Genomic DNA, 457671 nt, shown 5'->3' with positions numbered 1-457671 from the left:
GCCTCGGCGACGCCGGTGATCCCGTCGTCGGTGTGTACCCGCACCAGCACGTGCTCGGCCACGTGCACCTCGCCGGAGGCGAACTTGAGCGGCTTGCGGTACGGGATGGCGAACGGGATCGCCTCCACCCGCGTGATCTTCATCGGCTGACCTCGTGTCGTTGGGGGGCGAGAGCGGCCTCGAGCACCTCGAGGACCGACCGGACGAGCGGGGAGTCGTTGTCGCGGCGCCAGGCGAGGGCGAGCTCGACGGTGCCGGCGTCGGCGAGGTCGCGGAACACGACCCCGGCCAGCGGCAGCGCGCGGGCCGACGCGGGCAGCACCGCGATGCCGAGCCCGCCGGCGACCAGTGCCAGCAGCACCGCCGTGCCGGCCGCCTCGTGCTCGCGGCGCGGGCTGAACCCGGCGGCCTGGCAGCTGCGCATGACGGCGTCGTTGACCACGGAGTCCTTGCTGGCGTAGCTGATGAAGCTCTCGGTGCGCAGGTCGGCCACGGACACCACGGGCTCGACCGCGAGCCGGTGGTCGGCCGGCACGGCGAGGATCAGCGGCTCGACCTCCAGGGTGTGCAGATCGATGTCCTCGCCCTGGGCGGGCGGGCGGAGCACGGCCAAGTCCAGGTCCCCGTTGCGGAGCCCGTCGCACTGGGCCGGGGTGAGCAGGTCGGCGTGCACCTCGACGGCGACCCCGGGCAGGTCCCGCTTGACCGCGCGGGCGATGCGCGGCAGGTGCGAGAACGCCGAGGTGCCGGTGAACCCGACCCGGACCAGGCCCAGGCGGCCGTCGGCGATGCGGCGCACCCCGCGCACGCTGTCCTCGACCGTGTCCAGCACCCGCCGCGCCTCGGCCAGCAGAAACTCACCCGCCGGGGTGAGCCGGACCTGCCGGGTGGTGCGGGTGAACAGGGGCGCGCCCAGCTCGGCCTCCAGCTGCCGGATCGCGTGTGACAGGGCCGGCTGCGCCATGTGCAGGCGCTCGGCGGCCTTCCCGAAGTGGCAGGTGTCGGCCACGGCGGTGAAGTACCGCAGGTGACGCAGCTCCATCGCCGGCCTCCTTCCCGCTCCTCGTCGTGGATTCATTCACCGTAGGTACGGATATTGAGTCAAGACAAGGAGCGATTCAGTCTGGATTGATCGATGCCATCGATTAATAGCACCCTGGGTCAGGACTAGGTAATCGCCCGGTGTGACTGGGGCCACCGGTTGTCAAGGTCAGGGGAACACGCAGAGCCGAGCAGTGCCGCTGAGGCCGTTGGAGGTTTCCATGACCGAGACCGTGGACCACGTGTCGGCCGTCCTCGCCGACGCCGTCGTGGAGGACCGCGAGGCCGGGATCTACCGGGCGAACCGCCGGATCTTCACCGACGAGGAGATCTTCGAACTCGAGATGAAGCACATCTTCGAGGGCAACTGGATCTACCTCGCCCACGAGAGCCAGATCGCGAACCCGGGCGACTACTTCACCACCTACATCGGACGGCAGCCGGTGGTGATCACCCGGGATTCCGGCGGTGAGCTGCACTGCCTGATCAACGCCTGCGCGCACCGGGGCGCGATGGTCTGCCGCCGCAAGACCGACAACCGGATGACCCTGACCTGCCCGTTCCACGGCTGGACCTTCCGCAACGACGGCAAGCTGCTCAAGGTCAAGGACCCCGACGGCGCCGGCTACCCGCCCTCGTTCAACACCGGCGGCTCGCACGACATGACCCGCGTGGCCCGCTTCGACAGCTACCGCGGGTTCCTGTTCGGCAGCCTCAATGCCGACGTGCTGCCGCTGGAGGAGCACCTCGGCGACACCACGAAGATCATCGACATGCTGGTGGACCAGTCCCCGGAGGGGCTGGAGGTGCTGCGCGGCTCGTCCACCTACACCTACGACGGCAACTGGAAGGTGCAGGCCGAAAACGGCGCGGACGGCTACCACGTCACCGCGACGCACTGGAACTACGCGGCCACCACCGCGCGCCGCAACACCGGTGAGTCCAAGAACGACACCAAGACCCTCGACGCCGGCAGCTGGGGCAAGTCCGGCGGCGGTTACTGGTCCTTCCCGCACGGGCACCTGTGCCTGTGGACGTGGGCGGGCAACCCGCAGGACCGTCCACTGTGGAACCGGATGGACGAGCTGAAGCAGAAGTTCGGCGACGCCAAGGGCGAGTTCATGGTCAAGGGCTCCCGCAACCTGTGCCTGTACCCCAACGTCTACCTGATGGACCAGTTCTCCACGCAGATCCGGCACTTCCGGCCGATCGCGCCGGACAAGACCGAGGTGACGATCTACTGCATCGCGCCGAAGGGGGAGAGCGCCGAGGCCCGCGCCTGGCGGATCCGGCAGTACGAGGACTTCTTCAACGCCTCCGGCATGGCCACCCCGGACGACCTGGAGGAGTTCCGCTCCTGCCAGCTCACCTTCCGCGCCACCGCCGCGCCGTGGAACGACATGAGCCGCGGCGCCGAGCACTGGCTGACCGGCCCGGACGAGGTCGCGCTGGCGCTGGACATGAAGGGCGTCATCTCGGCGGGGCAGAAGAACGAGGACGAGGGGCTGTACCCGGTCCAGCACGGCTACTGGCGGGACACCCTGCGCAAGGCGATCGGAGCGGCGGAATGACCACCGGGACCAAGACCATCACCCAGACCGACATCGAGCAGTTCCTCTACCGCGAGGCGCGCTACCTCGACGACCGCGAGTTCGAGAAGTGGCTCGAGTGCTACGCCGACGACGTGGTGTTCTGGATGCCCTCCTGGGGCGACGACGACCTGCTGACCGAGGACCCGCACAGCCAGATCTCGCTCATCTACTACCCGAACAAGGGCGGGCTGGAGGACCGGGTGTTCCGGATCCGCACCGAGCGGTCCAGCGCCACGTCGATCCCGGAGCCGCGCACCAGCCACAACATCACCAACGCCGAACTGATCGAGCGCCGCGGCGACATCGTGGACGTGCGGTTCAACTGGCACACCATGTACTTCCGCTACAAGACGGTCGACCCGTACTACGGCACGTCGTTCTACACGATCGACTTCTCCGGGGAGTCACCGCTGATCCGCCGCAAGACGGTCATCCTGAAGAACGACTACATCCACCACGTCGTCGACGTCTACCACATCTAGAACCTGTCACGGGCTGGTTTGCGTGGCGGTGCGGGTGGCGGAACCTCAGACGCCCCCTCGCTGTGGGATCGCCTCCTCATGAATTCCCACCCGCCAGCCCGACCACCACCCCTGGTGGACGCGCTCCGCGCGGCGGTGTCACCCACCACGTCGGCGCTGTCCTCGCGAGGGGACACCCGCCCGTCGCCCACCACCGCCCTCAACCGACGCGCTCCGCGCGGCTGAGCCGACTCAGAACCCGCGGCGGTGCCGGTTGACGGCCCGTCACAAGCGGCTTCGCCGCTCCACCACCTTCGCCTGAGCACCAGGAGTCACCATGGCTTTCCAGGTCGCACTGTCCTTCGAGGACGGTGTCACCCGCTTCATCAAGTGCGAGCCGGACCAGACGGTGGCCGACGCGTCCTACCGGCAGCGCATCAACATCCCGCTGGACTGCCGCGACGGGGCGTGCGGGACGTGCAAGGCGTTCTGCGAGTCCGGCGACTACGACGGCGGCACCTACATCGACGACGCGTTGTCCGCCGACGAAGCATCGCGGGGTTATGTGCTGCCGTGCAGCATGAAGCCGAAGTCGGACCTGGTGCTGCAGATCGCCAGCACCTCGGCGGTGGCGAAGACCCAGGCCGCGACCTACACCGCGACGCTCACGGGGCTGGAGCGGTTGTCGCCGACGACGTTCGCCCTCACGCTGGAGACGCCGGACCGCGACAAGCTGGCGTTCCTGCCCGGGCAGTACGTCAACATCGAGGTCCCCGGCACCGGCCAGACCCGGTCGTACTCGTTCAGCAACGCCCCCGAAGACAAGCAGCTGACGTTCCTGGTGAAGCTCACGCCGGGCGGGGTCATGTCGGACTACCTGACCGAGCGGGCCGCGCCCGGCGACGAGCTGCGCTTCACCGGCCCGAACGGCAGTTTCTTCCTGCGCGAGACGCAGCGTCCGGTGCTGCTGCTGGCCGGCGGCACCGGGCTGGCGCCGATCCTGTCGATCGTGCGGGCGATGCGGGCCTGCGGGTCGGGACGCCCGGCGCACCTGATCTACGGCGTGAGCACCGACGACGACCTGGTCGAGATGGACACGCTCGCTTCGCTGGCCGCCGAGGTCGAGGGGCTCACGTGGGACTACTGCGTCGCCGACCCGGATTCGAGCGCGCCGAACAAGGGCTACGTGACCAGCCTGATCCGCGAGGAGCACCTGCACGGCGGCGACGTGGCGGTGTACCTGTGCGGCCCGCCCCCGATGGTCGAGGCGGTGCGCAAGCACTTCGCCGAGGCGGGCGTGGAGCCGACGGGCTTCTACTACGAGAAGTTCGCGCTCTCCGCCGCCGCGGCGGAGACGAAGGCTGAACCCGCTCCCGTGACCGCACCGGCCACGCAGGCTCCGGCGCCGACGGCGCCGGTGGTCCCCGCCGCTCCGGCCGCCGCGTCCCCTTCGCCGGAGCGCGCGGGGGCGAGCCGGACCGTGGCCGGGCAGGCGATCTTCCCGCCCGCCGAGCTCGCGCCGCTCCGCGGCGGCGCGAGCCCCGACGAAGGCCAGGCCCGGCGGGCCATCGCCGGGCAGGTCATCTGGCCCGGCGGCACCGGCGGCACGCTCGACCCCGGTGAGCCGCTGCGGCCCACGGCCTCCCGCACCATCGCGGGACAGGAGATGCTGCCGCGGACCGAAACCGCTCCGCTCACCGAACCCGGGCGCTACGAGATCGGCGAGGAGCACCCCTCGGTGCACGAGTCGGATGCCGTGTTCGAGGCGCGGCAGGCCCTGGAGCTGGGCGCGGTCGAGATCACCATCGGCCGCCTGTCCTCCCAGCAGCTCGCCGGGTACCGCCTGCTCGCCGAGGCCACCGTGCCCTATGTGGACGGTGACCGGTTCCTCGACGCCGCCGCCTACACCGAGACCAACGCGGCCTTCCACGACTACCTGTTCACCCTGACCGGCAACGAGCACCTCCTGCAGGCCTACCAAGCGCTCGGCGTGAAGGGCCACATGACGGAGACCCTGCGCGACGCCACCTGGTGCCACCCGCGCTGCACGCAGGACCACCTGGACATCGTCGCCGCGTTCGAGGCCGGTGACCGGCAGGCCGCGCGCCGTCTGGTGGCCGAGCACGCCGAGCGCTCGAAGATCACCATGCGCCGCGCGATGGACGACGCGAAAGCCGCGCGGCGGCCGAAGTTCCTCAGCCCCGGCCGCTTCGACGGCAAGGTCGTCGTGGTCACCGGCGCCGCGCAGGGCATCGGCGAGCGCGTCGCGCGGCGGATCAGCGCCGAGGGCGGCACGGTCGTCCTCGCCGACCGGTCCGACCTGGTCACCGGCGTGGCCGACGAGCTCACCGGCGAGGCCCTGCCGGTGCTGGCCGACCTGGAGACGTGGCAGGGCGCGCAGGCGGTGGCCGAGGCGGCGATCGCCCGGTACGGCCGGATCGACGTGCTGGTCAACAACGTCGGCGGCGCGATCTGGTTCAAGCCGTTCACCGAGTTCACCCCCGACCAGATCGACGCCGAGATCCGCCGGTCGCTGATGACGACGCTGTACTCGTGCCGCGCCGCGCTGCCGTCGATGGCCGCGCAGGGGCACGGCGTGATCGTCAACGTCTCCTCCGCCGCCACCCGCGGCATCCACCGCATCCCGTACTCGGCGGCCAAGGGTGGCATCAACGCCATCACGGCCTCCCTGGCGCTGGAGTACGCCGACGCGGGCATCCGGGTGGTCGCGACCGCGCCCGGCGGCACCGAGGCCCCGCCGCGCCGCATCAGCCGCGGCGGGTCGGCGCTGGAGACCGAGCAGGAGCGGGCCTGGTTCCAGGCGCACATCGACCAGACCGTGAACTCGTCGCTGATGAAGCGGTACGGCACGCTCGACGAGCAGGCCGCCGCGATCACGTTCCTGGCCTCCGACGAGGCCTCCTACATCACCGGCACCGTCCTGCCGGTGGCCGGGGGCGACCTCGGCTGAAAACCCGGCGGCCCCACCCCGGGGCCACCGTCGCCCACCCCACACCGGGAGCCAACATGTCCGACACCGACGCAACGAGGCGCCGGCGCACCGTGTCCTGGGTGGTCGCCTTGTCGACGATCGCCCTCGTCTTCGACGGGTACGACCTGGTCGTCTACGGCACCGTCCTGCCCACCCTGCTCGCCGACCCGGCCCAGCTCGGCCACATCAGCCCCGGCCAGGCCGGGGCGCTGGGCAGCTACGCCCTGGTCGGCGTGCTCGTCGGGGCGCTGGCCGCGGGCGGCCTCGGCGACTGGATCGGCCGCCGCAAGATCATGCTGCTCAACCTGGCCTGGTTCTCGATCGGGATGGGGCTGACCGCCCTCACCCAGAACGTCACCGCGTTCGGCTTCGGCCGGTTCGTCACCGGCATCGGCGTCGGCGCGCTGGTGGCGACCGTCGGCGCCCTGGTGGCCGAGTTCGCGCCGGCCGGACGCCGCAACCGGCTCAACGCGATCGTCTACAGCGGAGTCCCCGCCGGTGGTGTGCTCGCGTCGCTGCTGGCGCTCGTGCTGGCCGACGCCGTCGGGTGGCGCGGGCTGTTCTGGGTCGGCGCGCTGCCGATCGTGCTGGTCCTGCCGCTGGCGATCGTCAAACTGCCGGAGTCGGCGAAGTGGCTGGCCGCCCGCGGCCGGGACGCCGAAGCCCGGGCGGTGTCGGAGCGGACCGGTGTCCCGCTGGTCGCCGAGCCGCCGGTGACCGACCGCGTGGGCTTCCCGGCGCTGGCGACTCGCGCCCTGGCCTGGCCGACCGCGCTGCTCGGGCTGATGAGCTTCGCCGGGCTGCTGCTGACCTACGGCCTGAACACGTGGCTGCCGAAGATCATGTCCGACAACGGGTACGGCAAGAGCTACTCGCTGACCTTCCTGCTGGTGCTCAACCTCGGCGCAATCGTCGGCGGCCTGCTGGCCTCGCTGTGGGCGGACCGGGCCGGGGCGAAACGGGTCGTGGTCACCACGTTCGTGCTCGCCGCGCTCACGCTCGCGCTGCTGCCACTGGACCTGCCGCTGGTCGCGCTGCTGCTCGCGGTCGCCGTGGCCGGGGTCGGCACGATCGGCACCCAGGTGCTGATCTACGGGCTGGTGTCCAACTACTACCCGACCCGCGCGCGGGCCGCGGGCGTGGCGTGGTGCGCGGGCTTCGGCCGGCTCGGCGGGATCGTCGGGCCGGTGATCGGCGGCCTGCTGGTCGGCGCCGGGCTCGGCGGGACCACGGCGTTCTACATCTTCGCCGGGGTGGCGCTCGCCGCGGCGCTGGTCACCGCACTGGTGCCGCGGGCGCAGCACGCCGACGTTCCGCTGCCCGCCGTCGCGCCGGAGCCAGCCTAGAGTGACCGTGTGGTCCACCGTCGCCCGCAGCTGATCGCCCGCGCCGCCGCGCTCGCCGCACTGGAGAGCGTGGCGGCGCCGGCGTTCGTGCTGGTCACCGGCCCGGCCGGGGTGGGACGGACCGCGCTGGCCGACGAGTTCGCCGACCGCCACGACGGGCGGGTGCGGCGCGCGGCCGGGGCGCCGTGGGAGTCCGGCCGCGCCGGGGGAGTGCTCGCCCAGCTCGGCGGCGCCGACGGGGTGGCCATTGTGGACGATGCACAGTGGGCGGACCTGGAATCGTTGCGCACGCTGGTCTCCGCCGTCCGGCACGACCACGACGCCCGGCCGCTCGTCGTCGCCACGTGCGTGAGCGGTGACCACCACGTGCCCGCGGCGGCGCTGGAACTGCTGCACCGCGCCGCGACCACGACCGTGCGGCTGGAACCGCTCACCGCGTCCGAGGTCGGTGAGCTGGCCGCCGCGCACGGTGTGCTGCTGCACCCGTCGATGGCCGAGCGGCTCTGGCGGCACACCGGCGGCATCCCACGCCACGTCGTGCACCTGCTCGGCGAGGTGCCGGCCGCGACGTGGGCGCGGTTCGACCCGGACCTGCCCGCGCCGGCCGCCGTCGCCGCGCGGGTGTGCGAGGCGCTGGAGTCCTGCTCGCCCGCGGCGCGGCGGCTGGTCGAGGCCATCGCGGTGCTCGGGCCCGGCACCGCCGTGCGGGACGCCGCGTCGCTGGCCGCGGTCGACGGTGACGTGCTGCCCCTGCTCGACGAGGCGTGCGCCGCGGGGCTGGCCCGGTTCGCCCCGCACGGTCTCACCGAAGCCGGCCCGCCGGACCCGATGGTGCGGGCCGCCGTGCTCGCCGCGATGGGCCCGGCCGCCGCCGCGGACGCGCACCGCCGGGCCGCCGACCTCATCGAGGACCCGGTCCGCCGCATGCACCTGCTGGTCGCGGCGTCCCCGGTGCCGGACGCGGCGGTCGCCGACCGGCTCGACGAGCTGGCTGCCGAACGCGCCGCCGAGGGTGCGTGGGGCGTGGCGGCGTCGCTGCTGTCGAGCGCCAGCCGCCTCACCGACGACCGGCTGAAACGGGAAAGCCGCCTCACCCGCGCCGTGGATGCGTTGATCGGCGCTGGGGACGCGTTCGCCGCCGCCGCGCTGACCCCGGAGGTGGAGAGCCTGCGGGAGACACCGCTGCGCAACGCTGTCCTGGGGTATCTGGCGATCGTGCGTGGCCGCGCAGCCGAGGCGGAAACCCGGCTCGGCCGCGCCTGGGACCTGGTCAACGCCGGACGCGAGCCGGACGTCGCGGCCCTGATCTGCCAGCGGTACGTGCTGCACTCGCTGTCGCGGTGCCGCGCCGAGGACCTGGTGCGGTGGGCGGACCGGGCGATCTCGCTGGTGCCCGCCGACGCCCCGGCGGCGGTGGAAGCGGCGGCGATCCGCGGGCTGGGCCTGGCCGGCAGCGGCCGCGCGGACGAGGCGCTGGCCGGGTACGCCGAGCTGGCCGAACGGGTGCAGCACGGTGCGCAGGCGCAACGCATCCAGATGGGCCGCGGCTGGCTGAACCTGATGGTCGACGCGATCGACGAGGCGCGGGTGGACCTGGAGATCGCGGTGCCCACGACGTTCCTCGGCGGCTCGACCCGGATCTCGCTGTGGGCGCGCGGGTGGCTGGCGCGGGCGCAGTTCCTGGCGGGGGAGTGGGACGAGGCGCTGCGCACCGTCGCGGAGGCGGAGCCGCTGCTGGACCGGTCCGGGATCGTGCTGGCCGGGCCGTTGCTGGCGTGGACCGCGGTGGCGGTGCACGCGCTGCGCGGCGACTGGGAGCGGGCCGAGGAGGCGTTGCGCCGGGCCGACGCCGGGCCGCAGGACTACGAGATCATGCGGGTGCCGTCGTGCCTGGCGCGGGCGCACGTCGCGGAGGCGCGGGCGGACTCGGCCGGGGTGCTGCGGGCGTTGCGGCCGCTGACGATGCCGTGGGCGGGCGGCAGCATCGACGAGCCGGGGTTGTGGCCGTGGGCGGACATGTACGCGCACGCGCTGGTGCTGGAGGGCAAGACCGCGGAGGCCGGCGCGTTCCTCGAGCCGCACGAACGCCTCGCCGCCGACCGCGGGCGGGTCTCGGCCCGGGCCCGCCTCGCCGCGGCGCGCGGACGGCTGCTCGGCACGCAGGGTGATGTGGCGGGGGCACGGGCGGCGTTCGAGGAGGCGCTGTCGTTGCTGGAGGACCTGCCGCTGCGCTACGACCTGGCACGGGTGAACTTCGCCTACGGGCAGATCCTGCGGCGGGCCGGCAAGCGCCGCGAAGCCGACACGGTGATCAGCACCGCGCGGGAGTCGTTCGCCGCCCTGGGAGCCGCGACGTACGTGGCGCGCTGCGACCGCGAGCTGAAGGCCGGCGGGGTGCACGTCCCGCGTGGCCGCGGGTTCGACGAGCTGACCCCGCAGGAGGAGGCGGTGTCGCAACTGGTCGCGAGTGGACTGTCCAACCGGGAGGTGGCGGCGGAGCTGTTCCTGTCCACGAAGACGGTGCAGTACCACCTGACCCGGATCTACGCCAAGCTGGGCATCCGGTCGCGAGCGGAGCTGGCCGCCCGGCGCCGGTCATGACCGGACGTCGGCGGGTCCTGCCCGGCCTGCTCCAGCGCCGCCGGCCAGGGGAACCGGGGCGCCTGCGGCACCGGCTCGGCCAGCGGGCCGGAACCGGCCGGACACGGCCGCCGCACCCGCCGCGGCCCGGCGACCGGTTTCGGCCGCCGTTCGAGCCGCGGCGTGCGGATCTCCTCATCGAGGTCGTGTACGCATGCTGAACTCACGGCCCACAGTGCGTACACCAGAGTGGCTGACGGTCAGCGGTCGAACACGTCCTTCGCCGCGTCCTTGACCTTCTCGCCCGCCTGCTTGATGTCGGCCTTGCCCTGGTCGCCCTTGCCTTCGGCCTCCCACTGCTCGTTGCCGGTGGCCTTGCCGAGACCTTCCTTCGCCTTGCCCTTGAGCTCTTCCGCCTTGTTCTGGGTCTTGTCTTCGCCGCTCATCTCCGGTCCTTCCGGTCGGTGTGCGGTCGGAATACCCCCGCGGACGATCCTTATCCCCGGAAAGGCGTTGACAGCCGATCTGACTGTAACTAACTTCGTTACAGTCAAGATCGAAGGGACGACGGTGGGTCTCAGCAGCAGGAGCGCGGTGGCGATCCACGCGCTCACCATGTTGGCGCGCTGGAGCGACCGCTCGCTGACCTCGGCGGAGATCGCGGAGAGCCTGGCGAGCAATCCGGTTCTCGTGCGGCGCATCCTGGGCAGCCTGCGCAACGCCGGCCTGGTGTTCTCCACGGAGGGCCGTGGCGGTGGCTGGTCCCTCGCCCGCGCCCCGCGGGAGATCACCCTCCACGCCGCCTACGCCGCCGTCGAGGAGGGCCGGATCCTGTCGCGGCACGCCCATCCGCCCAGCGAGGCGTGCGAGGTCGGCCGCAACATCTGCGCCCTGCTCGAGACGGAGTTCCGCGAGGCGGAGCAGGCCATGGAAGAACGGCTCGGCCGGACGACGATCGCGGACCTGCTGCGGCAGATACTGACCATCGAGCGCGAGTACGCGCCGGCGAATCGCTGACCCCGGCAATGGCGGAGGCACGTCCTCCGCCTTTTTCTCACCCTAACTGTAACCACAACAGTGGCAGTTGATGCCGCGAAAGGACGCCCGCATGACGCGCACACCGGCCCCCGCCGAACGAGCCGGCTCGACGACGGCCCTGCTGGCCGTACTCCTGCCGGCCGTGCTCGTCACGGTCGTCGCCAGCGACATGGTCAACCTCATGCTCCCGTCGATCGGCGAGCAGTTCGGGGCTACCGAGGCCGAGCTGGCGTGGGTCGTCACCGGCTTCCTGCTGGTGTTCTCGGTCGGCATCCCCTTCTACGGCCGCGTCTCCGACCGCGTGAGCCTGCGGCGTCTGTTCGGGTTCGCCCTGGTGGCCTACGCCCTCGGGAGCCTGATCTGCGCGCTGGCCCCGGAGTTGCTGGTGCTGGTGCTCGGGCGGGTCGTGATGGGGGTGGGCGCGGCCGCGCTGCCGGTGCTCTCGATCATCGCCGTCACCAGGTTGATGCCGGCGGACAAGCGCGGGATGGGGATCGGCGTGGTCTCCTCGGCGGCGGGCATCGGCACCGCCGCCGGGCCGGCCATCGGCGGGGGGATCGGCCAGTTCCTCGGCTGGCCCGCGCTGTTCTGGCTCATGTTCGTGGTCGCGCTGGTACTGCTGCCCGCGGCGTGGCGCGTGCTCCCCGGCGAGTCCCCGGTGGGCGTGGCCCGGTTCGACCTGCCCGGCGGCGTCCTCCTGGGCCTCGGCGCCGGGCTGATGCTGTTCGGCATGACCCAGGCGCAGGTCGCCGGCTTCACCCAGCCGTCGTCCTGGGGCAGCCTGGTCGTCGCGGTCGTGGCGCTCGCGCTCTTCGGGTGGCGCACCGTCCGCGCCGCGCAGCCGTTTGTCCCGCCCGAGTTGTTCGCCAACCGGGTCTACCGGGTCGCGGTCGCCGCCCTGTTCCTGGCGATGCTCGTCAACCTCGGCGCCCTGGTGTTCGTCTCGCAGCTGGTCGTGGACGTCAACGGGCTCACCCCGGGCGCGGGCGCCCTGGTGATGATCCCCGCCGGGGCCGCCGTCGCCGTCCTCTCGCCGGTGATCGGCCGCCTCGCCGACCGCGTCGGCACCCGGCCGCTGGTGCTCGCCGGGCTCACGGCCATGGCCCTGTTCGCCCTGTTCCTGTCGACCTTCGCGACTCGCACCTCGGTGATCCCCGCGGGCATCGGCATCCTCGGGTTCAGCGTCGGGTTCATCTCCGTCGCCACCCCGATCATCAGCGCCGCGGCGGGCGCGCTGCCTGCCGAGCAGGTCGGTGTCGGGCTCGGGATCCTGCAGGGAGCGCAGTTCCTCGGCGCCGGCACCGGCCCGGCCCTGTTCGGCGTGCTGGTGACCGCGCGGCAGCACAACGGCAGCGGCGCCGTGAACCCCCTGCACGCCGGTTCCGAGGGCGCCGCCTACTCCGACGCGTTCCTGGTCATGGCCGTGGTCGCCGTCCTCGCGTTGATCGTCGCGTTCCGGATGCGCCCCGCCCGCACGGTCTGAGGGGTCAGTCCAGGCCGTCGCGATCGGCCCACTCCAGCAGCGTCTCCAGGGAGTAGGTGGTGTCGTCGATGCCGGCGTGCAGGTCGCCGAGCTTCGCGAACCTCGCGGGGACCGTCGCGATCGTGCAGTCGCCCGGTTCGACGTCGTCCACCTCGTCCCACGCGATCGGCGTCGACACCGTCGCCTCGGGCACGCCGCGCACCGAGTAGGCGCTGGCGATCGTGTGGTCGCGCGCGTTCTGGTTGTAGTCCACGAACACCAGCGCCGGGTCGCGATCCTTGCGCCACCACGTCGTGGTCACGTCGTCCGGGGCGCGGCGTTCCACCTCGCGAGCGAACGCCAGCGCCGCCCGGCGCACCTCGCTGAACCCCCACCGCGGCTCGATCCGCACGTAGATGTGCAGACCGCTGCCACCGGAGGTCTTGGGCCAGCCCACCGCGCCCAGCTCGTCGAGCACCTCGTGCGCGACGTGGGCCACCCGACGCACCCGCGCGAAGTCGGCCTCCGGGCCGGGGTCGAGGTCGATGCGCCACTCGTCGGGCTTCTCGGTGTCCGCGCGCCGCGAGTTCCACGGGTGGAACTCGACAGTGCTCATCTGCACCGCCCAGATCACGTGCGCCAGCTCGGTGACGCACAGCTCGTCGGCGTGCCGGTCGTAGCGCGGGAAGTGCACGCGCACCGTCTCCAGCCACGGCGGCGCCCCGGCCGGTACGCGCTTCTGGTGCACCTTGTCGCCGCTCACCCCGGACGGGAACCGGTGCAGCATGCACGGCCGCTCCCGCAGCGCGCGCACGATCCCCTCGCCCACGGACAGGTAGTACCGCGCCAGGTCGAGCTTCGTCTCGCCCCGCGCCGGGAAGTAGACCCGCTGCGGGTTCGAGATCCGCACCGTGTGGTTCCCGACCTCCAGCTCCACCGCCGAGTCCTTGGCCATGCAGCCGAACCTAGCGTGAAAACGCCGTCGCGGCGGGGTGCCGGGCGAACCCGGCACCCCATCGGCGTCAGGGCGCGATCTCCTCCAGGGTGCGCCCGCGGGTCTCCTCGGCGAACACCGCGGCCACGATCGCCCCGACCAGCGTGATGCCGCTGATCAGCAGGAACACCGAGCCCAGCGCGGTGCCGCCGGCGTAGACCGCGCCGACCAGGATCGGCCCGAGGATCAGGCCCAGCCGGTTCATCACCCCGCCCAGGCTGCAGCCCAGCGCGCGGCTGCGTGTCGGGTACAGCTCGGGCGTGTACAGGTACAGGCTGATGTTCACGGCGAAGTTGAACACCGCCGCCAGCGACGACCACACCAGCAGCTGCACCGGCGACCCGGCGCCGAGCGCGCCCAGCACCACCAGCATCGCGGTGGTCGCGCCGAGGCCGACGGCCAGCACCATCCGGCGCCCGATCCGGTCGATCACCAGCGCCGCCAGCACGCAGCCGACCAGACCGGCGCCCGAGGTGGCGGTGCTGTACCAGAGCGCCTGGCCCAGCGGCAGGTGGAACACCCCGCGGTAGATCGTCGGCAGCCAGGAGGTGATGCCGTAGTTGGCGAGGTAGCCGACGAACCAGATCGTCCACACCGTCAGCGTGCGGCGCCGGTAGCGGCCGGCGAACAGGTCGCGCAGGGCGTTGCCGCGCTGCTGCGGCTCGGTGACCGGCGCCGCGGCGGCCGGCGCGGGCAGCGGCTCCCCGGTCGCGCGCTGGACCTTCGTCTCCATCGTCGCCATCGCCGCGGCGGCCTTGTCGTACTTGCCGCGCGAGGCGAGCCAGCGCGGCGACTCCGGCACCTTCTTCAGGATGAGGAACGCCATCAGGCCGGGCACGGCGGCCAGCAGGTACAGCGAGCGCCAGCCCCACAGCGGGATCAGCCACGCCGCGACCAGCGCGCTCACCGCCAGGCCGGCGGGGAACACCACCTCGTAGAGCAGCACGAACCGGCCGCGCTTGTGGGCGCGGGTGATCTCGCTGATGTAGGCCGCGGCGGTCGGCACCTCACCGCCGATCGCGAGGCCCTGCACGAACCGCAGCACGAGGAACGGGGTGAGCGAGTCGCAGGCGGCCATGCCGGCGCTGCACAGGGCGCTGACCGCGACGCAGATCGCGATCACCTTGACGCGGCCGATCCGGTCCGCGGCCCAGCCGGAGACCAGGGCGCCGGCCAGCATCCCGATCGAGCCGATGGTCAGCGCCGCGGTGCTGGTGGCCGCCGACAGGCCCCATTCGCGGGAGAGCACCGGCAGCGTGTAGGCGATCAGCAGCTGGTCGAACGCCTCGAAGAAGGTCACGATGCCGATCAGCAGGCGAACGCTGATCTGCCAGCGCGACATCGGCAGCCGTTCCAGCCGGGCCGCGATGTCACCCTGCGTCATTGCGGGTGTGGCGTCGATGCTCATTCGGTCTCCTCGTCGGGCAATAGTGTGCGGGCTGAATCGAGGAATCGCACTGCTTCATCCCAGGTGTCGTCTTCGTCACGCAGGGACAGCCAGGACTCGCCCAGGTTCGCGGCGAGCACCGGCAGCTCGGGGAGACCGGGCCAGGGGCCCTCGCGCGGCTCGACGCCCACCACGGGCAGGCCGTGCGCGGTGGCGGCCCACGCGGCGAGGTGGGCGCCCTGGCCGAGCCCGGTGAACGCGGTCGCCGGAACCCCCGCGCGGCGGCTCAGGTGGTCCAGCGCGCCGGCCACGTCGGCGGCGAGGTCGTCGGGTGCGAGGGCGGCGAAGTTGCCGCGCGGGAAGACCCGCCCGCCGGTGTCGTAGTAGAGCAGCGGCGCCACGGCGAGGTACCCGCACTCGGCGAGCGCGCGGCAGGCGGCCTCGGCTTCGGCGGTGAGCCCGCGCTCGTCGTGCAGGACGATGACGGCCGCGCGCACGGGTGCGGTGGGGTAGCGCACGAGCAGCGGTGCCGCGGTCTTGAGGATGCGGCGCCGCCGGTTGGCGGGGGCGTGTCCGTGGTGGTGGTGGCTGGTCGCCGGGGTGGTCATCAGTCCTCCCGGGGGACGGGCACCGGGGGCACGAACGGGCGCGGCGCCGGGTCCAGCGCCGTCACATCGACCTCGATCACATACGGGCCGTGCTGCGCGACCGCCTTCTCCAGGGCCTCGGCGAACAGTGACGGCTTGCTCACCAGCTGGTACGGCAGGTCCAGCGATTGCGCCAGCCGCGAGAAGTCCGGCGTGTAGAGGTCCACCCCGGCCCGCGTACCGCCGTGGTGGTCCTGCATGTTGCGCAGCACGCCGTACCCGCCGTCGTTGAACACGACCAGCACCAGCCACGGCTTCTCCTGCGCCAGCGTGCCCAGCTCGCCCAGGTGCACGGCCAGCCCGCCGTCGCCGGCCATCACCAGCGTCGGCGCGTCGCGGCCGGCCAGAGCCGCCCCGATGCCGGTCGCCAGGCCCTGCCCGATCCCGCCGCCGACCGGGAACAGGTTGGTCCGCGGATCGTGGATGTCGAGCAGCCGGTTGCCCCACTGGCTCGACGGGATCGTCACGTCCCGCGCGATCACCGACTCCCGCGGCAGCCCCGCGCGCATCGCGTCGCAGATCTCGGCGTACGGGCCGATCGCCTCGCGCAGCCGCGACCGCACGGCCGCTCGCGTGGACACCGCCCGCGCGCGCCACGCCGGATCACCGGAGCCGCCCCGCAGCCGCCGGAGCACCGCCGCGGCCTCCCCGGCGATCCCGGCCGTCGCCGGGTGGACCCGGCCCAGGGCCGCGGGGTCGACGTCGATCTGGATGTGCTGCTCGGGCAACGTCAGGTGGTAGTGCTTGGTCTCGTTGGACCGGAAGTGCGTGCCGATCGAGATCAGCAGGTCGGCCTCGGCCAGCAGGTCCTCCGCCGCGGTGGCGAAGTTGCCGACCACCAGCTCGTGGTCCTCGGGCAGCGTGCCGCGCCCGGAGTTGCTGGTGAACACCGGTGCCTGCAGCCGCTCGGCCAGCTCCCGCACCTCGTCCCGCGCGTCCACCGCGCCGCCACCGGCCCAGATCACCGGGCGCCGCGCGGCGGCGAGCAACTCGTCCGCCCGGGCCAGCGCGTCCTCGTCCGGCTCCGGCACCGGAGCGGGGGTCTCCGCACCGCGAGCGGTGAACGTGTGCCGCGCGTACTGCAGGTCGATCGGCCACTCCACACTGGACGGTCCACACGGGAGCGTCACCGCGTGCCGGACCGCCTGCCGCAGCACGTCCTCCGCGTCGGCCACCGAAGTGATGGTCGCCGCGTGCTTGGACACCGCGGTGAGCATCCCGAGCTGGTCGCGGGTCTCGTGGATGACCCCGCGCCCCTGCCCGAGGTAGGGCGAGTCGATCTGGCCGGTCACGTGCAGCACGCGGCTGCCCGCGGTCAGCGCCTCCACGAGCGAGCCGGCCGCGTTGCCCGCGCCGGTGCCGGTGCTGGTGATCGCGACCCCGAGCCCGCCGCGGGCGCGGGCGTACCCGTCGGCCGCGTTGACCGCCGCGGCCTCGTGCCGCACCGGGACGAACCGCAGCCGCGCCGCGATCGCCTCCACCAGCGGCAGGTTGTGCACGCTGACGATGCCGAACGCGGTGTCGACGCCGTTGTCGACCAGGATCTGGGCGAGCAGATCCCCGCCGTTGCCGTGTTTCACAGGTGTCTCCTCAGACGTATCGGGCGACGCCGCCACCGACGTCGAGGGCGGAACCGGTCACATAAGAAGCTCGGGGCGACAGCAGCGCCACGATCGGGAACGCGACCTCGTCGGCGGTGCCGAGCCGGCCGAGCGGGATGCCGCGGTCCGCGGCGAGCGCCGAGGTCCACTCCTCCCAGGACAGCGCGGTGCCCGACTGCTCGTACCGGCGCCGCCACTGGCCGGTGTCGACCAGGCCGAGGCACACCGAGTTGACCCGCACGTCCGGAGCCAGCTCCGCGGCCAGCGTCTTGGACAGGTTCAGCAGCGCCGCTCGCGCCGCCGACGTCGCGGCGAGCTTCGGTTCGGGCTGGCGGGACAGGATCGCGTTGACGTTGACCACCGCCGCACCCGGCCGCAGCCACGGCTGCGCGGCGCGGACCACGTGCAGCACCGAGAAGATCTTCAGGTGCAGCTCGCCGCGCCACTGCTCGTCGCTGGTGTCGGCCAGCCGCGCCATGAGCGAGCGTCCGGCGTTGTTGACCAGGCCGTCCAGCCCGCCGAACTCCTCACCGGCGCCGGTGACGAACCGGCGCACGTCGTCGGCGTCGAGGACGTCGCAGGCGGCGGTGTACAGCCGGGCGCCGGACGCGCGGGGCAGATCGGCCAGCGCCTTCTCCAGCCGCACGCCGTCCCGCGCGCACGCGGCGACGTAAGCGCCCTCCGCGAGCAGCATCGCGGCGGTGGCGAGCCCGACGCCGGAGCTGGCGCCGGTCACCACGACCGCCCGCCCGGAAAGTCGCAGGTCCATGAAAAGCTCCTAGTGGCAGACGAATCCGCCGTCGACGACCAACGTTTGCCCGGTGATGAACGAGGCGGCGTCGGAGAGCAGGAACTCCACCGCGCCCACCACGTCACCCGGTTGCTGCGGCCGGGTCAGCGCCCGCCCCTCCGCGTAGAGCTGGTGCCGTTCCCGCGGGACCCGCTCGGTCGCCTCGACCTCGGTCAGGCCCGGCGCGACCGCGTTCACCGTCACCCCGTCCGGCCCGGCGTCGCGCGCCATGGCGCGGGTCATCGCGATCACCGCGCCCTTCGACGACACGTAGTGCACCAGCCGCGGTGGCCCGAACAACGCGACGTCGGAGGCGATGTTCACGATCCGCCCGCCGGTGGCCGCCAGCTGCGGGTACAGGGCGCGGGCGACCAGCCACGGGCCGCGCGCGTTGACCGTCATCAGCCGGTCCCACGCCTGCACCTCCAGGTCGGCGAAGTGCTTGCCGCCGACCCCGTCGGCCATCGCCGCGTTGTTGACCAGCCCGTGCAGCGGCCCGATCTTCGCCACCTGTTCGGCCAGGTGCGCCACCGAATCGGGATCGGCGACGTCGGTGTCGATCCGGTGCACGGTCCGGCCGCGTTCCTCGAGCTGCGCCACTCCGCGCGCGGCCCGCTCCGGATCGCGCTCGGCGACCACGACCTGCGCCCCGGACGCGCCGAGGGCGTCGGCGATCGCCCAGCCGAGCCCGCGCCCGGCGCCGGTCACCACGATCAGGCGCATCGCGCGGCCTCCACTTCGGACAGGAACTCCAGCAGGACCTCGTTGAACTCGTCCGGGCACTCCTGGTTGGCCGCGTGCCCGCCGCCGATCACCCGTAGCCGCGCTCCCGGGATCTCGCGCGCCAGCAGCCGGCTCTCCTCGACTCCGGTGACCTGGTCGTCAGCGCCGACCACGACCAGCGTGGGCACGCTGATCCGGCCGAGCACCGGCCCGTGGTCGGTGGTCGCCATCGACTCCGCGGCCGCGCGGTACCCGGCCAGGCGCACCCTGGCCATGGTCGCTTCGACCTTCGCGCGGGTCGACGGATCAGAGCACAGGCGCGGCGCGCGCCGCCGGGCGAATTCCGCGGCACCCACTTCGGCCAGCTCGTCCACCCGCGCCCGCATCCGCGCGGCGGCCTCGGCGCTGGTGCCGGAGCCGCGCGTCGAGTCGGCCAGGGTCAGCGACAGCACGGGGTGCTCCAGCGCCAGCCGGGTCGCGATCACCCCGCCCCAGGACACACCCACCACGTGGGCCGGTTCGTCGAAGATCCGCGCCGCCTGTTCGGCGTACCAGCCGATGTCGGCCCGCTCCGGATCCGGCGCGTCCCCGTAGCCCGGCGCGTCCCAGGCCACCACCCGGTGCCGCCTCGACAACACGTCCACCTGCGACTCGAAGGACGCGCTCGACCCGCCGATGCCGTGCAGCAGCAACACCGGGGTCATCGGAACACCACCCGCGGCTCGGCCAGCGCGGCGATCGCGCCGAGCACCGCGTGCGGCACGACTTCGCTGCTCGTCGGCGTCCGCGGCGAGGGCCGGTTGCGGATCTCGAACCGGTACGACCCGGCCGGCCCGTCGGCGGTGATGACGTGCGAGGTCAGCTCGGCGGCCGGGTCGGCGACCACCGCCGCCTCCACCACGTCCCAGTCGCCCACGGCCAGTGCCACCGAGGCCGCCACGTTCGCCGACTTCGGGAACGCCGCGGTCACCTCGCGCGCCGGGCCGCGCATCAGCTCGACCGGCTCGGCGGTGGTCCGCAGCCGCGCGGCCTCCTCGTCGGACATCCACGGCTGCACCAGGTTCGCGGCCCGTTTCGTGGTCTCGATGGTGACCCGGGACAGCGGCGCCATCCGGGCCGCCGCCCGCAGCAGGTCCAGCCCGCCGATCGCCCCGGTGGACAGGTGCAGCTCACCCGGCCCGGCGGACAGCAGCTTGTCCAGCAGCGCGTCGTCGGCCAGGGCGCCGACCGACACGACCAGCAGGTCCCGCCCGGCGGCGAGCACCTGCGGCCCCAGCTCCGCCAGCGCCCGCTGCCCGGCCGCCTCGACTACCAGGTCCGAAGTGGACAGCAGCTCGTCCAGCGACACCAGCGGCAGGTCCGTCGCACCTGCCGGGTCCACGACGCCGGACAGCGCCGCGCCCGGCACGGTCCCGTCGCGCAGGGCGCGGGCGACCACGCCGCCGATCGAGCCCGCGCCGATCACCCCGGCCCTCATCCCTGCCACCACGCGGTGTAGCCGGGGTCGGGCACGCCGGCCATGTGGGTGCGGACGTCCTTCGACGGCGGGCCCGCGGTGCCCCACAGGTCGGACAGCTCGGGCGTGCGCCGCCACACCCGGCACAGCCACGCGTCCTCCACGACCTGCTCGACCTCGGAGGTGTACTCGCACACCAGCCCGGCCGGATCGGCGAAGTAGCCGAACGTGTTGCTGCCCGGCCCGTGCCGCCCGGGACCCCACAGCGGGGTGATGCCGTTGTGCCGCAGGCGCCCGATGCCGCGCATGAAGTGGTCGATCGAGGCCATCTCGTAAGCGACGTGGTTGACCGACGCGAACGGCGCCTGGTTGAACGCGATCACGTGGTGGTCGGCGTTGCAGCGCAGGAACGCCATCTGGTGCTCGGACCAGTCGGAGATGCGCATCCCGAGCACGCGCGTGTAGAACTCGCAGGCCGCGTCGATGTCAGCGGTGTTGAGCACGACGTGCGCGAGCTTCCGCGGCACCGCGGGGTGGCCGTCCGGATCGTCCGGGGTCACCGCGAACACGTCCGCGGACAGCTCGATCAGCCGGCCCTCCGGATCGGCGAAGCGCAGCCCGTAGCCGCCGCCGACCTGGTCCAGCTTGCCGGGCTCGGTCACCAGCGGGATGCCCTGGGCGACCAGGCGCGTCGCGGCCTCGTCGATCTCACGCGGCGTGGCGACCGCGAAGGCCACCTTGCCGAGCGCGTTGCGCTCCGCCTGCTGCAACTGCAGCACGTGGTGCTCACTGCTGGTGCCGCGCAGCCACACCGCGCCGGTGTCCTGCTCGACCTGCCGCAGCCCCCACACCTCGCGGTAGAACTCGCCCGCGTCGGCGCACGCGGTGGAGCGCAGGGTAACCGACCGCAGCGCCCGCAACCGGACGACGGGTTCGGACATGGTGTCCTCCAAGGGAAGTTGTCAGGCGACCGGGACCGGCGCGGCGGTGGCGGGTTCGGTCAGGCGGGCCACCTGTTTCGCGGCTTCGGCCTTGAGCAGGCGCCGCATGCGGACCAGCGCGATGTCGTGCTGGTAGAGGTTCTCCCGGTCCCACGCGTCGGCGGGCATCGCCTCGGCCATCTCGCGGTCCTGCTCCAGCACCGCGTAGTGCCGGGCCTCCAGCCGGTTGCGGTAGAGGAAGCGCCAGCTGTCCCGTTCCCAGCCGGAGACCTTGCGGCAGCGCCAGAAGAACCCGGCGTGCCGGTTCTCCGAGATCGCGGCCAGCCCGGCGACGATGGTGAACGGCCCGCCCGGCCCCGCGGTGTCCGGGTACGGGATGTCGAGGGTGACCCAGTCCGCGCCGCCGTGAGTCAGCTCGACCCAGTCGAAGTTGACGCCGCGCTGGTCGGTCTTCTCGAACACGAAACCCTTGTCGGTCGCGCGGATCTGGAAGACCGCCTCCCGCTTGCCGGCGAACATGGTGTGGCTGTTGCGGTGCAGGAACGCGCCGTGCATCGGGTCGAGCAGGTTGTCCAGCGAGTACAGGTAGGGCGCGTCCCATTCGACGTAGCAGAGGAACTGCGACCACTCGCCACCGGCGATCGGCTCCGGCACCTCCAGCGGGGCCGGGGGCGCTGACTCGTCGAGCCCGAACCAGGCGAAGATCGCCCCGGCGTGCTCCTCCGCGGGGAACGTCCGCAGCACGCGGCGGCCCTCCAGCGCGCAGCCCGGGCTGCCCGGCACGGACACCACCGTGCCCTCGGCGTCGACCTGCACGCCGTGGTAGTTGCAGGCGACCCGGTCGCCCATGTGCACGCCCTGCGACAGCCGCGCGGCACGGTGCGGGCAGCGGTCCTCCTGGACGTGCACGGCACCGGCCGCATCACGCCACAGCAGCAGCTGCTCGCCCGCGCGCTCGATCCGGACCAGCTCACCGGGACGCACGTGCCCGGACGGGCACAGCGGGTACCAGCGGTCCCGCAGCCCGAACCGCAGCAGGCCCTCGGTGGTGTGCAAGGGGTTCACGACTGGTTCTCCGTTCCGCTCAGGCGGGCCAGTTCGGCGGTGAACGACGACTCGGTCCAGTCCTCGCCGCCCGCGGGGCGCACCCCGGAGGAGTTGAGGGCGGCCACGACGCCGGGCAGGTCGTGTACGCCGCGGCCGTAGATCGCCTCGAGTTCGTCGCCGAACGCGTTCTCGTAGCTGGAAGGCATGTCCTCAGTCCTCCACGTCCAGGACGAGCTCAGCGGACCGGCTTCGCGACACGCAGATCAGCATCGTGCCGCCGGCCGCCTTCTCGTCGTCGCTCAGCAGGAAGTCGCGGTGCTCGGGTTCGCCGGCGAGCACCTTGGTCTCACACGTGCCGCACACCCCTTCGCGGCAGGAGTTCGGCACGGACACCCCGGCCCCGGCGAGGGCGTCCAAGATGGACACCCCGGCGGGCACCGGCACGCGCCGTCCGGACCCGCCGCACACCACGTCGAAGCCGCTCTCCGGCCCGGCCGGTTGGGCTTCGGGGGCGCGGAACCGCTCGACCCGCAGCATCGAGGCGTCCGGGAGCGCGGCCTCGACGGCGGCGATGAGCGGTTCCGGGCCGCAGCAGTAGACCAGCGTGTCCGGCCGGAGCCCGGCCAGCTCCGCGGCCAGGTCCGGCGGTCCGCCGTGCTCGTCGTCGGCGTGCACGCGCACCCGGTCCGCGGGCAGGTCGGCCAGGAAGGCCATGCTCGACCGGGAGCGTCCACAGTAGAGCATGTCCCATTCGGAACTCCGTTGTTGCAAGTGGTTCGCCATCGCCAGCAGGGGTGTGATGCCGATGCCGCCGGCGATCAGCAGGTGCCGCGGGGCGTCCTCGAGGGCGAAGTTGTTGCGCGGCCCGTCGACCTCGATCAGCGTGCCGGGCGTGAGGCGCTCGTGCACCCAGGCGCTGCCGCCGCGGGAGGACGGCTCGCGCAGGACGGCCACGGTCCAGCTGTGCCCGTCCGCCGGGTCGCCGCACAGGGAGTACTCCCGGACCAGCCCGTTGGGCAGGTGCAGCGACAGGTGCGCGCCCGGCTCCCACGCCGGCAGGGCCGCCCCGGTGGGGTCGCGCAGCTCGACGCGCACGACCCCGTCGGCCAGCCAGGTGCTCTGGTGAACTCGTACCGTCCGGGTCATGGGTCAGTCGCGGGTCACGCCGTGCATCGGCGAGGTCGGCGGGTAGGTCGGCAGCTGCGGCTTCTGCGCGCCGATGATCACGGCGAACAGGGCGTCGGTGTCACCGATGTTGCGCAGGCTGCGCGGCACGCCGGCCGGGACGCGGATCAGGTCGCGGTAGCCCAGCACGCGGCTGGCGGTCTTGGTGCCGTCCTCCACGTCGTGCACGGTGACCTCGAGGGTGCCTTCCAGGACGAAGAAGACCTCTTCCACGTCGTGGTGGGTGTGCTCGGGGCCGATCGCGCCGGCCGGCAGCCGCATGTTGGAGAACGTGAAGTGCTCCGAGGGCAGGATGCGGTTGTCGGTGTCGTGGTTGCCGGTGGCGCCGGAGCCGATGTAGCGGACCTGCGCGCGGCGGAACTGCTCGCCCGCCTTGGCCTGGAAGCCGAGCGTGTCCCAGTCCTCGTAGCGCGATTCGCGGGTCGCGATGCAGGAGTCGATCAGTTCCTCGAGGCCGGCTTGCGTCGTCGTCACGGGATCTCCTTGGATGTCTTAGCTCTAAGGGAACTTGGGAAGAGTTTGTAGCACCGTCGCCCGGGCGCCGACAACCCTTAGCGCTAAGTTTTCTGCTGGATGGTTTCGATGCGGTTAACGCCTTCCAATTAACTTAGAGCTAAGTTATTCTGCCGAGCCTGGACGGCGTGTGGAGGTGGCTCGATGACAGTGCCCGCGGACGAGATCCTGGTGGCCGGGCGGTGGCGGCGGGGCGGTGGCGCACCGCTGGAGTGCGTGGACCCGGCGACCGGTGAGACGGTCGCGGTCGTGCACGGCGCGTCCGCCCGGGACGTCGACGAGGCGGCCCGCGCGGCTTCGGTGGCCGAATGGGCGGCGTTGCTGCCGCACGAACGGGCGCGGGTGCTGGCGCGGGTCGGCGACCTGATCGAGCGGGACGCGGAGTCTCTGGCCCTGCTGCAGACGCGCAACACCGGCAAGGCGCTGCGGGAGACGCGCGCGCTGGTCGCGAGCGCGGCCGCGACGTTCCGGTTCTACGCGGCGGCGCTGGAGACGATGGAGACCGCGCTGACCCCGCAGCGCGGGCCGTGGCTGACGATGTCGGTGTACGAGCCGATCGGCGTGGTCGGCGCGATCACGCCGTGGAACTCGCCGATCGCCAGCGACGCGCAGAAGATCGCGCCCGCGCTGGCGGCGGGCAACGGCGTGCTGCTCAAACCGGCCGAGGCGACCCCGCTGGTGTCGCTGGCGCTGGCGCGGCTGGTGCTGGAGGCGGGGGTGCCCGCGCCGCTGTTGTCCGTGCTGCCGGGACCGGGGTCGGTGGTGGGCGACGCGATCGTGCGGCACCCCGCGGTCGGCAAGGTGGCGTTCACCGGCGGCACGTCAACCGGGCGGGCGATCGGGCGGATCGCGGCGGAGAAGGTCATGCCGGTGACGATGGAGCTGGGCGGCAAGTCGCCGACGATCGTGTGCCCGGACGCCGCGGTGGAGCAGGCGGTGGCCGGGATCCTGTTCGGGATCTTCTCGTCCAGCGGCCAGAGCTGCATCGCCGGGTCGCGGATCTTCCTGCCGGCCTCGCGGTACGCCGAGTTCCGGGACCTGCTGGTGGCTGGTGCGTCCCGGCTGCGCATGGGACCGGGCACGGCGGAGGACACGCAGGTGGCGCCGCTGGCGACGTTCGCGCACCGGGACCGGGTGGCGGCGCTGGTGGACCGCGCGCGTGAGGAGGGGGCGCGGGTGCTGTGCGGGGGAGAGGTGCCGTCCTCGGCGGGCGCCTACTACCCGCCGACGCTGCTGGAGGGGCTGGCGAACTCGTCGAAGACCTGCCAGGAGGAGATCTTCGGCCCAGTCGGGGTGCTGCTGCCCTACCGGGACGAAGACGACCTGGTGGCGCAGGCGAACGACACGGTGTACGGCCTGGCGTGCGGCATCTGGACCGCCGACTACCGCCGCGCGTGGCGCCTGGCGCGGCGGATCGAGGCCGGGACGGTGTGGATCAACACGTACAAGCAGTTCAGCATCTCGACGCCGTTTTCGGGCATGAAGGAGAGCGGGCTGGGCATCGACAAGGGCCGCGAGGGGATCCTCGGGTACCTGAGGCAGAAGAGCGTGTACTGGGGCCTGGACGAGGCGCCGCTGCCCTGGGCCGGCTAGCGCCGCTTCTGGCGGTCGGCCAGGGCCTGGATCCGGGCGATCGCCTCGGCACGCGAGTCCGCCGGGCCGGGTCCGGCGGGGAGCGGCAGCATCGGCTCGGGGCGGTGGTGGAGCAGCAACGGGTTCCCGATCATCTCGAGCCCGTTGTCGCCGCGGAGGTAGCGCTGCGCGAACCGCACGCCCGCCGGCCTGCCCTGCTCGTAGGCGTCGACGAACACCGCCTCGGTCCGGTCCTCGTCCAGGGTCAGGAAGCCGTCCCAGGCCAGCGCGACGTGGCGGGGCACCGGGTCGGCGGCGGCGAGGTCCTGCCGGGCCAGCGCGACGCTGCCCTCGACGGTGAAGTTCTCCTCGGAGTCGACGTAGCGCGTCGCGACCTTCTCGCCGTCGGGCAGCACGGCGAGCACGAAGGGCACGAACCCGGACTCGGTCGCTTCCGCGTTCTCGACCGCGAAGTCGATCGCGTCGAACAGGGTCGCCACGGCGTCGTTGCCGAGGTTCGGCACGGGGTCGGTCATCGGGCAGCCTTCCGGGAGGATGATCTTTCCCCGGTCCGACTCACCGGCGCCCGGAACGGTTCCCGTCGGTTTCGGCCCGGTCGGCCATCTCGGCCAGCCGGATCGAGTGCTCCAGACGGCTCAGCAGCTGTGCCAGCTGGGTCCGCTCGGTCTTCGTCAGGCCGGCGAGCATCCGGTTCTCGTTGGCGAAGTGGACCTCCGCGACCTTGTCGGTCAGCGCGCGGCCGTCCTCGGTCAGTCCGATGTAGACGATGCGCCGGTCGGTGGCGTCGCGCTCGCGGTAGACCAGGCCGGCCGCCTCCAGCTTGTCCACCCGCTGCGTGATGCCGCCCGTGGTGAGCAGGTTCGCGTCGGCCAGCTCGCCCGCCGTCCGGCGGTACGGGGCGCCCACGCGGCGCAGCGCGGCCAGGATGCCGAACGCCGAAATGTTGATCCCGTATCGCCCGAACACACGGTTGAGCTGCACCGTGTAGCCGTCGAAGGCCCGGTGCAGCCGCCCGAACACGGCCAGCGGGGAAGCGTCGATCTCCGGCGTCTCGCGGCGCCACTCCGCGAGCATCAGGTCGACCGCGTCCGGCTGCGGCTTGTCGCGCTTGGGCATCGGTTCCCCCTCGGAGTATTTTCACGGTAAGAATATCATCGCTAAGATAGCTCCGGCGCCGTGCCCGGCCTCGCCCCGGGACGTCCGGCTCCGTAACCTGTCCGGGTGACGACTACGGACGGTCCGACCGTGGACGGTGCCGGTGGGCTCTTGGCGGGGCGGTACCGGCTGGAGAGCCGCCTGGGCGCCGGCGCGATGGGCGTCGTCTGGCTCGCGCTCGACGAGCGCCTCCAGCGCCCGGTCGCGGTGAAGCAGCTGTGGCCAGGGCCGGCGCAGAGCGAGCAGGCGCGGCAACGCATCATGCGCGAGGGCCGGATCGCCGCGCGGCTGCGTCACCCGCACGTCGTCACCGTGCACGACGTCGCCGAGCACAACGGCCAGCCGGTGCTGGTGATGGAGTACGTGCCCGCGCGCAGCCTCGCCGAACTGGTCGCCGAGCAGGGGCCGCGCACGCCCCAGACCGTCGCGCGCATCGGGGTCCAGGCCGCCTCGGCGCTGGCCGCCGCGCACGCCGCCGGGATCGTGCACCGCGACGTCAAACCGGGAAACCTGCTGGTGGCGGACGACGGCACGGTCAAGATCGCCGACTTCGGCATCTCCCGCGCCACCGGCGACGCCGCGCTGACGCAGGCCGGGCTGGTCGCCGGCACCCCCGCCTACCTGGCCCCGGAGATCGCGCGCGGCCAGGAGCCCACCCCCGACTCCGACGTGTTCTCCCTCGGCGCCACGCTGTACGCGGCGGTTGAGGGCGTGCCACCGTTCGGCGAGGACGAGAACTCGATCGCGCTGCTGCACCGCGTGGCGGCTGGGGAGGTTTCGGCGCCGCGGAACGCCGGCCCGCTCGCCCCGGTGCTGACGGCCATGCTGGACCCGGACCCGGCCCAGCGGCCCGGCGCGGTACAGGCCGTGACGGCGCTGCAGGCGATCGTCGACGGGCAGCCGGTGCCGCCGCGGACGCTGAACCCGGCGCGGGCGCGGACGCAACCGGTGGTGACGCCGTCGTCGCCCACGGTCCCGGTCGCCCCGGTCGGCGGCGGGACGCTGCTGAACCAGCAGCCCGCCGCGGCCCCGAACCGGCGGCGGCTGCTGCTGCCGGTGGCCGGGGCGGTGCTCGCGGTGCTGGCGGTGGTCATCCTGTTCACCCAACTCACGCCGGACCCGCCCGCTCCCTCGTCGACAGCGCCCGCGCCGCCTGCCGCGCTCGACGCCGGGTCGATCACCGCGGCGGTCAGCGAGTACTACGCGTTGCTGCCCGCCCGGCCGGACAACGCCTGGGCGCGTCTCGGGCCGCGGATGCAGGCGCAGGGCCAGGACGCCTACCGCACGTACTGGTCGCGGGTCACCGGCCTGACGGTCACCACGCCGCCCGCGGTCGTGGACGCCAACACGGTGTCGGTCACGATCGCGCTCACCTTCGAGGACGGCCGCGTGGTCACCGAGACGCACCGCCTGGGGCTGATCCCGGCCGCCCCATCCCCGCTGATCGACAGCGACGCGGTGCTCTCCAGCGAGACGAGCACGCCACCACCGCCGCCCCCGCCCCCGACGACGGCCGCCGAGGACCACAAGGCCGACGACGAGCAGAAGGACCGCAAGGCCGACAGCGGCGACGACCACCCCGGCCGCGGACACGGCCGCGGCCGGGGTGGCTAGCCCGGCTCGCGCGGGTACCCGCGCGGCGAGCGGGTATGTCACGCGGGGACGAGCATGGCCGCTTCGGACGTGAGGAGACCGCGATGACCGACCCCCGCCGCGAGGACCTGGACGAGGAAGCCCGGCCGGCGACCGAGCAGGACGAGGGCCTCGGCGAGGAGGACGCCTCCCTGCCGGAGGACCGCACCCCGGCCGGCCCGGGCGAGGAGGCCTGAGCACGCCCGCGCGGCCTGCGTGCGCGTAGCAGCACCGCCCCTGGTCGTGGCGGCCGGGCGCGGCGGCTACTGCGGCACCGTCGAGCCCCGGGCCACCAGCTTCGCCCGGAGTTGGACGTGCTGGGGGCGCCTCGGGGCGCCCGCGGCTATCCGGTCCAGCAGCTGCCGTCCCGCGCGGGCGCCCAGCTCGTACGTCGGCTGCTCGACGATCGTCAGCTCCGGGCGCACCAGCGTCGTCCACGGCTCGTCGTCGAAGCCGATCAGCGACAGCTCCGACGGCATCCGCAGCCCGCGGTCCTGCGCCGCCCGGTACGCGCCCGACGCGAGCACGTTGTCCGTGCACAACACCGCCGTCGGCGGCTCCGGCAGGTCCAGCAGCCGGTTCAACGCGTCGTAGGCCGACGAGCGGTCGTACCGCGCCGACGCCACCAGAGCGGCATCCACCGGCAACCCCGCCGCCTCCAGCGCGCTCACGTACCCCCGCAACCGCACCGCGCTCGGGAACAGCCCCCGCCGCCGGTTGCCCGCCCGCACGCGCGCCAGCTGGTCCCCGGCCTCCGTGATCACCCCGATCCGCCGGTGCCCCAGCTCGGCCAGGTGCCCGACCGCCTCCGCCGCCGCGTGGTCGTTGTCCACCGTGACGCTGTCCGCCTCCGGCACCCCGCTGACCTGCCGGTCGATGAGCACGACCGGCACCCCGGCGTCCATCGCCCGCCGCAGGTGCGCCCCCTCGCCGGGCCGGGCGGCCGCGACGATCACGCCGTCCACCCGCTTCTCCGACATCACCGACACCGCCCGCTGCTCGGCCTCCAGCACTCCGCCGGTGTTGGCCAGCAGCACCTCGAACCCGGCCGGCGAGGTCACGTCGGTGATCCCGCGCAACGCGGTGGCGAAGAACGGGTTCGCCACGTCGGTCACCACCACGCCGATCGTCTGCGTACTGCCGGTCACCATGCTGCGCGCCAGGCCGTTCGGCCGGTACCCCAGCTCGGCCGCCGCCGCCAGCACCCGCTCCCGGGTCCGCTCGCTGACCTGCCCGTACCCGCCCAGCGCGCGCCCCGCGGTCGCCGTCGAAACGCCCGCGGCCCGCGCCACGTCGATCAGCGAGGCCGCCCCGTGCGTGGTCACCCGCATGCCTCCCCAGTGCACAAGCCGTTTTCCGAAGAACTCTTGACTGATGCTACTACCGACTGAGAAGGTTCTCACCCAACAGGTACTGAGAAGGTTCTCACTCAAGCGAGGCCCAGCACATGACACTTCGGATCGGCGTCGACACCGGTGGCACGTTCACCGACGTCTGCGCCCTCGACGAGCAGACCGGGCGCCTGTACGTGCGCAAGGTGTCCAGCACCCCGGACGACCCCGGCCGGGCGATCGTGACGGGCGTGTCGCAGCTGCTCGACGAGATCGGCGGACGCGACCTCGGCGACGTCGGCTACTTCGCGCACGGCACCACGGTCGGCACGAACGCGCTGCTCACCGAGCGCGGCGCGCGCACCGGCCTGCTCACCACCGCCGGCTTCCGCGACCTGCTGGAACTCGGGCGCGGCCGCCGTCCGTCGCTCTACGACCTGCAGGCCGACAAGCCCGCCGCCCTGGTGCCGCGCGACCGGCGGCTCGAGGTGGACGAGCGCGTCCGCCACGACGGCCGGATCGAGCGCCCCCTCGACGAGGACCAGGTCCGCGCGCTCGCCCGGCAGCTGCGGGAGCAGAACGTCGAAGCCGTCGCCGTCTGCTTCCTCTACAGCTTCGTCGACCCCGCCCACGAACGAACCGCCGAACGCATCCTCACCGAGGAGCTGCCCGGCGTGCACGTGTCGGTGTCCTCGGCCGTGCTGCCGGAGTTCCGGGAGTACGAGCGTCTGTCCACAGTGGTCGTCAACGCCTACCTCGGCCCGGTGGTCGCCCGTTACCTGGCCCGGCTGCGCACCCGGCTGAGCGAGCTGGGCCTGCGCGCGACCCCGCACGTCACGCAGTCCAACGGCGGCATCATCCCGTTCGAGACGGCCGAGCGGATGCCCTCGCGCATGGTCCTGTCCGGACCCAGCACCGGTGTGGTCGGCGCCGCCGAGATCGCCCGCGCCGCCGGGTACCCGGACATCATCACCTTCGACGTGGGCGGCACCTCCTCCGACGTCTCGCTCGTCCAGGACGGCGTGCCCAAAACCTCCAGCGGCACCGAGATCGACGGCAGGCCGGTGCGCGCGCCGATGCTGGACATCCACACCGTCGGCGCCGGTGGCGGCTCGATCGCGTGGATCGACGCCGGTGGCGCGCTCAAGGTCGGCCCGGGCAGCGCTGGCGCCGATCCGGGCCCGGCCTGCTACGGCCGCGGCACCGAGCCGACTGTCACCGACGCCAACGTCGTGCTGCGCGTGCTCAACCCGGAGTACCTGCTGGACGGGCAGATGAAGATCGACGCCGAAGCGGCCCGCGCCGCGGTGTCCACAGTGGCCGTTCCACTGGGGATGGACGTGCTGGACGCGGCGCAGGGGATCGTGCGGGTCATCACCGCCAACATGGCCCGCGCCATCCGCGTCATCTCCGTGCAGCGCGGCTACGACCCGCGCGACTACGTCCTGGTGCCCTTCGGCGGCGCCGGCCCGCTGCACGCCGTGCGCCTGGCCCGTGAGCTGGGCATGCGGACCGTGCTGGTGCCCGAAACCCCGGGCGCGCAGTGCGCCGCCGGACTGCTGATGACCGACATCCGGGCCGACTTCCTGCGGACCCGCATCTCGCCACCCGATCACGACATCGTCGCCGGGGTGTTCGCCGAGCTGGAGGCCGAGGCGACCGAGTGGCTGGCGGAGGAGCACGTCCCGGCCGAGCGCCGCCGCGTCGAGCGGTTCGCCGAGATGCGGTACGCGGGCCAGAACCACGAGCTACCGGTGCCTGTCCCCGAGGGCGTGATCACCGCGGACACGGTCGCACAGCTGACCAAGCGGTTCGCCGCCGAGCACGAGCGGATGTACGGATACTCCTCGGCCGAGGACGACGTCCAGGTGGTCACCTTCCGCCTGCGGGCCATCGGCGAGGTCGCCCGCGCCGAACTGCACCGCGCCCCGCTCGGCGACGCGGACGCGAGCGCCGCCATCCGCACCACCCGCGAGGTCTACCTGCCCGAAAACGGCGGCTTCACCGAATGTCCGGTGTACGACCGCAGGCTGCTCGAACCCGGCCACCGCCTCGAGGGCCCCGCGGTCGTCGAGCAGATGGACACCACCACCTTGCTGCTCCCCGGCGACGTCGCCGTCGTCGACGAGCTGCGCAACCTCGTCGTGACGGTGGGCCGATGACCCACACGGAAGGGAAGACCATGCAGGACCCCGTGCTGGTCGAGGTGATCGGCTCCGCGCTGTCGTCCATCGTGGAGGAGATGGGCGAGACGCTGGTGCGCGCGGCCTACTCGACCAACATCAAGGAACGCCGCGACTGCACCGCCTCGCTGTTCGACGCCGCGGGCCGGATGCTCGCCCAGGACGAGGGCGGCTCGCCGCTGCACCTTGGCTCGCTGATGGGCATCGTCGACGAGATCACCCGCCGCTACCCGGCGGGCACGATCTCCGACGGCGACACGTTCATCGGCAACGACCCGTTCACCGGCGGCGGCTCGCACCTGCCCGACATCGTGCTGGTCTCACCGGTGTTCCTGGACGGGGAGATCACCGCGTGGGTGGCGAACCTGGCCCACCACGCCGACTTCGGCGACCGCGGCCACGCGCACATCTTCCAGGAGGGCCTGCGGATCCCGCCGGTGCGGCTGATGCGCCGCGGCGAGCTGCAGAACGACCTGTTCGAACTGATCCTGCTCAACTGCCAGGTGCCGCACGAGCGCCGCGCCGACCTGCGTGCCCAGATCGCCGCGAACCGGCTGGCCGTCACCCGGTACACCGAGCTGGCCGCGCGCTACGGCCGCGACACGCTCGTCGCGGCGGCCGCGGCGCTGTTGGACTACACCGAGCGCCGCACCCGCGCGGCCATCGCGAAGGTCCCCGACGGCACGTACACGTTCACCGACCGCTTCGACTGCCCGGAACTCGACGACGAGCTCGACCTCGGCGTCACCGTCACCGTGCACGGCGACGAGGTCACCTTCGACTTCACCGCGCCGCCGCAGGTCCGCGCCAGCGTCAACGTCGTGTGGACCGCGCTGTACGCGGCGGTCTACTACTCGCTCAAGACGCTGGTGGACCCCGACATCATCCCGAACGCCGGCCTGCACCGGCCGGTCACGATCAACGCCCCGCGCGGCTCGGTGCTCAACTGCGTCGAGCCGGCCGCGGTCAACGGCCGCAGCGAGACCTGCCAGCGCGTGGTCGACCTGATCCACGGCGCGCTCGCCGGCGCCGTGCCGGAGACCGTCACCGCGGCCAGCAACGGCGCCAACACCGGTGTGCACTTCTCCGGCGTGGACAGCCGCACCGGACGCTACTTCGTCTACCTGGAGACCATCGGCGGCGGCTGCGGCGCCCGGCTGGGCAAGGACGGCATGGACGGCGTGCAGGTGCACATGACCAACACCAGCAACCTGCCGGTCGAGGCGCTGGAGACCGAGTACCCGCTGGTGGTCGAGGAGTACGCGCTGATCGACGACTCCGGCGGCGACGGCCGCACCCGTGGTGGCATGGGCATCCGGCGCACGGTCCGCGTCGAGGAGTCCGACGTGCACTTCTGGCTGGACACCTCGCGGCAGCGGTCCCAGCCGTGGGGCCTGTTCGGCGGCGGCCCGGGCGCGAGCGCCGGCGTGGAGCTGTCCGACGGGGCGCAACCGGTCGAGCACGGCTACACCCGCCTGCAGCCCGGCGACCGGGTGTCGATCCACACCGCGGGCGCGGGTGGCTACGGACCGCCGTCGGAGCGCGATCCCGAGCAGGTCCGCCGGGACGTCGCCGAGGGCCGGATCTCGGCCGAGCGCGCCCGCACGACCTACGGGGTGGAGGCATGATCCGCACCGCGGTCATCGGGTTCGGGGTGTCCGGGCGGATCTTCCACGCCCCGTTCCTCGCCGCCGACGACGCCTACTCCCTCGACTTCATCGTCACCGGGAACGCGGAGCGGGCAGCGCAAGCCCGGGCCGAGTATCCACAAGCGACGGTTCTGGCCACCCCCGGCGAGCTGTTCGCGCACGACCTCGATCTGATCGTGATCGGCACCCCGCCGGCCACCCACGCCGATCTCGCGGCCACCGCCCTGGACCACGGCCTGCACGTGGTGGTGGACAAGCCGTTCACGGTCACCAGCGTGCGGGGCGAGGCCCTGATCGAGCAGGCCCGGCGCGCCGGCCGCGTGCTCACGGTGTTCCAGAACCGCCGCTGGGACGGCGATTTCCGGACCCTGCGCAAGCTGATCGACAACGGCGAGCTGGGCACCGTGCACACCTTCGAGTCCCGGTTCGAGTGGTGGAAACCCCAGGGACCACGCGACTGGAAGGCGGGTGCCGGTGCCGCGGACGGCGGCGGCATCCTGTTCGACCTCGGCACCCACCTGATCGACCAGGCGGCCCAGCTGTTCGGCCCGGTCGCGGACGTGCACGCCGACGTCCTCCGCCGCGGCGCGGGCGCGGGCGACGACGACACGTTCCTCGTGCTGGCCCACGAAAACGGCACCCGGTCGCGGCTGTACATGACCGGCCTCGCCGCCCTGCCCGGGCCGCGGTTCCACGTCCTCGGCGACCGGGCCGGCTACACCAAATGGGGCCTGGACCCGCAGGAGGACGCGCTCAAGAACGGCGCGCGCCCCGGCGACGACGGCTTCGGCCGGGAGCCGGAAGACAACTGGGGCACGCTCGGCGTCCGCGGCGACACCCGGCGCATCGAGCCGGAACCCGGGAACTACGGCGAGTTCTACCGGCTGCTCGCCACCGCGATCGACGGCGACGGGCCGCCCCCGGTCGATCCGCGCGACGCGGTGGACGTTCTTCGCATCATCGAGCGGGCGCACGCCCGGAAGGGGGATCTTTCCCGATGACCGCAGGCAAGCACGTCGTCGTGGTGGGCGGGGGCGTCCTCGGCGTCTCCACGGCCACGCACCTGCAGCGCGACGGCGTGGCGGTGACACTGGTGACCGAGGGTGAACTGGCCGACGGCGCGTCGGGCCGGTCGCTGTCCTGGCTCAACTCCGCCGGGACCCGCTCGGCGGCCTACCACGCGCTGCGGATGGCCGGTATCGACCGCTACCGCACGCTCTTCGCCGAAGACCCCACCCGGGAGTGGCTCCGCTTCGACGGCGGGCTGCACTGGAGCCTGGACGAGGACGCGATGCGGGCGCGGCACCGCGCCGAGGTCGCGCACGCCTACGACTCGAAACTGGTCGCCCCCGCGGAGATCCCCGGCCTCGACCCGGTCGCGGTGCCCGAGGTCGCCGTGCACAACCCCGGCGAGGGTTGGGTGTCCCTGCCCCACCTGATCGAGCACCTGGCCGCGGAGTTCACCGCGCTGGGCGGCGAGATCGTCACCGGCGCCGGGCGCGCGAGCGTCACGACGGCCGGGGGAGTGGCGACCGGCGTGACCACCACCGGCGGGCAGCGGTTCGAGGCCGACACCGTCGTGGTGGCGTGCGGCGCGGCGACTCCGTCGGTGGTCGCCGAGCTGGGGGTGTCCATTCCGGACGCCTCCCCGCTGTCGATGCTCGTGCTCACCGAACCGGCCGAAACCGGCGTCAAGACCGTGCTGAACACCCCGCGCGTCGCGCTGCGGCCCAACCCGGGCGGCACGTTCGCGCTGGACCACCACTGGTACGAGGACCGGATCACCGAGGTGGCCGACGGCACGTGCTCGATCGACGAGTCGGTGGTCAAGGAACTGGCCGCCGAGGCTTCCGCGCTCCTGGACGGCGGGGTCACGCTCACCGCCGCGTCCTGGAAGCTCGGCCGCAAGCCCATCCCGGGCGACGGCGAACCGGTGTTCGGCGAGCTGTCCGCCGTGCCCCGGTGCTTCGTCGCCTTCACCCACTCCGGCGCGACGCTCGGCCTGATCGCCGGCGAGCTGCTGGCCGGCGAGATCCGCACCGGCGAGCCCCACCCGATGCTGGCGCCCTTCCGGCCGGACCGCTTCCGGCCCTGAACCCCCGCAAGGAGAACCGTGACCGACCACGACACGCGGGCCCCCGCGACCGACCTGCGCTCGCGTCGCAAGGTGATCATGTCCGCGATGCTCGGCAACGTCGTCGAGTACTACGACTTCGGCCTCTACGGCACCCTCGCCGTGATCATCTCCCGCCAGTTCTTCCCCGAAGGCGACGCCACCGCCGCGCTGCTGTCCACCTACGCGGGTGTGGTGCTGTCCTACGCGCTGCGGCCGCTGGCGGCGATCGTGCTCGGCCCGCTGGCCGACCTCAAGGGCCGCCGGTTCGTGCTGCTGCTGACGATCGCGGTGATGAGCGTCGGCACCGCCGGCATCGGGCTGCTGCCCACCTACGCGGCGATCGGTATCGCGGCGCCGATGATCCTGTTGTTCTGCCGGGTCCTGCAGGGCATCGGCGCCAGCGTGGAGTACACCACGGCGGCCAACTTCATCTTCGAGCACGAGCGCGGCAACCGGCGCAACTACCTCGCCGGGCTGTCCGTGGCGTCCACTTCGGTCGGTCCGCTGCTCGCGACCCTGGTGTCCTACCTGGTGATCTCGGTGATGCCCGCGCAGGCGTTCAACGACTGGGGCTGGCGCATCCCGTTCCTGCTGGCCATCCCGATGGCGCTGGTCGGCATCTACATCCGCCGTCACGTCGAGGAGACCCCGCAGTTCAAGGAGATGGCCGAACTGGCCGAGGCCAGCAAGGTCAAGCAGACGCCGTTCCGCACCGCGGTGCGCGAGCACTGGGGCGCGATGCTGCGCGCCATCGGCCTGGGCGCCGGTCAGCGGGTCGGGTCGTTCGTCATCCAGGCCTACTTCGTCACCGCGATGGTCAAGGCCGGGTTCGCCGAGAACAACGCGCTGCTCGCCTCGCTGCTGACCTACGCGATCGGGCCGATCCCGGCGATCTGGGGCGGCAAGCTCGCCGACAAGCACGGGGCGCGGATCCCGCTCGTCGTCGGCTACGGCCTGTTCGTCGTGCTGACCGTGCCGACGTTCCTGGCGATCGGGTCCGGTTCGCTGTGGCTGGCGGTGGTCGCGGTGGTCGCGTTCACCTTCATCAACAACTTCGTCGGCGCGCCGCTCACCACCGCCTACGTGATGAGCTTCCCGGCCGAGGTGCGGGCCAGCGCGTCCGCGCTCAACTACAACATCGGCACCACCGCGCTGGGCTCGACCGCCGGCCTGATCGCGGTGTGGCTGTTCGACCTCACCGGCACCAACGCCGCGTTCGGCTGGTACATGACGGCGATCTGCGCCGTGTCGATCCTGGTGGCGTTGTTCGCGATGCCGGCCGCGGTCGACGAGCAGCGCCGCAAGACGCTGGCGGAGGCCTGATGGACGCCCGCACCGCCGGTGAGCTGGCCCGCTCGGCCGTCTACGGTCCCAAGGAGCCGGTCGAGGCCCAGCGCGGCATGGTGGTCACCTCGCACCCGCTGGCGGTGCGGGCCGGGCTCGACGTGCTCCGCGACGGTGGCACGGCCGCCGACGCGGCGCTCGCGGCGGCGGCGACCCAGCTGGTGGTCGAACCGCACATGACGGCGCTGACCGGCGGGCTGGAGATGCTGCACTGGGACGGGGCGCGCGGCGAGGCGAGCTACCTCAACGGCAACGTCGCCGCGCCGCTCGCCCCGCTGCCCGGGTTCACCGGCGCCGACCTGACCACCGGCCGGGGTGTCCCGGTCCCCGGCTGGTGGCCGGCCTTCCGCGCCGCGCACGAGCGGTTCGGCCGGCTGCCGCGGGCCCGGTTGCTGCGCGACGGCATCGAACTGGCCCGCGACGGGTTCGCGGTCAACCCCTACCTGTTCGGCGAGATGTACGCGCACCGGGCCGAACTGGGCTGCCACGAGCAGGCGCGGGAGGTGTTCCTGCCCGGCGGCAGCCTCGTCGCGCCGGGGCAGACGCTGAGGCAGGAGCGGGTCGCGCGCACGCTGGAACGGCTGCGGGACGAGGACCTGGACTACTACCTGGGCGACTTCGCGCGGGCGTTCGCCGCCGAGTGCCGCCGCGGTGGTGGGGTGATCACGCCCGACGACTTCGCCGCCTACCAGGCGCAGTGGTTCGAACCGTTGCGCGGCACCTACCGGGACGTGGAGGTCGTGGCCTCCGCACCGCCCGACGACGGCGGGTGCCAGCTCATCGAGGCGCTCAACATGCTGGAGCTGGTGGACCTGCCGGGCCCGGCGCACTCCTGCGTGGACACCCTCGACCTGCTGGTGGCGGTGCACAACGAGGTGTATTACGCGCCGCCGCGCACGGCCGCCGCCGATGTGGAAACCCTGCTGTCCAAGGAGTTCGCGGCCCGGCGCGTGGACCGGCTCGGCGCCCTGCCGCCGGCCGTCCCGGCGCCGGTGCCTGGCACGATCCACGTGACCGTGGTGGACGAGCAACGCAACATCGCCTCGGTCACGCACTCGCACATGGCCTCGCCGTGGGTGAACGGGCTGTTCGCCGAGGGGTTCCAGCTCTCCGGCGGCGGGTCGTTCTTCCAGCGCGGCATGCCGTGGCCGGGCGAGCGCGCGTCCGTGTACCTGGCGCCGAACCTGGTGCTGCGGGACGGGGTGCCGGTGATCGCGTCCGGGTCGCCGTCGGTGTCGCTGGTCGCGTGCGTGCTGCAGAACCTGGTGAACCTCCTCGACTTCGGGATGTCCATCGAGGAGTCGGTGGCCGCGCCGCGGTTCGGGGTGCGGCCGCACGAACCGGCGGCCGGGTGGTTGCCTGGGGTGACGCTGGAGCACGGGTTCGCGCCGGAGGTTGCTTCCGCGTTCCGGCGGCGGTGCGCCGAACGCGGGCTGTGGCTGCGTGATCTCGGGCCGTGGCACTCGCTGACCGGCAACTTCGAGGGCGTGACGCTGGAGGGTGGGCTGCTGCGGTCCTGTGCGGACCCTCGCCGCAACGGCGCGGCGGAGGGTTACTGACCGGTCTTGGTCTACGTGGCGCAACGCTGTGGTCGCGACGCAGCAACTTCGCGCCGCGCGGGTGGTTTCCGGGTTTGATCGATCACCCGGACGGGTATCGCTGGCCGGTCCCCATCGGAACAGGACCGGCGGCGCGGCCTGTCCTGCCGGCAGAAAGAGTTGCCATGATCGTTCTTGGCGTCATCTTGCTCATCGTCGGTTTCCTGACCGGCATCAACATCATCTGGACGATCGGGATCGTCCTCCTGGTCGTCGGTGCGGTCCTGGCGATTCTCGGTACCACCGGCCGGAAGGTCGGTGGCAGGGCGCACTGGTACTGATCCGGGCCACCACCGGTGCCGGCCTCCCTCGCGGGGGCCGGCACCGCCGTGTGTGGATCGGAACCGCCACGGTTTCAGGCCAGCAGGTGGTCCAGTCCCGCGGCGGCGAGCGCCACCCGGGACGCGTGGCTGGCCGGACCCACCTGCACCGGTATCCGGGCCGCCGTCAGGGCCAGCTCCGCGGCGCCGGACACCGACAGGAAGTCCACTGCGGACAGGTCGACCTCGATCCGCCGCGGGCGCAGCCGCCCGGCCGCCGCGAGCGCCTCCGCCAGCGACGGGACCGTCAGCAGGTCCACCTCGCCGGCGACGTGCACCCGCACCACCTCGTCGTCCAGTACCGCCGTCCGGATGTCCACTTCCGCCCGGCCGGAATCCGTCACGCCGCCCTCACCTCCCCGCACAGTCTGAACACGGTTCAAACGCGCGGGAGGCATCTCGGTGCGGATTCACCGGATCCAGTGACGGCGAAGGGGGTTTACCGGCCGGTGATCAGCTTCTGCGTGCGGACCGCGATCGTCTGGAGGTCGAGGTTCGCGTAGTTGCCCAGCACGGCCAGGACCCATCCGGCCTCCGGGTAGACGTCGATCGAGGTCGAGATGCCGTACGTGTTGCCGCCACCGAGCCCGAACGCCCACTGCTCGCCTGCGATGCGGCTGACCGGGCCGTAGCACTGGAACGCGGCGGGCGCGGCGGCGGCACCCGGCGGCGGCTGCGGCACGGGCATGGGCAGTTTCCCGCCGAGGACCAGCGCGGTCGTGGCGTGGCCGAGCAGGCGTTCCTGCCCCAGTAACCGGCCGAAGAGGGCCAGGTCTGCGCAGGTGGTGAACGCGTCGCCGGCCGGTGTGCCGACCACGGTGCCGAACTCGGTGATCCCGTCGGTCAACGCGCCGCTCGCGTCGCGGTGGTAGGGGTGCGCGGCGGTCCGGTCCGCCTCCCACTCCGCTCGGGTGCGGAACCCGGTCCGGGTCATCCCGGCCGCGTCGAACACGTGCTGCCGCACGTAGTCGTAGTACGACTGGCCGCTGACCGCTGCCACGATCGCGCCGAGCAGGTGGTAGCCGGAGTTGCTGTATCGCCAGGCCGCCCCCGGTGGAAAGGCGGGTGCGGTCTGCCGGACGAGTTCGGTGGTGCCGGTCATGGTCTGTTCCCGCGTGGTCCAGCCGGCCGCGGCATCGTCGTAGCCGGGCAACTCGTGGAAGTCGCCGTAGCCCGAGGTGTGGGTGAGCAGGTGGTGCACCGTCACGGTGTCCGGGAACCCGTCGAGGTAGGTGCTGATCGGCGCGCCGAAGCTGAGCTTGCCCCGCTCCGCCAGCTGGGCGACCGCCACGGCGGTGAACAGTTTCGTGACCGATGCCAGTGGGAAGGTCGTGTCCGGACCGTTCGGGATGCCCCGTCGCTTGTCGGCCTGGCCGTAGGAGCGGGCGAGCACGGTGCGGCCGTGGCGGGTGAGCAGGAGCGAACCGGAGAACTCGTCGCGGGCCGCCATGCCGGCGACGTGCCGGTCCAGCTCACCGCCGGGCCGCAGGCCGGCGGGCACCGCGCCGGAGCGGTCGTCGGCCACCGCGGTCCCGGCCGCGAGCACGACCGGTGCGGCGCCGAGCAGGCCCAGGACCGAACGCCGGGTGGGTAGGGCCGTCATGGAGTGTTCCTTCCGTCGAAGTGATCAGCGGAAGGTCTACCGGGCGGCGGATATCGGTGACGGTGGGCGCGACCATACGGAATCCATAGGTCCGGGTTTCCGGCCTAGTCCCGCCGGCCGACGCCGATCAGCGCGCTCGCGTCGAGGGTGTCCAACCCGGCGTCGCGCAGGCCCTCGGTGAAGCGGGCACGGACCCGGCCGAGTGCGTCGGGGGACAGGCCGGTGACGAAACCCCGCATCGCGGAGCCGAGGTAGAACGTCCAGGCGTCGTCCGGGTGCAGCGGCTGCACGTAGCGGACCTCCCGCACCTCGGCGTCCCGCAGCCCGATCGACGAGAGCCAGTCGCCGAGCTTGTCCGCCGTGTCGACGCGCGCGCTCTGGTTGGGGCGTTCCGGCGCGTCCGCGAGGGCGGGGTTGTCCGGCAGCGCGGCGGCGCGTCCGATCGGGACGATGCGGCCCATGCCGTCGGCGCGCCACGTGCTCACCGCGAACCGGCCGCCCGGGCGGAGCAGCCCGGCGAGGTGGCGGGCGCCGGCGTCCATGTCGGGGAAGAAGAACACGCCGAACGAGCTCTGCACGACGTCGTAACCGTCGTGGGGCCAGGCGAGGACGTCGGCGGCCGTGAAGCGCAGCGAGCGCAGGCCGAGGGCGGCCGCTTCCCGGCGGCCCTCGTCGAGCAGGCCCTCGGCGATGTCGACGGCGTCGACCGAGCCCTCCGACCCCACCGCGAGGGCGGCCGGAATGGCGGAGGCGCCGGCGCCGCAGCAGGCGTCGAGCACACGGTCGCCGGGCTGTGGCCGCGCCACGGCGGTGAGGATCTCGCCGAGCGGCCGCCACAGGCGAGCCGACCAGGCGGCGAACTCCGACCGGGCGGCGGTGAACACACCGGCGACGGCTTCCGGATTCATCGGCACTCCATTGTGGACTCGGTTGGTGGCGGGCTCGGAGTTCCACGGTACTGCAGGCACGCCCGTTCTCACCCCCACGCGGCTCGCAGCGCCTCGTCGGTCAGGGTGTCCTCCGGCGGTCCTTCCCCGAGAACGCGGCCGCGGTGCAGCAACACGCAGTGGTCGGCGCTGCGCGCCTCGGCGAGGTCGTGGGTCGCGTGGATGACGGTCACCCCGCTGTCGGCGACCTCGCGGAGCGTGCCGGAGATCGCCTGCCGCGCGGGCACGTCCAGCGCCGCGGTGGGTTCGTCGAGCAGGAGGAGCCCGGTTTCCTGCGCGAGGGCCTGTGCGACCAGCACGCGCTGCCGCTGGCCGCCGGAGAGCGCGGACAACCGCCGCCCGGCGAGCGAGTCCACGCCGAGCCGCGCCAGGCACCGGTCGACGACGGCCCGGTCCTGACGTGACAACCGCCGCCACGGCCGGCCGGCCCAGCGGCCCATCCGGACCGTGTCGCGGACGGTGATCGGCAGCAGCGGCGGGACGGCGTCGTGCTGCACCACGAGAGCCGGACGCCCCGCGGGCCGCTCGACCACCCCCGCGACGGGCCGGACGATCCCGGCGAGCACCCCGAGCGCGGTCGACTTGCCCGAGCCGTTGGCGCCGACCAGCGCGGTGACGGCGCCCGCCGGAAAACCGGCGGAAACCTCACGCAGGACGATCTGCCGGGCGTACCCGGCGGAGATCCCGGTCAGGGCCGCGCCCGTGGGGGTTGTCGTTCGGGTCATCGCAGCTCACCTTTCCCGGAGCCGTTCGCGCCGGCGGGTGACCGTCCGGGCGCGACGTGTGCGCGGTGTCATGGCAGTTCACCTTCCCCGGAGCGGGATGGCGGTGGCTGGGGCCACCCGCTTGGCCCGGCCCGTTCGGGTCCGGGGTCATGGCCTCTCACTGGTCCGTGAGCCGGCCGCGCCGGGCGGGGAAGCGGACGGAGAGCTCGCCCCGGCCAGGCGGGCTGGTTTTGCTCTGGGGCATGGCCCCTCACTGGTCCGTGAGCCGGCCGCGCCGGGCGGGAAGCGGACGGAGAGCCCGTCCCGGCCAGGCGGGGCCGGTTCCGCTCTGGGGCAAGCCCCTCACCGCTCTCGGATCCGCTCGCGCCGGGCGGGAAGCCCCGCCCACCCCTGTGCCGGTCCGGGTTCTGCTCGGGTTCGTGCGCCTTACCCCTCCCAGGGCCGTCCCCGCCGCCCGGGAAGCCGGGAAACCCCCGCTCACGGCCGCCCGCCGTCCGGATTGTGCTCCGCGTCATGTCACCTCACTTTGTAATGATTATCGTTTTCACTATAGGGTGACCCACCGTGGAGTGGTTGATCGCCCCGTTCGAGGTGTCCTTCGTCCAGCGGGCTTGGTGGGGAGGGGTCCTGGTGTCGGGCGTGTGCGCGCTCGCCGGGACGTGGATGGTGCTGCGGGGACTGGCGTTCCTCGGCGACGCGATGTCGCACGGCATGCTGCCCGGCGTCGCGATCGCGGCGTTGCTCGGTGGCAGTCCGCTGCTCGGCGCGGCCTGCAGCGCCGGCGCGATCGCCGCGGGGGTCACCGCGCTGGGCCGGTCGCGCCGGATTTCCCAGGACACGAGCATCGGGTTGCTGTTCGTGGGCATGCTCGCCCTCGGCGTGATCATCGTCTCCCGCTCGCAGTCGTTCGCGGTGGACCTCACCGGCTTCCTGTTCGGCGACGTCCTCGCCGTCGGCGGCCGCGACCTGCTGTTCCTGTCCGCCGCGCTGGCCGTCGCCGCCGTCGTGGCGCTGCTCGGCCACCGCTCGTTCGTCGCGCTGACCTTCGACGAGCGCACCGCGCACACCCTCGGTCTCCACCCGCGACGGGCGCACGCGGCGCTGCTCGGCCTGGTCACGCTCGCGATCGTGGCGTCCTTCCACGTCGTCGGCACGCTGCTGGTGTTCGGCCTGCTGGTCGCCCCGCCGGCGGCCGCGCTGTACTGGGCGCGGCGCGTGCCGGTCGTGATGCTGATCGCCGCGCTGCTGGGCGCCGTCGCGACGACGGCCGGCCTGCTGATCTCCTGGCACTGGGGGACCGCCGCCGGTGCGACTATCGCCGCGGTGGCCGTCGCCCTGTTCGGGCTGTCGGCCCTGGCCGCGCGGCTGCGTGACCGCGTGCCCCGCACGACGCTGACCCTGCTCGCCGCCCTCCCGCTCGCGGCGTGCGCCGCTGAGCCGGTACCCGTCGAGCCGCCACATGGCTACATCGAAGGCGCCGAGGAGACCGCCGAGGCGCAACCGCGACTGGTCATCGCCGACCGGACCGGCGAGGTCCGCGTCCTGGACCTGATCACCGGGCAGACGACCGAGCTGGCCCCGGCGCCCGGCGCCGATCGCATCGCCACCGACGGCCGCTTCGCCTACCTGTCCGCCGGCCGCACCGTGTACCTTGTGGACAGTGGTTCGTGGATGGTCGACCACGGCGACCACGTGCACTACTACCGCACCGCGCCGACGGCCGCGGGAACGCGTCCCGGTGGCCCTGTCGTCGCAGCCCACGCCGACAGTGCGATCACCACCCTGGTTTCCGAAGGCCGCACCACGCTGAAGGACGCCGGGGAAACCGCGGGCGCCGCGATCCCGCTGGGGGAGCGGCTCGTGGTCGCCGACGGTACCCTCGAGGTCCGTGGTCGCGATGGCGCCACCGAATCGGTGCTCGAACCTGCGTGTACCGATCCGCGCGGCACCGCGCTGACCCGGCGGGGAGCGGTGTTCGGGTGCGCCGACGGAGCCGTTCTGGTGTCCGAAAAGGACTTCGCGGCGGTGCGGATCCCTTTTCCGTCCGCGGTTCCGCCCGGCGAACGCCCGGTGGAGTTCAGTCACCGGCCCGGCAGCACCACCCTCACCGCTCGCGCGGGCGATGCGGGCGTGTGGGTGCTCGACGCGACCGCGAAGACCTGGCGCCCGTTCGACACCGGTCCGGTGGTGGCCGTCAACGCGGTCGGCTCCGGCGGAGCCCTGCTCACCCTGACAGCCGACGGCGTGCTGCACGCGCTGAACCCGGAAACCGGCGCGGAAACCGCGCGACGCCCGTTGATCAGCGGGCCGGTCGATCCAGGCGCGACGATCCAAGTGGACACCAACCGCGCCTACATCAATGACGTCGCCGCCCGGGTGGTGCACGAAATCGACTACGCCGACAACCTCCGGATCGCGCGCACCCTGCCCGTCGGCATCGCGCCGGCGCTGCTCGTGGAGACCGGGCGATGAACCGCCTCGTGGCCGCGGTCGTGGCGGCGGTGCTGGTGCTCACGGGCTGCGCCGGCGGCGGCGACCGCGCCGGGGTGGTCGTCACGACGAACATCCTGGGCGACGTCACCCGCGCGATCGCCGGCGACCAGGCGGAGGTCACCGTGCTGATGCGGCCCGGCGCCGACCCGCACTCGTTCGCGCTCTCCGCGCAGGAGGCCGCGCTGCTGGCCGGCGCCGGACTGGTCGTCCACAACGGACTCGGTCTGGAAGAGGGCGTGGCCCGCAATGTGGCGGCGGCCGCCCAGGCGGGCGTGCCCACGCTCGCCGCGGGCGAGGCCGCCGACCCGATCCCGTACGCCGAGGGCGAGCCCGACCCGCACTTCTGGACCGACCCGCGCCGGATGCGCCTGGCGGTGCGGGCGATCGCGGACCAGGTCGCCCAGGTGCCCGGGGCCGACGCGGCGGTCGTGCGGGCCAATGCCGAGGCGTACCTGCGTGAACTGGACGCGCTCGACGCCTGGATGACCGAGCGTTTCGCCGCGATCCCCGCCGATCGCCGCAAGCTGGTCACCAACCACCACGTGTTCGGATACCTGGCGCAGCGCTACGGATTCGAGGTGGTCGGCGCCGTGGTGCCCAGCGGCACCACCCTCGCGTCGCCGAGCCCGTCCGACCTCGCCGGGCTGGCCGGCGCGATCCGCGCCGCCGGGGTGCCGGCGATCTTCGCCGACTCCTCGCAGCCGGACCGCCTCGCGCGAGTGCTGGCCGACCAGGCCGGGGTGCACGTGCGGGTCGTTCCGCTGCACTCCGAATCGCTGACCGCGCCGGGCGGGGGAGCGGCGAGCTACCTCGAGATGATGCGGTCCAACACGGACGCGATCGTCACCGCACTTGCCGAGAACCGATGAGAAAGGTTGTCCCCATGAGAAAAGCGCCCGTGGCGCTGTCCATTGTGGCTTGTTCCGTGCTGGCCGCGTGCGGCACCAGCCCGTCCGCCGCGCCGGAGATCGCCAACCCGGTTGTGGTCACCTACGACGGCGGGCTCCTGGTGCTCGACGGCGCCACGCTCGAGCAGAAGGCGGACCTGCCGCTCGCCGGGTTCAACCGGATCAACCCAGCCGGCGACGACCGGCACGTGATGGTCTCCACCACGGAGGGTTTCCAGGCGCTGGACGCGGTGTCGGCGGAGCTGACCGAGGTGAAGTTCCCCGGCGCGAAGCCCGGTCACGTCGTCCGGCACGCCGGGCGGACCGTGTTGTTCTCCGACGGCACCGGGGAGGTCACCGCGTTCGACCCGGCCGCGTTGTCGAGTGGGCAGCCGGCGACCGAGGTGTACCGGGCGGCCGAGCCGCACCACGGGGTCGCCATCGAACTGTCCGACGGGCGGCTCGTGGTGACGCTGGGCAACGAGGAGGAGCGGCGCGGGATCGTCGTCCTCGACGACGCGCGCAAGGAGATCGCGCGCAGCGAGGAGTGCCCGGGCGTGCACGGCGAGGCGACCGCGGCCGGCGAGGCGGTGGTGATCGGGTGCGAGAACGGCGTACTGGTGTACCGCGACGGGGTGATCACGAAGGTGGCGAGCCCGACGGAATACGGTCGTATCGGAAACCAGGCCGGTTCCGACGCGTCGCCGGTCGTGCTGGGGGACTACAAGCAGGACGAGGACGCCGAACTGGAACGCCCGCGGCAGGTCTCGCTGATCGACACCGCGACCGGCACGCTGCGGCTGGTCGACATCGGCACGAGCTACACGTTCCGCTCGCTGGCGCGCGGGCCGCGGGGTGAGGCGCTGGTGCTGGGCACGGACGGCGGGATCCGGGTGATCGACCCGGCCACCGCGCAGGTCACGCGGACGATCCCGGTGACCGCGGCGTGGGAGGAGCCGCTGGAGTGGCAGCAACCCCGCCCGGCGATCTTCGTCCGGGGAGCCGACGTGTACGTGACCGACCCGGCGACGCGGCAGGTGCACCTGGTCGACCTGGGAACGGGGCAGAAGCGGACGAGCGTGACGCTAGCCCACGAGCCGAACGAGCTGAGCGGCGTCGCGGGCCACTGATCGGAGGGGCGGTCGCTCCGGTGACCGCCCCCTCGGCCACCGGGGCGCTGGCGCCGGTGGCCGAGGAGCCGCGCTGCCCACTGTTTCGCCGGTGGGTGGCGCGGACATCGTTGCGTTACGAGGCGGCTCCACTAAGGACGTTCCAGCACCAGGTCCGCGCTGTCCACCCCCGCCGCGATCGGGGCCACCGCCGGGCGCGCGGTGGCGTTCGTCAGCGTGTACTGGCCCGCCGTCAGCCGGTCGAAGCGGTATGTTCCGTCCGCCCCGGTGACCGTCCCGGCCACCCGCCGGCCCGACAGGTCCCGCAGTTCCAGCGCCAGCCCGGCCACCGGGCGGCCGTCCGCGGTCACCGTTCCGGTCAGGGTGCTGTGCGTGTCCAGCACCAGGTCGACCTCGTGCTCCCGCCCACTGCCCAGCGGCACCACCGCGGCCGCGGGGTCGGCCCCCGGTGTGGCCGCCACCAGCGTGATCTCGCCGGCGTCGATGCCGGTGATCCGGTAGCCACCGTCCGGATCGGACACCGTGCTGGCGATGACGTCCCCGCCCGGCCCGACCGCGGTCACCGCCGCCGTCGCGACCGGCTGCCCGCTGTGCCGGTCCCGCACCACGCCCCGCACGCTCGTCGCCGGTTCGAGGGTGACGTCCAGCGGCGCCACGGGCTCCGCCTCGAGCGCGACGACCGTCGCGTGCGGCTGGAACCCGGCGCGCGAGACGATCAGCACGTAGTTGCCCGGCGCGAGACTCCCCAGCCGGAACGTGCCGTCCGCGCCGGTGCGGGCCCGCGCCACCTGCGCGCCGACCCGGTCGGTCAGCGTCAGCGTCACGTCCGCCAGCGCCCGCCGCCCGCTGCTCACCCGGCCGGTGAGCGTCACCTCCGCCGTCGTGGTCATGGCCGCTCCTTCCGAACGAGGTCGATGTCGTGCCGCTGGGTGAGTCCGGCGCCCACCGGCACCGTCTCGTGCACCACCGGGTGCTCGACCGCCACCAGGGTCAGCGGCTCCGCGGGCAGTGCCGACAGCGCGTACCCGCCGTCCGAACCGGCCACCGCGCTCGCCGCGACGCTCCCGTCGGCCCGGTGTGCGGTGACCGTGACCAGCGCCGCGCCGCCACGAACCGTGCCCGAAAGCCGGCGCCCGGCCGCGCGAGCGACGCGCCGCGCGGGCAAGAAGGCGGCGACGAACAGCGCCACGAGCGCCGCGCCCGCGCCGATCGCCAGCACCACCCGGAACCCGTTCTGCGACGGCACGGTCACCGGTCCCAGCGAGACGGTCATCTGCGCCAGCACCACCCCCGCGACCGCGCTGGAGGTCGAGGTGCCGATCGAGCGCATCAGCGTGTTCAGGCTGTTGGCCGACGCGGTCTCCGACACCGGCACCGCGGACATGATCAGCGCGGGCATCGCGCCGTAGGACAGGCCGATCCCGGCGCCGATGACGCACGAGGCGATCAGCAGCTGCCACACCTCGCCCATCAGCACGATGGTGAGCCCGTACCCGGCGGCGACCACGAGCGCGCCGAGCATCAGCGTCACCCTCGGGCCCCTGGTGCGGGAGATCCGCGCCGACACCGGGGCAGTGGCCATCATGACCAGGCCGGACGGCGCCATCACCAGCCCGGCCACCAGCATCGTCTGGCCGAGCCCGAACCCGGTCGCCGTGGGCAGCTGCAGCAACTGCGGCAGCACCAGCGACATCGCGAACATGGCGAACCCGAACACGACCGACGCGATGTTGGTCAGCAGCACCTGCCGCCGCGCCGTGGTGCGCAGGTCCACCAGCGGTTCCTTCGCGCGCAGCTCCCACCAGCCCCACACCATCAGCACCACGACGGCGGCGACGAACAGCCCGAGGGTCAGCCCGTCGCCCCAGCCCCAGTCGGCGCCCTTGGAGATCGCCAGCAGCAGGCACAGCAACGCGACCGACAGGCCGAGCGCGCCGGGCAGGTCGAACCGCCCGCCGGTGCGCACCGCCGACTCCGGCACCAGCGACACGACCAGCAGGAACGCGACCACCCCGAGGCCGGCGGCGGTCCAGAACAGCACGTGCCAGTCGGCGTTCTCGGCGATCAGCGCCGCGGCGGGCAGGCCGAGCGCGCCGCCGACGCCGAGGGAGGCGCTCATCATCGCGGTCGCCGAGCCGAGTCGTTCGGCGGGCAGCTCGTCGCGCATGATGCTGATGCCCAGCGGGATCACGCCCGAGGCCAGGCCCTGCAGCGCGCGGCCGGCGATCATCGGCACCAGGCTGCTCGACAGGCCGCACGTCACCGACCCCGCCACCAGCAGGACGACGCTGACCAGCAGCATCCGCCGCTTGCCGTACATGTCGCCGAGGCGGCCGACGGTCGGCGTCGCGACCGCGGCGGCCAGCAGCGTGGCGGTGATGGCCCACGCGGTGTCCGCCGACGAGGCGCCGAGCAGGCCGGGCAGCTCGGGGACCAGCGGGATGATCAGGGTCTGCATCAGCGAGACCACGATGCCGGTGAACGCCAGGACCGGCACCACGCGGCCGGTGCGGGCAGAGGACATGGCAGAAGCCTCCGGGAGAATTAAATCAATCGATTGACTTAGCGTAGCAGACCGGGTTAGGGTGCATTCGGGTGATCGGTAAAATGCCCGGACGCGGGCCGCCTGGCCTGCCCTGATTCCCCGCGGTGGTGACGATGACGACGAGGACGGCACGGGCCGATCGCGTCACCGCCACGCGCGAGGCGATCCTCACGACGGCCGAACGGCTCTTCGCCGAGCACGGCGTCTACGCGGTGTCCAACCGGCAGATCAGCGAGGCGGCAGGGCAGGGCAACACGGCCGCCGTGGGCTACCACTTCGGCACGAAGGCCGATCTCGTGCGGGCGATCGTGCGCAAGCACACGGCGGAGATGGAGCGGATCCGCGACCGGATGGTGGCCGAGACCGGGGATTCGGACGACCCGCGCGACTGGATCGCGTGCATCGTGCGGCCGGCCACGGAACACCTGGCGGCGCTGGGAAATCCGACGTGGTTCGCGCGGTTCAGCGCGCAGGTCACCACGGACCCCGCGCTGCGGGACATCTTCGCCGAGGACGCGTTGTCGTCGCCGTCGATGGTGAAGACGCTCGAAGGGCTGAAGCGCTGCCTGCCGGAGCTGCCGGCGGAGGTGCGCGCCGAGCGGAGCGCCATGATGCGCCAGCTGATGGTGCACATGAACGCCGAACGGGAACGCGCCCTGGCCGACGGAACCCCGACGCCACGGAAGAACTGGCACGACGCGGCGACCGGCTTGATCGACGCCGTGATGGGGTTGTGGATGGCACCGGTGAGCGGGGCGCGCTGACCGCCCGGGGTCAGACCCACGGCGGAGCGCACACCTAACCATCACCCCAGCGTCGGCTCTTGCACCACGCTCCCCGGACCCGGGAGGCTGACCGTATTCGCGTGGCAGCCGGTCGAACTCCCCGTAGTCGGGCCGGTCAGTCGGCGGCGGTCCGTCGAGGATCAGCACGCCAACGGCGATTGCAGCCACAGCCCCGATGGCGAGGCGCCGCCGGGGTTTGGGGGATGGGCGGTAGCGAGGGAGCCGGTGGGTGTGATGGCACCGGCGGTGGAAGTGGCGGGGGGTTGCGGAATCGGCGGGTGCTGCGGGTGGTGCGTGCGCAGGCGTGGTGGTACCGGCGGCGGGAGCGGCGGCGGTCGTGGGGTTTGTGGGAGTGGCGGCGAGTGCTGTGAGTGGTGGGTGTGCAGGCGTGATGGCACCGGCGGCGGGAGCCGCGGCGGTCGCGGGGCTTGCGGGACGGTGGCAAGCCGCGGGTGGTGGGTCCGTAGGTGTGGTGGAACCGGCACCCGGAGCCGCGGGAGGCACCGGCGCCCCGCCCCTGCAGTGCGGCGGTTGCCGCCCGCCCTGCGGTGCTGCGGTTGGCGTCCCGCCCTGCGGTGCGGCGGTCGGCGCGCCCCTGCGGAGCCGTCGCGGGTGGCGCGCCCCTGCGGAGCCGCCGCGGGTGGCGGCTCCTTGACCGGTCGTTCGGAACCAGCTCCTCACCGGCGGGCTGCGCCTGTCGTGCATGGGGCGTCCACCTGTGCGGGCACCACGTCGTGCCCCGACAGGCGGAGAACCCCAGCACCACCTCACCTCAGCAGTCGGAGACCTGCCGGATGCTGGGGTAGTCGAGACCGTACTGGTAGTCGATCAAGCCGAGTTCCTGGTCCCGCGACGGCGGGATTCCCCAGCAGTGCCACAGGTCCCACAGGTTGTCCCACCCGGTGACCAGGATCCAGTTCGACGAGCAGTTCATCCAGTGCGCGTACCCGTTGGTCGCGTACTTCCCGCACGGCTGCTGGACCGTCACCGGAGCGGCGGCGCTCGCGGCCGGGGCCGCCGCCACCATGACCGCGACAGCCGCTCCCACGGCCAAGGACGCGGTGCGTTTCATGTTTCCTCCCCAGAATCCCCCTGGCGGCAGACCTGCCGCACACCTCGAGCGTGCCACAGGATCGCTTGCCCGCCAAGGAGATCCGGCCCCCCGTCACCCGTGTGGCGGTCAGGCCGGCACGGGCGGCGTCCCGTGCGTGTGGAACGACTCGATCGTCTTCAGGCCCCACGCCTGGCCCTTCGCCCGCTCGGCCTCGGTCCAGGTGACCGGTTCCCAGTCGGGCGCGAAGATCAGCCGCGCGGTCGGGTTGCACAGCTCGATCCGGTTGCCGCCGGGCTCGTAGACGTACAGGAAGAACGTCTGCTGGATCGCGTGCTTGTGCGGCCCGGTCTCGATGAACACGCCCTTGTCCAGCGCGATGTCCGCGGCCCGCAGGATGTCCTCCCGCGTGTCCGTCGCGAACGCGATGTGGTGCAGCCGCCCGGACGAGCGCGTCCAGTCATTGGTGTAGACCAAGTCGTAGGACTTCTGCGCGAAGTGCGTCCACTGCCCGGAAATGACCCCGCTGTCGAGCCGGATCTGCTCCGTCACCCGCCCGCCCAGCGCGTCGCAGACGAAACCGCCGTTCGCCGCGGCGTCCTGGGCCAGGTAGTTGACGTGGTCCAGCCGCCGCACGCACACCCCGCGCGCCGGGTAGGCCTGGGCCTGGTTCTTCAGCGACGGCCGCAGGTGCTCGGGCGGGTCGTACTTCTCGGTCTCCCAGTAGATCTCCATCTCGTGCCCGTCCGGATCGCGGAAGGCGTACGCGGGCCCGATCCCGGGGTCGCCGTCCACCCAGCCGATGCCCAGGCCGCGTTCCTCGATCGCAGCCACCCGCCGCTTGAGGGCCGCCTCGCTGGACGCGCGCATCGCGGTCCGCCCCACCCCGGAGGTCTTGGCGGCGGTGAGCTTGACGCTGTGGTGCTCGTAGTCGTCCCACGTGCGCAGGTAGACCGAGTCGCCCTGCGAGCCGTTCTCGGTCAGGCCCAGCACATCGACGAAGAAGTCCAGGCTCTTCTCCGGTTCCGGCGTGAGCAGCTCGACGTGGCCGAGGTGGGCGATCTCGTGACGGGGCGAGGGTTGCAGGTGGGGCATCGATGCCTTCCAAATCAGTCAGTGACGGGGAAAAACGGTGCCGTCGAACAACTTCCGCGCTGTGCGGATGACGGTCGAGCGGCGCACGCGGGGTCCGGGCGCCAGTTCGACGCCGACGTCCAGCGTGCCGCTCGGGTGCTCGACGCCGACCGGCGAACCGGGCGGCGGCGCGGTGAACAGCTCGTGCCCGGCCGCGCCGTCGAGCATCAGCGCGGTCACCACGCTCACCGCGCCCAGCACGCCGATCGACGGGTGCGGGCGCAGCGGGATGAACGTCCGCGTGCAGATGGCGCCGCCGTCGCGCGGCGCGGCCACCAGCGTCGTCTTCGGCACCGACGTGCCGCCGACGTCGCCGAGGCCCATCAGCTTCCCGGCCGCCAGGCGCAGCGCCTGGATTTCCTCGGCCAGCCCGGCCAGTTCGTCCACCGGTTCGTATCCGGTGAGGCCGAAGTCGGCCGCGCGCGCCACGACGACGGGCATCCCATTGTCCACACAGGTCACCGAGATGCCGCCGATGTCGTCGACGACGTTGCCGGTGGGCAGCAGGCTGCCGCACACCGACCCTTCGGTCCCGGTGAACTCCAGCTCGACCGGGGCGGCGGTGCCGGGCACGCCGGAGATCGCCGTGGTGCCGCGGTAGTCGACCGTCCCACCGGGAGTGTCGAACGTGGACACCGCGATCGAATCCGTGTTGACCATCCGCACCCGCACGCTGGTGCGCTCGCCACCGGCGGGCACCAGCCCGCGCTCGACGGCGAACTGGCCCACCCCGGCGAGCAGGTTGCCGCAGGTCTGCCGGTCGGAGACGGTCGCCTCCTCGATCCCGATCTGCAGGAACAGGTAGTCGACGTCCCGGTCGCCGTCGGCGGGGGAGACGATCGCGACCTTGCTGGTCACCGGCTGCGCGCCGCCGAGCCCGTCGATCTGCCGCGGGTCGGGCGTGCCCATGATCCGCAACAGCAGGTCGTCGCGCTCGGCGGGATCGGCGGGCAGGTCGGAGGCGAGGAAGTAGGCGCCCTTCGACGTGCCGCCGCGCATCAGCATGCAGCGCACGCTCATCCGCGCTCCAGTTTCGCGTACTCCTCGGCGGTGACGTACCGGACGCCCAAGCCGGCGAGCTTCTCCCGCAACCCGTAGCGGTCCAGGCCCAGCTCTCCGGCGCGGAACGCCTGCCGCGTGGCCTCTTCCTTGTCCGCCCGGGCCCGCGCCGCGCGCAGCCCTTCGCCGACCAGTTCGCGGGGCACGCACAGCACGCCGTCGTCGTCGGCCAGGATCGCGTCGCCGGGGCGGATGGCCTGCCCGCCGATCACGATCGGCACGTTGACCGAGCCCGCGGTCGCCTTGACGGTGCCCTGCGCGCTCACCGCGGCCGACCACACCGGGAACCCCATCGCACGCAGGTCCGCGACGTCCCGCACGCCGGTGTCGATGACCAGGCCACGCACTCCGCGGTGCCGCAGCGCGGTGGCGAACAGCTCGCCGAACAGGCCGTCCCGCGAGGGTGAGGTGGTGGTGACGACCAGGACGTCGCCGGGGCCGCACTGCTCGACCGCGGCGTGGATCATCAGGTTGTCGCCCGGCCAGCACAGGGCGGTCACGGCGGTGCCGCCGATGCGCGCGCCGTCCTGGATCGGCCGCAGGTCCGGGCCGAGCAGGCCGGTGCGGCCCAGCGCCTCGTGCACGGTCGCGACGCCGAACTCCGCCAGGGCGGCGACCTCGTCCGCGTCGGCGCGCGGCGGATCGGTGACGATCACCCCGGTCATGCCAGCGCCCCCGTGACCTGCGGGTACACCCGGACGTAGGCTTCGCCCACGGTGGTGTGCGGCAGGCCGAGGTTCGGCCCGGCGTTGCGCTTGAGCTGCACGCCGCGCCGCTTGGCGAGATCGGTGTAGTAGTCCCACATGTGCTGCTGTGCGGGCAGGCACTCCATGGCCTTGCGCTTGCGGTCGAACACCGGCGTGATGTCCAGCAGCACGTCCGGCTTGAAGTCGCACTGCTCGGGCTGGTGCGGCTCGAAGAAGAACACCGGGGGTGCGCCGAGCGGGTCGCCGGGCGCGTCGTAGCCGATGGCCTGCGCCAGCACTCGCGCCTGCAGCGCCATCCGCGCCGCCGCCGGGTGGTCGCCGTTGTAGGGGTCGGACAGGGTGTGCGTGAGCACCACGGTCGGGGCCAGCTCGCGGTAGACGTGCACCAGCCGGTCGACCAGCTCCGGCGACTCCCGCAGCGGGTAGTCGCCGGCGTCGAAGAAGCGCACCTCCGCGCCCAGCGCCGCGGCCGCGTTCTCGGCCTCCTCGCGGCGGATCGCCTTGATCTCGTCCAGGTTCTTGCCCTCGCGCCAGGCGCGGGCGGACTCGCCGCGCTCGCCGAAGCTCAGGCAGACGACCGTCGCCCGCTCGCCGCGTTCTGCGGCCAGGGCGATCGCGCCACCGGCCCGCCACACGAAGTCGCCCGCGTGCGCGCTGACCACCAGCAGGCTTCCTGTCGCCGGGTTTGGCATGGGTTTCTCCTCGGTTCGGCTCGTGCTGCAGTCAGGATGCTTTTTGCGGCCAAAATTGTCAACAATCTTGTGTCCAGGATCGGCGCCCAGTGCCCGTCGGTCGAGCTGTTCGGCGCCGCCCGGTTCGTGGCCGGCCTCGGCCTCGGCGGGCTGCTGCCGTCGGCGATCGCGATGGTGACGGAGTACGCGCCGCCGTGGCGCAAGAACCTCAGCGTGACCATCGTGATGACCGCGCACCAGGCCGGCGGCGCGATCGCCGGTGCGCTGGCGATGTCCGTGGTCGAGTCGCTGGGCTGGCGCTGCGCGGCCGGTGGCGATCCTGTGGTTCGCGCTCACCGCGGTCGGGGTCGGGCTGCCGGCGATCCGCATGCCGCTGCCGCTGACCTACGTCGTGGTGTTCCTGATCGGCGGCTGGCTGTTCACGGACGCTCATCTACTCCAGCGTCGGCGCCCACTACCCGGCCGGCGTGCGGGCCACCGCGCTGGGGTGGGTGTCCGGCATTGGGCGCTTCGGCGCGGTGTTCGGGCCGTGGCTGGGTGGCATCCTCGTGGCGAGCCAGTTGTCCGGGCCGGGCTTCGCGGTGTTCGCCGTCGCGGGCCTGCTCAGCCCTGCGATGGTGGCGCTGGTACGGCGGCCCGCTGTGGGGAGGCGGTCCCCGGGGCACGTGGGCTGAACCGCCGGGGACCTGGTCGGCGTCGCTGCCCGGGCAATGACGAGACCTGGTCCCACTGTCCTCCGACCCCCGCCCCGGCGGTAGGGCGTTTTCTCGACGGTGGACGGCGAGGAACACCGCGATCGCGTCCGCGGCGTTCCGGTCCACCCGCTCGCTGCTCCCCTGGGGCTGGCTGGCCACGGTGTCCCAGCAGGCGTGATTCACCCGTACCGGTGGGCCGTGCCGGTTCGTGCTCACGTCGAGGAGTCGCTGCGGGGGGTGCCGGGCGCCCGGTCGCACGATCGGACCGCGCGCCACCCCCGACGGCTACGGTGCGATGGCATGCCGAGGGTGTCCCGGCGAACCTGATCTTCAGCCGAACGGGGAATGGTGGTTTGCGGGCCCCGGCGGCGCGATCGAGACTCGGGGACATGGTCAACAGCGGTGGCAATGACATCCTGGCCGAGCGCGAGATCGAGTTCTCGTCGGCTCTGCGTGGTTACGACCGCCGGGAGGTCGACGCCTACATCCGCCGGCTGCGCGCGCGGGCCGGGCACCTGGCGAGCGAGCTGGAGGAGAAGGAGCGGCGGCTGTCCGAACTGGGCGGTGACCCGTCGGTGCCCCTGCAGATCGTGGGGTCCGGCAGCATCGGCGCCCGGGTCGAGCGGATCATCGCCCAGGCCGAGGTGGAGGCGCGCGAGATCCGCGAACAGGCCGAACAGGACGCCGCGGAGACCCGCAAGGCGTACGAGGACCAGGCCGAGGAGGCCCGCCGCCAGCGCGAGGACCTGGCGAAGCGGGCGAACGAGCAGGCGCAGGAGATGATCCGCCGGGCCGAGGAGGAGGTCGAACGCCTGCGCGCCACCCGGCAGACCCTGCTCGCCCAGCTGGTCCGGATCGGCGAGATCATCGACACGGCGGCCGAGCAGGCGGCGCGCACCCCGGACATCCAGCCGCCCGCGCTAGACCTGCTGCCCACCGGAGCCGCCGACGAAAAGACCACAGTGGACTCTGACGAGGACGAAGAGCTGGCGGATACTGCGGAGTCCGATGTGGACGAGGCGGCGGACGAGGTTCCGGAGGCGCCGGAGCCGCGCAAGCCCGCCGAGACGGGCAAGATCAGCCCGGCGATGCTGGCGGCCAAGGCGCGCCGGCAGGCCAAGCAGGACGCGGTGGCCGAAGCCTGACGAGGTTTTTTCTGCCCGGCGGGGGAAATCCGCTCGCGGACGGCGCTATCCGGCCCGGGTGGGTGTAGCGTCGGAGGTGTCGAGAGCATCTCGCGCACCGGCGGTCAAGCCGGCGCCGTTCTCGGCCGCTGAAGCCGACCCGGTCACGGGCCGGGGGCAGGAGCACCGGCATGTCGTCGGGCCCACACGTTCGCACCACCACCCCGAAGGCCGGTACGGCCGCCGGGCCGCCGCGGCTGAAACTCCGAGCGAGTCAGAACCCGACGGCGCCCACCCCGGGGTACGTCGACGGGGCTTGGTGGCCCCGGTCGCGTGACCTGTCCGCGGAGCTGCCGGCACTGCGCGCGGTGCTGGCAGCCCGCCTCGGGCCGATCGACCGGATCGCCTACCACACGACGGCCTGGGATCCCGCCGTCCGCCACTTCGACCGGCGCGGGTCGCTGACGCCGGTGGTGGGGTACCGGAGGCAGGGTTCGGACACGGTCTCCGTGACGACCACCGCGGGCGACAGCCTCGTCCTCGTGGTGGTGCCGCCCGCCCGCGTGTAGGGCTCGGGGGTACCGCACCAGCGCGCGGCCGTCTGCCGGGCGCCCGCCCGCGGTGCTTTCCTCGCCGCGCTCGCTCCGTGCGCCGCCGGCTCAGGCGTAGCGCGCAAGGGGCGCGGCCGTCGCCGGCCGACGCCCAGGCGGATCGGGCGACCGCCCGCTGGTTGCCCCGCCCGCCGTCCAGCCTCAGGCCTACCGCGCCAGTCGGCCGCCGGCCGGGCACCGCCCGCCCGCGGTTAGTTCTCCACGTACCGCGCCAGGCGCGCGGCCAGCTCGCTCCGCCCCACGTCCACCGCGAACACCGGCCGTGGCGCGCTGGAGCGCTCCGCGGCGATGACGTCCGTGACGAACCGCGCCACGGCGGCCGGCTCCGGGACCACGTCCTCGCCCGCGAACCACGCCAGCACCACCGGCGGCTCGCCCGGATCGGTCTCCACCGCGACCGCCCAGCCGTTGCGCTCGCTCCACACCAGCATCAGGTCCTCGCCCGGCCGCGTCGGCCACCGGCGGGTCAGCCCCAGGTACGCGGTGGCCGTGTCGCTGAGCTCGAACGACGTCGCCTCCGCAGGCACCCCGACGGCCTCGGCCACCGCCCGCAGGTATCCGGCGAGCCCGCGGCTCAGTTCGGTCAGCCCGGCGGCGCGACGATCCATGCGACCAGCCTAGTTGGGCGCCCTCCGCGCCTGAGCCGCTCGGTCAGGAACCGGCGCAGCGGCTTCGGCCGGTCAGCCGGTGCACGGTGCCGGTCGCCCGGTCCTCGCTGCCACGGCGGATGTGGTCGTCCAGTGCGCCGAGCGCGGCGGCGAAGTGTGGCGCACCGGTACGCCGGTGCGAACGGTCGAGACGATGCCGTCTCGTCTGTAGCGCGACTCGTAACGCGTATTCACACGTCCGTAACCACCTCTCGGTTTCTTGTGGCGACAATCAGTTTCGTGAAACGATAAGCCAGCACAGAACCGGGAGACCGAGATGACGCTCGACGTGCCACCCGCGCCGGCGGCCGCGCCCGACCTCGCCGCGCGCGCCCGTGCCGACGGTGTGCGCTTCCTGATGGCCCTCTTCGTCGACCTGACCGGCAAGCCCTGCGCGAAGCTCGTGCCGGTCGAGGCCGCGCGCGAACTGCAGGAGGAGGGCGTCGGGTTCGCCGGGTACGCGGTCGGCGCGATGGGCCAGCAGCCCTCCGACCCCGACCTGATCGCGATCCCCGACCCGGCCAGCTACACGCTCCTGCCGATGGTGCGCGAGGGGCTGGCGCTGGTGCACTGCGACCCGCACGTCGAGGGGCGGCCGTGGCCGTTCGCGCCGCGCGTGATCCTCAAGTCGCTGCTGCGGCGGGCCACCGCCCGGCAGCTGGAGCTGTTCGCCGGTGCGGAGGTCGAGTACTTCCTGGTCAACCGCGACTCCGACGGCCGGCTCGTGCCCGCCGACGCCCACGACAACGCGGCCCGCCCCTGCTACGACGCCCGCGGCCTGACCCGCATGTACGACCACCTCACCGGTGTCTCGTCCGCGATGAACGCCCTGGGCTGGGGCAACTACGCCAACGACCACGAGGACGCCAACGGCCAGTTCGAGCAGAACTTCGCCTACGCCGACGCGCTCACCACCGCCGACCGCGTCATCACCGCCCGGTACCTGATCTCCACACTGGCCGAGCGGCGCGGCATGACCGCCACCTTCATGCCCAAGCCGTTCGCGGACCAGACCGGCTCCGGCATGCACCTGCACCTGTCGCTGTGGAACGCGGGCACGCCGCTGTTCCCCGGCGGCGAAGCGTTCGGACTGTCCACTGTGGCGCGCCGGTTCCTGGCCGGCATCCTCGCGCACGCACCCGCCCTGCAGGCCGTGCTCGCGCCCACCGTGAACTCCTACAAGCGCACCGGCGCGACCTCGACCCGCTCGGGCGCCACCTGGTCACCGCGGCGCGCGACCTACGGCGGCAACGACCGCACCCACTACGTGCGCATCCCGGACGGCAACCGCGTTGAGCTGCGCGGCGGCGACGGCTCGGCCAACCCCTACCTCGCCCTGGCCGCGGCGCTCGCCGCCGGTCTGGACGGCATCGAGCGGGGGCTCGACCCGGACACCGCCGGACGCCCGGAACTGCCGCCGACGCTGCTGCACGCGATCGACGCCCTGGGCGCGGACCCGGTGGTCACCGCCGCACTGGACGCCGCCGGGCCGGGCGTGGCCGAGTATTTCGCCGGGCTCAAGCGCGAGGAGTTCTTCGACTGGCACGGCACCGTCGGCTCGTGGGAGCACGACCGCTACCTGACCGCGTTCTAGGAAGGAGACCCGCCATGTGCGGAATCGTGGGGCTGCACCTGCGCGATCCCGGGCTGTACCCGCGGCTCGGGCAGTTGCTGGAGGGGATGCTGTGCCAGGTCGTCGAGCGCGGCCCGGACTCGGCGGGCGTCGCGGTCTACGGTGACCGCCGCCGCTGTCCCGAGGGATACGCCGCGGTGTCACTGCTGTCGGCCGACACCGAGAAGTTGCGCAAGCGCTTTCCTGACGCTGTAGTGACCGAAGCCGGCGACACCACCGTGCTCGCCGCGCCCCTGTCCGTCGAGGACCTGGTCGCCGCCCTGCCGGGCGAGCGCATCGTCGGCGCGGGCGCCGATCTGACCGTCTACAAGGGAACCGGACACCCGCGGGAGCTGGCCGCCACCTACGACCTGGCGCACGCGCAGGGCTGGCAGGGCCTCGCCCACACCCGGATGGCCACCGAGTCGGCGGTCACGCCCGAGGGCTGCCACCCGTTCTCGGTCGGCCCCGACCAGTGCCTGGTCCACAACGGATCGTTCGCCAACCACGCCACCATCCGCCGCGAGCTGCGGGCGCGGGGCGTGGAGTTCGACTCGGACAACGACTCCGAGGTCGGTGCCCGGTTCGTCGCGCAGCGGCTGGCGGAGGGTGAGGACCTGGACAAGGCGCTGCGCGCGTTGTGCGAGCGCTTCGACGGCTTCTACACCCTGCTGGTGACCAGCGCGGACGGGTTCGCCGTGGTGCGCGACGCGATCGCCTGCAAGCCCGCGATCATCGCCGAGACACCCGCCTGGGTCGCGATGGCCTCGGAGTTCCGCGCGCTCGCGGACCTGCCCGGCATCGCAACCGCCCGCATCTACGAGCCCGAGCCGGAAAGGGTCTACGCATGGCAGCGCTGATCGACCTCACCCGCAGCAGCGTGCGGGAGCTGAACGCCGAACTGCACGCCCCGGTTGCACGCGAGTACGAGGTGCGGCACCCGCAGGGCGCCCACGCGCTGGCCGCCGGGATCCGCGACGACATCACCGTCGACATCCGCGGCCACGCCGGCTACTACTGCGCGGGCATGAACGACGGCGGCACCGTCACCGTGCACGGCAACGCGGGCACCGGGGTGGCCGAGAACATGATGTCCGGCCTGGTCCGGGTCACCGGCGACGCGTCCCAATCGGCCGGGGCGACCGGACACGGCGGGCTGCTGGTGATCGAGGGCTCGGCGTCGATGCGCTGCGGCATCTCGATGAAGGGCATCGACATCGTGGTCGGCGGCGACATCGGCCCGATGAGCGCGTTCATGGCGCAGGCCGGGCGGCTCGTCGTGTGCGGCGACGCCGGGGACGGCCTCGGCGACTCGATCTACGAGGCCCGGATCTACGTGCGCGGCGCGGTCGGCGGGCTCGGCGCGGACTGCGTCGAAAAGCCGATGCGGGAGGAGCACCTCAGCGAGCTGAAGGACCTGCTCGCCGTCTCCGGCCTGGCGCACGACCCGTCCGAGTTCCGCCGCTACGGCTCCGCCCGGAAGCTCTACCACTTCGCCGCGCACAACTCGTACTGACCAGGAGCAGCTGATGACCGACCCCGCCCTGCGCGAGTCCGCGACGTTCGACCGCGCCACCATCGCCGCGATCCAGCGCGCCGCCGAAACCGGCGTCTACGACATCCGCGGCTGGGGCGCCAAACGCCCGCTGCCGCACTTCGACGACCTGCTGTTCCTGGGCGCGTCGATGTCCCGCTACCCGCTCGAAGGCTACCGCGAGCGCTGCGACACCGACGTCGTCCTCGGCGACCGCCACGCCAAGTACCCGCTGCACCTGGACATCCCGGTCACCATCGCCGGGATGAGCTTCGGCGCGCTGTCCGCGCAGGCGAAGGAGGCGCTCGGGCGCGGCGCGTCCGAAGTGGGCACGTCCACCACCACCGGCGACGGCGGCATGACACCCGAGGAGCGCGGTCAGTCCAAGCACCTCGTCTACCAGTACCTGCCCTCGCGGTACGGCATGAACCCGGCCGACCTGCGCAAGGCGGACGCCATCGAGATCGTGCTCGGCCAGGGCGCCAAACCGGGCGGCGGCGGGATGCTGCTCGGGCAGAAGATCTCCGAGCGCGTCGCCGGGATGCGCACGCTGCCCGCCGGGATCGACCAGCGCTCGGCCTGCCGCCACCCGGACTGGACCGGGCCGGACGACCTGGCCATCAAGATCCTGGAACTGCGGGAGATCACCGACTGGGAGAAGCCGGTCTACGTCAAGGTCGGCGCCACCCGCACCTACTACGACGTGAAGCTGGCCGTCGCCGCGGGCGCGGACGTGGTCGTGGTGGACGGCATGCAGGGCGGCACCGCGGCCACCCAGGACGTGTTCATCGAGCACGTCGGCATCCCCACGCTGGCCGCGATCCCGCAGGCCGTGCAGGCGCTGCAGGAACTCGGGCTGCACCGGAAGGTCCAGCTGATCGTCTCCGGCGGCATCCGCACCGGCGCCGACGTCGCCAAGGCGATGGCCCTGGGCGCGGACGCGGTCGCGATCGGCACCGCCGCGTTGATCGCGCTGGGTGACAACCACCCGCGCTACGCGGCGGAGTACGCGAAGATCGGGTCAGCGGCCGGGTTCTACGACGACTTCCAGGACGGCCGCGACCCGGCCGGTATCACCACCCAGGACGAGACACTGGCCGCGCGACTGGACCCGGTCGAGGGCGGCCGCCGGATCGCCAACTACCTGCGGGTGCTCACCATGGAGGCGCAGACGCTGGCCCGGGCGTGCGGGAAGGCGCACCTGCGCAACCTCGAGCCCGAGGACCTGGTCGCGTTGACCATCGAGGCCGCCGCGATGGCCCGCGTGCCGCTGGCCGGGACCGAGTGGATCCCGGGGGTGTCGCGGTGAACGCCGAGGTGGTGATCGTCGGCGGCGGTCTGGAGGGCACCGCGGCGGCGTGGGCGCTGGCGCAGCGCGGCGTGACGGACGTGGTGGTGTGCGAGCGGGACACCGTCGGTTCGGGCGGGACGGGCAAGTCCAGCGGCGTGGTGCGCTGTCACTACGGGGTGTCGTCGCTGGCGGCGATGGCCCGCAAGGGGATGGAGCTGTTCGAGAACGCCGCCGAGATCCTCGAGACCGATATCGGGTTCCACCAGACCGGGTACGTCGTCGGCGTCGGGGAGTCCAATGTGGAGGCGCTGCGGGCCAGCCTGGCCGATCAGCGGGCGGTCGGGGTGGCGACCGAGGAGATCGACCGGGCCGAGGTGGCGAAGCTGTGGCCGGTCGCGGATCTGGACGACTTCGCCGCGTTCGCGTGGGAGCCGCGCGGTGGCTACGGCGACGCCTACTCGACGGCGCAAGCGTTTGCCGCGGCTGCTCGGGCGGCGGGGGTCCGGATCCGGCAGGGCGCGGCGGTGGCCGAGGTGCTGGTGTCCCGGGAGCGGGCGACGGGGGTGCGGCTGGCCGACGGGTCGGTGATCGGGGCGTCCACAGTGGTCGTGGCGGCCGGGCCGTGGTCGGTGCCGCTGCTGGCCGCGCACGGGATCGAGCTGCCGATCACCGTGCACCGGGAGCAGATCGTGCTGGTCGACCCGGGGGTGGACCTGGGGGCGGTGCCGGTGTTCTCGGATCTGGTGTCGCTGCAGTACGTGCGGCCCGAGGTGTCCGGGGAGATCCTGTTCGGCAACAGCGACCTGGCCCGGCTGCACCCGGCCGACCCGGACGACTACGCCAACCGGGCCGACGCGGACTTCCTGGAGCTGGCGGTGGAGAAGATGGCGCGGCGGTTCCCGGGACTGGCGGACGCGTCGATCGCGAGCACCTACGCCGGGTGTTACGACGTGACGCCGGACTTCAACCCGGTGATCTCGCCGGCGCCGGTCGACGGGCTGGTGGTGGCGGCCGGGTTCAGCGGGCACGGGTTCAAGATCTCGCCCGCGGTGGGTGCGCTGGTCGCGGACCTGGTGGTCGACGGCAAGAGCGCCGACCCGGACGTGCCGGAGGCGGATTTCCGGTTGTCGCGGTTCGCCGAGGGTGCGTTGCTGACCAGCCCGCACCCGTACGTGGGGGCGGGGGAGATGCGCTGAGTATCATCGGTGGATGGGCGGGCAGTCGTGAGCAAGGACGAGGCACCTGCCGGGCCGGCCGCGCGCGAGGTCGACAAGCCGGCGCCACGGCAGGGCAGGCTGGAGCGGGCGATCGCCGGGCAGGTGCGCCAGCTGCGGCACGCCCACGGCCTGACGCTGGCCGAGCTGGCGGCGCGCACGGGCATCTCGGTGGCGATGCTGTCCAAGATCGAGAACGCGACGATCTCCTGCAGCCTCACGACGCTCGACCGGTTGGCGGACGCGTTCGACGTGCCGGTCACCGCGCTGTTCCGAGCAGCCGACACCCAACGCGAGGCGGTGTACACCCCGGCGGGCGCCGGAGCGCGAATCGTGCAACGCGGAACGCGGGTGGGTCACGACTACACGTTGCTGGGTGCGCTGCGGGGGCCGCACAAGCGGATGGAAGCGCACATCGTCACGCTGACCGAGCGGAGTGAGGAGTTCCCGCTCTTCCAGCACCCCGGGACGGAGCTGCTGTACATGCTGGAGGGCGAGATGGTGTACGGCCACGGGGAGGCCAGCTACACCATGCGCCCGGGCGATGCGCTGCAGCTGGACGGCGAGGGTGTGCACGGGCCGCGGGAGCTGGTGAAGCTCCCCATCCGGTTCCTGTCGGTGGTGGCTTACGGGGAAGTGGCGCCGGAGGGGTGAGGCCGGCGGTGGTGGGGGATGTGCGGGGGCCGGGAACGGTGTGGCTGCCCCCCCGGCCTTCCGTCCCACCTCGCCAACCGGCGGACGGCAGCGGAAGGGGCCCGGCGCCAACCTGGGCCGCAGTTCACCTCACCAATCGGCGGACGGCAGCGGAAGCGGGCCCGACGTCAACCTGGGCCGCAGTTCACCTCACCAATCGGCGGACGGCAGCGGAAGCGGGCCCGACGCCAACCTGGACCGAAGTCCACCCCACGAACCGCAAGCCGGCGGCGCAAGTGGACCGACTACCCCAACCAGACCTCCCCCGCCCCCGATCCACAGCCGATCTTTGGTCGCCGACCAGGCGTGTCAAGGTACTCTTTCCCGCCTTGACACGCCTGCTCGGCGACTGAAACACAATCAGGCATCGGGGGCGGGGGTGGTCGTAAGGTGACGTTTGGCGCCGTGAGGCGCTCTTTTGAATCCGCCCGTAGGGCGGGCTCTTCGCCTGCCCGAGGCGCGGCTTTAAAGATCAAAAGATGTCCTCGCCGGACGGGCAGGCTCCGGGATGACGGGAATGCAGGCACGTCACCTCGGGTGGGTGGGAGCTGGGTGGTCATCCCGTCGCCTTCCGGTTTGTGCATATCACCTTGAGCCAGGGCCGCAAGGTTGGCATGTCATCTCACGCGAGCACAGATGTTGCGGCCCTGGCTCAAGGTGATCGTCACGTGACAGGCGACGGGATGACCACCCAGCTCCGCTTTGGTGCAAAGCACGGCGCTGTGCGCCGTCAGTTGGCGCAGCTGAAGCTGCTTGCTGTGGCTGGGTCGCCTGCTCGGTAGCGGGGCCAGGTCGGGTATTCGCAGAGTGGCCTGGTTCGTCCGGTGGCCGCGTCCGTCACCACCGGGGCCTTGGGCGCCTCGCGGTGTTCGGCCCAGTTTTCGAGTGCGGTGAGCGAGTCCCAGGCTGCGGGGAAAGCCGCTCCGATGTTGGCGTGGTTCGCGCCGGGGACCAGGTAGAACCGCGCGAAGGCATCCGTCGCCCGCTTGCCCAGCGTGCGTTCCACCCGCTCGAAGTAGTCCACTGTAGACCGGTGGCTGACCAGCTCGTCCGCGGTGCCGTGCAGCAGCAGGAGTTTGCCGCCGGCCCGGGCGAACGGTCCCAGATCCGCGTTGTTCACGTCCTGCAGCGCGGTCAGCTCGCTGATCCGGCTCTGCCACGGGCCCGGCCGCCGCGGGTCCAGCGTCAGGGCGTCGAAACCGGGGTCACGGGTCACGAAGTACCGGACCCACTGGTCCCAGAATTGCACACCGTACCCGGCGGCCGTCGGCATCGGGGTGGCTGGGGCGACCGTGCCCATGCCGAGCAGTGGAGTCGTCATGGCGGCGCCCGACAGGAACGGGAAACCGGGGTAACCACGCTCGCCGCTCGCCACGCGGTACTTCCACCGCAGCGGCTCGGAAAGCGCCTTCACCGCGCCGATCTGTACGTCCGACAGGCACGTGTCACCGGTGTCCGCGCCGCCGGGGCACCGCAGCACCCGCGGGTCGAACCGGCACCCCGTCTCGTCCGAGATCACGCCGTCGCGCAGGCCGTCCAGACCATCACAAGCCTGGATCACGCTGCGGTACAACAGAGCCTGCTTCGCCGGGTTCGGGAACGCGCCCGGTTGCGACAGCACCTGCGCCTCGTAGCCGAAGAACAAGTCCAGGCTCGCCGCGTTCCACGCGGGGTACACCGAGATCACGCCGTCGAAATCCGCGGGCCACCGTTGCGCTACCGCCAGTGCCTCGCGGCCACCGGTCGAGCCGCCCGCGAAATAACTGTACGACGGGGGCGCCGAATACCGCTTCGCGATCACGAACATCGCCGCGTCCCGGGTCTTCTTCAGCGCGTCGCCGGAAAAATTGTGCACCGCCTCGTCGTTGACGCCGAACGAGCCGTCGAGCGAAGTGGCCGGGACGTGCGTCGGCGACGCTTGGTGCCCGGAGTCGCCGGCGAAAGTCGCGTAGCCGCGCGCGAGTGGCGTCGGCCGGTCGACCGGTCCGAACGGGACGTTGCCCGCCACGTTCGGGATCGTGCCGTTGTACCCGCCGCCCCCGAACATCAGCGCCTTGCCGTTCCACTCGGCCGGGAGCGCGACCCGCATCCGGATGTCCGGCGCCGCCGGGTCCACCGGGTGCAGCGCCGCGTCCACCTGGCAGTACGTGCCGGTGACCTGCGCCGCGGTCACCGTGCCACCGCTGGTCGGCAGGCCGATCGCGGTGGCCGGGATCGCCAGCCCGGCCAGCTCCGTGCACGCCGCCACCGGATCCGCGTGCGCGGGCGCCGCGAATGCCGCGGCCGCCAGCGCCGGAACGAGCACGGCAACAGACCTTCTCATCGACGATCCTTCCCACGCGCCGGTGCGAGATCGTCAGGGTAGGCAGCGGGCGGGAAGATCCACCATGTCGGCGGACCACACCGTCGATCAGCGCGTCATGTGCTTGATCGACATCACCACGGCGTCGGTGAAGGCACGAGTGCCGGCCGAGCCGCCGAGGTCCCGCGTCGCCACGCCACCGCGGATCGTGTCCGCCACCGCGTCACGGATGATGCCCGCGACCCGGGCGGGCGCGGGGTCGTCGTGGCGCTCGCCCAGCCACTCCAGCAGCATCGCGGCGGAGGTGATCATCGCGACCGGGTTCGCCACGTCCTGCCCGGCGATGTCCGGCGCCGATCCGTGCGTGGCCTGCGCCATCCCGCGCGTGGCCGACACGTTCACCGACGGCGCGATGCCGAGCGAGCCGGCGATCTCCGCGGTGAGGTCGGACAGGATGTCGCCGAACATGTTCTCCGTGACGATCACGTCGAACTCCGGCGCGCGCCGCACCAGGGCGGCGGCCATCGCGTCGATGTGGGCGTCGTCGACCGCGACGTCCGGGTACTGCCGGGCCACCTCCCGGCAGGTGTCCAGGAAGAGTCCACTGGTCATCCGCAGCACGTTCGCCTTGTGGACCACCGTCACCCGCCGGCGCCGCCGCCGCGCCAGACGGAACGCCTCGTGCGCGATCCGTTCCACCGACTCGCGTGTGAAGATCGCGTGCGCGATCGCCACGTCCGGCGTCGGCATGAACTCGCCCGCGCCGGCGAAGGTGTTGCGGTCGGCGTAGAAACCCTGGGTGTTCTCGCGCACGATCACCAGGTCGGTGCCCGGCACCAGCGCCCGCGCGCCGTCGAACGCCCGCGCCGGGCGGATGTTGGCGAACAGGTCGAAGTGCTTGCGCAGGAAGCCGCTCGGGTTGAGAGGCGAGCGGTGCGGCTCCGGGTAGGACGCGTTGTCGTGCGGGCCGAGCAGCCACGCGTCGGCGCTGGTCAGCGCCTCGACCGTGGAGTCCGGCAGGGGAGTGCCGAACTCGTCGATCGCCGAGCGGCCCACCGGCAGCGGCACCCACTCGATCGCGAGCGCGCCGGCCGCCGCGTCCACCACGCGGACCGCCGCCGGGACGATCTCCGGACCGATGCCGTCCCCGTCCAGAACCCCGAGCCGGTAGGTCCTCCTCATGCCGGATCCGTGAAGCGCGGCGCCCGCTTCTCGAACGACGCGGTCACCGCCTCGACCTGGTTCGGGCTGCCGATCAGCGCGGTGATCTCCCGCTGCTCCGCCGCGAAGCCGGCCTCGTGGTCGCGCGGCAGGTCCAGCAGGCGCTTCGCGGCGCGGACCGCGTCCGGGCTGCGTCCGGCGATCGACCGGGCCAGCTCCAGCGCAGCCGCGCGCGGATCGTCGGCCACCCGCGTCGCCAGGCCCAGCGCGACCGCCTCCTCGCCGCTGACCATGCGGCCGGTGAAGGTCAGCTCCTTCGCCACGTCGCGGCCGACCAGCTCCGGCAGCACCTGCGTGCCGGTCATGTCCGGGATCAGCCCCCACTTGATCTCCAGCACGGACAGCCTGGCGTCCGGCGCGACGATCCGGATGTCCGCGCCCAGCGCGACCTGCAGCCCGCCGCCCAGCGCGTGCCCGGTGATCGCGGCGATCACCGGCACCGGCAGCTCGGCCCACACGTAGGCCGCGCGCTGCCCGGTCGCCTTGGCCGGGCCGTCCGGCGGCGGCAGGTCGACGTCGGCGCTGATCCGGTCGCCGGAGCGCATCGCCTGGAACGCGGCGAAGTCCAGGCCCGCGCAGAAGTCCGGCCCCTCGCCGGACAGCACGACCGCGCGCAGCCCCGGCTCGGTCTTCAGCCGCTCCCCGGCGCGCACCAGGGCCGCGAACATGGCGGGGTCCAGGGCGTTGCGCTTGTCGGCCCGGTTGAGCCGCACGTCGGCGACGCCCTGGCTGATGTCGATACTGACGCGGTCCATGGCGCCAGTCTCACCCGGCGGGGGCGGCGGGGACAAGATCAGCGCACCACGCGCGCCGAGTCGCGTTCGACCAGTTCCGCGCTCAGCCGCACGGTTTCCCGGGGGCGGTCGGGGTCGGCGATCCGCCGCAGCAGCAGCTCCACCCCGGCCGAGCCGACGTCGTCGGCGGGCAGCCGGATCGTGGTCAGAGCCGGCTCCAGGTAGGCGGCGAACGGGTGGTCGCCGTAGCCGAGCACCCGCACGTCCTCGCCGACGGTCAGCCCGCACTCCCGGATCGCCTTGTAGACCCCGAGCGCGAAGTAGTCGTTGCCGGTGACCACCAGGTCCGGGTGGTGCTCGCGGCTGATCAGCCCGGCCGCGAGCCGGTGCGCGTCGTCCGGGCGCCACGGCAGCGCCGCGTCCCGCGTCCGGTGCCCGGGCACCTTCAGCACCAGCGAATCGCCGCCGAGCGCCCGGCGGAACCCGGCGATGCGCGCGGCGACCGTGCTGATCTCCAGATCTTCCTCGAACAACCAAGCCGGCCCCGGGCCGGCCACGCGGGACACCGCGTCCGCCACCGCCTGCTCGACGTCGATGCCGACGAAGTCGAAGCCCAGCTCCGGGATGTCGCGGCTGAGCAGCACGACCGGCAGCCCGGCCGCGGACAGCTCCGCCCACACCCCGGGCCGGTGCTGGATCGGCACCGCCAGCACCCCGTCGACGCCGAAGCGCAGCAGCTGCTGCACCGCGCGTTCCTCGTTGTCCTCGTTCTCCTCGGTGACCAGCAGCAGCACCGAGTACCCGGCGACGCGGCACTGCCGCTCCACCGCCGAGATCAACGCGGCGTAGAACGGGTTCGACGGGTTGGTGATCACCAGCGCGAGTACCATCGTGGTGCCCGAGACCAGCGACCGGGCGTGGCTGTTCGGCACGTACCCCAGCCGCCGGGCCTCGGCCACGATCATCTCCCGGGTGGCCTCGCTGACCTGGTCCTTGCCCGACAGCGCGCGCGACACCGTGTTCGCGGACAGACCGACCCTGTCCGCGACGTCACGCAACGTGACCCGCCGAGCGCGCACCACCAGCCGACCTCCGGATCAACCCTTGCCAACAAGATAGATGCGCAGCTTCCCGGTCGCGCCGGGACCCACGGTGCAGCGCACCCGCAGCCACTGCCCGAACCCGCTCACCGGCCAGGTGATCAGGCCGGGGGAGTCGATGCGGTGCTCGGCGTCGTCCAGCGGGCACCAGTGCAGCCCGTCCGGGGAGATCTCGGTGCGGAAGACCAGCGGGCCGTCCGCCTCGAGCGCCTGCACGAAGAACCGGGCCTCTTCGGCCCACGGCAGCTCGTAGGGCTCGGTCGCGAAGTCCTCGCGTACCACGGTGTTGCGTTCCAGCACAGCCGTCATCGTCGAGCGCATGTCGTGCCTCACCACTCCACCGAGATCAGGACCGAGTCCAGGAACAGGAAGTTGCGCACGCCGCAGTGCGTGCGGACCGAGAAGTAGAAGTTGAGCAGGTTGTCCAGCGTGCCGTAGCGGTCCGGGTAGGGCGGCACCGGCACGTCCCGCATGTCCATCACCCGGTCGTTGAGCTGGAGCTCCACATTGGACCGGGTGCTGGTGTCGATGTCCCACCGCAGGTAGTGCCAGTTGATCTTCGTCGGCACCTCGTTGACGCACATCTCCAGCGGCTCGCCGAAGGTGCGCCAGTCGTCGGGGTCGGGCGCGGTGAAGTCGGCGGCGTAGGGCAGGGCGAACTTGCCCTCCTGGTGGTCGCGCGGCGTCGGCTCCGGCACCACCGGGTACATCCAGCGGTTCGTCATCTCGCCGTCGAGGTTGGTGTTCTGGTAGCGGATGACGTTGTGGTAGCGCAGGCCGCCGTCCGAGCAGATGTCGGTGGCCACGGTGAACGCGCCGAACTGCGACTCCGACGGGTGCCGGTTGCCGTCCCAGGGCACCGACGCCGGCGCTTCGTGCCCGACGGTGGCCTCGGCCTTGAAGGCGAAGTGGGTCTCGATCCGCACGCGGCCGCGGCCGGCCATCGTCAGGCGGCGGATGCCGGTCGCGGTGTGCCCGGGGTAGGGGCGGGTCGCGAGCTTGAGCGCGTAGTTGCCGCTCAGCGTCCCGTGCGTGCCGACGTCGAAGAACGTGCACGAGGACAGCTGCGGCGGGCGGAAGTCGCGCATGTGGTCGTCCACGGTGTCCAGGTCGCCGCGGCCGTCGTAGTTGCCGAGCAGCTCGGTCCAGCCGTGCGTGGTGGAGTCGAACCGGTCGAAGCACAGCACCCGGGACAGCGGGTTGTACTTCGACAGGGCCGTCTCATTAACGTTCATGGAAGTCAAAGCGGTTCCTTGTCTCTTGACCGCAGGGAAAGCGAACTCGTAGCCTGTCGCCACCATGAACGTTAATGTAGACGTTCGCAAGACGCAACGAAGGGTCTGCGATGAGACTCCGGATCAGCCGGGCCACGGTGGGCTCGACCGTGGGCACGGCACTCGAGTGGTACGACTTCTCCCTCTACGGCACGGCCGCCGCCCTCGTGCTGCCGCAGGTGTTCTTCCCCTCCGGTGATCCGGTCGTCGCGACGCTGTCGTCGCTGGCCACGTTCGCCGTCGGCTTCTTCGCCCGCCCGGTCGGCGGGGTGATCATCGGCATCCTCGGCGACCGCGTCGGGCGCCGCACCATGCTGTTCGTGACCCTGATGGTGATGGCCGTGGCGTCCACGCTGATCGGAGCGCTGCCCAGCTACGCCACCGCCGGGGTCTTCGCGCCGGTCGCGCTGGTGCTGCTGCGGGTGGTGCAGGGGCTTGGTGCCGGTGGCGAGTACGCCGGGGCGATGCTGCTGTCCGCCGAACACGCCGAGACCAGGGCGCGCGGCATCAACGCCAGCGCGCCGACGCTGGGCAACGCGGTCGGCTCGCTGGTGGCGACCGGCGTGTTCTTCCTGACCTCGGCGCTGATGTCCGATGCGGACTTCGCCGGCTGGGGCTGGCGGATCCCGTTCCTGCTCAGCTGCCTGGTCGGCGTCGCCGGCGTGATCGTGCGGCTCAAGGTGCCGGACAGCCCGGAGTTCGAGCGCGCCAAGCAGGAGGGCCGCAGCACCCGGGCGCCGCTGCGGGCGCTGTTCGCCACCTCCGGGCGCAAGATCCTGCCCGGCATGCTGATCTCCGTCGCGCCCAACGTGATCAGCTACCTGCCCTCGGTCTACGCGCTGAGCTACCTGTCCAAGGAGGTCGGCACCGCGGCGTGGGTCGGCCTGCTCGGCATCGTCATCGCCAACGCGCTCAAGGTGGTCACGGTGCCCACCGCGGGCTGGCTGTGCGACCGGTTCGGGCGGCGGCCGGTGATGATGACCGGCGCGACCGCGGCGGCGCTGCTGTTCTACCCGTTCTTCTTCCTGCTCGACACCGGAACGCCCGTGGTGATCTGGGCGGCGCTGGTCATGCTCTACACCCTGTGCAACGACCTGACGCTGGCCTCGCAGGCGACGATGATGTCCGAGCTGTTCCCGGTCGGCTACCGCTACACCGGCGTCACGTTCACCCGGGAGATCGCGGGCGCGCTCGTCGGCGGGTGCATCCCGTTCGTCGCGGCCGCGCTGACCTCGGCGTCCGGCGGCCAGACCTGGCTGATCGCGCTGGTCTGCGGGCTGTTGTGCCTGCTGTCGGTGCTGGGCGCGCGGTTCATCGCCGAACCGGAGCACCTGCGCCGCCGCGACGCCTCGCCGGTGCCCACCGCGGCGGGAGGGTGACGCCGGGCACTCCGGCACGTACCATGACGCCGACCCGACCGGACGTTCGGTAATTCGAGGCGAGGAGGCCGAGGTGGGCGCGTTCCCGATGACGCTGGACGCCGGCACCACGACGAGCCTGGAGTCCTGGCGCGACGTGCTGGCGCGCGCGTTCGTGCCGCTGGACGTCGTCTCGATCGGGAACCGGTTCCACGGCCGGGTGGCCGCCCGCCCGATGGCCGACCTGCAGGTTTCCGTCGTCAGCTCGACGCGCCAGGTCACGCGCCGGACCCGGAGCCTGATCCGGCGCGGGTCCGGCGACCTCTACAAGGTGGGGTTGCAGCTGCGCGGGCACGGTGTCGTCCAGCAGGACGGCCGGACCGCGCGGCTGGCGCCCGGCGACCTGACCGTGTACGACACGAACCGGCCCTACGACCTGGTCTTCGACGACGACTTCGAGATGCTGGTGCTGGTCGTGCCGCGGCGCCGGCTGAAGCCGCGAGCGCCGCGGGTGGACGATCTGACGGCGGTGACGATCCCCGGCTCCGGTGGCAGTGGCGCGCTGACCTCGGCGTTGTTGCGCGGGCTGGACCCGCGGGTGGCCCAGCCCGGGCCGGAGGCGGCGTTCCTGTCCGACGCCGCGGTGGACATGCTGGCCGCGTGTTTCGCCGCGCGGGGCGAACCGCCCGCGGACACGGTGGTGACGGCCGCGCAGCGCTACATCGACGAGCACCTGTCCGACCCGGGGCTGTGCCCGGCCGAGGTGGCCGCCGCGGTGCACGTGTCGCTGCGCCAGCTGCAGAAGCTGTTCGAACGCCGCGGCGCGACGATCACCGGGTGGATCCGGGACCGCCGGCTGGAGCGGTGCTGGCACGACCTGGCCGACCCGGCGCTGGCGACCCGCCCGGTGGCGGCGATCGCCGCGTCCTGGGGCCTGGTCGACGCGGCGCAGTTCAGCCGCACCTTCCGCGCCCGCTACGGCCGCACGCCGCGCGAGCACCGGGCGCAGCTGGTGGCGGGGTAGCGAACGGTGTTCGTCCAGCGGGTCCGGCTCGCCCCGGACGCGGATCTGGGCCGCTACCCGTTCACCCTGCCCGTGGTGTCGCACCTCGCCCGCTCCGGCGGCCTGCCGCTGGCGCCCGGGGTGACCTTCCTGGTCGGCGAGAACGGCAGCGGCAAATCGACCCTGGTGGAGGCGCTGGCGGTCGCCGCGGGTTTCAACCCCGAGGGCGGCAGCCGGAACTTCGACTTCGCGACCCGCTCCAGCGAATCGGCCCTGGGCGACCACCTCGTCCTGACCTGGGGCCCGGCCAAGCCGCGCACCGGGTTCTTCCTGCGGGCGGAGTCTTACTACAACGTGGCCGCCCGAAATCGAGCGCCTCGACCGCGACCCGGGATCACCGCCCCTGCTGCCCGCCTACGGCGGCGTCTCGCCGCACGAACGCTCGCACGGGGAGTCCTTTCTGGACCTGGTGACGCACCGGTTCGGACCGAACGGGCTGTACCTGCTGGACGAGCCGGAGGCGGCGCTGTCGGTGCGCGGGTGCATGGCCGTGCTCGCGCGGCTGGCCGAACTCGTCCGGCAGGGCAGCCAGATCGTGGTGGCCACGCATTCGCCGATCCTGCTCGCACTGCCCGGCGCCACGATCCAGGAGATCGACGACAGCGGGGAGATCACGCAGGTCCATTACGACGACGCGCTGCCGGTGCGCCTGACCCGCGACTTCCTCGCCGCGCCGCAGCGGTACCTGCGGCACCTGCTCCCCGAGAGCTGATCTGGTGCGCACAGGCACAAGAGCCGTGCGCGCAGACGCAAGACCGGCCGCCGTGAGGTGCCGCATCCTCGGGGCAGACGGCCCGTCCGGGTCGTGATCGACGCCGATCGCCGAGGAGCACCGCCCGTGACCACCACCGAGACCTTCCCCAGCCAGCTCTTCCTAGCCGGCCAGTGGCGCGACGGCACCGGGGGCACGTTCGCCGACCTCAACCCGGCGACCGAGGAGAAGCTGGTCGACGTCGCCGCCGCGTCGCCGCAGGACGTCGACGCCGCGGTCGAAGCCGCCCGCGCGCAGCTGTCAGGGGAGTGGGCCGCCCTGACCGGCTCGCAGCGCGGCCTGATCCTCAACCGCGTGGCCGACCTGATCGACCGCGACGCCGAGCTGCTCGCCCGCCTCGAGGCCCTGGACATCGGCAAGCCCATCGGCCAGCCGGCCGTGCTCGACATGCCCAACGCCGCCCGCACGTTCAGGCACTTCGCCGGCTGGGCCGACAAGATCACCGGCCAGGTCATCCCCACCGACGGCTACCTGGGCCGCCCCACCCACTCCTACACCCGCCGCGAGCCGGTCGGCGTGATCGCCGCGATCATCCCGTGGAACACCCCGCTGATGATCACCGCGTGGAAGCTCGCGCCCGCGCTGGCCGCCGGCAACACCGTCGTGGTCAAGCCGCCGGAGGACGCGCCGCTGTCGATCCTGCACCTGGCGAAGCTGCTGAAGGAGGCCGGCCTGCCCGACGGCGTGGTCAGCGTGCTGCCCGGCCTGGGCGAGGTCACCGGACAGGCGCTGATCGACCACCCGGACGTCGACAAGATCAGCTTCACCGGCAGCCCCGAGGTCGGCAGGCACGTCGGCGTCGCCGCGGCCCAGTCGTTCAAGCGCATCACCCTGGAGCTGGGTGGCAAGTCGCCGCAGATCATCCTCGCCGACGCCGACCTCGAGGCGGCCATCGGCGGCACCGCGATGGGCCTGTTCTTCAACCAGGGGCAGGTGTGCGCGGCCGGCACCCGCGTGCTCGTGCACCGCTCGCTCTACCACGACGTGGTCGACGCGCTCGCCGGCGCCGCCGACCAGCAGGTCCTCGGCGACCCGCTGGACCCGGCGACCACGATGGGCGCCCTGGTCAACAAGAAGCAGCAGGACCGCGTCCTCGGCTACATCGAGAAGGGTCGCGCCGAGGGCGCCCGGCTCGTCGCCGGCGGCGCCCGGCCTGAGCGGCCCGGCTACTTCGTGCAGCCGACCATCTTCGCCGACGTACGCAACGACATGACGATCGCGCGCGAGGAGATCTTCGGTCCGGTCGGCTCGGTGATCCCGTTCGACGACCCGGAAGAGGCCGTCCGCATCGCCAACACCACCACCTACGGCCTCGCCGCGACCATCTGGACCCGCGACGTCAGCGCCGCGCACACGCTGGCCGCACAGGTCCGCGCCGGTGCCGTCGGCGTCAACGGCTGGGCGCCGATCGACGCTGCCCTGCCGTGGGGCGGCATGAAGTCCAGTGGGGTCGGTCGCGAGCTGGGCTGGAGCGGGATCCTCGCCAACACCGAGGAAAAGGTCGTCACGGTCGTCCTGTAAGGACACTTCGGCTCGAGGAGGAGCGAAGCATGCCCATCACCACCAAGGTGTCCCTGGTCCGCCAGGCCCCAGGCACCTACGAGACCGCGACCGTCGAACTGGACGATCCGCGCCAGGGCGAGGTCACCGTCAAGCTGGCCGCGTCCGGCCTGTGCCACTCCGACGACCACGTCGCCACCGGTGACGTGCCGGTCGCCGTCTACCCCTACGTCGGCGGGCACGAGGGCGCCGGTGTCGTCACCGCGGTCGGCCCGAACACGCCCGGCTACGAGGTCGGCGACCACGTCGTGTTCTCGTTCCTGCCCGCCTGCGGCAAGTGCGAGTTCTGCGCGCAGGGGTTGTCCAACCTGTGCGACCTGGGCGCCTCGCTGCTCACCGGGGCGCGCGCGGACGACCCGACGAGCTTCCGGATGACCGAGAACGGCAACCCGGTCGGGCAGCAGTGCGGCATCTCGACCTTCGCCGAGTACACCACCGCCTCGGTCGACTCCGTCGTCAAGATCGGCAAGGACATCCCGCTCAAGGCCGCCGCGCTGGTCGGCTGCGGTGTGCCGACCGGGTGGGGTTCGGCGGTGAACTCGGCGAACATCAAGCCCGGCGCGGTCGTGATCGTCATGGGCATCGGCGGGATCGGCGCGAACGCCCTGCAGGGCGCGGCGCACGCCGGCGCGAAGACGATCATCGCCGTGGACCCGGTGCAGTTCAAGCGCGACAAGGCGAAGGTGTTCGGCGCGACGCACGCGTTCGCCACGATCGAGGAGGCGGCCGACTTCGCGCGGTCGCTGACCAACGGGCAGGGCGCGGACGCCACGATCGTCACGATCGGTGTCGTGCAGGGTGATCACGTCGGCCAGGCGCTGGCGTCGATCCGCAAGGCCGGTACGGTCGTGCTGACCGGGCTGGGCAACATCACCGAGGCCGGGGCGCCGATCGCGTTGGGCGACCTGACGCTCATGCAGAAGCGGTTGCAGGGCTCGCTGTTCGGCGAGTCCAACCCGCGCCGCGACATCCCGAACCTGCTGCGCATGTACCAGGCGGGCCAGCTCAAGCTGGAGGAGCTGATCACGAAGGAGTACCGCCTCGACGAGGTGGCGCAGGCGTACGAGGACATGCACGCCGGCCGCAACATCCGCGGCCTGGTGGTCTTCGACTGAGACGGCGGACGGCCCGGCGCTCGACGGGGGCGCCGGGCCGTCCGTGTTCACCGGCCTTCGCAGAGAGCGGTTTCCACCACGGTGTACCGGGTGGGCGCCTCGGTGTTGTTCACGAGCGCGTTGGTGACCAGCGAGGCGTGCCGGCCGTCGTCGGTGACCATCGTCAGCGAGCTCCAGCCCTTGGTGTCCCCGGCGTGGCCCCAGGCCTGACCGCCGCAGGGCAGGTCGAGCCGGAAGAGGCCCATGCCGCCGCCGTCACCGGTGGTCGAGTGCGAGCCGCCCGGGATCGCGGTGGTTTCGCGCATCTCGGCGAGCGACGCGGGGGAGACGACCTCGCCCGCGGCCAGGGCCTGGTGGAAGCGGGTCAGGTCGGCCTGCGCCGACACGAGCGAGCCCGCGGTGCGCAGCAGGGAGGGGTCGAGCCAGGTGGTCCGGTCGAGCCAGAAGTAGGCCGGGCCGAGGCGGCCGCCCTCGTAGCCGTGCAGGGCGGGCGCCGCGACGTTGTGGTCGCCCGCGGCCGGGAAGTACGTCCCGGTGAGCCCGAGCGGGGTGATGATCCGGGCGGTGATGGCGTCCTCGGCGGGCTGCCCGGTGACGGCCTCGATGAGCAGGCCGAGGATCTGGTAGTTCGTGTTCGAGTACTGGAACCCGCCGCCGGGCGCGAACACCGGCGGGCGGGACAGGCCGTCCCGGACCAGTTCGAGCAGCGAGTAGACGCCGTCCGGGCCGGCGTCCGGACTGGGCGCGGTCTGGTTCTCCGGGATGCCGCTGGTGTGGTTGAGCAGCTGCCGCACGGTGATCAGGGTGCCGTCGTAGCCGTTGCCGGTGACCACGCCGGGCAGGTAGCGCTCGATCGGCGCGTCCAGCTCGACCGCGCCTTCGTCCACCAGCTGCAGGACGGTGGCGGCGGTGAACGTCTTGGTCTGGCTGGCGACGCGGAAGTGGTCGGTCGGCTGGATCGCCACGTTCTTGCCCGGGGTGGCGGTGCCGCTGCGCACCGTCCACGAACCGGTGGCGTCGCCGGCGAACACCGACGCGCCCGGGCCGGCGTGCGCGAGGTAGCTGTTCAGCGCCGCCTGCGTGGCCGCGTGGCTGGTTTCCGCCGCGGCCGGGCTCGCCGCCCCCAGCGTGGTGACGGCGACGAGCCCGAGCAGGGCCGCGAGGTGTCTGGTGGTCATGGTCGCTCCTCCCCAGTGGTCAGTGCCACGGGACGCTAGGGGCGGCCGATGAAACCCGGGTGAAACGGCTGGTCAGCCGTTGGCCTCGGCGATCAGCTTCGCCAGCGCGTCCGCGGTCAGCGGGCTGCCCGGGAAGGCGGACATCCGGCTCAGCGGCAGGCTGCCCACCAGCGAGATCGTCCCGGGGTCGGCGATCAGGCGGGCGATGGGGCCGCTGTCGGCCGACGCGAAGGCCCGTCCGAGCAGTTCCGCGCCGCGCGGGTCGGCGAACCATTCGGCCACTGTGGACTCCCCGGTCAGCGGCAGCCGCACGTCGTCGCCGGTGACCTCGGCCGTCGCGGTGGTGTGCAGGTGGCGCGAGGACGACCCCACCGCGCAGTGGTACTCGCCGCCCTCGACGACCCACCGGTGCAGCCGCGTGTCCCAGTAGGCCAGGTCCTCCCGGGCGATGTGCAGCACCACTTCCGTCGTCTCGCCCGCCGCGATCGGGACGTTGGCGAACGCCTTCAGCTCCCGCGGCGCGCGGCGCACGCCGGAGCCCGGCACGCTCACGTACACCTGCACCACCTCGCGCCCGTCCCGGTCGCCGGTGTTGGTCACCGGCACCCGCACCTCGATGCCCGCGTCCGTCGCGGTCGCGCGGGCCTGTCCGTACTCGAAGGTGGTGTAGGACAGCCCGAACCCGAACGGGTAGGCCACCTCCAGCTCGCGCGCGTCGAAGCCGCGGTAGCCGACGTGCAGGCCCTCGCCGTAGCGCACGTGCCCGTTCTCGCCGGGGAAGTCCAGATAGGACGGATGGTCGGCGAGCCTGACCGGGATGGTCTCGGCGAGCCGTCCGGCGGGGTTGACGCGTCCGAAGAGGACATCGGCGATCGCGCTGCCCCCGGCCTGCCCGAGCAGCCAGCCCTCCACGATCGCCGGGACCGCCGCCTCCCACGGGCGGGTCAGCACCACGGCGCCGTTGGACAGCACCACGACCGTGCGCGGGTTCACCGCGGCGACGCGCTCGATGAGTTCGCGGTGCGCGGCGGGCAGGTCCAGGCTGTCCCGGTCGGCGCCTTCGGTTTCGTGCTCGCTGCCCACGAAGACGAGCGCGACATCGCAGTCCGCGGCGAGGGCCACCGCTTCGTCCACGTCGTCGTAGCCGGGGGCGAAGCGCACCGAGGCCGATTCGGCGAGAGCGGTGAGCGCGTCGTCGAGCCGCGTCGGCGTGATCTGCGAGCTGCCGCCGCCCTGGTATCGCGGGGTGCGGGCGAACTCGCCGAGCACCGCGAGCGACTGGCCCTCCCGCAGCGGCAGCACACCGCCTTCGTTCTTGAGCAGCACGATCGCGCGCCCGGCGATCTCGCGGGCGAGCGCGTGGTGGGCGTCGGCGTCGTAGCCGGCCGGCTCCCGCTCGGCGGCGCGCTCGACCAGCGCGCGCACCCGGTCCGCGGCCGTCCGGAGGGCCGCCGGGTCGAGCCGCCCGTCCGCGACCGCCTCGGCGAGCGCGCGGTCACCGGTCTCGTCCGGGCCGGGCATGGTCAGGTCCAGCCCGGCGGCGACGGCGGCCACCCGGTCCGCGACAGCGCCCCAGTCCGAGACCACGACCCCCCCGAAACCCCACTCGTCGCGCAGGACTTCGGTCAGCAGCCAGCGGTTCTGGCTCGCGTAGACGCCGTTGATCCGGTTGTACGAGCACATCACGGTCCACGGCCGCGCCTGCGTGACCACCCGCTGGAACGCGCGCAGGTACATCTCGCGCAGGGTGCGCTCGTCGACGTCGGCGCTGATCCGCATGCGGTCGGTCTCCTGGCTGTTGACCGCGAAGTGCTTCAGCGACGCGCCCACGCCGCGGCTCTGCAGGCCGCGCACCCACTCGGTGGCGAGCACGCCGGTGAGGAACGGGTCCTCGGCGAAGTACTCGAAGTTGCGGCCGCCCAGCGGGGTGCGCTTGAGGTTGATGCCCGGGCCGAGCAGCACGGCGACGTCCATCGCGCGGCACTCGTCGCCCAGCGCCTCGCCCATGCGGCGCAGCAGGTCCGGGTCCCAGGTGGAGGCCGTCGCGACGGCGGGCGGGAAGCAGGTGGCCGGGCGCCCGGTGACCACGTCGTGCTCGTTCGCCTGCAGGCGCACGCCGTGCGGGCCGTCGGTGACGGTGATCGAGGGGAGGCCGGCGGCGGGCGTGGTGTGCCAGAAGTCGTTGCCGCTGGTGAGGGCCGCCTGGTCGGCGACGGTGAGATCAGGCTCCACGTGGCGTCCTTACCTAATACCTAGTAGGTACTCGGTAACCTAGGATGTCGACGTGGCGGCAGTCAACACACGGCGGGAGCGGACGCGCCTGCCCGCGGCGCAGCGGCGCCGGCAGATTCTGGACGTGGCGACGCGGCTGATCGGCGAAGGCGGGTTCTGGGCGCTGTCGATGCAGGACGTGGCCGACGCGTGCGGGCTGACCGTGCCCGGGCTGCTGCACCACGTCGGGTCGAAGGACGGGCTGCTGCTGGCCGTGCTCGACCACCGGGACGCCGAGGACTTCCGGTCGCTGGCCGGGCAGCTGGGCCTGTCCGAGGGGGCCGAGGGCTGGCCGCGGGGGATCTCGCTGGCCGAGGCGTGCGAGGCGCTGGTGCGGCGCAACGCCACGCAGCCGGAGATCGTGCGGCTGTTCTCGGTGCTGCAAGCCGAGTCGCTGGCCCCCGGCCACCCCGCGGCGGCGTACTTCGCCGCCCGGCAGGAGCGGGTGCTGGCCGAGTTCACGGCGATGGTGGCCGGTCGCGTGGCGGATCCGGAGTCGCTGGCACGCCAGGTGGTGGCGGTGATGGACGGGCTGCAGATCCAGTGGCTGCGCGACCCGGCGGGCACGGACCTGGTGGCCGAGTGGCGAGCGGCCGCGGAGCGGTTGTTCGCGGGGCTGTGACTAGTCCGGCAGCAGGCGGAACAGCAGGATGATCCCGAGCGTGAGCACGGCGCACGCCACGGCCAGCCACACGTAGCTCTGCATCGGCGAGTCGTACAGGGTGTGGACGTTGCCGTGGCGGTTCACTCTGCGGCCGATGACGCGGATGAGCACCGCGCTGAGCACGAAGCCCGCGACCCACCCGATGTCGGTGACGAGCGAGTGCCCGTCGAAGAGGTTCTGGACCACCGCGCCCACGATCAGGCCCAGCAGGAGCAACGGCCCCACCAGGCAGCCCGCGCCGGACCACCGGACCGCACCGACCGGAACCACCGGCCCACCCCCTCACCGCCGCCCGTGATTATCGATCATCGGCGGCGGCAGTCAAGCGTCCTTCTCGTCCAGTGTCACGTTTCCGCGGCCCAGTGGCTGCCGGGCAGCTCGGTGACGATCACCCGCACCGGCTCCTTCTCCTCGGTGTGCTGGGGTCCGTCCCCGTCCTGGCGGACCCCAGCACCCGATCAGCCCACCGACACCGGCGTCTCCGCCGTCGCTCGGTCCGCCGCTTCCCGCTCGGCGCGGCCCCACGTCTCGCGCGTCAGCAGCGCCGACACCAGGCCCAGCGCGGAGTAGGCGAGGAACAGCAGCGCCGGCCCGAGCCAGCCCAGCCACAGGAACAGCAACGTCGTCACGAACGGCGTGATCCCGGAGATCATCGCGGAGATCTGGTACGCCAGCGAGGCCCCCGAGGAGCGCGTCTGCGCCTGGAACAGCTCCGGGAACCACGCACCCTGCGCACCGGCGAGCGCGTTCTGGCACACCGCGTACGACACGATCACCGTGACCACGATCGCGATGATCGACGCCGTGTTCACCAGCAGGAACATCGGGATCGCCCACAGCGCGCCGAACAGCGTCACCCACACGTAGACCGGGCGCCGTCCGATGCGGTCGGTCAGCCCGCCCCACGCGATCGTCGCCCCGATGCCCACCGCCGAGGCGATGCACAACGCCATGATCGTCTCGCCGCTGGACGCCAGCTCCTCCGACTTCAGGTACGAGATCATGTAGGTGATGGCCACCGCGTAACCCGCGGTCTCGGCGATCCGCAGCCCGATGCCGCGCAGCACGTTGCGCCAGTCCTCGCGCAGCACCTGCACGATCGGCGCCTTCACGATGTCGCCGCTGTCGCGCACGTCCTCGAACACCGGCGACTCGGGCACCTTGGCCCGCACGATCAGCCCGACGATCACCAGGATCAGGCTGGCCAGGAACGGCACCCGCCACGCCCAGTCGCCGGAGAGGTTCACCGACACCAGGAACACCAGGTTCGCCAGCAGCAGCCCGATCGGGAACCCGGCCTGCACGATGCCGGTGAACGCGCCCTTGCGGCGCCACGGCGCGTGCTCGTAGGTCATCAGGATCGCGCCGCCCCACTCGGCGCCGTAGGCGACACCCTGGATGATCCGCACCGTCACCAGCAGCGCCGGGGCCAGCACGCCGGCGGTCTCGTACGTCGGCAGCAGGCCGATCGCGAACGTGGCCAGTCCCATCACGATCAGGGACGCCACCAGCACGGGCTTACGGCCGATCTTGTCGCCGAGGTGACCGCCGATGATCCCGCCGATCGGCCGCGCCACGAACCCGACCCCGAGCGTGGCGAACGCCGACAGCGTGCCGATCACGGGTGAGGCGTTGGGGAAGAACGCGTGTCCGAAGTAGAGGGCCGCGGCGGTGCCGAAGCCGATGAAGTCGTAGCTCTCGATCACGGCCCCGGCGGTGGAGCCCCAGGCGACGCGGCGCGCATCGGGCGTGCCGTGCACCGGGCCGCGCATGGTGAGCGCTTCGCTGCGCATTGTCGATTGCCTTCCTGTCAGGGGCCACCACGACCCTACGTCGCGGTGCCCTCCTGTTAACAATGCAGGACATCGTGCGTGCTCGACGCGGCTCTGTCAACAACACGTATCGCGTTCTACCTGCTTGTCACCGGCAAAATGTGCGTAAACCTTGTCTGTTGACACTTCTCTGTTAACATTGCCGTCCATGGAACGAACCGGATGGCCGGGCTGCTCGACGATCAGCTTCCGGCACCTGCCACTGCCGTCGGCGCTGGCGGTCATCGCGGAGTGCGGGTTCGGCGAGATCGACCTCGGCGCGCTGCCGGGGGTGTGCGACCACGTGCCCTACGACCTGACCGACGACGCGGTGCGCGCCGTCGCCGCCGAGGTGGCGGCTTCCGGTCTGCGGGTCCGGTCGGTCAACGGCGACATCGGTGACCTGAACCGGCCGCACGACGAGGCCGGGCGGGCGGCCCACCTGCGCCGCCTGCTCGACCTCACCGCGGCCTGCGGGGCGGACGCACTGGTCCTGCCCTGCGGCGCCCAGTCCCACGAGTCGGTCGCGACCCTGGACGAGGACCTCGGCCTGGTCGCGGCCCAGCTGCACCGGGCCGCCGAAGCCGCGGCCGGACACGGCGTCGCCATCTGGGTCGAGGCCCCGCACTACTACCGCTTGTGCTGGAACACCGACCTGGCCGGGCGGCTGGCCGAGCGGCTCGACCCGGCCGTGGGCCTGGTGCTCGACACCAGCCACGTCGTGGCCTCCGGCGGCGACCCCGCCGCCTACGCCGAACGGTTCGCCGGGCGCATCGCCCACGTGCACCTGCGCGACGCCACCCCGGGCCACATCAACCACAGCATCGGCAACGGGGTGGTCGACTTCGCGGCCACGTTCGCCGCGTTGCGTGCCTCGGGCTACCGGGGTGCCAGCTCGCTGGAACTGGAGACCCGGGACGTCACCGACGACGAACGGCCGGCCGCCGCGGTCAAGGCCGCGACCTTCATCGCCGGCCTGTGAACCCATGCAAGGAGAACACCGAAATGCCTGACACGCAGCGCACCGCCGTGATCACCGGGGCCGGCGCGCCCCGCGGGATCGGCAAGGCCACCGCCGCCCGCCTCGCCCGCGACGGCTGGGCCGTGGCCGTGCTCGACCTGAACGAGCCCGCCGCCAAGGAGGCCGCCGACGAGATCGCCGCCCAGACCGGCGCGCCGGTGTTCGCCCACGGCGTCGACGTGGCCGACGAGCCGTCCGTGCTCGCCGCCTACCGGGCCGTGCGCGCCGAGGTCGACGCCGGACGCCTGCCGGGCGTCGGCGCGGTGGTCAACATCGCCGGCATCACCTCGCCGGTGCCGTTCCTGGAGACCACGCTCGAGCTGTGGAACAAGGTGATGGCGGTCAACGCGACCGGCACCTACCTGGTCACCAAGGCGTTCCTGCCGGACCTGATCGAGGCCGGCTGGGGCCGGATCGTGAACATGTCGTCGGTGTCGGCCCAGCAGGGCGGCGGCGTGTTCGGCCGCACCCCGTACAGCTCGGCCAAGGCCGCGATCCTCGGCTTCACCAAGGCGCTGGCCCGCGAGCTGGGCGACGCCGGGGTCACCGTCAACGCGGTCGCCCCGGGCGCGGTGGACACCGACATCCGCGTCGGCACCACCGACGAGCTGGAGGCCGCCATCGTCAAGGGCATCCCGCTGGGCCGTCAGGCCACCGTCGCCGACGTGGCCGGCGTGATCGCGTGGCTCACCAGCGAGGACGCCGGCTACCTGCAGGGCACCACCATCGACATCAACGGTGGCTCGTTCCTCCACTGAGGACGGACAGTGCGATGACCTACCTGAGCAACGATCCGGCGAGCTTCGCCGAAGACGCCCTGGCCGGGTTCTGCGAACTGCACGCGGACACCGTGCGGCGCGTGCCTGGCGGCGCCGTCCGCCGCAACCGGCCGTCCCGGCCCAAGGTGGCCGTGCTGCCCGGCGGCGGGTCCGGCCACTACCCGGCCTTCTACGGCATCATCGGTCCCGGCCTGGCCGACGGCGCGGTGAGCGGCAACCTGTTCACCTCACCGTCGGCGCAGGACGCGGTGTCGGTGGCGCGGGCGGCGCACTCCGGCGCGGGTGTCGTCTTCACCTACGGCAACTACGCCGGGGACGTGATGAACTTCGGCCTGGCCACCGAACGCCTGCGGGCGCAGGGCATCCGGGCGGAGAACGTCGTCGTCACCGACGACATCGCCAGCGCGGAGCGGCCCGCCGACCGTCGCGGCATCGCCGGGGACTTCACCGTCTTCAAGGTGATGGGCGCGGCCGCCGAGGAGGGCCTGGACCTCGACGAGGTCGTCCGGCTGGGGCGCAAGGCCAACGACGCGACCCGCACGATCGGCACCGCCTTCGCCGGATGCACGTTCCCCGGCGCGGACGCCCCGCTGTTCACCGTGCCGGACGGGCACATGGGCCTCGGGCTCGGCATCCACGGCGAACCCGGCCTGCGCGACGTGCCGCGGCCGACCGCGCGGGAACTCGCCGGGGACTTCGTGCGGCGGATCCTCGCCGAGAAACCGGCCGGGGCGGGCGAGCGGATCGCGGTCCTGCTCAACGGCCTCGGCTCGGTCAAGCACGAGGAGCTGTTCGTGCTGTGGACCGACGTCAGCCGGCTGCTGCGCGACTCCGGCCACACGCTCGTGCGGCCCGAGGTCGGCGAGCTGGTGACCAGCCTCGACATGGCCGGGGTGTCGCTGACCGTGACGTGGCTGGACGACGAGCTGGAGCGGCTGTGGACCGCGCCCGCGTGGACGCCCGCCTTCCGCCGCGGCACCATCACCGCCGCCGAGGGCGAGGAGACCGTCGCGGAGCTGACCGACGACGCGCCGCGCTTCAGCGAGGCGACCGCCGAGTCCCGGGAACTGGCCGCGACCGTGCTCGACGGGCTGCGCGCGGTCCGGAAAGCCCTGCATGAAGCCGAATCCGAGCTGGGCGCCATCGACGCGGTGGCCGGCGACGGCGACCACGGTCGCGGCATGGTCCGCGGCATCGACGCCGCCGTCACCGCCGCCGAGGCCGCCTGGCACGCCGGCGCCGGGGCGGGCGACGTGCTCGCCGCCGCCGGGGACGAGTGGGCCGCCCGCGCCGGCGGCACCTCCGGAGTCCTGTGGGGCGCCGGGCTGCGCGCGGCCGGCGAGGTCATCGGCACGGGCGCGATCGACGCCCGCGCCGCGGTGGCCGCGTTCGCCGAGCGCGTGATGTCCCTCGGCGGCGCCGAGCCGGGCGACAAGACGCTGGTCGACGCGCTCGTGCCGTTCCGCGCGCGGCTGGGATCCGGGACCTGGGCCCAAGCCGCGGCAGCGGCCGAGGAGGCCGCGCGCGCCACCGCCGATCTGGTGCCCCGCAAGGGCCGGGCCCGTCCGCTCGCCGAGCGCAGCGTCGGCACCCCGGACCCCGGAGCGGTCTCACTGGCCCTGATCGCGCGGACCGTTTCGGAGTACCTCGAAGGAGGGAAGCGATGAACTACCGCATCGTGGTCGGCTGCGACGACGCCGGCCTGGACTACAAGGAGCAGATCGCCGCGGACCTGCGGGCCGATCCGCGGGTGGCCGAGGTGATCGACCTCGGCGTGCACCGCGGCGCCGAGGACGTCCACCGGCCCTACCCGGAGATCGGGCTCGCCGCGGGCGAGGCGATCCGCGACGGCAAGGCCGACCGGGCCGTGCTGGTGTGCGGCACCGGCATCGGGATGGCGCTGTCGGCCAACAAGGTGGCCGGCGTGCGGGCCACCACCGCGCACGACTCGTTCTCCGTCGAGCGCTCGGTCCTGTCCAACAACTGCCAGGTGCTCACGCTCGGGCAGCGGGTGGTCGGGCTGGAGCTGGCGCGGCGCCTCGTGGCAGAGTGGCTGGGATACACCTTCGACGAGCGGTCCGCCAGCGCGGCGAAGGTATCGTTGATCAGCGAGTACGAGCGGTGTTGACGACCAGCCCGGGGAGGGCGCGCGTGGTGAAGGAGCCGAACCGCAACCTGCGGCAGATGGCTGTCGACACGCTGCGCCAGGCCATCACGACCGGCGAGTTCCCGCCCGGCAGCCACCTCGGCGAGGTGCAGGTCTCCGAGCAGCTCGGCATCAGCCGCGGCACCCTGCGCGAGGCGTTCCGCCAGCTCCAGCAGGAAGGGCTGGTCGAATACGGCGAGCGCGGCCGCGTCACGGTCCGCTCGATCAGCGAGAAGGACATCATCAACACCTTCACCGTCCGGGCGGCGCTGGAGGCGCTGGCCGGCGAGACGCTCGCGTCGAGCTACTACCGCGAGGAGCACTGCCGCCGCCTGCGGGCCGCGGTCGACCGGATGGCGCGGGCCACCCGGGTGTCGCTGGAGGCCCAGATCGAGGCCGACCTCGCCTTCCACGAACTGCTGGTCGAGCTGACCGGCAACGACGCGCTGGTGCGCTCGTGGAAGCTGCTCGAAGGGCCGATCCGCATGTGCATCATGTACCGCGGCCTGGAACGCGCCCTGTCCAACATGAGCCCGGGCCGCCACCTGGAGATCGTCACCGCGATCGAGTCCGGCGACCCGGTCAAGACCCAGAGCGTGATCTCCGAGCACATGGTCGCCACCGCGCAGGCCCTGCTGTTCGGCACCGTGCGCACCCGCCCGCGCATCGAGATCACCGGCGAGAACTGACTTTCTCTTCTCGGGCGGTTTCCCGCCCGCATCACGGAAGCGACGCACTCCATGACTGCATCGATCGCGCCGTCGGCCACCCGTGCCGGCCGCGTCGCCGCGGCGGCCCACCGCATGCGGCACCACATCCTGAACATGGGCGAGGCCCAGGGCCAGGGCTACGTCGGGCAGGCGCTCGGCGCCGCCGACCTGCTCGCCACCGTCTACACCGACCAGCTGCGGCTGCGGCCGGAGGACCCGGAGTGGCCGGAGCGGGACCGGTTCCTGCTCTCCACCGGGCACTACGCGATCGGGCTGTACGCGGCGCTGGCCGAGGCCGGAGTCGTGCCGGTCGAGGAGCTGGAGACCTACGGCTCCGACGACTCGCGCCTGCCGATGTCCGGCATGGCGACCTACACCCCGGGCATGGAGATCTCCGGCGGCTCGCTCGGTCACGGGCTCACCGTCGCCGTCGGCATGGCGCTCGGGCTGCGGCTGCAGGGCTCCTCGGCGCGCGTCTTCAACTTCCTCTCCGACGGCGAGCTGGACGAGGGCTCGACGTGGGAGGCCGCGATGGGCGCCGCGCACCACCGGCTCGGCCTGCTCACCGCGATGGTCGACATCAACGCGCTGCAGGCCGACGGTCCCACCGCCGGGGTGCTGCGCACCGAGCCGGTCGTGGACAAATGGGAGGCGGCGGGCTGGTTCACCCGCCGCGTGGACGGCAACGACATCCCCGCACTGCTCGCCGCGTTCGACGAGATCGCCGAGCGGGCCCGGCCGGACGGTCCGCCGTCGGTTCTGCTGTGCGACACCCGGATCGGCCGGGGCGTGCCGCTGCTGGAGACCCGGGAGAAGGCGCACTTCATGCGCATCGACGAGCACGAGTGGGACATCTGCCGCCGGCAGCTGGACGAAGGGGCGCACGCGTGACCACCACCAAGCGGCTGACCACGTCGGCGATGATCGCCTCGTTCGCCGACCCCGGCCAGAAGACCGCCAGCGCGCCGTTCGGGCACGCCCTGGCCGCGCTCGCCGAGCAGGACACCCGGGTCGTCGGGCTGACCGCCGACCTGGGCAAGTACACCGACATGCACATCTTCGCCCAGGCACACCCGGACCGGTTCTTCCAGGTCGGCATGGCCGAGCAGTTGCTGCTCGGCGCCGCCGCCGGCATGGCCGAGGTCGGGCTGGTGCCGTTCGCGTCCACCTACTCGGTGTTCGCCGCGCGGCGGGCGTACGACTTCCTGTGCCTGGACATCGCCGAACCCAACCTCAACGTCAACGTCGTCGGCGGGCTGCCCGGACTGACCACCGGCTACGGGCCGAGCCACCAGGCCACCGAGGACATCGCGATCTTCCGCGGCATGCCGAACCTGACGATCGTGGACCCGTGCGACTCGGTCGACATCGAGCAGGCCGTGCCGCAGCTGGCGGCGTGCGAGGGCCCGACCTACCTGCGGTTGCTGCGCGGCAAGGTGCCGACGGTGCTCGACGAGTACGACTACCGGTTCGAACTGGGCAAGGCCAAGGTGCTGCGCGGCGGCAACGACGTCGTGTTCGTCTCCAGTGGACTGATGACGATGCGGGCCCTGCAGGCGGCGGAGAAGCTGGCCGCGCACCGGGTCGACGTCGCGGTCGTGCACGCGCCGACGATCAAGCCGTTCGACGAGGCGACCGTGCTGCGCGAGATCGCCGGCGACCGGCTGGCAGTGACGCTGGAGAACCACACGGTGGTCGGCGGCCTGTTCGAAACGGTCGCCTCGGCGGCGGTGCGGGCCGGGGTGTCCGGCCGGATCGTGCCGGTCGCGCTCCCGGACGAGTTCCTGGCCGCAGGCGCCCTCCCGACGCTGCACGACCGGTACGGGCTGGCCGCGGGCCGCGTGGTGGAGCGGGTGCTGGCCGAATTGGGTTGAACGCCGTGCGCTACCCCCGGACGGGGGTAGCGGCCTCGCCGGGGAGTCGACGTGCCCTGGTCACGCGGGTACCGTGGTGCGACCGACGATGATGTGGTGCGAGGAGGACGGACGCCGATGTCTGACGCCCGCTCGGTGCTGCATGGGGAGTTGGCGGGCGCCGCCCGCGCGGCGGGGCTGCCCGTGGTGTTCGGTGGCGAGGTGATCGACGGGCGGCTGCGGTTGTCCGGCTTCGTCGGCACCCGCACCAGCGCGCTGCACAACCTGGACGTCCTGCCGGGCGCCGGCCTGGGCGGCCGCGTGCTGATGCAGGGCCATCCGATCGCGGTGAGCGACTACGGCAGCGCCCGCACCATCACCCACGACTACGACCGCCCGGTGCTCGCCGAGGGGCTGGCGTCGATCATCGCCGTGCCGGTGCGGGCCGGCGGCCGGTGCCGCGGCGTGCTGTACGGGGCGGTGCGGCGGCCGGTGACGTTCGGCGACCGCGTCCGGGACGCGCTCATGGAGTCCGGCAAGCGGCTGGCCCGCGAGCTGAGCGAGCGCGACGCGCTGACCGCCCGCCTGGAATCGCTGTCCCCGGCCGCCACCCGCGAGGAGCTGCGGTCGGTGCACTCCGAGCTGCGGGCCATCGCCGGAGCCCTGCCGGACCCGGAAGCGCGCCGCCGGATCTACGCGGCCGCGCAACGGCTCGTCGAACTCGGCGAGGGCAAACCGGTGCGGGGCCCGCAGGTGCGGCTGTCCACCCGGGAGACCGACGTGCTCGCCCAGGTCGCCCTCGGCTGCACCAACGGCGAGGTCGCCGAGCGGCTGTCGCTGTCGCGGGAGACCGTGAAGGCCTACCTGGGTTCGGTCATGCGCAAGCTGGACGCCCACACCCGCCACGAGGCCGTCGTCAAGGCGCGCCGCCTGATGCTGCTGCCCTAGCACGGAAAAGAGCCGGTGGCACCGCGACGGCGCCACCGGCTTTCCCCGTGCTCAGGCCGCGGTCGGTTCGCTGGCCTGCTCGGCCGTCATCACGGTGCCGCGGGTTTCCTTCAGCGCCAGCGTGGAGGCCAGCGAGATCAGCCCGGTCACCGCGAGCATCACGCCCACCGCGATGCTGCCGAAGCTCGCGGTCAGGTTGGGCGCCACCAGCGGCGGGATCGCCCCGCCGAGCACCCCCGCCAGGTTGTAGCCCAGCCCGGCGCCGGTGTAGCGGAAGCGGGTCCGGAACAGCTCCGGCAGGAACGACCCGGCCGGCCCGTAGGCCACCGCGAAGATCACCAGCGTGCCCACGACGCCGATGCCGAACGCGACCGGGCTGCCGGTGTCCAGCAACGGGAACAGCACCAGCGACCACACCACACCCAGGGCGGACGAGTACACGATGACCCGGCGCCTGCCGAGCCGGTCCGACAGCACCCCGGCGACCACGATGACTATGCCGAACACGACCGCCGCCGCGATGCCGATGCCCAGCACCACCGGCCGCGTGAGCCCGGCCCCGGTCTTGCTGGTGCCGTAGCTGGTCAGGTAGGTCGTGCCCATGTAGAAGAACGCGAACAGCATCGTCAGCGAACCGGCCGACAGCAGGATCTCCCGCGGCTGCTTGCGCACCGCCTCCAGGAACGGCAGCCGCTTCGGGCGGTCCAGGCCGGTGCTGCCGCCCGCGGCGACGAAGGCCGGGGTCTCCGCGATGCTCATCCGCACGTAGAACCCGACGGCCACCAGCAGGATGCTCACCAGGAACGGCACCCGCCACCCGTAGTCCAGGAACGCGGCGTCCGCGTCGCCCATCACCAGGTTGGTCACCAGGAACGTGCCGCTGGACAGCGCGAACGCGATCGCCGGGCCGAGCTGGGGGAACACCGCGTACAGGCCGCGTTTGGCGGGCGGTGCGTATTCCGCGGTCAGCAGGGTCGCCCCGGCCCACTCACCGCCGACCGCGAGCCCCTGCGAGAACCGCAGCACGACCAGGATGATCGGCGCGGCCACCCCGATCGTCGCCGCGCCGGGCAGCAGTCCGATGAGGACTGTGGCGATGCCCATCAGCAGCAGCGTGGAGATCAGGGTGCGCTTGCGGCCGATCCGGTCGCCGAAGTGTCCGAAGAGGATCGCGCCGACCGGCCGGGCGACGAACGCGACGGCGAAGGTGGCGAACGAGGCCACGGTCCCGGCGGTGGCGCCCAGCGCGGGGAAGAACACCTTCGGGAACACCAGCGCGGCGGCGGTGCCGTAGATGAAGAAGTCGTAGTACTCGATCGTCGTCCCGACGCAACTGGCCACGGCCACCTTGCGCATCGGGACCGCCGGGGTCTGGCTCGACACGGGTTCTCCTCGTCGTTGAGGTCTGATGGGCAGGAATGGTCCGGTATGGACAAACCGGGCGCTACCCCCATCCGTGGGTATCGCCCCGGCGGCGGCCGGCGGCATCATGTCGGGCAGCCCGGAACGAAAGGACACATGCGGTGAACGCGACCGATGCCTACCGTGCGAGCAGGGACCAACTGGTGGCGCTGCGGGAGGACCACGCCCGTGCCGTGGCCGAGTTCCGCTGGCCCGAGCTGGGGGAGCGGTTCAACTGGGCGGTGGACTGGTTCGACGCGATCGCCCGGGACAACGACCGCCCGGCGCTGGTGATCGCCGAAGAGGACGGGTCCACCACGCAGCGGTCCTTCGCGGAGATGTCCCGAGCCTCGGACCGGCTGGCCGCGTGGCTGCGCGAGCGGGGCGTGCGCCGCGGCGATCCGGTGCTGCTGATGCTCGGCAACCAGGTCGAGCTGTGGGAGTCGATGCTGGCGATCATGAAGCTGGGCGCGGTGATCCTGCCGACCACGAGCGCGGTCGGCCCCGCCGACCTGACCGACCGGATCGCCCGCAGCGGCGCGAAGTTCGTCATCTGCAACGCCGCCGACACCGCCAAGTTCGCCGACGTGCCCGGCGATTACACCCGGATCAGCGTGGGCGAGGCCGACGGCTGGGCCGACCTGCGCGCCGCCGCGGACCTGCCGCACGTGCCCTCGGAGCACCCCGGGACCGCGCCCGGCGACCCACTGCTGCTGTACTTCACCTCGGGCACCACGTCCCGGCCGAAGCTGGTGGAGCACACCCAGGTGTCCTACCCGGTCGGACATTTGTCCACAATGTACTTCCTTGGATTGCGGCCGGGCGACGTGCACCTCAACATCTCCTCGCCGGGCTGGGCCAAGCACGCGTGGTCGTGCTTCTTCGCGCCGTGGATCGCCGAGGCCACGATCTTCGTCTACAACTACCGCCGCTTCGACGCCGCCGCGTTGCTGGAGCAGCTGCGGGCGCGGGAGGTCAGCTCGTTCTGCGCGCCGCCGACGGTGTGGCGGATGCTGATCAACGCCGACCTCGGCGAGCGCCCGGCCGCGCTGCGGGAGGTCATCGGGGCGGGCGAGCCGCTCAACCCGGAGGTGATCGGGCAGGTCCAGCGCGCGTGGGGGCTGACGATCCGGGACGGTTTCGGGCAGACCGAGACCACCGCGCAGGTCGGCAACACGCCCGGCTCGGCCGTCAAGGCGGGGTCGATGGGCCGCGCCCTGCCCGGGGTGCCGGTCGTGCTGGTCGACCCGGCGAGCGGGCAGCCGCTGACCGGTCCGGGTGAGGGCGAGATCTGCCTGGACCTGTCGCGGTCGCCGGTGAACCTGATGACCGGCTACCGCGGCGACCCCGAGCGCAACGCCGAGGCCATGGACGGCGGGTTCTACCACACGGGTGACGTCGCCACGATCGACGCGGACGGCTACATCACCTACATCGGCCGCACCGACGACGTGTTCAAGGCCAGCGACTACAAGATCAGCCCGTTCGAGCTGGAGTCGGTCCTGATCGAGCACCCGGCCGTGGCCGAGGCGGCGGTCGTGCCTGCGCCGGACCCGGTGCGGCTGGCCGTGCCGAAGGCCTACATCGCGCTCGCGCCCGGCCACGAGCCGACGAAGGAGACCGCGCTGTCGATCCTGCGGCACGCCCGCGAGAACCTCGCGCCGTGGCAGCGGGTGCGGCGGATCGAGTTCTTCGAGCTACCGAAGACGATCTCGGGCAAGATCCGGCGCGTCGAGCTGCGGTCCCGTGAGGACCAGCTGGGCACCGGCAGCCCGGCCGAGTGGCGCGACGACCAGTTCCCGGACCTGCGGAGCTGAGGCGCGCCTCCCTCGCGCAGTAGGTTGGAGGCGAGCAACCAGTGAGGGAGGACGATCGTGGGTCTGAAAGTCGGCTACAAGGCCTCGGCGGAGCAGTTCGGTCCGCGGGATCTGGTCGAGTACGCCGTGCGGGCCGAGGAGCTGGGCCTGGACTCGGTGATGGTCTCGGACCACTTCCTGCCGTGGCGGCACGAGGGTGGGCACGCGCCGTTCGCGTTGTCGTGGATGTCGGCGGTGGCCGAGCGGACCAGCCGGGTGCAGATCGGGACGAGCGTGCTGACCCCGACATTCCGGTACAACCCGGCGGTGATCGCACAGGCGTTCGCGACGATGTCGTTGTTGTCGAACGGCCGGGTGATTCTCGGTGTGGGCACGGGTGAGGCGCTGAACGAGATCGCCGTGTCGGGGCGGGAGTGGCCGGAGTTCAAGGAGCGGTTCGCGCGGTTGCGTGAGGCGATCCGGTTGATGCGTGAGCTGTGGACGACCGACAACGTGTCGTTCGAGGGTGAGTACTACACCCTGGTCAACGCCAAGATCTACGACCGGCCGGAGCAGCCGGTGCCGGTGTATGTGGCCGCGGGTGGTCCGGTGGTGGCGAAGTACGCGGGCCGGGCCGGGGACGGGTTCATCTGCACCTCGGGCAAGGGCATGGAGCTCTACACCGACAAGCTGATGCCGGCGGTCGCCGAGGGTGCCGCGGCGGCGGAGCGGGACGTGGCGGGCATCGACAAGATGATCGAGATCAAGATGTCCTACGACCGGGACCCGGAGCGGGCGCTGGAGAACACCCGGTTCTGGGCGCCGCTGTCGCTGACGCCGGAGCAGAAGCACAGCGTGTCCTCGGCCGAGGAGATGGAGCGGCTGGCCGATGAGCTGCCGATCGAGCAGGTCGCCAAGCGGTGGATCGTGGCGTCGGACCCGGACGAGGCGGTCGCGCAGATCAAGCCGTACCTGGACGCGGGCCTGAACCACCTCGTGTTCCACGGTCCGGGCCACGACCAGGAGCGATTCCTGAGCCAGTTCGCCGAGGACGTGCTGCCCCGGCTGCGCGCCCTGGCCTGATCGATGACGCCGCTCACGGGCCGAAGCGCCCGTGAGCGGCGGCGTTGCGGCCTCGCCCCCTGGGCTGTCCCGGTTTGGTCTGCCGCGGCTGGGCGCCCTGGCCTGATCGATGACGCCGCGCACGGGCCGAAGCGTCCGTGAGCGGCGCCCTGCTCGGGCGACTCGCTGCTCGCAGCTGGCGGTCCCTGTCGCGGCTGCGTGCCTGGACTGAGTGCCCACGTGCCTTCGGCGGCCCGCCCGTGAGCGGCGCCGTCGCTGCCTCGCCCCCTGGGCTGTCCCGGTTTGGTCTGCCGCGGCTGGGCGCAGGGCGCGACCCCCGGCCATTTCCCGCCTCTCGTGCGCCCGTCCGTGAGCGGCGTCATGGTGCGGCCCCTCCTCCGGCGAGAGTAATTTCGGGAATTAGCGAAATGTCGAAGGACGGTGTGGTGCTTCCCGAGTGCAAGGCCCTGGCGAACGAGACACGGCTGCGCATCCTGGAGTGGCTCAAGGACCCGGCGGCGCACTTCCCGGTGGCCGGCGAGCCGGCCGGGCCTGGGGTGTGCGTCGGGCTGATCCAGCGGAAGGCGGGCACCTCGGCGTCGACCGTGTCGGCGCACCTGGCCATCCTGCAGCGCGCCGGGTTCCTGCTGGCCACGCGGCAGGGCCAGTGGACCTACTACCGGCGCGACGAGGACCGCATCCGCGCCTTCACCGAGCGACTGCACCGCGACCTGTGACCCGGAAAAGGTGAGCCCGTCATGTCCCCAGCACTGTCCGTCCTGGATCTCGCGCCGATCGCGCCCGGCCAGACCGCGCGCGAGAGCTTCGCGGCCAGCGTGGCCCTGGCCCAGGCGGCCGAGCGCAGCGGCTACCGGCGGGTCTGGTACGCCGAGCACCACAACATGGCGTCCATCGCCTCCAGCGCGACCAGCGTGGTGATCGGGCACGTCGCCGAGCACACCTCGACCATCCGCCTCGGCGCGGGCGGCATCATGCTGCCCAACCACTCGCCGCTGGTGATCGCCGAGCAGTTCGGCACCCTGGAGACGCTGTTCCCCGGCCGCATCGACCTCGGGCTCGGCCGTGCGCCGGGCAGCGACCAGCAGACGATGGTGGCGCTGCGGCGCGACCCGATGTCCGCCGACTCGTTCCCGCAGGACGTCCTGGAGCTGCAGGCGTACCTGAGCGGCAAGACCGTGCAGGGGGTGCGGTCGGTGCCGCGCGCCGAGGGCGTGGTGCCGCTCTACATCCTGGGCTCGTCCCTGTTCGGCGCGCAGCTGGCCGCGCAACTCGGGTTGCCGTACGCGTTCGCGTCACACTTCGCACCGGACTCGCTGCACCAGGCCGTCGCGCTGTACCGCGAGCGGTTCCAGCCGTCGGAGCAGCTGGCCGAGCCGTACGTGATCGCCGGTGCGAACGTGTTCGCGGCCGAGGACCACGACGAGGCCGAGGCCCAGCGCACGGTGGCCTACCGGGCGCGCACCCGGGCGATGTTGTCGCAGGGCCGGGCGGGCGCCAACTTCACCGACGCGGAGATCGACGCGTTCCTGGCCTCGCCCCGCGGCCGCGGCCTGGCGGGCATGACCCGCTACACCGCGGTCGGCACCCCGGACGAGGTCCGGGCCTACCTGGAGAACTTCGCGGCCGACGCCCAGGCCGACGAGCTGATCCTGGCGCACCACGCGCACGACGTCGCGGACCGGGTCCGCTCGATCGAACTGACCGCGAACGCCATGACCGCGGTCGCCTAGGCAGGCGGCGTCCGGGGCGGGGGAGCCAGCCGCGGCGCATGCCGAGCGAGTTCCCCCGGCGCGAGATCCCGGCACGGCGATTCTCCCGCGGCGCGCGTGCGCATGAGGCCGCCGTGTCCCGGTTCACCCCACGCGGTGCGGAAGTCGTCCTGCGGCCCGCCCCTCCGGCCGCCGGGTAATATCGGCCGGGTTGTTGAGCAGACAGCGACCGGGTGCGGGCCCGGTGCTGTCATCACTGGTCGCTCGCCCCCGTTTCCGGCAGTGGTAGGGAAGGACGCGACCAGGATGAGCGACGGTGCGGCAGGCCAGCTCGAGCACCTCGACGAGGTGACCCGTGCTCTCGAGGAACTGGCCGGCACGGTCGGGAACACCGACGATTTCGGCGTGCTGCTGCGCGTGGTGTGCGAGCAGGTCGTGCGCGTGGTGCCCGGGGCCGACATGGCGTCGATCACGGTGCTCGACGGTTCGGGCGCGCGGTCGGTCGCCTCGACCGACGACCGCGCCGCGTGGATCGACGAGGCCCAGTACGCCGAGGACGACGGTCCGTGCCTGCGCGCAGCGCGCACCGGCCAGGTGGTCCGGGTCGAGGTGGGCACGGCGCGGCAGTTGTGGCCCCGCTTTTCCGAGGTCGCCGCCGGGCACGGCGTGGCGAGCTACCTGGCGTCGCCGCTGCAGGTGCGCGACGAGGCGATGGGCGCGATCAACCTGTTCGGGTTCGGCGAGCACGGGTTCCGCGACGTCGACCAGAAGTACCTGGAGCTGTACGCGACGGTGGTCGACACGGTGCTGCACCTGTCCAGACGCGCGCTGCGCACCCAGGAGCAGGTGCGGCAGCTGCGTGCCGCCATGCGCACGCGCGGGGTCATCGAGCAGGCCAAGGGCATCCTCATGGCGGCCAGACGGATCAGCGCGGACGAGGCCTTCCGGCTGCTGGTGGGGCAGTCGCAGCGGGAGAACGTCAAGCTGCACACCATTTCGGCGCGGTTCGTCGCCGAGCACTCCGGCCACGAGGTGGACCCGGACGGCAGCCTGCCGGACTGAGGCGTCAGGCCGCGGGCGGGACCGCGCCGGTGATCGTGAAGACCCGGTCCAGGCCGGTCAGCTCGAGGGGCCGCCGCACCGCGCGGTTCGTGCAGACCAGGGACAGCTCCTGCCCGGCGGCCTCGCACTCGTGGGACAGCTCGACCAGCAGCGCGAGCCCGCCCGAGTCGAGGAAGCCGACCTGCTGCAGGTCGAGCACCACGGCGCGCGGCGGGGGCACCGGCGCGCCCGCGCGGGCCGCTTCCAGGCCGTCGCGCAGGTGGACGACGGTGCCGGCGTCGATTTCACCCGTCACGGTCACGACGAGCGCGTCGGAGCGGTATGCCCACTCCACTTTCAGGTTCGTCACGGGACCTCCTGGGCAAGCTCGTCGGCTCGCGAAGAACAGGGCGGGACGCGTTGATCGCGCACCGCGGGCGGGACATTGGCGAGCCACAGCTGCTTGTATAACCGTGACGTGGCCGACCTTACCCCATCGCCAGGCTAGGCTCGCCCGGGCGAGGTGCGGCGGGTCGCGGGGAGGAGACGAGGTGTCATGAGCGAACTGGTCCTGTCGGCTCCCGAGGTGCTCACGATCGCGCAGGAGCTGGCCGAGATCGGCAGGCTCGTCGAGGACGACGACGTGAGCGCGACCCTGTCCCGCTACGTCGCCCGGGCCGTCGCGCTGCTGCCGGGTTGTGACCGCGCGGCTATCACGGTGCGCACGGACGTGGGAACCGCCGAGGTGCTGGCCGCCGCCGGGAAGCCGTTGCCGGAGCCGCCGACCGACGGGTCCGGCCCGGATCCGGTCACCGAGGCGCTGGCCTACCGCGAGCCGCGGCGCCTGGACGACACCGCGACGGACCGGCGCTGGCCCGCCTACAGCGCGCACCTGCGGCGGCACGGGTTCGGCAGCGCGCTGACGCTGCCGCTGCCCGGCGCGGAGTCGGGTGCCGCGTTCAGCGTGCTGTCCACGGAGCCCGGTCGTTTCGGCGACGACTCGCACGACCTCGCGCTGCTGTTCACCCTGCACGCCGGGGTGGCGTTCGACAACAGCGCGCTCTACCACGACAACATCCGCCTGCTGGGGCACGTGCAGACCGCCCTGCGCACCCGGACGGTCATCGCACAGGCCCAGGGCCTCCTGATGCTCCACGACGACCAGTCCGCGGAGGAGGCGCTGGCCGCGTTGAAGCGGATGTCGCAGCAGCGGAACGTCAAGTTGCGCGACGTGGCGGCCGCGCTCGTGGCAGCCCACCACGACGGCCGCTTGGGCGAGGTACTGCGCTGACGGTGCGCGGTGCTGCCGTGCGGCTGGTGATGGGCTGGGGCGCGTTCGCACAAGGGGTTATCTCCCGCCCGCCGGCGCAGCCCCGCCTGGCGGAGCCGGTGAGCCACTCCGCCGCGGGCACGCCACGCGCCGCGCCGTGGGCGGGCCACTTGCCCGCGAGCCCTGCGGCGCGCGGGCCCTGCGGCGCGCGGGCCCTGCGGCCCTATGGCCCACGGCCCTCCCGCGCCGGGGCCGTGCGCCGCCGGCCGAGCCGCGATCCGGCCCTCTCACCCGCGGCTAGTGACGCACCAGCAGGCGGCTCATCAGCGGCAGGTGGTCTGAAGCCGCCGGAGTCCCGTCGAGCACGCGTGTCACCAGCGGGCTCACCGAGCGCGACGCGTACACGTAGTCGATCCGCCGGTCCGGCGCCTCCGCCGGGTAGGTCGCCCCGTCGCCCTTGCCGGACACCGGCCAGGCGTCGGTGAAGGCCGCGTTCAGCGTCGCGATCTCCGGGGCCTCCGGGAGCGCGTTCAGGTCGCCCACGAGCACCGCCGGGGAGGTGTCGCCGATCAGCTCCGTGATCTGCCGCGTCTGCTCCGCGCGGTCGGCCTGTGAGCTGGCCGCCAGGTGCGTGTCGAACACGTGCACCGCCACCCCGCGCACGTCCACCACCGCGTGCAGCAGCCCGCGCTGCTCCTGTCCCGGCGAGCGGTACAGGTACGTGTTGTCCCACGCGGTGATCGGGTAGCGGGACAGGATCGCGGTGCCGTACTGGATCCGCGGGCGGCCCGCGGCGGGCGGGTCGCGGTCGATGTTCGCGCCGAACACCACGTGGTAGCCGAGCATCCCGGCCAGCTCGGCCGCCTGGTCGGCCCACCCGCTGCGCGCCGAGTAGTGCCGGTCCACCTCCTGCAGCCCCACCACGTCGGCGCCGCTGTCCCGGATCACCCCGGCCACCCGCGCGAGGTCGAGCACGTCGTCGGTGCCCTGCGCGTGGTGGATGTTGAAACTCAGCACGGACAGCACCCGCTGCCGCGGCTCGCTCGCGTTCGCGGGCAGCACCGCCGTCCCCAGGATCGCCGTCAGCGTCAGCACGATCGTCACAATTCTGCGCACCCGGCGATCTTCGACCGGGCACATGAGGACGCGGTGAACGAGCGGCGAACGTTTCAGCGCCAGCCGGCGTCGGGTGCGACGTCGCGGACGATCGACTCCAGCAGGTGCGCGTTGTAGTCCACGCCGAGCTGGTTCGGGACCGTCACGAGCACCGTGTCCGCCGCCCGCACGGCCGCGTCCTCGGCGAGCTGCTTGGCGATCACGTCCGGCTCGCCCACGTAGGACTTCCCGAATCGCGCCACCCCGCCGTCCAGCCAGCCGACCTGGTCCTGGCTGTCGCGCTCGCGTCCGAAGTAGACCCGATCGGTGTCGGTGGTGATCGGGATGACGCTGCGGCTCACCGACACGCGCGGCTCGCGGATATGGCCCTGCCGCGCCCACTCCTCGCGGAAGATCGCGATCTGCTCGGCCTGCAGCTCGTCGAACGGCACCCCGGTGTCCTCGGTGAGCAGCGTCGAACTCATCAGGTTCATCCCCTGCTCGGCGGCCCACTTCGCGGTGGCGCGGGTGCCGCTGCCCCACCAGATCCGCTCGTACAGGGTGGGCGACTGCGGCTGGATCGCGAGCATGCCGGGGCGGCCGGTCATCCGCGGATCGGCCCGCACCACACCGGCGCCCCCGATCGCGGTGCGGAAGGTCGCGGTGTGCCGGCGCGCCATGTCCGCGTCGGTTTCGCCGTCGGCGGGGACGTAGCCGAATGCGGACGCCCCGTGCAGCGCGGGCTCGGGGGAGCCGCGGCTGATGCCCAGCTGCAGGCGCTCGCGGCTGAGCAGGTCGGTCGCCGCGGCCTGCTCGGCCAGGTACAGCGGGTTCTCGTAGCGCATGTCGATCACGCCGGTGCCCAGCTCGATCCGCTCGGTCCGCGCGGCCATCGCGGCCAGCAGCGGGAACGGCGTCGAGAACTGCGGCGCGAAGTGGTGCACGCGCAGGAACGCGCCGTCGACGCCCAGCTCCTCGGCCGCGACGGCGAGTTCGACCATCTGCCGCAACGCGTCACCGGCCGTCGGCGTCGGCGTGCCGGGCTGGTGGTGGCCGAACGAGAGGAACCCGATCTTCTTCACACGTGTATTGTCCAGGATTCGATTGGCGACTGGGGGCCGCGATGTTTCTCGTAACTGGTGCGACCGGCACGGCAGGCGGAGCGGTGGTGCGCGCGCTCGCCGAGGCCGGTGAGCCGGTGCGGGCGCTGGTGCGCAAGCCCGATGCCGAGGTGCCCGGCGCGGAGCCGGTCGTCGGTGATCTCAACGACCCGGCGAGCGTCCCGTTCGACGGTGTGACCGGCGTGTTCCTGCTGTCCGGGTACGCCGACATGCCGGGCCTGCTGGCGCGGGCGCGGTCGGCCGGTGTCGAGCGGGTGGTGCTGCTGTCCGGCGGGTCGGCGGCGCTGGCGGACCTGGACAACGCGGTCTCGCGGTACATGACGTTGTCCGAGCGGGCCGTGCGGGAGTCCGGTCTGGCGTGGACGTTCCTGCGGCCGCGGGCGTTCATGTCCAACGCGCTGCGCTGGCTGCCGCAGCTGCGGGCGGGGGACGAGGTGCGTGTGCAGTACCCGGACGTGCCCGCGGCGTGCATCGACCCGGGCGACATCGCCGCCGTGGCCGTCCGGGCGTTGCGCGGTGGGCACGAGGGCCGGACGTACGAGCTCACCGGCCCCGAGGCGCTGCTGCCGGCGCAGCAGATCGCCGTGCTGGCGCGCGTGCTGGGGCGGGACCTGCGCGCCGTGGGCCTGTCGAACGAGGAAACCCGAGCCGAGATGGCTGCCGCGATGCCGGCGGAGTACGTGCAGGCGTTCACGCAGTTCTACGCCGAGGGCACGCTCGACGAGGCCACGGTGCACGCGGACGTCGAAGAGGTGACCGGCCGGCCGCCGCGCACGTTCGAGCAGTGGGCGCGCAAGAACGCGGACGCCTTCCGCTGACCCTGACGCCGCGGCGCTCGCCGGGACTACCGGCGGAAAGCGGGCTTCGCGACGGGAGATGCCCGCCACGGCACGGACCCCGCGGGGGAGCGGGATGCACCCGCCGGTGCCGAACTCGCGCGGCTGCGGCTGGATCGCGCCCGGGAGCGCGGAACTCGCGCGAAGGCGCGTGGGAGCGTGGAACTCGCGCGAAGGCGCGTGGGACTCGCGCCCGGGAGCGTGGAACTCGCAGCCGTGAGTGCCCGCGCCCGTGAGAGCGCGACTCCCGCCGCGTCAGCGGGGTACGTGCGCGCCTGAGTGTGGGACTCGCGGCCGTGAACGGGGAACTCGCGTGCCTGAACTCGCGCGACCGAACGTGGGACTGGCGCGCGTGAACGCGGGACGCGCGGCGCACGCCCGCCTGCACCCAGCCTGACCAGGACCGGAGCGCGCTTCACCACCCCGGTGTTGACACCTCCGGAAGTGGATGTCACTATTCCCCGCAGCCCCTTGGAATCGTTTCCAACACGGAGCGTAACGAGCTGGAAACGTTTCCAAGGCCACGGACGACGACGGAGCGACAATGACGTCTACACGGGCCACGCTGCTGCAGGTGGCCGAACGAGCCGGGGTGTCCCTGGCCTCGACCTCGCGCGCCTTGCACGGCACCGGCGCGAGCCCGGCCATGATCGAGCGCGTCCGGGCCGCCGCGGAGGAGCTGGGCTACAGCCCGGACGCCATCGGCCGGTCGCTGCGCATGAAGAAGACCTTCCAGATCGCCTTCGCGGTCGCCGACATCGGCAACCCGGTCTACGTCGAGATGATGCGGGCCATCCACGAGGTCCTCGCCCCGCACGGGTACCGCGTCGTGGTCATGACCACCGGCGACACCTCCACCTCGACGACCGACCTGGTCCGCAGCCTGAACAGCGGCTTCGTCGACGGCATGGTCATCAGCCCGCTGCGCACCGACGACCGCCTGATCGAGGCGATCCAGCAGGCCGCCGTCCCGGTCGTGGTCATCGGCCGTGCCCTGGACGCCCACGGCATCAGCTCGGTCTCCACCGACTCCGCGGGCGGCATCGGTCAGGCGGTCCGCCACCTGCAGGACCTGGGCCGCCGCCGGATCGGCTTCCTCAACGGCCCCCTCGACACCACCCCCGGCCAGGCCCGCCAGCGCGGGTTCGAGGCCGCGGCCGGCGCGCACCACACCATCGAGATCGCCAAGGACTTCACCGTCGCCGCCGGCCTCACCGCCGCCCGCCGCCTGCTGGCCGCCGCCCCGGAGCGCCTCGACGCCATCGTCGCCGCCAACGACCTGCTCGCCATCGGCGCCATCCACGCCATCCGCGAACTGGGCCTGTCCGTCCCCGGAGACATCGCGGTGACCGGCATGGACGACACCGAGATCGGCCGCGTCTTCCACCCGACCCTGACCAGCGTCTCGCTCGGGAGCACCGAGCGCGGGCGCGCCGCCGCGCAGCTCATGCTCCGCCTCGCCGACGACGCCGACCAGGACGCGCAGCAGGTCACCGTCGGCCCGGAGCTGATCGTGCGCGGTTCCACCGTCCCCGCCGCCGGCGGGCTCACCGAGGGAGGCCGGCGATGACCCTGGCCGCGGACACCCGCGCCCCCGCACCCGCCCCGGCGCCCCGCAAGCGCGGCGGGGGCACGATGGCCCGCTCCCGCCGCCGCGAGGCGATCGCGCTGGTGATGCCGTCGCTGATCCCGATCCTCGTGCTCAGCGTCGCGCCCCTGGTGATGGGCCTGGCACTGGCGTTCACCGACGCCCGCCTGGTGCGCGACCCGGACTACGACTTCACCGGCATCGACAACTTCACCAAGCTCGCCGGCAACGCGTTCTTCTGGGACAGCCTGCGCATCGGTCTCATTTGGACAGTCGGGGTCACCCTGCTGCAGCTGGCCGCGTCGATGGGCCTGGCGCTGCTGCTCAACTCCGGACTCAAACTGCAGGGCCTGACCCGCGTGCTGGCGCTCATCCCGTGGGCCATGCCGCCGGTCGTCGTGGCGATCATGTGGCAGATGATCTACTCGGCCAACGGCGGCCCGCTCAACGCCTTCCTCGGCAGCGTCGGCCTGCCCGCCGACACCAACTGGCTCGGCGACTTCTCCACCGCCCTGCCCGCGGTGATCGTCGTCGGCGTGTGGGTCGGCATGCCGCAGACCACCGTCACCCTGCTGGCCGGCCTGCAGCAGATCCCGCAGGACCTGCACGAGGCCGCGGCGGTGGACGGCGCGGGCGCGTGGCGGCGGTTCACCGCGGTCACCTGGCCCAGCCTGCGGCCGATCGTCACCTCGATCACGTCGCTGAACTTCATCTGGAACTTCAACTCGTTCTCGCTGGTCTACGTCCTCACCGAGGGCGGACCGGGCGGAAAGACGATGGTGCCGGTGCTCTTCATCTACCTCGAGGCGTTCAAGAACCGCAACATCGGCTACGCGGCGGCGATGGGGCTCGTGCTCGTGATCATCGTCGTGCTGCTGCTGGCGGTCTACCTGCGGTCGCAGTTCCGCGACGACCGCGCCGGACAGGGGCGGTGACCCGGATGCGCGTCCTGTTGCGTCCCGCCCAGTACCTGGCGCTGGCGGCCTACATCCTGTTCCTCGGCTTCCCGCTGTTGTGGCTGATCTCGGCGTCGGTGAAGTCCTCCGGCGAGCTCAACTCGCTCACCGTGAGCCTCCTGCCCCAGCAGTGGCACTGGGACAACTACTCCGACGCCCTGGACCGCCAGGGCCTGGTGCACTCGGCGGGTAACAGCCTGGTCGTGGCGCTGGTGTCCACCGCCCTGGTGATCCTCATCGCGCTGCCGGCGTCCTACGTGCTCGCCCGGCTCAAGGGCAAGATCCGCGCCGCCGGCGTGGGCTGGATCCTGGTGTCCCAGGTGTTCCCGGTGGTGCTGGTGATCCTGCCGCTGTTCCTGATCCTGCGCACCATCGGGCTGGCCGACAGCCTGGCCGGGCTGACGCTCGTGCACACCACCTACACGCTGCCGTTCGCGCTGTGGATGCTGCAGGGCTACGTCGCCGCCATCCCGGTCGACCTGGAGGAGGCCGGCGCGATGGACGGCGCCGGCCGGTGGACCGTGCTGCGCCGCATCGTGTTCCCGCTCCTGATGCCCGGCATCGTCGCCACCGCGATGTTCAGCTTCGTCTCCTCCTGGAACGAGTTCTTCTTCGCGCTGGTGCTGTTGCAGTCGCCGGAGAACTACACCCTGCCGATCACGCTGAACATGTTCATCGGCGGTGAGGGCAAGGTGTCCCTCGGACCGCTCGCCGCGGGCGCCGTGCTCGCCGCGATCCCCAGCATCGTCTTCTTCACCATCCTGCGCCGGAGGCTCACCAGTGGGCTGATGGCGGGGGCGGTGAAGGGATGAACCACGGAAAAACGAAAGGTCGGTCAATGAAGTCTCGACGTGTGGTGGTGGCCGCGCTCGCGGCGGCCGCGAGCCTGCTGTTCACCGCGTGCTCCAGTGGCGGTGACAGCGCCGGCGGCCCGGTGACGCTGAAGTTCCAGTCCCTGTCCGACCAGCCCGCGGCCATCGCGGCGACGAACAAGATCGTCGACGACTGGAACAAGGCGCACCCCGACGTCAAGGTCGAGGTCGTGCAGGCCGGCTGGGACGGTGTCTACGACAAGCTGATCACCCAGTTCAACGCGGGCAGCGCGCCGGACATCATCCACTACGAGGCGGCCGGTGTCGTGCCGTTCGCCAAGGACGGCTACCTCGCCGACCTCACGCCGTACCTGTCGGAGCAGAAGAAGACCGACATCCCCAAGGGCGTGCTCGACTCGGTCACCGTGGACAACCAGGTGATCGCCTACCCGACCGAGCTGCAGTCCTATGTGGTCTTCGCCAACCGCGCCCTGCTGCAGAAGGCCGGGGTCACCATCCCGTCCGGGGACACGATGAGCTGGGACCAGCTGCGCGAGATCGCCAAGGCGACCACCCGCGACGGCGCCTTCGGCCTCGGCTGGGGCCTGTCCAGCCCGACCGCCGCGATGGTGGCGCTCGCGCCCGGCTTCGGCGGCAAGTACTTCGACGGCACCGGCACCGACGCGAAGATCAGCGTCGGCCAGGGTGAGATGGCGCTGCCGCAGCTGGTGGACGCCATGGCGCACCAGGACAACTCGATCCTGCCGGTCACGCTGACCCAGTCCGGGTCGAAGGCACTGGCGCCGTTCTACGCCGGGCAGACCGCGATGACCATCCAGGGTTCGTTCCAGGCCGCGAACATCGCCAAGGACGCCCCGGCCGGGTTCGACTGGGTCGTGCTGCCGCCGCTGGCCGGCCCCGCCGGTCCGGCGCAGGCCGCCAACCCGCAGACGCTGTCGGTGAACAAGGACTCCGCGCACGTCAAGGAGGCCGCCGAGTTCATCGAGTTCTTCACCGGCACCGAGAACCTGGCCGCGCTCAACGAGGCCGACGCGCTGATCCCGGCGACCACCTCGGCCCGCCAGGCGCTGACCACGAAGCTCGGAGCGCAGAACGGCTGGAAGGAAATCCTGTCCTCCGGCCAGTACCTCACCTCCGCGCCGTACCTGTTCGTCGACAAGTACGCGCAGTGGAAGGACACCGTCGCGACCCCGGCCTACCAGAAGTTCCTGGCCAAGCAGATCGACGCAGCCGGCCTGTCCAAGGAACTGACGGACGGCTGGAACAGCATCAACCGGTGAGCGACCGGTCCTCGACCATTGAGAAGGGAAACGTGAAGCCGGTGACCTGGCTGGAAGACCGAGCGGTGGCGGTGATCACCGGGGCGGCCGTGGGGGACGCGCTGGGTGGCGCCACCGAGGGGTGGACCCCGGAACAGATCGAGGAACGCCACGGCGGCCGGGTGACCGGCATCGTCGGTCCGTGGTTCCCGAACTGGCGGGACGCGCGCCCGATCGCGCCGTACCACAAGGGGGACGGGCACGTCACCGACGACACCCTGATGACCCGTGCGCTCGTCGAGGTGTACGCGAAGCGCCGCGCGCACCTCGACGCGTACGCGATGGCCGAGGACCTGGTGCCGTTGATGATCGGGGAGCCGCGGTGGGTCCCCGAGCTGGAGTCGACCGCGCTGCTGCTGCAGCGGGTGTTCCTGGCGGAGAAGTGGATCGTCGCCCGGCTCCACTACGGGCACGTCGACCCGCGCGAGGCCGGGGTCGGCAACGTGGTCAACTGCGGCGCCGCGATGTACGTGGCGCCGGTCGGGCTCGCCAACGCCGGGGACCCGCGTGGTGCCTACGCGGAGGCGATCGACCTGACCGGCGCCCACCAGTCCAGCTACGGCCGGGAGGCGGCCGGCGTGTTCGCGGCGATGGTCGCGGCATCGGTCGCCCCCGGCGCCGGGGTCGAGGACGTTGTCACGGCGGCCCTCGACGTGGCGCACGACGGGACGGCGGCCGCGCTGCGGGCCGTGGTGGACGCGTTCGAGGGCTGGACTTCCGCCCCGGCGAACGACGAGGAGGAGCGTGAGCTGGCCCGGCTGATCCGGGACACGGTCGCGCCGTACGACTCGGTCGGGCCGGAGTACCGGCAGATGTCGATGGACGCGCGCCGCCCGTCGCGGACCAAGTCGATCGAGGAACTGCCCGCCGCGCTCGGGTTCGTGCTCGGCCACCGCGGCGACTACCGCGGCGCGGTGCTGGGCGCGGTGAACTACGGCCGGGACGCCGACTCGATCGCGGTGATGGCCGGTGCGGTGTGCGCCGGGCTCGGCGGCACCGCGGTCGTCCCGGCGGAGTGGATCGACGCGATCGGCGAGGCGAGCCGCATGGACCTGCGGGAGACCGGCCGGCTGATGGCCTCGGCCGCGGCGGACATCCTGAAGGCGGACCGGGAACGCGCGCTGGCGCGGCTGCGGACCCTGGACGAGCTGGACAACGCGGGGGCGCGGTCGTGAGCGTGATCTGGGACCTCGCGCGCGAGCGGGAGGCCACCGGCGGGGGCCCGGCCGTCGAAGAGAGGGACACGACAGCGGCCGTGGAGTTGCGCTGGGACCGGCGGGAAGGGCTGCTCACGCGTACGCGGCCGGCCGGGGAGACGGGGGCGTGGTCGTGAGGCTCACCTGGGCCCAGCCCGAGGACCTGCTCGCGCACGAGCTGGTCCAGTCCGCCGCCGAAGGCCGGGACGTCACGGGCATCCGGGACCGCTGGGTCGCGGCAGGCGGGGATCCGGTGCCCGCGGTGAGCGGCGCCGGACCGCGTCCCGCCGGCCCGGAGCTGCGGGCGCTGGCCCGCGACCTGCTCGACGAGCTGGCCGCGCTGCCCACCCCGCCGGCGCCGCACGAACCGGACGACTGGCACGCGATCGTCGCGTTGCTGCCGCCCGCGCCGGAGCTTTCCGGCGGCAGTGGACGCGTGCTGGACGCGTGGACCGGCCGCGCCGCCGGCTGCCTGCTCGGCAAACCCGTCGAGAAGATCCCGCGCGAGGGCATCGAGGAGATCCTGCGCGCCACCGGCCGCTGGCCGCTGGACCGGTGGTTCACCGCGGTGGGCCTGCCGGACGAGGTCGCGCGGCGGTGGCCGTGGAACCGCCGCTCCGCCCCGACCTCGCTGGAGGAGAACATCGACGGGATGCCGGAGGACGACGACCTCAACTACCCGATGCTCGCGCTCACGCTCCTGGAACAGCGCGGGCGCGGGTTCACCACCGACGACGTCGCCCAGCTGTGGCTGGACAACCTGCCCGCCGGGCGCGTGTTCACCGCCGAGCGCGCCGCCTACCGCAACATCCTCGACGCCCGCCCGGTGCCCGAAACCGCCACGCACCACAACCCGTTCCGCGAGTGGATCGGCGCGCTCATCCGGACCGACGTGTTCGGCTGGGTGTCGCCGGGCGACGTGCGTGCCGCGGCCCACCTCGCCTGGACCGACGCCCGCCTGAGCCACACCCGCAACGGCATCTACGGCGCGATGTGGGCTGCCGCGCTCGCGTCGGCGTCGATGGTGTGCGACACCGTCGACGAGGTCCTCGACGCCGGGGAAACCGTGCTGCCACCGGAGAGCCGCCTCGCGCAGGCGGTCCGGTTCGGACGGTCGCTGGCCGGGCTGGGCACGAGCGCCGGGCTGGACCGCCTGCACGCCGAATACGGCCACCTGCACTGGGTCCACGTCCTCAACAACGCCGCCGTCATCGCCTTCGCCCTCGCCCGGGGCGGCGGCGAGTTCGGGCCGAGCGTGTCCATCGCCGTCACCGCGGGCTGGGACACCGACTCCGCGGCCGCCACCGTCGGCGGGGTCGTCGGCGCCCTGCGCGGCGTGCCGGACCAGTGGGCGAAACCGCTGGACAACCGCATCGCGACCTCCCTGCCCGGCGGGGAGCAGCGCATCACCGACCTGGCGGCCCGCACGGCCGCCCTGACCGTGGAACGAGGTGCCGCATGACCGGGCAGGTCGTGGTCGTCGGCTCGGCCAACGTCGACCTCGTCGTCGACGTGCCGCGCCATCCGGCCGGCGGGGAGACGATCCTCGGCGGCGACCTGCGCCGCACTCCCGGCGGCAAGGGCGCCAACCAGGCCGTCGCCGCCGCCCGCGCCGGGGGAGCGGAGACCACGTTCGCCGGCGCGCTGGGCACCGACGAGTCCGCGGACCTGCTGCTGGCCTCGCTGGAGCGGGCCGGGGTCCGCACCGATCTGGTGTCCCGTGTGGACGCTCCGACCGGGACTGCGCTGATCACGGTTTCCCCGGACGGCGAGAACGCGATCGTCGTCGCGCCGGGCGCGAACGCCCGGTTGGAGCTGACCGCCGCCCAGGTCGAGCGGATCGCGCACGCCGACGTCGTGCTGGCCCAGCTGGAGATCCCGCTCGGCACGGTCCGCGCGGCCGCCGCCGCGCGACGCCCGGGCGCCGTGATGGCCCTCAACGCCGCGCCGTCCCGGGACCTGCCCGCGGACCTCTGGGACGCGGTGGACCTGCTCGTCGTCAACGAGCACGAGGCCGCCGACCTCGCCCGCGCCGAGGGCACGCCGGAAGACCTCGCCAAGGTGCTGCTCGAGCGCGTGCCCGCGGTCGTCATCACCCTCGGCGCCGACGGGTCCCTGGTCGCCGAGCGCGACCGGGAAACCGTGCGCGTGCCGGGGATCCGGGTGGCGGCCGTCGACACGACCGGTGCCGGGGACACCTTCTGCGGCGTGCTCGCCGCCGGGCTCGCCCGCGGGCTGGCCCTGGCCGAGGCGGCCCGGCTCGCCGGTGTCGCGGCCGCGCTCGCGGTCACCCGGCCCGGCGCGCAGGACGCCGTTCCCGCCGCCGCGGAGGTCGAGGAGAGCGCGCGATGACCTACACGTTCGACCCGCTCGTGCCGCGGCCGATCGACCGGCCCACCGAGGTCCCGCTCGGTCCGCTCACCGAGGAGCAGTTGATCGCGCTGGACGAGGCGAAGATCTTCGCCGGCCCGCCGGACCCGGCTGACCGCCCGGCGTGGCGGGAGCGGCTGCGCGAGTGGCGCGAGGACGCCCGCAGGCGCCACGGCTACACCGGCGCGGCCTACGAGCGGCCCGGCGCGGCATGGGCGGCGCGGTGCCGCACGGTCGCGCAGGTGTGGCTGTGGGACGAGCTGCTGTACGACGTCGAGCGGGGCCGGTTCACGCCGGAGAAGTTCCTCGCCGACGCGCGGGAGCGGTTCGCCGGCCTGGACGCGGTCGTGCTGTGGCACGCCTACCCGGTGATCGGCCTGGACGACCGCAACCAGTGGGACTTCTACCGCGACGTGCCCGGGCTGACGGAGCTGGTGCGGCAGTTCCACGACGCGGGCCTGGGCGTGTTCGTCGACTACAACCCGTGGGACGTCGGCACCCGCCGCGCCGGGGACGACCTCGGGGAGCTGGCCTCACTGGTCGCCGACCTCGGCGCGGACGGTGTCTTCCTGGACACCCTGAAGAAGGCCGAGCCGGAGTTCGTCGAGGCCCTGGAGCGGGCCAAGCCGGGGATCGTGCTGGAGGGCGAGTCGAAGCTGCCGGTCGAGCGGATCGAAGACCACGCCTCGTCGTGGGCGCAGTTCTTCGCCGACTCGCCGGTGCCCGGTGTGCTGCGCGCGCACTGGTACGAGCGGCGGCACATGCAGCACCACGTCCGCCGCTGGCACCGCGACCACACCGAGGAGCTGCAGTCGGCGTGGCTCAACGGCGTCGGCGTGATGGTGTGGGAGGTCGTCTTCGGCGTGTGGGTTGGCTGGTCGCGCCGGGACGCGGCGACCGTGCGGCGCATGGTCACCGTCCAGCGCGCCGCCGAGGACCTGCTGCTGCACGGCGAGTGGACGCCGCTGGCGGAACTGGCGCCCGGCGCCGAGGAGGCCGGCGTGTACGGCTCCCGCTGGGACCTCGGCGACCAGACACTGTGGACGGTCGTCAACCGCAGTGACCAGGACTACACCGGGCCGGTCGCTCCCGGCACCCCGTTGCTGGGGGAGGGCGTGCCGGCGAGGGGGATCGCGGCGTTCCTGCGGGCGGCCTCGGAACCGGCGTGGGTACGGGAGTTGCCGGACCTGCCGCACGACCCCGACGCCCGGTTCCCACACCGCCTCGCGGTCCCGCGCACGCCCGCCCGCAGCAGCGGCACGCCCGACCCGGACGCCGTGGTCGTGCCCGCCGGGCCGTACGTGCTGACCGTCCGCTACCGGGCCCGCGAGACCGGGATGTACCAGGGCGCGCCGTACGTCGACGAGTGGAAGCCGTTGCCGCCCCGGCTGCACGACGCGCGGACCCTGCAACGGGACGGCGTGCTCGCCAACCCGGTGGCCGTCGCCGCGACCGAGGTGACCAACGCGGAGTTCACCGAGTTCCTGGAGCGGACCGGCTACCGGCCCGCCCAACCGCACCGGTTCCTGGCCTGGAACACCGATCCGGACGCCCCGGTGACCTATGTGGACCTCGACGACGCCCGCGCCTATTGCGCCTGGCGCGGCGGCCGGTTGCCCACCGAGGACGAATGGCAGCTCGCCGGGGAGACCGGCCGGTTGCGCCGCGGCGAGCCGGCCGTGTGGAACTGGACCGAGAGCGAGCACTCCGACGGGCGCACGCGGTTCGTGATGCTCAAGGGCGGCTGCGACTACCGCGCGGAAGGCTCCGACTGGTACGTCGAAGGCGGCCGCCGCGACCCGGACTACAGCGTGAAGCTGCTGCTGCCCGGCCTGGGCCTGGCGCGCAGCGCGACCGTGGGTTTCCGCTGCGCGTGGGACCTGCCGGAGGTGACCGCGTGACCGTCTCCCGCGACCCCGCCGCCGGGGCACTGGCCGGGCTGCGTGTCGTCGATGCGGCGACGCTCTTCGCCGGGCCGATGGCCGCGATGCACCTGGGCGACATGGGCGCCGAGGTGATCAAGGTCGAGCACCCGGGCCGTCCGGACCCGGCGCGCCACCACGGCGTCGCCAAGGACGGCGTCAACCTGTGGTGGAAGACGCTCGGCCGCAACAAGCGCGCGATCACCGCCGACCTCGGCAAACCCGGCGGCCGCGAGGTGTTCCTGAAGCTCGCCGAACGGTCGGACGTGATCATCGAGAACTTCCGGCCCGGCACGCTGGAGCGCTGGGACCTGGGCTACGACGAGCTTTCCGCGCGCAATCCGCGGCTCGTGCTCGCCCGGGTCACCGGGTTCGGGCAGATCGGGCCGTACCGGCGGCGGCCCGGGTTCGGCACGCTCGCCGAGGCGATGAGCGGGTTCGCCGCCGCCACCGGGGAGCCGGACGGGCCGCCGACGCTGCCGCCGTTCGGGCTCGCCGATGGCATCGCCTCGCTGGCCACCGCCTACGCGATCATGGTCGCGTTGTCGGCGCGGGAGCGGACCGGGCGCGGGCAGGTCGTCGACACCGCGATCGTCGAGCCGATCCTGGCGATGCTCGGGCCACAGATCACGCGGTGGGACCAGCTGCGCTCGGTGCAGCCGCGCACCGGCAACCGGTCGGTGAACAACGCGCCGCGCAACACCTACTGCACCGGCGACGGGCAGTGGGTCGCGGTGTCCACGTCGGCGCAGTCGATCGCCGAGCGCGTGATGCGGCTCGTCGGGCGGCCGGAGCTGATCGACGAGCCGTGGTTCGCCAGCGGCGCCGAGCGCGCCAAGCACGCCGACGAGCTGGACGAGGCGGTGGGCGCGTGGATCGCGCGGCACACCCGGGACGAGGTGGTCGCCGAGTTCGAGGCCGCGCAGGCCGCGGTCGCGCCGATCTACGACGCCGCGGACATCGTCTCCGACCCGCAGTTCCGCGCACTGGGCACGATCCACGAGATCGAGGACCCGGAGCTGGGGCCGACGCTCATGCAGGGGCCCATCTTCCGGCTGTCCGGCCACGACGGGGTCATCGCCCACACCGGGCGCGCGCACGGCGCGGACACCGAGGAAGTGCTGGGGGAGCTGGGTTTCTCGGCGACCGAGGTGGCGAAGATGCGCGAAGAGGGGGCGGTGTGAGCGCGCCGGCGTTGACCCTGCTGTACGTGCCCGCCGACCGGCCGGACCGGGTGGCGAAGGCGCTCGATTCGGCGGCGGACGTGGTGCTCGTCGACTTGGAGGACGCCGTCGCGCCGGCCCGCAAGGACGAGGCGCGCGCCCACGCCGCGCGGCTGCTGTCGGCCCCGCTCGCGCGGCGGGTGCAGGTGCGGATCAACCACGCGAGCACGCCGTGGCACGCGGCGGACCTGGCGGCACTGGCCGGCCTGCCGCCCGAGGTGGGCGCGCGGATCCCGAAGGTCGAGTCACCGGAGGAAATCCGCGCGCTGGCCGACGCCCTGCCGGGCCGGGAGCTGCACCCGCTGATCGAATCCGCGCTCGGCGTCGAGCGGGCACTGGAGATCGCGACGGCCTCCCCGCAGGTCGCGTCGATCGGCCTCGGGGAGGCCGACTTGCGGTCGGACCTGGGCGTGACCGACGAGGCCGGGCTGGCGTGGGCACGCAGCCGGGTGGTCGTCGCCGCGCGGGCCGCGCGCCTGGTCCCGCCGGTCATGTCGGCGTATACCAACGTGCGCGACCTCGACGGGCTGGCGGCGTCCTGCCGGGCCGGGCGGGCACTCGGCTTCCGCGGCCGGACCGCCATCCACCCGGCCCAGCTGGAGACGATCCGCGCCGCGTTCCTGCCCAGCGCCCAGGAGGTCTCCCGGGCGCGTAAGGTGCTGTCCAGACTGGACGACGCCACCGCGGCAGGCGTGGGAGCGATCGCCCTGACCGACGGCACGTTCCTCGACGTCGCGATGCTGGAACAGGCGCGCACGGTGCTCGCTCTGGCCGGTGAACGACCGGACGTGACTGCCTGACGCTGCCTCACGTGCGGCGGCCGACGAACGCCAGCATCCGGGTTTGCTCGTCCGCGCCCGGTGGTGGCGTCACCTCCGGGCCGAAGAAGCCCGGCCGGCGCACCACGTGCTCGCGCGCCCAGTCCGCCGCCAGCGCCACCAGGTCCGCGTCGAGCCGGACGTCCATCCCCAGCGCGTGGCCGATGTCCCACGAGTGCACCACGGTGTCGGTGATCATCAGCGGCACCACCGCGGCCAGCGGCACCTCACCGATCCCGGTGATCGACGTCGTCCGGGCCAGCGCCTCCCCGGTCAGCGCCGGCACTGACGCCGCCCGCGCCTTGCGCCACGTCTCGACCGGGTCGTCGCCCGCCATCGCGCCCGGGTTCGGCGAGCCCGGCGCGCCCGTCCGCTCCGGGTCCGGCTCGCCGGTCGCCCACGCTCGCATCTGCCGCTGCCCCCAGATCAGGTGCCCGGCGACGTCCCGCACCGTCCACTCCGCGCACATCGACGGCGCGTCCCACCGCTCGTCCGGCACCGCCGCCAGCACCGCGTCCAGCCCGTCCTGCGCCCGCCGGTACCGCTCCATCAGCTCCATCGCCGACTCCTTTCCTCGATGCCCCGAGGACGAACGGCACCCGCCGGACTCGACATCACGCCGGCACGAATTCCAGCCCCCTGTGCCCGGTGACGACCCGGCCTCCGGTCGGCGGCGGGAAGTGCGTGCCCAGCAGTAGGGTGCCGCTGTCGGCCAGTGCGGCCAGCAGCGATCGCCGCGTCGACTCCGCGAGCGCCGGGTCGATGTCGACGCAACTGGTGATCTCCGGATGGGCCAGCTGGACCGGGTGGTGCACGCAGTCGCCGGTGATCACCGCGCTGTCGGTTCCGCTGGTCAGCCGCACGGCGACGTGTCCCGGCGTGTGTCCGGGCGTGGGGACCAGACGCACACCGGGAGCGATCTCGACGCCGTCGGCCGGCACGTCGACCAGGTCGAGCAGTCCGGCGTCCGCCACGGGCTCGACCGAGTCGCGGAACATCTGCCTCCGCGACTGGTCCATGTCGTAGCCCGACCAGAAGTCCCGTTCGTCGCGTGAGGTGAGGTAGCGGGCGTGTGGGAAGGTCGGCACCCAGTCGCCGTCCGCCCATCGGGTGTTCCAGCCGACGTGGTCGGTGTGCAGGTGCGTGAGCACTACCAGGTCGACCGACTCCGGCGGGAAACCCGCCGCGGCGAGCCGGTCCGGATAGCCGGTGCGCAGGTCGTGCCAGGCCGGGTTGGCGCGCTGCTTGCCGTCGCCGATGCCGGTGTCGACCAGGATCCGCGACCCGCCCGCCGAGACGGCGAAGCTGTGGCTGGCCAGGCGCGGCACGCCGCCGTCCGCGAAGTGGGGTACGAGCCAGTCGTGCCGGTTCACGACCTCCGGCGTCGCGCCGGGCAGCAGCCACGGACCGGTCTCGGGCGGCAGCAGCACCTCGTCGATCCGCTGCACGGTGATGTCACCCACGACCCACATCGCTACCTCCTAAAGGCGAACCGTTTGCGTTAAGCTTAACGCAAACACTTAGCGTTAGGAGGGTGTGCATGTCATCCGAAGACCGGCCCGAGGTGGTCGCCACCGCCGAGCACATCGACACCGTGGTCGCGGTCCTGCGGGAACTCGACCTCGGCGAGACCTCCCCGGCGGCGGTCTACCGGACGGGGGAGCACGATGCGTCCCGCTGACCTGACGTTGGCCGCGGCCGCCGCGGCTGTGCGGAACCGCGAGCTGTCCCCGGTCGAACTGGTCGACGACGTGCTGGCCCGCATCGAGGAGGCTGAGCCGCGGCTGGGCGCGTACGTGACCGTCACGGCCGACCGCGCTCGCCAGGCTGCCCGGGACGCCGAGCGGGAGATCGCGACGGGCGGCGTGCGCGGGCCGCTGCACGGCATCCCGATGGGGCTCAAGGACCTGATCGACGTGGCCGGGCTGCCGACCACGGCGAGTTCGCGCGTGCGGGCCGGGCACCGGGCGTCGGCGGACAGCGCGGTCGCCGCCCGGCTGGCGGAGGCCGGCGCGATCCTGGTCGGCAAGACCCACACGCACGAGTTCGCCTACGGGCTGATCACGCCGCAGACGGTCAACGCCCGCGACACCGGGCGCGTCGCGGGCGGGTCCAGTGGCGGGTCGGCGGTGGCGGTCGCGGCCGGGATGGCGGCTTTTTCGCTGGGTACCGACACCGGTGGGTCGATCCGCGTGCCCGCGGCGCTGAACGGGGTCGTCGGTCTCAAGCCGACGTATGACCTGGTGTCGCGGGAGGGCGTGGTGCCGCTGTCGTGGTCGCTGGACCACGTCGGGCCGATCGCGCGCACCGTCGAGGACGCCGCGCTGGTGATGAGCGTCCTTTCCGGAGTGTCCGCTGTGGAGCGCCCTGGGCTGCGGGTGGGAGTGCCTGGCAACTACTACTTCGATCGTCTCGATCCCGAGGTCGAATCCGCGGTGCGGGCGGGGATCAGCCGACTGGAAGCGCTCGGTGCGCGGCTGGTGGACGTCGAGCCCCATGGCGCGGTACGTTCAGGCCGTCCAATGGGGACTGATGGTGCCGGAAGCAAGCGCTTACCACGAGCAGACGTTGTGCTCGGTGCCGGAGCTGTACGCGGCGGACGTGCGGGTCCTGCTCGAAGCCGGCCGCCGGATGACCGCCGTGGACTACCTGCGGGCCCAGCGCACCCGGACCCTCATGCGTCAGGAGTGGTCGCGTCTGATGGAGACGGTCGACGTGATCGCCGCGCCCGCCGTTCCGGTGACCGCGGTGCCGGTGGGGCAGGAGAGCGTCACGTGGCCGGACGGGACGGTGGAGAGCGTCGCGGACGCGTACGTGCGGTTGTCCGCACCGGCCAACATCACCGGGTTGCCGTCGTTGACCGTGCCCGTCGGGGAGGATCACGCGGGCCTGCCGATCGGGATGCAGCTGATCGGCCCCGCCGGCGGCGACGGCGTGCTGCTGGGGTTGGGGCAGGCGCTGGAACGTTGACCCTCCAGCCGCTGGAGGGCCTAGGTTCGGGTGCGTGGCGTGTGCGGAGTGTGGCGGGGCGGGTCCCTGCGAGGAGTTGTTCCACATCGTGCTGGCGCTGGACCACTCGCGGCAGGAGCCGTGGGGACCGCTGCACGGGGTGACCGTGGCGTGCTTCCTGCTGCAGCACCCGAGCCGGCTGCCGGCGCCGGACCGCGGGCGGGCGTGGGCGATCGTGCGCGGTTTCGTGGACGGAGGTCTCGCCGCGGTCGCCGATCTCACCGACGCGGTTCGCCGGGCCAACTCGCACCGGGCTCGCGGCGCGCTCCCGATCCTCGACGTGCCGCCGAGTGTTTCGGGGCCGTTCGAGGTCACGATCGTCGACGTCGCCCAGGACGGGACGTTCCCCGCGGCGGGTTTCGCCGCGCGGGTCCGGGCCTGGGCGCAGGCGACGCTTGACGCACATTCGTTGCGTTAAGCTCGTGGCGTGAGCCGTAAGCCGATGGTGCGTCCGGGCGGCCGCAGCGCGCGGGTGCAGGAGTCCGTGCACGCGGCGGTCCGTGCTCTGGAAGCCGAGGTGGGACGGGAGGCGCTGACGGTGCCGCTGATCGCCGCGCGGGCCGGGGTGACGCCGTCGACGATCTACCGCCGCTGGGGGGACCTGCACGAGCTGCTGTCGGACGTCGCGGTGGAACGTCTCCGGCCCGACTCGCCGCCGGAGGACCGCGGGGAGCTCGCGGAGGACTTGTCGGTGTGGGCTGAGCAGTTCCTGGAGGAGATGGCCGCGCAGCCGGGGCGCGCCTACATCCGGGACGCGCTCCTCGGGGACGACACCAACGCCGGCCGGTGTTCGGCGTACGCGGCCGAGCAGATCTCGGTGATCCTGGCGCGGGCGGCCGAGCGGGGGGAGCGGGCGCCGGACGTCGAGACGGTGGTGGACCACGTCGTGGCGCCGATGATGTACCGGATCCTGTTCCGCCCGGAGGGGCTGGAGGCGGCCTACGCGCGCCGGCTGGTGGCTGAGCTGCTCGGCTGAGCTCCGCGCGCGGTTGGGCGCTTCGTGCCGCGCACGACTGGAGCCTTCACGCGCCGACGGCTGGGTTGCTCACGCGCCGACGGCTGGGTTTCTCGCGCGGGATGGCTGCGTGTCCCGCCGGGCGCGGGGGTGCTGGGTTCTCGCGCGGGGATGGCTGCGCGTCCCGCCCGGCGCGGGGGTGCTGGGCGTCTCGTGCAGTGACGGCTGGTCGTCTCGCGTGGCGATGGTTGGTCCTGTCGTGTTGGGGCGGTTGGTTCTCTCGCGCGGGGACGGGTGGTCGCTTCGTGTGGTGATAGTCGGTCCTGTCGTGGGGGATGGCTGGTTGCCTCGTGTGGCGATGGTTGGGCACCTCGCGCGGCGATGGCGGGGCGTCTCGTGTGGCGATGGTCGATGGTTGGTCCTGCCGCGCGGGGATGGCTGGGCGTCTCGTGCGGCGACGGTTGGTTCTGTCGCGGGGCGACGATTGGTCACCTCGTGAAGACACGGTTGGGCCAGTCGCCCAAGCGCGACTGGCCCAACCATGTCAACGTCTCGCACCAACCGGACCTACCGCAGCGCGTCCACCACCCGGGAGGTCGCCTCGGCGAGGAGTCTGTTGTCGTACGAAGCATCGGCCGTGTCCCGGCTCGACATCACCGCCAGCACGATCGGCGCGCCCGTCGGCGGCCAGATCACCGCGATGTCGTTGCGGGTGCCGTAGTCGCCGGTTCCCGTCTTGTCCGCCACCTGCCACTCGGACGGCACGCCGGCGCGGATCAGCTCCGCCCCGGTCCTGTTGCGGCGCATGATCCCCACCAGCAGGTCCCGCTTGTCGGCCGGCAACGCCTCTCCCAGCAGGAACGCCCGCAGGCTGCCCGCCATCGCCCGCGGGGTGCTCGTGTCCCGGATGTCGCCGGGGATGGCGGAGTTCAGCTCGACCTCGAGCCGGTCCGGGTGGGTCGTCGTGTCGCCGGTTTCGCGTAGCACCGCCGCCAGCCCGGCCGGGCCGCCCACTTCCGCGAACAGCAGGTTCGCCGCCGTGTTGTCGCTCTGCAGCAGCGCCGCCTCGGCGGCCTCGCGCACCGTCACGCTCCTCCGGTCCTTCGTGATCGGCGAGTTCGGCTGCACGTCCGCGTCGGTGTAGGTCAGCACCTTGTCCAAATCAACGTCGCGCCGCAGCACCGCGCCCGCCAGCAGCGACTTGATGGCCGACGCGTAGTTGAACCGCTCGTCGGCCCGGTGCGCGATCTCCCGCCCGGTCCCGGTGTCGATCGCGTACAGCCCCAGGCGCGCGTCGAACCGCGACTCCAGATCGGCGAAGGACACCTGTGGCACCGGCGCCGCAGTCGAAGTGGTGGGCGGGGGTGCGGCGGCACACGCCCCGGCCAGGCCGAACACGAGCAGAACCGCCACAGCACGAAGAGTTCGAACAACCATGGCCCCAGCCTTCCGCGCCCACTCGATACCGTCGAAGACCAAAACGAGGGTTTTCATGCGTATCCGGCATACGATGCGGGTGTGGCGTCCGAGGTCGCGCGGATCCTGAAGGGGTTCGGCATCGAGGGGATCACCGTCCGGCACCCGATGCAGGAGCTGGCCGACACGCCCGCGGAGCGCTTCGACCGCGGTGAGGTGCACCTGGCCTACGCGCTGGCGGTCGACGCGGGGACGGCGGGCCGCGGGCACCGCATCCCGCAGCTCGACGTGACGCGGGCGAGTTCCGGTTCGGCGCGGGCGTTCGCGGATCTGCTGCAGGCGCTGTGGACGCCGTCGGCGATCCCGGCCGAGGTCGCCGCTCGGGTGCGGGAACTGATGCGGCACAACGTGGTCCGGCACCGGCTGGCGCCGGATTTCGTGTCCGACGCGTCGATCTGGTCGTCCAAGACCGGCACGTTGTTGACACTGCGGCACGAAATCGGGGTGGTCGAACACGCCGACGGGCAGGCCTTCGCGGTCGTGGCACTGACCGAGTCGCGCGTGGCGGCCGCGCAGCAGCCCGGCGCGGAAGCGGTGATGGCCCAGGTAGCGCGCCGGCTGCGAGACCACCTGCGGCTCAGCCACAGAGCGAATGGCCGAGCCACTCGACCACCGCCCGTCCGAGCCACTCGGCCACCGGCCTATCGCGCGAGCGGCCCAGCTCTGTCCGGTGGCTGAGCCACTCGGCCGCTTGCCCATCGAGCCGGCCGGGCAGCTGGGCAGGCGGCCCGGCCGGGCCCCGCCAACCGCGGGGCCGCCCCGCGGTGTCTCCGCGCCCGCGGCTCCGCCAGCCGCGGCGGGGTCACCCCCGCGGCTCCGCCGACGCGGCGTCCGCGGCTTTGCCGCTAGGCAATCGCCGCGCGGAGGGTTTGTCCCATCGCCGCCGAGTCGTGGTCGGGCTCTACTCCGTCCACCAACAGCACCGTGCCTGGGAGGTGGTCGGCGCGCAGCGGCACGATCTCCTGGTACGCGGGCGAGTCGTACCAGGCGCGGGCGTCCTCGATGGTCGGGAAGCCCAGCATCACCAGGTGGCCCGGCCACTCGCCCTCCCGGACCTCGACCGGCGCGCCGTGCACCAGGAACCTCCCGCCGAACGGGTCCAGCGTCGCCTCGATGCGTTCCAGGTACTCGGCCACGTCGGGGTGCGGCTCGGCGGGCAGCAGGTGGGCCAGGGCGTATGCGGTCATCGGGTCCGTCCTTCCTCAGCGGGTGATGACCCCAGCCTGCGGCGGCTCACGTCGAGCGTCGATTACCCCGGAGGTAACGTCCCGGCGTCGGCCGCGGCTGTGGCGGCACGACAGGTAACGGCACGACGTCGGCGGCGCTTGCCGCAAACCGGGTGCGGCACTAGGAAGCCTGCCGCGCCCCCGAGTACCGCGGCCCCAAAAACGTCACTGCGTCGCCAGTGCCTGACGCGCTCCGGGGTGCAGCGGCACCGGATCGGTGCGCGTCGCGTTCTCGGGGGTGATCTCCTTCGCCGCCGGGTGCACGCTCTCCAGCTCCGCCTTCTTGTCGAAGATCAGCTTCGTGATCGCGCACGCGTCGCTCGCCGGGAAGTCCTCCCGCACCAGCAGCAGGTTCGGCACCACGATCGTCGGGACGTCCGCCGGCTGCCCGTACGTCGCCGCGGGGATGGTGCCCGTGTCGTACACCGTGTTGATCTGCTTCAGCGCCGCCAGCTGCGGGGTGATGTCGATGAACTTCACCTGCCCCTTCATCGTGGTGGTGATGTCGGTGATCTGCGCCGTCGGCAGCCCGCCGGACCACACCAGCCCGTCGATCGTGCCCGACTTGATCCCGTCCGCGGTCTTGGCCAGGTCCAGCCGCTGCGCCTGCACGTCGGTGTCCGGGTTCAGCCCGGCCGCCTGCAGCAGCCGGTTCGCGATCACCTCGGTGCCCGACTTCGGCGAGCCCGTCGAGATCCGCTTGCCGCGCATGTCGGCGATGCTGTTGATCCCCGAATCGGTGCGCACCAGCACCTGCGTCGAGTTCGGGTAGAGCCGCGTCAGCGCCTGCACCTTCTGCGGCTTGCCCTCGAAACTGCCCTTGCCCTGCACCGCGTCGGCCGCGGTGTCGGCCAGCGAGAACGCGATGTCGTAGGTGCCGTCGACCAGCTGCTGGATGTTCTGCACCGACGCGCCGGTCTCCGCCGCGGTCGCCTTCAGCCCGGTGTTGTTGCTGATCAGCTGCGCCAGCCCGCCACCGAGCACGTAGTACACGCCGCCGCTGTTGCCGGTGGCGATGGTGAGCCTGCCGTTGCCGGCCTCACACGCCTGGTTCCCGCCCGCCGCCGGCTGGTTCGGTTGTTTCCCCCCGCAGCCCGTCGCGATCAGGGCCACCGCCACCAGCGCCGTCAGCAGTCGTTTCATGCCGCCTCCTTCGGATCACGAGATGCGCGGCCGTCGCGGCCACGCCGAAGGCCAGGCCCGCCGCGATCGGCCCCGGCTCCAGGTAGAGCAGGCACACCGCGGCGGGCACGAACAGCGCCCGCACCGCGGGGTGGACCGGGCCGAACAGCCACCCGCCGGTCACCACACCCAGCGCGGCGACGGCGAGCGCGGACACCGCCAGCACCCACACCACCGTCACCGCGTCGGACTGGAGCAGCAGCGCCGCCCCGTTGTCGGTGAGCACGAACGCGATCGGCACCAGGAACGCCGGCAGCGTGTACTTCCAGCACTGCCACATGGTCGCCATGACCCGGCCGCCGGTGATCGCCGCCGACGCGACCGCCGCCAGCGCCGTCGGCGGCGTGACCTCCGACAGCACCGCGTAGTAGAAGATGAACATCGCGCGCTCGGCCGGGGCCACGCCCAGTGTCTCCAGCGCCGGTGCGATCACCACCCACGCGATGATGAACGACGCCGTCACCGGCACCGCCAGCCCGAGCACCCCGACCGCGACCGCGGACAGCACCACCGTCAGCGCCAGCACCACCGTGGGGTTGTCGGTGAGCGCCCGCGCCACGTCGACCAGCGCGTCGGCGAGTTCCAGCCCCAGCCCGGTCTTGGTGATCGTCGACGTGATCACCCCGGCCGCCGCGCACACCGCGATGACCGGCAGCGCGCCCCGCACACCGCGGGACAGCGCGCTCACCATGTCCACCGCCCAGCCGCGCAGGTCCCGCCGCCGCGCGATCAGCGCGAACAGCGCCGCCACCCCGGTCGCGTACACCACGGCCGCGAACGGCGGGATGTCCAGCGCCAGGAACACCACGATGATCGCCAGCGACAGGAAGTGGTAGCCGCCGCGCAGCAGCAGCCGCCACGGGTCCTCGCGTTCGACGTCCACCGGCTTGGCGTGGAAGCGGCGGGCGTCGGCCTCCATCGCGAACACGATGCCCAGGTAGTACAGCAGCGTCGGCACCGCCGCCCAGATCAGCACCGTGAGGTAGGAGGTCTGCAGGTACTCGGCGATGATGAACGCGGCCGCGCCCAGCGTCGGCGGGGACAGGATCGCCCCGATGCCCGACGCGGCGAGCAGCCCGCCGGCGTTCTCCCGCGGGTAACCGGCGCGTTGCAGGATCGGCCAGGTGATCGAGCCCAAGCTGACCGCCGTCGCCGTGCCCGAGCCGGACACCGTGCCCAGCAGGAACCCGGACAGCACCGTCGTCCGGCCGGGTGCGGTGCGGGAACGGCGGAACGCGGCGAAGGAGATGTCGACGAAGAACCGCCCAGCCCCGGAGGCCTCCAGCACCGCGCCGTAGATGGTGAACAACACGATGTAGCTGGCGGCCACGTCCAGCGGGGTGCCGAAGAACCCGCTCGCGTCGTTGTAGAGGGCGTTGATGATCTGACTGAAGTCCACGCCGGCGTGCGCGATGCCCCAGTTCGGCGGCAGGTAGCCGCCGTAGTAGGCGTAGGCGAGGAAGAGCAGGCAGACGATCGGCAGCACCCAGCCGGTGGTGCGGCGGGTCGCCTCCAGGATGAGCAGGAGCAGCAGCGCGCCCGCGACGATGTCGAGCGTGGACAGCTGCCCCTGCCGGTCGAGGAAGTCGTCGTAGCCGAACAGCACCGGGTACAGGCCCACCACGAGCGCCACCACGGACAGCGCCCAGTCCAGCACCCACGGGTTGTCCGGCGTGCGCCGCGAGCGCGCCAGCGGCCGGTAGCACAGGAACACCAGCGGCAGGGTGCTGCCGAGGAAGATCACCAGGTAGAACTGGTTGCCCTTGCTGTAGGGGAAGAAGACCTGTTTCAGCACGAGCAGGGCCACGCCGAGCGCGGCCAGGTAAACCAGCAGGTCGGGCCCCCGCGACAACCGGCGCGCGGGCCGCTCCTCGTCGTGCTCGGCGACGATGTCACTGACGTCGTCGCCCTTGACGGCCTTGGTCATCACCGCTCCTTTGCGATGATCACACCTTAGGTCCCTTACCGGTCATACGGAAGGTTTCGCCAGTGCTCGGCCGCCTGCGCCATGTCGCGCCGCAGGTGCTCGAAGAACCGGCTGGTGTTCCTCAGCCGGGCCCCGGCGGGGGAGTCGCCGAACACCTGCGCGCCCCGCCGGGCGCAGTCCGCCCACAGCGTCATCGACCGGACGCTCACCAGCCACGCCTGGTACCAGACGTGCTCGTCGATGACGTACCGCTGCCGGCGGCCGTCGCGCTCGCGCCGCGCCAGTCCACGCTCCTCGAGCCAGCGGACGGCCGTGGAGACCGACGCGGGACTGACCCGCAGCCCGGCGACCAGCTCGGCCGCGGTGAGGCTGCCGGTGTCGCTGGTGAACAGGCCGACGAGGACCTTCGCCATCATCGGCCGGACACCGGTCTGGACCATCATCGCGGCGAAGTGCTCCTCGAACTCCCGCGGATCGCCGCCCCGGGCCGCCGGTGGTTCGGGCGCGGCGACCGGGCGGCGGCGCTGGGCGCGCCAGGCGGTCGCTTGCTGGGCGCGGTCGGCGCGGTAGCCGTGGGCGCCGCCGTTGCGCGCCACCTCGCGGATGATCGTCGACTTGGGCCGCCCGAGCCTGCGGCCGATCTCGGCGAAGCTCAGCCCCATCCCCAGTCCGGTGGCGATGCGGCGGCGCTCGTCGAACGTCAGCCGGGTGCGGGCCGGTGCATTCGGCTCCAGGCTCATTGCACCGATAGTAGACCGGTGACCTGGAATGGCCTTGCACACTGGTTGTTCCGCTCGCGAATGCGCCTCTAGCGTTCGCGGAGTGCTGAAGCGACTGACCTATCCCGACGGACACCGCGGCTGGCTGGCGACGAGCCACGAACTCGTCCGGGAGGTGCTGGCCGACCCGCGGTTCAGCGCCCGCTCCGACCTGCGGCACATGCCGGTCCCCGGCGCGTCCGGCACCGGGGCGCCCGCGCCGCCCGGCATGTTCATCTCGATGGACCCGCCGGAGCACACGCGCTACCGCCGCTTGCTCGCCGGCCAGTTCACCGTCCGCCGCATGCGGCAGCTCGAACAGCGCGTGCGGGAGATCAGTGACGAGCACCTGGACGCCGTGGCGCGGGAAAGGGGCCCGGTGGACCTGGTGCGCACCTGGGCGCGGCCGATTCCGGCGCAGGTCATCTGCGAGCTGCTCGGGGTGCCCTACGCCGAGCGGGCGCGGTTCCAGGGACACGCGCTGGACCTGTTCCGCCTGGACCAGACGCCGGAACAGGCCGCGGCGGCGTACTCGGCGGTGCACGGATTCGTCCGCGACCTGGTGGCGGCCAAGCGCGCCACCCCGGCCGACGACCTGCTCAGCGGGCTCCTCACCAGCGACCTCACCGACGAGGAGCTGGTCAACATCGGCTTCGCGCTGCTGGGCGCCGGGCTGGACACCACGGCCAACATGCTCGCGCTGGGCGTCTTCACCCTGCTCACCCACCCCGGCGCGCCGGACGTGCTGTGCGCGGAGCCGGACCACGCGATCGAGGAGCTGCTGCGTTACCTCAGCGTCATCCCGTTCACCGTGCGCGCGGCCCTGGCGGACGTCGAGCTGCACGGCGAGCGGATCGCGGCCGGCGAGTGCGTCACCCTTTCGCTGCCCGAGGCCAATCGCGATCCCGCGCGCTTCGCCGACCCCGACGTGCTCGACCTGCTCCGGCCCGCCGCCGGGCACGTCGCGTTCGGACACGGCGTGCACCAGTGCCTCGGCCAGCAGCTCGCGCGGGTGGAGCTGCGGGTGGCGCTGCCCGCGCTGTTCACCAGGTTCCCGGCGCTGCGGCTGGCGATTCCCGCCGGGGACGTGGTGATGCGGACGGACAGCCTGGTCCGCGGGGTGGACGAACTACCGGTGACGTGGGCGGACTGAGTCTGGCCACTGTGGACGGTCAGGCGTGGTCGCCGAGGTTCCACTCCCAGCCGTTGAACCCCTCGAGCAGGTACGGGGCGAGCACCAGGCGCCCGGTGGTGTTGCGGGGCGGCTGCGGCCGCTGGGGGCGCTGGGACGCTCCGCCGGGTGCGCCGGGTTTGCCTGGTCTGCGAGGCAGGCATGCGTTGTGGGTAGAGAGCGGGGACGGTCGACCGCTCGGAATCCCGTTGCCCGCCTGACTTCCGTGCTCAAATGAGCGCCCACCGCGTGCCCGTGTGCCTCTGAATCCCGGTTCTTTCGGGCAACGCCGGAGGAAAACGGCGTTCCGTCACCCCTTGAGTGCGTTGTGATCTCCACCGTGTGCCGCTGGGTCGCTCGACAGCGGGCGCCCCGGCGCCGACACTGATCAACGAACAAGCCACACTGGCCGTCCACGCCTCACGGCCCCGCGTCCCGAGGCCGGAACCCGAAAGGTGACACAAGCGTCGATGGTGTCTCGGTTCGACTTCACGCTGGGCAGCGTGGAGGCCGTCGTCGTCGGGCGGGCGCTGGGCGTCGACGTCCGCGTGTTCCCCCTGCGCATCAGCCACACCACCGTGGACCCGCTCCGCTTCGCCAGACTCGCGCTCCGCGTGCACGCCGACCTCGAGGACCGCGGCCTGTCCACCCGCGGCGAGCTCGACGCCGGCGTCCGCACCGCGTTCGAGTTGCTCGGCGACCACCGCGTCACGGTCACCGCCAGCGGGTCCGACTCGCGCGCCGGTGACCTCGCCGTGCACGCCGCCACCGACGGCGCGCAGGCGCTCGTGATCCGCCAGGCCCCCGGCGAGGACAGGCTGTGGTTCTCCCTGTTCCCGGACGAGGACCTGGTGTCCCGCGTGGCCGGCTCGCTCACCCCGGCCGACGCCGCGCCCGGCACGCCGCTGTCGGTGTCGCGCCGCGAGGACGAGCGCCCGCGCTCGGCGCTGGCCGCGCTGCGCCAGGCCGAGGAGGAATTCGACGAGGAGGAGACCGAGGCCTTCGGCAGCCTCCAGGTCACCACGGTCGTGCGGTCGCGGCGACCCGCGCGCGCCCGCGCGGTGTCCGAAGAGGACCGGCTCGAAGAGGTCCTCGCGGCGCCGCGGCGCGGCGGCGGCTACTTCACCGCGCACGGCCGCGGACGCCACGGCGAACGCCGCTCGGCCACCCCGGTCACGTGGCTGGACACCGAGGACGGGCGGTACCTGGTGAGCACTCGGACCGACGCGACCGGGACGATCACCGCGACCTACGCGCCCGCGGGATTCCCGGCGGTCGCCGAAGCCGTCCGCGACATGATCGCTGCCGTCTACTGAGATCGGGGAGGAACCGGGGATGAGCGAGGAAGCGCCGAAGGCGGACACCGCGGTCCGGATGGTGCAGGCCGTGGCGCTGAAGCGGCTGGCCACCGAGGGCGGGTTCGCCGTCGACGAGCGGACCGGTGACAAGATGATCCAGGCGCTGCAGGGCATCGTCGACGCGCTCGAGGCGCGCTGGTCGGCGCTGCAGGCGTTCGGGCAGGCGCCGCCGATGAGCGACACCGCCACCGCGAAGTGGGTGTCGGACGTGATGGTGAAGACCGCGAGCGACGAGCGCGGCCTGCTCACCCAGCTCACGCGGGCCAAGGCCGAACTGCCCACTTACATCGAGGCGATCAAGCTCGCCCAGGAGAACTACCGGTCGCAGGACGGCGAAACCGGGACCACGTTGCGGCGACACCGCGCCGAGCAGGCCTGACCGAGCAACCGCGAAGGGGAGAAGATCGTGGAGCTGTCCGACGTCGGCGGCGGGGTGCAGGACGTCACCGCGGACCCGAGCTCGCCCTACTACATCGGTCCCATCGGCCACGACCACACCTCGGGCGACGAGATCCGCGAGGAGGTCACCCAGCAGGTCGACGAGGAGATCGCGAAGGGCTGGCTGGGAGAGGTCGTCACCCCGCTGCTGCGCGACGAGACCATCCAGCGGCGCTACGAGCAGCGCATCGTCGCCATCCGCGACAGCGTCGACGACGGGGTCGAGATCCGCGACCACGGCACGGCGCCCAGTTCGTTGTGGGACAACGCGACCCACCAGCAGATGCTCGACGCCATCACCACCAACGCCGACTCCGCCGCCGTCGCGGTCACCTCGGAGGAGTGGGTGCGGCTGGGCGAGGAACTCACCGAGCACCAGCAGAACCTGGCCGGCGCCATCAACGACAGTCTCGCCGACTGGCAGGGGGAGGGCGGCGACGCGGCCCGCAAGCACCTCGCCGACGTCGGGCTGTGGCTCGGCAACACCGCCAAGGGCGCCACGCTCACCGGCCGCCAGCAGGAGATCCACTCGCAGGCGCTGAACGAGACGCAGAAGCAGATGGCGGCCAACCCGCCGGTGAACTTCGACGTGCAGGCCGCCAACGCGCACCTGCAGACGATCACCGACCCGGTCGTGTACGCACAGCAGGCGCAGCTCGACCAGCAGGCGCTGCGGCAGTCGGAGGCCGCACGCCAGCAGGCCGCGCGGATCATGACCCAGTACGACGACACCGTCGCCGGCGCCACCATCACCCCGGCGTTCGTCGCGCCGCCGAAGCTCGGCGGGCCGAACGCGCAGATCGCGTCGCTGCGCACCGGCGCGACCGTGCCGGCCTCGGCGCGGATCCCGGCCACCGAAGCCGGTGCCGCACAGGCCGCGAGCCTGCGCTCGGCCACCACCGCGGTCCCCGGCGCCGGCACCGGGGACGTGCACGCGGCGGTGGCCACGGCGAGCCTGAGCTCCCCGTCGCTGCCGACCGGTTCGCCCGTGCCCGGCCTGGACACCGCGGGCGCCGGCGCCGGGGCCGGCGCGCCCGCGCTGAACACCTACAGCGGTTCGTCCGGCTTCGGCGGCGGAACCGGTGCCGTGCCGCAACTGTCCACTCCGGACTACCCGGCCGGAACCACCGGGAACTACAGCGGCGGCACGCTGGAGAACCACGCGTCGGTGCCCGACCTCGACATCCCGGACTCGACGGTGGCCTCCTCGGCGGTCGACACCGGCACGTCCGGCAGCTCGTCGGCGCGCATGCCGACCATCGGATACTCCGGCGGTATCAACGGCGACAGCATCGCCAGCCGTCTCGGGGGCCCCACCGTGAGCGGCAACCCGTTGGCCGGGCTCGACTCCGTCAGTGGCCCGGCGGGGACCCCGCTCGGCGGCGGCACCAGCACCGGGGCCAAGGGCCTCGGCGGCGCGGGCGGTGCCGGCGCGGCGGCGCTCAAGGGCCTCGGTGGTGGCGGCGTTGGCGGCAGTGGCCTCGGTGGTGCCGGTGGTGCAGGTGGCGTCGGTGGTGCGTCGGGCGCGAGCGGCGCCCGGCTCGGCGCGGGTGGTGTCGCCGGTGCCTCCGGCGCGGCGGCGGCCGCCGAAGAAGCCGCGGCGGCGCGTGGCGCGGCGGGCGCGACCGGCGCGGCGGGCCGGGCCGGTACTCCGGCCGCGGGTGGCATGGCCCCGCACGGTGGCAAGGGCCAGGGCGCGGAGGACAAGGAACACCGCGTCGCGGACTACCTCGAAGGCGACCCCGGCCTCTTCGAAGGCGGCGACGTGGTCGCCCCGCCGGTCATCGGTGACTGGAAGACGAACAAGAAGGAAGAGAAGAAGTAACCCTCGTGTCCTACGAAGTCAACCCCGACGAGCTGCGCACCCACGGCAGCCACCTCGACGCCCTGTCCGACCGGCTGAACACCGCGGTGGACGCCGCCAACACGGTCGTCATGGACGACTCCGCCTACGGCCTGCTCTGTGCCTTCCTGCCGCCGATCGTGAACGCGACGACGCAGGGGGACGCGGTCGAGGCGCTCAAGGCCGCGGCCGAGGGCGTGCGGATCATCGCGGGAAACATCCGCACCGCGGCCACCAGCTACGAGGAACAGGACGCGACCAACGCCGAGCCGTTCGAGCGGCAGCTGCGCGAGGCCACCCCGGTGAGCCCGCGGATCGGCACGGTGGTCCGGTGACTTCGGCGAACGGACTGGGCGAACTCATGCGCGACCCCGACGAGGCGGCCGCGCGGATGAACGCGTGGGCGCAGGGGCTGGCGCAGAAGGCCGAGCGCTACCGCGCGGCGCAGGCGCGTACCGAGGAGATCCGGCTGACTTCGGCCAACACCGACGGCTCGGTGCGCGTCACGGTCCGCGCCGACGGCAGCGTCACCGATCTGGACCTGTCCGGACGGGCCCGCACCATGCCGCTGGACGAGCTGTCCGCGCAGATCCTGGCCACCATGCGCCGCGCGCAGGCGGGTATCGCCGCGCAGGTCGCCGAGGTGATGCGGGAGGAGGTCGGCGACGAGGACCCGCAGACGCGCTCGCTGCTGGTCGACAACCTGCGCAGCCGGTTCCCCGATCCGGACGCCGACACCGACGACGAGCGGGCGGCCGCCGAACCCGCCGAGGAGCGGCCGCAGGCCCGCACGGACGACGACGAGGAGAACAACCCGTGGTGAACCCCCTGGTCGCGCAGGAGCAGAGCTCGACGACCGCGATCTCGGGGATCTCCCTCCTGGAGGGCGCGCAGGACCTCAAGAAGGCCATCGAAAGCGGCGACTGGGCCTCCGGCGCGCTGGGGGCCGCCGCGGCCGGGCTCGACGCGCTCGGGTTCGTGCTCGACCCGTTCGGCTCGGTCCTCGCCGCCGGCGTCGGCTGGCTCATCGAGCACGTCGGCCCGCTCAAGGACGCCCTCGACGCGCTGGCGGGCAACCCGGACGCGGTCAAGGCCCACTCCGAGACGTGGCAGAACATCGCCACCGAGCTGGGCGAGATCGGCACCGACCTGGCCAACCAGGTCAACGCCGACCTGACCGGCTGGACCGGCCCGTCCGCCGACACCTACCGGCAGCAGGCCAAGGACGTCGGCGACCTGCTCGCCGCGGCGAAGGAAGCCGGTGAAGGCACCGCCAGCGGCATCGAGACCGCGGGCACCGTCGTCGCCGCCGTGCGGACCCTGGTGCGCGACATCATCGCCGAAGTCGTCGGGCACATGATCTCGTGGGCGCTGCAGGTGATCGCCACCCTCGGCATCGCGCTGGCGTGGGTCGTGCCGCAGGTGATCAGCGAGGTCGCCAAGACCGCCGCCAAGATCGCCGACATCACCGGGAAGCTGACCCACGCGCTCAAGGCGCTCTCGGAGCTGCTGAAGAAGGCCGGCGGCATCTTCACCGACACCGCGGGCAAGCTGAAGAAGATCAAGACCGACAAGCCGCCGACGTCGGCCGAGCCGGACAGCCTCCCCGCGGGCCCGAAGAGCGTCGACCCCATGGCGGGCAAGGGCGGCGGCACCATCCCGAACAGCACGGCGAAGACCCCGCCGCCGGACGTGGCCAAGGTCGCCCCGCCGCCCAAGCTCGACGACACCCCGGGCGACACGACCAAGGCATCGTCCACACCGGACACCCCGCCGGTCTCGGCCCCGCCCAAGCTGGACGGCCCGCCGCCGGGCGGCACGGCCAAGTCCGCGCCCGAGCCCGGCCCGGCCCCCGTGGCGCCGCCGCCGAAGCTCGGCGCCTCCACCACGCCGTCTTCGGCCGGCGGCACCCCGAAGGGCAACCCGGCCACGACGAAGGAGCCGGGCAAGAAGGACTGCGAGTTCGACCCCATCGACGTCGCGACCGGCGACGTCCTGCTCACCGAGGTGGACCTGGTGGTCCCCGGCGCGCTGGGCGAACTCATCACGCGCAACCACGTTTCGTCCTACCGGGACGGGCGCTGGTTCGGTCCGTCGTGGACGTCCCTCCTGGACGAACGGCTGACCGTGGCGGCGGGCACGGTGCGCTACCACTCCGCCGACGCCATGGTGCTGACCTTCCCGGTCCCGGCGCCCGGCCGGTCCGCCGGTGTCCAGCAGGGCCCGGTGCGGCTGCTGCACGCCGACGCCGACGACTACGTGGTCACCGATCCCGGCCGCGGCCTCACCCGGCGGTTCGTGTTCGCCCCGGGCGCCCGGGACGAGCTGCTGCTGCGTGAGGTGCGCACCGAGGACGGCGAGTTCGTCGTCCTGGACCGGGACGCCGACGGCACGCCGGTCCTGCTGACCCACTCGGCGGGCGCGCGGATCGCCTTCGACACCGCGGACGGCCGCGTCCGGTCCGTCCGCGCGCTCTCCCCGGCGGGGGACGTCCCGGTCGCCCGCTACGACTACGACGAGCACGGCCACCTCGCCCGCCGGTGGAACTCCGCCCCCCGGCCGGCGCTGTACGAGCACGACGCCGCGGGCCGGATCACCGGCTGGACCGACCACAACGGCTCGTGGTACCGCTACGTCTACGACGACGCCGGGCGCTGCGTGCGCACGGTCGGCGACCGGGGTTTCCTCGACGGCGCACTGGAGTACGCCCCGGGCCGCACCACGACCACCGACTCGCTGGGGCACCGCAAGACCTTCGAGTTCGACGCCGAGGGCAACCTCGTCGCCGAAACCGACAAGCTGGGCGCGGTCACCCGCAGCGAGTGGGGCCCGAACCGCCTCCTGCGTGCCCGGACCGACCCGCTCGGCAGGCGGACCGAGTTCGAGCACGACGCGGCGGGGATCCTGCGCGCGGTGGTGCGCCCGGACGGTAGCCGCGCCGTCATCGTCGAGCACACGGCCACCGCGCTGGAGATCGCGGTCACCGAGGGCGGCCGCACGTTCCGGCGCCGCTACACCGACCCGGTTCCCGACCCGTACACCACCCCGCTCGGAGTGTCCGAAGAGGACGACGACGAGGCGGGGCGGACCCCGGCGCAGGCCGGGCCCGCGGTCGAGGAGGACCTGTTCGGCCGCCCGCGCGTGCTGCGTGAACCCGGCGGCCCGGTCACCCTGGCCTGGACGGTGGAGGGCGACCTGCGGGCGGTGACGACCGCCGACGGCGCGCGGCGGCAGTGGACCTACGACGGCGAGGGTGGCGAGACGTCGCACACCGACGCCCTGGACCGCGTGACCGTCACCGAGCGCGGTCCGTTCGCCATCGTCACGGGCACGGTGGACGCCACCGGCGCACGCACGCTCCGCCACTACGACACCGAACTGCGCTTGACGGCCGTGACCAACCCGGCGGGCCAGACCTGGACGTTCACCTACGACGCCGAGGGGAGGCTGACGAGTCAGACCGACTTCGACGGCCGCACCACGCAGTGCTCCTACGACGCGGCGGGGCAGCTGGTCCGGCTGGTCAACGCCGCGGGCGAGGTCGTGGACCACCGCTACGACGCGCTCGGCAACCTGACCGAGCGCACCGCGGCCGGCGTGACCGAGACCTACCGCCACGACCCGGTGGGCAGGCTGGTGCACGTCGCGGGCCCGGGCGCGGAGATCACACTGGAGCGCGACGACGAGGGCCGGGTGGTGCGCCAGACCGCCGCCGGCCGCACCACCACCTTCGGCTACGCCGACGCGTACTCCACCAGCCGGCGCACACCGTCCGGAGTGGACGTCCACTGGGGACGCTCCGAGAGCGGGGTGGACACCCTCACCGTCGGCGGTACGACGCTGACCCTGCACCGCGACGAGAACGGCCGCACGGTCGCGACCAACGTGGGGGCCACACCTGTGGTGCGCAGGGATTTCGACGCGCGCGGCAGGCTGCTCGCGCAGCAGACCCCGGCCGGCACGTGGCGCTACCACCGGCGGCCCGACGGCAGCATCGACGCGCGGGAGGACCCGTCGGGCGGCGCCCGCTACGAGTTCGACCGGCTCGGCCGCGTCACCGCCGTGCACACGCCCGGCCACACCGAACGCTACGCCTACGACGTGCTCGGCAACGTCGTGCTGTCCCACCCCGGCGGCGGGGCGGAGGCCGGCCCGCGGCACTACCGCGGTGGTCTCGTCGAAGCCGCCGGCGTGGTGCGGTACGACCACGACGCGCAGGGTCGGCTGGTCCGGCGCACGGTGCCCGGCCCGGCCGGCGAGCTCACCTGGTCGTTCACCTGGGACGCCCACGACCACCTGACCGGCGTCCGCACCCCGGACGGCGCGGTGTGGCACTACCTCTACGACCCGATGGACCGCCGGGTCGCCAAGCAGCGCCTGGAGCCGGACGGCACGGTCGCCGAGCGGGTCGAGTTCGTCTGGGACGGCAACACCCTCGTCGAGGCCCTGCACACCGTGCGCGGTGCGCTGGTGTCGGTGCTGACGTGGGTGCACCACCCGGACGACGGCAGGCCGGTGGCGCAGGCGGTCACCGGCCCGGACCGGACCACCCGGGTGTCCGTCCTGGTCACCGACGACGTCGGCACGCCGGTCGAGGCGGTCGACCTCGGCGACGGCACGGTCCGGCCGCTGCGCACGACGCTGTGGGGCCTGACCCGCGGCGGTGACGGCGACGCGACGCCGCTGCGGTTCCCCGGGCAGTACCACGACGCGGAGACCGGGCTGCACTTCAACGTGTTCCGCTACTACGACCCGGCCACCGGCCGGTTCGTCTCGCCCGACCCGCTGGGCCTCAACCCGGCGCCGAACCCGCTGGCGTACGTGGCCGATCCGCTGATGCAGTCCGACCCGCTCGGCCTCACCGGCGGCGGGTTCGACGCCGGTGACTTCCGGCGGTTCTCCGGCCGCTCCACCGCGGGCAAGTGCAGTGCGCAGAAGACCCCCGCGCCGTCGTTCACGCCGTACCCGAAGACCAAGCCGAAGAAGGGCAGCACCTCCGGCAGCACGTCGTCGGCGGGACCGTCGACGCCGGCTCCGCCGAGGGGCACGAAGGATCCCGTCAGCGGCCGGTTCACCTCGCAGGGCGGCGGCACCACGTCCGGTCCGCAGGTGCTCGACGGCAGTCCGCGTCCCGGCGGCTCCAAGCCGCAGCCGGGCGAGCTCACCGACGTCATCGACCTCAACAAGACCAAGCACTCGAACTACAGCCCGGAGCTGCAGACCGAGCTGTCGAAGGTCAACGGGTACAACCCCGACGGCGACAACCGGTGGATCCGCGGTCACCTGCAGAACGACAACCTCGGTGGCCCGGGCATCTCGAGCAACATGACGCCGCTGACGTCCACGGCGAACAAGAACATGTCGGGCACGTTCGAGGGTCCGCTGAAGAACGCCAACATCCGGCTCGACCAGCTCAAGAGCCAGATCCCGACGGACGCGCAGCTGGGACGGGCCGGGTTCGACCCGAGCCAGTTCGACAAGGTCCGCAAGGACATCCAGAACCTCACGGTCGAGTACAAGGTCGACGTCAGCCCGGACGTGAAGTTCCCCAACTCGCCCAACCCGTTCGAGCGCTCGATCCGCAAATACCTGGTGCTCGACGCCGAGTACAAGGGCCTCACACCCGAGGTGCAGCAGTACATCGGGTTCGCGAAGGAGAAGAACTTCCTGCCGAAGCTGCCGCCGCCGGGCACGAAGATGGACACCCTGACGGGCGCGTTCTCGTAGCGCCGGTGGTGCGCCCACCACCCGCTCCGCGCCCGGCCGTGCCGACCGGTGCGGGCGGGTACCGTGGCCGCCATGGCCGGCCCCGATCTGCGCTTCTACTTCGATCCCGTCTGCCCGTTCGCCTGGATGGCGAGCAAGTGGGTGCGGATCGTCCAGCGGCAGCGCGACTACGACGTGGACTGGCGGTTCATCTCCCTGCGGCTGCTCAACGCCCACATCGACTACGACGCCCACTTCCCGCCGGAGTACGAGGCCGGGCACACGCCGCGGGGCTGCGGCTGCTGCGGGTCGCCGCGCGCATCCGGCACGAGCGCGGGCGCGAACCGATCGGGGCCTTCTACCAGGTGCTGGGGGAGGAGACCTTCGAGTGTGAGCCCGTGCCCGGCGGCGTGGCAGCGGCCACCCACCACGGCGTCCACGACCTGGCGACCTGGGCGTTGAGCCGCACGGGACTGCCGGCGGACTACGCGGACGCGCTCGACGACCCCTCGTGGGACGCCGTCATCCAGGCGGAGACGGACGAGGCGCTGACGCTGACCGGCAAGGACGTCGGCACGCCGATCCTGCACTTCGAACCGCCCGGGGGCACCGCACTGTTCGGCCCGGTGATCAGCAGGCTGCCCGGCGAGCGCGAGGCCCTCGAACTGTGGGAGCACGTCGTGGCGTTGTCCCGGTTCCCCGGGTTCGCCGAGCTCAAGCGCAGCCTGCGGGAACGGCCCCAACTGCCCGCGTTCGGCGTGCCGCCCGGCGAGGCCGGGCTACAGGAGGACTGGCACGGCGGGAGCCGGCGGCAGCGCCCCTGACCCGCGGCGTCAACACTGACCCGCGGCGTCTACACCGGACAGTGGACCGTCGGCCGGGCCGGTGGCGCCGGAGCGCCCGGCCGAACGCCTCTGCGACGACCGGCTCCTTGACGCGAATTAGAACCTGTTCTACCTTCGGCCAGTCGGCGTTGTTTGGTGGAAGGTGGGCAATGATGCGAACCCGTGCGGCCGCGCTGCTCGAACAGCCGGGCAAGTGGCAGATCGTGGACATCGACCTGGACGAGCCGAAGGAGCACGAGGTCCGGGTCCGCTTCGTGGCGGCCGGGCTGTGCCACTCCGACGACCACGCGACCACCGGCGACATGCCGACCCCGCACCTGCCCCTGATCGGCGGGCACGAGGGCGCGGGCGTGGTCGAGGCGGTCGGACCGGGCGTGCGCAACCTCGCCGTCGGCGACCACGTCGTCGCGCAGTTCGTGCCCTCCTGCGGGCGCTGCGAGGCCTGCTCGTCCGGCCGCGGCAACCTCTGCGACCTGGGCATGTACGCGCTGAGCGGCTGCATGGCCGACGGCACCTACCGGGCGCACCTAGACGGCGCGGACGTCGCCCAGATGACCATGGTCGGCACGTTCGCCCAGCACGCGATCGTCCCCGAGTTCTCCCTGACCAGGATCGACCCGGAGATCCCGTTCCACGTCGCCGCGCTGCTGTCCTGCGGCGTGTCCACCGGCTGGGGCTCGGCCGAGTACGGCGCGCAGGTCTCCGCCGGGGACACGGTGATCGTGATGGGCGTCGGCGGCGTCGGCATGAACGCGGTGCAGGGCGCCCGCGCCCGGGGGGCCGCGCACGTGCTCGCGGTCGACCCGGTCGCCTTCAAGCGCGACAAGGCCCTGGAGTTCGGCGCGACCAAGGCGTTCGCCGACATCGACGAGGCCGCCGACTTCGCCCGGTCGGTCACCAACGGGCAGGGCGCGCACTCGGCCATCGTCACCGTCGGCATCACCACCGGCGACCACGTGGCCCAGGCGGTCAACGCGATCGGCAAGTTCGGCACCGTCGTGGTCACCGGCATCGGCGACGTCAAGGACGAGGGCCTGCCGATCAACCTGTGGGCGTTGTCGATGATGCAGAAGCGCATCCAGGGCGTCATCTTCGGCATGGGCACGCCGACCTACGAGATCACCCGGCTGGCCCGCATGTACCAGGCCGGCACGCTCAAGCTCGACGAGCTGATCACCACCACGTACACCTTGGACGAGGTCAACCAGGCCTACGCCGACATGCACGCCGGGCGCAACATCCGCGGCGTCATCCTGCACGAGAGCTGATCAGCCCTTCGGTGGGCGCAGGCACGCGGCGGCGACGACGCCGGCCGCGACGATGCCCGCCAGGGCCAGCAGGCTGAACCACATCCCGTCGGAGAACGCGGCCCGCGCGGCGTCGGCGATCTGCCGGCCCGCCGGGCCGGACCGTTCGGCCACCGCCAGCGCCCCGGCGAGCGAACCGTCCGCGGCCTCCCGCGCCGCCGCGGGCAGGGCCTCCGTCGCCGGGCGCACCGCCGGGGTGTAGGTCGCCGACAGCACGCTGCCGGCGAGCGCGATCCCCAGTGCCGCCCCGATTTCCCGCGTCGCGTCGTTGACCGCCGAGGCCACGCCGTACTTGTCCGGCGGCACGTTGTCCAGGATCGCGCTCGTGGCCGCCGGTGCGGTCAGCCCGAGCCCGCCGCCCAGCACGCACACCGCGACCGCCAGTTCCGGGTAGGAGCTGTCCGGTCCGAGCCGCCCCAGCAGCACCACCCCGGCGATCACGACGAGCAGCCCGAGGCAGGTCAGCGGGCCGAGCCCGAGCCGCTGCGCGATGGCGGCCGAGGCCATCGACAACGGCAGCAGCGACACCGCGATCGGCCACAGCACCAGTCCCGACTCCAGCGGCCCGTAACCCTGAACCAGCTGCAGGTACTGCGCCAGCACGTACAGCGCGCCGAACGCGGCGGTGAACTGCACGGTCACCGACACCGACCCGGTCGCGAACGCGCGGTTGCCGAACAACCGCACGTCCAGCAGCGGAGCCGCGTGCCGTGCTTCGAACCACGCGAAGACACCGGCGAGCACCACCCCGGCGGCCAGCGCCACGATCACTTCGGCGTCGGCCCAGCCCAGGTCCGCCGCCCGCAGGATGCCGAACACCAGCGCGCCGATCGACAACGCGCTGAGGACCGCGCCGACGGTGTCGAACCGGTGGGGCACCTGCTCGCGCGACGTGGGGACCGTGACGCAGGCGAGCGCCAGCAGCAAGGACAGCACGGCTGGGCCGAGGAACACCGAATGCCACGAGAAGTGCTGCAACAGCAATCCGGCGATGACCAGCCCGCCGAGACCGCCCAGACCGGCCACCGCCGCCCAGATGCCGATCGCGCGGCCGCGCCGCTCCGGCGGGAAGCTCGCGTTGATGATCGACAGCGTGGCCGGCATGATCATCGCCGCGCCCAGCCCGGTCAGCGCCCGCGCCGTGATCAGCCAGGCCGGCGACCCGGCGAGCAGGGGAGCGGCGCAGCTGAGCGCGAACACCACCAGCCCGGCGATCAGCACGCCGCGGCGGCCGTGGCGGTCGCCCAGCGCGCCCATCGGCAGCACCAGGGCGGCCAGCACCAGTGTGTAGACGTCCACGATCCAGGTCTGCTGCGCCTGCGTCACCCCGGTGTCCGCGGCCAGCGCGGGCAGGGCGGTGTTGACGATCGTGACCATGGCGATCACCAGGCCGACCGCCGAGCACATCACGGCCACGGTCCAGGCCCGGCGCGCGGCGGACGACGACGAGACCTCGGACCGTGCGACGACGCGCATGCCACCTCGCTTCGATGCGAAACGAAACTGTCGGTATCGTAGCAGTACTGGCAGTTCTGAAAATAGTTCTGGGAGAATCCGGGAGTGACGACGCAGCAGGTTCCGGGCCGCCGTGACCCGCGGCTGGACCGGTCGCGGTCGGCGATCCTGTCCGCGGCCGTCGCCCTGCTGGCCGAGGGCGGCGTCCGCGCGGTGACGATCGAGGCGGTCACTTCGCGCAGCGGCGTCGCGCGATCCACGCTGTACCGGCACTTCCCGACCAGCACCGAGCTGCTGGCAGCGGCTTTCCAGGAGCTGCTGCCACCGCTGGACCCGCCCGTCGATGGCGCGCCGCGTGACCGGTTGCTCCGCCTAGTGCTGGCGCAGGCAGCGCAGATCGAGGGGGCGCCGTCGATGGCGGCGCTGGTCTGGATGGCGGCGATCGGCCTGAGTGGCACGCCGGACGAGGGGGAGCGCACCCGGCTCGCCGCGCTGCGCGAACACGTCGTGGACACCTATCGCCGCCCGTTCGACGCCGTGCTCGCCGACTGCCTGCCCGGTGACCCGGACGTCGACTTCGCGGCCGCCCGGCTCGTCGGCCCGCTGCTGTTCAACGCCCTGATCCTGCGGCGGCCCAGCGACGAATCCTTCTGCGCCCGCCTGGTGGACGACTTCCTCGCGCGCCGGTGATCCGCCGGAGCTGCTACTCTTCAATCACTCAGTTGATTTAAGAGGGGGCTCCGCATGGATTTCGACCCGGCCGCGCTCCGCGCCAAGTACCGCGCCGAACGCGACCGCCGCCTCCGTCCGGACGGCGCCGCCCAGTACCGCAGCGTCGAGGGCGCCTTCGGGTACTACGCGGACGATCCCTACGTCGAACCCGGGTTCACCCGCGAGCCGCTGCACGACACGGTCGAGGCCGTGGTGATCGGCGGCGGTTTCGGCGGCCTGCTCGCCGGTGCGCGGCTGCGGGAGGCCGGGGTGGAGAGCATCCGGGTCGTCGAGAAGGCCGGCGACTTCGGCGGCACGTGGTACTGGAACCGCTATCCGGGCATCCACTGCGACATCGAGTCCACTGTGTACCTTCCGCTGCTGGACGAGCTGGGCTACGTGCCGGAGTGGCGCTACGCCCCGGGCGCGGAAATCCTCCGGCACGCGCAGGCGATCGGACGGCACTACGACCTCTACCGCGACGCGTGCTTCCAGACCGGCGTCACCGAGCTGCGGTGGGACGATCCGGAGTGGATCGTCAGCACCGACCGCGGCGACCGGATCCGCGCCCGGTACGTGGTGGTGTCGAACGGCACCCTGGACCGGCCGAAGCTGCCCGGCATCCCCGGGATCGAGACGTTCACCGGTCACACGTTCCACACCAGCCGGTGGGACTACGGCTACACCGGCGGTGACGCGGACGGCGGCCTGACCGGGCTGGCGGGCAAGCGGGCCGCGCTGATCGGCACCGGCGCGACCGCGCTGCAGGTCGTGCCGCACCTCGGCCGCGACGCCGGGCACCTCTACGTCTTCCAGCGCACCCCGTCCTCTGTGGACGTGCGCGCCAACCGCCGCACCGACCCCGAGTGGGCCGCGTCCCTGGAGCCGGGGTGGGCGGCACGCCGCCGGGAGAACTTCCTCCGCGTGATCACCGGGTACCCGGTGGAGGAGGACCTGGTGGCCGACTCGTGGACCAGCAGCGCTGGGCTGCTGGGCAACCTCACCCCCTCCGCGATGCGCGCGATGACGCCCGAGGAGGAGGAGCTCGCCGACTTCCGCAAGATGAACGAGCTGCGTGCGCGCGTGGACGCGATCGTCGAGGACCCGGTGACGGCCGAGAAGCTCAAGCCCTGGTACCGCTACGCGTGCAAGCGGCCCGGGTTCAGCGACGAGTACCTGCAGACGTTCAACCGCCCCAACGTGACCCTGGTGGACACCGCGGACTTCGGCGGCGTGGAGCGGATCACCGGCAGCTCGCTGGTCGTGGGTGACGAAGAGTACGAAGTGGACTGCGTCATCTTCGCCACCGGGTTCGAGGTCGGCAAGTCGGACGTGCTGACCGGGCGGCTGCCGGTCTTCGGGCGGGACGGCCGGTCGCTGCTGGGCACGTGGCGCACCGGGCCGCGCACGCTGCACGGCTTCTACAGCCACGGCTTCCCGAACCTGTTCCACCTCGGCCCGCTGCACAACGCCAGCTCGGTCAACTTCGTGCACATCCTGGACGAGCAGGCCACGCACGTCGGCGCGGTGGTCGCCGAGGCCCGCAAGCGCGGGGTGCTCGTCGAGCCCACCGTGGCGGCCGAGGAGGAGTGGCTGCGCACGATCGAGCGGACCGCGCCGGACCTGGAGCAGTTCCTCACCGAGTGCACGCCCGGCTACTACAACAACGAGGGCAAGCCTCGCAAACGGCAGTCCTTCGGCGAGGGACCGGTCGCGTTCCACGAGCTGCTGCGCGAGTGGCGCCGCGGCCCCGGGCTGGCGGACGTTCTCGGTGGGTAGCCGGGTCGTCGCGCCGGGCCCGATGCGCGGGTCCAACGGTGTCGCGTTCGGACCGGACGACCGGCTGTACGTCGCGCAGTTCCTCAGTGGACTGATCAGTGCCGTCGATCTGGCCGCGGGTGACGTCGAGGTGGTCGTGGGCGCGGACAGCCCGGTGCGCTCGCCGGACGACCTCGCGTTCGGACCGGACGGGTCGATGTACATCACCGACCTGGTGCCCGGACGGGTGTGGCGGCGCGCGCCGGACGGGCGGTACACGCTGGTGTCGGACGAGGTGAAGCTGCCCAACGGCATCGCGTGCGCCGGGGACCGGTTGTTCGTCAACGAGATGCGGATGGGCGGCCGGGTGCTGGAGCTGTTTCCCGCGGGCGGGGAGCCGGTGGTTCTCGCGGACGGGCTGGAGATGGGCAACGCGATGCAGCTCGGGCCGGACGGGTTGCTGTACTACCCGCACATGGCGACCGGCGAGGTCTTCCGCGTGTCGCCGGACGGCGGGCCACCGGAGCTGGTGGCCGACGGGGTGCACGAGCCGGTCGCGGTGCGGTTCGACCGGGGCGGGGAACTGCTGGTGCTGTCGCGGGGCGCGGCCGGGATCGTGACGCGGATTTCCCCGGCTGGCCGGTCCATTGTGGAGACCGGGATCGCGGGGCTGGACAACGCCGCGTTCGACGAGGAGAACCGGATGTTCGTGTCCAGCTTCGCCGCGGGCGGGATCGCCGAGGTGCACCCGGACGGGCGGACGCGCGAGGTGGTGCCGCCTGGGCTCGCGGGCCCGTTCGGGGTGACGGTCGATCTGGGCGGCACCGTGTTCACGGGTGACCACTACCGCGTGACGAGCGTCGACGGGACGATGCGGGAGATGCTGGTGTTCAGCCACGGCATCGCCGCGGACGGGCCGCTGCTGCACGTCACCTCGCAGTACGGCGACGTGCGCACCTACGACCCGGCGGCGCGCACGGTGCGGACGCGGGCGGCGGGGCTCGCGCAGCCGATGGGCCTCGCGGTGGGGGACGGGATGCTGGTGGTGGCCGAGTCCGGGGCGGGGCGCGTGGTGGCGATCGATGAGTCCGACGAGCTGAGCGTGCTCGCGGAGGGATTGGCGCGCCCGGTGGACGTCGCGGTGGCCGAGGGAACGTGGTACGCCAGCGACGAGACGCGCGGCACGGTGGTGCGGCTGCCGGACGCGGTGCCGGTGGCCTCGGGACTCGAGGCGCCCCAAGGGATCGCGGTGCTGGGGCAGGAGCTGTTCGTGGTGGAGGCGGGCGCGCGCCGCCTGACCGCGGTCGATGTGGGCACGGGGGAGACCCGGGTGAAGGTGGCGGACCTGGCGGTCCTGCCCCCGTCGGAGGCGCAGCTGTTCGCCCACGGAATGCCGGGGTTGCCGGGCCGCTTCGCGGGCGTTGCGGCGGCGCCGGACGGCGCGTTGTACGTGGCGGCCAACGGGGAGGGCACCGTGGTGCGGGTGGTGCCGCGCTCGGTGCGTGGCGCGTGATGGCCCGCTTCGCGGCGGCGCCGGGTGGTGTGCTGTATGCGGGGGGGCCAACGGGGAGGGCACGGTGGAGCGGGTGGTGCCGCGGGCCTGAGCGCCATCGATCCGGGCGCGGGGACGCCGGGCCTGCCGAGGCTTTGCGGCCCCCGGGATGGCGCACTGTACGTGGCGGCCACTGGCGAGAGCACCGTGATGCGGGCCGCGATACGCGCGGTGCCTGCCGGGCCGCTTCGCGGGCGTTGCGGCTGCGCCGGAGGGCGCGTTGTACGTGGCGGCCAACGGGGAGGGCACCGTGGTGCGGGTGGTGCCGGGCTCGGTGCGTGGCGCGTGATGGCCCGCTTCGCGGCGGCGCCGGAGGGCATGCTGTATGCGGCCAACGACGAGGGCACCGTCGCCCGTGTACCGCCCGCTCGGTAGTTTGGGCCCGTGGGGACAGCGGAGGACGAGCCGGACTGGAGCGAGTGGCAGCGGCCCGCGCCGGGCGTCCGCCAGCGGCGTCACGACATCCTCCTCGCGCTGCTGGTCCTGCTGACCTCCGCCGGCATGCTCGTGCTCGTCAACAGCATGGGCGCCTACGCCTTCGGCTCCGCGCCCGCGCTCACCGAACAACTGCTCTGGACCGCGGCGCTCACCCTGCCCCTCGCGCTGCGCCGCCGGTTCCCGCTCGTCGTGCTCGCCGTCGTGGGGGCCGTGTTCATCGCCGCGCAGGTGCGCCGCATCGGCGACGGGTTCATGCCCTCGGTCGCGTTGTTCCTGGCCATCTACAGCGCCGGCGCCTGGGCGCGGAACCGCCGCTGGGCGCGGTGGACCCGCATCGCCGTGATCGTGGCGATGTTCGCCTGGCTGGCCGTCGGGCTGGTCTGGTTCCTCGTCGAGCCCACGCCGTTCCCCGGCGCGCGCGGGCCGCTCGACCCGGTGCTGGCGACCGTGCTCTACCAGGTCGTGTTCAACCTGATGTTCTTCCTGGCGGCCTACTTCTTCGGCGACCTCGCCTGGCGGTCGGCGCGCGGCCGGGCCGAGCTGACCCGCCGCGCCGACCAGCTGCGGGCCTCCCAGGAGGAAAACGCCCGCGGGGCCATCGTCGCCGAACGCATCCGCATCGCCCGCGACCTGCACGACGTCGTGGCCCACCACGTGTCCGTCATGGGCATCCAGGCCTCCGCCGCCCGCCGCGTCCTCGGCACCGATCGCGAGCTGGCCGCCTCCGCCCTGCACACCGTCGAGGAGACCGCGCGCACCGCGATCAGCGAGCTGCGCGGGCTGCTCGGCGTGCTGCGCGCCGACCCGCGGAGCGAACCCGGCCCGGCGGACGACCACCAGGCCTCCCCGGGACTGGCGGAGCTGCCCCGGCTCGCCGCCGCCACCCGGGCGGCCGGGCTCGAGGTGCGCTACGGCGAATACGGACAGCCGCGCCCGGTCCCGGACAGCGTCGCGCTGACCGCGTACCGGGTCGCGCAAGAAGCACTGACCAATGTGGTCAAACACGCCCGCGCCCGCACCGCCGACGTGCGCGTGCGCTACCTCGACACCAGCCTGGAAATCGAGGTCACCGATGACGGCCGCGGCCGCGGCGCCACGTCCGGAAGCGGGTTCGGGCTGCTCGGCATGCGGGAGCGGATCGCCGTCCACGGCGGCGAGTTCGAGGCCGGCCCGCGCCGCGACGGCGGCTTCCTGGTCCGCGCGAGCCTGCCCACCCCGACCGCCGACCGTGAGGAGCTGACGCGACCGTGACGGACAGCCTGCGGGTGGTGCTGGCCGACGACCAGGACCTGGTGCGGGCCGGCTTCCGGGTCATCCTCGGGACGGAGCCGGGCATCGAGGTCGTCGGCGAAGCCCGCGACGGCGCCGAGGCCGTCGAGGTCGTCGCCCGGACCGGCGCCGACGTGGTGCTGATGGACGTGCAGATGCCCGGCCTCGACGGGCTGGAGGCCACCCGCCGCATCCTGGGCGACCGGCCCGGCGACGCCCGCGTCAAGGTGGTCATCCTGACCACGTTCGACCGGGAGGACTACCTGTTCGAGGCGTTGCGCGCCGGGGCGAGCGGGTTCCTGCTCAAGAACGCCTCCCCGGAGGACCTCATCGAGTCGGTCCGCGTGGTCGCCCGGGGCGACGCCCTGCTCTCCCCCGAGGTGACCCGGCGGGTGATCAGCCGGTTCACCACGCCCGCGCCGGTCGCCGGGCACCGCCCGCCCGAGCTCACCGACCGCGAGTTCGAGGTCCTGGTGCTGATGGCGCGCGGCGCGAGCAACGGCGAGATCGCCGCCGAACTGGTGCTCGGCGAGACCACGGTCAAGACGCACGTGTCCCGGATCCTGCGCAAACTCGGCCTGCGCGACCGGACTTCGGCCGTGGTGTTCGCCTACGAGCACGGCATCGTCGCGCCCCGCACCGCCTGAGCGGGGTCCTCCGCCAGGAGGACCCGCGAATTCGGCCGTCGGCCGGACGACCGGGACGCCGCGTTCGCCTAGCGTTCCGGTCATGTTGACCGTGACGTCCCTGTCCCGGAGCTTCGGCGAGCACCGCGTCCTCGACGACGTGTCGTTCGAGGTCCGCCCCGGGCGCATGACCGGGTTCCTCGGCGCGAACGGCTCGGGCAAGACCACGACCATGCGGATCGTGCTGGGGGTGCTGGCCGCGCACGGCGGCACCGTCGCCTGGTGCGGCCGCCCGATGACCCCCGCGCAGCGCCGCCGCTTCGGCTACATGCCCGAGGAACGCGGGCTCTACCCGAAGATGAAGGTCGGTGAGCAGATCGCCTGGCTCGGCCGCATGCACGGCCTGGACGACACGGCGGCCCGCGCCGCCACCGCGAAGCTGCTGGAGCAGCTGGACCTGGCCGACCGCGCCGGCGACCGGCTCGAGGAGCTGTCCCTGGGCAACCAGCAGCGGGCGCAGGTCGCCGCAGCCCTCGTGCACGACCCGGACATGCTGATCCTGGACGAGCCGTTCTCCGGGCTGGACCCGCTCGCCGTCGACATCGTGCTGGGCGTGCTGCGGGAACGCGCCGCCGCCGGGGTGCCCGTGCTGTTCTCCAGCCACCAGCTTTCGCTCGTCGAGCGCCTGTGCGACGACGTGGTGATCATCTCCGGCGGAGCGATCAAGGCGAGCGGAACCCGCGACGAGCTGTACGCGCGGTACGGGACGGCGCGGTTCGAACTCGTCGTCGCCGGGGACGCCGGGTGGGTGCGCGACGAGCCGGGCATCGACGTGGTCGAGGTCGACGGCCCGCGGGCGGTGTTCGACCTGACCGGTGACGCCGGCGGGGAGCAGCGGGTGCTCGCATCGGCGTTGCGGCGCGGGGAAGTGCGCAGTTTCGTGCCGGTCGTGCCCTCGCTCGAGGAGATCTTCAAGGAGGCCGTGTGATGACGACCGTGACCGAGCGCGCTGGGGAAGTTTCGTTCTGGGCGCAGACCCGGCTGGTGGCCGAGCGCGAGATCGGAACCTTCCTGCGCTCCAAGGGGTTCTGGATCGGGCTGGTGGTCTCCCTGGCCGGCTTGTTCGCGGCCGCCGTGCTGCCGTCGGTGTTCGCGGGCGGCCCGCCCTCGGTGGCGGCCGTGGGACCGGCCGCGGCGCAGTCGGTGTCCGGTGTGGACCTGGACGTCCGAGAGGTCGCCGACGTCGCCGCCGCCCGCGACCTGGTGCGCTCCGGGGAGGTCGACGCCGCGATCCTCACCGACGCCGGCGGGATCCGCGTGCTCGGGTTGTCCAGTCCACCGGAGGACGTCGTGCGGGCGCTGAGCGCCGCGCCGCCGGTGGAGCTGCTCGAACCCGGCGCGGTCGGGCAGGGCGTGCAGCAGTTCGTGATCCTGGTGTTCGCGCTGGTGTTCCTCATGATCAGCATGGGCGGCATGGCGATCGCGCAGAGCACGGTCACCGAGAAGCAGACGCGGATCGTGGAGATCCTCGTCGTGACCGCGCCGGTGCGGGCGCTGCTGGCGGGGAAGGTCCTGGGGCACACCGCGCTGGCCGTGGGACAGTTGATCGTGCTCGCCGTCGCCGCGCCGATCGCGTTGTCCCTAGGCGGTCAGACGGCGCTGCTGGCCGTCGTGGCGCCCGCGTTGGGCTGGTTCGTGCCGTTCGTGTGCGTGGGTTTCGTGCTGCTGGCGGCTATGTGGGCGGTCGCCGGGTCGGTGGTGAGCAGGCAGGAGGACCTGGGATCCAGCATGGGCCTGGTCATGCTGCTGGTCATGGGGCCCTACTTCCTGGTGATGTTCTTCTCCGGCAACCCCGCGGTGATGGCGGTCCTGTCGTACGTGCCGTTCTCGGCCGCCGTGGCGATGCCGGTCCGCATGTTCACCGGCGACGCGCACACCTGGCAAGCGCTGCTCTCGCTCGGCGTGTTGTGTGGGTCGGTGGTTCTTGTCGTGCTGCTGGCTTCCCGTCTGTACTCCGGCGCGCTGCTGCAGATGGGCGGCAAGGTCGCGCTGCGCCGGGCGTGGCGCAGCGCCGCCTGACTCACTTCGACTGCGGCAGCGTGACTCTGCCCTTGCGGGCGCGAGGCGCCGACGGCGGCGGCACGACCGGGCCGATGTCGCCGTCCGGGGCCTCATCCAGGTCGACGATCACCGGGGCGTGGTCGCTGGGGCCGGTGCCCTTGCGCGCGTGCCGGTCCACCCACGCCGCCGCGACGCGCCCGGCCACCGGGGCCGAGGCCAGCACCAGGTCGATGCGCATGCCGAGGTCCTGGTGGAACATGCCGGCCCGGTAGTCCCAGTAGGTGAAGACGCGCTCGGACGGCCAGCGGTCGCGGATGACGTCACGCAGGCCGAGATCGGTCAGCGCGGCCAGCGCGGCCCGCTCCGGCTTCGTGACGTGGGTGTGGCCCTCGTAGGCGGCGGGGTCGAACACGTCGGCGTCGGTGGGGGCGATGTTCATGTCGCCGCAGAGCATGGTGGCTTCCGGGCCGCCGGCGACGACGTCCCGCAGCGCGGCCAGCCAGGCCAGCTTGTACTGGTAGTGGTCCGAGCCCGGGGTGCGGCCGTTGGGCACGTACAGCGAGTGGATTCGCACGCCGGCGCAGGTCGCGGCCACGGCGCGGGCCTCCGGGTGCGGGAAGCCCGGCGCACCCGCCACGCCGGTGACGACGTCCTCGAGGCCGACCTTGGACAGGATCGCGACGCCGTTCCAGCGCGGTTCACCGGCCAGGGCGGCCTCGTAGCCGCGGGCGGCGAGTTCGTCGCCGAGCAGGTCGCGGAACGCGTCGTCGGACAGTTTGGTTTCCTGCAGGCACACCACGTCCGGCTGCCGCTGGTCCAGCCACGGCAACAGCCTCGGCACCCGCTGCTTCACGGAGTTCACGTTCCAGGTCGCCACGCGCACGCTGCCCACGCTAGTGCGGATCGGCCCGCGCCGCGTACCGCGAGGGAGAACGCGTCGCGGGGGGTCCGGGGTTGCCTTTCTGCGACCAACCACACCCGTGGGCATCCGCGCCGCGCCGGTGGTCGTCTTTCCGGGTGTGAGCCGATGAGGTGAACGCCTCACGCTCGGAAAGGGGAGATCGATGATCAAAACTGGATCCGTACTCGCCGTCCTCGCCGCCGCGACCGCCGTCGCCGCGGGCCCCGCCCAGGCCGCGCCGGCCGATCTGGAGTGCACCGCCACGCAGGTGGCCACCGAGCTGATCCCCGGAGGGGGCGCGGCGGGCGTCCGTGCGGGCTACCTGCAGATCACCGCACTGCCGGGGGAGGCCTGCACCCTGGCCGGCGTCGCACCGGTGCGGCTGGTCGGCGCGCACGACGTGCTCGTCGGCCACGACGCGCCCGCGGACACGCCGACGGTGTACCTGCGGGACGGCTCTTCGGCCTACGTGCGGCTCACCTGGACGGCGCGCGCGCCCTGGCGTCAGCAGACGCCGCTCGCGGTCAGCATCGAGCCGGACAGCCGCGTGGGCGAGCCGGTGATCACCGCGGACTGGACCCTGGGCCCGGTGGACGCGACGTGGATCAGCCACACCATCCACGTCGGGCCCGCGACCGCCGGCCCGGCGCCCCGGAGCTGACGGTTTCCGGCCGGGGCGGCTCGATCGCGGCCGCCCCCGATCACGCGTCGACGAGCAGTTCAGCCGCCGACGAGCAGGTCAGCCGTCGACGAGCAGGCCGCGCAGGGGGCCCTGCAGCCGTTCCGCGCGGCGGGACACGCCGGGGAGCAGCACAAGCCGGTGCGTGCGTGGTTCGCCGCGGCGTTCACGCTCGGCCTGCTCCTCGGCGATCGGACGCCACAGCCCGTCGACGACGTCCGTGGGGTCGGTGTCCAGCTCCAGCGCGGGGCGTCTCAGGTGCTCGGACCACAGGCGCAGGCGCGTGGCGCGGATCAGGTCTCGGTCGTCGGTCGCGACGTTGACCTCGGTGTCGTTGAACAGTGAGTGCTCGTTGAGGTTGGCCGAGCCGATCGTCATCCACTCGTCGTCCACGATGCCGAGTTTGGCGTGCACGTACACCGGGGCGGACGAGTCGCCGTCGTGGCTGCTGATCGTGGTGGCCAGCAGCCGGCGGTTGCCGTCGTCGGCGTCCAGCAGCCGTCCCAGCTGGCCGCGCGTGGTGTCCGCGCCGTTGCTCGGTTTGCGCGGCAGCAGCAGTACCACGCGGAAGTCGTCGTGCGGCGGGTGGCACAGCTTGTCGATCAGCACCTCGGCGATCTCCGGGGACCAGAGGAACTGGTTCTCCAGGTACACCAGCCGGCGGGCGGAGCGCAGCGCGCGCAGGTAGGCGTCGAGGATGGTGAACTCGCCCTTCGGGGCGAAGGCGTAGGTCTTGTCCGGCACCGTGCGCAGCAGTTGCACGTCGCTGGTTCCGGCCGGTTCCGGGGTGGCGGGTTCCGGGAGGTCTTCACCGGCCACCTCGGTCCACCGCTGCCGGAAGTGCCCGGCCACGTCGGCGACGACCGGTCCGTGGAGGCGGGTCATCAGGTCGTGCCAGCCGATCGGCCGGTCCGGCGGGTGTTCGGGGCTGTCGTGGCGATCGCCTTCCAGCGCGGTGAAGTCCACCCCGCCGACGAAGGCGACCTCGTCATCGACGACGACGAGTTTCTCGTGGTGGCAGTGCATCGTCCGTTCGCGGGCGTCGAGAACGCACCGGACGGCGGTGTTCTCGGTGAACTTGCGTTGCTCCGCGCGGACGAGCCCGCGGGTGGGCTGGAAGGCGGGCACCGGTGGGCCGGCCCACACGAGCAGCCGCACGTCGACGCCGCGCTGCGCGGTCGAGGCGAGCAGGTCGCGCAGGGTCGGCGCGTCCGGTTCGCGGGTGAGGCGGAAGTCCGGGCTGGCGTGCCAGTTGGCGATGTGGACGTGGGACTTCGCGGAACGGATCGCCGACGCGATGGCGGGCAGCGCCTCCTCGCCGTCGACCAGCACCTCGAGGTGGTTGCCGCGCCGGACGGCGGCCCGCCCGCCGAAGCGGTCCCCGGCCCCGGAGGGCTCCAGGACCTCCCCCCAGCCGAGCCGGCGCAGGCGGCGTTCGTGGTGGGAGCGCAGCGCGTGTTCCAACCCTTCGCCGAGCCGTTCGTCCACCTTGTCCAGGAGCGCGCGGAACGTCTTCATCCCACCCATGTCACTACAGATCGGGCGGTTTCGCCGGGCAAGATGGGAGGATGTACGAGTGCCGGCCCCAACGCGAGGCGCTCCGCGGCTGGGAAGGAACGCGGTCCGCGGAGTCCTCAGCTGCGGCTCCCGGCGGGGGGCTGCGGCGGCCGGTCGCGATCGCGGCGCCGGAGGGGAAGGCGTCGCGCGGGATGGGGTGGTGGATCCCGTGATCGGGCGGTGGGCTGATGAGCCCCGATAGCGGCGAGCCGGCTGCACGGGCGCGCGCCTGGGCCGAGGCGATCGCGGCGCTCGTCGAACGGGGCACCGGCGTGCGGGGGCAGCGCGCGAGCACCGCGGACATCCAGCAGGAGATCCGGTTCGTGCCGCCCGGCCCGGCGAGCCCGGTCCTGGTCATCGTGTGCGAGGAGAGCCAGGGCTCCCTCTCTCTGGAGCGCATCCGCGGCGTCAGCGTGCTCTACGAGTTCGACGGCGAACCGGACGAGCTGCCGCGGCGGTGGGAGCGGGACCGGCGGCGACGGCCCTGGCTCTCGGAGGTGGACCTGGCCGACCACGCGATCGCAGTCCTGACCGCCGGCTACCGTTTCCGCCGCGTCCCGTTCCACGAGGAGTTGCGGATCAACACCACGCCGCCGTTCCGGTGGATCACCGTGGACCTCGGCTGGCCGCCCTTCTCGTTTCACCGCTGGGCCCCTGTCAAGCCATCCGGTTCTCGTGCGGGCGCCCGCACGAGAACCGGTTCCGACTAGGCGAAGCAGGCGTTCAGCGCCAGCCAGCCGTGCCACGCGCGGGTCACGCCGAACTGGGCGTTGAACCGCAGCGCCGCGCGCACGTCGTTCTCCGACGCGCCACCGCGCACGGCCCGGCCGATGTGCGTGCGGAACGTCTCCCCGAGCGTCTGGTAGTGCACGTCCACGCTCAGGCTCGCGAACCCGCGCTCCCGCTCGCTCAACGTGCCCGGCCCGTGCCCGGACCGCATGCGGGACTGCAGGTCGAAGTGCTCGAGGAAGTGGCCGTCCAGCTCGCCGACCCGCGCGCGAACGGCCGCGGGCAGCGGGCTGGGCGCCGCGTCCGGGCCGGTCGAGACCAGGTCGTCGCTCAGCGGTTCGGCCTCCGGGTGCGGGATGCCGTGCTGTGTCTCGAACTCCGCGAGCCGTTCCAGGCCCGCGGCGGCGGCGTGGTAGCCGCAGTCGTAGGAGAGGAACCGCAGCAGCTCACGGATGTCCGCAGTGGACACCCCGCGGTCCAGGCCGGCCCGCACGTGGGTTTCGAAAGGCAGCCCCAGCGTGCCCTGGCAGACGTCGGCCACCACGGACAGGAAGGTCTTCTCGCGGTCGGTCAGTTCCGGGATGGCCCAGGCGTGGCCGGTCGTGGCGCCGGCCATCTGGGCGAACACCGGGTCGAGCAAGGTGCTCTCGGTCGTCGTCAAGGGCCACTTCGCGGCGGCGGCCGAACGCGCGCGGTCAGGGCGAGCGGCTGCGCGAGGAGATCGTCGAGGCCGCGGCTGGCATGCTCGACGAGCTGGCCGACGACGAGGCGTTGTCGCTGCGTGCCGTGGCGCGGGCGGTGTCGATCGCCGCGACCTCGGTGTACCTGCACTTCCCGGACCGCGACGCGCTCGTGCTCGCCGTCCTGCAGCGGTGCCACGAGCAGCTCGTCGAGGCCGGTGACGCCGCGGCCGCGGCCGCCTCGGATCCCGCCGCCGCGCTGCGCGCCCGCATCCTCGCGCAGGCCCGCTGGGCGCGCGAGCACCCCGGCCTCTACAAGGTGCTCCGCGAGAGCGGGGTGCACCGCCGGCTGGGCATGCCGTTCAAGAAGGTGCTGGTCGAACGCACGGTCGCGGCGGTCCAGGCGTGCATGGACGCCGGCCTCGCCCCAGCCGACGACCCCACCACCGTCACCATCGACCTCCGCACGGCGGTCAACGGCATGCTCGCGCAGCGCATCAACGAGCCGGACCTGCCCTGGCCGCCGGCGGAGGAGCAGATCGACCGGTTCCTGGTCAAGCTCGTCGGCCTCCACCCCGCCTGAGCGCCCTCAGGCCGGCCGCACCTCGGCCTCGCTGGAAGATGCCGGCGTCGACGACTAGTCCGAAATGCTCGGTGCCGGTGCGCCGGCGTCACCGGGGCCGATCTGCTCGCCGCGCTCCAGCGGTTCTCGGCCGACCTGGCCTGACCGCCCGTCGCCCGGCGCGAGCGCGCGCCCGGCCTCGGCGAACACCTCGCGCATCCAGCGGTGCTCCGGGTCGTCCTCGTGCATCGGATGCCACCACAGCGCCTCCACCAGCGGCACCGGCTCGAACGGGCACGGCAGCACCCGAACACCGTCCACACCGGACAGCCGCGCCGCGAGGTGCCCCTGGATCAGCCCGATCCGCTCCGTCCCGGCGACCAGGTGGGGGAGTGCGAGGAAGCTCTCCACGACGGCGGTCACCCGCGGCTCGATCCCGAGTGCCTGCAGCTGACGCGCCACCGTGGTGAACGCCGTCGCGGACAGGTAGGTGAACACCCAGGGCAGTTTGCGCAGGTCGTCCATCGTCAGGGTGCCGCCGACCCGCTCGTTCCCCGTCGCGACCACGCAGCACCACGTGTCGGAGAACAGGTCGGCGTGCGGGGTGCCGTGCAGGAACCCGTGCGGCAACAGCACCGCGTCGGCCCCGCGCAGGCTCTCCGGCGCCTGGTCCACAACGGACGGTGTGGTGGGCTCGAACCGCAACCGCATCCCCGGCGCGCGCTCGTCCAGGATCGCGCCGACCGCGCCACCCAGCACGGCCATCACGTAGTCCGAGGCCAGGATCCGGAACTCCCGCCCCGAGGTGGCCGGGTCGAACCCGGGGTGACGGCTGAACGCCAGCCGGACCCCGGTCAGCGCGGCCTCCGCGCGCGGGCGCAGCTGCGCGGCCAGCGGGGTCAGCTCGTAGGCGTTGCCGTTGCGGACCAGCAGCTGGTCGCCGAAGTGCCGGCGCAGCCGGGCGAGTGAGGAGCTGAGCGCGGGCTGGCTGAGCCCCAGTCGCCCGGCGGCGCGCGTGACGCTCTTCTCGCGCAGCAGCGCGTCGAGCGGGACGAGGAGGTTCAGGTCCAGGTTCGTGAGGTTCACGGTCTCCCTCTCCGTTCGCCGTTGACTCGGGGACGACGGGCAGTCTAACCTCAAATCAGAATCAGCATGTTAAATTTATTTTTGACCGACCACTGGAGGTCGCTGTGCACTTCTCCGCGTTCCTGACCACCCGGTCCTCCGGTCCGGCCGACGACCGGCCCGTCATCGCGGCGATGATCGACCACGCGGTGGACGCCGAACGTCTCGGTTTCGACGCCGTCTTCCTGCCCGACCACCACTTCACCGGCTACGCGCCGCCGGCCAGCGACCCGGTGGTGTTCGCGGCCTACCTCGCCGCGAAGCTGCCCCGGCTGCACTTCGGGTTCTCCGTGCAGACGATCCCGCTGCACCACCCGGTGCGCTTCGCCGAGCGGCTCAACCTCATCGACCAGCTCACCGACGGCAAGGTCCTGGTCGGCACCGGCAGCGGGACCACGCCCGAGGAGATGATCGGGCTGGGCATCAACTACCAGGACACCGCGCGGCTGTCGGTGTCCAACCTGGAGATCGTGGAACGCCTGTGGGCCAAGAAGATCTCCGATCCGCCGGTGGAGTTCGACAACGGGCACTACCGCGGGTCGGTCGTCTCCCGGATCGTGCCCGCCCCCTATTCGGCGGAGGGCCCGCGGATGATGTCGGTCGCGGCCCGCCCGTCGAGCACGCAGCGCGCCGCGGACAAGGCGCAGCCCGCGTTCATCCTCGCCTTCACCCCGCCGACCATCGACGACGGGCGGCCGCTGGAGCACCTGCGCCGCTACTTCCGGGCCTACCGCGAGGCGCTGGAGGCGGCCGGGCACGACGAGACGCGCGTGGCCCGCGCCCTGGAGTGGACCACCCACACCTACCAGCACGTGCACGTCGCCGAGACCGACGAGCAGGCCGAGGAGGAGCTGCAGCTGCTCATGGAGCAGTACCAGGAGGCCATCGAGCGTGAGCACGTGGCGAACCTGGCCGCGGAGCGGATCACCGGCGTCACGCTGCCCCCGCCGCCGGACGCCCGCAAGCCCGGCTACCAGCGCACCTGGTGCCTGTGGGGCAGCCCGGAGACCGTCACCGAGCACCTGCGCGAGATCGCGGACATCGGCATCGGCAACGTGCTCGGCGGGTTCCTCGGCGGTCCGCTGACCCCGGAGCGGGTGGCGCTCGGCCGGCGGTCGATGGAACTGTTCGCCACCCGCGTCATGCCGCACTTCCGGACGGCGGCGTGACCGGCGCGCTGGACCCGGCGCGGCGGGCGGCCCTGACGGCGGGGGAGACCGGGTACCGCACCCCGGCCGAGCCCGCCGCCGGGCTGCGGCCGATGTACCTGGTGGACGGTCCGCTCGGCCTGGTCAGCCCCACCTTCGACGAGCGCGAGACGTCACTGCTGCTGCCGAGCGGGATCGCCCTGGGCGCCACCTGGGACCCGGACGTGGTGCGATCCGTCGCGGCCGCCGAGGGGTCGGAGGCCCGCCGCCGCGGCTTCGACGCCGTCTACGCCCCCAACCTCAACCTGGCGCGGACCGGGTTGTCCGGGCGGACGTTCGAGATGCTGTCGGAGGATCCGCTGCTGGCCGGTGTGCTGGGCGCGGCGTTCGTCGAGGGGCTGCAGGGGCAGGGCGTCGCCGCGGTGCCGAAGCACCTGGTGTGCAACGACACCGAGACCGAGCGGCAGCGGATGAGCGCCGAGGTCGACGACACCGCCTTGCGCGAGGTGTACCTGCGGCCGTTCGAGCACGCCGTGCGCGCGGGGGCCTGGGCGCTGATGACCGCCTACAACCGTCTCAACGGGACACCGTGCGCGGCGCACGCCGGGCTGCTGGCGATCGTCAAGGAGGAATGGGGTTTCGACGGGCTGGTGATCTCCGACTACTTCGCCCTGCACGAAACCCTCGGGCCCGCGCTCGCCGGGCTCGACCTCGAGATGCCCGGACCGGCGATCCACTTCGGCGCGCGCCTGGCGGAAGCCGTCGAGCGCGGGGAAGTGCCGCAGGCGCGCGTCGACGACGCCGTGACCCGGTTGCTGCGCCTGGCCGCTCGGGTAGGTGCGCTGGAGGGGAGCGAGCGGCAGGTCAGTGCTCCGGCGGTACCCGCCGGTCGCGCCCACGGGGTGCTGGTGGAGGCGGCGGTGGCGTCGTTCGTCCTGTGCCGCAACGAGGACGTGCTCCCGCTGGACCCGGGTGTCCGTCGGCTCGCGGTGATCGGGCCGAACGCCGACCGGCCGTGCTTCCAGGGCGCCACGTTCGGCCGCATCCGGCCCGATGGTGGCGCCACCACACCGCTCGACGCTCTGCGCAAGCGCTTTCCCGGCGAGATGGTGCACGAGCGCGGAGTGGACGGGGTTCCGGCGGCGCCGCTGGGCGCCTTCGAGGTGTCCACACCGGACGGGCGGCCGGGTGTGCTGCTGGAGCACTTCCGCGGCGGCGACCTGGTGTTGTCCGAGGTTCGCGCGGACAGTGCGTTCATCTGGTTCGGCGAGGTGCCGGGCGCCGGCCCGACGACTGAGCCGGGGATGCTGCGGTTGACCGCGGTGTTCACGCCGGCGGCCGACGGGCCGTGGACCTTCGCGGCGGGCGGTTCCGGCGCCACGACGCTGTCGGTCGACGGGACGGTGCTGGCTTCGCGACCGGCTCCCGACCCGGGTGACGTGATGGGGCAGGTCGCCCGGGCGGAAACCACCGGCGCCGGAATCGAACTGCGGGCTGGGAAACCGGTGACCGTGGTGGCCGAGATGACGTCGGCGGGCAGTCGCGTGCAGGCGCTGACGGTGTCGTGCACCCCGCCGCCGGAACCGGGCGCGCTGGCCCGCGCCCGGCGGCTGGCGGCCCAGGCCGACGCGGTGGTCCTCGTGGTCGGCGACGAGCTGGAAACCTCGCGCGAGAGCCGGGACCTGACCTCCTCGGCGCTGCCCGCCGCGCACCAGGAGCTGATCCGCGCGGTCGGCCGGGTCAACCCGCGGACCGTGGTGGTCGTCAACGCGGGCCGGCCGGTCGACGCGCCGTGGGCTTCCGACGTGGGCGCGGTGCTGCAGGGCTGGTTCGCCGGGCAGGGCTTCGCCGACGCGCTGGCGCGGGTGCTCGCGGGCGACGACGAACCCGGCGGACGGATGCCGGTGACCGTCCCGCTGCGCGACGAGGACCGGTCCACGCACGGGGAAACGCTGGACGCGGACCTGCGCCGGGACTACACCGCCGCCGAGCCCACGGGCTACCGGCACCTCGCGCTGAGCGGCACGCGGGCCCGGTTCGCGTTCGGCTCCGGGCTCGGCTACACGACGTTCCGCTTCGGTTCCGCGCGGTTCGACGGGCACTGGGTGCGGGTGGAGGTGACCAACACCGGTGCGCGGCGGGGGCGCGAGGTGGTGCAGGTGTACGTCCGGGCGCCGGGCGAGGCGGACGCGCGGCTGGCGGGATTCGCCGGCGTGCGGCTCGATCCGGGGGAGACGGCTGAGGTGGCGGTCCCCCTGGACGAGCGAACGTGGCAACGCCGGCGCGACGGCCGCTGGGTGGTGCCGCCGGGCGGGCACGAGGTGCTGGTGGGCCGCTCGGCGGAGGAGATCGAGCAGGTGCTGACCCGGGAGTGGTGAGGAGGTGGTGGGGGGATCGGCGTCCCCCACCACCACGTGGTCGTTTTCCCGCCAGCGTCGCCCTTCGCGCCACTTCTACCGTCGTGGCCGTGGACATTGATCTTTCGCCGGCCCGGCCGGTGCTCCGCGCACCGGTGGTGGGGTTCCTGACACTGGCCGCCGCGGTGGGCACCGCGACCCTGTATCCGCTGCAACCCTCGATCGCGGAGGTCGCCGGGTCGCTGGACGTCCCGGCGACCGTCGTCGGCTCGGTGCTCGCCTGCGGCCCGGCCGGGTACCTGGCCGGGCTCGCGGTGCTGGTCCCGCTGGTGGACCGGTTTCCGCCGAGAACGGTGGTGGCCGCGCAGTTCGCCGCGCTCGCCGCCGCCCTGGCACTGGCCACCGTCGCCGGGTCCGCCGCGCTGCTCGGGCTCGTGCTCGCCGTGATCGGCGCCGGCTCCGCGGTGGGGGCGCAGCTGAGTTCCGTCGCGGGACGGTTCGCCGAGCCGCGGCGCCGGGCGACCGTGCTCGGCGTGGTGACCTCCGGGATCTCCGCGGGCATTCTCGCCGGGCGGATCGGTGGCGGCTGGCTGACCGGGCTGATCGGCTGGCGCGGCATGCTGCTGGTGTTCGCGCTCGCGTGCGCGGTCCTCGCGCTCGCCGCCCGTCTGGCGCTGCCCGCAACGCCTGGCCGCGCCGGCGCCGGTTACCTGGCCACGCTGCGCGGACTGCCGGGGCTGTATCTGAGGTTCCCGGGGTTGCGACTGGCTGCCGGGCGCGGATTCCTGTGGTTCTTCGCGTTCTGCGCGGTGTGGGCGGGCATCGCGGTCGCGCTGTCGCAACCGCCGTTCTCGTATTCGCCGGAACGGATCGGCGCGTACGCGGCGGCCGGGCTGCTCGGCATCGTCGCCACCCGGATCGCCGGGGCGTGGACCGACCGCGTCGGCGCACGACGGGTGATCCTCACCGGACTCGCGCTCGCCGCCGCGGCGACGCTCACGCTCGGCCTTTGCCTGCCGAACACGGCCCTCACGCTGGTCTGCCTCGGTCTGTTCGACGCCGGGCTGTTCGCCGCGCAGGTGGCCAACCAGAGCACCGTGCTCGCGCTCGACCAGGCGGCGCCCGCGCGGTTCAACAGCGCCTACATGGTCGTCTACTTCATCGGCGGCACCCTCGGCACCGCGGCCGGCGCGGCCGCGGTCGGCCGGTTCGGCTGGACCACGACCGCGACGGTCAGCGCCGCGGCGATCCTGGCCGCCGCCGGGATCACCGCGAGCAGCCGGGCCGGATCCCGGTGACCGCGCCGCCGTGGGCGTCCTCGGCGTTACAGCCCGGCCGCGATCTCCGTGATCGCCCGCAGCGAGGCCACCGAACCGGTCGTCGGCACGTACTCCAGTCCGAACGGGCCCCGGTAGCCCAGCTCCCGCAGCTCACGCAGCCGCGCGGCCCAGTCGACCGTTCCGGTGCCCGGTTCGCCGCGGTCGGGCAGGTCGGCGATCTGCACGTGCGACACCAGCTCCATCGCGCCGGCCACCTCCCGCGCGGGAGTCTCACCCATCTGCAGCGAGTGGTAGGCGTCGTAGAGCAGGGCGAGCCCGGGGGAGCCGACCTCGCGCACCGCGGCCAGGCACTCGGCCGTCGTGTCGAACAGGGTGCCCGGGTGGTCGACCTTCGTGTTCAGGTTCTCCAGCACGATCGTCACGCCGTGCGCGGCGGCGATCTCCGCGCCGGCCTTCAGCGCCTCCACGACGATGCCGTGCTGCACGGCCCGCTTCAGGTACGGCAGGCCGACCCCGGAGCCGGTGACGATCCGGGTGCAGCCCAGCCGGTTCGCCACCGCCACGGCCTCCCGCACGTGCCCGAGGAACCCTTCGTGGGTCTTCGCGTCCGCGAGCGTGAGCCGTCCCTCGATCAGCATCGTGTGCAGGGTCGTCCCGGTGGACGTGAGGGCCTTTTCGAGGCGGTCGAGGTCCTTGTCGCTGTGCGACCAGATCTCCACCACGTCGAAGCCGTGGTCGGCGGCCGCGCGGACGCGGTCACCGGGATCGTCCCCGGCTTCGCGGAACAGCAGCTCGATGTTGACGGACAGGGGAAGTGACACGGGATCTCCCAGCTTCAGATGTGGTTGCGGTCGAACAGACGTTGCGCGTACCAGCCGTTCAGCATGGCGCTGCGCGCCGGGTTGGGCGTCTGCTCGCTTTCGAACACCGCCCAGCCGGACCAGTCGCGCAGCAGCGCGGCGACGGCGGGGAAGTCGACCAGGCCGCCGCGCGTGCCGCATTCGTAGAACCAGCGGTCGATCTCCCGGGCGCCGCCTTCGGACAGCATGCTCGCCTCGGCGTGTGGGGCCAGCCGCTCACCGGCCTCGTCGACGTAGCGGGTGTCCTTGAGGTGCAGGTGATCCACGCGGTCGAGGTGCCCGGACAGCACGCGCACGGGGTCGAGGCCCGCGACGGTGAGTTCGGCGGTGTCCACGGTCAGGCCCACCAGGTCGGGGTCGGTGCCGGCGAGCAGCTGCGCCAGGACCTTCTCGTCGGCCGCCGCGGACAGGCAGTCCACGTGCAGCGACACCCGCACCCCGGACTCCGCCGCCATCGCGCCGACGGCGTTCCACCCGTCCGCCGCGTCGACGAGACGCCCGTCGGTCAGCGCGCCGTGCCCGGGCAGAGCGCGCACCACCAGCCGCTCGGCGCCGGCCTCGGCGAGGAACTCCGCGAACGGCCGCAACGACTCCACGATCGCGGCGTGCTGACCGGTGTCCAGGATGGATCGGCCGTGGCTGAGCTCCTCGTCCACCGGCTCACCGGGATCGACGTAGTACGAGCACACCCGCAGGCCGGTTTCCCGCACCAGGTCGAGGAAGGCGGTGGTGGAACCGTAGGTCGCCGCGATGGAAGTGGGGCGGCCCAGCGGGTCCCACCGGCCGGTGCCGGCCCGCAGCTCCACACCGGTGAAACCGCACGCGGCGATCACCTTCAGCGCGCGCCGGTGCTGTTCGGGGCGGGTGAAGTCGTCGAAGTTGGGTTTCCACTGGTTGATGGCGTAGCCGAGGTGGATGGTCATGCGCGGATCTCCGAGAGGACGTTGCGGGCGTACCACATGGACAGTGCGGTGGCCTCGGCGTAGTCGCCACCGATGTTGGCCTTGTCGTGCTCGACGGTGATCCAGCCGGTGTAGCCGGTGTCGCGGAGCGCCCGCATCAGCCGCGGGAAGTCGACGAGCCCGCCCTCGGTGCCCATTTCGTGGAACCAGCGGTCGGTCTGCGGCGCCATCAGCTCGGCGTCCGGGCTGTGCCGGTAGGCCTGCGTGGTGTCGACCTGGCGGGTGTCCTTGAAGTGGAAGCCGGAGCAGCGCTCGTGCAGGTCGAGGAACAACGCGACCGGGTCGAGCCCGGCGATGCAGTGCTGCGCGGTGTCGCAGAAGAAGCTCACGTACCGCGGATCGGACCAGTCGTAGAACTTGCGGATGTCGGACTCGGTGCGGATGGCGCAGAAGAACTCGTGGTGCGCCGTCGTCCGCACGCCGAACTCGGTGAGCGTCATCTCGCCGACGCGGCTCCAGCACTCCGCCGCGGCCTTGATCTTGTCGTCGGTGACCGGCGCGGCGGCGGTGTAGAGGCTCGCCGGCATCACGATCAGGTTCTCGATCTCCAGCGCCTGCCACATCCCCAGCATCCGCCGCGTGCTCTCGACGATCTCGTGGTGCGTCCCGCGCACGTGCGGATCGGCCAGCCGCGGGTCGTACATGATGCCGCGGAACAGGTTCACGATCTTGCCGATGCCGTGGTCGCGCAGGTAGTCCTGGTAGTTCGCGACCGAGCCGAACATGCCGGTCAGCGCGAAGACCTGGAAGTCGAACATGTCCAGGCCCTCGAACCCGACCGCGCTGATCTGCTTGACGAAGTCGTCCATGTGGCGGCGGGCGGTGTACTGCGTCACGGGCCCGCGCGGGCTGTCCGCCCGCCAGTGGTCCATGTAGCTCCAGCGGAGCGCGGTCATCGTCGATCAACTCCAGAAGGTCGGGTGCACCAGTGAATCATAATTATGATTCTGATTCTAGTCTTTGGTCTGGGAGGGCCAGTGCGCAGGCGAGCCCGGCCGCGAAGCACGCCGCGGCGGTCGCGAACACCGGCGCGTAGGACCCGCCCGCCGCCCGGGCGACCAGGGCGCCGAGCACGGCCGCGCCGACGGTCACCCCGGTCTCCCGGACGAAGGCCAGTCCTGCCGTGACCGCTCCGGCCCGCCGGGCGCCGCCCGCGTCCTGCGCCACCACGACGACGATCTGCATGAACAGCCCGGTGCCCAGGCCCAGCAGCGCGAGCAGGGCCGCGACCACGGGCAGCGGCGCCGCGCCGGCCCACGCCAGTGCCGCGGCCGCGCCGCCGGACAACGCGCACCCCGCGACGGGGAAGGGGCGCCACGCGCCCCAGCGGCGCACCGCGAACCCGGAGGTGTTGACCCCGGCGACGATCCCGGCGGTGACCGGCAGCAGCAGGAGCCCCGACGTGGTCGCCGAGGCGGCGGTACACCTCCTGCACCCACGTCGGCACGTAGGCCAGCACGCCGAACAGGCCGATCCCGCCGGTCAGCGCCAGCACGCAGCTCAACCGCACCGTGCGGTCGCGCAACAACGCCACCGGGAGGACCGGGTTGGCGGCCCGCCGCTCCCACCCGAGAGCGACCGCGCCGGTCACCGCGGTGAGCGCCGCTGCCGTGGTGGTGACGGCGTTCCAGCCGGTTTCGGCGGCCGTGGTGGTGACCAGGACGAGACCGGTGGCCGCCGTGGCGAGCAGGACCGCGCCGAGCGTGTCGAACCGCCCGCGCCCGGCGAGACCGCGGTCGGCCGGGACGGCGGCGCGGACGAGCACGACCGCCGCGGCCCCGAGCGGCAGGTTGAGCCAGAAGACCCAGCGCCAGGACGTGACGTCGGTGAGCCAGCCGCCGAGCAGGGGACCGGCCACCGTGGCGATCGCGTACACCGCCCCGAGCGGCCCGAGGAACGCGGCGCGCTCGCGAGCCGGCACCGCGCCGGCCACGACGGCCTGCGGCAGCACCAGCAATCCGGCGCCACCGAGGCCCTGCGCCAGCCGTGCGGCGGCGAGGAACGCGACGTCGCCGGCGAACCCGCAGGCGGCGGACGCGGCCACGAACACCGCGATCGACAGGGTCAGCACCCGGCGGTGCCCGAAGCGGTCGCCCAGCGCCCCGGCGGCCGGCATCGCGGCGGTCAGGGCCAGCGCGTAGGCGGTGACGACCCATGAGGCGCGCGACGGTGCGCCCAGTTCGGCGACGATCGCGGGCAGCGCGGTGGCGACGATCGTCTGGTCGAGCGCGCCGAGCGCGGTGACGAGGAAGAGGCAGGCGAACAGGGCGCGGCGCCCGCTTGCGGTGGGGGCGAGGGGCACGGAGGACTCCCTGGGGGCGGCGGCCGGGTGCTGTGCGGTGGGCGGGGGCGCGGGGGAGTCTCTGGCGCCACGGCGGCGACCGGGCGCGGTGACGAGGACGAGGCGGGCGAACAGGGCGCGGCGCCCGCTTGCGGTGGGGGCGAGGGGCACGGAGGACTCCCTGGGGGCGGCGGCCGGGTGCTGTGCGGTGCGGTGGGCGGGGGCGCGGGGGAGTCTCTGGTGCCACGGCGGCGACCGGGCGCGGTGACGAGGACGAGGCGGGCGAACAGGGCGCGGCGCCCGCTTGCGGTGGGGGACACGGGAAGGCTCCTGGAACCGACGGCGGCGACCGGGCGCGGAGAGGGGTCGGCTCCCCGACGGGCGGCTCGCGGGCGCACCCCGCCGTCGCCGGGATTATGCACCACGTGCCCAGCGGCCGGGAGCGCTCGGCGCGGTGTTTGCCCAGGTCACGCGCGCGGCATCGGTCCCGTGGATAAGCAGAATCCGAACTATGAATTTCCTTTACACTGACCCGGTGCCGCATCGTGGTCAGGGTCTTCCCCGGCGCCACGACGGCGCCGTTGTGCGCAAAGGAGCGGCACTGTGGACATCACCAGCGACGTCACCCCGCGGGTGACGCCCGGACACGCGGTCCGGCTCGGATGGCGGGAGAAGCTCGGCTACGGAGCCGGCGACCTCGCCTCGAACCTCTCCTGGAACCTGGTCGGCGGCTTCCTGCTCTACTACTACACCGACGTCGCCGTGGTGCCGGTCGCCGCGCTCGGCACCCTGTTCCTGGTCGCCCGGCTGCTGGACGCGATCGTCGACCCGGCGATCGGCGTGCTGGTCGACCGCACGCGTTCGCGCTGGGGCAAGGCGCGGCCCTACCTGATCTTCGCGTCGATCCCGTTCGGCGTCCTCGGCGTGCTCACCTTCACCGTCCCGGACATCGGCGACACCGGGAAGCTGATCTACGCCTTCCTCACCTACCTGACGCTGGGCCTGCTGTTCTCGCTGGTCAACGTCCCGTACAGCTCGCTGCTGCCGATGATGACGCGGGATTCTCAGGAACGCATGCAGATGGGCGGGCTGCGCGCGATCGGCAGCTCGGTCGGATCGATCATCGTCACCGCGGGGACCACGCCGTTCGTGGCCCTGCTCGGCGGCGGGAACGAGCAACACGGCTGGACCATCGCGACGCTGATCTTCAGCGTGCTGTCCGTCGGGTTCTTCGTGTTCACCTTCCTGGTCTGCAAGGAGCGCTACGCGCTGCCGCCGGAGACCGACTCGCTCCGCCCGCGCGACGCGATGCGCACCCTGTGGGGCAACCGCGTCTGGAAGATCACCTTCGTCTACGGCGTGCTCAACTTCGTGCGGCTGGGCATGGTGCTCGCGGTGACCGTCTACTTCGCACTGTCGGTGCTGCACGCGCCGTGGGCGATCTCGGTCCTGCTGCCGCTGGTCTCCGGCGCGATGATCGTCGGCGGGTTCGTGGCCCCGGCGTACTACCGGCGGTTTGGCAAGCGGCGCGGCAACATCCAGGCGCTGGCGGTCGGGTTCGTCTTCTGGGCCGCGATGCTGCCCCTGGAGAGCAGCTTCCCCGCGTTCCTCACCTGCTACATCCTCGGCACGCTGGCGATCAACCTGTCGATGGTCTCGATGTTCACCATGGTCGCCGACACCGTCGAGTACCAGCAGTGGCGCTTCGGCACCCGCAACGAGGGGCTGCTCTCCTCGGGCATCAGCTTCGCCACCAAGGTCGGCTCGGCGGTCGGCGCGGCCGCCGTCGCCTACGGCCTCGGCCTGGCCGGCTACACGCCCGGCGAGGCGAACGGCTCGGCGCTGACCGCGATCCGGGTGATGTTCTACGGCGCCCCGCTGCTGCTGATCGCGCTGCAGGCGCTGACGATGGCGTTCTGGGACCTCGACGGCAAGCACGAACGGATGGCCGAGGAGATCGACCGCGCGAGCCGCGCGAAGGAGGAGGGCTGACGTGAACCCGTCCGACGGCGCCGAGTTCCGGCGCGCGCTGAGCCACTACCCGACCGGCGTCTGCGTCATCACCGCCGGCACCGGCGTTTCGATGGTGGTCGGCACGTTCACCTCGGTGTCGCTGGACCCGCCGCTGGTGGGCTTCCTGCCCGACCGGGCCAGCACGTCGTGGCCCCGGATCCGCGAGACCGGCCGCTTCTGCGCCAACGTCCTCGCCGCCGGCAGCGAAGGGCTGTGCCGGGACTTCGTGCGCAAGGCGCCGGACCGGTTCGCCGTGCACGGCCTGCCCGGTCCGGCACCGTTCGGGCCGCGGCTGTCCGGCACGGTCCTGCGGGTCGGCTGCGACATCGAAGCGGTGCGCCCGGCCGGCGATCACGAGCTGGTGCTGGGCCGGGTGCGCGCGCTGGAGGTCGAGCCGGAGGCGGGGGAGCCGATGGTGTTCCTGCGCGGCCGCTACGCCGCGGCGGCGGTGCCGGCGTGATCCCGGTGTCGCCGTCGGTGACCGCGGTGCCGTACGGTCGGCCCGTGGAGAGCGTCAACGCCCGGGTCCGGGAGCCCAAGCAGGAACGCAGCCGGCTGTCGTTCGACAAGGCACTGGACGCGGTGATCGCGCTGCTGGTCGAACGCCGCTCGGACTCCTTCACCCTCGCCGACGTCGCCCAGCGCGCCGGGGTGTCCACCGGGTCGATCTACGGCCGGGTGAGCAGCAAGGACGACCTGATCCGCACCGCGCACGCCCGCGAGATGGAACGGATCGGCGACCAGCAGCGCGCGGCGTTCGCCGAGCCCGCCCCGGCGGGGGAGACCTTCGGCGAGGCGGTCGAGCGGGTCATCGGCACGGCGGCCGACCTGCTGCGCCGCAACGCGCCGGTGCTCGGCCCGTTCATGCTGCTGGCCAACACCGACGCGCAGATCGCCGAGCTGGGTGGGGCCGCGCACGCGGAGCTGCGGGAGGCGTTCGTCGCCGCGCTGGCCGAGCGGGCGGACGAGATCAGCCACCCCGAGCCGCGCCGCGCGCTGGAGTGGAGCTTCACCGTCGTCTACAGCGTGCTCGCCCGCTGGCTGGCCCTGGGCAGCACGCAGCAGGCCTCCGGCGAGGGGGAGTGGTCGGACATCCTGGCCGACCTCGCGCGGATGGTGCTGGCCTTCCTCACCCAGCCGGCGGCGCCGCCGAAGAAGCGCCGCCGCTGACTGTTCCGCCGCGGAAGGCCCTCGCTTTTCGCGGCTCACAAAACTAGAATCATCATGCTGAATCTGAAAGTAGAGGAGATCCCGTGAGCGCCCCTCCCGACCGCCCGCGCCGCGGCGTGAGCCTGTATTCCTTCCAGGAGGAGTACTTCCTGCGCACCATGTCCGTCGAGGACTGCGTCGCCGCCTGCGCGTCGATGGGCGCCCTGGGGATCGAGATCATCCCGGAGCAGTCCATCCCGGGCTACCCGGTGCTGACCGACGAGTTCGTGGCGCGCTGGCACGGCTGGATGGCGACCTACGGGACGACCCCGGTCGCCACCAACGCCTTCCTCGACACCAAGCTCCACGCGGACCGCTGGCTCACCCTCGACGAGCAGGTGGCCTCGCTGCGGCGCGACATCGACATCGCGGCCCGGCTCGGCGCCGGCATCGTCAAGGCCACCATCAACTTCTCGCCCGAGGTGATGGCCGCCGCCGCGCCCTACGCCGAGGACCGCGGCGTCCGGTTGCTGCTCGAGGTGCACGCGCCGTTCCACTTCTCCCACCCGTGGATCCTCGAGCACCTCGAGGTGATGCACCGGTTCGGCCCGCACGTGCTCGGGCTGATGCCGGACATGGGCGTGCACGTCCGGCGGTTCCCGCGCGTGGTCAGCGAACGCGCCCTGCGCGACGGCGCGCGGCCGGATCTCGTCGACTACATCGTGCGGACCTACGACGACCACGGCGACACCCACGCGCTGATGGACATCGTCAACTACCGCGGCGGCGGGCCGGTCGAGTTCGGCCTGGCGCGCCAGGCCACCCACTACATCTGGACCGAGCCGAAGGACATGCTGGAGCACCTGCCGTTCATCGGGCACGTGCAGGCGAAGTTCTACGAGATGACCGACGAGGGGTACGAGTACAGCATCCCCTACGACGAAATCGTGCCGGTGCTCGCCGACGGCGGGTTCACCGGCTACCTGTCCAGCGAGTACGAGGGCAACCGGCACATCCAGGACGCCTTCCCCGTCGACAGCGTCGAGCAGGTGCGCCGCCAGCAGGAGATGCTGGCGCGGCTGCTCGGCGAAACCCCCTGAGGAGATCGCAGTGTTCGACCAGTACATCGTGTGCGGCCTGCGCGCCCGCGGCGAGGACGGCGGGGAGGTGGAGGTGCGGATGCCCTACTACCGCGGGCTCTTCCTGTCCATGGTGGAGGCCGTGGACCTCGTCCTGGACGGCACGCCGGTGCCGCCGGAGCGCACCACGTTCACCGTGCACGGCAACACCTACACCTTCGCCGAACTGCCCCGGGTCACCGACGACCGGTGGGAGATGGGGGAACGCGCGGTGCTCGGCTTCACCACCGACGAGCCGCTGACGCCGGGCGAGCACGACGTGGCCGTCTCCGTGCGGCTACGCATCTCCTACATGCCGGTGCCCGGCGGCGGGCGCGACCGCAAGCGGCTGGTCCTGGCATGAGGGCGTTCCCCGATGCGGTGGACGTCGCGATCGTCGGGAGTGGACCGTGCGGCGCGGCGTACGCGCGGATCCTGTCCGAGACGCGGCCGGACCTGCGGCTCGCCACGTTCGAGGCCGGGCCGTTGCTCGCCGATCCACCGGGCGGGCACGTGAAGAACATCGCCGACCCCGCCGCGCGGGAACGGGCGCAGCGACGCTCGGAGGGGCCCGGTGGTTCCCGGCGCGGGCGGCCGGGGACCTTCCTCCTCGGCGGCGAGGGACTGCCCGCCGCGGCCATGTCCACCAACGTCGGCGGCATGGGCGCGCACTGGACGGCGGCCTGCCCGCGCCCCGGCGACAGCGAGCGGATCGGGTTCCTGCCGGACCTGGACGACCTGCTCGACGAGGCCGAACGCCTGCTCGGGGTGTCCGCGCACGCCTTCGACGACGCGCCCTTCGCCGCCGAGGTCCGCAAACGGCTCGCCGCGGCCTTCGACCCGGGCCGCAGCGAGGACCGCCGGGTGCGGCCGATGCCGCTGGCCGTGCGGTGCGATCCGGACGGCGCGCTGACCTGGTCCGGGGCCGACGTCGTGTTCGGCGAGGCGACCCGGCGCAACGAGCGGCACACGCTGTTCCCGGAAGCGCTGGTGACGCGCGTGCTCGTGGAGGACGGGCGGGCGTGTGGTGTGCTGGTGCGCGATCTGCGGGACGGCGGTGAGCACGAGGTCCGCGCCGCGCGGGTCGTGGTGGCCGCGGACGCGCTGCGCACGCCGCAACTGCTGTGGGCGTCCGGGGTGCGGCCGGCGGCGCTGGGCCGCTACCTCAACGACCAGCCGCAGGTGGTGTTCGCGGTGCGGTTGCGGGATGTCGGACCGCTGGAGATCGATCCGCGGGGCCGGTCGCGGATCGTGCGGCAGAGCGGGGTGAGCTGGGTGCCGTTCACCGACGCCGAACCCTTCCACGGCCAGGTGATGCAGCTCGACGCGTCCCCGGTGCCGCTAGCGCCGGACGACGTGCCCGCGCCCGGATCGATCGTCGGGTTGGGCTGGTTCTGCGCGAAGGACGTGCGGGCCGAGGACCGGGTCGAGTTCGACGACACCGCGCGCGACGGCTACGGCATGCCGGCGATGCGCATCCAGTACCGGCTCACCGTGCGGGACGAGGCCGCGCTGGACGCGGCTCGCGCCGCGGTGCGCCGGGCCGCGTCCGCGCTCGGCGAGCCGCTGGACGACGAGCCGATCACGCTCCCGCCCGGGGCGTCCCTGCACTACCAGGGCACGGTCCGGATGGGGCGGGCCGATGACGGCACGTCCGTGTGCGACCCGTCTTCGCGGGTGTGGGGTGTCGAGGGCCTGCACGTGGCCGGCAACGGCGTCATCCCCACCGCGACCGCCTGCAACCCGACGCTGACGTCGGTGGCGCTGGCCGTCGCCGGGGCCCGGCGGATCGCGGAGGAGATCTGATGGAGGTGGACAAGATCGCGACGGTCGTCCCGGTGGCCGACCTGCCCGCCGCGGTCGCCGTGTGGTCGCGGCTGCTGGGCGCGGACCCGACGTTCGTCGACGGCGACCGGTGGGCGCAGTTCGACGTGGCCGGGGCGCGGGTGGCGCTGGCCGGGACGGACAGCGTGACGTCCGGACCCGGGTTGCTGCTGCGCGTCGCCGACCTGGCCGCCGCCCGCACCGAGGCCGAGGCCGCGGGCCTGAAGGTGGGCCCGGTCGAGGAGGGCCCGCACGAGCTGCGGTGTCTGGTGTGGACAGACGAAGGAATGGAGGTCGTGCTGCACAGCAAGTAGCACCGGGTGGGTGCGGTGCTCCCTGGTCGCACCGGTGCACGGGGAGCCCACACCGGCCGCTACACCGTGACCGGCAACCGCATCGACTACGTGGACGACACCGGCTTCACCGCGACCGGCGACGTCCTGTACCACGAGCACCTCGTCCTCCACCGGGAGAGCTGACCGGCGCCGCGGGGCTAACCTGGCCGCATGAAGAGGACGTCGTTCGCGAACTGGCCGTGCTCCATCGCCCGCACCGTCGACCTGCTGGGCGACGCCTGGACGCCCCTGGTGCTGCGCGAGGCCTTCTACGGCGTCCGCCGGTTCGACGACTTCCAGCAGTCCCTGGGAATCGCCCGCAACACGCTCACCGACCGGCTGCGCCGGCTCGTCGAGCAGGGGCTGCTGGAGCGGCGGCCCTACCAGGACGAGCCCCGCCGCCACGAGTACCTGCTCACCGAGCAGGGCCGGGACTTCTTCCCGGTGCTGGCCGCGCTGTCCCGGTGGGGCGACCGGTGGCTCGCCGGTGACGAGGGCGCGCCGATCACCTTCCACCACGAGCCCTGCGGCCACGACACCCACGCCGAGGTCGTCTGCGCGCGGTGCGGTGAGCCGCTGCGCGCCGACGAGACCCGGATGCGGCTCGGCCCCGGGTTCCCGGAGCGGCTCAAAAGCAGGCCGGACGTGCGGGACAGGTTCTTGACAAGCTAAGTCTTATTAAGCAACTCTGATGGCCGGACCCCGCGACGACGAGGAGGACGGCCGGCGATGGAGTGGAGGGGCGCGCGCTACGCGGACACCCCGACCGTGGAGGTGCGCACCTGGATCGACGCGCCGCCCGAGCGGGTGTGGGCCCTGGTGTCCGACATCGGGCTGATGCCGGAGATGAGCGACGAGCTGCGGTCCGTCGAATGGCTCGACGGCGCCACCGGTCCCGCGCCCGGCGCCCGGTTCGTCGGGCGCAGCAAGCACGACGCGCTGGGGGAGTGGGCGGCCACCTCGCAGGTCGTGGAGTGCGAACCGCCGCGGGTGTTCGCCTGGGCGGTCGGGGATCCGGACGAGCCCAGCGCGACGTGGCGGTTCCGGGTGGAACCCCGCGACGGCGGCACGGAGTTGTCGCAGTGGATGCGGCTGGGGCCGGGCCGGTCCGGGTTGTCGCTGGCGATCGACCGGATGCCGGACAAGGAACAGAAGATCGTCTTCGTGCGGATGCGCGAGTTCGAGCGCAACATGGCCGCGACGCTGGAGCGCCTGAAGAAGCGGGCGGAAGCCTGATGCGCACGGCGACGACCGTCGAGGCCTCCGCGGGCTTCGGCGAGGTCGCGGATTTCGTGGTGGAGGCGGAGAAACTCGGCCTCGACATCTGCTGGGTCGCCGAGGCGTGGGGCTCCGACGGGCCGTCCGCGCTCGGCTACTTCGCCGCGCGCACGGAACGGATGCTGCTCGGGTCCGGCATCATGCAGGTTGGCACGCGCACACCGGTCGCGGTGGCGCAGACCGCGATCACACTGTCCAATCTGTCCGGTGGACGGTTCCTGCTGGGGCTGGGCGCGTCCGGCCCGCAGGTGATCGAGGGCCTGCACGGGGTGCCGTTCGCGCGGCCGCTGGCCCGGGTGCGGGAGACCGTGGAGATCGTGCGCCGCGTGCTCGGGGGCGGCAAGATTTCCTACTCCGGTGAGGAGTTCACGATCCCGCTGGCGGGTGGGGACGCGGTGCCGATGCGGCTGTCCATGCGCGCCGAACACGACATCCCGGTCTACTTGGCGACCCTGTCCCCGGCGATGTTGCGGCTGACCGGCGAGATCGCCGACGGGTGGCTGGGCACCAGTTTCGTGCCCGAGGGCGCCGGTGACGCGTATTTCGCCCACCTGGACGAAGGGCTCGCGCGGAGCGGGCGGACGCGGGCGGATCTGGACGTGTGCCAGGGCGCGGAGGTCGCGTTCGCGCCGGATGAGGACGCGCTGCGGGCGATGGTGGCCGGGCGGAAGAAGGAGCTGGCGTTCAGCCTCGGCGGGATGGGTTCGGCGTCGACCAACTTCTACAACCGCGCCTACAGCCGCCAGGGCTGGGCCGAGGTGGCGGCCGAGGTGCGGAATCGTTGGCAGGCTGGGGATCGCGACGGCGCGGCCGCGCTGGTGACCGACGAGATGGTGCTCGGCACGACGCTCATCGGCACCGAACCGATGGTGCGCGAACGGTTGCGCGTGTGGCGCGACGCCGGCGTGGACACCGTGCGCCTCTACCCGGCCGGCGACACCCTGGACGCACGCCTGGCTACCTTGGCGAAGGCGATCGAACTGGTGCGTTCGGTGTGAGTTTTCGCTTGCAGCGAAAGGGGTTTCATGGCGCCGTCCCCGCTGTCTAAGGTGGACGCGGGGGGTGGACATGCAAACTCTGACCGGAAGTGCCGCTGGCGTGCCGTACACGGCGCTGCCGCCGGAGGTCGACGGTCCCGCGCCGTTGATCGTCACCTGGCACATGCTGGACGCGCCACGCACGGACGCGGCGTTCGCGGCCGCGCTGCCGATGCGCGGGGTGCCGGCCTGGCGGGTGCACCTGGGCATGCCGATGTGCGGCGCGCGGATGGTCGACGGCCGGGTCGACGCGGTGATCGAACTCGCCCGGAAGGACGCGTTGCTGGCGTTTCTGGCGCCGTTCGCTCGGCAGGCGGCCGAGGAGTTCCCGGCCGCGCTGGAGGCGCTGCGCCGTCAGCTGCCGGTCGACGACTCGCCGGTGAGCGTGCTCGGCGCGTCGCTGGGCGGGGCGGTGGCGCTGAGGGTGCTGGTCACGCAAGCGGTTGCGGTGCGGGCGGTGGCGCTGGTCAACCCCGCCGTGCGGCTGCGCACGGTGGTCCCGCTGACCGAGGGCCTCGCCGGGCGCCCGTACCACTGGACGGAGGAGGCGCACCGGGTCGCGGAGGAGTTCGACTTCGTCGCCCGCGCGGGCGAACTGGCGGCGGACGTGCCGCTGCTGCTGGTGAGCGGCGAGCAGGACCACCCGGACCTGCGTGCGGACGCCGCCGCGCTGGTCGCCCGGCTGGCGGACGCCGAGCTGGTCGACGTGCCGGAGCTGGCGCACCCGCTGGCGGAGGAACCGGGGCTGGAGCCCGCGCCTCAGCTGCCGACAGCGAAGGCGGTTGACGAGGTGCTGACGCGGTGGTTCACCAAGCAGCTCGCCGCCTGACAAGCCGCGGCCCTCGGGCAGGCCTGGCCGCCGAGCGAGGCTTCCGCCAGGCCCCGGGTGCCGCGGCTGGACCGGCCGGTGCTCGACCTGGTGGGCACTGCCCGTGGCCCGCGCGTACCCTCCGGTCCTCACGCTTCTCGGCTCCCTCCGCCCACCGCGCCCGCGGGAGCGGCCCGGTCAGTGGTCCCAGGTCAGCATCATCCGCTCGGGGCCGCGCGTGGACAGCCCCTCCTTCCAGTCGATGCCGGCCTCGCCGTCGGCGAAGCGCAGGCCGGGCAGCCTGCGGAGCAGCGTGTCGAGCGCGACCTGCAGCTCCATGCGGGCCAGGGGCGCGCCCAGGCAGTGGTGCACGCCGTGGCCGAAGCCGATGTGCGAGGTGTCCTGGCGGCGCAGGTCGAGTTCGTCGGGGTCGGCGAAGACCCGTTCGTCCCGGTTCGCCGACGCCAGCGCGGGCAGCACGGCCTCGCCCGCGCGCACCAGCACCCCACCCAGCTCGATGTCCTCCGTCGCGTACCGGGCGATGCCGGCGCCGAGCCCCAGCGGCACGAACCGCATCAGCTCCTCGACAGCCTTCGGCACCAGGCTCAGATCCGCGCGAAGCACGGCGAGCTGCTCGGGGTGCGTCAGCAGCGTGTAGACGAAGTTGGGGATCTGTGACGCGGTCGTCTCGTGCCCGGCGACCAGCAACGCCATCGCGAGCATCACCAGTTCCTCTTCGGACAGACGATCCTCGTTGTCGCGCGCGGCGACCAGCCCGCTGAGCAGATCGTCGCGCGGCTCGGCGCGGCGCTGGGCGATCAGGCCCTCCAGGTAGGCGTGCATCCTGCCGGTGCAGTCCACCACCTCCTCGGGGGTGAACTTCGTGGTGGACAGGAACGCGTCGGACCAGTGGCGGAAGTCCACGCGGTCCTCGTAGGGCACGCCGAGCAGCTCGCAGATCACGGTCACCGGCACCGGCAGCGCGAACGCCTCGACCAGGTCGGCGGGCGGCCCCTGGTCGAGCATCGCGTCGACCAACCCGTCGGCGATCTCCCGCACCCGTGGCCGCAACTGCTCGATCCGCCGCACTGTGAAGGCCTTCGTGACCAGCCGGCGCAGGCGGCTGTGGTCCGGCGGGTCCATGCTGAGGATGCCGCCGGACTGCGAAGGCTGCGGCCGCATGCGGGGTTCGTCGTGCTGGAGGCTCGCGGCGCGGCTGAACCGCGGGTCGCCGAGCACGACCTTCACGTCCTCGTAGCGGGTGGCCAGCCAGCCCGGTTCGCCGTACGGCAGCCGGACCCGGCTGAGCGGCTCGTTCGCGCGCAGGTTCGCGAACATCGGCTCCACGTCCAGCCGCTCCGGCAGGCTGAACGGGTAGCTCCGGGGTTCCGCGGTGGTCATCAGCGACTCCTCGACGGGTGAACTTCGCCCGAATCATTCCGACATGTGGTGTTTTTCCAACACCTGTCGGAGCCCATTAGACTGATCCGGTGTCCGCCCCGCAAGTACCCGATCGCCGTAGCCGCCGGTCACGGTCCGCGCTGGAGGCCGCGCTGCTGGAGCTGATCGCCGAGCGCGACCTGGGTCAGATCTCGGTCTCCGACCTGACCAAGCGGGCGGACGTCAACCGCTCCACGTTCTACGAGCACTACACCGACGTGCACGACCTCGCGGCGGCCGCGTGCACGGACATGTTCGACGAGCTGGTCGCCGCCGCGCACGTGCTGCTGCCGAACGAGGACCCCGCGCCGATCGAAGCGCTGGCCAGGATCTTCGTGCACGTGGCGGAGCACGCGCGGCTGTACGGCGCGTTGCTCGCCGGCAGCGCCCGGGTGATCAACCACCTGCACCACCGCCTCGCGATCGCCATCCACGTGCACCTGACCGGCACCGGAGCCCCCACCCACGCCGACGACCCGGCGGAAATCCCGCACGACCCGGCGGCGGCGCTGCTGGCGGGCGCCCTGCTGGGGACCGTGATGGATTGGCTACGCCGCGGCTGCCCCGGCACGCCGGAGGGCATCGCGGCGGAGATCTGGCCGCACCTGGTCGCGGCGGGTTCGGTGGGGCGCTGATCCACTCGCCATCGGACCCCGGAGCCGCCGCGGTGCGACTGTCGCCGTCCAACGCTGGGTACGTGGTCCCCGCCTGCGGATGCCCGTCGCCAGCGCCGCGCCGCCGAACGGGAGGCCGCCCGCTGCGCCCGCCGCCGCGGTGAACTGCCGCATTGTCCGGCCGCTGTCGCACACGGTGCTCAGCGCCGGACGTGGGTCCTGGTCGGGTTCGTGCAGCGCCGTGTCGCAGGTGATCCCGGCCGCCGAGACCTCCGAGGTCGCCGCCCACACCGCCAAGGCTGCGCACAGCGCCGCCACGAGAACGAGACCGCCGATGATCACCCGCACCCGCGGCGGTGTAATGCTCCCGATCAGTCCGCGATCAGTCGCGATCAGGGCCACCCGGCAGGAAACAGCTACCCCGGCGCCGGAACCATAACGACCACACCGCGCCGGGCTATCCGGTCTCCAGCCGCTGCGCGATCGGGCCGCGGGCGGGCGCCGGCGGGTCCTTGGGCAGCTTCTCCACGGCGCGCGCGAACTCGTCCCAGTTCGCGGCCTCCTTGAGCCGGAACTGCGCCGGCTTGAAGTTCGGGCTCGTGACGTCCAGGCCGAGTTTCGGGTCCTTGAAGAAGGTCCGGCCGTTCTCCTTGGCCATGTCCTCGAGCATCGCCGTGAAGTGGCCGGCGAGCCGGTCGCCGGCCTCGGCCAGGTTGTTCCGCGCCGCGCGCACGTCGGCCCGGAACTGGGCCATGATGCGCTGCGGGTCGGTCTCCTCCCAGGTCTTCGTCAGCTGCTTGATCTCGCCGACGACCTTCGCCACGTTCTCGACCCCGCTCACCACGTCCCCGGACTTGGCGGCGGAGACCAGTCCGGCGGTGCCGTAGAACATGTTCAGCGCGAACTCGACCTTCGCCGTCGTGCGGTCCTTCTGCGCGTCGGCGAGGGCCTTGGTGATGTTCGCCGCGAGCTTCTCGGCGTTGTCCTCACCGGTGCGCACGAGCAGCGCGTACTGCTCGAGCACCTTGTCCAGGTACGCCGCGTAGGCGGACTGGTTCCCGACGAACGCCTTCAGGTCGTTGAGCCTGCTCGTCACCGCGCGGGCGGCCGACCCGGTCCACTCGGCGAGGTTGCCGGTCGCGGTGGTGAACTTCTCGTCCACGTCGTCGACGGTCACGTTCGCCGCGGCCAATTCGCGCCGGGCCTCGTCGGCGGCCCCGGCCGCACCGCCCTGGTAGCCGTGCAGTTCGCCGAGCAGGGAGTAGGCCTCCCAGACCACGTCCTTCTTCTTCGCCGCGTCGATCGACAGGTTCCGGACGTATTCCTCGGTCTGGGTGCCCACCCCCTCGATCACCGGTGGCGGCGACTGCTGGAGCAGGATCTTCGCACACTCCTCGATGACCCCGGCCAGTCGCAGGAACTCGGCGAACAGCTGTTCCCGGTACTCCTCGTACGCGCTCAAGGCGGTCAGCCGTCCTGGCCGTCGGCGCGGGCGTACAGCGCCTTGATCTTCAGCATGGCCTGTCCTGCGTACTCCAGTTCGTCCTTGACGTGCACCTGGCGGCGCTCGACGAGGTCGGTCATCCGCGCGATGACCCCTTCGAGTTTGCGCAGCGGCAGGTTCTCGGTGTCCCCGCGCAACAGCTCGTCCAAGGTGGACCCGTCGGTGAACTGGACGTTCGCCCGGCACTTGTGCACCCGTCCCGCGACGTCCTGCGCCCAGCCGGCCGCCTCGGTGAGGGCCTTGCCCGCCGCCTCCAGACTGCTCAGGTCGACCTCGTAGCCGTTGCTCAACCCAGCTTCCCTCCACGCTCCCAGCGACCGGGCGAGTGTGCCGCGCGGACGGGGCGGCCGTACAGGTCCATTCCGGACAATGTCCGGTTGCGGTCACAACCAGCCGCGGCGGACGGCGGCCACTCCGGCGGCGAACCGGCTGTCGACCTGCAGGATCTCCAGGATCGCGCCGACGTGGCGGCGGACCGTGCGCACCGCGGTGCCGGTCTGGCGGGCGATCGCCTCGTCGGTGAGGCCGGCCGCCAGCAGGTGCAGGACCTTGTGGCGGGCGGGGGTGAGCTCGGCCGGGGCCGCCTCGCCGATGGTCGTGGTGTCCGGCGCGTGCCAGAGCGCGTCGAACCACTCGGCGAGGAGGCCGAGCAGGGCGGGGGAGCGGATCAGCAGCGCGCCGTCGGCGCCCGTGCGGTCGATCGTGACCAGCGCGACGTGGTCGTCGACGTGCATCATCTTCACCGGCACCGACCGCCGGATGCGAGCCTGCTCGCCGGCGCGGACGGACTCCTCGATGCTGTGCGAACCCCACTCGTCCGAGGCGTGCTCGGTGTCGTAGAGCATGCGGAACTCCACCCCGGCGGCGATGGCGTCGGGCGGCGGCAGGAGCAGGCCCTCGGTGGTCGGGTTGTGGCCGGACCGGGCGTTGAAGGTGGCGCGGAGGAGGCGGCGCGGGGAGCGGTAGAGCCCCGCCGCCAGCCGGGACATCTCGGCCGGATCGCGGACCGCCTGGACGTCCTCACCGTCGAGCGCGTCCTGCGACAGGCCGGTGGTCGGGGCGACCACGTCGGCGAACCGCTCCCACGACTCCGCCAGGCTCGCCTGCAGCGCCGACAGGTGCCGGTGCTGCCGGTCGATCAACCGGCGCAACGCGATCACCGGGTGCACCACGCGCACATACCGCTGGTCGCCCGTGCCGGCCATCGAGACGAGCCCGGCGTCGAGCAGTTCCCGGCCGGCGGGGTCGTCGAGGTCGAACCGGCCTGCCCCGGACCCGGCCGGGATCTCACCCGCGGCGTGCAGGCGTTCGTACGCCTCCGCGGCCGCCTCCGACACCAACCCAGCCAGCACCATCGCCACCACGGTTCCTCCTGCCACCCGGAAACGGGGACATCATCACCCGGCGGCCCGTCCGGTGCGTGCGGTGGGCTCCGACCGCGAGCATCAACTGACAATTGATCTGGACGCACCCATCCCCGGCGCCGAGATCTTCGACGCGCTGCTCGCGCCGCACTGTCCGCTGAGGCCGCTCCCGCTGGCGGCGAGCCTGCAGGTCGAGCACCGGCATCCACTACAACGCCGGCGCCGAGCCGCTGGACTACCGAGTCCGGAGTGGACGGTGTGCTCGGCGGCCGATGGCGGGTGGATCGCCGCGGCCGGGCGGGGGATCGCGATCCTGGACGACGGGGTGCGGTGGCTCGCGCGGGTGGTCCCGGAGTCGATGCGCATGAACGACGGGGTCGCCGATGGGTCCGGCCGGTTCTGGGCGGGAGCGATGGCATGGGACGCGCGACCGGACCACCTGCATAGCATCTCTGCATCATGATGCGCAGATGCTATGATGCAGAGGTGCGAACGACGATCGATCTTCCCGAAGATCTCCACCAACAGGCGCTGTCGATAGCCCGCGACACGTCTCGGACGCTGAGCGAGATCGTCGCGGAGCTCATGCGTCGTGGCCTCGGCCAGGGCAAGTCGCCGGAGGTGTCGCGGAGTCCCGCGACGGGGCTGCCGGTGGTCAGCCTGGGCAAGATCATCACGACCGACGACGTGCGCTCCCTGGACGACGACGAGTGACGAACCTGCTCGATGCCAACGTGCTCATCGCGCTGGTGGTGGCCGACCACGTCCACCACCAATCGGCCGAAGCGTGGTTCACCGGCGTGGACGACGACTTCGCCACCTGCCCCGTGACGGAGGGAAGCCTGATCCGTTTGCTCCTGCGTGAAGGCCAGACGGCGGTTGATGCGAAGGCGGTACTCGCCGCCTTGCGGAGCAACGAACGGCACAACTTTTGGCCGGACTCGGTGTCCTACAGCGAAGTGCCGATGGACGGCGTGTTCGGACACCGCCAGGTCACCCACGCTTATCTCGCGCAACTGGCCCGCGCTCACGGTGGCCGGCTGGTGACCTTCGACCAGGGGCTCGCGAAACTGCACCCCGATGTCACGGATCTCCTCCCGGCGATCCCGTTCCAGTTCCAGGCCTGACCCTCCGGGCTGGTCAACGTCGCCGCCGACGCCTACTTGCCCCGCCCAGGGGCTCATCCGTGACCTCGAAGCCCACGGTTAGGGTGGCCGGGTGAGTGCGACCCTCCAGGCCAAGGACCTGACCGCGGGCCACGGGCACCGCACCCTCTTCTCCGGTCTCGACCTGGTGGTGGCGCCCGGTGACGTCGTCGGGCTGGTCGGCGTCAACGGCGCGGGCAAGTCCACGCTGCTGCGGATCCTCGCCGGGGTGGACCAGCCCGAAGCCGGCGAGGTCCGGCTCACCCCGCCCGGCGCGACCGTCGGGTACCTGCCGCAGGAGCCGGAGCGCCGGCCGGGCGAGACGGTGCGCGAGTTCCTCGCCCGGCGCACCTCCGTCGCCGCCGCGCAGGCCGAGCTGGACGCGGCGACCGAGGCCCTCACCGCGGGCACCGACGGGGCCGACGACCGCTACGCCGCCGCGCTCGACCGGTGGCTGGCACTGGGCGGCGCGGACCTCGACCACCGGGCCGAGGAGGTGGCCGTGGAGCTGGGGCTCTCGGTCGGCCTCGACCAGCCGATGACCTCGCTGTCCGGCGGGCAGGCGGCCCGCGCCGGGCTGGCGTCGCTCCTGCTCAGCCGCTACGACGTGTTCCTGCTCGACGAGCCCACCAACGACCTCGACCTCGACGGCCTGGCCCGGCTCGAGCGGTTCGTCACCGGGCTGCGCGCGGCGACCGTGCTGGTCAGCCACGACCGCGAGTTCCTCGCCCGGACCGTCGACCAGGTGCTGGAGCTGGACCTGCCGCAACAGCAGGTGCGGCTCTACGGCGGCGGGTACGAGTCGTACCTGGAGGAGCGCGCCGTGGCGCGGCGGCACGCGCGGGAGGACTACGAGGAGTACGCGGCGACCCGCGCGGCGCTGGAGACGCGGGCGCGCACGCAGCGGGCGTGGATGGAAAAGGGCGTCCGCAACGCGCGGCGCAAGGCCGGGGACAACGACAAGGCCGGGCGCAAGTTCCGCGCCGAGGCCACCGAGAAGCAAGCCGCGAAGGCCCGCCAGACCGACCGGATGATCGAGCGGCTGGAGGTCGTCGAGGAGCCGCGCAAGGAGTGGGAGCTGCGCATGGAGATCGCCGCGGCGCCCCGGGCGGGTGCGGTCGTGGCGACGCTGCGGGGTGCCGTGGTGCGGCGCGGCGAGTTCACGCTCGGGCCGGTCGACCTGCAGATCGACTGGGCCGACCGGGTGGCGATCACCGGCGCGAACGGGGCCGGGAAGTCGACGCTGCTCGCGGCGCTGCTCGGCCGGGCCGCGCTGGACGACGGGGTGGCGTCGCTGGGGCCGGGGGTGCGGGTCGGCGAGGTCGACCAGGCGCGACGGCTGTTCCTCGGCGACCTGCCGCTGGCCGAGGCGTTCGCGCGGGAGGTGCCGGAACTGGCCGACGCCGACGTGCGGACGCTGCTGGCGAAGTTCGGCCTGGCGGCCGCGCACGTGCTCCGCCCCGCCGCGACGCTGTCCCCGGGCGAGCGCACGCGGGCGGCGCTGGCGCTGCTGCAGGCGCGCGGGGTGAACCTGCTGGTGCTCGACGAGCCGACCAACCACCTCGACCTCCCGGCGATCGAGCAGCTGGAGTCCGCATTGGACGGTTACCCGGGCACCCTGCTGCTGGTGACCCACGACCGGCGCATGCTGGAGGCGGTCTCGCTGACCCGGCGGCTGGAGGTCGCGGAGGGCAAGGTCACGGAGCTCTGATCCGGTGGCGCACGCGGCTCGCACGCCTCCGCGCGGACTGGCCGGCCGTGTGATCCCCAGCGCCGGGCGCACCTTCCCCAGCCCGGTCAGGCCTTCGGCTTGCGGCGGGGCCTCGCCGAGCGCGGGGGTGCCGCGCGCATCCGCTCGCGCACCCCGCTCAGGATGCCGCCCAGCGTGGTGAGGTCCCGCCGCGACAGCCCCTCGAACAGCATCGTCCGCACCACCTCGACGTGCCCGGGCAGCACGCGCGCCACCATGTCCCGGCCGGCGTCGGTGATCGTCACCGTCACGCTGCGCTCGTCGTCCTCGGACTGGCGCCGCGTGACCAGCCCGGCCTTGTCCAGCAGCCCCGCCTGGTAGGTCAGCCCGCTGCGGCTGTAGACGACCCCGTCGGCCAGGTCCGTCATCCGCTGGCTGCCGCCGGGCGAGTTCGCGAGCCGGGCGAGGACCTGGAACTGCACCCAGCTGAGCGGCCCGGTGGCGCGCAACTGCTGCTCCACCGCGTGCTGCAGGAGGCTGCTGACCTCCATCAGCGCGAAGTAGGTGTCCAGCTGCTCGGCGTCCAGTGCGTCGTGGCTCACGTCCGGAGTCTACTTGCTTCGACTTCGAAGCGTGGTACGGTCTCGATATGCTTCGAATTCGGAGCAAGAATCGAGGAGAGATCATGCGAGCAGTGCGGTACCACGAGTACGGCGGAGCCGAAGTCTTGCGTCACGAGGAGGCGGAGCGGCCGGAGCCCGGGCCGGGTCAGGTCCTGATCCAGGTCGCGGGCACCAGCTTCAATCCCGTCGACGCCCTGCTCCGCGCGGGTGAGCTGCGCGAGGCCTTCCCGCTGCGCCTGCCCCACATCCCGGGCGTCGACGTGTCCGGCACCGTCGCGGAGACCGGCGACGGCGTGACCGGCTTCCGGCGCGGCGACGCGGTGATCGGCTTCCTGCCGATCATCGACGGCAGCGCGGCCGCCGAGTACGTCCTCGCCCCGGCCGAGGCGCTCACCGCCGCGCCGGAGTCGGTCCCGGCGGCCGACGCCGCGGCCCTCCCGGTGGTGGGTCTCACCGCCTGGCAGGCCCTGTTCGAGCTGGGCGAGGTGCGGGCCGGGCAGCGCGTGCTGGTCAACGGCGCGGGCGGCGCCGTCGGCGGATACGCGGTGCAGCTGGCGGCCCGGGCCGGGGCGACAGTCGTCGGCACGGCACGCGATGCGCACGCCGGCCGGCTGCGGTCCTACGGCGCCGCACAGGTCGTCGGCCACGGCGACTGGGACGCGGTGCGCGAACCGGTCGACGTGGTGGTGAACCTGGCGCCGGAGACCCCGCCGGAGCTGACCGCGCTGGTGCGCGACGGCGGGATCGTGGTGACCAGCGCGACGCCGCCGGAGCCGGACGAGTCCCGCGGCGTGCGCGCCGCCCGCGTCTTCGTCCGCAGCGACGCCGCGCAGCTCCGGCACCTCGCCGAGGAGGTCGACGCCGGGCGGCTGCGCATCCACGTCGCCGACCGCCGCCCGCTGAGCGAGCTGGCCGCGGTCCACGAGGAGGCCGCGGCCGGGAAGCTCGCCGGCAAAACGGTGCTGCTGCCCTGACCGGCCCGCTCGCGGCGGCGCGCTAGGGAAGTGGGCGTCCCGGGACGCCGACTTCCAGCGTGAGCACGCCGGGTGTCGGGGCGGGGGAGAACAGCGAGAAGTTCGCGATGTAGAGCGTCTTGTTCCCGGCCCGGCCGGTGCCGAACGCCGCGGTGCTCGGCTGGTTCAGCCCCTCGGCCGCGGTGGCCAGCGTCGTGATCGATCCGTCGCGGTCGATGCGCAGCACCAGGTTCTGCGTCCCGACCACGGCGTAGATCCCGCCGTGCACGTCCAGCGCCAGACCGTCCACACCGACCAGCAGCGGCGAGGACACCAGCACCGACGGCGTGCCCGCGCTGCCGTCCCGCCGGATCGGGATCCGCACCAGCGCACCGAGGTCGGTGTTGGCGACGATGACCTCCTCCCGCAGCACCGCGATGCCGTTCGCGCCGATCGGGAACCCGGCTCCGGCCGCGCCGGTGCCCGCCAGCAGCGGGCCGTCGGCCCACAGCTGGGCACTGCCGCCCTTCGGGATCCGCCACACCGAACCGCCGGCCGAATCGGTCACGTACACCGTGCCGTGCTTGTCCAGCCGCAGGTCGTTGGGGAACACGATGGCCCCGGTGCCGGGCAGGCGGACCGGCGTGCCGTCCCGGCCGACCCGGTACACGCCGCGCTTGTCCGGGTTCGTCTGAGCGGTCTGCAGGTCGATGGCCGGCTCGGCCGCGTAGATCGTGCCGTTCGGCGCCACCGCGAGCCCGGCCGGCCCGGCGCCGCCCGCGGTGCCGAAATCGGCCACGACCGACTGGGTGCCGTCCGGGGTGATCCGCCGGATCTGGCTCGCCGGGAGCAGGCTCACGTACAGGTTCCCGGTCTTGTCGAACGCGACCCCCTCGGGGAACTCCCCGGCCGCCGGGTCGAACGTGACGAACGTCTGCACCGGGCTCGCCGCGGCCGCTACGGCCGTGGGCAACGCCAGTGTGGCGGCCACCGCGGCGACGAGGATCCGTCCACAACGCATCGCGTCCACCTCCTCGCTGTTACGGACACCTGCGAAGCAGCGAATTATGGGAAAGGCCGCTAAGGGATCGCTAACGAATCCCCCGGGAGGTCCGATGGAGTTCCGCATCCTGGGTCCGCTGGAGGTGCGCGACACCGGCGAGCTCGTGCCGTTGCCCCGCGGCCGCGGGCGGGCGCTGCTGGCCCTCCTGGTCGTGCACGCCGGGCAGGTGGTCGCCACCGACCGGCTCACCGACGAGCTGTGGCAGGGCAACCCGCCGCCGACGGCGGGCACCGCGCTGCAGGGCCTGGTGTCGAACCTGCGCAAGCGGCTCGGCGGTGCCCTGATCCGCACGCGGCCGCCCGGTTACGCGCTGACCGCGGCCGCGGCCGACATCGACGCGAACCGGTTCCGCGTGCTCGTCGACGCCGCGGCCGGCGCCGGCCCCCGGGAACGCGCGGACCTGCTGCGCCGGGCCCTGCGGCTGTGGCGCGGTCCCGTGCTGGCGGAGTTCCGCGCCCAGCCGTTCGCGCAGCCCGCGATCGCGGCCCTCGACGAGCTGCGCCTGTCGGCGCTGGAGGAGCGGATCGGCGCGGACCTCGCGCTCGGCCGCCACCCGGAGCTGGTCGGCGAACTGGAGGCGCTGGTCGAGGCCCACCCGCTGCGCGAACGGCTGCGCGGACAGCTGATGCTCGCGCTCTACCGCACCGGGCGCCAGGTCGAGGCGCTCGGCGTCTACCGGGCCGCGCGCAGCACCCTGGCCGAGGAACTGGGCCTCGAGCCGGGGCCGGGCCTGCGCGGACTGGAGGTGGCGATCCTCCGCCAGGACCCGGCCCTGCTCGCGCCCGGGTGAGTCACCGCCGCAGCTGCGCCACCTTGTCCAGCCAGCCCAGCTTGTGCGGGTTGTTGATCCCGTAGATCCGGGTGATCCGGCCGTCCTCGACCACCAGGCTCAGCGCGGCGGCCGAACCCTCGACGTCGAGCCGGACGCCCGGCATCCCGTTGACCCAGGTGGCGCTCGCGGTGAAGCCGGTGCGCTCGGCGGCGTGGGCGAGCAGCGTCGCGACCCGCTCGGCGCCGATGACCGGCTTGCGCGCGGCCGGCACCACGCCACCGCCGTCGGAGATCACCACCACGTCCGGAGCCAGCACGTCCACCAGCGCGCGCACGTCACCGTTGGACACGGCGGCCAGGAAGCGCTCCACGGCCGCCTGCTGCTGCGCCCGGTCCACCTGCATCCGCGGCCGCCGCGCGGCGACGTGCTCGCGCGCCCGGTGCGCGATCTGCCGCACCGCCGCGGTGCTCTTGCCGACCGCCTCGGCGACCTCGGCGTACGACAGGTCGAACACGTCGTGCAGCACGAACACCGCCCGCTCGGCCGGCCCGAGCGTCTCCAGCACGGTGAGCATCGCGATCGAGACGTTCTCCGCCAGCTCCACGTCCTCGGCCACGTCCGGCGTGGTCAGCAGCGGCTCGGGCAGCCATTCCCCGATGTAGTCCTCACGCCGCCGGGACACCGACCGCAGCCGGTTCAGCGCCTGCCGCGTCACCACCCGGACCAGGTACGCCCGCGGGTCGCGCACCTCCGCCTGGTCCACATCGGCCCAGCGCAGCCAGGTTTCCTGCGCCACGTCCTCGGCGTCGGCCGCCGAGCCGAGCATCTCGTAGGCCACGGTGAACAGCAGGCTGCGATGGGTGACGAACGGGTCGGTCACGGGTTCCTCCTCGGGTCGCTCGTCATGCAGACACCGCCCGGCGCGCGGATGTGACATCCCGGTTCACGCCGCCTCCAGCAACCGTCCCCCGGCCAGGTGCAGGCGGCGCTCGACGCCGATGCCGGCCAGGAAACGCTCGTCGTGGCTGACGACCACGAACGCGCCCCGGTAGGCGTTCAGCGCGGCCTCCAGCTGGCCGGTGCTCACCAGGTCGAGGTTGTTCGTCGGCTCGTCGAGCAACAGCAACTGCGGCGCGGGCTCGGCGAACAGCACGCACGCCAGCGTCGCGCGCAGGCGTTCGCCACCGGAGAGGGCCCGCACCGGCAGGTGCGCCCGCGCGCCGCGGAACAGGAAGCGCGCCAGCAGGTTCATCCGATCGGCCGGAAGCATGCCGGGCGCGGCAGCGGCCAGGTTCTCCGCCACCGTGCGGTCGTCGTCGAGCAGGTCCAGCCGCTGCGACAGGTACGCGACCCGCCCGTCCGCCCGCCGGATCGAACCGGCGTCCGGCTCCAGATCACCGCTGACCAGCCGCAGCAACGTCGACTTGCCCGACCCGTTGGGCCCGGTCAGCGCGATCCGTTCCGGCCCGCGCACGGCCAGGTCCACGCCCGCGCCGAACAACTCCCGCTTCCGCAGACCCTCGCCGAGGAACAGCGTCCGCCCCGCGGGCACCGCCGTCCGGGGGAGTTCCAGGACGATCTTCTGGTCCTCCCGCAGCGACCGCTCCGCCTGGTCCAGCTTCGCCTTCGCCGCGCTGACCCGCGCCGCGTGCGTGCCGTCGGCCTTGCCCGCCGACTCCTGCGCGTTGCGCTTCAGCGTCCCGGCGACGATCTTCGGCAGCCCGGCGCTGGCGATGTTGCGCTGCGCGGTGCTCGCCCGCTTCGCGGCCCGCTCCCGGGCCTGCTGCATCTCGCGCTTCTCCCGCTTGACCTCCTGCTCGGCGTTGCGGATGTTCTTCTCGGCGACCTCGCGCGCGGCCTGCACGGCTTGCTCGTATTCGGTGAAATTGCCGCCGTAGAAGGTGATCCCGCCGGCCTCCAGTTCCGCGATGCGGTCCATCCGGTCGAGCAGCGCGCGGTCGTGGCTCACCACGAGCATGCAGCCGGACCAGTCGTCGAGCACGGCGTAGAGGCGGCGCCGGGCGTCCAGGTCGAGGTTGTTGGTGGGCTCGTCGAGAAGCAGCACGTCGGGCCGCCGGAGCAGCTGGGCGGCCAGCCCGAGCGACACGATCTGCCCGCCGGACAAGGTGTCCAGCCGCCGGTCCAGCGTGACGTGGCCGAGGCCGAGCCGGTCCAGCTGGGCGCGCGTGCGCTCCTCGACGTCCCAGTCGGTGCCGATCGTGGTGAAGTGCTCCTCGGCCACGTCACCGGCCTCGACCGCGGCCAGCGCCCGCAGCACCGGCGCGATGCCGAGTACCTCGGCGACGGTGAGGTCGCCGGTCAGCGGCAGATCCTGCGGCAGGTACCCGAGCAGCCCGTCCACGGACACGCTGCCCGCCGACGGCCGCAGCTCACCGGCGACGAGCCGGAGCAGGGTGGACTTCCCGGCGCCGTTGGGCGCGACCAGACCGGTGCGCCCGTCCGGGACGGTGACGGACAGCTGGTCGAACACGGGGGTGTCGTCCGGCCAGGAAAAAGACAGGCCGGACACGACGATACGAGCATCGGACATGACGAAGAAACCTCGGAATGCGTGGCGGAACGAGTGGACGACAAGACGGCCACGACGGCAATGCCTGCCGGTGGCCAGCTAGCTCCGGGACTCACCCGGAGATGTCGTCTTCACCTGCCACGTGGGGTCTCCTTCGCACGAGTCACTCCACTTTGATCATAGCAGCTCCAGCGATCACCGCACGGCTATAACGCCCGGCCCGGCCCGCACGATTCAGTGTCATGGACGACGCCGACCTGTGGCGGGCCATCGACACCTAGCGCGTGGCGATCGCGGACCTGCTGGACGAGCTGACCGGCGACGAATGGGCCCGCCCGTCGCTGTGCGAGGGGTGGACGGTGCGCGACGTCGCGGCCCACCTGGCCACCCAGTACCGGACCAGCCTCCGGGACGCGCTGGCCGCCGCGATCCGGGCGCGCGGCGACGTGAATCGCGCGATCCACGATTCCGCGTGCGCCTACCCGGGCACGGACGGGCTCGCCACGGAGATCCGCGCCCTCGCCGGGTACCGGCGCACCCCGCCGAGCATCGGCGTGCACGAGGTACTGCTCGACATCCTCGTGCACGGCTTGGACATCGCGCTGCCGTCGGGCAAACACCTCGCTGTGCCGCCGGAAGCCGCCGCGCACGTCGCGCAGCGGCTGTGGGCCAAGCCGCGGATGTTCCACGCCCGCCGCCGTTTCGGCGGGTACCACTACCGCGCGACCGACAACGGCTGGTCAGTGGGCGAGGGCCCCGAAGTGAGCGGCCCGGCGTGGGCGATCATGCTGCTGTTCGCGGGCCGCCCCGCCGCGCGGGCGCACCTCACCGGCCTGCGTTAGGCGGTGACGTCGAGCGCCGCGCGGACGATGCTGTCGCTGTCCAGGCCGTGGTGCCGGTAGACGTCCTCCAGTGAACCGGACTGGCCGAAGCGGGTGACGCCCAGCGCGGTCGTGCGCACCCGGTTGACGGTGGCGAGGAACGACAGCGTGTGCGGGTGTCCATCGAGGACGGTCACCAGCGGCGTGGCGCGGTCGGCCGGGAAGACCTGGTCGAGGACCCAGGTATCGGCGTGTTCGTGGCCTTGGCGGGCGCGAAGCGCGCGGTGGAGCAGATCTGGGCTCGTCACGCACACGACGTCGGCGGGAACGCCGATCTGGTCCAGGCGCGCCGCGGCGTCGAGGGCCTCGGGCACCACCGCGCCCATCGCGGCGATCGTCACCGCGGCGTTCTCGGTGCGGCGCAGGGGATAGGCGCCGGCGACGACCTGGCGGCGACGGCGTTCGCGGGCAGCCGGGTCGCCGGGCACGGCGGCCAGCGTCTGGTCGACGGGGCGGGTGGACAGCCGCAGGTACGCGGAGCTGCCGCCGGGTTTGCCGAGCTGGGCGAGGGCGGCCAGCAGTGTCCACTCGGCATCGAGGGCGAACGCCGGTTCGTAGGTGAGGCAACCGGGTTGCTCCAGCCCGATCGACGGCGTCTTGATCGACTGGTGCGCGCCGCCCTCGGGCGCGAGGGTCACGCCGGACGGGGTGCCGATGAGGATCGACTGCCCGCCCGCGTAGATGCCGTAGGACCACGGTTCCAGCGCGCGTTCGACGAACGGGTCGTAGAGCACGCCGATGGGCAGCAGGGGCTGGCCCCAGCGGCTCCAGGTGGCGCCCAGTTCGCCGAGCAGGCTGACCAGGTTGGTCTCGGCGATGCCCAGCTCGATGTGTTGCCCGGTGGGCTTTTCCCGCCAGTGCAGGATGGTTTCGGCGTCGTCGGCGAACCAGTCCGGGCGTTCCTGCACCGACCACACGCCGACCTTGTTGACCCAGCCGCCCAGGTTCGTGGTGGAGCTGACGTCCGGGCTCACGGTCACGACCCGGCGGGCGGTCTCGGGCGCTTCGCGGGTGAGGTCGAGCAGGGCGCGGCCGAGCGCGGCCTGCGTCGTGGCGGTGCCGGTGGGGGTGCGGCCGAAGTCCGCGGGCACCGGCGGTGGTGCGACGGTGGGGATTTCCGGGCGGCGCAGGCGTTGCGCGGTCCGCCGGCACAGCGCGTGCTCCGGGGTGCCCTCAGGGAAGGCGCGCCACGGGTCGTCGAGGTCGGCGCCGAGCCGGTCGGCCAGCTCGCGCATCTGGGCGTCGGACAGCAGCGCGGAATGGTTCTGCGGGTGGCCCTTGGTCGCCAGGCCGTGGCCCTTGATGGTGTAGGCGAAGATCACGGTCGGGCGGGTGTCGTCGATCTCGCCGAAAGCCTGGTCCAGCGCGGTGACGTCGTGGCCGCCGAGGTTGGCGATCGCCTCGACTAAGGCGGTGTCGTCGAGGCCCGCGACGAGTGCGGCGATGGCCTTCGCGCCCGGCCCCTCGCCGGGCAGGCGACGGCGCAGTTCGGTCGCGTCGCAGCGCAGCAGGCGCTGGTATTCGGGGTTGGTCATCGCGTCGATGCGCTGCCGCAGTTCGGTTCCGCCGGGGCGGGTGAACAGTTCCTCCAGGAGGCGGCCGTATTTGAGCTTGATGACCTGCCAGCCCGCGGCGGCGAACATGCCCTGGAGCTTGCCGGCGGCGATGTTGGGCACGATCCGGTCCAGGGACTGGCGGTTGAGGTCGACGATCCAGACGATCTCACCCAGCTCGGCCACACCCGGGTCGAGCACCGCCTCCCACACCGCGCCCTCGTCCAGTTCGGCGTCGCCGACGAGGGAGTACTGGCGGCCGGTGCCCGCGCCGCCGAACGCGGTGTCGACATAGCGCCGGGAGACCGCGCCCCAGATGGGGGCGGTGGCGCCGATGCCGACCGAGCCGGTGGAGTAGTCGGCGGGGTCGGGATCCTTGGTGCGGCTGGGATAGCTCTGCAGCCCGCCGAACTCGCGCAGCCGCGGCAGGTAGGAGGCGTCCAGCTCGCCAAGCAGGTAGTTGATCGCGTGCAGCACCGGCGAGGCGTGCGGCTTGACCGAAACCCGGTCCCGCGGGCGGAGGTGGTTGAACCACAGCGCCGTCATGATCGAGACCATCGACGCCGACGACGCCTGGTGGCCGCCGACCTTCAGTCCCGACGGGTTGGGCCGCACCCGGTTGGCGTGGTGGATGATCGCGCTGGACAGCCACAGCACCCGGTCCTCGACCGCGCGCAGCACGTCGGTGTCCAGCGGGGTGACGGCGGGGTCGCTCATCGGCCATCCTCGATCCGGGGTGCAGGTTGCTCACAGTGAAGCAACCTGCTGGACTGATGCTCAACAGTCCGGCCCGAAGTTGAGCAAAGTGCCCAATCGCGGGCTTCCGCACGGATCGAGAGGCGAGCAGAATGCCCCATGACGGCCCGGTCGACGCGGTGGACGCCCGGATCCTGCTGGAACTGGCCGAGCACCCGCGCGCGACCACGCTGGCCCTCGCCGACCGGGCGGGAATCTCCCGCAACACCGCCCAATCCCGCCTCGCGCGGCTGGAGAGCAGCGCGCTGGACTCGTTCGAACGCCGGATCTCCCCGGCGGCGCTGGGGTATCCGCTGTCGGCGTTCATCACGGCGCAGGTGACCCAACGGCTGCTCGACGAGGTCGCCGCCGCACTCGCCGGCGTGCCCGAGGTGCTGCAGGTGCAGGGGATCTCCGGCCCGGTCGACCTGATGATCCAGGTGGTCGCCCGCGACGCCGACGACCTTTACCGCATCGCCGGGCTGATCCTCGCCATCCCCGGCGTCGAGCGCACGAACACCGCCCTGGTGATGCGCCAGCTCCTCGGCTACCGGATCACGCCGCTGCTCCGGCAAGCGGCGGAACCGTCCTAGGTGGACTTGGCCATCAGGTTGGTGGCAGGCGGCTGATGGGTGGGGGCCGCCGACTGCGTTGTGGCCACACCCCGACCAGAGGCTCTCCCCACCACCAACGTCCTGGCCGAATACACCTAGGCGAACCGCCCTGGGGGATTTCCGGTGTTCGGTGCGTGGCCCGGCTCACGCCAGCTCGGCTGAAACCACCGCCGGCAGCTCGCGCAGGCGGGCCAGCAGGTGGTCGATCTCCTCGCCCGGCAGCAGGACCGCGCAGACCATGCTGCTCTCCCGGACGCCCTCGCGGATGTCGACCGACAGTTCGTGCACCGGGCGGCCCTGCTGGGACAACGCGCCGATCAGGGCGGGGACCTGCGTGGCCCCGCCGGTGAAGTACGTGGCGATCCGGCGCCGGACGAGCAGAGCCGAACGGGGGGCCGGGGTGTCGAACGTGCTGACGGACATGGCGGATCTCCAGGAACATCGAAAAACCGGATGGATCCGGGCCAGGTCCCGAAGAAGAGAAGCGATCGCCGAACTGCGCGCCGGCGACCTGGGTTCAGCCGGCGCGCCGGGTTACGAGTCGCTGGGACGTCAGGCGCTGCACGGCGCAAGATTAACACGACCCCGCCCCGATCGCCGAGACCCGTGATCGGGGCGGGCAGAATACCGGCCGGTTCCCGCTGGCCGGGCGCTACCCGACGACCCGGTACCGCAGGTGCGTCACGCCGTGGCCGTCCAGCCGCCGGATCTGTTCGAGCTCGACCGGGGCGTCCTCGCGCGAGCCGAACAGGCGGCGGCCCGCGCCGAGCAGGACCGGGACGAGGTGGATCTCCAGCTCGTCGAGCTGCCCCGCGGCGAGCAGCGCCTGCGCCGCGCCCGCGCCGTGCACCAGGATCGCGTGATCGCCCGCGGCGGCCCGGGCGTCGTCGGCGCAGGCGGCCACGTCGGTGTAGAACCGGGCGCTGCCCGGCGGCTCGTCGCCGGGATCGACGTGGTGGGTCAGGACGTGGATCGGCACGCCGTCGTGGTGGTCGCCCTGCCAGCGCCCGGCGAGCTCGAACGTGCGCCGCCCGGCGATCACGGCGCGGGTGGCCATCGCCTCGCCGAACACCTGGCCGTCCGGGCCGGGGGAGTGGCGGTGGTCCAGCCAGTTGAACAACCGCCCGCCGCCGCGCCCCAGCTCCTGGCCGGGACGGTCGTCGGGGCCGGCGATGTAGCCGTCCAGCGACATGGACATGTAGAGCCGGGTCGTTGCCATCGAACCGTCCTTCCGCTCGGGTGTGTCTCACCATCACGTCGGACGGCCGCACCGCGTTTCGACAGGTTTCTAGGCCTCGTTTCCCGGGGAGAGGTCGCGCACCGACTGGAACCCCAGCTGGGGGCCGAGGCCGGCGGCGGTGGTGCCGTCGACCGGGCGCAGCAGCAGGCCGACGTGGTCGCCGGTGTCGTGCCGGGACAGGATCTCGCCCGCGAACCAGCCGGCGCAGTCGTCGAGCACCGGGACGCCGCCCGGGCCGGGATGCCACGCGCAGCGGGTGAACTTGTCGGTGTCGAACCCGGTGTGGCTGCCGAACAGCTCGGCCAGCTCGCGGGCCGAGGCGTCGAGCCGGTGCACGACGAGCGTGGCGGCCCGGGCGGCGACTTCGAAGGTGTGGTTGTTCTTCGACAGCCACACCATGAACCGCGGCGGGTCGATGCTGCACTGCGCGGCGAACCCGACGAGGCAGCCGGCGCGCCGCCGCCCGTCGGTGGTCGTCACGACGAACATGGGGTAATCCAGCGCCCCGACGACGGTCTCGAATCCTTCAGGTGCCACGGCTCAGTTCTACCGCGACCAGCCGGCGGCAGCGCACCCAGCGGACCCACCAGAACAGCGCGAGCGGCGCGAAGAGCGCGGGCCAGACCAGCCGGCCCCAGCCCAGCTCGCCGCCCCAGGCGAGGCCCAGCAACACCTGGAGCACTAGCAGCGCCGTCCACCCCAGCGCGGCGCGCAATGCCCTGCGGTTCTCCGACATGAAGTGATTGGAACATCGCACCGGGCGTCGTGTCACACCGGGCGCGGTCGCGGTGTCTGGTGGGCGAACTCGGACTACGAAGGAGAACTCCCATGAACGTCGCCCTGTGGATCGCCGCCGGGGTGCTCGCCGCCGTCGCCCTCACCGGGGGCTTCACCAAGTCGTTCCTGCCGGTGCGGAAGCTGGCCGCGGCGCACGGCGGCGAGTGGACCGGTGACGCCCCCGAAGGGCTGGTGCGGACGCTCGGCGTGCTCGAGATCCTCGCGGCGATCGGGCTGATCCTGCCCGCGCTGACCGGGATCGCGCCGGTGCTGGTGCCGGTGACCGCGGTGTGCTGGATCGCGCTGATGATCGGCGCGATGATCACGCACCTCCGCTACGACGGCGGCGCCCGGTTCGCCGTGCTGAACCTGATCTACCTCGCGATCGCGGCGTTCGTCGCGCTCGGCCGCTTCGGTTTCCAGCCGTTCTGAGGTACGCGCGGTCAGCCGGCCAGGATCGCCTCGATGTTCTCCATGATCCCGGCCGTGTCGCTCAGCCCGCCCAGCACGATGACCTTCATCCGCGCCCGCTCCTCGTCGTAGGCGGTTTCCAGGCGCAGCGGCTGGTCCTCGGAGCTGCGGTTGGCCGTGGCCGCCATCAGCAGCGTCGCCAGGCGGCTCGCCGTCTCGGGGCTTATCTCGTCGATCTCCACGATGCTCGACACGTCCACGTGCCGCGTCCCCGATCCGCGCGGCGGGGCGCTCGCGGCGCGGCCGGTGAAGGCCTCCAGGTCCTTCTGCGCGATGCGGTACTGCTTGCCGATCCGGACCGCCTTGAGCCGCCCCTCGCGGACGTACCCGCGTACGGTCCGGACGTGCAGGCCGAGCATCGAGGCGACCTGGTCGACGGAGTACAGCTTTTCTTCCACAGCGGGACCATACACAGGAGGATGGGGAATGATAGGGAGTGTCGCCACCCGGCTCAGTCCACGGTCAGCACCAGCTTGCCGAACTGGTCGCCCGCCGCCAGGTCGGCCAGGGCGCGCGGGCCGTCGTCCAGCGAGTAGGTGCGGTGGACCACCGGCCGGATCTCGTGCTCGGCCACCAGGGCGAGCATCTGCGAGAACTCCCGCGCGCTGCCCATCGACGTGCCCAGCACGCTGATCTGCCGGAAGAACATCTCACGCAGCGACAGGCTGACCTCCGCGCCCGTCGTGGCGCCCAGGGACACCAGACGTCCGCCAGGGCGCAGCACCGACAGGCACTGGCCGAACGTCGCCGAGCCGACGCTGTCGACGACCAGGTCCACTGGCTCCGCCAACGCGGTGCGCCAGTCCTCCCCGCTGCCGACCGCGCGATCGGCGCCCAGTTCCCGCGCCCGGCGGCACTTCTCGGGACTGCGCGAGGTCACGCTGACGGTGGCGCCGGCCGCCTTGGCCATCGCCAGGGCGAAGGTGGCCACCCCGCTGCCGATCCCCGGCAGCAGCACGTGGTCACCCGCGCGGAGCCCGCCGCGGGTGAAGAGCGCGCGGTACGCCGTCAGCGCGGCCAGCGGGAGGGCGGCCGCCTCGGACCAGCCGAGGTGCGCCGGTTTGGGCGCCACGTTCTTCGCCGGCACCACGACGTACTCGGCGAACGTGCCGTCGGTGGGCACCCCGAGGATGGCGGGCACCTCCGGCACGCCGCCGGGCTCGTCCCAGTCCAGCGACGGGTTGACCACGACCTCGGTGCCGGGCTCGACCGCGGCCCCGGGCCCCGCCGCGACCACCACGCCGGCACCGTCCGACCCCAGCACGACCGGCGCGTCACCCGGGCCGCGGGCGCCGACGAGGAACAGGTCGCGGTGGTTGAGACCGGCCGCGCGGAGCGCGACCACGACCTCGCCCGGCCCGGGTCGCGGCGACGGAACCTCCGTCACCCGCACACCCGTGAGCCCCGCCGCGTTCCCGTGCACCACCGCCGTCATCGTCGTCACGTGCGCGAAGCTAGCAGCGGCCCGGGACGCGCCTCGATCGTTCGCGAACCGGGTCACAGCACGGAATTTTCAGAACGTGAACCGCCCGCCGTCACTCGAGGGCGGCGTCGAGGGTGATCGTGGTGCCTGCCAGCGCGGCCGAGACCGGGCACGTCTCCTTGGCGTCCTCGGCGATCTTGCGGAAGTCGTCCGGGCTCGCACCCGGCACCGTCGCGCGGACCGCGAGCGCGATGCCCTTGATCTCGTACCCGCCACCGGACTTGGGGCCGAACGACACCGTGGCCGTGGCGCGGATCTTCTCCGGCGGGGTGCCGGCGCGGCCGAGCAGCCCGGACAGCTGCATGCAGTAGCACGAGGAGTGCGCGGCCGCGATCAGCTCCTCGGGACTGGTCTTGCCGCCGGACTCCTCGGCGCGGGCGGGCCACGAGACCGCGAACGTGGTCAGCTCCGAGGTGTCCAAACTGGTCTCCCCGGACCCGCTCGGCAGGTCGCCGGTCCAGGTGGTGGTGGCTTGACGGTCGGTCATGGCGGACCTCCTCCGGTCGTGCGCCGAGTACCCGGACCGGTCACGGGTGGCCGGCGTGGGCGGCGGGCGCGCGCGCCGTGCACACCTGACCCGTCTCCGGCCCGGTCAGCAGGCGCTCCAGATTGTCCTCGAACCCGTCGGCCATCCGCCAGTCGGCGGCGAGGACGAACAACGTCCGGCCGTCCTCGCCGCCCAGCGTGCACGCGAATCCGGCCCGGTCCAGCGGGACGGTGCCGAGGACCTCGCCGCCCTCGGCGACCCGCAGGCACGCCGGTCCCTCCTCGGTCCAGCCCGGTGTCCAGACGGCCCCGTCGGCGTCGAGGACGATGCCGTCGCCCGGCAGCGGGGCCCAGACCCGCCGCCCGCCCAGGGTGCCGTCGGGGCGGATGTCCAACGCGGTGAGCGTGCCGGCGAACGACTCCGACACGATCAGCGTCGCGTCGTCGGGGGTCACCGCCATGCCGTTGGGGAACGCCAGCCCGTCCGCGACCCGCCGCACCGTCCCGTCCGGCCGGACCAGCGCGACGAACCCGGGCGCTTCCCCCGCGCCCGGGTGGAAATCGGTGCCCCCGTTAACGTAGATGTCGCCCCGGCCGGTCACCACGATCTCGTTGAGGCCGGCGCCCAGCCGGCTCAGGTCGGCGTGGTCGGTCAGCGAGCCGTCCGCCTCCTGCCGCAGCAGGCGGCCCTCCGGCCCGGCGACCACCAGCAGCCGCCCGTCTGGCAGCCAGTCGATCGAGAATGGCAGAGTCGTCGGCACGGTGGCCATCACCTCGGCGGTGCCGTCCAGACCGACCGCCAGCACCTGCCCCGTCCCCCAGTTCGCCAGCCAGAGCCGGCCCTCGTGCCAGCGGGCCGACTCGCCGATCTTCAACCCGGTCAGCAGAACCTCGCACATCATGCCGCTCCTCACGGTCGAGGGAACCTGTTCACCGGTTACACGAACGGCGGCCGGCCGGATCGACACGTCACCACCACGCGTTGCGCGTGGCCGGGTCCTTCACCGCCCCGCCGACCTTGGTCCCGGCGGTGTGCTCGGCACCGCTGAGATCGGCTCCGGAGAAGTCGGCGTGTCCGAGGTCGGCGTACTCGAAGTCGGCGCCGGTGAAGGTGGAGCCGGAGAAGTCGGCGCCGCCCAGCTTGGCGCTGTCGAACCGGGCGCCGGTGAAGTCGGCGTGCTCGGCGAACACGAACCCGGCCGTCAGGTCCGCGCGGTACAGCGACGCGCCGGCGAGCGTGGCGCCGGACAGCCCGGTCAGCCCCAGCCGCGCGCCGCTCAGGTTGGCGCTGCTGAGGTCGGAGCCGATCAGCGACATCCCGCTCAGGTCGCCGTCCACCGCCCGCACCTCGCGCAGGCACAGCTGGCGCAGGTCGACGACCATCGGCTCGGGATCCCGGGCGACGTCACGGCGGGTCAGCACCGCGAAGGCGGCCGCCACGTCCGCCGGCGTCGGCGGGCACGGCCTGCCCTCGGTGCGCGGGCTGGTGGAGCGCAGGAACGCGGACAGCACCTCGACCATCGTCGCCTGGTCCCGCGGCGAGTCGACCGCGATCCGCTCCAGCGCGTAGATCCCGCCGAGCCGCCGGTGCAGGTTCTCGGCGCCCTCGGCGCCCAGCTGGTCCACGGCGCGGGTGTACCGGTCGGTGATCTGGCCCTGTCGCGCCACCTCGATCTGGTCGCGCGTGGCCTCCAGCGAGATCGCGGTGAACACCAGCGCGCCGACCGCGGTGACCGTGGTGACCATCCCGCCGATCCGGGACCAGTTGTCCGCCGCGGCGGGGCGCTGCCGGGTTCGCGACCACAGCACCCCGGCCGCGACGAGCGCCACGACGGCCGCTGCCAGGGGCCACCACCTGGTCAGCAACGCCTGCCACGACGTCACGGCGCGGGCCAGCTGCCAGCCGGCCCCGGCGACGGCCAGCACGACGAGAGCGAGCGCCGCCCGCCGGGACCGCCGCCGGTTGCGCAGGTCGCGCTCCCGGCGGCGCAGCGCGTCGCGTGCGAGATCCTCGTCCACGTGCGGTAATCGCCGGAACACGCCCCGATGTAACGTCAGACCCGCGCGGCTTGCCGTCCCGGGGACAGCACCCCGGCGGCGAACGAGGCCACCGCGGCGGTCACGGCGAACACGGTGAACCCGCCGCGGAACCCGTCGAGCGTCTCCGCGACCAGGCTCGCCGCCGCGACGCTCGACACCACCGCCGCTCCCAGCGACGCGCCGAACTCGTGGAACGTGCTCACGATGCCCGACGCGATCCCGGCCTCGTGCGGCTCGACCTGCCCCAGCGCGGTCGCCGACGCCACCACGAACAGCACCCCGGTGCCCGCGCCCGCGACCGCGATGCTGACCGCGACGACCGCGGCGTTCATGACCAGCGCGGGGATCGCCAGGCCGAGCGCGGCCACCAGCAACCCGGCCACGGCCAGCGGGCGCGCGCCGAAGCGGCCGATGACCCGGCCGGTGAGGTTGGCCGCGGCCATCGTCAGCAGCGCGACCGGCAGGAACAGCAACCCGGTCACCAGCGCGCCGAACCCGCGCTCCTGCTGGAAGTAGAAGGTGCCGAGGAAGAACACCGCGACCGTCAGCGCCGTCGCCATGAGGATGAGGAACGTGCCGGTCGCCACCGGACGGCGGACCAGCAGCCGGACGTCCATCAGCGGCGCCCGCGTCCGCCGCTGCCACGCCACGAACAGCACGTAACCGACCGCGGCCGCCAGCACCAGCCAGCCGGTGGTCGCCGTCAGCCACCCCTGGTCACCGGCGTTGATCAAGGCGTAGACCAGCGCCCCGGACGAGGCGGTGACCAGCAGCGCGCCCAGCACGTCCAGCCGTGCGCCCGGGGCCGCGGCCGCGCCGCGCGGCAGCATCCGCGCCAGGGCGGCGACGATGACGAGCCCGATCGGCACGTTGATCCAGAACACCCACGGCCAGCCCGGGCCGGCGGTGAGCAGGCCGCCCAGCAGCACGCCGAGGGCCGCGCCCCCGCCACCCAGCGCCGACCACACACCCAGCGCCTTGTTCCGCTCGTCGCCGTCGAACAGCGCCACGACCAGGGACAACGCCGACGGCGACAACAGCGCGGCGCCGACGCCCTGCGCGATCCGGCCGCCCAGCAGGACGCCGGAGGACCCGGCGAGCCCGGTCGTGAGCGAGGCGAGCGTGAAGATCAGCAGGCCGGCGAGCGCGATCCGCTTGGCGCCGGCGAGGTCGGCGAGCCGGCCGCCGAGCAGCATCAGACCGCCGAAGGTCAGCGTGTACGCGCTGACCACCCAGGTCATCGCCTCGCGGCTCATGCCCAGGTCGGTCTCGATGTGCGGCAGCGCGATCGCCACCACGGTGACGTCGAGGATCAGCATCAGCTGGGCGACGCCGAGGAAGCCGAGGATGCGCCAGCGCAACGGGTGCCCGCCGGGCGCGAAGGAATCCGACATGATCAACTCCGGGTTAACTCGTACGACTCAGTACGACATGCAACCGGCATGCTAACTCGTACATTCCCGTACGAGCTAGACTGTGGGGGTGAGCACCACCGCACGACCGCGCCGGCGGGCCGACGCCGAACGCAGCATCGCCCGGATCGTCACCGCCGCCCGGGAGGTCCTCGGCCGCGATCCGGACGCGAGCATCGACGACATCGTGAAGGCCGCCGGGGTCGGCCGGATGACGCTGTACGGGCACTTCCCGAACCGGGCGGCGCTGGTCGAAGCCGCTCTCGCCGACGCGCTGCGGGACGGGGAGGAGGTGCTGTCCGCGGTCGACCTCGACGGCGACGCGCGGGACGCGCTGGCCCGGTTGATCGTGCCCAGCTGGTCGCTGGTGGCGGAGTCGACGAAGCTGCTGCAGGCCGCCGAGGGGCTGCTGCCCGCGGCCCGGATCCGCGAGCTGCACCGGGAAGCCGCCGGCCGGGTCGAGGACCTGATCCGGCGGGGGCAGCGGCAGGGCGTGTTCCGGACCGACCTGCCGGTGACGTGGCTGGTCAACGTCGTGCACTACGTCCTCAATGGAGCGGCGGAGGAGACCCGCGCCGGGCGGTTGAGCGCCGAGGAAGCGCCGGGCGTGGTGGCCGCGACGGTCCGGTCGTTGCTGGCGGACTTGCCTTGACGTCCGCGTCAACCCGCAGAATCGCGACCGTGTTCACACAAGCAGAACTGGATTACCTTGGCACGCAACGCATCGGACGGCTCGCGACGGTGTCGCCGGGCGGGCAGGTGCAGAACAACCCGGTGAACTTCTTCGTCGACGACGGCACGATCGTGATCGGCGGGCACGCGCTGGGGGCGTCGAAGAAGTTCCGCAACGTCCAGCGGGGCAGCACGGTCGCGTTCGTGGTGGACGACCTGGCGACGGTGGACCCGTGGGTGCCGCGGGGCATCGAGATCCGCGGCACGGCGGCGGCGCTGACCGACCAGGAGCCGCCGGTGCCGTACTTCTCGCGGGAGACCATCAGGATCACCCCGGCGCGGATCATCAGCTGGGGAATCGACGGCCCCCGCGCGAGCCGCGCCGTGTGATCGGTTTGCTGGGGCGCGCCGGCTTCCACGGCCCGGGAGGGTTGTGACCGCTGCCAGGAGCGCCGCGGAGTGCCTGTGGCGCCGGAGGGTGCTGGGACACCGCGGAGTTGGTGGGGCCGGTGCGTGGTGGCTCCCGGAGAGCTGTGGGTGGGCTGGGCGCTGCGGAGTGCTTGGGGCGCTGGACGGTGCTGGGACACCGTGGGTTTGGTGGGGCCGGCGCGTGGTGACTCCGGAGAGCTGTGGGTGGGCTTAGCGCTGCGGAGTGCTTGGGGCGCCGCCGCCTGCGGCGGCGGGCCCCGGGGACCCGCAGGTTGCGGAGGCCAGCCCGTGGGAGCTCCGGGAGGGGCCGCGGGTGCGTAGCGGTCGCCAACCCGCGGCGTTCCGCTCAACCTGCGGCGAATTCCCTTACGCGGCCTGGGTTTCCGTGGTCAGCTCCTCCCATCCCAGCCGGGCGCCGGTCTCGTGTTCCGTGGTGAATCGCTCTTCGCCGAGGGATGTTCGCGTTGTGTGTTCGATCCGGTTCACGTCGGCGCGTTCGGCGGCGGGTAGGGGAGCTCCCACGGAGCGGCGGGCGTGGTCGCTGGCTCCCAGCAGCCTCGCGGCCTGTGCGTGCTCGCCGGCCAGGGCGTGTGCGCCGGCCAGGCCCTCGAGCGCCAGCGCGACCGCCCGGGGGTCCGTGCCGCGCCGCGCGATCTCCAGGCCGCGCCGGTGCCAGGTGAACGCGCCCTCGGCATCGCCGCGCAGCTCGGCCACGAAACCCAGCTCCGCGCACACCAGCGTGTTGCCCGGCTCGTGCTCGACCAGCCCGTGCCAGTCCAGCAGCACCCGCAACTGCCGCTCCGCCTCGTCCAGCGCGCCCTCCCGGCGCGCGCCCAGCGCCAGGCCCGTCCGCGCGTACATCTCGCCCGGCGCGAACCCGCTCTCCACCGCCACCCGCCGCGCCCGCTCGTGCAGCCGCCGCGCCTCCGCGAAATCCCCGGTGAGCAGCGCGGTGCGGCCCAGCCACGACAGCTGGTAGGACACCTCCGGCCACAGCCCCAGCTGCTCGGCCCGCCGCAGGCTCTCGGTGTGCAACCGCTCCGCGTCGGCGTACCGGCCCTCGAACGACGCCAGCGTGCCCAGCACGAACGACGCCTGCACCTGCCCCCACCGGTCGCCGACCGCGGCGAAGATCTCGGCGCTCTCCTCCGCCGCCGCGCGGGCGCGGGCCAGCTCGCCGCGCGCGATCAACTGGCTGGCCGACTCGGCGAGCCCGGCCGCCGTGCCCCAGCGGTCACCCAGCGCGGCGAACCCGTCCAGAGCCGCCCCGGTCAGCTTCGACGCCCCGGCCAGATCCGCGACCGTGCCCAGCACGTACCCGAGGAACCACAGCGCCCGCGACCGCGTCCCCACGTCGGGGATCGTCGCGGCCTCCTCGGCCACCGCCGGGTCGATCCGCCCGCCGGCCAGCACCTCGAGCCCCGCCAGCCACGCCCGCGCGGCGGCCCGCCGGCCCGGTGCCACCTCACCCGGCACCGCCAGGGCCGCCCGCAACGACCGCAGCGCCTCGCCCAGCCGCCCGCGCAGGAACCAGTACCACGCCAGGCTCGTCACCAACCGCAACGCCTCGTCCGCCGCGCACTGCCGGACCAGCGTGTCGAGCGCCGCGCGCAGGTTCGCGGACTCCGCGTCCAGCGTCTCCAGCCAATGGCACTGACCGCTGCGGCGCAGCAACGGATCGGCCCGCTCGGCGAGCGCGGTGTAGTACCGGGCGTGCCGCGACCGCACCGGCTCGGCCTCCTCCGCCTCGGCCAGCCGCTCCAGGCTGTACGCGCGCACCGACTCCAGCAACCGGTACCGCGGGCCCAGCTCCCCGTGCTCGCACACCACCAGGGACCGGTCGACCAGCCGCCCCAGCACATCGACGACCGCGCCCGGCTCGCCCCCGCAGACCTCCTCGGCGGCCTCCAGCCCGCATCCTTCGGCGTGCACCGCGAGCCGCCGCAGCACCAGACGCTCCGAAGTGGACAGCAGCTCCCAGCTCCAGTCGATCATCGCGCGCAGGGTGCGCTGCCGCGCGGGCGCGTCGCGAGCACCGGTGGCGAGCAACCGGAACCGGTCGTCCAGGCGCGCGAGCAGCTCGTGCACCCCCAGCGCCCGCACCCGTGTGGCCGCGAGCTCCAGCGCCAGCGGCAGCCCGTCGAGGGTGCGGCAGATCGCGGCGACAGCGTGCACGTTCCCTTCGGTGAGCGCGAACCCTGGCGCGGCGGCCGCCGCCCGCGCGACGAACAGCCGCACCGCGCTGAACTCGCGCACCGACGGCAGCACCTCCGCGGCCGGCCGCTCCGGATCGGCGTGGCCCGCGGCGGGGATGCCCAGCGGCGGCACTGTCCACAGTGTCTCGCCGGTGAGCCCGAGCGGTTCCCGGCTCGTGGCGAGGATCCGCAAATCCGGCGCCGCGGCCAGTAGCCGGGCCGCCAGCGCGGCGACGGGCTCGACGAGGTGCTCGCAGTTGTCCAGCACCAGCAGCGTCCGGCGGTCCCGCACCGCGTCCGCCAGCCGCGCCGTCAGGTCACCGGCGTCGTCCCGCACCCCGAGCACCGCGGCCACGGCTTCGGCGGGCTGCGCCGGGCCGTGCTCGTCCAGCCCCGCCAGCTCCACCAGCCACACCCCGTCGGGCACGGTCAGCCCGGCCGCGATCTCCAGCGCCAGCCGGGTCTTCCCGACGCCGCCCGGACCGGTGAGCGTCACCAGACGCGACCGGTCCAGCAGCTGCCGGACCTCGCGCACCGCCGCCTCACGGCCGACCAGATCCGTCAGCGGCACCGGCAGGTTCGACCGCGCGGCCGCCGCGGGCGGCGGGTCCAGCGCCGGGTCCTGCCGCAGGATCGCCTGCTGCAGCTCGGCCAGCTCGTGCCCCGGCTCCAGGCCCAGCTCGTCGGCCAGCCGCTCCCGCAGATCCGTGTAGGAGGCGAGCGCCTCGCTCTGCCGCCCCGACCGGTACAACGCCCGCATCTGCAGCGCGCGCAGCCTCTCACGCAACGGGTGTTCGGCCACGAGATCAGTCAGCTCACCCGCCAGCTCCGCGTGCTCGCCCAGCGCCAGCCGCGCCTGCGCCAGCTCCTCGACGGCGGCCAGCCGCTCCTCCTCCAGCCGCTGCGCGTACCCGGCCGCGAACGGCTCGTCCGCGAAATCCGCCAGCGCCGGCCCCCGCCACAGCGCCAGCGCCTCCCGCAGCAACGCGGCCGTGCGCGCCGGATCCCCGCCCGCCTTGACCCGCCCCACCAGCGCGCGGAACCGGCGGGCGTCCACCGCGTCCTCCGGCGCCCGCAACGCGTAGCCCGGCGGCTGCCGCACCACCAGCTCACGGGCACCCGGCTCGGCCCGCTCGAGCGTGCGGCGCAGCTGCGAGATCTTCGTCTGCAACGTGTTGGCCGGGTTGCCCGGCAGCCGCTCGCTCCACAGGTCGTCGGCCAGGCGCGCCACCGGGACCGGCCTGCCCTCGTGCACGAGCAGGTCGGCCAGCAGTGCGCGCACCTTGGCCTCCGGCACCGCCACGGCGGCACCGTCGGACGCCTGCACGGCGAGCGGACCCAGCACGGAAAACCTCACGGAAGCGACAGTAGCGGGGACCACCGACAGAAAACCGTGCGCGAACCGTGCGCGGCCCCCGGCACGGTGATCACATGACCACAGACAAGCCATCCGTCACGGTGCTCGGCCTCGGCGCCATGGGCACCGCGCTCGCCGGAGCGCTGCTGTCCGCGGGTCACCCGGTGACCGTGTGGAACCGGACCGCGGCCAAGGCCGACGCCCTCGTCGAACGGGGCGCCGCGCGGGCCACCAGCCCCGCGGAGGCCGTCGCCGCGAGCCAGGTCGTCGTCGCGTGCCTGCTCGACTACGACTCCGTCCGCGAGGTGCTCGACCCCGAGTCGCTGCGCGGCCGCACCCTCGTCAACCTCACCAACGGCACGCCCGGCCAGGCGCGCCGGTTCGCCGAGTGGGCGGCCTGCCAGGGCGCCGACTACCTCGACGGCGGCATCATGGCGGTGCCGCCGATGATCGGCACCCCGGCGGCGTTCGTGCTCTACAGCGGATCGGCCACCGCGTTCGACCGCGCCCGCCCCGCGCTGAACACATTCGGCGAAAGCGTCTTCCTCGGCGAGGCGGTCGGCCGCGCCGCGCTGACCGACATCGCGCTGCTCACCGGCATGTACGGGATGATCGCCGGCGTCCTGCAGGCGTTCGCGCTCGTCACCGCAGACGGGACGCCCGCCACCGACTTCGCACCGCTGCTCACCCGCTGGCTCAACGCCATGAGTGGCTGGGCGGACGGCGCCGCGAAGCAGCTCGACAGCCGCGACTACGCCACCGGCGTCGTGTCGAACCTCGGCATGCAGGCGGCCAGTTTCGGCAACCTCCACCACACCGCCGACGAGCAGGGCGTCAGCTCCGAACTGCTCGCCCCGCTCGGCCGGCTCATGCGGCAGCGCGCCGCCGACGGGCACGGCCACGAGGACCTCACCGGAATCATCGAAATCCTCAGGAAGGACGACAACGCATGACCAGCGCGAGCCTGATCGGCCTGGGCCCGATGGGCCAGGCCATGGTGCGGGTGCTGCTCGACCACGGCACCGACGTCACCGTGTGGAACCGCACGAAGAGCCGCGCCGACGACGTCGTCGCCCGCGGCGCCGTGCTCGCCGCCACCCCCGCGGAGGCGGTGAAGGCGGCCGAGCTGGTGATCCTCAGCCTCACCGACTACCAGGCGATGTACGACGTGCTCGGCGACGCCGGCGAGGCGCTGGCCGGACGCGTCGTGGTGAACCTCAGCTCGGACACCCCGCGGCGCACCCGGGAAGCCGCCGCGTGGCTGGCCGAACGTGGCGCGACCCTGGTGGCCGGCGGGATCATGGTCCCGGCGCCGCTCGTCGGCGCGGAGGCGTCCTACGTCTTCTACAGCGGGCCCCGCGACGTCTTCCAGGCGCACGAACCGGTGCTGCGGCACATCGGACGGCCGGAGTACCTGGGGGAGGACCACGGCCTGGCGCAGCTGTTCTACCAGGCCGCGCTGACGATCTTCCTCACCTCGCTGTCGGCCTACCTGCAGGCGTTCGCGCTGCTGGAGGCCGAGGGCGCGGAGCCGGAGCGGCTGGTCCCGTTCGCGAAGGAGGCCGCGGGGCTGGGGGCGACCTACCTGGACGAGACGGTGGCCAACATCCGGGCGCGCACCTACCCCGGCGCGCTGAGCACGGCCACCATGATGGGCGCAACCGCCGACCACATCGCGCAGGCCAGCCGGGACGCCGGCGTGGATCTCGCCCTGCCCGAAGCCGTCAAGTCCCAGTACGACCGCGCGATCGCCGCGGGCCACGGCCGGGACAACTGGACCAGCCTGTGGGAGGTCGTCGCCAAGCCCCGGTGACGAATTTTCGCGGGGGTTGTCGAATCCGGCGGTGCTCGATCGATGTCTTGAGGACAGCAACGCCGGATTTCACGAAGGAGCACTCCATGCGCACCCTGATCACCACCGCGTTCGTCTCGCTCGACGGTGTCGTCGAAGGCCCCGGCGGGGAGCCGGGCTACCGGCACTCCGGCTGGACCTTCCAGGGCATCGAGTTCGACCCGGCGGCCTACGAGATCAAGGGCCGCGAGCAGGGCGAGGCCACCGCGATGCTGCTGGGCCGGGTCAGCTACCAGGCGTTCGCCCCGGTCTGGCCCGGCATGACCCAGGAGTTCCCCGGCTACAACGCGATGCCGAAGTACGTCGTGTCCACCACCCTCAAGGAGGAGGACCTGGTCACGAACTGGGGCGAGATCACCATCCTGCGTTCGCTGGACGACGTGGCGGCCCTGAAGGAGACCGAGGGCGGGCCGATCATCGTCCACGGCAGCGCGGCGCTCAACCGCGGCCTCGCCGACGCGGGCCTGATCGACCGCTACCACCTGCTGCTGTTCCCGGTCCTGCTCGGCGCGGGCAAGCGCCTGTTCAGCGACACCGACAAGGACAAGCAGAGCCTGCGGCTCGTCGAGAGCGAGTCCTACTCGAACGGGATCCAGAAGCTGGTCTACGACGTGGTCCGCTGATCCCGGAGCGGGCCGGCCGTCGCTTCGGCGGCCGGCCCCGCACGTGTCGCGCTCGTGCGGGCGGGCCGCCGTCGACGTCGAGTGTCCACCTACTGGTGGACGTGCCGGCCGTAGGGCACGGCGCTGACCAGCGTCACCCGCACCGTTGCGCCGCTGGGGACCTGGTAGGTCCGGGACTCGCCCTGGCGGGCGCCGGTCAGCGCGCGGCCCAGCGGGGAGTCGGGGGAGTAGACCTCCAGGTCGTCGCTCGCGCCGTCGCGGACGCCGAGCAGGAAGGTTTCCGTCTCGGGGTCGTCCTCGAACCGGACGGTCAGCACCATGCCCGGCTCGGCGATGCCGTCGTCGGGCGGAGTCTGCCCCACGACGGCGCGGCGCAGCAGGTCCTCCAGCTCGCGCGTGCGCGTTTTCCGTTGCCGTAGCCCGGCTTCGTCCGGCTCCTCGCCGGCCGGGGCGCGCAGCGCGGCCAGTTCCTCGCGCAGGCGCGCGTACGCTTCCTCGGTCAGCCACACGGTGTCCATCGGGTTTCCTCGTTCGTTCGGCCGGGCGGCGGTGCGCCGCCGGAGCAGGGTGGCGTTCGCGTCGTCGGCGAAGCCGGCCGCGACGCGCAGCAGGATGTCCCGTTCCACGCGCAGCAACGCGTTCTCCGCGCGGAGGAACTCCAGGTCCTCTGTGGATCCCATCGGCGGGCTCACCGCAGCGGGTCGAACGGCCGCAGGGATTCCGGCTGTTTGCCGGTGACGATGTGCTCGGCGAGCAGCTTCCCGGTGACCGGCCCCTGGGTGAAGCCCCACATGCCGTGCCCGCCCGCGACGAACACGCCCGGTTCGGTGGTGGCGCCGATGACCGGGAGGCCGTCGCTGCTGACCGGCCGCGGGCCCACCCAGGTGTCGCCGCGCTCGTCCCAGCGCACGCCCTCGAAGAACGGGGCCGCCGACCGGACGATCGCCTGCACGCGCCGCTCGTCGGGCGGGTCGTCGGGCCCGCGGAACTCCATCGTCCCGGCCACCCGCATCGCGTCCCGGTAGGGCGTGCACGCGACGCGCACGGTGGGCAGGTACACGGGTTGCCGCAGGGGCGTCTCCGTCGGGACCGTGAAGGAGTAGCCGCGCCCGGCGCGCACCGGCACGCGCACGCCGAGTTTGCCGGCCAGACGGCTGATCCACGCGCCCGTCGCCAGCACGGCGACGTTCGCCGAGAAGCTCACGTTGTCCCGCGACACGACTGTCACCGCGTGCCGGTGGTAGCGGATCGACCGCACGTCGAACCCGGCGCGGATGGTGCCGCCGCGGTGGCGCACCGAATCGGCCAGCGCCCGCACGAACCGGCCGGGGTCGGCGTACCGCTGGCCGGACAGCTCGATCCCGGCCCCGGCCCGGTCGGACAGTTGCGGCAGTCGCGCGCGGACCTCGCTCGCGGTCAGTCCGGTGTGGTCGGCCCGGGCCCCGGCCGCGGTGAAGCGCCGCAGCTCGGCGAGCAGGGCCCCGGCCGCGCCGGCCGATTCGAACACCGCCGTGACCGGGGCCTCGACGGTCGTGGCCGTCACGCCGCCGCGGGTCAGGGTGTCGAAGGCGTCGAGGCAGTCGTCGTTGAGCGCCAGGTTGGCGGTCACCACCCGGCGCCACGCGGGCCAGGTGCAGTGGGCGGCGAACCGCAGCAGGAACGACCACAGCGCCGGGTCGGCGGTTCGCGGCACGTACAGCGGGGCGTCCCGCTGCAGGAGCGAGGTGAGCCCGGCGCGCCGCACGCCCGGTTCGTTGAGCGGGATCGCCAGGCCCGGCGAAAGCCAGCCCGCGTTGCCCCACGACGCGCCCGCGGCGACACCGGTGCGGTCCAGCACGGTCACCCGCACCCCGTGTTCCTGCAGGAACCAGGCCGTCGACAGCCCGACGATCCCGGCGCCGACCACGACGGCGGACCGTGGTCCCGCACCTCGAGCGGCCTCGTTCACCGCAACCTCCCTGACTCGGCGTTCCGTCCCGAGCATCGCTCCGCCGGCCGGGGAGCACGGTGTCCCAAACGCACAATTTGCCGGGTTGGGCTTGTAGGATTCGCACATGGTCAAGCTCGACCGTCTGATCACGATCCTCGGCACCTACGGCGCGCGGCTGCTCGGGTCCGCCGACCGTGAGGTCGAGCTGCGCAGCGTCGCCCTGCACGACCCGGTGCGGCAGGAGTCCGGGGTGGGCGACATCTTCCTCGCCGTCGGCGTGCCCACGGTGTCCGAGGCGATCCGGCTCGCGCGCCAGGCCCGGGCGGTGGTGGTGGTCGTGCGCACCACCGAAGCCCCCGCGCCCGCCGCGGACGGCATCGCCGTGCTGGTGGTGGAGCCGAGCGTGTCCTGGAGCCAGGTCGCCGGCGTGGTCTACGGGCTCGTGCTGGAGGGCCGCGAGACCGAGTCCGGCCGCGGCCCGGCCGACCTGTCCGCCCTGGCCGACACCATCGCCGCCGCGGTGGGCGGGCCGGTCACCATCGAGGACCAGTCCTCCCGCGTGATGGCCTACTCCAGCGAGCAGCACGAGGCCGATCCGGTGCGGCAGGACACCATCCTGGGCCGCCGCGTGCCGGACCGGGTGCGGGCGCTGTTCGAGCGGCAGGGCGTGTTCACCCACCTCGCCCGCTCCGATGAGCCGCTGTTCGTGCCGGCCTCACCCGAGCACGGGCTGCACGGCCGCTCGGTCGTCGCGGTGCGCGCCGGCCGGGAACTGCTGGGGTCGGTGTGGGTGTCGTGCACCGCGCCGCTGGACGCCACGCGGGCGCGCATCCTCACCGACGGGGCGCGCACGGTCGCGCTGCACCTGCTGCGCTGGCGGGTCAGCGCGGACCTGGAGCGGCAGGTGGAGTCCGAGCTGGTCATCCAGCTCCTCGAAGGCGATCCGGACGCCGACGCGGTGATCCGGAAGCTCGGCCTGCCCGCATCCGGCCTGCGGGTCGTCGCGGTGCAGGCGCACACCGCGGCCGAGCGCAACGCCGGTCTGCTGCTCGCGTTCGAGCGCGCCACGACCGGGTTCGGGTGGTCGCGGGTCGGGCGCAGCACCCTGTTCGGCAACACCGTCTACACCGTGCTGCCCGCCGCCGATCCGGCGCCGGCGTTCCACTGGGTGCGGCAACTCGTCACCGGCCTGCCCGCGCACCTGCGGATCGTGGCCGGCGTGTCCGGGGAGTGCGAGGTCGCGGAGCTGCCGGCCGGGCGCCGCGAGTCCGACGAGTGCCTGACGTTGCACGACCGGCTCGGCCACGGGGAAGCCGTGTGCTACGACGATTCCTGGCACCAGGTGCTCTTGCAGCGCTTGCGTTCGGCGGCGGCGACCGGCCGGATTCCGGCCCGCGGCCCGGTGGCACGGTTGGCCGAACACGACGCCGTGCACGGCACCGAACTGCTCCCGACGCTGCGCGCGTGGCTGGAGGCGCAGGGCGACTTGGCCCGCGCCGCCGCCGCGCTGGACGTCCACCAGAACACGGTGCGCAACCGCTTGCGCCGCACCACGGCGGCGGTGCCCGGCCTGGACCTCACCGATCCGGCCCGGCGGCTGGCGATGCTGATCGCGCTGGCCGTGCACGAGTAGTTCAGCAGCAGTGCTCGCCGCGCCAGGCTTCGCGGCCCTCCTTGACCGCGACCGCGGCGATGACCAGCGCGACGACCGGGTCCGCCCACGACCAGCCGAACAGCGAGTTGAGCAGCAGCCCCGCCAGCAGCACGCCGGACAGGTAGGTGCAGAGCAGGGTCTGCTTGGAGTCGGCGACCGCGCTGGCGGAGCCGAGTTCCCGGCCGGCGCGCCGCTGGGCGTAGGACAGGACCGGCATGACCAGCAGCGACGCCGCGGCCAGCGCGATCCCGACGGTGGAGTGCTCGGCCGCATCTGCGCCGACCAAGCTGCGCGCGGTTCGACGGTGACGTAGGCGGCCAGCGCGAAGAACGACACCGCGATCACCTTCAGCGCGGTGCGTTCCCGGGCGTGGAGATCGGCGCCGGAGAACTGCCAGGCCACGGCGGCGGCCGAGGCGACCTCGATCACCGAGTCCAGCCCGAAGCCGACCAGCGCGGTCGAGGAGGCGACGGTGCCGGCCGAGATGGCGACGACGGCCTCGACGACGTTGTAGGTGATGGTGGCGGCGACCAGCAGCCGGACGCGGCGCTCGAGAGTGCTCCGCCGTTCGGTGGCGGAGCAGGTGTCCGGTGGGGTGACGGGCAGGTGGAGCGGGTCGGTCATGGAGTCGCCTCCGCTCTGCGTGTGGCGCCGAGCAGCAGCGAACAGTACAGCCAGCGCTGACCTGACGGCAACGGTCACCTCCGGCGGGCGGTGGCCGGTGCGCGCAGCGCGTCCGGGTGACCACTCTTTACAGTCATGTCCGGTTTGCCTGATACTGGCTCGCGAGGGGAGTACTTCCCAAGGTCCTGGCCGGTCAGTACGGACACCCGGCGTGTCCCCGGCGGGGCGCCCGCTGACAGCGGGTGAAGGAGACCTCGGACGCTGACCGTGTTCGAGGAGGCCTCGCCATGCCACACCCCGTCGTTGTCGTTGCCGCGCCCACGTCGTCGATCGGCACACCCTGGCTGTGGGGGATCAGCATCGCCGTGCTGCTGGCCCTGCTGGTGACCGACTTCCTGGTCACCCGGCGGCCGCACGAGGTGTCCCTGCGCGAGGCCGCCGGGTGGTCGGTGTTCTACCTGACCCTGCCGCTGCTGTTCGCGCTGTGGTTGTGGACCGCGTTCGGCGGGCCGCAGGCGCTGGAGTTCGCCACCGGGTTCGTCGTCGAGAAGTCGCTGTCGGTCGACAACCTGTTCGTCTTCATGTTGCTGCTGGCGGCGTTCGCCGTCCCGGTCGAGGTGCAGCAGCGGGTGCTGCTCTACGGGATCGTCGGCGCGCTGGTGCTGCGGGGCGTCTTCATCGCCGCCGGTGCGGCGCTGCTGCAGGCCGGGACGTGGGCCTTCCTGGTGTTCGGCGCGATCCTGTTCGCCTCGGCGGTCAAGATCCTGCACGAGGCGCTGCGCGGCCCGGAAGTCGACCGCGACGTGTCGCGGATGCGGTCGGTCCGGCTGCTGCGCAAGCTGATGCCGGTGACCGACGACTACCGCGGCACGCGCCTGGTGGTCCGCGAACAGGGGCGCCGCGCCCTGACGCCGCTGACGCTCGTGGTGGTGGCCGTCTTCGCCACGGACGTGGTCTTCGCGGTCGACTCGGTGCCCGCGGTCTACGGCATCACCGAGGACCCGTTCCTCGTCTTCACCACGAACGCCTTCGCGCTGCTCGGCCTGCGCGCGCTGTACTTCGTGCTGCACACCGCGCTGGCCAAGCTCACGCACCTCAACCACGGCCTGGCCGTGATCCTGGCCTTCATCGGGGTCAAGCTGGTGCTGCACTGGGCGCACGAGGTGTGGCCGGGGGTGCCGACCATCCCGACGCCGGTCTCGCTGCTGGTGATCGTGCTGATCCTGGCCACGGTCACGGTGACCAGCCTGCGATCGCGCTCGCGCCGTGAGGAACCGGCCACGCGGAGCCGATCATGACCGACGCGCTGGTGGACGCCGGCCTCCTCGCGCTGCTCGTGGCCGCAACGATCATCACGGCGGCGGTGCTGATCGCCGCCCGGCCACCCCGCTGACCGGGCGGCGCCGAGCGCTCAGTAGATGTTCGTGTCCGTGAACGAGCTCTCGTGGCTGTTGATCTGCGCCCGCAGCGCGATCTGGTCGAACACGCGGATCTCGCGCGTGATGCGGCCGCCCTGCACCAGGAACTGCGACACCCCGATCAGGTCGACCGGCTGCCCCGTCAGCGGCCCGAACTCCGGCACGCCCCGGTAGGAGCCCTTCATCACCCACAGCACCGCGATCCGCAGCCCGGCGTACCGCTCCGCGTCGTTGGTCTGGATGTCGCGCACCTCGAACCGCGCGTCCGGGAACGGGGCGACCTGGGTGAGCAGGTCGCGCTGGTAGCCGTCCGGGCGGAGGACCGTCCGGTCGCCGATCGTGTGCAGGAACAGATCGCGCGGCATGAAGTCGGTGACCTTGTGCAGCCGGCGCGAGTTCCACACCTCCTCGATGAACTCCAGCACCATCTCGCACTCCGGCCGGTGGTCGTCCGGGCGCGGGCCGCTGTCGCCCGCCGTCAGGACGTCCGCCGGGGCCGGCTTGGTCATCGAGCCCTCGTAGCCGCGGAACCGCAGGCCCCGCGCCACCTCCGCCGGGTCCAGCCCGAGCTGCAGGCAGTCGGCGAGGTCGTCACGCACGACCCACTCCTCCACCATCCGCCCGCGGCGGTAGAGGCAGTTGGCGATGGTGCGCTTGCGGATCGGCGTCGGCACGCCGTTCACGATGTGCGTGTCCGCGGAGAACACCAGGTGCGAGCTGAGGAAGGCGTCGTCGCCGCGGGCCTCCCACACCACGTCCTCGGCCTGGCCCACGTGCTGCGGCACCTGCGCGATCCGCATCAGGCTGCCTTCGATCACCCCGTCCCGGCCGACCACCGTGCCCAGGCCGCCGTGGACGATCGAGTCCGGCTCGTAGTTGTCGACGATGTAGGAGATGTCGCGCTGGACCCAGATCCGGTCGGTGACCTCGCGGATGAAGTCGTCCGGGTCCTCGTAGGGCTGGTAGGCGACCGGATCGAGGGGCATGAGGGGTCCTTTCCGTGCAGGGGACGGGCACGCCGACTGTATCCGTATGCATGATCGACGGCAAGAGCGGACATCCCGCTGTGATCTGCGTCTTGACCGCACCTCACGACCGACCTATGTTGCTCTCCATACGTATGCAAACGGCTCAGCCGTTGTGGCACAATGGAGGTGTCATGTCCACCGTCGCGCCGACCACCGCCGCGCCCGCCGACGCGCCCGGACGCCGGAAGGTGATCCGCCGCACCATCGTCGCGGGCAGTATCGGCAACTTCGTCGAACAGTTCGACTACGGGTTGTACGGCTACATGGCGCCCGTCCTCGCCGCCTCGTTCTTCCCGGCGAGCGACCACACGGCCAGTGTGCTGAGCGCCTACGCGGTGATCGCGATCGCGTGCCTGGTCCGCCCGCTCGGCGGGACCATCCTCGGCCGGTGGGGCGACCGGTTCGGCCGCAAGCGGGTTCTGCTGTGGACGGTCGTGTTCATGGGCATCTCCACGGCCCTGATCGGCGTGCTGCCCACCTACCACCAGATCGGGCTGGCCGCGCCGGTGATCCTGCTGTTGCTGCGGGTCGTGCAGGGCATGGTCGCCGGCGGCGAGTACGTCGGCGCGGTCGCGTTCGTGGTCGAGTGGGCCGAGCCGCGCCGCCGCGGGTTCTACACCTCCTTCGCGTCCAACAGCTGCTTCTTCGGCATCCTCGCCGGCGCCGGCGTCGCCGCGCTGATGAGCGCGGTGTTCACCGACGAGGCGCTGCACAGCTGGGGCTGGCGCATCCCGTTCCTGGCGGTCCTGCCGCTGTGCCTGATCGGGGTCTGGCTGCGCAGCCGGATCGAGGAGTCGCCGGAGTTCGTCGCCGCCACCGACCACGGCACCAACGTCGTCGCCGCGCCGTTCCGCGAGGCCCTGCGGTCCCAGTGGCGCCCGATCCTGGTGTTCTGCGGCGCCTCCATCATGCTGGCGATCCTGTCCTACACCTGGGTCACCTTCTACCCGGAGTACCTGTCCGACACGCTCGGCCTGCCCAAGTCGGCGGCCTGGCTGTCCAACATGATCTCGGTCGCCGTGCTGATCCCGCTGCTGCCGCTGGCCGGCGCGATCTCCGACCGGATCGGGCGCAAGCCGATGCTGATCACCGGCGCGCTGTGCTGCATCTTCCTGGTGCCGCTGGCGTTCTGGGTCGGCCAGTCGGGCACCTTCGGCGGCGCGGTCGCCAGCCAGCTGATCTACATCATCCCGGAGTTCTTCCTGACCGGCATCGTCACCGTGTGCGCGGCGGAGCTGTTCGCCACCCGCACCCGGTTCAGCGCCAGCTCGATCGCCTACAACAGCTCGTTCTCGATCTTCATGGGCATCACGCCGTTCGTCGCGACGCTGCTGGTGTCGACCTTCGGCACGATCTACGCCGTGTGGGTCTACCTGGCGGTGGCGGCGGTGCTGGCGCTGGTGGTGATCACCTTCTTCATGAAGGAGACCTTCCGCAGCGAGCTGTCGGCCGACAAGTTCGCGCGCTGAGTTCCTCCTCAGGACACCGGCGGCCCCTCCCCGCGCGGGAGGGGCCGCCGGTGTTCGAGCATCTCGTTGCGCATCAGCAGGTCCACGGCGAGCCGGGCGAGCTCGGCGGTGGCGGGGGAGAGCCGGCTGTGCTGCCGCCGGACGAGCGCGAACGTGTTGTGCAGCGGCGGGTCGAAGGTCGTGGTGTGCAGGCGCAGCCCTTCGGTGCGCAGCAGCCGCTCGGCCACCGCGCGGGAGAGGAACGTGTCACCGAGCCCGCGCGCGACCAGGTGCAGCGCTGCCTGGGCCTGCTCGACCTCGATGAACGGCTCCAGCCGCACCCCGGCCACCTGCGCCCGCTCGGCCAGCTGCAGCCGGTCCGGGTCCGCCCAGCCCACGTGCGCGTCGTAGAGGACGAGCCGCCGCGCGGCCATCGTCGCGATGTCCACCGGCGCCGCCACGTGCGCCGGGTCCGTCGACACGTAGAGCACCTCGTCCCGCGCCAGCGGCGTGACCTCCAGCCCGGCCGGGGTGACCGGCAGGACCACGATGCCCGCTTCCAGGTCCCCGGCCGCGACCGCTTCCGCGACGCGCGCGGCGTTGACCCCGACCAGCCGGACGCGCACGTCCGGGTGCGCGGTGGCGAAGCGCTCGCCGAGCTCGGCCAGCAGGTAGAAGTCGGCGTTGCGGAACAGGCCGAACGAGGCCACCCCGCCGGTCAGCCCGCGCACCGCCTTCACCGTGTCCTCGGCGTTCTGCGCCGCGGACACGGTCTGCTGCGCGTGCGGCAGCAACTGCGCGCCCGCGGGGGTGAGCGTCAGCTTGCGCCCGCCGCGGTGGAACAGCTGCAGCCCGCACTCCTCCTCCAGGCGGCGCACCAGTTCCGAGACCGCCGCCTGCGTGTAGCCGAGCGCGTTTCCGGCGGCGGTGAACGAACCGAGTTCGGCGGCCGCCACCAGCGCGCGCAACTGCGTCAGAGTCACAAGGAAATGCTATAGGTCTCCCAACGGAAGACAAGGTGGTCCTGTGGCCGGAGCCGAACTAGCTTTCCGGGCATGTACTTCACCGAAGCCACCCAGCGCCGCTTCGCCGGCCGGTTCACCGTCGTCAAGGAGCCCGCGTCCGGGGGCGCCCCCGCCCAGCGCGACCCGGGCGTCATCGACACCGTGACGCGCATGCTCGAGAAGATCCGCGCCGAGGGACTGGGCGCCGTCACCCGCTACGCCGCCGAACTCGACGGCTACGACGGACGTCCCCTGGAGATCTCGCGCGAGGAGATGCGCCGCAGCGGCGACGCCCTCCCGGACGACCTGCGCGCGGCCATCGAACTCGGCGCCGCCCGCACCGCCGCGTTCGCCAAGGCGTCCCGGGACACGCTCAAGGACCTCGAGGTCGAACTCGAACCGGGCCTGGTCGCCGGATACCGCTACGTCCCGGTGCAGCGCGTCGGCGCCTACCTCCCGGCGGGCCGGTTCCCGCTGACCGCCAGCGCGTTCATGACCGTCAACGTCGCCAAGGCCGCCGGCGTCCCGTCGGTCGTCGCGTGCACTCCGCCGCAGCCGCACGGCGGCCCGAACCCCGCCGTGCTCTACGCCGCGTACGTGTCCGGAGCGGACCGTGTTTTCCTGCTCGGCGGGGTGCAGGCGCTCGCCGCGATGGCCTACGGCCTGGTCGGCGACGCGCCGGTGGACATGCTCGTCGGCGCGGGCAACGCGTTCGTGGCCGAGGCCAAGCGCCAGCTGTTCGGCACCGTGGCGATCGACCTGCTCGCTGGACCGTCCGAAGTGGCCGTGATCGCCGACGAGACCGCCGACCCGGAACTGGTCGCCGCCGACCTGCTCGGCCAGGCCGAGCACGGCCCGGACTCGCCCGCCGCGCTCATCACGACCAGCGCCGGGCTGGCGGCCCAGGTGGCCGCGGAGGTCGACCGGCAGCTCGCGACGCTGTCCACCGCGCCGATCGCCGGCCCCGCGTGGCGCGACCACGGCTCAATCACGGTGGCGGCCGATCGGGAGACCGCGGCGGCGCTGATGGACGACCTCGCGCCGGAGCACCTGGAGATCCAGACCGCCGACGACGACTGGTACCACACCCACCTGACCGCCTACGGGTCGCTGTTCCTCGGACCGTGGAGCACCGTCGCCTACTCCGACAAGGGCATGGCCGGGACCAACCACGTGCTGCCCACCGCGGGCGGCGCGCGGCACGGCGCCGGGCTGTCGGTGTCCCGGTTCCTGCGGCCGCTGACCTACCAGCGGGTCGCGCGCGAAGCCACGCCCGCCCTCGCCGGCGCCGTCGAGGTCATCTCCGCCTCGGAGGGCATGGCGGCCCACCGCGCCACGGCCACCCTGCGCACGCAGCGGCTGGCGCTGCAGGAGGTCTGATGGGACGGCCGCTCACCCTCGCGCTCGCTCAGGTCCCCGCCCGCCGCGACCTCGACGGGTTCGCCGGGCACGCCACCGCCACGCTGCGCCGGTTCCCGGGAACCCGGCTGCTGGCCTACCCGGAGCTGCACGTGACCGGCGAGTCCGAAGTGGACACAGTGGACGCTGCCGAGCCGCTCACGGACGGGCCGCGGCACCGGTGTTTCGCCGAACTCGCCGGGGACCTGGGCGTGTGGCTGTGCCCGGGCAGCGTCGCCGAACTCGGCGACGACGGCCACGTCTACGACACGGCCGTGGTGTATTCGCCCGAGGGTGAGCCGGCCGCCGCCTACCGGAAGGTCTTCCCGTGGCGCCCGCACGAGCCGTTCCGGCCGGGCCGGGAGTTCGTGGTCTTCCCGATCCCCGGAGTCGGCCGCGTCGGGCTGTCCGTGTGTTACGACGCCTGGTTCCCGGAGGTCACCCGGCACCTGGCGTGGCTGGGCGCCGAGCTGGTGCTCAACGTGGTCCGCACCGACACCGCCGACCGCGCACAGGAGGTCGTGCTCGCCCGCGCCAACGCGACCGTCAACCAGCTGTTCGTCGCCAGCGTCAACGCGGCCGGCCCGACCGGAGCGGGGCACTCGGTGCTGGCCGGGCCCGAGGGGCAGGTCCTCGCCGAGCTGCCCGGCTCCGGCGAGGGCGTGCTCACGGCGGTGATCGACCTGGACACCGTGACGGCCGTGCGCCGGCACGGCAGCTTCGGCGTCACCCGGGTGTGGGACCAGCTGCGGGAGGACGACGAGCCGATCCCGATGCCGCTCTACGCCGGCGCGCTCACCCCGTCGGCCTGGGCCGCGGCCGAACGACGGCGCACCGCACCGGCGTGAGGCTCACCGCGGCGCGTGCGTGCCCCGCGGCACCAGCTCCGTGGCGAACATGACGCGGCGCGGTGCGTCTTCGGCGCCACCGGAAAGGCGCTCGACCAGCAGGTCCGCCGCGGCCTGGGCCATCCCGTGCAGGTCGTGGCGGACCGTGGTGAGGTCGAAGGTCTCCCAGGACGCCATCGGCAGGTCGTCGAACCCGATGAGCGTCAGGTCGCCGGGCACGTCGATGCCCAGCCGGCGCGCCGCGTTCATCGCGCCGATCGCGATCACGTCGTTGCCGCAGAACACCGCCGTGGGGCGGGGGTCGGAGGCCATCAGGTCGAGCAGGCCCTGGTAGCCGGTGCCGTAGTCGAACGGCCCCCGCCGCACGCGGTGCCGCGGCAGGCCGACCCCGGCCTCGGACAGGCCCACCCGGAACCCGAGCTCGCGGTCGCGCCCGGTGGTGGTCTCCGCCGGACCGCCGATCAGGGCGACGTCGGTGTGCCCGAGGCGCACCAGCTCCTCGGCGACGAGCCGGCCGCCGGCCTCGTTGTCCACCACGGCGGCGTCGGCCTTGTCGTTGCCGGTCTCGCGGTTGAGGAAGACGAACGGCAGGCCGCGGCGGTGCAGCTCGGCGGGCAGGGCGGACCCGATCAGCGCGGTGGTGAGCACGACGCCGTCGATCGAGCGGTCGAGCAGCCGCTCGGTCTCCAGCGCCGTCTCGCTGCGCTCGGTGAACAGCATCATCCGGTACCCGTGCCGCTCGAGCGCGTCGTGCAGGGGGCCGATCAGGTGCGGGTAGAACGGGTTGGTCAGGTCGGTGACGACCACCCCGACGCGGCGGGTCGAGCGCGTGGACAGGCTCCGGCCCGCTTCGCTGGGCACGTACCCGAGCGCCTCGGCCGCCTCCCGCACCCGCGCCCGCGTGGCCTCGGAAACCCGGTGGTCCCCGCGCAGCGCCCGGGAGACGGTCGGCTGCGAGACCCCGGCGAGCCTAGCCACGTCATGGCTCGTGATCGACATCGGCGCCCCTTCCGGCAGATCGTCCGTGCATACGCATCCTAGCCGAACTCGGCAGAGCTTGGGCTTGACACACGGGTGTTCGTGATGGTGTTCTGCATACGTATTCAAGACGAGTTCGACAACGAGCTGCGGAGGGTGTCATGGTCAACGGCGAGGGGTGGGTCCCAGCGGAGGAGCTGCGGCGCCGGACGATCCGGCGGACCGATTTCGTGTCCTGCAACCAGGCGTTCATCGACTGCCGGACGCCGGGTTCGGACCGCAAGGAGAACTACTCGATGATCGGCCCGGGGGTGACGCAGAACCCGGACCAGGTGGTGAACCTGCGTGAGCCCCACGGGTTCAACATCGGCGCGGCGGCGATGCCGCACGGCATCACCAACAACCTGCACCTGCACTTCACCGCCGAGGTGTTCCTGTGCTTCCGCGGCGAATTCCTGCTCCGCTGGGGCGCCGACGGCGACGAGGGCGAACTGGTGCTGCGCGAGGGCGACATCGCCTCGATCCCGACGTGGATCTTCCGCGGGTTCACCAACATCGGCCCCGACGACGGCTGGTTGTTCACCGTCCTCGGCCACGACGACACCGGCGGCATCATCTGGGGCCCGTCGGTGCTGCGCGAGGCCGAACGCCACGGCCTGTACCTGAGCGCGGACAACCAGCTCATCGACACCGTCGCCGGGGACGAGGTGCCCGACCCGGCCGAGCTGGTCCGGCCGATGGCCGCCGAGGACATCGCCGCCCTGCCCTCCTACGACGTGGCGAAGCTGCGCCGCCGGGTGGCGACCACGGACGACCTCCAGTGGTCCAGCCGGGCCCTGCTGGGCAGCGTCCTGCCGGGCGGGCGCGCCGAGCTGGCCACGGTGATCGGCTTCGGCATGACCGAGGACCGCGACCAGGAACCGCGGATCTACCAGCCGCACGGGCACAACGTGGCGTGGCTGCGCGCCGAGCCGGGCGAGGGCCTGCTGCCGCACCGCCACGACGAGACCCAGGTGCTGATGGTGAAGGACGGCGAGTGGGAGGTCACGCTCAACCGGCACGACGAGGTGAGCGTGCGGCTGGGGCCGTGGGACATGGTGTCCGTGCCGCGCGGCGCGTGGCGCAGCGTCCGCAACGTCTCCGACGACACGGCCACCCTGCTCGTCGTCAACAGCGGGGACGGCCGGGTGCGCCTGGAGTGGGACGAGGAGGTCGTCAAGGCGGCCGCCGACGCCGGGGTTGGCGTGGACCACAACGGTTACCTCGCGCCCTACCACCTGCTGCCGAAGCCGGCCGGGCGATGACCGAGCCGCCGGTGGTGCTGGTCCCCGGGATGCTGTGCGACGCGGACCTGTGGGCCGGCGTCGAGCTGCCCGGTCCGGTGGTGCACGCGGAGATCACCGCGCCGACCATCGGCGGCATGGCCGAGCAGATCCTGGCCGCGGTCGACGGCCCGTTCGTGCTCGCCGGGCTGAGTCTCGGCGCGATCGCGGGTTTCGAGGCCGCCCGGCGGGCGCCCGGGCGGCTGGCCGGGTTCTGCGCGATCTCGACCAACGCCGGTGCGCCGCGACCGGAACAGCTCGCCGCCTGGACCGAACTGGACCGCCTCACCGCGGACGGCGGGTTCGACGACGCCGTCGCGCGGATCCTGCCGACCATGTTCGCCGACCCGGATCCCGCGCTGCGGCAACGGTTCCGGGACATGGCCGGGCGCGTCGGGCCGGGCACGTTCCGCGCCCAGCTCGCCGCCCAGGCCACCCGGCGCGACGCCTCCGCCGCGATCGCCGGGCTGTCCTGCCCGGTCCTGGTGCTGTGCGGCGAGCGCGACGCGCTGTGCCCGCCGGCCTTCCACCACGCCATCGCCGCCCACGCGGCCGAAGCCACCCTCCGGGTGCTCCCGGAGGCCGGTCACCTGCTGACCCTCGAGGAACCCGCCGCCGCGGCCACGGTGCTGCGCGACTGGCTCCCGTCAACCCGATGAAGGAGTTCCCATGCCCAAGGTCCTGAAGTCCGCCGTCCCCGTCGAGCAGGTCGCCGCCCAGCGCAGCGACGTCGCCGAGCGGGTGCGCGCGATCATCGCCGACATCCGGGAGCGCGGTGACGCCGCGGTCGCCGAGTACTCGGCGAAGTTCGACTCGTGGTCACCGGAGTCGTTCCGCTTGTCGCCCGAGCAGATCGAGGAGATCGTCGCCCGGGTGCCGGAGCAGGTGCTGGCCGACATCCGGTTCGTGCAGGACCAGGTGCGCACCTTCGCCCAGCACCAGCGCGACTCGCTGCGCGAGTTCGAGGTGGAGACCCTGCCCGGCGTCCACTTGGGACAGAAGCACGTGCCGGTGGCCGCCGCGGGCGCCTACGTCCCCGGCGGGCGGTACCCGCTCACCGCGTCGGCGCACATGACGATCGTGACCGCGAAGGTCGCCGGGGTGCCCCGGGTGGCCGCGTGCACGCCGCCGATCCGCGGCGAGGTGCCCGAGGCCACCGTCGCCGCCATGCATCTGGCCGGCGCCGACGAGATCTACCTCCTCGGCGGTGTGCAGGCGGTGGCCGCCCTCGCCGTCGGCACGGAGACCATCGGGCGTGTCGACCTGATCGCCGGCCCGGGCAACGCCTACGTCGCCGAGGCCAAGCGGCAGCTGTTCGGCGAGGTCGGCATCGACCTGTTCGCCGGGCCGACCGAGGTGCTGATCGTCGCCGACCACACCGCCGACCCGTTCGTCGTCGCGGTGGACCTGTTGTCCCAGGCCGAGCACGGCCCGGACTCGCCGGCGGTGCTGATCACCACTTCGGAGGACCTCGCGCGGGAGGTGCTCGGCCACGTCGAGGCGCTGCTGCCCGGCATGCCGACCCGCGACTTCGCCGAGCCGGCGTGGCGCGACCACGGTGAGATCCACGTGGTGGACAGCCTCGACGAGGGGTTCGCCCTGGCGGACACCTTCGCCTCCGAGCACGTCCAGGTGCTCACCGAGCAGCCGCGGCAGGCGCTGGAGAAGATGCGGGACTACGGCGCGCTGTTCCTCGGCCCCGGGACGTGCGTGTCCTTCGGCGACAAGGTGATCGGCACCAACCACGTCCTGCCCACGCGTGGCGCGGCCCGCTACACCGGCGGGCTGTGGGTCGGCAAGTACCTCAAGACCGTGACCTACCAGGAGGTCACCAGCAGCGAGTCGAGCGTGCGGCTGGGCGAGGTTTGCGGGCGCGCGGCCCGGGTGGAGCTGTTCGAGGGGCACGCCCGGTCCGGCGACGTGCGGGCGGTCGAGTTCCGGCGCGAGGAGCTGCCGTGGAACCCGGCGTGAGGGGGCGCACCGCGCTGGTCACCGGCGGCGGCAACGGACTGGGCCGCGCAATCGCCGTGGCGTTGTCGCGTGAGGGTGCGCGGGTCGTGGTGACCGGGCGGCGAAAGTCTGTTTTGGACGAAACGGTCGCGGCACTGCCGGGGCCCGGCCGGGCCGCCGTGTGCGACGTGGCCGATCCGTCGTCGGTCGCGGCGCTGGCCGCCGAACTGGCCGACGAGGAGATCTCGGTGCTGGTCAACAACGCCGGGGTCGCGGGGCCGGTCAAGCCGCTGACCGAAGTCGAGCCGGAGGAGTGGGACGAGGTGTTCGCGGTCAACGTCCGCGGCGTGTACCTGGTGTGCCGGGCGTTCCTGCCGCCGATGGTGGAGCGCGGGGCGGGGGACGTCGTCAACATCGCGTCGGTGAGCGGGAAACGGCCGTTGCTGCGGCGCACGCCGTACTGCGCGTCGAAGATGGCGGTCATCGGGTTGACCGCCACGCTCGCCGGGGAGGTCGGGCCGTACGGGGTGGCGGTGAACTCGCTGTCGCCCGGGCCGGTGGAGGGGCCGCGGATGGCGCGCAACTTCCGGCTGGAGGCCGAGCGCACCGGGGTGAGCTACGACGAGGCCGAGCGGGCGTTCGTCGGACGGGCGGCGCTGGGGCGGATGGTGACGGAGTCCGAGGTGGCGGCCGCGGTGCTGGCGATGCTGCGGATGCCGGGGCTGTGCGCCGCCGATATCGACTTGTCGGCGGGAATGGTGGCGCGGTGAGCGTGGTGGATCGGCCGCTGTGGGCGGGAGTGTGCGTCGCGCTCGATCTGGCGGCGGCGGAGGTGGTGGCGCGGTGAAAACCCTGAAACAACGGCTGTCGGCGGGGGAGCGGCTGCTCGGCGGCCTGCTGCGGCTGCCGTCGGAGACGCTGGTCGAGATGGCCGGGGTCGCCGGGCTCGACTTCGTGGTGCTCGACTGCGAGCACGGGCCCGCCGATCTGGTGCCGCTGCAGCAGCACGTGGTGGCCGCGCAGGCGCACGGGCTCGGGGTGCTGGTCCGCGTCGGCGCGGCCGAGCCCGCGCTCGTGCTGCGGGTGCTGGACCTGGGCGCGGACGGGATCATCGTGCCGCACGTGGACACCGCGGAGCAGGCCCGCGCGGTCGTCGCGGCCGCGCACTACCCCCCACTGGGCGAACGGGGTTTCGCGACGTACAGCAGGGCCGGACGGTTCGGTGCCCGCAGCGTCGCCGAACACTTGGCACGCTCGGCGGAGACGACGCTGGTCGTGCCGATGATCGAGACGCCCGTCGCGTGCGCGGCCGCGGGGGAGATCCTGTCCGTGCCGGGGGTCGACGCGGTTCTGGTCGGCCCGGCGGACCTGTCCGTCGCGATGGGACTGACCACCGGAGCCGCCGACCCCCGCGTGGCGCAGGCGATGTCGGAGGTCGCGGCCGCGGCCGAGCGAGCGGCCAAGCCGATGGTGAGCATCGTGGGCAGCGCGGAGCAGGCCACGGCGGCCCCACCGGGCGCGGTGATCTACAACCTGGCGCACGTGCTGCTCCACACGCTGCGCGACCTCGCGGCGGCGCGTCGAGCCAAGTGACCGGGTGATGCCAGGGGCGTTCCGCCGGGGCCGGGCCGATGACCGATCCGGCGCCGGCCTTGGTCACGGGCGCCTGCCGGCCCGCGTCAGGCCACGGCGGCCTCGATGACGTGGCGCCGTGGGGTCGCCCGGGTGATCGCGACGCACTCGAAGCCGGCACCGGCGAGCAGGGCCCGCCACTCGGGTTCGGTGCGTTCCCGGCCGCCCGCGAAGACGAGCATCATCAGGTCGAGGAACTTCCCGGCCGGGTCTTCGTTGGGCGGTCCCAGAACGGCGTCGACGACGAGCAGGCGCGCCTCCGGGTGCATCGCGGCGCGTACGCACCGCAGAATCCGCCCGGCGTCGTCGTCCGGCCAGTCGTGGAGGATGTGGGCGAGCAGGTAGGCGTCGGCCCCCTCAGGCACGGAGTCGAAGAAGTCCCCGGGTACGACCCGCACCCGGTCGGCGACACCGCAGGCCCGGAGGAGGGCGTCCGCCCCGGCGGTGACCTGCGGCTGGTCGAGCAGGATGCCGCGCACCGACGGGTTGGTGGTCAGCACGTCCGCGAGCAGGGCGCCGCTGCCGCCGCCGACGTCGGCGACGACCCGGTAGCGGCTGAAGTCGTGGACCTCCAGGATGCCGCCGTGGTCGCCGCGGGACACGGTTCGCATCGCCGCGTCGAAGATCTCTTGGTCGCGAGGGTGCTGGCGGAAGTAGTCCCACATGCCGGTGCCGAGGGCGTGGACCGTCGCGACCTCGCCCGTGCGGACACTGTGCGACAGCTCGCCCCACACGCGCCACTGGTAGTCCGAGCCGAGCATCCGGGCGAGGGGATCGACCGAGAGCGGGTGATCGCGGCGGAGGTACTCGCCCATCGCGGTCAGCCCGAAGCGCTGACCGGCGTCTTCGTGGAAGATCCCGAGAGAGGCGAGCGCCCGGAGCAGGCGGTACAGCGACGGAGCGTGCGTCCGGGTGGTCGCGGCGAGCTCCCCGGTGCTTCGCGGGCCGTCCCGCAGCAGATCCGCGACCCCGAGTTCGGCGGCGACGCTCAGCGCCCGCGCGAGCTGGTGCGCCCGCGCGATCCGGATCAGTTCGACGAACTCGTCAGGCGGGTCAGCGGCCATGCTCCCTCCCGGGGTGGTGGTGAGTCAGTCGCGGCGCTGTTCGCCGGTGTTACCGCGGGGCGCCGAGCCGGGGAGGTGCGGCGGGGAACGCGAACGGCTACCGGTGGTCGTCGTGAGCCAGTCGCTCGATCGCGGTGCTCGCGCGGACCGCGGAGCGGAACGCGGCCACCGTGTCCCGGTGGTCGCGTCGCCGGGAGGCGATCGCCACGGTGGCGCGCGGCCCGTCCAGGGGGAGGTAGCGGACGCCGGGGTGCGGGAAGAAACGTGCCGCGGGCTCGCCGTGCACGCCGAGGCGGCCGGTGGTCGCCACCGCGGCCGGGATGCCGGCCGGTGAGCGCACCCCGGCGGGGTCACCGGGAACCGGCGCGCCGCCCCAGTCGGCCAGCCCCGGCTCGCCGACCAGGGTGATCCACGGCCGGCCCGCCACATCGGCGCCGGTGAGGTGGTCGGCGTCGGCCAGGTCCGACTCCGCGGGCACGACCGCGCAGCGCCCGGTGGCCATGACGGTCTCCACGACCAGGTCCTCGGCCCCGCCGATGTCGTGCACGATGGCCACGTCCACCTCGCCGGTGCGGACCGCGTCGTACTGGCTCGGCCAGTCCAGTTCGACGTAGGTGAGCCGCAGGCCGGGGCGGCACCGCGCGAGGAGCGACCGGGTCGCGGGCCATCGGTCGGCGAGCCCGAAGCCCAGCACACCTATCCGCAGGACCGGCTCGCCGGGGTCGCCCTCGGCCGCCACCATCAGGGCGTCCAGCTGCGCCAGCACCCGGCGGGCGCGGGGCAGGAACCGTTCACCGGCCTCGGTGAGGGCGACGCGGCGGCTGGTGCGCTCGAACAGCCGCGTGCCGAGTTCGCGTTCCAGCTCGGCGATCCGGCGGCCGAACGGCTGGGCCGCGATGTAGTGCGCACGGGCGGCGCGGCCGAAGTGCAGTTCCTCGGCCAAGGTGAGCGCGTAGCGCAGCGACCGGACGTCCATGTCCACCACCTCTTCCGCGGGCCGGCCGATTCTACGCGCGCGCGGCGCCCGGATCACAACCGTTCCGGCTCATGATCCCGGCCCCGGTTCCGGGCGATGCTGCTCGCAAGCTACGACGCCACGGAGGTCGACGATGGGCCCGCACCGCACCCTGGTCCGCAATGGACACGTCCTGACGATGGACCCCGCGCTCGGGGACCTGCCAGCCGGGGACGTGCTGATCGAGGACGGGGTCATCGCCGCCGTGGCCCCGTCGCTCCCGGTGACCGACGCCGAGATCCTCGACGCGACCGGGCACCTCGTGCTCCCCGGGCTGATCGACACGCACCGGCACACCTGGCAGTCCCTGGTGCGCGGCATCTGCGGCGACTGGACCCTCGCCGACTACTACTTCGGCATCCGCCTCGGCGTCTCGCCCGCCTACACCCCCGAGGACGTCCGGCTCGGCAACTTCTTCGGCGCGGTCGACGCGCTCAACTCGGGAGTGACCACGATCCTCGACTTCTCCCACTGCAACAACACCCCCGACCACGCCGACGCCGCGGTGCACGGCCTGCGGGAGGCCGGCATCCGCGCCGCGTTCTGCTACGGATTCTTCGAAAGCTCCCCGGAACGGTCCCGGTTCGGCGACCACGCCGCCCGCGTCGCGGACTTCCACCGCATCGCCGACACCCACTTCGCCTCCGACGGCCTGCTCACGCTCGGGGTGTCGCTGTCGGAACTGTTCGGCCTGCCCTGGGAAGACACCGTCGCCGAGCTCGCCGCCGCCCGCGAACGGCAGGCGTTGCTCGTCAACCACGCGGGCTGTGTCTTCGGCAGCGTCCTGTGCGCGGGGATCACCGAGATGGACGCGCTCGGCCTGCTCGGACCGGACATGGTCCACGTGCACTGCACCGCCTTCGGCGACGCCGAATGGGACGCCCTGGCCCGCAGCGGCGGCAAGGTGTCCATCTCCGTGGAGACCGAGATGAACATGGGGTTCGGCCGCCCGGTCTTCGAACGGTGTCGCCGGCACGGGATCGCGCCGACCCTGTCGGCCGACGTCGTCTCCCTCAACAGCGGCGACCTGTGGCACGAGCTGCGGTTCGGGCTCGCGTGCGCCCGCGCCGACGCCGTGGACCCGGTGAACCTCGCCGGAGCGATGCCCGACGCCGTCCCGATCACCGCGCGCGAGGCGTTGAACTGGAGCACCGTCAACGCCGCCGACGCGCTCGGCCTCGGCGACCGGATCGGCTCGCTGACCCCCGGCAAGCGCGCCGACCTGCTGCTCGTCGGCGGCCCCGCGATCGAGCAGCACCCGAGGGTCGACCCGTACGCGACGCTGGTCTTCCAGACCACGGCGGCCGACGTCCGGACCGTGCTCGTCGACGGCCGCGTCGTCAAGCGCGACGGCGTGCTGACCTCGGCCGACCTGCCCGTCCTCACCGCCGAGGCCGATGCCGCCACCGACCGCATCCTCGGCCGGATCAAGGACGCGGGCCGCGCGCTGCCTGGAACACCGCCGGGGGCGTGGGCCGCGGTCGAGCCGTCGGCGCGGCAGTACTACGAGCAGGCCGTGCTCGCGGCGAAGAACGGGGCACGCCGGTGAAGTGGGTGACCTACGAGTCGGAGGCCGGCCGGCGCACCGGGATCCTCGACGGCGACAACGTGCGGGGGCTGCGGCCCGGTGTCAGCCTGGTGTCGCTGCTCGAGGCGGGCGCCCTGGCCGAAGCGGGGGACAGCGCCCGCCGCACGCCGCACGAGGTCCGGCCGCTGGCGGAGGTCCGACTGCTCGCGCCGCTCCCGCGGCCGCCCTCGGTCCGGGACGGGTTGTGCTTCCTCGACCACCTGCGCGGCTGCTACCGCGCGCTCGGGCGCAGCGAGCAGCTGCACCCCGCCTGGTGCGAGGTCCCGGCGTTCTACTTCACCAACGCCGCGGCCGTCGTCGGTCCCCACGACGACGTTCCGGTGGCGCCGGGCAGCCGCATGTTCGACCTCGAACTGGAGGTGGCGGCGGTGATCGGGCGCGGTGGCCGCGACCTGCCGCCCGCCACGGCCGAACGGCACATCGTCGGCTACACCCTGCTCAACGACTGGACCGCGCGCGACCACCAGCTCCGCGACCTGGCCCTGGGACTCGGGATGGGCAAGAGCAAGGACAGCGCGCTCACGCTCGGACCGGCCCTGGTCACCGCCGACGAGCTCGACGAGCACCGCGAGGACGGCCGGCTCGCGCTCGAGCTGTCCGCCACGGTCAACGGCGAGGAGCTCACCCGCGGCACGCTCGACCGGATGGACTGGACCTTCGCCGACCTCGTCGCCTACGTCTCGCGGGGTGCGGACCTGGTGCCGGGGGACGTGATCGGGTCCGGCACCGTCCCCGGCGGGTGCCTGCTCGAACACGTCGGCACCGGCGACCTGGCCGGGTTCGGGCGGTGGCTGCGGCCCGGCGACGTCGTCGAACTGCGTGGCCAGGGACTGGGGGAGACCAGGCAGACAGTCGTGCCCGGCGCCGAGGTCGCCCCGCTGACCGGAATTGCGAACCGCGAGGAGCGCCGATGCGTGAACTGATCGACATTTCGGTGCCGCTGCGGGCCGGGATCGCGTCCGACCCGCCGGGACTGCGGCCGGAGATCGACTACTACGACCACGCGCGGACCGCGGGAGACCTGCTGGCCTTCTTCCCCGGTGCGACGGTCGAGGACCTGCCGGACGGTGAAGGCTGGGCGCACGAATGGGTCCGGCTCACCACCCACAACGGTACGCACCTCGACGCCCCCTACCACTATTCGGCCACAATGGACGGTGGGGCGCGGGCGATCACCATCGACGAGGTGCCCCTGGAGTGGTGCCTGCAGCCGGCGGTGAAGCTGGACTTCCGGCACTTCCCCGACGGCTACGTGGCGACCGCCGCCGACGTTGAGACCGAGCTGACGCGGATCGGGCACGAGCTGTCGCCGCTGGAGATCGTCGTGGTCAACACCGCCGCCGGCGCGCGATACGGTCGGGACGACTACGTGTCCTCCGGTTGCGGCATGGGCCGGGAGGCGACGCGGTACCTGCTCGACCGCGGCGTGCGGCTCACCGGCACCGACGCCTGGAGCTGGGACGCCCCGTTCGTCCACACCGCCGCCCGGTACGCGGCCGAGTGCGACCCCGCGGTGATCTGGGAAGGCCACCGCGTCGGCCGCGAGATCGGCTACTGCCACCTGGAGAAGCTGCACAACCTGGAACGCCTGCCCGCGTCCGGCTTCCAGATCGCCTGCTTCCCGGTGAAGGTGCACGCCGCGTCCGCGGGCTGGACGCGTGCCGTCGCGATCCTCGAACAGTGACCGCCCTCACCGCCGGGCGGCACGCCGACGTGCTGCTGATCGAGGCCGGGCAGGGGACGGCTCGACGCCGGGTCCGTCCTGCTCGTCGGTCTCGGTGAGCCTTAACGAGGGCGAGCCCTACGGCTACACGCCGCGGGGCGGCACCGGTTCGGGCGTGCGGACGCTCGAGCTGGCGGAGGCGAGGTCATGACGTCCCCGCGCCCGGTGGTCACGAGCGCGGCGCGGATGAACCCGTTCGTGGCGGACATCGCCGATGGGGACGCGGGGATCACCGTGTCGGTCTTGTGCTGCGCCGCAGTGCTTCCGGGGTGCTGATCACGCCGGTGTGCGCGTCGCGGACCTTCGTCAGCGCCGCGGTCATGATCCGCTTCTCCTCGTCGGTCAGGTACTGGCTGAAGTGCTCTTCGATGCCGCGCAGGTACTGGGGCGCGGTGCGGCGGAAGGCGCTCGCGCCCTCGTCGGTCATCGCCGCCCACACCACCCGGCGGTCCTCCTCGTCGCGGATCTTGGTCACCAGCCCGGCGGCGACCATCTCGTCGACCAGCCGGCTCACCCGGGTCCGGCTGAGCACGACCCGGTCGGCCAGATCATTCATCCGCAGCCGCCGCTGCGGGCCGGCGTTCAGCTCCAGCAGCACGTCGTACCAGGTGAGGGGGATGGTGCCGGCCCTGGTCAGGTCCGAGTCGATGGCCCGCAGCGCCGCGTCGTGCGCCAGCAGCATCGCGCGCCAGGCCGCCAGGCCGGTGTCGTCAGCAGTGTCCACGACGAACAGCATAACTACTTGTGTGCGTGCGCACGCATCTATAGTGTGGGTGTCCGGGAAACCCAGGAAAGGGGAAGACATGACGGGATCAGTGACGCCCACCCGGCGGCTCGGCGACGTGGAGCTGCCGGCCGCCGGCACCTGGCGAATCGACCCGGGGCACGCCGAGGTCGGCTTCGTCGGCAGGCACTTCATGCTCACCAAGGTCCGCGGCCGGTTCACCGCCGTGGACGGCGTGGTGGAGGTGGCGGAAAACCCCGCGGACAGCAAGGTCTCGGTGACCATCGAGATGGCGTCGGTGCACAGCGGCGACCAGGCCCGCGACGACCACCTGCGCTCGGCCGACTTCTTCGACGCGGAGAGCAATCCCACCGCCACCTTCACCTCCACCGAGGTGCGGTGGGAGGGCAACGGTGGCTCGATGACGGGGGATCTGACGATCAAGGGCGTGACCAGGCCGGTCACCCTGACGGTCGACTACCTCGGTTACGCGCAGGACCCGTGGGACAACCACCGCGCGGTGTTCTCGGCCCGCGGCCGGATCAACCGCGAGGACTGGGGGCTGACCTGGAACATGCCGCTGGCCAAGGGCGGTCTGCTGGTGTCGAAGGAGATCGACCTGGAGCTCGAGGTCGAGCTGATCCACGCCGGCTGACCACGGCCCGGCGGGGGCGGCGCGGCCCCCGCCGGGCGACCCGCCAGCTTCCGGCCATCCGGGACGACGCGAGCGGTGAGAATCCCTGGCGTGGACGGCGTGGCAGATCTCGGCGCACTCGTGCGGTCCTACCCGGCTGCGGCAGGCGGCCGTGTGCCTGGTCGCCACCGCCGGCCGAGAACTCGATGACCGCGCCGGTGTGGGTGGGGAGCGCGTGTTTCGGGCTCAGCGTGCTGCTGCTGCCCTACGGGCTGCGGCGGCTGGTGCAGGGCCTGAGGCACCGCGGCGAACGCATCAACCTGCACACCGGCGGGTTCGTGCACCACCGCAACGCCGGGGCGCGCACGGAGTTCCGGTGGAGCGACATCGCGGTGGTCGACGCGCGCGGGATCTGGCAGCCCGGCAAGCTCGGCCACCGCATCGGCATCGACTGGCGCTGCGTCGTCAAGCGCGCCGACGGGCGGAAGGTGGTGGTGAACTCCTTCTACCCCGGCGCGCGGGACTTCGCCGACCACATCGCCCAGGCCGCCGCACCCCGGCCGCAGTGACCGGGCCGGCTGGTCGCCCGGCGGGGCTCCGGGGATTGAGCGACCCGGTAGCGAGCAGGCCTGCGCAGCGGCGCTAGGCGCGTTGTGCTCGGGCCGGACGGCTGACCGTCCACCCGGGCCCCTCAGGGCAAGCCGGTGCGGGGGCGGGTCCGGTTCGGCGGTGCCTCATCACATCCACGGCACCGGCGTCCGGCTCCTCAGCGCAGGCCGGCGAGCGCGCCGGGTCGGTACCGCCGCGCCCGCCCGCAGTGCCCCTCAGTACACCTCGGTCAGCAGGTCGAGCACCTTCGCCTCCGTGGGGGTGCGCGGGTTGTTCCGCGTCACCGGGTCCTGCACCGCCGCGCGGGCCAGCTCCGGCAGCATCTCCCGCGCCACGCCGAGGTGCCGCAGCGGCTTCCGGATCTCCAGCGGGCCCGACAGCTCCCGCACCGCGGCGATCATCGCCGCGGTCCCGTCGCCTTCGGCACCGAGGGCGCGCGCGGCCTGCGAGTGCGCCTCGGCCGCGGCGGGGGCGTTGAACGCGATCACCTCCTCCAGCACCGCGGCCAGCGCGATCCCGTGCGGCGTGCCGGTGTGCGCGGTGATCGCGTGCCCGATCCCGTGCACCAGCCCCAGCCCGGAAATCGTCAGCGCCTGCCCGGCCAGATGCGCGCCGAACATGAGCTGCGCCCTGGCCTCCAGGCGCCGCCGTCCCGGTGCGCCACCGGTAGCCAGCGCCCGATCAGCGTCACCGCCTGCTGGGCGAACGCGACCGACATCGGGTTCGCCCCGCGCGAGGCCAGCGACTCGATCCCGTGCACGAGCGCGTCGACGCCGGTCGCCGCGGTGACCCGGGACGGCAGCCCGAGCGTCAGCTCCGGGTCCAGTACCGCGATCCGCGGCCGCACCGACGGGTGTCCGATGTAGACCTTCCGCTTCGCGCAGGTGTCCTCGATGACCCCGAACCCGTTGGTCTCCGCGCCGGTGCCCGACGTGGTCGGCACCGCGATCACCGGCAGCCCGTCCGCACCGTCCCACAGCGAATCCGCGTCGGCCGCGGCGGCGTCCGGGTTCCCGGCCAGCAGCGCGATGCCCTTGGCCGCGTCCAGCGGCGAACCGCCGCCGAGCGCGATCACCACCGCCCGGCCGAACGCCCGGGCACGCGCGGCACCGCGGTCGATCTCCGCCGCCGAGGGGTTGGCGCTGATGTCATCGTGGATCTCGTGCTCGATACCCGCGGCGTGCAGGAGCTTGCCGACCCGTGGCGCGATCCCCGCCGCCTGCAGCCCCCGGTCCGTGACCACGAACGCGCGCTGGTGCCCCAGCTCGGTCACGAACCGGGGGAGGTCCGCCACCGCACCCGCGCCGAACTCGACGCGGCAGGTGGGTTCGATCGTCACGCGCCCGGCGGTCACAGCGCGGCCGCCGGGGTCAGGCGGAACGGACGGCCGGCCAGCCCTTCGTACAACCGCACCGGGCTCATCTCCCCGGCCAGGTCGCCGAACTGCGCCTTGGCCCGCCGGTAGATCTGCTCGACCAGCGCGGACACCTCCGTCGACACGCCCAGCTCGCGCCCGAGGTCGACGGCCAGGCCGAGATCCTTGCACGCCAGCGCCATCGCGAACGAGTCGTCGTAGTCGCCGTCGGCGAGCACCGACTCGATGTCGCGCTCCAGGAAGTTCGACGCGGCGGGGCTGGCCAGCAGCGACGCGCGCAGCACCCCGAGGTCCACCCCGGCCTTCACACCCATCGCCAGCACCTCCGAGGTCGCCACCACGTGGCAGAACCACAGCAGGTTGATCATCAACTTGGCCGTGTACCCGGATCCGGCGCCGCCGATGTGCAGGATCCGCCCGGGATCGCCCATCGCGGTGAACAGCGGCATCGCGCGCTGGAACTGGGTGGCGTCCCCGCCGACGAAGATCTGCAGGGCGCCCGCTTCCGCGCCGCGCGCCATCCCGCTCACCGGCGCGTCCAGGCGGTGCACGCCGCGGGCGTCGAGGACCTCCTGGGCGACCCGTTCGGCGGCCGCCGGGGTGGAGGTGGACATGTCGACCCACAGCGCGCCCGGCTCGAGCTCCGCGGCCGCGCCGCCCCGCAGCAGCACGTCCTCGACGACGCGCGGGGTGGGCAGCATGGTGATCAGGACTTCGGCCGCCGCCGCGCACTCGGCGGGGCTGCCGGCCCAGGTCGCGCCGAGGGCCAGGTGCTCGGCCGCCGCCTCCGGACGGGCGTCGTGCACGGTGAGCTGGTGACCGGCGTGGATCAGGTGGCGGGCCATGTGCCTGCCCATGTTGCCCAGTCCGATGAATCCGACTCGCATGGTTGTTCTCGCAATCCGAAGCTGGTTCGAAGAGCCGACCGTCAGGACAGGTCGACCCAGGTGGTCTTGAGCGCGGTGTAGGCGTCCAGCGCGTGCAGGGACTTGTCCCGGCCCGCCCCGGTCGCTTTGAACCCGCCGAACGGGGTGATCACGTCGCTGGCGTCGAAGGTGTTGATCCAGACGGTGCCGGCCCGCAGTATCCGCGCCACGCGGTGCGCGGTCGTCACGTCCCGCGTCCACACCGACGCGACCAGGCCGAAGTCGGAGTCGTTCGCCAGCCGCGCGCCGTCTTCGGCGTCCCCGTCGAAGGTGATCACCGACAGCACCGGGCCGAAGATCTCCTCGCGGGCCACGGTCATGTCGTTGGACACACCGTCCACAATGGTCGGCTCCAGGAAGGTCCCGCCCGTTTCGGCGAGGATCCGCTGCCCGCCGAGCACCGTCTCGGCCCCCTCGGCCCGCGCGGTGTCCAGGTAGCCGAGGACGCGCCGCAGCTGCGTCTCGTCCACGATCGGGCCCATCACGGTGGCCGGGTCCAGCGGATCGCCCACCCGGAAGGTCTCCCGCGTGATCTTGACGATCTCGTCGAGCAACCGGTCCTTCACCGCGCGGTGCACGATGAGCCGGGACCCGGCGTTGCAGGTCTGGCCCGCGTTGTAGAAGATGCCCCACGCGACCGCGGACGCGGCCGCCGGGATGTCGGCGTCCGGCAGCACCAGCTGCGGCGACTTGCCGCCCGCCTCGACGGCGACCTGCTTGCCGTTGGACTCCCCGGAATACACCTGGAAGCGCCGCGCGACCTCGGCCGAGCCGGTGAACGCGATCTTGTCCACGCCCGGGTGCCTGCCCAGCGCCTGCCCGGCGACCTCACCCCGGCCGGGCACCACGTTGAGCACCCCGGCGGGCAGCCCGGCCTCGTGCGCGAGCCGCGCCAGCAGCAGCGCGGCCAGGGACGTCTGCTCGGCCGGTTTGAGCACCACCGAATTCCCGGTCGCCAGCGCCGGCCCGAGTTTCCAGGACGCGATCAGCAGGGCGTAGTTCCACGGCACGACCGCGCCGATCACCCCGAGCGGCTCGCGCGTGATGAACGCCAGCGCGTCCCCGGGCGCGGGCGCGACCTCGCCGTAGGTCTTGTCGATCGTCTCGGCGTACCAGGCGATGGTCTCCGCCGTCTTGCCCACGTCCACGCGCAGCGCCTCGGTCACCGGTTTGCCCATCTCGAGCGTGTCGAGCAGGGCGAGTTCTTCGGCGTGCGCGGTGATCGATTCCGCCCACCGCAGCATGATCCGCTTGCGCTCCTTGGGCGGCAGGCCGCGCCACCGGGCGTCGTCGAACGCGGCCCGCGCCGCGCGCACCGCACGGTCGACGTCCTCCGCGCCGCCGGCCTGGACCTCGGTGAGGACCCTGCCGTCGCGCGGGGAGGTCGAGGTGAACACCTCGCCGGAGAGCGCGTCGGTGAAGGCGCCGTCGATGAACGGCCGGGTCTCGAAGGTGATCCGCTCGGCGGCGGCCAGCCACCCCGCGTGGTCCCGCTGCGCGGTCATCGGATCCTCCACCGCCGCACGGCGTCCTCGTCGAGTTCGACGCCGAGGCCCGGCGCCTGTGGGACTTCCAGCTCACCGGCGGCGTTGATCATCACCGGTGCGGTGAGCATGAAGTCGCGCCGCTCCGGCGTCCAGCCCGGCGGGTCGAACGGGAACTCGAAGTACGGCCCGCCCCCGACCCCGGCGGCGACGTGCAGGTTCGCCAGCACGCCGATGCCGTTGGTCCAGCTGTGCGGCGTGAACTGCCGGTGCTTGAGCTGCGCCAGCTCGGCGAGGGTGCGGGCGCGGTGCATGCCCACCGCCAGCACGACGTCCATCTGGTAGACGTCCAGCACGTCGTGTTCCAGGTACCGCAGCAGCTCCGGCACCGAGTGGTGCATCTCGCCCGCGGCGATCCGCACGCCCGGGTTGTCCGCCCGCAGCACCCGGAAGCCGTCCAGATCGGCGTACGGCAACGGTTCCTCGACCCAGAACACGTCCAGCTCGGCCAGCCTGCGCACGATCCGGCGCGTCTTCACCAGGTCCGAGGCGTCCGCGGTGTCGCCGGCCATCCGCCAGGACTGGTTGAGGTCGACCATGATCTCGAAGTCCGGGCCGAGCGCGGTGCGCACCGCCTCCACCGCGGCGATGCCGTCGGCCACCCGGTCGCGGTCGATGCGGATCTTGATCGCCCGGAACCCGGCCGCGCGCGCCTTCAGGGCGGTTTCCACTCGCTCCTCCGGCGACTTGAGCTCGGCGCTGGAGGCGTAGGCGGGCAGGGACCGGGCCGCGTTGCCGAACAGCGCGGCGACCGGCAGGCCGGCGGTCTTGCCGATGATGTCCCAGAGCGCGACCTCCAGCGGCCAGTAGTGGCCGCCGTGGAAGTTGGCGGTTTCGATCGCCTTCACGTGCCGCACGATGTCCAGCGGGTCGGTGCCCAGGAACAGGTCCCGGAACGCCTCGAACCCGTCCATGGTGTCGCCGGAGCCGATGCCGGTGATCCCCTCGTCGGTGTGGACGCGGACGATCGTGGCGTCGAAGTGCCGCCGCGGCTCGGGATCCCACGCCGCGCGCAGCGGCGGGTCCAGCTCGAGCCGCAGCCGGTCGAGCGTGATGTCGGTGATCTTCATCGGGCGGTCTCCCGGGCGGGCGCGGACTCGGCGAGCAGGGCGGCATCGGGCTGGTAGAACGGGTTGGCCGCGCCGGCCCGCGCCGCCTCCCGCACCTCGGCCGGAGTCGGCGTGCCGGCCACGGCCGCGCGGATCGCGCCGAACGCGGCCGCCCGCTGGTTGCGGAAGGACTCGTCGAGGTCGGCCACGCCGGGGTTGACCCAGATCGCGGCGATGATCAGCAGGTCGTCCGCCTCGGCGGCCGGGATCAGCCCGTGCTCGACCGCGTCGGCGACGCCCTGCGCCAGCCCGGCCTGAGCCGAGCCCCAGGTGGCCCGCTCGTGCAGATCGCCGGAGGCGGCCGCCTTGGTGACGAACAACGTCAGCGGCTTGACCGGCACCCCGGGCCGCAGCACGGCCACGAACGGCACGTGCCCGGCACTCGGGGTGGCCAGCGCGGTCGCCCAGGCGGTCTCCACGGGCCCGCCCTTGCGCCCCACCACGATGTTGGTGTGCGCGGCGTCGACGCCCGTGCCGACGAACGACTCGCCGACCAGCGCTGCAGGCGCGAAAGTCATGGGAACTCCAGAAGTGGCGGATGGTGTTACGCAGCCGAACGGTAAGGAGCCGGGGCGGCGGGCGGCAAGGAGTTCCGGATGATCGCAACGTCGGTTGCGCTGGCGGCAACTCCGGGCGTGACCAGCGCCGTTTCCGCTGGTTTACGCTACCGCCGTGAGTTCGGAGGGCACCGGTGCGGGTGCGCGCAACCAGGGGCATGGCCTGCGCCGGGACATCGACCTGCTCGAGGCGCTGGCGTCGGAGGAGGCCCAGCACGCCGGCGGTCTCGGCGTGGTCCGCCTGGCGCAGCTGGTCGGCCGGGAGAAGAGCCAGGTGTCGCGCGCGCTGAAGGCGCTGGCCGGGGAAGGCATCGTCGAGCGCGACCCGGACACCCTGGAGTACCGGCTGGGCTGGCGGTTGTTCTCCCTGGTCGCGCGCACGGTCGAGGACCGGCTGCTGCGCGCCGCGGAACCGGTCATGCGCTCGCTGTCCGGTGAGCTGGAGGAGACCGTCCACCTGTGCGTGCTGCGCGACAACCAGGTGCTCACCCTGCTGTCGGTGTCCGGGCATTCCTTCCGCGTGCAGGGCTGGGAAGGCCGGGGCGTGCCCGCGCCCTGCACGTCCGCGGGCCGGGTCCTGTTGCAGGACGCCACACCTGACGACCTGTATGTCCGGTTCGGACTGCGCGCCGACCTCGGCGCGGACTGCCCGCGCTCGGAGGTGCGCACGCTGCCCGACCTGTGGTCGCGGATCCAGCGGAGCAAGCGAGACGGTTACGCCGCCGTCCGGGAAGAGTTCGAAGAGGACCTCGTCGGGGTTTCCGCGCCGGTGCGGGACTTCCGCGGGCGCGTGGTCGCCGCGCTGAACGTCTCCGCGCCCAAGGACCGGTTCGGCACGCGGCTGGACGAGGCCGGGCGGGTCACGGCGCGGGCGGCCGGGGCGGTGTCGGAACAGCTGGGCTGGCGGATGCGCGCCGTCCCGCCCGCGTCCCGGCGCTTCACCTGAGGCGGTTGTCCTCACCGCAACTCAGGTTGCGAAACACCGGGATCTCTTGCCGCGCAACGCGACCGGCTCATACGTTCCCTCGCGCCAGGTCAGGGTGTGAGGAGAACAGAATGGACATCGACGCGATCGCCAAGGCCGCGGCGGGGGAGGGCGACCTGTTCGTGGGCGGGCGATGGCTACCCGCCACCGACGGGCGCACCTTCCCGGTCTTCGACCCGGCCACCACCGAGCCGATCCGCGAGGTGTCCGCGGCCTCCGCCGAGGATGCCCGGGACGCGTTGCGGGTGGCGCAGGACGGGTTCCAGCGGTGGCGGGAGGTCGCGCCGCGGCGCCGGTCCGAGGTGCTGCACGCCGCCTTCGCCGCGATGCACGAGCACGCCCCGGCCCTCGCGCGGCTGATCACCCTGGAGAACGGCAAGGCCTACCGCGACGCGCTCGCCGAGGTCTCCTACGCCGCCGAGTTCTTCCGCTGGTTCGCCGAGGAGGCCGTCCGCATCGGATCCGGCTTCGCCGACGCGCCCGGCGGCGGTTACCGGCACGTGGTGCGCAAGCAGCCGGTCGGGGTCGCGGCGTTCGTCACCCCGTGGAACTTCCCGGCCGCGATGGCCACCCGCAAGATCGCGCCCGCACTGGCCGCGGGGTGCTCGGTGGCGCTCAAGCCCGCGCCGGAGACCCCGTTGACCGCACTGGCGATCGTCGGGCTGCTCGCCGAGGCCGGGTTGCCCGCCGGGGTGTGCAACGTGCTGCCCACCGACCGGGCCGCGGAAGTGGGCGGGGTGTGGCTGGGGGATGAGCGGGTGCGGAAGTTCTCGTTCACCGGATCCACCGCCACCGGCCGGGTCCTGCTCCGGCAGGCGGCGGACAACGTCGTCAACGTGACGATGGAACTCGGCGGGAACGCCCCGTTCATCGTGTGCGCCGACGCCGATGTGGACGCCGCCGTGCGCGGGGCGATGGACGCCAAGATGCGTGGCGGCGGCGAGGTGTGCATCGCCGCCAACCGGTTCTACGTGCACGCCGACGTCGCCGGCGAGTTCACGGCCAAGCTCGGCGAGGCGATGGCCGCGGTCCCGATCGGACCCGGGCTCGCCGACGGGGTCGGCCTCGGGCCGATGATCAACCAGGCCGCGGTGGACAAGATCGCCGGGCTGGTGGCCGACGCCGTCGCCCGCGGCGCCACCGTCGTCGCGCAGGGCCCGCGCCCCGAGGGACCCGGCTGGTTCCACCCGGCGACCGTGCTCGCCGGAGTCCCGGACGACGCGGAGATCATGCACACCGAGGTGTTCGGGCCGGTCGCGCCGATCACCACCTTCACCGACGAGGCCGATCTGCTCGCTCGCGCCAACGATTCGGTGCACGGCCTCGCCGCCTACGTCTACTCGGGCGACCTGGGCCGCGCCCTGCGCCTGGCCGACCGCCTGGAGACCGGCATGGCCGGCATCAACCGCGGTCTGATCTCCGACCCGGCGGCGCCGTTCGGCGGCGTGAAGCAGTCCGGGCTCGGCCGCGAGGGCGGCCGCGAAGGGATCGACGCCTTCCTGGAAACCAAGTACCTCGCCGTGGACTGGCCCGCCTAGCCACCGCTTTTCCCCATTCCCCCACGAGAACAGGACGGATCATGGCAGCGTTGCCCGATACCGACACCGGCGGCTCCGTCACCGACGAGCGCGGCCGCCGCCGACTGCGCACCAAACTGATGCTCGCCACCCAGGTGGGGCAGGGCATCGACGGCTACATCCTCGGCGGGATCGGCGCCGCGATGCCCGCGATCGTCGCCGACATGCACATGTCGGACTGGACGGCCGGGCTGATCGGCGCTTCCGCGCTGGTCGGCATCTTCGTCGGCGGGCCGCTGTTCGGCTGGTTCGCTGACCGCTTCGGCAGGCGGATCGTGTTCCTCACCGACATGATGATCTTCCTGGTCGGCTCGGTCGCGCAGTTCTTCGTGGACAACGCGTGGCAGCTGTTCGTCATCCGGCTGGTGATGGGCATCGCGATCGGCGGCGAGTACGCCATCGGCGCGCCCCTGCTGTCGGAGTACGCGCCCCGGCACAACCGCGGTCGGCTGCTCGCCAGCCTCGAGGTCAGCTGGTACGTCGGGTTCATGCTGGCCTTCGCGGTCGGCTACGCCCTGTCCGATGTGGACGACGGCTGGCGCTGGACCCTGGGCAGCAGCACGCTGATCGCGCTGGTGTGCGTGGCGCTGCGCGGCGGCATCCCGGAATCGGCCCGGTGGCTGCTGAGCAAGGGCAGGCGCGCGGAGGCCGAGCAGCTGATCCGCCGCTACGGCATGGACGTCGACGTGGACACCGAACTGGCCGACGGCGAGCGGCGCAACAGCCTGCGCCTGCTGTTCACCCGCCGCCGCCTGCGCAGCACCGTGTTCGCCAGCACGTTCTGGGCGGCGCTGGTGCTGCCGTACTTCGCCATCGGCACGTTCTCCCCGCAGGTGCTCCAGGCCCTCGGCCTCGGCGACGCGCTCGCCGGCTCGCTGGCCAGCAACGCGCTCGCGGTCCTCGGCGTGGCCGCGGGATGCCTGCTGGTCGAGCGGATCGGGCGTCGCAGGCTGCTGATCCCGCCGTTCTGGATCACCGCGGCGGCGCTGGCGCTGATCGGGTTCTGGCCCACGGCGCCGATCGTCGTGGTCGTCGCGTGCTTCCTCGTGTTCGCCTTCCTCAACGCCGCGTCCAGCGCGCTGACCGCGGTCTACCCGCTGGAGGTGTTCCCGACCGCGATCCGCACGACCGGCGTCGGGTTCGCCACCGCGATGAGCCGGGTCGGCGCGGCGATCGGCACCTTCCTGCTCCCGGTGACGCTCACGCACCTCGGCGTGGGGCCGACGATGCTGATCGGGGCGGGCGTGCTCGCCGCGGGCGGCCTGCTCTCGCACTTCCTCGCCCCGGAAACCGCCGGGCTCGAACTGAGCCACGCCGCCCGCGCGGCGACCGAGGCAGGCAACCGGTAGGCGGGGGACACCGGGCAGGGCGACGAGCTCGCCCTGCCCGGTGCGGTCACGCCGCGGCGACCGGTTCCACCGGAGCCGCGGCACGGGCGCGCGGCAGGGCGAGGCTGACCAGCAGCCCGACGACCATGCCGGCGGCGGTCAGCAGCACGACGAAGAACTCGCCGTCCGCGGTGGCCGTGCGCAGGGCCTCACCCGTCGCCCCTTCGGTGCCGATGTCGGCGAGCGCGGTGAACACCGCCAGGCCGATCGCGTTGCCGATGTTCAGCGCTGTGGAGGCGATTCCGTTGGCGACGCCCTGCTCGTGCGCGGCGGTGCCGGTGGCGGCGGCGATCCACATCGCGGTCCACACCACGCCCTGGCCGACGCCGGACACGACGAGACCCGGCACCAGCACGCCGTAACCGGCGCCGGCGTCGAACCCGATCGCCATCGCCGCCGTGCCGACGACGCCGACCGCGAAGCCGATGATCAGCGTGGTGCGCAGGCCGATGCGGGTGGTGAGCCGCTCACCGAGCTGGGTCCCGGTCGCGATCGCCAGCGAGGGCACCAGGAACGCGAGCCCGGTCTCCAGTGCGCTGTAGCCGTGCACGCTCTGCATCAGCACGGTCAGGAAGTAGGGCAGCACGCCGAATGTCGCCATGTAGATGAACGTGACGGTCATGCCCATCGTCAGGCTGCGGTTGGTGAACAGCCGGAACGGCATGAGCGGGTCGGCGCTGCGCCGTTCGATCACCGCGAACGCCACCAGCAGCACGGCGGCCAGCACGAACGCGCCGATCACCAGTGAGCTGCCCCAGCCCTGCTCGGGCCCCTGGACGAGGGCGAACACGAGCAGCGTGGCGCCGCCGGTGACGGTCAGCGAACCGGGGAGGTCGAAGCGGCGCTTCGGCCCGCCCGCCGGGTCGCGCGGGATCACCGCCAGCGCGGCCAGCGCCACGAGGCCGGCCAGCGGGACGTTGACGTAGAAGACGGCGGGCCAGCCGAAGTTCTCGGTGAGCACACCGCCCAGCAGCGCCCCGATGGTCAATCCGCTGGCGCCCGCGCCGCCCCAGACGGCCAGTGCCCGGTTGCGCTGCGGCCCCTCCGGGAACAACGTGTTGATCAGCGACAGGGTGGACGGCAGCAGCAGCGCGCCGCCGATCCCCTGCACCGCACGGGCGACGATGATCGTGGCCGGGCTTGGCGCGAGGCCGCCGGCCAGCGACGAGACCGCGTAGAGGGCCAGGGCGAACACGAAGACCCGGCGGCGGCCCAGCAGGTCGGCGGCCCGGCCGCCGAAGAGCAGGAACCCGCCGGCGAACACGACGTAGGCGCTGACCACCAGCTGCTGGGTCTGGCCGGGGAAGCCCAGCTCCGCGCCGATCTCGGGGAGGGCGACGAACACGATGTTGAGGTCCAGGGCGTAGATCAGTTGCGCGAGCGCCAGCAGGACCAGGATCCAGCCCGTCCGCCGTGCGGCGGGCTGTCGGGGAACAGCGGACATGCGAGAGGACACCTTCCGGATCGGAGGGGAACGGAGGGACGTCGTCGGCCCATCCGCGGTACGACTGTACGAATAATTACGTACGATCGTACTGTGGTGCAAGCGGGGTCCGTTGATTGTTCGAAAGTCGGTGTACGGTAGTACCGTGAGGTACCGTCACCCGGAGCGTGAGCAGATCCGCATCGACGGCGTGCTGTCGGCGCTGGGCCACCCGGTGCGGCTGGCCGCCGTCCGCGTGCTCGCCGGCGGCGGCGAGCACAACTGCACCAGCGTGCTGACCGAGCTGGGGATCCCGGCCAAGTCGACGATGACCCACCACTGGCGGGTGCTGCGGGACAGCGGCGTGATCATCCAGGAGCCCTCCGGGCGGGAAAACCTGCTGACCCTCCGCCGCGACGACCTGGACGCGCGCTACCCGGGCCTGCTGGACGCCGTGCTGGCCGGAGCCCGCACCGACGAGGCGGGTTCCTGACCCAGTACGACGGCCCCGCCCGCGCGTAAACCCGATGGCCGTTCGAGGCTGGTGTTGTTACCTCGTGGATCGGTCGTGCCCGTCACGCTCGTCGTCAGGGCTGCCTGGCACCGACACAACCGGTTTGGTGTCCGTACCTGCGGTACGCATGGGAGACTGACGCCGTGGTGGTACGCGGCGAGCGTGATTCCCTGGCGACGAGCCTGGAGCGGTTGCGGGGCCCCCTGACCGGTTACTGCTACCGCATCCTCGGGTCCGCCAGCGACGTAGAAGACGCCGTACAGGAGACGATGCTGCGAGCGCTGCGGGCGATCGACAGCTATGACCCGGATCGCGCCGGGTTGTCGACCTGGGTGCACCGGATCGCCACAAATGTTTGCGTGGACATGCTGCGCGGCGCGCAGCGCCGAGCGTTGCCCTGGGACATGGGGCCGGCCGCGTCCGGCTCGGACATCGGTATCCCGCTCCCACCAACGCGGTGGGTCGAGCCGTTGGCGGACTCTCGTCTTGCGGACACCGTTGACCCGGCCACCCTCGCGGTCCGGCATGAGACGCTGCGCCTTGCCTTCATCGCAGCGCTGCAGTGGTTGCCGCCGCGCCAGCGTGCGGTGTTGGTGTTGCGGGATGTCCTCGGGTTCGCCGCCACGGAAGCCGCCGAGGTCATGGAGATGTCGGTGGCCGCGGTGAACAGTGCGCTGCAGCGGGCCAGGGCCACGCTGTTGGAGCATCGGCCGCGCCCGGCCGACCCACCGGACCTGGACGACAGGACTCATCGTGACCTGCTCCAGCGCTACATACACGCTTTTCAGGCGCACGACGTGCCCACGCTGCTCGAGGTGCTGGCCGACGATGTCCGATCCGGCATGCCGCCGTTTGCGTGGTGGCTGGACGGGCCGGCCCGAATCGGCGCCGCGATGACCGGGACGGACGCCTGTGCCGAGGACCGTCTCGTCCCGGGTGCGTTGGTCAACGGGTGTTGGACGCTCGGCCAGTACCGGCCGGACCCGAACGGCGCGCTAGTGCCGTTCGCGCTGTTGGTGATCGAGTTCCGAGGCGGGCGGATCAGCGAGATCGTGACGTTCCTGGGCTGCGGTGACCGCTTCGCGGAGTTCGGTCTGCCGGAGATACTCGAAACCTGATCCCCGGGGACCGATGAGTCCGACTGCTGCCGGTCGTACAAGAGGCGACACATCGGCTACCACCGGAGGCTTTCGTTCATGTCACCGACCCAGACAGACCTCACGCCGCACGTCCGCGCCGAGCGGGAGCGACTGGCCGGTCTCCTTGCTGGCCTGCAGGACGACGAGTGGGACAGTCCGTCCCTGTGCCGGGGCTGGCGGGTGCGTGAGGTCGTCGCGCACATCACCATGCCGTTCCGTACGAGCCTGCCCAGGGTGGTGGTGGGGCTGGCCGCGGCCGGCTTCTCGTTCAACCGGTACGCCGACCGGGCGGCCCGTAGGGACGCTGCCCGGATGTCCGGGGCCGAACTGCTGGCCGTCCTGCGGGCCAACATCGCCAGCCCCTGGCAGCCGCCGGGCGGGGGCCCCGCCGGCGCGCTGAGCCACGACACCATCCACGGCTTGGACATCACCGAGCCGTTGGGTCTGCCATCGCCGCCGGTCGAGCGAATCGCTCTGGTCCTGGCGAACGCCACACCGCGCAGCCTCTCCTACTTCGGCGTCGATCTGGCGGGCATCCAGCTGCGGGGTACCGACGCCGATGTCCGGATCGGTGACGGAGAGCCGGTTGAGATGCCGGTCAAGGACATCCTGCTGACCATCACCGGGCGACGCCCGCTGTCGATCCGAACGAAGTGAGAGGCTCACCTCGTGACGACGCTTGGGCACGAGAGAGGTGCGCGGGTCTCCTGCTGGAACAGAAGACCCGCGCCGTGTTCGGCCACGACAGTACCGACGGCGCGGCCGCGGACAAGGCGGTCGCGGCCGTCGCGCCGTGGGCGGTCAACTGATGCGGTGAGCGTGCAGTACCTGCCTGCTCGAGCACGCCACCCGTGGCCCGCGCATCCGCGGCCGAGCCCGGGATCGGGTTGATCGGTGTGGTCGTCGTGTCTGGATGGTCGGCGACGCTGCGCGCTGTTGGTGCTGCTGGCGGCCCTAGCATCACCGGGCAACGGCCCCGCCCCGCGGGTGCGGGACGGGGCCGTGATCCGGCGCTGCCGGGCCGTTTTCCGTTGTCTCAGGCGGTCGTTCGCGCGTAGTGCTCGGCGATCTCGTCGCTCGTGGTGAGCCACACGTCGTCGTGGCTGGCGATGTACGCCAGCGCCTCGTCGAGGTAGCGGGCGCGGAACGGCTGGCCGATCACGAACGGGTGCAGCGGCAGCGCCATGACGCGGCCACCGCTCGCGGAGTCGGCGTAGAGCTGGTCGAACTGGTCCTTGATGATCTGCAGCACCTCCGGACCGGTGAGCCCCTGGGTGATGAACATAAGCAGGTCGTTGACTTCGAGCGTGTACGGCACGCTGAGCATGCCGGGCACGTTCAACCGGTACGGCTGGTCGTCGTTGGTCCAGTCCAGCACGTAGCTCAGGCCGAGTTCGGACAGCAGCCGCGGCGTGTGGAACGTTTCCGTCAGGCCCGGGCCCATCCAGCCCTTCGGCCGCTGCCCGGTCGCCTTCTCGATCGTGGTGACCGCGTCGGTGAGGATCGCCCGCTCCTCGTCGATCTCGAGGTTCGCGTGCAGCCGCGAGTTGGTCTGCCCGTGCACGAGCCACGCCCAGTCCCGGGCCCGGCCCGCCTCGATCACCTGCGGGTAGTGCTGCGCGACCTCCGAGTTGAGCAACGCCGACGCGCGGATGCCGTGCCGGTCCAGGATGTCGATGACCCGCCAGATGCCGACGCGCAGGCCGTAGTCGCGCCAGCCGTAGTTGAGCGCGTCCGGCACCAGCGTGTTCGTGGACGCCCAGATGCTGGTGGACGGCTTGTCGACGTGGAAGTGCTCGATGTTGAGACCGACGTAGAACGCGAGACGGGCCCCGTTCGGCCAGGCGATGGGCTCCCGTTCGGTGATCGGCTGGTAGTCGAAGAGTTCGAGGCTCATGCGGTCAGGGTGCAACGTTCACACCAGTGTGAAGGTCAAACCACCGGAAGTGTGACCGCGCTCGCTGCAGAAAGCCAAATGTCAGACGTTGAGTGTCACGGAAGTGACGGGAGGGGAAGCGGATACCGGTCGCGCTCGGACCGCTGGAAGGTTCCGCGCAGATCGGCATCTGGGCCCCGGTCCTGCTGGTGGTCAGCCGCATGCTGCAGGGCCTCGCCGTGGGCGGGGAGTGGAGCGGCGCGGTCCTGCTGGCGGCCGAGCACGCGCCGGCGAGCAAACGCGCGTTCTTCAGCAGCTGGCCCCAGGTCGGGATCCCGGCGGGGCTGGTCCTGTCCTCGGCGGTCTTCTACTTCGTGGGACTGATGCCCGAAGCCGCCATGATGAGCTGGGGCTGGCGCCTGCCGTTCCTCGCCAGCGCGATCCTGGTCGGGATCGGTCTCTACGTGCGGCTGCGCATCGACGAGTCGCCGGCCTTCCGCGCGGTGCGGGAACGCGGTGAGGTCGCGAAGTTCCCGGCCGTCGAGCTGGTGAAGACCGCGAAGAAGTCGATCCTGATCGCGCTGCTGGCGCACGCCGGCAACAGCGTGGTGTTCTACATGGCGTCGGTCTTCGGCCTGAAGTACGCCGCCGAGCGCGGCGCGGGCAGCGGGGCCGTGCTGCTCGCCCTGATCGTCGCCGCCGCGCTGCAGATCGTGACCATCCCGCTGGCCGCGATCCTGGCCGACCGGTTCGGCCGCCGCCCGGTCCTGATCGCCGGGGCGGTGCTGACCGTCCTGCTGGCGTTCCCGATCTTCTGGCTGCTGGGCACCGGGCAGTTCGTGCCCTGCCTCATCGCGCTGGTCCTCGCCATCTCGGTCCTGCACGCCCTGCTCTACGGCCCGGAGGCCAGCTTCCTGCTGGAACTGTTCGAAACCCGGCTCCGCTACACCGGTTCCGCCGTCGGCTACCAGATCGGCAGCATGCTCTTCAGCGGCCCCACGCCGTTCCTCGCGGCGGCCCTGTTCGCCTGGGCCCAGTCGATCTGGCCGCTCGCGACCTACATGGTCATCGCCGCGGTCCTGACGATCATCGGGGTGTCGATGGCGAAGGAAACCCGCGCGATCGAGTTCGTCTCCACCAAGCCGTAGGCGCGGCCACGGCCGGTCCGGCGAGCAGCACCCGATGTCTCGATCAATGAGCCGGGGCCGTTGAGCCGCGCGGCGGCGGCGCTCATGATGACCGCTGCGCGCGCTCAACCACTCCTGCGGCATGTATCGAGGTGGATACTGTGCTCGGACACAACCGGACCGGCAGTGTGGCCCCCGGATCGTCACCGGTGTCCCCGGTGGACGGCGACGCAGTGCTGCGCAAGGTCACGCGGCACTTCCTCCCGTTGATCGGCCTGTGCTACATCGTGCTGTACCTGGACCGGCTCAACATCGGCGTCGCGGCGCTGACGATGAACAGCGAGCTGGGCATTTCCGCGACCGCCTACGGGTTCGCCGCGGGGATCTACTTCTGGAGCTACACGCTCCTGGAACCGCCCAGCAACTGGGTGTTGTCCAAAGTGGGCGCTCGCAAGTGGATCTCCCGGATCATGGTGACCTGGGGACTGGTCACCATCGGAACCGCCTTCGTGCAGGGCGAGACGAGCCTGACGATCATGCGGGTGCTGCTCGGGGTCGCCGAGGCGGGTTTCTCGCCGGGCATGCTGTACTTCGTCTCCCGCTGGTACCCCAACGCCCGCCGGGGTGCGGCGATGTCCTGGATCGTCACGTTCATCTGCATCTCCGGCCTGGGCACCCCGCTGATGACCCACCTGCTGGGCCTGCACGGCTTCCTCGGCCTGTCCGGCTGGCGGTGGATCTTCATCGTGACCGGGATTCCCGCGGTGGTCCTGGCGTTCGTGTGCCTCAAGCGGCTGCGGGACACCCCCGCCGACGCCGGGTTCCTGTCCGCCCCGGAGCGGGACTGGCTGACGAAGGTGCTCGCCGACGAGGCCAAGGGCGCCGTCGGGCATGGGCCGCGCGCGTTCCGGCGCGGCCTCGCTGAACCGCGGGTGTTGCTGCTGGTGCTGGTGTTCGTCTGCGTGACCTTCAGCCTCAACGGCTACCAGCTGTGGATCGCGCAGATGCTCAAGAGCTTCGGCCTCGGCACGCACGCCGTCGGCTGGGTGGCCGCGCTGCCGCCGCTGCTGGCGATCGGCCCGATGCTGTGGTGGATGCGCCACTCCGACCGGACGCGGGAGCGGGGGCGGCACTTCTGCGCGGCCGCGCTCGTGGCCGCCGCCGGGTTCGCGATCGCCGCGCTGTCGCTGGCCACCCCGGTCGTCGCGATCGCCGGGTTCTGCGTCGCCGGCATCGGCCTCTACACGGCGATGGGCATCTTCATCACCATCCCGGCGAGCTTCCTCACCGGCGCCGCGCTCGCGGCCGGCTTCGGCGTGATCAACGGCCTGGGCAACCTCGGCGGCTACTTCGGACCGCAGGTCGCCGGGCTGCTCAAGGACGCCACCGGCGGCTACGGTCTCGCGATCGGCTCGTTCGGCGCGGCGATGGCGGTGGCCGCGCTGGTCATCCTCGGCCTCAAGCGGCTCACCAGCCGGGCGGTGGCGCGATGAGCGGCGCGTTCGGGCCCATCCGGCAGAACGGCTACGTCGTGCGGGACCTGCGGCGGGCGGTGCGGCACTGGACCGAGGTGATCGGCGTGGGCCCGTTCTTCGTGATCGACGACCAGCCGCTCACCGGATTCCGCTTCCGCGGCGAACCCAGCGACGCGCGCATCAGTGTCGCGCTCGCCCAGAGCGGTGGGATCCAGATCGAGCTGATCCAGCCGCTGGACGACGCGCCGTCGGTGTTCGGCGAGTTCGCCCGCTCGGGCCGGGAAGGCTTGCAGCACATCGCCTTCTGGACCGACGAGTTCGACGCGGCGATGCGGGACGCGGCCCGGCGCGGCCTGACCGTCCTGCAGGAGGGGTGTTCCGGCAGCGGGGCCCCGGACGAGCGGTTCGTGTACTTCACCGCCGAGCACCACCCCGGCACCATGATCGAACTGTCCGAGACCCGCGGCGCCAAGGGCCGGTTGTTCCGCGCGGTGGCGGCCGCGGCCGAGGGCTGGGACGGCACCGACCCGGTGCGGGACATGCGCTCCCTGCTGGGCGGGGCGTCGTGAGGTCCGCCGTGGTCACCGGGGGAGCCTCCGGGATCGGTCTGGCGACCGTCGGCCGTCTGCACCGCGACGGCTGGCACGTCGTGGCCGCCGACCGCGACGCCGCGGCGCTCGCGAAACTGCCCGCGGACGACCGCATCGTGCCGGTGACCGCGGACGTCACCGACGAGGACCAGGCCGGCCGGATCGTCGCCGTCGCCGACGACCTCGGCGACGGGCTCGGCGCCGTCGTCACCTGCGCCGGGATGGTCCGCAACGCCGCGGCGGCCGAGACGTCCGCGGCCGACTTCCGGCACTCGCTGGAGGTCAACCTGACCGGCACGTTCCTCGTCTGCCGCGCCGCCGCTCGGCGGATGCTGCGCCGCGGCACCGGGGGTTCTTTGATCACCATCTCGTCGGTGTCGGGTCTGCGCGGCGGGCAGCAGCGGGCCGCCTACGCCGCGTCGAAGGGCGGTGTCGTCGCCCTGACCCAGGTGCTCGCCGCCGAACTCGGTCCCGCCGGCATCCGCGCCAACTGCGTGGCGCCGGGCGCCACCGACACCCCGCTGGTGCGGGTGGCGCACCCGCCGGCCGTCCGCGACGCCGTGCTGGCCGCGATCCCGCTGGGCCGCTACGCACAGCCCGGTGAGGTCGCGGCGGTGATCGCGTTCCTCGCCGGGGACGAATCGGCGTTCGTCACGGGCCAGACCTGGTGCGTGGACGGCGGGCAGACGGCCGGCCCCGGCTGGCGAACGGGAGAGGATTCATGACACCGCTGGTGATCGGGGTCAACCCGAACGAGAACATGATGCGCGAGGACAACCCGCACGTCCCGTGGACACCCGGCGAGATCGCCGCGGACGTCGCGGCCTGCGCGGCCGCCGGGGCGACGGCGGTGCACTACCACGCCCGGACCGACGACGGGGCACCCGACCACAGCCCCGAGCGCTACGCCGAGACCTCCCGCCTGATCCGGCAGCGGTGCGACGTCCTGCTCGCCCCGTCGCTGGCCAACGGCCCGGGCTTCCCGCTGGAGCGCAGGCTCGCGCCGGTCACCGAGACGGCCGGGGACGCGCGCCCGGACTTCCTGACCATCGACATGGGCTGCGCGATCATGGACCTGTGGGATCCGGCGCGGGCGCGGTTCCGCACGGACGACAAGGTGTTCGTCAACGACACCGCGACGCACCGGGCGTTGTTCGCCTGCGCCCGCCGGCACGGCCTGACGCCGTGGCTGGCGTCGTTCACCGTCGGCTGGACCAGGACGATCGCCGCGCACCTGGCCGCCGGGGAGGTGCCCGGGCCGGCGGTGGTGCAGTTCGTGCTCGGCGGGCCCGAGTTCCTCGCCGCCCATCCCGCGACGGTCGCCGGCCTGCGCGCGCACCTGGACTTCCTGCCGCGGCACGACGGCCTGGCCTGGATCGTGTCCGCGCACCGCGCCGACATCCTCGAACTGGCCGAGGAGATCGTGCGCCTGGGTGGGCACATCACCGTCGGCGTCGGCGACCACCCGCACACCGCACGCGGCTGTCCCACCAACGCCGAACTCGTCGAGCACGTCGCCGCGGTCGCCCGGCGGGCGGGACGGCCCATCGCGACCCCCGACGACGCGCGGCGCATCCTCGGCGTCACACAACCGGAAAGGAGCGACCTCCATGCGGGTGGTCGATGACCACAGTGGACCGGTCCGCACGGTCCTGCGCCTCGGCGGGCTGTCGGTGGCGGTGATGGACTCCATCGCCTTCGCCACCGGCGAGCACGCCGGGCAGGCGATCGTGACCGGATCCCACGGCGGAACCAGCGCGGGCGAGTACGCCCGCCGGTGCGGGGTCGCCGCCGTGGCCTGCAACGACGCCGGGATCGGCAAGGACGGGGCCGGGGTGGCGGGCCTGGCGGCGCTGGACGGCGTCGTCGGCGTCGCCGTCGGCCACGACACCGCCCGGATCGGCGACGGGCACGACACCTGGGCGAACGGGATCGTCAGCTACGCCAACGCGACCGCCCTGGCCGCCGGGATCCGGGTCGGCGAACCGCTGTCGGCGGCGTTCACCAGGCTCGCGGCGAGGGGTGTGCCGTGCTGAGGACGACGGTCGCCGAGCGGGGCGGGCGGCGGGTGGTGCTGCTGGACAGCATGTCCCAGGCCGAGCACGCCGACCGCGGCCAGATCATCGTCGCCGCGTCCAACGGCGGCGTGGAGTCGGGGCGGATCGCCGTGCTGAGCGGGTGCGCGTGCGCGGTGTTCAACGACGCCGGACGCGGCAAGGACGACGCCGGCATCGCGGGCCTGGCGGTCATGGACGAGGCGGGCGTGCCGGGCGCGACGGTCGGCCACCTGACCGCGCGCATCAGCGACGGCCGCGACATGTGGGACAACGGCGTGCTGACGCACGTCAACGAAGCCGGGCTCCGGGCCGGGCTGCGGGTGGGGGACCCGCTGCGGAGCGCGATCACCCGCCTGCTCGAGGAGGTGGCGGCGTGACCGGGCGTCCGGTGATCGTCACCGTCGCGCCGACCGGCGGGATGCTGACCCCCGCGCAGCACCCGCACGTGCCCACCCAGCCCGAGCGGATCGCCGAGGACGTGGCACGCTGCGCGGCGGCGGGCGCGAGCGTCGCCGCCCTGCACGCGCGCCGCCCCGACGACGCGGCCACCTGCGACCCCGCCGTCTACCAGGAGATCAACGAGCTGGTGCGCGACCGCTGCGACGTCGTCATCAACAACTCCACCGGCGGCGGGCTCAACGGGGACATGGTGCGTGACACCGAGTACGGCGCCGTCGTCGACCACGACCAGCGTCTCGCCGGGGCCCGGGTCGGGGCCGACACGTGCACGCTGGACACGATCACCGCGTACGTGAGCGGGCCGGACGGCGAGACGCTGATGAGCACCCCGCGCTGGTTCGCGCGGCGGCTGGCGGCGGCGTTGCAGGAGGCGGGCGTGAAACCCGAGTGGGAGGTGTTCAACCCCGCGCACCTGGTGGTGGACATGCCCGCGCTGATCGAGTTCGACCGCGCGCCGTACGTGGTGAACTTCGTGCTCAACCAGCACGAGACGTTCCAGAACGCCCTGCCGTACACGCCCGCGATCCTGCGCGGGCTGGTCGGCCTGCTGCCCGCGGGCGCGGTCTTCTCCGCCACCGTGTGCGGACCGGACCCGCTGCCCGGCCTGGTGCACGCGCTCGAACTCGGCGGGCACGTCCGCGTCGGCATCGAGGACAGCCCGTTCGACGCCGACGGCAGGCCGATGACCAACCTGGAACAGGTCGAGCGGGTGGTCGAGGTCATCCGGGACCACGGGTGCGAGCCCGCCACCCCGGCGCAGGCCCGCGCGCTGCTCGGTCTGGGGGAGGCGGCATGAGCGCGCCGGTCGCGGTGGTCACCGGCGCCGGCAGCGGCCTCGGGCGGGTGATCGCGCGGGCCCTGCTCGCCGACGGCTACCGGGTCGCGCTGGCCGGGCGCCGGGCCGGCCCGCTGGCGGAAACCGCCCCGGACGGCCTCGCCGTGCCGACCGACGTGTCCGACCCGGACTCGGTCGGCGAGCTGTTCGACCGCGTCACCGCCACCTGGGGCCGGGTCGACCTGCTGGTCAACAACGCCGGGGTGTTCGGCCCCTCCGGCCCGCCGGACGAGATCCCGGTGGCGGAGTGGCTGTCCTGTGTGGACATCAACCTGACCGGCGCCTTCCTCTGCGCGCGGGCGGCCTTCGGCGTGATGCGCCGCCAGGACCCGCGCGGTGGCCGGATCATCAACAACGGGTCCGTCTCGGCCCACTCGCCGCGTCCCGGCAGCATCGCCTACACGGCGACGAAACACGCCATGACGGGACTGACCAAGTCGCTGTCGCTGGACGGCAGGCCGTTCGGGATCGCCTGCGGGCAGATCGACATCGGCAACGCGGCGACCGAGATGACCGCGGGCATCGCGGCCGGCACGCGCCAGGCCGACGGGACACTGCGGCCGGAACCGACGTTCGACGCCGCCCACGTCGCCGCCGCCGTCCGCTACATGGCCGGGCTCCCGCTGGAGGCGAACGTCCAGTTCCTCACCCTGACCGCCACCACGATGCCGTTCCTGGGCCGCGGTTAGCGGCGCGGGGCCAGCACCGGGCGCACCACCGACTCGGCCATCGCGAGCTCCCGCGTGATCGCCAGCGCGGTGGTGCGCACCGCGGCGTCCACCCGTGACAGGTTGATGCGGCCGGCCAGACCGGAGATCGACAGCGCGGCCAGCACGGTGCCGTCCGGGCCGAACACCGGTGAGGCCACCCCGGTCACGTCGCGGAACGACTCCTGCCGGTCGAAGGCCACCCGCGCCCGGCGGACCCGGTCCAGCTCGGCCCGCAACGCGTCCGGGTCGGTGATCGTCCGCGCGGTCAGTCGTTTCAGCGGTTTGGCCAGCGTGCGGTCGAGGTGGTCGGCGGGCCCGAACGCGAGCATCACCTTGCCCGAGCAGCTCGCGTGGGCCGGCCAGCGGCCGCCCGTGCGCAGCGGCAGCCGGGGTGCGCGCTCGCCGCGCAGGATCTCGACGTGCACCACCTCACCGTCCTGCTCGACCGCCAGGCCGATGTTGTGCCCGGTCGCTTCGTGCAGGACGGCCATGTGCTTGCGGGCCGCCTCGTGCAGGCTGCGGGGCTGCGGAACCAGCTGCCCCAGCTCGAACAGCAGCAGCCCCGGGCGGAACGCCGTGCCCGCCCGCTCGAGCAGCCCGACCCGGGCCAGCTCCCGCAACAGCCGGTGCGCCGTGGCCCGCGGCAACCCCGTCCGCCGCGCGACCGCCGCCGCGCTCACCGGCAGCTCCGCGCCACGGAACTGCTTCAGGATCAGCGCGGCCCGCCCGAGGGCGCTGATCTCGCCCTCGTCCCGATGTGCCGGACACATGAGAGCATCCTGCCCCACCGGCGGCCCCGCGCGGCGCACGTGTCCCGATGAACGAGACAACCCGAGCAGCTCGAGAGTTCACCGCCGGCCGCGGTGCTTCCCGGACCGCCACACCACCCGGATCTCCGACAGCAGCTCCAGCGGCTTGGCCGGCACGGTCTTCGGCAGCGAGCCGGCGAACCGCAGCGGGTCCTTGCGCAGGCGGCGCAACATGCGCTTCGGCTTGCTCGCCAGGCGCTGGCGGAGGTCGGCCAGGTACTCGCCCCGGATGTCGCGGCCGAAGGTCCGGCCGCAGGCGGTGCAGGTGACCTGCGCCAGGAGACGGCCGGCGTACACCACCTCGTGCACGGTGTCCGTGCCGCACCGGGAGCAGGTCAGTTCCGCGTGCCTGACGGTGTCCATCGTTGCCTCATCTCCGGTAGTTCGCCGAGGCCAGAACCTGCTCGGCGATCACCAGGTCGTGCGCGTAGGTGACCTTGATGTTCTCCTGCTCTCCCGCGACCCAGCGGATGGGGAGATCGGAGAAGCGTTCCATCACCGACGAGGTGTCGGTGCCCTCGAACCGTTGCCGCGCCGCCTCTTCGTAGGCGTCCAGCAGCGGGCGCGCGTGGAACGCCTGCGGGGTCTGGGCGCGGATCGCGGTGCCGGCGGGCAGGTTCTCCAGCCCGTCGGCCGCGACCGCCATGATGTCGTCGGCCGCGAGGCCAGGCACCGCGCCCCCGTGCCGCCGGGCCGCCTGCAGGACTCCCGCGATCAGCTCCGGGCTGGCCAGCGGGCGGGCCCCGTCGTGCAGGAGCACGGTGTCGACGGCGCCGCTGTCGATCCGTTCCGCGAGGTGCCGCAACGCCCGCAGCTCGGACTCCTGCCTGCTCCGGCCACCGTGCACCACCTCCACGTCCGCGCCGTCGACCTCGCGTTCCAGCACCCACTCGACGAGGTCGTGGTCCTGCGGCCGGGACACCAGGACCAGCACCCCGATGCCGGGAACCTGGGCGAAGGCGCTCAGCGACCAGGACACCAGCCGCCGCCCGGCCAGCGGCAGGTACACCTTGTTCACGTCGGCCCCGACCCGGGTCCCGGAACCGCTGGCCAGCACGACCGCGGCCGCGTGGGAACGTTGCGCCATGCCGCCGATCATAGGGACAGGATCTCCTGCAGTGAGGTGAGCAGCCGGGCGGCGTCCGCACCATCGCCGACCCGGTGGTCGACGGTGAGACCGACAGTGCACCGCAGCGCCACCCCGATGCCGCCGGGCACCGGAACCACCTTCTCCTGCACCCGGCCGACCGCCAGCGCCGTCGCCTGCGGGGGACTGAGCAGCGCGTGGAACGCGTCGACCCCGAACCCGCCGAGGTTGGACAGGGTGGTCGTGCCGCCCGACATCTCGGCGAGCGTGAGCTTCCCGGCCCGGGCGCGCCGGACGACGTCGCGGACACGCCCGGCCAGGCCGTCGTCGAGATCCGGATCCCGCAGCACCGGAGCGAGCAGCCCGCGCGGGGTGTCCACGGCCAGCGCCACACCGACGTGGCCGTGCCGCCGCACGTCGCCGTCCGCCCACTCGGCGTTGAGCTCGGGGTGGCGCCGCAAGGCCGTCGCGAGAGCGCGCACGAACACCACGGTCCAGTCGCCCCCGGTCGCGGTCATCTCGAGGTCGCGGTAGACCACGAACTGCGGGACCTGTGCGCTGGCCGACATCCGCCGGGCGATCACCGCGCGCGGGCCGCGCCGCGGTCCGACCTCCAGCGGCGGGAGGTCGGATAGCCGGATCGTGGCCGCCGGACCCGTGGGCGTGATCGTGGCGAGGTCGATCCCGCGTTCGGCCGCGGCGCGCCGCGCGGCCGGGACGGCGGCGACCCGCGCCGGTCCCGCCGTCACGGCCACGGGCACGGGTTCCGGCTCCGGTTCCGGCACTGGCTCCGACTCGGGGACGGGCTCCGGCGCGGGCGTGTCGAAGAGCCCGTCCAGCAGGTCGTCGGCCGTGGTGGCGAGGTAGGCGATCGGTTCGCCCACCGCGACGACGTCCTCCGGCTGCGCGACGATCCGCACCAGGGTGCCGTCGGCGGTCGCCTCGACCTCCATGTCCACCTTGTCGGTGGTCACCTCGCACACGACCTCGCCGGCGCGCACCTCGTCGCCCTCGGCCTTGTGCCAGGTGACGAGCGTCCCCTCGGTCATGGTCATGGACATCTTCGGCATGACCAGCGGCGCTTCCTTCATCACCACCTCCGCACCAGTTCCGTCGCCTCCCGCACGATGTCGCCGGTCTGCGGCACCGCGGCGCGTTCCAGCTGCGGCGCGTAGGGGATCGGCACGTCGAGCCCGCACAGCCGGGCGATCGGCGCGCGCAGGTGCCCGAACGCGGGCGACTCCCCGATGGTCGCGGCGATCTCGGCCATGAACCCCGCCGTCTTCGGGGCCTCCTGGACGAGCAGCGCCCGGCCGGTGCGGATCACGTCGTCCACGATCGGCCGCGCATCGAGCGGTTTGAGCGTGCGCGGGTCGATCACCGACGCCTCGATGCCGTTCCCGGCCAGCTCGTCCGCGGCTTCCAGCGCACGCGGCACCATCACGCCGGTGGCCACGATGGTCAGGTCGGCGCCGGTCCGCCGGACCGCGGCCTCGCCGAGCCGGGCGGGGGAGGCCGCTTCGGGCACCGGCCCGCTCTGCTTGTAGAGCAGCTTGTGCTCCAGCACGATCACCGGGTTCGGGTCGTCGATGGCGGCCAGCAGCAGGGCCTTGGCGTCGGCCGGGGTGGCCGGCATGACCACCTTCAGCCCCGGCACGTGCGCGAACCACGCCTCCAGGCTTTGCGAGTGCTGCGCCGCGGCGCCGGTGCCGGAGCCGGTGGGCGCCCGCAACACCATCGGGACGGTCGCCGCACCGCCCAGCATGAAGTGGATCTTCGCGGCCTGGTTGACGATCTGGTCCATGGCCTGCGCGGTGAAGTCGGAGAACTGGATCTCCACGATCGGCCGCATCCCGGCGAGCGCGGCCCCCACCGCGGCGCCCACGATGCCCAGTTCGCTGATCGGCGTGTCCCGGATCCGCTCCTCGCCGAAGCGGTGCACGAGATCACCGGTGACCCCGAACGCGCCGCCGTAGGTGCCGACGTCCTCACCCAGCAGGAACACCCGATCATCGGCTTCCATCGCCTGGGCGAGCGCTTCGCGCACCGCCTCGGCGTAGGTGAGCGTGCGAGTCTCCGTCACTGCCGTCATTTCGCGTACACCGCCTCGGTCAGCGAGTCCGCCGAGGCGTCCGGTGCGGCGTTGGCGGCCCGGATCGCCGCCCGCACCGCCTCGCGCGCCTCGTCCCGGCAGGCCTGGATCTCGTGCTCGCCCAACGTGTGCGCGACCCGCTGTTCGAACCGCGCGATCGGGTCGCGTTCGCGCCACTGCTCGATCTCTTCGCGGGTGCGGTAGAGGTTCTTGTCGCTCTTGGAATGCCCCTTCCAGCGGTAGGTCGTGGCCTCGACCAGCGTCGGGCCCTCGCCCGCCCGTGCGCGGGTGACCGCGTCGGCCACCGCGTCGTGCACCGCCTGCGGGTCGTTGCCGTCCACCGTGACGCCGGGGATGCCGTAGGCGGCGGCGCGTTCGGACAGCTGCTTGACCCGGAACGCCCGGCTGACCGGCATCGACATGCCGTAGTGGTTGTTCTCGCACACGAACACCACCGGCAGGTCCCAGATCGCGGCCAGGTTGACCCCCTCGTGCCAGGCGCCCTCGTTGACCGCGCCGTCGCCGAAGAAGCTGACCACGACCTCCCGCCCGCCGCGCATCTTCACCGCCAGCCCGGCACCCGCGGCGATGGGCACGCCGCCGGCGACGATGCCGTTCGCGCCGAGGTTGCCGGTCGCCACGTCGGCGATGTGCATCGAGCCGCCGCGGCCGCGGCAGTACCCGGTTTCCTTCGCCAGGAGTTCGGCCATCATCTCGTCCAGGCGCGCGCCCTTGGCGATGCAGTGGCCGTGGCCGCGGTGGGTGGAGGTGATGTAGTCGCCGTCGGCCAGCGCCAGGCAAGCGCCGGCCGGCACGGCCTCCTGCCCGATCGACAGGTGCATGGTGCCGTGCAGCAGGCCGCGCGCGAACAGGTCGTCCACGGCTTCCTCGAACCGCCGGATCGTCCACATGGTGACCAGCGCCCGGCGGGCGAGGTCACGGTTCCCGATCAGGTCCATCGTCGGTGCCCCTTCAGGCCGGGATCAGGTCCCGCACCGGCTCGCCCTGCAGGAGCCGCTCCTGCAGGCGCCGCAGGGACGCGATCGTGGTGGTCTCGTCGACGGCGACGTCCGCCGTGGTCAGCACGGTTCCGGCGGGCACGTCGCGCAGCACGCGGGCGCCGGCGGCCAGGCCGAGCGGCACGTGGCCGCCCGCTCGCGCCGCCTCCGCGGAATCGGTGATGCCGTAGACGGTGTCGCCGCCGATGCCGTCGATCAGCTCGCCCGCCGCGAGGTTCCGCTTGGCCACGGCCAGCACCTCCGCGTTCCACGCCACCGGCGCCAGGCTGGCCGTGCGGTCGAGCACCGCCTCGGCGACCGACAGCGGCGCTTCCACGCTGGCCAGGTGGTAGGGCCGGTAGAACGTGTAGTACGGGCCGGGGCCCATGCCCAGGTAGGCCATCTCCGCCATGACCACCGGATCGTCGCTGTGGCCGATCACGAACACGCCCGGCGCGACCGGACCGGTGCAGTAGTCCACGACACCGGCCGCGGGCAGCTGCCCGCCGTCGGCCGCGGGGCGGAAGATCTTCCCCAGATCGTCCACAGTGGAGTAGGGGCCGGTCATGCCGCGGCGGCTCACGCGGAGGTCCACGCCGTTGGCGAGCGCGGCCATCTCGATCATGGTCTTGGAGCCGTCGACGAAGCTGGCGAGCATGTGCGGGTTCATGCCCTTCGCCGCGGCCTCCGCGGCGACCGAGTCCGGCGTGGCCGTGGGGTCGAGCGGGTTGTTCTTGCCCTTGCCCGCGCAGACGACGGTGAAGCCGATGTCGCGCACGTAGTCGGCGAGTGCCTTGCACTCCACCGGTTCGTCGCCGCGGCACACGGTGTAGACGCGGCCGAGACCGGCGGCCATCCGCGCCAGCAGCAGGCCGACGGTGACGTCGCACTCGACGTTGAGCAGGGCGATGTCCTTGCCCGCCAGCAATCCGGCGAACGCGACCCGGGCGCCGACCTCGGGCACGCCGCTGGCGTCCACGATCACGTCGACCGGCAGGCGGGTCAGGGCCAGCGCGTCGTCCACCACGACGGGGCGTCCCTGCGCGACCGCGCTCGCCAGGTCCCCGTCGGTGGTCGCGCCGGCGCGCCCGGCGCGGTCGAACGCGTGCACCCCGCGTTCCGGGGCGATGTCGGCGATCGCGGCGACCTCCATGCCGTCGATCCGGGCGGCCTGCACGACGAAACCCAGCCCCATCTGGCCGGCGCCCACCAGTCCGATGCGGACCGGCCGGCCCAGTTCGCGCTCCCGGGCTCGCAACCGATCGACGTAGCTCATCGCGACACCTTCCCTGTCTGCACATATGTGCAATTCATTTGCACGCCAGTGATTTCTTGGTACCACGGCGGCGATAATCAGCACAACCCTTCGCGTTGTCTGCACATTTGTGCACAGTGAGAGCACGAGAAAGGCCGGCTTCCCGCGTGGGAAGCCGGCCTTTCTTTTTCTGCGTTGTTCAGGCTGCCGCGCGTTGTCCCGCGGTCAGCCGGGACACCATCGTCCGCGCGTCGGCCACCGCCTTGGCCACCGCCTTCGACGGCGCCCGGTCGGCGAGCGTGCCGAGCGGGCCGGTCAGCTCCGGGCGTTCCCGGAAGCGGGCGAAGACCGACGCACCCTCCATCGCCAGGGCTCTGGTCACCGCCTCCCGCCGCCGGTCGACGACCAGCAGGACCACCGCGCCGCGCAGCTTGCCCTTGGCGCGCCCGGTCACCAGCAACACGCCGGCGCGGTTCTCCTCCGCGGCGACCTGGTTGACCACCCGGGCGTAGCGCATGTGCTGGCGGTAGCTGAAGAAGCCCGCCACCGCGAACCCGGCGACCAGGATCGCGGCGGCCTGCCAGGTCACGTCGGACTCCCGCCGCTGAGTGACAGCTTCGCCCCGGCGGCGGGCAGCGACACCGTGCCCTTGCCGTGCACCGCGCCGGGCAGCAGGGTCGTGCCCTCGTCCGGGTTGAGGTAGACCACGATGTGCCCCAGCGTCCGCAGGTTCTCGTGGGCGCGCTCACCGACCGCGGTCAGCTCGATCTCCGCGTCACCGAGCCGGAAGACGTCGCCGACCCGGACCTCCCGTTCCGGCCCGGCGGCCGGGGAATGCACGACGCTGACGCTTTCCAGCGCGTCCGGGATCGGATCGGCGTAGAGGATCACCACCCCGCCGTCCACCATGTCCTGCGCCTCCTCGCCGGCTCGCAGGATCGTGCTCTCGTAGTACACCGTCATCGTCGACACCTCACAGTCCGAAGCTCGCGCCCCAGGCGATGATGACCGCCAGCGGCGCCGTGATCAACCGGCTGATCAGCACCGCGGGGGTGCCGACCGCGACGGTCTCCGGTTTCGCCTCGCCCAGCGCCAGGCCCACCGGGATGAAGTCGCAGCCCACCTGCCCGTTGATCGCGAACAGCGTGGGCAGCGCGTACTGCACCGGCAGCGCGCCGATCGCGATCTGGCTGCCCATCAGCGTGCCGACCACCTGCGCGATCGCCGCACCCGGCCCGAGGATGGGGGACAGGAACGGCAGCGACACCACCAGCGAGATCACGACCAGCCCCAGCGGGTTGCTCGCGATGGGGGACAGCACGTTCGCGATGCCGCGGGCGATGCCGGTGTAGTTCACGATGCCCAGCAGCAGGCTGACGTAGGCCATGAACGGCAGGATCGTGGTGAGCGTCAGCTCGACCGTCTGCCGTCCGGAGGCCAGCATCGTGTTCACGAACGCGCCGACGCCCGAACCGAACTTCACGAACACGCCGGACACCGAGTCGAACGCCCGCCCGAACCCGGTCGACTGCCCGCCGGTCACCGTCGCGGCGACGTCCCGCGCCGACGGGCGTTCTTCTCGCGGCGGCACCTTCGGCGGCGCGGTGCCTGTCTCGCCGTCCGCCTCGGCGACTTCCTTCACGCCGACGGCGGAGACGAACAGCTCCTCGGTGATGAACTTCGCCAGCGGCCCGCCCGGGGCTCCCGGGTAGACGTCCACAGTGGGCAGACCCTTGCGCGGGTACACCCCGATCCGCGCCGTGCCACCGCAGTTGATGACCGCGGCGACCACCTCGTCGTCGGGTACGGAGGTGTGGAACCCGTCGACCGCCTCCGCGCCGGTCAGCTCCGCGATCCGGGCCGCCACCGGGTGGACACCGCCGCCGGTCACCGACAGGACCTTGTTCCGCTTGCCGTCCACCCGCAGCAGCAGGCCCTTGCCCCAGCCGCCCTCGCCGGGACGGACGAACACCGCGCGGGAGGTGTGGGTTTCGGTCATTTCGCACCACCCTTGGCCGCCTCGAACTGCCGGTCGAAGTCCGCGAAGACCTCGGTCCGGCCGGTTCGCTTGATCATGAACGCGGTGATCCGCTCGGTCACCACACCACGGATGAAGATCACCACGATGCCGACCAGGAAGTACCGCAGCGCCAGCGGCACCGTCGACTGCCCGAGCTGGGCCACGCCGTTGGCCACGCCCAGCCAGACGAACAGCTCACCGGCGTTGGCGTACGGGAAGAACGTGGTCACCGGGTGCACGAACGACACCGCGGAGTCGTAGAACGCCGGTTTGTGCCGTTCGGGCAGGAACCGGCCGAACGAGTAGGCCATCGGGTTGGTCAGCATGAGCACGGCCAGGACCGGCATGATCGTGTAGCGGGTGATCCACCACCGCGCCGACCACTGGACCGCTCTGGTGACGCGCTGCTCGCCGATGAACGTGGTGATCGCGTACATCGCGGTCAGCAGCACGATCAGGGTGGGCAGGATGCCGGTCACCAGGCTCACGAACTGCTCGCCGGAGGCGTTGAACAGCCCGATGAAGTGGCTGCCGAGCCACTCGAGGACACCGAGGGGACCGGAACTGGACCCGGTGTCCGCCTGCTGCGCCATTACAGCAAGCTCCGCCATGTTTTTCCTCCTTGTCGGCCCCCTGACCAAACGCGTCTGCACATAGGTGCAAAGCTTCTTCACGTTTGACAGTGATGTGTGTAACATGCCGGTCCAGCGGGTCACAACCCCCAACGCGAAGGAGCGAGATGCCTGAGATCACAGTCCGGATCGCCTCGCCGGTCGGCCTGCACGCCCGTCCCGCGAGCCAGTTCGTCAAGGCCGCGGCCCGGCACGGCGGACCGGTCTCGATCGCCCGGCCCGGCGCGGACCCCGTGGACGCGCGCAGCATGCTTTCGGTCCTGGGCCTGGCGATCGGCCACGGCGAGGAGGTCGTGATCAGCGCCGAAGGCGACAACGCCGACGCGACACTCGCCGAACTGTCCCGGCTGGTGTCCACTCCGGACGCCTGATGCCGCCGCCCCGGGAACAGCAGCTGCTGGTCAAGGCGGCGCGGCTGTACTACGAGGAGGGCCGCTCGCAGCACCAGATCGCCGACACGCTGGGGGTGAGCCGCTCCAGCGTGTCGCGGATGCTGACCGCGGCCAGGGAACGCGGCATCGTGCAGATCCGCATCAACGACCCCGCCGGACGGGACCTGGACACCGAAGGTGAGCTCGCCGCCCGGTTCGGGTTGCGCGACTGCCGGGTGGCCGAGAACGCCACGGGCGAGCGGCCGCTGCCGCGCGTGGGCGAGCTCGGTGCGCGCTGGCTGCTGGAAAACCTCCACTCCGGACAGCGGGTCGGCGTGTCGTGGGGGCGCAGCCTGCAGGCGGTCGTGCAGCACGTGCCCGAAGAAAGCGTGCTCGACGTCGAGGTGCTGCCGCTGGTGGGCGGCCTGTCCTCGGTCGAATCGGCGATCACCGGCGAGGAGCTGGTCCGCGACCTGGCCACGCGGCTCGGTGGCCGGTTCCAGCTCCTGCACGCGCCCGCGTTGCTGACTTCCAAGGCGGGGCGCGACATCCTGCTCGCCGAACCGTCCATCCGGGACGCTCTGGACCGGGCGCGCAAGGTGCACGTGGCGATGGTCGGCATCGGCAGCGTGGGCGTGGGGTCCTCGGCGGCCCTGCTCACGGCCATGGAGCTGACGCCGGCGGAACGCGACGAGTTCGAAAGCCACCACCCGGTGGGGGACTTCTGCGCGCGGTTCTTCGACGCGGACGGGCGGCCCGTGCCCGGGCCGGTGGACGACCGGGTGATCAGCACGTCGTTCGCCGACCTGGCCGGCATCCCCACGGTGGCCGGTGTCGCGGCCGGAACGGAAAAGGCGCGCGGCACCCTGGGCGCCCTGCGGACCGGTGTTCTCGACGTCCTGATCTGCGACCAGTCGCTGGCGCGCGCCCTGCTCGACTGAAAGGTGTTGTGCATGCTGGAAACGAGGCTGTCCGGGGTCGCGGTGAGCCCGGGACGCGCGAGCGGTCCCGTGGTGCGGGTCGCCGAATCGCTGGCTGAGCCCCCGCGCACCCCGGCGCCCGCCGATCCCGCGGCCGACGCCGCCCGGATCGCCCCCGCCGCGGCGGCCGTCGCCGGGCGGCTGGAAAAGCTCGCTGCTGCGGCGCAGGGCGAAGCGGCGGACATCCTGTTCACCACGGCCGCGATGGCGAACGACCCCGGACTGGTCGGCGAGGCCGAGCGGCTGGTCACCGTCGAAGGGGTGCCCGCGCCGCGAGCGGTGTACGAGGCCGCCGACGGGTTCGCCCGGTCACTGGCCGCAGCCGGCGGGTACCTCGCCGAGCGCGTGCGCGACATCCAGGACGTGCGGGACCGCATCGTCGCCGAGCTGCTCGGTGTCGAGCCGCCGGGCGTGCCGGAGCTGTCGTCGCCGAGCGTGCTGGTCGCGCGTGACCTCGCCCCGGCCGACACCGCCGGGCTCGACCCGGCCCAGGTGCTGGCGCTGGTGACCGAGCAGGGCGGGCCGACCAGCCACACCGCGATCCTCGCGCGAGCCTTGGGTATTCCGGCGGTGGTGGCGGTGCGCGGGGTGCTGGACCTTGCCGCCGAGGCGCTCGTCGTCGACGGCGACGCCGGAACGGTCGAGCCGGCCGATCCGCGTGCCCCGGTGGTGGCCGCGGACCGGCGGGCGGCGGCGGAGTGGAACGGGGTGGGCGCGACCGCGGACGGGCACGGCGTGAAGATCCTCGGCAACGTCGGTTCCGTCGCGGACGCGCGCGCCGCCGCGGAAGTCGGTGCCGAAGGGGTCGGGTTGTTCCGCACCGAATTCTGCTACCTGGACGCGCCGTCCGAGCCGTCCGTCGCCGAGCAGCGGGCCGCCTACGCCGCGGTGCTCGCACCGTTCGCCGGCAAGCCGGTGGTGGTCCGCACGCTCGACGCCGGGGCCGACAAGCCGCTGGCGTTCCTGGCTCCGGAACCCGAGCCGAACCCCGCGCTGGGCGTGCGGGGTGTGCGGATCGCGTTCGACCGGCCCGAGGTGCTGGACCGCCAGCTCGAGGCGATCGCGGGCGCGGCGGCGGATTCGGGCGCCGAGGTGTCGGTGATGGCGCCGATGGTGGCGACCGCGGAGGAGGCCGCGTGGTTCACCGTGCGGGCGCGGGCCGCGGGAATCGCGCGGGCCGGGGTGATGATCGAGGTCCCGGCGGCGGCGCTGGCCGCGCGGGAGATCCTGGAGGTGGCCGACTTCGTCTCGGTGGGCACCAACGATCTCGCGCAGTACACGTTCGCGGCGGACCGCCAGCTCGGCGCGGTGGCCGGGCTGAACGACCCGTGGCAGCCCGCGCTGCTCCGGCTGATCGCCCTGGTCGGCGACGCCGCGCGGGCGGCGGGCAAGCCGGCCGGGGTCTGCGGCGAGGCCGCCGCCGACCCGCGACTGGCCCGGGTGCTGGCCGGGCTGGGGATGACGAGCCTGTCCATGAACGCGGCGGCCATCAGGCCGGTCGGCGCCGCCCTGGCCGCGGCAACCCTGGCCGACTGCGAGACCGAGGCGCGTCTAGCGCTCGCCGCCTGACCCGCGCGAGTGTCTACGGCGGCCAGCTGTGCACCGGCTGGTTGGTGTGCATCTGGTCGCGGTAGCCGGCGACCAGGGAGCGCAGCGCGTCGGACCGGTTCATCGCCGTGGTGTCGAACAGCCGGTGGAACCGGCGTTGCTGCCAGGTCGCGCCCGTGGTGCCGGTGAGGCAACGCTGCTCGATGATCCCCAGCAGCCGGTCCCGTTCATCGGCGTCGACGTCCCATTTCCGCAGTCCCTCGTCGGCCATCGGCAGCAGCCTGCGCAGCACCAGCTCGGCGACCGGCACCGTGCCCAGGCCGGGCCAGTAGATCGCGGCGTCGATCCCGTTGCGGGCGCAGGTGTGGAAGTTCTCCTCCGCCGCGCTGAACGACATCTGCGTCCAGATGGGACGCTCCTGCTCGGCCAGGGTGCGGACGAGGCCGAAGTAGAACGCGCCGTTGGCCATGGTGTCGACGACCGTGGGCCCGGCGGGCAGGACGCGGTTCTCCACGCGCAGGTGCGAGCGGTCCCGGGTGACCGCGTAGATCGGCCGGTTCCAGCGGTAGATCGTGCCGTTGTGCAACCGCAGTTCGTGCAGTGACGGCGTGTCGCCCCGGTCGAGCACCTCGAACGGGTCCTCCTCGGAGCAGATGGGCAACAGCGCCGAGAAGTACCGGGCGTTCTCCTCGAACAGGTCGAAGATCGAGGTGATCCACCGCTCGCCGAACCACACGCGGGGCCGCACCCCCTGGGCCTTGAGTTCTTCCCGGCGGGTGTCGGTGGCCTGCTCGAACAGGGCGATGCGGGTCTCGGCCCACAGGTGCTTGCCGAGCAGGAACGGCGAGTTCGCGCCGAGGGCGACCTGCACCCCGGCGATGGCCTGCGCGGCGTTCCAGTAGGCCGGGAACTGCGCGGGGGAGACCTGCAGGTGGAACTGGGTGCTGGTGCACGCCGCCTCGGGCACGATCGTGTCGCAGGTGGTGCGCAACCGTTCCGCGCCGTCGATGGCGATGTGCAGGTCCTCGCCCCGCTCGGCCAGGATCTGGTCGTTGAGCAGCGCGTACCGCGGGTTCAGCGAGAGCGACGCGCCGGTCAGGTGGTCCTGCCGCAGGGTGGGCAGGATGCCGATCATGATCAGGTGGGCGCCGATGCGGTTCGCGTTCGCCTCGGCGGCGTTGAGGCTGGCGCGCACGTCGTCTTCGAACGTCTTCGCCCCGCCGCCGTTCAGCCGGCGGGGCGAGACGTTGATCTCGAGGTTCCACTGGCCCAGCTCGGTCTGGAAGTCCGGGTCGGCGATCGCCTCCAGCGTCCTGGCGTTGCACATCGTGGGCTCGCCGTGCTCGTCGACCAGGTTCAGCTCGATCTCCAGCCCGGTCATCGGCCGCTCGAACTCGAAGTGCGACTCGCGCAGCATGCGCGCGAACGCGTCCAGGCAGCGGCGCAACCGGGCCCGGTACCGGGTGCGATCGGCCCCGGTGAACGTGTGCTGTTCGACTTCCTCACCCATGCGGCCTCCGGCAGGACCCCCGTATTGTCCCACCGATCGCCCGGCGGTTCAGCACACGAGCGGCCGCGCCTCTGGCCACGGTGCGCGCCCGGCGACGCCGAACGGGCGAGAAGCCGCGGTCCAGCTGGCGCGGCGGCAGTTCCGCAGCGGAACGCGGATCCAAAATGCAGGCTCTGGCGAACGAACTCGGCGTGAGCCCGACGACGCTGAACCGCTGGGTCGGCAGCCGCGACCGGCTGCTAGGCGAGAGCGGATGGCGGGCCTGGTGCGGCAGATCGGCACCATCGCGCTGTACTGGCTGACCGGCACCGGCGCCTCCACCGCACGGTGGTTCTGGGAGGCGCTGAGGTGGGTGCCCCGCAGCGCGGCGGAGGAGAACACGCGGCCGGCGACCGTGCCCGCCCTCGGCCGTGCGGGCCCTGCTCCTCGACGCGCGCACCTGGCCGTCCGGGTCGCCGATCGGCGCCTGGTGCCGGCGCGGCCGGCGCGTTCCGCACCGGCAAGGTCCGCCTACGAGGGCGCCGGAAACCCGCAGCTCAGCGACTACCGGGCCGTGGTCGAACCGAGCGAACGCCCCGGCTGGCACGGCGCGCGCGTCGGCTCTGCGGCGTGTTCCGCGAGCCCGGTCGCCATGGTCTGCATGAAGCGGTAGCGGAGGCGCTCAGTGACGGGGGGACAAGGTGGGCCACCTTCACCGCTCGCGGTGCGACCGGGAACCGGCAGAATCGGGGCATGAACGGCATGAAGAGCAGTGAGCTGGCGGAGTTCCTGCGGACCTGCCGGTCCCGGATCAGCCCCGAGGAGCTGGGCCTGGGCGGTGAATCGGCGCGGCGCCGGGTGCCCGGGTTGCGCCGGGAGGAGCTCGCCCAGCTGGCCGGGGTGAGTGTGGACTACTACACGCGCCTGGAGCAGGGGCGCAGCCGCAGCGCTTCGGCTGAGGTGCTGGACGCTCTGGCCACCGCGCTGCGGCTGAACGACGCCGAGCGCCAGCACCTGATGGACCTGGGCCGCCCGGAACCGGCGGTGCGCAAGCGGCGCGCCCGGCCGCAGCGCGTGGATCCGGCGACGTTGCGCCTGGTGGAGATGCTGGACGAGGTGCACTCGCCGGCGTTCGTGCTGGGGCGGCGGCTCGACGTGCTGGCGCACAACCGGCTCGCGGGGGCGCTGATCACCGACTTCCGGACGCTTCCCGCCACGGACCGGAACCAGGCGCGGTTCGTGTTCTTCGACCCGCACGCGCGTGAGCTGTACCAGGACTGGGAGGCCGTCGCCGCGGACACGGTGGCCATGTTGCGGCTGGATGCCGGCCGCTACCCGGACGATCCCCAGCTGGCGGCTTTGATCGGTGATCTGTCCATCCACTCCGAACAGTTCCGGAAGTGGTGGTCCGACCACAAGGTGCACCGGCGCACCACCGGGACCAAGGGCTACCACCACCCGCTGGTCGGCGACCTGACGGTGCAGTACCAGGCACTCCACCCGGCCGGTGACCCGGACCAGGTCCTGTTCGTCTACACCACCGAACCCGGCTCGGCGTCGGAGACCTCGATGCGGCTGCTGGCCAACTGGAACAGCACCGAGAAACAGGACCGCGAGCTGCCGGTGCGCTGACCGCTCGGCGCGACGGGCCCTGCCCCCACCTGGGGCGGGGCCCGTTCGCATGTCGGGTGGCCCGGGTTGTCCCGGATGAACCGGGCCGGGCCGCCGCCCGCCGCCGGCCGCCGGGCCGACACCGCGGCGTTGCGGCGGCTGCTCGGCGCGCCGTCCAGAGAGGACGGACGGCGCTTTCGGAGCCGCTCAGACCGCCTGGGCGGTGGGCAAGATGGTGATCTCGCTGAGGTTGACGTGGCGGGGCGCCACGGTGATGAACGCGATGGTCTCGGCCACGTCGGCCGGGCTCAGGCACTCGATGTCGCGCAGCAGGTCGGCCATCAGCTTGCTGGCGTCGGGATCGGTGACGTGGTCGGGCAGTTCGGTGTCGACCATGCCCGGCTCGATCGCCGACACCCGCACCATCTTGCGGCCCAGCTCGACGCGCGCCAGGCGGCTGAAGTGGCTGAGGTAGGCCTTCGTCCCGGAGTAGACGGAGAACTTCTCCAGGATCCTGGCCGCGGCGATCGACGAGGTGTTGATCAGATCGGCCGGGCCGCCCGCGGCCGCGGCCGCGACCAGGTGTGGCACGAACGCGCCGAGGACGTTCATGACGCCGGTGACGTTGAGGTCGATCTGGCGCTGCCAGTCGTCCACCCTCAAGTCCTCGATCGGGGAGATCAGCTGTACCCCGGCGTTGCTGACGACCAGATCGGGCCGGCCCAGCCGCTCGGCAACCCGTCGGGCGGCCGCGGTGACGGCGTGCCGGTCGGTGACGTCCAGCGGGAGGGCGAGCGCGGTGCCGCCCGCGGCGGTGATCCGGGCGGCCAGCTCGTCGAGGTTCTCCTTGCGTCGCGCGGCGACCGCGACCTTCGCGCCCAGCGCCGCGAGCCGTTCGGCCGTGGCGGCCCCGATCCCGCTGCTGGCGCCAGTGACGACGGCGACGCGTCCGTCGAGCGGGGTTCCGGCGATGACCTGTGACATGACGGTTTCCTATCCGGTTGGCGGGCTTTCGTCCCGATGCCTTCACACAACCAGTCCGGAAGCCGGAAATGGGGCCGCAACCGCGCCTCCGCTGTCGGAGGACAGTCCGGTCCCCCAACCTCGTCGGCGATCGGGTGGTCCACTCTGTCCCAGGACGAGCGAGGCCCTTTTCGACGCCCTGTTCGCGGCTCGGCGCTGGTTGAGTGCATGGCACAACCCCCGTAAGCGAAGGAGAGACGACGACATGGCTACTTGGCTGATCACCGGCGCGTCCCGCGGCCTCGGTGCGGAGATCGCCCGCGCGGCACTGGCCGGCGGGGACACGGTGGCGGTCGCGGTCCGCGACCCGGACCGGCTCCCGGACGACCTCAAGACCGCCGACCGCGTGTTCCCGGTCGCGCTGGACGTCACCGACACGGCCGCGATCGCCCCGGCGGTGGAGTCCGTGGTGGACCGGTTCGGCGGGATCGACGTGCTGGTCAACAACGCCGGCCGCGGTCTGCTGGGCGCGCTGGAGGAAATCAGCGACGCCGAGGCGCGCTCGCTGTTCGACCTCAACGTGTTCGGGCTGATCAACGTCACCCGCGCGGTGCTGCCCTACATGCGTGAAGCGGGCGGCGGGAAGCTGGTCCACATCGGATCCCGGTCGGGTTTCGAGGGCGAGCCGGGGGTGAGCATGTACAGCGCGTCGAAGTTCGCCGTGGCCGGCATCAGCGAGGCGCTGTCGGTCGAGCTGGCGCTGTTCGGGATCCAGAGCATGGTCGTCGAGCCGGGCGTGTTCCGCACCGACTTCCTCGACGGCAGCTCGCTGTCCTTGCCGGGCAAGCGGATTGCGGCCTACGACGGCAACCCGGCGCACGCGACGCTGGACTGGGTCGGCGAGGCCAACCACACCCAGCTGGGCGACCCGGTGAAGGGCGCGGCCCTGATCCACGAGGTCGCCGGCCAGGACAAGCTGCCCACGCACCTGCTGCTCGGCCGCGACGCGATCGACCGCTGGCAGGTCAAGGTCGACCGGATCGCCGACGACACCGAGCCGTGGCGCGCGAAGTCCATCGCGACCGCGCACGAGGACTGAGCGAGCCGCGGGCGGGCCGGAGCCGGTCCGCCCGCGGCCGGGCCTTCACGCCGAGCGGGAACGCAGGGTTTCCGGGGTGAAGACCGCCGCGATCAGACTGACCAGCGCGCCGAACACCAGGTACCCCGCGGGCGCGTAGGTGCTCTGCGTCGCCTCCACGATGGCGGTGGCGACCAGCGGGCCGGCGCCGCCGAAGAGCACCACGCCGATGTTGTAGCCGATGCCGACCCCGCTGTACCGGCGGGCGGTGGGGAACAGCTCGGCGAAGATCGCCGGCTGCGGCGCCAGCATCAGCGCCTCGCCGATCACCACCAGCGCCAGGCCCGCCACCAGGAACCCGAACGACAACCGGTGCAGCAGCAGGAATCCCAGCGGTGCGGTGACCAGGACCCAGATCGCCCCGGCGATGAGGAACGGCTTGCGCCCGATCCGGTCGCACAGGCGCGCGAACACCACGGTCAGCACCATCATCACGACCATCGCGGCGAACCCGGCCAGCTTCGCCTGCGCGGCGGGCACGGCCAGCTCGGTGGTGAGGAACGTGGGCCCGTACACGAGCAGGACGTAGGTGCACATCGTCGGCGAGCACACCAGCGCGGCGATCCGCAGGATCGAGCGCCAGTCGTGCCGCAGTGTGGCGCGCAGCGGGGCTCGCTCGTGCCCGCCGGTGGCGGCCACCCGCGCGAACTCGGGCGACTCGTCCAGCCGCAGTCGCATGTAGAGCCCGATCAGGCCCAGCGGCAGCGCGATCAGGAACGGGATCCGCCAGCCCCACGACTCCAGCGCGGCGGGGGAGAGCACCTCGGTGAACAGCAGCGCGGACAGGCTGGCCACCATCATGCCGAGCACGATCGTGATCGTCTGCCAGCTGCCGTAGTACGCTCGCCGGCCGGCGGGGGCGGTTTCGATCACGTACGCCACCGCCCCGGTCCACTCGCCGCCCGCGGACAGGCCCTGCGCCAGGCGCAGCACCAGGATCAGCACCGGCGCGGCGACCCCGATCGAGGCGTACGGCGGCACCAGCGCCATCAACGCGGTGCCCAGCGAGATCAGCAGGATGATCGCCGACAACGCGCTGCGCCTGCCGTAGCGGTCTCCGATGTGGCCGAACACCACCCCGCCCAGGGGGCGCACCACGAAGCTCACGCCGAAGAGCGCGAACGTCAGCAGCAGCGCCGCGGTCGGGTCACCGGCGGGGAAGAACAACTTCGCGATCGTGGACGCGAAGTACCCGTACAGCACGAACTCGTACCACTCGATGAAGTTGCCGATGCACGCGGCGACGATCGATTTCCGTTGCGCCGGCGTGATGCCGGCGCCGGTACCGGCCTGCGACTGGGTCCGGATGCTCATGGTGTGCTCACTCTCCTGCCGGGGCGACGCTGCCCCAGTGCGGTGTCCCCGCGACGGGGACGTGGTCGACGTGGTCGAGGTAGGTGCCGAAGCCGATGTCGAGGCGGATCCCGCCGTAGCGGGCGGAGGCCACCTCCCGGCACGGCAGCAGCTGAACGGGGTCCGCGGTGGAGGGCCGGAGGGTCACTTCGGCCGTGCCGTCCCACGCGCCGCCCGGCTCGGAGGTGCGGAACGGGATCCGCACCAGACGGCTGATGTCGTAGCCGGTGCCCTCCGCGCTGGGGATCAGCTTGAGCGCGAAGTGGTTGCCGAACCAGGCGGGAACCGGGTCGAGCGGGCCGGCGGGTGAAGTGGCCCTCGCCCGGACGGTGACGATCTCGATGTCGTTGGCGGTGACGATGCGGCCGGTGACCTCGCCGCCGTCCTCGGTGAGGGTGACGGCGCGGGCCTGCTTCTTGGGCAGCCCGAAGATCTCCCGGCCGAGGGTCCCGTGGTTGAGGCCCTCGATGAAGAACGTGAGCGGGTAGGCGCCGACCTCGCCGTGCCGGTGGCAGCGCACGCTGATCCCGGCCTGCAGGTACGGCGGCCGCTGCTCGACGGTGCCGTCGGGCAGGTGGAACCCGGCGCCGAGGAACTCGGCGACCCAGATCCCGACCAGCGGGTCCGCCGTCGCCGCCAGCGGCGCGGGAAGCAGGCTCGCCACGGCCTGCGGATCGGTGCGGTACTCGAGGGTGAGCCAGCGCAGCCGCACCGACTCGGTGCCCACGCCGTACAGCGGCGCGAACGGGGGCATGGCGACGACGGGTTCGGTCACGGTTCCTCCTAGGCGCGCACGGACTTGGTGATGGCTTCGGCGATCACCTCGGCAGACGGGATCACGGCGGCGGCGAGTCCCGGCGCGGCCGGGATGCGGGCGTCGGGCGTGCCGACCCGCACCGGCGGGCAGCGCAGCGGCACCCCCGCCTCGGCGACGGCGGCGACCACCTCGCCGCCCACCCCACCGACGGTGTGCGCCTCGTGAGCGACCACCAGCCGCCCGGTGCGGCGCACGCTGGCCAGCACGGTGTCCAGGTCGAGCGGGCGGACCCAGCGGGCGTCCATCACTTCGGCCTCGATGCCGTCGGCGGCGAGCCGGTCCGCGGCTTCCAGGACCCGGTGCTGCAGCGCGCCCCAGGTGAGGACCGTGACGTCCCGGCCGGGCCGGCGCACGGCCGCGCCCCCGATCGGCCGCACCTCGCCGCCGAGCCGGACCTCCTGCTTGCCCGCGTGGTAGAGCGTGCGGTTCTCGATCACGATCACCGGGTCGTCGCACCAGATCGCGGACAGCAGCAGGTCGTAGGCGTCCTGGTGGGTGGTCGGCAGGCACACCCGCAGCCCGGGTACGTGGGCGAAGAGCGCCTCCAGCGACTGCGAATGCTGCGCGCACGCGCCGGGCGCGTTGCCCTGCTGGGTGCGCACGGTCAGCGGCGCGGACAGCGCGCCACGCGAGACGTAGCGGACGTTGGCGGCCTGGTTGACCAGCTGGTCGAACGCGACCAGGGAGAAGTCGGCCCACATGATCTCCGCGATCGGACGGCGCCCGAACATCGCGGCCCCCACCGCGCCGCCGAGGATGGCCGACTCCGAGATCGGGGTGTCGAACACGCGGTCGCCGAACTCCTTGCGCAGTCCCTTCGTCACGCCGAACACCCCACCGGGAGCGCCGACGTCCTCACCGAACAGCAGGGCTTCCGGCCGTTCGGCGAGCGCGCGGCGCAGCGCGGCGTTGACGGATTCGGCGTAGGAGAGGTTCTTCGTCTCAGGCATACAGGTGCTCCAGAACGGTCGAGGGGTCGGCGAGGGGATCGGCCAGGGCGCGGGCGGAGGCGTCGGCGATCTCGCGGTCCACGCGCGCGGTGAGTTCGTCCAGTTCGGACTGGGCGACGCCGAGGGCGAGCAGTTCGCGGGTCAGCCTGCCGATCGGTTCCGCGGCGAGCGCGGCGTCCAGGTCGCCGGCGGGGCGGTAGTGCTGCGCGTCGCCGATGTAGTGGCCGACGATCCGCTGGGTCATCGCCTCCAATAGCACCGGGCCCGCGCCGGACCGGGCGCGGCGGACGGCCTCGGCCACGGCCTGCCGCACCGCCTCGGGGTCATTGCCGTCGATGCGCGCGCCGGGGAACCCGTAGGCGGAGGCACGCTTGAACAACCGGTCCACACGCACCATGTCGGCGATCGGGGTGAGCTCGGAGTAGTGGTTGTTCTCCACCAGGAAGATCACCGGCAGCGACCGGACGGCGGCGAAGTTCATCGCCTCGTGCACCGCGCCCTGGTTCATCGCGCCGTCGCCGAACGCGGCCAGCGCCACCCGGCCGGACCCGTCGAACGTGGCGGCCAGCGCGGCGCCCGCGGCGATCGGTGCGCCCGCCCCGACGATGGAGTTCTCGCCGTACATCCCGTACTCCGGCGCGGTGAGGTAGGCCGAGCCGCCCCGGCCGCCGTTGATCCCGGTGGCGCGGCCGAGCAGCTCGGCGAACAGGGCGCGGGGCGGCGCGCCGCAGGCCAGTGTCCAGCCGTGGCCCCGGTAGGTGGGGAACACGGCGTCGCGGGTGAGGTCGAGCGCGGCGCACGCGCCGGTGTAGATCGCTTCCTGGCCGTTGCACAGGTGCACCGAGCCGACGATGTCGCCGCTCGCGCGCAGGCGTGTGACCTCCTCCTCGAAGGACCGGATGCGCCGCATCGACTCCAGATGGGCCAGCAGTGCCGCTGTTTCGGGCATGGGGGTACCCACTCTCCTTTTCGGACGGTTGGGGAAAGGGCGGTTCAGGCGCCGCCGTCGACGGTGAGAACCTGCCCGCTGACGTGCCGGGCGGCGGGCCCGGCCAGGAACTCCACGACTCCGGCGACGTCGCCGGGTTCGCCGGCCGCTGCGAGGTCTTCGCCGGCTTCGGCGTAGCGGGCGCGCAACCGGTCGGTGCCGATCGGGCCGGGGGTGACGGAGTTGACCCGGATCCCGTGCGGGCGGAGCTCACGTGCGAGGTAGCGGGTGTAGTGCGCCACTGCCGCCTTGGCGACGCCGTAGTGGGCGTAGCCGCCGTCCGCGGTGGGCGCGAGCCCGTTGATCGAGCTCATCGTGACGATGCTGCCGCGGCCCTGCGCCCGCATCGGCGCGACGACGGCCCGGCAGCAGTGGATCGTGCCGTACAGGTTGAGCCGCAGCACGGCCTCCAGCTCGCCGAGGTCCACTTCGGACGCGCGGTTGCCGTGGATCGGGCCGGTGCCGCCACCGGCGTTGCAGACCAGCACGTCCACCCCGCCCCACGCGTCGAGCACCGCGCCGATCGCCGCGTCCACCGCGGCCGGGTCGGTCACGTCGCACCGCAGGCCCATCACGTCCACACCCTGGGCGGCGACCTCCGGCACGACCTCGCCGCCGAGGTCGGCGTCCACCACCGCCACCGACGCCCGGAGGCCGCCAGCCGCACCGCGATCGCCCGGCCGATCCCGCGGCCGGCGCCGGTGACCACCGCGCGGGCGGAGTCCAGTGTCCTCACGAGACCTCCCGGTCGGTGCGCGGTGGTGCGTCGGGCGAGGGCACGGTGAGCCGGCCGGTGCGCAGCAGCCCGGTCGCCATCGCCGCCGCCTCCCGCACCTCCGCGATCAGCCACGACCGCCGCTCGGTGAACCGCGACTGCGGCACGGACACGGTGAACGCCCCGGCCGGCATCCCGTTCTCGCCGAAGAACGGCGCGGACACGCAGCAGACGCCGTCGCTGAACTCCTCCAGGTCCAGTGCGTAGCCGCGGCGGCGGGAGGTGGCCAGGTCCACGGTCAGCGCGTCGAAGTCGGTGATCGTGTGCGCGGTGACCGCCTCCAGCGGCACACCCGCGAACATCGCGGCGACCTGCTCCTCCGGCAGGAACGCCAGCACCGCCTTGCAGGAGGCGCGGGCGTGCATGTGCCCGGTGTAGCCGACGTCGAGGTTGCCCACGGACAGCGTGTGCAGGCCCGAGATGTAGTGCTGGAGGATCAGCGTGCCGTGGTTCCAGCCGGAGATGTAGGACGTCTCGCGCGTCTTGTTGTGCAGGCGCGTGAGGATGACCGCGAGCTCCGGGGAGGGCCCGGACCGCCGTTGCAGGTGCCGGCTCAGCGACGCCGCCTTCGGGCCCACGTCGTAGTACCCGCCGGGCAGCCGGACCACGTGCCCGCTGGCGACCAGCGTGCGCAGCAGGTGGTAGCAGGTGCCGATCTTGATGCCGAGCTGCCGCCCGAGCACCTTCGCGGTGGCGGTCCCGTCGGCGGCCGCCACCGCCTCCAGCACCTGCAGGCCGCGCTCCAGCGTGTGCAGCACGGTCGTGCGCTGCTCACCCATCGCGCACCACCAGCCTGGCCAGGGTCAGCGCCAGCACCTTGGCGGCCCGCACCACGTCCGCTTCGACCACGCACTCGTCCGGCGCGTGCGCCCGGGTCACGTCGCCGGGGCCGAAGATCGCCGTCGGCACGCCCCGGGCGCCGAAGTACGCGGCGTCGGAGCCGGCCGTGAAGCCGGTCAGCGACTCCGCGCCGGTGCACTCCCGCTGCGCGGACCGCAGGGCGGTGATCAGCGGGTGGTCGGCCGGGGTCTCCCACCCGGGCAGGCCCTCGTGGTCCCACCGCACGGACGGCGGGTGGTCCCGCAGCCAGTCGTCGGTCGCGGCGACCTCCGCGAGCACGCGCTCCACCTCCCGGCGCAGCTCGGCCGGAGGCTCGCCGGGCATCAGCCCGATCCGCCCGGACATGGTCGCGTGGTCGGGCACCGCCGCGCGCCAGCTGCCCGCCCGGGCGGTGCCGATCGCGAACGGGATCGCGGTCGGCACATCGGCGAACAGCGGGTGCCGGTAGGCGGCGCCGCGTTTGCGCGCCAGCTCGGCCAGCGCCTCGCGGACCCGGATCAGCTTGTCGAACGCGTCCACCCCGCGCCACGGGGCGGAGGTGTGCGCGGCGACGCCGGTGACCTCGACGGTGAAGAACAGCAGACCGGTGCTGACCGGCACGATCGCCCCGCCGGTGGGCTCCAGCACCAGCGCGGCCGCCGGGTCCGGCACCTCGCGCACCGCCGCCCGCGTGCCCGCCCCGGTGGTCTCCTCGGCGACGACCAGCTGCACCGCCACGTCGAACGGCAGGTCCACCCCGGCCTCGCCGAGCGCGGCGAGCGCGTACAGCCCGGCCGCGATGCCGCCCTTCATGTCGACCGAGCCGCGCCCGTGCACCAGGCCACCGTCCCGGTCACCGGAGTAGGGCAGCCGGGACCACGCCTGCTCCTCACCCGCGGGCACCACGTCGACGTGGCCGTTGAGGACCACGCACGGCAGCCCACGACGGCCCGGGTACCAGGCGATCAGGTTCTCCCGCTGCGCGGCCCGCGGCTCCCCGGAGGCCTCCTCGAGCGGCTGCCGCGTCACCGGCCAGTCGCGGGCGGTGAACCAGTCGGCGTACCGGCCGGTGACCCGGTCCTCCCACCCGCTCTCGCTCGGGTCCCGCACGGTGGCGGCCAGGAAGGACAGCATGTCCTCGGCCAGGGCGTCGACCCGGGCCGTCACGTCGGCGTCGGTCGGTCGCATGGTCACCTCCTGCTTCCTCGGCTGGCCGACACTGTGCGGCCCCGGAGGCGCCCATTGCATCAGAGTGAACCCGTTTTTCGACTATCTGAAATTCAGGCCTGGCGACGGTGAGCTCGCCGGGGAGGCCGTCCTAGCGTGCGCAGGCGTCGTCGTCCGCTGAAGGAGGAGCCCGTGCCCCACGCTGAACTGTGGCAGCGCCACCGCCAGGTCATGCCGTCCTGGATGCAGCTCTACTACGACGAGCCGATCGAACTGGTCCGCGGCTCAGGGCGCCGCGTGACCGACGGCGAGGGCCGCGAGTACCTCGACTTCTTCGGCGGCCTGCTCGCCACCATGGTCGGCCACGACATCCCGGAGATCACCGAAGCGATCCGGGCGCAGGCCGGGCGTCTGCTGCACTCCTCGACGCTGTACCTGATCCGCAGCCAGGTCGAGCTCGCCGAGCGGATCGCGAAGCTGTCCGGCCTGTCCGACGCGAAGGTCTTCTTCGTCAACTCCGGCACCGAGGCCGTCGAGACGGCGCTGCTGCTGGCCACGCAGCGGCGCCGGTCCCACCAGGTCCTCGCCCTGCGCGGCAGCTACCACGGCCGGTCCTTCGGCACGGTCGGGGCCACCGGCATCCGGGGCTGGTCGGCCACCGCGCTCAGCCCGCTCGCGGTCACCTACGTGCACAGCGGCTACCGCTACCGCAGCCCCTTCGGCCACCTGGACGACGCCGCGTTCGTGGCGGCCTGCGCCGACGAGCTGCGCACGATGATCGAGACCTCCACCGCCGGGGACGTGGCGTGCCTGCTGGCCGAGCCGGTCCAGGGCGCGGGCGGGTTCGCCACCCCGCCCGAGGGCTTCTTCCCGGCGATGAAGGCCGTGCTCGACGACTACGGCATCCTGCTGATCTCCGACGAGGTCCAGTCCGGGTGGGGGCGCACCGGGCGGTCGTTCTTCGCCATGCCCGGTTTCGGCGTGACACCCGACGCGATCACCTTCGCCAAGGGCCTCGGCAACGGCGTCGCGATCGGCGGGGTCGTCGCGCCCGCCGGGCTGATGGACTGCCTCGGCGCGAACTCGATCTCCACCGCCGGGGGCAACCCGCTCGCCACGGCCGCCGGTGTGGCGACCCTGGACTACCTGCTCTCGCACGACCTGCAGGCGAACGCCGACAAGGTCGGCGAGCACCTGATGACCGGCCTGCGCGCGATCGCGGAAGGCTGCCCGCTCGTGGGCGAGGTCCGCGGGATGGGTCTGATGATCGGCGTGGAACTCGTCGTGCCCGGCACCCGCGAGCCGGCCGTCGCCGCGACCCTGCGCGTGCTGGAGGCCGCCCGGCAGCGGGGGCTGCTGATCGGCCGCGGCGGGCTGCACGGCAACGTCCTGCGGGTCACCCCGCCGATGACCGTCACCGTGGCCGAGGCGGACGAGGCGCTCACCGTGCTGCGCGAGGCCCTGACCACTGTGGAACGAACTGAGGAGAACGCATGATCAAGCGCTGGAACCCGAGCACCGTCGCCGCCCCGATCGGGATGTACAGCCACCTGGCGCACGTCCCGCCCGGGCACGAGCTCGTGGTGATCTCCGGGCAGGTCGGCGCGCTGTCTGACGGTTCGCTCGCCGGTGCCGACGCCGAAGCCCAGACCGAGGCGGTGTTCGCCAACCTCGAACGGCTTCTGACCGCGGCGGGTGCGCAGCCCCAGCACCTGGTCAAGGTGTTCAGCATGGTGGCGGGCACCGAGCACCTGACCGGCTTCCGCGCGGTGGTGAAGCGGACCTTCACCCGCTGGTACCCGGACGGCGACTGGCCGGCCCAGTCGCTGATCGTGGCGGCAGCGCTCGCCCGGCCGGACATCCTGGTGGAGGTCGAGGCCATGGCCGCGGTGCCCCGGTGACGCCCGCCGAGTTCCGGGCGCTCTTCCCGGCGCTGCGCGACCAGGTGTGGCTGGACACGCCGGGCGCGCCGCCGGGGGCGGAGCCGGTGGTGACGGCGATGCGCGAGGTGCTCGACGCCTGGTCCTCCGGCGGGTTCGACTGGCTCGCCTGGGACGGGGCCGCGGCCGATGCGCGGGAGCTGTTCGCCGGATTCCTCGGGGTTCCGCCGGGCACGGTCGCCACGGTGTCCTCGCTCGCCGAGGCCGCCGCCACCGTCGCCGCGTCCCTGCCCCGCGGCCGGGTCGTGGTGGCCGAGCAGGACTTCCGCAGCAACCGGTTCCCCTGGCTGGCGCGGCACGACGTGGTGAGCGTGCCCGCGCGGGACGGCGTGACCCGTGCCGAGGACCTGATCGCGGCCCTCGACGGGGACGTGGCGCTGCTGGCGGTGAGCGAGGTGACCAGCCGCGAAGGGCAGCGGCTGGACCTTCCCGCTCTGCGCGCCGCCACCGACCGGGTCGGGGCCCGGCTGTTCGTCAACCTCACCCAGTCGCTCGGCGTGCTGCGGTTCGACCTGGCCGCGGTCCGTCCGGACTACCTCGCGGTGCACGGCTACAAGTGGATGCTGTGCCCGCGTGGTGCGGCGTGGCTGGTGGCGCGGCCGGACCGGGTGGCCGGGCTCCGGCCGCTGGCGCCGGGCTGGAAGTCGACCGCCGCCCCGCACGGCTACTTCGGCGGTGACCTGGACCTGGCGCCGGACGCCGCCCGGTGCGACGCCTCACCGGCGTGGTTCTCCTGGCTCGGCGCCTGCGCCGCGCTGCGCCTGTTGAGACGCGTGGATCCGGCCGCGGTGGAGCGGCACGTGCTCGGCCTGGCCGGGCAGCTGACCGACGAGGCGGCAGCACTCGGCCTGCGACGAGTCCACAGTGGACCGGCGTCGCACATCGTCGTCCTGGCCACCGCCGACGCCGACCGGATCGCCCGGTCGCTGGCCGGGCACGGCGTGCGCGCCACCGCACTGGGCGACCGGGTCCGGTTCGGGTTCCACTACTTCAACGACGAGTCCGACGTGGCGGCCGCGGTGCGGGCACTCGCCGCCGGGCAGGCCCGCTAGGAAGCCAGCCCGCCGTCCACGACGAACTCCGCGCCGGTGACGAAGGCGCTGGCCGGGGAGACCAGGAAGAGCACGGTCGCCGCGACCTCCTCGGCCAGCCCCCGCCGCCCCAGCGGCGTCGCCGCGAGGACCTGGGCGTTCCACTCCTCGGTGATGACGTCCAGCATCCCGGTGTCGATGAACCCGGGGTGCACCGAGTTGACGCGCACCCCGTGCGCACCCAGCTCCACCGCGGCGCACTTCGTCATACCCCGCACCGCCCACTTGGTGGTGGAGTAGGCGATCTGCCCGGGATACGGCCGGTGCGAGGCGATCGAGGAGATGTTCACGATCGCCCCGCCACCGGCCGTCTTCATCACCGCGCTCGCGGCCCGCATCCCGAGGAAGGGGCCGCGCTGGTTGACCCGGTAGTGCTCGTCGAAGTCCTCCGGCGCCGTCCCGGTCACGTCCGGGCCCGGCCGGTAGATCCCGGCGTTGTTGACCAGGATCGTGGGCGGGCCGAGTCGTGCGACCGTGGTCTGGAGGAGCCGGTCCCACGAGCGCTCGCAGCCGACGTCGTGCGGCTCGTACACCACCCGGTCGCCGAGTTCCGCGGCGAGAGCGCGCCCGTCGGATTCGCGCCCGCCGGCGATCACCACCGCCGCGCCGGCGCCGGCCAGCGACCGCACGATCGCGGCGCCGATGCCGCGCGCGCCGCCGGTCACGATCGCGACCTGCCCGTCGAGTTCGCGGCTCACCACGGCGCGATCCCGTCGACGAACCTCCGCAGCGCCCGGTTGACCACCTCGGGCTGCTCCTCGGTCACGAGGTGCCCGCTGTCCGGGACGCGCACGAACTCCGACCCCGGCAGGCGGGCGTGCATCGCCTCGGCGCGGGCGATCGGGATCCCGCCGTCGTCCTCGCCGTGGATGATCAGCGTCGGCACCGTGATCTCGGTCAGCCTGCCGAGCCGGTCCTCCCGGTCGATCCACGATCGGTACTCGCCCCAGACCGAACGCGACGGGCGCGCCCGCCACTTCCGCACCCACCGCCGCACGTGCTCCGGGTTCTCGGCGATCGTGCGCGGCCCGAAGATCACCGGTACGAACGCCTCGGCGAACTCCGCGCTGATCGGCTCCTCGGTGTCCATCGGCTCCAGCAGCGCCCCGAACCGCGCCCGTTCCTCCGGCGTGTACGCATCCGCCATGGTGGACACCAGCACCAGGCCGGCCAGGCGCTCCGGGTGCTTGAGCGCCAGCTCGATCGCCATGAACCCGCCCACCGACATGCCGACCAGCACGAACCGGCCGATGCCGTCGACCACGTCGAGGCAATCGCCGACCAGGTCGTCCAGCGAGCGTTCGGTGCCGTAGCGGGACGTGCCCGCCCGGCTGGTGTAGGCGACGGTCCGGTAGGCCCCGGCCAGCGCCGCGATCTGCGGGTCGAACATCGTGCGGTCGAGCAGCGTGCCGTGGCTGAACACCACGGCCGGGCCGTCGCCGCGGTCGAGGACGTCACTGTCCAACATGGACTTCTCCCTTCACCGATGGAGCCACCCGCTCCCGGAAGCACAGGGCGGCGACGAGAGCCAGCAGCGCCGTCGCGGCCAGGTACCCGGCGGGCGCCAGCGAACTGCCGGTCGCGCCGATCAGCCACGTCGACACGAACGGCGCCGTGCCGCCGATCAGCGCCGCCGAGATGGTGTAGGCGAACGACGAACCGGCCGAGCGCACCCGCGCCGGGAAGATCTCCGTCATCGACACCAGCGTGGTCGACACCAGCGCCCCCATCAGCGACCCGAGCACGACCTGCCCGGCGATCGCGCCGGCCGGGGAGCTGCGGATGACCGCGAGCGCCGGCACCGCCAGCACGGCGATCCCCGCGGAGAACGTCACCAGGACCGGGCGGCGCCCGATCCGGTCCGACCACGCCGATACCCACGGCATCGGCACCAGCGCGGCGACCGCGCCAGCGAGCGTCGCGGTGAGCGCCAGCCCGGTGCCGAACCGGACGGTCTGCGTCAGGTACGACACCATGAACGTCAGCACCAGGTAGAACGCGGTGGTGTGCAGGCCGGCCAGCCCGGCCACGGTCAGGATCTCCCGCCGGTACCGCAGCGCCTCCCGCAGCGGCGACTGCGCCACCTCGTGCCGGTCGGCCAGCGCGCGGAACTCCGGCGTGTCCTCCAGGCGCAGCCGGATGTAGAGGCCGACGATGCCGAGCGGGCCCGCGACGAGGAACGGGATCCGCCAGCCCCACGCGGCCATCGCCGCGTCACCGAGCGTCGCGGCCAGCGCGACGACCACCAGGCTGCCGATCACGAACCCGACCACCGCGGAGAACATCAGCCAGCTCGTGGCGAACCCGCGCCGCCCTGGCGGGGCGTGTTCGATCATGAACGCCCCCACGCTGCCGAACTCGCCACCGGTGGAGAAGTTCTGCAGCCCGCGCAACACGACGAGCAGCACCGGCGCGGCGATGCCGAGCGTGGCGTACCCGGGCAGCAACCCGATCGCGAACGTCGACCCGCACATCAGCAGCAGCACCGTGACCAGCACCGGACGACGGCCGATCCGGTCGGCCAGCGGGCCGAAGAACAGGGCGCCCAGCGGGCGGAACCCGAAGGTGAAGCCGAACACGCCGAAGGTGGCCAGCAGCCGGGCCATCGGATCGGCGCCGGGGAAGAACGTCGCTCCGATGTGGACGGCCACGAAACCGTACACGGAGAACTCGTACCACTCGACGAGGTGGCCGAACACCGTGGCGAAGTAGATCCGCCTGCGCGGGACGGGGGACTGGGTCACGACGCGCTCCCTTCGAGTGCGCTGGGGGTGGTGGGCCGCGTGGTTTCGTCGGCGAAGACCTGCTCCAGGGTCTTGCCGGTGACCCGGGGCCCGAACAGGCGGATGACGAGCGCGCCCGCGGCCAGCAGCGCGGCCATCACCGCGAACACGCCGCCGAACCCGATCGAGCCGAACGCCAGGCCGATGACGACCGGGGCGGTGAGCCCACCCGCGTTGCCCGCCGTCGAGGCCAGCCCGGCGCCGGTGGCGCGGATGGCGGTCGGGTAGACCTCCGAGCAGTAGGGGAACACGATCCCGGAGATGCAGGTGATGCAGATCGACAGCGCCATCCCGATCAGCAGCAGGGCGATGCTGTCGTGCGGCACGACCCCCAGCGCGAGCGAGGCGAGCGCGGCGAAGCCGAAGAACGTCACCAGCAGCGTGCGGCGCTCGAACCGGTCGCTGACGGCGATCGCGGTCAGGTACCCGATCGGCTGGGCCACGAACAGGAAGAAGCTGTAGGTCGCGGCCACGCCGGGGTCGACCCCGATCTCCAGGAACAGCGACGGCATCCAGGTGAAGAACCCGAAGAAAGCGAACAGGAACACGAACGAGCCGAGCCACGTCGCCACCGACACCCGCGCGAGACCGCCCCGCCACACCTGCAGCGGCGACCAGGACACCGCGGGCGCGGCCGGTGCGACGACGTTCACCGGCGGCACCGGCGGCAGGGCGGCGCCGCGGCGGGCGGCGATCACCCGTTCCTCCAGGCGGCTCACCACGGCGTCCGCCTCGTCCACGCGTCCCTGGCTGAGCAGCCACCGCGGCGACTCCGGCAGGGATCGCCGCCACCACAGCAGGACCAGCACCGGCAGGCCGCAGATCACGGCGGCGATGCGCCAGCCGCCGTCCAGCGGCACGACCAGCGAACCGAGCACCGCCGCGGCCACGTTGCCGAGCGAGAAGAACAACGTCACGCCACTGACGAACCGGCCGCGGTTGTGCCCGGTCGCGAACTCGGAGATGTAGGGCGAAACGATGGCGGCCTCCGCGCCCGCGCCGAGCCCGCCGATCACGCGGACCACGAGGATGAACGCGAACCCGTTGGCGAAGGCCAGCGCGATCGAGGCGGCGCAGAACAGCAGCAGCGCGTAGAGCATCACGCGTTTGCGGCCGAACCGGTCGCCGACCACGCCGGCGAGGATCGCGCCGACGATCATGCCGACCGGCGCGGCGCCGCCGATGAGCCCGATCTGGGCGTTGTCGAGACCGAACTCCGCTTTCAGGTGCGGCAGCATGAATCCGATGATCACGATGTCGAGCGCCTCGAACAGGTGGCCGAGGCCGCCCGCGAAGAGGATGCCGTACTGCGGGCGGCTCATCGGGAGCCGTTCGAGCCGGGCGAGGATGGTGCCGGTGGACATGGCGGCCTCCAGTGCAGAGGGCAGGGGGGAACGCCCGGACGGGCCGGGTCGCGTGGGGGAGTGGGATCAGGCGGTGCGCGTGGTGGCCGCGACTGGTTCGCCGAGCGGGCGGGCGGCGGTTTCGGGCAGCTTGCGGGCCAGCACGAGCCCGACCGCGAGGGCGATGACCGCGAGGTAGAGGGCCGGCGCGAGCGGGCTGCCGGTCGCCGCGGCCAGGGCCGCCGCTACGAGCGGGGCGGTGCCGGCGATGGGGCCGACCCCGAGGCTGTAGGCCAGCGCCGAACCGCTGGACCGGGTGCGGGCCGGGAACAGTTCGACGAGCACGATCGACGACATCACGTTGAGACACGCCTGGGGGACGGCGAACAGGCACATGCCCAGCAGTGCCAGGCCGGGCGATCCCGAGCCGACCAGCAGCAGCACCGGCACGGCCAGCACGGCGTGGGCCAGCGCGCCGCCGACGTAGACCGGACGCCGTCCGGCCCGGTCGGACACCCACCCGGCCACCGGGCAGATCGCGGCGTAGAACAGCAGCGCGATCGAACTCACCGCCAGCGACGCGGACCGGTTGCCCGTCGCCGACATGGCGTTCGTGAAATACGTGGCCAGGTAGTAGAACCCGACCCCGGTCACCGAGGCGCAGGCGAAGGCGAGCAGCAGCGTGCGGCGCTCGGTCCGCAGCGCGGTGCGCACCGGGGTGGCGGCGACCTCGTCCCGCTCGCGCAGGCTCCGGTACACCGGCGTCTCGTCCAGGCGCAGCCGCAGGTACAGGCCGACCGGGCCGAGCGGCGCGGCGAGCAGGAACGGCAACCGCCAGCCCCAGGACTGCATCTGCGCCGGGGTCAGCGGGTTTTCCAGCAGCAGCACCGATCCGGTGCCCGCCACGACGGCCAATCCGCCGGAGGCGGAGATCAGGCTGGCGCGCAAGCCGCGGCGGCCCGGCGGAGCGTACTCGGCGAGGAACGCCGACGCGCTCGTCCACTCGCCGCCCGCGGACAGGCCCTGGACGCAGCGCAGCAGCACCAGCAGCAGCGGCGCCCAGAACCCGATCGCGGCGTACGACGGGAGCACGCCGATGAGGGTGGTGGCGCCGCTGATCCCGACGACGGCGGCAGACAGCGCGGCGCGGCGGCCGCGCCGGTCGCCGAGCGAGCCGAGCAGCGCGCCGCCCAGCGGGCGGAACACGAACGCGATGCCGAACACCGCCAGGGACGCCAGCAGGGAGGCGACGGAATCGCCGGTGGGGAAGAAGACGCGGCCGAGGGTGACGGCGACCGCGCCGTAGACGGCGAAGTCGAACCACTCGGTGAAGTTGCCGACCAGGGTGGCCGCGAGGACCGCGGAGGGAGAGCGCATCGGTGAGCTCCTGGGGGAGAAGCGGTGTGGCCGGCCCCCATCCGGCCACACCGGCCCGGCTTACTTGGTGTAGTCGATGATCCCGCGGATGATCTTGCCGTCGCGCAGGTCCTGGTACCCGTCGTTGATCTCGTCGAGGGTGTAGCGCGCGGTGATCAGCTCGTCGAGCTTGAGCTTGCCCGCGTCGTACATCCGCAGCATCTTCACGATGTCGTACTGCGGGTTGGACGAGCCGAACAGCGTGCCCTTGATGGTCTTCTGGTTGAACACCAGGTCCGAACCGGACACGTGCACGGTGAGGTTCTCCGGGTTCGCCACGCCGGTCACGACGACCGTGCTGCCCTTGCCGATCACCGCGAAGGCGTCCGCGATCACCTTCTCCGTCATCACGCCTACCACGCAGATCGCCTGGTCGGCGCCCTCGCCCCAGGTCAGTTCGCGCACCGCGGCGGCGGCCTCCTCGGCGGTGGCGAAGGCGTGCGTGGCGCCGAACTCCAGCGCGGTGTCCCGTTTGAACGCGACCGGGTCGACGCAGACGACGTTCTTCGCCCCGGCCTGCACCGCGCCCTGCACGGCGTTGATGCCGACACCGCCGATCCCGTAGATCACCGTGGTGTCACCGGGTTTCACCTCACCGGCGTTGACCGCGCTGCCGTACCCGGTCGGTACGCCGCAGCCGACCAGCACCGCCTTGTCCAGCGGCAGCCAGTCGTCGACCTTCACGCACGACAGCTCGGACACCGTGGTGTACTCGGAAAACGCGCCGAGCATGCAGAACGCGCCGATGTCGCCGAGCTCGGGGTCGTGCATGCGGAAGGTGCCGTCGGGCATGCTGCCTTCGAGGATCGTCGCGCCCATGTTGCACAGGTTCTGCTTGCCGGTGGAGCAGTAGCGGCACTTGCCGCAGCTGGGGATGAAGCTGCACACGACGTGGTCGCCCTCGGCTACCCGGGTGACGCCCGGGCCGACGCGCTCGACGATCCCGGCGGCTTCGTGGCCGCCGACGATCGGGAAGCGCACGACGTTGTCGCCGTCCATCATGTGCAGGTCGGAGTGGCACAGCCCGGCGGCGGAGACCTTGAGCAGGACCTCGTTGGGGCCGGGCTCGTCGAGCTCGACCTCCCGGACCTCGAAGGGCTGGTGGTAGCCGGTCAGCACGGCGGCGCGGGTCTTCATGGTGTCTCTTCTTTCCGTTCGCGGGGGAGGGGTCAGCCGTGGAAGGTCCACACGGACTTCGTTTCGAGGTAGCCGTCGAGGCTGTCCGGGCCGAGGTCGCGGCCGTAGCCGGACTGGGCGAAGCCGCCGAAGGGCGCGGCCGGGTCGGTCAGGCCCCAGCCGTTGACGTAGACGGTTCCGGCGCGCAGGGCGCGGGTCATGGCGTGCTCGGTGGCGACGCTGCCGGTCCACAGCCCGGCCGCGAGGCCGTAGTCGCTGGCGTTGGCGCGGCGGGCGGCCTCCTCGGCGTCGTCGAAGGGCAGCACGACCACGACCGGGCCGAAGATCTCCTCGCGCGCGCACTCCATGTCGTCGGTGGCACCGGCGATCACGGTCGGCGGGTAGAAGAAGCCGCCACCGGTCGGCAGTTCCCCGGCCTGGTGCACCTTCGCGCCGTCCGTGGCGGCCCGGTCGACGTAGCCGCGGACCCGCTCGACCTGGCGTTCGTTGACCAGCGGTCCGAAGTCGACGCCCGCGTCCAGGCCGTGGCCGATCGACAGCGCGGCGGCCTCGGCGAGCAGCTTGTCCACCACCTCGTCGTGGATGTCGCGCTGCACGAACAGCCGCGACGGCGCGCTGCAGGTCTGGCCCGAGTGCCAGAAGATCCCGCCCGCGGACCCGGCGACGGCGGCGTCGAGGTCGGCGTCGCCGAAGATGATGTTCGCGCTCTTGCCGCCCAGCTCGAGGGTGACCCGCTTGAGCAGGTCCGAGGCGTCGCGAGCGATGCGGCGGCCGACCGCGGTCGAGCCGGTGAACGACAGCTTGCGCACGCCCGCGTGCGCCACCAGCGCCTGCCCGGCCTCGTCGCCGTAGCCGGGCACCACGTTGAGCACGCCGGGCGGCAGACCCGCCTCGACGGCGAGTTCGGCCAGCCACAGCGCGGACAGCGGGGTCTCCTCCGACGGCTTGAACACCACCGGGCACCCGGCGGCCAGCGCGGGCGCCATCTTCCAGGCGCACAGCAGCAGCGGGAAGTTCCACGCCGTGATCGCCCCGGCCACCCCGACGGGTTCCCGCTCGGTGCGCACGTGGATGCCCGGGTGCGAGACGGGCACCGTGGTGCCCTGGATCTTGCTCGGCCAGCCCCCGTAGTAGAGGAAGGTCCGGGCGGCGAACTCGACGTCGATCGCGCGGGCCGCGCCGCGCACCTTGCCCGCGTCGAGCACCTCCAGCTCGGCGAAGGAGTCGGCGCGGGCGTAGATCGCCTCGCCGATGCGGGTCAGGACGCGCCCGCGCTCCAGCGGGGTCATCCGCCGCCACTCGGAGGCGGGGTCGAAGGCGCGCGCGGCGGCGGCGACCGCGTCGTCGACGTCGGCCGCGCCGGCGCACGCCGTGGTCGCGATCGGCTCGCCGGTTCCCGGGTCGAGCACCGGGCGGGTCCGGCCGCTGCGGGCCTCGCGGCGCTCGCCGTCGATGAACAGGTGGGGTTCCGCGGCGAGGCGGGAGGCCACGACGGGAGCCAGGTCGCGGGCGGGTGTCGTCGTTGACATCAGCGTCTCATCCTCTTCGATATTTGATACAAACTGCTTGTGACGGAGGCTACGTCAGGGCGACTAAGGTGTCCAGACTGCGGCGGAAAAACCTAGAAAACGCAGCTAGTGGCATTGATTCGCTCGTGAGGCTTGTCTGATCATGTATCAAACTTGTACCGTCGTGGGTGTTCATCGAAGACTGCTGGAGGTTCCGATGCCCGCCGTCGCCGCGGCCCGCCCCTTCCGGGACGGGCTGCTGAAGCTGACCCCGCCACGCCTGCTCGGGTCCCGGTGTGACCGGTGCGCCACGGTCGCGTTCCCGGCGCGGGAGTTCTGCCCCGGCTGCCGGACGGTCGACGGCATCGGCGAGACCGAGCTCTCGCCGGACGGGACGGTGTACAGCTTCACCGTCGTCCGGCAGGCCCCACCCGGCGTCGAGGTGCCCTACGTGCTGGCCTACGTCGACCTGCCGGAGGGGGTCCGCGTGCTCGCCCAGATCAGCGGGGTCGCACCCGAGGACGTCACGATCGGCCTGCCCGTGCACCTGGAACTGGCGACCACGGGCCAGGACGCCGACGGCGCCGACCTGGTCGGCTACCGGTTCCGCGCGGGGGTGGCGGCATGACCCTCGCACCCGCCCGCGTCGCCGGCGCGGGCATGATCCGGTTCGGCAAGTACCCGGCCGAGGTGACCCTCGAACGCATGGCCGTGGGCGCCGCCCATGCCGCGCTCACCGACGCGAGCGCCGAACTGTCCCACGTGGACGCGCTCTACGTCGGGCACGTGTTCGGCGGCCCGGTCGCCGGTCAGCGCGTCGCGGCGCAGCTCGGCCTCGACGGGCGGCCGGTGTCCAACCACGAGAACTACTGCGCCAGCGGGGCCACCGCGTTGCGCGAGGCGTGGGTGGCCCTGGCCGCGGGCCTGCACGACGTCGTGCTCGTGATCGGCGTGGAGAAGATGACCGACCGGGTGTCCGGGGGCGTGCGGCCCGATCCGGGTGACCTGGACGCGGCGGTCGGGTACGTGATGGCGGCCGGCCACGGGCTCAGCGCTCGCCGGTACATGGCCGACCACGGCGCGACCCGCGAGCAGATCGCCGCGGTCGCGGTGAAGAACCACGCCCACTCGGTGCACAACCCGTTCGCCCAGTACCAGCGGCCGGTCAGCCTGGCGGAGGTCCTGTCCGCGCGGCCGATCGCCGAACCGCTCGGGCTGCTGGACTGCAGCCCGATCTCCGACGGGGCCGCGGCGATCGTGCTGTGCAGCCCGGCCGGCCTGCGGCGGCTCGGGCTGACCGGCTCCGTGCCACGCATGCTGGGCTGCGCGCTCGTCAGCGGCAGCGTGCGGCCGGGCACCGGCGACGTCAACGAGGAGGACGTCTCGCGCCGGGCGGCCGAGGAGGCATGGAAGCTCACCGGTGCCGGCCCGGAGGACATCGACCTGGTGGAGATGCACGACTGCTTCACGATCGCCGAGATCGTCCGCATGGAAGGACTCGGCCTGGTCCCGCGCGGCGAAGGCGCGGCCTGGACCGAGGCTGGGCACACCGCGCTCGGCGGGCGCCTGCCCGTCAACCCCAGCGGCGGCTTGTTGTCCCGCGGCCACCCGGTCGGCGCGACCGGCGTCGCCCAGGCCTGCGAGCTGACCTGGCAGCTGCGCGGCACCGCCGGGGCCCGCCAGGTCGAGGGCGCGCGCGTCGGCCTGAGCTACTGCAAGGGCGGCACGGTCAACGGCACGGACGGAGGATCGGTGACGACGCTGGTGATGTCCCGATGACGCAGGTGACCACGACCGTGCACGTGCAGGGCGGCTCCGCCGCGCTCACCACGGCACTGTCCACACTGGAATCTCCGGTGCCCGCCGCGTGCCTGGCCCCGGAGCTGCCCGGCGAACGGGACCTGGAAGCGCTGTCCGACGAGCTGCTCGACGCCGAGATCGGTGACGTGCTCGCCGGTGTGCTGGCCGAGGTGCAGCGGCAGCTGCCCGCGCTGTCCGGGGCAGGACGGCTGGTGTTCCTGCTCCCGGCCGCGGCCGCGCTGGGCCGCCCGCACGCAACCGCGGCCGGGGCGGTCGCGGGCGGTGTGCTGTCGATGGCGCGGACGCTGGCGATCGAGCTGGCCCGCGACGGCATCACGGTCAACACGCTGCTCTACGCCGACGGCGCCGAAACCGCGGTCGCCCACCAGGTGTCCGCGCTGCTCGCGGCCGAGGGCGAGGACATCACCGGTCAGGAGATCTACGTGACTGCGGGCAGCGGCCTGGGGAGGTTGCGGCCATGAAGACCGCGCTGGTGACCGGCGGCGCCGGCGGCATCGGCCGGGGCGTTTGCGAACGGCTCGCCCGCGAGGCCGACGTCGTGGTCGTCGCCGACCTCGATCCGGCGGAGGCGGCGGCGGAGATCGGACCGAAGGCGCGGCCGATGGTCCTGGACGTCGCCTCGCCCGAATCCCGCGAGCAGGTCGCCGCCGCGTGCGTGGCGGAGTTCGGCGGCGTCGACATCCTGGTCAACTGCGCCGGGGTGCTCCAGGACGCGCGGGTCGGCCGTCTCGACCCGGCGCTGTTCCGCCGCCTGCTCGCGATCAACCTCCTCGGGCCGCTCGCCCTCACCCGGCTGCTGCTCGGCCCCATGGCGCGGCGCGGCGGGGGAGCGGTGGTCAACATCGCCTCCCGCGCCTGGCTGGGAACCTTCGGCTCCACCGCCTACTCCACGGCCAAGGGCGGTCTGGTCGGCGCCACCCGCTCGCTCGCGCTGGAGGTCGCGCGCCAGGGCGTCACCGTCAACTGCGTCGCGCCCGGGTTCGTCAGCACGCGGATGACCGACGGGCTGCCGGACCAGATCCGCGAACGCACCCTCGAGGCGATCCCGGTCGGCCGCGCCGGGCAGCCCGGCGACGTCGCCGACGCGGTGGCCTACCTGGCCGGCGCCTCCTACGTCACCGGGCAGGTGCTCGTCGTGTGCGGCGGGCGCAGCATCGGCGACCCGTACCGGCGGCCGGCGTGAAGGGAACACGGATGGGACCGCTGAACGGACTGCGCGTGGTGGAGTTCGCCGGGCTCGGCCCGGCGCCGTTCGCCGCGATGATGCTCGCCGACGCCGGCGCCGAGGTCGTCCGGATCGACCGCCCGGGCAGCGTCCGGCACGGCGGCATCCTCGACCGCGGCCGCCGCACTCTGCACCTCGACCTCAAAGCCGACGACGGCCTGGCCCGGGCCCGGGAACTGATCACCTCCGCCGACGTGCTCATCGAGGGGTTCCGGCCGGGTGTCATGGAACGGCTGGGCCTGGGGCCGCGGGCGTGCGCGGAGCTCAACCCGCGCCTGGTCTACGGCCGCATGACCGGCTGGGGGCAGCACGGCCCGCTGGCCGCCAAGGCCGGGCACGACATCAACTACCTCGCCGTCACCGGCGCCTTGCGCTCGATCGCGCGGCGGGGACAGGCGCCGGTGCCGCCGCTCAACCTCGTCGGGGACTACGGCGGCGGCGGGATGCTGCTCGCCTTCGGGCTGCTGGCCGCGCTGCGGGAGCGCGACGCCACCGGCCGCGGCCGCCTCGTCGACGCCGCCATGGTCGACGGGGTCAGCCTGCTGATGTCGGGTATCTGGCAGCGGGTCGCCGACGGCCGGTGGCAGCCCGAGCCCGGTACGAACGACATCGACACCGGTGCGCCGTTCTACGACGTCTACGAGACCGCCGACGGCGAATACGTGGCGGTGGGCAGCATGGAGCCGCGGTTCTACGAGCGGTTGGTGCGCGCGCTCGGCCTGGACCCGGCCCAGCTGCCGGACCAGTGGGACCGGGCGTCCTGGCCGGCCACCAGGAAACTGTTCGCGGAGATCTTCGCCGGCCGCACCCGCGCCGAGTGGGCCGCGGTGTTCGATCCGCTCGACGCCTGCGTCACGCCGGTGCTGAGCATGACCGAGGCGGCCGCCGACGCGCACCTGTCGGCGCGGTCGACCCTGCGGGTGTGCGACAACCGGGTGGAACCGGCACCCGCCCCGCGTATCACCCCGATCGTCGAGGAGTAACGTTGATAAAGTATCCGGCAGCAGCGACACGGGGACGGGGTGGCGGCATGGCCAGGACGGCACAGCCGAAGCGGCGGAGCATGAGCGACGAGGTCGCCGCCCACATCCGCGAGCGCATCTTCGACGGCACCCTCGAACGCGGGCAGCGCGTGCCGCAGGACGCGATCGCCGCCGAGCTCGGCGTGAGCCGGCTCCCGGTGCGGGAAGCCCTCATCACCCTGGAGACCGAGGGGCTGGTCGACACCGAGCCACACCGCGGCACGTTCATCGTGCCGATCCGCCAGGAGGACATCGAGGACCACTACCGGATCTACGGCATGGTCCAAGGCCTGGCGACCGCGCGGGCGGCGACGCGGATCACCGAGCCGGTCCTGCGCAAGCTGGAGGAGCTGCACGAACAGATGCAGCGCAGCACCGACGGCGACGAGCTGCACGACCTCAACTGGGAGTTCCACTCCCTGATCAACAAGACCGGGGGCAGCCGGCGGCTGCTGTCGGTGCTGCGGCAGCTGTCCCGCAACCTGCCGCGCTCGGTGTACGAGGTGCCCTCCGGCGGCGGTCCCGAGGCGAACAAGGGGCACGCCCGCATCCTGCGCGCGCTGCGGGATGGCGATGCGGCGGCCGCCGACGCCGCCAGCCGGGAGCACGTCCGGCTGGAGGGGGACCACGTGGTGCGCACCCTCCGCGACCAGGGCGTGCTGGCCGACGACGCGTTCTGAGCAGGCCCGCTTCCGTCCGGGTCTTGCTTTCGCGCCCGAATTTATACATTATCAAGTATCAGACGACGAGGGAGTCGTGATGAACAGGCCTCTCGCGGCCGTCGCCGGGGTGGGCACCACCCGCTTCGGCAAGCTGCCCGGCCTCTCCGCCGACGATCTGGCGGGCTGGGCCCTGCGGGAAGCGCTGGCCGACGCCGGTCTGGGCGTGCGGGACATCGACGGGCTGGTCGCCTGCCGGGTCACCGGCTATGAATCCTTCGCCTCGGCCCACGGACTGCAGCCCCGGTGGTGCGTGCCGCTGCCCGCCGAAGGCCGGATGTGCGGGGCGGCGATCGAACTGGCGACCGCCGCGCTGCGCACTGGGCAGTGCCGGGCCGTGGCGCTGGTCTACGGCAACGACGGTCGCTCGGCGGGTGCCACCTACGGCGCCGGTGGCACCGGGTACACCGCCGCGGGGGAGGGCTACGGCACCGCGCCGGAACTGACCCGGCCCTACGGCATGACCTCCCCGGGCGCGTTCTCGGCGCTGATGTTCCAACGGCACCGCCACCAGTACGGCACCACCGAGGAGCAACTGGCCGAGGTGGCGCTGACCTTCCGCCGGCACGCCGCCCTGAACCCGGTGGCGGTGATGCGCGACCCGCTCGACCTGGAGACCTACCTGGCCTCGCGCTACATCGTCGAACCGCTGCACCTGTTCGACTACTGCCTGATCAACGACGGAGGCGTGGCGATGATCCTCACCACCGCGGAGATGGCCCCGGATCTGCCCCGGCCGCCGGTCTACGTCCTCGGCGCCGCCCAGCGGGCCCAGTTCCTCCGCTCCGACTTCCCGCCCGAGGACTTCTGGGCCGGGGCGATCGGCGAGGCCGGCGCGGAGTCGCTGCGCCAGGCCGGCATCGACCGGGCCGACGTGGACGGTCTGATGCTCTACGACAACTTCAGCCCCAACGTGCTGTTCACCCTGGAGGGCCTGGGCTACTGCCCCCGCGGGGAATCCGGGCGGTGGATCCAGGACGGACGGATCGGCCTGGGCGGTGAGCTCCCGGTCAACACCTCCGGCGGGCATCTGTCCGAGAGCTACCTGCAGGGCTGGGGTCTCAACGTGGAGGCCGTGCGCCAGCTGCGCGGCGAATGCGGCGCACGGCAGATCCCCGGCGCGACCCACATCCAGTACGCCTGCGCCGCGCCGCTGGTGTCCTCCGTCGTGTACGGGAGCCGGCCGTGAACACCATCGACCTCACCCCGCACCTGGCCGGTCTCGAAGCCGGGCAGCTGCGCGTGGCGCGGTGCCGGGCCTGCGGGGAATCCCGCTTCCCGCCCAAACCGGTCTGCCCGCACTGCCGGGTCCACGGTGACATCGAGTGGTTCACCGCGGCCGGCACCGGCACGGTGTGGTCCTACGCCGTGTTCCGCAAGGCCTATTTCCCGCCGCCGGGACCGCAGCCGCCGTACGTCGTCGCGGTCGTGCGGCTGACCGAGGGCGTGCAGATCATCAGCAATGTCACTGGCGACGTCCGCGTCGGCCTGCCCGTGACGGCCACGTTCGAGCGCGTGAACGGCACCCCGCTGGTGCGGTTCCGGCCCGCCTGAAGGAGTCCACTGTGGATCACTACCGGCTTCTCGACCAGGACACCCTGCCCGCGGTGTTGCGTGCCCTCGGCGAACACTTCGGCGGCCACGAGGCCGTGGTCGCCGCCGACGGCCGCGCCACCTTCGCCGGCCTGCTCGGCGTGTGCGAACGCGTGGCCGCCGGCTACGCGGCCGCGGGCCTGCGCCCGGGGGACCGGGTGGGTGTGCTGCTGCCCAACGGGCTGCGCTGGCTCACCGCCACCCTCGGCGCGCACCTCGCCGGTCTCGTCGCGGTCCCGGTCAACACCTGGTACCGCTCCTCCGAATACGCCTACGTCATCGAGCGCGCCGGGCTGCGGACCGTCGTCACCGACGAGAAGCTCTTCGGCCGCGACGTGCTCGCCGACCTGGCCCAGGCCGGGTACCGCGAGCTCTACGGCGAGTCCCACCGCGAGTACCTCGGCGCACTGACCTGGCCGGCCGGCGCCGAGCTCCCCCCGGCACTGCCCGCCGGCCCGACCGTCGACGTGCCGGTCGGCCCCGGCGACCTCGCGGCGATCCTGTTCACCAGCGGCAGCACGGCGAAACCCAAACCCGTGCCGCTGCGCCACGGGCCGCTGGTGGCGAACCCCCGGGAGATCGGCCGCCGCCAGCACTTGCGCCCCGGCGACCGGCTGTGGATCTCGGCGCCGTTCTTCTTCGGCTACGGCACGGCCAACGCCCTGCCCGTCGCTCTCACCCACGCGACCACGCTCTGCCTGCAGGAGCGCCTCGACGGCGAGGAAGCGCTGGCCTTCATCGAGCGCGAGCGCTGCACCGTCTACTACGGACTCGCGCCCACCACCAGGGCGTTGCTGTCGGCGCCCTCGTTCGGCAAGCGCGACATCTCGTCGCTGCGCACCGGCACGTGCGGGTTCACCGCCGAGGACAAGCGCCTGGTGATCGAGGAACTCGGCGTCACGCAGGTGTGCAGCATGTACGGGCTCACCGAAGGCTACGGGCACTCCACGGTCAGCGATGCCCTCGACCCGCTGGAGGTCAAGCTGAGCACCTGCGGCACCGCACTGCCCACGCAGCGCGTCCGGATCGTCGACGACACCGGCGAACCGTGCGCCGCCGGGGTCACCGGGGAGATCGAGCTGTCCGGCGCGGTGATCGATGGCTACTTCGACGCGCCCGAGCTCGACGCCGAGGCCATCCGACCCGGCGGCTGGTTCCGCACCGGGGACCTCGGGTGGCTCGACGAGCACGGCCGGCTGCACTTCGCCGGGCGGCGCAAGGAGATGATGAAGATCAAGGGCATCAACATCGCGCCCGCCGAGGTCGAGGACATCCTCATCGGCCACCCGGCGGTCGACCAGGCGTTCGTCATGGGCGTGCCGGGCGACGACGGCGACGAGGTGATGGCCTGCGTGCTGGTGCCCCGCGACCCGGGCGCCGACCGGGACGGGCTCGTCGCCGACCTGACCGCCCACATCCGGGCTCACGCGGCCGGTTACAAGGTGCCGTCGCGGTTCGTGCTGGTGGCCGGGTCCGACCTGCCGCTCACCGACACCGGCAAGGTCAGCAAGCTCAAGCTCCGCGAGGTGTTCGATGCCTGAGATCCGGTTGCTCACCAGCGGTGCCGGCTTCACCGAAGGTCCCTTGTGGACCAGCGACGGGCGCCTGCTCGTGACCAGCGTGTCCCGCGGGCAGGTCCTCGAGCTCGACCACCGCACCGGGGCCGTGGTGCGCCGCACCGAGACCGGCGGCGGCCCCAACGGGCTGGCAGAGGACGAGCACGGCCGGGTGTGGATCGCCCAGAACGGCGGCTCGGTGCGGCCCAGCAGCTCGCACCGGCCGGCCACCGCGGGACTGCAGACCCTCCTCGGCGGCACGGTCCTCGACGCGCTCACCAGCGGCGTACGCGCGCCCAACGACCTGGTGCGCGGCCCGGACGGGCGGATCTGGTTCACCGACCCCGGCAGCCCCCACGAGGAGGGCCCCGGCCAGGTGTGCGCCTACGACCCGCGCGACGGCCGGCTCGAGGTGATGGCCGAGGGCATCGGTTTCCCCAACGGGCTGGCCTTCGACCTCGACGGCGTCCGGCTGGTCGTCGCCGCCACCCGCGAACGCCGCCTGCTGCGCTACGCCTGGGACGGGGCGTGCCTCCGGTTCGACGGTGTCGTCGCCGCGCTTCCCGGCGGGCCGGACGGTCTCGCGTTCGACGCCGAGGGGTGGCTCTACGCGGCCCTGCCCGACGCCGACCGGATCGCGGTGGTCGACGCCGACGGCACACCCCGGGCCCCGATCCGCTTCCCGGACGGCACCTTCCCGACCAACCTCTGCTTCGCGGGCCCGGCGCGCGACACGCTCGTCGTCACCGCGGCCAAGGGCGGCCGGGTGCTCGCCCTCGACGGCGTCGCCACCGGGCCCCGGCACCTCGTGCCGTCAACCACCACCGTGAGGACACACCATGGCTGAGCTCACCACCGAAGAACGGTTCATCGTCGACACCGTCCGCGACTTCGTGGACCGCGAGGTCCGCCCGGTGGCGCGGGACCTGGAACACGGCAACGTCTACCCGGAGAAGCTCATCGATCAGATGAAGCAGATGGGCATCTTCGGCCTGGCGATCCCGGAGCCGTGGGGCGAGGTCGCGGTCTCGATGCCCTGCTACGTCCAGGTGACCGAGGAGCTGGCCCGGGGCTGGATGAGCCTGGCCGGGGCGATGGGCGGCCACACCGTGGTCGCCAAGCTGCTGGTGAACTTCGGGACTCGGGAGCAGCAGGACCGCTTCCTGCCGCGGATGGCCACCGGGGAGATCCGGGCGACCATGGCGCTGACCGAGCCGGGCGGCGGATCCGATCTGCAGGCGATGACCACCACCGCCCGGCGCGACGGGGACCACTACGTGGTCGACGGCGCCAAGACCTGGATCACCAACTCACGCCGCTCTCAGCTCGTCGCCCTGCTGTGCAAGACCGATCCCGCCGCCACACCGCCCCACACCGGGATGAGCATCCTGCTCGTGGAGCACGGCGACGGGCTCACGGTGTCGCGCGACCTGCCGAAACTCGGCTACAAGGGCGTGGAGAGCTGCGAACTGTCCTTCGCCGGCTACCGGGCCCCGGCGGATTCCCTGCTCGGTGGTGTGGAGGGCGAGGGGTTCGCCCAGATGATGAAGGGTCTCGAGGTGGGGCGGATCCAGGTGGCCTCCCGTGCCCTCGGCGTCGGGCGGGCCGCGCTGGAGGACTCGCTGCGCTACGCCCAGCAACGGGAGACGTTCGGCAAGCCGATCTGGCGGCACCAGTCCATCGGCAACTACCTGGCGGACATGGCCACGAAGCTGGAGGCCGCGCGTCAGCTGGTGCACCACGCCGCCCGCCGCTACGACTCCGGGCAGCGGTGCGACATGGAAGCGGGGATGGCGAAGCTGTTCGCGTCGGAGACGGCCATGGAGGTCGCGTTGAACGCGGTGCGGATCCATGGTGGGTATGGGTATTCGACGGAGTTCGACGTGGAGCGGTACTTCCGGGACGCGCCCCTGATGATCGTGGGTGAGGGCACCAACGAGATCCAGCGCAACGTGATCGCCCGCCAGCTGGTCAACCGGAACCGGATCCGTTAGGGAGGGTCATGTCGGAGGTCGTCGAGCGCACCGAGGTGTTGCTGCCGGAGCCGGCGCGGGCGCTGGGTGCGTTGCTGGATGTGCCGGTGCCGGATCTGGCGGGCGGGGCGGGCCTGCCGCTGTTGTGGCACTGGCTGTATCTGCTGGACCGGCCCGCGCAGGCCGATCTGGGCCCGGACGGGCACCCGGTGCGCAACTGCGTGCCCGCGCCTCCGGGCCAGGGCCGGCGGCGGATGTGGGCCGGCGGTCGGGTCCGGACACACGGACCGCTGCGGTGCGGGGAGCCGGCGACCCGGCGCACCCGGGTGCTGTCGGTGCGGGACACACAGGGCCGGTCCGGGCCCTTGACCTTCGTGGTGGTCGAACACCGGATCTCCCAGGGCGGGCGGGTGGTGGTCGACGAGCAGCAGGACATCGTCTACCGCACCGCCACCTCCGCCGCCCCGCCCGCGGCCGCGGGGACACCGGCGGCGCCCGCCAGGCCCGGTGAACGGGAGATCGCGGTGACCCCCACCCTGTTGTTCCGGTTCTCCGCGCTGACCTACAACGCCCACCGCATCCACTACGACCGCGACTACGCCCGCGACGTGGAGGGCTATCCCGGGCTGCTGACCCACGGGCCGTTGCAGGCGCTGGCCATGGCCGAAGCCGCCCGCGCCACCCGCCACAACGGCCAGGGGGCGTTCTCCTACCGGCTGGTGTCACCCCTGTTCGACCACCAGGGACTCGTCGTGGCCGCGGTCGAGGACGCGGACGGGGTCACCACCACGGCGCGGGACCTGCACGGGCGCCAGACCGCCACCGGAACACTGCGGGAGGCCTGATGGTGGCGAGTGCGCGCAGTTTCCTGTTCGTGCCCGGGCACCGCCCGGACCGGTTCGCCAAGGCCGCCGCCTCCGGCTGCGACGTGGTCGTGCTCGACCTGGAGGACGCGGTCGGCGCGGACAGCAAGGCCGAAGCGCGTCAGCACGTGCGGTCCTGGCTGGCCGCCGGCCACCCCGCGGTGGTGCGGATCAACGCACCCGGCACCCCCTGGTTCACCGACGACCTGGCCGCGGTCGCCGACCACGCCACCGCGGTGATGGTGCCCAAAGCCGAAGACCCAGCCGTGCTGGACGCCATCCCGGCCCTGGTGATCCCGTTGATCGAGACCGCGCTGGGCATCACCCGGGCAGTGGACGTGTGCGCGGCGGCATCGGTGGTGCGCCCGGCGTTCGGCAGCATCGACCTCGCCGCCCAGCTCGGCCTCGACCCCACCTCCCACACCGCCCTCCAGCACGCCCGCTCCACGCTGGTGCTCGCCGCCGCCACCACCGGCCGCGCCGCCCCCATCGACGGCGTCACCACCACCCTCGACAACCCCGAGCCGCTCCACGCCGACCTCGCCCACGCCATCGAACTCGGCTACACCGGCAAACTCTGCATCCACCCCCACCAGACCGCACCGGTCAACACCGCCTTCACCCCCACCCCCACCGAAATCCACTGGGCCACAGAAGTCCTGGCCTGCGTCACCGACGGCTCCGTCACCGTCCACAACGGCCACATGGTGGACCGCCCGGTCATCCTCCGCGCCCAGACGATCCTCGCCCGCGCGCGGTATCGCTCTTGACCGGTTCCCTCAGCCGGGCACGATGCTGAACGCCCGGATCTTGCGGTAGATCGTGGCCCGCGACATGCCGAGGTCGGCGGCGGCGCGCTCCTTGTTGCCGTTGTTCGCCGCGAGGCTGCGGACGATCGCGTCGCGTTCCATGATCTCCAGGCGGGTCAGCTGGCGCCGGGTGACGGTCCGGCATTCGGCAGGCAGGTCGTCCACCTCGACCACACCGGTGCGGCGCCGCCGGGAGACCTGCGCCAGCACGTCGTCGAGCTGACCGACGTTGCCCGGCCACGGCAGCCGCATCAGCTGGCGCAGGCACGCGTCCGAGACCTCGAGATCGCGGTTGCCCGCGTGGCGGGCCAGCAGGGCGGGCACGAGAGGGCGCACATCTTCGATGCGGTGGCGCAGCGGCGGCACCTCGACCGTGTGCGCGAAGAACGGCATGAGCCAGTTGTGGATCTCGGACCCGCGCGGGTCCTCACCCACGGTGACGGCCACCCAGGCCGGCGCCTCGTCCGGCGGAGCGGCCTGCCAGGTGGTGAACAACTCCGAGAGGCGCTGCATCCCCTCTTCGGTGAGCGCGTCGGCGTGACGCAGGATCACCACCGGCGAGTTTCCGCAGCTCACCTCGTCGGCCAGGGCGTGCGCCCACGCCTCGTAGTCGCCCACGGGAGCGCAGTCGAGCACGACCTGCCGGCCGGGCGCGTGCCGCCGGGCGACAGCCTGGGCGAGCGCCGTCTTGCCCGTCCCGGTCTCGCCGGTCAGCACCAGCCAGTTCCGGCCGGTGATGCTCGCCTCGGCCGCGGCGCACGCCTGCCGCCAGACCGGGCTGCTGCCGGCGAGCCCGGGCAGCCGCACCTCGGCGCGACCGGCGGCGCGCCGGGGCACCGCCTGGTTCTTCACCCGGAACAGTCCGCCCACCAGCGTCGAGCCGTGGTGGACCGGGCGGTACTCCAACCGGGCGACCACCCCGGACGGGAGGTCGGCCAGGACCGTGGCCGGCGTCGGCGACCCCGCGACATCGGCCGTGTGGGTGATCAGCGCCGCCCGGTCCGCCGCGTCGTACAGGTCCTGGGCGTGGTTGTTGACCATCACCACGTCCTCGTTGACGGCGATGATGGCGCCCGAGCCACGCCGGCAGGAAGCGAGGTACTCGCGGAACAGCGCCAGCTCACGCGCACCCGCCCCGGCGAGCATCGCCTCCTCGATCCGCTTCGCCGTCGTGCGGGCCAGCGTCAGCAGCAGCGGGCCCGGCGCACCCGTCCAGGAGGTGAGGTCGAGCACGCCGACCAGGTGACCGCGGATGGGGTGGTGGATCGGCGCGCCGGCGCATTCGAAGGCCGCGAGGCGGCTGTTGAAGTGCTCGAAGCCGGACACGAGCACGGGTTGCTGGCATTCGAGTGTCGTGCCGATCCCGTTCGTCCCGATCGACTCCTCCGCGTAGCTGAAGCCCGGTGCGAGGCAGATCCGGTCCAGGCCGGAATGCAGCGCGTGGTCCGGGCTGGAGCGGCTCACCACGAGGCCGTCGGCGTCGGTGAGCAGGATGGCGACCGGGTGATCGGACAGTTCGGTCGTCAGGTTCTCCAGGATGGGCTTCGCGCAACGCACCAGGAGGCTGTCCTCGTCGCGGTCGGGTACGAAGATCGGGTCGGGCTCGTCGGCGTCGATCCGGTGCTCCAGCGCGCGCCGCCACGACGCGGAGATGATCTCCCGCACGCCCGCCAGCTCGGGCACCGGCCTGGACAGAAACTTCTCCCGCAACGCGCTGACCTGCGGTTCCGACCGGTGTCCTGGCCTCGTCACCACCGTCTCCTTCGACGTCGCGTGCTGTGGTCGCTGGGCTGATCCGCCCACGAGAACACATCGTGGCCGAGATCGTGCAGTGTCCCGGTCTCACATTGAGACAGAACTCACCTGCGATGCGCAACACACTCTCCCCCGTCAGTGACGACTGCCGGGCGGCGAGACCCCGGCCCGAGGAGGCTGAATTGAGCAGGCAGAGTCTCACCAAGGCGCACAACAAGATCACGGAGTTGTCCTGGGAGCCGACCTTCGCCACGCCGGCGACCCGGTTCGGCACGGACTACACGTTCGAGAAGGCCCCCAAGAAGGACCCGCTCAAGCAGATCATGCGCTCCTACTTCCCGATGGAGGAGGAGAAGGACAACCGCGTCTTCGGCGCGATGGACGGCGCGATCCGCGGCAACATGTTCCGGCAGGTGCAGCAGCGCTGGCTGGAGTGGCAGAAGCTGTTCCTGTCGATCATCCCGTTCCCGGAGATCTCCGCGGCGCGGGCGATGCCGATGGCCATCGACGCGGTGCCGAACCCGGAGATCCACAACGGACTCGCGGTGCAGATGATCGACGAGGTTCGCCACTCCACGATCCAGATGAACCTCAAGAAGCTGTACATGAACAACTACATCGACCCGGCGGGTTTCGACATCACCGAGAAGGCGTTCGCGAACAACTACGCGGGCACCATCGGCCGCCAGTTCGGCGAGGGGTTCATCACCGGTGACGCGATCACCGCGGCCAACATCTACCTGACGGTCGTGGCCGAGACCGCGTTCACCAACACCCTGTTCGTCGCGATGCCCGACGAGGCCGCCGCCAACGGCGACTACCTGCTGCCGACGGTCTTCCACTCGGTGCAGTCCGACGAGTCGCGGCACATCAGCAACGGCTACTCCATCCTGTTGATGGCACTGGCCGACGAGCGCAACCGCCCGCTGCTGGAGCGCGACCTGCGCTACGCCTGGTGGAACAACCACTGCGTGGTGGACGCCGCGATCGGCACGTTCATCGAGTACGGCACGAAGGACCGGCGCAAGGACCGCGAGTCCTACGCCGAGATGTGGCGCCGCTGGATCTACGACGACTACTACCGCAGCTACCTGCTCCCGCTGGAGAAGTACGGCCTGGTCATCCCGCACGACCTGGTCGAGGAGGCGTGGAACCGGATCACCAACAAGTTCTACGTGCACCGCGTGGCGCAGTTCTTCGCCACCGGCTGGCCGGTGAACTACTGGCGCATCGACGGCATGACCGACGCCGACTTCGAGTGGTTCGAGGACAAGTACCCGGGCTGGTACAGCCAGTTCGGCAAGTGGTGGGAGGCCTACAACCGGCTGCGTTACCCGGGCCGGAACAAGCCGATCGCGTTCGAAGACGTCGGCTACGAGTACCCGCACCGGTGCTGGACCTGCATGGTGCCCTGCCTCGTCCGCGAGGACCTGGTGGTCGACAAGGTCGACGACCAGTGGCGGACCTACTGCTCGGAGACCTGCGCCTGGACCGACAAGGTCGCCTTCCGCCCGGAGTACGAGGGCCGGGAGACCCCCAACATGGGCCGGCTCACCGGCAAGCGCGAGTGGGAGACGCTGCACCACGACCGCGATCTCGCCGACATCGTCGCCGACCTGGGCTACGTCCGCGACGACGGCAAGACCCTCATCCCGCAGCCGCACCTGGACCTGGACGACCCGAAGAAGCTGTGGACGCTCGACGACATCCGGGGCATCCGGTTCGCCAGCCCGAACGTCACGCTCAACCAGATGACCGACGCCGAACGCGAGGAGTGGGCCGCGGCCTACCGCGCCAACCCGAACGTCACGGTCGCCTGACTGGCCTGAGGACCCGCGGACGGCGGTGTGCCCCCACCGCCGTCCGCCCCCTCCGGAGAATCGAGAGACCAATGGCCGACAAGCACCGCATCTCCTTCGAACCGGTCGACATCGAGATGGAGGTCGGCGAGGACGAGAAGATCCTCGACGCCGCGTTCCGCCAGGGCATCCACCTCATGCACGGGTGCCGCGAAGGCCAATGCTCGGCGTGCAAGTCGTATGTGCTCGACGGTGACATCCAAATGGAGCGCTACTCGACGTTCGCCTGCAACGACGCCGAGGTCGAAGAGGGCTACGTGCTGCTGTGCCGGGCGCACGCCTTCAGCGACTGCACCATCGAGCTGCTCAACTTCGACGAGGAAGAGCTGCTCAACTCCGCCCCGCTGCAACAGATCCGGACCGAGGTCCTCGAGGTCGTGGAGCACACGCACGACATCGTCGGGCTCAAGCTCAAACCGGTCGACCCGCCCGCCTACGAGTTCAAACCCGGGCAGTACGCCGACCTCACCATCCCCGGCACCGACGAGCACCGCTCGTTCTCGATGGCCACGATCCCGTCCTCGGGCGACCACATCGAGTTCGTCATCAAGAAGTACCCGGGCGGCAAGTTCTCGTCGCTGCTGGACGACGGGATCGCGCCCGGCGACACCATCGACCTCACCGGGCCGTACGGCAACTTCACGCTCAAGAACGGGCACGTGCTGCCCCTGGTGCTGATGGCGGGCGGCGCCGGCATGGCCCCGGTGCTCAGCCTGCTGCGCCACCTCAGCGAAACCGGGGACACCCGCCGGATCCGCTTCTACTACGGCGCCCGCACCGCCGCGGACCTGTTCTACCTGGACGAGATCCGCGCACTCGGCGAGCGCCTGCCGGACTTCGGGTTCGTCGTCGCGCTCTCGGAGTCCGCCGAGGGCGCCGAAGGGCTCGGCGTCACCGCGGAACCCGGCATGGTCACCGACGTGGTGGAGGCCAGGGAGCCCGAGCTGCACCGCAGCGAGGTGTACCTGTGCGGCCCGCCGCCGATGGTGGACGCGGCGCTGGCGCTGGCGGCCCGCCAGGGCGTGCCGGACGACCAGGTGTTCTACGACAAGTTCACCACATCGGTTCGCGACGAGTAGACATCGCAAGGAGACAACACATGACGAGCAGTGCGAAGACGCGCAGCTTCCCGAAGGTGGAGTTCACCGACTCCGAGGCAGGCGCACTCGAGTTCCCCAGCTCGAAGAGCCGCGCCTACAACTACTTCAAGCCGGCCAAGCTGCGCGCGACCGTGTACGAGGACGTCACCGTCGACGTGCAGCCGGACCCCGAGCGGCACCTGAGCCAGGGCTGGATCTACGGCTTCGGCGACGGGCCCGGCGGCTACCCGAAGGAGTGGACCTCCGCGAAATCGTCGAACTGGCACGCCTTCCTCGACCCGAACGAGGAGTGGGAGCAGACGATCTACCGCAACAACTCCGCGGTGGTCCGGCAGGTCTCCCTGTGCCTGGAGAACGCCAAGCGCGCCGGCGCCTACGGCAACTGGAACACCGCGTGGCAGAAGTTCATCGCCCGCAACCTCGGCGCCTGGATGCACGCCGAGAACGGGATGGCGCTGCACGTGTTCACCTCGATCCAGCGGTCCGGCCCCACCAACATGATCAACACCGCGGTGGCCGTCAACGCCGCGCACAAGATGCGCTTCGCGCAGGACCTCGCGCTGTTCAACCTGGACCTGTCGGAGTCGCTGGACACCTTCGACGGCTCGGTGCACAAGGAAGTCTGGGCCTCGGCCGAGGAGTGGCAGCCCACCCGCAAGGCCGTCGAGGAGCTCACCGCGGTCGGTGACTGGGCGGAGCTGCTGTTCGGCACCAACGTCGTGTTCGAGCAGCTGGTCGGCCAGCTCTTCCGGTCGGAGCTGGTCATGCAGATCGCCGCCACCAATGGCGACTACATCACCCCGACCATCGTCGGCACCGGCGAGTACGACTACAGCCGCGACCTCGGCTACACGCGGGCGCTGTTCCGGATGCTCACCCGCGACGAGCAGTTCGGCGAGAGCAACCGGGAGCTGTTCGGCCAGTGGCTCGCGAAGTGGGTGCCGCCGTGCCTGGACGCCGCCTACGCGCTGCAGCCGATCTGGTCGCAGCCGGCCGAGAAGGCCCGCACGTTCGCCGACTCGCTGGCCGCCACCAAGGAGAAGTTCGCCCAGCTGCTCGAGGAGATCGGGCTGGACACCCCGAAGGAGTTGGACAAGTGAGCAGCACCATGCAGTTCGGTTCGCAGGCCGGGTCGTCGAACATGTGCGGCGTCACGCTGATGAACACCCCGATCGGGCGCGTGGTCGCCGACGTGATGGGGGCCAAGAACGGCGTGTCCCTGGTGGAGTACCCGTCGATGATCCGCGTGGACGGCACCCGGCTGCTGGAGTTCGACTACGACGAGCTGACCGAGGCACTCGGTGAGCCGTTCGACGGGTCGATCTTCGAGGAGATCAGCTCCACGCACTACGGCCGCATGGTGCACCTGGACGACCGCACCCTGCTGTTCGCCAACCCGGAGGACGCGGCCGAGTACATCGGTTTCGACCTGTCCGCGCACGGCTGACGAAACCCCGCACTCGTGGTGGCGGGCCGGGCAGGCCCGCCACCACGGTTCCACCGAGCACCAGCACCGCGAAGGGCGAGCGATGTACGAAAAGGACGGCGAAAAGTACTACGTGGTCGACGGGCACGTCCACATCTGGGACGGCCGGGCGTCCAACCACAAGAACGTGCACGGCAAGCAGTTCATCGACTGCTTCTACGACTACCACAAGAACCTCAGCCCGGAAGAGGTCGTCTGGGACTACGACACCTACACCTACTACGGCGCCGAGCGGTTCATGAAGGACCTCTTCGGCGAGGGCTACGTCGACCACGCCATCTTCCAGGCCACCCTGCTCAGCGACTTCTACCACACCGGGTTCGGGCAGACCGAGGAAGCGTTCGGGCTCACCCGGCAGCACCCGGACAAGCTCACCTACAACCACGCCTACGACCCGCGCCACGGCGAGGCCGGGCTGGAACAGCTGCGCCGGGACGCGGAACGGTTCGGGCTCAAGGGCGTCAAGCTCTACACCGCCGAATGGCACGGCGACTCGCGCGGCTACAAGCTCGACGAGCCGTGGTCGCGCCGCTACCTCGAGGAGTGCCTGGAACTGGGCATCCGCAACATCCACGTCCACAAGGGACCGACGATCCGGCCGCTGGACCGGGACGCCTTCGACGTCGCCGACATCGACAAGGTCGCCACCGACTACCTCGACCTCAACTTCATCGTCGAGCACGTCGGGCTGCCGCGGCTGGAGGACTTCTGCTGGATCGCCACGCAGGAGTCCAACGTCTACGGCGGACTGGCCGTGGCGATCCCGTTCATCCACACGCGGCCGCGCTACTTCGCCCAGATCATCGGCGAACTGCTGTACTGGATCGGCGAGGACAAGATCCTCTTCGGCAGCGACTACGCCCTGTGGACGCCGAAGTGGCTGGTGGAGAAGTTCGTGGACTTCCAGATCCCCGCCAACATGACCGAGTACGCGCCGATCACCACCGACCAGAAGAAGAAGATCCTCGGTCTCAACGCGGCCGCGTTGTACGACCTGGACGTGCCCGGCGAGCTGCGCCTGCCGACCCAGGCCGGTGACGCGGACGCCGAGGTCGCGGCGGGGGCTGGTGCCTCATGACCCAGACCGCCGTGTCCGTGGAAGCCGAAGTCCTCGCGGCGCTGTCCACGGTGCTCGACCCCGAACTCGACGAGCCGGTGACCGAGCTGGGTTTCGTCCGGTCCGTGGCGATCGACGACGAGGGCGTGGAGGTGCACCTGCGCCTGCCCACCTCGTTCTGCGCCCCCAACTTCGCCTACCTCATGGTGGCCGACGCCTACGACGCGCTGGCGACGGTGCCCGGGGTGGGGCGGGTGCGGGTGCTGCTCGACGACCACCACGACTCCGACAAGATCAACACTGGAACCGCCGCCGGGCTCGGTTACGTCGGGACCTTCGGCGTGGAGGCGCAGGACAGCCTGGACGAACTGCGCCGCACCTTCCAGCGCAAGGCTCACCTGGCCGCGATGGAACGGTGCTGCCGGTCCGTGCTGGCCAGCGGCGCGTGGACGATCGAGGAGCTGCCGCTGCTGGAGCTGTTCGACCTGCCGGAGGGCCGCCTGAAGTCGGCCCTCATGCGGCGGCGCGAGGCCGTCGGACTGCCCAACCACTCGCACGCGCGGGTGATGGTGGACCACGACGGCACCCCGGTCACGGGGTCCGACGTGGCGCTGCGGTTGCGGCTGGCCACCGCCACCCGCGTGTCCATCGAGGGCAACGCCCACTTCTGCCGGGGCCTGCTCGCCACCCGTTACGCCGGCGTCGATCCCGCCGGCTCCGCCCCGGTCGTCACCAACACCAGGAGCCACCCATGAAAGCCGCACAGGTCACCGGCTACCACCGCAACCTCGAACTGCGCGACGTCGAGGAACCCAAGATCACCGGGCCGCTGGACGTCGTGGTCCGGGTGGGCGCGGCGGGCGTGTGCCGCACCGATCTGCACATCCTGGAAGGGCAGTGGGCGGAGAAATCCGGTGTCGCCCTGCCCTACACGATCGGGCACGAGAACGCGGGCTGGGTGCACGCCGTCGGGGACGCGGTCACGAACGTGGCGGTGGGGGACAAGGTGATCCTCCACCCGCTGATCACCTGCGGCCTGTGCCGGGCCTGCCGGCTCGGCGACGACGTGCACTGCGAGAACTCGCGCTTCCCCGGCATCGACAGCCACGGCGGGTACGCCGAGTACCTGCTCACCTCGGCCCGCTCGTGCGTCAGGCTCGACGACAGCCTCGAACCCGCCGACGTGGCCGCGCTCGCCGACGCCGGGCTGACCGCGCAGCACGCCGCCGCGAAGGCCGCGAGGGTGCTGCGGCCGGGGGAGGTGTGCGTGATCATCGGTGCCGGCGGTCTGGGCCACATCGGCATCCAGTGCCTGAAGGCGATGAGCGCGGCCACGCTCGTCGTCGTGGACCGCAACCCCGCCGCGCTGCGGCTGGCCGAAGAGGTCGGCGCCGACGTCACCGTGGTGGCCGACGGCAACCACGTGCGCGCGGTGCTGGAACTGACCGGTGGGCACGGCGCCGAGGCGGTGATCGACTTCGTCGGCGAGGGCGGTTCCACGTCGGAGGGCGTCCGTATGCTGCGCCGCGCGGGCAACTACTACGTGGTCGGCTACGGCGAGAACATCGACGTGCCGACCATCGACATCATCTCGACCGAGATCAACTTCATCGGCAACCTCGTCGGCTCCTACACCGACCTGCAGGACCTGATGGTGCTCGCCGCCCAGGGCAAGGTGAAACTGCACACCGCCCAGTACCGGCTGGAGGAGTTCCAGCGGGCCATCGACGACCTGAGCGCGGGCAAGGTCCGCGGCCGGGCGATCCTCATCCCCTGAATCGCGGGTTCTTCCCACCACGGAAAGGAAACAGCAATCATGGCGAAGCAGCTGCGGTTCAGCGTCGAGGCGCGGCGCCGGCTCGAACTCGGCGTGAACACACTGGCCGACGCGGTCAAGGTCACCCTGGGCCCCAAGGGGCGCAACGCGGTGCTGGAGAAGCTGACCGGTCCGCCGACCATCACCAACGACGGCGTCACCATCGCCAGGGAGGTGCAGCTGGCGGAGCCGTTCGCCAACATGGGCGCCCAGCTGGTCAAGGAAGTCGCGATGAAGACCAACGGGGCCGTCGGCGACGGCACCACCACCGCGACGGTGCTCGCCCAGGCGATGGTGCGGGAGGGGCTGGCCGCCCTCGGCGAGGGCGCGAACCCGATGCGGGTGCGCCGCGGCATCGAGGAGACCGTCGAGGCCGTCGTGGAGTACCTGCGCAAGTCCGCGGCCCAGGTGTCCGGTGAGGCCGAGCTGGAGCGGATCGCCACCCTCGCCGCCAGCGACGACGAACGCATCGGGCGCGTGATCGCCCAGGCGCTCGCCGCGGTCGGCCGGGAAGGTGTCGTCGAGGTGGAGGAGTCCGACGAGCCCGGCCTGGGGGTCGAGCTGGTGGACGGGATCGAGTTCGACCACGGCTACACCTCGCCGTACATGGTGACCGATCGGGACCGGATGGAGGTCTCCTACGACGACCCCGCCATCCTGCTGACCAACAAGAAGATCAGCCAGGTGCAGGACCTGATGCCGACGGTGGAGGCGGCCCGGCGCCTGGACCGGCCGCTGGTGATCCTCGCCGAGAACGTCGACGGCCCCGCCCTGCAGATGATCCTCAGCGGGAACGTGCACGGCACCTACCCCGCGGTCGTGGTCCGCGCGCCCGGCTTCGGCCACCGGCGCGTGGCCGAGCTGGAGGACCTCGCCGCCGCGCTCGGCGGCCGGGTGATCAGCGACGACTCCGGGCTGACCCTGGCCGAGGTCACCGAGGCCGACCTCGGCCGCTGCGAGCACATCACGATCACCGAGGACACCACGACGATCATCGGTGGGGCCGGTGACGAGCAGGCCGTGCGGGCGCGGATCGGCCAGCTGGACAAACAGCTCAAGCGGGCCCGCATCGAGCACGACCAGGACAGCCTGCGGTTGCGCATCGCCCGGCTGACCGGCCGCATCGCCGTCGTCCGCGTCGGCGCCGCCACCAGCGTCGAGCTCAAGGAGCGGATGCTGCGGGTCGAGGACTCGCTGGCGGCGGCCAGGGCGGCGCTGGAGGAAGGGATCGTGGCCGGCGGCGGGGCGTCCCTGGCGCAGGCCGCGCGGTGCGTCGACCTGGTCGGGCTCGACGGTGACGCGGCGCAGGGCCGGGAGATCGTGCGCCGCGCGCTGGGGGAGCCGCTGCGGTGGATCGCGGCCAACGCCGGCTACGACGGCGAGGAGGTGCTGGCGCGGGTGTCCGGGATGGACAACGGTGGCGGGTTCGACGCGCTGACCGGCGAATACACGGATCTCTTCGCCGCCGGTGTGGTCGACCCGCTCAAGGTGACCCGCTCGGCGCTGGAGAGCGCGGCGTCCATCGCGGCCCTGCTGATCACGACCGAGACCGCGATCGTGGAAGAGGTGCTGGTCAACCCGGGCGCCATCATCGCTCCCGGCGCCGGGGACCTCGCCGAGGGGATGGTGCGCCCGTCCAACATCTACTGAGCGGCGCACAACGGCCCCACGCACGTCCTCTCCGGGACGCGCGTGGGGCCTTTCTGCTCAGCCGGCGGCGACGGGCAGGTGCGCCCGCACGTGCTCCAGGGCGGCGCCGATCAAGTCGCCGGGTGCACAGTGGACGTCGGCCAGGCCGGCGGCCACCGCGGCCCGCGGGCCGTAGCGCACCCCGCGCGGCGGTGCGGGCTGGACGACCCCACCCGAGATGATCCGGACGCCGGCGGCCTCGGCCAGGCGGTACCCCGCGCCGATCGCGTCGCCGTTGAGGGCGGCCACGACCGGAAGCGGATGGCTCCGCAGAGCCTCCAGGACGAGCGGCAACCGCTCCAGCACCGCGGCGCGGGCGGGCACACCGGTGGGCGCGACATCCGGTGCGAAGACGCCGTGCGCCCCGGTGAGGACGATCGGGTGCGCGGGGCCGATGTAGGTGATGGCCGCGGCGAGCCCGTCGAGCAGCTCGGTGTCCAGCGGCCGGGGTGCGGTGCGGATACGCACCACCACCGCTCCCGACTGGTAGTGCAGGTCCAGCATCGTCGCCTCCTGGCAAGCGCTTCCGGTGCCCGCACGCTACCGAGGCGACGCGGCCGCCCCTGTCTCACAATGAGACCTCCGCGGGGACCGCACTCTGGTGTCATCGGGGGAGTGCGAGTCCGGGGACGAAGGGATGGTCGCGGTGACGCTGGAAGAACTGTCGATGCCGGTCGTCGAGGACCGGACCGAGGAGGAGACCCTCGAGCACGTGGGGTGCCTGGAGCGGGCGCTCGGCGACCTGGTCCGGGCCGGCTGGCGGATCGACCCGGCGGGCGGCTGAGCGCCACACCCGTCGTCAGTCCCGCACGGCGAGTTCGCCGAGCTCGGACCAGTCGTCCTGGTCCACCACCGTGTTCACGATCCGCGGCGTCTCGGCGAGGTGCTTCGGAAGCGTCTCCCGCGCGGCCCGGAAATGCGCGGACCGCACGTGCCGGGCGCCGGCGTCGGCGTCGGCGAACGCCTCGACCAGGACGTACTCGGCCGGGTCGTCGACGCTGCGGGACCAGTCGAACCACAGGCACCCCGGCTCCGCGCGGGTCGCCTCGGTGAACTCCCGCGCGATCTCCGGCCAGTGGTCGGCGTAGGTGTCCTTGACGCGGAACTTGGCCGTGATGAAGATCATCTGCTGCTCCTTCTGCCGACTGTGTCCGGGTTGGTGTAACACCCGGCGCCGGCACCGGCTGTCTCGATCTGAGACGACCACGGCCGGTCACGCCCAGGTGACCAACGCGTCCAGCGCCTCCACCCGGGACCCGGCCACCAGCAGCGGGTTCACCTCGAGCGCGGACAGCCGCGGGCCCAGCTCCACGGCCACCTCGCCGATGCGCGCGATCACCTCCGACAGCCGCCCGAGGTCGGCCGGCTCCGCGCCGCGCGCGCCGGTCAGCAGGCCGTACCCGCGCAGCTCGGCCAGCGCCGCACGCACGTCCTCCGGGGTGACCGGCAGCAGCCGCAGCGCGGTGTCCCGCAGGACCTCCACCCACACCCCGCCCAGCCCGATCGCCATGGTCAGGCCCCACGCCGGATCACGCACCACGCCGACCAGCAGTTCCACCCCGCCCCGCCGCTGCGGCTGGACCAGGGTGGCCGCGTCCGCATGGCCGTGTGCACGCAGCGCGGCGACCACCTCGCGGTGCGCCGCCCGCACCTCGTCCGGCCCGGTCAGCCCCAGCCGCACGCCGCCGATGTCGCTCTTGTGCCCGAGCCCCTCCGCCGCGGCCTTGAGCACCACCGGGTACCCGAACCGCTCGGCCGCGGCGACCGCTTCGGCCTCGTCCGCGGCCAGTTCGGCGGGCACCACCGGGATGCCGTGCCCGGCGAGCAGCCGCGCCGACCGGTGCTCGGCCCAGACCTCGCCCGGCCCGGCCGGCGCCGGTTCCGCGGCCGGCGCCACGTCCCGCACCTGGCGCACCGCCTCCGACCACCGCACCACGTTGCCGATCGCGGTCATGCCGTGCTCGATCCCGCCCGCCACGTGCGGGAACCCGGTCTGCGCCTGTACGTACCGGCCGAACTCGGTGATGTCGGCGAGGACGTTGCTGACCACGACCACCGGCACGCGCGACCGGCGAATCCGCTCGGCGGTCGCCCCGGCGATCTGCAGCGTCACCGACGGATCGGCCGGCGCCACCCGGGGCAGGTCGTTGAGCAGCAGCACCGCGTCGATCCCCGGGTCCTGCGCCACCACCTCCAGCGCCCGGCCGAGCAGGGTCCGGTCCACCACCACGTACCCCGTCACGTCCAGCGGGTTCTGCACGGTCGCGAAATCCGGCACGATCGCCGCCAGCCGCTCGACCGTCGACGGCGCGAACGCGGGCAGCTCCAGGCCCTCCTGCTCGGCCCGGTCGGCGATGATCTCCGACGCCCCACCCGAGGGCGTCACCACGCCGAGCCGCCGCCCGTCGACCCGGCCCACCGAAGCCAGCAGGCCGGCGGTGATGATCAGGTCCTCCAGCGAATGCACGCGGACCACCCCGAACCGGCGGAACGCCGCGTCGATCACCCGGTCGTCGCCGACCAGCGCGCCGGTGTGCGCCTGCGCGGTGTGCGAGGCCAGCGCGCTGGTGCCGATCTTCAGCGCGACCACGGGTTTCCCGGCGCGGGCGGCGCGCAGGCAGACCCGGGCGAACTCCGCGGGGTGCCGCACCGACTCCAGGAACAACGCGATCACCTTGGTGTCCGGGTCGTCCACCAGGTAGGACATCACGTCGGTCACCGAGACCATCGCCTCGTTGCCCATCGACGTGAGCAGGCTCAGCCCGACGTTGCGGGCCTGGGCGAAGGACAGCACCGAACTGGCCAGCGCGCCGCTCTGCAGCACGACGCCCACCGGGCCGGACTGCAGCGGCGCGGGGATGGGCAGGCCGTAGGGCGTGGTCCGGCCCGCGGCGTTGATGTAGCCGTTGCCGTTGGGGCCCAGCACGGTCAGCCCGTGCTCGACCGCGAAGGCCACGATCTCGTCCTCGAGCCGTTTGCCCGCCGGCCCGGTCTCGCCGAACCCGGCGGTGAGCACGACGTAGTTGCGGATGCCCAGCCCGGCGCCCTCCCGCAGCACGGACAGCACCGCGGTCGTGGGCACCATGACGAAGGCCAGGTCGACCGGCTCACCGATGTCGGTCAGGCTGCGGTGGGCGGTCTCGCCGTGCACCACCTCGGTGCGCGGGTTGACCAGGTACACCTTGCCCGCGAACTGGTGGTCCCGCAGGTTCTGGAAGGTCGACAGGGACCACCCGGACTTGTCGGTGGCGCCGACGAGCGCGATGGAGCTGGGGCGGAACAGCTCGAGCAGCGAGCGTGTCATCCGGTCACTCCCCGATCCCGCCGAGGCGCGCGTGCCCCTTCAGCAGGTTGCGGGCGATGGTGCGGCGCTGGATCTCGTCGGTGCCCTCGAAGATGCGCAGCAGCCGCAGCTCCCGGTACCACCGTTCGATCGGCAGTTCCTTGGTGTAACCCATGCCGCCGTGGATCTGCAGCACCCGGTCCACCACCTGGTTGGCCATCAGCGCCCCGTGCAGCTTCGCGATCGAGGAGGCGTGACGCGCGTCCAGGCCGGTCTCCACCCGCCAGGCCGCGTACAGCGTGAGCCACTTGGTCGACTCGATCTCCACCTGGGAGTCCGCGATCTGCCACTGGATGGCCTGGTAGTCGGCGATCGGGCGGCCCATCGAATGCCGGATCTTCGCGTAGTCGATCGCCATCTGCAGCATCCGCTCGGCCGAGCCGATCGCGCGGGCCGGGATGAGGTAGCGGCCCTGCCCGATCCAGCGCATCGCCAGCTCGAAACCGCGGCCGACCTCGCCGAGCACGTTCGCGGCCGGCACCCGCACGTTGTCGAACACCAGCGAGGCCGGGCCCCACTGCCCCATGGTGGGGATCGGCTCGGACTTCCAGCCCATGTCGCGGTCGGCCAGGAAGCAGGTCACGCCCCCGTTCGCGCCCTTGTCCGGATCGGTCACGGCGAACACCATCACGAAGTCGGCCTCGTTGCCGCCGGTGATGAACACCTTCTCGCCGTTGATCACCCAGTCACCGCCGTCGCGCACCGCGCGGGTCCGGATGTTGCGCGCGTCGGACCCCGCACCCGGCTCGGTGATCGCGAAGCAGGACCGGCGCTCGCCCTCGATCGTCGGGATGAGGTAGCGCTGCTTCTGCTCCTCGTTGGCGAAGTAGAGGATGTTGTCCGCGGTGCCGCCGAAGCTGAACGGGACGAACGTGCGCCCGGTCTCCATGGCGACGATCGCGGCCATCACCGCGCCCAGGTTCATCCCGCCGTACTCCTCGGGCGTGTTCACGCCCCAGAACCCGGCTTTGCGGGCCTTGGCCCGCAGCTCGGTCAGCACGCCGGGGTCCAGCCCCGGACGCCCGGCGCGCTCGTTGCGCAGGACCTCCGGTTCGAGCGGGATCACCTCGCGGTTGACGAATGTCCGTACGGTGTCGCGGATCTGGCGTTCCTCGGTGCTGAGCGAGAAGTCGACCATCGACGCGGTCCTCTCTGCGATGTCCGGCGGGTGAATTTCTAGAACCGAACTCTAGGAAGATGTTCAGACTGCGTGCCGGACGCGGTGCGTGTCAAGACCATCACGCGAACCTGTCCGGTAACCTGTTCGGCGACAGCGAGGAGGCGCGGATGGCACGCAAGGCGAGCGGGAACGCCTGGCAGTGGAGCCGGACCGCGGAGACCCGGCGGGTGATGCTGGGTGCCGCCCGTGAGGTCTTCTGCGAGCAGGGCTTCGCCGACGCCAGCATCGCCGAGGTGGTCCGGCGCGCCGACTCCAGCGTCGGCAGCCTCTACCACCACTTCGGCGGCAAGACCGAGCTGTTCCTCGCGCTGTGGGAGGACCACCAGTCCGCGCACGAGCACGCGGCCGCGGCCGCGGTCGCCAAGGCGCGCGCGAACGGCGAAGAGGACCCGCTGGAGCTGTTCATCGTGGGCGCCCGCGCCTTCCTCGAGGGCTCGTGGCAGCGCCGCGACCTGTCCCGGCTGTTCATGGACGGCGGCGGCCCGCCCGGGTTCGAGCTGATCCGCCGCACCCGCGGCCGGGAGTGGGTCCGGCAGAACGCGGTGCTGCTCGGCGCCGGCACCAGCTCGGTCGACCGGCTCACCGTCGCCGTGCTGACCAGCATCATCGGCGAGGCCGGCCGCGAGATCGCCACGTCGTCGTCCAAGCGCGAGGCCAACCGGATCGCCGAGGCCGCGATCGTGCTCATCCGCCGGCTCAACCCGCTGGACGTCTGAGGTCCGGAGTGGACATCCCGGCTCCTCGGCGGTGATCAACCCGTTTGCGGGAGTCCGCGGCCCGTGGTGGCTGCCTAGTATCGAATGAGATTCTAGGATTACCTCGGGAGGCGCAGCCATGTCCGAACCGGCCGAACGGGAGCGGCTCCGCTACGCCTGGCGGGCGCTGTCCGTGGTGAGCATGGCGAGCATCGTGACCGCACTGGGCAGCAGTTCCCTCAACGTCGCGCTGCCCGAGGTGGTCCGGCACTTCGACGCCGGCGCCGCGGCCGCCAGCTGGATGCTGCTGTCGTTCATGCTCGCCAACACCGTGCTGATGGTCGTGTTCGGACGGCTGGCGGACCTGTTCGGGCGCCGCACGCTGTACCTGTGCGGGCTGGCCACCTACACCGGGGCCAGCCTGCTGCTGGGGTTCTCGCCCGGCGCGTGGTGGCTGGTCGGGCTGCGGGTGGTGCAGGCCGCCGGCGGGGCGATGCTGCTGACCAACAGCGCCGCGATCCTCACCGACGCCTTCCCACGCCGCCACCTCGGCCGCGGCATGGGCATCTACATCGCGTCGTTCTCCGTCGCCCAGCTGATCGGTCCCACGCTCGGCGGGTTCCTTACCCACCGGTTCGGGTGGCAGTGGGTGTTCTGGTTCAACGTCCCGCTCGGCCTCGCCTGCCTGGCCTGGGGAGCGGCGACGCTGCGCCGGAGCGGGGGCGCCGGGCCGGACCGGGGCATCGACCTGCCCGGCAACCTGCTGGTGCTGGTCTCACTAGGCGGGCTGCTGTTCGGGCTGTCCCAGGCCGGCGAGCGCGGCTGGACGGACCCGGTCGTGCTGGCCGGGGTGGCGCTGTTCGCCGTGCTCGTGCCGGTGTTCGCGGTGGTGGAACGGCGCAGCCCACACCCCGTGGTCGACGTCCGCCTGTTCGCCGATCGCGTGTTCGCCCTGGGACTGCTCGCCTCGTTCCTCAACACCGTGGCGAGGATGGCCGTGGTACTGCTGGTCGCGCTGTTCTACCAGGCGGTGCACGGCGAGGACCCGGTGTCGGCCGGGCTGAAGGTGCTGCCGTTGTCGGTGGCGGCGATGATCGCCTCGGCCTGCGCCGGGCCGCTGCACGCGCGGATGAGCGCGCGGGCCGTGGCCGCGCTCGGCACCGCGACCGGCACCGCGGGCCTGGCGGTGCTGCTGGCCTTCGTCTCCGCGGACGGCTCCTACGCGCCGGTCTGCGTCGCACTGGTCCTCATCGGCGCGGGTTCCGGGATGTTCATGCCCGCCAACACCACGGCCCTGCTGGACGAGCTCCCGTCGCACCGCGTCGGCATCGTCAACGCCATGCGGCTGATGGTGCAGAACACCGGCGTGGTCATGAGCACCGCGCTCGCCCTGTCGCTGGTGACCAGCCCGCTCCCGGCGGCGCTGCGGCCGTCGGTGTTCGCCGGCACGCTGTCCCGGCTGCACCCGGCGGAGGTCGGCCTGCTGGTCACCGGCTACCGGCTGGCACTCGGCGTGATGACGGCGATCTCGGCGGTGGCGGTGCTGATCTCGGTCGGGGGCCGGACCACCGCGAACCGGCGCACGCCCGACCGGACTACGGTGGGCTGACCGACACACCCGGGGGGCCATCGTGCTGGAGTTCTTCAAAGCGATCCTGGACGCCGTCCTGGCGATCACGCCGAAGGCGCTGACCGCGCGCAAGGACGCGAAGCGCAACGCCCTCGGCGCCGAGCTGTTCGGGCTCTACCTGCGCGCGCACCGGATCCTCGACACCGGGGAGCACCTGGTGGGACTGCTCTCGGAGGCCGCCACGATGAGCGACCAGGAGCGCGACCACCCGCGCACGCAGAGCTGGTGGATCGATCACCTGTACGCCACCCTGGCGGAGCAGAGCGGCAACTTCAGCCTGCTGAACGCGGAGCTGACGCGCCTCGGTGGCTGTCTGGCCGCACTCGACCCCGACGCCTACGGGCGCCTCAAGCGCGTCCTGTGGCGGAAGTCGAGCCGGATCAACGATCTGCGGTCCGCCCTGGCCCGCCGGATGCTGCCGGAGGCACCGGCCCTCGGCCTCTACCCGGGCCACGACCCGGTCACCACGTTCGTCGGCCTGATGGAGCCCGTGCGGCCCAGGACCGAACCGGAGGGGCTGGACCTGCGGCGGCCGCTGACCCCCGAGGCGCGCGAGAACATCTCCCGCTACCTGGCCGTGCACCGGCCGCAGGAGCAGCTCGCCGAGATCCGCACGCAGCTCAAGACCCTGCACCAGGCGCTGGTGGCCACGTTCTCCCTCGACGACATCCTGCTCGGCCTGAGCGCCGGGGCCGGCAGGGCCGACCCCGGCGGGCTCCTGCCCCGCTAGTTCGCCGTGCGCTCCAGCGACGAGGTCGTCACCACGGCACGGCCCCGGTGCGCCCGCCACGGGCCGTGGAAGGCGAAGGCCGCGGGGATGAACAGCAGCAGGCACAACGCCGCGATCCCCAGCCACGTCCGCCAGCCCGCCGCCTCCACCAGGTGCGGGATCACGAACAGCACCACCACCGCCATCACCTTCGACAGCGCGCCGTAGAGACCCCACGCGCTGCCCTGCAGACGCGGGTCGACGTCCTCGGCGTCTTCGGAGTAGTTCGCCATCCACGGGCCGTACGCGACACCGAGCGCCCCGCCGAGCAGGGCCCCGGTGATCATCAGGTGCACGTGGGACACGCCCGGGTCGCCCATGAGCAGGATCAGGTAACCGGTGACCAGCACGGCCACCACCGAACCGGCGATGCAGATGGGCTTGCGCAGCTGCAACCGGTCCGACACCCGCCCGATCACCACCAGCGTGAGCAGGTTGAGCACCCAGAACGCGGACATGATCCCGGACGCGGTGGACGCCGACAGCTCGAACGCGGCGGCCAGCATCGTCTGGCCGAACAGTGACAGCGTCATGTACATCACCAGCCACAGCGAGATGCCGATGACGTGCGCCCAGATGTTGCGGTGCCGGAACAGGTCCCTGGCCCGCGGCGGATCGGCCCGTCCGACGTCGATGGCCTGCCGCTCGCTCTGCTGGATGCGAGCCCGCAGCTCGGGAGACAAGTCCGCGATGTTGAACATGATCACCACCGAGATCACCAGCGAGAACGCGCCCATGATCACGAACTGCGACCGCCAGTTGTCGTCGAACAACGGCAGCGTGGCGCCGGCGACCGCGGCGGCCAGGAAGTTCGCCCCGACCGGGCCCCAGGTCCAGAACCCGAACGCCTGAGCACGCCCCATCCGCGGCGAGAAGTCGCGCACCAGCGGTGCGGTGCCCGCCATCGCCATACCGTCCACAATGGAAAGCACGATGCGGACCAGCAGCAGCTGGGTGGGGGAGTGCACGGTGACCATCAGGAAGCAGCACACCGCGGTGCAGAACATCAGCGGCACCAGCAGGCGCACCCGCCCCAGGTGGTCGGTCAGCCTGCCGCCGACCGCGGAGGCCAGCGCCCCGGCCAGCACCCCCGCCGCCGACACCAGCCCGTAGGTGGCCAGCGACATGTGCAGATCCTTGAGCAGCAGCGGGACGACGGGGGCGATCTGCGCCTCGTACGACCCGACGAGGATCGCGAGCACGGCCATCGTCAGGATCCGCATCCGGCGGGCGCCGGTGGGATATTCGTCCAGTTCGCGTATCGGCAACAACCTCATGGGCTCGACCCTTCTGTGCGTACTTGCCCGTCTGGATGCGGCGCCGGCCCGGGTCAGGCCGGCCGGATGACGGCGGTGCCCCGGTCGATGACCACGGTCCCGTCCTCCCGGGTGGTGCGGAACGTCGCGTTCTCGCCCTCGGCCCAGATCGACACCGTGAGCGCCTCGCCGGGGAACACCGGCGCGCTGAACCGGCCGGACATCCCGGCGAAGCGCGCCGGATCGGACCCGGCGAGCGTGTGCAGCAGCGCGCGACCGGTCACCCCGTAGGTGCACAGGCCGTGCAGGATCGGCCGCGGGAACCCGGCCCGCGCCGCGAAAACCGGGTCGGAGTGCAGCGGGTTGCGGTCCCCGGACAACCGGTAGAGCAGCGCCTGCTCTGGCCGGGTCCGGTAGGTGACGCGGTGGTCCGGCGGCCGCGCCGGCTCGGACCAGTCCGCCACCGGGCCGCGCGGCCCGCCGAACCCGCCTTCGCCGCGGATGAAGACCGCGCTGCGTGAGGTGACCAGGGTGTCCCCGGACTCCGGCTCCACCGCCCGGGCCTGGCTGACCACCAGCGCGCCGGAACCCTTGTCGTAGATCCCGGTCACCGTCGCCGAAACGCGTGCGGTGCCCGACGGCGGCAGCGGCCGGTGCAGTTCGAAGGACTGCTCGGCGTGCACCAGCATCGCGCGGTCGAAGTCGCCGAGGTCCCGCCGTCCCGGCGCTTGCGCGGCCAGTACCGCGAAGGTCGGCAGCACCTGCTGCCCGATGCCGGCGGAGTTCTCCGTGGTGAAGGCCAGTTCGGCGGTGGGGTCGTCCAGACCGGCGCCGACGCCGAGTGCGTAGAGCAGGGTGTCCGTGCTGCTCCAGCTCTTGTCCACCGGCTCGGACTCGAGTCCGATCACGTCGTGGTTGAGTGACATGGGCCCGTGTTCTCCTCGCTGCGGCGCCGTTGCCGCGTCGGGGTTGTCTCACGACCAGGTGGACCGGACACGAATACTAGAATTCAATTCGTCTATTAGAGGCGCCGCCGACGATCAGTGTCAAGACTTGACAAGCGCGCCCGCCGAGCCGAAGGTCATTTCAGAACCGAGTTCTAAAACTTGCGGCGGAAGGCGGGACGGCATGGGACGCCTGGACGGACGGGTCGCGATCGTGACCGGAGCGGGCCGGGGGATCGGCGCGGCGGTGGCGCAGCTGCTGGCCCGCGAAGGGGCGCAGGTGGTGGTCAACGATCTCGGCACCGGGCTGGACGGCTCGGGCGCCGACACCGCGCTCGCGGCCGCGGTCGCCGAGGAGATCGCCGGCGCCGGCGGCACGGCGGTCGCCGACACCTCCGACGTCGCCGACCACGCGGCGGCGGAGAAGCTGGTCGGCACCGCGATCACCGAGTTCGGCCGCCTGGACGTGCTGGTGAACGTGGCCGGCATCCTGCGCGACCGGATGGTCTTCAACATGACCGAGCGCGAGTGGGACGACGTGATCCGGGTGCACCTCAAGGGCACGTTCAACACCACCAAGTTCGCGGCCGCGCACTGGCGCTCACTGGGCGAGAGCGGCGCGCACCACCGGATCATCAACTTCACCTCCGTCTCCGGCCTGCACGGCGCGCCCGGCCAGCCCAACTACGCCGCGGCCAAGATGGGCATCGTCGGCCTGACCTATTCCAGCGCCCGCGCACTGGCCCGCTACGGCGTCACGGTCAACGCCGTCTCGCCCGGCGCCGCCACCCGGATGACCGCGTCCATCCCCGACGAGCGGCGCCGCGCACCCGCTGCCGACGAGCACTCGCCGGACAACGTGGCCCCGCTGGTGGCCTACCTGGCCGGCGAAGGGTCCGGCTGGATCACCGGGCGGATCCTGCACGCGGCCGGCTACCAGGTCGCGCTCTACAACAACCCGGAACCGGTCAGCCGCATCGTGGGCACCGGACCGTGGGACCCCGACGTCCTGGCCGCGCGGATCGAGCAGGCCTTCGGGCCGCTGCTCGGCCGCTGATCCGTCCACAGAGGAGAGACATGCCCGGCCGAAAGCCCGTTCCGGTGCCCACCCCGGAAACCCAGCCCTTCTTCGACGCGGCCGCCCGCGGCGAGCTGCGGATCCAGCGCTGCCTCGACTGCGGCGAACCGTTCTTCTACCCGCGCCCGTGCTGCCCGTTCTGCGCCTCGGCGTCACTGGAATGGTTCACCACCAGCGGCCGGGCCACGCTGTACTCCTACACCATCACCCACCGGCCGGCGCCCGGCTTCGAGCAGGACGCGCCGTACGCGATCGCGGTGGTGCAGCTGGCGGAGGGGCCGCGGATGATGACGAACATCGTCGGCATCGACAACACCCCGGACAACCTGGTGCTCGACATGGACCTGCGGGTCACCTTCGAAACCCGCGGTGACGTCACGATTCCCCAGTTCACCCCGGCCGGGACGGAGGTGCGGTGATGGACGTGGTGATCGCGGGCGCGGCCGAGACCGACGAGATCGGCGTGCTGCCCGGACATTCCACCATGCGGCTGCACGTGGAAGGCGCGCGCAACGCGGTGGCCGACGCCGGGCTGCGGATGTCGGACATCGACGGCATCGCCAGTGTCTCGTCGCCCGGCCCGATCCAGGTGGCGGACGCGCTGGGCATCCGGCCGCGGTGGATCGACGGCACCGGCGTCGGCGGCACCTCGTTCCTGCTGCACGTGCGGCACGCGGTCGAGGCGATCCGGGCCGGGCACGCCACGACCGTGCTGGTCACCCACGGCGAGTCGGGCAAGTCCCGGGTCGGGGCGGCGCGCGGCGCGTTCCCGGCGTCGAGCCCGAACGCCCAGTTCGAGGTGCCGTACGGGGTGACCGGCCCGCCGAGCATGTTCACCATCCCGCTGCTGCGGTACATGAAGGAGTTCGGGCTGACCGCCGAACAGCTGGCCTCGGTCGCCGTGGCGCAGCGGAAGTGGGCGGCGCGCAACCCGCGGGCCCGCTACCGCGACCCCATCACGGTCGAGGACGTGCTGGCGTCGCGGATGATCTCCTACCCGCTGCACCTGCTGGAGTGCTGCCTGGTCACCGACGGCGGCGGGGCGCTGGTGATCACCTCCGCCCAGCGGGCCCGGGACCTGCCGCAGCCGCCGGTGCACATCCTCGGGACCGGGGAGACGTTCGAATCGCCGCTGATCTCGCAGATGGCCGACTTCACCACGTCGGCCGCGTTCCGACGCTCCAGCGCCGAGGCGTTCGCCGAAGCCGGCATCACCCACGGCGACGTGGACCACCTGATGATCTACGACGCGTTCGCGCACGTCCCGATCTACGGCCTGGAGGACCTGGGTTTCCTCCCCCGCGGCGAGGCCGGCGCGTTCATCGCCGAGGGCCACACCGAACCGGGCGGCCGCCTGCCGATGAACACCAACGGGGGCGGCCTGTCCTACACCCACACGGGGATGTACGGGATGTTCCTGATCCAGGAATCGGTGCGGCAGCTGCGCGGCCAGGCCGCGGCGCAGGTGCCCGGCGTGGAGATCAGCGTGGTGCAGGGCAACGGCGGCATGTTCATGGCGGCGGGCACGCTGGTGCTGAGCAACCGGACGGCGTGAACGGGCACCTCGGGTGCCGACCTCCCCCGCCCCCGCTCCTTGACCACAGATCGGCTGTGGATCGGGGGCGGGGGAGGTCTGGGGCGTAGTCGGTCTTCTTGCGTCGCCGGCCGGTGGTTAGCGGGTGGTTGGCGTGTATTGGGAGCGGAGCCGCTGTTTGGCGAACTTCCCCGTGGCGGTCTTGGGGATCTCGTCGAGGAAGAACACCTGGTCGGGCAGCCACCAGGAGGCCACGCGGCCGCGGAGGTGCTCCCGGACGGCCTCGGCGGTGAGCGTGGCCCCGGCGGCGGGCACCACGCACGCCACCGGGCGTTCGCCCCATTTGTCGTCGGCGACCCCGATCACGGCGGCCTCGGCGACCCCGGCGTGTTCCATGATCGCGTTCTCCAGCTCGACGGAGGAGATCCACTCACCTCCCGACTTCACGAGGTCCTTGGTGCGGTCGACGATGCGCACGTAACCGTGGCGGTCGATGGTGGCCACGTCCCCGGTGCGCAGCCACCCGTCCCCGGTGAAGGCGCCCGTTCCGGGGTGCGCCCCGAAGTAGCGGGCGGCGATCGTCGGGCCGCTGACCTGCAGCTCCCCGGGGCTCTGGCCGTCCCACGGCGCCTCGCGCCCGTCGTCGCCGACGATGCGGACCTCGGTCAGCGGGACGGCCGGCCCGGGCGTGGCGAGCAGCGCCCGCTGCTGCTCGGGCGTGCATCCGTCGTGGACGGTGGCGATCCGGGAGGTGGTGACCACCGGGCTGGTTTCGGTCATGCCCCAGGCGTTGGTCAGCGGCACGCCGATGGCCTCCTGGTAGGCACGCGTGAGCGCCTCGTCCACCGCGCCGCCACCGGACACGATCTGGCGCACCGCGGAGAAGTCGTGCCGGCCGAGCAGGGGGAGCAGGCCGCGCCAGATCGTGGCGACCGCCGCCCCGAAGGTGACCTTGTGCCGGGCGAGCATGCCCGCCAGCTCCGGTGGGCTCATCGCCGGTCCGGGGAGCACGAGGTCGGCCCCGCACAGCATGGCGCTGTAGGGCAGACCCCAGGCGTTGACGTGGAACATCGGCACGATCGGCATCACCACGTCGCGCTCGTTGATGCCGAAGGTGTCCACCATCAGCAACAACGCGGCGTGCAGCACCACCGAGCGGTGGCTGTAGAGCACCCCCTTGGGATCGCCGGTGGTGCCGGAGGTGTAGCACAACGCGGCGGCGGTGTTCTCGTCGTCGACGGTGAACTCGCCGCCGGTGTCACCGGCCCGGCCGAGCAGGTCTTCGTAGTCGACGACGCGGTCGTCGTCCGGGATTTCGGCGTCGCTCCCGTCGTCCATCACCACCACCGCGCGCACGGTGGTGAAGGTGCCCGCCAGGGGCCAGATGACGGGCAGGATGGAGCGGTCGACGAACAGCACGTCGTCGGCGGCGTCGTTGACGATGTAGGTGATCTGCTCGCCGAACAGCCGGTGGTTGATGGTGTGCAGCACCCGTCCGGTGCAGGGCACGGCCAGATAGAGCTCGACGTGCCGGTGGCTGTTCCAGGCGAACGTGCCCACGCGCGCGCCGGCCGGCACGCCGAGCTCGTCCAGGGCGGCGGCCAGGCGCCGCACCCGCGCGCACACCTGCGCCCAGGTCATCGTCGTTTCCCCGCCGACGCGGCCGGACACCACGGTCTTGTGCCCGAACTGGCGTTCCACGCGCCGGAAGACGTGCGGCAGGGACAGGGGACGGTCTTGCATCAAGCCGAGCATGGGGAACCTTCGGTGTCGGGGAACTTTTCAGCGGGTGCACACGAAACTGGACGCGCGATCCGGGTCACCGGCGCGGTAGCGCGGCCACTCCGGGTATTCACACAGCGGACGGGTGCGGTGGTGCCGCGTGTCGGTGACGACCTGATCCTCCGGGGACTGTCCTTTTTCGACCCAGCGTTCCAGGGCGGACAGCGAGTCCCAGCCCGCGGCGAAGGCCGGTGCGCCGGCGTTGGCGTGGTTGGCTCCGGGAACCAGGTAGTACCGCAGGAACCGTTCGGTGGACCGTGGGCCGAGTTCGTCGCGCACCCGCTGGTAGTAGTCGCTCGTCGAGCGGTCGGAGACCAGCTCGTCCGCGGCGCCGTGGAGCAGGATCAGCTTGCCGCCCGAGGCGGCGAACCGGCGGAGATCCACGTCGTTGCGGTCCTGGATCGTGGACAGCCGGCTGATCCGGTCGAGCCACTCGCCGGGGTCGCGGGGATCCACGGCGAGCGCGTTGTGCCCCGGATCGCGGGTCAGGAAGTACTTGACCCACTGGTCCCAGTACTGCATCCCGTAGCCGCTCGTCACCGGCATGGGATCGGCCGGCGCGGTGGTGCCGAAGCCGAGGAACGGGGTCCGCATGTCCGCGCCGGAGAGGAAGGGGAAGCCCGGGTACCGGGTCTCGCCACTGGCGACCCGGTACGGCCACTCGAACGGGGAGGACATGGCGATCACGGCGGCGATCTGCGGGTCCGACAGGCAGGTCACCCCGGTGTCGGCGCCGCCCGGGCAGCGAAGCGCGTGCGGATCGAAACGACAGCCGCCCGGGTTCGAGACGACCCCGTCCTCGACGCCGTCCAGGCCGTCGCAGGCGTCGACGACGCTGGTGTAGAGCAGCGTCTGCTTCGCCGGCCCGGGGAAGGCGCCGGGGCGGGCCAGGATCTGCGTCAGGTACCCCAGGTACAGGACCTCGGCGAGGTTGTTCCAGGCGGGGTAGGCGGAGATCACGCCGTCGAACGCCTCCGGCCACCGTTGCGCGACGACGAGGGCTTCGCGGCCCCCGGTCGAACCGCCGGCGAAGTAGACCTCGGCGGGCTTCGCGCGGTAGGCGTGCCGGATGAGGTACAGGCTCGCGTCACGCGTCTTCTTGAGCGCGTCCCCGGCGGCGAAGTTGTGCAACGCCTCGTCGTTCACGCCGAACGACCCGTCCAGCGACGGAGGCGCGGCCGGGCTCTGCTGGTGGCCGGAGTCGCCGGCGAACACCGCGTATCCCCGGGCCAGCGGGGCCGGCTGGTCCACCGGGCCGAACGGCACGTTGGCGGTCAGGTCGGGAATGGTGCCGTTGTAGCCGCCACCGCCGAACATCATCCCCTTGCGGTTCCAGTCGTAGGGCAGCGCCACGCGCATCTTGATGGCGGGCGCGGCCGGGTCGACGGGGAAGATGTCCGCGTCGACCCGGCAGTAGGTCGTGTCGCCATTGGTCTGCACCGAGGCCGACGTGACGTGACCGCCGGTGGTCGGCAGGCTCATCACCGGGGCCGGGATGTCCATCCCGTCCAGCCGGACGCACGCCGGTGTGGTCGGTTGTCCCGCGGTGGCCGCGGGGAATCCGGCGGTTCCCGCGAGCACGACCATGGCCGCCAGCACAGCTGTCGTTCTGCGCATACTCTCCTCCTCTCAGCGGTAGAGGTGCGCGCCGGGGACGGCGTGCGGATCGTCGCGGACCTCGGCGGGGTTCGTCTCGGGCAGGAACCACGCGCTGACGAAGGTGATCAGGCCCATGAGCGCGATGTAGGCGGCGACCGGCATGGTGCTCCCGGTCCGCGCGATGAGCGCGGTCATCAGGAACGGCGTGCCACCGCTGACGATGATCGCGGACAGCTGGTAGGCCAGTGAGGCGCCCGAGTAGCGGACGTTGGGCGCGAAGAGCTCACCGAGGAAGCTCGCGATCGGGCCGTAGGTGAGGCATTGGAAGACGAAACCCACCACCACCGCGACGAAGATCAGCGGCAGCGAGGCGCTGTCGACGAGCCAGAAGTACGGGAACGCCCACAGGGCGACGCCCAGGCCGCCGATGAGGATCAGCGGACGGCGGCCCACCCTGTCCGAGAGGTGACCGGACCAGGGGATGGTCACCAGCATCGCCACGGAACTGGCCAGCACGACCGCCAGCAGCGGGTTGCGCTCGAGCTCCAGCGAACCGGTGCCGTAGCTCAGCAGCCCGGAAATGCTGACGTAGAACAGGCTGTTGGTGGCCGAGAGGATCCCGCAGCCGAGGAGGATGGTCAGCCAGCGGCTGCGCAGGACCTCGGCCAGCGGGGCCCGCACCACCGCCTTCTCCGGCCGCGACGCCTGCCGCTGCAGCTCGCGGAACTCCGGCGTGTCCTCCACTTTGGTCTGGATGTAGAGGACGACGGCGAACATCACGACGCTCACCAGGAACGGGATGCGCCAGCCCCAGCTGAGGAAGGCGCCGTCGGGCATCAGGCTGCTGGCCGCCACGAAGATCAGGTTCGAGATGATCACCGCGACGGGGACGCTGGTCTGCCCGAAGGTTCCGGCGAAACCGCGCCGCTTGGGGCCGGCGGACTCGGTGAGCAGCAGCACGATGCCGCCCCACTGGCCGCCGGCCGCGAGCCCCTGCACGAAGCGCAGCACGACCAGCAGCGTCGGGGCCAGCGCGCCGATGCTCGCCGCGCTGGGCAGGCAGCCGATCAGGAAGGTCGCGGCCCCCATCAGCGCCAGGCAGGTGACGACCACCGGTTTGCGCCCGTACTTGTCACCGAGGTGCCCGGCGAGCACCCCGCCGATCGGGCGCGCCACGAAACCGGCCCAGAACGTGCTGAACGCGAGCAGCGTCCCGGTCAGGGCCGAGGAGTGCGGGAAGAACACCTTGGGGAACACCAGCGCGGCCGCGGTGCCGTAGAGGAAGAAGTCGTACCACTCGATCGAGCTGCCGATCAGGCCCACGGCCAGCAGCTTGCGGAAGGACCGCTGCCGGGCGGTGCCCGCGCCGGGCTGTCCGAGCTGTCCGGGCTGTCCGTCGGGTTGGGCGAGCGGAGTTGCCATACATGCCGCCTTCGTTGGGAGCACGGGTGATGGCGGTCAGGTTAGGGGCGCCGCTACCGGGTGGTTGAGGTGTGTATCATCCACACCTCACGCCGTTTCGGTGGGTCTTTCTTCCATCTGGCGCGGAGGAGGGATGGCACGGTGGCCAGTGATCCCGCGGGCGAGTCGCGCTCGCTCACGCGCCGGCAGCGCGAACTGGCGTCCTTGTACGCGACCGCGAAGTCGCTCACCGCGCTGGGTGAGCTCGACGAGGTGCTGCGGTCGATCGTCCGCCACGCCCACGACCTGATCGGCACGGACTTCACCTACCTGTCGCTGGTCGGCGCGGACGGGAGACTGTCGGCCAGGGCGTCGGAGGGGACGATCTCCGCGTCCTTCCTCGCCGCGTCCATCCCCGCCGACGTGGGGCTCGGCGGCAAAGTGCTGGCGTCGGCGAGCCCGCACTGGGTGCGCGACTACGCCGCCGCCGCCGGCATCGACCACGATCCGGACTTCGACCGGGTGGTCGCCACCGAAGGTCTCGTCGCGCTCCTCGGCGTGCCCCTGGTCATCCGGGGCGAAGCGGTGGGCGCCCTGTTCGCCGCGGACCGCTCCGAGCGGTCGTTCCAGGCCGAGGAGATCGCGTTGCTGAGCGCCTTCGCCGATCACGCCGCGGTCGCGCTCGACAACGCCCGTCTCTACGACGCCAGCCGGACCGCCCTGCGGGAGCTGCGGATCGCGTACCGGAAGATCGAGGAGCACGTGGCGGTCATGGAGCGGGCGCAAGCCAGCCACGAAGCCCTGACCGGGGTCGTGCTCGCCGGCGGGACGCCCGGTGATGTCGTCCAGCTCCTCGCCGATCAACTGGGCGGGAGCGTCACACTCCTCGACCGGACCGGTGCCGCGGTGGCGCACCGCGACTCGGCGTCGGATCCGTGCCGGGCTCCCGCTGACGCCGACCTGGCCCGCGCCGTCGAGAACGCACGACGGTCGGGCCGCTGCACGACCTCGGTCGACCCGGCTGGAGTCGCCCACAGCGTCGCTTCGATCCAAGCCGGCGACAGCTATCTCGGCGCGCTGGCGTGGAGCCGCGAGGCGGGCGCCGACCACGGCGTCCGCGACGACATGGACGTGCGGACCCTCGAGCGGGCCACCCACATCCTGGGGCTGCTCATCCTCAAGGAGCGGGCCGTCGCCGAGGCCAGCGAGCGGCTGAGCGGCGAGCTGCTGACCGAGCTCATGGTCGGCGGCCCCGGGATCAGCCCCGCCCAGCGCGCCCGCGCCCGGGCCCGCAACATCGACGTCGACCGGCTGGACCTGGTCCTCGTCGCGGACTCGCCCACGTCCTCGCCGACCGATCTGGCGCGGTACCTGCACGACATCGCCCGCGACTACTGCGCACTGGCCGGTGAGCACCTGGGCCGCGCCACGATGATCCTGCACAGCGACGACGACGACCGGACCGTCGAGGAGGTCCACCGCCGGCTGCGCCGGATGACCGGCGCACCCGTCATCGTGGTGGGGGAGCGGGCGGTCAACCACGACTGGGCGCGGGCGTTCTCACTGGCCGGCCGCTGCGGCGCCGTGGTGCGGGCGATCGGGCACACCGACCTGGGCGCTACGACCGCGCGGTACGCCCTCTACGCGATGGTCTTCGACACCGAACGGGTCCGCGACCTCGACCGCTTCATCGCCGGCTCGATCGGCCCGCTCCTCGACTACGACCGGCAACGCGGCACCGACCTCGTCGGCACGCTCAACGCCTTCTACGCGAACCGGGCCAACGTCGCGGCGACCGCGCGTGCGCTGCACCTGCACGTGAACACCCTGCTCAAGCGACTGGACCGCGCCGGCGAAGTGCTCGGCTTCGACTGGCGCCAGGAAAACGACCTGGAACTCCGCCTGGGACTCCGCCTGCACCACCTCGCGGCGATAGCCCCCGCACCGGACCGCTGACCGCCGGCGCGATCTCCTCACCCGACGCGGTCCAGGTCCACGCCCGTCGTCTCGCGGCTGGTCGCCACCGCGACCACCGTGATCGCCATCGTGAGCACCAGGTAGCCGATGACCGTGCCGACACCGAAGCTGTCGATGAGCCACACCGCGATCAGCGGCGCCGGCGCCCCGGCGATGATCGAGGAACCCTGGAACACCAGGGAGGAACCGGCGTAGCGGTAGCGGGTCGGGAACAGCTCGGTGATCCACGCGGCCTCCGGCCCGGCGAGCATGCCGTGGAAGAACGCGCCCACGCACACGCCCAGCCACAACACCGGCACGCTGGAGGTCTGCACCATCCAGAAGAACACCGGCGCCCACACCACCAGCGCGACCGCCGGCACCAGCATCGCGGTCTTGCGGCCGACCCGGTCGGACCAGTGCCCGCCGCCGATCATGCCCGCGAACTGGCACACCGACGCGAACGTCACGGCCAGCACCACGTCCCCGCGGGCGTAACCGAAGTACCGGGTGGCGTAGGCGATGACGAAGACGGTGTAGATGTAGAACGCGATGTTCTCCCCGAGCCGCATGCCCAGCCCGTGCAGCACGGCCCGCGGCCGGGACAGGGCTTCGAGCACACTGGACTTCCGCTGCCCCGCGGCGCGCTGCTCGGCGCCGGCCTGCGCGGCCTGGAACACCGGCGACTCCTCGACGCTGCGGCGGATCCAGAACCCGATCACCAGCAGCGGCACGGCGACCAGGAACGCCACCCGCCAGCCCCACGCGTCGAACGCGTCGCCGGGGAACACGGCGGCGAGCACGGTGACCACGACGGTCGCGAGCACGGTGCCCAGCGGCGCCCCCGCCTGTGGCCAGGACGCCCAGAACCCGCGCCGCTTCGGCTCGCCGTACTCGCTCACCATCAGGACCGCGGCGCCGAACTCACCGCCGAGCGCGAAACCCTGCGTCATGCGCAGCACGACCAGGAGCACGGTCGCCCAGATGCCGATCTGGTGGTAGGTGGGCAGCAGCCCGATGGCCGCGGTGGACGTGCCGAGCAGCAGGAACGTGGTGACCAGCATGGGTTTGCGGCCGAACTTGTCGCCCAGGTGGCCGAACACCACGCCGCCCAGCGGCCGCGCGATGAAGCCCAGGCCCTGCGTGGCCAGGGCGAGCAGCAGTTGCACCACCCCGCTGCCGCCGGGGAAGAACAGCGGGCCGAGCACGGTCGCGGCGAGCACGCCGTAGATGGCGAAGTCGTACCACTCCAGCACCGATCCGGCCATGCTGCCGGCGAGCACGCGCCGGAAACCGGTAGTGGACGGCCGCGTGCCGTGGTCCACTCGTGACACCATTGTCAGTTCCTTTCGAAGATCAGCGAAAAAACAGTCAGAGCCCGAGCGTGATCCGCCCGCCGCGGGCCCGGGAGCAGCAGGTCATCATCTTCGTGCCGGCGGCCCGTTCGGACTTGGTCAGGACCACGTCGCGGTGGTCCACCTCGCCGCCGAGCACCGGCGCTTCACAAGTGCCGCACAGCCCTTCCTCACAGTCGCTGGGGACGTCCACGCCGGCCGCCCGCAGCGCGGCCAGCACGGTCTGGTCCGCGGCGACCCGCACCGTGCGTCCCGAGTCGGCGAGCTCGACGTCGAAGGCGTGCTCGACGCTGGGGTCCAGAACCCGTTGGGTGGTGGTGAAGTGCTCGACGTGCAGAGCGTCGCCCGGCCAGTGCGCGCTCGCGTCCTCCAGGGCGGTGAGCAGCCGGTCCGGTCCGCAGGCGTAGATCTGGGTGCCCTCGGCGGGTTCGGCGAGCAGCGCGGCGACGTCGAGGCGGGTTCCCGCGGTGCTGCAGTGGAGGTGCAGCCGGTCGCCGTGGTCGCGCCGGCACCGGTCGAGCAGCGCCATCGCGGTGGTCCGGCGGCCGCAGTAGTGCAGTTCGTAGCTGCCGCCGGCAGCCTTGACGCGGTCGGCCATCGCGATGATCGGCGTGATGCCGATGCCGCCGGCCACGAAGATGTAGTGGCGCGCCGCGGGGTCGAGCCGGAAGTGGTTGCGCGGCCCGCGCAGGGTCAGCGTGCTGCCCGGCCGCAGGTTCTCGTGCACGTACCGGGAACCGCCGCGGCTGTCCGGATCCTTCAGCACGGCGATGCGGTAGGTGGTGCGGTCGGCCGGGTCGCCGCACAGCGAGTACTGCCGGGACACGTCGCCGAGTTCCAGGTCGATGTGCGCGCCGGGGGACCACTTCGGCAGCGGTTTCCCGTCGGCGGCGGCCAAGGTCAGCTCGACGACGTCGTCGGCGGCGCGCTCGGCGGACAGCACGGTGACGGTGTGGGTGACCGTGCGTTTCGACGGTTCACCGATGCGCACGGGTTGCCGTGCCGCGAGGATCGATGGGTCCTTCCGCTCGGGGTTCGCCGCGGGATCCCAGTGCACCCACAGGTGTTCCGGGCCGCGGAAGGAGGTGTTGGGGACGTAGCTGAACTTCTGGCCGGGTACGAGTTCCAGGTGCGGGAGGCGGCGGGTCAGCTCCTCGAGGAACACCTGCAGCTCCATGCGGGCCAGGTTCCGGCCCAGGCACTGGTGGCTGCCGTAGCCGAAGGTCAGGTGGTCGGTGGCGTTGTCCCGCCGGATGTCCACCTCGTCCGGGTCGTCGAAGTGCCGCTCGTCGCGGTTGGCCGAGGAGTTGACGATGAGCAGCTTGGCGCCGCGCGGGACCGGGACGCCGCCGATCGTGGTGTCCCGGGTGACGAGCCGGCGCCACGCGGCGACCGAACCGGAGTGGCGCAGGCATTCCTCGACGGCGCCGGGGATCAGGCCGGGGTCGGCGCAGATCTCCTCCCACACTTCGCGGTTCTCCAGCAGCAGCTTGATCGCGTTGGCGGCGGCGTTGGCCGTCGTCTCGTGGGCGGCGACGATGCCGGCCATCATCATCGAGTGCAGGTAGGAGTCGGTGATGACGTCGGGGTGCTCGCGCTGGGCGCGGATGCTGTAGGGCATCCAGCCGTGCCCGGAGGGGTCCTTGCGCAGCTTGTCCAGCACCGTTCCGGCGTACTGCCAGAACCGGCCCACGTTCTCGGCCACCTCGACCTGCTGTTCGGGTGAGGGCCGGCCCCACGTGTTGACCGTGTGGGCGATGGAGTACTTGCGCAGGGTCGCCATGTCCTCCTCGGGGACGCCCAGGAAGTGCAGCGCCACGGTGAGCGGAACCTCCCACAGCAGCTCGTCGACCAGGTCGGCCTTGCCGGCGTCGACGAACCGGTCCACGTACTCGCGGACCAGGCGGCGCACCATCGGCTCGTGGTGGGCCAGCTGCTCCGGCGTGAACGGCTCCATCAGCACGCGGCGGCGCGGCATGTGCTCCGGCTCGTCCTCGTTCACCAGCGTCCGGTTCATCGCGTAGCCGTACTTCGCCAGGGTCGCGGTGGCCTCTTCGGAGACCGGGGTGATCTTCTCCAGCGCGATCGAGGGGGAGAACGTGACGTTGTCGCGGAACACCGCCTTGACGTCGTCGTAGCGCGTGACCACCCAGTAGCCGAGCGACGGGCTGTAGAACACCGGCTCCTCGTCGCGCGACCAGCGCAGGGACGCGGGCGGGTCGGCCTGGTAGTCCTCGCCGAACGGATCGAACGCGGCCGCGTTCGCCGACACCGGGCACGACCCTGTGCTCATGCTGCTGCCTCTCACCAGGAGTTTTACCAATAACGCGCATTGTGTCGCGTTGAGCGAACTGCGATGAGGGTAAGGCGGGGTGCGGAGGGCGTCAAGATTCCTCAGGCGGAGAGCAGCTGCTCCAGCTGGCGGGCGGTGCGGAGCACGGCTCGCGCGGCGGTTTCGGTGTCCAGCCCTTCGATGGCGACCACGCCGACCGACCGTTCGACGGACGTGGCGCCGGCGGGCACGCGGATGCCCGCCGCCACACCGACCGCGCCGCGTTCGAGTTCCCCGCGGGTCAGGCTGTAGCCGTCGCGCCGGGCGGCGCGGACGGCCTCGGGCTCACCGGGTTCCTCCGGTCGCAGGGCCAGGATCGCGATGCCGGCCGCGCCCAGGGTGAGGGGATGCCTGCTGCCGACCCGGTAGCCGACGGTCAGCACCTGGTCATCGGGCTCGGCGACCTGCTCGGCCACGCACGAGTCCCCCTCCGCGGCGGAGATGAACGCGGTGGCGTGGGTTTCGTTGGCCAGCGCCTTGAGCAGCGGTCGGGCGTCGAGGTGGAACTGCGGCGCGAACCGGGACGCCAGCACGGCCAGCCCGACCGCGAGCCGCACCCGCCCGTCCTCGGTGCGCGCGACGAGCAGGTGCTCCTCGAGCGTCGCCACGATGCGGTAGCAGATGGCCCGGTGCACGTCGAGTTCCTTCGCCAGCTCGGCGACGGAGACCCCGTTCGGCGACTGGGAGATCACCTCGAGCGCACGCAGGCCCCGGTCCAGAGTCTGCAACGTGCTCATGGCCGCCCCTTCTTCACCGTCCTGCGCCCCGAACCTTACTGGCCGCCGTGGCACGCTGTGTCATGGCTCGAATCCTGATCACCGGTTCCGCCGACGGCCTCGGCCGCGCGGCGGCGCAGACCCTCCTGGACGAGGGGCACGACGTCGTCCTGCACGCGCGCAACAGGGAACGCCTCACCGCGGTGCGGGCGCTCCTCGACCGGGGTGCCGCGGCGGTGGCCGGGGACCTGGCCGACGTGGCGCAGACCCGCGACGTCGCCGAGCAGGTGAACGCGCTCGGCACCATGGACGCGGTGATCCACAACGCCGGCGTGTACACCGGCGCGCGGATCCTGCCGGTCAACGTGGTGGCGCCCTACCTGCTGACCGCGCTCGTCCGGCGTCCGGCGCGGCTGATCTACCTGAGCAGCGGCATGCACCACGGCGGCCGGCCCTCGCTGCGGGGCCTGGACTGGACCGGCCGCCGGGTCACGGCGTCCTATTCGGACAGCAAGCTCTTCCTGACCGCCTTCGCCGCCGCGGTCGCCCGGTTGTGGCCCGGCGTGTACGTCAACTCGGTGGACCCGGGCTGGGTGCCGACGAAGATGGGCGGCCCAGGCGCCCCCGACGACCTCCGGCTCGGCCACCGCACCCAGGAATGGCTCGCTACCAGCGACGACGCCCGCACCACCGGCGGCTACTGGTACCACCAACAACAACGCGAGCCCCACCCCGCCACCCAGGACGAACACTTCCAGGACGAGCTGCTGGCCGAGCTGGAGAAGTTCACCGGCACCAGCCTGTAGCGCCGAGTGGTCCCGCCACCGACGAGTGATCCGTACCTGCCTGGCACGCGGCGGAGGTCAGCCGCTTGCGCCGGGCCCGTGCGACGACCTCGGTCAGCGCACGCGAACGGGCTCGAAGGCGGCCCAGTTGTGCAGCTCGTACCCGTCGCCCGACCTGCGCACCTCGGCGGCGCCGTGGCCGGGAAAATGAGCGGGCACGACCAGCGCCCTGGTTTCGGCGGCCTCGTCGAGCAGCCGGCGCCGGGTCGCGCGCGCCTCGGCCGGGTTCTCGCAGAAACAGCTGTTGGCCGCGGGTTCGGCCACCTGGATCGGGCTGTGCACGAGGTCGCCGACGAAGAACGCCCGGTCCGTGCCGGAGGTGAGCCTGAGGACGGACGAGCCGGGCGTGTGCCCCGGTGCCGGGGTGAGCGTGAGGTTGCGGTCGATCCGGAAGCTGTCCTCCCACAGCATCGCGAGGCCGTGATCGAGGATGGGAACGATGCTGTCGGCGAAGACGAGATGACTGCCCCGGCGGCGCAGCCGGTCAGCGTCGGTACGCGCCGGCGGCCGTCGGTGCTCGTTGACCGGATCAAAGTACTGCCGGTCGATGCGGGGGATGAGGTAGCGGGCGTTGGGAAAGGTTGGCGCCCACTCGCCGTTCACGAGGTGGGTGTTCCAGCCGACGTGGTCGTAGTGGACGTGGGTGTTCACCACCAGATCGACGTCCTCGGGTTCGACCCCCGCCCGGCGAAGGTTGTCCAGAAAGGGCGTTCGGAGGTGGTCGAACACCGGAATCTGCGGCCGGTCCCGGTCATTCCCGGCCCCGGTGTCGACGACGATCGTGCGTCCCTCACTGCGCAGGACCCAGCTCTGAATGGCGCAGTGATAGGCGCCGGTGTCCGGATTGCGAAAATCCGGCCCCAGCCTTGCGAGCCCTTCCGCGGTGCTGTCGGGCACGATGTCGCTGACCATCCGCAAGGGCCCACTCCACTCGAGGACGCGCGTCACGGTCACGTCACCCAGCTGGATCGTGTCGTGCATGACTGCAAAGTATGCGATCGCTCCGCCCGCCCCACGAAGATCGACGGATTCGTGCAGCAACGCGGCGATCTGGGGTAGAAGCGTGCATGCTGCTCCATGGCTGGCCGGCCAAGGCGACGTCCTGGCGGCCGTGGTGCACAGCACCGCGATGGGTGGGCACAAGATCGGAACCGGCTTGATGCCGGGGGAGCGGGCTGACCTTCACCCGCGGCCGAGCAGTATCCGCCGGCCGGACCGGTCGGCAATGATTGTCAGCCGGGGCCGATAGCGCCGACGACTCGGCCGGCGGCTCGGGTGCGCGTAGGCGTCCCGAACGGCTCGGCCACCATGGTCAGCTCGTCACGCCCGCCGGTCGAGGGTCTCTAAGGCCGTGTGGCGCCGGAGTGTCGGGATGACCACGGACGTCGCGGGCCGAAATCACCGGGGACCTTCGTCGTTGTGCTCGAGCACAGGGGTCATCGCGGTCGGGTGGCTCTGTGCAAAAGGTGCCTGCCCGAAGCGGGGGAGTGGGTTCGAGAGTGGTCTGGCACCGATCCGGCCGGAGCTGGGCGATGAGTGGCTTCGTGATCCGGTCTCGCAGCGGGACCGGGATGACCCGCACCTGATCAATGCCGCGCCGCCCGAGCGGTCAGTCGCCGTGTTCGTTTGTGACCAGGCCCGTGGACCGCGGCATAGTGGTGGCTGGCGGGTGCTGATGGTTCGGCTGCGCGCAACCAATTCTGCCGTTGAAACGGTGCGCGGGTCAGTCGTGCTGTGGGATGAAGTCGGACAGTCGCAGATCGAGGATCTGGTCGGCGATGTCCGGGTCGACGTCTAGCAACGTTGCCAACGTGGCCGCCGCATCCGGCCGGCTGGCGCACTCGGACAAGGTCTTGATGACGACGTCCGGTTTCCGCCGGGCTGACGTGATCGCGTCGCGCATCATCTGCCAACGGGTGGGGCTGCTCATGGGGTGCGCCTTTCGCTGGACGAGCCGGTCGCTCGGCATGGCCTCCGGGCTTGACGGTCAAGGCCGGAAACGCGGGGGCCTTCCTTCGGCGAAGGCCGCCGCGGCCTCGCGTGCGTCGGCGCTGAGGGCGGCCTCCACGCTGGCGGCGGTCTCTCTGCTCATGACCTCCTCCGGGGAGCCCTGCCAGCCCTGGTCGAGCAACCGCTTTGCCAGCCGCAGCGCGATCGGGGACTTGTCCCGCAGCGTGGAGACGATCTTGTCGACTTCGGCGTCCAGGTTGTCGTCCGCGACGACGCGGTTGACCAAACCCCAGGTGTGCGCTTGTGCGGCGGTGAACCGTTCGCCCAGCATGATGATCTCTTTGGCGACTGCCGCGCCGGCAGACCGGGGCAGCAGTGCCGTGAACCCGTTCGTCACCACGAGACCTACCGACGTCTCGCTGAAGCGGAACACGGCCGACTCCGCGGCCACGATCAGGTCAGCGCTCAGCGCGATCTCGGCTCCGCCGCCGATCGCGTATCCGTGGACGCGGGACACGACGGGCACTGGGCAGGCACGGATACGGCGAGTGATCTGGTGCAGGGCATCGGTGGTCTCGGCCAGGTCTTCTTCGCTCATCCGCGTGTTGCGGTCGTCCTCGGCGGACCATTTCAAGTCGTGGCCGCTGGAGAACGCGCGTCCGGCTCCCCGGACGACCACTGCGACCAAGTCGTCCCCGACTGTGCGGAAAGCGTCGTCGAACGCCCCGAGCAACTCCGGTGTGAGTGCGTTCAACCTATGCGGGCGGTTGAGAGTGAGGCTGAGGACATCGCCGGTTCGTTCCACGAGGACGGTCGGTTCGGTCATGGGTCGAGAGTCGCAGGCAACTGGCGGGGTGCTCGTGTGCGGCGGGTGAACTGTGCCCAGCCGGGGGACCGGTGGGCCGGTGCACCAACAGCCTGGGCGAGGTAGGGAAACAGGTACCTTCGCGCATCCGGGATGAGCCTGGAGCGGTGATGCTTTCGCTATGTCGAATCCCGCGCAGGTCTTCCCGCCGACACCGTCGCCGACCGGTGGCCGGCAGCTCGCCGCGACCTTGCGACGTGAGGACGCCGCCGAGGAGCGCATCGGTCTGTCGCCGCACGATCGGGTCAGTTGCCCGGTGCATCGCCGGTGGCTTTACCAGTGCGTTTCTTCGCCCGCGCACGCGATCCGGGTTTCCGGGCATCGGTGGTGCCGCAGTTGCGACGTCGCCGCGATCGTCGCGGTCGACGAGTTGACGGGCGCGGTCGTCGTCACCTGCCCGCGTTGCGGCAGGGCGTTGGACAGCGTCGCGAACCGCCAATTGCTCCGGGCCTGCCGAGCGAGCATCGTCGCCGCTCGGCAGGCCCGGGACCACAATCGTGAGCGGTGGGAAGCACCCAGGCCGGTCACCGGCGGAGGCGGCCGAGGCGGTCGGTCAGCCGGTCGGCGAGCCAGCCGAGACGAATGGTCGCCGGGTTGACGACGCCGGGGGCGAAGCGCGGCGACTCCCGCCAGACGGTGCGGAGGTCGTCGTGCATTGCTTCCCCAGCCAGGTGATCGGCGAGCAGGGTGGCGAGATACGGTGCTTGTGGCAGGCCGTGTCCGTTGCAGGCCATGGAATACGCCACCCGGGGGGTCGCCTGGCCGGCGACTGCCAGGTTCGCGGGCGTCATTCCGATCCATCCTCCCCACGCCCGCCGCGGCGAGATGTCGCCCAGCGTGGGGAAGCGTTCGCGGAAGCCGCGGACGAGGTCGTCCACAACGGCCCGGTCCGGCAGCCGGTCAGCCTTCGGGTGCCGCGACATCTGGAGCTTCCGGGTGCTGAAAACGATCGTGTTCCGGTCTGTCGTCCGGAAGCTCTGCATGAGCAGGTGGGTGGTGACGATCGGGACCCGGCTGGTCCAGCCGGCATCGTCGAGCATCTCGGGGGGCACCGGCTCGGTTTCGACCGCGGTCACCCACACCGGGGTACTGAGACGGCGCGGAGCGATTTCGAGCTGGTTCGTGAACGCGTTGGTCGTCAGGATCGCTCGTTCGGCCCGGATCCGCCCGCCTGGCACCGCGATCTCCACCGAGTCACCGGTGTCGGCGACGTGCTGCACCGGTGTCTGCTCGAAGACCCGGATCGTCGATGCGCGAACCAGGTCCCGGACGCCGAGTGCGAACTCGCCGGGGTTGAGGATGCCGCCGACGTGGACGTGGACTCCGCCGTGGAAAGCTGGTGGAATCCCGGCCTGGTCGGCGGTGGCCACCGTTGATCGCTTGCCCGACTTGGTGGTCGCGCGGACGCGCCGGAACCCTGCCGCTGTGGGCGCCGCGGAGAAGACGCCGGTCTGCCGGTAACCGCAGTCGATGTCCTGACTGGCGATCAGTTTCTCGGTGTGTGTCACCGCATTCCTGGCGAACCGGAAGAGTCCTGCCGCGCGATCGGGGTAGAAGCGCGAGAGGATCCGGGGGTCGCTGCCAACGGTCCCGGTCACGTAGCCGGCGTTACGCGCGCTGGCACCCCATCCGCAGACGTCCGCTTCCACCAGGATGACGTCGTGGCCGAGTTCGGCGAGCCGCAGCGCGGCCGCCATCCCACCCAGCCCGCCGCCGAGCACCGCGATCTCGCAGGACAGGTTGCCGTCCGCGGCCGGTTCGAGCGTCGTCGGCCGGTCGGCCCAGCCGCTGCCGGACAGGTACGTCATGTTCATAGGGAGGACACCGTTTCAGATCCGCTCGGCGACGACTTCGACGACCGGGCCGTCGGGGCGGTTGTCGACGAACCGCGCGAGTTGCTCGAAGTAGAGGTCCGGATCCACCGCGCCTTCGGGTCCGTGCACGCCGAGCGCCGTGACCTGGCCCCGGCACAGCATCAGGGCGGCGACCGCGAGCGGGTAGCCGGTGACCTCGCCCATGTTCGCGGCCGGGATGATCAGCGGCGACGCGCCGACACGCGTGGGTACGCCGTCCTTGACGCCTTCGGCCACCGCGAAGAGGTCTCGGTGAATGGTGGCGGGTCCGGCCGCGGGGCCGTTGATGTTCGGTTCGTGCACGATCGCCTTGGCGGCACCGGGGACGTCGAGTTCGCCGGCCCGCACGCGTTGGGCGATCCGCTGAAGGGCTTCCATCAGGCCGCGGCGTGCGACCATCAGGTTGTACGACTCCTGGATCTCGGGACGCACCCGCGGGAGCGTGAGGGGCTCTGGATGACCGCAGACCCAGGCCGAGTCCTCGCCGACGCCGGGGTAGCTGAGTTTGATCTCGTCGAGGGCGTAGGAGTCGACGAGTTCGCCGCCGCGGCGGACCTTGATCGGTTCGGTGCAGTTGTGGATCCAATGCTCGCCCGCGGCGTTCGGCCTGTCCTCCTCGCCCGGGGGCGGTGGCTTGAGACCGCCGATGCGCCAGGCGGTGTAGACCCGCTCGACCTCGTCGAGACGGTTCATGCAGAGCATCGCGAGCAGGTTGCTGGTACCGGGGCTCGCGCCCATGCCGATGACCGCGGTGACGCCCGCACCCCGCGCCGCGCCGTCCAGTTCGAGCATCTCCAGCGTCGGTTCCCAGTCGTCGCAGATGTCGAGGTAGTGCGTGCCGGTCGCGATCGCCGCGGCCAGAACTTCCCGGCCGAAGCGGTAGAAGGGGCCCGCGCAGTTGAGCACGACGTCGACATCTTGCAGCGCCGCACGGAGTGCCCTGGAGTCCGAGATGTCCAGCCCCGCCGCTTGGGCCTTCGCGCCGAGCTCGGCGGCGAGGGCGGCGGCGCGGTCGTGGTCGCGGTCGGAGATCACGATCGTCTCGACCTCGTCAGCCTGCGCGAGGGCGCGGCAGGCGTAGCCGGCCATCTCGCCGGCGCCGCCGGTCACCAGGATGCGCTTGGGGGCACGGGGATTCTCGGGAGCTGCTGTCATAGCGGCAGTGTGGGTGTGCGGCGGCCGGCCGGCGCTTCGCGCGGCTGTGATGTGCCCGTACGGGGGATCGTCCGGTGCCGCACTCGAGTGCGCCGGAACCTCGGCGGGGAGCAGGTACGCCGTCTACTCGATGAAGGCGTTGAGCGAGGTGATGTAGAACTCCGCCATGCCTTGCGGCAGCGCCGGGCTCAGCCCGGCTGGACCGGCAGAAAAGCGGGTTGTCCCAAAGCCGTTCAGCAGTTGCTCGCCTGGCGCCCACGCTGTGTTGCTGCCCGAGTAGGCGACGTAGCCGCGGGGAGTTGCGACTGCTCGCTGCTCCCGTGAGGCCGCAAACGCCGACACATGCGTCATGTCCCGGGCGTTGCTTGCCTGTACTCATCGTCTGATCGTCCGGCGCCAGCACGGCGGCCTCGGATGCGCGGGCACAGAGAGTGCGGGAATCGGGTAGGCCGACCAGTCGGTTCCCCCGAAGGGGCAGACAAAGGTCCTCGTCGCCGGACCGCGCGACCTCTACGGGACAGAGTAGTGCGGTAGTCCGTCCGCACAGCCAGAACTGGAGTCATGGTCCGATGACGCTTCCCGACAGTCTCTTCGCAGCGTTACGGCGATCCGCGGCCGAAACGCCCGACACGGAGTTCCTGCGGGTCTCGGGGCAGGTGTTCACGTATCGTGAGGCGCTGGACCGGGTCGAAGCGACGGCGCGGGGTCTTCGCGCGCTCGGTGTCGAGCCCGGGGATCGGGTCGGGATCATGGCCGGCAACTGCCCGGAGGCCGTTTGGGCCTGGTTGGGTGCCAACGCAGCGCGGGCGATCGACGTGCCCTTCAACGCGGAAGTCCGCGGCCGGCTGCTGGACTATCTCGTCAAGGACGCGGCGCCGCGGGTGCTGATCGGGTCGCCGGACCACCTCGCGGCCGTCGCGGCGACCAGCGACTACGACCCCGAGGTCGTCGTGCCGATCGGCGAACGCGGTCCGGACGGGGCCAGGCCGCGTTCCCGGCAGGTGCCGTTCGGCGAACTCCTCGAGCTCGGCCGGTCCTCGGGCGGAGATCTGGAACCGCCCGGCCCGAACGAGATCGCCACCATCATGTACACCTCGGGGACGACCGGCCCGTCCAAGGGCGTGATGCTGCCGCAACGCTATTACCCGGGCCAGGCCGGCCATGGCGACAACCTCTTCGGGTTCCGCCCGGACGACGTGTACTACCTGGTGCAACCGCTTTTCCACATCGACGCGCGGTCTTACGTGTCGGCGTGCTTGTGTTTCGGTGGCGTTGTCGCGCTCGGCGAACGCTTCAGCGTGCGGGATTTCTGGAACGAGGTGCGCGAGCACGGCGCGACGATCTTCGGCACGATCGGCACGATGCTGTGGCTGCTGTACAAACAGCAGCCGCGACCCGACGACGCCGACCTCCCGGCCCGGATCGCGGTGTGCTCGTCCACGCCGCGAGAAATCATGCTGGATTTCGAGAAGCGCTTCGGGATCAAGATCGTCGAGAGCTACGGAATGACCGAATGCCTGTTGATCACGGCGGTCCCGCCGGAGGAGACCCGGTTGGGAAGTATCGGGAAACCGGTCGCCGAAATCGAAGTTCGGGTGGTGGACGACCACGACGTGCAGGTCAGCGCCGGCGAGGTCGGCGAACTCGTCTACCGGCCGTGTGATCACTTCTCGATGATGCAGGGCTATTGGAACAAGCCCGAGGAGACGGTCGAGGCGTGGCGCAATCTCTGGTTCCACACCGGGGATCTCGTGCGGCAGGACGAAGAGGGCTGGATCGAATACATCGGCCGGAAGAAGGATTCGATCCGACGGCGCGGCGAGAACGTTTCGGCGTGGGAGGTGGAGCAGGCGGCCGCGGCGCATCCCGACGTCCTGGAGGTCGCGGCGATCGGTGTGCCGTCGGAGGTCGGGGAGGAGGACGTCGCGGTGCTTGTCGTAGTGGCTCCGGGAGCCGATCTGGAACCGGGGGATCTCGTCGAGTTCCTGGGCGAAGATCTCCCGCGCTTCGCCGTGCCGCGCTACGTCGAGTTCGTGGACCGCCTGCCCAAGACGCCTTCGGAGCGGATCGAGAAGCGCAAGGTGCGCGAACGCGGGATCACCGCCGCGGCGTGGGACGCGAACGTGGCGCTCGGACGGCGCTGAGGAACCGGAAGATCAGCCATTGCGAACAGACGGAATCCGGCTCATCCCCACGGGGTGAGCCGGATTCCGTTCCGCGATTCACCGCCCCATAGTCTCGCGCCAATTGGCGGGTACGACGGCGAAGTAGACCCGGGTGCCGACCTTTCCGGACGCGGACACCGTCGCCCCCTTTTCGACGGCGATGACGTCGCCGGGAGTGCCGACGACCGTGTGGCCGTTCACGCGGATCTTCAGCTCGCCCTCGAGGACGTACAACGCTTCTTCGTAGGGCTGGACCCATTCGTCGGCCGGTGCGTCGTCGACGAACTCGGCGAAGCCGGTCGCGAGATCGACCAGCCCCGAGCCGACCGTGCGCCGGTCGATGCTGATGGGGCCGATGGCGTCGCGGTGGGCGGGATCGAACTCCAGCTTCCTTGCGGAGGGGGCGTTCATGCTTCGTTCCTCTCGGCTGCGGGGGGCGGCATTCCCCGGGTAGTCCCATGTTGTCGCATTTGGCCGGGCAGGCACTCCCCCGTAAGGGTGCGCAATCGGCAGGGAACGGCCCGGCGCTGTGGCGATGTGATTACCGTCTCGGCGACTCGAGCACAGACTGGAGAACCACATGGAAAGCACGCCGCCGACGAAGCCGGCCGTTTCCGCCGCCTCCGGCGAATCCGTCGCCGCCCCGCAGCTCGAAGGCAAGCTCGGCACCGGCGGGCTCCTTCTCACCGTCCTGGCGTTCAACGCGCCGATCGGAATCATGGCCGGGCTGATGCCGGTCGTGATCGTCATCGGCCTCGGACCGGCGACGCCGTTCGTCTACCTGGGAACCATGGTCCTGATGCTGCTTTTCGCCGCCGGTCTGGTGGCGATGGCCCGTCACATGTCGCAGCCCGGCGCGTTCTACAGCTACATCACCCACGCGATGGGCCGGACAGCGGGACTCGGCGCCGGTTTCGCCGCTCTCGCGACCTACGTGATCCTCGCGGCCGGCACCTACGTCTTCATGGGCATCGTGATGAACACGATCTCGACCGGCCTGCTGCACGGGCCCGATCTTCCGTGGTGGGCGTGGACGCTGCTCGCCTGGTCGGTGGTGTCGGCCCTGAGCCTGTTCAACATTGACATTTCGACCAAGGTCCTCGGGGTATTGCTCGTCATCGAGGTCGCCATCGTGCTGGTGTGGGACCTGCGGGTGTTCGTCGACGGCGGTCCGCAGGGCCGCGGCCTCGACCTCGCCGCCGGGGCCGGCAACGGCTCCTGGGGACTCGCGCTGCTCTTCGCGATCGCCTGCATGACCGGCTTCGAATCCGTCCAGGTGTTCCGGTCGGAGACCCGCGACCCGGACCGGACGGTTCCGCGCGCGACCTACCTGGTGATCATCATTCTCGCCGGCTTCTACGCACTCAACTCCTGGGCGTACCTCACCGGCTTCGGGGTGGAGGGCACGCTGGAGGCCTCGGCCGCGCCCGCGGAGAGCTTCTTCGGCAGCCTCCAGCAGTATGTCGGCACGGTCGCCCGGGACGCCGCGAACGTCCTGGTCGTCACCAGCTTGTTCGCTGCCATCCTCGCGATCCAGAACATCGCCGCCCGGTACACCTTCACCCTTGCGCGGGACGGTGTGCTGCCGTCTCCGCTCGCCCAGGTTCATCCGCGCCGGCACGCCCCGGCCCGGGCGGCGGCAGTGCTCGCCGGCGTCGTGACCGCGGTCGACCTGGTCCTCGCGATCGTGCGCGTCAACGAGGCCACCTGGTACGTCGCGCTCCAAGGCCTCGGGCTGTGGGGACTGATCGCGCTGATGGCGTGGACGGCTGTGTCGATCATCGTGTTCTTCCGCAAGAACAAAAACCTCGAGTCCTCAGTCTTCAAGACGATCATCGCGCCGGCGATCGCGACGGTGGGCTTCGTGGTCGTGCTTTTCCTCGCGACGAAGAACACCGATCTCCTGATGGGCGGCGACGGGACGGTCGGCCGTTGGTGCATCGCGGCCATCTGCGTGATCGCCCTTGGCGGCATGGCCTACGCGCGTTGGTTGCGGTCGGCTAAACCTGAGGCCTGGACGCGCATCGGCGCACCGGAAGACATCCACTGAAATCCGCGAAAGAAAGCAAGGTATCAAACGATGAAGCCATACGACCCGACCATCGAATCCGCATTGGACGCGGTTCGCGTCCGTTTCCGTGGAGAGCTGCTGGAACCGGACGACCCGTCGTACGACGAACAGCGCAAACTGTTCAACGCCTGCCACGACCAGCGTCCGGCGCTGATCGCGCGCTGCGCGGGAACGGCCGACGTCGTGGCAGCCGTGCGGTACGCCACCTCGAACGGGCTGGAGATCGCAGTCAAGTCGCAGGGACGGCACATGGCCGGCTTCGCCTCGGCGGACGGCGGGGTCGTCATCGACCTGGCTCCGATGCGGTCGGTCAAAGTGGACCCGAAGGAGCAGACCGCCTGGGTGCAGACCGGTGCGAACGGCGCCGATCTCGAAGCGGCGACCCTCGTGCACGGACTGGGTGCGGTCGTGGGCGCCGCGACGTCGACCGGAGTCGGCGGCGTCGTCCTGCACGGCGGGATCGGCTGGATGTCGCCCAAACTCGGGTGGGGTGTCGACACCATCCTCGAGGCCGAGGTCGTCACGGCCGACGGTTCCGTCCTTCGCGCCGCGCCCGACGAGAATCCCGACTTGTTCTGGGCGCTGCGCGGCGAAGCCGCCAACTTCGGTGTCGTCACCTGGATCAAGATGAAGCTGCACCCGATCGGGCCGATGCTGGCGGGAGGGTTGATCTATGACGGGGCGGAGGCCGGGGAGATCCTGCGGTTCCTGCGCGAGTTCAACCTCAGCGCGTCCGGCGACTTCACCCTGATGCTGGACTTCCTCCCGGCGCCCGCGGAGGACTGGATTCCGGAGCACCTGCACGGGAAGCTGGTCTTGTCGGTGACCGTCGTCCATGTCGGCGACGACCTGGAACGGGGGCGCAAGGACGTCCAGCCGCTGCTGGACGCGTTCCCACCGGCCGTCGGCGAACTGGGCGAGCGGGAGCTGCTCGAATTCATGCTCTCGATGGACGCGGACTACCCTGCCGTCCGGCAATGGTACGACGAGGAGCAGGTCGGCGAACTGACCGACGAGGTGATCGACACGGTCGTCGGGCAGGCCAGGTTGCTGGCGGAACGCGGGCTGACCGGATACCTGATCATGTACTCCTACCGGGGCGCCTTGGCCGACGTTCCCGACGACCCGGGTTGCTTCCCGCGTGGCCGCCGCGGCGCGTGGAGCATCGGGACAGCGGCGTTCTGGGAAGACGCATCGGGAGACGAAGCGCATGCTTCCTGGTCGGACGAGACCATCGAGGCCGTGCGCCGAACCGGCGCCACCACCGGGATCGTGTACGGGAACGTCCAGCAGGTCCCTGACGTTGAGCGGCATCGCAAGGCGCACGGCGACGAAGCGTGGGCGAGGCTGCGGGCGGTGAAGAAGCAGTACGACCCGGAGAACGTGTTCCACCGCAACCACAACATCCCGCCCGCCTGACACGGCGAGGCGGAACGGCGAAGGCCTCCGGTCGTGCGGGCGACCGGAGGCCTTCGCTGTGTTGTCATGGTTGTTTTCCGCCGTCGATCCAGGCGCGGAGCAAAGCCAGATCTTCCTCTGGCCACAGGACGTCACAGGGCGTCGTGCCGTCCTCGATGTGCTCGTAGATCAGTTCCGCGCGCGGGCGGACATCGGCGTAGGACGACAGGTCGAACGCGTAGCGCATGACGCGGACGTCTTGCTCCCGGAACAGCGGTTTGATGTCGCGTTCGAAGCTGACTTCTTCAGCCACGGCGGGCCGCTTCACGACTCACGGATCGACACGACCATCCGTGCCGGCTCGTGGACGAAGGACGCCTGGCCCTCCTCGACGTCGTTGACGACGACCTCGAGAGAGGAGTCGCAGAGCGCGGAGAGGATCGTTTCGCTGATCAGCTTTGCGACGTGGCGGCCCGGGCAGGTGTAGAAACCGGTGCCGAAGGTGGTCTGCAAGGCTCGGTGGTCCCGTTCCAACCGGTACTCGTTGGGCTTTTCATACGTTTCCGGGTCCCGGTTGCCGAACGCCCACAGCATGGCGAGAGGGGTGCGACGCGCGCCGCCAACCGGTTCATCGACCTGATCACCGCGGCGCTGGAGCGCGAAATGAGCACCGACAAGCACGACCTGCTCGTCGATCTCGCGAGCGATCACGCGAACATGGGCGAGCTCGGGCGTCCGGAAAACGTGTGCACCCACTTCGGGGTGGCGCTGCCGGACGCGTTCAACACCGCGGGCGCGGCAGCGGCGAACAACGTGCTCGGACTCGGGAGGAAGAAATCAGGCAGCATCGCGAAGATCTCGTCGCTTTCGGCCGGTGTCAAGCCGAGCACCGTCTGCCAGAAACCGGCCAGCACCGGATGGACGAACTCCGGCACGAAGTCGATCTCCGGACGCCCGGCGACCGAGTCCAGCGCACCGCGCACCGCCTGGTTCGCGGCGTCTTGGAAACGGCGCACGCTCTTGGGCGTGAGCTCCCTGCTGATCAGGGACTTGGCGGGCCGATGTTCCGGTGGCTGCATGCCGAAGGTGCTGGCGCGCATGAAGCGGTCCTGGAGCCCTCGACGTCGTTCAGCACGTCTTGGTGGCTGACGTCCTGGTGCGTGCCGAGCGCGATGAGGTCGGCGTTCCGGTAGACGACCACACCGAGGTTGTCGTGCCTCAGCAGTCCCTGATAGTCCCGTCGGCACAGATCGTCGGCGATCCAGTCCAGGTCGGCGCCGAAGTCCGGTGACTCGATCTCGGTGAAGACCGGGAGATCGTCGATGCGGTGAATTCCGGTGCTCGTACCAGCAGCTCCGATCATCTCATTGCTCATGAACGGCGCTCCTTTCGGTCGGTGTGGACGTGGTGCCCATTCACTCGCATCCGGACTTCACATCGGGGCGAACGCTGCGGATCTGCCCGTTCGGGGGCGGGCAGCCGGAACCGCGCCCGTCCAGGACGATCCCCTGAACGGGCGTGGTCCGCCGCGGATCTCGTTTCCGGCCAGGCGGAACCGGTACCACTGGAGCAGGAACTTCAGCCGCGCACCGCGGTTCGCGATCGAATTCTGGAGGGTCTGATGGCCGCGAGGGAACAACCTGTCGAGCAGCTCAATGTCGGCGACCCCGAGTTCTGGCAGGAGGGGCCGCCGCTCGAACTTTTCGCCCGGATGCGCGCGGAATGCCCGGTGCACTGGTCGGGCCCGCCGGGCCCGCAGGACATGCCGGGCTTCTGGTCGGTGACCAGGGCCAAGGACATCGAGGCGGTCAGCCGGGACTGGAAGACCTACTCCTCGCAGCGCACCGGGATCGACAACCTCGACAACAAGGTGATCACCGAGCTGGACAACAAGACGTTCATCGCCATGGACCCACCGCGCCACGACCGGTTCAAAACCCTGTTCCTGGAACGGTTCACGCCGTCGCGGATCGCCGCGGACGAACCGTGGATCCGCGGCATCGTGGACACCGTCTTCAGCCGCATCGAGGGGAGGGAAACGGTCGATCTGGTCGAGGAGGTCGCACAGCCGATCGTCTCGCGGGTCATCCACGGCATGTGCGGGATCCCGGAGGAAGAGGACGCCAAATGGGCCGCGTACATGAATCGCTACATGGCCCGCGAGGACCCGGGGTACAACCCAGGAGGGTTGGACGAGTACGTGAACGAGTTCGTTCCGTTCCTCGTGCGGGAGGCGACGAAGATGATCGAGCCTCGTCGCCGTGCGGACGCCGGCCCGAACCCGGGCACGGAGGACTTGATCAGCGTGATGGTCAACGGTGAGGTGGAAGGCGCGCCGTTGACCGACGAAGAGATCGCGATGACCATCCTGCTCGTGCTTTCCGCGGGCAACGACAGCACCAAATCGACCTACGTCAGCGCGATGAAGGCGCTGATGGAGCACCCCGACCAGCTGCAGCTGCTGGTCGACGATCCGTCGCTGATCCCCAGCGCGGTGGAAGAAGCGCTGCGGATGTTCCCGCCGTTCACGAGTTTCTGCCGCACGGCGACCCGCGACGTCGAACTCGGCGGAAAGCTCGTGCGGGAAAACGAAAAGGTTGCCATGTGGTACTCCTCGGGCAACCGGGACGAGAGCCGGTACGAGAACCCGGACGTGTTCGACGTCCGCCGCAATCCCGAGCACCAGGCGTTCGGTGGCGGTGGCAGGCACTTCTGCCTCGGCGCGGCTTTGGCCCGGCTCGAACTGCGGCTGATGATCGAAGGCACGCTCAAACGCTATCCGGGCATCCGGTTGGCCGGAGAAACTTCGAGGGCGTCGTCGTATTCGCTCAACCAGTACACGGCGATGCCCGTCCGGCTCCGCTGACCGCTGGGAGCCGCCCGTTTCGCACTGCTTCGCCGGGCCGCACCTGTGCGTGCGGGCCCGGCGAATCGGTCAGCGGTCTCCTGCCGGGTTCCGGGCTATCCAGATCGCGATCTGAGTACGGGCCGTGAAGCCCAGTTTGGCGAGAACCTTCTCCACGTGCCCTTCGGCGGTGCGCCGGGAGATCACCAGTTCCTCGGCGATCTGGCGGTTGGACATGCCCTCGGCGACCAATTCGGCGACCTGGCGTTCCCTGCGGGTCAGGCGGGTTGGCGGGGGTGGGGGAGCTGTGCCGCCCGTGGCCTCGGGCAACGCGTACCGCAGCAGCTCGTCGACACCGAGTTCGCCGCCGCGTGCGCGGGCGGCTTCGTAACAGCTGTCGCCGACGCTCGCGCGGGCCAGCGCCTCGTAGTGCGCGCGCTTGCCTTGCAGATGACGGGAGCCGATCGTCCGCCAGATCCGGTCGGTGCCGCCGACGAGCACTCCTGCGCGCTCCGCCTCGCCTTTCGCCGCGGTCGCCCAGGCGAGCACTTCGAGCGTCAGGGCCAGTCCGAGCGTGTCCCGGAAGACCCGCTTGATGCGCAGCACCTCCAGCAGGGTCTCCTCTGCTCGGTGCGGGTTCTCCTTCTTGAGCAAGGAGATCAGTGCGCGCAACCACATCGCGTACGAGAGGTTCCAGCGCTCGCCCTTCGAGCGGCAGCGCTCGAAGAGGTCGTCGGCCAGTTCCATGGCGTTGTCGAATTCGTGCAAGAGCGCGTACGTCGTCGCCAGCTCGACCACGGCGGCGTCGTGGTATTGAGCGGCCATCCCGGTCTTGTCGTATTGCCGCATCGCTTCGGTGAACAACGGAATCGCGGACCGGATCTCGCCGTGCCCGAGCGCCCGGCGGAATCCGATCACGTGGTTGGCGAGCGCGAGGGCCGGCTGGTCGCCGAGGTCGAGCGCCATGTCGCGGGCCCGCTCCGGCATCTCGTGCAGCGCGGCGTCGTCTCCGCGGAAGGCCGCGATGTAGGCGCGCGTCGCCAGCGCCCAGGCGTGCTCGTGGGACGGCTCCGACAACTGGGCCAACCCTCGGTCCAGCCACACCCGAGCCTCGTTCAGATGGTCCGTCGCCGACCAGAACCACGGCTGGGCCGCGATCCGGAGTCCGGTCGCCACCTCGCCGGGGCGGGTCATCGAGTACTCGAGCGCCAGCCGGATGTCCGCGTGATCGAGCTGCAGCCGCACGGCCCAGTCCACCTGACGCGGGCCCGCCCACTGTCGCGTCGCGGTGTTCACGAGGTCGGCGAACCAGTCCCGGTGCCGCCGGGCGAGGGACGGACCTTCGCCCGACTCGGCCAGGCGGGCCTGGCCGTACTCGCGGATCGTCTCCAGCATCCGGAACCGGACCTGCCCACCGTGCTCCTCGCGGGAGACGACGGATTTGTCGACGAGACCGGCGAGGGTGTCCAGGAGGACCGCGGGCGGCAGGAGGTCGTCGGTGCAGACTGCCTCCAGCGCGTCGACCGCGAATCCGCCCGCGAAGACTGAAGCGCGCGCCCACAGGAGCTGTTCGGCGGGCGTGCAGAGGTCGTGGCTCCAGTCGATCAACGCGCCGAGCGTCCGGTGCCGGTCCGGGAGATCGCGGATGCCCTCCCGGAGCAGCTCGAAGCGGTCGTCGAGGCGGTTGGCCAGTTCCGGCAGGGTCAGGACCCGCAGCCGCGCGGCGGCGAGTTCGATCGCCAGCGGAATGCCTTCGAGACGCCGGCACAACCGGACGATGGCGGCTTCGTTGTCCGCGGTGATCGCGAATCCTGGCATCGCGGCGGTCGCGCGGTCCCGGAAGAGCGCGACCGCCGAATAGTCCAGTGCGGTGCCGTCTTCGGACGGTCCGTCGGGGTCAGGCACGCGCAGCGGCAGCACCGGGTAGAGGTGCTCGCCCGCGATGCGCAGTGCGTGCCGGCTGGTCGCGAGCACCTTCAGATCGGGTGCCGAGCGCAGGAGCCGGCCCACGAGGGCAGCCACGGCGTCGACGAGGTGCTCGCAGTTGTCCAGCACCAGGAGCATCCTGCGGTCGCGCACGTGCTCGTCGAGCGCGACCGCAGCGTCCACTTCGGGCCGTTCGCGGATTCGCAGCGCGTCGAGCACCGCGTGGGGAAGCAGATCGGGTTCGGTGAGCGAGGCGAGTTCGGCCAGGCAGACACCATCGGGGAACGCCCGTCGCATCTCGTCGGCGGCCCGAAGCGCCAGCCGCGTTTTGCCGACCCCGCCGATGCCGACGAGCGTCACCATCCGCGCGGACGAGAACAGTCGCCGGATCGACTCCAGGTCGCTGTGCCTGCCGACGAAGCTCGAAACGTCGGCAGGCAGAGCGGTTTCCGGCGTCGAAGGCTCAGACACCAAGCCTGTCCTCCTCGGTGCAGCGCTGTGCCAACGCCCTTCGCGGGTCGCTCGGTGGCCCAGGAAGCTAGTCGAGGATCGCGGTCGCGTCCAGCTCGACCAGCCAGCCGGGCTCCGACAGCGCCGTGACGCCGACCAGGGTCATCGCGGTCCGGCCCGCGCCGGCCTCCCGCGCCGCCGCGGCGAGGCCCTGGTAGAGGTCGTTCAGGGTGGCCTCGGTCGGGTCGACCACGTAGATCATCAGCCGCACGATGTCGGCGGGCGTGCCGCCCGCGGCTGCGACGGCCGCGTAGACGTTCTCGGCGGCGCGCTGCGCCTGGCTCCGGTGGTCGCTACCGACCAGCTTGCCGTCGGTGTCGACGCCCACTTGTCCCGAGGTCACCACGATCCGGCTGCCCTGGGCGACGACGACCTGGGCGAACCCGTGCGGGCGGGCGAGGGTGTCGGGATCGATCTTCTCGTGCGGCATGCGCGCACCATGTCCTTTCTCGGGGTGGAATCGGGGCTTTCGATCGGGACAGCGCCCGTCCGGGGGATCGGTGGTCAGGGCAGCAGGCCCAGGTGCTGGGCGCGGCTGGCCGCGCCCGCGCGGTTACGCACGCCCAGCTTGCGATAGACGGCGCTGGTGTGCTGCTTGACCGTCCAGCGGGACAGGCACAGCGCCTCCGCGACCTCCTGGTTGCTCATCCCCAGGGCCAAGTGCTGCAAAACGGACAGTTCGCGCTGCGACAGCTGTTCCGGCAAGGTCGACGCCGCGCCTTTGGCGAATACCCGCGCGCCCGCCGCGACGCGGCGGATCGTCGACACGATCGCGGCGGCCGGCATCTGCTTCGGGACGGCCGCGACGGCGCCGTGCAGCTGGGCCGAGGCCGCCGACAGGCGTCCCTCGCCGGACATCAGGACGATCCGGACGTGCGGCATCCGCTCCTTGAACGTGTGGCACAGCTCCAGCGCGGACCGTCCGCCGAGTGACGTGCTGACGAGCACCAGCTGCGGGTTCTGCCGCCTGGCCACCTGCCACGCCGCATCCGCCGAGCCGGCCGTGAGGCAGGAGCCCACCCACCGCTCGGCCGACAGCAGCGCGCGCAGCCCGGCCAGCACGAGCTCGTTCTCGTCCACCACCAGCACCTGCTGGACCTGGCAGCGGTCGTCGGGTGCCCGTTCGTCGTCCATTTCGACCCGATCGACGGTGACCAGGGTCATTCGCAACACCTCCGCAGTTCGAAGCTGTGCCCAGAATCACTGCGCAGGGCGACGGGGGCACGCGGGAAACTACCCGCACACCTACCTGTGTGGGGGTTCCATCGCCTGGCTGACCGCCGGGACGCGGACGTACGATCGCCCGATCGCACTCCGTCCGCGCACGTAGGGACCCCATGGCAGAGAAGCCGAGCACCGTGCCCGCCGACCTCACGAGCTTCGTCGGACGCCGGCAGGACGTCGCCGCCGTCCGGCAGTTGCTGACCACCGCCCGGCTGGTGACCTTGACCGGCATCGGCGGGGTGGGGAAGACGCGGCTCGCCCTGAGCGTGGCCGCCGAGGTGCGTAGGGCATTCCCGGACGGGACGTGCCTGGTCGAGCTGGCCTCGCTGAAGGATCCCGCGTTGCTGCCGCACACGGTGGTGGACGCGCTGGGGATCAGCGAGCAGTCGGCCCGGCCACCGGCCGCGATCGTGTGTGACCACCTGCGGGACCGCCGCATGCTGCTCGTCCTGGACAACTGCGAGCACCTCATCGACGCCGCCGGGGAGCTGACCGGCCAGGTGCTGCGGGCCGCGCCGCACGTCCGGGTGCTCGCCACCAGCAGGCAGGCCCTCCGCCTGACCGGCGAGCACGTCTTCCCGGTGCCGCCGCTGCCGGTGCCCGAACCGGGCGAACCGCTGGAACCGGGCACCGCGACCCGGTTCCCGGCTGTCGCGCTGTTCGCTGAGCGGTCGGCGGCGGTCGTTCCCGGATTTGAGCTCACCGCGGCCAACGAGCAGGCGGTCGTGCGGCTGTGTCGCCGGCTGGAGGGGATTCCGTTGGCGATCGAGCTGGCGGCGGTGCGGCTGCGGGTGCTCAGCGTCGACGATCTCGAGCGCCGGCTCGACGACCGGTTCCAGCTGCTACGCGAGGGCAACCGCGACGACCCGGAGCGGCACCGGACGCTGCAGGCACTGGTCGACTGGAGTTACGAACTGTGTACTCCGGGCGAGCAGGTGCTGTGGGCCCGGGCGTCCGTGTTCGCAGGCGGATTCGACGCGGCGGCGCTCGAGGCGGTCTGCACCGACGAGACACTGCCTGCCCGAGCTGTCCTCGACACGGTCGCCGGCCTGCTCGACAAGTCGGTCTTCATCCGGGAAGACCGGGACGGGCACGCCCGGTTCGCCATCCTCGAAACCCTGCGCGAATACGGACAGGCCCGCCTCGCCGAAACCGGCGCGGAGTCCGCGGTGCACCACCGGCATCGCGACTATTACGCCGGTCTCCTGGAACAAGCCGACACGGAGTGGGGCGGTCCCCGGCAGCTGGAGTGGGCGGGGCGGCTGCGCGCGGAGCACGCCAACCTGCGCCGCGCGTTCGAGGCGTGCCTCTCGGATCGGGGAACCGCGCGCCGGGGTCTGCGCATGGCCGGCATGGTGTGGTTCTGGCTGGCCATGGACCACATCACCGAGGGCCGGCTGTGGCTGGAGCGGGCGTTGCCGCTCTGTCCGGAACCGACCCGGGAACGGGCGTGGGGCCTGGCGACCACCGCCTACCTCGCGAGCGTTCAGGGAGACGAGCCCGGAGCGACCCGGTTGGCCCGGCAGGCGGCCGAGCTCGCTGAGCACCTCGACGACCCCGGTGTGCGGGCCTACGCGAAGCACGTTCTGGCCGTGGGCCACTACTTCGACGCCGACCTGTCGGAGGCGATCGCCCTGTTCGACGAAGCGCTCGAGCAGTACGAACAGAGCGAGGTGGAGCAGCAGTACCCGGATCTCCTGCGCACGGAGATGGCGTGTGTGCTCGTCCTGGCCGGAGATTTCGATCGGGCCGCGCGGGTGCTCGAGGAGTTCTTCGACCACTGCGCCCAGGTCGGGGAACGGTGGCAGTTCTCCTACGCGTTGTGGGTGCGCGGCCTGCTGAACCTGCTCGCCGGGAAGCCGGAGCAGGCGGAAGCCGATCTGACCGAGGCGATCCGGATCAAGCGGATGTTCCACGACACGCTCGGGCTCGCCCTCGCGCTCGACCTCCTGGCCTGGACGATGGCGGCGCAGGGACACGGTGATCGGGCGGCCGCGCTGTTCGGCGGCTCCGCCACGTTGTGGGGATCCCTCGGGTCGCCGCTGGTCGGGTCGGTGCACCTGATCGAGCACCACGCGCGGTTCGAGCAGATGGCCCGGAAGCAGCTGGGGGAGGCGGAGTTCCAGGCCGCGTTCGACCGGGGGCGCGCTCTGCACCCCGACGCCGCTTTCGCGCTGGCCCTGGGAGAACTGTCCACGGCGTCAGCCGCGACGCGGAAGCAGGGCTCCGTCCTGACGAAGCGAGAACGTGAGGTCGCCGAGCTGGTGGCGGAGGGACTGACCAACCGGGACATCGCGGCGCGCTTGGTCCTGTCCACGCGGACCGTCGACGGGCACGTCGAGAAGGCGCTGACGAAGCTGGGCTTCACGACACGCACCCAGATCGCGAACTGGATCGCCCAGCAACGGAAGAACGCCGGCTGAGCCCCCGATCGGGCTGTTTTCGTCTTCGGCCGTGCGGGCGGCGGCGGATCGGCTGCCATGGTGCCGCCATGACCAACGCATACGTTCCCGACTTCGACCTCACCGGCCGTCGCGCACTCGTGACCGGCGCCAGCCGCGGCATCGGGCAGGCGATCGCGGTGGGGTTCGCGCACCAGGGCGCGCACGTGATCGGTGCCGCCCGCTCGGAAGACGGCCTGAAGGAGACCGCGAAACTGGCCGCCGACGCGCCCGGCAGCGTCACCCCTTACGCGGTCGACCTTCGCTCGCCGGCGGCGATCGAAGCGTGTGTCGAGGATGCGGCGAAGACGCTGGGCGGCCTCGACATCCTCGTCAACAACGCCGGCGACGACCACGACTCGTCCATCGAAAAGACGGACCTGTCGGTGTGGCAGCGGGTCCTGGAACTGAACCTGCAGTCGTGCTGGCTTCTCACCAAGGCCGCGTCGCCGTACCTGAAGGACGGCGGCGGGAAGGTCATCAACATCGCCTCGGTGCTCGGCCTGGTCGCGATGCGCAACGACAGCGCCTACATCGCGGCCAAGCACGGGCTGATCGGGGTGACCCGCGCGATCGGGCTGGAGTGGGCCCGCAAGGGCGTCCAGGTCAACGCGATCGCCCCGGGCTACGTGGAAACGGCGATGCTGCCGGACCTGGCGGCGAACGAGGACGTCGCGACCTTCATCCGGCACCAGGTGCCGATGGGGCGCTGGTCGCAGCCCGCCGAATTCGTCGGCCCCGCGGTCTTCCTGGCCTCCCGCGCGTCCGACTACATGACGGCGCAGGTCTTGGTCGTCGACGGCGGCGTGACCGTCCAGTAGCCCGCCGCGGTCTTTGACGCGCGCTCGGCGCCCGCGGACAGCGCGACCTGAACGCGCTGTCCGCGCTGTGCCGACGAAGCGTCCCCCCGCGCGCGCGGCCGGGCTTCCCCGCGCACCGCGGAAGGGCACGTCGCCGCGTGGATCGTCAGGCGACGCGGCGACGTCGCCTGACGATCCACCGTCATCAGCGGTGGCTGACGACGGTGCGGATTCCCTCGCCTCGCTTCATGTCCTCGAACGCTTCGTTGATGTCCTCGAGCGCGATGCGCCGCGTGATCAGCGATGCGAGATCGAGCCTGCCCAGCTGGGCCAAACCCAGGATCCGCGGGAAATCCACCGGAGGGTTCGCCGAACCGTAGTTGGAACCCACGATGCTCAGCTCCATCATGGCGACGAGCGTCGGGTCGGCCTCGAACGTGACACCCGACGGCGGCATGCCCACGAGCACGGCCGTGCCCCGGGGGCCGAGCACCCCGATCGTCTGCTCGATCGTGGCCTTGAGGCCGATCGCCTCGAACGCGACGTCCGCTCCGCGCCCGCCGGTCAGTTCGGCGACTGCGGCCGAGACGTCGGTCTCGCGTGCGTTGACCACGTGCGTGGCGCCGAAGTGCTTGGCGGTCGCCAGCTTGTCCTCGTGGACGTCGACCGCGATCACCATGCCGGCCGACTGGGCGACGCAGCCCTGGATGACCGACAGCCCGACACCGCCGAGCCCGATCACGACGGCGGTGTCGCCGACGGCGATCCGCGCGGTCTTGGTCGCGGCCCCGAATCCGGTCGTGACGGCGCAGCCGACGACGGCAGCGACGTCCAGGTGGGAGCCGGCCGGGATCGGGATCGCACCGGTCTCCGGGACGACCGTGTACCCGCTGAACGAGCCCGTCCCCATGTAGGTGTAGATCTCCTGGCCGCCCTTGCGCAGCCGGGTCGTGCCGTCGACCATCACGTTCGAGCCGGTCGTCGCCATCATCCGCTCGCACAGGTTCGGGCGGCCGACCAGGCAGAACCGGCACCGCTCGCAGCCCGGCGTCCAGGAGAGCGACACCGGGTCGCCCACCGCATGGCGGGTCACGCCCGGCCCCACCGCCTCGATCGTGCCGGCGCCCTCGTGCCCGAGCACGATCGGGACTTGCGGCGGCCAGCCACCGTCCAGAGCGTGCAGATCGCTGTGGCAGACGCTGCTCGCGGCGAGCTTGACCATGACCTCGCCCGGGCCGGGCTCGGCGATCTCGATCTCCTCGACGATCAGCGGCTCGTTGACGCCGTACATCACCGCGGCGCGGGTCGTGCGCCCTTCGAATCCCATTGTTCGGTCCTCCTGTCACACGCCGGTGCGAATGAGCTTGCGGTTGGCGAATTCGTCCAGTCCGAACCGCCCCAGCTCGCGGCCGAAGCCGGAGCGCTTGGTCCCTCCGAACGGCACTTCCGGGCCTTCGCCACCGAAGGTGTTGACCGACACCATCCCGGCGTCGATCCGGTCGGCCACCCGCAGCGCCTGTTCCTGGTCCGCGCTGAACACGTACGCTCCGAGCCCGAACGGGGTGTCGTTGGCGACGGCGATGGCCTCTTCCTCGGACGCGACGCGGTAAACGTGGGCGAAGGGGCCGAAGAACTCTTCGCGGGCGGCCTCGTTCCCGGGGGCGATGTCGACCAGCACGGTCGGCTCGACGAACGCACCGTGCCGTCCGCCGCCGAGCGCGACGCGCGCGCCACTCGCGACGGCCCGATTCAGCTGATCGGCCAGGAAGTCCGCGGCCGCCACCGAGGACACCGGCCCTAGCAGCGTGTCCGGTTTCGCCGGGTCGGACGGCCGCAGTTTCCGCAGCGCCGCGAGGAACTTCTCCAGGAACGGCTCATACACCTCGTCGGCGAGGATGAACCGCTTGGCGCCGCAGCAGACTTGCCCGGCGTTCTCGTAGAACCGCGCCCACAGCGCGCATTCGACGGTCGCGTCGAGGTCGTCCGAACTGAGCACGATGAACGGGTCCGAGCCGCCGAGTTCCAGCACGACCTTCTTCAGGTGCTGCCCGGCGATTCGCGCGACGGCCGAGCCGGCGGCTTCGGACCCGGTGACCGAAACCCCCTGCACCCGCGGATCGGCGAGGACGTCCTCGATTTGCGCGCTGGTGGCGTACAGCATTTCGTACGCGCCTTCGGGATATCCCGCGTCGGCGAAGATCCCCGCGATCGCCGCGGCCGATTCGGGGCACTGCGAGGCGTGCTTGAGCAGGATCGTGTTGCCGAGGAGCAAGTTCGGCGCGGCGAACCGCGCCACCTGGTAGTACGGGTAGTTCCACGGCATGACCCCGAGGACCACCCCGATCGGAGTGCGCCGGATTATCGCCTTGCCCGGTGTCGTCAGCAGTTCCAGTTGCTCGTCGGCGAGGAACTCCTCCGCCTTGTCCGAGTAGTACTGGAAGATGTCAGCGCAGACGTCGACCTCGCCGAGTGCGGATGTGATCGGCTTGCCCACTTCGCGCACGACAATGCGGGCGAGGCCCTCGCGCCGCTCCCGGTACAGCGCGGCAACCCGGCTGAGAAGAGCGGACCGTTCGGCCAACGGCGACGACCGGCCCCAGTTCCGGTACGCGGAGTCCGCGCGGTCGATGCCGGCTCTCACCTCCTCGTCGGTGAACGTCGCGAACTTCGAGACCGTCTCCCCGGTGCTGGGGTCGGTCACGGTGTACTTGCTCATCGGGTCCCTCGCTCGTCAGCTCGTCCGGGCGCTGCGCCATTCAAGGCACACCCCGCGCCTCGCGGACGGCGTGGCCGGCATTGAGCGCCCGTCCGGGGGAAGGCACGCGGAGGCCGCGCGGCAGCCACCCATGTGGGCACATTTCTTGCGCAGCGCTACGTCTCCAGCGCCGAGTGGCGTTTTCTGGTCCGAGAGCGACGTGCTCGCTTCGGCCGGATGGCGACCTCGTACACGCTCACCCAGGACACGGCGATGCCCGTGCGGTTGTGCTGAACCGACCTCCCCCTGAACAACGACAGGATTGCTGATGGAGACAGCGGACGACGGCAGGCGCCCGGTGGTGGTGCTCGGCGCCGGTGTGGCTGGGCTGACGGCCGCGCACCAGCTCGCCACCGCGGGCGTTCCGGTCGTCGTGCTCGAGGCCGGCGACCGGGTGGGCGGGCGGGCCTACACCGTGCGCGAAGGGTTCGCCGCAGGGCAGCAATGCGATCTTGGCGGCGAACTCCTGCTGGGGCCGTCCCAGGCAATTACGAAGCTCTGCGCCGAGGTGGGCGTCGAACTCTCCGAGCCGTTCTGGCTGTGGCGGGACGACACCGCGCCCGAGGAGCTGTTCGTGCACGGGATGCTCAACGAAGGCCACATCGTCCTCGGCGGAGAGGCGCTCCGGGGTGAGCGGTTCGCCGCCGTCGACCGGGAGATCCGCGCGGCCGTGCGGACCCACCCCCCGGCGCGCCACGAGCTGGTCAGCCAGTGGGTCGGCCGCCTGGACCTCTCGCCGGACGCGGAAGCGGCGCTGATCGCGATCTCCCACCTGGTCCCGTACGAGACGCACCAGATCGACGTCTCCGGGGTGCTGGTCGAAACGGGCCACTTCACCATCCAGCGCATCGTCGGCGGGTCACAGGTCCTGCCCGAGACGCTCGCGAAAGACCTCGACGTGCGGCTGAACTCGCCGGCGCGTGCGGTGCGCCAGCGCCGTGACGGCGTCGAGGTCGAGCTGGAAAGCGGGGAGCGGCTGGCCGGCGATCGGGTGATCGTGGCCGTTCCGGCGTCCATCACCGGCGCGCTGAGTTTCGACCCGCCGCTGCCGGCCAACCTGATGGCGGCGCTGTCGTCGCTGCAGCGTGCGCGGGGCGGCAAGGTCGCCTGCCAGTACGCCGAAGGCGACGCTGTCCGCGCGGCGCTGAGGCAGGTGGTGTCATCGGACGGGCCGGTCAACACGGCGTTCGTGAGCAACCAGTACACGACCGAAGGTCCCGCCGTCGTCAGCGGCTTCATCACCGGTGACGACCGGTTCGTCCTGGAAACCGAAGGGGCCGCGGCCGACGCGCTCGACGCCGTCGTCGAGGCGGCCGTGGGTGCCCCGGTTACCCGTCTCGCCAGCCGGCAGCACAACTGGACGACCGACCCGTACGTCAGGTCGGTGAGCACCTACGCCGACTTCACCGGACGCGGGGGCGCCTTCGCCGCCCAGTTCGCCGTGCCGCACCACCGGGTGCATTTCGCCGGCGACCACACCGACGTCTACTACCAAGGAACTCTCGAAGGTGCGGCGTTGTCCGGCCTGCGCGCCGCGGGCGAAGTGCTCCGCGCGTCCGAATCGTTGGCCCAGAAGGAAATCGAAGCAGGGTTGGTGCGGGCATGAGCACTGTCGTCGTCGGAGCCGGGCTCGCGGGACTCGCCGCAGCACGCAAGCTGCAGGCGGCCGGTGAGGAAGTCGTCGTCCTCGAAGCGACCTCGCGCGTCGGTGGTCGCACCCGCACCGAGCGGGACCGCCTGCGCCACGGCCAGCCCGCCGACCTCGGCGGGTCCTTCATCGACCTCGGCCAGAACCGGATCCTGCGCGCGTGCGCCGAGTTCGGGGTGAAGCTGACCCCCACCATGAACCTGCTGCGGCCCGGGCCGGACGGGCGGGTCGATATCGCCTCCGTTCTGGAGAACACCGTGGTGTGCCAAGGGCGGCGGCTGACGCCGGAGGAGTCCGCGAAGGTCGCTGACGAGGTGCGCGCGGCGCTGAACGCCGTTCCGCCGGTGGCTACGGAATCGATCGCGTCGTGGACGGCGCGGGCTCGGCTGTCGCCGTTGGCCCGGACGTTGGTCCGGGCACAGGCGGGGGCGAACCCGGTGCACGAGCCCGAAGAAACCCCGATGTCCACGATTCACCCGCCGCACTCCGGGAAGACGTGCTGGATGATCCCGGGCGGCGCCGATGCCCTTGCGACCGCGATGGCCGCGGGCCTGGACATCCGGTTCGGCCAGGTGGTGCGCTCGATCCGCCAGAACCAGGAGACCTTCGAGACCACGGTCAAGACCGCGTCGGCCGAGTTCACCACCGCGAACGTCATCGTCGCGACACCGGTGACTCCGACCCGCCGCATCAGCTTCGACCCGGTGCTGCCGGAGTGGAAGACCCAGGCCCTGCTGACCACGTCGATGTCCCAAGGCGGCAAGGTCGCCGGGCAGTACGCCGGCGGAACCGAGCTCCGGCGGCGGCTCGGGACGACCGTCACGAGCGACGGGCCGATTTCCTTCGCCTGGGCCGGCGAGCCGGGTGAACACGACACGGTCGTCGTCTACGGCCTGGTGCCCGACCTGAGCGACGGCTTCCTGCGGGACGAAGACCGGGCGCTCGCCGCGCTCGACGACCTCGTCCGGGTGGCGTCGGGCACCGAGCCCGAGCGGCTCTCCGGCGTGCTCCAGGATTGGACGAGGGACGAGTACGCCGGGGGCGTCGTGTCGTGTCCGATGGCCGACTTCCCGCGGCTGCCCGCGTTGCTGGCCCGTGCTGTCGGCTGGGGAAGGATCCACTTCGCCGGCGAGCACACCGCGGAGCACTGGGTGAGCAGCATGGACGGTGCGCTGCGCTCGGGCGACCGCGCCGCCGACGAGGTGCTGCTGCAGCGGTCCCTGACGCCCACCGCCTGGCGAAAGACGGCCACCTGACATCCATCCCCGTCCACGATGAGCCGCTGGGCGGTCCGAACTCGTGAGGGGCCGGTCACTTCGCCGGGCCGTCGCCGAGGACGAAGCCGCCTTCCGCGCGCCCGCCGGCGGGCTGAGGACCGGCCGATGAATGCCGGCCTGCCCAGTCCGATCAGGCCGGCATTGTGTTGCGCGGGGTTCAAGTCCCGTCGTGCGCGGCCCGCAGCAACTCGCTCAGCGCGATGAACTTCTTCCGCGGCCGCCCTTGACCGGTGCCACGCGACTTCTCCGCCGCGTCGATCCGGTGCCACCCGGACTTGTCGACGACGTCGACGCCGCGGGCGGCCAGTATTCCGGCCAGCGCCGCCGGGTCGTGTTCCGGAGCGCTCAGCCGGTCGTCGGCCAGGTCCTGCAGGATGCTGTCGACCGTCTCAGCCGCGTCGGCCTTGTTCGTGCCGATGATGCCGCGGGGTCCGCGTTTGATCCAGCCCGAGCAGTAGAGCCCGGGGACGCTCTCATCGGACGACGGTTCGACGACACGGCCCCCGTCGTGCGGGACGGTCGCGGTGACCGGGTCGAACGGCAGGCCCTCGACCTCCGCGCCGCGGTAGCCGATCGCGCGGAACACGGCCGACGTCGGGATGGTCTCGAGACTGCCGTCCGTACGCCGGAAGGTGATCGATCGCACCTGGTCGCCGCCGTCGATCGAGACCGGTTCCAGCCCGAAGCGCAGGCGGATCACGCGATCGGCGTGCCGTCCGGCGTCGCGTGCCGCGCGGAGCAGGATTTCGTGCCGCCGACCGTGATCGGGAGCTGCGGCGACCTCGCCGGGGTCGGCCCGCAGCGCGATGCCGTCGAGCTTCGAGAGGGCGAGCAACTCGCTGAGCGAGTACGCGGCGTGCTCGGGTCCTCGCCGCGCCACGATGTCGACCTCGCGGATGCCGGACCGCGAGAGCGCCTCGAGAGCCGTGTCCGAGATGTCGGTGCGTCCCAGCACATCGGGGCCGAGGAGCAGGGTCCGTGCCACGTCGAGGGCCACGTTGCCGTTGCCGACGACGACCGCCCGGTCGCCGCGGACGGTGAACGAGCGTTCCGCGAACTCGGGGTGGCCGTTGTACCAGGCGACGAAGTCCCGGGCGGACCAGACGCCGGCAAGGCGCTCGCCCGGTACGCCCAGCTCGCGGTCGGCCCCCGCGCCGCCGGCCCAGATGACCGCGTGGTGGTGGTCGAGCAGTTCCGGCAGCGTGATGTCCCGGCCGACCTCGACGTTGAAGAAGCAGGAGACGGTGCGGCGATCGAGGTAGGCGCCGAACCGTTCGGCGATCGACTTGGTGCGGACGTGGTCCGGGGCGACGCCGGTGCGGATCAGGCCGAACGGCGTCGGGAGCCGGTCGAACACCGAGACCGTGACGCCGGGGATCTCGCTCAGCAGGCCGGTGGCGTACATGCCGGCCGGGCCTGACCCGACGACCGCGACCCGGAGGCTGTCGTGCCCGTCGGGGAGGACGCGCCGCGTGTAGCCGGGCACGTCCGCCTTGGACAGCGGATGCGCGTCGAAGTACTCGGCGTTGAGGTCGACGTAGTCGCTGTAGTGGTCCGGGACCTCGTAGTCCGGGTAGATCGCCTCCACCGGGCAGGCGTCCATGCAGGCGCCGCAGTCGATGCACGCTTTCGGGTCGATGTACAGCTGTTCGGTGTGGGTGAAGTCGGGGTCGCCGGGGCGCGGCCGGATGCACTGCACCGGACAGGTCGGCACGCAGGAGGCGTCGTTGCAGCATCCTTGGGTGATCACGTAGGCCATTGCGGGCTCCGATTCGGTTCGGGAACGAGGTCCTCCCACGGCGTGCGGTCCCGGATCGCCTGCCGGTAACGGGCGACGTCTCGGGGTGCGTTCACGCACAGCGCACCGCGGACGACGCCGTGGCGGCCGAAGACGACCGAGATGCCGTTCGCGTCCAGCCGCCGGACCGCCGACACGTCGGCGTCCGAGGTGATCCCGACGCTGTGGATCTTTTCGCCGAACTGGTCGGACCAGAAGTACGGGACGTGGGTGTAGGGCTCGTCCGAGCCCAGCAGGCTCAGTGCGGCGTGCTTCCCCTGCTCGACGGCGTTGAGCCAGTGCTCGACGCGCATGTCGTGGCCGAACAACGGGTTGTGCCAGCGGGCGATGTCGCCGGCGGCGACCACGCCCGGGAGCGTTGTGCGCAGTCTCGCGTCGCAGACCACCCCGTCGTCGATCGAGATGTTGCTCCCGCCGAGCCAGGCCGTGGCCGGGGTGACCCCGACTCCGGCCACGACGAGGTCGGCTGTGAGGTGGGTCCCGTCGGAGAGAGCGATCTTGGACTGGTCGCCGGACCGCTCGATCCGCTCGATCCTGCTGCCGACGTGCACCGAAACTCCATGGGCGGCGTGCAGGTCGGCGAACCATCGGCCGGTCTCCGCCCCGACCACGCGGGCGAGTGGGGCGGCTTCGATCTCGATCACCGAGGCAGCCAGGCCGAGTTCGCGGGCGGTCGCGGCGATCTCCAGGCCGATGAACCCGGCCCCGATGATCACGATGTGGCGCCCAGGGCGGAGTTCGGCGTGCAGCGCCGCGGCGTCGGACAGCGTCCGCAGCACGCGGACCGGGCCGGTCTGCTCGGTCTGGTTCCAGGTCCGCACCGCGGAGCCGGTGGCGATGACCAGGCCGTCGTAGGGCAGCCGGCTGCCGTCGGCGAGCACGACCTGCCTGGCGGCCGCGGAAAGGCGCACCGCGCGCTGACCGAGCCGCAGCGCGATGCCGTGTTCGTCGTACCAATCTCGCGGCCGCAACGCCACGTCCGCGGCGCCGGGGCCCGCTTTCAGCGCTTCCTTCGACAGCGGCGGCCGGTCGTAGGGCAGCTGCGGTTCCGCGCCGACCAGCGTGACGTCGCCCTCGAAGCCGCCCTGACGCAGGGCCTCGACGACGTTGACGCCCGCGACGGACGCGCCGACGACCACGATCCGGTCCATGGTCAGCAGTCCCGGAGTTCGAGCGCCTTCGTCGGGCACGCGCGGACGGCGGTTTCCGCGTCCGCACGCCGTGCGTCGTCGATCTCGTCGACCAGGACGACGACCTTCCCCGTCGTCTCGTCGACGTCGCACAGGTCCGGCGACTCCATCATGCAGCAGGCGGTTCCCTTGCACGCGGCGATGTCCGCGACGATTTTCAGTGTCATCGGGCGTTCCTTCTCCATCGAGGCAGAGGCCGACTTTCGCGCCGGACGGCACGGTCGGGCTCGTTCCGCCGGGAAAGACAGCCCGAACGGGGGGCGGATCCCTGGCATGCCCGCGTCGAAACACGTGGTTTCGCGGGTGCTGGGGAAGTCGCCCTGCCTGATCCCGAGGTACACACGGTCGGCAACCCGCCCATCCGGGCGCGATCCGCGCACAGCGTGCGGCGACGCTGCGGTGGTTCCCGCACGATCCGGTGCGCCACCGCATGTTCTGGAGGAGGACAGATGACGGCTTCCGGCGATCCGCTCTTCGCCTTGCACCACATCGGCATCGTCACCGCGAAGGAGCGTTATCACGACGTCGTCGCCACTCTCCTGGGTTGCCTCGGCGGCGTCGTCGAGGAAGAGGGCGGCGATGACAAACTGGACATCCTCGGGTCGTGGATCCAAGTGGGGGCCGGCCTCCGGCTCGAGGTGTTCGCTCCGCGGCACCGGATTGACACCCCGATCACGAGGTACCTGGCCAAGTCGGGCGGCGGGCTGCACCACGTTTCCCTGGAGACCACCGAGATCGGCGCGTGCAAGGCGCTGGCCGTCGCCGGCGGTGCCGCGATCGTCGGGGAGTCTGCCGACCACGACGGCTGGGCGGAACATTTCATCGACCCCGCGCAGACCGGCGGTGCGCTGCTGCACTGGATGCAACGCATCTGACGGTGGCACACCGGCATCCCCCTGTCGGGCCCTGAATCGGCGCCGGCTCGCTCGAAGTTCACCAACGTCTGGGACCGTGACGCCCGTCAATGAACAAGCGCTTAGTTACTTGGAGATCCGATGCGTGAAGCCGTCATCGTCGCCACGGCCCGCTCGCCCATCGGCCGGGCCGGCAAGGGGTCGCTCAAGGACCTGCGACCCGATGACCTGGCCGCGACGATGGTGCGCGCGGCGCTGGCGCAGGTCCCCGAGCTGGACCCGCGGGACATCGACGACCTGCTCCTCGGCTGCGGCCAACCCGCTGGCGAGTCGGGCAACAACCTGGGCCGCGTGGTGGCCGTCCTCGCCGGGATGGACCACCTGCCCGGCGTCACGGTGAACCGTTACTGCTCGAGCAGCCTGCAAACGACCCGGATGGCGCTGCACGCCATCCGCGCCGGCGAGGGTGACGTCTTCGTCTCCGTCGGTGTCGAGACCGTGAGCCGGTACGGCAACGGCGTGTCCGACAACCCCGAGGGCCGGAACCCGGTGTTCGCCGACGCCCAGGTGCGCACCGGCAAGTTCGCCGAAGGCGGCCAGACCTGGGCTGACCCGCGGACCGAGGGCGCCCTGCCGGACGTTTACATCGCGATGGGGCAGACTGCGGAGAACGTGGCCCAGCTCAAGGGCGTGTCCCGCGCGGAGCAGGACGCCTTCGCGGTCCGCAGCCAGAACCTGGCCGAGCAGGCCATCGCAAGTGGCTTCTGGGCCGGCGACATCACTCCGGTGACGCTACCGGACGGCACCGTCGTCCGGGCCGACGACGGCCCGCGGGCCGGGGTGACACTGGCGGGCGTCGCCGGGCTGAAGCCGGTGTTCCGTCCGGATGGCACGGTCACCGCCGGCAACTGCTGCCCGCTCAACGACGGCGCCGCCGCCGTCGTGATCATGTCCGACACCAAGGCGAAGCAGCTCGGCCTGAACCCGCTGGCGCGGATCGTCAGCACCGGGGTTTCCGGGCTGTCGCCGGAAATCATGGGTCTCGGCCCGGTCGAGGCCTCCCGCAAGGCACTGGCACTGGCGGGTCTGTCCATCGGTGACATCGACCTGGTGGAGATCAACGAGGCTTTCGCGGCGCAGGTGATCCCGTCGGCGCGTGACCTCGGCGTCGACGTGGACAGGCTCAACGTCAACGGTGGCGCGATCGCCGTGGGGCACCCGTTCGGCATGACCGGCGCGCGGCTCACCAGCACGCTGATCAACTCCCTGCGGTGGCACGACAAGCAGTTCGGGCTCGAGACCATGTGCGTCGGCGGTGGCCAGGGTATGGCGATGGTGCTGGAGCGGCTCTCGTGACCGGCCGGACCGCGATCGTCACCGGCGCCAGCCGCGGGATCGGGCTCGCGATCGCCGAACGGCTGGTCGCCGACGGGATGCGGGTCGTGATCACCGCCCGCAACAAGGACGCCCTCGACGAGGCAGTCGAGCGGCTCGGCGCGGAGCACGCGCTCGGCGTGGCCGGGCGGGCCGATGACGCTGGGCACCAGGAGGAGGTCGTCCGGCGGACACTCGACACGTTCGGCAGCATCGACTTCCTGGTGAACAACACCGGCATCAACCCGGCCTACGGGCCGATGACCGGACTCGACCTCGATGCGGCGCGCAAGACGGTCGAGGTGAACTGCATCGCCGCGGTGTCCTGGGTGCAGAAGGTGCACGCCGCCTGGATGGGCGCGCACGGCGGGGCGATCGTCAACGTCTCGTCGGTGTCGGGCATCCGGCCCGCGCGCAACATCGGTTTCTACGGCGCCACCAAGGCGATGCTGAACTCGATCACCGAGTTGCTCGCCCTCGAGCTCGGACCGGCCATCCGGGTGAACGGCGTCGCGCCGGCCGTGGTCAAGACGCGGTTCGCGGCGGCGCTGTACGAAGGCCGCGAAGCGAAAACCAGCCGGGCCTATCCCCTCAAGCGCCTCGGCGTGCCCGACGACGTCGCCGGGGTTGTCGCGTTCCTGCTGTCCGACGACGCTGCCTGGCTGACCGGTCAGACAGTCGTCCTCGACGGCGGCGGAACTCTCACCTCGAGCGTCGAGTGACCACCCACCACACCAACTGGAGTGATCTCATGAGTTCACCACCGCGCACCGCCATCGTGACCGGAGCGGCCCGCGGAATCGGCGCCGGCGTGGCGAAACGGCTCGCCGCCGACGGGTTGGCCGTCGCCGTCCTCGACCTCGACGAATCCGCGTGCCAGAAGGTCGTCGACCAACTGACCGCCGACGGCGGGCGCGCGCTCGCCGTGGCCGTCGATGTGACCGACGAAGCGGCGGTGACCACCGCCGTCGGGCGGGTCGCGACCGAACTCGGTGATCCGGCCGTCCTCGTCAACAACGCCGGAATCATCCGCGACAACCTGCTGTTCAAGATGAGCGTCGACGACTGGGACGCGGTCCTGGCCGTCCACCTGCGCGGCTCGTTCCTGATGAGCCGTGCCGTCCAGGGGTTCATGACGAAGGCCGGCTGGGGACGGATCGTGAACCTGTCCAGCACGTCGGCGCTCGGCAACCGCGGCCAGGCGAACTATTCGGCGGCGAAGGCCGGGCTGCAGGGGTTCACCAAGACGCTCGCGCTGGAACTCGGCAAGTTCGGTGTCACCGTCAACGCCATCGCACCGGGCTTCGTCGAAACCGAAATGACCGAGGCGACCGCCGCGCGCATGGGTATGTCCTTCGAGGACTTCCGCGATGCCGTAGTCGCTCGGATCCCGGTGAACCGCTCGGGCCTGCCCGCCGACATCGCCCACGCGGTCTCCTTCTTCACCAGCGAGGGCGCCGGATACGTCTCGGGCCAGGTGCTCTACGTCGCTGGAGGGCCGACCGCATGAGGGTCTTCCGGGGTATCGAGGAACTCGAGGGGGCCGTCGGCACGCATCTGGGCTACTCCGAGTGGCACACCATCACGCAGGAGCAGATCGACGCGTTCGCCGAGAGCACCGGCGACCACCAGTGGATCCACACCGACCCGGTGCGCGCTGCCGAGGGCCCGTTCGGGACGACCGTCGCGCACGGCTACCTGACGCTGAGTCTGGTGCCGATGCTGCTCGGGCAGATTTTCACGGTCGAGGGCTTCCGGGCCGCGGTCAACTACGGTGCGAACAGGCTCCGGTTCCCGGCGCCCGCGCCCGCCGGGTCCCGGGTGCGCGCCGGCGCCGAGCTGGTGTCGGTCACGGCCGGTTCCGGCGGATGGCAGCTCGTTCACCGTGTCACGATCGAACGGGATCGCGGCGGCAAACCCGCCTGCGTCGTCGAAACCGTGAGCGTGGTGACACCGTGACCGCCGCGCAGAACCCGGCCGGTCTCGACCTGCGCCGGCTCCGGCAGTGGCTGCCGACGGCTGTCCCCGGTGCCGGGGGCGAGCTGTCCGCGAAACTGATCGCGGGCGGCAAGTCCAACCTCACCTACGAGGTGACCGACGGAACGAGCACGTGGATCGTGCGCCGCCCGCCGATCGGGCACGTGCTCGCCACCGCACACGACATGGCCCGGGAGTACCGGGTGATGGCCGCACTTCAGGACACCGATGTCCCGGTGCCCAGGACGCACGCACTGTGCGAGGACACGGCGATTCTTGGTGCGCCCTTCTACGTGATGGAGCGAGTCGAGGGGATCCCGTACCGATACGCGGGGGACGTCGCCGGGTTGACGCCGGAGCGGGTTCGCGTGATTTCGGAAGCGCTCGTGGACACGCTCGGCGCGCTGCACTCGGTCGACCCGGCTGCGGTCGGCCTCGCGGGCTTCGGTCGCCCGGAAGGTTTTCTGGCTCGCCAGGTGAACCGGTGGAAGAAGCAGATCGACGCTTCTCGCACTCGCGACCTTCCGGCCGCCGACGAACTGCACAAGCAACTCGCCGCGAGGGTTCCCACGGAGTCCGCGGCCGGGATCGTGCATGGCGACTACCGCCTCGACAACGTCCTCGTCGATGCGCAGGACCGGCTGGTCGCGGTGATCGACTGGGAGATGGCGACACTCGGCGATCCGCTGACCGACCTGGCGCTCATGCTCGTCTACGGCCGGCTCGCCGACGCCTCGGTGAGCGACCTGATCGCCGATGTTTCCACCGTGCCCGGTTTCCTCAGCGAGAAGGAGATCGTCGAGCGATACTCCCGCGGCAGCCGCCGCGATCTGTCGGAACTCGGTTTCTACGTGGCGCTCGCGTCGTTCAAGCTCGCGGCCATCCTCGAAGGCATCCACTTCAGGCACGTCCACGGCCAGACCGTTGGCGAAGGATTCGCTGGAATCGGCGACGCCGTCGTGCCGCTGCTGGAGAGCGGCCTGCGATCCCTGCAGGAGTACCGCTGATGGAATTCCAGTTGGACTCCCGGACCGAGCACCTCCGCACCGAACTGCTCGACTTCATGGACTCGCACGTGTACCCGTCCGAAAAGGCCTTCGCCGAGCAGCTGGCCGGACTGGACAACCGGTGGGCCTGGGACTCGGCTCCCGTACTCGCCGACCTGCGCGCCGAGGCTCGCCGACGTGGGCTGTGGAACCTGTTCCTCCCGGGCGAGCACGGCGGGGGACTCACCAACCTGCAGTACGCACCCCTGGCCGAGATCACCGGTCGTGCCCTGCACCTGGCGCCGCCCGCCCTCAACTGCGCGGCGCCGGACACCGGCAACATGGAGGTGCTCGCTCAGTTCGGCACCGAAGAGCAGCGACGGCGGTGGCTGACCCCGCTGCTCGACGGCCGGATCCGGTCGGCGTTCGCGATGACCGAGCCGGACGTCGCTTCGTCGGATGCCAGCAACATCGGCACACGGATCGAGCGTGACGGCGACGAGTACGTGCTCAACGGGCGCAAATGGTGGATCACCGGAGCGATGAACCCGAACTGCCGGATCTTCGTCGTGATGGGCAAGACGGACCCGGGCGCCGACCGCCACCGGCAGCAGTCGATGATCCTCGTCCCGCGGGACACCCCGGGCCTCGTGGTGGAGCGGGGCATGGAGGTGTTCGGCTACGACGACCACGACCACGGCGGCCACGCCCAGCTGACGTTGACCGACGTGCGGGTTCCGGCCGAGAACCTGATCGCCGGTGAGGGAGACGGGTTCGCGGTCGCCCAAGCCCGGCTCGGCCCCGGGCGCATCCACCACTGCATGCGCTCGATCGGCGTTGCCGAGCGGGCGCTCGAGCTGATGTGTGCCCGCGCGGAAGAACGGGTCGCGTTCGGCAAGCCGCTCGCGGAGCAGGGCGTCGTCCGGGACTGGATCGCCGAGTCGCGGGTCCGGCTCGAACAGCTGCGGCTGCTGGTGCTGAAGACGGCCTGGCTGATGGACACCGTCGGGAACAAGGGCGCGCATTCCGAGATCCAGGCGATCAAGATCGCGACGCCGCGGACGGTGCAATGGATCATCGACAAGGCGATCCAGGTGCATGGCGCCGGTGGGCTCTCGCAGGACTTCCCGTTGGCCGCCGCGTATGCCGGGATCCGGACGCTCCGGTTCGCCGACGGCCCCGACGAGGTGCACAAGAACGCGCTGGCCCGCGCTGAGCTGCGCCGGCAAGCCGAACAGAGAGGAAGGCGATGACCGCCGAAGAGCTCCGCGAACGGGTCGCACAGTTCCTGGCCTCCCACGACCCGGCCACCACCGATCCGCTGGCGTTCCTCCGGGCACGCTTCGACGCGGGCCTGGCGTGGATCTCCTATCCGGAAGGCTGCGGTGGCCTCGGGCTGCCGCAGTCCCTGCAGCCGGACGTCGACCGGCTGTTCGCCGAAGCGGGTGCTCCGACCAACCGTCCGGAGGCCAACGGAATCGGCCTCGGCATGGCCGCACCGACGATCGTCGCGTTCGGCACGGATGAACAGAAGGACCGGTACCTGCGCCCGCTGTGGACCGGCGAAGAGATCTGGTGCCAGCTGTTCAGCGAACCCGGCGCGGGCTCGGACCTCGCGAACGTTGCCACGCGCGCGGTGCGCGACGGCGCCGAGTGGGTGGTCAACGGCCAGAAGGTGTGGACGTCGGTCGCGCACCTGGCCAGGTTCGCGATCCTCCTGGCGCGCACCGACCCCGACGTGCCCAAGCACGCCGGCCTGACCTACTTCCTGTGCGACATGAACGCGCCGGGCGTGGAAGTGCGTCCGCTGCGGCAGATCACCGGCGAGGCGGAGTTCAACGAGGTGTTCCTCACCGACGTGCGGATCCCCGACAGCCAACGGCTCGGCTCGGTCGGCGAAGGCTGGAAGGTCGCCAACGCGACGCTCAACAACGAGCGCGTTTCCATCGGCAAGTCCGCCGAGCGGGAGACCGGCATGATCGGCGTCGTCGCGCGGACCTGGCGCGATCACCCGGAACTACGAACACCGGAACTGCGCGAGCGCTTGCTGCGGCTGTGGGTCGAAGCCGAGGTCGCCCGGCTGACCGGAAGCCGGCTGCGGCAGAAACTGGCCATGGGCCAGCCCGGTCCCGAAGGCTCGACGATGAAACTGACCTTCGCGCGCCTGAGCCAGCAGCTGTCCGGGCTCGAACTGGAGATCCTCGGTGAACACGGGTTGCGCTACTCCGACTGGACCATGGTGCGTCCGGAATCGGTGACGTTCACCGGCCGCGACGCCGGATACCGCTACCTGCGGGCCAAAGGCAACTCCATCGAAGGTGGCACCTCGGAGATCCTGCGGAACATCGTGGGGGAGCGCGTGCTGGGCCTGCCTGCCGAGCCCCGGGCCGACAAGAACGTGCCGTGGAAGGAGATTCCCCGATGAACGAACTCGACCTGCTCCCGAACGAACTCGAACAGGACCTGCGGGCGACCGTGCGGGACCTGCTGCAGGACCGGTGTTCGTCACCGGAGGTGACCGCCCTGTACGACGGTGACCGATCGGTCGTCGCGGAACTGTGGAAGGCACTGGCCGAGGACCTCGGCCTGGCCGGGCTGTTGGTCAGCGAGAAGCACGGCGGCCACGGCGCGTCGGCACGAGAGGCGGCGGTGGTCCTGGAAGAGCTGGGCCGCTCAGCCGCGCCGGTCCCGTTCCTCACCAGCTCGGTCGTCGCCACCACCGCGCTGGCCGGCAGCGACGCCGACCTACTCGGCGAATTGGCGGCGGGCACTCGCACCGCGGCGCTGCTGGTGCCCTGGTCGACCGCACCCGGTGCGGACCTGCCGGTGCTGCGGTTGGACGGAGACCGGATCACCGGCACCGTGACGAGCGTCGCCGGGGCAACCGAGGCCGACGTGCTCTTGGTCATCGCCCAGACCGCTGGCGGCCCGGCGCTGTACGAGGTCGCGGCCAACGCTGCGTCGGTGACACCGGTCGTCTCCCTCGACATGTCCCGTCAACTCGCCGACGTCCACCTCGACGCCGTCCACGGTCGCCTCGTCGTCGCCGACGGTGCGGCCGCGGTGCGGCGCGCGCTGGAATGCGGCGCGGGGCTGCTGGCCGCCGAACAGGTCGGCCTGGCCCGCTGGTGCCTGGAGACCACCGTCGAGTACCTCAAGATGCGCAGGCAATTCGGCCGCACCGTCGGCGGGTTCCAAGCCCTCAAACACCGATTGGCCGACCTGTACACGAGCGTCGAGTCGGCCGCCGCGGCAGCCCAGTACGCCGCGGCAGCCCTCGCGACCGGCGATCCCGACACTCCCGTCGCTGTTGCCGTCGCACAGGCATATTGCGGCGACGTCGCGGTGGTCGCCGCGGAGGAAGCGGTTCAACTGCACGGCGGCATCGGGATGACCTGGGAACATCCGGCCCACCTCTACCTCAAACGCGCCAAGTCGGACCAGATCGCGCTCGGAACCCCGGGTGCCCACCGTTTCCGGCTTGGGGAGCTGGTCGACCTTCCCGCCTGATCCGCGATCAAATCTTGGCCGGCCAACTGTCGGGCGGCGGTGATCACCTTGTTCGTGACGCCAGCCGTTGGCGCGGCACTGCGGGGCGGGTAGCGCTACGACGCGGTACCCGCCCCGCGGCTGTGCTTCGACGAGGTCGGCCCTGAATCAGGGATGCTTGCGCAGTCAGCAGGTCAACGCCGTTCGACCAGGTCTTTGACGCGGCGGAGGGTGTCGGGCTGGACCGCGGGGGCCTGCTGGACGAATCGCGCGGTCGCTGGAAGGCAGACGCCGTAGTAGCCGATCACGGCGACCAGGTACAGCGTCGAGGCCGACGACGCCGTGACGACCAGGACGGACAGGACCGCTACCAGCCCGATGAGCTTGGCCAATGGCCAGGTATCCGCCGTCGGCGGATCGAGCCGCCGCACCAGCCGATCGGTCCCGATCCGCATTCCGATGGCGACGACGACGGCGATCAGCGCGGGCAACCATCCGGCTCGAAGGCTGGCGACGATGCCCAGTCCCGGTGGCAGGAGGTCCCAACCACCCAGCTGAACCGGCCGCAGGCAGAACGGGTTCTTCAGCTCGACCGGATCGCAGATCTCGGCGCCGATGTAACTGATCCAGGCGCCCACGACGGCGAGTGCCAGACTGAAGGTCGCGATCGGCCCGCAGAGGAGATTGTGGCGGCGGGGTCCATTTGTTCAATTTTGCATCAAATGCAATTCCACCTATTTAAGGGTCGCGTGGCGCCGGCCGAGGTAGAGCGCGACGTGGGAGATGCGGCTTTGGTCTGTCCCGAGCAGTCGAACCCTTGGTCGCCGTTGTCGGGTCCGTTGACTGGGCGGGGGGGGGGGGGGGGGGGGGGGGGGTGNNNNGGGGGACTTGTTCCAGGGGTGCTCTATTCCTCCGCGTCTGCGCTTTCTCGTCGAGTTTTCGGTTTGTCGGTGTCGCTGTGGGTCTGCACGAGGGGGAGGTAGATCGTGTCAACGATCTCGGTGATGGTGTGGTCGGCGATGGTGGCGGCGCCGCGGATGAGGTACTCGTGGCGAAGCAGGTCGACGGCGACGGTGGCGATGGGGGGCGAGAGTGCTTCGGGGCGGGCTTGCCCGCGAGCGACCGCCCGGCCCAGTACGGTCAGCCAACGGGTGAGGCTGGCATCGAGCATTTGATCGTGTGTTCCATGCCGCGGTCAAGGCCGCCGACCCCGCCGCCCTGGTGGTGCTCGGTGGGGCGGTGCCAGGAGCGATGCTCGGCGACGGCCCGGCTGGAGCGCAGACGTGGGCGAGTTTCTTCGGTCAGGTGTTGCGCGACGGGCCCGAATATTTCGACATCTTCGACATCCACCCCTACGGTGACGCCTACGAGGTCCCGGCTCTGGTGCGGACATGCCACGCTCAGCTGGCCGCGCACGGGTGCCGGCAACCCGTCGTCGCCAGCGAACACAGCGGCCCCCTGCCGACAGACTTCCCCGACAACCATCCGTACCTGGCCGAGGTGCTCGCAGCGCACCAGAAGCAGTTCCTCGGTGAGGTGCGCATGCCCGACACGATCGAGGACATGCAGGCCGCCGAAGACCCCGCGGTGATCGCCCTCTACGAACGCATGGACGAGCTGCCACCGACCCTGCAGATGTTCATGGCCGGATGGCCGACCGAACTCGACGACAAGCGTCATCGGATCGCCTGCCGAGATCTGGTCGTCCGAACCGTACTGGCCTTGTCGGCGGGCGTGCGGCGCAACCTCTACTACGCGATGGGCCCCGAGTGGAAACTGGACCGTGCCCTCCGCATCGCCCCGATACTGATGTTCGACAAACTCAAACTGATGGACTACAGCGACGACACCGTCAGCCACCGATACCCGGCCGCCGACACGTTCGAACTGTTGACACGTCACCTCGACAAGGTCGAACGAGTTGACCGGATCACCGTGCCCAACCACCCGGACCTGTACTTGTTCGAGATCCGGCGAACCAACCGCACACCACTGCTGATCGCCTGGCAACGACACGATGGTGCGGACCGGGAAGACCTGCCCTCGATCGAACTCACCTGGGAATGGCCATACCCCAGCGCGCACGCGGTGGACGCCCTCTGCGTCAGCGTGCCCACGGAAACCCACGACGGAAAGCTTCGAATCCCCGTTTCGTCGACCCCTGTCTTCATCGACACCACCCCAGCCGAACGCCCCGCAATACCGCCGAGCACGCGTTGAAGGCAAAACTCGACCTCATCGACACGGACGATGAGGCCAGGTCCTGTCCACCTGCTTACCTCCCCTTGATCGTCCGGACCACTCCTGAAGTTTCCCGGTCGGCGGTCTCGCGCAGGGGCTCGAACGTAGTGTTCGGACGCGGAGCCGATCTTCGCCGTGTGAGGGCTGAACTGCCGGACCTGCTTCGCGCCATGGAAGCTGGTGAATCGAGCGGCGGCGCTCGGTGTGCGGATGGCCTACGTCGTCGACCACGCGCCTCCAGGAACAGTGCACCTTCTCGCCGAAGGGTGGTCAGGGTTCATCGAAACGGTCCCGCTCGCCGACTGGGTCCACGATGTTTTGGACAGGCACCCGCGCAAGCTCAGCAAGCTGCTTGCACATGACGGAGCGCGCGAACGGCACATCTTCATCTGGGCGACCATGGGCAGCAAATTTCGATCCAGGACCTGCTGATGAAGCGTGAGCAGGCAGCGATCGCAGAGCAGGCGGCTCTGGGCCGGACGGTTCCCCACGCCCCGCAACTGCTCTGAACGAACCGCGCTGACCAGCAGTGGCAATTCCGCAGGTCAGCGCGGTATCGCGTAAATAGTTCACACATAGGGCTCTGCCAAGTGTGCTCAACGCGCCTCAACGGCAGCAAACCGCAGGTCGGAAGCCGTGAACCGAGTCATGCAGGTGAGTAGACAGCGCGAGCACTTAGTACTTCGGGCGCGGACGGACGAGCGAGCCGTAGGGCTGGGCCAATTGAGTGGACTCCGTCGATGGGGTCCAACGGGTAGTTGTCAGGTCGGTACCACTTGACGCCCTGGGGTCCACTGGCGGCGCTCACACCACCCGCGGCCGATAACGGATCAAGAACGCGGGTAACGGGCAGGGCAGTGTGATCGACATTCTCCAGGACAACCTCGAGGGGACCGATGACACGCCACCACTCCAGCACCGGACACCGGATGGGGATGCTGGCCGCGGCCAGCGCGGCCGGGCTGGTGTTACTGGGCGGCTGCGGCAGCGATGCCGGCCAGGCCACCAGTGCCGCCTCCACTCCGGCCAGCGCGACCACCACGCCCAGTTTCCAGTCGATGTTCTCCAGCACTACTCCTAGCCCGCCGCGCTCAACTGGCCCGCGCGGCAACATCATCAAGAAGGTCGGTGACGTGATCTACTGGCGCGGCCCCACGGCCACGTCCGCCGATCCTGAGTTCGTCGTCACCGAGATCGCGAAGCAGAGGTCCCAGTATGGTGGCCAGCAGGTGATGGTCGTGACCTTCCGCGTCCAGACCCGCTCCGACGCCGCGCTGGCCCAGGAACTGTCGCTCGCGCTGACCCCGGTCGTCTATGTCACCGATCCCGACAGTGGCGAGGCCAAGTCACCGGGCAGCGGCCACGAATTCGGTAACCGCCCCGAGATCTTCGGCACGAACAAGATCTACGAGTTCGCTTACGAGTTCGACCTCGCCGACGTCTACGACCACGGCTGGCTCACCCTCAACAGCAACGGCGGCCCGGGCGCCGGCGTGGACATCCAGTACGACCTGCGGTAGCCCGTGCCCGGCACCGATGACAACCCGGTCGCGACCACGCCACCGGCATCACATCTGCCATCCGACTTTGCTGCCCTGGCGGCATTGATCTCCGCGGCTGGCTTTCGACCAGGTCGTCACCCAGGCCTCCCCGGGAACCGGGCGTGTATCTGGCGCGCTCCCACGGCACCATCGTCTACGCCGGCATGGCCGGTGAACGCAGCGGCAGAGGCATCCGCGGCCGGCTCGCGGTCTACGCCTCGGGCAAGGGTGCCGTGAGCGGGCTCGGCGAGGCCGCGTTCAACCGCGCCCTGGCCAACCCAGTATGGGCCTGCGCCCGACTCGCCGCGCTCGAGGCCGGACAGGTCCAGACCGGCAAACAGTGAGCCAGCGTCGCGATCGGGCACGCCTCCCTTGAACTTGCCTGGGCCGTGATAGCGGACCAGCCGACGGCGGTGCAACTCGAGGCTCGGGCGATCGCGACGCTACGGGACCGCTGCACCCTGTGTAACGTCCGGCGTGAGCCGCACCGCAACTGCTACCCTGCCAGCCGTCCCGCCGGTGCGGGAGGCAGGGCTGCTTGACAAGGATGCGAAGCGCGCCCGAGACCGCGATAAGGAGAATTATCGCGGGGGTTTCGGCTTCGTTGCTCGGCGCAGTCAACCAGCGCGGTTGGTGGCATGGGACAGAACTACTAACACGGCGCGATCTACTACTCAGCTGACGCCCCTGTCTAACCTACCACCGCGAATCATCCCCGCCCTACAGTAGCGGGCGCTACAACCATTCACCAACCGCCACATCCTCTGCCAGAGTCCGCGGCAGGAGAACGCGTAGTCCCTTTTGTCCTGTTACTAGCTACGCTGAGCGGTGGGAAAGTTTCTTCCTGCTGGCAACGCTCATCTGTTAGGCGGATGGTGGACCGTGTTGCTCTGTTCGAGTCAAGATGGCTCCATGGTGTTCCGGGCATTAGATAGTTTGTGTTAGAAAACATCCTGTTGCGTCGCTTCGGCGTTGCCTACTGATTCTCTGGGGGATCTGCCGTGAATTCGTCGTGCGTTAGATTTCGCTCGCGTGCAGTCATGCTGCTCGCGGTCGTCGTGACCGTTGTTTTGCAGCTGCTCACGATTCCGGTTTCGGCGCAGGGAGAAACGGTGGCAGGTACGGCGCCGTTGTCTGAACGCGCAAGACTTGTCGATATCTGGCTCACGGCCGGTCCGACGCTCAAACAGGCCGCGGAGCAGGCCTTGCTCGGCTCGGACGCCGATGTGGCTGCCTTCTTGGCCAGAGGCGTTGCTCAACCAGCGGCGATCGACGACAGAATCACCGTCAACCAGATGCTTACGGGTGGTGGCGTCGCGACGCAGACAGCAGCTCAGCAGGCCCTGGATTCGACGGACTCGGCGGCGATCCGCACCTTTCTGGAGAGTGGCTGGCAGAACGCGTCGGCCAACGACTTGCGGATCCGGGTCGATCAGATGCTCGCCGCTGCCGGGCCGGAGCTGGCGCAGGCGGCACAATCCGCGCTGGACGCGAACACCGTGGAGGCGCTCGAGCTGTTTCTGAACACAGGCTGGCAGACGCCGTTCCAACACGATCTGCGCATCCGGGTGAACCAGGCGCTGGCCAGTGGTGGCCCTGAGGTGCAGCGAGCCGCGCAAAGCGCGCTGGACGACGGCAGTGTCGACGCGCTCACCCTGTTCCTCGACTCAGAACTGGCGATCGCACAGGCCCGCGACCAGGAGACTGCCACGATCGCCCAGCTGGCCGGGATCGCCAAGGACGCGAGCGAGGAAGCCGCCCGCGAGACACAACAGTCCAGGGACGCAGCGGACCGCGCTGTTACCGAAGCGCAGCTGGCGCGCGACGCCGCCGAAGAGGCGGCGCGTGCGACGCAGAGCGCGCAGGGCAACGCGCAGCAAGCGGCGGACGCGGCAGCGCACGCCGCTGATGCGGCGAACCGCGCCGCTGACGCTGCCCGTGAAGCGATCACGGCGTCAAACGCCGCCAGCGCTGCCGCGCGAACCGCGGCCACGGCCGCGTCGCGCGCGGCCACGGCGGCGGCGATGGCCAGCCAGGCCGCTACCCGGGCGTACTCTGCTGCTGCGGCTGCGGCGGGAGATGCGACCAAGGCGTCGGAGGCCCGAGTGGCAGCACAGGCAGCGCGAGACGTCGCGGCGTCCGCGCAGACCTCAGCTGCGGCCGCGCAGGCCGCCGGCGATGCGGCGAACCAGGCGGGAATCGCCGCAGGAGCGGCCCGCAGTGCGAGTGATCACGCGGCCGCTGCCGCGACCGCGGCCGACGAGTCGGCCGGATATGCCGCGGCGGCAGGTGCAGACGCATCCAAAGCGCGGGCGGCAGCCGCCACGGCCCGCGCGCAGGCCGCGAGGGCAACGCGGGCGGCCGACGCGGCGACAGCGTTCGCCCGGGAAGCTGCCGACGCTGCCTACCGGTCGCGCGACGCGGCCAACCGTGCGGCACAGGACGCGCAGGCCGCCGCTGCGGCAGCCGATGCGGCAGCAGAACACGCGGGCAACGCGGCTGAAGCCGCGCAATTGGCGACCCAGCACGCCAATGCCGCCACGGCCGCGGCCAATATCGCGACCGACGCTGCCGCGCAAGCCGGCCGCGTCTATGACGCCGCGCGCCAGGCGGACGCCGATCGCATCGCGGTGGACGCCGAAGAGCTCGACGCGGCCGCCCAGGCTGCGGCAGCGGCGGTCGCTCAGCAGCAGGCCAGCGCCAACTGGGCAGCGACGCAGGAAGCGAACCGGGACGCTGAGACCAAACAGCTGCTCGCGGCGGCGCAAGCACCCGGCGCCGACCCGGCACTGGTCATCGCCAACGGCCGCCGGGTCGCGCTGCGATTGGCCACGAGGGCGGGGCCGTGGGGCAAACAAGCCGCGATCACCGCGCTGTCCGGTTCGGACATCGAAATGGCTGACTACGTGCTCCACGGACTCGACCATGCCGCTGGCCTGGACGACCGGGAAACCCTGACGAACCTGGCAAAGACCGGCAGTGACGCGATGCGCGCCGCCGCGGACGCCGCGCTCGCCGGAACCGACGCGGACGTGCGGGCGTTCCTGTCCAACCCCCAGTACCCGGAGCGTGCTACCGAAGACCGAGTCGCGGTGAACCAGATCCTCGCCACTGCTCAGCAGGAAGGCCGAACGGTCACGCAGTCGGCGGCGCAGCGCGCGCTGGATACCGGCACCGACGCGGCTTACCGCACCTTCCTGGACACGACGCAGTACACCTCGGCCAGGACCGATGACAGGATCAAGGTGAACCAGATCCTGGCCGCAGATGCCAGCGGGCCGGAAGTCAAGGCCACCGCGCAGGCAGCGCTCGACGGGCCACCGACCGCGTTGCGGCAGTTCCTGGACTCGGGCCGATACATCGCGGCCCGGCACGACCAGGAGGCCGCGACGCACGAAGCCGAGGTCGCGGGCCTCGTGATGCAGGCCGCGCAGCAGGCCGCGCTTGCGGCGCAGAACGCTGCCGAAGCACAGGTCGCCGCCGCAACCGCGCGCGGCGCGGCGCAGGACGCGGCGGGGTACGCGCAACAGGCACAGGACTCGGCCACACAGGCGGCGAACTTCGCCGCGCAGGCGCACAACTCGGCACTGGCGGCCGAACAATCGGCCCGGGACGCAGCCGCGTTCGCGGCCACCGCCCGCCAGGCGGCCGCAACCGCACGCGACTCGTCCTACCAGGCCACACGGTCCGCCGCGTGGGCGCAATCGTCCGCGAAACAGGCCTCGAACTACGCTGCCGGCGCGTACGCGGCCAAGCGCAACGCCTACAACTCCGCCATCGCGGCGGGGCAGGACGCTCAAGCCGCACTGGAAGCCGCCGAAACCGCCCTGGCCACGGCGACGCAGAAGGCCAACGACGAACGGACAGCGCTGGCGTTCCAGCTCGCGAACACGTGCAGCAAATACCCCAGCGGGTCGCTGGCCTTCAAGGACTGCGTCTATGCGTCGGGGCAGATCGCGGTCAACCCGGTCGAGTTCGCGCTCAGCCGGTCGCAAATCTGCGACATGATGTACGACCAGGGCAGCCCCGGCTACCAGAACTGCCTGCACGACGTACTCAACCCGGACTTCACCACCTACCGGATCCTCGACCTCGCACAGGCGATCACCAACCTCGCCAGCGCGACCTACATCGGCCTCGGCGCATACTTCGGAGCATTGGGATGCGCCACGTCGGCGATCTGCGGTGCCGTCGCACTGTCAACGATGCCTGAAGGCACGGCTTTCCTGACATGGACCGAACTAGCGGTCGGCGCGGTCCGGGGTGGAGCTGCCAGCGGTACGGTGGCCACTCAGGTCACCGGTGTCTTGGAGCACGCCACAACCGAATCCCGCGCCATCGCCTCCGCAATATCCAGGGAAGCCCAGCTGCAAGCGGCAGCCGAGGAAGCGGAACGCATCCGACGATTGGGGATGGATCCAGCCCGGGGATGGGAGTTCCGACAGCAAGAGATGGAAGCGGCTGTCAAGCTTGAAGAGTTGCTTGGTGTTCAACTGATCCGTTGGCCTGCAGGCAAGGGGCCCGACTGGGTGGCTTTAGGAAGCGGCACCACCTACGACCTGATCGGCCCGATAAATACCGCGTTCTTCGATGCGCAGTGGGCGGCGGGCAACATACAAAACGCTATCCAGGGGCACCTCGGCAAGGCGGACTTCATCCCCGTCTGGCTGGACGGGCTGACAGCGGAACAAGCGCTGAAGGTGCGGGAGTATATTGAGCCCTTCCAACCTCGCGTGTTCATCCTGGAGTGAAAAAATGTCCTACGACCTCATCATCGGTAGCGGGCGCGAAGACGAGACGCAGCACGACGTGATCTGGAATGCCTCCTCCGGCGTTGCGGTATGGGTTCTCAGGGAGATCAGCAGGCGGGTCACCGACGGTGAACTGAAGACGAGCCTGCGGCAATTCGCCGAAGACCGGTACAGCTACATTCCGCTCACAGTGTTCACCGAGTCGCAAGTGGCTCAGGTGCTCGCGGTCATCCTTGGTCCGCTGCTGAAGGCGGCACGTGAAGAGTGGACGCCCGAAAACGACCTGCACAATACGCCGGAGATTATCGAAGAACTCGTCCAAAAAACGGCCACAATGGTGGAAGCAATCAACGGTCAGCGACGCTCGGAAGGTCGGCCAGAACTGCAGCCGTACCTCGGCGGAGACTCGCCTTTGCGCCAGTGAACGGTCTGTTGAGAAGTTGTGTGATCCGACAATCGAAAATGGTCGGTCTCGACTGGTTGCGGCCACGCTAAACCGTTGGTTTGGTGGGTGTTAAATGTCAAGAAATTGATTCAGAATTATCTTCAGCAGTTCGGATTGGCGCGAGCTGAAGTTCGAAGTCAACGGAGGGGATCGAGTGAAATTACGCAAACGAGGCGTGCTCCCGGCTCTTGCTGCTGCATTGTGCGTCGCGGTATCCGTCGGGTTTTGGACTGCGTCCGCGAACCCGGCGCCCGCTGTTCAGGCTGACGCGCCGTCACCCTTGGTCGAAGACTTTTCGTATCCCGGGGCAGACGCCATCGAAGCCCAGTACGGCGTGACTTTGATCTCCGGCGACGGGCACATCGTCTTCGCGGACTGCGGAACGCCCGTGGAGAACGGTGTCGGCGTGTTGCAGGTCCGCACGAGCGAGACGATCGGCGCCGACGGAGCTGGGCTGATTTGTTTTAAGATCCTGGGCGTACCGGGGCACCTCGACCTGATGGTGCCCGCGGTGTACGAGATTCGCGGTGACGGCCGGACTTCCGGAGCCGGCCACAAGGTCAAGGCAGAGCTCACCACGGACGACGGGGATCACACCACGGTCAACGTCAACCCCAGCGGCAGTACCCCGGTCGGTATTGGGGCGAGCCCGAACAACGAACCCACCACCTTGCTCAGCCTCGACGCCACCACCTGACCGACAGCACGTTTGGAGTTCTCATGCGCACGTTTTCTCGAAGACGGCTCCGCCTTGGCGCGGCGCTGGCGCCGTTGATGGCCGGAGTACTACTGGCCGCGCCAGCAGCGAACGCCGCTGGCGGCTCGACCACCGCCTACCCGTTTCTCGTCAAGGTCACCAGCTCGTCCGGAGCCTGCAGCGGTGTGCTGACCGCACCGCAATGGGTACTCACCTCCAGCGCTTGTTTCCCCGACACAACCGGGGCCGGTGCTCCCGCGCACGCCACCACCGCGATCATCGGCCGCACCAACCTGTCCGGCACCAGCGGACACGTCGTTGACATAGCCTCCGTGCTCCCACAGGCGGGGCGCCCGCTCGTGCTCGCTCGCCTGGCCCAGCCCGTCACGGACATCGATCCGATACCGATCGCTACCACCGCTCCGCAAGCAGGGGAAACGCTACAGCTGGCGGGGTACGGCCGGACGGCGACGGAGTGGGTCCCCAACCAGCCCCACACAGCCACCGTCGCCGTTGAGGCCGCCGGCACGACGACGTTCACGGCAACCAGTTCCGTCGGTCCCACAACATGTAAAGGTGATTCGGGTGGCCCCGCCTACCGCGACGCCGGCGGTCAGCGGGAGCTGGTCGGCCTGAACCACACCTCGTGGCAAGGTGGCTGCCTTGGCGAAACCGAGACGCGGACCGGCGCCACCGAAACCCGCGTCGACGACCTGCACGACACACTCGTCGCGCAGATGACCTCGGCAATCGTTGCCCGATACCTCGGGCTCGGCGGGGCAAGCTCGGCCCTCGGCGCCGCAGTCGGCGACGAATACACGGTGGCTGGCGGCATGGGGCAGAACTACGAACACGGCGCGATCTACTACTCGACCGCGACAGGCGCGCACTACGTGCAGGGACCGATCCTCACGGACTACCTCGAACTCGGCGGACCCGCCGCGCTCGGTTTCCCCACCACCGACGAGAACATCACACCCGACGGCGTTGGCCGCTACAACCACTTCAACCTGACGTCCGGCGCCTCCATCTACTGGACCCCCACCACGGGAGCGCACGAAATTCAAGGCGCCATCCGCGACAAATGGGCCGCACTCGGCTGGGAAACCGGACTGGGCTACCCCACCACCGACGAAACCGCCACCCCGGACGGCGTCGGGCGCTACAACGACTTCAGCCTCCCCGACGGGGCCTCCATCTACTGGTCACCCAACACACCGGCCAGCGAAATCCAAGGCCAGATCCGCACCAAGTGGCTCCAACTCGGCGGTGCGCCGACCATCGGCTATCCCACCATCGACGAGACCGCCACCCCCGACGGCATCGGCCGCTACAACCACTTCAACCACCCCGACGGAGCCTCCATCTACTGGTCACCCAGCTCCGGCGCACACGAAATCCAGGGCGGCATCCGCACCAAATGGGCGGAACTCGGCTGGGAAACCGGCCCCGGTTACCCCACCACCGACGAAACCACCCCGCCCGACGGCGTCGGCCGCTACAACCACTTCACCAACCACACATCCATCTACTGGAGTCCCGCCACGGGCCCGCACGCGGTTGCCGGGACCATCCGCGACACCTGGGCATCCCTCGGCTGGGAACGAAGCCGTCTCGGCTACCCCAGCAGCGACGAATACAGCATCCCTGGCGGTCGTCGCAGCGACTTCCAGCACGGCTACATCACCTGGGCCAGCGTCAACAACACCACCCAAGTGATCTACACCTAACGACATGAAACAGGGCTGGTGTTCCGAGACCCCGGGGCACCAGCCCCATGCCGTGCGGGGACCACGCGACAATCCAGCGGGCCCCGCTCGCTCAAGGGTGCCCTGGGGCAAAGCTGGGGCAGGGCGCCGTCAGCGACGGGAGCCAACCGCAGAGAACAGCGCGAACTGCCCCAGACTGCCCCAGTTGACCAGGGGATTCTCGAAAGCCGCAGGTCAGAGAGGGTAGCGCACCACATTGGCAGTGTGAGGGTCGAGCTTCCCCGCGGTCGAAAAAAAGAGGGGGCGGCCGAGCAGGAGCGAAACTGGAGCGCCGTGTCTTCGAGTGCTGGCCTGGATCATCCTCAACGTGTCCCAATGACACCATCCTGGGCAGGGGGTTCTCTATTTGTGCAGGTCAGCGGCTTGAGTGTACCACGCTGGGGGTCAAGGGGTCGCGGGTCGCATGTTCTGTCCAGCTCGTCTGTCCACGCGAGCCGACCGGCTGTAACTGCAGGCTCGGGTGGCCGGATCTTCTGGTGTTGCGGCCGAGGTGTTGGGGGCGGAGGCGGTAGCGGTTGCGTAGCTGGCTGGTTCCGACGCCTGCCTGTTGTGGTCGAGGCCGCGGCGAGGCAACGTGAGTGTCTCCCCTGTCTCGGCGGCGATCTGGTCGTGTGGTTCGAAGCTTGCGGGGAGCACCGTGGGGAGCAAGCTGGGAGCAGGACTGCGGGCTGAACGGTCCGGAACGAGGCCCAACGGACCTGAATGCCGCGCACTGACCTGCAGTAGTCGAATTCCCGCAGGTCAGCGCGATATCACGGACGTAGTTCACACCTAAGTGGTCGTGAGCCATGACGCGTCCAAACTTAGCCGCGGTTCCGCCAGGATCGTTCATGGGAGCGGCATGACTTCTTCAATGACGAGCGTTCCCGCGTGTTTATGCTGGTCAACCCAGGTCCCACCCTTTTGTTGGCCCCGCCCAGGACTCGAACCTGCGTGGCACGGCACGGTTGCTGCGCTGCCCGCTGAGTAGTGCGAGCAAGTCGAATGTCGCTCCGCGTGGGGCTGGACAGAGTCAGGACGACCCGCCGGAAAATGATCAAGCGAGCAACAACAGTCCCTGGCCAGAACCGGTGGGCCGGGCGGGGCTCGAACCCGCGGCCAAGGGATGAGAGTCCGAAATCACCCTGCAGGAGGAGATCCTGCAGGCAGGACTGGCCCCAGGTGCGTATTTGGCGCGTCCGTGGCAGGCGTGGGCCTGGGTTCATGGACAGGTTCATGGACAGGACGAGCGCCGTCGCATGGTTTGGTCGCTCGTCGTTTCCGGAAGGGGCAGCGCAGGAGGCCGCCGCCGTGGAGGAGCCATTGGCCGCTCATCCGGGCGGCGTCGGGGAGGCGAGGGACGTGACGAGGCGCGGGCAGGTCGATCAGTGAGGCGGCGAGTAGCTTCACGTATCAGTTGACGTCGAGGACGTCTTCGATGTCGGCCTCAGCGGTGCCGTTGGTCTCGGTCAGACAGACGAGGCGGCGCTCGTCGAGCAGACCACGGCTGGCCACCTGCGCGATCCGCTGATTGCCGCCCCCGGCGACGTCCATCAGGACCGTCTCCTTGAAGTCGCTGCCGCCGAGCAGCGAGACAAACGTGCGGGTACCTGTCTAGTCCGTCGGCGGGAGTGATGGTCCAGCGGGGATCGAGCGGGGTGCCGACCGCGCGTGGGATCACATCGAAGGATAAGCGGTTCCCCGGCGACGAGGGCGCCGCCACCGGACCTCGTGCGCTCGCCCGCCCGGCCGGCCAATGGTTACCGACGGGTTGCTCATTGTCGGACAATCGACCGTTGACCGCTGGACCGGCTGCCGGTCAATTTACGTCCATGACGACGACACTCACTGGCTCGCACCCCGGTACCGCGGCGGTGCGCCGGCGGATGCGGGAGTTGCTTTCGGCGCCGGGCTGTGTCGTGGCGCCTGGCTGCCACGACGCGCTCGCCGCTCGGATCGCCCAGGACGAGGGTTTCGACGCTGTCTACCTCTCCGGCAACGCCGCGTCGGCCGGGCTGCTGGGCCGGCCCGACGTCGGCCTCGCCGGCCTGTCCGAAATGACCCAGCGGGCGCGCTGGGTCGCGAGCTCGCTGCGGATACCGGTTGTCGCCGACGCGGACGCTGGCTACGGTGACGCCCACGCGGTCGCCCGGACCGTCACCGAGTTCGAGCACACCGGCGTCGCCGCGATCCACATCGAGGACCAGGACCTGCCCAAGCGGTGCGGCGCCATGGGCGGCGTGCGGATCGTGCCGTTCGACGACGCGGTGGCCCGGCTCCGGGCGGCGCTGGCCGCGCGGACCGACCCCGGGATGCTGATCATCGCGCGGACCGACGCCCTCGCCCTGGGCGATCTCGACGAGGCGGTCCGCCGGGCGGAAGCGTTCGCCGAACTGGGCGCGGACCTGGTGATGGTCGAAGACGTGGCCTCCGCGGAGCAGGTTGAGGCCCTGCCGCGACTGCTGCCCGGCGTTCCCCTGCTGTTCGACGCCTTCGAGGTCTGGCCGTGGACCGTCCGGAGCACGCGTGAACTGGGCGAGCTTGGGTACAAGATGGTGATCATGTGCCTGTCGACGACGCTGGCCTACGCCCAGGCGGCGCGCGCGGTGCTGCGGTCGATCAAGACGCGCGGATCGGCCCGCGAGGTCGGCGAACTGCTGATGCCGCTCGGCGAGTACGAGCGGGTCCTCGGCGCCGACGAGTTCGATGTGGAGGGTCGGCAGTGAGCGGCGGCGAGCGCGTCTGCCTTGTGACCGGAGGTGCCGGCGGTATCGGCAGGGCGATCACGGAATCCCTGGCGGGGCGCGGCGACCGTGTGGCGGTGCTCGATGTGGACGAGCGCGCGGCGGCCGAGGTCGCGCGGAACCTGCCCTCGGCAGAGGGCACGCACCACCTGGGACTCGGGTGCGACCTGCGGTCGGAAACCTCGGTGAGTGCGGCGTTCGACACCGCCGAACGGGAGCTCGGTGGCTTGCACATCCTGGTGAACAGCGGAGGTGTGCGTGAGATCGTGGATGTCGTGCGAATCTCGGTGGCGCAGTGGCGCGAGGTCATCGACGTCAACCTGACCGGCACGTTCCTCACCTGCCGGGAGTTCGCCGTCCGTGTCGCTCGGCTGGGCGACACCGCTCCCAGGGCGATCGTGAACATCGCCTCGGTCGCCGGGCTGGTCGGCATCAAGAACCGGCCCGCGTACTCGGCGAGCAAGCACGGCGTCATCGGATTGTCGAAGAACTTGTCCACCGATCTGGCCCGGTACGGCATCAGGGTCAACGTGATCGCGCCCGGCACGATCAGGACCCCGATGACGGAAGGCTATTTCGCCGACGAGGGGTTCGTGTCCGCGCTCTCGGCGCTCGTGCCGCTGGGCGCGTCCGGCACCGTCGGCGACGTCGCCGCGGCCGTTGATTTCCTGACCGGAGAAGGAAGCGGATTCGTCACCGGAGCCGTGCTCACCGTCGACGGCGGGTGGTCTGCGGAGAAGGGCTACAGCGTCGATCCCGGCAGCGCGTACTTCGCCGCCGCGAACGGCACGCCGGCACCCGGCACGAGGAGGGCCGTCCCGTGAACGGCATCCTGGAGCGGCGCACCCTGCGGGAGCAGGTCGTCGACAGCCTCCGTTCGGAGATCGCCGCCGGAGCCCTCCGGGCGGGCACGCCGCTGGTGGAGACGGCCTTGAGCGCGCGGTTCTCGGTCAGCCGCGGCACGGTGCGCGAGGCGCTGCGGGAGCTGCACGAGCGCGGCCTCGTCGTGCACCAGCCGAGGACCGGCACGTTCGTCCGGCAACTGAGCGCCGAAGAGATCACCGGTGTCTACGAGGTCCGCGCCGCGCTCGAAGGACGTGCGGCGATGGCGATCGCCCGGTCCCCTCGCTGGGCCGAGCACGCGGACCGGCTGGAGGAGCTGGTCGACGCGATGCACCGTGCCAGGCGAGAACCCTTCCTGAAACGGATTCGCGTCGACATCGAGTTCCACCGGGAGCTGTGCCGCCGATCCGGCAACACGACACTCGCGCGCTCCTGGGAGCTCTTGGTCGGCCAGATGGACAGCGTGCACTCCGGAATGGGCGAGTCGACCGTCGCGCCGCTGATGTCCACCGAGGACCACCTGGTCATCGTGGACGCGATCCGCTCCCGTGACGCCGCGCTGATCCAGCGCACCATCGACCGGCTCATGGCGCATTCGGCCGAGCAGTTGCTCAGCTCGCTCGCCAACCCTGGCCGCACCACGACCAGCTTCGCGGACAACCGGCTGCCGTCCTGAGGCGGCCCGTTCCGGCAAACCCGCAGCTCGGCACGCGCAGCCGTGACGCCCACCACCACGATCGAAGGTACTCGACGAGGAGACCGCACATGGCCAACGAACAACACCTGCGATCCCGCCGGCGGGACGGAAACGCCGTGCCGACGGGGTCGGCGCCGAGGACGGTCGTCCTCGCCAGCACCGTCGGCACGACCCTTGAGTTCTACGACTTCATCGTCTACGGAACCGTCGCGGCGCTGGCGTTCAACAAGCTGTTCTTCCCGGCCGCCGCGGCCGGGGTGGGGACACTGCTCGCCCTGTCCACGTTCGCGGTCGGGTTCCTGGCCAGGCCTGCCGGAGCCGCGCTGTTCGGCCACCTGGGGGACAAGATAGGCCGCCGTCGGACGCTGATGCTGACCTTGACGACCATGGGTGCGGCGACCGTCCTGATCGGACTCCTGCCAACCTACGGAACGATCGGTTTCTGGGCGCCGCTCCTGCTGGTCGTCCTGCGCGTGCTCCAGGGCGCGGCGGTAGGCGGCGAGTGGGGCGGCGCGGTGCTGCTCATCGGTGAGCACGCGGGCGCCGGCCGCCGCGGCAGGGCCACCAGCTTCGCCCAGCTGGGCAGCCCGGTCGGGCTGCTGCTGGCCAACGGCGTCGTCCTGGGGATGGTCGCCCTGGCCGGCAAGGAGGGGTTCCAGGAGTGGGGCTGGCGGGTGCCGTTCTTGCTCAGCTTCGTGCTCATCGTCACCGGCGTCGTGCTGCGCCGCCAGGTCGAGGAGTCGCCCGTGTTCCGGCAGCTCCAGGCCGAGCAGACGATGGCGAAGTCGCCGGTGGCCGAGACCTTCCGCAGGCACTGGAAGCGGCTGCTCGTCGCGATCGGGGTGACCGTCGTGTCGTTCGGCGGCTACTACGTCTTCACCACGGTCGCGCTCGCCTACCTGGCACTACGTGGCGTTCCGAGTTCCTACGGCCTGTACGGCACGGTGATGGGCGCCGCGGCGTCGGTTCCGGTGATCCTCGCCAGCGGCGCCCTCTCCGATCGTTTCGGCCGCCGGCCCATGTACGCGGTGTCCACCATCCTCATGGGACTGTGGGCGTTCGCGTTCTTCCCACTGGCCGGGACCGGGTCGCCGGGTGGTGTCATCACCGCGATCGCCGTCGGCATCGTGGTCTGGGGCGTCCTCTACGGGGCGCAGGGCGCGTTCCTGCCGGAACTGTTCCCCTCCCGGGTCCGGTACACGGGCGCCTCGCTCGCCTACCAGGTGACAGGTGCGCTCGGTGGCCTGGTCCCGGTGGTGTCCCTGTCGCTCCTGGAGGGATTCGGCACCGCCTTCGCGATCGCCGCGTTCGTCGCGGTGACCGCCGTGATCTCGCTGGGTGCGCTCGGCACGGCGCCGGAGACGGCCCACCTGGACTCCAGCGAGCTGGAGGCGGGCCAGTGAGCGCGCTCGAGGTCGAGCACCACCACGCCGAGGTCGGCGAGGTGCGCCTGCACTACGTCACGGCGGGAGTGCCCCACGGCCGCGGGGCGGACACCGTGGTGCTGCTGCACGGCTGGCCCCAGACGTGGTACTGCTGGCGGCGGGTGATTCCCCTGCTGGAGAACGATTTCCACATCGTCGCGCCGGACCTGCGCGGGTTGGGTGACTCCTCGCACGCGTCCGGTGGTTACGACGCGCGCACGGTGGCCGGTGACATCGACGTCCTGCTCCGGGAACGGCTCGGGCTGGACCGCTTCCACGTGATCGGTCACGACTGGGGCGGTATCGTCGGCTACGGCCTGGCCGCACACTTCCCGGGACCGGTGGCGAGCCTGACCGTTGTGGACGTCGCGATTCCCGGCGACGGCAGCCCGGACATCAGCCAGGGCGGACGCCGCTGGCACCACGCACTGCACCAGACCGCGGATCTGCCCGAGAAGCTGGTCGCGGGCCGCGAGGAGATCTACCTGGGCTGGTTCTACGACCACTACGGGCACCGGCCGGACGTCATCACCGAGGACGAACGCGCGGAGTACCTGCGCACCTACACCGATCCCGGTGCGTTGCGAGCCGGTTTTGAGTACTACCGGGCGCTGGAGCGGACCGCCGCGGACAACGCGCGCCGGTCCGCCGAGTACCGCGTCGGGATCCCCGTTCTGGCTCTGGGCGGGGCGGCCGGCTGGGGCCGGGGCGATCAGGTCGCCGACTCACTGCGCCGGCTCGCCGACGACGTCACCGGTGGTGTCGTCCGGGAGGCGGGTCACTGGGTGCCCGAGGAACAGCCCGCCGAGCTGGTCCGGCGGTTCCGCGCACACCTGGTCGCCCGGTTTTGACGATCCACCAAGACCACCTGCCGGTCTCTTTGGTGTTCGGACGAAGACACGGTGCCCCGCGCCCCGGCAGGATCTGCAGGAACGGCCGGAAATCCCAGTGAGGAGAACACCGATGAGAGGCGAGGATGTCCGTTCGCTGATCGTCAGCGAGCCGACGGGGCCCGATGCGCTCAGGATCGGATCGCTCAGCCTCTTGCCCGCACCGGACGAGGTCGTCATCGACGTCCACACGGCGGGCGTGACGTTCCCCGACCTGCTTCTGACCCACGGGCGGTACCAGGTCAAGCCCGAGCCCCCCTTCGCGCCCGGGCTGGAGGTCGCCGGGATCGTGCGGTCGGCCCCCTCCACAGCCGGTGTCGTGCCCGGTGACCGGGTCATCGCGTTCACCGGCCACGACGGCGGCTACGCCGAGACGGTGGCGGTGCCCGCGCAGCACGTCGTGCCGGTCCCGGGCACCATGGGCTTCGACGAGGCCGTCGGCCTGATGGTCAACTACCAGACCTCCTACTTCGGTCTCGTCGAGCGCGGCCGGCTCCGTGCCGGCGAGACGGTGCTGGTGCACGGAGCGGCCGGGGGTGTGGGCACCGCGGCGGTGCAGATCGCCCGCGGGCTCGGCGCTCGCGTCCTGGCGGTCGTCAGTGACGAGGGCAAAGCCGACGTCGCCAGGGAAGCCGGGGCGGAGGAGGTCATCCTCGTCGGCGACTGGATCGACGAGGTCGGCGAGCGCACCTCCGGCCAAGGCGTCGATCTCGTGTACGACCCGGTCGGCGGCGACCGCTTCGACGCCAGCCTGCGCCTGATCCGGCCACAGGGCCGCATCCTCGTCATCGGGTTCGCCGAGGGGCGAATCCCGCAGATCGCGGCGAACCGGCTGTTGCTCCGCAACATCGACGCCGTCGGCGTCGCGTGGGGACACTACGTGCCCCACGACCCCGCGTTGATCCGCCGCGTCGGCGGGAAGCTGAACGAGCTCGCCCAGGCGGGCCACGTCCGTCCGCTCGTCGGCGCGACCTACGCGCTGGAAGACGGCGCGCAGGCGCTGAAGGACCTCGAGGCGCGCAAGACCGTAGGCAAGAGCGTGCTGAGGCTGCGCTGACATGACCGAGCGGAATCTGACCGGGCGCACCTTCCGACCGTGGACCTACGAGGTCGGGATCGAAAAGATCCGGGAGTTCGCCACCGCGCTCGGGCACGGCGAGGCCTGCTACTTCGACCGCGAGGTGGCCCGGTCGATGGGTTTCCGCGACGTCGTGGCGCCCCCGATGTTCGCGGTGGTGTTCTGCAAGTGGATGGGGCCGGCGGTCCGGCACCCCGACGTGGGCATCGACTACGCGCACATGCTCCACGGCGGGCAGGAGTTCGAGTTCGGCGCGCCCGTCTGCCACGGCGACGTCATCACGACCAGCGCCGCGGTCGCGGACGTCTACGCGAAGAGGGACCTCGAGTTCTTCGTGTTCTCGTCCCATTCGGCGAACCAGTTCGGTGAGACCGTCGCCGACGGGCGGTGGACGATGATCGTCCGCGGCACTGACGGCTAGTCATGCGGAGGTGACATGTCCGGACCCTTAGGTGGCGTGCGGGTGGTCGAGCTCGGCGGCATCGGGCCCGCCCCGTTCGCCGCGATGATGATGTCCGACCTCGGTGCCGAGGTCGTGCGGATCGACCGGCCCCTCGGCGGCGACCTCGGCGAGCACCAGCAGCATGAGCTGGATCTGCTGCTGCGCGGGCGCCGGTCGATCGCCCTGGATCTCAAGGCGCGCCGCGGCCAGGAGACCGTCCTGCGCCTGCTCGACCGTGCCGACGTCCTGCTCGACCCGTTCCGCCCGGGCGTCGCCGAACGGCTCGGGATCGGGCCTGGGCCGGCGCTGGAACGCAACCCCCGGCTGATCTACGGGCGGATGACGGGCTGGGGCCAGACCGGTCCGCTGGCCCCAGCCGCGGGGCACGACATCAACTACGTCGCGCTGGCCGGTCCGCTGGCGGCGATCGGGCGCCGGGACGCACCGCCCCCGCCCGTGCTGAACCTCGTCGGCGACTTCGGCGGCGGCGGCATGGTCATGGTCGTCGGCGTGCTGGCGGCCCTGCTCGAGCGCGCCGGGTCCAACCGGGGCCAGGTGATCGACGCCGCGATGGTCGACGGCACCGCGGCGCTGTTCGCCAGCATCGTCGGGTTCATGAACATGGGCGTGTGGAACGGCAACCGGGAGGACAACTTCCTCGACGGGGGCGCGCCGTACTACGACTCCTACGCCACCGCCGACGGCCGGTACATCACGATCGGCTCGATCGAACCGCAGTTCTACACCCTCCTCCTGGACCGGCTGGGCCTGGACCCCGGCGAGTGGCCGCAGGATGACCGGTCCCGCTGGCCCGCCCTGCGGGTCCGGCTCAGCGAGATCTTTGCCTCCGCGACCCGCGATCACTGGGTGGAGGTGTTCGAGGGCACCGACGTCTGCTTCGCGCCGGTGCTCACCGTGGACGAGGCGATGGCGCACCCGCACCTCAAGGCGCGGGGGACCTACGTGACCGAGTTCGGCATGCGGCAGCCCGCTCCCGTCCCGCGCTTCGACCGCACACCGGGCTCGATCCAGTCACCGCCCTGTTCCCCGGGTGAGCACACCAGGGCCGCGCTGGCCGACTGGGGCTTCGCCAAGCGGGAGATCGCGGAGCTGATCGAAGCGGGCGTCGCAGTCGACCGTCCCCGGGTCGCCTCGGCATGACGGGGAGCGGGCACGTGAAACGAGGCGGAACCTTCGAGCTCACCGTGACCCCGGACCGGTACCTGCCGCACCGGTACGCGGGGGCCTCGGAGGACTTCAACCCCATCCACCTCGACGAGGAGTACGCGCGCGGAGTGGGCCTGCCCAGCAACATCCTGCACGGTCTGTACACGATGGGCATCGCTGCTCGCGCGGTGATGACGGCAGCCGGTGGTGATCCCCGTGTCCTGCGCCGGATCGCGGTGCAGTTTCGCGGTTTCGGCGTGCCGGAAGAGGAAATCGTCGTCCGGGGCTCGGTCCGTGCGGCGGACGGCGCGGGGATCGTGGCCGATTTCGCCGCCGACCAGAACGGCCGTCCGCTGATCCGTGGTGGCGAAGCGGTCACCCGGTCCTGAGGAGGAGTACACATGGGACAGTCCGGCAGCTCGGCCGCGGACGAGTGGAAGCGCGTCCTGGGCACGCTCGACCAGGACCCGGAACGGGGCTTCAACCTCGCCCACGAGTGCTGTGGACGCTGGTCCGCCGACGCCGATCGGCTCGCGCTCGTCATGTGCCACCCGGACGGCAGCTCACGGCGCCACACCTACCGCGACCTCTTCGGCCAGGCGAGCCGGGCCGCCGACGCCTTCGTCGCCGCGGGGCTGCGCCGCGGGGCCAAGGTGGGCGCGATCCTCACCCGCCAGGTCGAGGCCTGGATCGCCGCGCTGGGCGCGTGGCACGCCGGGATGGTCTACGTCCCGCTCTTCTGCGGGTTCGGGCACGACGCCATCGCGCAGCGGCTCAACGCCGCCGGAGTCGAGGCCGTTGTCGTCGACCAGCGCTGGCGGCAGGTTCTGGAGGCCGCCCGGCCGCTGCTGCGGCGCGACATCCAGGTGTTCACCGTCGCCGGTGCCGACGGGGCGGGTCCGCTCGAGGGCGACCGGGACTTCCTCGCCGAGCTCGACGCCGGCCACCCGGTCACGCCGATGGCCGACACGGCGGCGGACGAGACGGCGGTCGTCATGTTCACCAGTGGGACGACCAGTGAACCCAAGGGGTGCGTCATCCCGCACGCGGGCGTGATTTCGCTGCTGCCCTGGTTCGACCACAGCGTGACGGCCGGTGAGCAGGACCTCCTGTTCACCACCACGGACCCGGGGTGGTCGTTCGGCCTGCTGTCCACCGGTGCGGCCCCGATGGTGCGCGGGGTCGCCCGGGTCATGTACGCCGGCGACTTCGATCCGGATGCCTGGCTCGACGTCGTGGAACGCGAGGGGGTCACCTGCCTGACCTCCGTACCCACGGCCTACCGCCGGCTGGTCGTGGCCGCGGCCGAGCGGGGCATCCCGTCCACGGTGCGCTGTGCGGTGAGCGCGGGGGAGCCCCTGGACGCGGACACGGCCGCGCGGTGGCGGCGGTTGTCGGAGGCACCGCTGCGCGACGGATACGGCCAGACGGAACTGGGCATGGTGCTCGCCGACCTCGCCGACGACGGCAGGGAGACGGTGCCCGGCTCGCTCTCCGGGGTCGTCCCCGGCTGGGAGGCGCGCCTGCTCAGCGAGGACGGGGAGTTCGTCGAGGGTCCCGGCCAGGGGGAGATCGTCTTCCGGCGCCCGCTCTACCAGCTGACGAGCAGCTACGCCAACGCCCGGGACCTGTGGGAGTCCCGCCTGGTCGGCGGGGAGTGGTTCCGGACCATGGATGTCGTCCGGCTCGACGAGGACGGCCGGTGGTGGTTCGTGGGACGGGGCGACGACGTCATCGTCACCGCCGGGTACAACGTCGGCCCCGGTGAGATCGAGTCGGTGCTCACGTCGCACCCGTCGGTCCTCGAGGCGGCGGCGGTCGCGGCCCCGGATCCACGGCGCGGATCGGTGGTGCGCGCCGCGGTGGTCCTCGCCGCCGGGGTCACCCCGTCAGAGGCCCTCACCGCGGAGCTCCAGGACATGGTGCGCCGGGAGATCGGACGGCACGCCTACCCGCGCATCGTCGACTACGTCCCCGATCTGCCCAAGACGGTGACGGGCAAGGTCCGGCGCGCATCGCTGCGGGATCAGCCGCCGCGGCTCGCGGACGCCGGGTAGTCAGGGCGATCGGATGGCGGCGAGAACGAGTTGTACGGCCAGCCTGGCGTCCGGATCGTCCAGATCGAGTGGGGCCAGGTCGGCCAGCCGTTTGAGCCGGTACCGCATCGAGTTCGCGTGGATGTGCAGCGCCTCCGCCGCGCGCCGGACGTCGCCGAACGAGTCGAGGTACACCCGCAGGGTCCGCTGGTAGTCGGTGCCGTGCAGGCGATCGTGCGTGCTCAGCCCGTCCAGCAGACCGCGGGTCAGGACGGGGCGCGCCCGCAGGAAGGACACGACCTCGTGGAGGAGGACCTCGTGCCGCAGGGCGCTGAAGCAGCCGGTGCGGCGCTCGCGCGCCTGGAGGACACGCAACGTCAGGTCGGCCTCCTCGCGGGACCGGAGAGCGGACGCGAGCCCGTGCACGGCCGAACCGGCCGCAGCGCACACCGGTGCCCGCGCCGCCCGCTCGAGGTCCGCCGAGGTCTCCCGCACCAGCTGGTCCACGGTGGCCTCGGACAGTTCCGGTGCCACGTGCAGCAGGTAGGTCCGCGCGCTGAGCGTGGCCGCGAGCCAGGTGTGCGGCTTCATCCGCGCGTACCGGGACAGCGCGCGCAGCGCCACCGCGCCGGGGGGCTGGATCCCGGTCCCGAAAACCAGGATCACGGCGTCGACGTCGTCCCCGTCGACCTCGAGCTCTTGGGCCAGCTGGGCGGCGGGCAGGTACCCGCCCAGGAACCGGCGGAGCAGCCGGGCCCCTGGATGCTCGCCTCGTGCGCGGCCTCGGCGGGCGAGTTCGGGGGCCACGATGCCGGCGAAGTCGCGGGCGAGGCCTTCGACGTCCGGGGCCAGCTCCGCGTCGTCACTCATGAGCCAGAGGTAGCCCACCACGCGCCCGTCCGATCGGACCGGCCGGATGTAGCGCCGCAGCGGCGACGGCCAGGGTGCGTCGAGCCGGATGAGCCGGTCGTCGCGCTGCAGGCGTTGGCGGATCCCGGACTCCTCCATCCACCGCAACCAACGGTCGGGGGTGCGGCGGTTGAGGATCGCCGACCGCCGCGCCTCGTCGTTGGGCTGCCCGGCGACCGCCGAGTAGGCCAGGACGCGAAAGTCCGCGTCCTCGACCACCACGGGGCCGCCGAGCAACCGCGCGGCCGTGTCGACGGCCTCGAACAGGTCCTCGACGGGCCCGGGCTCCGCCGGGAGCTCGCTCAACCGCCGACCTTGCGGTCACCGGCGGTCCAGTACCGGTCCCGCAGCTGCCGCCGCATGATCTTGCCCGACCCCGTCTTGGGCAGCTCGGTCACGAACTCCACGGACCTGGGTTTCTTGTAGCTCGCGAGGTTCGCCGAACAGACCGCCACCACCTCCTCCGGGGTCAGCGAGTACCCGTCGCGGACCACGACGACGGCCTTGAGCGCCTCGCCCCACACCGGGTCCGGGACGCCGATGACGGCGACCTCGGACACCGCGGGCAAGGTCGACACGACGTTCTCGATCTCGGTGGGGTACACGTTGAACCCGCCGGTGACCACCATGTCCTTCTTGCGATCGACGATGTAGAGGTAGCCGTCCTCGTCGAACCGCCCGAGGTCACCGGTGCTCGCCCAGCCCTCGGCGTCGACCATGTCCGCCGTCGCCTCGGGCAGGTACCAGTAACCCATCATCGTCTGGTCGCCGCGCACAGTGATCTCGCCGACCTCGCCGTGGGGAACCTCGGCGCCCGCGTCGTCGACCAGCTTGACCTCGACGAACGGGCTGATCCTGCCGGCGCTCGCCAGGCGTGCGGGAATCCCGCTCGCCGGGTCGAAGGAGTGGTCCTGCCGGGACAGGCAGGCGATGGGGATGGGCAGTTCGCTCAGCCCGTAGAACTGGATGAACACGTCCCCGAACACCTGGCGCGCCCGGGCCAGCCGGTCGGGCGCGATCGGCGATCCGGCGTACACGACGGTGTGCAGCGACCCGTAGTCCCCGGTGCGCTGCTCGGCTGCGAGCACCAGGAGGTTCAGCATCGTCGGCACCATGGGCAGGATCGTCACCCCGTGCCGCTCGACCAGCTCCAGTGTTTCGGTGGCGTCGAACTTCGGGCAGGTCAGGTGGGTCGCTCCCCGGACGAAATATGACGGAGCGACGTACCCGCTGAGGTGGCTCAACGGCGCGACGTGCAGTACGAGGTCGTCGTCGCGGGCCGGTGGCAGCTCCACGAGCTCGTTGCGCACCATCGCCGCCCAGTTGGCGTGGCTGAGGGTCGCGCCCTTGGGCATCCCGGTCGTCCCGCTCGTGTACAGGATCGCGGCCGGCTCGTGGGGGAGCGGCGGCGCGTAGGGCGCGGGTGCCGCCTCGCGCAACTTCTCCAGCGTCGTGTCACCCGGGCCGCCGTCCACGGTGACCACGTGCCGCAGCGCGGGCAGCTGGTCACGCACCCCGGCCAGCCGCTCGGCCCACTCCGGCGCGGCGAACACCACCGCTGCGGCGCAATCGGTGAGGATGTGCACCACCTCGCGCAGGTGCAGCCGGATGCTCAGGGCGGTCCGCACGAAGCCGCCGAGGAACAGGGCGTGCTCGATTTCGAAGAACTCAGGGCAGTTCCCCAGTAGCAGGACGCCTCGGTCGCCCCGCCGGACGCCCAGGCCGGTGAGCCCGCCGACGATGCGGTGGACGCGCTCGCCCAGCTCGCGGTAGGTGATCGCCCTGTCCCCGTGGCCTACGGCGATCCGGGAGCCGTACTGCCGGTAGCCCCGCTCGTAGAGGTCCGCGACCGTGACCTGAGTGGCACGCTGCCGGTGATCCAGTCCGTCGGGGCCGATCACGCCGGAGCCCCCGGACGTGCCCTGACCCACCTGGGTCGTTCCGCTGAGCATCGTCGCCCAACCTCCTCGCCCGAAACAGCGGGTGTACTGATCGGTCTGGAATTGCCAGTCAAATGCTGATTATGCGTGTACCGATCGGTATAAACAAGTACCGCAGGTCGTGCGTTCACCGTCCGGTGAACCGGGCTTTGCCCGGGCCGTGCTCGAGAAAGGACTCCATGCCGATCGTGCGGTCCTCGGTGGCGAACAGTTCGGCGAACACCTCCGACTCGAGGTCCAGGCCCGCGGTCAGGTCACGGTCGAGCCCGCCCTCGATGGCCTTCTTCGCCGCCGCGTAGGCCAGTGCCGGTCCCTCGGCGAACTGGGCTGCGTAGGCGTGGGCCCGGTCGTAGACCTCCTCGGCGGGCACGACCTCATCGACCAGGCCCATCTCCAGGGCCTCGGCGGCGCCGACGAAGCGGCCGGTGTAGACGAGGTCTTTCGCCGCGGCCTCGCCCACCAGCCGCGCGAGTCGCTGGGTTCCGCCGCCTCCCGGGATCACGCCGAGCAGGATCTCGGGCAACCCGAGCTTCGCGTTGTCCGCGGCGATGCGGCGATCGGTGCTCAGAGCGATCTCGAGCCCGCCGCCGAGCGCGTACCCGGTGATCGCACTGACCGTCGGCTTCGGCACCGACGCCAGCGCACCGATGCCCGCCGAGATCCGCCGCGACTGCGCGGCCATCTCGGCGTGGGACGCCGACGCGAGCTCACGCACGTCGGCGCCGGCGGCGAAGGTCTTGGGTCCGCCGTGGATCACGACGGCCCGGATGTCCTCGCGCGCGGTCAGGGTCACGGCGACCTCGGCCAGTTCATCCCGCACGGTCCGGTTCAGCGCGTTCACCGGCGGCCGGTCGAGGCGGACGACGCCGACCCCGCCCTTCACCGTCAGCTGAACATGCTCAGGCATGGGCTGCTCCTGTCTGTATCGATCGGTACAAACGAGGGTAGGGGCGCGATTCGATGGTGTGCTGTGAGCTTTGGCATAGGGCGATGATCAGGCAGACCGGGTGGTCCAGAAACGGCGGAGTAGGGTGGGGCCATGGCCGACGCTGATCTGCACTTCTACTTCGACCCGGTCTGTCCCTTCGCCTGGATGGCGAGCAAGTGGGTTCGAACGGTCGCCCGGCGCAAGCGGTACGACGTCGAATGGCGCTTCATTTCGCTGCGGCTGGTCAACAGTCACATCGACTACGACACGCACTTCCCGCCCGAGTACGAGGCTTCGCACACCGCTGGCCTGCAGCTGCTGCGGGTGGCGGCGAGCATTCGCCGGGAACACGGCCCGGAACCGGTCGGCGCGTTCTACGAGATGCTCGGCGAGGAGACCTTCGAGCGTGAACCGGTGCCGGGCGGCAGTGCCGCCGCGGTGCACCGGGGCGCCCGGGCGCTCGCGATCGAGGCGTTGCGGCAGTGCGGGCTGCCGGAGGACTACGCGAACGCGCTGGAGGACACCGGCTGGGACGCGGAGATCCGGGCGGAAACCGACACCGCCCTGGCGCTCACCGGCAAGGACGTCGGCACGCCCATCCTGCATTTCGAGCCGCCCGAGGGCACCGCGCTCTTCGGGCCGGTGATCAGCCGTCTTCCCGCCGAGGAGGAGGCGCTCGAGCTCTGGGACCACGTGGTGGCGCTGGCGCGGTTCCCCGGGTTCGCGGAGCTGAAGCGCAGCCTCCGGGAACGTCCCCAGCTAATGTCGTTCGGCGTGCGGGAGGGTGAAGTGGGGCGGCAGGAGGACTGGCACGGCGGGAGCCGCCGCCAGAAGAAGTAGGCGGTCCGGTTGGCCGGACCGCGGTGGCTCGCAAGCGTCTGGTGGGCCGGCAGTGGGGTGGGACTAGCGGTGCGGCGGGAGCCGCCGTCGGAAAGAGGCGTAGCGCGGCCGGCCTGGAGCTGGTGGCCGCGGGCGGTCAGGAGGTCGATTGCGGCGGCTGCGGCGGTCAGAGGATGGCGGCCGGAGCCGGTTCTGCGGCGGGTGCCGCCGTCGGCTGGGCGACGTGCCCGGTGGGCCGGAGCTGGCCGTGGATCACCAGGTCGGTGAGCCGGTCGGCGATGTCCTCCGGGGACAGCGGGCCGCGCGCGGTGTCGAGCCAGACGTGGGTCCAGTTGAACATGCCCAGCACACCGAGCACGACCACCCGGTCCGCACTGGCGAAGACTCCTTCGCGTACCCCCTCGCGCAGCACCTCGGCGAAGAGGTTCTCGTACTCGTCGCGCAACGCGGTCAGCTGCGTCGCGCGCTTGCCGCTCAGCGCGTGCATTTCCCGGATCACCACAGTCACTTCGTCGCAGCGCGCGGCCATGATGCGCAAGTGCTCCCTGGCGAGCGCACGCAGCTTCGCCGTCGCGGGGATGTCTTGCGCCACCACGGCCCTGCCCCGTTCGAGCGCCTCCTCGACGTGGCGCTTCGACAGGTCGTACAACAGGTCCTCTTTGGACCGGATGTGGTAGTAGAGAGCGCCGCGCTGCAGACCGGCCGCCTCGCCGAGCTCGGCGACGCCGGTGGCGTGATAACCCTTGCGTGCGAAGATCTCAGCCGCGACGCGCAGAATGCGCTCGTGGGTCGACTCGCCCGACGTGTCCCGCCGGTGTGCCATCGTTCCTCCCCGTTCGCCGATCGGTGCCAGCGTACCGATCAGTATAGGAATCGCAACGGGCAGCGATTGGCCGACGAAGCCGACCGCGGGTCGTTCCACGTACCACCCGTAGCAACGCGGCAGCAGCCGGTGTACCCAGCACCTTGTGAGCGCAGTCACTCATCTGGGTGAAGTCCAGACGCGGCTGCTCGATCAGGGATTGACTCGCCACAGATCGCCTGTACCGTTCGGTCCGACGTTCGGTACTGACCGATCGATACAGAGCCATCGGACAACGGAGTGGCGATGAGCGGAACTCTTTTACGGCGGCGATCCGGCCTGCTGGCCAACATCTCCCAGGAGCAAATCGTCCTCGTGGTGGTCGTGGCGCTCTTCGTGGTGTTCGGCCTGACCCTCAACGGCTTCCTCCAGCTGAACAACCTCGTCAACCTGGTCCGCAGCGTGTCGTCACTCGGAATCTTCGGCGTGGCGATGGCGGTCGTGGTGGTCGCACGCGGTATGGACCTCTCGCTCATCGCTTCGATGGGCGTCGCCACCGCAGTGGCGATCCAGCTGATGCGCACCGAAGTCAGCACGCCCGTCGCGCTGATCGTGGGCATCGGGATCGTGCTGGTGATGGGGCTGTTCAACGGTTTCCTGATCGCGTTCGCCGAGATCCCGGCCCTGTTCGCGACGCTGGCCTCCGGTCTGCTCGTCTACGGCCTGGCGCGCACGACCGTCCTCGATGGACTGATCGCCGAACTGCCCGGCGACCGGCACTTCGTCGTCGCGCTCGGTCAGGGCACCTTGTTCGGCATCCCGGTCCCCATCATCGTGTTCGTGGTGACCGCGGTGCTGGCGCAAGTCATGCTGGCGCGGACCAAAACGGGCCGGTTCATCTACGCGCACGGCGACAACGCGGGCGCGGCGGCCCTGTCGGGAATTTCCGTCCGGCCACTCACCATCTTCGAGTACATGGCCAGCGCCACGATCGGGTTCGTCGGCGGCCTCGTCGTCGCCGGATCCGTCGGCGGGCTCAACACGCAGGTGATCGACAGCTCGCTGATCTACGACGTGCTGCTCGTCGTGGTGGTCGGTGGCATCAGCCTGGTCGGTGGGCGGGGCAGCGTGCTGAGCGTGGTCGTGGGCACCGCACTGATCGGTGTGATGCTCAACGGGATGACCATCCTCAACATGAACACTCACGAGCAGGACATCATCAAGGGCTTGATCCTGCTCGCGGCGCTCGTGCTGGACAACCGGCTGCACCCGCGTGACGAGGAGACCGTCCGCCAGGGCGACTGAACCCCGGACAACGAATTTCGACCCAAGGACAAGGAGGTCCTGCCATGCGAATCGGCAAATCGCGGATGCTGCGGATCAGTGGGCTCGCCGCGGCCGCCGTGCTGGCTGTCACCGGCTGCTCGACCGGGGGCAGCGCCCAGACCACGGCCGCGGGAAACAACCAAGTGCCGCCGACGGCTTCCGCGGGAGAGCTGCGCGACCACGCGCTGAACAGCTTGCAGGGCAAGACAGCCGCGTTCGTGCCGGTCGGCATGGGCACCCCGCTGATGGAGGAGTGGAACCGGCAGCTGGAACGCGGGTTCAAGGCCGCCGGCATGAACTACGTGCTGCGCGACCCCAACTGGGACACCGCGAAGCAGGCCGAAGCCGTGCAGTCGCTCATCAACGACAAACCGGCTGTCCTGGTGGTGCACAACTTCGACGTGCAGATCCTCGCCAAGCTCATCCAGCAGGCGCAGCAGGCGGGGATCTACGTCATCCAGATCAACATGGTGAGCAACTACAAGTCCGACGCCTTCGTCGGCGCCGACACCATCGACCTCGGCCGCCGCATCGCCACCGACATCGTCGCGCAGTGCGGTGCGAACACACAGACGTCGCACGAGGTGCAAATCGTCCAGGGTGACGCCACCTCCGGGTTCACGCTCGACGTGATGGCCGGCGCGAAGCAGGTCTTCGACCAGCACCCGGAGATCAAGATCGTCTCCACGCAGGCGGCGAACTGGGACCGCACCAAGGCCCACGACATCACCGCGACGGTGATCCAGCAGCACCCGAACCTGTGCGCCAGCTGGGGCTTCTGGGACCAGATGCAGTACGGAGCGGCCGCCGCGATCAAGGAGGCGGGCAAGCTCGGTCAGGTCAAGGTGTTCACCTCCGACCACAGCAACATCGCCTGCGAGGGTGTGCGCGACGGCATGTTCTTCCAGTCCTACGGCTACTCGGTGCCAACGCAGGGCACGGACATCGTGGCGATCGCGAAATACCTGGTCCAGTCCGGGCAGGCCCCCGGCACGGCCCGGATCGCCGACTACACCCCGCTGGTGAAGATCGACAAGAGCAACTGGAACCAGCCGAACATGTGCTACGACGGCAAGAACGACGGGCTGACCGTTCGCTGATCCCATCCCCGCCGGGACGCCTCCCGCCCGCGGCGTCCCGGCGCGCCCCAGCTCCGGAGAGGGAGAACCATGACGGCAACTGCGGAGGTGCGGCCCGCGACATCGCGGCGCCGCCCACCTGAGCGCAACGTCCGAGAGCACGAAACCGTTCGCGACCGGTTTCGCCACCTGCGTTACCGCGCCTCGCCGCAACAGTTCTTCGCTGAGCTGTTCGAGAAGAGGTGGATGGAGCCGGCAATCCCGCTGGCCATCCTGATCGCGGTGATCGTGTTCTTCTCCGTCGCGGCCCCGGGTTTCGCCACCTCCGCGAACCTGTTGTCGACGGCGGCAGAGCTCGCGGAGATCTCGTTGATCTGCCTCGGCATGGCCGTGGTGATGATCTCCGGGGGCATCGATCTGTCCGTCGGCTCGATGTTCGGGCTGTGCAACATGATCGCGATCCTGCTGATCACCGTCGTCGGGGTGCCGGTCGTGCCGGCGATCCTGCTGACGCTGGTGGCCGGTGCCCTGCTGGGCGCCACCAACGGCACGATCGTCGCCTACCTCAAGGCGCGGCCGTTCCTGACCACGTTGGTCACGCTGATCATCTTCCGTGGCGTGCTGAACCTGCTCGACCTGCACTACTCGGCCAAGACCGCGTCGGTGTTCGTCATGGACCCGGTGTGGGACTGGTTCGGCACGGGCAAGGTCGCCGGCCTGCCGTTCAGCTTCGTCACCTTGCTGGTGGTGCTCGTCGTCGGGCACATCGTGCTCAGCAGGTCGCGGCTCGGGTGGCACATCACCGCGGTCGGCGCGAGCCGTCGGGCCGCCCGCCACGCGGGCATCCGCGTGGAGCGGGTCCTGCTGATCAGCTACGTCGTCGCGGGGGCGCTGTGCGCGCTGGCGGGCGTCTTCTACGCGGCGCGGCTGAGCAGCGCCAGCGCGCGCGTCGGCGAGGGTCTCGAGCTGAACGTGCTGACCGCGGTCATCCTGGGCGGCATCAGCCTCACCGGCGGCAAGGGCACTGTCTGGCGAGCCTTCATCGGCGCGGCGACGATCAGCTTGCTGGGCAAGGGTTTGTTGCTGATGGACGTGGGCGGCGAGGTACTGCAGACCGTGCTGGCGGTGGTGCTGATCGTCGCCGTGGGTCTGGACACCAAGTGGGGCAAGAACCGCGGCAAGGCCATCCAGAAGACCTACGTCAACCCGACCCTGGTGGAGTACGGCCCGCTGCCGGACGTCCGGCCGGGCTCGGGCAGCCCGTTCGCGATCAACGACCGGCTGCGCGACGCGGAAGCGATCGGGCTCGGCGAGGTCGAGGGTCCCGAGGATGTGATCGTGGACTCGCAGGGACGCGTCTACTGCGGTACCCGGCAGGGTTGGATCCTCCGCTTCTCCGGACCCGACTTCAGCAAGCGCGAGGTCTTCGCCCGCATCGGCGGGCACCCGCTGGGCATGGCGTTCGACGCCGACGAGAACCTGATCGTGTGCGTCGGCGGCATGGGTCTGTATTCCGTGTCCCCGGACGGCAAGCACCGCAAGCTCTCCGACGAGACCAACCGGACGTGGATCCAGCTGCGGGACGACTCGCGGTTGCGCATGGCCGACGACCTCGACATCACGCCCGACGGCAAGGTCTGGTTCAGCGAGGCCACCACCCGCTTCGACATGGCCGACTGGATCCTCGACGGCGTCGAGGGCAGGCCCAACGGGCGGCTGCTCTGCTACGACCCCGCGACCGGGAAGACCCGGACGGTGATCCGGGATCTGGTGTTCCCCAACGGGATCTGCAGCTGCCACGACGGCGAGTCGCTGCTCATCGCGCAGACCTGGCTGTGCCGCATCCTGCGGTACTGGCACAGCGGGCCGAAGAAGGGCGAGCTCGAGATCTTCATGGACAACTTCCCCGGCTACCTGGACAACATCAACCGGGCCTCCGACGGAACCTACTGGGTGGCGCTCAACGGGATGCGTTCACCCGCCTACGACCTCGCGATGCGCATGCCCACCTTCCGGCGCCGCATGATGAAGCGCATTCCGCGCGACGAATGGCTCTACCCGAGCATGAACCACGGTTGCGTGGTCAAGGTGTCCGATGCCGGAGAGGTGCTGGAAGCCTACTGGGATCCGGGCGGGGAGAAGCACTCCACCATCACGTCGATGCGCGAGCACAACGGCTACCTCTACATCGGGGGGCTCGAGAACAACCGGATCGGCCGCGTCGAGCTCCGCGCCGATCGACCCGAAATGGCCACCACCGAGCGGGCGGGCCGTCCCGCCACGGTCGGCTGAGGAGGAGGACCGATGCCCCGAGTCGAAGCCTGGGAACTGGTCAAGGAGTTCCTCTTTCCCGGCAGGTCCGAACACCGGGCCATCCCGCCGCTGGACGGCGGGCTCACGCCGGACGACGAGCTCGACGCCGTCGCGACCGCGATCGGCGGCCTGACCGAGCCCGAGGACGTGTGCCTGGACGAGCGCGGCGACCTGTACGTGAGCACCGCCGACCGGGTGGTGCGGGTGTCCGGTCCGGACTTCGGCCACTCCGAGGTGCTCGCCACCCTGCCGGGGCCGGCCGGCGCGCTGGAGCCCGGTCCCGACGGCCTGCTGGTGGGTGTGGCGGGGACCGGCCTGATGCGGCTGGGCCGTGACGGAGCGGCGGAGCTGGTGACCGCGGCAGACGAATCCGGGGTGCCGATCCACTGCCCGACGGACGTCGCGCTCGCCGGCGACGGCACGATCTACCTCACCGACGGGTCCACCCGGCACCACGGCCGTGACTGGATTCGGGACTTGATGGAGCAGAACGCCTGCGGACGGCTGCTGCGCCACGACCCCCGGTCCGGTCGCACCACCGTGCTGGCCGGCGGACTGGCCTACGCCAGCGGAGTGTCCCTGACACCCGGGCAGGACGCGCTCGTCGTCTGCGAGGCGTGGGCGCACCGGGTCCGCCTCTACCCGCTGGCCGGCGGAGCCGCTCGCATCTTGCGGGAGAACCTGCCCGGCTACCCGGGCCGGATCAACCCGGCCCCGGGCGGCTACTGGCTGGCGATGTTCGCGCTGCGCACCCAGCTGGTGGAGTTCGTGCTGACCCAGCGCGACTACGTCGAGGAGATGATGCGCACGATCGAGCCGGACTACTGGATCCGCCCCGCGTTGCGTGGCCTCGACTCCGGCCTGGAACCGTTGCAGGGCGGCCAGATCCGCAAGCTCGGCGTGATCAAGCCGTGGGCGCCACCCCGGTCCTACGGCCTGGTGGCCCGGCTGGACGAGGAGGGCTACGTGGTCTCGAGCATGCACAGCCGCGGCGGTGGCCGGCGGCACGGTGTCACCTCGGCCCGCCAGTGCGGAAGCCGGCTGTTCATCGCGGTGCACGGCGGGGACCAGGTGCTGGTGACCGGCGCGGGGGAGGCGTGATGAACCAGTCCATCGTGGAGCAGCTGGAGATCGACCCGGCGACCGGGCAGACCCTGCTGGTCGAGATGTCGAAGGTGACCAAGACCTACCGCGGCGTGCACGCGATCCACGACGTCGACTTCGACCTGCGCGCCGGCGAGGTGCACGCGCTGGTCGGCGAGAACGGCGCGGGCAAGTCGACGCTGTGCAAGATCCTCGCCGGCGCGGTGCAGCACTCGAGCGGGGAGCTGCGGATCGGTGGCGAGCTGGTGAACTTCCGCCGCCCGCACGACGCGCTCGAACATGGGATCGCGATGGTGTACCAGGAGACGAGCCTGGTGCCGACGATGACCGCGGCGCAGAACATCGAGCTGGGGCACGAAAAGGTGCTGACCCGTTTCCGCTCGCTCAACATCGGTGCCCAGCAACTGTTGCAGTCGATGAACTTCCACGTCGATCCGACGGACTACGTGTCCACCTTGGGCGCGGCGAAGAAGCAGATGGTGGAGATCGCGCGGGCCCTGCGCTCCCGGGCGCGGATCGTCATCTTCGACGAGCCGACCGCCAGCCTCACCCCCGAGGAGACGCTCCACCTGTTCAACGTCATCGACGATCTTCGCGCGGCGGGCCTGGGCGTCATCTATGTGTCGCACGCCCTGGAGGAGTCGCTCAAGATCGCCGACCGGGTCACCGTCCTGCGTGACGGTGAAAGGGTGGCGTGCCTGGAAGCGGCCAAGACCAACCGGGACGAGATCGTCCGGCACATGGTGGGGCGCGAACTGGGCGGCGCCGCCCGGGTGGAGCCGCGTCGCACAGCGGACGTTCGCAAGCGCCGCGTGCTGGAGGTCGAGAACCTCATCCTGGGCAACGTCGTGAAGAACATGTCGTTCTCCGCCTACGCGGGCGAGGTGCTCGGCATCGCTGGCCTGATCGGCAGTGGCCGCACGGAAACCGCGAAGATCATCGCCGGGGCGCTCAAGCGCAACCGCATCCACGGTGGCCGCGTGCTGCTCAACGGGAAACCGGTGCGCTACCGGGTGCCGAAGCAGGCGATCGACGACGGGATCGTCTACATCACCGAGGATCGCAAACTGGACGGGTTCTTCGAGACGATGACCATCGCCGAGAACCTCTACCTCGGCCTGCTCGCCTCGCGCAAGGGGCGGCGGCAGTGGTGGTTGTCCTCGGCGCGGCGCAAGCGGGTGGCGAAGGAGTGGAGCGACCGGCTGCGGATCAAGGCGATCAACGCCGACGCGAAGATCGTCGAGCTCTCCGGCGGGAACCAGCAGAAGGTGGTCGTCGGCAAGTCGCTGGTGGCGGACCCGGAGGTGGTCATCTTCGACGAGCCGACGCGCGGTGTGGACGTCGGCGCGATCGAGGAGATCCACCAGTTGATCCGGCAGCTCGCCGACGAGGGCAAGGCGGTCATCGTCATCTCGTCCTACCTGCCGGAGATCCTCGCCGTGTCGGACCGGATCCTGGTCGCCCGGTTCGGTCGCACCGTGGCCGAGTTCAGCCGGGAAGAGGCCACCCAGGAAAAGATCATGTACGCCGCGATCTTCTGAAGCGGAGCGAAAATGGACAGTTACACGGTGGCCGAGCTGCTGCGCAAACCGCGCCTGGCCGGCCGGGTCAACGAAGGCCGCGTGGCGGTCGTCTTCGAAAGCCGTGAGGTCACCTTCGACGAGCTCGACGAGCGGTCGGACCGGCTCGCGGCCGCCCTGCACGCCCAGGGTTTCGCCAAGGGGGACCGGGTCGGCGTTCTGCTGCACAACCGGGTCGAATGGGTGGAGCTCTTCTTCGCCGTCGCCAAGCTCGGCGGGGTGGTGGTGCCGCTCAACTACCTGCTCAAGGCCGGTGAGCTGCGCTACATCCTGGACGACTGCGCGGCGTCCTGGGTGGTGTACGAGCAGGCGCTGGAACCAGTGGTGAAGGAGCTGCGCGCCGGCGGGTCGGCCGCCCGGTACGTCGGCGTGGGCACCGTGGACGGGGATTTCGCTTATGAGGAGCTGATCTCGCAGGCCGGCCCGCCGCCGGAGGTCGAGGTCGGCTCGGGAGACCTGTTCCTGCTGCAGTACACCTCCGGGACCACCGGTGCGCCGAAAGGCGCGATGCACACCCACGCCACGGTGTTGTGGAACTCCTTCCACCAGGTCGTGGATTACGGCATCACCGCGGACGAGGTGTACCTGGTGGTGCCCGCTTTGTGCTGGGCGGCGGGGTTCCACGACCTCGCCCTCGCGACGTTGTGGCGGGGCGGGCGGGTGGTGCTCTCGCCCAGTACCGGCTTCACCCCCGAGCGGTTCCTCACCATGGTGGAACGGCACCGGGTGACGTCCGTGCTGCTCGTTCCCACGGTGCTCAAGCGTGTGCTCGGGCATCCCGGTTTCGGCGACCACGACGTCAGCTCGCTGCGCCTGATCTGCAGCGGCGGCGAACCGGTGCCGCTGACCGCACTGGCGGACGCTCGCCGCCTGCTCCCGTCCTGTGCGGTGCTGCAGGTGTACGGGATGAGCGAGTTCCCCACGATGATGACCTACGTCCGACCCGACGAGGCCGTTGGCAAGGCGGGCTCCGCCGGGCGCGCCTGCAGCGCGGCGGAGGTGCGGGTGGTGGACGAGCGCGGGCAGGACACCGCGCCGGGCGAGGTCGGCGAGATCATCTGCCGCTCGCCGGCCACGATGATCGGCTACTACGGAAAGCCCGACGCGACAGCCGCCACCCTCGAGGGTGGCTGGCTGCACACCGGTGACCTGGCCCACGTCGACGAGGACGGCTACCTCTACATCTCCGGCCGGTCGAAGGACATGATCATCACCGGCGGCCTGAACGTGTACCCGGCCGAGGTGGAACGCGTGGTAGCGCAGCATCCAGCGGTCCTCGAGGCCGCGGTGGTGGGTGTCCCGGATCCAGGGTGGGGCGAAGTCGGCGCAGCCATGGTGGTCCTGCGGCCCGGGTCCGAGGTCGGCGAGGAGGAGCTGACACGGTACCTGAAGAGCGAGCTGGCGAACTACAAGATCCCTCGCCGGTTCACCTTCACCGACACGCCGCTGCCGCGCACGACCTCGGGCAAGGTGCAGAAGTTCCGGGTGCGGAACCTCCTGGATCTGCGATGACCGCGCCTGAACGCCGGTAGCGCGTCTCCGGGCGATATCATGTGGATCGTTCGGTCCACGATCGGGAGTGAGGGCGGCGTCGGTTATGACGGTCACGAGTTTCGAGGCGAACAGGGCACGCGTGATCGGGATCGCGGCGGATCTGTTCGCCCGGAACGGCTACCACGGCACCGGGATGGCCGAGCTGGGGCAGGCGGTCGGGCTCGGCCGGGGCGCGCTCTACCACTACATCGGCAGCAAGGAGGCCGTGCTCTACGCGATCAGCAAGGAGCAGGTCGACAAGATGAACAGCTACGCCGAGGAGCTGCTCGACCAGGAGCTCGCTCCGGAGGAGCTGCTCCGGCAGATGGCCCGCGGGCTGTTGGCCAACATCGCCGAGCACCGCTCCGAGTGGGCCGTGTTCTTCCGCGAGTACACCGCACTGACCGGTGAGCGCCGGGACCACGTCATCGCGGCCCGCGAACGGTACGAAAGCTACTGGCGGCAGGCACTGGACAACGGCGTGCGTGCGGGGGTGCTGCGCCAGACCCCGCGCTTGCTGGTGAAAGGGATCCTGGGCATGCTCAACTACACGTACCTGTGGATGGAGCCCGACGGCGAGCTGAAACCCGACGAGGTCGCCGACTTGTTCCTCGACGCGCTGATCGACGGCATCCGGGCCTGAGGCGGATCGTAGCGGCCCCTACGATTCCGCGCCGGCCTGCCTCGCGAACATTGTGACGTGTACCGTTCGGTACGAAATTGCTTGTCGGTGTTTGTCCGCTCTGCTACAAACGGAGCACACCGGCTGCCCGCCAATGGGGTTCGGGCCGGGTTTCTCTCGCCGGGCCCTGGTGCCGGCAGGCCCGTTCTCCTTACCCTTCCGCGGCTTCCCGTCGCCGGTGTCGCCGACATGGGAGGAACGACATGCGAATCGACGACAGCGCTGCCCTGGTCACCGGCGGTGCGTCAGGGCTCGGCCAGGCGACGGCCCGCCTGCTGGCGGAGAAGGGGGCGCGGGTCTTCGCGCTCGACCTGCCCGCGGCGGTCGCGGCGGCCACCACGGTCGAGGGGGTGACCTATGTCGAGGCCGACGTCACCGACTCCGACCAGGTGCAGGCGGCCGTCGACAAGGCCGCCGGCGCGGGCGTGCCGCTGCGGATCGCGGTGAACTGCGCGGGGATCGCCCCGTCTGCCCGTATCCTGTCCCGCTCGGGCAGGCACGACGTGGCACTCTTCCGCAAGGTCCTCGACATCAACCTCGCCGGCACCTTCACCGTGCTCGCTGTCGCCGCCGAGGCGATCGCCACGACCGAGCCGCTGGCGGACGGCGCCCGCGGAGTGGTGGTCAACACCGCGTCGGCCGCCGCGTTCGACGGACAGATCGGGCAGGTCGCCTACGCCGCGTCCAAGGGCGGCGTCGTCGGGCTGACCTTGCCCGCGGCCCGGGATCTGGCGTCGTCGGGCATCCGGGTGATGACCATCGCGCCCGGCATCATCGACACCCCGATGATGGCCACCGTCGCCGAAGAGTACCGAGCCGGGCTCGCGGCCGGAGTTCCGTTCCCGCCGCGGTTCGGGCGGCCCGACGAGTACGCGCGGCTCGTCGCCACCATCGTCGAACACGATTACCTGAACGGCGAAGTCATCCGGATGGACGGAGCGATCCGGATGGCGCCGCGATAGGGAATCCACCTGTGTGGGGGCGGGCGGAACTCTGCCCAAAGCCTTGTACTGATCGGTCTGTACAAGTATTGTTCGAAGCAGTCCAGCGTCGGATCCCGGGAGGAAACGTGGCCAGTAGCGCGGGGTGTGCCCTCGTCACCGGCGGAGCGGGTGGAATCGGCCGCGAAGTCGTCCGGCAACTCGCCGAACGCGGACTGCACGTCATCGTCGCCGACCTCGACACCGATGCCGCCCGCCGCGCGGCCGACGAAGCCGGAGCCGCCTCCGCGGTGGCCTTCGACGTGGGCGACCCGGGTGCCTGGAAAGTGGCGGTCGAAGCCGTTGGGGCCGCGGGTCTTCCCCTCACCGCGCTGGTGCTGAACGCGGGCGTCGCACTCGGCGAAGCGGAGCTCCTCGACGTCGACCCCGTGGCCTATCGCCGCGCGTGGTCGGTGAACGTCGACGGAGTGGTCTACGGCTTGCAGGCCCTCGTGCCACGGCTGCTGGCCGCGCGCGGGCGCGCGGTCGTGACCGCGTCACTCGCGGGCATGACCGCGGTGCCGTTCGATCCGGTGTACGCGATGACGAAGCACGCGGTGATCGGCTTGGTCCGGGGCTACGCGCCCACGCTCGCCGCCAAGGGGGTCGGGCTGCACGCGGTCTGCCCCGGCCTGGTCGACACGCCGATGCTGGGCGCCGCCCGTCCCGAGCTTGACCGGCTCGGCTTCCCGCTGGTCACCGTGCGCGATGTGGCGCGCGCGCTGGTCTCGTGCGCCGTCGGCGACGACCCGAGCGAGGTCGTCGTCGTGCAGCCCGGCCGGGAGCCGGTCCCTTATCGCTTCGCCGGCGTGCCCGGCGGCCGGACGGGCGGCCCGATGCCCGCCCTGCCGTCCCGGCTGCCGATCGGCACCCGCCGGTCGGTGTGAACCCGCCCCAGGGAGGAACCATGACATCAGTGCGCGACGCGGTCATCGTCGACGTTGTGCGCACGCCCGTCGGCAAGGGGAAGAAGGGCGGTGCGCTGTCGCATGTCCACCCCGTGCACCTGCTCGCCGACGTCCTCACCGCCCTCGTCCAGCGCGCCGATCTCGATCCGGCCCTGGTCGACGACGTGATCGGCGGTTGCGTCACCAAGGCGGGGGAGCAGGCGATCAACCCCACTCGCAGCGCCGTGCTGGCCGCGGGCTTCCCGCTCTCGGTGCCGGCGACCACGATCGACCGGCAGTGCGGTTCCAGTCAGCAGGCGGTGCACTTCGCCGCGCAGGCGATCCAGGCCGGCGCGGCCGACATCGTGATCGCCTGCGGTGTCGAATCGATGTCGCGGGTGCCGATGCACTCCGACGCCCAGGGTGCCGACCACCTCGGCACCCGGATCGCGGAGCGGTTTCCCGGTGGCGGGCTCATCGGCCAGGGGCTTTCCGCCGAGCTGATCTGCGCCCGCTGGCAGCTGGACCGCGACGAGCTGGACGAGTTCTCCGCGGTCTCGCACCACCGCGCAGCAGCCGCGCGGGATGCCTTCGCGCGCGATCTGATCACCGTCACCGATGCGCCGGAGGTGACCGTCGACGAGACCGTCCGGCCGGGGACCACGGTCCAGACGCTCGCCGGGCTCCGGCCGTCCTTCGTGGACGAAGCGGCTGCGCGGCGGTTCCCCGAGATCGACTGGAAGATCACGCCGGGCAACTCCTCGCCGCTGACCGACGGAGCGGCGGGCGTCCTGCTGATGAGCGCGGAGAAGGCCGAGCAGCTGGGCCTGACCCCGCGGGCGCGGGTGCACTCGATGGCCGTTGTCGGGGACGACCCGATCGTCATGCTCATGGGCGTCGTGCCGGCCACCCGCGCCGTGCTCGAGCGCGCCGGGCTCACCGCCGACGACATCGACCTGTTCGAGGTGAACGAGGCGTTCGCGCCTGTGCCGCTGGCCTGGATGAACGATCTCAAGGTGGAGCACGACCGGCTCAACGTGCACGGCGGTGCCATCGCGCTCGGCCACCCGCTGGGCGCCAGCGGCGCCCGGATCATGACGACCCTCGTCGGCGCGCTGGAGCGCCGCGGGGCCCGCTTCGGGCTCCAGACGATGTGCGAGTGGGGCGGCATGGCCAACGCCACGATCGTCGAGCGGATCTGATTCCTCTTTTCCGATAAATCTCACGCACTTATTTCTATAGACCGATCGGTACAATACTGTGATGGATGCAGACGACAGCATGACGGGTGAGCGGGTGGCCTTGGTCACCGGCGCCTCCCGCGGTATCGGAGCCGGCATCGCGCAGCAGCTCCTCGACCGGGGCCTGCGGGTTGCCGGGACCTACCGGACCGGCGGTGAGCTCGTCGAGAAGCTCGCCGCGGTCCACCCGGACCGAGTTCTGCCGGTGCCCTTCGACCTCGCCGCGCCCGAGGGCGCCGGTGCGGCGATCGAGCAGGTCACCGGCCAGTGGGGCCGGCTCGACACGCTCGTCCTCAACGCGGCGGTCTGGCACGGCGGCAAGCTCGCCAAGATCGATCTCGACGACTGGTGGCAGGTCGTCGAGGCGAACCTGAGAAGCACCGCCGCGCTCGTCCAGGCCGCGATCCCGTGGCTGACCCGGGGAGCGAGCCCGAGCCCCGGCGTCGTGCTGGTCGGCTCCGCGGTCGGCTCAGTGGGCTTCCCAGGCGACACGGCCTACGCGAGCGCCAAAGCGGCGGCCGTGGGCTTCGCCCGCTCGCTGGCGAAGGAACTCGCACCCAAGGGAGTCCGGGTCAACGTGCTCGCGCCGGGCTTCGTCGACACCGACATGACGTCGGCGATCCCGGACGCGGCACGCGCCAGGATCGCCGATGCCACCTTGCTCGGACGGTTCGGCACGGTCGAGGAAATCGCCCGTGCCGCGGTTTTCCTGGCCGAGGACGCGACGTTCTGCACAGGTGCGGTGCTCGCCGCCGATGGCGGCTGGACGCTTTAGATCTCAAGGAGGAAATGATGAACGCAGGCCTGCCCGCCGACGAGTACCGGAAGCTGCGCGACAGTGTGCTCGCCACGATCTGGGACGAGCTCGACCCGCTGGAACACCAGATCGAGGACACCGAAACCATTCCTTATGACATCGTCATGCCCGCGCTTCGCTCGTGTGGCGCGTTCGGGCTGATCGTGCCCCAGGAGTACGGCGGCGCCGGGCTGTCGATGGCGCAGTACCTGCCGATCCTGGCCGAGTTCGCCAAGATCCAGGGCGGCATCCGCGCGATCGTGCACGTGCACAACTCCTTCGCGCACGCGCTGTCCGAGATCGGGAACGATGCTCAGAAGAAGGAGATTCTGCCGGGCGCGGCGACCGGTGAGAAATCGCTGGCCTTCGCGCTCACTGAGCCTGGCAACGGGACCGGCGCCGACCTGTCGACCACCGCGCGGCGCGAGGGTGACGAGTACGTGCTCAACGGGCGGAAGTGGCTCATCACCAACTCCGACATCGCCTCACATTTCCTGGTGTTCGCCAAGACGTCCGACAAAGACGTTTCGGCGCTCATCGTGCCGCGCGACACCCCCGGGTTCTCCATCGCGCCGCTGCCGGAAACGATGGGCTGCAAGGGTGCCGAGCACGGCGAGCTGACGTTCGAGGATGTGCGGGTGCCGGTGTCGGCTCTGGTCGGCGCCGAGGGCGAGGGCGGCGCACACCTGGAGCGGGCGCTGGAGATCAGCCGCGTGTTCATCGCCGCTTCCTCGCTGGGCACGGCGTCGCGGGCGCTGGAACTGTCGCTGAAGTACGCGCAGGAGCGGGTCACCTTCGGCAAGCCGATCGCGCAGCGCCAGGCAATCCAGCGCTACCTGGCCGAGATGGCCGCCGACGTGTACGCGTTGCGCGGCATGCTGGCCGACGCGGCGTCCAAGTGGGACAGCGGCAAGCGGATCCCGGCCGAGTCGTCACTGGTCAAGCAGTTCGGGCTGGAGGCCGTCGGCCGGGTCACCGACCGCGCGCTGCTGGTGCACGGCGGGATCGGCTACACCCGCAAGTACCCGATCGAACGCCTCTACCGCGACGCGCGGCTGAACTGGCTGGAGGAGGGCACGCCCACCATCCAGTACATGGTGGCCGCCCGGGAACTGCTCGGCGGCTACACGTTCGAGGACGCGTTCGCGGTCGCCAGCTGACCGACGACACGACAGATCCGGCCGGGCGCCCGGGGCGCCCGGCCGTTGTCGTGTGGCGGTGCTCGCAAAAGCTGGGCTACGCGGGCGGGACCGCTTATGTTTGACAGTGATGTCAAACATGAACTCAAGGAGGCTGCCGGTGTCGCTTGTGAACTCGGTGGAAGTGGTCGAGTCGTTCTGGCGCGACGTGTGGAACGCCGGCAACCCGGACGCCGCGGACCGCTACGTCGTCGAGGACTTCGTGATCACGAACGCGGGCGAGCGCATCGAAGGGCGCGAGAACTTCAAGGCGTGGATCCGGGCTTTCCTCGAGAAGATCGACGACTTCCGGCTGGAAGTCATCGAAACGTTCCAGAACCACGACGGCAGCCGTGTCGCCTCGCGCTGGCGGGTGCACGGCCGCAACAAGGGAATATTCGGCACCGAGCCCGACGGCCGGCCGATCTCGTTCAGCGGAACCGCGGTGTGGGAAGTGCGCGAAGACGGCAAGCTGCTGCACAACCACGTCGAGCGGGCTTCGTGGGAACTCTTCCAGCGTCTGACCCGGCAGTCGGCCTGACCGTGCGCCGCGGGCCCGCCGGCCGTGGCGGTCGCGAGGTCTCCCGGCACGGTCGAACGCGTCCCGTCGCCACCGGCGCCGGCCGTGTTCCGGTGGCGGACGGTTGTAGTCCGCTCGGCGTTGCCGCCGCTGTCGCTTTCGGACACACTGCGGCCGCATCCAAGCTGACTGCGGGCGGCCCGAGTGGCCGAGTACCGGCGCCTTCGGCCGGGGCCGATCCCCGATGACGCGAAGATGGCCGGCGGCCCTGGTGCTCGCGTTGATCGCGGGTGCCCTGGCCAGCGCTTCCGGCGTCGCTCTCATTCAGACCGTGGCGGCATGCCGGTGGCTGCTGCATGGCGCGCCGGTGCCGGTGGTTCTTTTCGCCCCGGTAGTGGCGGCGCTGGCGTACGGGCCGTTGCTGGCGGTGTGCGCGCCAGAGGGCGGGGGCGGCGGGGTTCCGCAGGTCCGGCGAACGCTCGCGACGGCGGAGCCACTCCGTCCCCGCGTCGCCGGCGTCAAGGGGATTGCCGCCGGTCTCACCCTCGGCTCCGGGGGGTCGGCCGGGAGCGAGGGCCCGATCATCCACATCTCCGCGGCAGTCGGCTCGGTGCTGGTTCGGCTGCCGCGAGTACCAGCGACGCTGGTGCGATCGACGGTGGCGTCCGCCGTGGCGGGCGGTGTCGCCGGGTCCTTCCAGGCGCCGATGACCGGCGTCGTCCTGGTCGTGGAAGTCCTGCTGACCGGCATGAGCCCGCTCGAACTGGCCGCGATGGTGGCTGGGGCCGTCGCCGGAACCACGGTCGCCTGGGCCCTGCCGGGGGAACCACTGCGGCTGCCCGGACCGGACATCGCCGGGGTCGGCCCGCACCTGGCCACCGTGCCGGTGGCGCTGCTGGCCGGGGTCGCCGGGGTCTTGCTGGTCTGGAGCCTTCGAGTGGTGCGGCGGGCGGCCGATCTGGTGTGGCGGTGGTCCGAGTGGGCGCGCCCGGCCGTCGGTGGGGTGCTGGTGGGCGCGGCTGTACTCGCGGTGCCCCAGGTCGGGGGGATCGGGCAGGACGTCATCATCGACGTGGCCACGGGAGCCGGCAACACCGGCGCCCTGCTCCTGTTGGCGGCCGCGAAGATCTTCGCGACGACCGTCACCCTCGGCGTCGGCGGGGTGGGTGGCACCATCGGTCCGACGCTGTTCCTCGGCGCTGCCGTAGGCGCCGCGTTCCCCGTACCGGGGGCGGCCGTCGTGGGGATGACTGCCTGCCTCGCGGCCGGGGCCCGTGCTCCGGCCACGGCGGTCGCGCTAGCGGCCGAGCTGAGCGGGGCGGGTCTGCTCTCGTCGCTCGTGCCCGCTGCGGTGATCGGCAGCGCTGTGGCAATGCTGCTGTCCGGAGGCACCATCTTCGATCCCGGTAGAGTTGCTCGAGCGTGGGGCAGAAAGGAGCTTCATGGCCGGGGTACGGCAGTTCGACGAGCGAGTGGCGCTCGAGCGCGCGCTCGACGTCTTCGCCGAGCGGGGGTTCCGCGCGACGTCGATGCTCGACCTCGCCGCTGGCACCGGCGTCCAGCGTGGCTCGCTGTACCACGCCTACGGGGGGAAGGAGGAGATCTTCCTTCGTGCCTTCGGCGAATACGCCGACCGCTTCCTCACCGGCGCCCGCGAGGCGCTGAATGGCCCCGACAAGCGGACCGCCTTGCTGTCCTTCTTCGACTACTGCATCGTCATGTTCTCAGCCGGTTCCCCGTCCCGCGGCTGCTTGTCCACCCGCACGGCCGTCGAGGCCGCTCCGGATTCCCCCCGCACGGAAGCCGCGGTCCGCGTCATGCTGGACAAACTGGAGGACCTTGTCCACGACGCGCTTGTCGCCATTGACGACGGCGTGGACCTGGCCGTCGAGCTCCGGGCGGCCGCGCGCCTGGTCGTCACCACCACCCGTGGCATCGCTGTGATGGAACGGGTGGACCACGCGACTGACGACCTTCGCGCCATCGCCGAAACACTGGTCACCGCGCTCGTGAGCCGGTGAGTCCCCGACCCAGTCGGCTCGTTCGCCCCTGGCGGGCGGAATGCCGCTGAGCGCATAGGAAACCGTCGCCTGCGACGCGCCCGCGGCCTGGGCGACATCCATCACCGTGACACGTCGCCCGAGGCCGTGGGCCGCCGTTCAGTGCCGGCGCGGCGTGAACAGGAGCGCGGTGAACGTGATCGCGCACGCGAGGACGATGTAGAGGGAGATCACCCAGGAGCCACCGAAGCCGGCGAACAGGGCGGCGGCGATGAACGGCGCCGGCCCGCTGGTGATCAGCCCGCCCACTTGGTACGCGACCGAGACGCCGGTGTAGCGGTGCTCGGCGTCGAACAGCTCAGCCAGGAAGCCGGCCATGGCGCTGTAGCTCAGCGCGTGCCCGACGCAGGCGAACAGGAACATCGCGATGAGCACCGCAGCGGGGGCGCCGCTGTCGATCAGCCAGAAGAACGGGAACGCGGCGAGGGCCGAGTAGACCGCCCCAGCCAGCAGGATGTTCCGCCTGCCGATGCGGTCGGCGAGGACGGCGACCAGCGGCACTGCGGCAATGTCCAGCAACGAGGCGACGATCAAGCAGGTCAGGACCGTGCTGCGAGAGATGCCGACCTCGCCGGGGCCGTACGACAGCACGAACACGGTCACCACGTAGAAGGGGATGTTGGAAGCGGCTTGGGCGAACAGACCGACGAGAACGGAGCGGGGGGAACGTCGCAGGGTGTCCTTCAGCGGGAATTTCGACACTTCCCGGGCCTGCGACACCTGCTCGAACTCAGGCGACTCGCTGAGGCGGGAACGCACGTAAAAGCCGACCGCGATGAGCACCGTGCTGGCCAGGAACGGCAGGCGCCAGCCCCAGGACAACAGTTGGTCCTTCGGCAGCTGTTGCACCGCGAGGAACGCCGCGGCCGACAGCACGAGCCCGGCCGGCACGCCCGCCTGCGGCCAGCTGCCGTAGAAGGCCCGCCGCCGCGGCGGAGCGTGCTCCACCGCCATCAGCACGGCGCCGCCCCATTCGCCGCCGACCGCGAAGCCCTGGATCAGCCGCACGAGAACCAGCAGGAGAGGCGCGGCGAGGCCGATCTGGGCGTAGGTGGGCAACACGCCGATAGCGACCGTCCCGCCGCCCATCAACAACAGGGACAGGATCAGCATCCGCTTCCGGCCGAGGCGATCGCCGAAGTGCCCGAACACGATACCGCCCAGCGGGCGCGCGACGAACGCGACGCCGAACGTCGCGAAGGCCGCGAGAGTCCCGGCCAACGGGCTCAGGGTGGGGAAGAACTGGGTGTTGAACACCAGGGTCGCCGCCGAACCGAACAGGAAGAAGTCGTACCACTCGATCGCCGTGCCGACGAAGCTGGCGAAGGCCACGCGCGCGGGATTGATCCGCGCCGCCTGTTGTTGCTCGACCACCATCATTACCTCCAACGACTTCGGGGGAGATTCGCTTCACCACGCGGCGCTTTGTACAGGTCGATCTGATCCGTTCCTGGCGGTGGTGCCGGGCCGGGTGGATGCCGCCTGCCCCGCATGAGAGCTTGAGCAGGAGGCAAACGACGCGCCCAGATCCAGGGGAGCAATGGTGCGCGTCGTTGTCTGAACTATATGCATATTGACCGGTCGGTACAAGGCACTGAAGGAAAGCGGATGGCCGTGCATTTCGGCTCCGGTGGGACGGTGGTGGCCGCAATGCCCGCGACGAGGTGGTCCAGGCATCACGGTGGGGTCCGAGGCGGTCCGGTGGCCCACGTGCGGGACTTCGACGACAGGCCGCACGGAGTTCACCGGTCACATTGCCGTGGGCGTGCCCATCTGGCTGGAGGGGGTGTGATGGCCCGGCAGGGAACCGTGCTCGGCTGGTCGCACTTACGAGCGGCTGGCACCGCGGGTGACCGCACGGGGCGTCGATCGGGCGACGGGTCACTCGCTGTCGGTTCGCCACTGCCGCCGCAGGCGTTCGCGGTCCACGACCCGCCCCCCGAGCACGACATCGGCGATGCGGCGGGTGTTGGTGATGTCCGCGCGTGGGTCGGCGTCGAGGACCAGCAGATCGGCCCGCTTGCCGACCTCGATGGTCCCCCGGTCGGTCAGCCCCAGCAGGTGGGACGAGCGCCGGGTGGCGAACTCGATCGCCTCGATCGGGGACAGGCCCGCCTCGACCAGCGCTTCGAGCTCCCGGTGCTCGGCGAGCCCGGGGAGCTGCGCGAGCAGGCCCGTGTCGGCCGAGTAGACGAGCCGGACGCCGGCTTGGTGCAGGGTGGCGAAGTTCTCCTGCAGGCGGCGGTAGGTCTCACCGGTGTCGAACAGTGGCTCCCCGCCTCGCGCCTGCATGCGGCCACGCAGCTCCTCGATGGCGGTGGCCGGCAGCGTCTCCCGCACCGCCGGATCGTCCAGCCATTCGGTGCGCGTCGGGCCCTGCACGCTCATCGAGGTGAAGACCGCGGTGTCGCGCTCGATGAGCCGTTCGATCAGCTCCTGGTCCGGGGCAGGGCTGCGGGGCATGTGGGCGAGGATGTCGGCACCGGCGTCGAGCGCGACCTTGGCGTCTTCGGCGGTGTAGATGTGCGCCGCGGCCTTGATCCCGTGCTGGTGGGCTTCGTCGACGATCTCCCGGCACGCTTCCGGCGACAGCTTGGCCGCGGCACCACCCCGGTCGTCGATCCAGAACTTCACCGCGTCGACCTTCCGCCCCGCGAGCTCGCGCACGAAGGCCCGGCCGTCCGCCGGGTCGGTCACCTGGTGAACCGCGTCGACGGCGAAGAACGGCGCACCACTGGCCTGCCCGGGGCCGGGCGCCGCGACGAGGCCAGAGCCCGCGGTGAAGAAGGTCGCCAGGTCCGGGTCGTCAAGGGTTCCGGAGCGTTGCTCGTCGCGGATGGCGATCTCGATGCCGTTCCGGTCGGTCCCGAGGCACTGGAACGTGCTTATCCCGTAGTAGACGAACCGGCGGAGGTGGTCGAGGATGTTCTCGCGCGAATAGAAGCCCTGATCGCAGACAGTACCTCGCATGTAGCCGATGTGCCCGTGCGGGTTGACCAGCGTGGGAATGACTGTTTTGCCCCGCAACGAGACCACGGTCGCGCCGGTGAGGTCGCCGGCCGGGGCCTGGCTGAGGCCGGTGATTCGTCCATCTTGGACAGTGATCACGGCGTTGTCGACAACCGTGGTGCCGTCGCCTACGATCACCCGCGCGTCGGTGAACGCGGTCGTTGCGAGGGGTTTGTCCTTGCTCATGGGTTGCCGCCTTTCGTGAGAACGGACCGGGAATGCGGGGGCTGGGGCGTCACTGATAACGGGCGGCGCGTCGCTCATAGGCCGCGTAGTCCATGAGGGACTCAAAGGTGTGCTGCCCCAGCATCAGGTCGCCAAGGTCGGCGACCTCCCGGCCTTCCTTGAGTGCGTCGAGAACCGCTGTGACGCTCTTGGCCGCCGCGCCGATGAGGCTGTACCACAGCAGGAGGATGTCCGCTCCCGCGTCGGCGTACTCCGCGAGCGTGCTGCCGGGGCGGTCGCCGCCCGGAGCGTCGAACACGTCCGCGGCCACCATGACGGGGGCGTCGATGCGCGAGCGGACCTGCTTCAGCTTGGCCGCGGGGATCGCGGGAGCGAAAACGGCGTCAGCCCCGGCCGCGACACAGCTCTGCAGGCGGCTGACGGCGTCGTCGATGTCCCGGTAAACCCAGGCCGCGTCCGACCGTGCGATGATCTGGAAGGTCGGATCCGTGCGGGCGTCCACCGCCGCGCGGATGCGCTTCGCCATCCGCTCGGGAGACATCAGCCCCGCCGGTCGCGATGTGTGCTTGCCGCCGAGGTTGTCCTCGATGTGGATGCCCACTACGCCGGCAGCCTCGAAGGCCCGGACCGTCCGCCAGATGTTCTCGGGCTCGTAGAAGCCGTTCTCGCCGTCCACCAGGACGGGCAGCTCGGTCGCCTCGACGATCCGGCGCGCCGCGTCCACCATTTCGGTCATCGTGATCAGCCCGACGTCCGGCTCGCCGAACGTGCTCGCGGCGGCGGCGAAACTGCCGAGGTAGGTCGCGGGGAAACCGGCGCGCTCGACGAGCTTCGCGGTGAAGGCGTCATAGGCGCCCGGGAGCACGAGTGGCGCGGGGGACCGGACGAGCTCGGCGAAGGCCGCACGGCGCTGGGCTGGGGTCGACGGCACGATGGGGCTCCTTGATGCGAAGTGCGGACGGTTCGCACGCCCGTGGCGCGCTGGGGGTGCCGCAAGGCTGCTGACTTGCTTTCAGCAAGCTAGCATTGCTGGATTTCTTCGTGCAACCCAGCGAGGGCGGCTCAGTTCCTCGAGTGGTGGGCTGTGCCGGCCCCGTGTCCAGCTGGCTAGCTCGGAGCTACTCAAGTGGGTACGATCGTGGCGTGCCCAAGACGCTCGGCAAGGACTCGACTTGCTCCATCGCCCGGACGCTGCAGGTGCTCGGCGACAGCTGGACGCTGCTGATCGTCCGGGAGGCGATGCTGGCGGGCTCGACACGGTTCCAGGAGTTCCGGGAGGAGCTGGGAATCGCGCCGAACATCCTGGCCAAACGGCTCGCACAGCTGGTGGACGAGGGGCTCATGGAGCGGCGGACCTATCGGGAACCGGGGCTGCGGGCCAGGGAGGAGTACGTGCTCACCGAAGCCGGCCGCAGCCTGAACGTGGTCATGGCGGCCCTGGCGAGCTGGGGCCGCGCGTACCGGCCGCGTCCCGGCGGCACCTCGCCACGCTTCACCCTGGAAGACACGGGGACGGCCGCCCAACTGGCTTTCGTCACAGCGGACGGTCAGTGTGTGCCGCCCGCACAGCTGACCGCCCGGAGGACCGACGACGCCACGCTGGGGGCCGCAGACGGGGTATCGGCTGCCCAGGCGAGCTGACGGCGGCAGGGCAAGGGTTTTCCCCATCACGCGCTCTGGACCACTACCAGGCGTCGGAGTCCGCACGCTGCACCGCCGCACTGGAGGACGACCGGCCCGTCCGCCTCGTGTTGCGCGATTGGCTCTGCTCGATGGTCGAGCTCACCGACTTGCCGGGCTGTCTGGTCATCCACACCGCCACCGAGGGCACGGACGACCCGGAAACCACTCGGCGCGTGGATGCGGCATTCCACGGCACGATTGCCGCGATCGCCGCGTTGTTGCGCCGCGGGATCGCCGCCGGTGAACTGGCTGCCGACCTCGACGCGGAGGCCACCGCCGACCTGCTGTTCACCACCCTCGCCGGGCTGCGGGTACGCCACCGCGCCGGCCACGACCTGCAACGGCTGCGCGCGCCGGTCGACCAGGCGCTACGCGTGCTGGGCTGACCCTTCGGTGGTCACCGCCGGCAGCCTGGTTTGCGCGGCGCGGCGCAGCGGGACGTCGCGTTGCTTCATCCCGCCGCCTCGTCGCCGGCAGCCGGTGGCGACCCAGCATGAGGGTCTCCAGAGGAGCGGCCTTGTGCAAGCACTCGGCCCACTCCGCGTCCGGATCGGAGTCCGCGGTGATGCCCCCACCGACACCGAGGTCGACGAGGTAATCACCCCCGCCACCCGGGTGCAGTTCGAGTGTCCGGATCGCGACGTTGAGTTCCGTCCCGGCGATGGGCGAGACCAGCCCGACGGCTCCACAGTAGACCCCGCGCGGCTCCCGTTCGACCTCGGCGATGAGTTCGAGCGCCCGGATTTTCGGTGCACCGGTCACCGATCCCGAGGGGAACACCGCGCGCAGAAGCCTGGCGTCGTCGACATCCGCGCCGAGGTGCCCTTCCACGGTGAATTCGAGGTGCCAGACCCCTGGGCGCTTCGCGCACGATGAGGAATTCGGGCACTTTCACCGAGCCGGCTCGGCTGACCCGGCCGAGGTCGTTGCGCACGAGGTCGGTGATCATCACGTTCTCCGCGATGTCCTTCAGGGACCGTCGCAATGCGACCGCGTTGCCGGCATCGGCGGGCCCTCGCCGCGACAAGGTGCCCTTGATCGGACTCGATCGGACGTGGCGCCCACGTCGCCTCACGAACAGTTCCGGCGACAGCGACACGATCGCCCCCAGTCGCCCGGGAGGTACGCCGAGCGCCGGGCGCGGGTCGCGGCGGTCCCGACCGCAAACAACTCACTCGCGCAGCCGTCGAAGACGCCGTGGAAGCGCGTGCAGATGTTGGCCTGGAACAGTTCTCCCTCGGCGATCGCTCGGATACACGACTGCACGGCCTCACGGTGCGCGCGGAGATGCTGACCTCGTCCTCCGGCCTCACCGGACGGTTGAACCGGCTCGGCGCGAAGTCACCCGGGGAACGAAATGATCCGCCGGCACCCCGCAGGGCAGGGCAGGACGTGCTGGGCCGGCACGACCTCCGGGGCGGGCACCCGCCGGTCAGCCCGTCGCCGACCTCGGCTTGGCGCGGAGCGGCGTGTCTCCTGTCCGGGGCCACCTCAGCCGAGTGTGGGAGCGCGACGCCGAGTGCGTCGTGCAACGCTCATCGCCGGTAGCGAGGGTCCAGCGCCCCGCCGGCCGGGGCCCAGCCGATTCTCCCTGAGTCCCACCCGGCGGTCAGGGGGACCCACCAGAAGAAGGTGACCTTGCGCTCGGTGAACAGCCACCTCCCGTCCTGGCGCTCCAGCGAATCGGTGTAGCGGCCCGCGGCCACCTGGGCCTCGCCGTCGACCACGCAGGGCTGGTACAGCCAGGTTTCCCCGGTGGCGGTGTCACCGTCGACCGTCACCGTCTCGTTGGCGCTGAAGTGCCACCACGCGGTGAGCGGACCGCGCTGCAGACCCGCGAAGAACGTCCGCAGTTCACTGCGCCCGCTGGCGGTGGACAGGCCGACGAACCGGCCCTCCTCGGTGAACAGGCCGGCGAGCTCGTCCCAGCGCCCGTCGTCGAGGTACTGGCAGTACCGCGCACGCAGCTGGCCGATCTCCTGGACGTCTTCGAGCCGCCGGATCCTGGCCTCCAGGTCACCCATGCCGCCTCCCTGCTCTCCGCCTCAGTACGAACGATCGTTCAGACGATAGGTGGGGGCGGACCCGGTTGGCAAGGAGTGCCCGCGGTCAGTCGCGGGTTTCGAGCAGGGCGAGCGCGTACCGGGCGTGCTGCTCGGCGAGGGCCTTCCGGGAGAGACGTCCCCCGGCGCGGTACCAGGTGGAGATCGCCGAGCACATCGACACGATGTTCCGTGCGGCGCCATCGGGGTAGGGGGTGGTGAACCGGCCCTGGGCGACGCCCTCGGAAATGATCTCCCCGAAGATGGCCTGGGTGCTGTCGCGGGCGCGGACGACCCGCTCCCGGTGCTCGCCGTGCAGGTAGCGGATCTCGCTGATGGCGACCAGCGCTGCCGTCTGGTGGTCCACGACGAACCCGACGTAGGCCTTGACCGCTTCCCGCATCCGGTCGGCTGGGTCGTCCCCGGCGGCCTGGACCGCGGTGCTGGTGCGGTTCAGAAGCTCGTCGTTGGCCCGCTGGAGCAGTTCGGCGAGCAGGTGCGACTTCGACGGGAAGTAGTTGTAGAGGTTGGACAGGCTGGTTCCGGCGCCGGCGGCCACATCGCGTGTCGAGGCGCCGTTGAAGCCCTTTTCCCCGAACGCGGCCAGGGCTGCGTTGAGGATCGCCGCCTTGGTGCCCCGGCCGGTTTCGCTGATCAGCGCGGCAGCAGCAGAACGACTGTTCATCCGGCGAGATTACACGTTCTTGACGGACCTCCGAGCGACTGGTTCGCTGGAGTAAGAACGTTCGTTCAGGCACGAGGAGGCGTGAGCATGGCGAGTGCGCGCATGCCGCCGGCCCTGGGCCGGGGCGTTCCCGCCGGCCGCGGACCGCCGGGTCACCCGCGTTCGTGCCCCAGTTCGCCGCTGATCGCCTTCGCGGTCTCGAGCAGCACGGGGACCACCTCCTCGCGCATCCGGTCCGGCGTGGTGCGCCCGGTCGAGGTGGAGGAGGCGACCGCGGCGATGACCCGGCCGTGGTGGTCGCGCACGGGTGCCGACAGCGAGATGAGCCCCTCCTCGCGTTCGTTCACCACCAGCGACCACCCCTGTTCCCGGACGCGCGTCAGGATCTCGCGGAACTCGGCCGGATCGGTGACGGTGTGGGGGGTGAGTCGAGGGAGGCCGCATTCGGCGATCACCTCGTCGACCCGCTCGTCCGGTTCCCACGCCAGCAGCACCCGGCCCAGGGACGTCGCGTGCACGGGGACACGCGTGCCGGGGGACACGGTCACGCTCAACACCCGGCGTACCGGCACTCGCGCGATGTAGACGACTTCGTTGCCGTCCATCACCGCGAGGGTGGCCGACTCCCCGGTCCGCTCGGCCTGTCGCATCAAGTGCGGCTGGGCCAGTTCGGTGAGGGCGTGCGTGGCGGTGTAGTGCTGGCCGATGGACAGCACCCGCGGCGTCAAAGTCCAATGTGGGCCAGACGAGGCCACGTAACCGAGTCGTTGCAAGGTCAACAGGACCCGGCGCACGACCGGTCGGGACAGCCCGGTCGCCGTCGCGAGCTCGGCCACTGTCGGGTTCGGACGGTCGGCGTCGAACGCGGTGAGCACCGCCAGGCCGCGTTCCAGGCCCTGGATGTGGTTCTGACTCGTCTTCTCGTCGTCCATCGGCTCCATTTTCCTCAGTTCTCTTGACAGCCCGCGCGAAGTGTCACACGATCTGCCAGACGTACACTATCCGTTCATCACGTACACATAGTGTACAGGAGGTGTGGAGCATGCCGGTCGATCCGCGAGCATTGCGGCGGTGCCTGGGCCACTTCGCCACCGGGGTCACGGTGGTCACCTGTGACGGGGACGGAAAGCCGCACGGGGCGACGGTCAACGCGTTCAGCGCGGTGTCGCTGGATCCGGCACTGGTGCTGGTGTCGCTCGACCGCCGGTCGAAGATCAGCAAGTACCTCGAGGGCGTGCCCTTCACCGTCAACGTGCTGAGCGAGCCGCAAAGCGAGGTCGCGCTGCACTTCGCGGGCAAGCCGATGGCCGGTGCGCCGGACTGGCGGCGTCCGGATCCGCAGCTGGCACCGCAGCTGGGTGGGGCGCTCGCCACGATTTCGTGCACTCCGTGGCGCTGCTACGACGGCGGCGACCACGTGCTCTACCTCGGTGAGGTCGCCGGCTTCGAGGTCGCCGGCGGGGACCCGCTGGTGTTCTACCTCGGCGGCTTCCGCCACCTCGGTCCCGTCTACCAGGCGGCGCCGTGGCTGCAGTCCGGGGACAGCCCGGGCGTGTCGTGGTTCACCGCCTCCGTCTGACGCACATCCGCTATTGCAAAGGAGCAAGAGCATGACCGCACAGGAGTCCACGCCCGGCCGGGACGGTGCCGCGGACGTACGGACCACCCGCCCGTTCACCGGCGAGGAGTACGTCGAGTCGCTGCAGGACGGCCGGGAGGTGTTCCTCTACGGCGAGAAGGTCAAGGACATCACCACCCACCCGGCTTTCCGCAATCCCGTTCGGATGACGGCGCGGCTGTACGACGCGCTGCACGACCCGGCCAAGCAGGACGTCCTGACGGCGCCGACGGACACCGGCAGCAACGGGTTCACGTTCCCGTTCTTCCGCAGCCCGCGCACGCGCGAGGACCTCCTCGCCGACCGCAACGCGATCGCCGAGTGGGCGAGGATGACCTACGGCTGGATGGGCCGCAGCCCCGACTACAAGGCGTCGTTCCTGGGCACGCTGGGCGCGAACTCCGAGTTCTACGAACCCTTCTCCGGCAACGCGCGACGGTGGTACGCCGAATCGCAGGAAAAGGTGCTGTACTGGAACCACGCGATCGTCCACCCACCCGTCGACCGCAACAAGAAGCCCGACGAGGTCAAGGACGTGTTCGTCCACGTCGAGAAGGAGACCGACGACGGCCTCGTCGTCTCCGGGGCGAAGGTCGTGGCGACTGGATCGGCACTCACGCACTACAACTTCATCGCCCACTACGGCCTGCCGTTCAAGGACCGCGAGTTCGCGCTGGTCTGCACCGTGCCGATGAACACGCCCGGGATGAAGCTGATCTGCCGCAACTCCTACACCAGCATGGCCGCCCAGATGGGCTCGCCGTTCGACTACCCGTTGTCGAGCCGGCTCGACGAGAACGACACGATCTTCATCCTGGACAAGGTGAAGATCCCGTGGGAGAACGTGTTCATCTACGGCGACGCAGACAAGGTGAGCAGTTTCGTCCCCGGCTCCGGTTTCCTGGAGCGGTTCACCTTCCAGGGCGTCACCCGCCTGGCGGTCAAGCTCGACTTCATCGCCGGCCTGCTGCTCAAGGGGGTGGAAGCGACCGGCACCAAGGACTTCCGCGGCATCCAGACCCGCATCGGCGAGGTCATCAGCTGGCGCAACCTGTTCTGGGCGCTGTCCGACGCGATGGCCGCGAGCCCCAGCGAGTGGAAGAACGGCACGTTGCTGCCGAACCTGAACTACGGCCTGGCCTACCGGTGGTTCATGACCGTCGGCTACCCGCGCATCCGCGAGATCATCATGCAGGACCTCGGCAGCGCCCTGATCTACCTGCCCTCGCACGCGTCGGATTTCTCCTCACCCGAGGTCCGGCCCTACCTCGACCGGTACGTGCGCGGGTCCAACGGCTACGACTCGGTCGAGCGGGTCAAGCTGATGAAGCTGATCTGGGATTCCATCGGTACCGAGTTCGGCGGCCGTCACGAGCTCTACGAGCGCAACTACGCCGGCAACCACGAGGGCGTGCGGTTCGAGCAGCTCATCGCGATGGAGCAGTCCGGTCAGGCCGACGCCATGCGCGGTTTCGCCGAACAGTGCATGGCCGAGTACGACCTCGACGGCTGGACGGTGCCCGATCTGATCAACAACGACGACGTCTCGCTGCTGGGCAAGCGGTGAGTACAGAGAGGACTCCCGCCATGAGCACGACAGACCCATCCCCGACGGCGGCCGCGGCCGGTGCCTCGGCGACCCAAGCCTTCCTTGCGCGCCGGGACGGCGGTTCGGGCGAGCTCAGCCGCGAACGCGTCGCGACGGTGGTCCAGGCGGTGCTGGACGGAGTGCACGAGGCCATCCGCACCCACGAGGTCACCTACCCGGAGTTCACCGCCGCCAAGCAGTGGCTGATCGAGGTCGGCGAGAGCGGCGAATGGCCGTTGCTGCTCGACGTGTTCGTCGAGCACGAGGTCGAAGAAGTGGCGGCCCGCGCACAGCACGGCACCAAGGGCAGCATCCTGGGCCCGTACTACCTGCCCGGCGCCCCCAAGCTTCCGTCGGTGGCGACGCTGCCGATGCGCGACGACGAGCCGGGCACCCGGCTGGTGTTCGCCGGGCAGGTCCGCGACACGACCGGCGAGCCAGTCCCCGGGGCCGAGCTCGACATCTGGCACGCCGACCACGCCGGCTACTACTCGGGATTCGCCCCGCACATCCCGGAGGGCAACCTGCGCGGTGTCGTGGTCGCCGACGGCGAGGGCCGGTTCGAGATCAGTACCGTCCAGCCCGCGCCGTACCAGATCCCCACCGACGGCCCGACCGGCAAGCTGATCGAATCGGCGGGCTGGCACCCCTGGCGGCCGGCGCACCTGCACCTGATCGTGCGGGCGCCCGGCTACCGGCCGATCACCACGCAGCTGTACTTCGCAGGCGGAGACTGGCTCGATTCCGACGTCGCGCAGGCGACCAAGCCGGAACTCGTGCTCGACCCGCAACCCATCTCCGACGGGCGCGAGCGTGCGGAGTACGACTTCGTGCTCGAACCGGCCTGAAACTCCCCGGCGCCGACCAGAGGAGCTTCGTGATGAGCGATCTTCGCATCGACCGCGTCGAAACGGTCGTGCTCGATGTGCCGCTGCGGCGACCGCACCGGTTCGCCCGCGTCGGGATGGACGTCCAGCCCGTCCTGCTGGTGTACCTGCGGACCGCGGGTGGCGTCACCGGCGTGGGGGAGGGCGTCGTACCCGGCGGCCCGTGGTGGGGCGGCGAGTCGGTGGAGACCATGCAGCTCGTCATCGAGCGGTACCTGGCACCGATCTTGCTCGGCCGCGAAGTGGATGACATCGCGGGGATCGAGCGCGACATCGGCGACGTGGTGGCGGCCAACCTGCACGCCAAGGCGGCCGTGGACATCGCGCTGCACGACGCGTGGGCCCGGTGCCTGGGCGTGCCGGCGCACGCGCTCCTCGGCGGGGTCGTCCGCCGCTCGGTTCCGGTCACCTGGGCACTGGGCACCGAACCAGCCCCGGTCGTCGTCGAGGAAGCGCTCGCCAAGCTCGACGCCGGGACCCACCGCACCTTCAAGCTGAAGATGGGTGCTCTGGACCCGGCCGACGACGTCCGGCGCATCACCGCCATCGCGGACAAGCTCGCCGGCGCGGCGGGGTTGCGCGTGGACGTCAACGCGCGGTGGGACCGCGGCACGGCACTGGCCCACCTGCCCCGCCTCGCGGACGCCGCCATCGAGCTCGTCGAGCAACCCGTGCCTGGCGCCGATGTCGAGGCCCTCGCCGAGATCAACCGCGCGCTGCCGATCCCCGTCATGGCCGACGAAAGCCTCCGCACCCCGGGCGACGCGCTCCGCCTCGCCAGGCTCGCCGCTGCCGACGTGTACTCGCTCAAGATCAGCAAATCCGGCGGCCTGAGGGCCACCAGGTCCATCGCGGAAGTCGCAGCGGCCGCCGGGATCCCCGCCCACATGGGCACGTCCATCGACGGTCCGGTCGGCACCGCGGCCTCGCTGCACCTGGCGTGCGCAACGCCCGCGGTGACGTGGGGGAGTGAGCTGTTCGGGCCCCTGCTGATGCGTGCCGAGCACCTCGCCACCCCGCTGCGCTACGAGGGCGGGGAGCTGCACCTGCCCGACGGGCCCGGCTTCGGCGTGGAGCTCGACCCGGGCGCGGTGCGCGCGTTCGCCCGGAGGTGACCATGCGGGCCGGGCTCGGAGCTGATGTCCGTCCCTCGTCGGAAGAGTGCGTGCTGTGGCGCGCGCTCGGCGAGGTGCCCGCCGGGTTCGGCCCGTCGGTGGTGACGCTGGGCGTGTTCGACGGGGTGCACCGCGGACACGCCCGCCTGATCGACCGCGCGGTGGGCTTCGGCCGCGCCCGGAACCTGCCGGCCGTGCTGGTCACCTTCGACCCGCACCCGGCACGCGTGCTCGGGTTACCGCGGGACACCGCGGCGTTGAGCACCGTCGAACGCCGAGCCGATCTCGCCTTCGGGCTCGGGATACGGGCGGTCTGCGTGTTGCCGTTCACCCGTGAGTTCGCCGCGCTCTCGCCGTCCGAGTTCGTCGAGCGGGCCCTGGTCGAGCGGCTGCGTGCCGAGGCGGTGGTGGTGGGCGCCGACCTCACCTTCGGTCACCGCGCCGCGGGCACCGTGGACACCCTCCGGGAGCTCGGGGAACAGCGCGGCTTCACCACGCACGGTGTCGGGCTGTTGCCGGCCGAGGCCGGCGTCCGCTGCTCGTCGACCCACGTCCGGGCCTGTCTGAGGCGCGGAGACGTGCGCGGGGCGGCGCGAGCACTCGGCCGTCCGCACCATGTCGAGGGGACGTTCCGGCCGGACGGGCACGGCAGGACCGAGCTCGTCGTCGCGTCCGGCACCGCCCTGCCCGCGCCCGGCCGCTACTGGGGGCGCCTCGGCGGCCTGGGGCCTCTCCCGGTGTGGGTGACGGGCGAGCAGCGGGTGATCGTGCCCGTCACGTCAGTGCGGCCGGGACCGGGCGGTATCGACTTCGTGGCCTGAAGCGGCGGATCAGCGTCCAATGTCGACTCCGTCCGCGGTGCGGGCCGGCGCCGCCGGGGCTTGACCGAGGACGGGCCGGCTGCTTGACTGACCTGAACGGTCGTTCGTTCTGAGCGGCCGTGGTGGACGATCGATGAGGAGGTCCCCCGGTGTCTACGGACCGTGACGTGTCCCCGTCCGCCCGGGCCGATGCGGCTCACGGCGGTCTCGTGGTCGACGAGAACAGAATGCGGAAGCTGGCCTTCGCCTCCATCGCGTCGACCGTGCTCGAGTGGTTCGACTTCCTGGTGTATTCGACGGCGGCGGCGCTGGTGTTCGGTCCGTTGTTCTTCCCCACGCTGGGCGGCGTGCAGGGCACGCTCGCGTCGTTCGCCACGCTGGCGGTGGGATTCGTCGCGCGTCCGCTCGGCGGGGTGCTCGCCGGGCATGTGGGGGACCGTTACGGACGGAAGGTCCCGCTGGTCGGCTCGATGCTGTTGATGGGTGTGGCGACGTTCGTGGTGGGACTGCTGCCGACCTACGACACCGCCGGGATGTGGGCGCCGGTCCTGCTCGTCATCGCGCGGATCGTGCAGGGGCTGGGTGTCGGTGCGCAGTGGGGTGGTGCGGCGATGCTGCTGGTGGAGCACGCGCCGGTGGCCAAGCGCGGCTTTTACGGCTCGCTGGTCAACACCGGCACCATCCTCGGCGCGGTCCTCGGCAACGGGTTCTTCCTGCTGCTCACCGCCCTGGTGCCGGCGGATTCGTTCGAGGCGTGGGGCTGGCGGATCCCGTTCCTGTCCGGGCTGGTGCTGGTGGTCGTCGGGATCTACGTCCAGCTCAAGATCGAGGAGAGCCCGGTGTTCACCGAACTCCGGCACGCCTCCTCGGCGGCCGCGCAGCGGGCCGGCGTGCGCAAGGCGCCGGTCGGGCAGGCGATCCGCCTGTACTGGCGGCAGATCCTGCAGGCGATCGCGGCGTTCTTCGTGGTCAACGGAACCTTCTATATCTTCATCTCCGGGATTCTCGACTACGGGACGAAGACACTCGGGCTGGACCGCACGCCGATGCTGCTCGTGGTGATGCTCGCGGGGCTGACGCAGGTGGTGACCATCCCGGTGTTCGGCGCGTTGTCCGACCGGCTCGGGCGCAAGCGGATCTACCTCGCGGGCGCGGTGGCCATGGCGGTCGCGGGCTTCCCGATGTTCTGGCTGATCGACACCGGCAGCCTGCTGTGGCTGGGCGTCGCGCTGGTCGTCGGGTTCACGATCCACGCGTCGATGTTCGGGTGCCAGACCGCGATGTACGCCGAGATGTTCCCGGCGGACGTCCGGCTCTCCGGAGCGTCACTGGGTTTCCAGGTGGCGTCCGTGCTGGCCGGCGGACTGGCGCCGATGATCACCACGGCCCTGGTCGCCGCCTCCGGCGGATCGTCGGCGGTGTCGCTGTACATCATCGCGATGGCCGCGGTGACCTTCGCCGGGGTGAGCACCATCAGGGAGCGGTTCCAGCGCGACCTGTACGCGGTTTCGTCCGACCGGACGGACGGTGCGGCGTGACCGGCGGAGGTGGGATGTACTTCGAGGACTTCCGGGTCGGGCAGCGGTTCACGGCGGGACCGAGGGTGGTGGCCGAGGAGGACCTGGCCCGGTTCACCGCGCTCAGCGGCGACGATCACCCCCTGCACACCAGCGTCGAGTACGCCTGGGCCACGTCGTTCGGGGAACCGGTCCTGCAGGGCTCCTTCGGTGCGGCGGTGGCGGCCGGGCTGTGGACCCGGCTGGGGCTGGTGACCGAGTCGATCGTGGCGGCGACCGAGGAGAGCTGGACCTACCACCGGCCGATCAAGGTGGGGGACGAGCTCTCCCTCGCGGTGACGATCGTCCGCCTGCGGGACGGCCCTGGAGGCGGCCAGGGACTGGTGACCCGGTACAACGAGCTGCTCGGCGCCGACGGCACCGTGATCCAGTCGGGCACGGCCACCGCCCTCGTGCGGGCGGGTGACGGAGGGCCGCGGCCCACCAACCGGGACGTGGGCACCGTGGCCTGGGGGAGACAGCTCGCGGACGCCCTGACGGCGAACCCGGCGTTCACATCCGCGGTCGCGTCGTGGGACGGCACCATCGGCTTGCGCGGCGGCGAGCACGAAGTCCACCTGCGCGTCTACCGGGGCCGGATCATCGACGTCACCCGCCGGTCGCCGCACGGCGCCACGTTCACCTTCGGGGCGAGCGAGCAGACCTGGGCGGATCTGCTGACCGCGGAGGAGAGCCGGTTCGGCGCCCGGTTGATGACCGGGGAATTCACCCCCGGCGGTGATCCGTACGAGTACCTGCGGTTGACCAAGGCCCTGGAGATCATCGTGGAGGTCGCCCGCGACCTCGCCCGTACCGAGCACAGCGAGGTGGTCGCGTGAAGGTCACCGCCCACCACCTGGTGCTCGACGGCCGCATCGGGTTCGCGCAGGACGCCGCACCGCGGGAGCCCAACGGAACCACGTTGGTGCTGGTGCACACCGCCGGGCAGAGCGGTGTGCAGTGGCGGCACGCGCTGCGGCCGCTGAGCGAACTGGGCTACCGGCTGATCGTGCCCGATCTGCCGGGCCACGGGCATTCCGAGCCTGCGCCCGGGGGCGCGGTGCGGGACCTGCGCGAGTACGCGGACTGGCTGGTGCGGCTGCTGGACGTCCTGGAGGTCGCGCGGCCGGTGGTGGTCGGCTGCTCGATCGGCGGCAAGATCGCCCAGGACCTCGCGGCGCGGTACGGCGACCGGCTGGACGCGGCGGTGTCGATGTGTGCCGAGTCGGGACCGGGACGGGTCCAGCTGCACGCGCTGGAACGGGAACTGGAGGACAGCGCCGCGGCCGCGCGCGCCGATCGCACTCACCTGGGGACCCGCGCGGTCGTCGGCCGCCGGGTGGCCCGCGGGCGCGCGGAACTGATCGCGCGCATGCATTGCCGGGAAGATCCGCTGGTGTCCACCAGCGACCTCATCGGGTGGGGCACGCACGACGTGCGCCCGCTGCTGGCGGGCATCCCGTGCCCGATCACGTTCGTGGCCGGCGAGGACGACCTGTGGGTCGATGCGCGATCGGTGGCCGAGTCCGCCCGGCAGGTGCCGGACGGCCGGTTCGTCCTCCTCCCGGGATACGGGCACTACCCGATGGAGGAGATGGACGACTTCGCGAAGGTCCTGGACGGCTGGCTGGGCGAGATGAAGGAGGGACGACCGTGACACCGCGCCTGCTCGATGTGTTCGCCGGACTGGCCGATGCCGAACCCGACGCCGTGGTGCTGTACGACGCCGACGCCGGCCGGTCCCCGGCGCGGCCGCTCACCCGGCGGCAGTTGCGCGACCTGGCCGCCGGAATGGCCGAGGATCTGCGCGCGCACGGGATCGGCGCGGGCGACTGCGTCGGTGTCTGGCTGCCGAACTGGTCCCACGCCGTCGCCACGCAGTTCGCCGCGCTGGCGGTGGGAGCGCACGTCATAGGGATCAACACCCGGTACAACGTCGATGAGGTCGCGCACGTGCTGCGCATGGCCCGGCCGCGGGCGGTGGTGATCGCCCACGACTTCATGAACCTCGACCTCCGCCGGATCCTGCACGCGGCGCACGAGGCGGCGGCGACCGAGCCGCCGGTGTGCCTGGTGACCACCGCGCCCGGGGCCGCACCGGCGTCCCCGGGCGCGGTGGCGGCCTACGACGTGGGCGGTGGGGCGTCGACGTTCCCCCACGCGTCCGGCGGCGGTGAGCTAAGGCCGTGCCCGGTCCCGGGACTGGCCACGGCGTTCACCACCTCGGGCTCGACCGGCCGCCCGAAACTGGCCGCCCACGGCGAATCCGGCATGGCCGAGCACCTCGTCGCCGCCGGCGAGCGCATCGGCCTGGGACCCGGGCACGTCATGCTGGGCGCGCTCCCGTTGTCCGGGGTCTTCGGGTTCGTCGCGGCGATGGCTGCGATCTTCTCCGGCGCCGCGGTGGCGCTGGAGCCGGTGTTCGACGCCGACGGCGTCCTCAGCGATATGGTGCGGCACCGGGTGACCCACGTTATCGGCGCCGACGACCTCCTCGGCCGCATCGAGCGGGCCTGGCAGTCCCACCCCGTGCCACTGCCGTTGCGGTGGATCGGGATCGCGGACTTCGAGGGCCGGTCCCGGCAGCTCGCGGCCTGGGCGGAGCGCGAGTTCGGCGCAGGCGTCGCCGGCGTGTACGGCTCGTCGGAGCTGTTCGCGCTGACGGCGTTCTGGCCCGGGCGGTATCCGCCGGAGCTGCGGTGGTCCGGGGGCGGCCAGGTGGTCACGGAGGCGATCGAGGTGCGTGTGGCCGACCCGGTCACCGGGGAAACCGTGCCGGACGGTGCCGAGGGCGAGATGCAGTTCCGCGGACCGAACGTCGTCGACGCCTACCTCGGTGATCCCGCGGTCGCCGGCGAGGTGTTCACCGAGGACGGCTGGTTCCGCAGCGGCGACCTCGGCCGGCTGGTCGCCCCCGGAACCGTGCAGTACCTCTGCCGGATCGGTGACGTGCTGCGGTTGCGGGGATTCCTGGTCGACCCGGGCGAGATCGAAACCCGGCTTGCGGCGCACCCCGCGGTCGCGATGGCCAAAGTCGTGGGCGTGCCCGGCGGCGACGGCGGCACCGTCGCTGTGGCCTTCGTGGTGCCCCACGGCCCCGCCCGGCCCGGCGAAGACGAGCTCAAGCAGTGGTGCGCCCAGACCCTGGCCAAGTTCAAAGTGCCGTCCCGGGTCCGCCTGATCGACGAAATGCCCACCACCTCGGGCACGAACGGAACCAAGATCCGCGCCGCCGCGCTGCGCGAGCTGGCACTGCGAGAGGGAGTCTGACCATGAACCACGAGGTCGTCATCTGCCACCCCCTGCGCACCCCCGTCGGCCGCTACGGTGGTGCGTTCAAGGCGTTGTCGGCGACCGAGCTCGCCGCGCACACCCTGCGGCAGCTGATCGAGCGCACCGGCCTGCCGGTGGACCGGGTCGACGACGTGCGTCTCGGGCAGTGCTATCCCAGCGGGGAGAGCCCGGCGATCGGCCGGGTCGCAGCGCTGGACGCCGGGTTGCCGGTGACCGTGCCCGGCGCGCAGATCGACCGCCGTTGCGGATCCGGGCTGCAAGCCGTCATCGACGCCACCATGAGCGTCGCCACCGGCGGCGCCGAGGTCGTCATCGCCGGGGGCGCCGAGTCGATGAGCAACGTCGAGTTCTACACCGACGAGATCCGCTGGGGCGTCAAGGGCGACGGGCCCCGGCTGCACGACAGGCTCGCGCGGGCCCGGGTGACCGCCGGCGGGAAGGACCACCCGGTGCCGGGCGGAATGCTCGAGACGGCCGAGAACCTGCGGCGCGAGTACTCGATCTCCCGGCGGGAACAGGACGAGTGGGCGCTGCGCTCCCACGAGCGTGCGGTGAAGGCCGCCGCCGACGGCCGCTTCGCCGAGGAGATCCTGCCGGTCACCGTGCCCGGCCGTCGCGGCGCGCCCGCCACCGTCGTCGACACCGACGAGCACCCGAGGCCCGGCGTCTCGCTCGACGCGCTGAGCGAACTGCGGCCCGTCATGGCGAACAGCGACCCGGAGGCGACCGTCACCGCGGGCAACGCCAGCGGCCAGAACGACGGTGCGGCCGCGTGCATCGTCACCACCCGCGACACCGCGGCGGAGCTGGGGCTCACGCCGATCCTGCGCCTGGTGAGCTGGGCGGTGGCCGGGGTGCCGCCGCGCACCATGGGCCTCGGACCGGTACCGGCGGCCGCGAAGGCACTGGACCGGGCCGGCCTCGCACTGGCCGACATCGAACTGGTGGAGATCAACGAGGCGTTCGCCGCCCAGGTGATCGCCTGCTTCCGGGAATGGGACCTCACCGACCGCGACCTGGAGCGGGTCAACGTCAGTGGATCCGGCATCTCGCTGGGCCATCCGGTCGGGGCTACGGGCGCCCGGATCCTGGCCACGCTGGCCTACGAGATGCGCCGCCGCGGGGCGCGCTACGGCCTGGAGACGATGTGCATCGGCGGCGGCCAGGGCCTCGCGGCCGTCCTGGAGCTGGTCGAATGACCGCTGCGCTGCGCGGCCTCCGGGTCGTGGAGGCCACGAGTTTCGTCGCCGGTCCGCTGGCCGGCATGACACTGGCGCAGATGGGGGCGCAGGTGCTGCGGCTGGACCCGGTCACCGGGCCGGTGGACGCGGGCCGGTGGCCGTTGAGCGGGACCGGCCGGAGCCTGTTCTGGGCCGGCATGAACAAGGGCGTGAAGTCCGTCACCGTCGACTTCCGCGTGCCGGAAGGGCAGGAGCTCGCCGCCGCGTTGATCACCGCGCCCGGCCCGGACGCCGGCTTGTTCGTCGACAACACGATCGGCCGGGATTTCCTGTCCCACGACCGGTTGCGCGCTCGCCGAGCCGACCTCGTGCACGTCCACATCCAGGGCTATCCCGACGGCCGCGCCGCCATGGACTACGCGGTCAACCCGCGCTACGGCGTGCCGGCGCTGACCGGTCCGGCCGATTCCCGCCGTCCGGTCAACCACGTCCTGCCGGCCTGGGACATCGCCACCGGACTGCTCGCGGTGTCCGGGCTGCTGGCCGGGTTGCACCGGCGGGCGGTGGACGGCCAAGGGTGCCTGGTCGAGCTGGCTCTGGCCGACGTGGCCGCGGCGCACGTGGCGCATCTGGGCTGGTTCGCCGAGGTAGCCGAGGCCGGCCAGGACCGGCCCCGGCTCGGCAACCACCTGTTCGGCGCCTTCGGGGTGGATTTCGCGTGCGCCGACGGTCGCCGGGTGGTCGCGGTGGCGATCACCCGCGCCCAGTGGCGGGACCTGATGCGGATGACCGGGACGGAAGCGGTGTTCGCGGCCCTGTCGTCGGTTCACGGCACCGATTTCGACGTCGAGGGGGAGCGGTACAGGCAACGCGGCCTGATCGAGGCGGTGCTCGCACCGTGGTTCGCCGCCCGCACCGTGGGAGAGGTGCTCGAGGCGGCGCGCGGCACCCGGGTGATGGCCGACGAGTTCCGTTCGCCCTCGGAGGTCGTGGCGGCCTGGCGACGGGGCGCGGAGTCGCCGGTGCTCACCGAGGTCGAGCAGGCCGGGGTGGGCCCGATGGTCACCGCCACCTCCCCCCTGCGCTGGAACTCGCGCTACCGCGAGGCCGAGCCGGCGCCGGAGTTCGGTGCGGACACGGAGTGGGCGTTGGCCGAGTTGCTCGGGATGTCCGGCCGGGAGATCGGGAGGCTCGCCGACAACGGGCTGATCATGACGAGGAGAGATGACAGCGATTACGCGTGAACTGTGCCGGACCGAAGGATTGACCGACGTCCAGGACGACATCCTCAAAACAGTCCGCGCGTTCGTGGACGACCGGATCATCCCGGTAGCGACCGAACTCGAACACGCCGACGCCTACCCCGCCGACATCGTCGAAGGGATGCGGGAACTGGGCCTGTTCGGGTTGACGATTCCCGAGGAGTACGGCGGGATCGGCGAGTCGCTGCTGACCTACGCGCTGGTGGCCGAGGAGATCGCCCGCGGCTGGATGAGCGTGTCGGGCATCATCAACACCCATTTCATCGTGGCTCACCTGCTCGTGCACCACGGCACCGAGGAGCAGAAACGCCACTACCTGCCCAAGATGGCCACCGGCGAGATCCGGGGCGCGTTCTCCATGTCCGAGCCCGGCTGCGGCTCCGACGTGGCCGCCATCCGCACCCGCGCCACCCCGCACGACGGTGGGTACCTGATCAACGGCCAGAAGATGTGGCTGACGAACGGGGGATCGTCGACCCTGGTCGCGGTGCTGGTCAAAACCGGTGCCGGCGCCGGGCCGGCGCACCGGAACCTGACCACCTTCCTGGTGGACAAGCCCGCCGGCTTCGGTGAGGTGGCGCCGGGGCTGACGGTTCCGGACAGGATCGAGAAGATGGGTTACAAGGGCGTCGACACCACCGAGCTCGTCTTCGACGACTACGAGATCGCCGCCTCGCAGATCCTCGGCGGCGAGCCCGGTCGCGGGTTCTACCAGATGATGGACGGCGTCGAGGTCGGGCGGGTCAACGTCGCGGCCCGCGGGTGCGGGGTGGCCTGGCGTGCGTTCGAACTCGGCGTCGCCTACGCGCAACAGCGGGAGACCTTCGGCCGGCCGATCGCCGATCACCAGGCGGTGCTCTTCCGCCTGGCCGAAATGGGCACCAAGGTCGAGGCGGCGCACCAGATGATGGTGCGGGCGGCGCGCAAGAAGGACTCCGGCGAGCGCAACGACCTGGAGGCCGGGATGGCGAAGTACCTGGCCTCGGAGTACTGCGCGCAGGTGGTGGAGGATTCCTTCCGCATCCACGGCGGTTACGGTTACTCCAAGGAGTATGAGATCGAACGGCTCTACCGTGAGGCGCCGATGCTGCTGATCGGCGAAGGCACCGCCGACATCCAGCGGATGATCATCGGGCGCCGGCTGCTGGAGGACTACAAGCTGCGGTGATCAAGGAGGACGGCCCGCCGATGCGGGTCATCCTCTGCACGCCGACCATGACGGCGTTCTTCTTCCCGGGGCCCGCTCCCGCGTCGTTCGACCGCGCGCCCGCTGACGCTGTCGTCGGACATCTCCTCGACAACCGTTCGCCGAAAGAACCAGGGCGCGAATTGAATGGTGCGATCAGCTCGGACAGCGACTACGGCCTCGACAGTTCGGTCCAGGCTGGCGGCCGGTGACCGGGTCGACGCCGGAGAGCACCACTCGGAGGCTGTCGCCGCGATGCTCGAGGCGGCCACGCTGGCGGGCTTCCGGGCGGGCTCGAGCAATCACCCTAGGATGCTCGCGCCCAGGGCTGCACCAATGATCAACATCGTTGATCCGTCTGAAGTAGTTCCCGCTGGTCAGAACCGGTGGGCCGGGCGGGGCTCGAACCCGCGGCCAAGGGATTATGAGGCATCCGTCCGTGGGGGGCGGGTGACGACCAGCGATTTCAGATGCTTGGAGGTCGACGATGGGTGCGAGAGAGGCGGTGGCGGGCGCCAGTTCGCACCCACACTCGCCCCAGGGAGAACTTCCGACATCGCCTTGCCGAACCGCCGCCGCGCTCGCGCCCCGCCGGAAAACCTCACCAGATCACTTTGGAGAAGCGCTGGCATCATCGAAGCTGCGCTCGCGAACGCCTAGGCTTACGAAGGACGCTACAAAGAACTCAGTGATCCTTCACCTCACCGCGCTCTGCCAGGCCACGCATCACGTGGCGCAACGTGTCCTCGATGGCGGGGCTGCCCTTCCGATAACCCAGCACGTTCATGGTCGCTCGGCGTAGCTGGGCGGCGTCGTGGTTGGGATCGTTCTTCGCGGCGAAGCGCATTGCGTTGGCGATTTCCTCCGGAGCGATTTCGTGGAAGGCGCGGTCACCGGAAGCCTGTGTGCGCCGGAAGCCTTGCCACGTCTGAGGGTCGAGCTCCGCAGGCCATGCGTACCGACGACCGAGTCCCTTCGTGACCAAGTAGCCCTTCGGGAGCTGACGCAAGAGGAGGTTCCGCCGGTCCTCGCGCACCCGGTGGAGGCCGAAGCGCCGGTGAACCAACCGCGAAAGCCGTTCGAGCTCGATCGGGCCCTCGGCGTCGATCACTTCCGCTATCGCCTGCTGGACCAGCCGCTGTACGGTCTTGTCCTCGGCGAGCCGGTCGATCTGTTCGCGCGTACCAAGAGGTTCGGGTTCGTAGGCGACGAACACGGCTGCGGCCGATCCGGGTTGCGACGACTCGGCAACGGGCACGAGCCCGCGGATTGCGCGATCGGGAGCTGCCGCTGCGTGCGTTGCCGCAGCCGGCAACTCGGACTCGGCCGGCTCCGCAGTGACACGCACGTCGGTGGCCGGTGCATGAGCAGGCCGCACGGGCACAGCCGCGATGGCGTCTTCGATGCGACGCAACACCGCCTCGCGATCGATGATCCACTCGGGTAGCCAGACGCGGACGACGCGCTCCCAGTGCATCAGCTTCTCCAGCAACACCGGTGTGGCGTCGCGGTCGGCGACCGTGGGACGTCGTGCCCAGGCCGGGCCGTCGAGGAGGACCGCGACCTGCCGCCGGCCGGCCCCGGGAGCGCTGACAGTGAGGTCGATCGTGAACTGCGACAGCCCGACGTTCGTCTCCACCGCGTAGTTCCGCGCGGTCAGCGCGGCTGCCAGTTCCTGGACCACCCGCTCGACCCGCTCGTTGCCCCGGCTCGCGACGTCGCCGGAACGGCCGACGCCTCCGGCCGCGACCTCGAGGTAGGCGCGCAGGTGCTTGAGTCCCACGGAATTCGTGCGGGAAAGATCAATGTCACTGGGTGCGAACGAACTGAACACGATCACCTGGGTCCGAGCACGGGTGATCGCCACGTTGAGCCGGCGCTCCCCGCCCTGGAGCGTGAGTGGCCCGAAGTTCAACGGCAGCTGCCCGGTCTCCACGTTCCTGGAAAATGCCAGCGAGAACAGGATGACATCACGTTCGTCACCCTGGACGTTCTCGAGGTTCTTGACGAACAGTTCTTCGCCGTCCTGGCGGGTGAGCGCTGCCTGGATGCGTTCGTCCGTGCTTTCCTCCAGCAGGTTGAGCAGCAGATCGCGTTGCTGGATGTTGAAGGTGACCACGCCGATCGAGCGGCTGGCCGTCGCCGGGTTCTCGAGCAACCGCTCGATTTCGGTTACCACCGCCTCGGCTTCGAGCCGGTTCGTGCGGGTGGCACCGCGGTCGTAATGGCCGTCGATCCGCCGCCAGCTGATCCCGCTCTCCGGCTCGCCACCAGGAGAGGGAAGGCTGGCCAGTTTGTCCTCGTAGTAGTGGCTGTTCGAGAACGAGATGAGCGACTCGTCGGTGCTGCGGTAGTGCCAGGTCAGCGATTCCCTGGGCAATCCCGATTCCACGCACTCGGCGAGGATGCTGTCCAGGTCCTCGGGAACCGAGGTCAGCTCCTCGTTGTCGTCGGTGTGCGAGGCTTCCATGATCGAGGTCGGCGGCATCTGCTTCGAGTCGCCGACTACCACTACCGACCGGCCGCGCCCCATGGCTCCGACAGCTTGGGCGACCCTGATCTGCGAGGCTTCGTCGAAGACGACGATGTCGAAGGTCACCGCCCCGGGCTTGAGGAAGTTGGCCACGGAAGCCGGGCTCATCAGGAAGCACGGGGTGAGCGTGGTGACGATCTCGGGTGCGAGGGCGCAGGCGTCGCGGAAGGACAGCTTGTCCCTCCTGCTGTTGAGCCGCCGCACGAGTTCGCCCGCCTTGGCCTGGAAGTCCTTGTCGACGGCCGGTCTGGCAGCCACCAGCTCGCTGTCGAGGCGATGTGGGTACTGCGCGCGGACCTCGTCGGACAGGCGGAGGTAGTCGCCGACCTGTTGCTCGTGTGCCCCGGTATCGAAGAAGCGCAGGTCGTTGGTGGTGAGTCGCTCCTCGAGCGCGGATTGGGCCTGGCCTCGCAGGAACGCCAGCTCGAGGTCGTCCGCGGGGAGCTCGCCCTCCAGGATCTGACGCCGGAAGGCCGACAGACCGGCCTGGGCCAGGATGTCGCAGTGCCGCAGGAGCGCGCCCCAGCGCTGGATCGGCAGGATGCCCAGAGAGCCGAGCTCGGCTGCCCAGACCCGGCCGTCCCGTGCCCAGGCCCCTGTCCATCCGGCTTCGGCCGACCACAGGGAGAACTCGGCGTCCGTGGTCGCCAGGAGCGAGAGCCATCGAGCCCACGTCTGCGTCAACCGGGTGAGGAACTGCTGTGGCAATCGCGGGCCCAGTTCCGCGAAGGCCCGCCACAGCGCGGGCAGGTCGCCGAGCAGCCGGCGTGACACCGTCAGCCGGTGCGCGGCGGTCTGGAGCGTGTTCACCGAATCAGGCAGCGTCGGTAGCCACGTGCCGTCGAGGGCCAGGCCTGGCACTGCCTGGACCTGTCCGAGCAGTGCGGCCGCCGCGGTTCGGGCCGCCACCGCAGCCTGGAACGCCTCGAGCACGCTCGTTTCGTCCAGCCGGGCACCGGGAGCGACGTGTGGCTGCAGCGCTTCGACCAGGCGCATGCGACGTTTCTTCTTCCCCAGCAGGCCCGTGGCGGCTTCGGAGGCCAGTGCCTCGAGCTCGGTGAAACCGGGCAGCGAAAAGAACCCGGGCTGGAACGTGGTCAATGCGGGCTGGTGGCGCTGGTGGAAGTCGGCGAGCGCGTGTAGTGCCGCTGCCACGGCGGCATCCCATCCAGGGTGGCTCGCCGCCGTGGTCCGCGAGAAATCTGGCAACACGCCGTCGTGTGCCAGCGCGGCGGCCTCGAGCGCGGTGCCGAGCAGGGTGGGGTGGGGCAGCGCGGCGATCGCCGCACGGAGGGCCTGAGGAAGCGCTTCGAACTGCTGCCGGAGCGTCTCCAGTTCGGCCGCGAGCGCCCCCAGTTCGGTGCCGTCCAGTCCGTCGACGACGCGGACCCCGGAGATCGACCAGTGATGACCCGGGCGGATCTGCGCCGACCGGGCGGCGGCCGGCAGTTCACGGCAGGTGTTCTCGATTGCCGCGCGCGTGGCCGCGTCGAGGGTGAAGTAGGTGGGCGGCACGACAGCCGCGGGACCGTCGCCGTGGGCGAGTTTGGCCTGGTAGGCGGACCACGCCGAGAAACCGGCGGCGTTGGTGTCGTGGAGCTGGCCGGGATAACGGGACAGCGTGGCGATCCGGGCGCGGTAGCCGGCGGTGAGCGCGTCCCAGCTGTGCTCGTCAGCCGTGCCCTGGTGTTCCAGCGAGGCCTTGAGCTGCTGGTGGATACTTCGCAGGCTCTGCTTGCGTCCGTGGAGGTCGAGGCAGAAGTCGGTGAGGCCGATCGCCGCGAGACGCCGTTTGACGACCTCGAGCGCGGCTTGTTTCTCGGCGACGAAGAGCACTGTCTTGCCCGAGCGCACGGCGTGGGCGATGAGGTTCGTGATGGTCTGGGACTTGCCCGTGCCCGGTGGGCCTTCGAGCACGAAGGAATGGCCCTGTTCGGCGAGGGCGACGGCGCGCATCTGTGAACCGTCGGCGGCGATGGGGAGGTGGAGTGCGCTTTCGTCCACACTCACGTCAGGCAGTCCGGACCGGAGCCGGAACGGTTGCCCGGAGTTGTGGACCAGGTGCCGGACCACCTCGTTGCGCTCGAAGACCTGCCAGTGGTCGGTCAGGTCCCGCCACATCTGGAAGGTTGAGAACTGCAGGAGCCGCAGACTGGCCGACTCGTCGATCCGGTAGTTGAGGTCGTTGTCGATCAGAGCCTTGCGGATGGCCCGCAGCGACGCGGTGATGTCGATTCCGGCGTCGTCGGTGATCGGGTCCTCGAGTTCCCTGATCCGCACGCCATGGCGAACCCGAAGCCACTGCACCAGACAGTAGTTCGGCGCGGCTGTCTCCGCTCCGTCGATCACGATGGTGTAAGGGCGGCGCCCGGTGCCACCCTCGATCCGGACCGGTAACAGGAACAGGGGAGCATGTGCCTCGCCGGAGGGGGTCGGGTGCACGAGGGCACCCAAGGTCAGGTAGAGGTAGTTGCCCCCGGTCTCCTGTTGGAGCGTGCGAGCATCGCGCTGCAGCCCTCGCATCCGCGCGACGTAACCGGCCTGGGTCACCGCCGCGTAGACCCTCCGGTCCCGGGTCAGCTCTTCCGCGATCACCTCGTCGGGCAGGTCCTGCGCCCGTCTGACACCGCGCAGTTCCTGCAGCCCGCCGAGGGTGTCCTGAGCGACGACGTGCACGGCCTTGCCCTGGTGTACCAGGTCGTCGAGTTCGGCCAGCGAGCCGGCAGGCGTGTGCAGGTCGACGCCTTTGCCCCGCTTGGGCAACTTGAGCAGCGGATTGCGCAGGCTCAAGTCGAGAAGAGCGCGCCGCCACGCCCGGACACGTGCGGGTGCGTCGTCCTCTGCTGCCCGGGGCTCGAGGTTCTCCTCCTGGTCCAGGGCGCCGTCGATCTCCAGGTCGGCAGGCAGTGCCACGGCGGTGCGTATCGCCTGGTCCGCGGCGTCCAGTGCCGCGGCGGGAGCCGTGGTGTCGGCGGAGGGCAAGGGCCGGATCCCCGACCGGTGCGCGAGGTGGATGTCGACCATGCCGTGCAGGGTCAACGGCCCGCGTAGATGGGCACGCCCGGCTGCCACGGCGGCAGGAAAGGCGAGCGAGCTCCCGCCCGGCGCCACGCCGGTCAGCTCGACCGCGACCGCCTTCTCCGACTCGACGAGGTTGATCATCTGAGCGGGTTCGAAGCTGACGGTTTCCGGCAGGCGGTCCTCGTGGAGGAAGAAGCCGGCGAACGCATGTCCCTCGACGATCCAGATGAGGGGATGCAACCCGGCCTGTTCGAGGCAGGCTGCGTAGGTGACGGACAGATCGATGCAGTTGCCGAGCCGGTCACGCAGCACGGCAGCGGTTGTCCTGATCTTCTGGCCCGTTTCTTCGAACGAGGCAGGCAAGCCGAGGTAGCCGATCTTCTGCTCGCGCAGGGCTTCGTAGATCGCCGCGCCGATCTGGGCCGCGCGCCGTGGGCCGGCCTGGTAGCCCTGCAGGGAGCCGGACCCAGTGTCCCGCTCCAGCAGCCGCGCAGCCGACCGCAGGACCTCGATGACGGCACCGGTGTTCGGCTGGACGAACGCGGCGACCGACTCGAACAATGCCGGCGCGTTGAACCACTCATTGTGGGCGAGTACCCGGGAGGGGGCCCGCAGGACCAGTTCACGCTGGTCAGCCGCGCGGACCGTGATGCGGTAGTCGACCGGGAAGGCCTCGTTCGCCCGCTTGAGCGCACCGGTGTCCGGCGTGAAGCCGGGGAACTCGTCCCAGCCGGTGGCGTCCTTGCCCTCGATGACGGGGATCCGGCGGCGCCAGGCCTCGCAGAGCGGGCCGTCGGGACCGAGCAGCTCGAGGATCACCTCGATGTCGCGGACCGCTTCGTCGCCGCTGTTCTCCACTGACAGGTGCCGGACGACGGGCACCCGGTTGTGGACCAGCGCGTAGTACATCGCCGGTGGGTGGAGGAGCTCGATCCGGAGACCGTCCTCCTCGGCGGCGGCGGTTTCGAACAACGGGGTCGTCATCATGCTCGCATTCGGGCAGCTCGTCGGTCGCGGAGATCGTCTTTCGGGTAGTCGGCGGAAAGGGGTGATTCGTTAGCGCGAGCAGGTTGAGGCCGCCGCATCCACGGCGTGGCGGGCGTGCGCGCACGTCGTGCCCAAGCGCAAGTCAGCGGTATCCAGAGCCGAGCGGCTCAGTTGGGGACGTGTTCTGCGAGATGCCGGAGTCCGTGCGCGAGGGTTCGGCGCCAGACGTTGGCCGGGTCGGTCAGAGGGCGGTGCCGCGTCACCGGCGCTGTGTACATGTGGTGCGAGCGGCACAGGCCGCAGTACCACATCCAGTACCGGATGCGGTCTCGCTCCACCCGCAGCACGTGGAGGCGCCCGTCGTGAGGAAGTGGCAGCGATTGGAGGAAGCGCCGCGTGCGGCTCGCCCCTGATCCGGTTTTCCGCTTGGTGCGTTTGGCGATCGATCGATTGTGCCAGTGTCGCGGCGCCAGTACGTACGGATCACGCCGGTAAGGGCACAAATAGGGCTCTACTGCCGTATCGAGGTTGTTGTGGCGGATGAAGGCGATCGCGTCCTGCTCCGTGGCGAAAGCGACCTTCTGCGGACTGATGGTGCAGACGAGGAGCTGCGTCACGGATCCTTCTCCAGTCGGGATGGTGGGGCTGGAAGCGTGGCTCCGGGCGAGCGGCGCGGATGACGGGACTACGTGGCCAAACCTGCGGTGGACATTGGATTTCGCTGCGTGCGTCGCTCGGGTACCTGGTCCTGTTACCACCTGAGTGTGTAGCGAGGATCACAGTGGGTACGAGCCTTGATACGAAAAGTAATGTGAAGTCGCTTCCGGGGTGAGCGCTGCAGCTTCCCCGGTTCGGCGGGACCGCGCGCTGTGGGTGTAGTGCGCCTGCACGGCGCCGGTGGCGCTGGGCGCGGCGTATGCCTCCTACCGGCATGGGCTGCAGTTCGCGTTGCGGTTCGGTGCCGACGAGGCGACGGCGGCGACCTGGCCGTTGATCGTGGACGGCATCCTGACCACGGCCGCGGTCGAGTTGTGAAAGACGACCGGTCGTCGTGCCGGTGGCTGGTGGGCGGCGTGGTTGTCCTTCGTGTTCGGCATCGTGCTGTCGCTGGCGATCGTGGTGGCGGTGGCCCCAGAGCTGAGTGTGTTCGCCGTGGCGGTGGCGGCGTGCCCGCCGTTGGCGTTCCTGCTGGCGGTTGAGTTGCTCAACCGTGCGCTCAAGCGGCACCGCGCCGAGACCACAAGCGAGACCAGCACCGAGACCGGCGAGTCTGGCGAGGCTGGCGACGAGACCCGGTCGGTGGTGCGTCTCGCCGTCGGCTCGGACGTGACTCGCCGGCCAGCTGAGCCGACCGCAGAGCAGAGGATCGTGGGCGTACTACATCCGTCCGGGCCAAGGGCCGAACGTTGACCGGCGCGAAGCTGGACCGGATCGCGGAAACGAGCAACTACGGCCGTCGCCTTCTGCGGGAGTGGCGGCGGCAGCGCCGCACCACGGAGGACGCGGCGGTTGATCATCAGTGCTCCAGATCGGTGCGCGGGGCCTTCGAGCTCAAGTGAGTGTTGTCGAACGTCCCTGGTGGCGTGCTCGATGTCAGGTAGTGATCACTTGGAATGTGGCGGCGAGTTCGCGGTCCGGGCTGACCTTTCTGCTGTACAGCGGCCTGCAAGGGGTCGCGGCCAGCCGGACCATGAGTTCGACGAGGGTCACAGTTGAATCATCGTGGTGGTGGATCTCGGCGAGGCGGGCGAACTCGGTTATGACGTCCACCACGCTGCGGTTCGCGGTGACACCGAGATGAACGGTCTGCATGTGCTGCTGTTCCTGGTCGACGAATGTGGCGGGAGCCTGGTGGACGGTCAGCGCCGTGCTGATCTGCTCGGCGATCCTGCTGGTCAGGGTGACCGCAGGTGCCAATGCAGCAGCACGGGCAGCAACGTCATCTCGTTGACCAGCAGCACGATCCGTGGCCGCCAGAACAGGACAGTGGCATACCACGGACCCAGCAACGTCGTGCCCCAATCGTCGTCCCCCGCGATTGACGGACCCGCCAGAGGCAGCAGTTTCTTGGTGGCAGGCACGATCAGCACCCGTCCATCCTCCACCACCTACGACTGCGGCGGGCCAGGCAGCGGCTACGGATGAGAGCGACGTTGCCGGGCGCTGCGGCAACGTCGCTCTTCACCGTGAGTCACGCGGCACCTTGAGCCTCGGCCGTGCTGACGCGTTCGGGACCGGTCGCGTGAGCACCGGCCAGTGCGACAAGCGCCTCGTCGAGCAGGCGCCGGACGGCGGAGTTCAGGGCGGTGCACTCGCTGTCAATCTTCGACGCCGACTTCTGGATCGTGGCGGACAGCTTCTTGACCGAGTCGATCTTCACCAGGTGGTTGAGTGCTTCGGCGATCTTCTCCTCGGCCGTGGCGACCTGGTGGACGCCCTTGCGGCTTGCCGTCGCGATGGCGGTCGTGCGCAGAAGCATGATCACGGTGCGCAGGAGATCGGGGCTGTCGGTATCAGGGTCGAAGGCCAGCACGAGCCGCTGAGCCCCGATCACCCGGAGAGTCTGCCCACCGTTCTGGTCGATGGTGCGGACGAGGCCCAGCGAGGCGACGGCGTCACGGTTGCGCTCGGCTTCGGCGAAGTAGTCGGTCCAACCGGTGCGGGCCGAGTCGGTCATCTCGATGACGACGCGGGCGACGCCGTCGTTCAGGCTCAGCACACCGTCGCCCTTCTTGCAACGAGGCAGATGGCCCGTCGTCGCGCTGGTGTCCGTGTAGTCATCGCCGAGACCGGCGGCGATGCCCACCAGCATGGTGTGCACCGCGCCGGCGTAGGACTCGCCCTTGATCGGCGTCACCTTGGCGAGGGCCGTCGTGGCCTCGTGGACACGCAGTACGGTCCACACCTCCTCGATCTTGCTCGTCAGCTCGGCGTGCTGCTTGGCCAGTTGCTGGGTGAGCTGTTCCTGCTGGGCGGTGAGTTCGGCGGCGTGCTTGGCCATCGGGGAGGTGGGGTCGGATGGGTCGAACTGCCGAGCGGCCTTGGCCAGCAGTTCGGCTGTTCCCGCGCTCACCTTCGCGTCGAGCTCGGTGCTGAACTTGTCGAGCACCGGCTGGAGGCGCTCGACAAGTTCAGGGCTCTCACCAGCGAAGATTCGGCGCAGCTCGGCGTTGAGGTCCTGCTTCGCCGTCATCACCGCCGTGGTGAGCTCCTTGCGACTCTGGCTGTCCGCGTCCGTAATGGCCGTCTTGGCGTCACGGGCCGCCGCCACGACGGCTTCGGACGCTTCCTTTACTGCTCGCGCCGTGAGTTCGGCCGCCTGGGCGGTGGAGTGGGCGGTTTTGTCTCCGACATCCTTCAGCAGGCGTTCGAGCGCTTGGGCCTCCTGAGCTTGTCCGGTCACGCTCAGTGCGTGGGCGCCGATGCGTACGGCCTCGGTGACGTAGTTGGTCAGGTCGGCACTCGTGAGGGTGTCGAGGTTCTCCACGAGCGGGCCGCGCTCGCCGGAGACCCAGCGCTGGGCCTCTCGTGCGACCTCGCGGTCGTGGATCGTCAGTCGCTCGATGACGACCGCTGTGGCGTCGTTGTCGAAGTGGGCTGGGTGCTTGATGTGCTGGGGCATCGCGTTCTCCTGCGGGAAGCGCTGCCGATGATCGACAGCGGGCCCACACAGGTTGAGCCGAGCCGGGCAGTGTTGTCGCATATTAACGTAGATAAGTAGGGTTATCACTTCTCCTAGCCGCGATATGGGCAGTTCTCGATACTCTCTGTGTCGTGAGTCGGCGGATAGACCGAGGAGGTGTGTCGTGGCAGGTGGGGGGCCTACGTTGACGTTGCAGGACGTCGCGGATCTCGCTCGTGTCCGTCGTCCGGTCGTGAGCATGTGGCGCAACCGGCCGCGCGTCCGCGGTCTGCATGTGCCCTTCCCCGCCCCTGTCGAGGTCTCGGGCGGGATGGAGCGCTTCCGCCGCGGAGACGTCGTCGAGTGGCTGGAGCGCACTGGCCGAGGTAACAACCCCGAGGCGAATCTCGACGCACCAGCGTTGAGCGTGCCCGATGACGTGCCCCTGGATGAACTCGTCACGTGGCTCTGCCTCGCAGTATTGACAGGGGAGGAACTGGCGGACACGACAGCGGAGAACCGCATCACCCTGGCGCGCGGTGTCGATCCCGACGACCGGGTGCTGTTCCGCGAGGTGGAGGCTTCCGTGCCGGCCGTCTGCACGCTGCGGTTCATCGATGACCTGGTTGAGGCGTCGTACGGCCCGCGCGACGCACTCGACCGGCTTGAACAAGGAAGGGCCGCGCGGACGCTGGGCGCTCGTGATCTGACCTCCGATGCAGTCGACCTCATCCATGCCGTCGCCGAAGCCTGCGCCCTCCACCTCGACCCCGAGGGCGTGCCGCTCGTGCACATCGGTCCGGCGTCGAGCGTGACGCTCGCGCTCGCTGACACCTTCACCCATCTCGTGGCGCCCGGCGGCACTCCGGAGCTGCGGGACATCAGACGTAGGGCGGCGATTCGCGAGATCGAGACCGTCAACGACGCGGCAGGCCCTGGCGTCCGAGTGCTGTCGGCTATCGGCAGGCCCGCCGACGAGGTGCTCGACCTGGTCGACAACCTCGTGCTCGATCTCGGCGAGGGTGAACTCGCGGTCGTCATCGGCCCGGCTGGCGTCCTGTGTGACGAGCTAAAGGGAGAGCAGGAGCGACACCGAGCGCAGACCCTCCGCTCGGAGAGCCTCGCCGTCGCGCTGCGCCTTCCTCGGGGCATGTGGCGTGAGGCGCACCGGCAGGCACTGGGCCTGTGGGTCTGCGCGACCGGAGGGTCCATGCAGCGGCCGCTGGTCGCCGACCTAGCCGCGTTCACCCGAGACGAGCTGGACCTCGGCGACCTCGCCTCCGACGTGACCGGCGCGCTGGCAGCCACGCGAGGTCGTGCCTTCCGCTACCTTCGCCCGCACGACCTCCCGGCGATCTTGAGTGCCCGCACTGTCGTCGTGCCCCGCGGGGTGCGAGCACTGCGGCTCGCGACGACGGAGGTCGAGAGGCACCTCGCCGTCATAAACGCGGCGACCCTGGTGACGAGCGAGCCGATCCAGCCTTTCGAGGTGCTGGCCGAATCTGCCCCCGGCGCGATGCTGCTGCGCAGGCGGTCGCTGGGCGAACTGAAAGACCTGGGGCACGTGCGGGTGCTCCGCGGCAGCCGGATCGACCACAGTCACGGCAACCCTGTCGGGTCCGTTGCGGTCCTGTCCGCGACCAACCCACGCGGCACTGTGCGCCTCGACCCGTTCGATGCTGCGCGGCTGTACTCGCGCGCCGCCCGAACAGATCCGGGGGATGTGGTGTTCGCGGAACGGCCACGCCCGATCGCGAGGGTCGACGACCACGGCGGATCGCTAGTGGCCTCCCCGTCGAAGATCCTTCGGATCAGTTCGCAAGCGGGAATCGGCCCCCACGCGGTGGCGGCGATCATCAACCGGCTGCCGAACGAGCCGACCGAGTGGCAGACCTGGAGCGTGCCGATCCTCGACACCTCAGAGGTGGAGCGGCTGGAAGAGGCACTTCTCGCCGCAGCGAACCACGAGACCACCCTGCGGCGGCACCTGGACGCAACACGGGATCTCGTCACAGCCATGATCGACGGAGTCGCCGCTGGCGCGGTGACTCTCATCACGCGGACAACGCAGTAGGAAGGAAAGGCAGCATGCCTCCCCGTACGAAGAAGGAACCGTCGGCACCTTCGACGATGAAGGAGCTGAAGGACACGCTCTGGAAGGCCGCCGACCGGCTCCGCGGCTCGCTGTCCGCGAACCAGTACAAGGACGTCATCCTCGGCCTGGTGTTCCTCAAGTACGTCTCCGACGCCTACGACGAACGCCGCGAAGCCATCCGCGCCGACCTGACGGCACAGGACTACGACGAAGAGCAGATCGCCGACCTGATCGACGACCCCGAGGAGTACCAGGGGTATGGGGTGTTCGTCGTGCCGCCCACCGCGCGCTGGAAGTACCTCGCGCAGTACGCCAAGGGCAAGCCCGCCGAGGGCTCCGAACCCGCCAAGAACATCGGCCAGCTCATCGATGAGGCGATGGATCTCGTCATGAAGGCCAACCCGTCGTTGCAGGGCACGCTGCCGCGCCTCTACAACAAGGACAACATCGACCAGCGACGCCTCGGCGAGCTGATCGACCTGTTCAACAGCACCAAGTTCAGCCGCCAGGGCGAGCACCGCGCCCGCGACCTCATGGGCGAGGTCTACGAGTACTTCCTCGGCAACTTCGCGCGATCGGAGGGCAAGCGGGGCGGGGAGTTCTTCACCCCGCCCAGCGTCGTCCGGGTGATCGTCGAGGTATTGGAGCCCTCGCGCGGGCGTGTGTACGACCCGTGCTGTGGCTCGGGTGGAATGTTCGTGCAGACGGAGAAGTTCATCTACGAACACAACGGCGATCCGAAGGACATCGCCATCTACGGCCAGGAAAGCCTGGAGGAGACCTGGCGGATGGCGAAGATGAACCTCGCCATCCACGGCATCGACAACAAGGGCCTCGGCGCCCGGTGGGGCGACACTTTCGCACGCGACCAGCACGCAGACGTCCAGATGGACTACGTGATGGCCAACCCGCCGTTCAACATCAAACACTGGTCCCGCAACACCGAAGACCCCCGCTGGAAGTTCGGCGTCCCCCCCGCCAACAACGCCAACTACGCCTGGATTCAGCACATCCTGTACAAACTGGCTCCAGGCGGCAGCGCTGGCGTAGTCATGGCCAACGGGTCAATGTCGTCGAACTCCAATGGCGAAGGCGCCATCCGCGCCCAGATCGTCGAAGCCGACCTCGTCTCCTGCATGGTCGCGTTGCCGACCCAACTGTTCCGCAGCACCGGCATCCCGGTATGCGTCTGGTTCTTCGCCAAGGACAAGCGCGCCGGCAAGCACGGCGCGGTCGACCGATCTGGCCAGGTGCTGTTCATCGACGCCCGCGAACTCGGCTACATGGTCGACCGCGCTGAACGCGCCCTGTCGAACGAGGACATCGCCAAGATCGCCGACACCTACCACGCCTGGCGCGGCACCCGCTCCGCCGCCCAGAAGAACCTCATCTACGAGGACATCCCTGGGTTTTGCAGGTCAGTGGGCCTACCCGACATTAAGGCCGCCGACTACGCGCTCACGCCAGGCCGTTACGTCGGCGCCGCCGAAATGGAAGACGACGGCGAACCTATCGACGACAAGATCCAACGACTCGCAAACGAACTGCTTGCTGCCTTTGACGAGTCGGCACGTTTGGAGAAGGTCGTCCGCGAGCAGTTGGAGCGACTCGATGTCTGAGTGGAAAGACCAAATACTTGGCGATCTGGCGGAAATCATCACAGGTGCTACACCTAAGGCGACCGAAACTGATTCATGGGGAGATGAAATTGATTTCATTACGCCAACTGATCAGAGGAACAACTCCAGGGAAGCGTTTCCCCAACGGCGACTATCTCAAATCGGCGCGAAAAGACTCTATAAACGATTGGTGCCAGCTCAATCGACCAACCTGACTTGCATTGGGTCGACCATCGGCAAAGTTTCGATGGCCGCACGCGAAGCTGTGACCAACCAGCAGATTAACAGCCTGATCGCCCGCCAGGGAGTCGCGGACCCTACATTCCTTTACTACTTGATCAAAAACTGGAGTTCCACACTTCGTATCGAAGCCAGTGGGTCGGCAACGCCGATTATAAATAAATCAGTCCTTGCTCGCTATAAGTTCAAGGTGCCCGGCCTCCAATGGCAACGTGCAATCGGGGACATACTGGGGACGCTCGACGACAAGATCGCCGCCAACGAACAGCTGATCGCCAAAGCCGACGATTTGGCGAGTGTCAAGTGGATTCTTGCTTGCAGGAGTGGGTCCACCGTTCCGTTGTCGTCCTTGGCTCGGTTTGTAAACGGCAAGGCCTTCACGAAAGACGCATCGGGAGCAGGGCGTGTTGTAATACGTATCGCGGAGCTTAACTCAGGAATCGGCGCGTCGACCGTGTACAACGATATCGAGGTTCCGGAAGACCATCTGGCACGTCCTGGCGATTTGCTGTTTTCCTGGTCTGGATCGTTGACCGTGGCTCGATGGTTCAGAGAAGAAGCAATTGTGAACCAGCACATCTTCAAAGTTATTCCGACAGGCAATCTCCCCATCTGGCTGGTTAACCATGCATTGCGCGACAAGTTGCAGGAGTTCAAAGCGATCGCCGCCGATAAGGCGACCACCATGGGGCATATCCAACGCCGCCATCTCGACGAGCCAGTGACCATACCCGAATCGGAGCAGATCGGCCGATTCGATGGACTGATGTCCGCCCTCTGGGAACGTGCACTTGCCGCCGAGCAGGAAAATCTGCAGCTAGAGAGCACTCGGGACCAACTGCTCCCGCTCCTCATGTCCGGAAAAGTCCGCGTGCGAGACGCCGAGAAGGTTGTGGAGGGTGTTGTGTGATGGCGGGGCAGCCGGGGTTCGGTGAGGCGGAGTGGGAGAGCGTCGCGCTAGATACGCTCGCCGAGCAGGAGTGGCGGTCACTCCCAGGCGCAGCGATCGCGCCTGGCGCTGAGAGCGGGCGGGCGTCGTGGGTTGACATCGTGCTTCCGGGTCGGCTGCTGGCCAAGATGCGGGAGTTGAATCCGCAGGTGCCAGCGGAGTACCTGGAGCAGGCGCTGGCCGAGATCATCCAGCCCACCTCGCAGGACGCGATCGCGGAGAACTACCGGCTGCACCAGATTTGCGTTCAGGGCTACCGCGGGATCAGCTACGTCGACGCTGATGGCGTCGAGCAGAATCCGACAATCCGGCTGGTCAGCCACCAGGTCGGCGACAACGAGTTGCTTGCGGTCAATCAGGTCACCGTCCGCACGGCGGAGGTCGAGCGCCGCTTCGATGTGGTGCTCTATCTCAACGGTATGCCGGTCTCGGTCTTCGAGCTGAAGCAGGCAGGCGCCGCCAAGGCTGACCTAGACGCGGCGCACACCCAGTTGGCGACCTACCTGCGCGAGTTCCCGATGGCGTTCCGATTCGCCGTGGTGACCGTGATCAGCGACGGGATCACCGCTCGCTACGGCACGCCCTTCACGCCGCTGAACCACTACTCACCCTGGAACGTCGATGACGACGGCAAGCCGGTGAAGCTCGGTGAGCCGCTCGATGACGTGCACCTCGGCACCGAGTTGGAGTTCCTCATCGAAGGGGTGTTCAACCCGGAGCGGTTCCTCCAGTTGCAGCGGAACTTCACTGCGTTCGACGGCGGGGCCGAGGGGTACGCGAAGCGGATTGCCAAGCCGCACCAGTACTTCGCGGTCACCAAGGCGGTGGGCTCGACCGTGGCCGCTGTGGAGAGCAACGGCAAGGCCGGGGTCGTGTGGCACACCCAGGGGTCGGGCAAGTCTATGGAGATGGAGCTGTACGCCCACCTGGTGGCCGCGCAGCCCAAGCTCAAGAACCCGACCATCATCGTGGTGACCGACCGCAAGGAGCTGGACGGGCAGCTGTACGAAGCCTTCAACCGATCCCGTCTGCTAAGCGAGTCCCCGATCAAGGTGACGACCCGCGCGCAGCTGCGCGCGGAGCTGGCCAATCGGGCGACGGGTGGCATCTACTTCACCACGCTCCAAAAGTTCGGTCTCAGCAAGGCTGAGAAGGACGCCGGATTGGATCATCCGCTGCTGTCGGACCGCCGCAACATCATCGTCATCGCCGACGAGGCCCACCGCAGCCACTACGACGATCTCGACGGCTACGCCCGCCACCTCAAGGACGCCCTGCCCAACGCCGCGCTGATCGCGTTCACCGGGACACCGATCTCCTTCGACGACCGCAACACCCGAGAGGTGTTCGGTGACTACATCGACATCTACGACCTCACCCGCGCGGTCGACGACGGCGCCACCGTCCCGGTCTACTTCGAACCGCGTCTGATCAAGGTAGGGTTGACCAAGGACGTCAGCGAAGAAGACCTCGACCGCGCTGCGGACGAGGCAACCCTCGGGCTTGACGAGGTGGAACGCGCCAAGATCGAGAAATCCGTCGCCGTGATCAACGCCGTGTACGGGGCACCCGCACGTCTGGAGGCACTGGCGGCTGACATCGTCCAGCACTGGGAGACCCGCTCGGAGCAGATGCGCAAGTTCATCGGTTCCCCCGGCAAGGCGTTCATCGTTGGCGCGACCCGGGAGATTTGCGCCCATCTCTACGACGAGATCATCAAGCTCAAGCCGGACTGGCACCACGACGCCGTCGACAAGGGCGTAATCAAGGTCGTCTACTCGGGCTCGGCTCAGGACATCATGCCGGTGGCCAAGCATGTCCGGCGTGATGGGCAGAACAAGGTCATCCAGAAGCGGCTCCGTGACGCGGACGACGAGCTTCAGGTCGTCCTGGTCAAGGACATGCTGCTCACCGGCTTCGACGCACCACCGCTGCATACGCTGTACCTCGACCGCCCTCTCAAGGGCGCGCTGCTGATGCAGACCCTGGCGCGGGTGAACCGCACCTTCCGCGGCAAGCCGGACGGCCTGCTCGTCGCCTACGCGCCGCTCGCGGACAACTTGAGCAGGGCACTCGCCGAGTACACCGATACCGACAGGGCCAAGAAACCGGTCGGCAAGCACGTCGACGAGGCCGTCGACCTCACCACCACGCTCATCGCCTCCCTCGACGAGCTGTGCGCCGGCTACCCGTGGCGGGCGAAGCTGGATGGAGGTCCGAAGAGCTGGGTCAAGGCCGCCTACGGGCTCACCAACTACCTGCGCTCTCCCACCACCCCGGGCAACCAAGTGCCGGAAGGCGACGAGACGCTCGGTGACCGATTTCGCAAGCTGGCCAACCAACTGGCCCGTGCGTGGGCGCTGTGCGCAGGCGATCAGACCCTCGAACACCTTCGCGTCACGGCAAGGTTCTACGAAGAAGTTCGCGTGTGGATGGGCAAGTTCGACGCCCAACAGCGGCAGGCCGAAGGCAAGCCGGTGCCGGAGGAGATCCAACGGATGCTCTCCGCGCTAGTAGCCACGTCAACCGCATCCGGTGAGATCATCGACATCTACGACGCCGCCGGCTTGCCGAAGCCGTCGCTGTCCGACCTTGGGCCGGAGTTCCAGCTCAAGGCTCAATCAGCGTCGAACCCGCACCTCGCCATCGAAGCGTTGCGCGCGCTGCTGGTTGAGGAGTCGGATCACGTCACGCGGCACAACCTCGTGCGTCAGCGGGCATTCTCCGAGCGGATTGCCGAGTTGATGCGCAAGTACACCAACCAGCAGCTCACCTCGGCCGAGGTGATCGCCGAGCTCATCGAACTGGCCAAGGAAGTCGCTGCGGAGGGCAACCGGGGCCAGCGCTTCGATCCTCCTCTGTCCCACGATGAGTTGGCGTTCTACGACGCGGTCAGCACCAACGAGTCTGCCGTTGAACTCCAGGGCGACGATGTGCTTGCCCAGATCGCGCGCGAACTGGTAGCGGTCATGCGACGCGACGTCAAGACCGACTGGACGGTGCGAGACGATGTCCGGGCCAAGCTCCGATCGTCGATCAAACGGCTGCTCGTGAAGTACAAGTACCCGCCGGACAAGCAGCCCGAAGCCATCAGGCTCGTGATCGAGCAGATGGAGGCAATGGCACCTCGCTACGTCTTGGACGGTAATAGTGCAAACGATGTTGCATCGTCCACTACCAATCGTGAACCGTGACAGGCGGCACAGCGGGCACATTTGACGCACGTGATGCCGCGGCGCTACGTGCATGCAAAGGACTCAACCAGTCGGAGCTCGGGAGAGCACTCGGACACGGGCTCAGGATCGTTTCCGCGGGAGGAAACCATGGCGAATACTGCTATGCAGACTTCGCAGCTCGTAAAGTGGACCGCTGTCAAGAACAGCGTGGAGTGGCCAACTCTGCTTGTCGGGAACGGCGCCTCCGTCAACCTGTGGAGGAGCTTCGCGTACCCGAGCTCGTACGAACAGCCGAACCTTCGACAGTCGTCAAGGCCGTCTTCGCCGATCTTGACGTCACCAACTTTGAGACGGTACTGGAAGAAATTCACCATGCTCATGTGGTGGCCGAAGGATTGGAGGACGCCACTGCAGCTATCGATGCGCAGTAGAATCAAGCAAGGGATGTTCTATTCGACGCAGTCCACGGTGCACACATCGACTGGACTCGGTTTACCGAGGATAGATTCGACAAGATCGCTAGGTCATTCAGGACCATAAGGCCGTCTATACCACGAATTACGGCCTCTGCATGTATTAGGCTTGCATGATTTAGTCCACCGCATTAGAAAGCGACCCCGTAATTGACTTTTTCTGGAACCATCCTGGACTGGCATTTGACCCTGAGAATGTGTAGGTTGACCTCGGTCCGTTATGTACCATCTTCGCGGCGCGATGCACCTTTTGGCAGGACGATCATGGCAACAACGGAAAGTGGACCAACGCCAACGATGGGAACCTGCTATCACTGGTTTCGAAACTACCCGCCGGGGTTGAGCAATCGGCCACTGTTCGTCAGCGAGGGATCGTCCAAGGCGAAGCTGCAAACGATAGGACGGTTGCCGTGCCTGACCTTCTGTCTGAACTCACTCAGACGTGATCAGGGAAACACTGTCATCTTCGGTCACTCGTTCAGCAATGAAAACAAGCGCAGCGTCGCCGCGCTGAACGACGGCGCGTCGCGCGAGTTTGCCGTATCAATCTACCCATGCGATGATCGCCAGTGGATCATCCATGAGAAGGTTCGCATCGCCGGGATGCTCGGTGAGAAAACGCGTTTCTTCGACAGCGCCACGCGTCCACTGGGCGGCCCGGCTCTGTCGATTCAGCGATCCTCCAGTCTTGCCTAGCGCCGAGGCTGGCCCCGCCTCATTTCGCCGACACGAGAAACCGCGGGGTGAGGATGACTGCGCGCCAAACCTGCAGCGTTTCACACCCTTTTCTACCTGAGCGAGATGTGTCAGCCTAATTCTCAGGAGGATTTACGAACGGCTATCCGAGAAACTGATTCAACGGATAATTGTCCAGGTGTCGGGCAGCGTGGTGAACTGGACTTCAGTGCTCCAGGTGACGACCGGTACGTCAAGTGCCCGCGTGTGGAATGACCCTGGGGAGGCGGCAGCGACGTGATGGCTGTAACCGCACCTACCACTACTACACCTGCTAGAATCTCGCTCGCTACGACGCCAGCAAATGCGACTTCAACGCCTCAACGCCAACGCCATCGCCCACGAACAGCAGCAGCACCAGGCGGCACACTCAAACCGGCACGCCGAACTCGCCG

At 71.5% G+C, this 457671-nt stretch carries 429 protein-coding genes and 10 pseudogenes (1 of these 439 cut by a window edge); 262 read left to right on the top strand and 177 right to left on the bottom strand.

What is annotated here, in order from left to right; translation table 11 throughout:
- Together IE290_RS12010 and IE290_RS12005 are read right to left on the bottom strand one after the other, a co-directional pair.
- Positions 1-143, bottom strand: the start of a protein-coding gene (locus IE290_RS12010) for a mandelate racemase/muconate lactonizing enzyme family protein (protein ID WP_191244620.1). 961 nt of this gene lie to the left of the window's left edge; the window shows 143 of its 1104 coding nt (coding positions 1-143); its start codon is at positions 141-143; the stop codon falls past the left edge of the window.
- Entirely contained in the window at positions 140-1042 is a 903-nt protein-coding gene (locus IE290_RS12005; protein WP_191244619.1) for a LysR substrate-binding domain-containing protein, read from the bottom strand. The genes IE290_RS12010 and IE290_RS12005 overlap by 4 nt, the downstream gene beginning before the upstream one ends.
- 220 nt (positions 1043-1262) lie before the next feature.
- On the opposite strand from IE290_RS12005, the gene benA reads away from it, so the two are divergent.
- The 5 genes from benA (at position 1263) to IE290_RS11980 (ending at position 10033) form a co-directional block, all read left to right on the top strand.
- Positions 1263-2612: a benzoate 1,2-dioxygenase large subunit gene (gene benA / locus IE290_RS12000; protein ID WP_191244618.1), complete on the top strand. Its 1350-nt coding sequence runs from the start codon at positions 1263-1265 to the stop codon at positions 2610-2612.
- On the top strand, positions 2609-3115 hold the full coding sequence (gene benB / locus IE290_RS11995; protein ID WP_191244617.1) for a benzoate 1,2-dioxygenase small subunit: 507 nt from the start codon (positions 2609-2611) through the stop codon (positions 3113-3115). The genes benA and benB overlap by 4 nt, the downstream gene beginning before the upstream one ends.
- A 316-nt stretch (positions 3116-3431) precedes the next feature.
- Entirely contained in the window at positions 3432-6065 is a 2634-nt protein-coding gene (benC, locus tag IE290_RS11990; RefSeq protein WP_191244616.1) for a benzoate 1,2-dioxygenase electron transfer component BenC, read from the top strand.
- A gap of 56 nt (positions 6066-6121) precedes the next feature.
- Positions 6122-7432, top strand: coding sequence for an MFS transporter (locus IE290_RS11985; protein WP_191244615.1), 1311 nt, complete (start codon positions 6122-6124; stop codon positions 7430-7432).
- A 9-nt stretch (positions 7433-7441) separates the two neighbouring features.
- On the top strand, positions 7442-10033 hold the full coding sequence (locus IE290_RS11980; protein WP_191244614.1) for a LuxR C-terminal-related transcriptional regulator: 2592 nt from the start codon (positions 7442-7444) through the stop codon (positions 10031-10033).
- A gap of 239 nt (positions 10034-10272) precedes the next feature.
- On the opposite strand, the gene IE290_RS11975 is transcribed toward IE290_RS11980, so the two are convergent.
- Complete coding sequence (locus IE290_RS11975) at positions 10273-10458, bottom strand: CsbD family protein (protein WP_191244613.1); 186 nt, start codon at positions 10456-10458, stop codon at positions 10273-10275.
- A gap of 124 nt (positions 10459-10582) precedes the next feature.
- Here IE290_RS11975 and IE290_RS11970 point away from each other — a divergent pair, with 124 nt between their 5' ends.
- Together IE290_RS11970 and IE290_RS11965 are read left to right on the top strand one after the other, a co-directional pair.
- Positions 10583-11029, top strand: a complete 447-nt coding sequence (locus tag IE290_RS11970; protein WP_268246336.1) for an Rrf2 family transcriptional regulator — start codon at positions 10583-10585, stop codon at positions 11027-11029.
- 91 nt (positions 11030-11120) lie between these two features.
- Complete coding sequence (locus IE290_RS11965; RefSeq protein ID WP_191244612.1) at positions 11121-12533, top strand: MFS transporter; 1413 nt, start codon at positions 11121-11123, stop codon at positions 12531-12533.
- 4 nt (positions 12534-12537) lie between these two features.
- Here the strand turns inward: IE290_RS11965 and ligD are convergent, their stop codons facing one another.
- The 13 genes from ligD to IE290_RS11900 all read right to left on the bottom strand — a co-directional run bounded on the left by ligD (position 12538) and on the right by IE290_RS11900 (position 23757).
- The gene (ligD, locus tag IE290_RS11960; protein WP_191244611.1) at positions 12538-13467 is read right to left on the bottom strand and encodes a non-homologous end-joining DNA ligase; all 930 of its coding nucleotides are present in this window, start codon (positions 13465-13467) and stop codon (positions 12538-12540) included.
- Positions 13468-13534: 67 nt separating this feature from the next.
- Positions 13535-14914, bottom strand: coding sequence for an MFS transporter (locus tag IE290_RS11955; protein WP_191244610.1), 1380 nt, complete (start codon positions 14912-14914; stop codon positions 13535-13537).
- A complete protein-coding gene (locus tag IE290_RS11950; RefSeq protein ID WP_191244609.1) occupies positions 14911-15501 on the bottom strand; it encodes a dienelactone hydrolase family protein in 591 nt (196 codons plus the stop codon). Before IE290_RS11950 ends, IE290_RS11955 begins: the two co-directional genes overlap by 4 nt.
- Entirely contained in the window at positions 15501-17120 is a 1620-nt protein-coding gene (locus IE290_RS11945) for a thiamine pyrophosphate-binding protein (protein WP_191244608.1), read from the bottom strand. The genes IE290_RS11950 and IE290_RS11945 overlap by 1 nt, the downstream gene beginning before the upstream one ends.
- 10 nt (positions 17121-17130) lie before the next feature.
- Positions 17131-17910 (bottom strand): SDR family oxidoreductase, encoded by a 780-nt coding sequence (locus IE290_RS11940; RefSeq protein ID WP_191244607.1) that lies wholly within the window; start codon positions 17908-17910, stop codon positions 17131-17133.
- Positions 17911-17919: 9 nt separating this feature from the next.
- Positions 17920-18654 carry an SDR family oxidoreductase gene (locus IE290_RS11935; RefSeq protein WP_191244606.1) on the bottom strand — a complete coding sequence of 245 codons (735 nt, stop codon included), beginning with the start codon at positions 18652-18654 and terminating at the stop codon, positions 17920-17922.
- Complete coding sequence (locus IE290_RS11930; RefSeq protein ID WP_191244605.1) at positions 18645-19358, bottom strand: alpha/beta fold hydrolase; 714 nt, start codon at positions 19356-19358, stop codon at positions 18645-18647. The genes IE290_RS11935 and IE290_RS11930 overlap by 10 nt, the downstream gene beginning before the upstream one ends.
- Complete coding sequence (locus IE290_RS11925) at positions 19355-20131, bottom strand: aspartate dehydrogenase domain-containing protein (RefSeq protein ID WP_191244604.1); 777 nt, start codon at positions 20129-20131, stop codon at positions 19355-19357. Before IE290_RS11925 ends, IE290_RS11930 begins: the two co-directional genes overlap by 4 nt.
- On the bottom strand, positions 20128-21051 hold the full coding sequence (locus IE290_RS11920) for a VOC family protein (protein WP_191244603.1): 924 nt from the start codon (positions 21049-21051) through the stop codon (positions 20128-20130). Before IE290_RS11920 ends, IE290_RS11925 begins: the two co-directional genes overlap by 4 nt.
- A gap of 21 nt (positions 21052-21072) precedes the next feature.
- On the bottom strand, positions 21073-22116 hold the full coding sequence (locus IE290_RS11915; RefSeq protein WP_229874422.1) for a Rieske 2Fe-2S domain-containing protein: 1044 nt from the start codon (positions 22114-22116) through the stop codon (positions 21073-21075).
- Entirely contained in the window at positions 22113-22304 is a 192-nt protein-coding gene (locus IE290_RS11910; RefSeq protein ID WP_191244602.1) for a recombinase-like helix-turn-helix domain-containing protein, read from the bottom strand. Before IE290_RS11910 ends, IE290_RS11915 begins: the two co-directional genes overlap by 4 nt.
- 4 nt (positions 22305-22308) lie before the next feature.
- Entirely contained in the window at positions 22309-23244 is a 936-nt protein-coding gene (locus IE290_RS11905) for a PDR/VanB family oxidoreductase (protein WP_191244601.1), read from the bottom strand.
- Positions 23245-23247: 3 nt separating this feature from the next.
- Positions 23248-23757 (bottom strand): cupin domain-containing protein, encoded by a 510-nt coding sequence (locus IE290_RS11900; RefSeq protein ID WP_020418960.1) that lies wholly within the window; start codon positions 23755-23757, stop codon positions 23248-23250.
- Positions 23758-23940: 183 nt separating this feature from the next.
- On the opposite strand from IE290_RS11900, the gene IE290_RS11895 reads away from it, so the two are divergent.
- On the top strand, positions 23941-25389 hold the full coding sequence (locus tag IE290_RS11895; RefSeq protein ID WP_191244600.1) for an aldehyde dehydrogenase: 1449 nt from the start codon (positions 23941-23943) through the stop codon (positions 25387-25389).
- On the opposite strand, the gene IE290_RS11890 is transcribed toward IE290_RS11895, so the two are convergent.
- Positions 25386-25904, bottom strand: a complete 519-nt coding sequence (locus IE290_RS11890; RefSeq protein WP_191244599.1) for a hypothetical protein — start codon at positions 25902-25904, stop codon at positions 25386-25388. The genes IE290_RS11895 and IE290_RS11890 overlap by 4 nt on opposite strands.
- A gap of 40 nt (positions 25905-25944) precedes the next feature.
- Positions 25945-26505: a MarR family winged helix-turn-helix transcriptional regulator gene (locus IE290_RS11885; RefSeq protein ID WP_191244598.1), complete on the bottom strand. Its 561-nt coding sequence runs from the start codon at positions 26503-26505 to the stop codon at positions 25945-25947.
- 105 nt (positions 26506-26610) lie between these two features.
- Between IE290_RS11885 and IE290_RS11880 the strand changes: the two genes are divergently transcribed.
- Complete coding sequence (locus IE290_RS11880) at positions 26611-28158, top strand: serine/threonine-protein kinase (protein ID WP_191244597.1); 1548 nt, start codon at positions 26611-26613, stop codon at positions 28156-28158.
- 83 nt (positions 28159-28241) lie between these two features.
- Entirely contained in the window at positions 28242-28373 is a 132-nt protein-coding gene (locus IE290_RS38215; RefSeq protein ID WP_268246335.1) for a hypothetical protein, read from the top strand.
- A 66-nt stretch (positions 28374-28439) separates the two neighbouring features.
- Here IE290_RS38215 and IE290_RS11875 read toward each other — a convergent pair whose 3' ends face one another.
- Positions 28440-29507: a LacI family DNA-binding transcriptional regulator gene (locus IE290_RS11875; RefSeq protein WP_229874421.1), complete on the bottom strand. Its 1068-nt coding sequence runs from the start codon at positions 29505-29507 to the stop codon at positions 28440-28442.
- Positions 29508-29623: 116 nt separating this feature from the next.
- Between IE290_RS11875 and IE290_RS11870 the strand changes: the two genes are divergently transcribed.
- The 7 genes from IE290_RS11870 (at position 29624) to IE290_RS11840 (ending at position 38678) form a co-directional block, all read left to right on the top strand.
- Positions 29624-31669: a hydantoinase/oxoprolinase family protein gene (locus tag IE290_RS11870; RefSeq protein ID WP_191244595.1), complete on the top strand. Its 2046-nt coding sequence runs from the start codon at positions 29624-29626 to the stop codon at positions 31667-31669.
- A complete protein-coding gene (locus IE290_RS11865) occupies positions 31666-33318 on the top strand; it encodes a hydantoinase B/oxoprolinase family protein (protein WP_191244594.1) in 1653 nt (550 codons plus the stop codon). The genes IE290_RS11870 and IE290_RS11865 overlap by 4 nt, the downstream gene beginning before the upstream one ends.
- A complete protein-coding gene (locus IE290_RS11860; protein WP_191244593.1) occupies positions 33315-34340 on the top strand; it encodes a Gfo/Idh/MocA family protein in 1026 nt (341 codons plus the stop codon). Before IE290_RS11865 ends, IE290_RS11860 begins: the two co-directional genes overlap by 4 nt.
- The gene (locus IE290_RS11855; RefSeq protein ID WP_191244592.1) at positions 34337-35434 is read left to right on the top strand and encodes an NAD(P)/FAD-dependent oxidoreductase; all 1098 of its coding nucleotides are present in this window, start codon (positions 34337-34339) and stop codon (positions 35432-35434) included. The genes IE290_RS11860 and IE290_RS11855 overlap by 4 nt, the downstream gene beginning before the upstream one ends.
- Positions 35435-35452: 18 nt before the next feature.
- Complete coding sequence (locus IE290_RS11850) at positions 35453-36778, top strand: MFS transporter (protein WP_191244591.1); 1326 nt, start codon at positions 35453-35455, stop codon at positions 36776-36778.
- Complete coding sequence (locus IE290_RS11845) at positions 36778-38358, top strand: gamma-glutamyltransferase (protein WP_191244590.1); 1581 nt, start codon at positions 36778-36780, stop codon at positions 38356-38358. Before IE290_RS11850 ends, IE290_RS11845 begins: the two co-directional genes overlap by 1 nt.
- Positions 38359-38522: 164 nt before the next feature.
- On the top strand, positions 38523-38678 hold the full coding sequence (locus IE290_RS11840; RefSeq protein WP_191244589.1) for a DUF6131 family protein: 156 nt from the start codon (positions 38523-38525) through the stop codon (positions 38676-38678).
- 74 nt (positions 38679-38752) lie between these two features.
- Here the strand turns inward: IE290_RS11840 and IE290_RS11835 are convergent, their stop codons facing one another.
- The 4 genes from IE290_RS11835 to aztA form a co-directional block, all read right to left on the bottom strand.
- Positions 38753-39061 carry an STAS domain-containing protein gene (locus IE290_RS11835; protein ID WP_191244588.1) on the bottom strand — a complete coding sequence of 103 codons (309 nt, stop codon included), beginning with the start codon at positions 39059-39061 and terminating at the stop codon, positions 38753-38755.
- 95 nt (positions 39062-39156) lie between these two features.
- Positions 39157-40320, bottom strand: coding sequence for a serine hydrolase domain-containing protein (locus IE290_RS11830; protein ID WP_191244587.1), 1164 nt, complete (start codon positions 40318-40320; stop codon positions 39157-39159).
- A gap of 104 nt (positions 40321-40424) precedes the next feature.
- Positions 40425-41228, bottom strand: a complete 804-nt coding sequence (locus tag IE290_RS11825; protein WP_191244586.1) for a class I SAM-dependent methyltransferase — start codon at positions 41226-41228, stop codon at positions 40425-40427.
- Between the two features lie 68 nt (positions 41229-41296).
- Positions 41297-41992, bottom strand: coding sequence for a zinc ABC transporter ATP-binding protein AztA (gene aztA / locus IE290_RS11820; protein ID WP_191244585.1), 696 nt, complete (start codon positions 41990-41992; stop codon positions 41297-41299).
- Between the two features lie 564 nt (positions 41993-42556).
- Here aztA and aztB point away from each other — a divergent pair.
- The 3 genes and pseudogenes from aztB to aztD form a co-directional block, all read left to right on the top strand.
- Positions 42557-43372 (top strand): annotated as a pseudogene (gene aztB / locus IE290_RS37815) (zinc ABC transporter permease AztB); the annotation flags it as partial.
- A 1088-nt stretch (positions 43373-44460) separates the two neighbouring features.
- Positions 44461-45354, top strand: coding sequence for a zinc ABC transporter substrate-binding protein AztC (gene aztC, locus IE290_RS11810; RefSeq protein WP_191244583.1), 894 nt, complete (start codon positions 44461-44463; stop codon positions 45352-45354).
- Positions 45355-45368: 14 nt separating this feature from the next.
- Complete coding sequence (gene aztD / locus IE290_RS11805; RefSeq protein WP_229874420.1) at positions 45369-46502, top strand: zinc metallochaperone AztD; 1134 nt, start codon at positions 45369-45371, stop codon at positions 46500-46502.
- 131 nt (positions 46503-46633) lie between these two features.
- Here the strand turns inward: aztD and IE290_RS11800 are convergent, their stop codons facing one another.
- Together IE290_RS11800 and IE290_RS11795 are read right to left on the bottom strand one after the other, a co-directional pair.
- On the bottom strand, positions 46634-47392 hold the full coding sequence (locus IE290_RS11800; RefSeq protein ID WP_191244581.1) for an MSCRAMM family protein: 759 nt from the start codon (positions 47390-47392) through the stop codon (positions 46634-46636).
- Complete coding sequence (locus IE290_RS11795) at positions 47389-49026, bottom strand: MFS transporter (protein ID WP_191244580.1); 1638 nt, start codon at positions 49024-49026, stop codon at positions 47389-47391. The genes IE290_RS11800 and IE290_RS11795 overlap by 4 nt, the downstream gene beginning before the upstream one ends.
- A 134-nt stretch (positions 49027-49160) precedes the next feature.
- On the opposite strand from IE290_RS11795, the gene IE290_RS11790 reads away from it, so the two are divergent.
- Entirely contained in the window at positions 49161-49811 is a 651-nt protein-coding gene (locus IE290_RS11790; protein ID WP_191244579.1) for a TetR/AcrR family transcriptional regulator, read from the top strand.
- A 793-nt stretch (positions 49812-50604) separates the two neighbouring features.
- Here the strand turns inward: IE290_RS11790 and IE290_RS11785 are convergent.
- The 5 genes from IE290_RS11785 to IE290_RS11765 all read right to left on the bottom strand — a co-directional run bounded on the left by IE290_RS11785 (position 50605) and on the right by IE290_RS11765 (position 54475).
- Complete coding sequence (locus IE290_RS11785; protein WP_191244578.1) at positions 50605-50904, bottom strand: hypothetical protein; 300 nt, start codon at positions 50902-50904, stop codon at positions 50605-50607.
- Positions 50905-51012: 108 nt separating this feature from the next.
- Positions 51013-51978: a catechol 2,3-dioxygenase gene (locus IE290_RS11780; RefSeq protein WP_191244577.1), complete on the bottom strand. Its 966-nt coding sequence runs from the start codon at positions 51976-51978 to the stop codon at positions 51013-51015.
- 18 nt (positions 51979-51996) lie between these two features.
- Positions 51997-53037: a 4-oxalomesaconate tautomerase gene (locus tag IE290_RS11775; protein WP_191244576.1), complete on the bottom strand. Its 1041-nt coding sequence runs from the start codon at positions 53035-53037 to the stop codon at positions 51997-51999.
- On the bottom strand, positions 53034-53741 hold the full coding sequence (locus tag IE290_RS11770; protein WP_191244575.1) for a 4-carboxy-4-hydroxy-2-oxoadipate aldolase/oxaloacetate decarboxylase: 708 nt from the start codon (positions 53739-53741) through the stop codon (positions 53034-53036). Before IE290_RS11770 ends, IE290_RS11775 begins: the two co-directional genes overlap by 4 nt.
- The gene (locus IE290_RS11765) at positions 53738-54475 is read right to left on the bottom strand and encodes a PIG-L deacetylase family protein (protein ID WP_191244574.1); all 738 of its coding nucleotides are present in this window, start codon (positions 54473-54475) and stop codon (positions 53738-53740) included. Before IE290_RS11765 ends, IE290_RS11770 begins: the two co-directional genes overlap by 4 nt.
- A gap of 36 nt (positions 54476-54511) precedes the next feature.
- Here IE290_RS11765 and IE290_RS38530 point away from each other — a divergent pair.
- The 4 genes and pseudogenes from IE290_RS38530 to IE290_RS11750 form a co-directional block, all read left to right on the top strand.
- A pseudogene (locus IE290_RS38530) lies at positions 54512-54721 on the top strand (MFS transporter); the annotation flags it as partial.
- Between the two features lie 245 nt (positions 54722-54966).
- The gene (locus IE290_RS37810) at positions 54967-55149 is read left to right on the top strand and encodes a hypothetical protein (protein WP_229874419.1); all 183 of its coding nucleotides are present in this window, start codon (positions 54967-54969) and stop codon (positions 55147-55149) included.
- Positions 55150-55559: 410 nt separating this feature from the next.
- Positions 55560-56315, top strand: a complete 756-nt coding sequence (locus IE290_RS11755) for a DivIVA domain-containing protein (protein ID WP_191244572.1) — start codon at positions 55560-55562, stop codon at positions 56313-56315.
- A 170-nt stretch (positions 56316-56485) separates the two neighbouring features.
- The gene (locus IE290_RS11750) at positions 56486-56863 is read left to right on the top strand and encodes a DUF5994 family protein (RefSeq protein WP_191244571.1); all 378 of its coding nucleotides are present in this window, start codon (positions 56486-56488) and stop codon (positions 56861-56863) included.
- A 233-nt stretch (positions 56864-57096) separates the two neighbouring features.
- Here IE290_RS11750 and IE290_RS11745 read toward each other — a convergent pair whose 3' ends face one another.
- Complete coding sequence (locus IE290_RS11745) at positions 57097-57513, bottom strand: DUF6292 family protein (protein ID WP_191244570.1); 417 nt, start codon at positions 57511-57513, stop codon at positions 57097-57099.
- 316 nt (positions 57514-57829) lie between these two features.
- On the opposite strand from IE290_RS11745, the gene glnT reads away from it, so the two are divergent.
- Genes glnT through IE290_RS11715 form a run of 6 tightly spaced genes read left to right on the top strand, consistent with a single transcriptional unit; the run spans position 57830 to position 63857 of the window.
- The gene (gene glnT, locus IE290_RS11740) at positions 57830-59146 is read left to right on the top strand and encodes a type III glutamate--ammonia ligase (RefSeq protein WP_191244569.1); all 1317 of its coding nucleotides are present in this window, start codon (positions 57830-57832) and stop codon (positions 59144-59146) included.
- 14 nt (positions 59147-59160) lie between these two features.
- Complete coding sequence (locus IE290_RS11735) at positions 59161-60024, top strand: class II glutamine amidotransferase domain-containing protein (protein ID WP_191244568.1); 864 nt, start codon at positions 59161-59163, stop codon at positions 60022-60024.
- Complete coding sequence (locus IE290_RS11730) at positions 60012-60680, top strand: GltB/FmdC/FwdC-like GXGXG domain-containing protein (protein WP_191244567.1); 669 nt, start codon at positions 60012-60014, stop codon at positions 60678-60680. Before IE290_RS11735 ends, IE290_RS11730 begins: the two co-directional genes overlap by 13 nt.
- Positions 60681-60693: 13 nt before the next feature.
- Entirely contained in the window at positions 60694-62007 is a 1314-nt protein-coding gene (locus IE290_RS11725; RefSeq protein WP_191244566.1) for an FMN-binding glutamate synthase family protein, read from the top strand.
- Positions 62004-63185: an NAD(P)/FAD-dependent oxidoreductase gene (locus tag IE290_RS11720; protein WP_229874418.1), complete on the top strand. Its 1182-nt coding sequence runs from the start codon at positions 62004-62006 to the stop codon at positions 63183-63185. Before IE290_RS11725 ends, IE290_RS11720 begins: the two co-directional genes overlap by 4 nt.
- Before the next feature lie 27 nt (positions 63186-63212).
- Positions 63213-63857: a helix-turn-helix domain-containing protein gene (locus IE290_RS11715; protein ID WP_191244564.1), complete on the top strand. Its 645-nt coding sequence runs from the start codon at positions 63213-63215 to the stop codon at positions 63855-63857.
- Positions 63858-64626: 769 nt separating this feature from the next.
- Here the strand turns inward: IE290_RS11715 and IE290_RS11710 are convergent.
- From IE290_RS11710 to IE290_RS11685, 6 genes are all read right to left on the bottom strand, one after another.
- Positions 64627-66219, bottom strand: a complete 1593-nt coding sequence (locus tag IE290_RS11710; RefSeq protein WP_191244563.1) for a tannase/feruloyl esterase family alpha/beta hydrolase — start codon at positions 66217-66219, stop codon at positions 64627-64629.
- A gap of 87 nt (positions 66220-66306) precedes the next feature.
- Positions 66307-67380 (bottom strand): isocitrate/isopropylmalate dehydrogenase family protein, encoded by a 1074-nt coding sequence (locus IE290_RS11705; RefSeq protein WP_191244562.1) that lies wholly within the window; start codon positions 67378-67380, stop codon positions 66307-66309.
- Entirely contained in the window at positions 67377-68174 is a 798-nt protein-coding gene (locus IE290_RS11700) for a crotonase/enoyl-CoA hydratase family protein (RefSeq protein WP_191244561.1), read from the bottom strand. The genes IE290_RS11705 and IE290_RS11700 overlap by 4 nt, the downstream gene beginning before the upstream one ends.
- A gap of 38 nt (positions 68175-68212) precedes the next feature.
- Positions 68213-69235: a LacI family DNA-binding transcriptional regulator gene (locus IE290_RS11695; RefSeq protein ID WP_191244560.1), complete on the bottom strand. Its 1023-nt coding sequence runs from the start codon at positions 69233-69235 to the stop codon at positions 68213-68215.
- Positions 69236-69250: 15 nt separating this feature from the next.
- Entirely contained in the window at positions 69251-69562 is a 312-nt protein-coding gene (locus tag IE290_RS11690; protein ID WP_229874417.1) for a hypothetical protein, read from the bottom strand.
- A 20-nt stretch (positions 69563-69582) separates the two neighbouring features.
- Positions 69583-70488 carry a DUF6772 family protein gene (locus IE290_RS11685; RefSeq protein ID WP_191244559.1) on the bottom strand — a complete coding sequence of 302 codons (906 nt, stop codon included), beginning with the start codon at positions 70486-70488 and terminating at the stop codon, positions 69583-69585.
- 110 nt (positions 70489-70598) lie between these two features.
- On the opposite strand from IE290_RS11685, the gene IE290_RS11680 reads away from it, so the two are divergent.
- The 6 genes and pseudogenes from IE290_RS11680 to IE290_RS11660 all read left to right on the top strand — a co-directional run bounded on the left by IE290_RS11680 (position 70599) and on the right by IE290_RS11660 (position 76395).
- Entirely contained in the window at positions 70599-71906 is a 1308-nt protein-coding gene (locus IE290_RS11680) for an MFS transporter (RefSeq protein WP_191244558.1), read from the top strand.
- Positions 71907-71979: 73 nt separating this feature from the next.
- The gene (locus IE290_RS11675; RefSeq protein WP_191244557.1) at positions 71980-72909 is read left to right on the top strand and encodes an AraC-like ligand-binding domain-containing protein; all 930 of its coding nucleotides are present in this window, start codon (positions 71980-71982) and stop codon (positions 72907-72909) included.
- 6 nt (positions 72910-72915) lie between these two features.
- A pseudogene (locus IE290_RS38400) lies at positions 72916-73143 on the top strand (AAA family ATPase); the annotation flags it as partial.
- Between the two features lie 214 nt (positions 73144-73357).
- Positions 73358-73660, top strand: a complete 303-nt coding sequence (locus IE290_RS37800; RefSeq protein WP_229874416.1) for an AAA family ATPase — start codon at positions 73358-73360, stop codon at positions 73658-73660.
- 126 nt (positions 73661-73786) lie between these two features.
- On the top strand, positions 73787-75241 hold the full coding sequence (styD, locus tag IE290_RS11665; protein WP_191244556.1) for a phenylacetaldehyde dehydrogenase StyD: 1455 nt from the start codon (positions 73787-73789) through the stop codon (positions 75239-75241).
- Positions 75242-75270: 29 nt separating this feature from the next.
- Complete coding sequence (locus IE290_RS11660; RefSeq protein ID WP_191244555.1) at positions 75271-76395, top strand: NDMA-dependent alcohol dehydrogenase; 1125 nt, start codon at positions 75271-75273, stop codon at positions 76393-76395.
- Positions 76396-76442: 47 nt separating this feature from the next.
- On the opposite strand, the gene IE290_RS11655 is transcribed toward IE290_RS11660, so the two are convergent.
- Both IE290_RS11655 and IE290_RS11650 read right to left on the bottom strand, forming a co-directional pair.
- Complete coding sequence (locus IE290_RS11655) at positions 76443-77573, bottom strand: serine hydrolase domain-containing protein (RefSeq protein ID WP_191244554.1); 1131 nt, start codon at positions 77571-77573, stop codon at positions 76443-76445.
- Positions 77574-77645: 72 nt separating this feature from the next.
- Positions 77646-79805, bottom strand: coding sequence for a glycoside hydrolase family 3 C-terminal domain-containing protein (locus IE290_RS11650; protein WP_191244553.1), 2160 nt, complete (start codon positions 79803-79805; stop codon positions 77646-77648).
- A 52-nt stretch (positions 79806-79857) separates the two neighbouring features.
- On the opposite strand from IE290_RS11650, the gene IE290_RS11645 reads away from it, so the two are divergent.
- Positions 79858-80466 carry a TetR/AcrR family transcriptional regulator gene (locus IE290_RS11645; RefSeq protein ID WP_191244552.1) on the top strand — a complete coding sequence of 203 codons (609 nt, stop codon included), beginning with the start codon at positions 79858-79860 and terminating at the stop codon, positions 80464-80466.
- Here the strand turns inward: IE290_RS11645 and IE290_RS11640 are convergent, their stop codons facing one another.
- Positions 80467-80778: a hypothetical protein gene (locus tag IE290_RS11640; protein ID WP_191244551.1), complete on the bottom strand. Its 312-nt coding sequence runs from the start codon at positions 80776-80778 to the stop codon at positions 80467-80469.
- A 188-nt stretch (positions 80779-80966) separates the two neighbouring features.
- On the bottom strand, positions 80967-82301 hold the full coding sequence (locus IE290_RS11635) for an MFS transporter (RefSeq protein ID WP_191244550.1): 1335 nt from the start codon (positions 82299-82301) through the stop codon (positions 80967-80969).
- A gap of 187 nt (positions 82302-82488) precedes the next feature.
- On the opposite strand from IE290_RS11635, the gene IE290_RS11630 reads away from it, so the two are divergent.
- The 8 genes from IE290_RS11630 (at position 82489) to IE290_RS11595 (ending at position 89776) form a co-directional block, all read left to right on the top strand.
- Positions 82489-83301, top strand: a complete 813-nt coding sequence (locus tag IE290_RS11630) for a sugar phosphate isomerase/epimerase family protein (RefSeq protein ID WP_191244549.1) — start codon at positions 82489-82491, stop codon at positions 83299-83301.
- A gap of 23 nt (positions 83302-83324) precedes the next feature.
- Complete coding sequence (locus IE290_RS11625; RefSeq protein WP_191244548.1) at positions 83325-84098, top strand: SDR family NAD(P)-dependent oxidoreductase; 774 nt, start codon at positions 83325-83327, stop codon at positions 84096-84098.
- A 14-nt stretch (positions 84099-84112) separates the two neighbouring features.
- Complete coding sequence (locus IE290_RS11620) at positions 84113-85786, top strand: dihydroxyacetone kinase family protein (protein ID WP_191244547.1); 1674 nt, start codon at positions 84113-84115, stop codon at positions 85784-85786.
- A complete protein-coding gene (locus IE290_RS11615) occupies positions 85783-86247 on the top strand; it encodes a ribose-5-phosphate isomerase (RefSeq protein ID WP_191244546.1) in 465 nt (154 codons plus the stop codon). The genes IE290_RS11620 and IE290_RS11615 overlap by 4 nt, the downstream gene beginning before the upstream one ends.
- Positions 86248-86270: 23 nt before the next feature.
- Entirely contained in the window at positions 86271-86954 is a 684-nt protein-coding gene (locus IE290_RS11610) for a GntR family transcriptional regulator (protein ID WP_191244545.1), read from the top strand.
- 51 nt (positions 86955-87005) lie between these two features.
- Positions 87006-87866, top strand: coding sequence for a transketolase (locus tag IE290_RS11605; protein ID WP_191244544.1), 861 nt, complete (start codon positions 87006-87008; stop codon positions 87864-87866).
- Positions 87863-88849, top strand: coding sequence for a transketolase family protein (locus IE290_RS11600; protein ID WP_191244543.1), 987 nt, complete (start codon positions 87863-87865; stop codon positions 88847-88849). Before IE290_RS11605 ends, IE290_RS11600 begins: the two co-directional genes overlap by 4 nt.
- 117 nt (positions 88850-88966) lie before the next feature.
- On the top strand, positions 88967-89776 hold the full coding sequence (locus IE290_RS11595; RefSeq protein ID WP_191244542.1) for a LuxR C-terminal-related transcriptional regulator: 810 nt from the start codon (positions 88967-88969) through the stop codon (positions 89774-89776).
- 51 nt (positions 89777-89827) lie between these two features.
- Here the strand turns inward: IE290_RS11595 and IE290_RS11590 are convergent, their stop codons facing one another.
- Positions 89828-91159 (bottom strand): MFS transporter, encoded by a 1332-nt coding sequence (locus tag IE290_RS11590; RefSeq protein ID WP_191244541.1) that lies wholly within the window; start codon positions 91157-91159, stop codon positions 89828-89830.
- Between the two features lie 140 nt (positions 91160-91299).
- Between IE290_RS11590 and IE290_RS11585 the strand changes: the two genes are divergently transcribed.
- From IE290_RS11585 to IE290_RS11565, 5 genes are all read left to right on the top strand, one after another.
- Positions 91300-92994, top strand: a complete 1695-nt coding sequence (locus IE290_RS11585) for an AMP-binding protein (RefSeq protein ID WP_191244540.1) — start codon at positions 91300-91302, stop codon at positions 92992-92994.
- Between the two features lie 57 nt (positions 92995-93051).
- Positions 93052-94056: a glucose-6-phosphate dehydrogenase (coenzyme-F420) gene (gene fgd / locus IE290_RS11580; protein ID WP_191244539.1), complete on the top strand. Its 1005-nt coding sequence runs from the start codon at positions 93052-93054 to the stop codon at positions 94054-94056.
- Between the two features lie 407 nt (positions 94057-94463).
- Complete coding sequence (locus tag IE290_RS11575) at positions 94464-94772, top strand: ArsR/SmtB family transcription factor (protein WP_191244538.1); 309 nt, start codon at positions 94464-94466, stop codon at positions 94770-94772.
- 21 nt (positions 94773-94793) lie between these two features.
- Positions 94794-95786, top strand: coding sequence for an LLM class flavin-dependent oxidoreductase (locus IE290_RS11570; protein WP_191244537.1), 993 nt, complete (start codon positions 94794-94796; stop codon positions 95784-95786).
- A 285-nt stretch (positions 95787-96071) separates the two neighbouring features.
- Positions 96072-96827 (top strand): GAF and ANTAR domain-containing protein, encoded by a 756-nt coding sequence (locus IE290_RS11565; protein ID WP_191244536.1) that lies wholly within the window; start codon positions 96072-96074, stop codon positions 96825-96827.
- Positions 96828-96831: 4 nt separating this feature from the next.
- Here IE290_RS11565 and IE290_RS11560 read toward each other — a convergent pair whose 3' ends face one another.
- The gene (locus IE290_RS11560) at positions 96832-97176 is read right to left on the bottom strand and encodes an STAS domain-containing protein (protein WP_191244535.1); all 345 of its coding nucleotides are present in this window, start codon (positions 97174-97176) and stop codon (positions 96832-96834) included.
- A 186-nt stretch (positions 97177-97362) separates the two neighbouring features.
- Here IE290_RS11560 and IE290_RS11555 point away from each other — a divergent pair, with 186 nt between their 5' ends.
- Positions 97363-98097 (top strand): GAF and ANTAR domain-containing protein, encoded by a 735-nt coding sequence (locus IE290_RS11555; RefSeq protein WP_191244534.1) that lies wholly within the window; start codon positions 97363-97365, stop codon positions 98095-98097.
- Between the two features lie 276 nt (positions 98098-98373).
- Here IE290_RS11555 and IE290_RS11550 read toward each other — a convergent pair whose 3' ends face one another.
- Both IE290_RS11550 and IE290_RS11545 read right to left on the bottom strand, forming a co-directional pair.
- A complete protein-coding gene (locus tag IE290_RS11550; protein WP_229874415.1) occupies positions 98374-99192 on the bottom strand; it encodes an endonuclease/exonuclease/phosphatase family protein in 819 nt (272 codons plus the stop codon).
- A gap of 53 nt (positions 99193-99245) precedes the next feature.
- Entirely contained in the window at positions 99246-100253 is a 1008-nt protein-coding gene (locus IE290_RS11545; RefSeq protein WP_191244532.1) for an LLM class flavin-dependent oxidoreductase, read from the bottom strand.
- Between the two features lie 41 nt (positions 100254-100294).
- On the opposite strand from IE290_RS11545, the gene IE290_RS11540 reads away from it, so the two are divergent.
- From IE290_RS11540 to IE290_RS11490, 11 genes are all read left to right on the top strand, one after another.
- On the top strand, positions 100295-101110 hold the full coding sequence (locus IE290_RS11540) for an NmrA family NAD(P)-binding protein (RefSeq protein WP_191244531.1): 816 nt from the start codon (positions 100295-100297) through the stop codon (positions 101108-101110).
- 562 nt (positions 101111-101672) lie between these two features.
- Positions 101673-102698, top strand: coding sequence for a LacI family DNA-binding transcriptional regulator (locus tag IE290_RS11535; RefSeq protein WP_191244530.1), 1026 nt, complete (start codon positions 101673-101675; stop codon positions 102696-102698).
- Positions 102695-103651 carry a carbohydrate ABC transporter permease gene (locus IE290_RS11530; protein WP_191244529.1) on the top strand — a complete coding sequence of 319 codons (957 nt, stop codon included), beginning with the start codon at positions 102695-102697 and terminating at the stop codon, positions 103649-103651. The genes IE290_RS11535 and IE290_RS11530 overlap by 4 nt, the downstream gene beginning before the upstream one ends.
- Positions 103652-103656: 5 nt before the next feature.
- Positions 103657-104484 carry a carbohydrate ABC transporter permease gene (locus IE290_RS11525; RefSeq protein ID WP_191244528.1) on the top strand — a complete coding sequence of 276 codons (828 nt, stop codon included), beginning with the start codon at positions 103657-103659 and terminating at the stop codon, positions 104482-104484.
- Between the two features lie 26 nt (positions 104485-104510).
- Entirely contained in the window at positions 104511-105785 is a 1275-nt protein-coding gene (locus IE290_RS11520; RefSeq protein ID WP_191244527.1) for an ABC transporter substrate-binding protein, read from the top strand.
- Entirely contained in the window at positions 105782-106999 is a 1218-nt protein-coding gene (locus IE290_RS11515) for an ADP-ribosylglycohydrolase family protein (RefSeq protein ID WP_229874414.1), read from the top strand. Before IE290_RS11520 ends, IE290_RS11515 begins: the two co-directional genes overlap by 4 nt.
- 148 nt (positions 107000-107147) lie before the next feature.
- Complete coding sequence (locus IE290_RS11510; RefSeq protein ID WP_229874413.1) at positions 107148-108482, top strand: ADP-ribosylglycohydrolase family protein; 1335 nt, start codon at positions 107148-107150, stop codon at positions 108480-108482.
- Positions 108479-109372, top strand: a complete 894-nt coding sequence (locus tag IE290_RS11505; protein ID WP_191244526.1) for a ribokinase — start codon at positions 108479-108481, stop codon at positions 109370-109372. Before IE290_RS11510 ends, IE290_RS11505 begins: the two co-directional genes overlap by 4 nt.
- Complete coding sequence (locus IE290_RS11500) at positions 109369-111291, top strand: SUMF1/EgtB/PvdO family nonheme iron enzyme (RefSeq protein ID WP_191244525.1); 1923 nt, start codon at positions 109369-109371, stop codon at positions 111289-111291. The genes IE290_RS11505 and IE290_RS11500 overlap by 4 nt, the downstream gene beginning before the upstream one ends.
- Positions 111288-112496, top strand: coding sequence for a CaiB/BaiF CoA transferase family protein (locus tag IE290_RS11495; protein WP_191244524.1), 1209 nt, complete (start codon positions 111288-111290; stop codon positions 112494-112496). Before IE290_RS11500 ends, IE290_RS11495 begins: the two co-directional genes overlap by 4 nt.
- Positions 112493-113335 (top strand): HpcH/HpaI aldolase/citrate lyase family protein, encoded by an 843-nt coding sequence (locus tag IE290_RS11490; RefSeq protein ID WP_191244523.1) that lies wholly within the window; start codon positions 112493-112495, stop codon positions 113333-113335. Before IE290_RS11495 ends, IE290_RS11490 begins: the two co-directional genes overlap by 4 nt.
- A 7-nt stretch (positions 113336-113342) precedes the next feature.
- On the opposite strand, the gene IE290_RS11485 is transcribed toward IE290_RS11490, so the two are convergent.
- Positions 113343-113912, bottom strand: coding sequence for a TIGR03086 family metal-binding protein (locus IE290_RS11485; protein ID WP_191244522.1), 570 nt, complete (start codon positions 113910-113912; stop codon positions 113343-113345).
- A gap of 55 nt (positions 113913-113967) precedes the next feature.
- Positions 113968-114825 carry an MBL fold metallo-hydrolase gene (locus tag IE290_RS11480; protein ID WP_191244521.1) on the bottom strand — a complete coding sequence of 286 codons (858 nt, stop codon included), beginning with the start codon at positions 114823-114825 and terminating at the stop codon, positions 113968-113970.
- 68 nt (positions 114826-114893) lie between these two features.
- Here IE290_RS11480 and IE290_RS11475 point away from each other — a divergent pair, with 68 nt between their 5' ends.
- The 5 genes and pseudogenes from IE290_RS11475 (at position 114894) to IE290_RS11460 (ending at position 117338) form a co-directional block, all read left to right on the top strand.
- Positions 114894-115034, top strand: coding sequence for a hypothetical protein (locus tag IE290_RS11475; RefSeq protein ID WP_191244520.1), 141 nt, complete (start codon positions 114894-114896; stop codon positions 115032-115034).
- Positions 115021-115788 (top strand): annotated as a pseudogene (locus tag IE290_RS38210) (amidase); the annotation flags it as partial. The gene IE290_RS11475 and the pseudogene IE290_RS38210, both read left to right, overlap by 14 nt.
- Positions 115789-115885: 97 nt before the next feature.
- Positions 115886-116323, top strand: coding sequence for an amidase family protein (locus IE290_RS38205; protein ID WP_268246334.1), 438 nt, complete (start codon positions 115886-115888; stop codon positions 116321-116323).
- Between the two features lie 34 nt (positions 116324-116357).
- Positions 116358-116780 carry a DUF5946 family protein gene (locus tag IE290_RS11465; RefSeq protein WP_191244519.1) on the top strand — a complete coding sequence of 141 codons (423 nt, stop codon included), beginning with the start codon at positions 116358-116360 and terminating at the stop codon, positions 116778-116780.
- Positions 116781-116789: 9 nt separating this feature from the next.
- Complete coding sequence (locus IE290_RS11460; protein ID WP_191244518.1) at positions 116790-117338, top strand: TetR/AcrR family transcriptional regulator; 549 nt, start codon at positions 116790-116792, stop codon at positions 117336-117338.
- Between the two features lie 546 nt (positions 117339-117884).
- Here IE290_RS11460 and bla read toward each other — a convergent pair.
- Positions 117885-118754 carry a class A beta-lactamase gene (gene bla, locus IE290_RS11455; protein WP_191244517.1) on the bottom strand — a complete coding sequence of 290 codons (870 nt, stop codon included), beginning with the start codon at positions 118752-118754 and terminating at the stop codon, positions 117885-117887.
- A gap of 90 nt (positions 118755-118844) precedes the next feature.
- On the opposite strand from bla, the pseudogene IE290_RS11450 reads away from it, so the two are divergent.
- A pseudogene (locus IE290_RS11450) lies at positions 118845-119369 on the top strand (serine hydrolase); the annotation flags it as partial.
- 269 nt (positions 119370-119638) lie between these two features.
- Here IE290_RS11450 and IE290_RS11445 read toward each other — a convergent pair.
- The 4 genes from IE290_RS11445 to IE290_RS11430 form a co-directional block, all read right to left on the bottom strand.
- Positions 119639-119980: a DUF1330 domain-containing protein gene (locus IE290_RS11445; protein WP_191244516.1), complete on the bottom strand. Its 342-nt coding sequence runs from the start codon at positions 119978-119980 to the stop codon at positions 119639-119641.
- A 204-nt stretch (positions 119981-120184) separates the two neighbouring features.
- A complete protein-coding gene (locus tag IE290_RS11440; RefSeq protein ID WP_191244515.1) occupies positions 120185-121162 on the bottom strand; it encodes a TAXI family TRAP transporter solute-binding subunit in 978 nt (325 codons plus the stop codon).
- The gene (locus tag IE290_RS11435; protein ID WP_191244514.1) at positions 121059-123128 is read right to left on the bottom strand and encodes a TRAP transporter permease; all 2070 of its coding nucleotides are present in this window, start codon (positions 123126-123128) and stop codon (positions 121059-121061) included. Before IE290_RS11435 ends, IE290_RS11440 begins: the two co-directional genes overlap by 104 nt.
- 35 nt (positions 123129-123163) lie before the next feature.
- Complete coding sequence (locus tag IE290_RS11430; protein WP_191244513.1) at positions 123164-123868, bottom strand: GbsR/MarR family transcriptional regulator; 705 nt, start codon at positions 123866-123868, stop codon at positions 123164-123166.
- A gap of 82 nt (positions 123869-123950) precedes the next feature.
- On the opposite strand from IE290_RS11430, the gene IE290_RS11425 reads away from it, so the two are divergent.
- From IE290_RS11425 to IE290_RS11385, 10 genes are all read left to right on the top strand, one after another.
- Positions 123951-125039 carry a cytochrome P450 gene (locus IE290_RS11425; protein ID WP_229874412.1) on the top strand — a complete coding sequence of 363 codons (1089 nt, stop codon included), beginning with the start codon at positions 123951-123953 and terminating at the stop codon, positions 125037-125039.
- A gap of 488 nt (positions 125040-125527) precedes the next feature.
- Positions 125528-126373 carry an ESX secretion-associated protein EspG gene (locus tag IE290_RS11420; RefSeq protein ID WP_191244511.1) on the top strand — a complete coding sequence of 282 codons (846 nt, stop codon included), beginning with the start codon at positions 125528-125530 and terminating at the stop codon, positions 126371-126373.
- 19 nt (positions 126374-126392) lie between these two features.
- Positions 126393-126794: a hypothetical protein gene (locus IE290_RS11415; RefSeq protein ID WP_191244510.1), complete on the top strand. Its 402-nt coding sequence runs from the start codon at positions 126393-126395 to the stop codon at positions 126792-126794.
- 27 nt (positions 126795-126821) lie between these two features.
- Positions 126822-128678, top strand: a complete 1857-nt coding sequence (locus IE290_RS11410; protein WP_191244509.1) for a hypothetical protein — start codon at positions 126822-126824, stop codon at positions 128676-128678.
- A gap of 5 nt (positions 128679-128683) precedes the next feature.
- Positions 128684-129031: a type VII secretion target gene (locus IE290_RS11405; protein ID WP_191244508.1), complete on the top strand. Its 348-nt coding sequence runs from the start codon at positions 128684-128686 to the stop codon at positions 129029-129031.
- Positions 129028-129519 carry a YbaB/EbfC family nucleoid-associated protein gene (locus IE290_RS11400; protein WP_191244507.1) on the top strand — a complete coding sequence of 164 codons (492 nt, stop codon included), beginning with the start codon at positions 129028-129030 and terminating at the stop codon, positions 129517-129519. The genes IE290_RS11405 and IE290_RS11400 overlap by 4 nt, the downstream gene beginning before the upstream one ends.
- A complete protein-coding gene (locus IE290_RS11395; protein ID WP_229874411.1) occupies positions 129513-134423 on the top strand; it encodes an RHS repeat-associated core domain-containing protein in 4911 nt (1636 codons plus the stop codon). The genes IE290_RS11400 and IE290_RS11395 overlap by 7 nt, the downstream gene beginning before the upstream one ends.
- Before the next feature lie 72 nt (positions 134424-134495).
- A complete protein-coding gene (locus IE290_RS38665) occupies positions 134496-134864 on the top strand; it encodes a mycothiol-dependent nitroreductase Rv2466c family protein (RefSeq protein WP_444541891.1) in 369 nt (122 codons plus the stop codon).
- On the top strand, positions 134750-135226 hold the full coding sequence (locus IE290_RS38525; RefSeq protein ID WP_444541892.1) for a mycothiol-dependent nitroreductase Rv2466c family protein: 477 nt from the start codon (positions 134750-134752) through the stop codon (positions 135224-135226). The genes IE290_RS38665 and IE290_RS38525 overlap by 115 nt, the downstream gene beginning before the upstream one ends.
- Positions 135227-135396: 170 nt before the next feature.
- A complete protein-coding gene (locus IE290_RS11385) occupies positions 135397-136515 on the top strand; it encodes an NDMA-dependent alcohol dehydrogenase (protein WP_191244506.1) in 1119 nt (372 codons plus the stop codon).
- Here IE290_RS11385 and IE290_RS11380 read toward each other — a convergent pair whose 3' ends face one another.
- Positions 136516-138030, bottom strand: a complete 1515-nt coding sequence (locus IE290_RS11380) for an MFS transporter (protein WP_191244505.1) — start codon at positions 138028-138030, stop codon at positions 136516-136518. It lies immediately after the preceding gene.
- Between the two features lie 84 nt (positions 138031-138114).
- Between IE290_RS11380 and IE290_RS11375 the strand changes: the two genes are divergently transcribed.
- The 7 genes from IE290_RS11375 to IE290_RS11345 all read left to right on the top strand — a co-directional run bounded on the left by IE290_RS11375 (position 138115) and on the right by IE290_RS11345 (position 146442).
- Positions 138115-138699 (top strand): TetR/AcrR family transcriptional regulator, encoded by a 585-nt coding sequence (locus tag IE290_RS11375; protein WP_191244504.1) that lies wholly within the window; start codon positions 138115-138117, stop codon positions 138697-138699.
- Positions 138700-138753: 54 nt separating this feature from the next.
- Positions 138754-140499 (top strand): flavin-containing monooxygenase, encoded by a 1746-nt coding sequence (locus tag IE290_RS11370; RefSeq protein WP_191244503.1) that lies wholly within the window; start codon positions 138754-138756, stop codon positions 140497-140499.
- A complete protein-coding gene (locus IE290_RS11365) occupies positions 140492-141991 on the top strand; it encodes an NHL repeat-containing protein (RefSeq protein WP_229874410.1) in 1500 nt (499 codons plus the stop codon). Before IE290_RS11370 ends, IE290_RS11365 begins: the two co-directional genes overlap by 8 nt.
- 423 nt (positions 141992-142414) lie before the next feature.
- Complete coding sequence (locus tag IE290_RS11360; protein WP_229874409.1) at positions 142415-143719, top strand: sensor histidine kinase; 1305 nt, start codon at positions 142415-142417, stop codon at positions 143717-143719.
- On the top strand, positions 143716-144384 hold the full coding sequence (locus IE290_RS11355) for a response regulator (protein WP_191244502.1): 669 nt from the start codon (positions 143716-143718) through the stop codon (positions 144382-144384). The genes IE290_RS11360 and IE290_RS11355 overlap by 4 nt, the downstream gene beginning before the upstream one ends.
- 82 nt (positions 144385-144466) lie before the next feature.
- On the top strand, positions 144467-145351 hold the full coding sequence (locus IE290_RS11350; RefSeq protein ID WP_191244501.1) for an ABC transporter ATP-binding protein: 885 nt from the start codon (positions 144467-144469) through the stop codon (positions 145349-145351).
- Complete coding sequence (locus tag IE290_RS11345) at positions 145351-146442, top strand: ABC transporter permease (RefSeq protein WP_191244500.1); 1092 nt, start codon at positions 145351-145353, stop codon at positions 146440-146442. The genes IE290_RS11350 and IE290_RS11345 overlap by 1 nt, the downstream gene beginning before the upstream one ends.
- Before the next feature lies 1 nt (position 146443).
- Here the strand turns inward: IE290_RS11345 and IE290_RS11340 are convergent, their stop codons facing one another.
- A complete protein-coding gene (locus tag IE290_RS11340; RefSeq protein ID WP_191244499.1) occupies positions 146444-147316 on the bottom strand; it encodes an exodeoxyribonuclease III in 873 nt (290 codons plus the stop codon).
- 172 nt (positions 147317-147488) lie between these two features.
- Here IE290_RS11340 and IE290_RS11335 point away from each other — a divergent pair, with 172 nt between their 5' ends.
- Positions 147489-147986 (top strand): DUF4232 domain-containing protein, encoded by a 498-nt coding sequence (locus IE290_RS11335; RefSeq protein ID WP_191244498.1) that lies wholly within the window; start codon positions 147489-147491, stop codon positions 147984-147986.
- Between the two features lie 78 nt (positions 147987-148064).
- On the opposite strand, the gene IE290_RS11330 is transcribed toward IE290_RS11335, so the two are convergent.
- Complete coding sequence (locus tag IE290_RS11330; protein ID WP_191244497.1) at positions 148065-149522, bottom strand: phospholipase D-like domain-containing protein; 1458 nt, start codon at positions 149520-149522, stop codon at positions 148065-148067.
- A gap of 227 nt (positions 149523-149749) precedes the next feature.
- Here IE290_RS11330 and IE290_RS11325 point away from each other — a divergent pair, with 227 nt between their 5' ends.
- Positions 149750-150271, top strand: a complete 522-nt coding sequence (locus IE290_RS11325) for a hypothetical protein (RefSeq protein ID WP_229874408.1) — start codon at positions 149750-149752, stop codon at positions 150269-150271.
- Here IE290_RS11325 and IE290_RS11320 read toward each other — a convergent pair.
- Entirely contained in the window at positions 150268-150951 is a 684-nt protein-coding gene (locus tag IE290_RS11320) for a carboxymuconolactone decarboxylase family protein (RefSeq protein ID WP_229874407.1), read from the bottom strand. The two genes, IE290_RS11325 and IE290_RS11320, sit on opposite strands and share 4 nt — an antisense overlap.
- 80 nt (positions 150952-151031) lie before the next feature.
- Here IE290_RS11320 and IE290_RS11315 point away from each other — a divergent pair, with 80 nt between their 5' ends.
- Positions 151032-151553 (top strand): TetR/AcrR family transcriptional regulator, encoded by a 522-nt coding sequence (locus IE290_RS11315; protein WP_229874406.1) that lies wholly within the window; start codon positions 151032-151034, stop codon positions 151551-151553.
- Between the two features lie 54 nt (positions 151554-151607).
- Here IE290_RS11315 and IE290_RS11310 read toward each other — a convergent pair whose 3' ends face one another.
- Positions 151608-152618 carry a LysR family transcriptional regulator gene (locus IE290_RS11310; protein WP_229874405.1) on the bottom strand — a complete coding sequence of 337 codons (1011 nt, stop codon included), beginning with the start codon at positions 152616-152618 and terminating at the stop codon, positions 151608-151610.
- 104 nt (positions 152619-152722) lie between these two features.
- Here IE290_RS11310 and IE290_RS11305 point away from each other — a divergent pair, with 104 nt between their 5' ends.
- The 3 genes from IE290_RS11305 (at position 152723) to IE290_RS11295 (ending at position 157460) form a co-directional block, all read left to right on the top strand.
- The gene (locus tag IE290_RS11305) at positions 152723-153826 is read left to right on the top strand and encodes an LLM class flavin-dependent oxidoreductase (protein WP_191244496.1); all 1104 of its coding nucleotides are present in this window, start codon (positions 152723-152725) and stop codon (positions 153824-153826) included.
- A complete protein-coding gene (locus IE290_RS11300) occupies positions 153823-156183 on the top strand; it encodes a glycoside hydrolase family 3 protein (RefSeq protein ID WP_191244495.1) in 2361 nt (786 codons plus the stop codon). Before IE290_RS11305 ends, IE290_RS11300 begins: the two co-directional genes overlap by 4 nt.
- 89 nt (positions 156184-156272) lie before the next feature.
- Positions 156273-157460, top strand: a complete 1188-nt coding sequence (locus tag IE290_RS11295; protein ID WP_229874404.1) for an MFS transporter — start codon at positions 156273-156275, stop codon at positions 157458-157460.
- Between the two features lie 26 nt (positions 157461-157486).
- Here IE290_RS11295 and IE290_RS11290 read toward each other — a convergent pair whose 3' ends face one another.
- The 4 genes from IE290_RS11290 to IE290_RS11275 are packed head-to-tail and all read right to left on the bottom strand — an operon-like array spanning position 157487 to position 161566.
- Positions 157487-158263 carry a TIM barrel protein gene (locus IE290_RS11290; protein WP_229874403.1) on the bottom strand — a complete coding sequence of 259 codons (777 nt, stop codon included), beginning with the start codon at positions 158261-158263 and terminating at the stop codon, positions 157487-157489.
- Positions 158264-158277: 14 nt separating this feature from the next.
- A complete protein-coding gene (locus tag IE290_RS11285) occupies positions 158278-159225 on the bottom strand; it encodes a sugar phosphate isomerase/epimerase family protein (RefSeq protein ID WP_191244494.1) in 948 nt (315 codons plus the stop codon).
- Positions 159222-160160 carry a sugar phosphate isomerase/epimerase family protein gene (locus IE290_RS11280; RefSeq protein ID WP_191244493.1) on the bottom strand — a complete coding sequence of 313 codons (939 nt, stop codon included), beginning with the start codon at positions 160158-160160 and terminating at the stop codon, positions 159222-159224. Before IE290_RS11280 ends, IE290_RS11285 begins: the two co-directional genes overlap by 4 nt.
- A complete protein-coding gene (locus tag IE290_RS11275; protein ID WP_191244492.1) occupies positions 160157-161566 on the bottom strand; it encodes an MFS transporter in 1410 nt (469 codons plus the stop codon). The genes IE290_RS11280 and IE290_RS11275 overlap by 4 nt, the downstream gene beginning before the upstream one ends.
- Before the next feature lie 582 nt (positions 161567-162148).
- On the opposite strand from IE290_RS11275, the gene IE290_RS11270 reads away from it, so the two are divergent.
- The 12 genes and pseudogenes from IE290_RS11270 (at position 162149) to IE290_RS11215 (ending at position 171128) form a co-directional block, all read left to right on the top strand.
- Positions 162149-163537 carry an MFS transporter gene (locus IE290_RS11270; RefSeq protein WP_191244491.1) on the top strand — a complete coding sequence of 463 codons (1389 nt, stop codon included), beginning with the start codon at positions 162149-162151 and terminating at the stop codon, positions 163535-163537.
- Between the two features lies 1 nt (position 163538).
- Positions 163539-164018: a flavin reductase family protein gene (locus tag IE290_RS11265; RefSeq protein ID WP_191244490.1), complete on the top strand. Its 480-nt coding sequence runs from the start codon at positions 163539-163541 to the stop codon at positions 164016-164018.
- A 44-nt stretch (positions 164019-164062) separates the two neighbouring features.
- A complete protein-coding gene (locus IE290_RS11260; protein ID WP_229874402.1) occupies positions 164063-164728 on the top strand; it encodes a TetR/AcrR family transcriptional regulator in 666 nt (221 codons plus the stop codon).
- An 83-nt stretch (positions 164729-164811) separates the two neighbouring features.
- A complete protein-coding gene (locus IE290_RS11255) occupies positions 164812-165807 on the top strand; it encodes a sugar phosphate isomerase/epimerase family protein (protein ID WP_191244488.1) in 996 nt (331 codons plus the stop codon).
- A 10-nt stretch (positions 165808-165817) separates the two neighbouring features.
- Entirely contained in the window at positions 165818-166189 is a 372-nt protein-coding gene (locus IE290_RS11250; RefSeq protein ID WP_191244487.1) for a C-glycoside deglycosidase beta subunit domain-containing protein, read from the top strand.
- Entirely contained in the window at positions 166186-167631 is a 1446-nt protein-coding gene (locus tag IE290_RS11245) for a GMC oxidoreductase (RefSeq protein ID WP_191244486.1), read from the top strand. The genes IE290_RS11250 and IE290_RS11245 overlap by 4 nt, the downstream gene beginning before the upstream one ends.
- Positions 167631-167963 carry a VOC family protein gene (locus IE290_RS11240; RefSeq protein WP_191244485.1) on the top strand — a complete coding sequence of 111 codons (333 nt, stop codon included), beginning with the start codon at positions 167631-167633 and terminating at the stop codon, positions 167961-167963. Before IE290_RS11245 ends, IE290_RS11240 begins: the two co-directional genes overlap by 1 nt.
- Positions 167964-168002: 39 nt before the next feature.
- Positions 168003-168128, top strand: a pseudogene (locus IE290_RS11235) (Atu4866 domain-containing protein); the annotation flags it as partial.
- A 27-nt stretch (positions 168129-168155) separates the two neighbouring features.
- Complete coding sequence (locus tag IE290_RS11230; RefSeq protein WP_191244483.1) at positions 168156-168656, top strand: winged helix-turn-helix transcriptional regulator; 501 nt, start codon at positions 168156-168158, stop codon at positions 168654-168656.
- 57 nt (positions 168657-168713) lie between these two features.
- Positions 168714-169220, top strand: a complete 507-nt coding sequence (locus IE290_RS11225) for an SRPBCC family protein (protein ID WP_191244482.1) — start codon at positions 168714-168716, stop codon at positions 169218-169220.
- The gene (locus tag IE290_RS11220) at positions 169220-170260 is read left to right on the top strand and encodes an LLM class flavin-dependent oxidoreductase (RefSeq protein WP_191244481.1); all 1041 of its coding nucleotides are present in this window, start codon (positions 169220-169222) and stop codon (positions 170258-170260) included. Before IE290_RS11225 ends, IE290_RS11220 begins: the two co-directional genes overlap by 1 nt.
- A gap of 70 nt (positions 170261-170330) precedes the next feature.
- A complete protein-coding gene (locus tag IE290_RS11215; protein ID WP_191245123.1) occupies positions 170331-171128 on the top strand; it encodes an alpha/beta hydrolase family protein in 798 nt (265 codons plus the stop codon).
- A 177-nt stretch (positions 171129-171305) separates the two neighbouring features.
- Here IE290_RS11215 and IE290_RS11210 read toward each other — a convergent pair whose 3' ends face one another.
- Positions 171306-172508, bottom strand: coding sequence for a cytochrome P450 (locus IE290_RS11210; RefSeq protein WP_191244480.1), 1203 nt, complete (start codon positions 172506-172508; stop codon positions 171306-171308).
- 89 nt (positions 172509-172597) lie between these two features.
- Between IE290_RS11210 and IE290_RS11205 the strand changes: the two genes are divergently transcribed.
- The gene (locus IE290_RS11205) at positions 172598-173182 is read left to right on the top strand and encodes a TetR/AcrR family transcriptional regulator (RefSeq protein WP_191244479.1); all 585 of its coding nucleotides are present in this window, start codon (positions 172598-172600) and stop codon (positions 173180-173182) included.
- Between the two features lie 436 nt (positions 173183-173618).
- Here the strand turns inward: IE290_RS11205 and IE290_RS11200 are convergent, their stop codons facing one another.
- The 3 genes from IE290_RS11200 to IE290_RS11190 all read right to left on the bottom strand — a co-directional run bounded on the left by IE290_RS11200 (position 173619) and on the right by IE290_RS11190 (position 176020).
- Positions 173619-174623 (bottom strand): hypothetical protein, encoded by a 1005-nt coding sequence (locus tag IE290_RS11200; RefSeq protein ID WP_191244478.1) that lies wholly within the window; start codon positions 174621-174623, stop codon positions 173619-173621.
- A gap of 5 nt (positions 174624-174628) precedes the next feature.
- On the bottom strand, positions 174629-174955 hold the full coding sequence (locus IE290_RS11195; RefSeq protein ID WP_191244477.1) for a hypothetical protein: 327 nt from the start codon (positions 174953-174955) through the stop codon (positions 174629-174631).
- A 93-nt stretch (positions 174956-175048) separates the two neighbouring features.
- Entirely contained in the window at positions 175049-176020 is a 972-nt protein-coding gene (locus IE290_RS11190; protein ID WP_229874496.1) for a helix-turn-helix transcriptional regulator, read from the bottom strand.
- Between the two features lie 70 nt (positions 176021-176090).
- Here IE290_RS11190 and IE290_RS37795 point away from each other — a divergent pair, with 70 nt between their 5' ends.
- From IE290_RS37795 to IE290_RS11165, 4 genes are all read left to right on the top strand, one after another.
- A complete protein-coding gene (locus IE290_RS37795; RefSeq protein ID WP_229874401.1) occupies positions 176091-176492 on the top strand; it encodes an SMP-30/gluconolactonase/LRE family protein in 402 nt (133 codons plus the stop codon).
- A gap of 23 nt (positions 176493-176515) precedes the next feature.
- Positions 176516-176743, top strand: coding sequence for an antitoxin (locus tag IE290_RS11175; RefSeq protein WP_191244475.1), 228 nt, complete (start codon positions 176516-176518; stop codon positions 176741-176743).
- Positions 176740-177156: a TA system VapC family ribonuclease toxin gene (locus IE290_RS11170; protein WP_191244474.1), complete on the top strand. Its 417-nt coding sequence runs from the start codon at positions 176740-176742 to the stop codon at positions 177154-177156. Before IE290_RS11175 ends, IE290_RS11170 begins: the two co-directional genes overlap by 4 nt.
- Positions 177157-177247: 91 nt before the next feature.
- On the top strand, positions 177248-178885 hold the full coding sequence (locus tag IE290_RS11165; protein ID WP_191244473.1) for an ABC-F family ATP-binding cassette domain-containing protein: 1638 nt from the start codon (positions 177248-177250) through the stop codon (positions 178883-178885).
- Positions 178886-178971: 86 nt separating this feature from the next.
- Here IE290_RS11165 and IE290_RS11160 read toward each other — a convergent pair whose 3' ends face one another.
- On the bottom strand, positions 178972-179466 hold the full coding sequence (locus IE290_RS11160) for a MarR family winged helix-turn-helix transcriptional regulator (RefSeq protein WP_444541890.1): 495 nt from the start codon (positions 179464-179466) through the stop codon (positions 178972-178974).
- An 83-nt stretch (positions 179467-179549) separates the two neighbouring features.
- Here IE290_RS11160 and IE290_RS11155 point away from each other — a divergent pair, with 83 nt between their 5' ends.
- Complete coding sequence (locus IE290_RS11155) at positions 179550-180461, top strand: NADP-dependent oxidoreductase (RefSeq protein WP_191244472.1); 912 nt, start codon at positions 179550-179552, stop codon at positions 180459-180461.
- Positions 180462-180483: 22 nt separating this feature from the next.
- Here the strand turns inward: IE290_RS11155 and IE290_RS11150 are convergent, their stop codons facing one another.
- Positions 180484-181461, bottom strand: coding sequence for an SMP-30/gluconolactonase/LRE family protein (locus IE290_RS11150; RefSeq protein WP_191244471.1), 978 nt, complete (start codon positions 181459-181461; stop codon positions 180484-180486).
- Between the two features lie 94 nt (positions 181462-181555).
- Here IE290_RS11150 and IE290_RS11145 point away from each other — a divergent pair, with 94 nt between their 5' ends.
- Positions 181556-182293 carry an AfsR/SARP family transcriptional regulator gene (locus IE290_RS11145; protein ID WP_191244470.1) on the top strand — a complete coding sequence of 246 codons (738 nt, stop codon included), beginning with the start codon at positions 181556-181558 and terminating at the stop codon, positions 182291-182293.
- A gap of 1 nt (position 182294) precedes the next feature.
- Here IE290_RS11145 and IE290_RS11140 read toward each other — a convergent pair whose 3' ends face one another.
- Positions 182295-183155, bottom strand: a complete 861-nt coding sequence (locus IE290_RS11140) for an RNA polymerase sigma-70 factor (RefSeq protein ID WP_191244469.1) — start codon at positions 183153-183155, stop codon at positions 182295-182297.
- 63 nt (positions 183156-183218) lie between these two features.
- A complete protein-coding gene (locus tag IE290_RS11135; RefSeq protein ID WP_191244468.1) occupies positions 183219-184826 on the bottom strand; it encodes an ABC-F family ATP-binding cassette domain-containing protein in 1608 nt (535 codons plus the stop codon).
- A gap of 263 nt (positions 184827-185089) precedes the next feature.
- Here IE290_RS11135 and IE290_RS11130 point away from each other — a divergent pair, with 263 nt between their 5' ends.
- Positions 185090-185647, top strand: a complete 558-nt coding sequence (locus IE290_RS11130; protein WP_229874400.1) for a maleylpyruvate isomerase family mycothiol-dependent enzyme — start codon at positions 185090-185092, stop codon at positions 185645-185647.
- Here the strand turns inward: IE290_RS11130 and IE290_RS11125 are convergent.
- Positions 185644-187956 (bottom strand): thiamine pyrophosphate-binding protein, encoded by a 2313-nt coding sequence (locus tag IE290_RS11125; protein WP_191244467.1) that lies wholly within the window; start codon positions 187954-187956, stop codon positions 185644-185646. The two genes, IE290_RS11130 and IE290_RS11125, sit on opposite strands and share 4 nt — an antisense overlap.
- A gap of 131 nt (positions 187957-188087) precedes the next feature.
- Here IE290_RS11125 and IE290_RS11120 point away from each other — a divergent pair, with 131 nt between their 5' ends.
- Positions 188088-188567, top strand: a complete 480-nt coding sequence (locus IE290_RS11120; protein ID WP_191244466.1) for an Lrp/AsnC family transcriptional regulator — start codon at positions 188088-188090, stop codon at positions 188565-188567.
- Between the two features lie 165 nt (positions 188568-188732).
- Here IE290_RS11120 and IE290_RS11115 read toward each other — a convergent pair whose 3' ends face one another.
- The 4 genes from IE290_RS11115 to IE290_RS11100 form a co-directional block, all read right to left on the bottom strand.
- Positions 188733-189011, bottom strand: coding sequence for a hypothetical protein (locus IE290_RS11115; protein ID WP_191244465.1), 279 nt, complete (start codon positions 189009-189011; stop codon positions 188733-188735).
- A gap of 229 nt (positions 189012-189240) precedes the next feature.
- Positions 189241-189807 carry a dihydrofolate reductase family protein gene (locus IE290_RS11110; RefSeq protein WP_191244464.1) on the bottom strand — a complete coding sequence of 189 codons (567 nt, stop codon included), beginning with the start codon at positions 189805-189807 and terminating at the stop codon, positions 189241-189243.
- Positions 189808-189876: 69 nt separating this feature from the next.
- A complete protein-coding gene (locus tag IE290_RS11105) occupies positions 189877-190365 on the bottom strand; it encodes a flavin reductase family protein (protein ID WP_191244463.1) in 489 nt (162 codons plus the stop codon).
- Positions 190355-190564 carry a hypothetical protein gene (locus tag IE290_RS11100; RefSeq protein WP_191244462.1) on the bottom strand — a complete coding sequence of 70 codons (210 nt, stop codon included), beginning with the start codon at positions 190562-190564 and terminating at the stop codon, positions 190355-190357. Before IE290_RS11100 ends, IE290_RS11105 begins: the two co-directional genes overlap by 11 nt.
- A gap of 92 nt (positions 190565-190656) precedes the next feature.
- Here IE290_RS11100 and IE290_RS11095 point away from each other — a divergent pair, with 92 nt between their 5' ends.
- Complete coding sequence (locus IE290_RS11095) at positions 190657-191037, top strand: DoxX family protein (RefSeq protein WP_191244461.1); 381 nt, start codon at positions 190657-190659, stop codon at positions 191035-191037.
- Between the two features lie 11 nt (positions 191038-191048).
- Here IE290_RS11095 and IE290_RS11090 read toward each other — a convergent pair whose 3' ends face one another.
- The 6 genes from IE290_RS11090 to IE290_RS11065 form a co-directional block, all read right to left on the bottom strand.
- Positions 191049-191474, bottom strand: coding sequence for a helix-turn-helix domain-containing protein (locus tag IE290_RS11090; protein ID WP_191244460.1), 426 nt, complete (start codon positions 191472-191474; stop codon positions 191049-191051).
- Positions 191475-191527: 53 nt separating this feature from the next.
- Positions 191528-192511, bottom strand: coding sequence for a zinc-binding dehydrogenase (locus IE290_RS11085; RefSeq protein WP_191245121.1), 984 nt, complete (start codon positions 192509-192511; stop codon positions 191528-191530).
- A 100-nt stretch (positions 192512-192611) separates the two neighbouring features.
- Positions 192612-193046, bottom strand: a complete 435-nt coding sequence (locus IE290_RS11080; protein WP_191244459.1) for an OsmC family peroxiredoxin — start codon at positions 193044-193046, stop codon at positions 192612-192614.
- A gap of 40 nt (positions 193047-193086) precedes the next feature.
- On the bottom strand, positions 193087-193947 hold the full coding sequence (locus IE290_RS11075; RefSeq protein WP_229874399.1) for an SMP-30/gluconolactonase/LRE family protein: 861 nt from the start codon (positions 193945-193947) through the stop codon (positions 193087-193089).
- 67 nt (positions 193948-194014) lie between these two features.
- Positions 194015-195064 carry a pentapeptide repeat-containing protein gene (locus tag IE290_RS11070; protein WP_191244458.1) on the bottom strand — a complete coding sequence of 350 codons (1050 nt, stop codon included), beginning with the start codon at positions 195062-195064 and terminating at the stop codon, positions 194015-194017.
- Between the two features lie 35 nt (positions 195065-195099).
- The gene (locus IE290_RS11065; protein WP_191244457.1) at positions 195100-196479 is read right to left on the bottom strand and encodes an MFS transporter; all 1380 of its coding nucleotides are present in this window, start codon (positions 196477-196479) and stop codon (positions 195100-195102) included.
- An 88-nt stretch (positions 196480-196567) separates the two neighbouring features.
- On the opposite strand from IE290_RS11065, the gene IE290_RS11060 reads away from it, so the two are divergent.
- Both IE290_RS11060 and IE290_RS11055 read left to right on the top strand, forming a co-directional pair.
- On the top strand, positions 196568-197149 hold the full coding sequence (locus IE290_RS11060) for a TetR/AcrR family transcriptional regulator (RefSeq protein WP_191244456.1): 582 nt from the start codon (positions 196568-196570) through the stop codon (positions 197147-197149).
- A 29-nt stretch (positions 197150-197178) separates the two neighbouring features.
- Positions 197179-197559 (top strand): PPOX class F420-dependent oxidoreductase, encoded by a 381-nt coding sequence (locus tag IE290_RS11055; protein WP_191244455.1) that lies wholly within the window; start codon positions 197179-197181, stop codon positions 197557-197559.
- A gap of 405 nt (positions 197560-197964) precedes the next feature.
- On the opposite strand, the gene IE290_RS11050 is transcribed toward IE290_RS11055, so the two are convergent.
- Positions 197965-201150: an AfsR/SARP family transcriptional regulator gene (locus tag IE290_RS11050; protein ID WP_191244454.1), complete on the bottom strand. Its 3186-nt coding sequence runs from the start codon at positions 201148-201150 to the stop codon at positions 197965-197967.
- Positions 201151-201224: 74 nt separating this feature from the next.
- Here IE290_RS11050 and IE290_RS11045 point away from each other — a divergent pair, with 74 nt between their 5' ends.
- The 3 genes from IE290_RS11045 (at position 201225) to IE290_RS11035 (ending at position 203625) form a co-directional block, all read left to right on the top strand.
- A complete protein-coding gene (locus IE290_RS11045; protein ID WP_191244453.1) occupies positions 201225-202103 on the top strand; it encodes an NAD(P)-dependent oxidoreductase in 879 nt (292 codons plus the stop codon).
- Complete coding sequence (locus IE290_RS11040) at positions 202100-202963, top strand: NAD(P)-dependent oxidoreductase (protein ID WP_191244452.1); 864 nt, start codon at positions 202100-202102, stop codon at positions 202961-202963. The genes IE290_RS11045 and IE290_RS11040 overlap by 4 nt, the downstream gene beginning before the upstream one ends.
- An 86-nt stretch (positions 202964-203049) precedes the next feature.
- Positions 203050-203625 carry a dihydrofolate reductase family protein gene (locus IE290_RS11035; protein ID WP_191244451.1) on the top strand — a complete coding sequence of 192 codons (576 nt, stop codon included), beginning with the start codon at positions 203050-203052 and terminating at the stop codon, positions 203623-203625.
- Positions 203626-203714: 89 nt separating this feature from the next.
- Here the strand turns inward: IE290_RS11035 and IE290_RS11030 are convergent, their stop codons facing one another.
- Positions 203715-204305, bottom strand: a complete 591-nt coding sequence (locus IE290_RS11030) for a GreA/GreB family elongation factor (protein ID WP_191244450.1) — start codon at positions 204303-204305, stop codon at positions 203715-203717.
- A gap of 8 nt (positions 204306-204313) precedes the next feature.
- Complete coding sequence (locus tag IE290_RS11025) at positions 204314-205609, bottom strand: NAD(P)/FAD-dependent oxidoreductase (RefSeq protein ID WP_191244449.1); 1296 nt, start codon at positions 205607-205609, stop codon at positions 204314-204316.
- A gap of 70 nt (positions 205610-205679) precedes the next feature.
- On the opposite strand from IE290_RS11025, the gene IE290_RS11020 reads away from it, so the two are divergent.
- Positions 205680-207188, top strand: a complete 1509-nt coding sequence (locus IE290_RS11020; RefSeq protein ID WP_191244448.1) for a PucR family transcriptional regulator — start codon at positions 205680-205682, stop codon at positions 207186-207188.
- A gap of 1 nt (position 207189) precedes the next feature.
- Here IE290_RS11020 and IE290_RS11015 read toward each other — a convergent pair.
- Positions 207190-207833, bottom strand: a pseudogene (locus IE290_RS11015) (cation efflux transmembrane domain-containing protein).
- Between the two features lie 287 nt (positions 207834-208120).
- On the opposite strand from IE290_RS11015, the gene IE290_RS11010 reads away from it, so the two are divergent.
- A complete protein-coding gene (locus tag IE290_RS11010; RefSeq protein WP_191244447.1) occupies positions 208121-209131 on the top strand; it encodes a TerC/Alx family metal homeostasis membrane protein in 1011 nt (336 codons plus the stop codon).
- Positions 209132-209244: 113 nt separating this feature from the next.
- Here IE290_RS11010 and IE290_RS11005 read toward each other — a convergent pair whose 3' ends face one another.
- Positions 209245-210237: a nuclear transport factor 2 family protein gene (locus tag IE290_RS11005; RefSeq protein ID WP_191244446.1), complete on the bottom strand. Its 993-nt coding sequence runs from the start codon at positions 210235-210237 to the stop codon at positions 209245-209247.
- Positions 210238-210410: 173 nt separating this feature from the next.
- Here IE290_RS11005 and IE290_RS11000 point away from each other — a divergent pair, with 173 nt between their 5' ends.
- Positions 210411-211748 (top strand): MFS transporter, encoded by a 1338-nt coding sequence (locus IE290_RS11000; protein ID WP_191244445.1) that lies wholly within the window; start codon positions 210411-210413, stop codon positions 211746-211748.
- Positions 211749-211756: 8 nt separating this feature from the next.
- On the opposite strand, the gene IE290_RS10995 is transcribed toward IE290_RS11000, so the two are convergent.
- Positions 211757-212710, bottom strand: coding sequence for a LysR family transcriptional regulator (locus IE290_RS10995; protein ID WP_191244444.1), 954 nt, complete (start codon positions 212708-212710; stop codon positions 211757-211759).
- Positions 212711-212782: 72 nt separating this feature from the next.
- Here IE290_RS10995 and hisD (IE290_RS10990) point away from each other — a divergent pair, with 72 nt between their 5' ends.
- Together hisD (IE290_RS10990) and IE290_RS10985 are read left to right on the top strand one after the other, a co-directional pair.
- Positions 212783-214111 carry a histidinol dehydrogenase gene (gene hisD, locus IE290_RS10990; RefSeq protein WP_191244443.1) on the top strand — a complete coding sequence of 443 codons (1329 nt, stop codon included), beginning with the start codon at positions 212783-212785 and terminating at the stop codon, positions 214109-214111.
- The gene (locus IE290_RS10985; RefSeq protein ID WP_191244442.1) at positions 214111-214977 is read left to right on the top strand and encodes a carbon-nitrogen hydrolase family protein; all 867 of its coding nucleotides are present in this window, start codon (positions 214111-214113) and stop codon (positions 214975-214977) included. Before hisD (IE290_RS10990) ends, IE290_RS10985 begins: the two co-directional genes overlap by 1 nt.
- A 3-nt stretch (positions 214978-214980) precedes the next feature.
- On the opposite strand, the gene IE290_RS10980 is transcribed toward IE290_RS10985, so the two are convergent.
- A complete protein-coding gene (locus IE290_RS10980) occupies positions 214981-215976 on the bottom strand; it encodes a LacI family DNA-binding transcriptional regulator (RefSeq protein WP_191244441.1) in 996 nt (331 codons plus the stop codon).
- A 140-nt stretch (positions 215977-216116) separates the two neighbouring features.
- Here IE290_RS10980 and IE290_RS10975 point away from each other — a divergent pair, with 140 nt between their 5' ends.
- The 5 genes from IE290_RS10975 (at position 216117) to IE290_RS10955 (ending at position 220820) form a co-directional block, all read left to right on the top strand.
- A complete protein-coding gene (locus IE290_RS10975; protein ID WP_191244440.1) occupies positions 216117-217259 on the top strand; it encodes a cupin domain-containing protein in 1143 nt (380 codons plus the stop codon).
- The gene (locus IE290_RS10970) at positions 217256-217936 is read left to right on the top strand and encodes an alpha/beta fold hydrolase (protein ID WP_191244439.1); all 681 of its coding nucleotides are present in this window, start codon (positions 217256-217258) and stop codon (positions 217934-217936) included. Before IE290_RS10975 ends, IE290_RS10970 begins: the two co-directional genes overlap by 4 nt.
- Before the next feature lie 10 nt (positions 217937-217946).
- Complete coding sequence (gene hisD / locus IE290_RS10965; protein WP_191244438.1) at positions 217947-219248, top strand: histidinol dehydrogenase; 1302 nt, start codon at positions 217947-217949, stop codon at positions 219246-219248.
- Positions 219233-219997 (top strand): SDR family NAD(P)-dependent oxidoreductase, encoded by a 765-nt coding sequence (locus IE290_RS10960; RefSeq protein WP_191244437.1) that lies wholly within the window; start codon positions 219233-219235, stop codon positions 219995-219997. Before hisD (IE290_RS10965) ends, IE290_RS10960 begins: the two co-directional genes overlap by 16 nt.
- A 73-nt stretch (positions 219998-220070) precedes the next feature.
- The gene (locus IE290_RS10955) at positions 220071-220820 is read left to right on the top strand and encodes an HpcH/HpaI aldolase family protein (RefSeq protein WP_191244436.1); all 750 of its coding nucleotides are present in this window, start codon (positions 220071-220073) and stop codon (positions 220818-220820) included.
- Between the two features lie 86 nt (positions 220821-220906).
- Here the strand turns inward: IE290_RS10955 and IE290_RS10950 are convergent, their stop codons facing one another.
- Both IE290_RS10950 and IE290_RS10945 read right to left on the bottom strand, forming a co-directional pair.
- Entirely contained in the window at positions 220907-221923 is a 1017-nt protein-coding gene (locus IE290_RS10950) for a methyltransferase (RefSeq protein ID WP_191244435.1), read from the bottom strand.
- 97 nt (positions 221924-222020) lie between these two features.
- On the bottom strand, positions 222021-222899 hold the full coding sequence (locus tag IE290_RS10945) for a LysR family transcriptional regulator (protein ID WP_191244434.1): 879 nt from the start codon (positions 222897-222899) through the stop codon (positions 222021-222023).
- A gap of 133 nt (positions 222900-223032) precedes the next feature.
- Between IE290_RS10945 and IE290_RS10940 the strand changes: the two genes are divergently transcribed.
- Genes IE290_RS10940 through IE290_RS10930 form a run of 3 tightly spaced genes read left to right on the top strand, consistent with a single transcriptional unit; the run spans position 223033 to position 226210 of the window.
- Positions 223033-224487 (top strand): amidohydrolase family protein, encoded by a 1455-nt coding sequence (locus IE290_RS10940; protein ID WP_191244433.1) that lies wholly within the window; start codon positions 223033-223035, stop codon positions 224485-224487.
- A 5-nt stretch (positions 224488-224492) separates the two neighbouring features.
- Entirely contained in the window at positions 224493-225449 is a 957-nt protein-coding gene (locus tag IE290_RS10935; protein ID WP_229874398.1) for a fumarylacetoacetate hydrolase family protein, read from the top strand.
- Positions 225437-226210, top strand: a complete 774-nt coding sequence (locus tag IE290_RS10930) for a cyclase family protein (RefSeq protein WP_191244431.1) — start codon at positions 225437-225439, stop codon at positions 226208-226210. The genes IE290_RS10935 and IE290_RS10930 overlap by 13 nt, the downstream gene beginning before the upstream one ends.
- A gap of 268 nt (positions 226211-226478) precedes the next feature.
- Here the strand turns inward: IE290_RS10930 and IE290_RS10925 are convergent, their stop codons facing one another.
- Complete coding sequence (locus IE290_RS10925) at positions 226479-226973, bottom strand: MarR family winged helix-turn-helix transcriptional regulator (RefSeq protein ID WP_229874397.1); 495 nt, start codon at positions 226971-226973, stop codon at positions 226479-226481.
- A 79-nt stretch (positions 226974-227052) separates the two neighbouring features.
- Between IE290_RS10925 and IE290_RS10920 the strand changes: the two genes are divergently transcribed.
- Positions 227053-227628 carry a YceI family protein gene (locus IE290_RS10920; protein WP_191244429.1) on the top strand — a complete coding sequence of 192 codons (576 nt, stop codon included), beginning with the start codon at positions 227053-227055 and terminating at the stop codon, positions 227626-227628.
- A 185-nt stretch (positions 227629-227813) separates the two neighbouring features.
- A complete protein-coding gene (locus IE290_RS10915; protein WP_191244428.1) occupies positions 227814-228176 on the top strand; it encodes a hypothetical protein in 363 nt (120 codons plus the stop codon).
- A 255-nt stretch (positions 228177-228431) separates the two neighbouring features.
- Here the strand turns inward: IE290_RS10915 and IE290_RS38660 are convergent, their stop codons facing one another.
- Genes IE290_RS38660 through fae form a run of 6 tightly spaced genes read right to left on the bottom strand, consistent with a single transcriptional unit; the run spans position 228432 to position 233688 of the window.
- Positions 228432-228836 carry a hypothetical protein gene (locus IE290_RS38660; protein ID WP_444541889.1) on the bottom strand — a complete coding sequence of 135 codons (405 nt, stop codon included), beginning with the start codon at positions 228834-228836 and terminating at the stop codon, positions 228432-228434.
- Positions 228803-229555 (bottom strand): iron-containing alcohol dehydrogenase, encoded by a 753-nt coding sequence (locus IE290_RS38655; protein WP_444541888.1) that lies wholly within the window; start codon positions 229553-229555, stop codon positions 228803-228805. Before IE290_RS38655 ends, IE290_RS38660 begins: the two co-directional genes overlap by 34 nt.
- Positions 229556-229566: 11 nt before the next feature.
- Complete coding sequence (locus IE290_RS10905) at positions 229567-230478, bottom strand: NAD(P)-dependent oxidoreductase (protein WP_191244427.1); 912 nt, start codon at positions 230476-230478, stop codon at positions 229567-229569.
- A gap of 41 nt (positions 230479-230519) precedes the next feature.
- Positions 230520-232022, bottom strand: coding sequence for an aldehyde dehydrogenase family protein (locus IE290_RS10900; RefSeq protein ID WP_191244426.1), 1503 nt, complete (start codon positions 232020-232022; stop codon positions 230520-230522).
- Entirely contained in the window at positions 232019-233131 is a 1113-nt protein-coding gene (locus tag IE290_RS10895; RefSeq protein ID WP_191244425.1) for a mandelate racemase/muconate lactonizing enzyme family protein, read from the bottom strand. Before IE290_RS10895 ends, IE290_RS10900 begins: the two co-directional genes overlap by 4 nt.
- Positions 233128-233688 (bottom strand): formaldehyde-activating enzyme, encoded by a 561-nt coding sequence (fae, locus tag IE290_RS10890; protein WP_191244424.1) that lies wholly within the window; start codon positions 233686-233688, stop codon positions 233128-233130. Before fae ends, IE290_RS10895 begins: the two co-directional genes overlap by 4 nt.
- Before the next feature lie 154 nt (positions 233689-233842).
- On the opposite strand from fae, the gene IE290_RS10885 reads away from it, so the two are divergent.
- The 3 genes from IE290_RS10885 (at position 233843) to IE290_RS10875 (ending at position 237638) form a co-directional block, all read left to right on the top strand.
- Entirely contained in the window at positions 233843-234673 is an 831-nt protein-coding gene (locus IE290_RS10885) for an IclR family transcriptional regulator (protein WP_191244423.1), read from the top strand.
- Positions 234674-234783: 110 nt separating this feature from the next.
- Positions 234784-236250, top strand: coding sequence for an NAD-dependent succinate-semialdehyde dehydrogenase (locus tag IE290_RS10880; RefSeq protein WP_191244422.1), 1467 nt, complete (start codon positions 234784-234786; stop codon positions 236248-236250).
- A 41-nt stretch (positions 236251-236291) separates the two neighbouring features.
- Positions 236292-237638, top strand: a complete 1347-nt coding sequence (locus IE290_RS10875; RefSeq protein ID WP_229874396.1) for an MFS transporter — start codon at positions 236292-236294, stop codon at positions 237636-237638.
- 46 nt (positions 237639-237684) lie between these two features.
- Here the strand turns inward: IE290_RS10875 and IE290_RS10870 are convergent, their stop codons facing one another.
- On the bottom strand, positions 237685-239121 hold the full coding sequence (locus IE290_RS10870; RefSeq protein WP_191244421.1) for an MFS transporter: 1437 nt from the start codon (positions 239119-239121) through the stop codon (positions 237685-237687).
- A 145-nt stretch (positions 239122-239266) separates the two neighbouring features.
- Here IE290_RS10870 and IE290_RS10865 point away from each other — a divergent pair, with 145 nt between their 5' ends.
- From IE290_RS10865 to IE290_RS10855, 3 genes are all read left to right on the top strand, one after another.
- Positions 239267-239593, top strand: coding sequence for an ArsR/SmtB family transcription factor (locus IE290_RS10865; RefSeq protein WP_191244420.1), 327 nt, complete (start codon positions 239267-239269; stop codon positions 239591-239593).
- A gap of 164 nt (positions 239594-239757) precedes the next feature.
- Positions 239758-240732 carry an RNA polymerase subunit sigma-70 gene (locus tag IE290_RS10860; protein ID WP_191244419.1) on the top strand — a complete coding sequence of 325 codons (975 nt, stop codon included), beginning with the start codon at positions 239758-239760 and terminating at the stop codon, positions 240730-240732.
- Between the two features lie 78 nt (positions 240733-240810).
- On the top strand, positions 240811-241410 hold the full coding sequence (locus tag IE290_RS10855; protein WP_191244418.1) for a maleylpyruvate isomerase family mycothiol-dependent enzyme: 600 nt from the start codon (positions 240811-240813) through the stop codon (positions 241408-241410).
- 379 nt (positions 241411-241789) lie between these two features.
- Here IE290_RS10855 and IE290_RS10850 read toward each other — a convergent pair whose 3' ends face one another.
- Positions 241790-242650, bottom strand: coding sequence for a polysaccharide deacetylase family protein (locus tag IE290_RS10850; RefSeq protein ID WP_191244417.1), 861 nt, complete (start codon positions 242648-242650; stop codon positions 241790-241792).
- A 122-nt stretch (positions 242651-242772) separates the two neighbouring features.
- Here IE290_RS10850 and IE290_RS10845 point away from each other — a divergent pair, with 122 nt between their 5' ends.
- The 9 genes from IE290_RS10845 to IE290_RS10805 all read left to right on the top strand — a co-directional run bounded on the left by IE290_RS10845 (position 242773) and on the right by IE290_RS10805 (position 249861).
- Complete coding sequence (locus IE290_RS10845) at positions 242773-243777, top strand: MFS transporter (RefSeq protein ID WP_308431352.1); 1005 nt, start codon at positions 242773-242775, stop codon at positions 243775-243777.
- Between the two features lie 197 nt (positions 243778-243974).
- Positions 243975-245249, top strand: coding sequence for an MFS transporter (locus tag IE290_RS10840; protein ID WP_229874394.1), 1275 nt, complete (start codon positions 243975-243977; stop codon positions 245247-245249).
- Complete coding sequence (locus IE290_RS10835; protein WP_191244416.1) at positions 245246-245800, top strand: VOC family protein; 555 nt, start codon at positions 245246-245248, stop codon at positions 245798-245800. The genes IE290_RS10840 and IE290_RS10835 overlap by 4 nt, the downstream gene beginning before the upstream one ends.
- Entirely contained in the window at positions 245797-246546 is a 750-nt protein-coding gene (locus tag IE290_RS10830; protein WP_191244415.1) for an SDR family NAD(P)-dependent oxidoreductase, read from the top strand. Before IE290_RS10835 ends, IE290_RS10830 begins: the two co-directional genes overlap by 4 nt.
- Positions 246543-247448 (top strand): beta-keto acid cleavage family enzyme, encoded by a 906-nt coding sequence (locus tag IE290_RS10825; RefSeq protein ID WP_191244414.1) that lies wholly within the window; start codon positions 246543-246545, stop codon positions 247446-247448. The genes IE290_RS10830 and IE290_RS10825 overlap by 4 nt, the downstream gene beginning before the upstream one ends.
- Positions 247432-247857 (top strand): hypothetical protein, encoded by a 426-nt coding sequence (locus IE290_RS10820; protein ID WP_229874393.1) that lies wholly within the window; start codon positions 247432-247434, stop codon positions 247855-247857. The genes IE290_RS10825 and IE290_RS10820 overlap by 17 nt, the downstream gene beginning before the upstream one ends.
- A complete protein-coding gene (locus IE290_RS10815; RefSeq protein ID WP_229874392.1) occupies positions 247851-248255 on the top strand; it encodes a hypothetical protein in 405 nt (134 codons plus the stop codon). The genes IE290_RS10820 and IE290_RS10815 overlap by 7 nt, the downstream gene beginning before the upstream one ends.
- Entirely contained in the window at positions 248252-249133 is an 882-nt protein-coding gene (locus IE290_RS10810; protein ID WP_191244413.1) for a beta-keto acid cleavage family enzyme, read from the top strand. The genes IE290_RS10815 and IE290_RS10810 overlap by 4 nt, the downstream gene beginning before the upstream one ends.
- On the top strand, positions 249130-249861 hold the full coding sequence (locus IE290_RS10805) for an SDR family oxidoreductase (protein WP_191244412.1): 732 nt from the start codon (positions 249130-249132) through the stop codon (positions 249859-249861). The genes IE290_RS10810 and IE290_RS10805 overlap by 4 nt, the downstream gene beginning before the upstream one ends.
- Here the strand turns inward: IE290_RS10805 and IE290_RS10800 are convergent.
- The 11 genes from IE290_RS10800 to srlA form a co-directional block, all read right to left on the bottom strand.
- A complete protein-coding gene (locus tag IE290_RS10800; RefSeq protein WP_191244411.1) occupies positions 249858-250652 on the bottom strand; it encodes an IclR family transcriptional regulator in 795 nt (264 codons plus the stop codon). The two genes, IE290_RS10805 and IE290_RS10800, sit on opposite strands and share 4 nt — an antisense overlap.
- 78 nt (positions 250653-250730) lie before the next feature.
- Positions 250731-251054, bottom strand: a complete 324-nt coding sequence (locus tag IE290_RS10795; RefSeq protein ID WP_191244410.1) for a hypothetical protein — start codon at positions 251052-251054, stop codon at positions 250731-250733.
- Positions 251055-251061: 7 nt separating this feature from the next.
- Complete coding sequence (locus tag IE290_RS10790; protein ID WP_191244409.1) at positions 251062-251790, bottom strand: IspD/TarI family cytidylyltransferase; 729 nt, start codon at positions 251788-251790, stop codon at positions 251062-251064.
- On the bottom strand, positions 251787-252869 hold the full coding sequence (locus IE290_RS10785; RefSeq protein ID WP_191244408.1) for a dihydrolipoamide acetyltransferase family protein: 1083 nt from the start codon (positions 252867-252869) through the stop codon (positions 251787-251789). The genes IE290_RS10790 and IE290_RS10785 overlap by 4 nt, the downstream gene beginning before the upstream one ends.
- On the bottom strand, positions 252869-253870 hold the full coding sequence (locus tag IE290_RS10780; RefSeq protein WP_191244407.1) for an alpha-ketoacid dehydrogenase subunit beta: 1002 nt from the start codon (positions 253868-253870) through the stop codon (positions 252869-252871). The genes IE290_RS10785 and IE290_RS10780 overlap by 1 nt, the downstream gene beginning before the upstream one ends.
- The gene (locus tag IE290_RS10775; RefSeq protein WP_191244406.1) at positions 253867-254829 is read right to left on the bottom strand and encodes a thiamine pyrophosphate-dependent dehydrogenase E1 component subunit alpha; all 963 of its coding nucleotides are present in this window, start codon (positions 254827-254829) and stop codon (positions 253867-253869) included. Before IE290_RS10775 ends, IE290_RS10780 begins: the two co-directional genes overlap by 4 nt.
- A gap of 13 nt (positions 254830-254842) precedes the next feature.
- Positions 254843-256144 carry an NAD(P)H-dependent oxidoreductase gene (locus tag IE290_RS10770; protein WP_191244405.1) on the bottom strand — a complete coding sequence of 434 codons (1302 nt, stop codon included), beginning with the start codon at positions 256142-256144 and terminating at the stop codon, positions 254843-254845.
- 178 nt (positions 256145-256322) lie between these two features.
- A complete protein-coding gene (locus IE290_RS10765) occupies positions 256323-256712 on the bottom strand; it encodes a transcriptional regulator GutM (RefSeq protein ID WP_191244404.1) in 390 nt (129 codons plus the stop codon).
- Entirely contained in the window at positions 256709-257086 is a 378-nt protein-coding gene (locus IE290_RS10760; RefSeq protein ID WP_191244403.1) for a PTS glucitol/sorbitol transporter subunit IIA, read from the bottom strand. The genes IE290_RS10765 and IE290_RS10760 overlap by 4 nt, the downstream gene beginning before the upstream one ends.
- 10 nt (positions 257087-257096) lie before the next feature.
- Positions 257097-258122, bottom strand: a complete 1026-nt coding sequence (gene srlE, locus IE290_RS10755) for a PTS glucitol/sorbitol transporter subunit IIB (RefSeq protein ID WP_191244402.1) — start codon at positions 258120-258122, stop codon at positions 257097-257099.
- Entirely contained in the window at positions 258119-258754 is a 636-nt protein-coding gene (gene srlA, locus IE290_RS10750) for a PTS glucitol/sorbitol transporter subunit IIC (RefSeq protein ID WP_229874391.1), read from the bottom strand. Before srlA ends, srlE begins: the two co-directional genes overlap by 4 nt.
- 128 nt (positions 258755-258882) lie before the next feature.
- On the opposite strand from srlA, the gene IE290_RS10745 reads away from it, so the two are divergent.
- Genes IE290_RS10745 through ptsP form a run of 3 tightly spaced genes read left to right on the top strand, consistent with a single transcriptional unit; the run spans position 258883 to position 261695 of the window.
- Entirely contained in the window at positions 258883-259146 is a 264-nt protein-coding gene (locus IE290_RS10745) for an HPr family phosphocarrier protein (RefSeq protein ID WP_191244401.1), read from the top strand.
- On the top strand, positions 259146-260087 hold the full coding sequence (locus tag IE290_RS10740) for a sugar-binding transcriptional regulator (RefSeq protein ID WP_191244400.1): 942 nt from the start codon (positions 259146-259148) through the stop codon (positions 260085-260087). Before IE290_RS10745 ends, IE290_RS10740 begins: the two co-directional genes overlap by 1 nt.
- A gap of 12 nt (positions 260088-260099) precedes the next feature.
- Complete coding sequence (ptsP, locus tag IE290_RS10735; RefSeq protein WP_191244399.1) at positions 260100-261695, top strand: phosphoenolpyruvate--protein phosphotransferase; 1596 nt, start codon at positions 260100-260102, stop codon at positions 261693-261695.
- A 13-nt stretch (positions 261696-261708) separates the two neighbouring features.
- On the opposite strand, the gene IE290_RS10730 is transcribed toward ptsP, so the two are convergent.
- A complete protein-coding gene (locus tag IE290_RS10730) occupies positions 261709-263184 on the bottom strand; it encodes a glutamate-cysteine ligase family protein (RefSeq protein ID WP_191244398.1) in 1476 nt (491 codons plus the stop codon).
- A gap of 253 nt (positions 263185-263437) precedes the next feature.
- Between IE290_RS10730 and IE290_RS37790 the strand changes: the two genes are divergently transcribed.
- A complete protein-coding gene (locus tag IE290_RS37790; protein ID WP_229874390.1) occupies positions 263438-263836 on the top strand; it encodes a hypothetical protein in 399 nt (132 codons plus the stop codon).
- Positions 263837-263925: 89 nt separating this feature from the next.
- Positions 263926-264795: a helix-turn-helix domain-containing protein gene (locus tag IE290_RS10715; RefSeq protein WP_229874494.1), complete on the top strand. Its 870-nt coding sequence runs from the start codon at positions 263926-263928 to the stop codon at positions 264793-264795.
- A 186-nt stretch (positions 264796-264981) separates the two neighbouring features.
- Here IE290_RS10715 and IE290_RS10710 read toward each other — a convergent pair whose 3' ends face one another.
- On the bottom strand, positions 264982-265758 hold the full coding sequence (locus IE290_RS10710) for an SDR family oxidoreductase (protein ID WP_191244397.1): 777 nt from the start codon (positions 265756-265758) through the stop codon (positions 264982-264984).
- 244 nt (positions 265759-266002) lie between these two features.
- Between IE290_RS10710 and IE290_RS10705 the strand changes: the two genes are divergently transcribed.
- Positions 266003-266836, top strand: coding sequence for an SDR family NAD(P)-dependent oxidoreductase (locus IE290_RS10705; RefSeq protein WP_191244396.1), 834 nt, complete (start codon positions 266003-266005; stop codon positions 266834-266836).
- A gap of 45 nt (positions 266837-266881) precedes the next feature.
- Here IE290_RS10705 and IE290_RS10700 read toward each other — a convergent pair whose 3' ends face one another.
- From IE290_RS10700 to IE290_RS10670, 7 genes are all read right to left on the bottom strand, one after another.
- Positions 266882-268189, bottom strand: coding sequence for an MFS transporter (locus IE290_RS10700; RefSeq protein ID WP_191244395.1), 1308 nt, complete (start codon positions 268187-268189; stop codon positions 266882-266884).
- 7 nt (positions 268190-268196) lie between these two features.
- Positions 268197-269003, bottom strand: a complete 807-nt coding sequence (locus IE290_RS10695; protein WP_191244394.1) for an acetoacetate decarboxylase family protein — start codon at positions 269001-269003, stop codon at positions 268197-268199.
- 8 nt (positions 269004-269011) lie between these two features.
- Entirely contained in the window at positions 269012-269995 is a 984-nt protein-coding gene (locus tag IE290_RS10690) for an alpha-ketoacid dehydrogenase subunit beta (protein ID WP_191244393.1), read from the bottom strand.
- The gene (locus IE290_RS10685; RefSeq protein WP_191244392.1) at positions 269988-270944 is read right to left on the bottom strand and encodes a thiamine pyrophosphate-dependent dehydrogenase E1 component subunit alpha; all 957 of its coding nucleotides are present in this window, start codon (positions 270942-270944) and stop codon (positions 269988-269990) included. Before IE290_RS10685 ends, IE290_RS10690 begins: the two co-directional genes overlap by 8 nt.
- Positions 270945-270988: 44 nt before the next feature.
- Positions 270989-271618: an SDR family NAD(P)-dependent oxidoreductase gene (locus tag IE290_RS10680; RefSeq protein WP_268246347.1), complete on the bottom strand. Its 630-nt coding sequence runs from the start codon at positions 271616-271618 to the stop codon at positions 270989-270991.
- Positions 271619-271715: 97 nt separating this feature from the next.
- Entirely contained in the window at positions 271716-272537 is an 822-nt protein-coding gene (locus IE290_RS10675) for an IclR family transcriptional regulator (RefSeq protein ID WP_191244391.1), read from the bottom strand.
- Positions 272530-273765: a M20 family metallopeptidase gene (locus tag IE290_RS10670; protein WP_229874388.1), complete on the bottom strand. Its 1236-nt coding sequence runs from the start codon at positions 273763-273765 to the stop codon at positions 272530-272532. Before IE290_RS10670 ends, IE290_RS10675 begins: the two co-directional genes overlap by 8 nt.
- Before the next feature lie 171 nt (positions 273766-273936).
- Between IE290_RS10670 and IE290_RS10665 the strand changes: the two genes are divergently transcribed.
- The 3 genes from IE290_RS10665 to IE290_RS10655 are packed head-to-tail and all read left to right on the top strand — an operon-like array spanning position 273937 to position 276736.
- Positions 273937-275241 (top strand): aspartate aminotransferase family protein, encoded by a 1305-nt coding sequence (locus IE290_RS10665; protein ID WP_191244389.1) that lies wholly within the window; start codon positions 273937-273939, stop codon positions 275239-275241.
- A complete protein-coding gene (locus IE290_RS10660) occupies positions 275238-275645 on the top strand; it encodes a RidA family protein (RefSeq protein ID WP_191244388.1) in 408 nt (135 codons plus the stop codon). Before IE290_RS10665 ends, IE290_RS10660 begins: the two co-directional genes overlap by 4 nt.
- A complete protein-coding gene (locus tag IE290_RS10655) occupies positions 275642-276736 on the top strand; it encodes an aminotransferase class V-fold PLP-dependent enzyme (protein WP_191244387.1) in 1095 nt (364 codons plus the stop codon). The genes IE290_RS10660 and IE290_RS10655 overlap by 4 nt, the downstream gene beginning before the upstream one ends.
- On the opposite strand, the gene IE290_RS10650 is transcribed toward IE290_RS10655, so the two are convergent.
- The 7 genes from IE290_RS10650 to IE290_RS10620 form a co-directional block, all read right to left on the bottom strand.
- A complete protein-coding gene (locus IE290_RS10650; RefSeq protein WP_191244386.1) occupies positions 276733-277476 on the bottom strand; it encodes an SDR family NAD(P)-dependent oxidoreductase in 744 nt (247 codons plus the stop codon). The genes IE290_RS10655 and IE290_RS10650 overlap by 4 nt on opposite strands.
- On the bottom strand, positions 277470-278243 hold the full coding sequence (locus IE290_RS10645) for an alpha/beta fold hydrolase (RefSeq protein WP_191244385.1): 774 nt from the start codon (positions 278241-278243) through the stop codon (positions 277470-277472). Before IE290_RS10645 ends, IE290_RS10650 begins: the two co-directional genes overlap by 7 nt.
- Positions 278230-279519 carry an MFS transporter gene (locus IE290_RS10640; RefSeq protein ID WP_191244384.1) on the bottom strand — a complete coding sequence of 430 codons (1290 nt, stop codon included), beginning with the start codon at positions 279517-279519 and terminating at the stop codon, positions 278230-278232. Before IE290_RS10640 ends, IE290_RS10645 begins: the two co-directional genes overlap by 14 nt.
- Positions 279516-280922: an MFS transporter gene (locus tag IE290_RS10635; protein WP_191244383.1), complete on the bottom strand. Its 1407-nt coding sequence runs from the start codon at positions 280920-280922 to the stop codon at positions 279516-279518. The genes IE290_RS10640 and IE290_RS10635 overlap by 4 nt, the downstream gene beginning before the upstream one ends.
- 66 nt (positions 280923-280988) lie before the next feature.
- Positions 280989-282278, bottom strand: coding sequence for an MFS transporter (locus IE290_RS10630; protein WP_191244382.1), 1290 nt, complete (start codon positions 282276-282278; stop codon positions 280989-280991).
- A 60-nt stretch (positions 282279-282338) separates the two neighbouring features.
- Entirely contained in the window at positions 282339-283454 is a 1116-nt protein-coding gene (locus IE290_RS10625; protein WP_191244381.1) for an NDMA-dependent alcohol dehydrogenase, read from the bottom strand.
- Between the two features lie 32 nt (positions 283455-283486).
- Positions 283487-284983 carry an aldehyde dehydrogenase family protein gene (locus tag IE290_RS10620; protein ID WP_191244380.1) on the bottom strand — a complete coding sequence of 499 codons (1497 nt, stop codon included), beginning with the start codon at positions 284981-284983 and terminating at the stop codon, positions 283487-283489.
- A 196-nt stretch (positions 284984-285179) separates the two neighbouring features.
- Between IE290_RS10620 and IE290_RS10615 the strand changes: the two genes are divergently transcribed.
- From IE290_RS10615 to IE290_RS10555, 13 genes are all read left to right on the top strand, one after another.
- On the top strand, positions 285180-285590 hold the full coding sequence (locus IE290_RS10615) for a Zn-ribbon domain-containing OB-fold protein (protein WP_191244379.1): 411 nt from the start codon (positions 285180-285182) through the stop codon (positions 285588-285590).
- Positions 285587-286741, top strand: coding sequence for a thiolase family protein (locus IE290_RS10610; RefSeq protein ID WP_191244378.1), 1155 nt, complete (start codon positions 285587-285589; stop codon positions 286739-286741). The genes IE290_RS10615 and IE290_RS10610 overlap by 4 nt, the downstream gene beginning before the upstream one ends.
- Positions 286738-287244, top strand: a complete 507-nt coding sequence (locus tag IE290_RS10605; RefSeq protein WP_191244377.1) for an SDR family oxidoreductase — start codon at positions 286738-286740, stop codon at positions 287242-287244. Before IE290_RS10610 ends, IE290_RS10605 begins: the two co-directional genes overlap by 4 nt.
- Positions 287241-287966 (top strand): SDR family NAD(P)-dependent oxidoreductase, encoded by a 726-nt coding sequence (locus tag IE290_RS10600; RefSeq protein ID WP_191244376.1) that lies wholly within the window; start codon positions 287241-287243, stop codon positions 287964-287966. The genes IE290_RS10605 and IE290_RS10600 overlap by 4 nt, the downstream gene beginning before the upstream one ends.
- 11 nt (positions 287967-287977) lie before the next feature.
- A complete protein-coding gene (locus IE290_RS10595) occupies positions 287978-288991 on the top strand; it encodes a CaiB/BaiF CoA transferase family protein (RefSeq protein WP_191244375.1) in 1014 nt (337 codons plus the stop codon).
- Between the two features lie 47 nt (positions 288992-289038).
- Entirely contained in the window at positions 289039-289710 is a 672-nt protein-coding gene (locus tag IE290_RS10590) for a GntR family transcriptional regulator (protein ID WP_191244374.1), read from the top strand.
- 79 nt (positions 289711-289789) lie between these two features.
- Positions 289790-290938 carry a thiolase family protein gene (locus IE290_RS10585; protein WP_191244373.1) on the top strand — a complete coding sequence of 383 codons (1149 nt, stop codon included), beginning with the start codon at positions 289790-289792 and terminating at the stop codon, positions 290936-290938.
- On the top strand, positions 290935-291303 hold the full coding sequence (locus IE290_RS10580) for a Zn-ribbon domain-containing OB-fold protein (protein WP_191244372.1): 369 nt from the start codon (positions 290935-290937) through the stop codon (positions 291301-291303). Before IE290_RS10585 ends, IE290_RS10580 begins: the two co-directional genes overlap by 4 nt.
- An 11-nt stretch (positions 291304-291314) precedes the next feature.
- The gene (locus IE290_RS10575) at positions 291315-292883 is read left to right on the top strand and encodes a class I adenylate-forming enzyme family protein (protein WP_191244371.1); all 1569 of its coding nucleotides are present in this window, start codon (positions 291315-291317) and stop codon (positions 292881-292883) included.
- Positions 292876-293745, top strand: a complete 870-nt coding sequence (locus IE290_RS10570) for an SMP-30/gluconolactonase/LRE family protein (RefSeq protein ID WP_191244370.1) — start codon at positions 292876-292878, stop codon at positions 293743-293745. Before IE290_RS10575 ends, IE290_RS10570 begins: the two co-directional genes overlap by 8 nt.
- Positions 293738-294892 carry an acyl-CoA dehydrogenase family protein gene (locus tag IE290_RS10565; RefSeq protein WP_191244369.1) on the top strand — a complete coding sequence of 385 codons (1155 nt, stop codon included), beginning with the start codon at positions 293738-293740 and terminating at the stop codon, positions 294890-294892. Before IE290_RS10570 ends, IE290_RS10565 begins: the two co-directional genes overlap by 8 nt.
- Positions 294893-294900: 8 nt before the next feature.
- A complete protein-coding gene (locus tag IE290_RS10560; RefSeq protein ID WP_191244368.1) occupies positions 294901-295716 on the top strand; it encodes an HTD2 family dehydratase in 816 nt (271 codons plus the stop codon).
- The gene (locus IE290_RS10555) at positions 295716-296504 is read left to right on the top strand and encodes an HpcH/HpaI aldolase/citrate lyase family protein (protein ID WP_191244367.1); all 789 of its coding nucleotides are present in this window, start codon (positions 295716-295718) and stop codon (positions 296502-296504) included. The genes IE290_RS10560 and IE290_RS10555 overlap by 1 nt, the downstream gene beginning before the upstream one ends.
- Positions 296505-296513: 9 nt before the next feature.
- Here IE290_RS10555 and IE290_RS10550 read toward each other — a convergent pair whose 3' ends face one another.
- On the bottom strand, positions 296514-298295 hold the full coding sequence (locus tag IE290_RS10550) for a sigma-54-dependent Fis family transcriptional regulator (protein WP_191244366.1): 1782 nt from the start codon (positions 298293-298295) through the stop codon (positions 296514-296516).
- A gap of 185 nt (positions 298296-298480) precedes the next feature.
- Between IE290_RS10550 and IE290_RS10545 the strand changes: the two genes are divergently transcribed.
- The 8 genes from IE290_RS10545 (at position 298481) to groL (ending at position 307266) form a co-directional block, all read left to right on the top strand.
- Positions 298481-300118 carry a ferritin family protein gene (locus tag IE290_RS10545; RefSeq protein ID WP_191244365.1) on the top strand — a complete coding sequence of 546 codons (1638 nt, stop codon included), beginning with the start codon at positions 298481-298483 and terminating at the stop codon, positions 300116-300118.
- 71 nt (positions 300119-300189) lie between these two features.
- Positions 300190-301236 (top strand): 2Fe-2S iron-sulfur cluster-binding protein, encoded by a 1047-nt coding sequence (locus tag IE290_RS10540; protein ID WP_191244364.1) that lies wholly within the window; start codon positions 300190-300192, stop codon positions 301234-301236.
- Between the two features lie 20 nt (positions 301237-301256).
- Complete coding sequence (locus IE290_RS10535; RefSeq protein ID WP_191244363.1) at positions 301257-302357, top strand: aromatic/alkene monooxygenase hydroxylase subunit beta; 1101 nt, start codon at positions 301257-301259, stop codon at positions 302355-302357.
- A complete protein-coding gene (gene mimD, locus IE290_RS10530; protein ID WP_229874387.1) occupies positions 302354-302704 on the top strand; it encodes a propane 2-monooxygenase effector subunit MimD in 351 nt (116 codons plus the stop codon). Before IE290_RS10535 ends, mimD begins: the two co-directional genes overlap by 4 nt.
- A gap of 82 nt (positions 302705-302786) precedes the next feature.
- Positions 302787-303821, top strand: a complete 1035-nt coding sequence (locus IE290_RS10525; protein ID WP_191244362.1) for an amidohydrolase family protein — start codon at positions 302787-302789, stop codon at positions 303819-303821.
- Complete coding sequence (locus tag IE290_RS10520; RefSeq protein WP_191244361.1) at positions 303818-304555, top strand: iron-sulfur cluster assembly protein; 738 nt, start codon at positions 303818-303820, stop codon at positions 304553-304555. The genes IE290_RS10525 and IE290_RS10520 overlap by 4 nt, the downstream gene beginning before the upstream one ends.
- A complete protein-coding gene (locus IE290_RS10515; RefSeq protein WP_191244360.1) occupies positions 304552-305577 on the top strand; it encodes an NAD(P)-dependent alcohol dehydrogenase in 1026 nt (341 codons plus the stop codon). The genes IE290_RS10520 and IE290_RS10515 overlap by 4 nt, the downstream gene beginning before the upstream one ends.
- A 39-nt stretch (positions 305578-305616) precedes the next feature.
- The gene (gene groL, locus IE290_RS10510) at positions 305617-307266 is read left to right on the top strand and encodes a chaperonin GroEL (protein WP_191244359.1); all 1650 of its coding nucleotides are present in this window, start codon (positions 305617-305619) and stop codon (positions 307264-307266) included.
- Positions 307267-307323: 57 nt separating this feature from the next.
- On the opposite strand, the gene IE290_RS10505 is transcribed toward groL, so the two are convergent.
- Positions 307324-307809 carry a Clp protease/crotonase-like domain-containing protein gene (locus tag IE290_RS10505; protein WP_191244358.1) on the bottom strand — a complete coding sequence of 162 codons (486 nt, stop codon included), beginning with the start codon at positions 307807-307809 and terminating at the stop codon, positions 307324-307326.
- 142 nt (positions 307810-307951) lie between these two features.
- On the opposite strand from IE290_RS10505, the gene IE290_RS10500 reads away from it, so the two are divergent.
- Positions 307952-308089 carry a hypothetical protein gene (locus tag IE290_RS10500; RefSeq protein ID WP_191244357.1) on the top strand — a complete coding sequence of 46 codons (138 nt, stop codon included), beginning with the start codon at positions 307952-307954 and terminating at the stop codon, positions 308087-308089.
- Positions 308090-308104: 15 nt separating this feature from the next.
- On the opposite strand, the gene IE290_RS10495 is transcribed toward IE290_RS10500, so the two are convergent.
- The 3 genes from IE290_RS10495 to IE290_RS10485 form a co-directional block, all read right to left on the bottom strand.
- Positions 308105-308431 carry a putative quinol monooxygenase gene (locus IE290_RS10495; RefSeq protein WP_191244356.1) on the bottom strand — a complete coding sequence of 109 codons (327 nt, stop codon included), beginning with the start codon at positions 308429-308431 and terminating at the stop codon, positions 308105-308107.
- 87 nt (positions 308432-308518) lie between these two features.
- Entirely contained in the window at positions 308519-310609 is a 2091-nt protein-coding gene (locus tag IE290_RS10490) for an acetate--CoA ligase family protein (protein WP_191244355.1), read from the bottom strand.
- 4 nt (positions 310610-310613) lie between these two features.
- Complete coding sequence (locus IE290_RS10485) at positions 310614-311786, bottom strand: acyl-CoA dehydrogenase family protein (protein ID WP_191244354.1); 1173 nt, start codon at positions 311784-311786, stop codon at positions 310614-310616.
- Between the two features lie 149 nt (positions 311787-311935).
- On the opposite strand from IE290_RS10485, the gene IE290_RS10480 reads away from it, so the two are divergent.
- From IE290_RS10480 to IE290_RS10470, 3 genes are all read left to right on the top strand, one after another.
- The gene (locus IE290_RS10480) at positions 311936-312544 is read left to right on the top strand and encodes a TetR/AcrR family transcriptional regulator (protein WP_191244353.1); all 609 of its coding nucleotides are present in this window, start codon (positions 311936-311938) and stop codon (positions 312542-312544) included.
- A gap of 118 nt (positions 312545-312662) precedes the next feature.
- Entirely contained in the window at positions 312663-314132 is a 1470-nt protein-coding gene (locus IE290_RS10475; protein WP_191244352.1) for an MFS transporter, read from the top strand.
- Positions 314133-314154: 22 nt separating this feature from the next.
- Positions 314155-314883 (top strand): hypothetical protein, encoded by a 729-nt coding sequence (locus IE290_RS10470; protein ID WP_191244351.1) that lies wholly within the window; start codon positions 314155-314157, stop codon positions 314881-314883.
- On the opposite strand, the gene IE290_RS10465 is transcribed toward IE290_RS10470, so the two are convergent.
- Both IE290_RS10465 and IE290_RS10460 read right to left on the bottom strand, forming a co-directional pair.
- Positions 314880-316199, bottom strand: coding sequence for an MFS transporter (locus IE290_RS10465; RefSeq protein WP_191244349.1), 1320 nt, complete (start codon positions 316197-316199; stop codon positions 314880-314882). The two genes, IE290_RS10470 and IE290_RS10465, sit on opposite strands and share 4 nt — an antisense overlap.
- Positions 316200-316252: 53 nt before the next feature.
- Complete coding sequence (locus tag IE290_RS10460; RefSeq protein WP_191244348.1) at positions 316253-317104, bottom strand: MaoC/PaaZ C-terminal domain-containing protein; 852 nt, start codon at positions 317102-317104, stop codon at positions 316253-316255.
- Between the two features lie 202 nt (positions 317105-317306).
- Here IE290_RS10460 and IE290_RS10455 point away from each other — a divergent pair, with 202 nt between their 5' ends.
- From IE290_RS10455 to IE290_RS10445, 3 genes are read left to right on the top strand one after another with little or no spacing between them, the layout of a single operon-like run.
- The gene (locus IE290_RS10455; RefSeq protein ID WP_191244347.1) at positions 317307-318179 is read left to right on the top strand and encodes an SDR family NAD(P)-dependent oxidoreductase; all 873 of its coding nucleotides are present in this window, start codon (positions 317307-317309) and stop codon (positions 318177-318179) included.
- Positions 318180-318199: 20 nt separating this feature from the next.
- On the top strand, positions 318200-318619 hold the full coding sequence (locus IE290_RS10450; protein ID WP_191244346.1) for a Zn-ribbon domain-containing OB-fold protein: 420 nt from the start codon (positions 318200-318202) through the stop codon (positions 318617-318619).
- The gene (locus IE290_RS10445; RefSeq protein ID WP_191244345.1) at positions 318619-319755 is read left to right on the top strand and encodes an acetyl-CoA acetyltransferase; all 1137 of its coding nucleotides are present in this window, start codon (positions 318619-318621) and stop codon (positions 319753-319755) included. Before IE290_RS10450 ends, IE290_RS10445 begins: the two co-directional genes overlap by 1 nt.
- 117 nt (positions 319756-319872) lie before the next feature.
- Here IE290_RS10445 and IE290_RS10440 read toward each other — a convergent pair whose 3' ends face one another.
- From IE290_RS10440 to IE290_RS10430, 3 genes are read right to left on the bottom strand one after another with little or no spacing between them, the layout of a single operon-like run.
- Positions 319873-321477: a long-chain fatty acid--CoA ligase gene (locus IE290_RS10440; RefSeq protein WP_229874386.1), complete on the bottom strand. Its 1605-nt coding sequence runs from the start codon at positions 321475-321477 to the stop codon at positions 319873-319875.
- Positions 321478-321516: 39 nt separating this feature from the next.
- Positions 321517-323133, bottom strand: coding sequence for a tannase/feruloyl esterase family alpha/beta hydrolase (locus IE290_RS10435; protein WP_191244343.1), 1617 nt, complete (start codon positions 323131-323133; stop codon positions 321517-321519).
- Positions 323134-323145: 12 nt separating this feature from the next.
- Positions 323146-324537: an MFS transporter gene (locus tag IE290_RS10430; RefSeq protein ID WP_191244342.1), complete on the bottom strand. Its 1392-nt coding sequence runs from the start codon at positions 324535-324537 to the stop codon at positions 323146-323148.
- 141 nt (positions 324538-324678) lie between these two features.
- On the opposite strand from IE290_RS10430, the gene IE290_RS10425 reads away from it, so the two are divergent.
- Positions 324679-326472: a helix-turn-helix domain-containing protein gene (locus IE290_RS10425; protein ID WP_191244341.1), complete on the top strand. Its 1794-nt coding sequence runs from the start codon at positions 324679-324681 to the stop codon at positions 326470-326472.
- Positions 326473-326489: 17 nt separating this feature from the next.
- On the opposite strand, the gene IE290_RS10420 is transcribed toward IE290_RS10425, so the two are convergent.
- The 3 genes from IE290_RS10420 to IE290_RS10410 all read right to left on the bottom strand — a co-directional run bounded on the left by IE290_RS10420 (position 326490) and on the right by IE290_RS10410 (position 330896).
- On the bottom strand, positions 326490-327809 hold the full coding sequence (locus IE290_RS10420) for an MFS transporter (RefSeq protein ID WP_191244340.1): 1320 nt from the start codon (positions 327807-327809) through the stop codon (positions 326490-326492).
- Positions 327810-327843: 34 nt separating this feature from the next.
- A complete protein-coding gene (locus tag IE290_RS10415) occupies positions 327844-330120 on the bottom strand; it encodes a cytochrome P450/oxidoreductase (protein ID WP_191244339.1) in 2277 nt (758 codons plus the stop codon).
- A gap of 101 nt (positions 330121-330221) precedes the next feature.
- The gene (locus IE290_RS10410) at positions 330222-330896 is read right to left on the bottom strand and encodes an IclR family transcriptional regulator (RefSeq protein ID WP_191244338.1); all 675 of its coding nucleotides are present in this window, start codon (positions 330894-330896) and stop codon (positions 330222-330224) included.
- A 62-nt stretch (positions 330897-330958) separates the two neighbouring features.
- Between IE290_RS10410 and IE290_RS10405 the strand changes: the two genes are divergently transcribed.
- Entirely contained in the window at positions 330959-331681 is a 723-nt protein-coding gene (locus IE290_RS10405) for an SDR family NAD(P)-dependent oxidoreductase (protein ID WP_191244337.1), read from the top strand.
- A 93-nt stretch (positions 331682-331774) separates the two neighbouring features.
- Here IE290_RS10405 and IE290_RS10400 read toward each other — a convergent pair whose 3' ends face one another.
- The 6 genes from IE290_RS10400 to IE290_RS10375 all read right to left on the bottom strand — a co-directional run bounded on the left by IE290_RS10400 (position 331775) and on the right by IE290_RS10375 (position 337894).
- Positions 331775-332701 (bottom strand): MBL fold metallo-hydrolase, encoded by a 927-nt coding sequence (locus IE290_RS10400; RefSeq protein WP_191244336.1) that lies wholly within the window; start codon positions 332699-332701, stop codon positions 331775-331777.
- 742 nt (positions 332702-333443) lie between these two features.
- Positions 333444-333650 carry a hypothetical protein gene (locus IE290_RS10395; protein WP_191244335.1) on the bottom strand — a complete coding sequence of 69 codons (207 nt, stop codon included), beginning with the start codon at positions 333648-333650 and terminating at the stop codon, positions 333444-333446.
- Positions 333651-333707: 57 nt separating this feature from the next.
- On the bottom strand, positions 333708-334496 hold the full coding sequence (locus tag IE290_RS10390) for an enoyl-CoA hydratase/isomerase family protein (RefSeq protein WP_191244334.1): 789 nt from the start codon (positions 334494-334496) through the stop codon (positions 333708-333710).
- A gap of 563 nt (positions 334497-335059) precedes the next feature.
- Positions 335060-336256, bottom strand: coding sequence for an NAD(P)/FAD-dependent oxidoreductase (locus IE290_RS10385; protein WP_308431351.1), 1197 nt, complete (start codon positions 336254-336256; stop codon positions 335060-335062).
- A 108-nt stretch (positions 336257-336364) separates the two neighbouring features.
- Positions 336365-337543: a saccharopine dehydrogenase family protein gene (locus IE290_RS10380; RefSeq protein ID WP_191244333.1), complete on the bottom strand. Its 1179-nt coding sequence runs from the start codon at positions 337541-337543 to the stop codon at positions 336365-336367.
- Positions 337544-337666: 123 nt separating this feature from the next.
- Positions 337667-337894 (bottom strand): hypothetical protein, encoded by a 228-nt coding sequence (locus IE290_RS10375; RefSeq protein ID WP_191244332.1) that lies wholly within the window; start codon positions 337892-337894, stop codon positions 337667-337669.
- Positions 337895-338112: 218 nt separating this feature from the next.
- Between IE290_RS10375 and IE290_RS10370 the strand changes: the two genes are divergently transcribed.
- Positions 338113-339687: an AMP-binding protein gene (locus tag IE290_RS10370; protein WP_191244331.1), complete on the top strand. Its 1575-nt coding sequence runs from the start codon at positions 338113-338115 to the stop codon at positions 339685-339687.
- Between the two features lie 78 nt (positions 339688-339765).
- Here IE290_RS10370 and IE290_RS10365 read toward each other — a convergent pair whose 3' ends face one another.
- Positions 339766-340119, bottom strand: coding sequence for a EutQ-related cupin domain-containing protein (locus tag IE290_RS10365; protein WP_191244330.1), 354 nt, complete (start codon positions 340117-340119; stop codon positions 339766-339768).
- A 169-nt stretch (positions 340120-340288) separates the two neighbouring features.
- Between IE290_RS10365 and IE290_RS10360 the strand changes: the two genes are divergently transcribed.
- Both IE290_RS10360 and IE290_RS10355 read left to right on the top strand, forming a co-directional pair.
- A complete protein-coding gene (locus tag IE290_RS10360; RefSeq protein WP_191244329.1) occupies positions 340289-341758 on the top strand; it encodes an APC family permease in 1470 nt (489 codons plus the stop codon).
- A 30-nt stretch (positions 341759-341788) separates the two neighbouring features.
- A complete protein-coding gene (locus tag IE290_RS10355) occupies positions 341789-343198 on the top strand; it encodes an FAD-binding oxidoreductase (protein WP_191244328.1) in 1410 nt (469 codons plus the stop codon).
- 64 nt (positions 343199-343262) lie between these two features.
- Here IE290_RS10355 and IE290_RS10350 read toward each other — a convergent pair whose 3' ends face one another.
- Genes IE290_RS10350 through IE290_RS10335 form a run of 4 tightly spaced genes read right to left on the bottom strand, consistent with a single transcriptional unit; the run spans position 343263 to position 344552 of the window.
- On the bottom strand, positions 343263-343490 hold the full coding sequence (locus tag IE290_RS10350; protein WP_191244327.1) for a hypothetical protein: 228 nt from the start codon (positions 343488-343490) through the stop codon (positions 343263-343265).
- 11 nt (positions 343491-343501) lie between these two features.
- Entirely contained in the window at positions 343502-343888 is a 387-nt protein-coding gene (locus IE290_RS10345; RefSeq protein ID WP_191244326.1) for a hypothetical protein, read from the bottom strand.
- Positions 343885-344193 (bottom strand): hypothetical protein, encoded by a 309-nt coding sequence (locus IE290_RS10340; protein WP_191244325.1) that lies wholly within the window; start codon positions 344191-344193, stop codon positions 343885-343887. Before IE290_RS10340 ends, IE290_RS10345 begins: the two co-directional genes overlap by 4 nt.
- A 26-nt stretch (positions 344194-344219) precedes the next feature.
- On the bottom strand, positions 344220-344552 hold the full coding sequence (locus tag IE290_RS10335; RefSeq protein ID WP_191244324.1) for a hypothetical protein: 333 nt from the start codon (positions 344550-344552) through the stop codon (positions 344220-344222).
- 246 nt (positions 344553-344798) lie between these two features.
- Between IE290_RS10335 and IE290_RS10330 the strand changes: the two genes are divergently transcribed.
- Positions 344799-346043, top strand: coding sequence for a cytochrome P450 (locus tag IE290_RS10330; protein ID WP_191244323.1), 1245 nt, complete (start codon positions 344799-344801; stop codon positions 346041-346043).
- A 69-nt stretch (positions 346044-346112) separates the two neighbouring features.
- On the opposite strand, the gene IE290_RS10325 is transcribed toward IE290_RS10330, so the two are convergent.
- The 3 genes from IE290_RS10325 to IE290_RS10315 all read right to left on the bottom strand — a co-directional run bounded on the left by IE290_RS10325 (position 346113) and on the right by IE290_RS10315 (position 349622).
- A complete protein-coding gene (locus IE290_RS10325) occupies positions 346113-348419 on the bottom strand; it encodes an ATP-binding protein (protein WP_229874384.1) in 2307 nt (768 codons plus the stop codon).
- 67 nt (positions 348420-348486) lie between these two features.
- A complete protein-coding gene (locus IE290_RS10320; protein WP_191244322.1) occupies positions 348487-348888 on the bottom strand; it encodes a RidA family protein in 402 nt (133 codons plus the stop codon).
- A 74-nt stretch (positions 348889-348962) separates the two neighbouring features.
- Positions 348963-349622 (bottom strand): response regulator transcription factor, encoded by a 660-nt coding sequence (locus IE290_RS10315; RefSeq protein ID WP_191244321.1) that lies wholly within the window; start codon positions 349620-349622, stop codon positions 348963-348965.
- Between the two features lie 173 nt (positions 349623-349795).
- On the opposite strand from IE290_RS10315, the gene IE290_RS10310 reads away from it, so the two are divergent.
- Together IE290_RS10310 and IE290_RS10305 are read left to right on the top strand one after the other, a co-directional pair.
- On the top strand, positions 349796-352105 hold the full coding sequence (locus IE290_RS10310) for an ATP-binding protein (RefSeq protein ID WP_191244320.1): 2310 nt from the start codon (positions 349796-349798) through the stop codon (positions 352103-352105).
- A 68-nt stretch (positions 352106-352173) separates the two neighbouring features.
- Positions 352174-352944 (top strand): SDR family NAD(P)-dependent oxidoreductase, encoded by a 771-nt coding sequence (locus IE290_RS10305; RefSeq protein WP_191244319.1) that lies wholly within the window; start codon positions 352174-352176, stop codon positions 352942-352944.
- 184 nt (positions 352945-353128) lie between these two features.
- On the opposite strand, the gene IE290_RS10300 is transcribed toward IE290_RS10305, so the two are convergent.
- Together IE290_RS10300 and IE290_RS10295 are read right to left on the bottom strand one after the other, a co-directional pair.
- Positions 353129-354250 carry a Zn-dependent alcohol dehydrogenase gene (locus IE290_RS10300; RefSeq protein WP_191244318.1) on the bottom strand — a complete coding sequence of 374 codons (1122 nt, stop codon included), beginning with the start codon at positions 354248-354250 and terminating at the stop codon, positions 353129-353131.
- A gap of 15 nt (positions 354251-354265) precedes the next feature.
- Entirely contained in the window at positions 354266-355639 is a 1374-nt protein-coding gene (locus IE290_RS10295; RefSeq protein ID WP_191244317.1) for an NAD-dependent succinate-semialdehyde dehydrogenase, read from the bottom strand.
- A gap of 307 nt (positions 355640-355946) precedes the next feature.
- Between IE290_RS10295 and IE290_RS10290 the strand changes: the two genes are divergently transcribed.
- Both IE290_RS10290 and IE290_RS10285 read left to right on the top strand, forming a co-directional pair.
- On the top strand, positions 355947-357284 hold the full coding sequence (locus IE290_RS10290) for a flavin monoamine oxidase family protein (protein ID WP_191244316.1): 1338 nt from the start codon (positions 355947-355949) through the stop codon (positions 357282-357284).
- Complete coding sequence (locus IE290_RS10285) at positions 357281-358582, top strand: flavin monoamine oxidase family protein (protein ID WP_191244315.1); 1302 nt, start codon at positions 357281-357283, stop codon at positions 358580-358582. Before IE290_RS10290 ends, IE290_RS10285 begins: the two co-directional genes overlap by 4 nt.
- 178 nt (positions 358583-358760) lie before the next feature.
- On the opposite strand, the gene IE290_RS10280 is transcribed toward IE290_RS10285, so the two are convergent.
- The 3 genes from IE290_RS10280 to IE290_RS10270 are packed head-to-tail and all read right to left on the bottom strand — an operon-like array spanning position 358761 to position 361758.
- Positions 358761-360362, bottom strand: a complete 1602-nt coding sequence (locus IE290_RS10280; protein WP_191244314.1) for a 4Fe-4S binding protein — start codon at positions 360360-360362, stop codon at positions 358761-358763.
- On the bottom strand, positions 360350-361591 hold the full coding sequence (locus IE290_RS10275) for an NAD(P)/FAD-dependent oxidoreductase (protein WP_191244313.1): 1242 nt from the start codon (positions 361589-361591) through the stop codon (positions 360350-360352). Before IE290_RS10275 ends, IE290_RS10280 begins: the two co-directional genes overlap by 13 nt.
- Entirely contained in the window at positions 361555-361758 is a 204-nt protein-coding gene (locus IE290_RS10270; protein WP_191244312.1) for a ferredoxin, read from the bottom strand. The genes IE290_RS10275 and IE290_RS10270 overlap by 37 nt, the downstream gene beginning before the upstream one ends.
- Before the next feature lie 282 nt (positions 361759-362040).
- Between IE290_RS10270 and IE290_RS10265 the strand changes: the two genes are divergently transcribed.
- The 9 genes from IE290_RS10265 (at position 362041) to IE290_RS10225 (ending at position 370292) form a co-directional block, all read left to right on the top strand.
- Complete coding sequence (locus IE290_RS10265; RefSeq protein WP_191244311.1) at positions 362041-362466, top strand: VOC family protein; 426 nt, start codon at positions 362041-362043, stop codon at positions 362464-362466.
- 120 nt (positions 362467-362586) lie between these two features.
- Positions 362587-363801 (top strand): acetyl-CoA C-acetyltransferase, encoded by a 1215-nt coding sequence (locus IE290_RS10260; RefSeq protein WP_191244310.1) that lies wholly within the window; start codon positions 362587-362589, stop codon positions 363799-363801.
- On the top strand, positions 363798-364541 hold the full coding sequence (locus IE290_RS10255) for an SDR family oxidoreductase (RefSeq protein ID WP_191244309.1): 744 nt from the start codon (positions 363798-363800) through the stop codon (positions 364539-364541). Before IE290_RS10260 ends, IE290_RS10255 begins: the two co-directional genes overlap by 4 nt.
- 29 nt (positions 364542-364570) lie before the next feature.
- Positions 364571-365329 carry a 3-oxoacyl-ACP reductase FabG gene (fabG, locus tag IE290_RS10250; RefSeq protein ID WP_191244308.1) on the top strand — a complete coding sequence of 253 codons (759 nt, stop codon included), beginning with the start codon at positions 364571-364573 and terminating at the stop codon, positions 365327-365329.
- Positions 365326-365778 carry a MaoC family dehydratase gene (locus IE290_RS10245; RefSeq protein WP_191244307.1) on the top strand — a complete coding sequence of 151 codons (453 nt, stop codon included), beginning with the start codon at positions 365326-365328 and terminating at the stop codon, positions 365776-365778. Before fabG ends, IE290_RS10245 begins: the two co-directional genes overlap by 4 nt.
- On the top strand, positions 365775-366803 hold the full coding sequence (locus IE290_RS10240; protein ID WP_229874383.1) for a phosphotransferase family protein: 1029 nt from the start codon (positions 365775-365777) through the stop codon (positions 366801-366803). Before IE290_RS10245 ends, IE290_RS10240 begins: the two co-directional genes overlap by 4 nt.
- Positions 366803-368035 (top strand): acyl-CoA dehydrogenase family protein, encoded by a 1233-nt coding sequence (locus IE290_RS10235; RefSeq protein WP_191244305.1) that lies wholly within the window; start codon positions 366803-366805, stop codon positions 368033-368035. The genes IE290_RS10240 and IE290_RS10235 overlap by 1 nt, the downstream gene beginning before the upstream one ends.
- Positions 368032-369207, top strand: coding sequence for an acyl-CoA dehydrogenase family protein (locus tag IE290_RS10230; RefSeq protein ID WP_191244304.1), 1176 nt, complete (start codon positions 368032-368034; stop codon positions 369205-369207). Before IE290_RS10235 ends, IE290_RS10230 begins: the two co-directional genes overlap by 4 nt.
- Positions 369204-370292, top strand: a complete 1089-nt coding sequence (locus IE290_RS10225) for an acyl-CoA dehydrogenase family protein (protein WP_191244303.1) — start codon at positions 369204-369206, stop codon at positions 370290-370292. The genes IE290_RS10230 and IE290_RS10225 overlap by 4 nt, the downstream gene beginning before the upstream one ends.
- Positions 370293-370465: 173 nt before the next feature.
- On the opposite strand, the gene IE290_RS10220 is transcribed toward IE290_RS10225, so the two are convergent.
- Both IE290_RS10220 and IE290_RS10215 read right to left on the bottom strand, forming a co-directional pair.
- Positions 370466-370909 (bottom strand): hypothetical protein, encoded by a 444-nt coding sequence (locus IE290_RS10220; protein WP_191244302.1) that lies wholly within the window; start codon positions 370907-370909, stop codon positions 370466-370468.
- 266 nt (positions 370910-371175) lie between these two features.
- Complete coding sequence (locus IE290_RS10215) at positions 371176-371442, bottom strand: TetR/AcrR family transcriptional regulator C-terminal ligand-binding domain-containing protein (protein ID WP_191244301.1); 267 nt, start codon at positions 371440-371442, stop codon at positions 371176-371178.
- A gap of 8 nt (positions 371443-371450) precedes the next feature.
- Between IE290_RS10215 and IE290_RS10210 the strand changes: the two genes are divergently transcribed.
- From IE290_RS10210 to IE290_RS10175, 8 genes are all read left to right on the top strand, one after another.
- Positions 371451-372491 carry a hypothetical protein gene (locus tag IE290_RS10210; protein WP_191244300.1) on the top strand — a complete coding sequence of 347 codons (1041 nt, stop codon included), beginning with the start codon at positions 371451-371453 and terminating at the stop codon, positions 372489-372491.
- A 231-nt stretch (positions 372492-372722) separates the two neighbouring features.
- A complete protein-coding gene (locus tag IE290_RS10205) occupies positions 372723-372944 on the top strand; it encodes a hypothetical protein (RefSeq protein ID WP_191244299.1) in 222 nt (73 codons plus the stop codon).
- Positions 372945-373441: 497 nt separating this feature from the next.
- Positions 373442-374032 (top strand): hypothetical protein, encoded by a 591-nt coding sequence (locus IE290_RS10200; protein ID WP_191244298.1) that lies wholly within the window; start codon positions 373442-373444, stop codon positions 374030-374032.
- Positions 374033-374175: 143 nt separating this feature from the next.
- Positions 374176-374397: a hypothetical protein gene (locus IE290_RS10195; RefSeq protein ID WP_191244297.1), complete on the top strand. Its 222-nt coding sequence runs from the start codon at positions 374176-374178 to the stop codon at positions 374395-374397.
- Between the two features lie 696 nt (positions 374398-375093).
- Entirely contained in the window at positions 375094-378804 is a 3711-nt protein-coding gene (locus tag IE290_RS10190) for a hypothetical protein (RefSeq protein WP_191244296.1), read from the top strand.
- 4 nt (positions 378805-378808) lie between these two features.
- Entirely contained in the window at positions 378809-379228 is a 420-nt protein-coding gene (locus tag IE290_RS10185) for a hypothetical protein (protein ID WP_191244295.1), read from the top strand.
- A 175-nt stretch (positions 379229-379403) separates the two neighbouring features.
- A complete protein-coding gene (locus IE290_RS10180) occupies positions 379404-379946 on the top strand; it encodes a hypothetical protein (protein WP_191244294.1) in 543 nt (180 codons plus the stop codon).
- Positions 379947-379969: 23 nt separating this feature from the next.
- Entirely contained in the window at positions 379970-381676 is a 1707-nt protein-coding gene (locus tag IE290_RS10175) for a trypsin-like serine protease (protein WP_191244293.1), read from the top strand.
- 1431 nt (positions 381677-383107) lie between these two features.
- Here the strand turns inward: IE290_RS10175 and IE290_RS10170 are convergent.
- The gene (locus IE290_RS10170; RefSeq protein ID WP_191244292.1) at positions 383108-383248 is read right to left on the bottom strand and encodes a hypothetical protein; all 141 of its coding nucleotides are present in this window, start codon (positions 383246-383248) and stop codon (positions 383108-383110) included.
- Between the two features lie 278 nt (positions 383249-383526).
- On the opposite strand from IE290_RS10170, the gene IE290_RS10165 reads away from it, so the two are divergent.
- The 10 genes from IE290_RS10165 (at position 383527) to IE290_RS10120 (ending at position 393036) form a co-directional block, all read left to right on the top strand.
- The gene (locus tag IE290_RS10165; RefSeq protein ID WP_191244291.1) at positions 383527-384420 is read left to right on the top strand and encodes an isocitrate lyase/PEP mutase family protein; all 894 of its coding nucleotides are present in this window, start codon (positions 383527-383529) and stop codon (positions 384418-384420) included.
- On the top strand, positions 384417-385262 hold the full coding sequence (locus IE290_RS10160) for an SDR family NAD(P)-dependent oxidoreductase (protein ID WP_191244290.1): 846 nt from the start codon (positions 384417-384419) through the stop codon (positions 385260-385262). The genes IE290_RS10165 and IE290_RS10160 overlap by 4 nt, the downstream gene beginning before the upstream one ends.
- A complete protein-coding gene (locus IE290_RS10155) occupies positions 385259-385957 on the top strand; it encodes a GntR family transcriptional regulator (protein WP_191244289.1) in 699 nt (232 codons plus the stop codon). Before IE290_RS10160 ends, IE290_RS10155 begins: the two co-directional genes overlap by 4 nt.
- An 89-nt stretch (positions 385958-386046) precedes the next feature.
- Entirely contained in the window at positions 386047-387381 is a 1335-nt protein-coding gene (locus IE290_RS10150; protein WP_191244288.1) for an MFS transporter, read from the top strand.
- A complete protein-coding gene (locus tag IE290_RS10145) occupies positions 387378-388253 on the top strand; it encodes an alpha/beta fold hydrolase (RefSeq protein ID WP_191244287.1) in 876 nt (291 codons plus the stop codon). Before IE290_RS10150 ends, IE290_RS10145 begins: the two co-directional genes overlap by 4 nt.
- A 112-nt stretch (positions 388254-388365) precedes the next feature.
- The gene (locus tag IE290_RS10140; protein ID WP_191244286.1) at positions 388366-389349 is read left to right on the top strand and encodes an NADPH:quinone oxidoreductase family protein; all 984 of its coding nucleotides are present in this window, start codon (positions 388366-388368) and stop codon (positions 389347-389349) included.
- A 1-nt stretch (position 389350) separates the two neighbouring features.
- Positions 389351-389791 carry an FAS1-like dehydratase domain-containing protein gene (locus IE290_RS10135; RefSeq protein ID WP_191244285.1) on the top strand — a complete coding sequence of 147 codons (441 nt, stop codon included), beginning with the start codon at positions 389351-389353 and terminating at the stop codon, positions 389789-389791.
- 15 nt (positions 389792-389806) lie between these two features.
- Positions 389807-390973: a CaiB/BaiF CoA transferase family protein gene (locus IE290_RS10130; protein WP_191244284.1), complete on the top strand. Its 1167-nt coding sequence runs from the start codon at positions 389807-389809 to the stop codon at positions 390971-390973.
- Between the two features lie 14 nt (positions 390974-390987).
- The gene (locus IE290_RS10125) at positions 390988-391368 is read left to right on the top strand and encodes a MaoC/PaaZ C-terminal domain-containing protein (RefSeq protein WP_229874382.1); all 381 of its coding nucleotides are present in this window, start codon (positions 390988-390990) and stop codon (positions 391366-391368) included.
- Between the two features lie 12 nt (positions 391369-391380).
- Positions 391381-393036: an acetate--CoA ligase gene (locus tag IE290_RS10120; RefSeq protein WP_191244282.1), complete on the top strand. Its 1656-nt coding sequence runs from the start codon at positions 391381-391383 to the stop codon at positions 393034-393036.
- On the opposite strand, the gene IE290_RS10115 is transcribed toward IE290_RS10120, so the two are convergent.
- From IE290_RS10115 to IE290_RS10105, 3 genes are all read right to left on the bottom strand, one after another.
- Positions 393037-394230: a PucR family transcriptional regulator gene (locus IE290_RS10115; protein WP_191244281.1), complete on the bottom strand. Its 1194-nt coding sequence runs from the start codon at positions 394228-394230 to the stop codon at positions 393037-393039.
- Positions 394227-395876, bottom strand: a complete 1650-nt coding sequence (locus tag IE290_RS10110) for a class I adenylate-forming enzyme family protein (protein ID WP_191244280.1) — start codon at positions 395874-395876, stop codon at positions 394227-394229. The genes IE290_RS10115 and IE290_RS10110 overlap by 4 nt, the downstream gene beginning before the upstream one ends.
- A gap of 115 nt (positions 395877-395991) precedes the next feature.
- Positions 395992-396771, bottom strand: a complete 780-nt coding sequence (locus IE290_RS10105) for an enoyl-CoA hydratase/isomerase family protein (RefSeq protein WP_191244279.1) — start codon at positions 396769-396771, stop codon at positions 395992-395994.
- 132 nt (positions 396772-396903) lie between these two features.
- Here IE290_RS10105 and IE290_RS10100 point away from each other — a divergent pair, with 132 nt between their 5' ends.
- The gene (locus IE290_RS10100) at positions 396904-397632 is read left to right on the top strand and encodes a mycothiol-dependent nitroreductase Rv2466c family protein (protein WP_191244278.1); all 729 of its coding nucleotides are present in this window, start codon (positions 396904-396906) and stop codon (positions 397630-397632) included.
- Positions 397633-397798: 166 nt separating this feature from the next.
- Here the strand turns inward: IE290_RS10100 and IE290_RS10095 are convergent, their stop codons facing one another.
- Complete coding sequence (locus tag IE290_RS10095) at positions 397799-398554, bottom strand: TetR/AcrR family transcriptional regulator (RefSeq protein ID WP_191244277.1); 756 nt, start codon at positions 398552-398554, stop codon at positions 397799-397801.
- A gap of 186 nt (positions 398555-398740) precedes the next feature.
- Here IE290_RS10095 and IE290_RS10090 point away from each other — a divergent pair, with 186 nt between their 5' ends.
- The 15 genes and pseudogenes from IE290_RS10090 to IE290_RS10020 all read left to right on the top strand — a co-directional run bounded on the left by IE290_RS10090 (position 398741) and on the right by IE290_RS10020 (position 415674).
- Complete coding sequence (locus IE290_RS10090; protein WP_191244276.1) at positions 398741-399739, top strand: ABC transporter permease; 999 nt, start codon at positions 398741-398743, stop codon at positions 399737-399739.
- Between the two features lie 44 nt (positions 399740-399783).
- Complete coding sequence (locus IE290_RS10085) at positions 399784-400860, top strand: sugar ABC transporter substrate-binding protein (RefSeq protein WP_191244275.1); 1077 nt, start codon at positions 399784-399786, stop codon at positions 400858-400860.
- Between the two features lie 225 nt (positions 400861-401085).
- Positions 401086-403131 (top strand): ABC transporter permease, encoded by a 2046-nt coding sequence (locus IE290_RS10080; protein ID WP_229874381.1) that lies wholly within the window; start codon positions 401086-401088, stop codon positions 403129-403131.
- Between the two features lie 12 nt (positions 403132-403143).
- Positions 403144-404253, top strand: a complete 1110-nt coding sequence (locus tag IE290_RS10075) for an SMP-30/gluconolactonase/LRE family protein (protein ID WP_191244274.1) — start codon at positions 403144-403146, stop codon at positions 404251-404253.
- Entirely contained in the window at positions 404253-405797 is a 1545-nt protein-coding gene (locus IE290_RS10070; protein ID WP_191244273.1) for a sugar ABC transporter ATP-binding protein, read from the top strand. Before IE290_RS10075 ends, IE290_RS10070 begins: the two co-directional genes overlap by 1 nt.
- A gap of 12 nt (positions 405798-405809) precedes the next feature.
- Positions 405810-407348 (top strand): class I adenylate-forming enzyme family protein, encoded by a 1539-nt coding sequence (locus tag IE290_RS10065; RefSeq protein ID WP_191244272.1) that lies wholly within the window; start codon positions 405810-405812, stop codon positions 407346-407348.
- A gap of 85 nt (positions 407349-407433) precedes the next feature.
- The gene (locus tag IE290_RS10060) at positions 407434-408012 is read left to right on the top strand and encodes a TetR/AcrR family transcriptional regulator (protein WP_191244271.1); all 579 of its coding nucleotides are present in this window, start codon (positions 407434-407436) and stop codon (positions 408010-408012) included.
- A 242-nt stretch (positions 408013-408254) separates the two neighbouring features.
- Positions 408255-409013: an SDR family NAD(P)-dependent oxidoreductase gene (locus IE290_RS10055; RefSeq protein ID WP_191244270.1), complete on the top strand. Its 759-nt coding sequence runs from the start codon at positions 408255-408257 to the stop codon at positions 409011-409013.
- A 107-nt stretch (positions 409014-409120) separates the two neighbouring features.
- Positions 409121-409918: an SDR family NAD(P)-dependent oxidoreductase gene (locus IE290_RS10050; RefSeq protein ID WP_191244269.1), complete on the top strand. Its 798-nt coding sequence runs from the start codon at positions 409121-409123 to the stop codon at positions 409916-409918.
- A 29-nt stretch (positions 409919-409947) separates the two neighbouring features.
- Entirely contained in the window at positions 409948-411120 is a 1173-nt protein-coding gene (locus tag IE290_RS10045) for a thiolase family protein (RefSeq protein ID WP_229874492.1), read from the top strand.
- Positions 411121-411181: 61 nt separating this feature from the next.
- Positions 411182-411934 (top strand): SDR family NAD(P)-dependent oxidoreductase, encoded by a 753-nt coding sequence (locus IE290_RS10040; protein WP_191244267.1) that lies wholly within the window; start codon positions 411182-411184, stop codon positions 411932-411934.
- A 17-nt stretch (positions 411935-411951) separates the two neighbouring features.
- Entirely contained in the window at positions 411952-413115 is a 1164-nt protein-coding gene (locus IE290_RS10035; protein WP_191244266.1) for an acyl-CoA dehydrogenase family protein, read from the top strand.
- 139 nt (positions 413116-413254) lie between these two features.
- A complete protein-coding gene (locus tag IE290_RS10030) occupies positions 413255-413674 on the top strand; it encodes an ester cyclase (protein WP_191244265.1) in 420 nt (139 codons plus the stop codon).
- 223 nt (positions 413675-413897) lie between these two features.
- Positions 413898-415013: pseudogene (locus IE290_RS38515) on the top strand (chloride channel protein); the annotation flags it as partial.
- Positions 415014-415095: 82 nt separating this feature from the next.
- Positions 415096-415674 carry a TetR/AcrR family transcriptional regulator gene (locus IE290_RS10020; protein WP_191244264.1) on the top strand — a complete coding sequence of 193 codons (579 nt, stop codon included), beginning with the start codon at positions 415096-415098 and terminating at the stop codon, positions 415672-415674.
- 138 nt (positions 415675-415812) lie between these two features.
- On the opposite strand, the gene IE290_RS10015 is transcribed toward IE290_RS10020, so the two are convergent.
- The 3 genes from IE290_RS10015 to IE290_RS10005 form a co-directional block, all read right to left on the bottom strand.
- A complete protein-coding gene (locus IE290_RS10015; protein WP_229874380.1) occupies positions 415813-417090 on the bottom strand; it encodes an MFS transporter in 1278 nt (425 codons plus the stop codon).
- Between the two features lie 504 nt (positions 417091-417594).
- The gene (locus IE290_RS10010) at positions 417595-418986 is read right to left on the bottom strand and encodes an amidohydrolase family protein (protein ID WP_229874379.1); all 1392 of its coding nucleotides are present in this window, start codon (positions 418984-418986) and stop codon (positions 417595-417597) included.
- A complete protein-coding gene (locus tag IE290_RS10005) occupies positions 418958-419839 on the bottom strand; it encodes an isocitrate lyase/PEP mutase family protein (RefSeq protein WP_191244262.1) in 882 nt (293 codons plus the stop codon). The genes IE290_RS10010 and IE290_RS10005 overlap by 29 nt, the downstream gene beginning before the upstream one ends.
- Before the next feature lie 212 nt (positions 419840-420051).
- On the opposite strand from IE290_RS10005, the gene IE290_RS10000 reads away from it, so the two are divergent.
- Entirely contained in the window at positions 420052-420549 is a 498-nt protein-coding gene (locus IE290_RS10000) for a winged helix-turn-helix transcriptional regulator (RefSeq protein WP_191244261.1), read from the top strand.
- Positions 420459-420977 (top strand): TetR family transcriptional regulator C-terminal domain-containing protein, encoded by a 519-nt coding sequence (locus tag IE290_RS38200; RefSeq protein ID WP_268246333.1) that lies wholly within the window; start codon positions 420459-420461, stop codon positions 420975-420977. The genes IE290_RS10000 and IE290_RS38200 overlap by 91 nt, the downstream gene beginning before the upstream one ends.
- Here the strand turns inward: IE290_RS38200 and IE290_RS38510 are convergent.
- The 5 genes and pseudogenes from IE290_RS38510 to IE290_RS09975 all read right to left on the bottom strand — a co-directional run.
- A pseudogene (locus tag IE290_RS38510) lies at positions 420880-421467 on the bottom strand (chorismate-binding protein); the annotation flags it as partial. The gene IE290_RS38200 and the pseudogene IE290_RS38510 overlap by 98 nt on opposite strands.
- 58 nt (positions 421468-421525) lie before the next feature.
- Positions 421526-421666 (bottom strand): annotated as a pseudogene (locus tag IE290_RS38505) (chorismate-binding protein); the annotation flags it as partial.
- 460 nt (positions 421667-422126) lie between these two features.
- On the bottom strand, positions 422127-422615 hold the full coding sequence (locus IE290_RS09985) for a nuclear transport factor 2 family protein (protein ID WP_191244260.1): 489 nt from the start codon (positions 422613-422615) through the stop codon (positions 422127-422129).
- Positions 422616-422700: 85 nt separating this feature from the next.
- Positions 422701-423318, bottom strand: coding sequence for a TetR/AcrR family transcriptional regulator (locus IE290_RS09980; protein ID WP_191244259.1), 618 nt, complete (start codon positions 423316-423318; stop codon positions 422701-422703).
- Between the two features lie 152 nt (positions 423319-423470).
- The gene (locus tag IE290_RS09975; protein WP_191244258.1) at positions 423471-424250 is read right to left on the bottom strand and encodes an IclR family transcriptional regulator domain-containing protein; all 780 of its coding nucleotides are present in this window, start codon (positions 424248-424250) and stop codon (positions 423471-423473) included.
- A 110-nt stretch (positions 424251-424360) separates the two neighbouring features.
- On the opposite strand from IE290_RS09975, the gene IE290_RS09970 reads away from it, so the two are divergent.
- The 13 genes from IE290_RS09970 (at position 424361) to IE290_RS09910 (ending at position 438038) form a co-directional block, all read left to right on the top strand.
- The gene (locus IE290_RS09970) at positions 424361-424897 is read left to right on the top strand and encodes a flavin reductase family protein (RefSeq protein ID WP_191244257.1); all 537 of its coding nucleotides are present in this window, start codon (positions 424361-424363) and stop codon (positions 424895-424897) included.
- Between the two features lie 31 nt (positions 424898-424928).
- On the top strand, positions 424929-426503 hold the full coding sequence (locus IE290_RS09965) for a 4-hydroxyphenylacetate 3-hydroxylase family protein (RefSeq protein WP_191244256.1): 1575 nt from the start codon (positions 424929-424931) through the stop codon (positions 426501-426503).
- 20 nt (positions 426504-426523) lie between these two features.
- The gene (catA, locus tag IE290_RS09960; protein ID WP_191244255.1) at positions 426524-427372 is read left to right on the top strand and encodes a catechol 1,2-dioxygenase; all 849 of its coding nucleotides are present in this window, start codon (positions 426524-426526) and stop codon (positions 427370-427372) included.
- A gap of 32 nt (positions 427373-427404) precedes the next feature.
- The gene (locus IE290_RS09955) at positions 427405-428526 is read left to right on the top strand and encodes a muconate/chloromuconate family cycloisomerase (protein WP_191244254.1); all 1122 of its coding nucleotides are present in this window, start codon (positions 427405-427407) and stop codon (positions 428524-428526) included.
- Between the two features lie 50 nt (positions 428527-428576).
- On the top strand, positions 428577-429347 hold the full coding sequence (locus IE290_RS09950; RefSeq protein ID WP_229874376.1) for a cytidyltransferase: 771 nt from the start codon (positions 428577-428579) through the stop codon (positions 429345-429347).
- A 149-nt stretch (positions 429348-429496) separates the two neighbouring features.
- Positions 429497-430885, top strand: a complete 1389-nt coding sequence (locus IE290_RS09945; RefSeq protein ID WP_229874375.1) for an MFS transporter — start codon at positions 429497-429499, stop codon at positions 430883-430885.
- The gene (locus IE290_RS09940; protein WP_191244252.1) at positions 430882-431742 is read left to right on the top strand and encodes a MaoC/PaaZ C-terminal domain-containing protein; all 861 of its coding nucleotides are present in this window, start codon (positions 430882-430884) and stop codon (positions 431740-431742) included. Before IE290_RS09945 ends, IE290_RS09940 begins: the two co-directional genes overlap by 4 nt.
- A complete protein-coding gene (locus tag IE290_RS09935) occupies positions 431739-432560 on the top strand; it encodes an alpha/beta fold hydrolase (RefSeq protein WP_191244251.1) in 822 nt (273 codons plus the stop codon). Before IE290_RS09940 ends, IE290_RS09935 begins: the two co-directional genes overlap by 4 nt.
- Complete coding sequence (locus IE290_RS09930) at positions 432557-434173, top strand: AMP-binding protein (RefSeq protein WP_191244250.1); 1617 nt, start codon at positions 432557-432559, stop codon at positions 434171-434173. The genes IE290_RS09935 and IE290_RS09930 overlap by 4 nt, the downstream gene beginning before the upstream one ends.
- Positions 434174-434175: 2 nt before the next feature.
- Complete coding sequence (locus IE290_RS09925; RefSeq protein ID WP_191244249.1) at positions 434176-435396, top strand: acetyl-CoA C-acetyltransferase; 1221 nt, start codon at positions 434176-434178, stop codon at positions 435394-435396.
- On the top strand, positions 435393-436622 hold the full coding sequence (locus IE290_RS09920; protein ID WP_191244248.1) for a CoA transferase: 1230 nt from the start codon (positions 435393-435395) through the stop codon (positions 436620-436622). Before IE290_RS09925 ends, IE290_RS09920 begins: the two co-directional genes overlap by 4 nt.
- Positions 436603-437808: an acyl-CoA dehydrogenase family protein gene (locus tag IE290_RS09915; protein ID WP_191244247.1), complete on the top strand. Its 1206-nt coding sequence runs from the start codon at positions 436603-436605 to the stop codon at positions 437806-437808. Before IE290_RS09920 ends, IE290_RS09915 begins: the two co-directional genes overlap by 20 nt.
- The gene (locus IE290_RS09910) at positions 437805-438038 is read left to right on the top strand and encodes a hypothetical protein (protein ID WP_191244246.1); all 234 of its coding nucleotides are present in this window, start codon (positions 437805-437807) and stop codon (positions 438036-438038) included. The genes IE290_RS09915 and IE290_RS09910 overlap by 4 nt, the downstream gene beginning before the upstream one ends.
- Before the next feature lie 473 nt (positions 438039-438511).
- Here the strand turns inward: IE290_RS09910 and proA are convergent, their stop codons facing one another.
- Together proA and IE290_RS09900 are read right to left on the bottom strand one after the other, a co-directional pair.
- The gene (proA, locus tag IE290_RS09905; protein WP_229874374.1) at positions 438512-444367 is read right to left on the bottom strand and encodes an anti-phage protein ProA; all 5856 of its coding nucleotides are present in this window, start codon (positions 444365-444367) and stop codon (positions 438512-438514) included.
- 167 nt (positions 444368-444534) lie between these two features.
- Complete coding sequence (locus IE290_RS09900) at positions 444535-444984, bottom strand: hypothetical protein (protein WP_191244245.1); 450 nt, start codon at positions 444982-444984, stop codon at positions 444535-444537.
- Positions 444985-445264: 280 nt separating this feature from the next.
- On the opposite strand from IE290_RS09900, the gene IE290_RS09895 reads away from it, so the two are divergent.
- Together IE290_RS09895 and IE290_RS09890 are read left to right on the top strand one after the other, a co-directional pair.
- Positions 445265-445402: a DUF2637 domain-containing protein gene (locus IE290_RS09895; RefSeq protein ID WP_191244244.1), complete on the top strand. Its 138-nt coding sequence runs from the start codon at positions 445265-445267 to the stop codon at positions 445400-445402.
- Between the two features lie 51 nt (positions 445403-445453).
- A complete protein-coding gene (locus IE290_RS09890; RefSeq protein WP_191244243.1) occupies positions 445454-445777 on the top strand; it encodes a hypothetical protein in 324 nt (107 codons plus the stop codon).
- A 183-nt stretch (positions 445778-445960) separates the two neighbouring features.
- On the opposite strand, the gene IE290_RS09885 is transcribed toward IE290_RS09890, so the two are convergent.
- From IE290_RS09885 to IE290_RS09880, 3 genes are all read right to left on the bottom strand, one after another.
- Positions 445961-446284, bottom strand: a complete 324-nt coding sequence (locus IE290_RS09885) for a DUF6933 domain-containing protein (RefSeq protein WP_229874373.1) — start codon at positions 446282-446284, stop codon at positions 445961-445963.
- Positions 446263-446457 (bottom strand): DUF6933 domain-containing protein, encoded by a 195-nt coding sequence (locus tag IE290_RS37785; protein WP_229874372.1) that lies wholly within the window; start codon positions 446455-446457, stop codon positions 446263-446265. The genes IE290_RS09885 and IE290_RS37785 overlap by 22 nt, the downstream gene beginning before the upstream one ends.
- A gap of 101 nt (positions 446458-446558) precedes the next feature.
- A complete protein-coding gene (locus tag IE290_RS09880; protein WP_191244242.1) occupies positions 446559-447989 on the bottom strand; it encodes a Fis family transcriptional regulator in 1431 nt (476 codons plus the stop codon).
- A gap of 205 nt (positions 447990-448194) precedes the next feature.
- On the opposite strand from IE290_RS09880, the gene IE290_RS09875 reads away from it, so the two are divergent.
- From IE290_RS09875 to IE290_RS09850, 6 genes are all read left to right on the top strand, one after another.
- Positions 448195-450063, top strand: a complete 1869-nt coding sequence (locus IE290_RS09875; RefSeq protein WP_229874371.1) for a helix-turn-helix transcriptional regulator — start codon at positions 448195-448197, stop codon at positions 450061-450063.
- 56 nt (positions 450064-450119) lie between these two features.
- Positions 450120-451703, top strand: coding sequence for a class I SAM-dependent DNA methyltransferase (locus IE290_RS09870; protein WP_229874370.1), 1584 nt, complete (start codon positions 450120-450122; stop codon positions 451701-451703).
- On the top strand, positions 451696-452853 hold the full coding sequence (locus tag IE290_RS09865; RefSeq protein WP_191244240.1) for a restriction endonuclease subunit S: 1158 nt from the start codon (positions 451696-451698) through the stop codon (positions 452851-452853). Before IE290_RS09870 ends, IE290_RS09865 begins: the two co-directional genes overlap by 8 nt.
- Positions 452853-456086: a type I restriction endonuclease subunit R gene (locus IE290_RS09860; protein WP_191244239.1), complete on the top strand. Its 3234-nt coding sequence runs from the start codon at positions 452853-452855 to the stop codon at positions 456084-456086. The genes IE290_RS09865 and IE290_RS09860 overlap by 1 nt, the downstream gene beginning before the upstream one ends.
- A gap of 236 nt (positions 456087-456322) precedes the next feature.
- Positions 456323-456499, top strand: coding sequence for a hypothetical protein (locus IE290_RS09855; protein WP_191244238.1), 177 nt, complete (start codon positions 456323-456325; stop codon positions 456497-456499).
- 246 nt (positions 456500-456745) lie between these two features.
- Positions 456746-457237 carry a DUF4917 family protein gene (locus IE290_RS09850; RefSeq protein ID WP_191244237.1) on the top strand — a complete coding sequence of 164 codons (492 nt, stop codon included), beginning with the start codon at positions 456746-456748 and terminating at the stop codon, positions 457235-457237.
- Positions 457238-457671: the final 434 nt, after the last annotated feature.

Source organism: Amycolatopsis deserti, from assembly GCF_014653945.1.
GTDB lineage: Bacteria > Actinomycetota > Actinomycetes > Mycobacteriales > Pseudonocardiaceae > Amycolatopsis_E > Amycolatopsis_E deserti.
Note: the sequence above shows the minus strand (reverse complement) of the source record. Positions and strands in the feature narration are given on the sequence as shown.

Coding starts and splice junctions, on each gene's coding strand:
- IE290_RS11565 (WP_191244536.1), top strand. CDS start 96,072: ATGAGCGACGGTGCGGCAGGCCAGCTCGAGCACCTCGACGAGGTGACC.
- IE290_RS10265 (WP_191244311.1), top strand. CDS start 362,041: ATGACGGCTTCCGGCGATCCGCTCTTCGCCTTGCACCACATCGGCATC.
- IE290_RS11005 (WP_191244446.1), bottom strand. CDS start 210,237: ATGCCCCTCGATCCGGTCGCCTACCAGCCCTACGAGGACCCGGACGAC.
- IE290_RS10015 (WP_229874380.1), bottom strand. CDS start 417,090: ATGGTGGTCGAGCAACAACAGGCGGCGCGGATCAATCCCGCGCGCGTG.
- IE290_RS10625 (WP_191244381.1), bottom strand. CDS start 283,454: ATGAAGACCCGCGCCGCCGTGCTGACCGGCTACCACCAGCCCTTCGAG.
- IE290_RS11445 (WP_191244516.1), bottom strand. CDS start 119,980: ATGACCGCATACGCCCTGGCCCACCTGCTGCCCGCCGAGCCGCACCCC.
- IE290_RS10590 (WP_191244374.1), top strand. CDS start 289,039: ATGGCCAGGACGGCACAGCCGAAGCGGCGGAGCATGAGCGACGAGGTC.
- IE290_RS10900 (WP_191244426.1), bottom strand. CDS start 232,022: ATGACCGCGCAGCGGGACCACGCGGGGTGGCTGGCCGCCGCCGAGCGG.
- IE290_RS11935 (WP_191244606.1), bottom strand. CDS start 18,654: ATGCGCCTGATCGTGGTGACCGGCGCCGGGCGCGGGCTCGGCTGGGCG.
- IE290_RS10855 (WP_191244418.1), top strand. CDS start 240,811: ATGTCACCGACCCAGACAGACCTCACGCCGCACGTCCGCGCCGAGCGG.
- IE290_RS10930 (WP_191244431.1), top strand. CDS start 225,437: ATGCGTGAACTGATCGACATTTCGGTGCCGCTGCGGGCCGGGATCGCG.
- IE290_RS10430 (WP_191244342.1), bottom strand. CDS start 324,537: ATGGCAACTCCGCTCGCCCAACCCGACGGACAGCCCGGACAGCTCGGA.
- IE290_RS11150 (WP_191244471.1), bottom strand. CDS start 181,461: ATGCGTTGTGGACGGATCCTCGTCGCCGCGGTGGCCGCCACACTGGCG.
- IE290_RS10710 (WP_191244397.1), bottom strand. CDS start 265,758: ATGTCACAGGTCATCGCCGGAACCCCGCTCGACGGACGCGTCGCCGTC.
- IE290_RS10040 (WP_191244267.1), top strand. CDS start 411,182: ATGGATGCAGACGACAGCATGACGGGTGAGCGGGTGGCCTTGGTCACC.
- IE290_RS10820 (WP_229874393.1), top strand. CDS start 247,432: ATGCGGGTGGTCGATGACCACAGTGGACCGGTCCGCACGGTCCTGCGC.
- IE290_RS11930 (WP_191244605.1), bottom strand. CDS start 19,358: ATGACCCCGGTGTTGCTGCTGCACGGCATCGGCGGGTCGAGCGCGTCC.
- IE290_RS10670 (WP_229874388.1), bottom strand. CDS start 273,765: ATGCGACCGACCGACGCCGACGTGACGGCCCGGGTCGACGCCCTGGCC.
- IE290_RS11630 (WP_191244549.1), top strand. CDS start 82,489: ATGGAACGAACCGGATGGCCGGGCTGCTCGACGATCAGCTTCCGGCAC.
- IE290_RS11570 (WP_191244537.1), top strand. CDS start 94,794: ATGTCCCCAGCACTGTCCGTCCTGGATCTCGCGCCGATCGCGCCCGGC.
- IE290_RS10335 (WP_191244324.1), bottom strand. CDS start 344,552: ATGAGCAATGAGATGATCGGAGCTGCTGGTACGAGCACCGGAATTCAC.
- srlE (WP_191244402.1), bottom strand. CDS start 258,122: ATGACCGAAACCCACACCTCCCGCGCGGTGTTCGTCCGTCCCGGCGAG.
- hisD (WP_191244438.1), top strand. CDS start 217,947: ATGCCCAAGGTCCTGAAGTCCGCCGTCCCCGTCGAGCAGGTCGCCGCC.
- IE290_RS09955 (WP_191244254.1), top strand. CDS start 427,405: ATGAGCGATCTTCGCATCGACCGCGTCGAAACGGTCGTGCTCGATGTG.
- IE290_RS11700 (WP_191244561.1), bottom strand. CDS start 68,174: ATGGACCGCGTCAGTATCGACATCAGCCAGGGCGTCGCCGACGTGCGG.
- IE290_RS11965 (WP_191244612.1), top strand. CDS start 11,121: ATGACGCGCACACCGGCCCCCGCCGAACGAGCCGGCTCGACGACGGCC.
- IE290_RS10245 (WP_191244307.1), top strand. CDS start 365,326: ATGAGGGTCTTCCGGGGTATCGAGGAACTCGAGGGGGCCGTCGGCACG.
- IE290_RS11790 (WP_191244579.1), top strand. CDS start 49,161: ATGACGACGAGGACGGCACGGGCCGATCGCGTCACCGCCACGCGCGAG.
- IE290_RS11120 (WP_191244466.1), top strand. CDS start 188,088: ATGCCCCATGACGGCCCGGTCGACGCGGTGGACGCCCGGATCCTGCTG.
- IE290_RS37790 (WP_229874390.1), top strand. CDS start 263,438: ATGGCGGGCCTGGTGCGGCAGATCGGCACCATCGCGCTGTACTGGCTG.
- IE290_RS10915 (WP_191244428.1), top strand. CDS start 227,814: ATGACCGCGCCGGTGTGGGTGGGGAGCGCGTGTTTCGGGCTCAGCGTG.
- IE290_RS11735 (WP_191244568.1), top strand. CDS start 59,161: ATGTGCGGAATCGTGGGGCTGCACCTGCGCGATCCCGGGCTGTACCCG.
- IE290_RS11280 (WP_191244493.1), bottom strand. CDS start 160,160: ATGACCGCGCTCCGCTGGAGCTACATGGACCACTGGCGGGCGGACAGC.
- IE290_RS10630 (WP_191244382.1), bottom strand. CDS start 282,278: ATGCGCTCTCCCTCCGCGGTCCTCGCGGCCACCCTGGTCGGCAACTTC.
- IE290_RS11475 (WP_191244520.1), top strand. CDS start 114,894: ATGTCATCCGAAGACCGGCCCGAGGTGGTCGCCACCGCCGAGCACATC.
- IE290_RS10375 (WP_191244332.1), bottom strand. CDS start 337,894: ATGACGCATGTGTCGGCGTTTGCGGCCTCACGGGAGCAGCGAGCAGTC.
- IE290_RS10610 (WP_191244378.1), top strand. CDS start 285,587: ATGACCCTCGCACCCGCCCGCGTCGCCGGCGCGGGCATGATCCGGTTC.
- IE290_RS10715 (WP_229874494.1), top strand. CDS start 263,926: ATGAAGAGCAGTGAGCTGGCGGAGTTCCTGCGGACCTGCCGGTCCCGG.
- IE290_RS10415 (WP_191244339.1), bottom strand. CDS start 330,120: ATGAGCACAGGGTCGTGCCCGGTGTCGGCGAACGCGGCCGCGTTCGAT.
- IE290_RS10535 (WP_191244363.1), top strand. CDS start 301,257: ATGACGAGCAGTGCGAAGACGCGCAGCTTCCCGAAGGTGGAGTTCACC.
- IE290_RS11925 (WP_191244604.1), bottom strand. CDS start 20,131: ATGAGGGCCGGGGTGATCGGCGCGGGCTCGATCGGCGGCGTGGTCGCC.
- IE290_RS11000 (WP_191244445.1), top strand. CDS start 210,411: ATGTCCACCGTCGCGCCGACCACCGCCGCGCCCGCCGACGCGCCCGGA.
- IE290_RS10905 (WP_191244427.1), bottom strand. CDS start 230,478: ATGCGAGTCGGATTCATCGGACTGGGCAACATGGGCAGGCACATGGCC.
- IE290_RS10110 (WP_191244280.1), bottom strand. CDS start 395,876: ATGCTCAGCGGAACGACCCAGGTGGGTCAGGGCACGTCCGGGGGCTCC.
- IE290_RS10170 (WP_191244292.1), bottom strand. CDS start 383,248: ATGGACGTCGCCGGGGGCGGCAATCAGCGGATCGCGCAGGTGGCCAGC.
- IE290_RS11020 (WP_191244448.1), top strand. CDS start 205,680: ATGGTCAAGCTCGACCGTCTGATCACGATCCTCGGCACCTACGGCGCG.
- IE290_RS11435 (WP_191244514.1), bottom strand. CDS start 123,128: ATGACCAAGGCCGTCAAGGGCGACGACGTCAGTGACATCGTCGCCGAG.
- IE290_RS10070 (WP_191244273.1), top strand. CDS start 404,253: ATGAACCAGTCCATCGTGGAGCAGCTGGAGATCGACCCGGCGACCGGG.
- IE290_RS11225 (WP_191244482.1), top strand. CDS start 168,714: ATGGAGTGGAGGGGCGCGCGCTACGCGGACACCCCGACCGTGGAGGTG.
- IE290_RS10105 (WP_191244279.1), bottom strand. CDS start 396,771: ATGCCTGAGCATGTTCAGCTGACGGTGAAGGGCGGGGTCGGCGTCGTC.
- IE290_RS10515 (WP_191244360.1), top strand. CDS start 304,552: ATGAAAGCCGCACAGGTCACCGGCTACCACCGCAACCTCGAACTGCGC.
- IE290_RS10600 (WP_191244376.1), top strand. CDS start 287,241: ATGAAGACCGCGCTGGTGACCGGCGGCGCCGGCGGCATCGGCCGGGGC.
- IE290_RS11420 (WP_191244511.1), top strand. CDS start 125,528: ATGGTGTCTCGGTTCGACTTCACGCTGGGCAGCGTGGAGGCCGTCGTC.
- IE290_RS11530 (WP_191244529.1), top strand. CDS start 102,695: ATGACCCTGGCCGCGGACACCCGCGCCCCCGCACCCGCCCCGGCGCCC.
- IE290_RS11045 (WP_191244453.1), top strand. CDS start 201,225: ATGACCACAGACAAGCCATCCGTCACGGTGCTCGGCCTCGGCGCCATG.
- IE290_RS10485 (WP_191244354.1), bottom strand. CDS start 311,786: ATGGTCGACTTCTCGCTCAGCACCGAGGAACGCCAGATCCGCGACACC.
- IE290_RS11890 (WP_191244599.1), bottom strand. CDS start 25,904: ATGACCGACCCCGTGCCGAACCTCGGCAACGACGCCGTGGCGACCCTG.
- IE290_RS11595 (WP_191244542.1), top strand. CDS start 88,967: ATGTCTGACGCCCGCTCGGTGCTGCATGGGGAGTTGGCGGGCGCCGCC.
- IE290_RS11345 (WP_191244500.1), top strand. CDS start 145,351: ATGACGACCGTGACCGAGCGCGCTGGGGAAGTTTCGTTCTGGGCGCAG.
- IE290_RS11865 (WP_191244594.1), top strand. CDS start 31,666: ATGACCCACACGGAAGGGAAGACCATGCAGGACCCCGTGCTGGTCGAG.
- IE290_RS11095 (WP_191244461.1), top strand. CDS start 190,657: ATGAACGTCGCCCTGTGGATCGCCGCCGGGGTGCTCGCCGCCGTCGCC.
- IE290_RS09870 (WP_229874370.1), top strand. CDS start 450,120: ATGAAGGAGCTGAAGGACACGCTCTGGAAGGCCGCCGACCGGCTCCGC.
- IE290_RS10185 (WP_191244295.1), top strand. CDS start 378,809: ATGTCCTACGACCTCATCATCGGTAGCGGGCGCGAAGACGAGACGCAG.
- IE290_RS10740 (WP_191244400.1), top strand. CDS start 259,146: ATGCCGCCGCCCCGGGAACAGCAGCTGCTGGTCAAGGCGGCGCGGCTG.
- IE290_RS11370 (WP_191244503.1), top strand. CDS start 138,754: ATGGATTTCGACCCGGCCGCGCTCCGCGCCAAGTACCGCGCCGAACGC.
- IE290_RS11505 (WP_191244526.1), top strand. CDS start 108,479: ATGACCGGGCAGGTCGTGGTCGTCGGCTCGGCCAACGTCGACCTCGTC.
- IE290_RS10290 (WP_191244316.1), top strand. CDS start 355,947: ATGGAGACAGCGGACGACGGCAGGCGCCCGGTGGTGGTGCTCGGCGCC.
- ligD (WP_191244611.1), bottom strand. CDS start 13,467: ATGGCCAAGGACTCGGCGGTGGAGCTGGAGGTCGGGAACCACACGGTG.
- IE290_RS10675 (WP_191244391.1), bottom strand. CDS start 272,537: ATGGGTGAGCAGCGCACGACCGTGCTGCACACGCTGGAGCGCGGCCTG.
- IE290_RS11210 (WP_191244480.1), bottom strand. CDS start 172,508: ATGACCACCGCGGAACCCCGGAGCTACCCGTTCAGCCTGCCGGAGCGG.
- IE290_RS09970 (WP_191244257.1), top strand. CDS start 424,361: ATGCCGGTCGATCCGCGAGCATTGCGGCGGTGCCTGGGCCACTTCGCC.
- srlA (WP_229874391.1), bottom strand. CDS start 258,754: ATGGCGGAGCTTGCTGTAATGGCGCAGCAGGCGGACACCGGGTCCAGT.
- fae (WP_191244424.1), bottom strand. CDS start 233,688: ATGACTTTCGCGCCTGCAGCGCTGGTCGGCGAGTCGTTCGTCGGCACG.
- IE290_RS10875 (WP_229874396.1), top strand. CDS start 236,292: ATGGCAGCGTTGCCCGATACCGACACCGGCGGCTCCGTCACCGACGAG.
- IE290_RS11730 (WP_191244567.1), top strand. CDS start 60,012: ATGGCAGCGCTGATCGACCTCACCCGCAGCAGCGTGCGGGAGCTGAAC.
- IE290_RS11985 (WP_191244615.1), top strand. CDS start 6,122: ATGTCCGACACCGACGCAACGAGGCGCCGGCGCACCGTGTCCTGGGTG.
- IE290_RS11680 (WP_191244558.1), top strand. CDS start 70,599: ATGAGACTCCGGATCAGCCGGGCCACGGTGGGCTCGACCGTGGGCACG.
- IE290_RS11725 (WP_191244566.1), top strand. CDS start 60,694: ATGACCGACCCCGCCCTGCGCGAGTCCGCGACGTTCGACCGCGCCACC.
- IE290_RS11135 (WP_191244468.1), bottom strand. CDS start 184,826: ATGTCCGATGCTCGTATCGTCGTGTCCGGCCTGTCTTTTTCCTGGCCG.
- IE290_RS11030 (WP_191244450.1), bottom strand. CDS start 204,305: ATGGGATCCACAGAGGACCTGGAGTTCCTCCGCGCGGAGAACGCGTTG.
- IE290_RS10825 (WP_191244414.1), top strand. CDS start 246,543: ATGACACCGCTGGTGATCGGGGTCAACCCGAACGAGAACATGATGCGC.
- IE290_RS10775 (WP_191244406.1), bottom strand. CDS start 254,829: ATGGACCTGATCGGGAACCGTGACCTCGCCCGCCGGGCGCTGGTCACC.
- proA (WP_229874374.1), bottom strand. CDS start 444,367: ATGATGACGACCCCGTTGTTCGAAACCGCCGCCGCCGAGGAGGACGGT.
- IE290_RS11350 (WP_191244501.1), top strand. CDS start 144,467: ATGTTGACCGTGACGTCCCTGTCCCGGAGCTTCGGCGAGCACCGCGTC.
- IE290_RS11885 (WP_191244598.1), bottom strand. CDS start 26,505: ATGCCCAAGCGCGACAAGCCGCAGCCGGACGCGGTCGACCTGATGCTC.
- IE290_RS11220 (WP_191244481.1), top strand. CDS start 169,220: ATGCGCACGGCGACGACCGTCGAGGCCTCCGCGGGCTTCGGCGAGGTC.
- IE290_RS10010 (WP_229874379.1), bottom strand. CDS start 418,986: ATGAGCGACGCGCCGCCCGTTATCAGTGACGCCCCAGCCCCCGCATTC.
- IE290_RS11125 (WP_191244467.1), bottom strand. CDS start 187,956: ATGAGCGACCCCGCCGTCACCCCGCTGGACACCGACGTGCTGCGCGCG.
- IE290_RS11525 (WP_191244528.1), top strand. CDS start 103,657: ATGCGCGTCCTGTTGCGTCCCGCCCAGTACCTGGCGCTGGCGGCCTAC.
- IE290_RS11780 (WP_191244577.1), bottom strand. CDS start 51,978: ATGCCCCACCTGCAACCCTCGCCCCGTCACGAGATCGCCCACCTCGGC.
- IE290_RS10215 (WP_191244301.1), bottom strand. CDS start 371,442: ATGCTCGATGCCAGCCTCACCCGTTGGCTGACCGTACTGGGCCGGGCG.
- IE290_RS11040 (WP_191244452.1), top strand. CDS start 202,100: ATGACCAGCGCGAGCCTGATCGGCCTGGGCCCGATGGGCCAGGCCATG.
- IE290_RS10235 (WP_191244305.1), top strand. CDS start 366,803: ATGGAATTCCAGTTGGACTCCCGGACCGAGCACCTCCGCACCGAACTG.
- IE290_RS11765 (WP_191244574.1), bottom strand. CDS start 54,475: ATGCCAAACCCGGCGACAGGAAGCCTGCTGGTGGTCAGCGCGCACGCG.
- IE290_RS11190 (WP_229874496.1), bottom strand. CDS start 176,020: ATGGTGCTGGCTGGGTTGGTGTCGGAGGCGGCCGCGGAGGCGTACGAA.
- IE290_RS09975 (WP_191244258.1), bottom strand. CDS start 424,250: ATGGACGACGAGAAGACGAGTCAGAACCACATCCAGGGCCTGGAACGC.
- IE290_RS11100 (WP_191244462.1), bottom strand. CDS start 190,564: ATGTCGGAGAACCGCAGGGCATTGCGCGCCGCGCTGGGGTGGACGGCG.
- IE290_RS10410 (WP_191244338.1), bottom strand. CDS start 330,896: ATGAGCACGTTGCAGACTCTGGACCGGGGCCTGCGTGCGCTCGAGGTG.
- benA (WP_191244618.1), top strand. CDS start 1,263: ATGACCGAGACCGTGGACCACGTGTCGGCCGTCCTCGCCGACGCCGTC.
- IE290_RS11840 (WP_191244589.1), top strand. CDS start 38,523: ATGATCGTTCTTGGCGTCATCTTGCTCATCGTCGGTTTCCTGACCGGC.
- IE290_RS11860 (WP_191244593.1), top strand. CDS start 33,315: ATGATCCGCACCGCGGTCATCGGGTTCGGGGTGTCCGGGCGGATCTTC.
- IE290_RS10850 (WP_191244417.1), bottom strand. CDS start 242,650: ATGAGCCTCGAACTCTTCGACTACCAGCCGATCACCGAACGGGAGCCC.
- IE290_RS11075 (WP_229874399.1), bottom strand. CDS start 193,947: ATGATGTGCGAGGTTCTGCTGACCGGGTTGAAGATCGGCGAGTCGGCC.
- IE290_RS11575 (WP_191244538.1), top strand. CDS start 94,464: ATGTCGAAGGACGGTGTGGTGCTTCCCGAGTGCAAGGCCCTGGCGAAC.
- IE290_RS09980 (WP_191244259.1), bottom strand. CDS start 423,318: ATGAACAGTCGTTCTGCTGCTGCCGCGCTGATCAGCGAAACCGGCCGG.
- IE290_RS09860 (WP_191244239.1), top strand. CDS start 452,853: ATGGCGGGGCAGCCGGGGTTCGGTGAGGCGGAGTGGGAGAGCGTCGCG.
- IE290_RS09965 (WP_191244256.1), top strand. CDS start 424,929: ATGACCGCACAGGAGTCCACGCCCGGCCGGGACGGTGCCGCGGACGTA.
- IE290_RS10100 (WP_191244278.1), top strand. CDS start 396,904: ATGGCCGACGCTGATCTGCACTTCTACTTCGACCCGGTCTGTCCCTTC.
- IE290_RS10175 (WP_191244293.1), top strand. CDS start 379,970: ATGCGCACGTTTTCTCGAAGACGGCTCCGCCTTGGCGCGGCGCTGGCG.
- IE290_RS10315 (WP_191244321.1), bottom strand. CDS start 349,622: ATGACCCTGGTCACCGTCGATCGGGTCGAAATGGACGACGAACGGGCA.
- IE290_RS10565 (WP_191244369.1), top strand. CDS start 293,738: ATGGCTGAGCTCACCACCGAAGAACGGTTCATCGTCGACACCGTCCGC.
- IE290_RS11500 (WP_191244525.1), top strand. CDS start 109,369: ATGACCTACACGTTCGACCCGCTCGTGCCGCGGCCGATCGACCGGCCC.
- IE290_RS10645 (WP_191244385.1), bottom strand. CDS start 278,243: ATGTTGGACAGTGACGTCCTCGACCGCGGCGACGGCCCGGCCGTGGTG.
- hisD (WP_191244443.1), top strand. CDS start 212,783: ATGTACTTCACCGAAGCCACCCAGCGCCGCTTCGCCGGCCGGTTCACC.
- IE290_RS09865 (WP_191244240.1), top strand. CDS start 451,696: ATGTCTGAGTGGAAAGACCAAATACTTGGCGATCTGGCGGAAATCATC.
- IE290_RS10270 (WP_191244312.1), bottom strand. CDS start 361,758: ATGACACTGAAAATCGTCGCGGACATCGCCGCGTGCAAGGGAACCGCC.
- benB (WP_191244617.1), top strand. CDS start 2,609: ATGACCACCGGGACCAAGACCATCACCCAGACCGACATCGAGCAGTTC.
- IE290_RS10525 (WP_191244362.1), top strand. CDS start 302,787: ATGTACGAAAAGGACGGCGAAAAGTACTACGTGGTCGACGGGCACGTC.
- IE290_RS11615 (WP_191244546.1), top strand. CDS start 85,783: ATGAACTACCGCATCGTGGTCGGCTGCGACGACGCCGGCCTGGACTAC.
- IE290_RS11950 (WP_191244609.1), bottom strand. CDS start 15,501: ATGACCACCCCGGCGACCAGCCACCACCACCACGGACACGCCCCCGCC.
- IE290_RS10560 (WP_191244368.1), top strand. CDS start 294,901: ATGTCGGAGGTCGTCGAGCGCACCGAGGTGTTGCTGCCGGAGCCGGCG.
- IE290_RS11655 (WP_191244554.1), bottom strand. CDS start 77,573: ATGACCACCAGACACCTCGCGGCCCTGCTCGGGCTCGTCGCCGTCACC.
- IE290_RS11330 (WP_191244497.1), bottom strand. CDS start 149,522: ATGAAGACGTTCCGCGCGCTCCTGGACAAGGTGGACGAACGGCTCGGC.
- aztA (WP_191244585.1), bottom strand. CDS start 41,992: ATGACCCGAACGACAACCCCCACGGGCGCGGCCCTGACCGGGATCTCC.
- groL (WP_191244359.1), top strand. CDS start 305,617: ATGGCGAAGCAGCTGCGGTTCAGCGTCGAGGCGCGGCGCCGGCTCGAA.
- IE290_RS11685 (WP_191244559.1), bottom strand. CDS start 70,488: ATGAACGTTAATGAGACGGCCCTGTCGAAGTACAACCCGCTGTCCCGG.
- IE290_RS11845 (WP_191244590.1), top strand. CDS start 36,778: ATGGACGCCCGCACCGCCGGTGAGCTGGCCCGCTCGGCCGTCTACGGT.
- aztC (WP_191244583.1), top strand. CDS start 44,461: ATGAACCGCCTCGTGGCCGCGGTCGTGGCGGCGGTGCTGGTGCTCACG.
- IE290_RS10480 (WP_191244353.1), top strand. CDS start 311,936: ATGGCACGCAAGGCGAGCGGGAACGCCTGGCAGTGGAGCCGGACCGCG.
- IE290_RS10440 (WP_229874386.1), bottom strand. CDS start 321,477: ATGCAAGACCGTCCCCTGTCCCTGCCGCACGTCTTCCGGCGCGTGGAA.
- IE290_RS10570 (WP_191244370.1), top strand. CDS start 292,876: ATGCCTGAGATCCGGTTGCTCACCAGCGGTGCCGGCTTCACCGAAGGT.
- IE290_RS10060 (WP_191244271.1), top strand. CDS start 407,434: ATGACGGTCACGAGTTTCGAGGCGAACAGGGCACGCGTGATCGGGATC.
- IE290_RS10980 (WP_191244441.1), bottom strand. CDS start 215,976: ATGTCGATCACGAGCCATGACGTGGCTAGGCTCGCCGGGGTCTCGCAG.
- IE290_RS10295 (WP_191244317.1), bottom strand. CDS start 355,639: ATGAGCAAGTACACCGTGACCGACCCCAGCACCGGGGAGACGGTCTCG.
- IE290_RS11215 (WP_191245123.1), top strand. CDS start 170,331: ATGCAAACTCTGACCGGAAGTGCCGCTGGCGTGCCGTACACGGCGCTG.
- IE290_RS10465 (WP_191244349.1), bottom strand. CDS start 316,199: ATGAGGTTGTTGCCGATACGCGAACTGGACGAATATCCCACCGGCGCC.
- glnT (WP_191244569.1), top strand. CDS start 57,830: ATGACGCTCGACGTGCCACCCGCGCCGGCGGCCGCGCCCGACCTCGCC.
- IE290_RS10230 (WP_191244304.1), top strand. CDS start 368,032: ATGACCGCCGAAGAGCTCCGCGAACGGGTCGCACAGTTCCTGGCCTCC.
- IE290_RS11440 (WP_191244515.1), bottom strand. CDS start 121,162: ATGAAACGACTGCTGACGGCGCTGGTGGCGGTGGCCCTGATCGCGACG.
- IE290_RS10585 (WP_191244373.1), top strand. CDS start 289,790: ATGAACAGGCCTCTCGCGGCCGTCGCCGGGGTGGGCACCACCCGCTTC.
- IE290_RS10945 (WP_191244434.1), bottom strand. CDS start 222,899: ATGGACGTCCGGTCGCTGCGCTACGCGCTCACCTTGGCCGAGGAACTG.
- IE290_RS10970 (WP_191244439.1), top strand. CDS start 217,256: ATGACCGAGCCGCCGGTGGTGCTGGTCCCCGGGATGCTGTGCGACGCG.
- benC (WP_191244616.1), top strand. CDS start 3,432: ATGGCTTTCCAGGTCGCACTGTCCTTCGAGGACGGTGTCACCCGCTTC.
- IE290_RS10320 (WP_191244322.1), bottom strand. CDS start 348,888: ATGCCGCACGAGAAGATCGATCCCGACACCCTCGCCCGCCCGCACGGG.
- IE290_RS11705 (WP_191244562.1), bottom strand. CDS start 67,380: ATGAGGAGGACCTACCGGCTCGGGGTTCTGGACGGGGACGGCATCGGT.
- IE290_RS10065 (WP_191244272.1), top strand. CDS start 405,810: ATGGACAGTTACACGGTGGCCGAGCTGCTGCGCAAACCGCGCCTGGCC.
- IE290_RS11085 (WP_191245121.1), bottom strand. CDS start 192,511: ATGACGGCGGTGGTGCACGGGAACGCGGCGGGGCTCACGGGTGTGCGG.
- IE290_RS10620 (WP_191244380.1), bottom strand. CDS start 284,983: ATGTCAACGACGACACCCGCCCGCGACCTGGCTCCCGTCGTGGCCTCC.
- IE290_RS10285 (WP_191244315.1), top strand. CDS start 357,281: ATGAGCACTGTCGTCGTCGGAGCCGGGCTCGCGGGACTCGCCGCAGCA.
- IE290_RS11385 (WP_191244506.1), top strand. CDS start 135,397: ATGATGCGAACCCGTGCGGCCGCGCTGCTCGAACAGCCGGGCAAGTGG.
- IE290_RS10080 (WP_229874381.1), top strand. CDS start 401,086: ATGGAGCCGGCAATCCCGCTGGCCATCCTGATCGCGGTGATCGTGTTC.
- IE290_RS38205 (WP_268246334.1), top strand. CDS start 115,886: ATGGTGCCGGAAGCAAGCGCTTACCACGAGCAGACGTTGTGCTCGGTG.
- IE290_RS10190 (WP_191244296.1), top strand. CDS start 375,094: ATGCTGCTCGCGGTCGTCGTGACCGTTGTTTTGCAGCTGCTCACGATT.
- IE290_RS10540 (WP_191244364.1), top strand. CDS start 300,190: ATGGCCGACAAGCACCGCATCTCCTTCGAACCGGTCGACATCGAGATG.
- IE290_RS11660 (WP_191244555.1), top strand. CDS start 75,271: ATGCCCATCACCACCAAGGTGTCCCTGGTCCGCCAGGCCCCAGGCACC.
- IE290_RS10150 (WP_191244288.1), top strand. CDS start 386,047: ATGGCCAACGAACAACACCTGCGATCCCGCCGGCGGGACGGAAACGCC.
- bla (WP_191244517.1), bottom strand. CDS start 118,754: ATGGTTGTTCGAACTCTTCGTGCTGTGGCGGTTCTGCTCGTGTTCGGC.
- fabG (WP_191244308.1), top strand. CDS start 364,571: ATGAGTTCACCACCGCGCACCGCCATCGTGACCGGAGCGGCCCGCGGA.
- IE290_RS09920 (WP_191244248.1), top strand. CDS start 435,393: ATGACCGCTGCGCTGCGCGGCCTCCGGGTCGTGGAGGCCACGAGTTTC.
- IE290_RS10085 (WP_191244275.1), top strand. CDS start 399,784: ATGCGAATCGGCAAATCGCGGATGCTGCGGATCAGTGGGCTCGCCGCG.
- IE290_RS10605 (WP_191244377.1), top strand. CDS start 286,738: ATGACGCAGGTGACCACGACCGTGCACGTGCAGGGCGGCTCCGCCGCG.
- IE290_RS11910 (WP_191244602.1), bottom strand. CDS start 22,304: ATGCCTTCCAGCTACGAGAACGCGTTCGGCGACGAACTCGAGGCGATC.
- IE290_RS10020 (WP_191244264.1), top strand. CDS start 415,096: ATGGCCGGGGTACGGCAGTTCGACGAGCGAGTGGCGCTCGAGCGCGCG.
- IE290_RS10330 (WP_191244323.1), top strand. CDS start 344,799: ATGGCCGCGAGGGAACAACCTGTCGAGCAGCTCAATGTCGGCGACCCC.
- IE290_RS10360 (WP_191244329.1), top strand. CDS start 340,289: ATGGAAAGCACGCCGCCGACGAAGCCGGCCGTTTCCGCCGCCTCCGGC.
- IE290_RS11745 (WP_191244570.1), bottom strand. CDS start 57,513: ATGGATCGTCGCGCCGCCGGGCTGACCGAACTGAGCCGCGGGCTCGCC.
- catA (WP_191244255.1), top strand. CDS start 426,524: ATGAGCACGACAGACCCATCCCCGACGGCGGCCGCGGCCGGTGCCTCG.
- IE290_RS10445 (WP_191244345.1), top strand. CDS start 318,619: ATGGACGTGGTGATCGCGGGCGCGGCCGAGACCGACGAGATCGGCGTG.
- IE290_RS10300 (WP_191244318.1), bottom strand. CDS start 354,250: ATGGGATTCGAAGGGCGCACGACCCGCGCCGCGGTGATGTACGGCGTC.
- IE290_RS11145 (WP_191244470.1), top strand. CDS start 181,556: ATGGAGTTCCGCATCCTGGGTCCGCTGGAGGTGCGCGACACCGGCGAG.
- IE290_RS10880 (WP_191244422.1), top strand. CDS start 234,784: ATGGACATCGACGCGATCGCCAAGGCCGCGGCGGGGGAGGGCGACCTG.
- IE290_RS11755 (WP_191244572.1), top strand. CDS start 55,560: ATGGTCAACAGCGGTGGCAATGACATCCTGGCCGAGCGCGAGATCGAG.
- IE290_RS10205 (WP_191244299.1), top strand. CDS start 372,723: ATGGCCTACGTCGTCGACCACGCGCCTCCAGGAACAGTGCACCTTCTC.
- IE290_RS11245 (WP_191244486.1), top strand. CDS start 166,186: ATGAGGGCGTTCCCCGATGCGGTGGACGTCGCGATCGTCGGGAGTGGA.
- IE290_RS10455 (WP_191244347.1), top strand. CDS start 317,307: ATGGGACGCCTGGACGGACGGGTCGCGATCGTGACCGGAGCGGGCCGG.
- IE290_RS10130 (WP_191244284.1), top strand. CDS start 389,807: ATGTCCGGACCCTTAGGTGGCGTGCGGGTGGTCGAGCTCGGCGGCATC.
- IE290_RS11975 (WP_191244613.1), bottom strand. CDS start 10,458: ATGAGCGGCGAAGACAAGACCCAGAACAAGGCGGAAGAGCTCAAGGGC.
- IE290_RS10790 (WP_191244409.1), bottom strand. CDS start 251,790: ATGATCGGCGGCATGGCGCAACGTTCCCACGCGGCCGCGGTCGTGCTG.
- IE290_RS11115 (WP_191244465.1), bottom strand. CDS start 189,011: ATGTCCGTCAGCACGTTCGACACCCCGGCCCCCCGTTCGGCTCTGCTC.
- IE290_RS10450 (WP_191244346.1), top strand. CDS start 318,200: ATGCCCGGCCGAAAGCCCGTTCCGGTGCCCACCCCGGAAACCCAGCCC.
- IE290_RS11635 (WP_191244550.1), bottom strand. CDS start 82,301: ATGCGCAGCGAAGCGCTCACCATGCGCGGCCCGGTGCACGGCACGCCC.
- IE290_RS10635 (WP_191244383.1), bottom strand. CDS start 280,922: ATGTCCACCGGCACCATCCTCGCCCGGCTCGAACGGCTCCCGATGAGC.
- aztD (WP_229874420.1), top strand. CDS start 45,369: ATGAGAAAAGCGCCCGTGGCGCTGTCCATTGTGGCTTGTTCCGTGCTG.
- IE290_RS10685 (WP_191244392.1), bottom strand. CDS start 270,944: ATGCCCGAAACAGCGGCACTGCTGGCCCATCTGGAGTCGATGCGGCGC.
- IE290_RS11830 (WP_191244587.1), bottom strand. CDS start 40,320: ATGACGGCCCTACCCACCCGGCGTTCGGTCCTGGGCCTGCTCGGCGCC.
- IE290_RS10780 (WP_191244407.1), bottom strand. CDS start 253,870: ATGACGGCAGTGACGGAGACTCGCACGCTCACCTACGCCGAGGCGGTG.
- IE290_RS11920 (WP_191244603.1), bottom strand. CDS start 21,051: ATGTCCGAACCCGTCGTCCGGTTGCGGGCGCTGCGGTCGGTTACCCTG.
- IE290_RS10690 (WP_191244393.1), bottom strand. CDS start 269,995: ATGCCTGAGACGAAGAACCTCTCCTACGCCGAATCCGTCAACGCCGCG.
- IE290_RS11230 (WP_191244483.1), top strand. CDS start 168,156: ATGAAGAGGACGTCGTTCGCGAACTGGCCGTGCTCCATCGCCCGCACC.
- IE290_RS11690 (WP_229874417.1), bottom strand. CDS start 69,562: ATGACGGCTGTGCTGGAACGCAACACCGTGGTACGCGAGGACTTCGCG.
- IE290_RS11800 (WP_191244581.1), bottom strand. CDS start 47,392: ATGACCACGACGGCGGAGGTGACGCTCACCGGCCGGGTGAGCAGCGGG.
- IE290_RS09880 (WP_191244242.1), bottom strand. CDS start 447,989: ATGCCCCAGCACATCAAGCACCCAGCCCACTTCGACAACGACGCCACA.
- IE290_RS11335 (WP_191244498.1), top strand. CDS start 147,489: ATGATCAAAACTGGATCCGTACTCGCCGTCCTCGCCGCCGCGACCGCC.
- IE290_RS10490 (WP_191244355.1), bottom strand. CDS start 310,609: ATGACACGCTCGCTGCTCGAGCTGTTCCGCCCCAGCTCCATCGCGCTC.
- IE290_RS11540 (WP_191244531.1), top strand. CDS start 100,295: ATGTTTCTCGTAACTGGTGCGACCGGCACGGCAGGCGGAGCGGTGGTG.
- IE290_RS10895 (WP_191244425.1), bottom strand. CDS start 233,131: ATGAAGATCACCGACATCACGCTCGACCGGCTGCGGCTCGAGCTGGAC.
- IE290_RS10800 (WP_191244411.1), bottom strand. CDS start 250,652: ATGTGTCCGGCACATCGGGACGAGGGCGAGATCAGCGCCCTCGGGCGG.
- IE290_RS11285 (WP_191244494.1), bottom strand. CDS start 159,225: ATGACCATCCACCTCGGCTACGCCATCAACCAGTGGAAACCCAACTTC.
- IE290_RS10225 (WP_191244303.1), top strand. CDS start 369,204: ATGAACGAACTCGACCTGCTCCCGAACGAACTCGAACAGGACCTGCGG.
- IE290_RS11775 (WP_191244576.1), bottom strand. CDS start 53,037: ATGAGCGTGCGCTGCATGCTGATGCGCGGCGGCACGTCGAAGGGCGCC.
- IE290_RS10475 (WP_191244352.1), top strand. CDS start 312,663: ATGTCCGAACCGGCCGAACGGGAGCGGCTCCGCTACGCCTGGCGGGCG.
- IE290_RS11825 (WP_191244586.1), bottom strand. CDS start 41,228: ATGAATCCGGAAGCCGTCGCCGGTGTGTTCACCGCCGCCCGGTCGGAG.
- IE290_RS09985 (WP_191244260.1), bottom strand. CDS start 422,615: ATGGGTGACCTGGAGGCCAGGATCCGGCGGCTCGAAGACGTCCAGGAG.
- IE290_RS11035 (WP_191244451.1), top strand. CDS start 203,050: ATGCGCACCCTGATCACCACCGCGTTCGTCTCGCTCGACGGTGTCGTC.
- IE290_RS11065 (WP_191244457.1), bottom strand. CDS start 196,479: ATGTCGGATTCCTTCGCGCCCGGCGGGCACCCGTTGCGCTGGCGCATC.
- IE290_RS09915 (WP_191244247.1), top strand. CDS start 436,603: ATGACAGCGATTACGCGTGAACTGTGCCGGACCGAAGGATTGACCGAC.
- IE290_RS11155 (WP_191244472.1), top strand. CDS start 179,550: ATGCGAGCAGTGCGGTACCACGAGTACGGCGGAGCCGAAGTCTTGCGT.
- IE290_RS10975 (WP_191244440.1), top strand. CDS start 216,117: ATGGTCAACGGCGAGGGGTGGGTCCCAGCGGAGGAGCTGCGGCGCCGG.
- IE290_RS10140 (WP_191244286.1), top strand. CDS start 388,366: ATGAGAGGCGAGGATGTCCGTTCGCTGATCGTCAGCGAGCCGACGGGG.
- IE290_RS10165 (WP_191244291.1), top strand. CDS start 383,527: ATGACGACGACACTCACTGGCTCGCACCCCGGTACCGCGGCGGTGCGC.
- IE290_RS10280 (WP_191244314.1), bottom strand. CDS start 360,362: ATGGCCTACGTGATCACCCAAGGATGCTGCAACGACGCCTCCTGCGTG.
- IE290_RS11870 (WP_191244595.1), top strand. CDS start 29,624: ATGACACTTCGGATCGGCGTCGACACCGGTGGCACGTTCACCGACGTC.
- IE290_RS10420 (WP_191244340.1), bottom strand. CDS start 327,809: ATGGTGTCACGAGTGGACCACGGCACGCGGCCGTCCACTACCGGTTTC.
- IE290_RS11940 (WP_191244607.1), bottom strand. CDS start 17,910: ATGGACCTGCGACTTTCCGGGCGGGCGGTCGTGGTGACCGGCGCCAGC.
- IE290_RS10305 (WP_191244319.1), top strand. CDS start 352,174: ATGACCAACGCATACGTTCCCGACTTCGACCTCACCGGCCGTCGCGCA.
- IE290_RS10770 (WP_191244405.1), bottom strand. CDS start 256,144: ATGAGCTACGTCGATCGGTTGCGAGCCCGGGAGCGCGAACTGGGCCGG.
- IE290_RS11010 (WP_191244447.1), top strand. CDS start 208,121: ATGCCACACCCCGTCGTTGTCGTTGCCGCGCCCACGTCGTCGATCGGC.
- IE290_RS11750 (WP_191244571.1), top strand. CDS start 56,486: ATGTCGTCGGGCCCACACGTTCGCACCACCACCCCGAAGGCCGGTACG.
- IE290_RS10395 (WP_191244335.1), bottom strand. CDS start 333,650: ATGAGCAGCCCCACCCGTTGGCAGATGATGCGCGACGCGATCACGTCA.
- IE290_RS10870 (WP_191244421.1), bottom strand. CDS start 239,121: ATGTCCGCTGTTCCCCGACAGCCCGCCGCACGGCGGACGGGCTGGATC.
- IE290_RS10120 (WP_191244282.1), top strand. CDS start 391,381: ATGGGACAGTCCGGCAGCTCGGCCGCGGACGAGTGGAAGCGCGTCCTG.
- IE290_RS10390 (WP_191244334.1), bottom strand. CDS start 334,496: ATGACCGAACCGACCGTCCTCGTGGAACGAACCGGCGATGTCCTCAGC.
- IE290_RS11785 (WP_191244578.1), bottom strand. CDS start 50,904: ATGAAACGCACCGCGTCCTTGGCCGTGGGAGCGGCTGTCGCGGTCATG.
- IE290_RS12005 (WP_191244619.1), bottom strand. CDS start 1,042: ATGGAGCTGCGTCACCTGCGGTACTTCACCGCCGTGGCCGACACCTGC.
- IE290_RS11485 (WP_191244522.1), bottom strand. CDS start 113,912: ATGGAGCTGATGGAGCGGTACCGGCGGGCGCAGGACGGGCTGGACGCG.
- IE290_RS10705 (WP_191244396.1), top strand. CDS start 266,003: ATGGCTACTTGGCTGATCACCGGCGCGTCCCGCGGCCTCGGTGCGGAG.
- IE290_RS10355 (WP_191244328.1), top strand. CDS start 341,789: ATGAAGCCATACGACCCGACCATCGAATCCGCATTGGACGCGGTTCGC.
- IE290_RS10595 (WP_191244375.1), top strand. CDS start 287,978: ATGGGACCGCTGAACGGACTGCGCGTGGTGGAGTTCGCCGGGCTCGGC.
- IE290_RS10435 (WP_191244343.1), bottom strand. CDS start 323,133: ATGCGCAGAACGACAGCTGTGCTGGCGGCCATGGTCGTGCTCGCGGGA.
- IE290_RS10520 (WP_191244361.1), top strand. CDS start 303,818: ATGACCCAGACCGCCGTGTCCGTGGAAGCCGAAGTCCTCGCGGCGCTG.
- IE290_RS11380 (WP_191244505.1), bottom strand. CDS start 138,030: ATGCGCGTCGTCGCACGGTCCGAGGTCTCGTCGTCGTCCGCCGCGCGC.
- IE290_RS11555 (WP_191244534.1), top strand. CDS start 97,363: ATGAGCGAACTGGTCCTGTCGGCTCCCGAGGTGCTCACGATCGCGCAG.
- IE290_RS10055 (WP_191244270.1), top strand. CDS start 408,255: ATGCGAATCGACGACAGCGCTGCCCTGGTCACCGGCGGTGCGTCAGGG.
- IE290_RS11080 (WP_191244459.1), bottom strand. CDS start 193,046: ATGACCGACCGTCAAGCCACCACCACCTGGACCGGCGACCTGCCGAGC.
- IE290_RS10660 (WP_191244388.1), top strand. CDS start 275,238: ATGATCAAGCGCTGGAACCCGAGCACCGTCGCCGCCCCGATCGGGATG.
- IE290_RS10495 (WP_191244356.1), bottom strand. CDS start 308,431: ATGATCTTCATCACGGCCAAGTTCCGCGTCAAGGACACCTACGCCGAC.
- IE290_RS10745 (WP_191244401.1), top strand. CDS start 258,883: ATGCCTGAGATCACAGTCCGGATCGCCTCGCCGGTCGGCCTGCACGCC.
- IE290_RS10200 (WP_191244298.1), top strand. CDS start 373,442: ATGGGGATGCTGGCCGCGGCCAGCGCGGCCGGGCTGGTGTTACTGGGC.
- IE290_RS10310 (WP_191244320.1), top strand. CDS start 349,796: ATGGCAGAGAAGCCGAGCACCGTGCCCGCCGACCTCACGAGCTTCGTC.
- IE290_RS11025 (WP_191244449.1), bottom strand. CDS start 205,609: ATGCTCGGGACGGAACGCCGAGTCAGGGAGGTTGCGGTGAACGAGGCC.
- IE290_RS10135 (WP_191244285.1), top strand. CDS start 389,351: ATGACCGAGCGGAATCTGACCGGGCGCACCTTCCGACCGTGGACCTAC.
- IE290_RS10700 (WP_191244395.1), bottom strand. CDS start 268,189: ATGAGCATCCGGACCCAGTCGCAGGCCGGTACCGGCGCCGGCATCACG.
- IE290_RS38215 (WP_268246335.1), top strand. CDS start 28,242: ATGACCGACCCCCGCCGCGAGGACCTGGACGAGGAAGCCCGGCCGGCG.
- IE290_RS10730 (WP_191244398.1), bottom strand. CDS start 263,184: ATGGGTGAGGAAGTCGAACAGCACACGTTCACCGGGGCCGATCGCACC.
- IE290_RS10075 (WP_191244274.1), top strand. CDS start 403,144: ATGCCCCGAGTCGAAGCCTGGGAACTGGTCAAGGAGTTCCTCTTTCCC.
- IE290_RS10985 (WP_191244442.1), top strand. CDS start 214,111: ATGGGACGGCCGCTCACCCTCGCGCTCGCTCAGGTCCCCGCCCGCCGC.
- IE290_RS10920 (WP_191244429.1), top strand. CDS start 227,053: ATGACGGGATCAGTGACGCCCACCCGGCGGCTCGGCGACGTGGAGCTG.
- IE290_RS10380 (WP_191244333.1), bottom strand. CDS start 337,543: ATGACAGCAGCTCCCGAGAATCCCCGTGCCCCCAAGCGCATCCTGGTG.
- IE290_RS10835 (WP_191244416.1), top strand. CDS start 245,246: ATGAGCGGCGCGTTCGGGCCCATCCGGCAGAACGGCTACGTCGTGCGG.
- IE290_RS10405 (WP_191244337.1), top strand. CDS start 330,959: ATGGCTCGAATCCTGATCACCGGTTCCGCCGACGGCCTCGGCCGCGCG.
- IE290_RS10260 (WP_191244310.1), top strand. CDS start 362,587: ATGCGTGAAGCCGTCATCGTCGCCACGGCCCGCTCGCCCATCGGCCGG.
- IE290_RS10460 (WP_191244348.1), bottom strand. CDS start 317,104: ATGTCACTCAACCACGACGTGATCGGACTCGAGTCCGAGCCGGTGGAC.
- IE290_RS38660 (WP_444541889.1), bottom strand. CDS start 228,836: ATGTTCGGCGCGCATCTGGCCGGGCAGGCGCTGACGATTTCCGGGCTG.
- IE290_RS11480 (WP_191244521.1), bottom strand. CDS start 114,825: ATGTGGGTCGTGGGTGACATCACCGTGCAGCGGATCGACGAGGTGCTG.
- IE290_RS11110 (WP_191244464.1), bottom strand. CDS start 189,807: ATGGCAACGACCCGGCTCTACATGTCCATGTCGCTGGACGGCTACATC.
- IE290_RS11520 (WP_191244527.1), top strand. CDS start 104,511: ATGAAGTCTCGACGTGTGGTGGTGGCCGCGCTCGCGGCGGCCGCGAGC.
- IE290_RS11240 (WP_191244485.1), top strand. CDS start 167,631: ATGGAGGTGGACAAGATCGCGACGGTCGTCCCGGTGGCCGACCTGCCC.
- IE290_RS10950 (WP_191244435.1), bottom strand. CDS start 221,923: ATGGCCGCTGACCCGCCTGACGAGTTCGTCGAACTGATCCGGATCGCG.
- IE290_RS11875 (WP_229874421.1), bottom strand. CDS start 29,507: ATGCGGGTGACCACGCACGGGGCGGCCTCGCTGATCGACGTGGCGCGG.
- IE290_RS10400 (WP_191244336.1), bottom strand. CDS start 332,701: ATGCACGACACGATCCAGCTGGGTGACGTGACCGTGACGCGCGTCCTC.
- IE290_RS11795 (WP_191244580.1), bottom strand. CDS start 49,026: ATGTCCTCTGCCCGCACCGGCCGCGTGGTGCCGGTCCTGGCGTTCACC.
- IE290_RS10365 (WP_191244330.1), bottom strand. CDS start 340,119: ATGAACGCCCCCTCCGCAAGGAAGCTGGAGTTCGATCCCGCCCACCGC.
- IE290_RS10940 (WP_191244433.1), top strand. CDS start 223,033: ATGGGCCCGCACCGCACCCTGGTCCGCAATGGACACGTCCTGACGATG.
- IE290_RS11620 (WP_191244547.1), top strand. CDS start 84,113: ATGACCTACCTGAGCAACGATCCGGCGAGCTTCGCCGAAGACGCCCTG.
- IE290_RS10760 (WP_191244403.1), bottom strand. CDS start 257,086: ATGACGGTGTACTACGAGAGCACGATCCTGCGAGCCGGCGAGGAGGCG.
- IE290_RS11325 (WP_229874408.1), top strand. CDS start 149,750: ATGAGCCCCGATAGCGGCGAGCCGGCTGCACGGGCGCGCGCCTGGGCC.
- IE290_RS11710 (WP_191244563.1), bottom strand. CDS start 66,219: ATGAGAAGGTCTGTTGCCGTGCTCGTTCCGGCGCTGGCGGCCGCGGCA.
- IE290_RS10615 (WP_191244379.1), top strand. CDS start 285,180: ATGCCCGCCGTCGCCGCGGCCCGCCCCTTCCGGGACGGGCTGCTGAAG.
- IE290_RS11315 (WP_229874406.1), top strand. CDS start 151,032: ATGCTCGACGAGCTGGCCGACGACGAGGCGTTGTCGCTGCGTGCCGTG.
- IE290_RS11770 (WP_191244575.1), bottom strand. CDS start 53,741: ATGACCGGGGTGATCGTCACCGATCCGCCGCGCGCCGACGCGGACGAG.
- IE290_RS11535 (WP_191244530.1), top strand. CDS start 101,673: ATGACGTCTACACGGGCCACGCTGCTGCAGGTGGCCGAACGAGCCGGG.
- IE290_RS38665 (WP_444541891.1), top strand. CDS start 134,496: ATGGCCGGCCCCGATCTGCGCTTCTACTTCGATCCCGTCTGCCCGTTC.
- IE290_RS11625 (WP_191244548.1), top strand. CDS start 83,325: ATGCCTGACACGCAGCGCACCGCCGTGATCACCGGGGCCGGCGCGCCC.
- IE290_RS11955 (WP_191244610.1), bottom strand. CDS start 14,914: ATGAGCATCGACGCCACACCCGCAATGACGCAGGGTGACATCGCGGCC.
- IE290_RS10090 (WP_191244276.1), top strand. CDS start 398,741: ATGAGCGGAACTCTTTTACGGCGGCGATCCGGCCTGCTGGCCAACATC.
- IE290_RS11855 (WP_191244592.1), top strand. CDS start 34,337: ATGACCGCAGGCAAGCACGTCGTCGTGGTGGGCGGGGGCGTCCTCGGC.
- ptsP (WP_191244399.1), top strand. CDS start 260,100: ATGCTGGAAACGAGGCTGTCCGGGGTCGCGGTGAGCCCGGGACGCGCG.
- IE290_RS10795 (WP_191244410.1), bottom strand. CDS start 251,054: ATGGACACCGTCAGGCACGCGGAACTGACCTGCTCCCGGTGCGGCACG.
- IE290_RS10505 (WP_191244358.1), bottom strand. CDS start 307,809: ATGCTGGACCTGCACTACCAGTCGGGAGCGGTGGTGGTGCGTATCCGC.
- IE290_RS11605 (WP_191244544.1), top strand. CDS start 87,006: ATGACTGCATCGATCGCGCCGTCGGCCACCCGTGCCGGCCGCGTCGCC.
- IE290_RS09925 (WP_191244249.1), top strand. CDS start 434,176: ATGAACCACGAGGTCGTCATCTGCCACCCCCTGCGCACCCCCGTCGGC.
- IE290_RS11430 (WP_191244513.1), bottom strand. CDS start 123,868: ATGAGCCTGGAGCCGAATGCACCGGCCCGCACCCGGCTGACGTTCGAC.
- IE290_RS10805 (WP_191244412.1), top strand. CDS start 249,130: ATGAGCGCGCCGGTCGCGGTGGTCACCGGCGCCGGCAGCGGCCTCGGG.
- IE290_RS10555 (WP_191244367.1), top strand. CDS start 295,716: ATGGTGGCGAGTGCGCGCAGTTTCCTGTTCGTGCCCGGGCACCGCCCG.
- IE290_RS11895 (WP_191244600.1), top strand. CDS start 23,941: ATGACAGTGCCCGCGGACGAGATCCTGGTGGCCGGGCGGTGGCGGCGG.
- IE290_RS10785 (WP_191244408.1), bottom strand. CDS start 252,869: ATGAAGGAAGCGCCGCTGGTCATGCCGAAGATGTCCATGACCATGACC.
- IE290_RS10370 (WP_191244331.1), top strand. CDS start 338,113: ATGACGCTTCCCGACAGTCTCTTCGCAGCGTTACGGCGATCCGCGGCC.
- IE290_RS11415 (WP_191244510.1), top strand. CDS start 126,393: ATGAGCGAGGAAGCGCCGAAGGCGGACACCGCGGTCCGGATGGTGCAG.
- IE290_RS10035 (WP_191244266.1), top strand. CDS start 411,952: ATGAACGCAGGCCTGCCCGCCGACGAGTACCGGAAGCTGCGCGACAGT.
- IE290_RS11905 (WP_191244601.1), bottom strand. CDS start 23,244: ATGACCCGGACGGTACGAGTTCACCAGAGCACCTGGCTGGCCGACGGG.